The 461,373-nt window shown below is 40.8% G+C and carries 497 protein-coding genes, 26 tRNA genes, 2 rRNA genes and 14 pseudogenes (2 of these 539 running past the window's edge); 343 read left to right on the top strand and 196 right to left on the bottom strand.

The window, feature by feature from the left end; translation table 11 throughout:
- The 3 genes in view from IPH70_03005 to IPH70_02995 are tightly spaced (at most 52 nt apart) and all read left to right on the top strand, a layout consistent with a single transcriptional unit that may run on beyond the window.
- Positions 1–1,654, top strand: the 3' portion of a protein-coding gene (locus tag IPH70_03005) for a polyribonucleotide nucleotidyltransferase (GenBank protein QQR63457.1). 662 nt of this gene lie to the left of the window's left edge; 1,654 of the gene's 2,316 nt are visible here — the last part of the coding sequence; the start codon falls outside the window, past its left edge; the stop codon is at positions 1,652–1,654.
- Positions 1,655–1,706: 52 nt separating this feature from the next.
- On the top strand, positions 1,707–2,306 hold the full coding sequence (locus IPH70_03000) for a hypothetical protein (protein ID QQR63456.1): 600 nt from the start codon (positions 1,707–1,709) through the stop codon (positions 2,304–2,306).
- A 46-nt stretch (positions 2,307–2,352) separates the two neighbouring features.
- A complete protein-coding gene (locus tag IPH70_02995; GenBank protein ID QQR63455.1) occupies positions 2,353–4,524 on the top strand; it encodes a DNA translocase FtsK in 2,172 nt (723 codons plus the stop codon).
- Positions 4,525–4,698: 174 nt separating this feature from the next.
- Here the strand turns inward: IPH70_02995 and mltG are convergent, their stop codons facing one another.
- The 3 genes from mltG to murJ are packed head-to-tail and all read right to left on the bottom strand — an operon-like array spanning position 4,699 to position 8,541.
- A complete protein-coding gene (gene mltG / locus IPH70_02990) occupies positions 4,699–5,670 on the bottom strand; it encodes an endolytic transglycosylase MltG (GenBank protein ID QQR63454.1) in 972 nt (323 codons plus the stop codon).
- A complete protein-coding gene (locus tag IPH70_02985; GenBank protein ID QQR63453.1) occupies positions 5,654–6,913 on the bottom strand; it encodes a thymidine phosphorylase in 1,260 nt (419 codons plus the stop codon). The genes mltG and IPH70_02985 overlap by 17 nt, the downstream gene beginning before the upstream one ends.
- Positions 6,913–8,541, bottom strand: a complete 1,629-nt coding sequence (gene murJ / locus IPH70_02980; GenBank protein ID QQR63452.1) for a murein biosynthesis integral membrane protein MurJ — start codon at positions 8,539–8,541, stop codon at positions 6,913–6,915. Before murJ ends, IPH70_02985 begins: the two co-directional genes overlap by 1 nt.
- A gap of 49 nt (positions 8,542–8,590) precedes the next feature.
- Between murJ and mraZ the strand changes: the two genes are divergently transcribed.
- The 23 genes from mraZ (at position 8,591) to IPH70_02865 (ending at position 31,040) form a co-directional block, all read left to right on the top strand.
- Complete coding sequence (gene mraZ / locus IPH70_02975; GenBank protein QQR63451.1) at positions 8,591–8,977, top strand: division/cell wall cluster transcriptional repressor MraZ; 387 nt, start codon at positions 8,591–8,593, stop codon at positions 8,975–8,977.
- 38 nt (positions 8,978–9,015) lie between these two features.
- Complete coding sequence (rsmH, locus tag IPH70_02970) at positions 9,016–10,134, top strand: 16S rRNA (cytosine(1402)-N(4))-methyltransferase RsmH (GenBank protein QQR63450.1); 1,119 nt, start codon at positions 9,016–9,018, stop codon at positions 10,132–10,134.
- Between the two features lie 14 nt (positions 10,135–10,148).
- Positions 10,149–11,786 (top strand): penicillin-binding protein 2, encoded by a 1,638-nt coding sequence (locus IPH70_02965; GenBank protein ID QQR63449.1) that lies wholly within the window; start codon positions 10,149–10,151, stop codon positions 11,784–11,786.
- A gap of 4 nt (positions 11,787–11,790) precedes the next feature.
- Positions 11,791–13,008 (top strand): UDP-N-acetylmuramoyl-L-alanyl-D-glutamate--2,6-diaminopimelate ligase, encoded by a 1,218-nt coding sequence (locus IPH70_02960; GenBank protein QQR63448.1) that lies wholly within the window; start codon positions 11,791–11,793, stop codon positions 13,006–13,008.
- Position 13,009: 1 nt separating this feature from the next.
- Complete coding sequence (locus tag IPH70_02955) at positions 13,010–13,687, top strand: polyphenol oxidase family protein (GenBank protein ID QQR63447.1); 678 nt, start codon at positions 13,010–13,012, stop codon at positions 13,685–13,687.
- A gap of 149 nt (positions 13,688–13,836) precedes the next feature.
- Positions 13,837–15,246, top strand: a complete 1,410-nt coding sequence (locus IPH70_02950; protein ID QQR63446.1) for a hypothetical protein — start codon at positions 13,837–13,839, stop codon at positions 15,244–15,246.
- An 80-nt stretch (positions 15,247–15,326) separates the two neighbouring features.
- Complete coding sequence (murB, locus tag IPH70_02945; GenBank protein ID QQR63445.1) at positions 15,327–16,202, top strand: UDP-N-acetylmuramate dehydrogenase; 876 nt, start codon at positions 15,327–15,329, stop codon at positions 16,200–16,202.
- A 109-nt stretch (positions 16,203–16,311) separates the two neighbouring features.
- Complete coding sequence (locus IPH70_02940) at positions 16,312–16,890, top strand: hypothetical protein (protein QQR63444.1); 579 nt, start codon at positions 16,312–16,314, stop codon at positions 16,888–16,890.
- 73 nt (positions 16,891–16,963) lie between these two features.
- Entirely contained in the window at positions 16,964–17,629 is a 666-nt protein-coding gene (locus IPH70_02935; GenBank protein QQR64418.1) for a hypothetical protein, read from the top strand.
- Between the two features lie 68 nt (positions 17,630–17,697).
- The gene (locus IPH70_02930) at positions 17,698–18,063 is read left to right on the top strand and encodes a diacylglycerol kinase family protein (GenBank protein ID QQR63443.1); all 366 of its coding nucleotides are present in this window, start codon (positions 17,698–17,700) and stop codon (positions 18,061–18,063) included.
- Between the two features lie 3 nt (positions 18,064–18,066).
- Positions 18,067–19,104, top strand: coding sequence for a hypothetical protein (locus IPH70_02925; protein ID QQR63442.1), 1,038 nt, complete (start codon positions 18,067–18,069; stop codon positions 19,102–19,104).
- Positions 19,105–19,112: 8 nt separating this feature from the next.
- Positions 19,113–20,219, top strand: coding sequence for a putative lipid II flippase FtsW (ftsW, locus tag IPH70_02920; GenBank protein ID QQR63441.1), 1,107 nt, complete (start codon positions 19,113–19,115; stop codon positions 20,217–20,219).
- 1 nt (position 20,220) lies between these two features.
- Complete coding sequence (locus IPH70_02915) at positions 20,221–21,315, top strand: UDP-N-acetylglucosamine--N-acetylmuramyl-(pentapeptide) pyrophosphoryl-undecaprenol N-acetylglucosamine transferase (protein QQR63440.1); 1,095 nt, start codon at positions 20,221–20,223, stop codon at positions 21,313–21,315.
- A gap of 25 nt (positions 21,316–21,340) precedes the next feature.
- Positions 21,341–21,982, top strand: coding sequence for a hypothetical protein (locus IPH70_02910; protein QQR63439.1), 642 nt, complete (start codon positions 21,341–21,343; stop codon positions 21,980–21,982).
- Positions 21,983–22,046: 64 nt separating this feature from the next.
- A complete protein-coding gene (gene ftsA / locus IPH70_02905; GenBank protein ID QQR63438.1) occupies positions 22,047–23,336 on the top strand; it encodes a cell division protein FtsA in 1,290 nt (429 codons plus the stop codon).
- Between the two features lie 3 nt (positions 23,337–23,339).
- On the top strand, positions 23,340–24,494 hold the full coding sequence (gene ftsZ, locus IPH70_02900) for a cell division protein FtsZ (GenBank protein ID QQR63437.1): 1,155 nt from the start codon (positions 23,340–23,342) through the stop codon (positions 24,492–24,494).
- A 35-nt stretch (positions 24,495–24,529) separates the two neighbouring features.
- Positions 24,530–25,120 (top strand): hypothetical protein, encoded by a 591-nt coding sequence (locus IPH70_02895; protein QQR63436.1) that lies wholly within the window; start codon positions 24,530–24,532, stop codon positions 25,118–25,120.
- 40 nt (positions 25,121–25,160) lie between these two features.
- A complete protein-coding gene (locus IPH70_02890) occupies positions 25,161–25,943 on the top strand; it encodes a hypothetical protein (protein QQR63435.1) in 783 nt (260 codons plus the stop codon).
- A gap of 31 nt (positions 25,944–25,974) precedes the next feature.
- A complete protein-coding gene (locus IPH70_02885; GenBank protein ID QQR63434.1) occupies positions 25,975–28,779 on the top strand; it encodes an isoleucine--tRNA ligase in 2,805 nt (934 codons plus the stop codon).
- Positions 28,779–29,822: a rod shape-determining protein RodA gene (locus IPH70_02880; GenBank protein QQR63433.1), complete on the top strand. Its 1,044-nt coding sequence runs from the start codon at positions 28,779–28,781 to the stop codon at positions 29,820–29,822. Before IPH70_02885 ends, IPH70_02880 begins: the two co-directional genes overlap by 1 nt.
- Positions 29,823–29,901: 79 nt before the next feature.
- Positions 29,902–30,216, top strand: a complete 315-nt coding sequence (rplU, locus tag IPH70_02875) for a 50S ribosomal protein L21 (GenBank protein QQR63432.1) — start codon at positions 29,902–29,904, stop codon at positions 30,214–30,216.
- Positions 30,217–30,231: 15 nt separating this feature from the next.
- Positions 30,232–30,486 carry a 50S ribosomal protein L27 gene (gene rpmA, locus IPH70_02870; protein ID QQR63431.1) on the top strand — a complete coding sequence of 85 codons (255 nt, stop codon included), beginning with the start codon at positions 30,232–30,234 and terminating at the stop codon, positions 30,484–30,486.
- Positions 30,471–31,040, top strand: a complete 570-nt coding sequence (locus tag IPH70_02865) for a hypothetical protein (protein ID QQR63430.1) — start codon at positions 30,471–30,473, stop codon at positions 31,038–31,040. The genes rpmA and IPH70_02865 overlap by 16 nt, the downstream gene beginning before the upstream one ends.
- On the opposite strand, the gene lepB is transcribed toward IPH70_02865, so the two are convergent.
- Positions 30,985–31,569: a signal peptidase I gene (lepB, locus tag IPH70_02860; protein QQR63429.1), complete on the bottom strand. Its 585-nt coding sequence runs from the start codon at positions 31,567–31,569 to the stop codon at positions 30,985–30,987. The two genes, IPH70_02865 and lepB, sit on opposite strands and share 56 nt — an antisense overlap.
- A gap of 71 nt (positions 31,570–31,640) precedes the next feature.
- On the opposite strand from lepB, the gene IPH70_02855 reads away from it, so the two are divergent.
- Positions 31,641–31,714, top strand: a tRNA-Val gene (locus tag IPH70_02855).
- Between the two features lie 276 nt (positions 31,715–31,990).
- Positions 31,991–32,662, top strand: coding sequence for a hypothetical protein (locus IPH70_02850; protein ID QQR63428.1), 672 nt, complete (start codon positions 31,991–31,993; stop codon positions 32,660–32,662).
- A 254-nt stretch (positions 32,663–32,916) separates the two neighbouring features.
- Here IPH70_02850 and IPH70_02845 read toward each other — a convergent pair whose 3' ends face one another.
- Positions 32,917–34,875 carry an alpha/beta fold hydrolase gene (locus IPH70_02845; GenBank protein QQR63427.1) on the bottom strand — a complete coding sequence of 653 codons (1,959 nt, stop codon included), beginning with the start codon at positions 34,873–34,875 and terminating at the stop codon, positions 32,917–32,919.
- Positions 34,876–35,143: 268 nt separating this feature from the next.
- Between IPH70_02845 and IPH70_02840 the strand changes: the two genes are divergently transcribed.
- From IPH70_02840 to IPH70_02830, 3 genes are all read left to right on the top strand, one after another.
- Positions 35,144–35,216, top strand: a tRNA-Lys gene (locus tag IPH70_02840).
- A 123-nt stretch (positions 35,217–35,339) separates the two neighbouring features.
- Positions 35,340–35,846: a hypothetical protein gene (locus tag IPH70_02835; protein ID QQR63426.1), complete on the top strand. Its 507-nt coding sequence runs from the start codon at positions 35,340–35,342 to the stop codon at positions 35,844–35,846.
- Between the two features lie 22 nt (positions 35,847–35,868).
- A complete protein-coding gene (locus tag IPH70_02830) occupies positions 35,869–36,786 on the top strand; it encodes an aminoglycoside phosphotransferase family protein (GenBank protein QQR63425.1) in 918 nt (305 codons plus the stop codon).
- 42 nt (positions 36,787–36,828) lie between these two features.
- Here IPH70_02830 and IPH70_02825 read toward each other — a convergent pair whose 3' ends face one another.
- The 4 genes from IPH70_02825 to IPH70_02810 form a co-directional block, all read right to left on the bottom strand.
- Positions 36,829–37,005, bottom strand: a complete 177-nt coding sequence (locus IPH70_02825) for a hypothetical protein (protein QQR63424.1) — start codon at positions 37,003–37,005, stop codon at positions 36,829–36,831.
- An 84-nt stretch (positions 37,006–37,089) separates the two neighbouring features.
- Complete coding sequence (locus IPH70_02820; GenBank protein ID QQR63423.1) at positions 37,090–37,869, bottom strand: SagB/ThcOx family dehydrogenase; 780 nt, start codon at positions 37,867–37,869, stop codon at positions 37,090–37,092.
- Positions 37,866–39,188, bottom strand: coding sequence for a YcaO-like family protein (locus IPH70_02815; protein ID QQR63422.1), 1,323 nt, complete (start codon positions 39,186–39,188; stop codon positions 37,866–37,868). The genes IPH70_02820 and IPH70_02815 overlap by 4 nt, the downstream gene beginning before the upstream one ends.
- Positions 39,189–39,504: 316 nt before the next feature.
- Positions 39,505–39,966, bottom strand: coding sequence for a prepilin-type N-terminal cleavage/methylation domain-containing protein (locus tag IPH70_02810; GenBank protein QQR63421.1), 462 nt, complete (start codon positions 39,964–39,966; stop codon positions 39,505–39,507).
- A gap of 98 nt (positions 39,967–40,064) precedes the next feature.
- Between IPH70_02810 and IPH70_02805 the strand changes: the two genes are divergently transcribed.
- The 8 genes and pseudogenes from IPH70_02805 (at position 40,065) to IPH70_02770 (ending at position 45,593) form a co-directional block, all read left to right on the top strand.
- Positions 40,065–40,268: a hypothetical protein gene (locus tag IPH70_02805; GenBank protein ID QQR63420.1), complete on the top strand. Its 204-nt coding sequence runs from the start codon at positions 40,065–40,067 to the stop codon at positions 40,266–40,268.
- A gap of 89 nt (positions 40,269–40,357) precedes the next feature.
- Complete coding sequence (locus tag IPH70_02800) at positions 40,358–40,768, top strand: hypothetical protein (GenBank protein QQR63419.1); 411 nt, start codon at positions 40,358–40,360, stop codon at positions 40,766–40,768.
- 107 nt (positions 40,769–40,875) lie between these two features.
- Entirely contained in the window at positions 40,876–41,442 is a 567-nt protein-coding gene (locus IPH70_02795) for a hypothetical protein (GenBank protein QQR63418.1), read from the top strand.
- Between the two features lie 52 nt (positions 41,443–41,494).
- The gene (locus IPH70_02790; protein QQR63417.1) at positions 41,495–42,217 is read left to right on the top strand and encodes a hypothetical protein; all 723 of its coding nucleotides are present in this window, start codon (positions 41,495–41,497) and stop codon (positions 42,215–42,217) included.
- 39 nt (positions 42,218–42,256) lie between these two features.
- Positions 42,257–42,766 carry a GNAT family N-acetyltransferase gene (locus IPH70_02785; protein QQR63416.1) on the top strand — a complete coding sequence of 170 codons (510 nt, stop codon included), beginning with the start codon at positions 42,257–42,259 and terminating at the stop codon, positions 42,764–42,766.
- Positions 42,767–42,783: 17 nt separating this feature from the next.
- Positions 42,784–44,574, top strand: a pseudogene (gene glmS, locus IPH70_02780) (glutamine--fructose-6-phosphate transaminase (isomerizing)).
- Positions 44,575–44,625: 51 nt separating this feature from the next.
- Positions 44,626–44,889: a YvcK family protein gene (locus tag IPH70_02775; GenBank protein QQR64417.1), complete on the top strand. Its 264-nt coding sequence runs from the start codon at positions 44,626–44,628 to the stop codon at positions 44,887–44,889.
- Positions 44,865–45,593 (top strand): YvcK family protein, encoded by a 729-nt coding sequence (locus IPH70_02770; protein ID QQR63415.1) that lies wholly within the window; start codon positions 44,865–44,867, stop codon positions 45,591–45,593. Before IPH70_02775 ends, IPH70_02770 begins: the two co-directional genes overlap by 25 nt.
- Here IPH70_02770 and IPH70_02765 read toward each other — a convergent pair.
- Both IPH70_02765 and IPH70_02760 read right to left on the bottom strand, forming a co-directional pair.
- The gene (locus tag IPH70_02765) at positions 45,571–46,104 is read right to left on the bottom strand and encodes a hypothetical protein (protein QQR63414.1); all 534 of its coding nucleotides are present in this window, start codon (positions 46,102–46,104) and stop codon (positions 45,571–45,573) included. The two genes, IPH70_02770 and IPH70_02765, sit on opposite strands and share 23 nt — an antisense overlap.
- Before the next feature lie 30 nt (positions 46,105–46,134).
- The gene (locus IPH70_02760) at positions 46,135–47,049 is read right to left on the bottom strand and encodes a class I SAM-dependent methyltransferase (protein ID QQR63413.1); all 915 of its coding nucleotides are present in this window, start codon (positions 47,047–47,049) and stop codon (positions 46,135–46,137) included.
- Positions 47,050–47,299: 250 nt separating this feature from the next.
- Here IPH70_02760 and IPH70_02755 point away from each other — a divergent pair, with 250 nt between their 5' ends.
- From IPH70_02755 to IPH70_02725, 7 genes are all read left to right on the top strand, one after another.
- Complete coding sequence (locus IPH70_02755) at positions 47,300–47,992, top strand: class I SAM-dependent methyltransferase (protein ID QQR63412.1); 693 nt, start codon at positions 47,300–47,302, stop codon at positions 47,990–47,992.
- Positions 47,989–48,744, top strand: coding sequence for a glycosyltransferase family 2 protein (locus tag IPH70_02750; protein QQR63411.1), 756 nt, complete (start codon positions 47,989–47,991; stop codon positions 48,742–48,744). The genes IPH70_02755 and IPH70_02750 overlap by 4 nt, the downstream gene beginning before the upstream one ends.
- Positions 48,741–50,672, top strand: coding sequence for a polysaccharide biosynthesis C-terminal domain-containing protein (locus IPH70_02745; GenBank protein ID QQR63410.1), 1,932 nt, complete (start codon positions 48,741–48,743; stop codon positions 50,670–50,672). Before IPH70_02750 ends, IPH70_02745 begins: the two co-directional genes overlap by 4 nt.
- Positions 50,656–51,654 (top strand): glycosyltransferase, encoded by a 999-nt coding sequence (locus IPH70_02740; GenBank protein QQR63409.1) that lies wholly within the window; start codon positions 50,656–50,658, stop codon positions 51,652–51,654. Before IPH70_02745 ends, IPH70_02740 begins: the two co-directional genes overlap by 17 nt.
- Before the next feature lie 2 nt (positions 51,655–51,656).
- On the top strand, positions 51,657–52,691 hold the full coding sequence (locus IPH70_02735; protein ID QQR63408.1) for a glycosyltransferase family 4 protein: 1,035 nt from the start codon (positions 51,657–51,659) through the stop codon (positions 52,689–52,691).
- 33 nt (positions 52,692–52,724) lie between these two features.
- On the top strand, positions 52,725–53,459 hold the full coding sequence (locus tag IPH70_02730) for a glycosyltransferase family 2 protein (GenBank protein ID QQR63407.1): 735 nt from the start codon (positions 52,725–52,727) through the stop codon (positions 53,457–53,459).
- 115 nt (positions 53,460–53,574) lie between these two features.
- Positions 53,575–54,696 (top strand): O-antigen ligase family protein, encoded by a 1,122-nt coding sequence (locus IPH70_02725; GenBank protein ID QQR63406.1) that lies wholly within the window; start codon positions 53,575–53,577, stop codon positions 54,694–54,696.
- On the opposite strand, the gene IPH70_02720 is transcribed toward IPH70_02725, so the two are convergent.
- Together IPH70_02720 and IPH70_02715 are read right to left on the bottom strand one after the other, a co-directional pair.
- Positions 54,674–55,384, bottom strand: a complete 711-nt coding sequence (locus IPH70_02720) for a hypothetical protein (GenBank protein QQR64390.1) — start codon at positions 55,382–55,384, stop codon at positions 54,674–54,676. The genes IPH70_02725 and IPH70_02720 overlap by 23 nt on opposite strands.
- A 1-nt stretch (position 55,385) precedes the next feature.
- Positions 55,386–55,456, bottom strand: a tRNA-Thr gene (locus IPH70_02715).
- Between the two features lie 203 nt (positions 55,457–55,659).
- Here IPH70_02715 and IPH70_02710 point away from each other — a divergent pair.
- The 3 genes from IPH70_02710 to IPH70_02700 all read left to right on the top strand — a co-directional run bounded on the left by IPH70_02710 (position 55,660) and on the right by IPH70_02700 (position 58,279).
- Complete coding sequence (locus IPH70_02710; protein QQR64389.1) at positions 55,660–56,445, top strand: hypothetical protein; 786 nt, start codon at positions 55,660–55,662, stop codon at positions 56,443–56,445.
- Complete coding sequence (locus IPH70_02705) at positions 56,442–56,972, top strand: hypothetical protein (GenBank protein ID QQR64388.1); 531 nt, start codon at positions 56,442–56,444, stop codon at positions 56,970–56,972. The genes IPH70_02710 and IPH70_02705 overlap by 4 nt, the downstream gene beginning before the upstream one ends.
- A gap of 440 nt (positions 56,973–57,412) precedes the next feature.
- The gene (locus IPH70_02700) at positions 57,413–58,279 is read left to right on the top strand and encodes a hypothetical protein (GenBank protein ID QQR64387.1); all 867 of its coding nucleotides are present in this window, start codon (positions 57,413–57,415) and stop codon (positions 58,277–58,279) included.
- A 59-nt stretch (positions 58,280–58,338) separates the two neighbouring features.
- Here IPH70_02700 and IPH70_02695 read toward each other — a convergent pair.
- Positions 58,339–58,409: transfer RNA gene (locus tag IPH70_02695), tRNA-Gly, on the bottom strand.
- Positions 58,410–58,459: 50 nt separating this feature from the next.
- Between IPH70_02695 and IPH70_02690 the strand changes: the two genes are divergently transcribed.
- The gene (locus IPH70_02690) at positions 58,460–59,488 is read left to right on the top strand and encodes a hypothetical protein (GenBank protein QQR64386.1); all 1,029 of its coding nucleotides are present in this window, start codon (positions 58,460–58,462) and stop codon (positions 59,486–59,488) included.
- A gap of 26 nt (positions 59,489–59,514) precedes the next feature.
- On the opposite strand, the gene IPH70_02685 is transcribed toward IPH70_02690, so the two are convergent.
- The 3 genes and pseudogenes from IPH70_02685 to IPH70_02675 form a co-directional block, all read right to left on the bottom strand.
- On the bottom strand, positions 59,515–59,622 hold the full coding sequence (locus IPH70_02685; GenBank protein QQR64385.1) for a LysM peptidoglycan-binding domain-containing protein: 108 nt from the start codon (positions 59,620–59,622) through the stop codon (positions 59,515–59,517).
- Positions 59,623–59,760: 138 nt separating this feature from the next.
- Positions 59,761–59,898: pseudogene (locus tag IPH70_02680) on the bottom strand (LysM peptidoglycan-binding domain-containing protein).
- A 21-nt stretch (positions 59,899–59,919) separates the two neighbouring features.
- Complete coding sequence (locus IPH70_02675; GenBank protein ID QQR64384.1) at positions 59,920–60,156, bottom strand: hypothetical protein; 237 nt, start codon at positions 60,154–60,156, stop codon at positions 59,920–59,922.
- A gap of 75 nt (positions 60,157–60,231) precedes the next feature.
- Here IPH70_02675 and IPH70_02670 point away from each other — a divergent pair, with 75 nt between their 5' ends.
- The 21 genes and pseudogenes from IPH70_02670 to atpC all read left to right on the top strand — a co-directional run bounded on the left by IPH70_02670 (position 60,232) and on the right by atpC (position 79,342).
- Positions 60,232–60,786, top strand: a complete 555-nt coding sequence (locus IPH70_02670; protein QQR64383.1) for a LemA family protein — start codon at positions 60,232–60,234, stop codon at positions 60,784–60,786.
- A 240-nt stretch (positions 60,787–61,026) separates the two neighbouring features.
- Complete coding sequence (locus IPH70_02665) at positions 61,027–61,818, top strand: M48 family metallopeptidase (protein QQR64416.1); 792 nt, start codon at positions 61,027–61,029, stop codon at positions 61,816–61,818.
- Positions 61,819–61,908: 90 nt separating this feature from the next.
- Positions 61,909–64,496 (top strand): annotated as a pseudogene (asnB, locus tag IPH70_02660) (asparagine synthase (glutamine-hydrolyzing)).
- A 44-nt stretch (positions 64,497–64,540) separates the two neighbouring features.
- A complete protein-coding gene (locus tag IPH70_02655) occupies positions 64,541–64,882 on the top strand; it encodes a hypothetical protein (GenBank protein ID QQR64382.1) in 342 nt (113 codons plus the stop codon).
- Positions 64,883–64,946: 64 nt separating this feature from the next.
- A complete protein-coding gene (locus IPH70_02650; protein QQR64381.1) occupies positions 64,947–65,279 on the top strand; it encodes a hypothetical protein in 333 nt (110 codons plus the stop codon).
- A gap of 359 nt (positions 65,280–65,638) precedes the next feature.
- Positions 65,639–65,938, top strand: coding sequence for an Asp-tRNA(Asn)/Glu-tRNA(Gln) amidotransferase subunit GatC (gatC, locus tag IPH70_02645; GenBank protein QQR64380.1), 300 nt, complete (start codon positions 65,639–65,641; stop codon positions 65,936–65,938).
- Positions 65,938–67,113 carry an Asp-tRNA(Asn)/Glu-tRNA(Gln) amidotransferase subunit GatA gene (gene gatA / locus IPH70_02640; protein QQR64379.1) on the top strand — a complete coding sequence of 392 codons (1,176 nt, stop codon included), beginning with the start codon at positions 65,938–65,940 and terminating at the stop codon, positions 67,111–67,113. Before gatC ends, gatA begins: the two co-directional genes overlap by 1 nt.
- On the top strand, positions 67,113–67,319 hold the full coding sequence (locus IPH70_02635; protein ID QQR64378.1) for a hypothetical protein: 207 nt from the start codon (positions 67,113–67,115) through the stop codon (positions 67,317–67,319). Before gatA ends, IPH70_02635 begins: the two co-directional genes overlap by 1 nt.
- A 77-nt stretch (positions 67,320–67,396) precedes the next feature.
- On the top strand, positions 67,397–68,710 hold the full coding sequence (gene gatB, locus IPH70_02630; protein ID QQR64377.1) for an Asp-tRNA(Asn)/Glu-tRNA(Gln) amidotransferase subunit GatB: 1,314 nt from the start codon (positions 67,397–67,399) through the stop codon (positions 68,708–68,710).
- A gap of 89 nt (positions 68,711–68,799) precedes the next feature.
- Positions 68,800–72,015 carry a DNA polymerase III subunit alpha gene (locus tag IPH70_02625; protein QQR64376.1) on the top strand — a complete coding sequence of 1,072 codons (3,216 nt, stop codon included), beginning with the start codon at positions 68,800–68,802 and terminating at the stop codon, positions 72,013–72,015.
- 36 nt (positions 72,016–72,051) lie between these two features.
- Positions 72,052–72,621: a hypothetical protein gene (locus IPH70_02620; GenBank protein ID QQR64375.1), complete on the top strand. Its 570-nt coding sequence runs from the start codon at positions 72,052–72,054 to the stop codon at positions 72,619–72,621.
- 138 nt (positions 72,622–72,759) lie between these two features.
- Positions 72,760–72,963, top strand: a complete 204-nt coding sequence (locus tag IPH70_02615; protein ID QQR64374.1) for an AtpZ/AtpI family protein — start codon at positions 72,760–72,762, stop codon at positions 72,961–72,963.
- Positions 72,950–73,750 carry a F0F1 ATP synthase subunit A gene (locus tag IPH70_02610; GenBank protein QQR64373.1) on the top strand — a complete coding sequence of 267 codons (801 nt, stop codon included), beginning with the start codon at positions 72,950–72,952 and terminating at the stop codon, positions 73,748–73,750. The genes IPH70_02615 and IPH70_02610 overlap by 14 nt, the downstream gene beginning before the upstream one ends.
- 111 nt (positions 73,751–73,861) lie before the next feature.
- The gene (atpE, locus tag IPH70_02605) at positions 73,862–74,089 is read left to right on the top strand and encodes an ATP synthase F0 subunit C (protein QQR64372.1); all 228 of its coding nucleotides are present in this window, start codon (positions 73,862–73,864) and stop codon (positions 74,087–74,089) included.
- Between the two features lie 36 nt (positions 74,090–74,125).
- Positions 74,126–74,635, top strand: a complete 510-nt coding sequence (locus IPH70_02600; GenBank protein QQR64371.1) for an ATP synthase F0 subunit B — start codon at positions 74,126–74,128, stop codon at positions 74,633–74,635.
- Positions 74,625–74,909 (top strand): F0F1 ATP synthase subunit delta, encoded by a 285-nt coding sequence (locus IPH70_02595; protein ID QQR64370.1) that lies wholly within the window; start codon positions 74,625–74,627, stop codon positions 74,907–74,909. The genes IPH70_02600 and IPH70_02595 overlap by 11 nt, the downstream gene beginning before the upstream one ends.
- Positions 74,896–76,306 (top strand): annotated as a pseudogene (locus IPH70_02590) (F0F1 ATP synthase subunit alpha). Before IPH70_02595 ends, IPH70_02590 begins: the two are co-directional and overlap by 14 nt.
- Before the next feature lie 183 nt (positions 76,307–76,489).
- The gene (locus IPH70_02585; GenBank protein QQR64369.1) at positions 76,490–76,654 is read left to right on the top strand and encodes a F0F1 ATP synthase subunit gamma; all 165 of its coding nucleotides are present in this window, start codon (positions 76,490–76,492) and stop codon (positions 76,652–76,654) included.
- A pseudogene (locus IPH70_02580) lies at positions 76,612–77,349 on the top strand (F0F1 ATP synthase subunit gamma). Before IPH70_02585 ends, IPH70_02580 begins: the two are co-directional and overlap by 43 nt.
- 121 nt (positions 77,350–77,470) lie before the next feature.
- Positions 77,471–78,856, top strand: coding sequence for a F0F1 ATP synthase subunit beta (locus tag IPH70_02575; protein ID QQR64368.1), 1,386 nt, complete (start codon positions 77,471–77,473; stop codon positions 78,854–78,856).
- A 78-nt stretch (positions 78,857–78,934) separates the two neighbouring features.
- On the top strand, positions 78,935–79,342 hold the full coding sequence (atpC, locus tag IPH70_02570; protein QQR64367.1) for an ATP synthase F1 subunit epsilon: 408 nt from the start codon (positions 78,935–78,937) through the stop codon (positions 79,340–79,342).
- A 92-nt stretch (positions 79,343–79,434) separates the two neighbouring features.
- Here the strand turns inward: atpC and IPH70_02565 are convergent, their stop codons facing one another.
- Positions 79,435–79,776 (bottom strand): hypothetical protein, encoded by a 342-nt coding sequence (locus IPH70_02565; GenBank protein QQR64366.1) that lies wholly within the window; start codon positions 79,774–79,776, stop codon positions 79,435–79,437.
- Between the two features lie 166 nt (positions 79,777–79,942).
- On the opposite strand from IPH70_02565, the gene topA reads away from it, so the two are divergent.
- From topA to IPH70_02520, 9 genes and pseudogenes are all read left to right on the top strand, one after another.
- Positions 79,943–82,099, top strand: coding sequence for a type I DNA topoisomerase (gene topA, locus IPH70_02560; GenBank protein ID QQR64365.1), 2,157 nt, complete (start codon positions 79,943–79,945; stop codon positions 82,097–82,099).
- Between the two features lie 10 nt (positions 82,100–82,109).
- Positions 82,110–83,390 (top strand): CTP synthase (glutamine hydrolyzing), encoded by a 1,281-nt coding sequence (pyrG, locus tag IPH70_02555; GenBank protein ID QQR64364.1) that lies wholly within the window; start codon positions 82,110–82,112, stop codon positions 83,388–83,390.
- Positions 83,391–83,660 carry a hypothetical protein gene (locus tag IPH70_02550; protein ID QQR64363.1) on the top strand — a complete coding sequence of 90 codons (270 nt, stop codon included), beginning with the start codon at positions 83,391–83,393 and terminating at the stop codon, positions 83,658–83,660.
- Positions 83,626–83,742: a hypothetical protein gene (locus tag IPH70_02545; GenBank protein ID QQR64415.1), complete on the top strand. Its 117-nt coding sequence runs from the start codon at positions 83,626–83,628 to the stop codon at positions 83,740–83,742. The genes IPH70_02550 and IPH70_02545 overlap by 35 nt, the downstream gene beginning before the upstream one ends.
- 72 nt (positions 83,743–83,814) lie before the next feature.
- Positions 83,815–84,152: pseudogene (locus tag IPH70_02540) on the top strand (50S ribosomal protein L19).
- Between the two features lie 180 nt (positions 84,153–84,332).
- Entirely contained in the window at positions 84,333–84,470 is a 138-nt protein-coding gene (locus tag IPH70_02535; protein ID QQR64414.1) for a YraN family protein, read from the top strand.
- Between the two features lie 114 nt (positions 84,471–84,584).
- Positions 84,585–84,860 carry a hypothetical protein gene (locus tag IPH70_02530; GenBank protein ID QQR64362.1) on the top strand — a complete coding sequence of 92 codons (276 nt, stop codon included), beginning with the start codon at positions 84,585–84,587 and terminating at the stop codon, positions 84,858–84,860.
- Entirely contained in the window at positions 84,860–85,510 is a 651-nt protein-coding gene (locus IPH70_02525; protein QQR64361.1) for a hypothetical protein, read from the top strand. Before IPH70_02530 ends, IPH70_02525 begins: the two co-directional genes overlap by 1 nt.
- A 92-nt stretch (positions 85,511–85,602) precedes the next feature.
- Positions 85,603–86,196 (top strand): hypothetical protein, encoded by a 594-nt coding sequence (locus tag IPH70_02520; GenBank protein QQR64360.1) that lies wholly within the window; start codon positions 85,603–85,605, stop codon positions 86,194–86,196.
- A gap of 4 nt (positions 86,197–86,200) precedes the next feature.
- On the opposite strand, the gene IPH70_02515 is transcribed toward IPH70_02520, so the two are convergent.
- From IPH70_02515 to IPH70_02505, 3 genes are all read right to left on the bottom strand, one after another.
- A tRNA-Glu gene (locus IPH70_02515) sits at positions 86,201–86,274 on the bottom strand.
- Entirely contained in the window at positions 86,260–86,514 is a 255-nt protein-coding gene (locus IPH70_02510) for a GIY-YIG nuclease family protein (GenBank protein QQR64359.1), read from the bottom strand. Before IPH70_02510 ends, IPH70_02515 begins: the two co-directional genes overlap by 15 nt.
- 189 nt (positions 86,515–86,703) lie before the next feature.
- The gene (locus IPH70_02505; protein QQR64358.1) at positions 86,704–87,438 is read right to left on the bottom strand and encodes a hypothetical protein; all 735 of its coding nucleotides are present in this window, start codon (positions 87,436–87,438) and stop codon (positions 86,704–86,706) included.
- A 90-nt stretch (positions 87,439–87,528) separates the two neighbouring features.
- Between IPH70_02505 and IPH70_02500 the strand changes: the two genes are divergently transcribed.
- A complete protein-coding gene (locus IPH70_02500; protein ID QQR64357.1) occupies positions 87,529–88,269 on the top strand; it encodes a hypothetical protein in 741 nt (246 codons plus the stop codon).
- On the opposite strand, the gene rsmI is transcribed toward IPH70_02500, so the two are convergent.
- Positions 88,241–88,936, bottom strand: coding sequence for a 16S rRNA (cytidine(1402)-2'-O)-methyltransferase (rsmI, locus tag IPH70_02495; protein QQR64356.1), 696 nt, complete (start codon positions 88,934–88,936; stop codon positions 88,241–88,243). The genes IPH70_02500 and rsmI overlap by 29 nt on opposite strands.
- 117 nt (positions 88,937–89,053) lie before the next feature.
- Positions 89,054–89,770: a DedA family protein gene (locus IPH70_02490; protein ID QQR64355.1), complete on the bottom strand. Its 717-nt coding sequence runs from the start codon at positions 89,768–89,770 to the stop codon at positions 89,054–89,056.
- Between the two features lie 154 nt (positions 89,771–89,924).
- Between IPH70_02490 and uvrB the strand changes: the two genes are divergently transcribed.
- From uvrB to IPH70_02460, 6 genes are all read left to right on the top strand, one after another.
- Positions 89,925–91,964 (top strand): excinuclease ABC subunit UvrB, encoded by a 2,040-nt coding sequence (uvrB, locus tag IPH70_02485; protein QQR64354.1) that lies wholly within the window; start codon positions 89,925–89,927, stop codon positions 91,962–91,964.
- Between the two features lie 137 nt (positions 91,965–92,101).
- Complete coding sequence (gene uvrA, locus IPH70_02480; protein ID QQR64353.1) at positions 92,102–94,978, top strand: excinuclease ABC subunit UvrA; 2,877 nt, start codon at positions 92,102–92,104, stop codon at positions 94,976–94,978.
- A 3-nt stretch (positions 94,979–94,981) separates the two neighbouring features.
- Entirely contained in the window at positions 94,982–96,778 is a 1,797-nt protein-coding gene (locus IPH70_02475) for a transglutaminase family protein (protein QQR64352.1), read from the top strand.
- Positions 96,771–98,102: a GIY-YIG nuclease family protein gene (locus IPH70_02470; GenBank protein ID QQR64351.1), complete on the top strand. Its 1,332-nt coding sequence runs from the start codon at positions 96,771–96,773 to the stop codon at positions 98,100–98,102. Before IPH70_02475 ends, IPH70_02470 begins: the two co-directional genes overlap by 8 nt.
- Positions 98,103–98,163: 61 nt before the next feature.
- The gene (gene secG, locus IPH70_02465) at positions 98,164–98,385 is read left to right on the top strand and encodes a preprotein translocase subunit SecG (protein ID QQR64350.1); all 222 of its coding nucleotides are present in this window, start codon (positions 98,164–98,166) and stop codon (positions 98,383–98,385) included.
- 9 nt (positions 98,386–98,394) lie between these two features.
- On the top strand, positions 98,395–99,762 hold the full coding sequence (locus tag IPH70_02460; protein ID QQR64349.1) for a hypothetical protein: 1,368 nt from the start codon (positions 98,395–98,397) through the stop codon (positions 99,760–99,762).
- 72 nt (positions 99,763–99,834) lie between these two features.
- On the opposite strand, the gene IPH70_02455 is transcribed toward IPH70_02460, so the two are convergent.
- Both IPH70_02455 and IPH70_02450 read right to left on the bottom strand, forming a co-directional pair.
- Positions 99,835–99,916: transfer RNA gene (locus IPH70_02455), tRNA-Leu, on the bottom strand.
- Positions 99,917–99,945: 29 nt separating this feature from the next.
- Positions 99,946–100,017 (bottom strand) — tRNA-Arg (locus IPH70_02450).
- A gap of 110 nt (positions 100,018–100,127) precedes the next feature.
- Here IPH70_02450 and IPH70_02445 point away from each other — a divergent pair.
- Positions 100,128–100,568 (top strand): hypothetical protein, encoded by a 441-nt coding sequence (locus IPH70_02445; protein QQR64348.1) that lies wholly within the window; start codon positions 100,128–100,130, stop codon positions 100,566–100,568.
- 145 nt (positions 100,569–100,713) lie between these two features.
- On the opposite strand, the gene IPH70_02440 is transcribed toward IPH70_02445, so the two are convergent.
- From IPH70_02440 to ppsA, 6 genes and pseudogenes are all read right to left on the bottom strand, one after another.
- Positions 100,714–100,787, bottom strand: a tRNA-Thr gene (locus IPH70_02440).
- A gap of 81 nt (positions 100,788–100,868) precedes the next feature.
- A tRNA-Leu gene (locus IPH70_02435) sits at positions 100,869–100,951 on the bottom strand.
- Between the two features lie 91 nt (positions 100,952–101,042).
- The gene (gene ruvB / locus IPH70_02430) at positions 101,043–102,023 is read right to left on the bottom strand and encodes a Holliday junction branch migration DNA helicase RuvB (protein ID QQR64347.1); all 981 of its coding nucleotides are present in this window, start codon (positions 102,021–102,023) and stop codon (positions 101,043–101,045) included.
- Positions 102,024–102,566: 543 nt separating this feature from the next.
- On the bottom strand, positions 102,567–102,686 hold the full coding sequence (locus tag IPH70_02425; GenBank protein ID QQR64346.1) for a hypothetical protein: 120 nt from the start codon (positions 102,684–102,686) through the stop codon (positions 102,567–102,569).
- A 93-nt stretch (positions 102,687–102,779) separates the two neighbouring features.
- Positions 102,780–104,051, bottom strand: a complete 1,272-nt coding sequence (gene eno, locus IPH70_02420) for a phosphopyruvate hydratase (protein ID QQR64345.1) — start codon at positions 104,049–104,051, stop codon at positions 102,780–102,782.
- A gap of 58 nt (positions 104,052–104,109) precedes the next feature.
- Positions 104,110–106,480 (bottom strand): annotated as a pseudogene (gene ppsA / locus IPH70_02415) (phosphoenolpyruvate synthase).
- Between the two features lie 69 nt (positions 106,481–106,549).
- Here ppsA and IPH70_02410 point away from each other — a divergent pair.
- From IPH70_02410 to IPH70_02365, 10 genes are all read left to right on the top strand, one after another.
- Positions 106,550–107,101, top strand: coding sequence for a hypothetical protein (locus tag IPH70_02410; GenBank protein QQR64344.1), 552 nt, complete (start codon positions 106,550–106,552; stop codon positions 107,099–107,101).
- A 10-nt stretch (positions 107,102–107,111) separates the two neighbouring features.
- The gene (locus IPH70_02405; protein ID QQR64343.1) at positions 107,112–107,531 is read left to right on the top strand and encodes a hypothetical protein; all 420 of its coding nucleotides are present in this window, start codon (positions 107,112–107,114) and stop codon (positions 107,529–107,531) included.
- Positions 107,519–107,668 carry an HAD hydrolase-like protein gene (locus IPH70_02400; protein QQR64342.1) on the top strand — a complete coding sequence of 50 codons (150 nt, stop codon included), beginning with the start codon at positions 107,519–107,521 and terminating at the stop codon, positions 107,666–107,668. The genes IPH70_02405 and IPH70_02400 overlap by 13 nt, the downstream gene beginning before the upstream one ends.
- A 163-nt stretch (positions 107,669–107,831) precedes the next feature.
- Positions 107,832–108,533 (top strand): hypothetical protein, encoded by a 702-nt coding sequence (locus tag IPH70_02395; GenBank protein ID QQR64341.1) that lies wholly within the window; start codon positions 107,832–107,834, stop codon positions 108,531–108,533.
- A gap of 208 nt (positions 108,534–108,741) precedes the next feature.
- A tRNA-Ala gene (locus IPH70_02390) sits at positions 108,742–108,817 on the top strand.
- Positions 108,818–109,106: 289 nt separating this feature from the next.
- Positions 109,107–112,330 (top strand): 23S ribosomal RNA (locus IPH70_02385).
- Between the two features lie 121 nt (positions 112,331–112,451).
- A complete protein-coding gene (locus IPH70_02380; GenBank protein QQR64340.1) occupies positions 112,452–112,892 on the top strand; it encodes a hypothetical protein in 441 nt (146 codons plus the stop codon).
- Between the two features lie 33 nt (positions 112,893–112,925).
- Positions 112,926–113,408 carry a crossover junction endodeoxyribonuclease RuvC gene (gene ruvC / locus IPH70_02375; protein QQR64339.1) on the top strand — a complete coding sequence of 161 codons (483 nt, stop codon included), beginning with the start codon at positions 112,926–112,928 and terminating at the stop codon, positions 113,406–113,408.
- A 7-nt stretch (positions 113,409–113,415) separates the two neighbouring features.
- Positions 113,416–115,056: a 2,3-bisphosphoglycerate-independent phosphoglycerate mutase gene (locus IPH70_02370; protein ID QQR64338.1), complete on the top strand. Its 1,641-nt coding sequence runs from the start codon at positions 113,416–113,418 to the stop codon at positions 115,054–115,056.
- Between the two features lie 567 nt (positions 115,057–115,623).
- Positions 115,624–115,932, top strand: coding sequence for an EamA family transporter (locus IPH70_02365; GenBank protein ID QQR64337.1), 309 nt, complete (start codon positions 115,624–115,626; stop codon positions 115,930–115,932).
- Positions 115,933–115,935: 3 nt separating this feature from the next.
- Here the strand turns inward: IPH70_02365 and IPH70_02360 are convergent, their stop codons facing one another.
- Entirely contained in the window at positions 115,936–116,844 is a 909-nt protein-coding gene (locus IPH70_02360; protein ID QQR64336.1) for a carbohydrate kinase family protein, read from the bottom strand.
- Between the two features lie 59 nt (positions 116,845–116,903).
- Between IPH70_02360 and IPH70_02355 the strand changes: the two genes are divergently transcribed.
- The 4 genes from IPH70_02355 to IPH70_02340 all read left to right on the top strand — a co-directional run bounded on the left by IPH70_02355 (position 116,904) and on the right by IPH70_02340 (position 120,282).
- Entirely contained in the window at positions 116,904–117,287 is a 384-nt protein-coding gene (locus IPH70_02355) for a hypothetical protein (GenBank protein QQR64335.1), read from the top strand.
- A 28-nt stretch (positions 117,288–117,315) separates the two neighbouring features.
- Positions 117,316–117,627, top strand: a complete 312-nt coding sequence (locus IPH70_02350) for a hypothetical protein (GenBank protein ID QQR64334.1) — start codon at positions 117,316–117,318, stop codon at positions 117,625–117,627.
- A gap of 7 nt (positions 117,628–117,634) precedes the next feature.
- The gene (locus IPH70_02345; GenBank protein ID QQR64333.1) at positions 117,635–119,038 is read left to right on the top strand and encodes a phosphomannomutase/phosphoglucomutase; all 1,404 of its coding nucleotides are present in this window, start codon (positions 117,635–117,637) and stop codon (positions 119,036–119,038) included.
- A gap of 113 nt (positions 119,039–119,151) precedes the next feature.
- Positions 119,152–120,282, top strand: a complete 1,131-nt coding sequence (locus IPH70_02340; GenBank protein ID QQR64332.1) for a sigma-70 family RNA polymerase sigma factor — start codon at positions 119,152–119,154, stop codon at positions 120,280–120,282.
- Positions 120,283–120,297: 15 nt separating this feature from the next.
- Here IPH70_02340 and IPH70_02335 read toward each other — a convergent pair whose 3' ends face one another.
- Both IPH70_02335 and IPH70_02330 read right to left on the bottom strand, forming a co-directional pair.
- On the bottom strand, positions 120,298–120,891 hold the full coding sequence (locus IPH70_02335; GenBank protein ID QQR64331.1) for a hypothetical protein: 594 nt from the start codon (positions 120,889–120,891) through the stop codon (positions 120,298–120,300).
- A 537-nt stretch (positions 120,892–121,428) separates the two neighbouring features.
- Positions 121,429–121,614, bottom strand: coding sequence for a hypothetical protein (locus tag IPH70_02330; GenBank protein QQR64330.1), 186 nt, complete (start codon positions 121,612–121,614; stop codon positions 121,429–121,431).
- 140 nt (positions 121,615–121,754) lie between these two features.
- On the opposite strand from IPH70_02330, the gene IPH70_02325 reads away from it, so the two are divergent.
- From IPH70_02325 to IPH70_02210, 24 genes and pseudogenes are all read left to right on the top strand, one after another.
- Positions 121,755–123,356: a hypothetical protein gene (locus tag IPH70_02325; protein QQR64329.1), complete on the top strand. Its 1,602-nt coding sequence runs from the start codon at positions 121,755–121,757 to the stop codon at positions 123,354–123,356.
- Positions 123,357–123,414: 58 nt separating this feature from the next.
- On the top strand, positions 123,415–123,963 hold the full coding sequence (locus IPH70_02320; protein QQR64328.1) for a hypothetical protein: 549 nt from the start codon (positions 123,415–123,417) through the stop codon (positions 123,961–123,963).
- Between the two features lie 51 nt (positions 123,964–124,014).
- Complete coding sequence (locus IPH70_02315; protein QQR64327.1) at positions 124,015–124,533, top strand: sortase; 519 nt, start codon at positions 124,015–124,017, stop codon at positions 124,531–124,533.
- Between the two features lie 232 nt (positions 124,534–124,765).
- Positions 124,766–124,918 (top strand): hypothetical protein, encoded by a 153-nt coding sequence (locus IPH70_02310; GenBank protein QQR64326.1) that lies wholly within the window; start codon positions 124,766–124,768, stop codon positions 124,916–124,918.
- The gene (locus IPH70_02305; protein QQR64325.1) at positions 124,915–125,112 is read left to right on the top strand and encodes a glycosyltransferase; all 198 of its coding nucleotides are present in this window, start codon (positions 124,915–124,917) and stop codon (positions 125,110–125,112) included. Before IPH70_02310 ends, IPH70_02305 begins: the two co-directional genes overlap by 4 nt.
- Positions 125,113–125,590: 478 nt before the next feature.
- Positions 125,591–126,880 carry a glycosyltransferase gene (locus IPH70_02300; GenBank protein ID QQR64324.1) on the top strand — a complete coding sequence of 430 codons (1,290 nt, stop codon included), beginning with the start codon at positions 125,591–125,593 and terminating at the stop codon, positions 126,878–126,880.
- 54 nt (positions 126,881–126,934) lie between these two features.
- Positions 126,935–129,334 carry a glycosyltransferase gene (locus IPH70_02295; GenBank protein ID QQR64323.1) on the top strand — a complete coding sequence of 800 codons (2,400 nt, stop codon included), beginning with the start codon at positions 126,935–126,937 and terminating at the stop codon, positions 129,332–129,334.
- An 84-nt stretch (positions 129,335–129,418) separates the two neighbouring features.
- On the top strand, positions 129,419–129,616 hold the full coding sequence (locus tag IPH70_02290; protein QQR64413.1) for a glycosyltransferase family 2 protein: 198 nt from the start codon (positions 129,419–129,421) through the stop codon (positions 129,614–129,616).
- A gap of 696 nt (positions 129,617–130,312) precedes the next feature.
- Positions 130,313–130,795, top strand: coding sequence for a glycosyltransferase (locus IPH70_02285; protein ID QQR64322.1), 483 nt, complete (start codon positions 130,313–130,315; stop codon positions 130,793–130,795).
- A 1,010-nt stretch (positions 130,796–131,805) separates the two neighbouring features.
- A complete protein-coding gene (locus tag IPH70_02280) occupies positions 131,806–132,168 on the top strand; it encodes a hypothetical protein (protein QQR64321.1) in 363 nt (120 codons plus the stop codon).
- Positions 132,141–132,521 carry a hypothetical protein gene (locus IPH70_02275; GenBank protein ID QQR64320.1) on the top strand — a complete coding sequence of 127 codons (381 nt, stop codon included), beginning with the start codon at positions 132,141–132,143 and terminating at the stop codon, positions 132,519–132,521. The genes IPH70_02280 and IPH70_02275 overlap by 28 nt, the downstream gene beginning before the upstream one ends.
- A gap of 190 nt (positions 132,522–132,711) precedes the next feature.
- Positions 132,712–132,963, top strand: coding sequence for a hypothetical protein (locus IPH70_02270; protein ID QQR64319.1), 252 nt, complete (start codon positions 132,712–132,714; stop codon positions 132,961–132,963).
- A complete protein-coding gene (locus IPH70_02265; GenBank protein QQR64318.1) occupies positions 132,963–133,163 on the top strand; it encodes a hypothetical protein in 201 nt (66 codons plus the stop codon). The genes IPH70_02270 and IPH70_02265 overlap by 1 nt, the downstream gene beginning before the upstream one ends.
- 198 nt (positions 133,164–133,361) lie before the next feature.
- Positions 133,362–133,601, top strand: coding sequence for a hypothetical protein (locus tag IPH70_02260; GenBank protein ID QQR64317.1), 240 nt, complete (start codon positions 133,362–133,364; stop codon positions 133,599–133,601).
- A complete protein-coding gene (locus tag IPH70_02255) occupies positions 133,583–133,774 on the top strand; it encodes a transferase (GenBank protein QQR64412.1) in 192 nt (63 codons plus the stop codon). Before IPH70_02260 ends, IPH70_02255 begins: the two co-directional genes overlap by 19 nt.
- A 105-nt stretch (positions 133,775–133,879) precedes the next feature.
- On the top strand, positions 133,880–134,671 hold the full coding sequence (rfbF, locus tag IPH70_02250) for a glucose-1-phosphate cytidylyltransferase (GenBank protein QQR64316.1): 792 nt from the start codon (positions 133,880–133,882) through the stop codon (positions 134,669–134,671).
- Between the two features lie 3 nt (positions 134,672–134,674).
- A pseudogene (locus IPH70_02245) lies at positions 134,675–135,694 on the top strand (SDR family oxidoreductase).
- A gap of 1 nt (position 135,695) precedes the next feature.
- A pseudogene (gene rfbC, locus IPH70_02240) lies at positions 135,696–136,221 on the top strand (dTDP-4-dehydrorhamnose 3,5-epimerase).
- 108 nt (positions 136,222–136,329) lie between these two features.
- A pseudogene (locus IPH70_02235) lies at positions 136,330–137,572 on the top strand (Gfo/Idh/MocA family oxidoreductase).
- Between the two features lie 44 nt (positions 137,573–137,616).
- Positions 137,617–138,366 (top strand): hypothetical protein, encoded by a 750-nt coding sequence (locus IPH70_02230; protein ID QQR64315.1) that lies wholly within the window; start codon positions 137,617–137,619, stop codon positions 138,364–138,366.
- Positions 138,367–138,380: 14 nt separating this feature from the next.
- Entirely contained in the window at positions 138,381–138,686 is a 306-nt protein-coding gene (locus IPH70_02225; protein QQR64314.1) for a hypothetical protein, read from the top strand.
- 556 nt (positions 138,687–139,242) lie between these two features.
- On the top strand, positions 139,243–140,751 hold the full coding sequence (locus IPH70_02220; protein QQR64313.1) for a glycosyltransferase family 39 protein: 1,509 nt from the start codon (positions 139,243–139,245) through the stop codon (positions 140,749–140,751).
- Between the two features lie 38 nt (positions 140,752–140,789).
- The gene (locus IPH70_02215) at positions 140,790–142,049 is read left to right on the top strand and encodes a hypothetical protein (GenBank protein ID QQR64312.1); all 1,260 of its coding nucleotides are present in this window, start codon (positions 140,790–140,792) and stop codon (positions 142,047–142,049) included.
- Positions 142,050–142,087: 38 nt separating this feature from the next.
- Positions 142,088–142,948, top strand: coding sequence for a hypothetical protein (locus IPH70_02210; GenBank protein ID QQR64311.1), 861 nt, complete (start codon positions 142,088–142,090; stop codon positions 142,946–142,948).
- Here IPH70_02210 and IPH70_02205 read toward each other — a convergent pair.
- Positions 142,945–143,910, bottom strand: a complete 966-nt coding sequence (locus tag IPH70_02205; protein ID QQR64310.1) for an SGNH/GDSL hydrolase family protein — start codon at positions 143,908–143,910, stop codon at positions 142,945–142,947. The two genes, IPH70_02210 and IPH70_02205, sit on opposite strands and share 4 nt — an antisense overlap.
- Before the next feature lie 408 nt (positions 143,911–144,318).
- Between IPH70_02205 and IPH70_02200 the strand changes: the two genes are divergently transcribed.
- A complete protein-coding gene (locus IPH70_02200; protein ID QQR64309.1) occupies positions 144,319–144,885 on the top strand; it encodes a LexA family transcriptional regulator in 567 nt (188 codons plus the stop codon).
- Here IPH70_02200 and IPH70_02195 read toward each other — a convergent pair.
- Both IPH70_02195 and IPH70_02190 read right to left on the bottom strand, forming a co-directional pair.
- Positions 144,882–146,510: a hypothetical protein gene (locus IPH70_02195; protein ID QQR64308.1), complete on the bottom strand. Its 1,629-nt coding sequence runs from the start codon at positions 146,508–146,510 to the stop codon at positions 144,882–144,884. The two genes, IPH70_02200 and IPH70_02195, sit on opposite strands and share 4 nt — an antisense overlap.
- Positions 146,511–146,604: 94 nt before the next feature.
- Positions 146,605–148,380 (bottom strand): ABC transporter ATP-binding protein, encoded by a 1,776-nt coding sequence (locus IPH70_02190; protein QQR64307.1) that lies wholly within the window; start codon positions 148,378–148,380, stop codon positions 146,605–146,607.
- Between the two features lie 161 nt (positions 148,381–148,541).
- Here IPH70_02190 and IPH70_02185 point away from each other — a divergent pair, with 161 nt between their 5' ends.
- Positions 148,542–149,186: a hypothetical protein gene (locus IPH70_02185; protein ID QQR64306.1), complete on the top strand. Its 645-nt coding sequence runs from the start codon at positions 148,542–148,544 to the stop codon at positions 149,184–149,186.
- Positions 149,187–149,194: 8 nt separating this feature from the next.
- Here the strand turns inward: IPH70_02185 and IPH70_02180 are convergent, their stop codons facing one another.
- Entirely contained in the window at positions 149,195–149,458 is a 264-nt protein-coding gene (locus tag IPH70_02180) for a GIY-YIG nuclease family protein (protein QQR64305.1), read from the bottom strand.
- A 208-nt stretch (positions 149,459–149,666) separates the two neighbouring features.
- Positions 149,667–149,738: transfer RNA gene (locus IPH70_02175), tRNA-Arg, on the bottom strand.
- 62 nt (positions 149,739–149,800) lie between these two features.
- Between IPH70_02175 and IPH70_02170 the strand changes: the two genes are divergently transcribed.
- Together IPH70_02170 and IPH70_02165 are read left to right on the top strand one after the other, a co-directional pair.
- A complete protein-coding gene (locus tag IPH70_02170; protein QQR64304.1) occupies positions 149,801–150,364 on the top strand; it encodes a methyltransferase domain-containing protein in 564 nt (187 codons plus the stop codon).
- 54 nt (positions 150,365–150,418) lie between these two features.
- The gene (locus tag IPH70_02165) at positions 150,419–150,994 is read left to right on the top strand and encodes a hypothetical protein (protein QQR64303.1); all 576 of its coding nucleotides are present in this window, start codon (positions 150,419–150,421) and stop codon (positions 150,992–150,994) included.
- Between the two features lie 87 nt (positions 150,995–151,081).
- Here IPH70_02165 and IPH70_02160 read toward each other — a convergent pair whose 3' ends face one another.
- From IPH70_02160 to IPH70_02150, 3 genes are read right to left on the bottom strand one after another with little or no spacing between them, the layout of a single operon-like run.
- Positions 151,082–151,735 carry a hypothetical protein gene (locus IPH70_02160; GenBank protein ID QQR64302.1) on the bottom strand — a complete coding sequence of 218 codons (654 nt, stop codon included), beginning with the start codon at positions 151,733–151,735 and terminating at the stop codon, positions 151,082–151,084.
- 12 nt (positions 151,736–151,747) lie between these two features.
- A complete protein-coding gene (locus tag IPH70_02155) occupies positions 151,748–152,623 on the bottom strand; it encodes a hypothetical protein (GenBank protein ID QQR64301.1) in 876 nt (291 codons plus the stop codon).
- A gap of 45 nt (positions 152,624–152,668) precedes the next feature.
- Positions 152,669–153,244, bottom strand: coding sequence for a glucosaminidase domain-containing protein (locus IPH70_02150; protein QQR64300.1), 576 nt, complete (start codon positions 153,242–153,244; stop codon positions 152,669–152,671).
- A gap of 232 nt (positions 153,245–153,476) precedes the next feature.
- Here IPH70_02150 and IPH70_02145 point away from each other — a divergent pair, with 232 nt between their 5' ends.
- The gene (locus IPH70_02145) at positions 153,477–154,130 is read left to right on the top strand and encodes a hypothetical protein (protein QQR64299.1); all 654 of its coding nucleotides are present in this window, start codon (positions 153,477–153,479) and stop codon (positions 154,128–154,130) included.
- A 108-nt stretch (positions 154,131–154,238) separates the two neighbouring features.
- Here IPH70_02145 and IPH70_02140 read toward each other — a convergent pair whose 3' ends face one another.
- The 3 genes from IPH70_02140 to IPH70_02130 all read right to left on the bottom strand — a co-directional run bounded on the left by IPH70_02140 (position 154,239) and on the right by IPH70_02130 (position 154,782).
- Positions 154,239–154,466: a hypothetical protein gene (locus IPH70_02140; GenBank protein QQR64298.1), complete on the bottom strand. Its 228-nt coding sequence runs from the start codon at positions 154,464–154,466 to the stop codon at positions 154,239–154,241.
- A gap of 48 nt (positions 154,467–154,514) precedes the next feature.
- A tRNA-Asp gene (locus tag IPH70_02135) sits at positions 154,515–154,587 on the bottom strand.
- A 121-nt stretch (positions 154,588–154,708) separates the two neighbouring features.
- A tRNA-Val gene (locus IPH70_02130) sits at positions 154,709–154,782 on the bottom strand.
- A gap of 135 nt (positions 154,783–154,917) precedes the next feature.
- Between IPH70_02130 and IPH70_02125 the strand changes: the two genes are divergently transcribed.
- From IPH70_02125 to IPH70_02050, 16 genes are all read left to right on the top strand, one after another.
- On the top strand, positions 154,918–155,355 hold the full coding sequence (locus tag IPH70_02125; GenBank protein QQR64297.1) for a hypothetical protein: 438 nt from the start codon (positions 154,918–154,920) through the stop codon (positions 155,353–155,355).
- Between the two features lie 85 nt (positions 155,356–155,440).
- On the top strand, positions 155,441–156,334 hold the full coding sequence (locus IPH70_02120; GenBank protein ID QQR64296.1) for a matrixin family metalloprotease: 894 nt from the start codon (positions 155,441–155,443) through the stop codon (positions 156,332–156,334).
- The gene (locus IPH70_02115) at positions 156,331–156,561 is read left to right on the top strand and encodes a hypothetical protein (protein QQR64295.1); all 231 of its coding nucleotides are present in this window, start codon (positions 156,331–156,333) and stop codon (positions 156,559–156,561) included. The genes IPH70_02120 and IPH70_02115 overlap by 4 nt, the downstream gene beginning before the upstream one ends.
- Before the next feature lie 11 nt (positions 156,562–156,572).
- Positions 156,573–157,541, top strand: coding sequence for a hypothetical protein (locus IPH70_02110; GenBank protein ID QQR64294.1), 969 nt, complete (start codon positions 156,573–156,575; stop codon positions 157,539–157,541).
- 8 nt (positions 157,542–157,549) lie between these two features.
- The gene (thrS, locus tag IPH70_02105; protein QQR64293.1) at positions 157,550–158,761 is read left to right on the top strand and encodes a threonine--tRNA ligase; all 1,212 of its coding nucleotides are present in this window, start codon (positions 157,550–157,552) and stop codon (positions 158,759–158,761) included.
- Positions 158,758–159,291: a translation initiation factor IF-3 gene (infC, locus tag IPH70_02100; GenBank protein QQR64292.1), complete on the top strand. Its 534-nt coding sequence runs from the start codon at positions 158,758–158,760 to the stop codon at positions 159,289–159,291. Before thrS ends, infC begins: the two co-directional genes overlap by 4 nt.
- Positions 159,292–159,293: 2 nt before the next feature.
- Entirely contained in the window at positions 159,294–159,500 is a 207-nt protein-coding gene (locus tag IPH70_02095) for a 50S ribosomal protein L35 (GenBank protein QQR64291.1), read from the top strand.
- A gap of 1 nt (position 159,501) precedes the next feature.
- A complete protein-coding gene (gene rplT, locus IPH70_02090) occupies positions 159,502–159,843 on the top strand; it encodes a 50S ribosomal protein L20 (GenBank protein QQR64290.1) in 342 nt (113 codons plus the stop codon).
- 36 nt (positions 159,844–159,879) lie between these two features.
- Positions 159,880–160,062 carry a hypothetical protein gene (locus IPH70_02085; protein QQR64289.1) on the top strand — a complete coding sequence of 61 codons (183 nt, stop codon included), beginning with the start codon at positions 159,880–159,882 and terminating at the stop codon, positions 160,060–160,062.
- A gap of 18 nt (positions 160,063–160,080) precedes the next feature.
- On the top strand, positions 160,081–160,419 hold the full coding sequence (locus IPH70_02080; protein ID QQR64288.1) for a hypothetical protein: 339 nt from the start codon (positions 160,081–160,083) through the stop codon (positions 160,417–160,419).
- Positions 160,374–160,742, top strand: coding sequence for a hypothetical protein (locus IPH70_02075; protein QQR64287.1), 369 nt, complete (start codon positions 160,374–160,376; stop codon positions 160,740–160,742). The genes IPH70_02080 and IPH70_02075 overlap by 46 nt, the downstream gene beginning before the upstream one ends.
- The gene (locus IPH70_02070; protein ID QQR64286.1) at positions 160,739–160,906 is read left to right on the top strand and encodes a hypothetical protein; all 168 of its coding nucleotides are present in this window, start codon (positions 160,739–160,741) and stop codon (positions 160,904–160,906) included. Before IPH70_02075 ends, IPH70_02070 begins: the two co-directional genes overlap by 4 nt.
- Positions 160,907–160,911: 5 nt before the next feature.
- Positions 160,912–161,235 carry a hypothetical protein gene (locus IPH70_02065; protein QQR64285.1) on the top strand — a complete coding sequence of 108 codons (324 nt, stop codon included), beginning with the start codon at positions 160,912–160,914 and terminating at the stop codon, positions 161,233–161,235.
- Between the two features lie 37 nt (positions 161,236–161,272).
- Positions 161,273–161,461, top strand: coding sequence for a hypothetical protein (locus tag IPH70_02060; protein ID QQR64411.1), 189 nt, complete (start codon positions 161,273–161,275; stop codon positions 161,459–161,461).
- A gap of 21 nt (positions 161,462–161,482) precedes the next feature.
- On the top strand, positions 161,483–161,638 hold the full coding sequence (locus IPH70_02055; GenBank protein ID QQR64284.1) for a hypothetical protein: 156 nt from the start codon (positions 161,483–161,485) through the stop codon (positions 161,636–161,638).
- 7 nt (positions 161,639–161,645) lie between these two features.
- Positions 161,646–162,932, top strand: coding sequence for a hypothetical protein (locus IPH70_02050; GenBank protein ID QQR64283.1), 1,287 nt, complete (start codon positions 161,646–161,648; stop codon positions 162,930–162,932).
- Here the strand turns inward: IPH70_02050 and IPH70_02045 are convergent.
- Positions 162,901–165,504 (bottom strand): penicillin-binding protein, encoded by a 2,604-nt coding sequence (locus tag IPH70_02045; GenBank protein QQR64282.1) that lies wholly within the window; start codon positions 165,502–165,504, stop codon positions 162,901–162,903. The genes IPH70_02050 and IPH70_02045 overlap by 32 nt on opposite strands.
- A 198-nt stretch (positions 165,505–165,702) precedes the next feature.
- Between IPH70_02045 and recG the strand changes: the two genes are divergently transcribed.
- The gene (gene recG / locus IPH70_02040) at positions 165,703–167,805 is read left to right on the top strand and encodes an ATP-dependent DNA helicase RecG (protein QQR64281.1); all 2,103 of its coding nucleotides are present in this window, start codon (positions 165,703–165,705) and stop codon (positions 167,803–167,805) included.
- Positions 167,806–167,896: 91 nt separating this feature from the next.
- Here the strand turns inward: recG and IPH70_02035 are convergent, their stop codons facing one another.
- From IPH70_02035 to IPH70_02025, 3 genes are all read right to left on the bottom strand, one after another.
- Entirely contained in the window at positions 167,897–169,099 is a 1,203-nt protein-coding gene (locus tag IPH70_02035) for a type II secretion system F family protein (protein ID QQR64280.1), read from the bottom strand.
- 36 nt (positions 169,100–169,135) lie between these two features.
- A complete protein-coding gene (locus tag IPH70_02030) occupies positions 169,136–170,188 on the bottom strand; it encodes a PilT/PilU family type 4a pilus ATPase (protein QQR64279.1) in 1,053 nt (350 codons plus the stop codon).
- Positions 170,189–170,320: 132 nt separating this feature from the next.
- Positions 170,321–172,027, bottom strand: coding sequence for a type II/IV secretion system protein (locus tag IPH70_02025; GenBank protein ID QQR64278.1), 1,707 nt, complete (start codon positions 172,025–172,027; stop codon positions 170,321–170,323).
- 176 nt (positions 172,028–172,203) lie between these two features.
- On the opposite strand from IPH70_02025, the gene IPH70_02020 reads away from it, so the two are divergent.
- The 8 genes from IPH70_02020 to IPH70_01985 all read left to right on the top strand — a co-directional run bounded on the left by IPH70_02020 (position 172,204) and on the right by IPH70_01985 (position 177,651).
- Positions 172,204–172,845, top strand: a complete 642-nt coding sequence (locus IPH70_02020) for a hypothetical protein (GenBank protein ID QQR64277.1) — start codon at positions 172,204–172,206, stop codon at positions 172,843–172,845.
- Positions 172,846–172,922: 77 nt separating this feature from the next.
- Positions 172,923–173,402, top strand: coding sequence for a type II secretion system protein (locus tag IPH70_02015; protein ID QQR64276.1), 480 nt, complete (start codon positions 172,923–172,925; stop codon positions 173,400–173,402).
- A 37-nt stretch (positions 173,403–173,439) separates the two neighbouring features.
- Positions 173,440–173,985 (top strand): hypothetical protein, encoded by a 546-nt coding sequence (locus IPH70_02010; protein ID QQR64275.1) that lies wholly within the window; start codon positions 173,440–173,442, stop codon positions 173,983–173,985.
- 14 nt (positions 173,986–173,999) lie between these two features.
- The gene (locus tag IPH70_02005) at positions 174,000–174,503 is read left to right on the top strand and encodes a type II secretion system protein (protein ID QQR64274.1); all 504 of its coding nucleotides are present in this window, start codon (positions 174,000–174,002) and stop codon (positions 174,501–174,503) included.
- Positions 174,504–174,525: 22 nt separating this feature from the next.
- Complete coding sequence (locus IPH70_02000; GenBank protein ID QQR64273.1) at positions 174,526–175,098, top strand: type II secretion system protein; 573 nt, start codon at positions 174,526–174,528, stop codon at positions 175,096–175,098.
- Between the two features lie 255 nt (positions 175,099–175,353).
- Positions 175,354–176,391, top strand: a complete 1,038-nt coding sequence (gene pilM, locus IPH70_01995; protein QQR64272.1) for a pilus assembly protein PilM — start codon at positions 175,354–175,356, stop codon at positions 176,389–176,391.
- A 278-nt stretch (positions 176,392–176,669) separates the two neighbouring features.
- Positions 176,670–176,978 (top strand): hypothetical protein, encoded by a 309-nt coding sequence (locus IPH70_01990; protein ID QQR64271.1) that lies wholly within the window; start codon positions 176,670–176,672, stop codon positions 176,976–176,978.
- The gene (locus IPH70_01985; GenBank protein QQR64270.1) at positions 176,962–177,651 is read left to right on the top strand and encodes a hypothetical protein; all 690 of its coding nucleotides are present in this window, start codon (positions 176,962–176,964) and stop codon (positions 177,649–177,651) included. Before IPH70_01990 ends, IPH70_01985 begins: the two co-directional genes overlap by 17 nt.
- An 87-nt stretch (positions 177,652–177,738) precedes the next feature.
- On the opposite strand, the gene rpsP is transcribed toward IPH70_01985, so the two are convergent.
- The 4 genes from rpsP to rpmF all read right to left on the bottom strand — a co-directional run bounded on the left by rpsP (position 177,739) and on the right by rpmF (position 179,448).
- On the bottom strand, positions 177,739–177,993 hold the full coding sequence (gene rpsP / locus IPH70_01980; GenBank protein ID QQR64269.1) for a 30S ribosomal protein S16: 255 nt from the start codon (positions 177,991–177,993) through the stop codon (positions 177,739–177,741).
- A 116-nt stretch (positions 177,994–178,109) separates the two neighbouring features.
- Positions 178,110–178,811: a ribonuclease III gene (gene rnc / locus IPH70_01975; protein ID QQR64268.1), complete on the bottom strand. Its 702-nt coding sequence runs from the start codon at positions 178,809–178,811 to the stop codon at positions 178,110–178,112.
- Between the two features lie 3 nt (positions 178,812–178,814).
- Entirely contained in the window at positions 178,815–179,162 is a 348-nt protein-coding gene (gene nusB / locus IPH70_01970; GenBank protein ID QQR64267.1) for a transcription antitermination factor NusB, read from the bottom strand.
- A gap of 136 nt (positions 179,163–179,298) precedes the next feature.
- Positions 179,299–179,448 carry a 50S ribosomal protein L32 gene (gene rpmF / locus IPH70_01965; GenBank protein ID QQR64266.1) on the bottom strand — a complete coding sequence of 50 codons (150 nt, stop codon included), beginning with the start codon at positions 179,446–179,448 and terminating at the stop codon, positions 179,299–179,301.
- A gap of 102 nt (positions 179,449–179,550) precedes the next feature.
- Between rpmF and IPH70_01960 the strand changes: the two genes are divergently transcribed.
- The 3 genes from IPH70_01960 to IPH70_01950 all read left to right on the top strand — a co-directional run bounded on the left by IPH70_01960 (position 179,551) and on the right by IPH70_01950 (position 181,462).
- Complete coding sequence (locus tag IPH70_01960; protein QQR64265.1) at positions 179,551–180,108, top strand: type II secretion system protein; 558 nt, start codon at positions 179,551–179,553, stop codon at positions 180,106–180,108.
- A gap of 78 nt (positions 180,109–180,186) precedes the next feature.
- Positions 180,187–180,717, top strand: a complete 531-nt coding sequence (locus tag IPH70_01955; protein ID QQR64264.1) for a prepilin-type N-terminal cleavage/methylation domain-containing protein — start codon at positions 180,187–180,189, stop codon at positions 180,715–180,717.
- Positions 180,718–181,018: 301 nt separating this feature from the next.
- Entirely contained in the window at positions 181,019–181,462 is a 444-nt protein-coding gene (locus IPH70_01950; protein QQR64410.1) for a type II secretion system protein GspG, read from the top strand.
- Here IPH70_01950 and IPH70_01945 read toward each other — a convergent pair whose 3' ends face one another.
- The gene (locus IPH70_01945; GenBank protein QQR64263.1) at positions 181,463–183,502 is read right to left on the bottom strand and encodes an O-antigen ligase family protein; all 2,040 of its coding nucleotides are present in this window, start codon (positions 183,500–183,502) and stop codon (positions 181,463–181,465) included.
- A 41-nt stretch (positions 183,503–183,543) separates the two neighbouring features.
- Here IPH70_01945 and IPH70_01940 point away from each other — a divergent pair, with 41 nt between their 5' ends.
- The 3 genes from IPH70_01940 to IPH70_01930 all read left to right on the top strand — a co-directional run bounded on the left by IPH70_01940 (position 183,544) and on the right by IPH70_01930 (position 187,072).
- Positions 183,544–184,566: a rod shape-determining protein gene (locus tag IPH70_01940; GenBank protein QQR64262.1), complete on the top strand. Its 1,023-nt coding sequence runs from the start codon at positions 183,544–183,546 to the stop codon at positions 184,564–184,566.
- 369 nt (positions 184,567–184,935) lie between these two features.
- A 16S ribosomal RNA gene (locus IPH70_01935) occupies positions 184,936–186,440 on the top strand.
- 110 nt (positions 186,441–186,550) lie between these two features.
- Entirely contained in the window at positions 186,551–187,072 is a 522-nt protein-coding gene (locus IPH70_01930) for a hypothetical protein (GenBank protein QQR64261.1), read from the top strand.
- A gap of 4 nt (positions 187,073–187,076) precedes the next feature.
- Here the strand turns inward: IPH70_01930 and IPH70_01925 are convergent, their stop codons facing one another.
- From IPH70_01925 to IPH70_01915, 3 genes are read right to left on the bottom strand one after another with little or no spacing between them, the layout of a single operon-like run.
- Positions 187,077–187,442, bottom strand: a complete 366-nt coding sequence (locus tag IPH70_01925; protein QQR64260.1) for a hypothetical protein — start codon at positions 187,440–187,442, stop codon at positions 187,077–187,079.
- Complete coding sequence (locus IPH70_01920; protein QQR64259.1) at positions 187,443–188,693, bottom strand: divalent metal cation transporter; 1,251 nt, start codon at positions 188,691–188,693, stop codon at positions 187,443–187,445. It lies immediately after the preceding gene.
- Positions 188,690–189,895, bottom strand: a complete 1,206-nt coding sequence (locus IPH70_01915) for a magnesium transporter (GenBank protein QQR64258.1) — start codon at positions 189,893–189,895, stop codon at positions 188,690–188,692. Before IPH70_01915 ends, IPH70_01920 begins: the two co-directional genes overlap by 4 nt.
- Positions 189,896–189,963: 68 nt before the next feature.
- On the opposite strand from IPH70_01915, the gene IPH70_01910 reads away from it, so the two are divergent.
- The 4 genes from IPH70_01910 (at position 189,964) to IPH70_01895 (ending at position 191,309) form a co-directional block, all read left to right on the top strand.
- A tRNA-Ile gene (locus tag IPH70_01910) sits at positions 189,964–190,035 on the top strand.
- 25 nt (positions 190,036–190,060) lie between these two features.
- A tRNA-Val gene (locus tag IPH70_01905) sits at positions 190,061–190,136 on the top strand.
- A gap of 3 nt (positions 190,137–190,139) precedes the next feature.
- On the top strand, positions 190,140–190,562 hold the full coding sequence (locus IPH70_01900) for an SET domain-containing protein (GenBank protein QQR64257.1): 423 nt from the start codon (positions 190,140–190,142) through the stop codon (positions 190,560–190,562).
- 6 nt (positions 190,563–190,568) lie between these two features.
- Positions 190,569–191,309: an SET domain-containing protein gene (locus IPH70_01895; GenBank protein ID QQR64256.1), complete on the top strand. Its 741-nt coding sequence runs from the start codon at positions 190,569–190,571 to the stop codon at positions 191,307–191,309.
- Positions 191,310–191,323: 14 nt separating this feature from the next.
- Here IPH70_01895 and IPH70_01890 read toward each other — a convergent pair whose 3' ends face one another.
- Positions 191,324–192,379: a GNAT family N-acetyltransferase gene (locus IPH70_01890; protein QQR64255.1), complete on the bottom strand. Its 1,056-nt coding sequence runs from the start codon at positions 192,377–192,379 to the stop codon at positions 191,324–191,326.
- Positions 192,380–192,594: 215 nt separating this feature from the next.
- Here IPH70_01890 and IPH70_01885 point away from each other — a divergent pair, with 215 nt between their 5' ends.
- The 20 genes from IPH70_01885 (at position 192,595) to IPH70_01790 (ending at position 205,715) form a co-directional block, all read left to right on the top strand.
- The gene (locus IPH70_01885) at positions 192,595–194,733 is read left to right on the top strand and encodes an ATP-dependent Clp protease ATP-binding subunit (GenBank protein ID QQR64254.1); all 2,139 of its coding nucleotides are present in this window, start codon (positions 192,595–192,597) and stop codon (positions 194,731–194,733) included.
- A 3-nt stretch (positions 194,734–194,736) separates the two neighbouring features.
- A complete protein-coding gene (locus IPH70_01880) occupies positions 194,737–195,342 on the top strand; it encodes a deoxynucleoside kinase (GenBank protein ID QQR64253.1) in 606 nt (201 codons plus the stop codon).
- A 579-nt stretch (positions 195,343–195,921) separates the two neighbouring features.
- Positions 195,922–196,368 carry an NTP transferase domain-containing protein gene (locus IPH70_01875; GenBank protein QQR64252.1) on the top strand — a complete coding sequence of 149 codons (447 nt, stop codon included), beginning with the start codon at positions 195,922–195,924 and terminating at the stop codon, positions 196,366–196,368.
- A complete protein-coding gene (locus IPH70_01870; GenBank protein QQR64409.1) occupies positions 196,358–196,807 on the top strand; it encodes a hypothetical protein in 450 nt (149 codons plus the stop codon). Before IPH70_01875 ends, IPH70_01870 begins: the two co-directional genes overlap by 11 nt.
- A 50-nt stretch (positions 196,808–196,857) precedes the next feature.
- Positions 196,858–197,547: a 30S ribosomal protein S2 gene (gene rpsB / locus IPH70_01865; protein ID QQR64251.1), complete on the top strand. Its 690-nt coding sequence runs from the start codon at positions 196,858–196,860 to the stop codon at positions 197,545–197,547.
- 22 nt (positions 197,548–197,569) lie between these two features.
- Entirely contained in the window at positions 197,570–198,031 is a 462-nt protein-coding gene (locus IPH70_01860; GenBank protein QQR64250.1) for an elongation factor Ts, read from the top strand.
- A 15-nt stretch (positions 198,032–198,046) separates the two neighbouring features.
- On the top strand, positions 198,047–198,604 hold the full coding sequence (gene frr / locus IPH70_01855; GenBank protein ID QQR64249.1) for a ribosome recycling factor: 558 nt from the start codon (positions 198,047–198,049) through the stop codon (positions 198,602–198,604).
- A gap of 9 nt (positions 198,605–198,613) precedes the next feature.
- Positions 198,614–199,234, top strand: a complete 621-nt coding sequence (locus IPH70_01850; protein QQR64248.1) for a site-2 protease family protein — start codon at positions 198,614–198,616, stop codon at positions 199,232–199,234.
- Positions 199,235–199,735: 501 nt separating this feature from the next.
- The gene (locus tag IPH70_01845) at positions 199,736–200,089 is read left to right on the top strand and encodes a hypothetical protein (protein QQR64247.1); all 354 of its coding nucleotides are present in this window, start codon (positions 199,736–199,738) and stop codon (positions 200,087–200,089) included.
- Between the two features lie 36 nt (positions 200,090–200,125).
- Positions 200,126–200,293: a hypothetical protein gene (locus IPH70_01840; GenBank protein ID QQR64246.1), complete on the top strand. Its 168-nt coding sequence runs from the start codon at positions 200,126–200,128 to the stop codon at positions 200,291–200,293.
- A 14-nt stretch (positions 200,294–200,307) separates the two neighbouring features.
- Complete coding sequence (locus IPH70_01835; GenBank protein ID QQR64245.1) at positions 200,308–200,730, top strand: hypothetical protein; 423 nt, start codon at positions 200,308–200,310, stop codon at positions 200,728–200,730.
- A gap of 43 nt (positions 200,731–200,773) precedes the next feature.
- Positions 200,774–201,559: a hypothetical protein gene (locus tag IPH70_01830; GenBank protein ID QQR64244.1), complete on the top strand. Its 786-nt coding sequence runs from the start codon at positions 200,774–200,776 to the stop codon at positions 201,557–201,559.
- Positions 201,556–202,395, top strand: coding sequence for a chromate resistance protein (locus IPH70_01825; protein QQR64243.1), 840 nt, complete (start codon positions 201,556–201,558; stop codon positions 202,393–202,395). Before IPH70_01830 ends, IPH70_01825 begins: the two co-directional genes overlap by 4 nt.
- 128 nt (positions 202,396–202,523) lie before the next feature.
- Positions 202,524–202,730, top strand: coding sequence for a 30S ribosomal protein S21 (gene rpsU, locus IPH70_01820; GenBank protein QQR64242.1), 207 nt, complete (start codon positions 202,524–202,526; stop codon positions 202,728–202,730).
- Positions 202,724–203,071, top strand: a complete 348-nt coding sequence (locus IPH70_01815; GenBank protein QQR64241.1) for an rRNA maturation RNAse YbeY — start codon at positions 202,724–202,726, stop codon at positions 203,069–203,071. Before rpsU ends, IPH70_01815 begins: the two co-directional genes overlap by 7 nt.
- Positions 203,072–203,166: 95 nt before the next feature.
- Complete coding sequence (gene dnaX / locus IPH70_01810) at positions 203,167–203,820, top strand: DNA polymerase III subunit gamma/tau (protein QQR64240.1); 654 nt, start codon at positions 203,167–203,169, stop codon at positions 203,818–203,820.
- A gap of 122 nt (positions 203,821–203,942) precedes the next feature.
- Positions 203,943–204,146: a hypothetical protein gene (locus IPH70_01805; GenBank protein QQR64239.1), complete on the top strand. Its 204-nt coding sequence runs from the start codon at positions 203,943–203,945 to the stop codon at positions 204,144–204,146.
- The gene (locus tag IPH70_01800; GenBank protein QQR64238.1) at positions 204,139–204,393 is read left to right on the top strand and encodes a YbaB/EbfC family nucleoid-associated protein; all 255 of its coding nucleotides are present in this window, start codon (positions 204,139–204,141) and stop codon (positions 204,391–204,393) included. Before IPH70_01805 ends, IPH70_01800 begins: the two co-directional genes overlap by 8 nt.
- A gap of 129 nt (positions 204,394–204,522) precedes the next feature.
- The gene (locus IPH70_01795) at positions 204,523–205,440 is read left to right on the top strand and encodes a ribose-phosphate pyrophosphokinase (protein QQR64237.1); all 918 of its coding nucleotides are present in this window, start codon (positions 204,523–204,525) and stop codon (positions 205,438–205,440) included.
- Positions 205,441–205,466: 26 nt separating this feature from the next.
- On the top strand, positions 205,467–205,715 hold the full coding sequence (locus IPH70_01790; protein QQR64236.1) for a hypothetical protein: 249 nt from the start codon (positions 205,467–205,469) through the stop codon (positions 205,713–205,715).
- A gap of 128 nt (positions 205,716–205,843) precedes the next feature.
- On the opposite strand, the gene recR is transcribed toward IPH70_01790, so the two are convergent.
- Both recR and IPH70_01780 read right to left on the bottom strand, forming a co-directional pair.
- Entirely contained in the window at positions 205,844–206,473 is a 630-nt protein-coding gene (recR, locus tag IPH70_01785; protein QQR64235.1) for a recombination protein RecR, read from the bottom strand.
- A 125-nt stretch (positions 206,474–206,598) separates the two neighbouring features.
- Positions 206,599–208,320: a ribonuclease J gene (locus tag IPH70_01780; GenBank protein QQR64234.1), complete on the bottom strand. Its 1,722-nt coding sequence runs from the start codon at positions 208,318–208,320 to the stop codon at positions 206,599–206,601.
- A gap of 39 nt (positions 208,321–208,359) precedes the next feature.
- On the opposite strand from IPH70_01780, the gene IPH70_01775 reads away from it, so the two are divergent.
- Together IPH70_01775 and IPH70_01770 are read left to right on the top strand one after the other, a co-directional pair.
- Positions 208,360–208,671: a metal-sulfur cluster assembly factor gene (locus tag IPH70_01775; protein ID QQR64233.1), complete on the top strand. Its 312-nt coding sequence runs from the start codon at positions 208,360–208,362 to the stop codon at positions 208,669–208,671.
- Positions 208,672–208,679: 8 nt separating this feature from the next.
- Positions 208,680–209,210 carry a hypothetical protein gene (locus IPH70_01770; GenBank protein QQR64232.1) on the top strand — a complete coding sequence of 177 codons (531 nt, stop codon included), beginning with the start codon at positions 208,680–208,682 and terminating at the stop codon, positions 209,208–209,210.
- 36 nt (positions 209,211–209,246) lie between these two features.
- Here the strand turns inward: IPH70_01770 and IPH70_01765 are convergent, their stop codons facing one another.
- Positions 209,247–209,519 carry a hypothetical protein gene (locus IPH70_01765; GenBank protein QQR64231.1) on the bottom strand — a complete coding sequence of 91 codons (273 nt, stop codon included), beginning with the start codon at positions 209,517–209,519 and terminating at the stop codon, positions 209,247–209,249.
- A 70-nt stretch (positions 209,520–209,589) separates the two neighbouring features.
- Between IPH70_01765 and IPH70_01760 the strand changes: the two genes are divergently transcribed.
- The 7 genes from IPH70_01760 (at position 209,590) to IPH70_01730 (ending at position 214,042) form a co-directional block, all read left to right on the top strand.
- Positions 209,590–209,661 (top strand) — tRNA-Pro (locus tag IPH70_01760).
- 153 nt (positions 209,662–209,814) lie between these two features.
- Positions 209,815–210,465: a hypothetical protein gene (locus IPH70_01755; GenBank protein ID QQR64230.1), complete on the top strand. Its 651-nt coding sequence runs from the start codon at positions 209,815–209,817 to the stop codon at positions 210,463–210,465.
- 16 nt (positions 210,466–210,481) lie between these two features.
- Positions 210,482–211,885, top strand: a complete 1,404-nt coding sequence (locus IPH70_01750; GenBank protein ID QQR64229.1) for a cysteine--tRNA ligase — start codon at positions 210,482–210,484, stop codon at positions 211,883–211,885.
- Positions 211,886–212,063: 178 nt separating this feature from the next.
- Complete coding sequence (locus tag IPH70_01745) at positions 212,064–212,426, top strand: hypothetical protein (protein QQR64228.1); 363 nt, start codon at positions 212,064–212,066, stop codon at positions 212,424–212,426.
- Positions 212,427–212,428: 2 nt separating this feature from the next.
- Complete coding sequence (locus IPH70_01740; GenBank protein QQR64227.1) at positions 212,429–212,599, top strand: hypothetical protein; 171 nt, start codon at positions 212,429–212,431, stop codon at positions 212,597–212,599.
- A complete protein-coding gene (gene pheA, locus IPH70_01735; protein ID QQR64226.1) occupies positions 212,596–213,441 on the top strand; it encodes a prephenate dehydratase in 846 nt (281 codons plus the stop codon). Before IPH70_01740 ends, pheA begins: the two co-directional genes overlap by 4 nt.
- Positions 213,422–214,042 (top strand): hypothetical protein, encoded by a 621-nt coding sequence (locus IPH70_01730; protein ID QQR64225.1) that lies wholly within the window; start codon positions 213,422–213,424, stop codon positions 214,040–214,042. The genes pheA and IPH70_01730 overlap by 20 nt, the downstream gene beginning before the upstream one ends.
- Here the strand turns inward: IPH70_01730 and IPH70_01725 are convergent.
- Together IPH70_01725 and IPH70_01720 are read right to left on the bottom strand one after the other, a co-directional pair.
- Positions 214,017–214,820, bottom strand: a complete 804-nt coding sequence (locus tag IPH70_01725; GenBank protein ID QQR64224.1) for an SIMPL domain-containing protein — start codon at positions 214,818–214,820, stop codon at positions 214,017–214,019. The two genes, IPH70_01730 and IPH70_01725, sit on opposite strands and share 26 nt — an antisense overlap.
- Before the next feature lie 49 nt (positions 214,821–214,869).
- Positions 214,870–216,480, bottom strand: coding sequence for a hypothetical protein (locus IPH70_01720; protein ID QQR64223.1), 1,611 nt, complete (start codon positions 216,478–216,480; stop codon positions 214,870–214,872).
- Positions 216,481–216,502: 22 nt separating this feature from the next.
- Between IPH70_01720 and rpsF the strand changes: the two genes are divergently transcribed.
- The 16 genes and pseudogenes from rpsF (at position 216,503) to miaA (ending at position 230,885) form a co-directional block, all read left to right on the top strand.
- The gene (rpsF, locus tag IPH70_01715; GenBank protein QQR64222.1) at positions 216,503–216,766 is read left to right on the top strand and encodes a 30S ribosomal protein S6; all 264 of its coding nucleotides are present in this window, start codon (positions 216,503–216,505) and stop codon (positions 216,764–216,766) included.
- A 1-nt stretch (position 216,767) separates the two neighbouring features.
- Positions 216,768–217,277, top strand: a complete 510-nt coding sequence (gene ssb / locus IPH70_01710) for a single-stranded DNA-binding protein (GenBank protein ID QQR64221.1) — start codon at positions 216,768–216,770, stop codon at positions 217,275–217,277.
- A 127-nt stretch (positions 217,278–217,404) separates the two neighbouring features.
- Positions 217,405–217,611: a 30S ribosomal protein S18 gene (gene rpsR, locus IPH70_01705; protein ID QQR64220.1), complete on the top strand. Its 207-nt coding sequence runs from the start codon at positions 217,405–217,407 to the stop codon at positions 217,609–217,611.
- A gap of 137 nt (positions 217,612–217,748) precedes the next feature.
- Positions 217,749–218,474 carry a hypothetical protein gene (locus IPH70_01700; GenBank protein ID QQR64219.1) on the top strand — a complete coding sequence of 242 codons (726 nt, stop codon included), beginning with the start codon at positions 217,749–217,751 and terminating at the stop codon, positions 218,472–218,474.
- A 92-nt stretch (positions 218,475–218,566) separates the two neighbouring features.
- Positions 218,567–219,829, top strand: coding sequence for a S41 family peptidase (locus IPH70_01695; GenBank protein QQR64218.1), 1,263 nt, complete (start codon positions 218,567–218,569; stop codon positions 219,827–219,829).
- Positions 219,830–219,869: 40 nt separating this feature from the next.
- Positions 219,870–221,090 carry a histidine--tRNA ligase gene (gene hisS / locus IPH70_01690; GenBank protein QQR64217.1) on the top strand — a complete coding sequence of 407 codons (1,221 nt, stop codon included), beginning with the start codon at positions 219,870–219,872 and terminating at the stop codon, positions 221,088–221,090.
- Between the two features lie 87 nt (positions 221,091–221,177).
- Positions 221,178–221,870: a PCRF domain-containing protein gene (locus IPH70_01685; protein ID QQR64216.1), complete on the top strand. Its 693-nt coding sequence runs from the start codon at positions 221,178–221,180 to the stop codon at positions 221,868–221,870.
- A gap of 1 nt (position 221,871) precedes the next feature.
- Positions 221,872–222,318: an NUDIX hydrolase gene (locus tag IPH70_01680; protein ID QQR64215.1), complete on the top strand. Its 447-nt coding sequence runs from the start codon at positions 221,872–221,874 to the stop codon at positions 222,316–222,318.
- Between the two features lie 60 nt (positions 222,319–222,378).
- Complete coding sequence (rpmE, locus tag IPH70_01675; GenBank protein ID QQR64214.1) at positions 222,379–222,675, top strand: 50S ribosomal protein L31; 297 nt, start codon at positions 222,379–222,381, stop codon at positions 222,673–222,675.
- A gap of 176 nt (positions 222,676–222,851) precedes the next feature.
- On the top strand, positions 222,852–223,097 hold the full coding sequence (gene rplJ / locus IPH70_01670) for a 50S ribosomal protein L10 (GenBank protein ID QQR64213.1): 246 nt from the start codon (positions 222,852–222,854) through the stop codon (positions 223,095–223,097).
- Between the two features lie 365 nt (positions 223,098–223,462).
- The gene (gene rplL / locus IPH70_01665) at positions 223,463–223,849 is read left to right on the top strand and encodes a 50S ribosomal protein L7/L12 (GenBank protein QQR64212.1); all 387 of its coding nucleotides are present in this window, start codon (positions 223,463–223,465) and stop codon (positions 223,847–223,849) included.
- Positions 223,850–223,977: 128 nt separating this feature from the next.
- Positions 223,978–225,896: pseudogene (locus IPH70_01660) on the top strand (DNA gyrase subunit B).
- A 23-nt stretch (positions 225,897–225,919) separates the two neighbouring features.
- Positions 225,920–226,435: an inorganic diphosphatase gene (gene ppa, locus IPH70_01655; GenBank protein QQR64211.1), complete on the top strand. Its 516-nt coding sequence runs from the start codon at positions 225,920–225,922 to the stop codon at positions 226,433–226,435.
- Between the two features lie 106 nt (positions 226,436–226,541).
- Positions 226,542–229,064, top strand: a complete 2,523-nt coding sequence (gene gyrA / locus IPH70_01650; GenBank protein QQR64210.1) for a DNA gyrase subunit A — start codon at positions 226,542–226,544, stop codon at positions 229,062–229,064.
- Positions 229,065–229,140: 76 nt separating this feature from the next.
- The gene (locus IPH70_01645) at positions 229,141–230,016 is read left to right on the top strand and encodes a bifunctional 5,10-methylenetetrahydrofolate dehydrogenase/5,10-methenyltetrahydrofolate cyclohydrolase (protein ID QQR64209.1); all 876 of its coding nucleotides are present in this window, start codon (positions 229,141–229,143) and stop codon (positions 230,014–230,016) included.
- Positions 230,016–230,885 (top strand): tRNA (adenosine(37)-N6)-dimethylallyltransferase MiaA, encoded by an 870-nt coding sequence (gene miaA, locus IPH70_01640; GenBank protein ID QQR64208.1) that lies wholly within the window; start codon positions 230,016–230,018, stop codon positions 230,883–230,885. The genes IPH70_01645 and miaA overlap by 1 nt, the downstream gene beginning before the upstream one ends.
- A 2-nt stretch (positions 230,886–230,887) precedes the next feature.
- Here the strand turns inward: miaA and lepA are convergent, their stop codons facing one another.
- Complete coding sequence (lepA, locus tag IPH70_01635; GenBank protein QQR64207.1) at positions 230,888–232,621, bottom strand: elongation factor 4; 1,734 nt, start codon at positions 232,619–232,621, stop codon at positions 230,888–230,890.
- A gap of 149 nt (positions 232,622–232,770) precedes the next feature.
- Between lepA and IPH70_01630 the strand changes: the two genes are divergently transcribed.
- The 8 genes from IPH70_01630 to IPH70_01595 all read left to right on the top strand — a co-directional run bounded on the left by IPH70_01630 (position 232,771) and on the right by IPH70_01595 (position 238,579).
- Positions 232,771–233,577 carry a hypothetical protein gene (locus tag IPH70_01630; GenBank protein QQR64206.1) on the top strand — a complete coding sequence of 269 codons (807 nt, stop codon included), beginning with the start codon at positions 232,771–232,773 and terminating at the stop codon, positions 233,575–233,577.
- Between the two features lie 79 nt (positions 233,578–233,656).
- Positions 233,657–234,034 (top strand): hypothetical protein, encoded by a 378-nt coding sequence (locus tag IPH70_01625; GenBank protein ID QQR64205.1) that lies wholly within the window; start codon positions 233,657–233,659, stop codon positions 234,032–234,034.
- Entirely contained in the window at positions 234,018–234,794 is a 777-nt protein-coding gene (locus IPH70_01620) for a glycosyltransferase (protein ID QQR64204.1), read from the top strand. The genes IPH70_01625 and IPH70_01620 overlap by 17 nt, the downstream gene beginning before the upstream one ends.
- Positions 234,778–235,824 carry a glycosyltransferase gene (locus tag IPH70_01615; GenBank protein ID QQR64203.1) on the top strand — a complete coding sequence of 349 codons (1,047 nt, stop codon included), beginning with the start codon at positions 234,778–234,780 and terminating at the stop codon, positions 235,822–235,824. Before IPH70_01620 ends, IPH70_01615 begins: the two co-directional genes overlap by 17 nt.
- On the top strand, positions 235,814–236,077 hold the full coding sequence (locus IPH70_01610; protein QQR64202.1) for a ferredoxin: 264 nt from the start codon (positions 235,814–235,816) through the stop codon (positions 236,075–236,077). The genes IPH70_01615 and IPH70_01610 overlap by 11 nt, the downstream gene beginning before the upstream one ends.
- Positions 236,059–236,385, top strand: coding sequence for an FTR1 family protein (locus IPH70_01605; GenBank protein ID QQR64201.1), 327 nt, complete (start codon positions 236,059–236,061; stop codon positions 236,383–236,385). Before IPH70_01610 ends, IPH70_01605 begins: the two co-directional genes overlap by 19 nt.
- Positions 236,382–236,879 (top strand): FTR1 family protein, encoded by a 498-nt coding sequence (locus IPH70_01600; GenBank protein QQR64200.1) that lies wholly within the window; start codon positions 236,382–236,384, stop codon positions 236,877–236,879. The genes IPH70_01605 and IPH70_01600 overlap by 4 nt, the downstream gene beginning before the upstream one ends.
- A 293-nt stretch (positions 236,880–237,172) precedes the next feature.
- The gene (locus IPH70_01595; protein QQR64199.1) at positions 237,173–238,579 is read left to right on the top strand and encodes a radical SAM protein; all 1,407 of its coding nucleotides are present in this window, start codon (positions 237,173–237,175) and stop codon (positions 238,577–238,579) included.
- 55 nt (positions 238,580–238,634) lie between these two features.
- Here the strand turns inward: IPH70_01595 and IPH70_01590 are convergent, their stop codons facing one another.
- The 3 genes from IPH70_01590 to IPH70_01580 form a co-directional block, all read right to left on the bottom strand.
- Entirely contained in the window at positions 238,635–239,378 is a 744-nt protein-coding gene (locus IPH70_01590) for a hypothetical protein (GenBank protein ID QQR64198.1), read from the bottom strand.
- 350 nt (positions 239,379–239,728) lie between these two features.
- Positions 239,729–239,932, bottom strand: coding sequence for a hypothetical protein (locus IPH70_01585; GenBank protein QQR64197.1), 204 nt, complete (start codon positions 239,930–239,932; stop codon positions 239,729–239,731).
- A 316-nt stretch (positions 239,933–240,248) separates the two neighbouring features.
- Positions 240,249–241,721 (bottom strand): glycosyltransferase family 39 protein, encoded by a 1,473-nt coding sequence (locus IPH70_01580; protein QQR64196.1) that lies wholly within the window; start codon positions 241,719–241,721, stop codon positions 240,249–240,251.
- A gap of 45 nt (positions 241,722–241,766) precedes the next feature.
- Here IPH70_01580 and IPH70_01575 point away from each other — a divergent pair, with 45 nt between their 5' ends.
- The 15 genes and pseudogenes from IPH70_01575 to IPH70_01505 all read left to right on the top strand — a co-directional run bounded on the left by IPH70_01575 (position 241,767) and on the right by IPH70_01505 (position 255,816).
- Positions 241,767–242,777: a glycosyltransferase family 2 protein gene (locus IPH70_01575; GenBank protein ID QQR64195.1), complete on the top strand. Its 1,011-nt coding sequence runs from the start codon at positions 241,767–241,769 to the stop codon at positions 242,775–242,777.
- Between the two features lie 29 nt (positions 242,778–242,806).
- Positions 242,807–243,985, top strand: a complete 1,179-nt coding sequence (locus IPH70_01570; GenBank protein ID QQR64194.1) for a DegT/DnrJ/EryC1/StrS aminotransferase family protein — start codon at positions 242,807–242,809, stop codon at positions 243,983–243,985.
- A gap of 14 nt (positions 243,986–243,999) precedes the next feature.
- On the top strand, positions 244,000–245,106 hold the full coding sequence (locus IPH70_01565) for a DegT/DnrJ/EryC1/StrS family aminotransferase (GenBank protein ID QQR64193.1): 1,107 nt from the start codon (positions 244,000–244,002) through the stop codon (positions 245,104–245,106).
- 18 nt (positions 245,107–245,124) lie between these two features.
- Positions 245,125–246,090: a glycosyltransferase family 2 protein gene (locus tag IPH70_01560; GenBank protein ID QQR64192.1), complete on the top strand. Its 966-nt coding sequence runs from the start codon at positions 245,125–245,127 to the stop codon at positions 246,088–246,090.
- Positions 246,087–246,497, top strand: a complete 411-nt coding sequence (locus tag IPH70_01555; protein QQR64191.1) for a WxcM-like domain-containing protein — start codon at positions 246,087–246,089, stop codon at positions 246,495–246,497. The genes IPH70_01560 and IPH70_01555 overlap by 4 nt, the downstream gene beginning before the upstream one ends.
- Positions 246,445–247,811: pseudogene (locus IPH70_01550) on the top strand (3-hydroxyacyl-CoA dehydrogenase family protein). The gene IPH70_01555 and the pseudogene IPH70_01550 overlap by 53 nt, the downstream one beginning before the upstream one ends.
- Positions 247,808–249,073: a thiolase domain-containing protein gene (locus tag IPH70_01545; protein ID QQR64190.1), complete on the top strand. Its 1,266-nt coding sequence runs from the start codon at positions 247,808–247,810 to the stop codon at positions 249,071–249,073. Before IPH70_01550 ends, IPH70_01545 begins: the two are co-directional and overlap by 4 nt.
- A complete protein-coding gene (locus tag IPH70_01540) occupies positions 249,070–249,846 on the top strand; it encodes an N-acetyltransferase (protein QQR64189.1) in 777 nt (258 codons plus the stop codon). The genes IPH70_01545 and IPH70_01540 overlap by 4 nt, the downstream gene beginning before the upstream one ends.
- Positions 249,843–250,787, top strand: a complete 945-nt coding sequence (locus tag IPH70_01535) for a glycosyltransferase family 2 protein (GenBank protein QQR64188.1) — start codon at positions 249,843–249,845, stop codon at positions 250,785–250,787. Before IPH70_01540 ends, IPH70_01535 begins: the two co-directional genes overlap by 4 nt.
- 9 nt (positions 250,788–250,796) lie before the next feature.
- Entirely contained in the window at positions 250,797–251,579 is a 783-nt protein-coding gene (locus tag IPH70_01530; GenBank protein QQR64187.1) for a class I SAM-dependent methyltransferase, read from the top strand.
- Positions 251,563–252,603 carry a glycosyltransferase family 2 protein gene (locus IPH70_01525; protein QQR64186.1) on the top strand — a complete coding sequence of 347 codons (1,041 nt, stop codon included), beginning with the start codon at positions 251,563–251,565 and terminating at the stop codon, positions 252,601–252,603. Before IPH70_01530 ends, IPH70_01525 begins: the two co-directional genes overlap by 17 nt.
- The gene (locus IPH70_01520; GenBank protein QQR64185.1) at positions 252,600–253,928 is read left to right on the top strand and encodes an MBOAT family protein; all 1,329 of its coding nucleotides are present in this window, start codon (positions 252,600–252,602) and stop codon (positions 253,926–253,928) included. The genes IPH70_01525 and IPH70_01520 overlap by 4 nt, the downstream gene beginning before the upstream one ends.
- Positions 253,929–253,988: 60 nt before the next feature.
- A complete protein-coding gene (locus IPH70_01515; GenBank protein ID QQR64184.1) occupies positions 253,989–254,891 on the top strand; it encodes a hypothetical protein in 903 nt (300 codons plus the stop codon).
- 12 nt (positions 254,892–254,903) lie between these two features.
- Entirely contained in the window at positions 254,904–255,413 is a 510-nt protein-coding gene (locus tag IPH70_01510; GenBank protein ID QQR64183.1) for a hypothetical protein, read from the top strand.
- Positions 255,370–255,816: a hypothetical protein gene (locus IPH70_01505; protein QQR64182.1), complete on the top strand. Its 447-nt coding sequence runs from the start codon at positions 255,370–255,372 to the stop codon at positions 255,814–255,816. Before IPH70_01510 ends, IPH70_01505 begins: the two co-directional genes overlap by 44 nt.
- On the opposite strand, the gene IPH70_01500 is transcribed toward IPH70_01505, so the two are convergent.
- The 5 genes from IPH70_01500 to IPH70_01480 form a co-directional block, all read right to left on the bottom strand.
- A complete protein-coding gene (locus IPH70_01500; protein ID QQR64181.1) occupies positions 255,782–256,111 on the bottom strand; it encodes a hypothetical protein in 330 nt (109 codons plus the stop codon). The genes IPH70_01505 and IPH70_01500 overlap by 35 nt on opposite strands.
- Positions 256,098–256,670, bottom strand: coding sequence for a histidine phosphatase family protein (locus tag IPH70_01495; protein ID QQR64180.1), 573 nt, complete (start codon positions 256,668–256,670; stop codon positions 256,098–256,100). The genes IPH70_01500 and IPH70_01495 overlap by 14 nt, the downstream gene beginning before the upstream one ends.
- Positions 256,667–257,605: an NTP transferase domain-containing protein gene (locus tag IPH70_01490; GenBank protein QQR64179.1), complete on the bottom strand. Its 939-nt coding sequence runs from the start codon at positions 257,603–257,605 to the stop codon at positions 256,667–256,669. Before IPH70_01490 ends, IPH70_01495 begins: the two co-directional genes overlap by 4 nt.
- 321 nt (positions 257,606–257,926) lie before the next feature.
- Complete coding sequence (locus IPH70_01485; protein QQR64178.1) at positions 257,927–258,163, bottom strand: hypothetical protein; 237 nt, start codon at positions 258,161–258,163, stop codon at positions 257,927–257,929.
- 2 nt (positions 258,164–258,165) lie between these two features.
- Positions 258,166–259,701: a hypothetical protein gene (locus IPH70_01480; protein ID QQR64177.1), complete on the bottom strand. Its 1,536-nt coding sequence runs from the start codon at positions 259,699–259,701 to the stop codon at positions 258,166–258,168.
- Here IPH70_01480 and IPH70_01475 point away from each other — a divergent pair, their 5' ends adjacent.
- The 8 genes from IPH70_01475 (at position 259,702) to IPH70_01440 (ending at position 268,788) form a co-directional block, all read left to right on the top strand.
- Positions 259,702–261,753 (top strand): hypothetical protein, encoded by a 2,052-nt coding sequence (locus tag IPH70_01475; GenBank protein ID QQR64176.1) that lies wholly within the window; start codon positions 259,702–259,704, stop codon positions 261,751–261,753. It abuts the gene before it with no gap.
- Between the two features lie 514 nt (positions 261,754–262,267).
- Positions 262,268–263,815: a hypothetical protein gene (locus IPH70_01470; GenBank protein ID QQR64175.1), complete on the top strand. Its 1,548-nt coding sequence runs from the start codon at positions 262,268–262,270 to the stop codon at positions 263,813–263,815.
- Between the two features lie 47 nt (positions 263,816–263,862).
- A complete protein-coding gene (locus IPH70_01465) occupies positions 263,863–264,468 on the top strand; it encodes an IPT/TIG domain-containing protein (GenBank protein QQR64174.1) in 606 nt (201 codons plus the stop codon).
- The gene (locus IPH70_01460) at positions 264,461–265,822 is read left to right on the top strand and encodes a glycosyltransferase family 39 protein (GenBank protein ID QQR64173.1); all 1,362 of its coding nucleotides are present in this window, start codon (positions 264,461–264,463) and stop codon (positions 265,820–265,822) included. The genes IPH70_01465 and IPH70_01460 overlap by 8 nt, the downstream gene beginning before the upstream one ends.
- Before the next feature lie 653 nt (positions 265,823–266,475).
- A complete protein-coding gene (locus tag IPH70_01455) occupies positions 266,476–266,715 on the top strand; it encodes a hypothetical protein (GenBank protein QQR64172.1) in 240 nt (79 codons plus the stop codon).
- Between the two features lie 28 nt (positions 266,716–266,743).
- Positions 266,744–267,304, top strand: coding sequence for an FAD-dependent oxidoreductase (locus IPH70_01450; GenBank protein ID QQR64171.1), 561 nt, complete (start codon positions 266,744–266,746; stop codon positions 267,302–267,304).
- A complete protein-coding gene (locus tag IPH70_01445; GenBank protein QQR64170.1) occupies positions 267,291–268,007 on the top strand; it encodes an FAD-dependent oxidoreductase in 717 nt (238 codons plus the stop codon). The genes IPH70_01450 and IPH70_01445 overlap by 14 nt, the downstream gene beginning before the upstream one ends.
- Positions 268,008–268,143: 136 nt before the next feature.
- Positions 268,144–268,788 (top strand): dTDP-4-dehydrorhamnose 3,5-epimerase family protein, encoded by a 645-nt coding sequence (locus tag IPH70_01440; protein ID QQR64169.1) that lies wholly within the window; start codon positions 268,144–268,146, stop codon positions 268,786–268,788.
- On the opposite strand, the gene IPH70_01435 is transcribed toward IPH70_01440, so the two are convergent.
- The 4 genes from IPH70_01435 to IPH70_01420 form a co-directional block, all read right to left on the bottom strand.
- Positions 268,763–269,779, bottom strand: a complete 1,017-nt coding sequence (locus IPH70_01435) for a hypothetical protein (GenBank protein ID QQR64168.1) — start codon at positions 269,777–269,779, stop codon at positions 268,763–268,765. The genes IPH70_01440 and IPH70_01435 overlap by 26 nt on opposite strands.
- A 65-nt stretch (positions 269,780–269,844) precedes the next feature.
- Positions 269,845–270,024, bottom strand: coding sequence for a hypothetical protein (locus tag IPH70_01430; GenBank protein ID QQR64167.1), 180 nt, complete (start codon positions 270,022–270,024; stop codon positions 269,845–269,847).
- A 67-nt stretch (positions 270,025–270,091) separates the two neighbouring features.
- Positions 270,092–270,604, bottom strand: a complete 513-nt coding sequence (locus IPH70_01425; GenBank protein QQR64166.1) for a class I SAM-dependent methyltransferase — start codon at positions 270,602–270,604, stop codon at positions 270,092–270,094.
- 12 nt (positions 270,605–270,616) lie between these two features.
- The gene (locus IPH70_01420) at positions 270,617–271,609 is read right to left on the bottom strand and encodes a GDP-mannose 4,6-dehydratase (GenBank protein ID QQR64165.1); all 993 of its coding nucleotides are present in this window, start codon (positions 271,607–271,609) and stop codon (positions 270,617–270,619) included.
- A gap of 69 nt (positions 271,610–271,678) precedes the next feature.
- On the opposite strand from IPH70_01420, the gene IPH70_01415 reads away from it, so the two are divergent.
- Positions 271,679–272,959, top strand: coding sequence for an oligosaccharide flippase family protein (locus IPH70_01415; GenBank protein QQR64164.1), 1,281 nt, complete (start codon positions 271,679–271,681; stop codon positions 272,957–272,959).
- Positions 272,934–273,749 carry a glycosyltransferase gene (locus IPH70_01410; protein ID QQR64163.1) on the top strand — a complete coding sequence of 272 codons (816 nt, stop codon included), beginning with the start codon at positions 272,934–272,936 and terminating at the stop codon, positions 273,747–273,749. The genes IPH70_01415 and IPH70_01410 overlap by 26 nt, the downstream gene beginning before the upstream one ends.
- Here IPH70_01410 and IPH70_01405 read toward each other — a convergent pair.
- Together IPH70_01405 and IPH70_01400 are read right to left on the bottom strand one after the other, a co-directional pair.
- Positions 273,738–275,174: a hypothetical protein gene (locus IPH70_01405; protein ID QQR64162.1), complete on the bottom strand. Its 1,437-nt coding sequence runs from the start codon at positions 275,172–275,174 to the stop codon at positions 273,738–273,740. The genes IPH70_01410 and IPH70_01405 overlap by 12 nt on opposite strands.
- Positions 275,162–276,541: a glycosyltransferase family 39 protein gene (locus IPH70_01400; GenBank protein ID QQR64161.1), complete on the bottom strand. Its 1,380-nt coding sequence runs from the start codon at positions 276,539–276,541 to the stop codon at positions 275,162–275,164. Before IPH70_01400 ends, IPH70_01405 begins: the two co-directional genes overlap by 13 nt.
- Positions 276,542–276,626: 85 nt before the next feature.
- Here IPH70_01400 and IPH70_01395 point away from each other — a divergent pair, with 85 nt between their 5' ends.
- From IPH70_01395 to IPH70_01385, 3 genes are all read left to right on the top strand, one after another.
- Entirely contained in the window at positions 276,627–276,905 is a 279-nt protein-coding gene (locus IPH70_01395; GenBank protein ID QQR64160.1) for a hypothetical protein, read from the top strand.
- 75 nt (positions 276,906–276,980) lie between these two features.
- Positions 276,981–277,054, top strand: a tRNA-Gly gene (locus IPH70_01390).
- Between the two features lie 17 nt (positions 277,055–277,071).
- Positions 277,072–277,548, top strand: coding sequence for an HIT family protein (locus IPH70_01385; protein QQR64159.1), 477 nt, complete (start codon positions 277,072–277,074; stop codon positions 277,546–277,548).
- Here the strand turns inward: IPH70_01385 and IPH70_01380 are convergent.
- The gene (locus IPH70_01380; GenBank protein ID QQR64158.1) at positions 277,545–278,306 is read right to left on the bottom strand and encodes an NTP transferase domain-containing protein; all 762 of its coding nucleotides are present in this window, start codon (positions 278,304–278,306) and stop codon (positions 277,545–277,547) included. The two genes, IPH70_01385 and IPH70_01380, sit on opposite strands and share 4 nt — an antisense overlap.
- Positions 278,307–278,351: 45 nt before the next feature.
- Here IPH70_01380 and IPH70_01375 point away from each other — a divergent pair, with 45 nt between their 5' ends.
- Complete coding sequence (locus IPH70_01375; GenBank protein ID QQR64157.1) at positions 278,352–278,693, top strand: phage holin family protein; 342 nt, start codon at positions 278,352–278,354, stop codon at positions 278,691–278,693.
- A gap of 67 nt (positions 278,694–278,760) precedes the next feature.
- Here the strand turns inward: IPH70_01375 and galE are convergent, their stop codons facing one another.
- From galE to IPH70_01350, 5 genes are all read right to left on the bottom strand, one after another.
- A complete protein-coding gene (gene galE, locus IPH70_01370; GenBank protein ID QQR64156.1) occupies positions 278,761–279,777 on the bottom strand; it encodes a UDP-glucose 4-epimerase GalE in 1,017 nt (338 codons plus the stop codon).
- 67 nt (positions 279,778–279,844) lie between these two features.
- On the bottom strand, positions 279,845–280,750 hold the full coding sequence (locus tag IPH70_01365) for a DMT family transporter (GenBank protein ID QQR64155.1): 906 nt from the start codon (positions 280,748–280,750) through the stop codon (positions 279,845–279,847).
- Positions 280,751–280,834: 84 nt separating this feature from the next.
- Positions 280,835–281,722 carry a glycosyltransferase family 2 protein gene (locus tag IPH70_01360; protein ID QQR64154.1) on the bottom strand — a complete coding sequence of 296 codons (888 nt, stop codon included), beginning with the start codon at positions 281,720–281,722 and terminating at the stop codon, positions 280,835–280,837.
- Positions 281,723–281,886: 164 nt separating this feature from the next.
- Entirely contained in the window at positions 281,887–283,326 is a 1,440-nt protein-coding gene (locus IPH70_01355) for a DUF2079 domain-containing protein (GenBank protein ID QQR64153.1), read from the bottom strand.
- Between the two features lie 84 nt (positions 283,327–283,410).
- The gene (locus IPH70_01350; GenBank protein ID QQR64152.1) at positions 283,411–284,382 is read right to left on the bottom strand and encodes a tyrosine-type recombinase/integrase; all 972 of its coding nucleotides are present in this window, start codon (positions 284,380–284,382) and stop codon (positions 283,411–283,413) included.
- 55 nt (positions 284,383–284,437) lie between these two features.
- On the opposite strand from IPH70_01350, the gene IPH70_01345 reads away from it, so the two are divergent.
- The 6 genes from IPH70_01345 (at position 284,438) to IPH70_01320 (ending at position 289,424) form a co-directional block, all read left to right on the top strand.
- Positions 284,438–285,253, top strand: coding sequence for an ABC transporter ATP-binding protein (locus IPH70_01345; GenBank protein QQR64151.1), 816 nt, complete (start codon positions 284,438–284,440; stop codon positions 285,251–285,253).
- A 66-nt stretch (positions 285,254–285,319) separates the two neighbouring features.
- Positions 285,320–286,048, top strand: a complete 729-nt coding sequence (locus IPH70_01340; GenBank protein ID QQR64150.1) for an ABC-2 family transporter protein — start codon at positions 285,320–285,322, stop codon at positions 286,046–286,048.
- Between the two features lie 6 nt (positions 286,049–286,054).
- Positions 286,055–286,846, top strand: a complete 792-nt coding sequence (locus IPH70_01335) for an ABC-2 family transporter protein (protein QQR64149.1) — start codon at positions 286,055–286,057, stop codon at positions 286,844–286,846.
- Positions 286,847–286,918: 72 nt separating this feature from the next.
- Complete coding sequence (locus tag IPH70_01330) at positions 286,919–288,079, top strand: phosphodiester glycosidase family protein (GenBank protein QQR64148.1); 1,161 nt, start codon at positions 286,919–286,921, stop codon at positions 288,077–288,079.
- Between the two features lie 204 nt (positions 288,080–288,283).
- Positions 288,284–288,367 (top strand) — tRNA-Leu (locus IPH70_01325).
- A 4-nt stretch (positions 288,368–288,371) separates the two neighbouring features.
- The gene (locus tag IPH70_01320; protein ID QQR64147.1) at positions 288,372–289,424 is read left to right on the top strand and encodes an alpha/beta fold hydrolase; all 1,053 of its coding nucleotides are present in this window, start codon (positions 288,372–288,374) and stop codon (positions 289,422–289,424) included.
- A gap of 4 nt (positions 289,425–289,428) precedes the next feature.
- Here IPH70_01320 and IPH70_01315 read toward each other — a convergent pair whose 3' ends face one another.
- From IPH70_01315 to IPH70_01295, 5 genes are all read right to left on the bottom strand, one after another.
- Positions 289,429–289,848, bottom strand: coding sequence for a DUF1761 domain-containing protein (locus tag IPH70_01315; protein QQR64146.1), 420 nt, complete (start codon positions 289,846–289,848; stop codon positions 289,429–289,431).
- Between the two features lie 43 nt (positions 289,849–289,891).
- A complete protein-coding gene (locus tag IPH70_01310; protein QQR64145.1) occupies positions 289,892–290,224 on the bottom strand; it encodes a TfoX/Sxy family protein in 333 nt (110 codons plus the stop codon).
- A gap of 92 nt (positions 290,225–290,316) precedes the next feature.
- Positions 290,317–291,264: an aldo/keto reductase gene (locus IPH70_01305; protein ID QQR64408.1), complete on the bottom strand. Its 948-nt coding sequence runs from the start codon at positions 291,262–291,264 to the stop codon at positions 290,317–290,319.
- Positions 291,265–291,441: 177 nt separating this feature from the next.
- Positions 291,442–291,529, bottom strand: a tRNA-Ser gene (locus IPH70_01300).
- Complete coding sequence (locus IPH70_01295) at positions 291,515–291,781, bottom strand: GIY-YIG nuclease family protein (protein QQR64407.1); 267 nt, start codon at positions 291,779–291,781, stop codon at positions 291,515–291,517. Before IPH70_01295 ends, IPH70_01300 begins: the two co-directional genes overlap by 15 nt.
- Before the next feature lie 138 nt (positions 291,782–291,919).
- Between IPH70_01295 and IPH70_01290 the strand changes: the two genes are divergently transcribed.
- Positions 291,920–292,186, top strand: a complete 267-nt coding sequence (locus IPH70_01290) for a DUF1905 domain-containing protein (GenBank protein QQR64406.1) — start codon at positions 291,920–291,922, stop codon at positions 292,184–292,186.
- On the opposite strand, the gene IPH70_01285 is transcribed toward IPH70_01290, so the two are convergent.
- The gene (locus IPH70_01285; GenBank protein ID QQR64144.1) at positions 292,183–292,791 is read right to left on the bottom strand and encodes an SOS response-associated peptidase; all 609 of its coding nucleotides are present in this window, start codon (positions 292,789–292,791) and stop codon (positions 292,183–292,185) included. The two genes, IPH70_01290 and IPH70_01285, sit on opposite strands and share 4 nt — an antisense overlap.
- Positions 292,792–292,882: 91 nt before the next feature.
- Here IPH70_01285 and IPH70_01280 point away from each other — a divergent pair, with 91 nt between their 5' ends.
- The 6 genes from IPH70_01280 (at position 292,883) to IPH70_01255 (ending at position 296,309) form a co-directional block, all read left to right on the top strand.
- Positions 292,883–293,140 (top strand): hypothetical protein, encoded by a 258-nt coding sequence (locus tag IPH70_01280; GenBank protein ID QQR64143.1) that lies wholly within the window; start codon positions 292,883–292,885, stop codon positions 293,138–293,140.
- Positions 293,124–294,368 (top strand): hypothetical protein, encoded by a 1,245-nt coding sequence (locus tag IPH70_01275; protein QQR64142.1) that lies wholly within the window; start codon positions 293,124–293,126, stop codon positions 294,366–294,368. Before IPH70_01280 ends, IPH70_01275 begins: the two co-directional genes overlap by 17 nt.
- An 84-nt stretch (positions 294,369–294,452) precedes the next feature.
- Entirely contained in the window at positions 294,453–294,845 is a 393-nt protein-coding gene (locus IPH70_01270) for a type II toxin-antitoxin system PemK/MazF family toxin (protein QQR64141.1), read from the top strand.
- Positions 294,846–295,019: 174 nt separating this feature from the next.
- Entirely contained in the window at positions 295,020–295,772 is a 753-nt protein-coding gene (locus IPH70_01265; GenBank protein ID QQR64140.1) for a Dna2/Cas4 domain-containing protein, read from the top strand.
- Positions 295,773–295,942: 170 nt separating this feature from the next.
- On the top strand, positions 295,943–296,134 hold the full coding sequence (locus IPH70_01260; protein QQR64405.1) for a DUF2779 domain-containing protein: 192 nt from the start codon (positions 295,943–295,945) through the stop codon (positions 296,132–296,134).
- Positions 296,121–296,309: a DUF2779 domain-containing protein gene (locus IPH70_01255; GenBank protein ID QQR64404.1), complete on the top strand. Its 189-nt coding sequence runs from the start codon at positions 296,121–296,123 to the stop codon at positions 296,307–296,309. The genes IPH70_01260 and IPH70_01255 overlap by 14 nt, the downstream gene beginning before the upstream one ends.
- Positions 296,310–296,604: 295 nt before the next feature.
- Here the strand turns inward: IPH70_01255 and IPH70_01250 are convergent, their stop codons facing one another.
- From IPH70_01250 to IPH70_01235, 4 genes are all read right to left on the bottom strand, one after another.
- Positions 296,605–297,261: an AlwI family type II restriction endonuclease gene (locus IPH70_01250; protein QQR64403.1), complete on the bottom strand. Its 657-nt coding sequence runs from the start codon at positions 297,259–297,261 to the stop codon at positions 296,605–296,607.
- Positions 297,159–298,235 carry an AlwI family type II restriction endonuclease gene (locus tag IPH70_01245; GenBank protein QQR64139.1) on the bottom strand — a complete coding sequence of 359 codons (1,077 nt, stop codon included), beginning with the start codon at positions 298,233–298,235 and terminating at the stop codon, positions 297,159–297,161. Before IPH70_01245 ends, IPH70_01250 begins: the two co-directional genes overlap by 103 nt.
- 239 nt (positions 298,236–298,474) lie before the next feature.
- On the bottom strand, positions 298,475–298,747 hold the full coding sequence (locus IPH70_01240) for a DNA adenine methylase (GenBank protein ID QQR64138.1): 273 nt from the start codon (positions 298,745–298,747) through the stop codon (positions 298,475–298,477).
- Between the two features lie 67 nt (positions 298,748–298,814).
- On the bottom strand, positions 298,815–300,014 hold the full coding sequence (locus IPH70_01235; GenBank protein ID QQR64137.1) for a DNA adenine methylase: 1,200 nt from the start codon (positions 300,012–300,014) through the stop codon (positions 298,815–298,817).
- Between the two features lie 743 nt (positions 300,015–300,757).
- Here IPH70_01235 and IPH70_01230 point away from each other — a divergent pair.
- From IPH70_01230 to IPH70_01215, 4 genes and pseudogenes are all read left to right on the top strand, one after another.
- Positions 300,758–300,871 carry a hypothetical protein gene (locus IPH70_01230; protein ID QQR64402.1) on the top strand — a complete coding sequence of 38 codons (114 nt, stop codon included), beginning with the start codon at positions 300,758–300,760 and terminating at the stop codon, positions 300,869–300,871.
- A gap of 536 nt (positions 300,872–301,407) precedes the next feature.
- On the top strand, positions 301,408–301,551 hold the full coding sequence (locus IPH70_01225) for a hypothetical protein (protein ID QQR64136.1): 144 nt from the start codon (positions 301,408–301,410) through the stop codon (positions 301,549–301,551).
- Between the two features lie 65 nt (positions 301,552–301,616).
- On the top strand, positions 301,617–301,907 hold the full coding sequence (locus IPH70_01220; protein ID QQR64135.1) for a hypothetical protein: 291 nt from the start codon (positions 301,617–301,619) through the stop codon (positions 301,905–301,907).
- 396 nt (positions 301,908–302,303) lie between these two features.
- Positions 302,304–303,587, top strand: a pseudogene (locus IPH70_01215) (DUF2130 domain-containing protein).
- Positions 303,588–303,721: 134 nt separating this feature from the next.
- Here IPH70_01215 and IPH70_01210 read toward each other — a convergent pair.
- A complete protein-coding gene (locus IPH70_01210; GenBank protein QQR64134.1) occupies positions 303,722–304,141 on the bottom strand; it encodes a hypothetical protein in 420 nt (139 codons plus the stop codon).
- A 63-nt stretch (positions 304,142–304,204) separates the two neighbouring features.
- Here IPH70_01210 and IPH70_01205 point away from each other — a divergent pair, with 63 nt between their 5' ends.
- Both IPH70_01205 and IPH70_01200 read left to right on the top strand, forming a co-directional pair.
- Complete coding sequence (locus IPH70_01205) at positions 304,205–304,390, top strand: hypothetical protein (protein QQR64133.1); 186 nt, start codon at positions 304,205–304,207, stop codon at positions 304,388–304,390.
- Positions 304,387–304,545 carry a hypothetical protein gene (locus tag IPH70_01200; GenBank protein ID QQR64401.1) on the top strand — a complete coding sequence of 53 codons (159 nt, stop codon included), beginning with the start codon at positions 304,387–304,389 and terminating at the stop codon, positions 304,543–304,545. The genes IPH70_01205 and IPH70_01200 overlap by 4 nt, the downstream gene beginning before the upstream one ends.
- Here the strand turns inward: IPH70_01200 and IPH70_01195 are convergent.
- The gene (locus IPH70_01195) at positions 304,479–304,622 is read right to left on the bottom strand and encodes a hypothetical protein (GenBank protein ID QQR64132.1); all 144 of its coding nucleotides are present in this window, start codon (positions 304,620–304,622) and stop codon (positions 304,479–304,481) included. The two genes, IPH70_01200 and IPH70_01195, sit on opposite strands and share 67 nt — an antisense overlap.
- A 167-nt stretch (positions 304,623–304,789) precedes the next feature.
- On the opposite strand from IPH70_01195, the gene IPH70_01190 reads away from it, so the two are divergent.
- On the top strand, positions 304,790–305,227 hold the full coding sequence (locus IPH70_01190) for a hypothetical protein (GenBank protein QQR64131.1): 438 nt from the start codon (positions 304,790–304,792) through the stop codon (positions 305,225–305,227).
- A gap of 179 nt (positions 305,228–305,406) precedes the next feature.
- Here the strand turns inward: IPH70_01190 and IPH70_01185 are convergent, their stop codons facing one another.
- Together IPH70_01185 and IPH70_01180 are read right to left on the bottom strand one after the other, a co-directional pair.
- On the bottom strand, positions 305,407–305,991 hold the full coding sequence (locus IPH70_01185) for an aquaporin (protein ID QQR64130.1): 585 nt from the start codon (positions 305,989–305,991) through the stop codon (positions 305,407–305,409).
- A 203-nt stretch (positions 305,992–306,194) separates the two neighbouring features.
- Complete coding sequence (locus IPH70_01180) at positions 306,195–306,626, bottom strand: pyridoxamine 5'-phosphate oxidase family protein (protein ID QQR64129.1); 432 nt, start codon at positions 306,624–306,626, stop codon at positions 306,195–306,197.
- A gap of 88 nt (positions 306,627–306,714) precedes the next feature.
- Between IPH70_01180 and IPH70_01175 the strand changes: the two genes are divergently transcribed.
- The 6 genes from IPH70_01175 to IPH70_01150 all read left to right on the top strand — a co-directional run bounded on the left by IPH70_01175 (position 306,715) and on the right by IPH70_01150 (position 312,364).
- Positions 306,715–307,101, top strand: coding sequence for a hypothetical protein (locus IPH70_01175; protein ID QQR64128.1), 387 nt, complete (start codon positions 306,715–306,717; stop codon positions 307,099–307,101).
- 25 nt (positions 307,102–307,126) lie between these two features.
- The gene (locus tag IPH70_01170) at positions 307,127–307,771 is read left to right on the top strand and encodes a hypothetical protein (GenBank protein ID QQR64127.1); all 645 of its coding nucleotides are present in this window, start codon (positions 307,127–307,129) and stop codon (positions 307,769–307,771) included.
- A 74-nt stretch (positions 307,772–307,845) separates the two neighbouring features.
- Entirely contained in the window at positions 307,846–309,072 is a 1,227-nt protein-coding gene (locus tag IPH70_01165) for an HlyD family efflux transporter periplasmic adaptor subunit (GenBank protein ID QQR64126.1), read from the top strand.
- 7 nt (positions 309,073–309,079) lie between these two features.
- The gene (locus IPH70_01160) at positions 309,080–311,629 is read left to right on the top strand and encodes an efflux RND transporter permease subunit (GenBank protein ID QQR64125.1); all 2,550 of its coding nucleotides are present in this window, start codon (positions 309,080–309,082) and stop codon (positions 311,627–311,629) included.
- Positions 311,595–312,236, top strand: coding sequence for an efflux RND transporter permease subunit (locus tag IPH70_01155; protein QQR64124.1), 642 nt, complete (start codon positions 311,595–311,597; stop codon positions 312,234–312,236). Before IPH70_01160 ends, IPH70_01155 begins: the two co-directional genes overlap by 35 nt.
- A complete protein-coding gene (locus IPH70_01150; GenBank protein QQR64400.1) occupies positions 312,152–312,364 on the top strand; it encodes an efflux RND transporter permease subunit in 213 nt (70 codons plus the stop codon). The genes IPH70_01155 and IPH70_01150 overlap by 85 nt, the downstream gene beginning before the upstream one ends.
- 13 nt (positions 312,365–312,377) lie before the next feature.
- Here the strand turns inward: IPH70_01150 and IPH70_01145 are convergent, their stop codons facing one another.
- Both IPH70_01145 and IPH70_01140 read right to left on the bottom strand, forming a co-directional pair.
- Positions 312,378–312,749, bottom strand: coding sequence for a hypothetical protein (locus IPH70_01145; protein QQR64123.1), 372 nt, complete (start codon positions 312,747–312,749; stop codon positions 312,378–312,380).
- On the bottom strand, positions 312,716–312,883 hold the full coding sequence (locus tag IPH70_01140) for a hypothetical protein (protein ID QQR64122.1): 168 nt from the start codon (positions 312,881–312,883) through the stop codon (positions 312,716–312,718). Before IPH70_01140 ends, IPH70_01145 begins: the two co-directional genes overlap by 34 nt.
- 354 nt (positions 312,884–313,237) lie before the next feature.
- Here IPH70_01140 and IPH70_01135 point away from each other — a divergent pair, with 354 nt between their 5' ends.
- A complete protein-coding gene (locus IPH70_01135; protein QQR64121.1) occupies positions 313,238–313,690 on the top strand; it encodes a ZIP family metal transporter in 453 nt (150 codons plus the stop codon).
- Positions 313,671–313,799 (top strand): hypothetical protein, encoded by a 129-nt coding sequence (locus tag IPH70_01130; protein QQR64399.1) that lies wholly within the window; start codon positions 313,671–313,673, stop codon positions 313,797–313,799. Before IPH70_01135 ends, IPH70_01130 begins: the two co-directional genes overlap by 20 nt.
- Here the strand turns inward: IPH70_01130 and IPH70_01125 are convergent.
- From IPH70_01125 to IPH70_01110, 4 genes are all read right to left on the bottom strand, one after another.
- Positions 313,771–314,208: a transcriptional repressor gene (locus tag IPH70_01125; protein QQR64120.1), complete on the bottom strand. Its 438-nt coding sequence runs from the start codon at positions 314,206–314,208 to the stop codon at positions 313,771–313,773. The two genes, IPH70_01130 and IPH70_01125, sit on opposite strands and share 29 nt — an antisense overlap.
- Positions 314,209–314,217: 9 nt before the next feature.
- A complete protein-coding gene (locus IPH70_01120) occupies positions 314,218–315,174 on the bottom strand; it encodes a hypothetical protein (GenBank protein QQR64119.1) in 957 nt (318 codons plus the stop codon).
- A 1,211-nt stretch (positions 315,175–316,385) separates the two neighbouring features.
- On the bottom strand, positions 316,386–316,568 hold the full coding sequence (locus tag IPH70_01115) for a hypothetical protein (protein ID QQR64118.1): 183 nt from the start codon (positions 316,566–316,568) through the stop codon (positions 316,386–316,388).
- Between the two features lie 1,223 nt (positions 316,569–317,791).
- Positions 317,792–318,031 (bottom strand): hypothetical protein, encoded by a 240-nt coding sequence (locus IPH70_01110; protein ID QQR64117.1) that lies wholly within the window; start codon positions 318,029–318,031, stop codon positions 317,792–317,794.
- A 274-nt stretch (positions 318,032–318,305) separates the two neighbouring features.
- Between IPH70_01110 and IPH70_01105 the strand changes: the two genes are divergently transcribed.
- The 5 genes from IPH70_01105 (at position 318,306) to IPH70_01085 (ending at position 322,288) form a co-directional block, all read left to right on the top strand.
- Positions 318,306–318,533, top strand: a complete 228-nt coding sequence (locus IPH70_01105; protein ID QQR64116.1) for a hypothetical protein — start codon at positions 318,306–318,308, stop codon at positions 318,531–318,533.
- A 941-nt stretch (positions 318,534–319,474) separates the two neighbouring features.
- The gene (locus IPH70_01100; GenBank protein ID QQR64115.1) at positions 319,475–319,627 is read left to right on the top strand and encodes a hypothetical protein; all 153 of its coding nucleotides are present in this window, start codon (positions 319,475–319,477) and stop codon (positions 319,625–319,627) included.
- A gap of 562 nt (positions 319,628–320,189) precedes the next feature.
- The gene (locus IPH70_01095) at positions 320,190–320,405 is read left to right on the top strand and encodes a hypothetical protein (GenBank protein ID QQR64398.1); all 216 of its coding nucleotides are present in this window, start codon (positions 320,190–320,192) and stop codon (positions 320,403–320,405) included.
- Between the two features lie 705 nt (positions 320,406–321,110).
- The gene (locus IPH70_01090; GenBank protein ID QQR64114.1) at positions 321,111–321,998 is read left to right on the top strand and encodes a DegT/DnrJ/EryC1/StrS aminotransferase family protein; all 888 of its coding nucleotides are present in this window, start codon (positions 321,111–321,113) and stop codon (positions 321,996–321,998) included.
- Positions 321,999–322,126: 128 nt separating this feature from the next.
- Positions 322,127–322,288 carry a hypothetical protein gene (locus tag IPH70_01085; protein QQR64113.1) on the top strand — a complete coding sequence of 54 codons (162 nt, stop codon included), beginning with the start codon at positions 322,127–322,129 and terminating at the stop codon, positions 322,286–322,288.
- On the opposite strand, the gene IPH70_01080 is transcribed toward IPH70_01085, so the two are convergent.
- The 4 genes from IPH70_01080 to IPH70_01065 form a co-directional block, all read right to left on the bottom strand.
- Positions 322,285–323,307 (bottom strand): peptidoglycan bridge formation glycyltransferase FemA/FemB family protein, encoded by a 1,023-nt coding sequence (locus IPH70_01080; protein QQR64112.1) that lies wholly within the window; start codon positions 323,305–323,307, stop codon positions 322,285–322,287. The two genes, IPH70_01085 and IPH70_01080, sit on opposite strands and share 4 nt — an antisense overlap.
- 15 nt (positions 323,308–323,322) lie before the next feature.
- Positions 323,323–324,207, bottom strand: a complete 885-nt coding sequence (locus tag IPH70_01075; GenBank protein QQR64111.1) for a polysaccharide deacetylase family protein — start codon at positions 324,205–324,207, stop codon at positions 323,323–323,325.
- A gap of 971 nt (positions 324,208–325,178) precedes the next feature.
- The gene (locus tag IPH70_01070) at positions 325,179–326,015 is read right to left on the bottom strand and encodes a hypothetical protein (GenBank protein ID QQR64110.1); all 837 of its coding nucleotides are present in this window, start codon (positions 326,013–326,015) and stop codon (positions 325,179–325,181) included.
- A 6-nt stretch (positions 326,016–326,021) separates the two neighbouring features.
- On the bottom strand, positions 326,022–326,582 hold the full coding sequence (locus tag IPH70_01065; protein QQR64109.1) for a YebC/PmpR family DNA-binding transcriptional regulator: 561 nt from the start codon (positions 326,580–326,582) through the stop codon (positions 326,022–326,024).
- A 162-nt stretch (positions 326,583–326,744) separates the two neighbouring features.
- Between IPH70_01065 and IPH70_01060 the strand changes: the two genes are divergently transcribed.
- Entirely contained in the window at positions 326,745–327,557 is an 813-nt protein-coding gene (locus IPH70_01060; protein ID QQR64108.1) for a hypothetical protein, read from the top strand.
- A gap of 180 nt (positions 327,558–327,737) precedes the next feature.
- On the opposite strand, the gene IPH70_01055 is transcribed toward IPH70_01060, so the two are convergent.
- The 5 genes from IPH70_01055 to IPH70_01035 form a co-directional block, all read right to left on the bottom strand.
- Positions 327,738–328,613 carry a hypothetical protein gene (locus IPH70_01055; GenBank protein ID QQR64107.1) on the bottom strand — a complete coding sequence of 292 codons (876 nt, stop codon included), beginning with the start codon at positions 328,611–328,613 and terminating at the stop codon, positions 327,738–327,740.
- 3 nt (positions 328,614–328,616) lie between these two features.
- On the bottom strand, positions 328,617–330,344 hold the full coding sequence (locus IPH70_01050) for a cation:proton antiporter (protein QQR64106.1): 1,728 nt from the start codon (positions 330,342–330,344) through the stop codon (positions 328,617–328,619).
- 38 nt (positions 330,345–330,382) lie between these two features.
- Positions 330,383–330,949 (bottom strand): hypothetical protein, encoded by a 567-nt coding sequence (locus IPH70_01045; protein QQR64105.1) that lies wholly within the window; start codon positions 330,947–330,949, stop codon positions 330,383–330,385.
- 880 nt (positions 330,950–331,829) lie between these two features.
- Complete coding sequence (locus IPH70_01040) at positions 331,830–332,195, bottom strand: TraR/DksA C4-type zinc finger protein (protein ID QQR64104.1); 366 nt, start codon at positions 332,193–332,195, stop codon at positions 331,830–331,832.
- Complete coding sequence (locus IPH70_01035) at positions 332,134–332,952, bottom strand: prolipoprotein diacylglyceryl transferase (GenBank protein ID QQR64103.1); 819 nt, start codon at positions 332,950–332,952, stop codon at positions 332,134–332,136. The genes IPH70_01040 and IPH70_01035 overlap by 62 nt, the downstream gene beginning before the upstream one ends.
- A 21-nt stretch (positions 332,953–332,973) precedes the next feature.
- On the opposite strand from IPH70_01035, the gene IPH70_01030 reads away from it, so the two are divergent.
- The gene (locus tag IPH70_01030; GenBank protein ID QQR64102.1) at positions 332,974–334,599 is read left to right on the top strand and encodes a glycosyltransferase family 39 protein; all 1,626 of its coding nucleotides are present in this window, start codon (positions 332,974–332,976) and stop codon (positions 334,597–334,599) included.
- A gap of 444 nt (positions 334,600–335,043) precedes the next feature.
- Here IPH70_01030 and IPH70_01025 read toward each other — a convergent pair whose 3' ends face one another.
- Positions 335,044–335,376, bottom strand: coding sequence for a hypothetical protein (locus IPH70_01025; protein ID QQR64101.1), 333 nt, complete (start codon positions 335,374–335,376; stop codon positions 335,044–335,046).
- A gap of 815 nt (positions 335,377–336,191) precedes the next feature.
- The gene (locus IPH70_01020) at positions 336,192–337,229 is read right to left on the bottom strand and encodes an NAD(P)-dependent oxidoreductase (GenBank protein ID QQR64100.1); all 1,038 of its coding nucleotides are present in this window, start codon (positions 337,227–337,229) and stop codon (positions 336,192–336,194) included.
- A 23-nt stretch (positions 337,230–337,252) separates the two neighbouring features.
- On the opposite strand from IPH70_01020, the gene IPH70_01015 reads away from it, so the two are divergent.
- Entirely contained in the window at positions 337,253–337,843 is a 591-nt protein-coding gene (locus IPH70_01015; protein QQR64099.1) for a hypothetical protein, read from the top strand.
- Here the strand turns inward: IPH70_01015 and IPH70_01010 are convergent.
- Both IPH70_01010 and IPH70_01005 read right to left on the bottom strand, forming a co-directional pair.
- A complete protein-coding gene (locus IPH70_01010) occupies positions 337,840–338,946 on the bottom strand; it encodes a CBS domain-containing protein (GenBank protein QQR64098.1) in 1,107 nt (368 codons plus the stop codon). The two genes, IPH70_01015 and IPH70_01010, sit on opposite strands and share 4 nt — an antisense overlap.
- Positions 338,947–338,964: 18 nt before the next feature.
- The gene (locus tag IPH70_01005; protein ID QQR64097.1) at positions 338,965–340,479 is read right to left on the bottom strand and encodes a leucyl aminopeptidase; all 1,515 of its coding nucleotides are present in this window, start codon (positions 340,477–340,479) and stop codon (positions 338,965–338,967) included.
- 188 nt (positions 340,480–340,667) lie between these two features.
- Here IPH70_01005 and IPH70_01000 point away from each other — a divergent pair.
- Positions 340,668–340,750 (top strand) — tRNA-Leu (locus tag IPH70_01000).
- Between the two features lie 125 nt (positions 340,751–340,875).
- On the opposite strand, the gene IPH70_00995 is transcribed toward IPH70_01000, so the two are convergent.
- Positions 340,876–341,565 carry a hypothetical protein gene (locus tag IPH70_00995; protein QQR64096.1) on the bottom strand — a complete coding sequence of 230 codons (690 nt, stop codon included), beginning with the start codon at positions 341,563–341,565 and terminating at the stop codon, positions 340,876–340,878.
- Between the two features lie 124 nt (positions 341,566–341,689).
- On the opposite strand from IPH70_00995, the gene IPH70_00990 reads away from it, so the two are divergent.
- From IPH70_00990 to IPH70_00980, 3 genes are read left to right on the top strand one after another with little or no spacing between them, the layout of a single operon-like run.
- Positions 341,690–342,256, top strand: coding sequence for a hypothetical protein (locus IPH70_00990; protein ID QQR64095.1), 567 nt, complete (start codon positions 341,690–341,692; stop codon positions 342,254–342,256).
- Positions 342,240–342,731: a phosphatase PAP2 family protein gene (locus IPH70_00985; GenBank protein ID QQR64094.1), complete on the top strand. Its 492-nt coding sequence runs from the start codon at positions 342,240–342,242 to the stop codon at positions 342,729–342,731. Before IPH70_00990 ends, IPH70_00985 begins: the two co-directional genes overlap by 17 nt.
- Before the next feature lie 9 nt (positions 342,732–342,740).
- Positions 342,741–343,343 (top strand): hypothetical protein, encoded by a 603-nt coding sequence (locus IPH70_00980; protein QQR64093.1) that lies wholly within the window; start codon positions 342,741–342,743, stop codon positions 343,341–343,343.
- Here the strand turns inward: IPH70_00980 and IPH70_00975 are convergent.
- Positions 343,301–343,921 (bottom strand): hypothetical protein, encoded by a 621-nt coding sequence (locus IPH70_00975; GenBank protein QQR64092.1) that lies wholly within the window; start codon positions 343,919–343,921, stop codon positions 343,301–343,303. The two genes, IPH70_00980 and IPH70_00975, sit on opposite strands and share 43 nt — an antisense overlap.
- A 199-nt stretch (positions 343,922–344,120) precedes the next feature.
- Between IPH70_00975 and IPH70_00970 the strand changes: the two genes are divergently transcribed.
- From IPH70_00970 to IPH70_00920, 11 genes are all read left to right on the top strand, one after another.
- The gene (locus tag IPH70_00970) at positions 344,121–344,798 is read left to right on the top strand and encodes a DUF11 domain-containing protein (GenBank protein ID QQR64091.1); all 678 of its coding nucleotides are present in this window, start codon (positions 344,121–344,123) and stop codon (positions 344,796–344,798) included.
- 1,190 nt (positions 344,799–345,988) lie between these two features.
- Complete coding sequence (locus tag IPH70_00965; GenBank protein QQR64090.1) at positions 345,989–346,288, top strand: hypothetical protein; 300 nt, start codon at positions 345,989–345,991, stop codon at positions 346,286–346,288.
- A gap of 67 nt (positions 346,289–346,355) precedes the next feature.
- Complete coding sequence (locus IPH70_00960; GenBank protein ID QQR64089.1) at positions 346,356–346,799, top strand: hypothetical protein; 444 nt, start codon at positions 346,356–346,358, stop codon at positions 346,797–346,799.
- A 275-nt stretch (positions 346,800–347,074) separates the two neighbouring features.
- Positions 347,075–348,028 carry a hypothetical protein gene (locus IPH70_00955; GenBank protein QQR64088.1) on the top strand — a complete coding sequence of 318 codons (954 nt, stop codon included), beginning with the start codon at positions 347,075–347,077 and terminating at the stop codon, positions 348,026–348,028.
- A gap of 319 nt (positions 348,029–348,347) precedes the next feature.
- Positions 348,348–348,599 (top strand): hypothetical protein, encoded by a 252-nt coding sequence (locus IPH70_00950; GenBank protein ID QQR64087.1) that lies wholly within the window; start codon positions 348,348–348,350, stop codon positions 348,597–348,599.
- 7 nt (positions 348,600–348,606) lie between these two features.
- Positions 348,607–349,971 (top strand): hypothetical protein, encoded by a 1,365-nt coding sequence (locus tag IPH70_00945; protein QQR64086.1) that lies wholly within the window; start codon positions 348,607–348,609, stop codon positions 349,969–349,971.
- A gap of 143 nt (positions 349,972–350,114) precedes the next feature.
- Entirely contained in the window at positions 350,115–351,494 is a 1,380-nt protein-coding gene (locus tag IPH70_00940) for a hypothetical protein (protein QQR64085.1), read from the top strand.
- 124 nt (positions 351,495–351,618) lie between these two features.
- Entirely contained in the window at positions 351,619–352,947 is a 1,329-nt protein-coding gene (locus IPH70_00935) for a glycosyltransferase family 4 protein (GenBank protein QQR64084.1), read from the top strand.
- Positions 352,948–353,042: 95 nt separating this feature from the next.
- Positions 353,043–353,273, top strand: coding sequence for a helix-turn-helix transcriptional regulator (locus IPH70_00930; GenBank protein QQR64083.1), 231 nt, complete (start codon positions 353,043–353,045; stop codon positions 353,271–353,273).
- Between the two features lie 44 nt (positions 353,274–353,317).
- A complete protein-coding gene (locus IPH70_00925; protein QQR64082.1) occupies positions 353,318–355,489 on the top strand; it encodes a type IV secretion system DNA-binding domain-containing protein in 2,172 nt (723 codons plus the stop codon).
- A 498-nt stretch (positions 355,490–355,987) separates the two neighbouring features.
- Complete coding sequence (locus IPH70_00920) at positions 355,988–356,608, top strand: hypothetical protein (GenBank protein ID QQR64081.1); 621 nt, start codon at positions 355,988–355,990, stop codon at positions 356,606–356,608.
- Positions 356,609–356,617: 9 nt separating this feature from the next.
- Here IPH70_00920 and IPH70_00915 read toward each other — a convergent pair whose 3' ends face one another.
- Complete coding sequence (locus IPH70_00915; GenBank protein ID QQR64080.1) at positions 356,618–357,040, bottom strand: adenylyltransferase/cytidyltransferase family protein; 423 nt, start codon at positions 357,038–357,040, stop codon at positions 356,618–356,620.
- Between the two features lie 90 nt (positions 357,041–357,130).
- A complete protein-coding gene (locus IPH70_00910) occupies positions 357,131–358,975 on the bottom strand; it encodes a hypothetical protein (GenBank protein ID QQR64079.1) in 1,845 nt (614 codons plus the stop codon).
- A 110-nt stretch (positions 358,976–359,085) separates the two neighbouring features.
- Between IPH70_00910 and ychF the strand changes: the two genes are divergently transcribed.
- The gene (ychF, locus tag IPH70_00905; GenBank protein QQR64078.1) at positions 359,086–360,153 is read left to right on the top strand and encodes a redox-regulated ATPase YchF; all 1,068 of its coding nucleotides are present in this window, start codon (positions 359,086–359,088) and stop codon (positions 360,151–360,153) included.
- A gap of 126 nt (positions 360,154–360,279) precedes the next feature.
- Here the strand turns inward: ychF and IPH70_00900 are convergent, their stop codons facing one another.
- Positions 360,280–361,062 (bottom strand): glycosyltransferase family 2 protein, encoded by a 783-nt coding sequence (locus tag IPH70_00900; protein QQR64077.1) that lies wholly within the window; start codon positions 361,060–361,062, stop codon positions 360,280–360,282.
- A 249-nt stretch (positions 361,063–361,311) separates the two neighbouring features.
- On the opposite strand from IPH70_00900, the gene IPH70_00895 reads away from it, so the two are divergent.
- Positions 361,312–361,599: a hypothetical protein gene (locus tag IPH70_00895; protein ID QQR64397.1), complete on the top strand. Its 288-nt coding sequence runs from the start codon at positions 361,312–361,314 to the stop codon at positions 361,597–361,599.
- A 109-nt stretch (positions 361,600–361,708) separates the two neighbouring features.
- Here the strand turns inward: IPH70_00895 and def are convergent, their stop codons facing one another.
- Together def and IPH70_00885 are read right to left on the bottom strand one after the other, a co-directional pair.
- Positions 361,709–362,257 carry a peptide deformylase gene (gene def, locus IPH70_00890; protein ID QQR64076.1) on the bottom strand — a complete coding sequence of 183 codons (549 nt, stop codon included), beginning with the start codon at positions 362,255–362,257 and terminating at the stop codon, positions 361,709–361,711.
- A gap of 2 nt (positions 362,258–362,259) precedes the next feature.
- On the bottom strand, positions 362,260–362,802 hold the full coding sequence (locus tag IPH70_00885) for a disulfide bond formation protein B (GenBank protein QQR64396.1): 543 nt from the start codon (positions 362,800–362,802) through the stop codon (positions 362,260–362,262).
- A gap of 185 nt (positions 362,803–362,987) precedes the next feature.
- Between IPH70_00885 and IPH70_00880 the strand changes: the two genes are divergently transcribed.
- Positions 362,988–363,587 (top strand): site-2 protease family protein, encoded by a 600-nt coding sequence (locus tag IPH70_00880; protein QQR64075.1) that lies wholly within the window; start codon positions 362,988–362,990, stop codon positions 363,585–363,587.
- Between the two features lie 3 nt (positions 363,588–363,590).
- Here IPH70_00880 and IPH70_00875 read toward each other — a convergent pair whose 3' ends face one another.
- From IPH70_00875 to IPH70_00860, 4 genes are all read right to left on the bottom strand, one after another.
- A complete protein-coding gene (locus IPH70_00875; GenBank protein QQR64074.1) occupies positions 363,591–364,184 on the bottom strand; it encodes a fibronectin type III domain-containing protein in 594 nt (197 codons plus the stop codon).
- Positions 364,185–364,248: 64 nt separating this feature from the next.
- Entirely contained in the window at positions 364,249–364,944 is a 696-nt protein-coding gene (locus IPH70_00870; protein QQR64073.1) for a hypothetical protein, read from the bottom strand.
- 113 nt (positions 364,945–365,057) lie between these two features.
- Positions 365,058–365,654, bottom strand: coding sequence for a hypothetical protein (locus IPH70_00865; protein QQR64072.1), 597 nt, complete (start codon positions 365,652–365,654; stop codon positions 365,058–365,060).
- A gap of 111 nt (positions 365,655–365,765) precedes the next feature.
- On the bottom strand, positions 365,766–367,607 hold the full coding sequence (locus tag IPH70_00860; protein ID QQR64071.1) for a hypothetical protein: 1,842 nt from the start codon (positions 367,605–367,607) through the stop codon (positions 365,766–365,768).
- Positions 367,608–367,843: 236 nt separating this feature from the next.
- Between IPH70_00860 and IPH70_00855 the strand changes: the two genes are divergently transcribed.
- Complete coding sequence (locus tag IPH70_00855) at positions 367,844–368,029, top strand: helix-turn-helix domain-containing protein (protein QQR64395.1); 186 nt, start codon at positions 367,844–367,846, stop codon at positions 368,027–368,029.
- Between the two features lies 1 nt (position 368,030).
- Here the strand turns inward: IPH70_00855 and IPH70_00850 are convergent, their stop codons facing one another.
- Genes IPH70_00850 through IPH70_00840 form a run of 3 tightly spaced genes read right to left on the bottom strand, consistent with a single transcriptional unit; the run spans position 368,031 to position 370,603 of the window.
- Entirely contained in the window at positions 368,031–368,408 is a 378-nt protein-coding gene (locus IPH70_00850; protein ID QQR64070.1) for a hypothetical protein, read from the bottom strand.
- A gap of 4 nt (positions 368,409–368,412) precedes the next feature.
- On the bottom strand, positions 368,413–370,254 hold the full coding sequence (locus tag IPH70_00845; GenBank protein QQR64069.1) for a hypothetical protein: 1,842 nt from the start codon (positions 370,252–370,254) through the stop codon (positions 368,413–368,415).
- 4 nt (positions 370,255–370,258) lie between these two features.
- Positions 370,259–370,603 carry a hypothetical protein gene (locus tag IPH70_00840; GenBank protein ID QQR64068.1) on the bottom strand — a complete coding sequence of 115 codons (345 nt, stop codon included), beginning with the start codon at positions 370,601–370,603 and terminating at the stop codon, positions 370,259–370,261.
- Positions 370,604–370,707: 104 nt separating this feature from the next.
- Between IPH70_00840 and IPH70_00835 the strand changes: the two genes are divergently transcribed.
- Together IPH70_00835 and IPH70_00830 are read left to right on the top strand one after the other, a co-directional pair.
- Positions 370,708–371,112, top strand: coding sequence for a zf-TFIIB domain-containing protein (locus tag IPH70_00835; GenBank protein ID QQR64067.1), 405 nt, complete (start codon positions 370,708–370,710; stop codon positions 371,110–371,112).
- Positions 371,109–371,468 (top strand): hypothetical protein, encoded by a 360-nt coding sequence (locus IPH70_00830; protein QQR64066.1) that lies wholly within the window; start codon positions 371,109–371,111, stop codon positions 371,466–371,468. Before IPH70_00835 ends, IPH70_00830 begins: the two co-directional genes overlap by 4 nt.
- Before the next feature lie 2 nt (positions 371,469–371,470).
- Here the strand turns inward: IPH70_00830 and IPH70_00825 are convergent, their stop codons facing one another.
- On the bottom strand, positions 371,471–372,361 hold the full coding sequence (locus tag IPH70_00825; GenBank protein ID QQR64065.1) for a DUF4931 domain-containing protein: 891 nt from the start codon (positions 372,359–372,361) through the stop codon (positions 371,471–371,473).
- 149 nt (positions 372,362–372,510) lie between these two features.
- Here IPH70_00825 and IPH70_00820 point away from each other — a divergent pair, with 149 nt between their 5' ends.
- The 5 genes from IPH70_00820 (at position 372,511) to IPH70_00800 (ending at position 376,775) form a co-directional block, all read left to right on the top strand.
- The gene (locus tag IPH70_00820; GenBank protein ID QQR64064.1) at positions 372,511–373,038 is read left to right on the top strand and encodes an aminoacyl-tRNA hydrolase; all 528 of its coding nucleotides are present in this window, start codon (positions 372,511–372,513) and stop codon (positions 373,036–373,038) included.
- Positions 373,039–373,061: 23 nt separating this feature from the next.
- Positions 373,062–374,237, top strand: a complete 1,176-nt coding sequence (locus IPH70_00815) for a glycosyltransferase family 4 protein (GenBank protein QQR64063.1) — start codon at positions 373,062–373,064, stop codon at positions 374,235–374,237.
- Between the two features lie 38 nt (positions 374,238–374,275).
- Entirely contained in the window at positions 374,276–375,373 is a 1,098-nt protein-coding gene (locus IPH70_00810) for a glycosyltransferase (GenBank protein QQR64062.1), read from the top strand.
- A 53-nt stretch (positions 375,374–375,426) separates the two neighbouring features.
- Positions 375,427–376,323, top strand: coding sequence for a hypothetical protein (locus IPH70_00805; protein ID QQR64061.1), 897 nt, complete (start codon positions 375,427–375,429; stop codon positions 376,321–376,323).
- A gap of 125 nt (positions 376,324–376,448) precedes the next feature.
- Positions 376,449–376,775: a hypothetical protein gene (locus IPH70_00800; GenBank protein QQR64060.1), complete on the top strand. Its 327-nt coding sequence runs from the start codon at positions 376,449–376,451 to the stop codon at positions 376,773–376,775.
- Between the two features lie 66 nt (positions 376,776–376,841).
- On the opposite strand, the gene IPH70_00795 is transcribed toward IPH70_00800, so the two are convergent.
- From IPH70_00795 to IPH70_00785, 3 genes are all read right to left on the bottom strand, one after another.
- Positions 376,842–377,003: a hypothetical protein gene (locus IPH70_00795; GenBank protein ID QQR64059.1), complete on the bottom strand. Its 162-nt coding sequence runs from the start codon at positions 377,001–377,003 to the stop codon at positions 376,842–376,844.
- Between the two features lie 114 nt (positions 377,004–377,117).
- Positions 377,118–377,279, bottom strand: a complete 162-nt coding sequence (locus IPH70_00790) for a hypothetical protein (protein QQR64058.1) — start codon at positions 377,277–377,279, stop codon at positions 377,118–377,120.
- A gap of 2 nt (positions 377,280–377,281) precedes the next feature.
- Positions 377,282–377,593, bottom strand: coding sequence for a hypothetical protein (locus IPH70_00785; GenBank protein QQR64057.1), 312 nt, complete (start codon positions 377,591–377,593; stop codon positions 377,282–377,284).
- Positions 377,594–377,983: 390 nt separating this feature from the next.
- Here IPH70_00785 and IPH70_00780 point away from each other — a divergent pair, with 390 nt between their 5' ends.
- Positions 377,984–378,853 (top strand): hypothetical protein, encoded by an 870-nt coding sequence (locus IPH70_00780; protein QQR64056.1) that lies wholly within the window; start codon positions 377,984–377,986, stop codon positions 378,851–378,853.
- Entirely contained in the window at positions 378,850–380,385 is a 1,536-nt protein-coding gene (locus tag IPH70_00775) for an HAD hydrolase family protein (GenBank protein QQR64055.1), read from the top strand. Before IPH70_00780 ends, IPH70_00775 begins: the two co-directional genes overlap by 4 nt.
- Before the next feature lie 13 nt (positions 380,386–380,398).
- Here the strand turns inward: IPH70_00775 and IPH70_00770 are convergent, their stop codons facing one another.
- The 4 genes from IPH70_00770 to IPH70_00755 form a co-directional block, all read right to left on the bottom strand.
- Positions 380,399–380,995 (bottom strand): hypothetical protein, encoded by a 597-nt coding sequence (locus tag IPH70_00770; GenBank protein ID QQR64054.1) that lies wholly within the window; start codon positions 380,993–380,995, stop codon positions 380,399–380,401.
- A gap of 144 nt (positions 380,996–381,139) precedes the next feature.
- Positions 381,140–382,246, bottom strand: a complete 1,107-nt coding sequence (locus IPH70_00765) for a hypothetical protein (GenBank protein QQR64053.1) — start codon at positions 382,244–382,246, stop codon at positions 381,140–381,142.
- Between the two features lie 99 nt (positions 382,247–382,345).
- Positions 382,346–382,416, bottom strand: a tRNA-Trp gene (locus IPH70_00760).
- A gap of 93 nt (positions 382,417–382,509) precedes the next feature.
- Positions 382,510–382,583 (bottom strand) — tRNA-Arg (locus IPH70_00755).
- A gap of 54 nt (positions 382,584–382,637) precedes the next feature.
- Between IPH70_00755 and IPH70_00750 the strand changes: the two genes are divergently transcribed.
- Positions 382,638–383,822 (top strand): replication-associated recombination protein A, encoded by a 1,185-nt coding sequence (locus IPH70_00750; GenBank protein QQR64052.1) that lies wholly within the window; start codon positions 382,638–382,640, stop codon positions 383,820–383,822.
- A gap of 2 nt (positions 383,823–383,824) precedes the next feature.
- Here the strand turns inward: IPH70_00750 and IPH70_00745 are convergent, their stop codons facing one another.
- Both IPH70_00745 and IPH70_00740 read right to left on the bottom strand, forming a co-directional pair.
- The gene (locus IPH70_00745) at positions 383,825–385,216 is read right to left on the bottom strand and encodes a proteasome accessory factor PafA2 family protein (GenBank protein ID QQR64051.1); all 1,392 of its coding nucleotides are present in this window, start codon (positions 385,214–385,216) and stop codon (positions 383,825–383,827) included.
- A 19-nt stretch (positions 385,217–385,235) separates the two neighbouring features.
- Positions 385,236–386,909, bottom strand: coding sequence for a DUF2207 domain-containing protein (locus tag IPH70_00740; protein QQR64050.1), 1,674 nt, complete (start codon positions 386,907–386,909; stop codon positions 385,236–385,238).
- A 130-nt stretch (positions 386,910–387,039) separates the two neighbouring features.
- Here IPH70_00740 and IPH70_00735 point away from each other — a divergent pair, with 130 nt between their 5' ends.
- Positions 387,040–387,414, top strand: a complete 375-nt coding sequence (locus IPH70_00735; protein QQR64049.1) for a metallopeptidase — start codon at positions 387,040–387,042, stop codon at positions 387,412–387,414.
- A gap of 20 nt (positions 387,415–387,434) precedes the next feature.
- The gene (locus tag IPH70_00730) at positions 387,435–389,897 is read left to right on the top strand and encodes a hypothetical protein (protein ID QQR64048.1); all 2,463 of its coding nucleotides are present in this window, start codon (positions 387,435–387,437) and stop codon (positions 389,895–389,897) included.
- A 10-nt stretch (positions 389,898–389,907) separates the two neighbouring features.
- Here the strand turns inward: IPH70_00730 and IPH70_00725 are convergent.
- The 6 genes from IPH70_00725 to IPH70_00700 form a co-directional block, all read right to left on the bottom strand.
- Positions 389,908–389,996: transfer RNA gene (locus IPH70_00725), tRNA-Ser, on the bottom strand.
- A gap of 26 nt (positions 389,997–390,022) precedes the next feature.
- Positions 390,023–390,106 (bottom strand) — tRNA-Leu (locus tag IPH70_00720).
- A gap of 3 nt (positions 390,107–390,109) precedes the next feature.
- The gene (locus tag IPH70_00715; GenBank protein QQR64047.1) at positions 390,110–390,355 is read right to left on the bottom strand and encodes a GIY-YIG nuclease family protein; all 246 of its coding nucleotides are present in this window, start codon (positions 390,353–390,355) and stop codon (positions 390,110–390,112) included.
- A 70-nt stretch (positions 390,356–390,425) separates the two neighbouring features.
- Entirely contained in the window at positions 390,426–391,253 is an 828-nt protein-coding gene (locus tag IPH70_00710) for a hypothetical protein (protein QQR64046.1), read from the bottom strand.
- A gap of 121 nt (positions 391,254–391,374) precedes the next feature.
- Positions 391,375–392,136, bottom strand: a complete 762-nt coding sequence (locus IPH70_00705; GenBank protein QQR64045.1) for a WecB/TagA/CpsF family glycosyltransferase — start codon at positions 392,134–392,136, stop codon at positions 391,375–391,377.
- Positions 392,137–392,350: 214 nt separating this feature from the next.
- Positions 392,351–393,367: a rod shape-determining protein gene (locus IPH70_00700; protein ID QQR64044.1), complete on the bottom strand. Its 1,017-nt coding sequence runs from the start codon at positions 393,365–393,367 to the stop codon at positions 392,351–392,353.
- A 155-nt stretch (positions 393,368–393,522) separates the two neighbouring features.
- Between IPH70_00700 and IPH70_00695 the strand changes: the two genes are divergently transcribed.
- The 3 genes from IPH70_00695 to IPH70_00685 all read left to right on the top strand — a co-directional run bounded on the left by IPH70_00695 (position 393,523) and on the right by IPH70_00685 (position 395,855).
- Complete coding sequence (locus IPH70_00695; protein ID QQR64043.1) at positions 393,523–394,779, top strand: PEGA domain-containing protein; 1,257 nt, start codon at positions 393,523–393,525, stop codon at positions 394,777–394,779.
- A gap of 97 nt (positions 394,780–394,876) precedes the next feature.
- Positions 394,877–394,948: transfer RNA gene (locus IPH70_00690), tRNA-Arg, on the top strand.
- A 211-nt stretch (positions 394,949–395,159) separates the two neighbouring features.
- Entirely contained in the window at positions 395,160–395,855 is a 696-nt protein-coding gene (locus IPH70_00685; GenBank protein QQR64042.1) for a sortase, read from the top strand.
- Here IPH70_00685 and IPH70_00680 read toward each other — a convergent pair.
- Genes IPH70_00680 through IPH70_00650 form a run of 7 tightly spaced genes read right to left on the bottom strand, consistent with a single transcriptional unit; the run spans position 395,852 to position 401,708 of the window.
- Positions 395,852–396,112, bottom strand: a complete 261-nt coding sequence (locus tag IPH70_00680) for a hypothetical protein (protein ID QQR64041.1) — start codon at positions 396,110–396,112, stop codon at positions 395,852–395,854. The two genes, IPH70_00685 and IPH70_00680, sit on opposite strands and share 4 nt — an antisense overlap.
- 4 nt (positions 396,113–396,116) lie before the next feature.
- Positions 396,117–397,490 (bottom strand): F0F1 ATP synthase subunit beta, encoded by a 1,374-nt coding sequence (locus IPH70_00675; protein ID QQR64040.1) that lies wholly within the window; start codon positions 397,488–397,490, stop codon positions 396,117–396,119.
- Positions 397,491–397,503: 13 nt separating this feature from the next.
- Positions 397,504–398,379 (bottom strand): F0F1 ATP synthase subunit gamma, encoded by an 876-nt coding sequence (locus IPH70_00670; protein QQR64039.1) that lies wholly within the window; start codon positions 398,377–398,379, stop codon positions 397,504–397,506.
- Positions 398,367–399,845, bottom strand: coding sequence for a hypothetical protein (locus tag IPH70_00665; GenBank protein QQR64038.1), 1,479 nt, complete (start codon positions 399,843–399,845; stop codon positions 398,367–398,369). Before IPH70_00665 ends, IPH70_00670 begins: the two co-directional genes overlap by 13 nt.
- An 18-nt stretch (positions 399,846–399,863) precedes the next feature.
- Positions 399,864–400,337 (bottom strand): F0F1 ATP synthase subunit delta, encoded by a 474-nt coding sequence (locus IPH70_00660; GenBank protein ID QQR64037.1) that lies wholly within the window; start codon positions 400,335–400,337, stop codon positions 399,864–399,866.
- Positions 400,338–400,341: 4 nt separating this feature from the next.
- Positions 400,342–400,968, bottom strand: a complete 627-nt coding sequence (locus IPH70_00655) for a hypothetical protein (protein ID QQR64036.1) — start codon at positions 400,966–400,968, stop codon at positions 400,342–400,344.
- 8 nt (positions 400,969–400,976) lie between these two features.
- A complete protein-coding gene (locus tag IPH70_00650; protein ID QQR64035.1) occupies positions 400,977–401,708 on the bottom strand; it encodes a hypothetical protein in 732 nt (243 codons plus the stop codon).
- A 395-nt stretch (positions 401,709–402,103) separates the two neighbouring features.
- On the opposite strand from IPH70_00650, the gene IPH70_00645 reads away from it, so the two are divergent.
- Both IPH70_00645 and IPH70_00640 read left to right on the top strand, forming a co-directional pair.
- Positions 402,104–402,685, top strand: a complete 582-nt coding sequence (locus tag IPH70_00645; GenBank protein ID QQR64034.1) for a nucleoside-diphosphate kinase — start codon at positions 402,104–402,106, stop codon at positions 402,683–402,685.
- A 388-nt stretch (positions 402,686–403,073) separates the two neighbouring features.
- The gene (locus tag IPH70_00640; GenBank protein QQR64394.1) at positions 403,074–404,078 is read left to right on the top strand and encodes a M23 family metallopeptidase; all 1,005 of its coding nucleotides are present in this window, start codon (positions 403,074–403,076) and stop codon (positions 404,076–404,078) included.
- Between the two features lie 53 nt (positions 404,079–404,131).
- On the opposite strand, the gene IPH70_00635 is transcribed toward IPH70_00640, so the two are convergent.
- Positions 404,132–404,593, bottom strand: coding sequence for a hypothetical protein (locus tag IPH70_00635; GenBank protein QQR64033.1), 462 nt, complete (start codon positions 404,591–404,593; stop codon positions 404,132–404,134).
- Positions 404,594–404,733: 140 nt separating this feature from the next.
- On the opposite strand from IPH70_00635, the gene IPH70_00630 reads away from it, so the two are divergent.
- From IPH70_00630 to IPH70_00605, 6 genes are read left to right on the top strand one after another with little or no spacing between them, the layout of a single operon-like run.
- Complete coding sequence (locus IPH70_00630) at positions 404,734–405,675, top strand: serine hydrolase (GenBank protein QQR64032.1); 942 nt, start codon at positions 404,734–404,736, stop codon at positions 405,673–405,675.
- Between the two features lie 50 nt (positions 405,676–405,725).
- The gene (locus IPH70_00625) at positions 405,726–406,730 is read left to right on the top strand and encodes an SDR family NAD(P)-dependent oxidoreductase (protein ID QQR64031.1); all 1,005 of its coding nucleotides are present in this window, start codon (positions 405,726–405,728) and stop codon (positions 406,728–406,730) included.
- On the top strand, positions 406,667–407,347 hold the full coding sequence (locus IPH70_00620) for a glycosyltransferase family 2 protein (protein QQR64030.1): 681 nt from the start codon (positions 406,667–406,669) through the stop codon (positions 407,345–407,347). Before IPH70_00625 ends, IPH70_00620 begins: the two co-directional genes overlap by 64 nt.
- The gene (locus IPH70_00615; GenBank protein ID QQR64029.1) at positions 407,344–408,279 is read left to right on the top strand and encodes a serine hydrolase; all 936 of its coding nucleotides are present in this window, start codon (positions 407,344–407,346) and stop codon (positions 408,277–408,279) included. The genes IPH70_00620 and IPH70_00615 overlap by 4 nt, the downstream gene beginning before the upstream one ends.
- A gap of 10 nt (positions 408,280–408,289) precedes the next feature.
- Positions 408,290–410,260 (top strand): hypothetical protein, encoded by a 1,971-nt coding sequence (locus IPH70_00610; protein ID QQR64028.1) that lies wholly within the window; start codon positions 408,290–408,292, stop codon positions 410,258–410,260.
- 3 nt (positions 410,261–410,263) lie between these two features.
- Positions 410,264–411,898: a hypothetical protein gene (locus IPH70_00605; GenBank protein QQR64027.1), complete on the top strand. Its 1,635-nt coding sequence runs from the start codon at positions 410,264–410,266 to the stop codon at positions 411,896–411,898.
- 11 nt (positions 411,899–411,909) lie between these two features.
- Here IPH70_00605 and IPH70_00600 read toward each other — a convergent pair whose 3' ends face one another.
- The 8 genes from IPH70_00600 to IPH70_00565 all read right to left on the bottom strand — a co-directional run bounded on the left by IPH70_00600 (position 411,910) and on the right by IPH70_00565 (position 422,207).
- Positions 411,910–412,758: a hypothetical protein gene (locus tag IPH70_00600; protein ID QQR64026.1), complete on the bottom strand. Its 849-nt coding sequence runs from the start codon at positions 412,756–412,758 to the stop codon at positions 411,910–411,912.
- Positions 412,736–417,538, bottom strand: coding sequence for a hypothetical protein (locus IPH70_00595; protein ID QQR64025.1), 4,803 nt, complete (start codon positions 417,536–417,538; stop codon positions 412,736–412,738). The genes IPH70_00600 and IPH70_00595 overlap by 23 nt, the downstream gene beginning before the upstream one ends.
- Before the next feature lie 897 nt (positions 417,539–418,435).
- Positions 418,436–418,861 carry a hypothetical protein gene (locus tag IPH70_00590; protein QQR64024.1) on the bottom strand — a complete coding sequence of 142 codons (426 nt, stop codon included), beginning with the start codon at positions 418,859–418,861 and terminating at the stop codon, positions 418,436–418,438.
- A gap of 121 nt (positions 418,862–418,982) precedes the next feature.
- Complete coding sequence (locus IPH70_00585) at positions 418,983–419,561, bottom strand: hypothetical protein (GenBank protein QQR64023.1); 579 nt, start codon at positions 419,559–419,561, stop codon at positions 418,983–418,985.
- Between the two features lie 205 nt (positions 419,562–419,766).
- A complete protein-coding gene (locus tag IPH70_00580; GenBank protein QQR64022.1) occupies positions 419,767–420,009 on the bottom strand; it encodes a hypothetical protein in 243 nt (80 codons plus the stop codon).
- 376 nt (positions 420,010–420,385) lie between these two features.
- Positions 420,386–420,577, bottom strand: a complete 192-nt coding sequence (locus IPH70_00575) for a hypothetical protein (GenBank protein ID QQR64021.1) — start codon at positions 420,575–420,577, stop codon at positions 420,386–420,388.
- A 20-nt stretch (positions 420,578–420,597) separates the two neighbouring features.
- Positions 420,598–420,942 (bottom strand): hypothetical protein, encoded by a 345-nt coding sequence (locus IPH70_00570; GenBank protein QQR64020.1) that lies wholly within the window; start codon positions 420,940–420,942, stop codon positions 420,598–420,600.
- Between the two features lie 305 nt (positions 420,943–421,247).
- Positions 421,248–422,207: a hypothetical protein gene (locus IPH70_00565; GenBank protein QQR64019.1), complete on the bottom strand. Its 960-nt coding sequence runs from the start codon at positions 422,205–422,207 to the stop codon at positions 421,248–421,250.
- 390 nt (positions 422,208–422,597) lie between these two features.
- On the opposite strand from IPH70_00565, the gene IPH70_00560 reads away from it, so the two are divergent.
- Positions 422,598–422,804 carry a hypothetical protein gene (locus IPH70_00560; protein ID QQR64018.1) on the top strand — a complete coding sequence of 69 codons (207 nt, stop codon included), beginning with the start codon at positions 422,598–422,600 and terminating at the stop codon, positions 422,802–422,804.
- A 255-nt stretch (positions 422,805–423,059) separates the two neighbouring features.
- Positions 423,060–423,224 (top strand): hypothetical protein, encoded by a 165-nt coding sequence (locus IPH70_00555; protein QQR64017.1) that lies wholly within the window; start codon positions 423,060–423,062, stop codon positions 423,222–423,224.
- Here the strand turns inward: IPH70_00555 and IPH70_00550 are convergent.
- From IPH70_00550 to IPH70_00535, 4 genes are all read right to left on the bottom strand, one after another.
- On the bottom strand, positions 423,186–423,482 hold the full coding sequence (locus IPH70_00550; GenBank protein ID QQR64016.1) for a hypothetical protein: 297 nt from the start codon (positions 423,480–423,482) through the stop codon (positions 423,186–423,188). The genes IPH70_00555 and IPH70_00550 overlap by 39 nt on opposite strands.
- A 541-nt stretch (positions 423,483–424,023) precedes the next feature.
- Positions 424,024–424,701: a hypothetical protein gene (locus IPH70_00545; GenBank protein QQR64015.1), complete on the bottom strand. Its 678-nt coding sequence runs from the start codon at positions 424,699–424,701 to the stop codon at positions 424,024–424,026.
- Positions 424,702–424,735: 34 nt separating this feature from the next.
- Positions 424,736–425,515 carry a hypothetical protein gene (locus IPH70_00540; protein ID QQR64014.1) on the bottom strand — a complete coding sequence of 260 codons (780 nt, stop codon included), beginning with the start codon at positions 425,513–425,515 and terminating at the stop codon, positions 424,736–424,738.
- Positions 425,428–425,940: a hypothetical protein gene (locus tag IPH70_00535; GenBank protein ID QQR64013.1), complete on the bottom strand. Its 513-nt coding sequence runs from the start codon at positions 425,938–425,940 to the stop codon at positions 425,428–425,430. The genes IPH70_00540 and IPH70_00535 overlap by 88 nt, the downstream gene beginning before the upstream one ends.
- A 66-nt stretch (positions 425,941–426,006) precedes the next feature.
- On the opposite strand from IPH70_00535, the gene IPH70_00530 reads away from it, so the two are divergent.
- Positions 426,007–426,354 carry a hypothetical protein gene (locus IPH70_00530; GenBank protein QQR64012.1) on the top strand — a complete coding sequence of 116 codons (348 nt, stop codon included), beginning with the start codon at positions 426,007–426,009 and terminating at the stop codon, positions 426,352–426,354.
- A 114-nt stretch (positions 426,355–426,468) separates the two neighbouring features.
- Positions 426,469–426,648 (top strand): hypothetical protein, encoded by a 180-nt coding sequence (locus tag IPH70_00525; protein QQR64011.1) that lies wholly within the window; start codon positions 426,469–426,471, stop codon positions 426,646–426,648.
- Between the two features lie 96 nt (positions 426,649–426,744).
- Here the strand turns inward: IPH70_00525 and IPH70_00520 are convergent, their stop codons facing one another.
- A complete protein-coding gene (locus IPH70_00520; GenBank protein ID QQR64010.1) occupies positions 426,745–427,083 on the bottom strand; it encodes a hypothetical protein in 339 nt (112 codons plus the stop codon).
- Positions 427,084–427,136: 53 nt separating this feature from the next.
- Positions 427,137–427,361, bottom strand: coding sequence for a hypothetical protein (locus IPH70_00515; protein ID QQR64009.1), 225 nt, complete (start codon positions 427,359–427,361; stop codon positions 427,137–427,139).
- 101 nt (positions 427,362–427,462) lie between these two features.
- Between IPH70_00515 and IPH70_00510 the strand changes: the two genes are divergently transcribed.
- Positions 427,463–427,816, top strand: coding sequence for a hypothetical protein (locus IPH70_00510; GenBank protein ID QQR64008.1), 354 nt, complete (start codon positions 427,463–427,465; stop codon positions 427,814–427,816).
- A gap of 151 nt (positions 427,817–427,967) precedes the next feature.
- Here IPH70_00510 and IPH70_00505 read toward each other — a convergent pair whose 3' ends face one another.
- A complete protein-coding gene (locus tag IPH70_00505) occupies positions 427,968–428,933 on the bottom strand; it encodes a hypothetical protein (protein ID QQR64007.1) in 966 nt (321 codons plus the stop codon).
- The gene (locus tag IPH70_00500; protein QQR64006.1) at positions 428,893–429,129 is read right to left on the bottom strand and encodes a hypothetical protein; all 237 of its coding nucleotides are present in this window, start codon (positions 429,127–429,129) and stop codon (positions 428,893–428,895) included. The genes IPH70_00505 and IPH70_00500 overlap by 41 nt, the downstream gene beginning before the upstream one ends.
- Before the next feature lie 90 nt (positions 429,130–429,219).
- Here IPH70_00500 and IPH70_00495 point away from each other — a divergent pair, with 90 nt between their 5' ends.
- Positions 429,220–429,378 carry a hypothetical protein gene (locus IPH70_00495; GenBank protein QQR64005.1) on the top strand — a complete coding sequence of 53 codons (159 nt, stop codon included), beginning with the start codon at positions 429,220–429,222 and terminating at the stop codon, positions 429,376–429,378.
- Between the two features lie 118 nt (positions 429,379–429,496).
- Here IPH70_00495 and IPH70_00490 read toward each other — a convergent pair whose 3' ends face one another.
- The 3 genes from IPH70_00490 to IPH70_00480 all read right to left on the bottom strand — a co-directional run bounded on the left by IPH70_00490 (position 429,497) and on the right by IPH70_00480 (position 431,154).
- A complete protein-coding gene (locus tag IPH70_00490; GenBank protein QQR64004.1) occupies positions 429,497–429,718 on the bottom strand; it encodes a hypothetical protein in 222 nt (73 codons plus the stop codon).
- Positions 429,678–430,406, bottom strand: a complete 729-nt coding sequence (locus tag IPH70_00485; GenBank protein ID QQR64003.1) for a hypothetical protein — start codon at positions 430,404–430,406, stop codon at positions 429,678–429,680. Before IPH70_00485 ends, IPH70_00490 begins: the two co-directional genes overlap by 41 nt.
- A 106-nt stretch (positions 430,407–430,512) precedes the next feature.
- Positions 430,513–431,154 (bottom strand): hypothetical protein, encoded by a 642-nt coding sequence (locus tag IPH70_00480; GenBank protein ID QQR64002.1) that lies wholly within the window; start codon positions 431,152–431,154, stop codon positions 430,513–430,515.
- Between the two features lie 101 nt (positions 431,155–431,255).
- On the opposite strand from IPH70_00480, the gene IPH70_00475 reads away from it, so the two are divergent.
- A complete protein-coding gene (locus IPH70_00475) occupies positions 431,256–431,609 on the top strand; it encodes a hypothetical protein (protein QQR64001.1) in 354 nt (117 codons plus the stop codon).
- Between the two features lie 187 nt (positions 431,610–431,796).
- On the opposite strand, the gene IPH70_00470 is transcribed toward IPH70_00475, so the two are convergent.
- Together IPH70_00470 and IPH70_00465 are read right to left on the bottom strand one after the other, a co-directional pair.
- Complete coding sequence (locus IPH70_00470; GenBank protein QQR64000.1) at positions 431,797–432,372, bottom strand: hypothetical protein; 576 nt, start codon at positions 432,370–432,372, stop codon at positions 431,797–431,799.
- Positions 432,287–432,511 (bottom strand): hypothetical protein, encoded by a 225-nt coding sequence (locus IPH70_00465; protein ID QQR63999.1) that lies wholly within the window; start codon positions 432,509–432,511, stop codon positions 432,287–432,289. The genes IPH70_00470 and IPH70_00465 overlap by 86 nt, the downstream gene beginning before the upstream one ends.
- On the opposite strand from IPH70_00465, the gene IPH70_00460 reads away from it, so the two are divergent.
- Positions 432,505–432,816 carry a hypothetical protein gene (locus tag IPH70_00460; GenBank protein QQR63998.1) on the top strand — a complete coding sequence of 104 codons (312 nt, stop codon included), beginning with the start codon at positions 432,505–432,507 and terminating at the stop codon, positions 432,814–432,816. The two genes, IPH70_00465 and IPH70_00460, sit on opposite strands and share 7 nt — an antisense overlap.
- Before the next feature lie 19 nt (positions 432,817–432,835).
- On the opposite strand, the gene IPH70_00455 is transcribed toward IPH70_00460, so the two are convergent.
- The 8 genes from IPH70_00455 to trpS all read right to left on the bottom strand — a co-directional run bounded on the left by IPH70_00455 (position 432,836) and on the right by trpS (position 443,304).
- Positions 432,836–434,902 (bottom strand): MerR family transcriptional regulator, encoded by a 2,067-nt coding sequence (locus tag IPH70_00455; GenBank protein ID QQR63997.1) that lies wholly within the window; start codon positions 434,900–434,902, stop codon positions 432,836–432,838.
- Positions 434,903–435,716: 814 nt separating this feature from the next.
- Positions 435,717–436,478, bottom strand: a complete 762-nt coding sequence (locus IPH70_00450; GenBank protein QQR63996.1) for a prepilin peptidase — start codon at positions 436,476–436,478, stop codon at positions 435,717–435,719.
- 87 nt (positions 436,479–436,565) lie between these two features.
- The gene (locus tag IPH70_00445) at positions 436,566–437,849 is read right to left on the bottom strand and encodes an insulinase family protein (GenBank protein ID QQR63995.1); all 1,284 of its coding nucleotides are present in this window, start codon (positions 437,847–437,849) and stop codon (positions 436,566–436,568) included.
- A 564-nt stretch (positions 437,850–438,413) separates the two neighbouring features.
- Positions 438,414–438,487, bottom strand: a tRNA-Gln gene (locus IPH70_00440).
- A 156-nt stretch (positions 438,488–438,643) separates the two neighbouring features.
- Complete coding sequence (locus tag IPH70_00435; protein ID QQR63994.1) at positions 438,644–440,920, bottom strand: leucine--tRNA ligase; 2,277 nt, start codon at positions 440,918–440,920, stop codon at positions 438,644–438,646.
- A 158-nt stretch (positions 440,921–441,078) separates the two neighbouring features.
- Entirely contained in the window at positions 441,079–441,348 is a 270-nt protein-coding gene (locus IPH70_00430) for an RNA-binding protein (GenBank protein ID QQR63993.1), read from the bottom strand.
- Positions 441,349–441,454: 106 nt separating this feature from the next.
- Entirely contained in the window at positions 441,455–442,330 is an 876-nt protein-coding gene (locus IPH70_00425; GenBank protein ID QQR63992.1) for an arginase family protein, read from the bottom strand.
- Positions 442,327–443,304, bottom strand: coding sequence for a tryptophan--tRNA ligase (gene trpS / locus IPH70_00420; GenBank protein ID QQR63991.1), 978 nt, complete (start codon positions 443,302–443,304; stop codon positions 442,327–442,329). Before trpS ends, IPH70_00425 begins: the two co-directional genes overlap by 4 nt.
- 57 nt (positions 443,305–443,361) lie before the next feature.
- Between trpS and IPH70_00415 the strand changes: the two genes are divergently transcribed.
- Positions 443,362–444,498, top strand: coding sequence for a tyrosine--tRNA ligase (locus tag IPH70_00415; GenBank protein ID QQR63990.1), 1,137 nt, complete (start codon positions 443,362–443,364; stop codon positions 444,496–444,498).
- 80 nt (positions 444,499–444,578) lie between these two features.
- Positions 444,579–446,446: pseudogene (gene acs, locus IPH70_00410) on the top strand (acetate--CoA ligase).
- Here acs and IPH70_00405 read toward each other — a convergent pair.
- Positions 446,410–447,156: a GGDEF domain-containing protein gene (locus IPH70_00405; GenBank protein QQR63989.1), complete on the bottom strand. Its 747-nt coding sequence runs from the start codon at positions 447,154–447,156 to the stop codon at positions 446,410–446,412. The pseudogene acs and the gene IPH70_00405 overlap by 37 nt on opposite strands.
- 36 nt (positions 447,157–447,192) lie before the next feature.
- On the opposite strand from IPH70_00405, the gene IPH70_00400 reads away from it, so the two are divergent.
- Genes IPH70_00400 through IPH70_00390 form a run of 3 tightly spaced genes read left to right on the top strand, consistent with a single transcriptional unit; the run spans position 447,193 to position 450,200 of the window.
- Complete coding sequence (locus IPH70_00400) at positions 447,193–449,094, top strand: transketolase (GenBank protein ID QQR63988.1); 1,902 nt, start codon at positions 447,193–447,195, stop codon at positions 449,092–449,094.
- Between the two features lie 6 nt (positions 449,095–449,100).
- Positions 449,101–449,634, top strand: a complete 534-nt coding sequence (locus tag IPH70_00395) for a hypothetical protein (GenBank protein ID QQR63987.1) — start codon at positions 449,101–449,103, stop codon at positions 449,632–449,634.
- A gap of 47 nt (positions 449,635–449,681) precedes the next feature.
- Positions 449,682–450,200, top strand: coding sequence for a hypothetical protein (locus IPH70_00390; GenBank protein ID QQR63986.1), 519 nt, complete (start codon positions 449,682–449,684; stop codon positions 450,198–450,200).
- Positions 450,201–450,205: 5 nt separating this feature from the next.
- On the opposite strand, the gene IPH70_00385 is transcribed toward IPH70_00390, so the two are convergent.
- Genes IPH70_00385 through IPH70_00370 form a run of 4 tightly spaced genes read right to left on the bottom strand, consistent with a single transcriptional unit; the run spans position 450,206 to position 454,597 of the window.
- Entirely contained in the window at positions 450,206–451,027 is an 822-nt protein-coding gene (locus IPH70_00385) for a hypothetical protein (GenBank protein ID QQR63985.1), read from the bottom strand.
- Between the two features lie 5 nt (positions 451,028–451,032).
- Positions 451,033–451,689 carry a histidine phosphatase family protein gene (locus IPH70_00380; GenBank protein ID QQR63984.1) on the bottom strand — a complete coding sequence of 219 codons (657 nt, stop codon included), beginning with the start codon at positions 451,687–451,689 and terminating at the stop codon, positions 451,033–451,035.
- Positions 451,686–454,088, bottom strand: coding sequence for a cation-translocating P-type ATPase (locus IPH70_00375; protein QQR63983.1), 2,403 nt, complete (start codon positions 454,086–454,088; stop codon positions 451,686–451,688). The genes IPH70_00380 and IPH70_00375 overlap by 4 nt, the downstream gene beginning before the upstream one ends.
- 11 nt (positions 454,089–454,099) lie before the next feature.
- Entirely contained in the window at positions 454,100–454,597 is a 498-nt protein-coding gene (locus tag IPH70_00370; protein ID QQR63982.1) for a hypothetical protein, read from the bottom strand.
- A 74-nt stretch (positions 454,598–454,671) separates the two neighbouring features.
- Here IPH70_00370 and IPH70_00365 point away from each other — a divergent pair, with 74 nt between their 5' ends.
- Positions 454,672–455,349, top strand: a complete 678-nt coding sequence (locus IPH70_00365) for a cytidylate kinase-like family protein (protein QQR63981.1) — start codon at positions 454,672–454,674, stop codon at positions 455,347–455,349.
- Here IPH70_00365 and IPH70_00360 read toward each other — a convergent pair.
- The 7 genes from IPH70_00360 to IPH70_00330 form a co-directional block, all read right to left on the bottom strand.
- The gene (locus IPH70_00360) at positions 455,339–455,908 is read right to left on the bottom strand and encodes a gamma-glutamylcyclotransferase (protein QQR63980.1); all 570 of its coding nucleotides are present in this window, start codon (positions 455,906–455,908) and stop codon (positions 455,339–455,341) included. The genes IPH70_00365 and IPH70_00360 overlap by 11 nt on opposite strands.
- Positions 455,909–455,949: 41 nt before the next feature.
- Positions 455,950–456,747 (bottom strand): 50S ribosomal protein L1, encoded by a 798-nt coding sequence (locus tag IPH70_00355; protein ID QQR63979.1) that lies wholly within the window; start codon positions 456,745–456,747, stop codon positions 455,950–455,952.
- Between the two features lie 105 nt (positions 456,748–456,852).
- Positions 456,853–457,278 carry a 50S ribosomal protein L11 gene (gene rplK / locus IPH70_00350; protein QQR63978.1) on the bottom strand — a complete coding sequence of 142 codons (426 nt, stop codon included), beginning with the start codon at positions 457,276–457,278 and terminating at the stop codon, positions 456,853–456,855.
- A 4-nt stretch (positions 457,279–457,282) separates the two neighbouring features.
- Positions 457,283–457,909 (bottom strand): transcription termination/antitermination factor NusG, encoded by a 627-nt coding sequence (gene nusG, locus IPH70_00345; protein ID QQR63977.1) that lies wholly within the window; start codon positions 457,907–457,909, stop codon positions 457,283–457,285.
- Positions 457,910–457,921: 12 nt separating this feature from the next.
- Positions 457,922–458,095 carry a preprotein translocase subunit SecE gene (secE, locus tag IPH70_00340; GenBank protein QQR64393.1) on the bottom strand — a complete coding sequence of 58 codons (174 nt, stop codon included), beginning with the start codon at positions 458,093–458,095 and terminating at the stop codon, positions 457,922–457,924.
- A gap of 54 nt (positions 458,096–458,149) precedes the next feature.
- The gene (locus IPH70_00335) at positions 458,150–459,073 is read right to left on the bottom strand and encodes a hypothetical protein (GenBank protein QQR63976.1); all 924 of its coding nucleotides are present in this window, start codon (positions 459,071–459,073) and stop codon (positions 458,150–458,152) included.
- A gap of 1 nt (position 459,074) precedes the next feature.
- The gene (locus IPH70_00330) at positions 459,075–459,812 is read right to left on the bottom strand and encodes a hypothetical protein (GenBank protein QQR63975.1); all 738 of its coding nucleotides are present in this window, start codon (positions 459,810–459,812) and stop codon (positions 459,075–459,077) included.
- A gap of 110 nt (positions 459,813–459,922) precedes the next feature.
- Here IPH70_00330 and IPH70_00325 point away from each other — a divergent pair, with 110 nt between their 5' ends.
- The 3 genes in view from IPH70_00325 to IPH70_00315 are tightly spaced (at most 4 nt apart) and all read left to right on the top strand, a layout consistent with a single transcriptional unit that may run on beyond the window.
- Positions 459,923–460,513 carry a helix-hairpin-helix domain-containing protein gene (locus IPH70_00325; protein ID QQR63974.1) on the top strand — a complete coding sequence of 197 codons (591 nt, stop codon included), beginning with the start codon at positions 459,923–459,925 and terminating at the stop codon, positions 460,511–460,513.
- A 4-nt stretch (positions 460,514–460,517) separates the two neighbouring features.
- Complete coding sequence (locus tag IPH70_00320) at positions 460,518–461,306, top strand: ComEC/Rec2 family competence protein (GenBank protein ID QQR63973.1); 789 nt, start codon at positions 460,518–460,520, stop codon at positions 461,304–461,306.
- 1 nt (position 461,307) lies between these two features.
- On the top strand, positions 461,308–461,373 hold the start of the coding sequence (locus tag IPH70_00315) for an MBL fold metallo-hydrolase (protein ID QQR63972.1). Its footprint extends 771 nt past the window's final position; only the first 66 of its 837 coding nucleotides appear in the window; its start codon is at positions 461,308–461,310; its stop codon lies off the right edge, out of view.

The following is a 461,373-nucleotide window of genomic DNA, read 5'->3' as shown; positions in this document are numbered from 1 at the left end:
TATTGAAGGAATTCGATCGAAGATTGGAATTGAGAAACTGAGTCTTGCAATTACTGGCCTTGATGAAGAGATTAAAAAAACTGTAAAAACAGAGTTTGCAAAGCAACTAGAAGAGGTAAATAACCAAAAAGCTCAGAAAGAGTTTGATAACGGTGAGTTGGTAGGCGGACTTCAGAATGAAATCATTGCCAAATACCCAGACTTTGATCCAAAGGCTGTTGCAAAGGTCGTTGATTATCTCCTAAAGGAGTTAATGAGAGAAAAAATCTTAACCAAAAAAGTTCGAATTGATGGACGAAAACCCGATGAGATTCGAAAGATTTCGGTCGAGGTCTCAACTCTACCACGCACGCATGGATCTGCAGTCTTCCAAAGAGGAGATACGCAGGTTCTTTCAATTGTGACCTTGGGATCACCAAGTCTAGAGCAGCTAATAGAGAGTCCAGAGGGTGAATCATCCCGACATTATATGCATCATTACTTTATGCCTCCTTATTCTTTAGGTCAGACCGGAAGAATGGGATTCCCATCTCGACGAGAGATTGGTCATGGAGCGCTTGCAGAAAAAGCAATTCAACCAGTATTGCCAGATAAGAAACTCTTTCCATATGCAATCCGTGTAGTATCCGAGGTTCTTGCCTCAAATGGATCGACCTCAATGGCCTCAACCTGCGGATCAACCCTAGCTCTTATGGATGCAGGTGTGCCAATCAAGGCTCCTGTATCTGGAATTGCGATGGGATTGGTCTACAAATCCGATGATGAGTATGTTGTCCTCACCGACATCATGGGAATCGAGGACTTTGGTGGAGACATGGACTTTAAGGTCACTGGGTCTAAAGATGGAGTCACTGCTATGCAACTTGACGTCAAAAATAACGGTCTCACCGATAAAATGATCGAGGAGATTCTTGAGAAGGCCTTAACTGCACGACTATTTATCTTAGACAAGATGAATGCGGTGATTGATAAGCCACGCGGTGAGCTCTCAGAGTTTGCACCAAAGGTAAAGGTCTTTACACCACCTCAGGAGAAGATCGGAGAGATTATAGGACCTGGTGGAAAGAATATCAGAAATCTTATAGCAAAGTTTGGTGTTGATATTAATGTTGATAATGCCGGTGTTGTCTCTGTTTCAGGAGTAGATAAAACAAAGGTTGACGATGCAACTGCATATATCGAGAACATGGTTCGTGATATTCAAGAAGGAGAACAGTTCGAGGGAGAGGTAAAGAGAATGCTTCCATTTGGTGCATTCGTCGAAATGCTTCCAGGAAAAGAAGGAATGGTTCATGTTTCAAAGATGGGTAAGGGTTTCGTAAAAGATCCTTCAGAGGTACTTAATATCGGAGATATGGTGAAAGTAAGAGTCTATCAGATCGATCAGCAAGGAAGAGTGAATCTTGAGTTAGTCTCGGGAGGAACCGGAACCGGTACATCAACCATGGATTCCTCAGAAGGTGGACAGGGTGGAGGAAGACCACCTAGACGATTTGATCGAGGTGGTTCTAGAGGCGGATCTCGTGGCGGCTACGGTGGAGGATCGAGCTCAAGAGGCGGATCTTCTCATCACAGCAGACCCGTAGAACGACCACAGGAAAACGCCGATCCCAACTTTGCTCCAGCTCGTAAACCTCGCATTGAGATCGAGTAATCTCTACCCAATCTTCTTTGAAATGACTTATAGTATATGATATAATTCGGACATGTCTACCGAAAGATCTGAGAGGAGACCGAGTAATCAACTTTTTCCTGTATCTCCAAATGTCGCAACATCTTCCCGAGGCGCTATACGATACATGTATCGAGAGCGCTACGACAAGTTAAAAGGTCACTTACAGGATGTATACAGTTTAATAACTCATAGCGAGGCGCTTGAGCTTTCGCTTAATAATAGTTACGAATCGCTAATAAGTGGAAATCTGAAGACTTGGTATACAATTGGACTCACTGCGGCTTATGACTGTCTTGCAGCTCAGTTCAGGTCTCATAGGTCTAAAGGTCCAAAAGTCATCGATCAAGACCTGCGAAAATACTGGCCCCTTCATGATATGGTCATTCCAGAAGATTGGTTTTTGTTACCTCCGGAAGAGCTTGAGATATTGTCCGATCGGCTTCGTAATCTTCTTATCGGAACCGATGATCAACTTCATAATCTAACCAATGCGATGAGAGAGTTTTACATAGATAGATCTGGAGAGGTGTCTCCGCGATTTGATATGGCGTACCTAAGTGGAATTGCGGACGTCTATATTCCCAGTCTTTATGCATATGACCGAGAGCGAGCAATAAGAGAAGAGGACTGAACATTGATTGCACTTTTTGTGACTAGCAGTATACAATGAAAGCTATATGGGGCGCAGAAAAAAACTCTTCAAGGTAGGCAATAAATCGGTAGGCAGTATGTTCGGTTTATTTTTTATATTCGCCGGTCTAGCAATTTTACTTTCATTTTTTAGTAACCTGCTACCAGTTGATCAAGGCGGTCAGTATCTTGAGTTGATTCACGAATGGGTAGTTGGAAAAATTGGAATTCTGGGACTTTTGTCGCCTTTTGTTCTCTTCGCACTTGGTACGCATTTTTTCAACTCACGAAAAGTAAAACTAATCAAAGCGAATGTTTCTATTGGTCTTGTTCTTGTTTTCACTACTCTCCTCGGAGCATCTAGATCAGGCGAATGGGGAGTCTTTATTACCGATAGTTTGACGGGAGATTTTTCAGCTCTAGGAACCTTTATTATTCTTTTTGCTACTTTTCTTATTGGGTTAGTTCTTCTTCTGGACACTTCGCTTGATGCCTTCATTATCTTTCTTATTTCCATCGGCAAAGGACTGGTATCATTCATAAAAAATCATCTATTGAGAGAATTGCTAAACCCGAAGAAAGATAAGAAGATCGGCAAAGAAAAAGAAGAACCTCAAAAAGATATGTTTATAAAAAATATATCCGCACCGAAGATTTCGATACCTACATTGTTTGGTAAGCAGAATATGAACCAGAATCAGAAAAATAAGGCTAATGCTGTAATGACAGAAATGGCAAATAAGGAATTTACCGTACGACCGATGAATGTAAATAATCAAACATGGGTATATCCTCCGATGAGTTTACTTCGTGATGTTTCTCAACAAGGTGCAGATAGAGGCGATACTAAGCAGTACGCGCAGACTATTGAGGATACTCTTGGAAGTTTTGGTATCAGAGCAAGAGTCGATGAGGTAAATGGTGGTCCTTCTGTCACTCAGTACGCTCTGCAGATTACTCAAGGAACTAAGTTGGCAAAGATAACCGCACTGTCCAGCGATCTAGCGCTAGCTTTGGCTGCGCCAACAGGGCAGGTTCGTATAGAGGCTCCGATTCCAGGCAGGTCATTAGTTGGTATTGAGATTCCTAATAATCGCGCGGAGATTGTTACCTTGAAAAGATTATTAAATGACCCTGTTTTCAAAAATAATCCAGACCCATTATTGGTTCCTTTAGGTCTCGATGTATCGGGAGCTCCACAGGCAGCCAGTTTAGGGAAGATGCCTCATGCGCTCATTGCGGGTACCACTGGTTCAGGTAAGTCAGTGATGTTAAATGCTTGGATCTCGACTTTACTTTTCAGAACTAAACCTGAGGAAGTACGTCTTATAATGGTAGATCCTAAACAAGTTGAGCTCTCAATTTACAATGGAATTCCTCATCTACTTCAGGAGGTCATAGTTGATCCTGATAAAATTATCAACGCGCTCAAATGGACTGTAGGAGAGATGCAGACAAGATACGAAATTCTTGCCAAAGTTCATGCAAAAAATCTCGAATCATATAATGTAATTCCCAACATAGAGAAAAAGCCTTATATTATTTTTATAATTGATGAACTAGCTACATTAATGATGCATGCTCGAGGAGAAGCAGAGGATCTTATTACCAAAATAGCTCAGATGGCTCGTGCCGTAGGTATCCATTTAGTCTTGGCAACACAGCGACCATCTGTCGATGTTATTACAGGACTTATGAAGGCAAATATTCCAACGCGTGTTGCCTTTAATGTATCGTCTCTTGTTGATTCACGTGTTGTTATAGATACTCCAGGCGCAGAGAAACTTCTTGGAAAGGGAGACATGCTATACCTTCCTCCTGATCAGGCGAAACCACGTCGTATTCAAGGGCCTTATGTTACTGAAAGTGAGGTTCATGAGCTAGTTTCCTTTTTGAGAAATCAAAACCCAGTAGTTAACTATACCACTGAGGTTACCGAGCCGACAGATACGTACAAATCTGGTGGACTACCGACAGTAGGTGGCGGTAGCTCGAATCTAGACCCATATTTCAACCAAGCGCTCGATCTCGTTAATCAGAGCGACAAGGCGTCAGCCTCTCTGCTTCAGCGTAAGCTCAAAGTCGGGTATGCTCGTGCAGCACGAATTCTTGACGAACTTCAAGAAGCGGGATATGTGGGCGTTGCAGAAGGTTCCAAACCACGTGAAATTCTCCGACGCGGTGCGGTTAACACAGAAGAAGTACAACATTCCGAATAATAGCCTCATAACTTCATAAATCCTTTTCGACACACTTACTATAGATATATTTCTCACTTGATACGGCTAACTATCGAGCTACTATAGGCGCTTCAATTATTTAAATAATTGAAGTATGTTTTTGTTATATAGTATTTTAAATATTAGAACTAAGAACTAAGAACTATGTAGATATTATTTGAGGTACTTATCGATATTTCTCTGATGCTCGGTAAGGTTACGAGCGTAGTGAGTGCGACCAGTTGAGTCATGCAGATAGAAGAAATATTTGGTATCGGGAGTTGCATTAACGATTGCATCTAAAGATGCTTTGCTCGGATTACAGATGGGAGTCGGAGGTAATCCTGTATTTACATATGTGTTAAAAGGAGACTTAATTTTCAAATCCTCAAGTGTTACATATTTTTTCCACCAACGCTTCTCTTCAGGTTGATACCCCAATGCGTACTGAACAGATGCGTCAATCTCTAGAGGATATTTTTCTTTAAAGCGTCTCATCATAATATTTGCAATTTCACCACGGTCTGCATCATACAACGCTTCTCTTTCTAGTAATGACGCAAGAATAACAACTTCATTTTCTGTAAGCCCTATCTTAATGGCTTTTGCCTTCATCTCGGTAGTAAATTTCGTATTAAAATTATTTTTCATAATTGAGATTACTGTCTCCGAAGTGGCCTCTTTCGGAATTAAATATGTATCTGGAAAGAGATAGCCTTCTTGCGCAACCGCAAGGAAGTCTGCAGATGGAATGCCAAGCTTCTCAGTTACTAAGTCTGCAATCTCTTCTTTTCTTAATCCTTCAATAATGGTAAACCATTGGTCAAGACTGCCTTTTGTCAAACTTTTAGCGAGTTCAGTAGAGGAAAGTGATCTTTGCAGACGATAGTCTCCAGCCTGAATATTTTTCTCAATGCCAAGTTGTTTAACCACTAAAATAAAAACTATTTTATTTCGAATGAATCCTTCTTTCTCAAGATCCTGGGCAATTGCGTTTAGACCCTGACCTTGTTCAATGACGAACAATCGATTCTGGGTGTCATTTTTATCTACGGGAAGTGAACCTTCGGCATAATAGCCAAACCCAGCAAGGAGGAATAAAATTAAGACGGTGCTTATTATGAGACTTTTATTTTTCGATTTCATAGATTGGAAATGACTCTAACGTAACAACTGCCTCCTTGAGTCTGTGTAAATCTTTAGCATAAAGGGTCATAATAACTTCACTTGCGTCAATATGTTGGTCGATTTTCTTGTGCATATATATTCCTGATTGAATATCATGTGGTGCTCCTAAAATTCGGGCTACCGTATTGAGATTATAGTTCTCAATTGCCTTAATTTTACCTCTTTTTCCGGCTTTTACCTCATGTTTGTGATCGGTGAACTTGAGTGTGCCCGAGGTGACGTCAGAATCTCCTCCCTGTTCCTTTACAATTTCCCTAAACTTAGACAATGCTTTTCCAGACTGTAATAGAAGTCGGGCTTCGTCTTCACCGTTTTTTTGGACCTTAGCTGTTTTGTAACAACTATCTAGTAAACGTCCCGCAAGTCTTAATGCTTTTGCCTCAAGTCCGATCGGACGGTTTTTATTTTGTTCTAAGACATATAAAACATCACGTGCTTCGAGCATCGGCCCAACTCCATTTCCAAATGGTTGTAGAGACTCATTCACATCTGTGGTTACTTCAATGCCAAACCGTTTCCCAAGAGCTTTGAATTTATCTGCAATTTTCTCAGCATCGGGATAGTGACGAATTTTCATAGTCTTTCCAACAGGAATATCGAGTATAAGGTGATTTGCGCCAACAGCTACTTTTTTTGCCATTATTGAGATAATGACTTTGTCAAAAGACTCAAACGAAAGTTCCTCTTCCACGTCAATAATTACATCATCGGCTGGAGCCAGCCCAAGCTTTCCACCCCAAACTACGCACCCACCTATTTTTTCTACAATTCGCTTTAGATGAGCTGGGTTGAATGTGACAGGTGCAAGAACCTCCATCACATCAGCCGTTCCAGCCGGTGAAGTTATTGCTCGTGAAGATGTTTTTGGAATCTTAAATCCTGCAGCAGCAATGATGGGTACTATGATCATTGAGGTCCGCGTCCCAGCTATTCCTCCGGTTGAGTGTTTATCAGCAACTATTCCATCAAACTTCAGATGCGTACCAGTCTCAACCATGGCCTTTGTAAAGTAGTAAAGTTCGTCGGGCGAAAACCCTTCCTTAAAAGAAGAGGCGACAAAGTATGCGGTAAGAACGTCACTTAGACGGTGGTGGGCGATCTCATCCATCAGGGTATAGATTTCCTTGTAGGTCAGCTTTTTTCCTACAAGTTTTTTCTGAATAGTCTTTATTGCCGTTATCTGATTAGTGTTGTCGTTCATTACTCTACGTTAGCATAAATTTCGATAACTCGTTTTTTATAATGTTTTGCTTTTTGAATAAAATTCACGATCATTGCAGACTCTTTGATTCCAAAGCTCCATGCGAGAAAAAAATACAGTGAAATGAATGTAACTCCTACAATCGCAAGAAGAAAAATAACGTTTATTGTACGAGTCGTATCGAGGACTAGCCCGTCAAGGATTTTCATTAGCCAGTAGGAGAAGAAAGCGGCCAAGAACGTTACAAAAAATATTTTAAGGAGTTCGTGGATTAGTACTCGATACTCGAATCCCTGAATTCTTTTTGCAAGTTTATATAGCAGAATCCAAACATTGACAGTTATGGAAACGGTAAAGGCAATGGCCAATGCCCAAACGGGTAGATGGAAAATAAAAATAAAGCTTAAGCTGAGTAAGATGTTAATTCCGATCGAAAACACGCTCGCGTAAAAAGGTGTCTTACTGTCCAAAAATGCATAGAAACAACGTGTTAAAAAATAGTAGAGAGAGTGGAGAGGAATTGCTAGAGCAAAGTATGAAAGTGTAATGGCTGTTTGTACAGTAGCATTCCAGTCGAACTTATCCCCTCCAAAAAACATACGAACTAGCGGAGTTCGCGCTATGATGAAAAAGCTTGCCATAGGTATTGTAAGAAACAACAGGCTTAGTATGGACTCGGTAATTATTTTTCTAAATTCTTCGATTTTCTTCTCCTGATATACCTCAGTAATATATGGCAAGGATGCCTGTCCAAACGATATTCCAATTATAGAGACAGGTAATAGTTGAAGTCTCTGAGCAAGATAAAATACTGTGTATGACCCAGGTTGCATAAGAGTCGTTAGGGTAAGGTCGATCGTTGCGTCAATCTGAGCTGCAAGAACGGTTACGAGTCTAGGAACTACCAATCGATAGAACTCTCTCAGTCCCTTAGTAAACTTCACTATTCTTTGATAGGTGAAGTGTGAAGAGTAAAAAAGGGGAATTTGCATCAAGAACATAACGGCTGAGCCCGCAACTACACCTACCACCGGAGCAAGAAGATGAAACTGGGTTGAAAAGGCGATGGTTGCAATGATGATAATTATGTTATAAGCGATTGGTGCGATCGACGAGATTATAAAGGTCTTGTTCGCTTGACCTAGACCTGTCAGAACATTGCTCAGGACAAGAAACGGAAGTTGTCCTAGAAGGAGGATTTTGGAGTAGTAAATTACACTTTGAATCTTAGCTCCCGTAAAGCCTGGCGTTATGAGTGGAATTATCCAGTCAGCTGTAAAAAACAGAACTAGAATGAGTAAAAAAAGAATTAAGGTCGTGATATTTATAATGGACGAGATATTGACATCGAGCTCCTTTTTGTCCTTTTGGTATTTGATGAAAATAGGGACAAACGAGGTTGTTAATGCCCCAGAAATCAAAAGTTCAAATACTATATCTGGTATTCTGAAAGAGGCAAAGAAGATGTCAAGTTCCTCCTTACTAAAATAGCCCGCTAATACGCGGTATCTCATGAATCCAAAGAGACTTGAGAGGATGATCGTGGTTGCTACTATCAGGGTTGAAGAAATGATCGTTCGCTGTTTACTTAAGAAAAGGTTTTTGGTTCCTGTGAAGAGCCGATTCATACATTTATACGCTTGACAACTAACTTAAAATGGTTCAAAATGGTTATATATGGTTTTTATTGGTGAATTTCAAGTATCGTTTACTGGACTTGGAAGAATTGTTTTACCAAAAAAAATCAGAGAACTTTTAAAAGGAAACAGTTTTATTGTAACAAAAGGATTCGACAAATGTCTTGCCGGATTCGACAAACAAGACTGGGAAGATCGGGCAAATGAGTTGTTGCAGGTTTCCCTACTCGAGCAAGAAAATTTAGATAAAAGAAGATTTGTTTTTTCATCAGCGAGCAGTCTTGAGATTGATGAGCAGGGAAGATTCGTGATTCCGAAGAACTTGCTTGAGTTTGCAGGTTTGAGTAAGAAGGTTGTGATTATAGGAGTAGGAGATCACTTTGAGTTCTGGGACGAAGAGAAATGGGTAGAGAAATCTAAGAATTAATGACTAGAACTAAGAATTAAGAACTAAGAAATAAGATCATGACACATACACCAGTAATGCTCGATGAGGCCATAGAAGCATTACAGGTAAACAAAGGTAAAAGATATATAGATGCGACGATCGGACAGTTAGGGCACCTTAACAAAATTCGAGAGCTTGGAGGAGAGGTACTGGGACTTGATTATGATAAAGAGCAAATTAAGAGAGCTTCGAAGGAGCTTGAAGGCTCCGGCGTGATGCTTGCGCAGTGCAACTTTGCGGACATTGAGGCCATTGCAAAAGAGAAGAATTTTTACCCAGTAGACGGAGTTTTGTTTGATCTGGGGATCTCATACGGACAGATGACTAGTAATGGTATTGGACTATCGTTCAAAAACAGAGAAGAACCATTAGACATGAGGTTACTTGATCAGACAAGAGAAGATGCTTCGGACTTTCTCAATTCAGCAAATGAAGAAGAACTATATTTTATCTTGGCGCGATATGGTGAGGAGCCATTATCGGAAAAGATAGCAAAATCAATATTGCGTAGACGAAATGACCGAAAAATTAAGACCGTTGGTGATCTGTGCGATGCGATTGATGCCGTAGCACCTTCAAAAAATACGCGTATATATAGTCGAATCTTCCAAGCTCTGCGAATGTTAGTGAATGACGAAGTGGAAAATCTCCATAAAGGATTTATGGGCGGACTTTCACTTCTTAAGTCAGGTGGCGTACTCGTCGTAATAACCTTTAATTCAGGAGAAGACAGACAGGTCAAAAAGTTAATATCAAATAACAAAAAACTAATATCTAACGATTGGAAGGTAAAGAAGAAGATGGCCAAATCATTTGAGAGATCGGCCTTAATGAGGGTAGTTGTCAAAAATAACAATATGAAAATTTCAAAGATACAAAGCACAATTGGTGTATTATTTTCTGTTTTGATAGTTGCTAACATCTTCGCCTTTGTTATGAGTATGAAGCAGAGCCAAAGCATTCAGGAATATGAGACGAAAACCTATGCGCTCAAATTGGAGAATAGCGATTTAGAGGAGTCGATGTACAGCGTTAACTCACTCCAGTATGCAGCATCCAGAGCCGCAGATCTTACATTTACTGCAAAAGCTAAGCCATACTACCTACACACCATGGGTGTTGCAAGACGCAACTGATATGCCAAAGATTCGTGCTGTTTTTTCTTCTTTCTATTCATTTTTATTGCCATACTGTAAAGCTATTTTTTATTCAGGTTGCTCCATCATCAAACGTCTCACAGTCATACCTCAAGTACAAGCAGATCTATCCAGATCGGGGAACGATTTTGGACCGGAATCAACAACCTCTTGCCCTTAACAGAAAGACCTACTTAGTATTTGCCGAGCCTAAAATTATTAAGGATATTTCTACCGTTACCGAGAAGGTTGCTAAAGAGTTATCTGCTGACCAGGCTTCTATCGCGGCTCGACTTGATCCATCGCTAAGTTGGGTGAAGTTGGCAGAGGGAGTTTCACAGAAGACGAAGAAAACAATTGAAGCGCTCAAACTACGAGGAGTGGGGTTTGAGGAGCAATCACAACGGTATTACCCAGAAGCATCGTTATCTGCCCACCTTTTAGGCTTTGTAGGTAAAGGAAAAGCAGGAGAGCCGATTGGATACTTTGGAGTAGAAGGATTTTATGAGCAAGACCTAGCTGGATTATTGGGATTTGTCAAAAGCGAGCGCGATCTTATAGGTAGACCTATTTTGATCGGAGATCAAGAGAAGATCGACTCTGAGAACGGTAGAGATCTGATCTTAACGGTAGATAAAACGGTGCAGAATATTGCCAAAGCAAAGCTGAAGAGTGGATTAGAAAGCTATCAAGCTAAAGAAGGATGTGTGATTGTCGCGAATCCAAACACACTCGAAATTTTGGCACTTACGTGTCTACCCGACTACGATCCTAATTTGTATTACGACTCAAATGATCAAACCTTCAATAATCAATCTATCTCTTCACTCTATGAGCCAGGATCCACCTTCAAGCCGCTTATTACAGCAGCGGGTATTGAAGAGAAGGCGATTAAATCCGACTCCAAATTTGATGAAAAGGGACCAGTTACTATTGGTGAGTACACGATTAGAACTTGGAACAATAAGTACGAAGGTAAGATTTCGATGACCAGAATTTTAGAGAAATCGTCAAATGTTGGAATGGTGTACATAGGGTCTAAACTTGGAAAAAATAATGTCAAAAAATATGTTGAGGAATACGGATTTGGACAAAAAACAGGCATCGATCTACAAGGAGAAAGTGCCGGCTACATCCGAGATTACTGGGCCGATATTGATTATGCTACCGTTACCTTCGGTCAGGGAATTGTGGTAACACCAATCCAGATGGTTCGGGCATTTTCCGCGGTCATAAATGGTGGAAATCTCATGAGACCATACATCGTAAAGGCTATGAAAACAGGTCTGACTACTCAAGAGGTTAAACCTAAACTTGATAAAAAAATATTGAGTCAAAAAACATCTGATATTGTGAAAAAAATGCTGGTATCCACCGTTGAGCACGGAGAGTATAAGTGGGCAATTCCAGAAGGATATCATATTGGAGGTAAGACCGGAACGGCTCAGATTGCGATTGGGGGAAAGTATGATGCCTCAAAAACAATTGCTTCGTTTATTGGATTTGCTCCTGCAGATAAACCTAAGTTTATTGCTCTAGTTGTGTTGAAAGAACCAAAAAGTTCGATTTACGGATCGGAAACCGCAGCCCCGATTTTCTTTGAGATAGCAAAAGAGTTGTTATACTATTACAACATTCCACCGAGCAATTGATAGTATGTACGAAAAATTCAAACGGCACATCCAGCCCTTAATCAATATCTACCATCTTCTGCGAGCTGTGGCTGCTACTGTCTACTATGGGTATCCTAGCTCTAAATTGAGAGTGATTGGCGTAACGGGTACCGATGGTAAGACAACCACAACGCATGCGATATATCACATTCTGAAATCCGCAGGAAAAAAAGTTTCGATGCTCTCAACAGTGTATGCAAAGATCGGTGACAAAGAATATGAGACAGGACTTCATGTAACCACTCCCGATGCGGTGTTACTACAGAAGCTGTTAAGCGAATCGGTAAAACATGGAGATGAATATTTCGTTTTAGAAACTACCTCACATGGTCTCGATCAAAACCGTAACTTTGGTATTTTTTATGAAATTGGAGTAATCACAAATATCACTCATGAGCATCTAGACTACCATATTACCTATGAAAAATATCTCCTTACAAAAGCAAAACTCCTAAAGCGCTCAAAAATCGGAATTATCAATCGGGATGATACTTCGTTTGAAAAACTGAAAACAATATTGAAAAACAAGATTAAAACTTATGGACTCAAAAACGATGCGGATTACAAGGTGTACATAGAAAAGGAACTGAAAAAGAACATACCAGAATATAATCGATACAATTTTTTAGCAGCGTATTCTGTTTGCCTGGAATTGGGTATAGATAAAAAAGCAATCTTTACTGGGTTGAAGACCTACGAACTTCCGATAGGTCGATTTGATCTAGTGCACGATGGAGATTTCAAAGTTTACGTTGACTTCGCTCATACTCCAAACGCACTCGCAAGTGTTCTTCCTGAGCTGAAGAAAGAATCAACGAAAATGAAGGGAAGACTCATACACGTATTTGGTTCTGCTGGTTTACGAGATGCATCGAAGAGATCAATGATGGGAGCTGAGACCGGCAAATACGCTGATATCAGCATTGTTACGGAGGAGGACTACAGAACAGAAGACCCTGAGAAAATTTATCAGGAAATAATTCATGGAATTGATAATAAAGAATTAAGAATTAAAGAAGGCACTTTGTTATTTATTATGAATAGGCAGCAAGCTATTAATCATGCTATTAAGTTGGCTAAAAAAGGAGATGTGGTAGTGTGCACGGGAAAGGCGCATGAAAAAAGTCTTAATCGAAATGGGGTCGAGAATCAATGGGATGAATTCCTTGCTGTTGAAAATGCAATGAATCTTAAAAAATAAAGTGCTAACTTATAGTGACACTTCTAAGGTTATTAGTTCTTCATTACTATCAAAAAATATTGTCCACGGATTCGGAACTCGCATGAGCGGAAACGGGAGAGATGTTGAAGATATAAGGCACTATCTTACGACGCACAACGTTACGTACAAAACTATCGTTGATCCTGAACAGGTGCATGGCGATCACATCGTTCATGTTACTAGCGATAACTCTAAAGGTATTTTAGATATCGATGAATGCGACGGCTTGATTACGAGTGAAAAAGGAGTGGCGCTTACTGTTATTACCGCAGACTGCGCACCCATACTTTACCTTGATCTAGTTAAAAATATTGTAGGAATATCTCATAATGGTCGAAAAGGAACAGAGCTAAAACTTGCAATGAAGATGATTGATAAGTTATACGCTCTAGGTTCTAAGTCTCAAGACATCCGCGTGGCAATCGGTCCAGCAATCGGTGCTTGCTGTTATCCGATGAATCTTTTAGAAGATAATGTGAAACAACTTCTTGAATCGGGTTTGGGTAAGGAACAGATTGACACATTTCCTTTCTGCACAAAGTGCTACTCCAAGCGATTCTACTCTTACAGGAACTCAAGAGATTTACCCTTCGAATCACCTCAGGATAAGACAAAATTTCCCGAACAGTTCTCTTTTATAATGCTCAATAACGCCTAAATACTTCAATTATTTAAATAATTGAAGTACGATACGGACATCCTATTTTCGAAAGACGGTAATCCTCCCTTTTACCCCCCCTTGCATCGTGAAGGTATGAAACTTCCAAACTTTCCTGAGTAGTTCAGCTTTGTTGTACAATAAGCACTATGATCGATATAGAATCAGCGAAAAAAGTATTTATTTTGGGTATAAAGGGGGTAGGTATGGCGCAGCTTGCCATAATTCTTCATAAGATGGGAAAGGTTGTTGTGGGCGTAGACGTCCCTGAGAAATTCATTACCGATGACGAACTAAAAAGTTACCAGATTACCATAGTAGAGAACTTCGATATTTCATCACTTCCTTCTGATAGCGATCTTGTAGTTTACAGCGCAGCACACGGCGGAACGAATAACCCTATCATTAAAGAAGCGATAAAACGGGGATTTAAGACCGTCTCTCAGGCAGCGCTCTTAGGATTCCTCGTAATAATGTTTGAGAAGTCTATAGCAGTCTGCGGATCTCATGGCAAGACAACGACTTCTTCGCTATTGAGTTACGCGCTCATAAAGTTAGGAGTGAAGCCGTCGTACTTTACCGGATCCTCCGGATTCAACGATTATCCAGCAGGTGACTATGATTCAACCTCATACTTTGTTGTCGAGGCGGACGAGTACGGTGTAAATCCTCCACAGGATAAAACACCTAAGTTTTTGCAACTAAAACCATCCTTTAGTCTTTGCACGAACATTGATTTTGATCATCCCGACATTTTTGCAAACCTTGAGGAAGTGAAGTCGTCGTACGAAACATTTTTTAAACAAAGTGAGTATAACGTTGTCTGTGCCGACAGTGAACCAGCAATTGAGGTTATTATAAAATCTGGAGTTCAGTTTGTTAGTTTTGGATTTGCTGAAGATGCTACGTACAGAATTATCAATCATCAGGCTACTTCACTGGGTTCTAAATTTGATCTGATATCAGGGGATAAGGTCATCTCAGATATCCATCTCTCACTACACGGAGACCACAATATCGTGAATGCTGCTGGTGTCGTTGTAGTTCTTCTCAAGCTCGGATTCATCGAAAAAAATATAAAGAAAGCAGTTCGGGACTTTGTTGGTGCCAAACGAAGATTTGAGGTGGTTTATAACGAAAAAGGCATTACTATAGTCGATGATTACGCGCATCATCCAGAGGAAATTAAGGCGGTAATTAAGGCGGCAGCCGAGCGATGGGGAACTAAGCCCATTGTAATTTTCCAACCTCACACTTACTCACGAACTCAGGCACTTCTTGAAGAGTTTGCAGGTAGTTTCGTGGGCTCCAAACATGCGTATATTCTACCCATCTTTGCATCCGCTCGAGAAAATGTTTCCGACTTCATAGTTACCCATAAAGACATCGTCATTAAAGCGAAAGAACGAAGATTTGATTCGATCGAGTCGCTGTCAGGAACAGATGATTTATGCTCAAAACTAGCCTCAACTCCTATTCCCTGCGTTATCATGACTTTGGGTGCGGGCGATGTTTATAAACTCCATTCTGATATAATTAGAGCTCTAAATAGACCTTGAGCATAGAACTTGAAGTATAGAACTTTTTAGGATTTAAAAATGTTCTACGTTCTAAGCCACAAATTTCAAAAAGGCACAACATGAATATCCAAAAGAACGTTAATCTTAAGCAGTTTACCACCGTTAAGTCCAACACCGTAGCCTCCTTATTCACCACGGTTACTACTCGTGATGAGTTTATCGAAGCATTTAAATATGCGAAGGAGCACGGTCTTCAGACAATGATTATTGGAGGCGGCTCTAACACCGTTTTTGCAACTGAAAAAATCGATAAATTAGTGATTCGTAATCAGTTTTTTAATTTTAATGTTCTGAGTGAAACTGAGACTACGGCAGATATTGAGGTATCGGCCGGACTCCCGGTCTCGATGCTTGTCCAAAAAACAATTGAGAGAGGTTTTGAGGGTTTTGAGTATCATCAAGGACTGCCAGGCTCGGTCGGGGGCGCGCTCTATATGAATTCCAAATGGACAAAACCACTCATTTATTTTGGCGATAGTCTTATCTCTGCAACCCTCATAGATAAAGAAGGTAATGAAAAAAAGGTTGACCGAGCGTATTTTGAATTTGCGTATGACTATAGCACGCTGCAAAAAACACATGAAGTTCTTATTGAGGCAGCATTTAGACTAAACAAAACCGACAAGGATATCCTCAAGCATCGAGCGACTGAGGCGATCGAATACCGAAAAAAGACACAACCTTTTGGAGTTGCCTCAAGTGGTTGTGTATTCCAAAATATCAATGGGCAGTCTGCAGGAGAGCTTATCGATAAAGCAGGACTCAAGGGCACGAGAGTTGGTAAGTTTGTTGTCTCGGAAATTCATGCCAACTTCATTATTAATGAGGGTGACGACAATATGGAAAATCTAAAGAAGCTCATAGCTCTCGTAAAGGAAAAGGTTAAAGCAAAGTTTGGAGTAGAGTTAAAGGAAGAGGTTAGAATCATTGAGTAATTTGAAATTTTAAGTTTGAAGTTTGAAATCGGTATTCTATTTTGAATTTTAAAAACTAAACATTACAAATTGAATAAAAACTAAAAACTAAAAATTAAAAAATAAATCAATGGAAGACTCATATATAATTCAAGGAGGGGGTGTACTGAAAGGTGAGGTAACTCTATCTGGCGCTAAGAACCTTGCGCTTAAGACGGTGATTGCATCACTGCTATTTGAGTCACCGGTCATCTTGACAAACGTTCCGCAGATCAACGACATTCACGAACTTCTTCACCTTATCAAAAAGCTTGGAGCAACGGTGGAGCAAGATGGGGGAACGGTTACTATAGACCCAAGCACGCTTAGCAGCAGCAAACCAGATCTACTTCACGCATCAAAACTTCGTGCATCTTTTTTACTTTTTGCGCCATTACTTCACAAATTTAAAGAGTGCAGAATCCCAAATCCAGGTGGTTGTAGAATTGGCATGCGGCCGATCGATAGAATTGTTCAGGGTATGGAGGCATTAGGTGTAACTACTGAGTATCATTCTGAGGATGGATATTATGATGCTAAGCTTCCTACTGAACCAAACGGTTCGTACAAGTTTGCTAAACCAACACATACGGGCACCGAACTGCTCATTATGATTGCAGCCATCGGTTCACAGACGATCATGATTGAAAATGCAGCCCTTGAACCTTAGATAGACGAGCTGATCAAGTTTTTGAATGAGGCAGGAGCAAAGATAGAAAGAATGGGAACGTCCATTATTGTAACTGGAGTTAGATCGCTCAAACAGGCAAAACCATTTCATATTTTGTGATCGGAATGAGGCCGTTACCTTCGCGATCTTAGCCGTTGCCACGAAAGGTTGGGTAGAGATTCACGGCCTGAAAGCCGAGTATCTCACGACCTTCAATGAGGCAATGAAAAAGGTAGGAGTTTTAGTAGAGGAGTTGGAAGACTCGATCAAGTATTCCTACCGTGAAAATATTCTTCCGGTTTCAATAGTCACCGAACCTCATCCTGGGTTTATGACCGATTGGCAGCCAAACTGGGCTGTCTTGATGACACAGTCCAATGGAATTTCGACAATTCATGAGACGGTCTTTGAAAACAGATTTTCCTACGTCGATGAACTGCTTAAACTAGGTGCTCAAATAGAATATGTCGAGACCTCAGAATCTGATAAAAAGACAATCTATCACTTCAATGCCGATGACACAAAAACTCTAAAGCAAAAAATTAGTATTACTGGGGGAGCACCTCTTCATTCTGGTGCAATAAATATTTCAGATCTTCGTGCTGGCGCAACATTACTCATTGCCGCTCTGATAGCTAAGGGTGAGACGGTGGTTAGTAATGCAAGCATACTTGAAAGAGGCTATGAAAATATTGTCGAAAAAATATCTGGTATTGGTGGTAAATTGAAAAGAGTATAATTTTATTTATTTCTTAGTTTTTAGTTCTTAGTTCTTATTTCTCAGTTTATAAAAAATATAACTTACCAATGATTAAGAAACATACAATCTCAATACGGCATGCATACGAAGGAATGGTATGGGCTTTTAAGACACAGATCAACTACCGAATTCATTTTCTCTTTTCTGTTCTTGCCCTCCTCGCTTCATGGTTCCTTCATATCTCATATTTTGAGTTTCTCCTTATCCTGAGTCTGATTGTCATCGGCATAATGGTTGAGGCAATAAACACCGCAATTGAACTTACGACAGATGCTATCGATAAGGAATGGAGAGAGGATATCAAGTTTGCAAAAGATGTATCAGCAGCGGCCATGCTTATCTTTTCCCTAGGTGCTCTTGTGATAGCTGGTATAATCTTCGTTCCTAGAATTCTTTTATTACTCGGACTTTAATAAATGCCAATATATCTCTTTGCCACCTTCATATCCTTCATCGTCAACGTGATTCTTATCGTTCCGTTCATCAACTTTCTCTACAAGACCAAGATGCAACGAGCGGAGCAGAAGACCAAAGACGCATTCAATAAGCTTACGCCAATCTTTGATAAGTTCAATAAGCATAAAGCAGGAACACCGGTTGGAGGGGGACTTCTCGTTATTACCTCTACCGTTCTTTTATATCTTCTCTTCCTGTCGATGTTTAGTATCTTTAAGATCCCTCTTCAGTCGAACTTCCCATCTCTGTTCGCTGAGTCTAAGATACTTCTCTTTACCATTCTCAGCTTTGGTCTGTTGGGCGTGTACGATGATCTTGCGAAAATATTTTTCTGGAAGAAGTTCAATTTCTTTGGCGTGACGCTGAAGTTTAAACTTCTCATTGAGATATTGTTGGCTCTCGTGATTTCCTACTGGCTCTATGCAGATCTTCACATTCACTTCGTACATGTCCCATTCTTTGGAGTTTTTGACATTTCTTATTTTTATATTGCATTTGCAGCCTTTACCATTGTTGCTTTCTCCAACGCGGTCAATATTACGGACGGGCTGGACGGTCTGGCGACTGGAATTCTCATGATTTCTCTTGCGAGTTTCTGGATCATAGCGGCCTCTATCATTGATGTGCCCACGTCTTTGTTTATTGGGATTTGGCTTGGAGGATTGATGGCATTTCTGTACTTTAATATTCCGCCTGCTCGCATATTCCTAGGTGATGCCGGTTCGCTTTCATTTGGCGCTTTATTTGCAGTGATAGGTCTAATTCTTGGCAAGTCCTTCAGTCTGCCAATCATAGGTGGAATTTTTTTAGTAGAGATCGTTAGTTCGTTTTTGCAGTTGATGAGCAAAAAACTAAGAGGAAAAAAACTTTTTGCAGTTGCGCCTTTTCATCTCTATCTTCAACTAAAGGGATGGGAAGAGTCCAAGATTGTTATGCGATTTTGGCTCATATCTATACTCTTCTCCGTCTTCGGCCTCATGCTTGCATTCCTCAAGTAGAATTAAGTATGTCGGAAAGATTTGCGAGGCTGAGGAAAACCACAGTTCATAAGAAAAGTTCTATTATATATCTCCCAATAGTTCTATCGCTATTAGGTCTTCTTTTTGTTTTTGAGTCATCGTCGGTTAGAGCTTTGCAAGAATTTGGCGACAGCTTTCATTATTTTAAACTTCAGGCAGTTTGGATAGGTCTCGGTATTGTGGGAATGATGTTTTTCTCATTTTTTGATTACAAAAAACTATACTACCTTTCGTTCCCAGCAATGATGACCACGATAGGAATGTTGATGTTAGTACTTTTACCAGGTCTGGGAAGTACAGCGGGAGGTGCTCAAAGCTGGATCAACTTTGGCTTTTTCAATATTCAGCCTACTGAGCTGGCTAAGTTCAGTGTAATTATCTATCTTGCTTCATGGTTTATGAATCGAGAAAAAAAGCGATTTGTTCCTTTTATTTCACTGCTAGGTTTTTTAGTCTTCATCATAATTCTTCAACCAGATCTTGGAACCGCCACCATGATTTTTATACTCAGCATAGTTATGTACTACCTTGCAGGAACTCAGTTAGGATACCTAGTATTGCTCCTTCCAGCTTCATTAATAGGATTTTATGTACTAACTAAAATTTCTCCTTACCGCATGAGAAGGTTTAACGCGTTTCTTAATCCATCACTCGATCCGTTAGGAATCGGATACCATGTAAATCAAATAGCTATATCACTTCAGAACGGGGGATTATTCGGACTTGGGTTCGGAGCATCACGTCAAAAATTTCTTTATCTACCAGAAGCTCACACCGATTCGATATTCGCGATCATTGGAGAGGAATTTGGATTTGTTGGATCTGCGATGCTTATTTTTGCGTTAATTGTATTGATCTATAAAATCTACGAAATTGCCTATAAAGCCCCTGACCGCTTTGCAAGGCTACTGGCTGGAGGAATTTTTGTATATTTTAGTATTCAAATTGTCGTTAATCTCGGAGGTATGGTCGGTTTGATGCCATTAACAGGTGTGCCTCTACCGTTCATTTCTTATGGAGGCTCTAATCTCCTCATTTCTTTTGCGATGATTGGGATATTATTAAATATCCGCAAGAAAGGACACATTAAATAATATGAAAGTACTAATTACCGGTGGACATATAACGCCTGCTTTGGCAGTGGCTGATGAGCTTAAAAACGCTGAGGTTGTGTTCGTAGGCCGCAAATTTGCACTATCATCTGACTCTTCAGAATCGCTCGAGTTTAAGGAGATTAAGAAAAGAGGTTTTACGTTTTTAGATCTTCCAGCTGGTCGCCTTACAAGAACTCTTACACTACAGACAATAACCAATGTAATCAGAATATCGTTAGGGTTTTTAAAAGCGCTCTTGATCGTTCAAAGAGAGAAGCCGAATGTTGTCCTTACTTTTGGAGGTTATATTGCACTTCCCATAGCAGTGGCCGCATATCTCAATCATGTTCCGGTAATAACTCATGAGCAAACGATCCGCCCCGGTGCAGCAAACAGATTTATAGGAAGACTAGCTAGAAGAATTTTCATTTCATTTCCTGAAGCGAAAAAATATTTTCCCTTATCTAAAGTTATACTAAGCGGCAACCCAATTCGACATGAAGTCGGATTAATACAAAGGGAAATACCTAACTTTAAGAAAATAAAACCCATCTTGTACATAACCGGTGGGTCACTTGGATCGCACGACATAAATAAAATGGTGTTTGAGATATTGCCAGAGCTACTCAAAACGTATATAGTCATTCATCAAACAGGATCATCGACGGAGTTTAAAGATGACGAATATGCAAAATCGCTCAAATCACAGGATTATTTTTCCTATGATCATATTGAGTCCGATCTTGTCGGGTTTGTTTACGGACAAGCAGATCTCGTAATTGGGAGAGCAGGAGCAAACACTGTATTTGAGTTGCTCGCCTTAAAAAAACCTTCGATTTTAATACCATTACCATGGTCTGCTTTTGGCGAACAGCAACTACATGCCGAGTACATGAAGTCCTTAGGTGTGGCCGAAGTTTTTGATCAGACCAAAGGTTCAGACAAGCTCCTTCTGCACATTACGGAAATGTACAGATCGCTTGAAAAGTATAGGAAAAACTTTGATACTATTAACCTACCCTATGATTCAACGTCATCAGCGAAGCAGATTTCAAAAGAGGTTCTGGCGAACGCTTCGAATGCTACTTCTACTTAGTTTACTTGTTTGCGTTGTAGCTTTCGTGTGTATTTATATTCGGAGCGCCTTCTCGGTTAAAGAGATACTCATAAATTATCCTTCTCATACAGAATCGGTACGGGGCTATGAATCCTTCTATTCTACCTTCCTTCCTCTCGTATCTGAGAAAAATGTACAAGAATCTATAGTTGCCCAAAATCCAGGAGTTTCGACGGTGTACGTTGAGAAGATATATCCAAATAAACTGTTTATTAAAATTGTCGCAGAGGGGCCATCAGTATCCTTAAAGGTGGGTAATGAATACGTACTACTGACCTCGATCGGTAGAGTCTTACAGAAGGTCAAAACAAAGCCAACCAATATACCAGAGATAATATATTATCAAGAACTTTTTAAGGAAGATGTAAAAATAGGTGACGTTCTCTCATTTAAGGACCTGCAGATTGCGATTCAGTTTATCCGCATCTTACGTACTCTAGGATATAAAGTTATCCAAGTTGATATCGACAGTTTTTATATGATACGATTAGTGTTGGAGGACTCTAGAGAAGTCTTGGTTACAACTGAAAAGAATATTCAAAAACAAGAATACCAAATTTCGTCCATTCTAAGACAGTTCAAAGTGGATGGAACCAAATTCAAACGTCTTGATGTTCGTTTTGATAAGCCAGTAATGACTAAGTAGTCCATAAAGCAAAGTGCTTTAGAGACTTTACGAGCTTTATAGACTTTATAGACAAATAATAATAATGCCTGACCAATTTATTTGCGGAATCGACATTGGAAGTTCTAAAATTTCTACTCTAGTTGCTGTAAACTCTCCTGAAGAAAAAGAACCACGAATTATAGGTTTTCATACGGCGCCGTCTCGAGGAGTAAAGAAAGGATTAGTTGTTGACATAGATCAGGTTACCGCTGCGGTTGATCAAAGTGTTGAGAAGGCAGAGAGGATGGCTGGTCAAAAGATAACCAGAGCATTTTCGTCTGTTGGAGGACCCCATATTACATCCCTAAACTCGCATGGAGTAGTTGCAGTTTCAAATCCACAAGGTGAAATTAGCCAAGAAGATGTAGATCGTGTAGCAGAAGCAGCTCGCGCAATTTCTCTCTCAACGACAAGACAAATAATTGATGTTTCTCCCCGAGAGTATATTGTTGATGGCCAGTCAGGTATCAAAAACCCCGTTGGGATGAGTGGCATTCGTCTCGAGGTAGATTCTCACATAATTACAGCCTCATTAACAAACCTTAAAAATATTGATCGCTGCTTCTCGGACTTAGGAATTGAGAACTGTGGCTTTGTATTTGCTGGATACGCTTCAGCAGAAGCGGTGCTAACAGATACCGAAAAAGAGCTTGGAGTAGTTCTTGTAGATATCGGTGGAGGCAAAATAGATATCTGTCTTTATAGCGACGGAGCTATCTCTTATTCGTCGTCGATTCCAATAGGCGCAAGACATATAACAAATGACATTGCTGTTGGTTTGCGAGTTTCCTTAGAATCAGCAGAAAGAATAAAACTATTTTTAACAAAAGAATTTCAGGACTATGGAAAACGCGAGGTTCCTATTCAGAATGCAAAGAAAAAACACGATGTCATCGACTTTTCTGCTCTACATCTACCAGAGGTTGTGAATGATGTAACTCCAAAGTTGCTTCTTGACAGCATAATCGGTGCACGTGTTGAGGAAATATATAAACTCATTTCAACGGAAATTGAAAAAAGTGGATTTAGCTCAAATGTTCCGTCGGGACTTGTTATTACCGGAGGTGGAGCACATACTATCGGAATGATTGAGGTGGGACGTAAGGTGGTTGGTTTGCCAATTAGAATAGGGTATCCAACTGGTGTCTCCGGTCTAGTTGATGAGGTTCTAGATCCACAGTATGCTACGAACGTCGGGTTGATTTTATCTGGCGGAAAAAATATAATTGACCACGAATCCAGCATGGTGAAGTTTAATAAAATTTTTAAGGATCTTTCGATAGGCAGTTCAGTCTCAAAATTGAAGGACCTAATGAAACAGTTCATACCGTAAACAATGTTAATCAAACCCAAATCAGGACAACCAGCAAAAATTAAGGTAATCGGTGTAGGTGGTGGTGGCGGTAACGCAATTACCTCAATGATGGACGATGGAGGAATTCCAGGAGTTGAGTTCATGGTGGTGAACACGGATGCGCAGGCACTTCTTCATAATAAAGCGCCAATTAAGATACAGATTGGTGACGCAGTAACAAGAGGACTTGGTTCTGGTGGAAATCCGGAGACCGGTAGATTGGCTGCAGAGGAATCCAGAGAAAAACTTCGTGAAGAACTTACTGGCGCAGACATGGTCTTTATTACCTGTGGAGAAGGTGGAGGGACCGGAACGGGAGCCGCTCCGATAATTGCTGAGGTTGCAAAAGAAACTGGAGCACTTACTATCGCAGTAGTTACTAAGCCTTTCGATTTTGAGGGAGCTAAACGCCGGCATGCAGCAGACGATGGGATTCTTGCTCTTCGCGATAAGGTTGATACTCTCATCATTGTTCCTAATCAAAGAATTCTTCAGGTAGTAGATAAAAAAACCTCTATCGTAGATGCATTTAAAAGAATCGACTCAGTTCTTCACCAAGGAGTGAAGGGTATTGCAGAGTTAATTACCGTTGCTGGTCTTATTAACGTAGACTTTGCAGACGTGAGAACTGTGATGAGTAACGCTGGTACAGCCTTGATGGGAATGGGTATTGGTAGCGGTGAGAAACGAGCAATGGCAGCTATAAAGCAAGCGATCTCATCTCCTCTTCTTGATGTGTCAATCGAAGGCGCAAAGGGAATTCTATTTAACATTGTAGGAGGCCCAGATTTGACCATGACCGAGGTCGATGAAGCAGCTTCAATCATTGCGAAGACAGTTGATCCGAATGCAGACATTATCTTTGGAGCCGTGATCGATGAGAAAATGATGGACCAGATAAAGATCACCCTTATAGCAACCAAGTTTGATGAGGGTAAATTAAACATCTTCAACTTTAAGCCAACGCTGAAGGAGGAGACAACGTCGGTGAAGAGAGAGGAAGATCCTTTGTTAGTAAACACAAATGACTCACCGCTTAAGAAGGAGCTCGATCATCAACTCGATGATATGCCGGAAGATGAGTTCACCGATGAAAACGAAGGCTTCGATATCCCTGCATTTCTGAGAAAGAAATAACCCGCTTCTTCTACGTCTGATATAATTCCTTTTCTATGACGCCTACTAAAGAGTATGAACCTGGAAGGCCAAAGTTTCCTTTATTGATTAAAAATGGAGAACAGTGGAATGAACAAATCGGGACTGGGTTGCTCCAAGAACCGGTAAGACTACTATTCACACATCCTCACAATAGTCTGTATCCCTTCGGGGTTGGTGAGTACTTTTTTGACGATTACATAGCAGAATCTCCCGTTCTTGTATTTCCCTTTAATGCTGATGACACTGCAAATCAATGTAATCTATTCTATAGACACCACAAGGCGCAACGACTAAAAGACTTCAAACCTGCGCTCAGGATTGATAAGGTTGAGGGTGAAAATTTGTGGCAAGTTTGGATCGAAGATGAGGGCGAAGTTTTACCTCTCAGCCTTGATTTCGGTCATGGGGAGGGGAGTCACTTAAGTACAGATAAAATGCTAATGCCAGCGACCTACCATACCATCGTCATGGGCCCGAAGACTGAAGCGGGAGATCTATTCATTATTGAGGGTCTGACTATTTCAAATCCATATGAGTCTCATTTACCAAATGGGGAACATACAATCTTTACCCATATTGGAGTAGGAAATATTAGATTTAAATAAAATCGCGACTGCTGTGTGATATACTATAGGTTCACAAATTATGGCACATCCAGAAAGAACTCCGAATAATCTTGGGTTAGTTAGCAAAGCAATGGAGCGCTTGGCGAAAATTGCAGATGTTAAGTACCCACCCATAAGTGACAATGCACGTTGGGTTACTCAGATGCTTGAAAAAGAACTTTATACAATTGAAGTTATCGATCCAGTGAGGGAGCTAGTGCAACCATGGGTCATAGATTTTCAGGTAAAAGAAGATCCGATCTCTCATCAACCTGAAGGGGTGCTAGTCATTGATCCATACCGTATGTCTGCCGCGAAGATTGGGACTATCGATTCAGAGTTAGTACGTACCGTATCAGTTGCTGTGCAGTATCCAGGTCGTGGATTTAATCGACCTCTTCGTGAGGTTTATAACGAAGCAGTGGAAATTCAGAAAACTTGGCTTGAGGCCAATCATGCCACGGCAACTCTTCTTGACCCACGAATGTACGATCGTGAGGTTCTCATTAAAAATCTTATGGGACCTGAGGCATATTATTCTGATTTTAGCTTTGGAAACTGGATAGCTGCACTTGCGTCGATGCAGAAGGATAGGATAGGTGCGATGAGTGAAGATTCCGCCATTCAACTTAAAGCAATTAGTGAGCTCATGAATGACCATAACGCCTTTGTTTTATGGAGAACAAAAATGGTACCCGATCGAGATCTGAATCGTCCGATGGCCGAAATATTGGTGGAATCCTTCGAACGATACCCATTTGCCGTATTGGCTGAAAAAAATGCATTTCAAGCAGCGTCAACTGCTCTAAACGAAAGAATATAGCATAGCTTCCAAACCTGATATAATCTTCTGTATGAGTAGCTTCAAAGACGTCACTTCTATTCCAACCTTTCCAAAACTTGAGGAAGAAACCCTAAACTATTGGAAAAAAAATAAAATATTTGAGAAATCTGTTGAGTCACGTCCTGCGAATAAACCTTGGACATTTCTAGACGGACCTCCTTTTGTTACCGGAAACCCACATTATGGATCTTTGCTCTCTAGTATCGTGAAGGATCCTTACTGTCGTTACTGGACGATGAAGGGTTATCGCGTACGGCGTGTATGGGGATGGGACGGACATGGACTTCCAATCGAAAATAAGGTAGAGAATAAACTAAAAATAAAGAATAAACGAGAAATTGAGGAGAAAGTCGGAATAGATACATTTATCGAAGAGTGTAAAAAATATGTTGCAGAAACATCAGCAGAATGGGAGTGGTATGTAGATCGTGTTGGTCGTTGGGTAGACTTTAAAAATGCATATCGAACATGGGATATTAACTACATGGAGTCGGTGATGTGGGTATTTAAGCAGATGTATGAAAAGGGAAAAATCTATAAGGGTCTACGCGTTTCTCTATACTGCCCTCACTGCTCAACACCAATCTCAAACTTTGAGGTTGCCATGGACGCCGACAACTATAAAGATGTTACCGAACATGGCACAACCTACAAATATCGTGTTGAAGGAGAGAAGAATACCTTTTTCCTCGCATGGTCGACAACTCCATGGAATAAAATTGTCACTCCCGCACTCGCAGTTAACCCAACCTTAGAATACGTCACCATAGAAGTTGCGGATGAAAGATACATCCTCGCCAAGTCTACGCTCGACACAGTAATCGATAAGAAATACGAAATACGGGATACGGTTTACGGGAGGGACCTCATTGGTAAAAAATTTATTCCGCACTACGATTATTACAAACAAGATGACGGAAAGCGTTATTTTGAGATCGTTGGCGATGAGTTTGTCACGGCAGATGAAGGAACTGGAATTGTGACAATAGCAGTATACGGAGAAGAGGATCTGAAGGTGATGCAACGGGAAAATATCCCACTAGTGCAACACGTAGACGACGAAGGCCACATCTACAAGGATGTGCCATTATTCGGAGGGATGTTTTATAAAGCGGCAAATAAAGCAGTGAATGAGGATCTGTCTAAACGAAATCTCATCTTTAAAGATGAGCCTTATACTCACTCAGCGGCGCATTGCTGGCGCTGTGCAACTCAACTTTTTTATAATCCAATGAATGCATGGTATGTGGATGTGCAGTCGATGAAGAAAAAAATGAGGGATACTAACGAAAAGATTAACTGGTTTCCTTCACACTTTAAACATGGAAGATTCCTCAAGAGCATGGAAAATGCTCCCGACTGGAATATCTCCCGAAATCGCTACTGGGGGAGTCCGGTACCAGTATGGGAATGCGAATGTGGTGAACGCTTTGTCCCAGGGTCCATAAAAGAACTTGAGGATGCGAGCGGCATAGAGGTTAAGGATTTACACAAACCATTCATAGATGGGGTGACTGTGAACTGTAAAAAATGCCTAAAGAAGGCGAAAAGAACTCCTGAGGTTTTGGATAGCTGGATAGAGGCTGGATCAGCGTCTTTTGCAGAGAGGCATTTTCCTTTTGACTCGACGCATAAACTTGAAGATTTTTTCCCTCCAGATTTTATAACAGAGTACACCGGCCAGATTCGCGCATGGTTTTATGTCCTTCATGTCATTGGCGCTGTAATTTACGATGCTCCAGCATTTAAAAATGTTGTAGTTACAGGAGTGATACTTGGAACGGATGGAAGAAAGATGAGTAAGAATTTTAAGAATTATCCTGATCCAAAAGAAATGTTGGAGAAGTACGGGGGAGACGCACTCAGACTTTATTTGGCAGGTAGTTCTGTTATGAAGGCCGAAGACCTTCTAATCTCGGAAGGGGCTTACAGAGACCAGATCAGAGGAATACTTCTGATTCTATGGAATACCTACAAGTTTTTTATAATGAACGCGAAACAAGCAGAAAAAACTTCAGAAGATTTTAAGGTGGTTACTTCCAAAAATGTTCTAGATAAATGGGTACTAGCGCTCTTGCAGGACTGCGTAGAACAGGTGACAATGTCGATGGAGTCGTATGATTCGGTTACGACTATTCAACTTTATTACTCATTCATTCAGGATGTTTCAACATGGTATATTCGAAGAAGCCGAGATCGTTCATCCGATGTAGAGTTTCTATCTACGCTTTACCATGTGCTATTAACTCTGACAAAACTAATGGCGCCGATAGCTCCATTTGTCACTGAAGAAATGTATAGAAATCTCACTGGTGGAGAGTCTGTACATCTCGAAAACTGGCCTCAGGTAGACAATAAATTTATCGACAAAGACCTCTTGGCCCAGATGAAAAGTTTGAGAATTTTCGTCGAGTTGGGTCATGCTCAGAGAAAGGAGAAAAATTTTGCTGTGAAACAACCATTAGCAGGTCTTAAGGTTTTTGTTACCGATAGTACAGTTAAAATTAAGTCCGATTTAGACAATCTGATTATGGATGAGTTGAACGTAAAGAAAGTCGAGTTTATTAAAGGCGAAGCAGAGCGTGTTGAATTTGATTTCGAACTTAATGATGATCTAAGGCAAGAAGGGGAGATGAGGGTTATTATTCGAAAGATTCAGGCGGAACGAAAGAATCTAGGGACCGACAGATCTGAGCTCGTTGAGGTGACGCTTCCAAGTTGGCCAAAGAACTGGGAGGATGAAATAAAGAAGAAAGCACTTGTTGATACGCTTACCGAAGGTGAATTTAAGGTTACCAGAGTTACAACAGTTTAATGAGACTCAACTGGAGCATTTTATTTCCCGCGATACTTTTATTCTTGATTGGAATCTTTAATCTTATCGGCGTGAGAAGCGACCTGATTATTACGCAGGTAATAGCAGGTATATTAGCGGTTCTGTTTTTTATCTGTCTTAAGATACTTGGTATTAATTTTTTCAAGAATAACGCAACCTTACTCTACTGGGTGGGAATATCACTTCTTGTGCTTACCTATGTTATTGGTTTTGAAGCTCGAGGTTCTCGGCGGTGGATCGACCTTCATTTTTTTAGTATACAGACCTCAGAAATTTTCAAGCCATTTTTTGCAATATTTATTGCTCAGTACTTTGTGGTAAATAAAAACTGGCTATATAATTATAAGACGGTATTTACAGGGATAGCCTATTTCCTTCTTCCCACCGTTCTCATTTTAAAGCAACCTGATCTTGGAACCTCATTGGTCTATGTCGCGATGTTTTTACCTGTTTTAGTCTACTCTGGAGTGCCACGTAAAATTCTTGGAAAGCTAGCCTTAAGTGGAATGGTAATTGCACCGATTTACTGGATGATCTTAAAGGAATACCAAAAGGTTCGTCTACTAAGTTTTTTGAATCCACAAGCTGATATACACGGAAGTGGATATAATCTCGTACAATCGATCATTGCAATTGGCTCTGGTAAGGTGCTGGGTAGAGGACTTGGGTACGGAACTCAAGCTAAGCTTAATTTTCTTCCTGAGTTTCACACTGACTTTGCTTTTGCTTCTCTAGTAGAGCAGTTTGGTTTATTAGGAGGACTAATGGTTATAGGATTGTTTTTAATTCTTGCAAGAGCCTGTATAAATGAGCTTAGAAAAAAATATAACCAGAAGGATGACGATAGCAAATTTAAGTTTTTATTTCAGTTAAGCATTTTTTCATCGATTGTTTTTCAGGCGGGGATAAACATCGGAATGAATATGGGCTTATTTCCCATTACCGGAATTACACTACCGTTTATTTCTTACGGAGGCTCATCATTGATTGCGATCTTTGCTTCGTTGGCATTTTTGAACTAATCGTCTAGGCGTGAGTCCAGATTGAAGAATTGCGAAGTTTTGCTTGCCATGAGCCTGCCAAATGGAGTATAATAGGTGAATGTCAGTTAAAGCAGTCGTCACAACTGGAGGCAAGCAGTATCTTGTTGGAGAAAATGAAGAGATTACCGTCGAGCATCTTGAAGGTAATTTAAATGACCAGATTAAGCTCAAAACCCTTGCTATTTTTGATTCAGAAAAAGATACCGTGGAACTCGGCACTCCTGAGTTAAAAAAAGAAGCAGCTGCAACTATTGTTGAGCAAGGAAAAGGTGAAAAGATCAGAGTTGCTAAATTCAGAGCTAAGTCTCGATACCGAAAGGTTACAGGTTTTCGACCAGTGCTTACCAAACTAAAAATTAGCAAAATATCCTAACTTTAAACAAATCTCATGGCCCATACAAAGTCGCAAAAAGCTACAGCAGGAAATAGAGACTCACGTTCCAAACGTCGTGGAGTAAAGATCTATGGTGGTCAGGCAGTAGCTACAGGGAACATTATTGTCAGGCAGAAAGGTTCTAAGTTTAGAGCCGGAGAAGGTACGAAACTTTCAAACGATTTTACTATTATCGCAATGAGATCTGGAAAGGTTGAATTTAAGACAAAGCACGGAGTACAATACGTGCAAGTATGCGAGACGAAATAAAAGAAATCTTCACTCAATTCCTACAGGAAAAAGACATCTTCAAGAAAGCGCAGCTTCTTACATCTCTTACAAAAGATAAAGGTGTTCGTATTGTAGAGATAGCCAAGCATCTTAATATGAAGCCCTCGTATGTGAGTCATATTCTGAGACTTAACAAACTACCTGCGCTGGTCATTGATGGTTACTATAGTAACTCAATTATGCCTACACATCTTTACATACTCGCAAGACTACAAAATCACGAGCAGATGATTGCAGCATACGAACACGTTCTAGCAAATAATTTATCGGTATTTGATACAGAAATATTGGTTCGCTCTGTTCTATACGGTATCAAGAGCGTTGGAGAATATCTTTCGGTAGATGAGGTGAGAGCTTTCACAGTTCTAATGAGAAAATTAGGAATTACAGCAAAGATCATTCAGTCAAGAATACGCTCAAAATGTGTTCTTGAGTTAAAAGGAGATTTGATTACAACAAGTGTACGGCTTCGAGAAATTATAAAGCTGCTAGAAAATTTGGCAGTCGAAGAGCAGAAAGCGGATTTTTTATAACCCCCATAGTATCGAACGGAAAGTATCTATATACCACCTGCCCAATTAAGAGAGCTTCAGGAACAGGACCAAACTCACGAGAGTCGGACGACGCACCTCGATTATCTCCCATTACGAACATACTTCCCTCTGGTATTACTGTTGGCGATCCCTCGATTAAGACTCCACCAGGAATGAGATTTGTAGGCGTTTTAGTATAAGACTCCTTAATCTTTTCGTTGTTAACATAGACCTCTGCATTTTTGATTACTACCGAATCTCCGGGTAGCGCGATTACTCGCTTAATCAGCTCGATGTCATTATTTTTGGGTGACTTAAAGATAACGACGTCCCCTTTTCTGATAGGTGAGAACTTATACGCAATTTTACTGGTAAAGATATATTCACCTGAGTGAAACGTATCTTCCATTGATGCTCCTTTGACCTGATTAGGCTGAACTATAAAAAGGTAGAAAACAAGAAATATGGAAGCGATGAAGACGACAGTCTCCAAAATATCCATTACAAACTCAATTACAGACTTAATCATAGGATCTAACCATTGTAAGGAGTTTTGGCTCATAATTCAACCATGGAGGGTATAATGTACATGAAGAGTTAGGCCATTTAGCTCAGCTGGCTAGAGCGTTCGATTCACATTCGAAAGGTCAGGGGTTCGAGTCCCTTAATGGCCACTAAAACAGAACTGGTTTCCCGACGAATTTCATTCGCGCGGGATCCCGTATGAAAACTATCATCGGGACAAATCCAGCACTGTCCACAGTTTTTCACAGTTCGAGGAGAAGTGATCTCGAAATTACCCCTAATTAAAGGTACTTCAACTTAAGTTGTGCAAGAAAAGCTCCATCAATCGTATGTTCTGGGATAACCATGATAATGCCATTCTCTGAGTGTGAAGGTAAATAGCCTATAGTTGCAAAAAGCACCATTTTTTGATAAAATTGGTGCTTATGTTTGAAAGAAAAATTATTGGTATGTTCGGTTCTGATCCTCTCGCAGCCAGTGCTGGAAAAGGAGCAATCAAGCCATTAAAGCCTCTTAGCATGTTTGGACCGGGAAACAATGGACTACCTCCCTTTGAAAGCAGGAAAGGACTCTATAAATCTCCATTTAATCTGGATTTGATCGAATTTTCTAATTGGCAGGAAAAAGGCGTGCCATTTCTCAAAACTGCAGAGGATTTCGTAGATGGAAGGCCTCTTAGTCCAGAGTTTATGAGAGTAATTAGAATTGGGATGGAGTACCATAGACATGGCTTAGAAGGTATATTTTACGAACTAGCAGCATCAGGTCTGCAAACTGAGATTTTAGTACCTAAAATTACAGAAATAGGCAACGTAAGACGGGTTGAGCTACCGGCAAATGCCGAGAAGTTTAAGGGGTTTCTTCACGCGATTGTAAACAGTAAAATTTTACCAGATGGTCAAGTAATATTTGAAGGTTTAGCCAATCTTGAAGGTAAAGGTCAGGACTCAACTAAATTAAGACTCGTAGGGATAGCAGCTACAAATGGACAAGCTTTCTTCCATCCAGACTTCATTCCTTACTCAGACACAACGATAGCAATAAATCGTTTAGTGCCTCCTCAAAATAAATCATTACCGAAAAAAAAGTCGGTTTAATGAGCCACCTTTAACTTCTTTTTTTAATCTTACAATCATATCTGAAAAGTCTTTTCATTCGGTGTTTAATGAATTTAGAGCAATTTTTATGAGAAATTTGAGATTGGGCGCTAGATCTATCAAAACGAATTGTATATATATCTTCTTCATCGACATATTTTTCTGTAATTTGACCGGTAAACTGCTCCCAAACATCGTTTTTTTTCCGCAATTTGAGCTAATGTAATTGTGTAATCGCCTTCACTCAATTTTTTTCACATGAAGCTTGTAGGTCCCAGACTCTGCATTAGGTAGAAAATCATTCCTCCTTCAGACGAATATGTATTGTCGCCTAACTCCAGCTCTATTGCAATTGGAGACTGAGCAGTGATAAGTATGGAAGGTGATATTTTAGTCTCCTCTCCCTCCTCTATCTGATCATCGGAAAATGGTACATTTAAATTACTAAATATCTGCTTGATCCCTTCCGATTTATAAATTAGCTCACCGTGATCTAATGGTAGTTGTACTTGTGCAGATCCAAATTGGGAACTAATTAAAGGTACGAGGTAGTCACCTGCTCCATATATGTAACTCAAAGGTCTTCCATCAAGATAATCCCTAGTTAGAAGATCAAAGAGCGCTCTGTTGCCAACGACAATTTCCTTCGGTGTTTTATTGATCGTTTTGTTGCCATAGATTACAGTCATTTTATTGTCAATTGAGGTTGTATCACTGTATTCGTTTAATGCATTATTTTGTATTGATAAAGAATTTACTGAGATACGGTTCCCTTTTTTATTTTTCAAAAAATCATAGGTTGGAAACAGGTCATATAAAGAGGGGATTAAATTCCTTACAATCTCCCTGTCAGTTCTAAAGTTATATCTATTCAAATTTATCAACAGTTTTGTTCCTAACCAAAGAAATGAGTCATCCTTCTTGGTTTCCCCCGCTTCTAACGGTTGGTAAACCTGCACAACTCCTTTATGGGGTGATCCTACAGTGACCACCTGTGAGATTTTGTCGCTAGAGTACTTTTGAGCATATATCCTACTTAGCAATCCTCCCATTGAGTGCCCGACCAAGCTGACCGTATTGGAATCATCGAGGCTCCAGATATTTGTTTGTAAGAAATTATGAAGATTGTCGGCTGATTCGCTCAAAGATTTTCTCCAATCGTAAGGATAAACAAAGTAATCAATATTTTTTTTGTAACCTACATTTTCGAGAGATTGCATTAATCCATCGTATTCATGAACATATGTTGGAATTATCCAATCATTGGTTTCTGAATTGTGTAAAATAGCCTCTTGATTCCAAGAAGCAAAAAATCCGGGAATAATAATTATCTTTGACTTACTTGTGTTTTCAACAGCCCGGTTTAGTTTCCATTCCCCAGACGTAGCCGGTCCCTTTGCGGTGTAGAAGAGTTCTTTTGGAGAGGAGTCGTATAAAAGAGATGGTGCGATAATATACGTTTGATCATACGGTTTGTCTCTTGATATAAAAGTATGATAGTTTGTCCAAACAGAGTTACATGATAGAGGACCTACCGATGTAACCTCAGTTATTCCACTAGTTGAGTGATAAAGTAGATGTTTAACATTATGCTCATCAGTGTAGAGTTGAGTGTTACCCACATCACCACCACTGATGATTGGATTATTAGAGCAGGGTGTGAAGTTTATACCATCTATTGAACTAGCAAGTCCTAAGTTCCAACCTGATCCAGCAGTCCCACAGTAAAACAAAAAGTAGGTACCATTTTCAAAGTAACCGAAAGGACAAGACAGTTTTTGACTGTTCCATTGCTGCCTATTTAGATTGATTAAAACTGGAGTATCAAACTGAGCGCCTGTTGCCGTTGCTTTTTTGACCTTTATATCGGTGCCAGAACCTTCAGATGGCTCAGAAATATAATATATATAATTGTTTCCTTCATGCTTAAACAACGATGGGTCGTGATTATCACCGGTGTCATTTACCGTCACTAGTTCGGAGGTGGGCCAGTTAAGTCCATCTATTGAACTAGCATATCTTATCTTTAAATTAGTACCGTTAGAACCTGTGAACCACATTTTGTACTCTCCATTTTCTTTTGTTACGGTACTTTGAAGTATATAGAAGTTGGTATTAAAAGGATTGTTTTGATCCTTCTCTAAGTGCAGTGAAGCTGCATTTACGGTGCCTGACAGAAAGTTCGCAAGTACAAAAATCAATACAATAATCAAATTCATCTTCAACCGAATGGCTCTAAGGTTAAAAGTAAAAACATTTGCGAACATGTAACCATAAAATCACTTCGTTAGTTTCTTGTCAGTCGCATATATGCTACAAAAACACACCTTTAGCCTATCCAGACAGAATAAAAAACATCAATTACTACGAGTTTAAATATCCTTGCTTCAATTATTTAAATAATTGAAGCACTGGTCAGGATTTTATTTAGAAGGAAGCACCGTGTATAATATGAGCTTGGTAAATGGCCTAGGCTATAACGGGCCCGTAGCTCAACTGGTAGAGCAGTTCCCTCTTAAGGAATTGGTTCAGGGTTCGAGTCCCTGCGGGCTCACATTTTGCAAATCTGAGGCTAAGCGAAATTCTCAACTTTTGTGTATTTACATAACGATGCTAAAAGTGTTCCAATCCCTTTAGGTATCTCCCAAAAGGGGTAAACGTCTGATAAAATAAACCCGTGCTTGATATATGTTTTTATCCAGATCACAATAATCTAAAGCTTTCTAAAGCCACAGAAGAGTACGGTCTTATTTGGAAAGAGGAAAGAGGAAAAATTGGAAAAGCAATCAGTGATATAACTGGTTTAAATTTTAAGACAAAAAAAATTAATGCAATAGTATACGAAGGTTCTTCTTATTCTTATCCTCTAAAGCTCAGAGCTAGTCATTCTAAAACTCTAAAAAAAACAACTTTAGTTCACGAATTATTCCATAGAATATTTCTAGACAATAAGATTAAGTTCGAAGGCAGATTTTATTCAAAAGAGTGGGATTATAAAGTACATAAAATTATTTCACTTTTTCTCTACTTTACTTTAAAGCAGCTTTATGGGGACGAGGTACTTAATGCGAATGTTAAAAAGGAGTCAAAAGGAGAAAGAAAAAAAATATGGGTTGCAGTTCTTAAGTTAAGTGACAGTGAAAAAAGAGAATATATTAGATCATTTATGGCTTCACAACAATAAGAATAGGATATAATGTGACCGTATGTTGCCTGAATATCGAGTTCCGCTCAAATTACTGGGTACAGAGCAAGAAGATCTAGCGCCACAGGTATACGGGGCAGTGGCAAATCCATTTACTTCGAGCGTTGTGTTATTCGGAATTCATAGAGGAAAGCATATAGCGATAAAGTTTTCGCAATTATCCCATGGCGCGGAACACGAATGGGAAGGGCTAACCAAAGCAAGCGATGCTGGTATAAAGACAACTCCTCCGGTAGGACTTGCTATGACAGAAGAGGGGAAAACGGTGCTAATTACGTCTAAGATTGCTGGAACGAACCTCTACACCAATCCAGACTTATTATTGCGAAGGAGATTCGGAGAAATAGTTCGCACAATGCATGATGATGTTTACGTTGAGGGAACAAGCTGGAGGCAATCGGAATATTCTGATTTTGAGAGAATTGCATCCAAATTACAGCTACGTCTAGAAAGTGTAGGTACTGACACGCTTAGATCTGAGGCAGCTTCTCTTATTGGTAATAATTCCGAAGCATTGAGAGGGCGCTTAGTTGAGATGGAACCTTCATTCACACATAACGATCTTCACAATGACCAAGTATTAGTACTTAAAGATGGTACCATGGCTCTCATTGATTTCGAGTCATGGTCTGAAGGGGACCCTCTAAAAGACATTGCAAAGTACATATTTCATACGTTAAGAACTAGGCAGCCGATTACAGATATTACCGAGTTCGCACGAGGATATTCCAAAATAACTGGCGATCTTTCTACCGACGATGTAGCGTCGTTATCTTATTATGTTCTGGAAGTAGGAATAAATACTGTGAGTTTTTATAGAAGATTTAGACATTCTCACTATCACTGGGCTCTTGATTATTTGAACAGAATAGTAGAATATCTTGAATCAGGAGAGATTCTTAATAGTCTAAAGTACTAAGTATGTGTAATTACTTCTTTACAACACGTACACCTTTATTTTTTAGTTTGGCCGGAAAAATCTGACAGCTGTCACAAGCGCATCCTTGTGAACTTGCGGAACAACAACCGTCGCAGCCACAACTACCACCACAACTGCCTCCACCACAGCTACCTCCTCCACAACTTCCTGCTGATGTTGGAATGCCTTTAGTGACCGGTCTACTGGTTGGCCTGGCAATTGGTCTGGCTTCTAACAATAATTCTGATCTGCTCATAAAATCACCCCCTAACCCTTACGACCGTAAATATATATCAGAAAAAACTATTTGTCAATCTCACCGACCGCTATGACTCCTAATACGGACTCATCTTCACCATCTAAATCCAATAATGAGTTTAATTTATCGTCAATGAAACCTCCAATTGAAGCGCAGCCTAATTTTAGAACCGCTGAAAGAAGATATATGTTTTGTGTTAAAGCTCCTAATTCTGTTAAAGTATGTCTATAGCCTCTGTCTCGATACTTCATTTCATTCCTCCAAAAAACTGCTGAAATAACGATCAATGCTCCTGCGTTCGATATCCAATCTTGGTTGAAGTTTTTCATAAGCACTTCCTTAAAATGTTTCTTTGTCCAAAGAAACTCTAATTTGCCACTTCTTAGGTGGTAGTGATAAATTCCCTGTTTAAGCCCTTTAGTATTAAAACTTACTATGTATGTCTCAAGAGGATACCTTGCTCCAGCAGAAGGGTAGAATCTATTCCCAGCCTTACGATTTTTATTTCTTAATCCTGCTGAATAGTAAAGCAATGTACCTAGTTTTGAAAAATTTAACTCTTTTCCTGAGTATTCTCTCAGTGTCTTTCTTTTGCTTAAAGCATGTAGGAGTTTTACGTTATCCAAATTGATTTTTTTCGGTAATACGATTTTTTCGAATTTTGGATAGCCTTTATAGAAAATATGAAACCACTCTTTGGGACCATTATTTATAGAACCTTTTTTTTCTATAAATTTTGTAAGTTTTGTTGCATGATGGTACTGTTGCGATTCAGAATATGGCAGTAAATTAAATTTCTTTTTTAATTCGTTATTGATTTTCATAGAAAAGGATGTGGCACCTTATTTAAAGTGCGTGAAAATTGATAAGGTAGTTTTTTAGGTACTTCTGTTAATCTTTCGCCTCCTAAATATGGCAAAATCTCGTTCATGTAGAAAGGTTGTAATCCAGGAATTACTACCTTAACAATTTTATAACCGACCCTCTTTAATAGTGGTAGCGTTACATCAGCGTAGTATATTTCATATCCTTTCTTAAAAAGGGATTGCACAGTGGTGCTGAGAATTTTTTGTTGTGATAACTTAACATGGCTTAAGTTATAGGTTTTTTCATTTTGGTCTAGCCAAAAATCCAATTTATGTATCATTTCTTTTTGGTACCAATAAACCCCTCTCTGATCAGTGTTACTTATATTTCCACTCATGTTTTTCTTTTCTTTCTTAGGATTGTCCTCGTAATTTTGTCGAGTCCAGGTACGAACATTAAATGCTTCCTCTATAGAACCTGTTATCGCCTCGATTGGGTCAAGATGGCACTTAAGACCAGTAGATACAGCAGGACCAATACCTGTCTTATTGACTATTATTGACAGAAAGCAGGGTATCTTTAAGTCGTTAGTAATATCTATAACATGAATTGCAAGCCTATATCGTTTTAACATCTCAAGTAGGAATTGGACGTATTCATCTTTTACTGAGTCTAGACTTACTTTTGGGAAGCGTATCTTATTTAAATACGCAATAACAAATGAATCTCTTTCTACTATCTCAAATATTCCTCTCGTTAAAGCCGCGGTCAAGCTTCCTCCACCAGCAGCTCCTGTACTGATTGGTAAATAAAACATATTTTCCTGAGAGTCAAATTTATAATTATGGTAGATAAGTTGGGCGGGGATATAGGCTTTTTTGCCAGTACCAAGTGAGTAACCCTGTTTCCAACGTAAAACAGACTTTGGAGTGACGTTAAACATTTTATTTTGTTTTTTTTGTCTTTCTGTTAAGCCGACGATTTTAGTGACGTCGATACTACCTTCTAATTTCTCTGCAGACGAAGTTACAAGGTCCGTGTTTTTATAAGTTGAGCATGAGAATCTTTCAATTGCTTCCCCTAAGCATTTCAATAGTGCCAGTTGCTCCGATAAAAAAGATCCTCCACCAGCTTTTTTTTCATTTGACGTGTGGCCATCTGTGTTTTTGAGATCGTCTTCCATTCTAACCACATATTGGAAATATTTTGGTTCGTCGGAGTATTGCTTAATTTTATGCAGCTCTTTTATAAAGGACAGCTTTGGATAAATCTTTGAAATATTGTCTAAGGTTGCTAGGACTCTCGGTTCGTCTTTCTCATTTAGAGTATTGAACATGGCTTTATTATACTACAGACCTAGGATTTAGGTCTTCTTAACAATGAAAAACAGAAGATGTATGTTCATTAGAATTTTTCGTCGTATCTACTTCTTTTCATACTATTCTTGAGTTAGTAGAATGTCTTCTTTATTGAAATAGAGTCTTAAATTTGAGCTAAAAAGGTTCTAACGTTATACACTCGACTGGAGCTAAATAGCTGAGTTTTGGTAATGAGTAAAGGCGTGAGCAATCCTGTTAAAATAATCCTGCCAAGTGTTCCATTCTGGAATCCCTAGGCTCACATCGTTCAAAGCATATAGGCGACATCACTCACTATCTAGTTGCTGTAATAACCGCACCTCCAAGCTCTGTTGCGGGGGCAGTTACCATGAGGCGGCCACTCGCATCAAGAGCGACCTCATAGTTTGTGGTGTAAGCGCCGGCACAACTAGAAATAGCTGTTCCGTTATTTGTACCTGGATCTACAGGAAGGGCAGATAGGTAATTTGGTACCAACAGACCGCAGATATCGGCTCCTGTATTGCTTACTGTCTTGTTCGTTGTAGTTATTGTGGCGGGAAGTCTTCCCGAATTTTCGGCAGAGTATTGTCCGAGCGCATCGAGAAGAGCAGTAACGTCACTTTGCCTTTTGGTGTTATTTGCACGGGAGAACTGTCTTCCTGGATTTATAGCAACTATCGTAATCGCAACTAATACTCCAAAGATGCCTATTGCCACCAATAACTCTACAAGAGTAAAACCTGCTTTTTGTGAAGCTTTCCTCATAACTATCATAACTTTAGTGTAGATAATATTTTAACAATTGTCATTGAATAAGATTTCTAAACAAATATGTGTATAGTTTAGAGCCTATTATAAGGTATAATTAAGCTATGAGTATAGAACGGTCCCCAATAGCAAAACCCATAACTATCACTTTCCCGGACTCAGCAGATCCACATTCCGTGCTACTTAGTAGCAGCACAGTAGCTGTAATAAGCGGGAAAATTATACGAGTTGATCATAACGGAGCAGTGGAAATTATATCTCCCCATCGCGCTATTGCGAAGTACCCAAATCTTACGAGAAATAAGTAATGTTGAACTAAAAATCGAAATCTCGTTACGAACTTTTCAGAAATATTCTTATATAGAAATTCTAGATGTAGTATGTTATACTATAAGCTATGACAATTGAACGGAGACGTCAAATTAGGGTCCATTCGGGTATCGAGCGCGACTGGACGGTTCCCATACCATTTACAAAACGAAAAATTGAGGAGGGAAAAGTACTTGCTTTCCGAGAGGAAAGTCCAGCTGTAGCCAGTTTTTTTGGTGAAACGATAGATGTAGGAACAACTACCCATTTTTATGAAGTTGTTGTTCTAGACCCAGAATCACTTGGTATCAAAAAAACCGAGACACTCACTCCTACTGTTGCATTCCTAGATACTATGGAAGATCTAAGTACTGAAGGGTTAAAACCTAGGCAAGTTGTTGACTTGAGTGGAGTGATTGCAGGGCATAAAATTAACGGTATAGCTTTTCCTACAAATCGTCGATTACAGACAGTATTTCGTTATAAACCTAGCAAATAACTGTATTGATTTAGAGCCTATTTTCTGGTATACTATAAGTACTTCTTAAACCTTCACTTTTTACCATTTTAGGTAAGCAGATAGGAGTAATTTCAAGAAGCATATTTATGGGACAAAAAGAAGTAGGTAGAACGTACTTTCCTGGTGATGCAGAGAGAATATTTCTCATCAGTCACCCAGTGCATGTTGGGCTCGTAGTGCCTAAGGTAAAGAATCCACTAATCGCTGAGACCTTCGCACTATTGAATGAGGGTGATGGTCAACGACCTATTGACTTTGCCGTTTTGTACCCCCACTCTGATTTATATACTAAGCAAGTTGGAGTTCTAGTTGATAGTTCTCCGAAATCGGTAGTTGACGACTTTATAACTCACACATTTCATAAAAGAGGAAAAGAAAGTGGAAGGCTTGGTTTGCAAGACTTGGAAGGACTTCTTGGTATTGTTCTTATCGTTTCACCCTCTGACCGTGAAATAGTCAGAAACGGTTTGGTTAAAGGACTTTCATCTGATTTAAGCACTCTTAAAGGTCTTATAACGGTAATTGAGTTAGGTCCCAGAGATCAAAATGATGCTAGTGAAACCGAAGAATTACCATATAAACACGTCTTTATTACTGATCCACGCAAGGTAGAAGAACTGATTGATAATATGGCAGGGGTAATAGTTGCATGATGTAATCACCTAGTAAAGAACCCAATAGACGATCTAATTGCTATACTTTCTTATGGAACATAGAAATGTTGTGCTTATTAAAGCCGATATAAAAAAAAGTATTACGGTCGCCAAACCAAGTCGATTAGAGTTTCAACATGACAGACCAGACTCACTCGGCAGAGGAGAAGAGGGGCAGGTTGGACACGTCCGAGCATCAATTAGAGAACGATCTGTTGGAGGACTAGCGTTTAAGGAATATCACAGTGAAGGTAGAGCGGCGCACGCACTTAAATCTTACGTACAACTTAAAAAGGCAGGTCTTCCGGTTCCGAGCACTTTCCGCCTTGTCAAGGAAGGAGAAAGGTACTCTGGAATTCTCATGACAGACTTGACGAAAGATTGGAATGATGTCCTCATTACATCTAATCAGACAAAGAGATTTGTTATCGGTAACGTTTTTCGTAATAACTCGTCCACGGTGAAATCACTTGCGGAGTACGATATCGAAAACCCAGAAAGATTACAGGATTTGAAAGCCAGACTCTCAGTAATTGCAATTACTGCTGCCAAGCACGGGATTGAGTTTAATGCTCACGATGTATTATCTGCCATCTATCATGCAGATGGAAATCTTGAGTTCATTATTTCCGATATGGGTAATGTACATCTTAATAGTGAGTTACCTTTACAAGATCTTGAGAGTCGAAATACATCCTCAGCTAACGGAATTCTTTTAATGATTAGTGAGGCTAAAGCAATCGCTAAGGAGATGACAAACCAAGTTACTAGGTAGAATTGCATATCTACGAACCTCCATTTAGTACAATATGGTGTGGAGAATATAGAAGACTATTTAATTACGGACACACTGAACGACTCTCAAATCGACACTCTGATTCGATACTCGAACACAGATCCTGTTCTTGCAAAATGGACCTCAGATCGTAAGCGATTTAGTACACAGAAATCAACAAAAAATTGGCTTCAGTTGAATCCTGAATATATTGTTCTCACGGATATTCATGAGGAGCTTCTCGGGATTGCATGGCTTCAGACAAAATCTATTCCGGCAGATTTTATCCTCAAACTCGATTCAGAGAGCGAAAAGAAATTTACAAAGACTTGCGCAATTAGACTCTACAGTACTGCACGAGGTAAAGGACTTGGTGTTTGGTTTTATACTCAGTTATTCGATCGTTTTGAATCGCAGTATGTATGGGCAAAGGTCTCTGCCGATAATATTACCTCAATACAACTTCATGAGAAACTGGGATTCAAACAGACCTCTCAACCTGACGACCTCAACAAGATTATTCTCGTGCGTGATTCCCACAATAATTAAGTACAATTGATACCTATATGTGCGGAATTTTTGGCTACGTTGGTCACGAGCAAAACACAGCCCAGATGATTCTTGATGGACTCAAGACGCTCGAGTATAGAGGCTACGACTCCTGGGGGATAAGCATTAAACATGATAAGAAAATAACTTCGGAAAAGCACATTGGAAAGATCGGAGACGCAACCATATCCCTTTCAGCAAGCTCACTTGGAATTGGCCATACCCGTTGGGCAACTCATGGCGGAGTAACTGTAGCAAATGCGCATCCCCACACCAATAAAGCAAGAACGATAGCTGTGGTTCATAACGGAATCATCGAAAACTTCATTGAGATTAAAAAGAATCTCATAAAGCATGGTTATGATTTTGTTTCTGATACAGATTCTGAGGTCATTCCTCACCTTATCGATTTTGAACTCAGGAATGGGCAGGGATTTGCGACCTCAGTACGGAATGCCTTCAATCAACTCAAAGGACTGAATGCGATCGTGGTTATGTACACTCTTTCGAAGGAGATCGTATGCGTAAAGAATGGCTCACCACTTGTAATCGGAAAGAGTCTGTCTGCCGGTAGGCAGGGTAAAAAAGAATTCTATGTCGCTTCCGATGCAGTTGGTATCTTCAAATATACTAGAGATCTGTACTTTCTTGATGATAATGAAATGGCAATTCTTTCTGAATCGGAAATGCATGTTATTGAGTTACCTTCCGGAAAAAAGAAAAAATTTGAGTTTCAGAAGATTACATGGAAGGTAGAGTCGGCATCCTTAGGTAAATATCCCCACTTTCTCATTAAAGAGATTCATGAGCAACCCCAAGTAATCCTCAATATCGCGACAATGTACGGAAAACAGGTAGCGGCTCTAGCAAGCAAAATCAAGAAAGCCAAAGGAACCTTCTTCATTGGATGTGGCACAGCTTCATACGCTGCGCTAGCAGGAACATATCTCTTTTCTCGAATTGCAAAAAGCCATGTAAATAATGCAATTGGGTCGGAATTCGGATATTTAGAGGACTATCTCACAAAGGACTCACTCATCGTTCCAATAACTCAAAGCGGTGAGACGATCGATGTTGTGCAACCTGTCCAACATGCTAAAAAACGAGGAGCTCAGACTGCAGTGGTCACCAATGTACTTGGGTCAACCCTCTACCGTATCACCGACTTTCGTTTATTGCTTGGAGCGGGTCCCGAGAAAGCGGTAATATCGACCAAGGCATTCACTGCGATGATCTCTGTTCTCCTTTACACCGCATCTACGCTTGCCGGTAAAGCAGAGGAGGGAAGAAGATCTCTTGAGAAAACAGCTCTGGGTATTAAGAAGTTATTGTTACCTGCATACATATCGAAGATAAAGAAACTCGCAAAGAATCTATCAAAAAAAGAGCATATGTATGTTCTCGGAAGAGGTTTGTCTTACCCTGCAGCTCTGGAGTTCGCCCTGAAGTTAAAAGAAACTAGCTACCTTCATGCTGAGGGATTCGCTGGTGGCGAGCTGAAACACGGTGTAATCGCCCTCGTGGAGAAAGGGGACGCCGGTCTTTGTTCTGCCCCTTGATGAAACCTATGATGAGATCATCTCAAATGCTCAGGAAGTAAGCGCACGTGGTGGCTATATCATCGGTTTGAGCCCAAAACCTCATCCGGTTTTTTGACTTTTACTTTAATGTCGATGATGCAGGCGACTCGACCTTAATTTTAGAGATTGTTGTTTCGCAACTACTCGCTTACTACACTGCTCTCGCAAAAAGGCTTGAAGGATCCAGATAAACCAAGGAACTTAGCAAAATCAGTTACGGTAAAATAGAGATGAAAAAGAAAACATTGTTGTTTTAGGAGGAGGGACCGGAAGTTTGTAATTCTCAAAGGACTTACACGATATCCAGTACATCTCACTGCGATCGTTTCGATGAGTGATTCGGGAGGGAGCAATAAGCGTATCAGAGATGAGTTTGGATTGCTGCCAACTTCGGATATTCGTTCCTGTCTTGTTGCGCTCGCAGCAGAAGACGGAGAATCGGAACTGATGCGCAAACTCTTCATGTATCGTTTTGAAAAGGGAGAAGGAATTTCTGGAATGACCTTTGAAATCTCTTTATGGCAGCTCTTTCTGACATCCTAGGATCTCAAAAAGATGCAATTGCCAAAACAGGGCAGATCTTACGAATTAATGGAACCGTGGTTCCGGTGACCTATACGAATACACATCTCTTTGCTGAATACGAGAATGGACTCATTCTCAATGAGGAGCATTTCATTGATGAGCCGAAGCATGACGGGACACTCAAAATTAATAAATTATATTTAGAACCGAACGGAGTAGCTAATCCTGACGCACTACAAGCAATAAAGGAAGCTGACTATATTCTCATAGGGCCAGGAGATTTATATACAAGTATTCTCCCGAACGTTCTCGTACAAGGGATTGCAGAAGCGATCAAAAACTCCTCAGCTAAAAAGATCTATACGCTGAACTTAATGACCAAGTACGGTCAGACCTACGGTTTCTCAGCACAGGACCATTTACGGGTTCTTGAGAAGTATTTACTACATGCTCCCATAGATTATGTAATCGTGAACGATGGGCTCCTTCCCGCAGAAGTTCTCAAGCTCTATGAAGAGCAGCATGAGTTTCCGGTGAAGAACGATCTCGAGGACAGTGAAAATCTCAAGGTTATTCGGGAGGACTTTTTAGGATCCGAACAGAGCACTCAATCGAAGAGTGATGCCCTAAAACGAAGTCTCATTCGTCATAATCCAGAAAAACTTGCTCGTGCAATTATGAAGATCGTTGAGCCTTCACCTAATCAAGTGGTCGGGGAGTAATTCCACCAAGATTCTTCGGTTTCTTCTCTGTCTTAATGATTCCTTTCTGAACCAGAACTGCGTATGTTGTCCAAACGACGAGTACGGCAGCTGCCGTTAGAAAAATAAGAGTTCCAAGTAGATCTTTATCACCTGCGTTATTTACATCCAAAGTTGCGCTTCCTAAGGTTTGTCCGTTTGAGAGACCTCCTTGGTTTGGAGTATCCTTATCCTCAACAAGACCATCACTACCAAATCCACCCGACTGTTGAGTGGTTGCTGATTGTTTTTTCGTAGGCAAGGTCACTTGTTTAGATATTACTGCGGGTACTGGTGTACTTGTTGGGCTTGATGGTTCTGTCGTGCTTGTTGGTACAGGAGTTGCGGTAGGTTCAGAAGTTGGTGTTAGAGTTGGAGTTGGGGTGATGGAGTCAGTAACAGTTGGCGTAAGGGAGTCGGCGGGAGTGGTTTCTTGTGCAATTGCAGATAACGGAAAAAAGAGAAGCCACAAAATTAACAGAAAGTTTAGCATTTCATCATTATAGCAACCGATGCCTCGACTTCAATTCATTTTTTGAATATATATCTGAAGTATGCTTCCCCTATTTCCAATGTTCAAGAGGGGAGTAAGTGCTGGGGCCACTACCCTATCAAAAAATGGAAGATCGGAGACCGTATCGTTATTCTTCGTATTTGTTTTCTGAGTGCTTCCAATGGTTGAAACATGGTTGTGAAACAGCTTTGATTTCGATGATCTCAAAATACCTACGAAATGCTCAGGATAACTGTAGGTGGAATAACTTGCTTTCAAAGGTAGGTCTAAGGAATTAAGTAATGTTTTGAAAGATCTAGAAGAAAACAAATTAAGATGATCTGGTGGAGTGAGAAATGTGTAGTTGGATTTTTCTGCATCGGAGAGGAAGCTATCGATATTAGGAGTTTCGACATAGAGGACACCATTTAGCTTGAGTAACTGATATAAAGTGGAAAGAGTAATGGCCGGATTTTCCACATGTTCAACCACATGTATTAATGAAATGAAATCAAAGAGTTTATTATTCCTTTTTACAAATTCATTTAGATCTGTGTGAATTATCTTATCTCCCAGCCTAGTTTTTGCTTGCCGATATAGATTACGCGCAGGTTCTATCCCAACCGCCTTCAGTTGATTTCTGAGTCCCATCTCCACGAAGGTGCCATAACCTGCTCCCACATCAAGGAGAGTCTTACCTTGAGGGTTGAGCCGCCTCATATTCTTCAGGATGGTATCGGCTTGTTTTTCGAATCTATTTCTTGCGGTAGCATTTACTCGAAACTCATAATCTCCCGAGTACAGATCTAGAAGCGATGATGAAGAGGGTATCGGAAAAAGGAATACATGATTACATTTTATGCAGTGACGATATGAATAGTTATCTCTCTTTGCATAGTTTCTCGTTGTGACACTTTGGCAAATCGGACATCGTGTAATTTTCATTCCGAAAGTTTATCGGTTGCTCAGGTTGAGTCCATTGACTATAATCTACAAAAATTTAATATCGGGTTATATTAGCAACATATTTATGAATCAATGCATACTTTGTAAACGTTCTGATTTGATACACCTGGCGTGGGTAAAGAAGACTTTAATCTATGAATGTCCTCGTTGTCAGCTCGGAATCAGCTCTAAACTAATAACCACGAAAAAGATACTTTATGGTACTTCGCGGTTTTACTCACCTGTTGCAGTGCGTAAAAATATTGATAATTATGTAGAAAAGTTTGAACGAGTAATAGAGAGAATGAGTATGTTTGTGAGCGAAGGAAATATTCTCGACGTTGGAGGTGGTTTCGGTCTTTTTTCAGATCTTATTTCCCGTGAGAAACATCTGAAGGTTACGATGATAGAGCCACACTTGAAACCATTTTTCCTGGAAGGGAATAAGCGAGTTACTTGGGTAAAGAAACAGTTCATGAACTTTAGGGGAAGAAGAGGTACGTACTCAGCAATTACTTTCTTGGATGTGCTTGAACACTTTAAAGATCCTTTGGAGGTTCTACAGAAGACTCGAATTCTCTTGAAGGAAAAGGGGTATGTTGTAGTACTCCTACCAAACTATCAAAGCACTATGCGACTCCTCTCAAATAACTGGCCTTGGTGGATGCTAGAGGATCACTACTTTCATTTCTCAAGGCAATCACTGAAGAAAATCTTTGACATTTCAGGTTTCCGTTTGGTGTACCTAGAATCCTTTGAAAATAGAAATGATTTCTGGCTTAGTCTACAAGGCAACTATAAATGGATACAAAATATATATTTTCGAAAACTGCTAAAAATATTAACGATACCTGCTCTATTTATTGGATATCTCATTCTTAGACCTCTGTTATGGAGGTTGTATAATGGTGGATTACTTCTAGCAATTGCACAAAAAAAGTGAAACATAGATTAAGCGTTATCATGGTGACGCGCAATGCGGACGAGCTCCTTTTTCAGTCCATAAAAAGTGTCAAAGACATTGCCGATGAGATAGTTGTGGTGGATGCGGGTTCGACCGACCGCACTTTATCGATTCTCAAATCTTTCAATATAAATCCCATCGCAACTCGATTAAATCACCTCGGAAAAAATAAATCGAAAGCCTTGTCTCGAGCCACAGGAGATCTGGTTCTGGCACTTGACTCGGATGAAATTGTTTCTCCTTCATTAATTCGTACCATTAAAAGTCTAAAAAGACGAAAGATTCTTGCAGATGGTTACATCATTCCATTCCGGAATCATTTCCTTGGTAGACGACTGCGCTATGGCGGTGAAAATTATCGTATGCTACGACTTGCGAAACGTCGTAAAGTTAACATAAAAAACGTGTCGGTACATGAGTCGCTTGTTTTAAACTCAAAACACTTCGTAAATCTTGGTTCGCCTATAATGCACTACTCGTATCGGACGCTACATCAGATGTATGGAAAATTCACCACGTATGCACTTAACGAAGCAACTGAGAGGTATAAGAAAGGAGAGCAATCCTCATTTAAGAAGGTGACTTTTTACCCTGTACATATGTTTTGGGCAAGATTAATTCAGGATAAAGGTTATAAAGATGGATTTTTTAGGTTACCGCTAGATCTCGGTTTTGCCTATATGGAGTTTCTAACTTACTCGTCCTTAGCAATTAAGAACCTGAAGAAATGAAAATTGCGTTGATTATTGTTGCGATACCTGAGTCCAGTAAACTAGCGCAAAAACTCGCTCGCCTTATTGCTAAAAAACGATTAGGGAAACTTTCTACGCATATTGTAGTAAACAGGAAGGGTACCGAAGGCTATTCGCACGGTGTAAACAAAGGGCTTAATTTAGCAAAACTTGATAATCCCGACCTCTACATTGTGGCAAATCCTGATTTGGTGAATGTTAGGCTGAGTAAGAAATTAATATCCCAAGCAGTGAAACATTTTGATCTTTGGGGATATGCTTTCAAACAAGATGGAGATATATTTTATGGCGGTGAGATTGATCGGAACAGATTAACTGCAGGATTGTCTCGTGATAAAAAGGGAAATTTTTCAAAAACTGATTTCGTATCAGGGTCTTTAATGCTTTTCACAAGAAAGACATTTAAAAAGCTTGGTTTCTGGTCCGAGCAATACCATATGTATTATGAAGATGTTGACTATTCTCAACGAGCGATAAATGCTGGACTCAGGGTTGGAGTAGTTAGCTCGGTTATCTATGAACATCTCGAGATGTCAAAAGCGAATGTCGATAAAGATGGGCAGTTAATGGCAAGTTGGATACGGTTTTTTATAAAAAACGCAGAACTGAGGAATTGGCTATACGAATTGATTCGCTTACCAAAGACGCTTTATGAGCACTATCCCCTTATCTTTCATCAACTTAAGAGAAGGCCGTTTGTATACAATTTTATGACACTTAACTTCTCGTCACTTGCAATAAAGATTCTTAACTTCATCTTATTTCTTTTCTTAGTACGATTTTTCACCGCCAATCAGTTTGGTCTCTACAACTTAGTATGGGCACAAATTGGACTATTCATGCCACTGGCAGATATGGGGACAACCAACTATGAAATCTTTCATCTCAAAAAAGGTAGTACCACTGAGTTCTCAAAATTATTTTCAGTTCGGCTGGTACTAAGCATCTTCATTGCAATAGTTACGCTGATCTACACCTACGGTGTATTTAGACAACCAGAACTATTACTCCTTACAGCACTTAGCACTCCGGTTGTCCTCGCAAATGCAGTTTCGGGAAGTTTCCTCATATATACCACGCTAATTGCGCGAACATATCTTGCCTCATTGTACTCACTGTTCTTCAACACATTCCTTATCGCTGTTCTAATAGGTCTGATGGTTGGCCGATTTGGAATGCGCTCTCTCTTCCTAGCAGAGGGGATACTGTTTGGTCTCTATGGACTATATCTCTGGCTTAAAACAAAACAGATGATGCGTCTGAAGATAGGAATACCTAAGATGAGCTACCTAAAAAATATCACAAGGAAATCATATATGTATATTCTTCTCAGTTTTTTTGCAGGGCTATACTTCAAAGTTGATCTTCTCATTCTTCAGTATTTTAAGGGAGTACATGAGGTTGGCGTATATGCTTCAGGTTATAAATTTTTCGAGGCACTTATTTTCGTTGGGTCAAGCTATACCATTGCCGCAACTCCAATATACAAACAACACCTTGAAGAAGACAGACCGGCAGTTAAAAAAAAGATTATACGAGACTCAACGCTCTTGTTCATTTTAGGTATGGGCATCGCCATTTTTTCTTGGTTCAGCGCTCCTATTATTCTCCCTTTTGCCTTAGGTAAGGAATTTGTACAGGGAATCTGGGCCTTCAGAGTAGTAATCTTCGCACTCCCATTTCTGTTGGTATCGGCAGTTTGCATGAACGTACTCTATCTTCTTAAGAAGGTAAAGTGGGTAGTAGCAATTTTTCTTTTCCAGATTTTCGTCAACATAGTTGGAAATGTTATTTTTGTTCCTTTGTTTTCATATCATGCAAGTGCGATAATTACTGTACTGTGTGAAATGTTGAACACAGCTATTACGATTCCGCTCGTCATAAAAGCTTATGAAAATATCGGTTGATGCAGGAGCTCTCTGTGGGGCACATAAATTTGGCACTTATGTTGTAACGCATAACATACTGGAAGCCCTCGGACGATTCGATCAGAGCAATTTATATACGGGATATTTGTATAAGAAAACTTCTCATCTTCCAGTGTTTGATAACCTAAAGTTTAAAGTACTTCGACCTTCGTTTGCATGGATGTCGGTTCGGGTAAGCATCGAAGAGATGATGCATTCAAAAAATATCTACTTAGGCCTGAGCCAGGCCATTCCTTGGTTCAGTAAGGCGAAAATTGTTTCATTCATGCATGGTCTTTCATTTCATTATCACAAAGAACTATACCCCGATTCGTATGAGGCGCTAAAAGATCAGGTGTTGTTCGCAACGTCACGAGCAAGCAACATCATCGTTTCATCAATAAAAGTTCAGCATGAACTAAGCGAACAGTTTGGCTTCCAGACTTCAGTAGTTCTTCCGTTTGGAGTGCCGTTTGACATGATTGAGTTAGAAAAGATGACTACGTCTAGTAGGCCATACTTCCTGTTTGTGGGAATGGATCACCCGGTAAAGAACATTGAGTATCTTGTTCAGGCATTTACTATTTTTAAAGAGCAAAAGGCATATGAAGACTTCGAGCTCATTCTTGTAGGAAATCATGAGAGATATGTCGATCCAAAGTTAAGGATTCGATCGGTAAGGGCAGATCGTGCAAAGCTTCGAGAATTATATCGAAACTCCACTGCGTATCTCACAGCTTCTTTATACGAAAGCTATAACCTTCCTGTGCTTGAAGCGCTATCACAGAACTGCAAGGTCATTGGCAAAACCTCCGCGATCATTCCTGAGTTTAAGAGTTTTGTAAATATTGCCGATAAGATCGAAGATTTTGTAGATAACATGAAAAATGCGTCAACAGCAAAGAAGATTGGTAATCGAGATAAAGTATTAGACATATTCCGTTGGGACAAGTATGTTACAAGACTATCAAGCTTTTATTAACCATGAAAGTCGCCTTGGTAAGGGGAGCATATCTTAATAATTTTGAAGGACAGAATTATTCAGAGCTATCAAATACAGTACAGGTTACCGGCATAGCATCGAAAAAGCCTATTCATTCAGAATTTTCATTTCCGGTTGATAAGCTCCTATCTCTTACTGATTTCGGATTTCCGAGTTGGATCGCAAACAGAACTATCGGTGACAAGCACTATCTATTTGGTCTCGAGAAGGCGGTTAAAGGCTTCGATATTGTACATACGGCCGACCCACATTATTACTACACCTATCAACTTGCGATGTTAAGAAAGCAGGGAAAGATCAAGAAGTTAATTGCAACCAGCTGGGACACAATTCCATTTAATAACGAATCGGTTGAAGCTAAAAAACGAATTAAGTATTTCAGCATGAAGTATATCGATCATTTTATCTGTTATACAAACCGCGCAAAGAAGTGCTTAAAAGCCGAGGGAGTAAATCCAAATAAAATTACAGTTATCCCTCTTGGGGTAGACCTCAACAAATTTAAACCAACTCCTAAAGTAAATTCTAGATCGAAAAGTGGAAAACTACGAATACTTTTTACGGGACGCGATGTAGTTGAGAAAGGACTTTCAGATTTGAGAACTTCGATTAATCAATTAATCGAAGAGGGAGATGTTGAGTTGTTGGTTGCAGGAAATGTACAGTATGATCGAATGCCTGAGGTGTATCGACTGGCTGATATTTTTGTCATCCCATCCAAGACGACAAAAACATGGGAGGAACAGTACGGGATGAGTTTAGTAGAGGCAATGGCATCAGGATTACCCATCGTTGCATATTCCTCTGGATCCATCCCAGAAATCCTAGGATCGGTAGGAATACTAGTGCCAGAAGGTAGTACGAGAGCGCTCAAGAAAGAATTAACTAATCTCGTAGCCTCATCTTCAAAAAGACTACGGCTTGGTAATGTTGCTCGGAAACGCGCAGAGAACGTATACGACTCGGCAGCTTTTGGTCGAAGGATCAAATCATTTTACGTCTCTGTCCTGAAATAAGTAAATGGCAAGCAATTTGGGTATACTTTAGATATGAAACTTTCAGCAATCGTTCTTTCAAAAGGAGAAGAATCAACACAAAAAGCTATCGATTCTGTGCAGTTTGCAGATGAAGTCATTTTGGTTGTGGACCCATCTGCTACATTGAAAGTACAAACAGCAAAAAAGGTTACACTCGTTAAACATGAACTAGCCGGTGATTTTTCACAACAACGAAACTTCGGTTCAACACTTGCCTCTGGAGCATGGCTTCTATTTCTTGACAGCGATGAAATCGTCACCAAAGAGTTAGCCGAAGAAATCTCAAAGACGATCTCCGACGACCATGCCAAAACCGCGTACTACATAAAACGTCACGACTATTTCTGGAGTAAAGAAATAAAATATGGAGAAACAGCAAAGGCACGTTCGATTGGATTTATAAGGCTTTTGAAAAAAAACTCAGGTACATGGAAAGGAACTGTTCATGAACAGTTCATTACGAACGAGCCTACCGGAATCTTAAAAGGCGTTGTAAATCACTATCCGCATCCAACTATCTCTGATTTTCTCAATTCTATTAACGAGTACTCTACGCTGAGAGCAAAGGAGTTGAAAATTAATAATATTCGATTTTCGCTAATAAAGATGATCGTCTATCCTTTTGGAAAATTTATCTATACCTATTTTGTGAGAGGAGGAATATTAGACGGTGCTGCAGGGTTCGTGTACTCATTTATGATGAGCTTCCACTCGTTTCTTGTGAGGGCTAAGCTTTTAAATCTATGACTCTACTACGCGACCAGAATATGTCCATAGGTACGAGGAGTACCCTACAGAAAAAAGAGTTTGTAGGAAATAGGTCGAAGCTTGCTTGCGGCATTAATTTTACAGGCGAAGTCCTATGATATTGTTGAGTCTGTCAGTTATTTGTTTTTTGCTTGGTCAGGTAGGGCGACTTTCATTCAACCAACAAGAAATAAATCTTTATCTATACGAAATTCCGTATTTTGCGTGGGTGGCTTACCAGCTTTTTATCAAGCGGTATATTTATAGACTAAGAAAGGAAACTACAACGCTAGTAGGAATACTACTTGTCACATTTCTTCTTGGAATAGCTAGGGTCCAAGCCTTTCCTAATTTTGTCAGTTTTCTCTACTTGGTTAGATTGGTGGGATACTTGTTGGGTTTTGACATAATCACAGATTGTGTTAAAAATGGTTTTATTTCCAAAAAGTTAGTTCAGATATCTATTTTTTTACTCGGATTCTTCGGGATGATTCAGTACTTTCTTTATGGTAATCTACGAAATCTACAGTACCTTGGTTGGGATCCACATCAAAGTAGAGTATTCGGTCAATTTTTCGACACCTCTGTTGCCGGTGCGGTGTACGGACTCATACTGATATATTTGGTGATTAGAAAAAATTTATTCAGTTCGTTGGTTAAGAACTTTATCTATCCCTCTGCATACCTCATCTTGGGACTTTTTACCTACTCTCGAGGATACCTCGTCTCGATTGCGAGCGCTGTAGTTGTGCAGACTCTGATTATCAAAAAAAACCTAAAGCTTTTGGGCTTTGCTGTAAGTGTATTGATTGGATTTATAGTTCTGGCCCCTAAACCGTTTGGTGAGGGAGTGAAATTGCTCAGAACGTCTACTGTAGAGTCGCGCCTTACTGACTACCAAACAGGACTCAAACTTTTCCTAAAAAATCAGTTTATTGGGATCGGCTATAACCGCATCAGATACTTTAAGCCAAGTGATTCTGTGCTAAATCGTGGCCTAAGTCATGCAGGAGCATCGTTTCACTCGTCATATCTCATCGTTGCTGTCACAAGTGGCGTAGTCGGATTGGGAGCATTTTTGTACTGGTTTTGGTTGACTGGAAGAATGAGCGATTTCGCTTTGGTATCAGGAGTATTTATCTCGGTTTATTCACTGTTTGATAATATTATTCTTCATCCCTTCGTACTGTTCCTTTGGCCGATACTTATAGGACTTACTTCTCGTAAGAAACGGTGATTTCTTTTTCTTCGGAATTACCAGCTGTGTCATTAACCGTAATCTTTATCTTATTTTCTCCCTCCTTTAGCCGTACGAAGGACTGAAAATTTCCATTTGAGTCAACCGTAGATAAAAGTCCCTGAATTCTAACGGTCACATCCTCGCCCGAATTAGTTTTTCCGGAAACCTTAATCTCGTCACGTGGAGTTTTAGATCCATCGGTTGGTTCCGAGATTTCGATTATTGGTTTAGTAGTTATATATAAAAACGAAACAGTATCTGTTTTTTTTGTTTCACTGGTTTTATTGTTTGCTCCAATTGCATACAGACTATTATTTCCTTGATCGTAATTACTAAGAATGGTGGAAAACTTACCATCAGAATCAACCCTAATTTTTTTAGTAAGTTTTCCATTAAGGTAGAATTTTATTTCATCCAAATTGTCAGCCACTCCAGAGACCGTGAGTCCTGCGCTGTTTGTCGCGGCTGGAATTTCATCAAACTGAACACTGTAGAACTTAGGAGCTGTTCCGAAGTCGTACTCACTCTTCCCTCCACCAAACAGGTTTCCTACATAGACAGAGCTATTAATAAGAAACGAGAAACCAGACGTAAGAACAAACCATCCCGCAACCACCCCAATAACAACCAAAACAATGGTTTGCTGTTTAGATCTCTTTGATTTGATTCTATCTAGTCTTGTCATGAGCCCTTTGTCAGAATCGAACTGACGTTAACGGTTTACGATACCGCTGTTCTGCCACTGAACTAAAAGGGCATTGCTCTTAGTTATCAGTTTTCAGATGTCAGGTGTCAGTTATTAATTTAAATCTGACTATTGATTACTGCCTACTGAAAGCACAATGTAGATATTATACTCGATTTAAAACTAAGGTATATCGTTCGATAAAAATGAATGAAATATATGGTGTCCAAAAATTAAATCAAGCCTATAGTGCGACATATTTGATATAATGGAGCATGATCGAAGCATATTTTGGTGCAGGTAAACGAGTGGGAGAGATGCTATCTAGAGGTATACCATTTGCCGATGATCGTCAGAGAAATAGGGAAATTGGTATAAAGGAGAAATGGTCTCAACCAGGTCGTTTGTGGCGAGGTACATGGGCCACGCATGATAGCGGTCTTAATGATTATAGCGACACATTTAGCGACGTATTAAAGACTTCACTAAGTCTTCATTTGAAGGCTTCGGTAGAAAATAATCCAAATGCAAGTATTCTTGATATTGCCGCGGCGGAAACGGCTGTACGAGAGGCTACCGATCTTGGGTTTAAGTACGGGCTTGCGGTCTCGCTGGGATTTGGGTTGGGCAGTCTTCCTCCTGCAGAAGCTTCGGTTATAGAGATTGTTAACGGAGATATTGTCGAACAATCAACTTGGCAAACAATAGATGAACATATGCGTGCAAATGCAGTGCCAACTTTTGATGTGATTCTGTCAAGGCCCCTCCGAGGCTTGCACCACTTTACTAATTCAGTCGCAATGCATTTTGAGCTACTTCAACGAGCATGGAGGATTTTAAGTCCTCAAAACGGGCAATTGTTATTTCAGATACCACATATGACTTTTGGCATAGGAGTAGACTACTTAGAAAAACTAAACGCAACTTCTGGTATAACGGTTGCAATCGGATCGAGTTTTCAGAACATATACGGAGTGTCTGTACATTTACAAAGAAATCCAGAAGCACCAAAACTTCTCCCTACCCCAAAAATGTTAGGTATTTCATTGCATAAATTATGAAAGCCGAAAGACCTACCAAACCGCAGTTTCTTGATCCTCGTATCTTGACTCACGTGAGGAAGCATAATAAGTTTATTGGAAAACGTGAGAGAGAAGATGGGATAGATGATTTTAATAATTGGACAATACGTCATTCATCACTAGAAGATTATGGGACAACATTCAATTCAATTTTAGCACCAGAAAACCTTGACAATCTTTTATCTATAATTGCCTCGAGACCTAATAAAACCACAATATTAGACCTAATGGCAAGCGACGCAGCTGTTTTACAATCTGTGCGTGACTATGGCATCAATTTTGGTCTTGCAGTATCTCTAGGATACAGACCTAGAAAAAATAGTGGCCCTTATCGAGAGTTTTGTAGTAATTTAAATGGTGATTTAACAATAAAGAAAACATGGTCAAAAATTCGAAAAGTAGCGGAAAGTAAAGGATTTGAATATTTTGACATCATAATTTGTCGTCCCGAAGGAGGGATACTGGATTCTAGACTGACAACCTCAACTCTCTTTTTCATGCTTTAAGAGTCTTGGAGGTTGCTCAGTTATGACGATGGAGTATTCTTATTTCAAATTCCTCAATGTCAATATTTTGAGGCTGAAAAGTATTTTTCTAAGCTTAAACAAAAAGGTTTTAGCATCGATTGGTCAGAGTCTGTAAATGGTTTTATGACCCATGCCGTTGTTCTTAGTAAGAGAAAAGAATCCCCATCCGTATTACCATCTCCTCTCATGTTGGGAATGAAATAAACATATGTTAAAAGTACACCGGTCAGATAGGAATCCACAAACACAACTATTTTTGGGGAAATCAACTCTCCTAGATAACAAAAATGTGCTCGAGGTTTTTCGTCTAAAAGTGAACGTTGGATTTCGGTCTGGTTTATATATAGCAGTGCGATTCAAAAATGATCTTAAGAAATTAAATAATAGTAAAATTAATATTTCACTTTTTAACTAAAATTATGAGCGGAGAAAGATATTTTTCAAATCGAAGTCTCACACGTCATCTAAGTCCAGCAGAGCTCCCTGATATGAGAATTCAAGCAACGAGGGAAAAATGGTCCGCCCCTTCTAAAGGGAGAAGAGCGGGTTGGGGAATTCATGGCAGTTCGATCTCTGAGTATGGTAGAACATTTCAATCTGTAAATAACTCTGCAATGTTAGGGGTATTTTTACATGAACGTGCGAAAAAAAAAGGCTACACAAGCATAATCGACTTAATGGCAACAGAGTCTGTAGTTGGTGAAGCAGCTTCACTTGGATATGACAAAGGAGTTGCAGTATCTTTAGGTTTTCCTCACGATCCCAAATGGGATCAAAAACTTGGTCCGGGAGTGATTCATACCATTAATGGAAACATTGCATCTGTGGAATGTTGGACTCAAATCAGAGGTAAGCAGGTTGAAATAGCCTCTACAGGATTTGATGTTGTGATATCTCGTCCAGAAGGAGGTCTGAATCCTGATTATATTCCTTCAGATCCAATTCTATACTATTTAATGTTGCAGAATATGTGGCAGATTACCGCTTTGGGAGGAGTCATGTTATTTCAGGTACCTTATAGGCTTGCTGAAGTCTCACATGAATATTTTAAACAACTTATCGGATCGGGTATTGATGTAAAACTTCCTCCTTTATCAAATAAACCCAACACATCGAATCCATTTCGAGTAAGAGGATTCTTTGGATTTCCGGTACGAATTGAAAAAGCAATTAATGCGCCTACAAGACTTCCTCGTCCCGAGAGTGAGCAAAAAATTCGACCGGATCTCAGGCCATACCTAAACTTAGTAGGTATTGGTAAGGTACCTCGCTCCGATTTACTTTGACAAACTGAGCGGGATACCATCTTTCGCCAAGGCTTCAGATGGCAAAGCGGGAACCGATGAGCGAGGTACGAGAATCGGACTCGTGGCTCCTGCTTGGGAAGCAGGCGTATTACCACTATACTAACCTCGCATAAAGGTTCATTATATCAGGCTACTTTTTCGTATATACTTCTATCGAATATGCAAAAGAGTAACAAGGAAATAGTGGAACTGCTCAGGAAAGTGGTTGTCGTCTATAAAATTGAGAAAAAAGAGTTGTTTAGAACAGCTGCCTATGAGAATGCAGCTGATGCGATCGAACTCCTCGACAAAGAGCTATTTGAGATCTGGAAGAGGGGAGAGTTGAGCTCAGTAGAGGGGCTCGGGGAGACAATTAGGGGTCACATCATTGAGCTCTTTGAGAAAGGGAGTTCAGAATTCATTGATCGTCAGTTGAGTAAGGTTCCCGAAACGGTATTTATCCTCACCAGAGTACCTAAAGTAGGCCCTATAAAGGCGTTTAAGCTCGTCAATGCGTTTAATTTAATGGATACTAATACAGTTATTAAAAAGCTAAAATATCTCTGTGAAAAGCATAAAATATCCGAACTACCAGGCTTCGGTGCACAGTCAGAGAAGGTACTTACCGAATCATTGAAGCAGTTTGAAGCAGCGGATAAATCGCCAGATAGGATTCCTTATGACTATGCCAAAACAGTCGCAGATGATCTAGTGAAGTATCTTCAGCGCTTCAAAGGAGTTGAGCAGGTGGACATATTAGGATCCTTACGGCGCAAAGCACAAACGATAGGAGATATTGACATAGCAGTTGTTGCGCAGGAAAAAGATGCGATGGAAATTGTGAAACATTTCGTTTCCTACCCTAAAAAAATTTCCGTAGATAACGCTGGAGACTCTAAAGCATCAATCATTCTTCCTCCCAAGCTGAGAATAGACCTCAGAGTACACCCAAGAACTGCGTACGGCGCCCTCCTGCAGTACTTTACAGGAAGTAAGGCACATAATATCAAGTTAAGAGAGTATGCGCTAGGAAAAGGATATTCCCTAAACGAGTATGGTCTTAAAAACATGCGTAATCTAAACGAACCGATTAAGACTTTCGACACCGAGGAGAAGCTTTATAACTTTCTTGGTCTCAGATATATCGAACCTGAAGAACGTACCGGAGGAGATGAGGTAGAACGAGCGATAATTAGAACTAAGAACTAAGAACTAAGAACTAAGAACTAATGTCATTACTTTATATTTAGCGTGTTTCCTGCATAGATTAAGTCAGGATTCTCAATAGTTGGGTTAGCTCTCCATAGTTCGGTCCATCGGTAAGGATTGCCGTAGACCTTCATAGAAATTGACCAAAGTGAGTCCCCTGTTACGATTTTATAGCTAGATGATTTAGTTTTATCTACCTGCGTGGTTTCTTGAACTGTTGTGTAACCTCCTCCTGCGATCTCGCCGCGAGTTGGATTCTTTGACTCTAGAGCTGGAAGTGAAATAACGGCTCCTTCGTTGAGCTCATCTGCATTCTGAATATTATTTAGCTTGGCTAGGTCAAATGCATTATAGCCCGATCCGTACGCTTCTTCGGCAATGCTCCAAAGAGTGTCACCTTTTAACTGTATAGGATTTAGGTGTCGTTTGTTCTACCTCATTCGTCTTACCTCCAAAAGCTTAGTTATTGACTGCGGAATTTTAAGCGTTGATAGTTCTTGGTTTTGAAAGAAGAGAGATCCGACAAGAATAGCTAGAACAAAGACCGTAAGCCCGAGTAAGAAATTGGGAAACCGATCATTAACTCTGTTAAGAAGTTGTGTTAGATTGTATTTTGGAAGGGTCTTTGGACCGCTAGTTGGCTTTGATTTCTGCTTAGCTTGTGACATATCGGCAAACTATAGCATATTTGCAAATCCTGTCAAGAGAATCTATAATGATTCTATGAAGGCAGGTGATAACACATGAATACAACGTACATAATAGTAGGAGCTATTGTTTTACTCGCAGTTTACGTAATTGGGAGCTATAACTCTTTTGTAGTTTTAGTTGCGCGACTCAAGGAAGCACTATCGGGAATAGATGTTCAACTTAAAAGAAGAGCAGACCTCATTCCAAATCTTGTTGAAACAGTCAAAGGATATGCCAAACATGAAAAATCCGTATTTGAGAATGTAACGAAGGCCCGATCTGCTTTAGTCAAAGCTGACAGCCTTGCAGATAAAGCTCAGGCAGACAACATGCTTACCTCTGCTCTGAAATCGGTATTTGCGGTAGCAGAAGCTTATCCACAATTACAAGCAAGTGAGAACTTTAAGGATCTCCAGAGACAGCTCGAAGACACTGAAGACAAGGTAGCATACTCACGACAGTTTTATAACAGCAACGCACTTGATCTAAACACGAAGGTTAAGACGTTCCCAACGAATGTAATTGCTAACATCTTTAGTTTTAAGGAGGTTGAGTTTTTTCAGGCTACGGCCGAGGAAAGAAAGAGCGTGAAGGTTAACTTTGCCTAATTTCTAATTGCTAATTTCTAAGTGCTCTAAACAAACCACAATATGACATGTATTGTGTGGTATTTGAGTATGGGTATTAACTGAGAATAATTAGATTAATTAGAGTACTTAGATTAATTAGTACGTTTTACTTGTATGACTATTTATTCTCAGATTCTTAACAATAAAGTAAAGAGCTTCGTTCTTGTTGCTTTTTTTATGGTTTTCTTTGTCTTTGTTTTCTATATTCTCGGAAAATCTATGGGAAGCTCAAACCAATATTTGGTTTTTGGTTTACTGTTTTCAGTCTTCTCCGGATTTGGAAGCTACTTCTATTCAGATAAACTCGTCTTAATGACAACTGGTGCAAAACCAGCTTTAAAAAAGGATTATTTCGATCTGTACACCGTCGCAGAAAATGTTTCGATAGCTGCCGGTCTTCCTACACCGAGACTGTACGTAATCCAGTCCGAAGCCATGAACGCATTTGCTACAGGCCGAGATCCCAAGCATGCAGTAGTCGCAGCAACAACTGGAATCTTGAAGGTCTTGAGTCGATCCGAACTTGAGGCTGTTATTGCGCACGAACTCGGTCACGTAAAGAACTACGACATTCTTTTTTCATCGATTGTTTCAGTTCTTGTTGGGACCTTAGTATTGGTTACCGACTGGTTGCAGAGAAGTTTCTTTTGGTTTGGAATTAGAAGCGATGACAATGACAGATCACTTGGTCCGGTACAGTTAGCGATGTTTCTGCTTACCATAATTGTTGCACCGATCGTTGCCACTTTAATTCAACTAGCTGTATCTCGAAAAAGAGAGTACCTTGCAGACGCAACCGGCGCTCTGATCACTCGTAATCCAGATGCTCTTGCCAATGCCCTCATAAAGATTAGTAGTAGTCCGATACCATTAAAAACAGCTTCTGGTGCCAACGCCCATCTTTTCATTACTAATCCCTTCAAGAAGAAGGGTGGAGTTTCCAAATTTGCCTCACTTTTTAGTACTCATCCTCCAGTTGAGGATCGAGTAAGAATACTTCGAGAGATGTGACCTGCATAAAACTTGTAGCATAGAGCGTAGAGCTTGAGTACAATAGTAGCTACATGGTAAAAGTTCTAAGTTGTAAGTTCTAAATCTAATATGTGTGGCATAGCAGGTTTCTACGGTTTTGAAAACAAAAAACTTATTAAGCAATTTTCTAAAGATCTTTCACATCGAGGTCCGGACGGTGAAGGGATCTTTTCAAATGAAAAAGTATCTCTATTAAATAGAAGACTTGCAATTATCGACCTAAAGACCGGCGACCAGCCTATTTATAATGAAGATAAGAATATCGTAACTGTTTATAACGGAGAAATATACAACTATAAACAACTAAGAAAGGAGCTCGAGGGCAACGGACATCGCTTCAAAACACTATCAGATTCCGAGGTAATTGTTCACGCCTATGAAGAGTGGGGAGATAGCTGTTTTGATAGATTTAATGGAATGTTTGCCGTTGCTTTATTCGATAAAGAGAAAGAGAGGCTTATTCTAGCTCGAGATCACTTTGGCATCAAACCTCTTTACTTCTCAATTTTACCCAATAAAAGTTTAATCTTTGCTTCCGAGATTAAGCCTCTTCTTAACTCTAGACTTGTAAAAACAAGACCGAACGATAAGGTGATTTATCGATATTTAAAGTATCGCGTACATGATGACACTCCTGAGACTTTCTTTGAGAATATTTACCGTCTGATGCCGGGTCAGTACCTCAGTCTAAGAGGAACAAATCTTAAAAATGGATATTTTTCAAATCTCGAAGAAGATCTTAAGGAATTAAGTCTAAAGTCAAATGTATCCAACCTAAAGAAAGAACAGGTGGGGGAATTTAAATTAGCGCTTGAGGAGGCTATTAAATTAAGACTTATTTCAGATGTACCTGTCGGAACCTGTTTATCGGGAGGCCTCGACTCATCAACGGTTGTGAGTGTTGTGAATAAACTCCAAAAAAATAGAACCGATGAAGCAAAGTCAGTTGGCGCCGTACAGAACACCTTTTCTGCGGTCTTCCCAAAGTCAGCAAATGACGAAGAACATTACATCGACGAACTTATCAATATTTTAAAAGAGGCAGGTGGGCAAATAAAAAGTTTTAAAGTTCATCCCTTACCTGAGGATTTTTTTTCAGAGATTGAAGATTTTATACGTACCCAAGAAGAGCCGACAATTAGCACCGGTCCATATGCTCAGTTTGCTGTGATGAGAGAGGCGAGTAAGCATGTGAAGGTATTATTGGACGGCCAAGGAGCTGATGAGATGATGGCAGGTTACTTACCTTATTATTTTATTTTCTTAAAACAACTACGTAAGGAAAAGAAGAATTGGACGCTTTTTAAGGAGATGTTCAGTTCTTTGGATGTAGTCTTAAAGTTCTCTTTGTTAAAGCTTAAACTTCCATTTGGAAGATTTAGGCCAGACTCAATCTTTAATAAGAAGTTCTTTAACAAATACTCGGGGAATGGTTTCCGTGTCGTGAAAGATAACTTGAAATTTCGTCTTATCCAAGACGTATTTTACAACAGTCTGCCATCACTCCTCCGTTATGAGGACAAAAATAGTATGAGGTTTTCCATCGAAGGACGAGTACCTTTTCTAGATATTAATCTTATTAAGTTAATTTTTAGTTTACCCGATGAGGCTATCATAAAGTCAGGTTGGAACAAGAAGATACTAAGAGACAGCGTTAAGGATTTGCTGCCTCCTCTTATACACAAACGAAGAAATAAAATTGGCTTCACGACCCCAGAGGAAGAGTGGTTCATGAGAATGAAGAATAAAATATACTCTGTTTTCCTGTCTCCGTCTTTTGCAACCAGAACATATTTCAACCAAGCTCAGGTGCTGAAGGGATTTCAAAAGTTTATAGAAGGGAAAACCACGGACACGCTCCTGTTCTGGAGAGTTCTCAATGTGGAGTTGTGGCTGAGGGAGTTTTTTCCCAATCTTGACCAGTCCATGCAGTCTATAAAGTCCATAAAGTCAACGACATTAGAAAAGCCAGCTGAAATAAAGGTGGGCGAAAAGACGTATGCCAGAAATTTAATTAAGACTGAGGTATTTCAGAAGGGCGACGACTATGTGCGGAAGATATCAGACTATGTTCTAAGTTCTAAGATCTACGGTACAAGGTCAAAGTGGTTCGTGGTTGTTTCTGAAAAAATTATAGCAATTTCACAGGGGCGCTCCTATTTTATCTGGGACATCAAGACTGGACTATGGGCAAAGCTACTGTCAAAATATGTAACCCGTACCCCATATGGCATTGGTCTAGGAAGTCCTTGGACTATGCAATTAGCTATTCAAGAGGTTGGCCTGCCGAAGATATTTATAGCCTCACTTCTCTCAGCAATTACTAAGCCGTTCGGATTAAAAGGTATTTTCTACAAAGTAGCTGGTGAATCAGCGAGATCGATAGACGGTCCTACTGAGTACTCGCTCTATCCATCAAACGTTTCAGCTAAATTGGGTCCAGAAAATCCCAAAAAGTTACCGAAGTTATTGCCGAGTATCTTCATGACAATCTTGCACTATCTGCAGAGAAACTTTTTAATGGTGGCGTAATAGTTATCGATGCAAACGACATAGGACAAAATATTCTTGGGAACTCAACCGATATTCCTGATGAGACGATTGCTCAGATTTTCAAAGATAATCCGATGGGTCAAGGATCAGAACAAACTCAATAACCATTGTGACAATGTAAATAGTTAGCTCATGTTAAAATTATCAGATGAAGGAAGTTATCGGAGCTAAAGTTGCCACAAGGTTTTTTGGCGTACCAGTTAGAAGATCAACTGTAATTGGCGATGGAGATGTCACTAGACTCAGGAGTGGAAGCGCGAACAATAGTTTTGTCGAGGCACGTTTTGACAAAACGCCTACTAGTTGTGATGGTCACCCAACTTTAACAATAGTAAGATCGTACCATGGAAACTTTTCCCATAGACCAAAAGAGGTAGCCACTTTTGCGCTGGGCGATATGAAAAAAGAAAAGGTAAAGGTGCCTACTCTTCTACCGGGACTTACAAGAGTCTTCACAAGCGTATTAAAAAAAAATGAAGAAACTAAGTAGTCTAATTACGCAGTGCAAAGGCCCATACTCTTGATTTATCGACTACAAAGACTATAATACTCTCATGACATTTGAAAGAAGAGAGACATTTCTAGGCGTACCTTTTTCAAAATGGACGAATGTTCCTGAAGGAATAAGAGAAGAACGTTTTACTGGTGCTGAGCATTTTTTTGGAATTCGACAACAACGAATATTAGGAGTAAAGGTTGTGACAAATTTGGCAGAAGATGGTTCGCAATTAGCGGTAGATACAACAACCCAAATTGCTGATTCATGGACAACATTCAGTGAAACTCCTTCCAAACACATCCTTCCAAAGGGATCGTCAGAAAAGGTAAGAGTATTTGCTGCGACACCAGGCCATCAAGTTATTTACAGATGGAACGGAAAGAAATAATTTCATGAGAGGTAGAGAATCACTTAGACTTGGAACGATAAACCACAGCCTCCCACTGAGAAAACCGCGCTACGTTGAGGTAGGTCATTCCAAAACTTTCTATACGGGTTCCGTTCACTTCGAGTTACAAGCTCGCCCTCTCACACGCTTTAATGGATTAAAAACAGAAGTAGTAGACGTATCATATGCTAATAACTTCTCTAATTCGAGTCATAGTTTACGAATAGAAGAAAAAACTAAGCGACTAATAGGAAAAACGCGATTACCTGGAGTGTTCCACCTGTTCTCCCGTGATGATTAAAATTTCTTAAGGTAAATTGCTAAGATCGATCTCCAAGCTTCGTATATAATGAGTTGGTATGAAAAAAACTCTCACAAGGGAAGAAATCGACAAACTTGCAAAACTATCTAATCTCACACTCTCTGAAGCTGAGATGACAAAGATAGGATCGCAGTTTGAGGAAACGATCAAGTACGTAGAAAATCTCAACGACCTTGATACGTCCCAAGTTAGCAACATCACGAATGTAACAGGACAAGAAAACAAGTTCTTTGAGGATGGAACCGAAAACAAACGCCTCTTCACTCAAGAACAAGCTACTGCAAACTCAAACTGCAAGAAGAACGGGTTATTTGTTGTGCCTAAAGTATTTAAATAATGAACTTAATCGGTAAGTCACTTTTGGAGTTAAAAGGGATGGTCGAAAAAAAACAGATTTCTCATGCTGAGCTATGGAAGTTCTTCTCAGACAGAGTGGAGAAGTATGACAAAGCTCTTAACTGCTTCGTGACTCCCCCATCCAAAGAGGGAACCGGACTTGCCCAGAACGGAGCTGAAGGTTTCCCCATAGCCTTTAAGGACAACTTCAACACTAAAGGGATTCGAACGACCGCTTCTTCAAAGGTTCTTGATACCTACATCCCGCCGTACAACGCTACCGTTGTCGAAAAATTACTAGGAATGCAGTTTGCGGTTTTTGGCAAGACTAATATGGATGCCTGGGCACACGGTTCATCAACCGAAACTTCAGACTATGGTCCAACGAATAACCCATGGGATGTATCACGTGCCGCCGGAGGTTCTTCGGGTGGATCAGCTGCTGCAACAGCGGCATATTTAGTACCCGCAGCGATTGGTTCGGAGACCGCAGGGTCTATACGACAACCAGCTGCTTGGTGCGGATTAGTCGGCTTAAAACCTACCTATGGACGAGTCTCGCGTTACGGAGTTATTGCCATGGGCTCATCATGGGACTGCCCCGGGCCAATAACTAGAACCGTTGAAGATGCCGCTTATTTATTGGAAATAATTCAGGGCGAAGATCCATACGATGCCACTACTCTGCCCGCAGGAAATTCGAAATACGAAATACGAAAAACGAAAAAAATGAGAATTGGCGTTTGTAAAGACTATTTAGAAAATATTGATCCCGATATTCAGAAACGGTTTGATGAAACAGTCGAGATACTTAAAAAATTAGGGCATGAGATTATTCCCGTAACCTTAATATCTCCCAAGTACTCAATATCCGTTTATACAATCCTGCAAAGATCCGAAGTTTCATCCAATCTTAATAGATACGACGGAGTTCGTTATGGAAAAGACAGAACATTTTTTGGAGAGGAAGCAAAAAGAAGAATAATGTTGGGAACTTACAGTCTTTCCCATGGTTACTACGACGCATTTTATAAAAAGGCTGAGAAGGTGAGACAACTTATAATTCAAGACTTTGAGTCTGCTTTCCAAACAGTTGACCTGATAATAGCTCCGACAACTCCCCTTACCGCCATCAAAAAGGTGAGTTCGAGAAGTACCCGTTCTTTGGAGAGGTAATGGATGTTTTGAATGAACCGGCCGCTGCAGCAGGAATCCCAGCAATTAATGTCCCAATGGGCCTTGATTCCCAAAATCTCCCTATCGGACTCCAATTTATGGCAGGTAGATTACAAGAGGAAAAGATATTATCTATTGCATACCAACTAGAACAGGAAACAAACTTTATGGGCGTTCGAGAAGCATTACTGAAAAGGTATGAGTAATTCTTAGTTCTTAGTTTCAAGTTCTTAATCAATTACAAATTGAATAAAAATAAATAACTAAAAAATATAAATTAATTATGACGCAATCATACTCACCGGTCATCGGCCTGGAAATACATGTCGAACTGAGTACAAAGTCCAAAATGTTCTGTCAGTGCTCTGCGGAGTACTTTGGAAAAGAGCCGAACAGTAACACCTGCCCTGTGTGCCTAGGTCTTCCAGGCGCTCTTCCCGCACCAAACAGAGTTGCCCTCGACTGGTGCATTAAAATCGGTAAAGCGCTAAACTGCACGATTAATGTGAGTACCAAGTTTGATCGGAAGCACTACTCATATCCAGATCTTCCAAAAGGCTATCAAATAAGTCAGTATGACGAACCAGTAGCTATAAATGGCTCTTTGAAAGTCGGCGAAAAAACATTTGGTATTACCAGAGTTCACATGGAAGAGGATACCGGAAAGTTACTCCATGTCGGAGAGGACTCGCTAGTTGATTTCAACCGATCAGGTGTGCCACTTGTCGAGATTGTGACCGAACCAGACTTTACCAACTCGGATGAGGTTAAAGAATTTTTACAGGAGCTTCATACGATAATCCGTTATCTTGAGGTTTCCGATGCGGATATGGAGAAAGGTTCAATGAGGATGGAACCAAATATATCGCTGCGAGTTGTCGGTGATCAGAAGTCGGATGTTAGAGAACTACCAAACTATAAAGTTGAGGTTAAGAATATTAATTCTTTCAACTTTGTCAAAAAGGCTATTGACTATGAATTGACTCGGCAGGCTGAAATTTTGGATCAAAGCAAAACGCCTGAGCAGGAAACTAGAGGTTATGACGAAAAGACAATGAAAACCGTGAGTCAAAGATCGAAAGAGGAGGCTCATGACTATCGATATTTTCCAGAACCGGACATTCCTCCATTTGTTTTTGAGCAGAAGTTCATTGACTCTATTGCATTACCGGAGTTGCCAACCGCAAAAATAGATCGTTATGTTAAGGAACTAAAAATTAAGGAAATAGATGCTAGGATCTTAACGAAAGACTTCGAGTTAGTTAAGTACTTTGAAAAAGTCGTTGAGTTAAGCGACCTTGAACCTCAGAAAATTGCCAACTTAGTAATTAATAGCAAACTGGCAACTAACGTCTCGATCGAAGAGTTTATCTCACAGGCGACGAAACTATTAAGTACGAAGAAAACCGATATGCCTACTCTAATGCTGGCAATTAAGAAGGTGATCGCAGAAAATAGTGACGTAGTGACCAACTATAAGGCGGGGAAACTTTCATCTCTTATGTTTTTAGTTGGGCAAGTCATGAGGGAGATGAAGGGTCAAGCAGAGGCGAACCTAATTAAAGATAAACTAGTAGAGGCAATTTCTAATTCCTAATTATTCTAATTGCTCTAATCAATAAAACAATCTACAATAACCCAATTCTTTAGGTTAATTAGAAATTAGATTAATTAGGGTAATTACATATGTCTTTTGTCCATCTTCACTGTCACACAGAATACTCACTACTTGATGGAATGGCCAGAATGGACGAGATTATCGCTAAGGCCAAACTGCATAATATGCCCGCAGTAGCAATTACTGATCATGGCGCGCTGTATGGAGCTTTTCAGTTTTATATCAAAGCGAAAGACGCAGGAATTAAACCGATTATTGGTGTAGAAACTTATAAAGCAAAGCGTTCGCGTCATGACAAAGAATCTGGACTTGATCGCGACCAAAACCACTTAGTATTACTCGCCAAAAACTACACCGGATACCAGAATCTCCTGAAACTCATAACAACTGCACATCTTGAAGGTTTCTATTACAAACCAAGGGTAGATTTTGAGCTGCTCGAAAAATATAGCGAAGGTTTGATTTGCTTGTCAGGATGTCTCAATGGAGAGCTTCCCGAACTTATTTTACAAAATGAAGTGAAAAAGGCAGATGAGATACTTCAAAAGTATCTCAGCATTTTCAAAGATAACTTCTATCTCGAGATGCAAAGACACCCTAATGTCCCCGAAAACGATACAGTCAATAAGGAGCTACTGCGAATGTCCAGAGAGTTTAGTGTTCCACTAGTCGCAACCAATGTCGTTCACTATCTCGAGAAAGACGATGCCTATGCTCAGGAAGTCTTGCTATGTATTCGAACAGCACGGTCCATTCATGAGCAAAATAGACCACTGAGTATGCTTAGTACTCCAGACTACTACTTCAAAACTCCAGAGGAGATGATGGCAGACTTTGTAGATTTACCCGAAGCTATTGAAAATTCCGTTAAGATTGCTAATCAGTGCAACCTTGAGATACCCCACGGAAAACTAATTATTCCAAACTACCCAATAACGACTGGTGAAACTCCAGAGGAATTTCTTAAGCAAAAAACCCTAAATAGTATTGACCGAGTAAAAGCGAATGACCAAATTGAGGTTGTTAAAAGAATTAATTATGAACTTGGTGTAATAAATCAAAAGGGGTATGCTAATTACTTTTTAGTAGTGGCTGATTTTGTTAACTGGGCAAAAGCACAAGGAATTGCGGTTGGACCAGGACGAGGATCTGCGGCGGGTTCTTTGGTATCTTACGGTCTAAAAATAACGGATATCAATCCACTCGAATACAATCTTCCATTCGAACGTTTTTTAAATCCGGACAGACCTTCCCCTCCAGATATTGATATTGATTTCGCAGATCGAAGAAGGGATGAGGTAATTCAGTATGTGCGAAAACGATACGGTGAAGATAGGGTTGCACAGATAATCACTTTTGGAACTATGGAATCCAGAATGGCAATTCGCGACGTTGCAAGAGCTCTAGGGATGTCCTACGGTCAAGCCGATCGTATCGCAAAGATGGTACCACCACCCAAACAAGGTTTTCACCTCAAACTAAAACAAGCTATTGAGGAAACCGCTGAACTTAAACTGGCCTATACCACTGAACCAGAAACCAAAAAAATTCTTGATATTGCACAGCGACTGGAGAGTTTGCCGCGACATGCATCGGTTCATGCCGCCGGAGTTATTATCTCAGATAAGCCGTTAGTTGAGTATGTTCCACTACAAAGAGAACCCAAGGACGAAAAAATAATAACTCAGTTCGACATGTATGATCTCGATCTTAATGCAGTGTCCGATAACAAAGCACTTGGTCTTATGAAGATGGACTTCCTCGGTCTTCGTAACTTAACTATTCTTGAAGATGCGCTTCGGTTTGTTCAGGACTCAACAGGAACGCTGATAGATATACATGAGGTACCTATAACCGATACTAAAGCATTCGAACTAATTAGTCGAGGTGATACTATTGGCGTATTTCAACTTGAGTCAGCAGGCATGCGAAGGCTCGCTAAAGATCTCAAACCAGAAAGAATAAATGATATTATCGCGATGGTTGCACTGTTTAGACCAGGACCAATGGACCTTATCCCATCCTTCATACAAGGAAAAGCAAACCCTAAATCAGTAAGGTACCCTCATAAAGATCTCAAGCCGGTACTTGAGGAGACATATGGAATTCTAGTTTATCAGGAGCAGGTAATGAACATTGCGACAACCTTAGCTGGATTCTCAATGAGCGAGGCAGATCTTCTAAGAATGGCTGTAGGAAAAAAGAAGAAAGCCTTAATGGAAAAGGGTAAAAAAAACTTTATAGATGGCTGTGTAAAAAAAGGATACTCTAAAAAACTTGCTGAACAGATCTTTGGCTTTATTGAGAAGTTTGCAGCTTACGGATTTAATAAAGCACATGCCGCCTCTTATGCCTTGATTGCATACTGGACCGCATATATGAAGGCGAACTACCCAGTTGAGTTCATGACCTCACTTCTTACAGCGGAACTTCAGGGAGTAGCCGGACCAATGAGGGAAATCAAGATGTCCCAGACTTTAGAGGAATGTAAAAGAATGGAGATAGTAGTACTTCCTCCAGACATTACAAAATCAGACTCTAGCTTCAAGATTGAGGATGGAGGAATTAGATTTGGACTATCAGCTATTAAAAATGTAGGTAGATCTGCTATAGAGGCAATCGTTGAGGAACGAACTAAGAAACAGTTTGAAAGTTTTACAGATTTTTTACGACGTGTTGACCTCAGACGCGTGAACAAGAAGACCGTTGAGAGCTTGGTAAAAGCTGGAGCGTTTCATTTATTTTCAAACAGAGGTACTCTTCTTGCCAACTATCCAACTCTTGTTCGGGATATTCAAAGTTCTAGAGAGACTCAGGACAAAGGTCAGTTTGATCTTTTTACCGAAGCAAATGAAGCATCGGTAACTCATGATACTTTTCCACAGCTACCTGAGGTATCTGAAGATGAGATATATGCAATGGAAAAGGAAGTTATAGGCTTTTTAATCAATAAGAATCCGCTAGAAAAATTTGCAGAAATTATTGAAAAGAAAGCAACAAAAAAAATCGGACTTCTCAATCTTGACGACCAGAACTCAAAGGTTGTCCTTGTCGGAATAATAAGTGGTCGAAAGGTAATAAAGACAAAAAAGGACAATCTTGAGATGGCCTTCCTTTCGGTATTTGATGAGACGGGCACCGTAGAAGTAGTTGTCTTCCCGAAATTATTTAAAAAATTCGAGAGCATACTTCACATCAATCAGGTGATTATTTTTAAGGGAACCGTCTCGGAAAAAGATGATCAGGTAAATGTTCTTCTTGATGTTGCGATGAAGCTAGGATAGCTTGATTTTAGCTGCTAGAGTAGTATAATCCTAACTATGACTATAGAAAAAGGAGCTACAAGATCGGAGATAGTGTGGAAAACCCACAAAGCTGTTGCAGAGCAAATACGACAACAGGATAGAGCAATTTCTCTCAGTCAGTTGCGCAAACTAAGAGCGGAGTTCCAGTTACCTTGGTACGTCAAACAAAAAGAACAGGCCTGGCCAGATGCTTCCATATCTCCGCATGAACCCATCGATCGAGCTGTTTTACAGGACTTGGTAGGCACTGACGAAACAAGGTGGATAGATGGTCTATTTTCTCAAAGTGGTGAGAACGGTATTGATGCGGGGTTGGGTTGGGGGTTTCATTTACTTCCTAATGGTTTCGAAGTTATTTTCACCGGAGTACTGTTAAGAAGCACGCCTGGTCATGTTGTAATATCTGGGGACAATTCTTTTCACATTGATGCTTCACGAATAGATGGACAGACCGAAGAGGTTTTTAGAAATGCCTTAGCACATGCGGTTAATGTCAGACCTGGATTCCACAGAATTTCTTCTCTTAAACTGAACCCAAAAATCAAATTACGTTCCGGATTTCCTACTGGTCACACATTTGAGTAAGATCTAAATATCTCACTGTGCTAAGATTAATTTAACCCTACGACAAGCTAAGGGCTGTGGCCACCACGATTCGCCTAGTGCAATGGCAGTAATTAAAAAATTGGTTTTGACATAAATTGAGATTCACTGTTACAATATATGCGTAAAATAAATCCATCATTGCTTAATGCTGGAATGTATCTGGCAACGCCGTTATTGTTGGGAGTTTTTCTAGGCTACCAACTAGATAGATATTTTCATACGGCTCCGTTCTGGATGATCGCATTTATTTTATTCGGTACAGTAAGTTCGTTTTACAATCTCTGGAAATTATCAAAAGAAACATTAAATGACCGTAGCTAACACAACTATAAACGAAACCAAGACAACCTCAGTTGAAGGGGAAGTGAGAACAACCGAGGAACATAAAGCTGGACCACATATTAGTATAAAGGCAGAAGAGGTGTTCATGGTTCAGAAGTTTCCGGTAACTAACTCTCTACTTCTTTCATCATTCGCTCTCTTATTTTTTATTGGGTTAGTAATAAAGTACAACCTCGACTCAAAAAAGAAAGATAGATCCACCTTTTTTTACTTTATAAACTTCTGTTTACGTGGACTCTTTAACTTTCTTGAATCTGCGATGAAGGAAAAGACCGCTAAGTACTTTGGACTACTTGGCTCTTTCTTTTTCTTTATTCTACTTCAAAACTGGTCTGGTTTACTCCCTGGAGTTGGAAGCGTTCTACTTCACAAAGTTCCTCTACTTCGAGCTAATACGGCTGATTTAAACACAACGCTCGCCTTAGGTTTAATTTCAGTTAGTTCTATTCAGGTGTTTGGTGTAAGGGAAGTCGGATTTTTCAATTATCTTGGTAAATTTTTTAACTTCTCAAGTCCGATGTCTTTTTTTGTAGGAATTTTGGAAGTTATTTCAGAATTTTCGCGCATACTATCGTTCGCATTCAGGTTATTTGGAAACATTTTTGCGGGAGAGGTTCTTTTATCTGTAGTTGCGTTCCTCGTACCTGTTTTAGTATCATTTCCTTTTCTACTCCTCGAAACATTCGCAGGAATTATTCAGGCAGTAGTGTTCGCAATGTTGAGTGCAGTTCTTATCAATTTAGCCACAACGAAGGCACATCACTAATAATTTTTAATTTGTATTTTGTAGTTTTTATTTAAAATATAAATTATTCAATTAATTAAAATTAGTAATTAAAAAATAAAAATTTAAAATATCTAAGGGGGTGAATTCACGATGGACGCAGAAGCAGCAAAAATGATCGGAGCAGCCCTAGCAATTGGACTTGGTGCTCTAGGACCGGGTATTGGTATTGGACTTATCGGAGGACGCGCATTAGAGGCAATTGGACGAAATCCAGAGGCTGAAGCATCGGTGCGTGCTACGATGATTCTTGCAATCGCTCTTACAGAGGGACTTGCAATTTTCGCACTTGTTATAGCTCTTATTATTAAGTTCGTGTAATTATTACTAAAAAAAGCGCCTTTGGCGAAGGAGATTATGGAAAATCTAGGAATCGATTCAAAATTACTGATCGCACAGCTCATTAACTTTGGGTTGTTCTTTTTTGTTTTCAAAAAATACCTTTCTAAGCCGTTTCTGAAGTTCATAAAGTCAGAAAAGGAAGGATCCGAAGAGCGCGAGAAACTACTTCTCAAAGCAAAGTCAATGGATGAGAAGATGGTAGAAAAAGAAAAGGCACTATTAGCAACTATGAAAAAGCAGTCAGATGCGCAAATTCAAGAAGCGAAAAATGCAGCAGCAAAGATTAAGGTCCAGCTTCTAGAAGAGGCTGAAAAAGAGATCAACGAGCTTAAAGTTCGAGCAAAGAAACAACTCGTTCAAGAACAGACCGAGATGCAGAAAGATGCTAAGCAGAAGATCAATGAGCTGAGCTTTATGATTGTTAATAGCGTACTAAAAGAAGTATTAACCACCGAAATGAAAAAAAAGATCTCGGACTCAATAATTAGCAATTCAGCCAAATCGGTAACCTTTGATGAAAATTAGTTCTCTAATGAAGGAGGAGCTTAAGAAGCATTTTCTTGCCAAACTTAAGCAACGGAACGATGAGGTTACCATAGTCTCAGCATATCCGCTTTCATCTTCTGAGATCGAAGGAATCAAAAAAATAGTTCCGGACCTGAAGTTGTCTAAAATAAATAACGAGGTTGATGAGAAATTAATCGCAGGTTACATTATAAGAAAAGGAAGCAAGATGATTGACCTATCCTTGCAACAAAGATTAGCTAAGTTACAGCAACTATCACATGAAGCTCTTTGATCAATATTTAAAAGAAGTCGAGAAGGAACTCGGATCTAAGAAGACGCAGGTTAAGACTGCCGAGGTCGGTACGCTCGTCGAGATTAAGGACGGTGTCGCGATCGCGATGGGTCTTGATAATAGCTTCTATGGAGAGCTAGTCGAGTTTACCAGTGGAGTTCAGGGGTTTGTGATTGAGCTTATGGAGGATAGCGTTGGTATTGTAGTTCTCGGTGACTACCTCACACTTGAGGCAGGGTCGCGCGTGACCGCAACAGGAAAAATTCTTTCACTTCCAGTTGGAGAAGAACTGCTTGGCCATGTCGTGGACCCACTTTCTGCGTCACTTGAAAATCTTAAGTTAAAAACAAAAAAGCGATATCCAATTGAAAGAATCGCTTCAGGAGTTGTGTACCGCAAGTCTGTCACAGTTCCTTTACAGACCGGTATAAAGGCTATCGATGCCCTTATTCCAATCGGAAGAGGCCAACGAGAGCTTATAATTGGAGACAGAACTACCGGCAAGACAACGGTAGCCATAGACACCATCATCAATCAAAAGGGTAAAGACGTTATCTGTATTTACTGCGCAATCGGTCAGAAGAATGCAAAAGTTGCACAGGTTATCGAGACATTGCGATCTCATGGAGCAATGGACTATACAATAGTGGTCTCTTCATCGGCCTCAGACTCAGCGGCGCTTCAGTATCTTTCACCTTACTCAGCAACAGCAATCGGTGAGTATTTCTTAGATCAAGGAAAAGATGTTTTGGTGGTCTATGATGATTTGACGAAGCATGCATGGGCATATCGACAGATCTCCTAATTTTACGAAGACCGGCAGGACGAGAGGCTTATCCAGGAGATGTTTTCTATCTACATTCAAGACTTCTCGAAAGAGCCTGTAGAATCACCGATGAGTTTGGTGGAGGATCGTTAACGGCGCTTCCAATCATAGAGACCTTAGATAATGATATCGCAGCTATATTCCAACAAATGTGATCTCGATCACAGATGGTCAACTTTTCTTGGAGACAGATCTCTTTAATAATGGAGTGAGACCCGCTATTAATGTTGGAAACTCAGTCTCGCGTGTCGGAGGATCCGCTCAGACAAAGGCTATGAAGAGTGTATCTGGTCGACTTAAGCTCGATCTTGCTCAGTATCGCTCACTTGCAGCATTCTCACAGTTTGAGTCCGATCTTGATGCCGAGACCAAGCAGTTCCTCAATCAGGGGGCAAAGACAACGCAGGTTCTTAAACAGAACAAACATGATGTTTATTCGTTAGCCGAGGAAGTTGCTATTTTTTGGGCAGCTGCAAAAGGCCACCTCGACTCGCTTGAGACAGACAAAATCGTAGAGTTTGAGTCAAAATTCATCGATTCACTTTACGAACAAAGGGTAAGGACTGGATGAAGAGAGTGAACGCTAACAAGATTATGGACGAAAAAGATGAGAAGGAGTTGGAAAAATTAGTTAAATCAACACTTTAATTATAGAGTACTAAAATGTCATCCCGAGCTTGTCGAGGGATCTAATAAAAGCGCAAATAAATTTTATAGATTTCTCGCTGTCGCTCGAAATGACGAGTGAATTATTATGAATACAAAACAGGTAACTAAAAAGATTAAATCGGTATCGAATGTAAAGAAAATCACAAAGGCAATGCAACTCGTCTCAGCCGTTAAAATGAGAAAGGCTCAGCAGGTAGCTCTTGAAGGAAGCCATACCAAGAGTTTCTCCGACAAGCTGTTGAACGATTAGCATCGGGTCTTTCGAATAAGGATAGTGCTTTGTTGAATGAATCTAAGACAAGCAAAAGAAGTCTCGTTATCGTATTTACTGCTCAAAAAGGTCTCTGCGGATCCTTTAATATGAATGTGATGCGTTTTCTTACAAAGCAGGTAGCACTGGGCGAAACGGACTTTATCACGATTGGAAAGAAGGGTGCAGAAATTCTTACCCAACTCCACGCAAAGATCCTCGCAGACTTTTCTGGACTCGGAGATTCAGACTCGATATCTGCAGTTTTTGATCTCGCTCTCGCAGAGTACACCAAAGGAACATATAAAAGCGTCTATGTCGCTTACAATAAGTTTGTGAACACATTGAGATCGGATCCAACCTTTGAAAAAGTGTTACCCTTTTCAGCTGATCAAATGGGTAAACGGCAAGGTGAATTAAAAGCCGAAGAAGAGAACTACACCGTAGAACCAAACTCATCAGAAATAGTTGACGCACTACTCACAAGCTATATAGAAAGCTCTCTTCGTTTTGCATTGCTACAAAGCTACGCAGGTGAGCACTCAGCACGAATGATCGCGATGAAAAATGCCACGGACAACGCTACGGATGTAATTCTCAATCTCACCTCATTGAAAAATAAGCTAAGACAGCAGAGTATTACTAATGAATTATTAGACATGGTTACGGCCACGATTTCCGTAGAAGTAAATTAATAGTTATAAAGTTTAGAAAGTTAAAGGTTTAAAAAGTTTATACGAACCAGCTAACTAGTTAACTGGTTAACCAAGAAGCAAACCTTAAATTTTAAAAACCTGACAAACCAAAACCAAAAATATGAAAGAAGGAAAAATCGCCACAATCAGAGGAGTCGTAATTGACGTTTCGTTCGCAGAGAATGAAACCCCAAAAATTTATGATGCCTTGGAGGTAACGGTAAAGGATACAGAAAAAAATGAGTCAAGAACACTTGTTCTTGAGGTTCAGTCAGTTTTGAGCGAGGGAATGGTTCGAACCGTAGCGATGGGAGACTCTTTCGGTCTAGCACGAGGTCTTAAAGTGGTGAACACCGGTAAATCTATCGAGGTTCCTGTTGGAGATGAAACATTAGGTCGCATCTTCAATGTGCTCGGTGAGGTTATTGATAATGGTCCTAAGTTGAAAACTAAACAAACGAGATCAATTCACTCAAAGGCGCCAACTCTCGCCCAACAAAAAGTAGAAAATAAAGTATTCGAGACCGGAATTAAGGTAATTGATCTCCTTGCACCGTTTATCAAGGGAGGAAAGGTAGCTGTCTTCGGAGGTGCGGGTGTCGGTAAAACAGTTCTTATTCAGGAACTCATCAATAATGTAGCTAATGCACATAAAGGAGTCTCAGTTTTCGCCGGAGTCGGAGAGAGAACTAGAGAAGGAAACGATCTTTGGACCGAGATGAAGGAGTCTGGTGTCATTAATCAAACAGCCCTTGTCTTTGGACAGATGAATGAACCCCCAGGTAATCGGCTTCGCGTTGCATTAACCGGAGTAACTATGGCAGAGTATTTCAGAGATGTGAAGAAGATGGATACATTGCTCTTCATCGATAATATCTTTAGATTTGCTCAGGCTGGATCTGAGGTGTCAGCACTGTTAGGTCGAATTCCATCAGCAGTAGGTTATCAGCCAACGCTCGCATCCGAAATGGCGTTACTTCAGGAAAGAATTACCTCAACCGACAAAGGATCTATTACCTCTATTCAGGCAGTGTACGTCCCAGCGGACGATTACACAGATCCCGCACCTGTTGCAACATTCTCACATCTCGATGCATCCTTAGCTCTTGAAAGGTCTCTTGCCGAGCAGGCACTATTCCCTGCAATCGACCCACTAGCATCATCATCCCAGGCACTTGATCCTGAGATTGTGGGACAGGAACACTATGAGGTTGCTCGAAATGTTGTTAAGACGCTGCAAAGATATAAGGATCTACAGGATATTATTGCAATTCTTGGAATGGAAGAGTTATCTGAAGAAGACAAGCTTGTGGTATCGAGAGCGAGGAAGATTCAACGATTCTTAACTCAGCCATTTTTTGTCGGAGAACAGTTTACCGGTCAGAAGGGTAGATACGTTCCAGTTAAGGATACCGTCGCAGGATTCAAACAGATCCTTGACGGAAAGTACGATTCCAAGAACGAAATGTCCTTTTACATGATTGGAAAGATTGATGAAGTAAAGTAATCGTATCTCGTATACCGTATCCGGTATAACGTATACCTGCGATACGAAATACGTTATACGAAATACCAAATACGAATTATGTTGCACGTACGAGTTATCACTCCAAAAAAAATCATTAAAGAAATAGATGCAGAGTCCGTAACGGCGCCTGGATCTGAAGGTGAAATGACGATTCTTACCCACCACTCTAATCTTTTTTCAATGCTTCAGGATGGATTAGTTACTATAAGGACGAAGTCAGGAGAAGAAAGCTTTGCAATTGGTCGTGGTTACCTTGAAACAAATGGGGAAGATCTTAATATCCTTGTTTCACGCGCTCACGGTCAGGACGAGCTAGATCAAAAGGAAACAGAAAAAGCTATGGAGCAGGCAAAGCAGGCTTTAGCCAAGGCAAAGGACCATAAAGAACGCGTTGATGCCACAATGTTACTTCGAAGATCTATCGTTGACTCAAAGCTTCTTAAGAAAAGAAGAACCAGAGTTTAAACAGAGGAACATGGTCTTTCGACAGCTTCAGTACCAGATTTTACATTTTACCTGTGTGGTGCTTTACCGAAGTAATAAACAAGAGGATATTTTCAGAGTTTGGGCACACGATGCTTTGCGACAGACCGAACTTTACTTCCCAGGAATCGTAGTGGTGGATGTCCAAAATCATTTAAATGATCCCTCAGCGCTTGACGACCTCCACGATCAGAGTTGAACACCCTTTCATGAGACTGTGCACTGTTGGTTTCAAGAATAATATATGGGTCAACATAATGTCTATGGTCACCACTTTTTGAGGTAATCGTTAATCTACTACCTTTATCATCTTTGAATAATCTCGTATCAGTTCCTCTTGTGCTTGCACGTTTTATGGCTCTTGATAATGGCGTTTCAGTCCATCGATGTCTTTCTTGAGGTTTCGATTTTTCCATATTCGAATATTAGCATATTAACCCCCTTTGTCAACAGATTTCTATACCAGCCTAAACCCATCATCAGAATAGAAATGGGTAATCGTAAGCTATAATTAAGAACTAAGTCCCGATTCCGCAGAATCGAGGATCCCGATCGTAAATCGGGAAAATTGAGAGCTAAAATATGACATTGATTATAGTTGAGTCTCCAACCAAAGCACGTACCTTCAACCGAATTCTAAAGATCGAGAACAAAACCGACTATTTTGTTTTTGCTACCCTTGGTCACTTTCGCGACCTCCCAAGCGCAACAATGAGCATCGACCTGTCTCATGACTTCAAACCTTCATACGAGATTATGTCCTCAAAACAAAAGGTAGTCACCGAACTTAAACGACTTGCTACCGAACATGATGAGATCATTCTGGCTACAGACGCGGACCGAGAAGGAGAGTCGATCTCTTATCATGCCGCCTATATACTCGGCTTTATCAACGAAAGCTGGCCCGACATAGAGGTTAAGTCCCCCAAAGGGGGATCTCGACCAAAGGGCGATGGCCCTCTGGGTCAGCCCTCTGGGCGAAAGACCTTAAAACGTATTGTCTTCCACGAAATCACCGCAAAGGCACTTAACGAGGCTCTGACCCATGACGAGGAACTTAGACTTGATTTAGTAAAAGCCCAGCAAGCAAGGCGCGTTATTGATCGTATCGTAGGATACGAACTCTCGCCGCTCCTCTGGAAGAAATTGTCTAAAAACTGGCTGTCCGCGGGTAGAGTACAGACGGTAGCATTACGGCTCGTGGTAGAACGCGAGAAGGAGGTTCTCGGATTTAATCTTGAGAAATTTTCAGTGCTCGGAGGAACCTTCCAGATTCTCAAGGATGAGTTGGTTGCAAAATTAGTCTCCAAAAATGGTGAGTCTTTTGAAGAAAAAAAGACGCTGAAGTTGTTCTCGGGTGAGTACACCTACACCAAAGGACTCATAAGTAAAGAAAAGGCTGTTGAAATCGAAAACGATCTGAAGGAAGACTCCTACAAAGTTTCGGACGTTAATGAATCAGAGACTGTTCGTTATCCACCGCCTCCTTACACAACTTCTCAGCTACAGCAGGATGCTATTAACCGATACGGTCTAAGCTCCAAGATGGTAATGAGAATTGCACAGGATCTCTATGAGCGAGGTTTGATCACATACCACAGAACCGATTCATTCAATTTGTCAGCTAGCTATGTTTTTAAGGCGAAGGACTTTATTACCGAAAATTACGGAAAGGAATATGCTTTAGAAAAGCCAAGAGGTTACAAAACTAAATCATCCTCTGCGCAAGAAGCGCACGAGGCAATAAGACCAACCAAGGTCGATAGAACTCCACAGTTACTTGCGAAGGATAAGAAACTAAACAGAAGCCAACTCATGATCTATGAACTCATCTTTAATCGCGCCTTAGCAACTCAGATGAAGGAAGCGAGTCTCATCTCCTATAAAGTAACGGTAAAGGGAACTAAAGGATACGAGTTCCTTACCGAAGCTCAGAAAATCGTATTTGATGGCTTCCTCCGAGTACAGGCACCCGAGTTCGTCAAGAAGCATACCGAAGGAATTTCAATCAAGGTAGATAGTCCCGCAGAACTTAAAAATCTCACTATAGAAGAGAAGGAATCAAAGGCTCCTTATCGTTACTCAGAGGCTTCATTGATTAAGGCACTCGAAGAGCATGGTATTGGAAGACCTTCTACCTATGCACCGATCATGTCCCTCATTATCGAAAAGGGGTATGTCGACAAAGACGGTAGATATCTCAAGCCTACCAGTTTGGGAACCGCTATCAGTGACTATCTATCGAAGGCCTTTGGCAAACTCTTTAATATTGACTTCACAGCAAAACTTGAACAAGAACTTGACGATATCGCTGAGGGAAAGTTGAAAATGCTAGAAGTGCTGAAAGGTTTTTATACTCCATTTAATGAAGACCTGAAGGAGCAACAAAAAGACGACACCAAGGTTGAGTTGAAGGAAGAAGTTACTGAACCGTGTCCGACCTGTGGCAGTCCTCTACAGATCAGATTTTCCAAGTTTGGTAAGTTTTACGCATGTACTGCGTATCCAAAATGTAAATTTACGAAATCATTCCTCAAACTGGTTTCGGGTAAAAAATGCCCGAAAGATGGGGGAGATGTTGTGGTAAGATATTCTAAAGCAAAACGTAAGTTTTACGGTTGTTCAAACTATCCGAAATGTGACTATGTTGAGTTTGGATGGTCGAAATTAGTTAAGTCTGATGAAAATAAGGCAGACTCAAATGCAAAAGATAAAGAGTTAACTAAAAAAAAACAATAGTTCTTAACAAATGAAGTACATCTTTGTCTCAGGTGGAGTAATTTCGGGCATAGGAAAAGGCCTCACTTCTGCATCGGTCGGACTTCTTCTTCAAAACGCAGGCTACACAGTCACCCCAATAAAATGTGAGAATTATCTAAATATTGATGCTGGTACCATCAACCCGATAGAGCACGGAGACCCATTTTTATGTGAGGACGGAACTGAAGCAGATATGGATCTCGGGAGTTACGAAAAGATTCTTGGAATTAACATGGGGAAGGACAACTTCATGACCGTTGGGCAGATATACAAAACAGTGATCGACAGAGAAAGAAGATTTGAGTATCACGGAGAGGACGTGGAAGCGATACCTCATATAACTAACGAGATCATACACCGAATTCAAGCAGCAGGAAAAAAACACAACTCAGATATAATACTGGTAGAACTAGGAGGAACTGCGGGCGAATACCAAAATGTTTTTTACTATGAAGCTTCACGTATTTTAACTTTAAAACATCCAGGAGACGTCGTTCATATTCACGTAAGCTATGTGCCTCGTCCAAGTCATCTTGGCGAACCAAAAACAAAACCTACACAACTATCTGTTAGAACGCTCAACTCAATGGGAATTCAGCCCGACTTTATTATTGCGCGATCAGAACAGACTCTCGATCAAAGAAGAAAAGATCGATTTGCACTATTTTGCAACATGCATCCTGAAGACATCATCTCAAATCCTGATGTGAAGCATGTCTATGAAATCCCTCTCATACTGTCAGAGCAGCATATCGAAAAAAGAATCATGGAGAAACTTGGCCTAGAGGTAAAAAAATCAAATCTCACTGATTGGAAGAAATTGGTAGATACCATCAAGGCACCAAAGAAGAAGAAGGTACAGATTGCCATCGTTGGTAAATATTTTGGGACAGGTAACTACCAACTGAAGGATGCATACGCTGCACTCTTTGATTCCATTGATCATGCATCATGGCATGCCGGTGCTGAGATCGACCTCAAGATTGTGAGCGCTGAAAAGGTAGAAAAGGAAGGTATTGAAATTATCGGGCATCCTGATGGAATTATCGTACCAATCGGATGGGGTGATAGAGGAGCAGAGGGAATGATTCAGGCTGCAAGTTATGCCAGAAAAAATAAAATACCTTATCTTGGACTTTGCTACGGCATGCAGCTTGCTGCAGTAGCATTTGCACGGGATGTATTAAAAATGAATGATGCAAATACAACGGAAAATGATCCGGAGACTAAAAATCCGGTAATTCACATCATTGAGAATCAAAATCATTAATTGCAAAAGAGGGCATATGGTGGAACGATGAGATTAGGAGGTTGGGAGGAGAAGATTAAGAAGGGGACTCTTGCTTACTCAATTTATGGCAAGGACTCGGTTGTCATTCGTCACAGACACAGATATGAGTTCAACAACGACTATGCAGATCAGTTTGAGAAAAATGGAATGATTATAAGTGGAAGATCGAAGTCAGAAAACTTAGTTGAGGTAATCGAGCTAGACCAAAAACTCCATCCATTTTTATATCGGGACTCAAGGTCATCCTGAATACAGTAGTAGTCCTCTTCAGCCACATCCTATCTTTAGTGCCTTTGTAGAAGCATGTTGGACGAATAAAAAAGAATTCTAATATCAAAATCTAGACGTTTCACTTTGGATCTTGTTTGATATTTGAAGTTTGAAATTTAAATATAATATACACATGGCAAACTCAATTAAGTACAAGGAACAGACTTTCAACATCGGCGACATGCTTGATATCTTCTACCGAATTAAAGAAGGAGAGAAGGAAAGAATCCAGAAATTCAGCGGAATGTTCATTAAGTTCCGTGGTGTCAATGACGCTCTTCGAATGATCACGGCACGAAGAATTACCCGATCTGGAATTGGTGTTGGAAAGAATTATTCCTTTAGCATCGCCGTTCATTTCAGATATAAAGATTGCTAAAAAAGGGTAGATATACTAAAGCTAAAGCATATTTTGTACGAGGACTTTCTGATCAGAATCTTAGAAAGAAAATCTTCAAACACGTCAAGTAACCTGATACATTTTGCCAATTATTAATATTTTCTGTTTCAAACTAGTTATAATACTTGATACATTAAAATTTGGCGAAAACGCAAACTCAGTCTTATCTGCATCTTATCTCGAAATCAAGGTTTCAAAATAGTTAAAACGCAATATACGAGTCAATATTGGTGAAATCGATATCATAGCTTATAAACAATTCTGTTATCTATATTTTTGAGGTTAAGACGAAGAAACACTACGGTTTTGGACAACCATACGAAGCCGTTACGCCTACAAAGGCAAAAAGACTTATTCTGATGGGGGAGAAAGTTCGCCTTGCAAAATAATTTAAAGAACTCTAAACTGTCCTCGGAGTTATTGCAGTCTTAGTTGATGATAAAGAGAAAAGTATCTTCAATAAAGATTTACGATTACTTTTTGTAATTCTGTCTTAATGAAATATGAGCGCAGAAAGATTTACCCCGACAATTACCTCTTCCCAGCAGATTACAGATTCTACATTGTCTCAAAATCGGATAGACACAAACCCAAAGGAAGGGGTATTAATTGGGTTCGGACTGGCTGCTGCTGCAATGATATTTACTTTTAAAGGCGCGTACATTGTTGCTGGCACAGGAGCTGGGCTTTCGACTGATTTACTTAGAAAAGATTTTACTGAATATAAAAGACAAAGAAGAAATAGAAAAGCAAACAAACCTGAGGAGGTGAAATCATAATGTTTGAAGGAGTAAATCAAATAGTACTAAAATTTTGGACGAGTATCGTAAATGGGCTTCCCGGATTTTTTACCGGACTACTCATCATAGTGGTAGGACTCATTTTATCCAATCTGTTGAAGAAACTTCTCTTATCCGTTTTTGCGGTAGCAAAGTTAGACAATGCGCTTCAGAGTGCAAAGTTAATGGATAAATCAGAGGTAAAACTTTGGGAAGAGGTCTTAGCGGAAATTCTTCGATGGAGCCTCGTTGTTCTCTTTCTTGTACCCGCGCTTGAGGTATGGGGGTTGTCGAGAGCAACAGGAGTCATTAATCAATTCCTATTCTTCTTACCGAACGTAATCGTTGCGGTGGTGATAGGTTTTGTAGGATTGGTCGTTGCTAATTTAGTGGCCGACCTAGTCCGAAGAAGCGTCAAAACTGCAGGATCAACATCTGCAAATGCGCTCTCAGTCTTTGCGAAGGCAGCACTCTTGTTCTTCACCGGACTTGTCGTGCTGAATCAGCTTGGTGTGGCGCAGGACTTGGTAAGAATATTATTTACCGGTATAGTCGGAATGTTATCCCTCGCAGGAGGACTCGCATTTGGACTTGGAGGTAAAGAAGCTGCCAAAGAGGCACTTGAGGATCTCAAAAAGAAGCTCAAGTAATCCTAAGTTAGTACAAAGGACAGCCTCGTACGGAGGCTGTCTTTTTTTTAGACTAGATTGAATTGAGGCTTACTATAGGGTATAATTCTCAGATGGAAAGACCTCGACCGACCAGAACAGAAGGCTCCGATGGTAGTCCGCGTGAGCGAGTTCAAAGATGGATAGTTACCTACGCTGAAGACTTCCAGCATGACCTTCGAGAAATCATTGCTAAATCACACGCAAAGTTGGTTGACGGAACCAAAGATGCTGGATTGAATATTCCTGCACACTTATTCGATCTTTATGCTAGAGAAACTCATGAGATGCCTGTTTGCGCATTTTGGACTACATGGGCACTGCGAAGACCTATTCCACTTGGCTTTACGATCGTAAAGGGTTCGGTTCTTGTCAAGGACCCAGATTATATCGATAATCAGGCACAAACAAGAAGAGTTGACCATATTTATCTCGAGGACCAGGTAACTGGGACTGTTGTCGATCATTGCCCAGGACAATTTGTTAATCGAAGACGAACTGATATACCAAGGGGAGAGCGTTGGAGAACTCTTACAGAGCGTGCTCCTGAATTATTTACCATATTCCTTGTACCAAAAGTAGATCTACATCTTCTTATTGGTGATAGAAAAGCCATCGAAGATAAGCTAGGCTTAAGGTACGATAATCAGCCTCGAACTGAAGCTTAAAGTGTGACCCCGAGGGGATTCGAACCCCTGATTCTTTGGATGAAAACCAAATGTCCTGGGCCGCTAGACGACGGGGCCGGCCTTTATCAGTTTCTCTATGGCAATTCGACTCTTTAAGGATTTGAGATGAAACTCCCTCTTCCTTGCTTCTGACAGAGTTAAATATATTTCGCTATAAGCCAAATTCCATGGTCTTCGAGCTTTAGTATACTTCGACCGACCTGAATTATGCCTATTTAATCGTTCTTTTAAGTTGCTCGTGCTTCCAATGTAAAAACTTCCGTCTTTCGTACTTCTCAATATATACATGTAGTACATATAAGACTTCTGGCCGCTAGCCCCGATATCTCAATATCGGGATGCCGTATCCTGAGGGATCGGCAACGACGGGGCCATTCCAGAAACAGACACTCTATTATACCAAAGGACTGTTGAGCTATAAGACATATCTCAAGTAGGGGAATGAGTTGTCTACTCACCATTGAAGTTAGCTTGAGTAGAGCTTGCTTAAACTACAGGTTCGAATCGAGTCAAAGCTTCCTTCCTCGGCGTCAAAACGATTCCGTTTTCCTCGCGTCTCGCAATACGGATGACTGAAAATGAAGGCACCCCTGTCTCAGCTGTAAATCGTTTCAATCCTCCTTGCCAATCCTTATTGAAGTACACACCAAGACCAACAACATCTGCACCCATTTCTTTTAGCGCATTAACCAATGCAACGCTAATACTTCCCTGGGCGCTCACATCGTCGATAACCAAAACGCGTTTTCCTGTGGGTATTTGAGGAAGATAGTAACTCACTTCAGCATTTCTCGAGTAAGAATGTGCGGTAAATATCTTACCAGTTCGAGCTCCCATCTTCGTTATTTCACCTAGATTCTTGATTTCTCCATGTGCGATAGTCTTACGTCCGACATTCTTTACGCGTAGTTGTTTGTGGACCTCTTTAGCGAATGCGAGTCCTGAATTCCCCACTCCTAAAACAATATCAGGATCCTTGTCTTTAAATGCTTCTAAAATAACTTCAGCAGCCATTTTTTGAAATTCAGGACTAAACTCGCCAGACTCAGGTTTATTTACCCAAGGGAGAGATACGAAATCTGGAATATCGGGTCTTAGAACGGCGGTAAATCTGGCATGATCTCTCAATGTTCCAAAGGAACGTTTGCTCGCGCGGTTTAGCTCAACTTTTCTCATTTCTACTCTGGCATGCTCAACGGGCTGTCTTTCGGAAATTGACATAAGCAGTTATTATATCAAAAACTATTGAAATCCGATTCTACCTTTGAAATTCGCCTTTATTTTGATAAACTACTGTTTTCAACGTACAATATGTCAAGACCCGAAGAAATGTTACCCACACCCGAACCATATCGGCCTTTTCGGCCAATTCCTAATCCTGACAATCCAGTATTGGTTACTGAAGCGGAAATTCGAGCACAACTTCCATTGCTTGCCAAACAATTAGCCCCTCTCATTCGCGCTAAGAATTACCCTATACTCATGAAGATCGCAAATGGCGGACTCATGTTTGGTGACGATCTTGCTGTTGAGCTTCGTAAAGTTGATCCAGAATTAGAGTTCGAGGAAGCTACGATCAGATATCGATCCAGAAGAGGAGTTGGAGATGAAAGCGACCAACGACCAATTCTTGACGAAACAGATTGCGTGTATCCAGACGTTGATGGCAGAAATGTCATGTTTATCGATGACGTACTCGATTCTCAGTATACCCTCGTTGTTGCAGAAGAAGAAGCTCGAGCAAGAGGCGGTAAGGTAACAGACGTCATCGTTGCGGTAGAGAAAGAATCACCAGATGAGTTTAAAGGACATATCCGCAAACATCATCTCCCAGAAGGAGTAAGAACACATGCCCTCGTTAGAACGATGGCGTTATGGCTTTACAAGTATGGAATGGACAACGGAAATGATAAGACTGAAGCGGAAGATCGAGCTGGTCGCGAGATACGAGTAAACTGGGATTTTGAAAACGAAGATCACCCAGGAATGGTAGTCGAACTGAGAAGAAGATTTCAGCAAAAACTTAGTCGAGTGAACCAACCACAAGCGTAATTTCTCCCTTATACTCTCTTTTTTTTAGCTCAGCTGGCGTACCACGCACAATCTCTTCAAATTTCTTAGTAAGCTCTCTGCAGACAACTACCTGAGCCTTTGGCGAGATCTCTTCAAGAATCACAAGTGTTTCTACTATTCGAAAGGGCGACTCGTAGAAAACAAGTGGCATGGTTACATGGGTAGATTGTTTCATGGCTTCAAATAATTTTTTTCGTTCAGAGGTCTTCTTTGGCAGAAATCCAAGAAACGTAAACTGAGATGGATTGAAACCGGAGTATATGACAGCTGCATCGACAGCAGTAGGACCTGGAACCACCTCGAAAGCAATATCTTTTTTAATCAACTGTTTAACCAGCGTGTACCCCGGATCAGAGACAAGAGGCATTCCGGCTTCCGAGATCATAACTATGTTTTTCTCGGTCTCAATTAGACTCAACACCTCAGACAACTGCTGAAATTCGTTGTCCTTATGGTATCCCATTACTCTCAGTTCTGGATTCTTTAGATCTGCAAGGTCGGGAAATAAAAGAGGAATCTGTTGAAGAAGAATGCCGGCGCTTCCAGTATTTTCTGCTAGAACGATGTCTGCATATAGGATTGACTCTGCCTGGCGAAGCGATAAGTCTTTCAGATTTCCAATTGGAGTACCAACTATTTTTAGCATTTGATTAATTTCTAAGTGCTCTAATTTCTAATTAAACTAAATAAATCCCAAGTTCCAAATACTTTGCGCATTGAAGTTTGTTTAGAGCAATTAGTGCAATTAGGAATTAGAAATTACTCAGTCATTAAGATGCTCCTTCTTAAAGGTTTTCTCAACCTCTATGAATGTTGCCGACTTAGGCTTTTCTCGCCCAGAGGGAGATCCCCCTTTGGTGGCCATTTTATGTTTCACATACTCAAAAACTACCGGGAGTATAGAAACCAGAACGATCACAACCACCGCATATTCAAAATTATTTTTGATCAAAGGAATTCCACCAAAAAAATATCCTGCAAAGGTAAAGAAGGTTACCCATACAAATGCTCCCACTATGTTATATAGCACAAATGTTCCATAATGCATCTTTCCGATACCAGCAACAAACGGCGCAAAGGTACGAATGATTGGCAGAAATCGGGCTAAAATAATTGTTTTACCTCCGTACTTAGCATAGAAAGTTCTCGTTTTTTCAAGGTATTCAGGATTAAATAGCTTTGAGTTCTTCTTAGAAAATACTTTTGGACCGAAGTGATGACCGATCCAGTAGTTTGCGGTATCTCCAGCAAACGCAGCCACGAGTAAGACCACGTACGACACCCAGATGTTAAGGAATCCTCCACCACTTAGAGTACCTACGATGAATAGCAAGGAGTCTCCGGGAAGAAAAGGAGTAACAACCAATCCTGTCTCTGCAAATATAATTAAGAACAAAATTACGTATGTAAGTGGGCCGAAGGCGGAAATAATACTTTCGAGATAGGTATCAAGATGTAGTAAAAACTTTAAAGAATCCATATTAAATTATATCAAGGCCAAAGCTCAATTGCTGCATAGTTATGCCGCTTCAAGCTCTATGTTTCAAGTTCTATGTTTCAAGCCTTATTCGTGCTATACTTATAGGTTGCGACGTATGTAACAAAATAATAAATAAAAAAATAAAAATAACGTCATGTTTATACTTAAATCCAACTTTAAACCAACTGGAGACCAACCTCAGGCTATTGATCAATTAGTGAAAGGTCTTAAGCAGAATCGAAAAAATCAGGTACTTCTTGGGGTAACAGGATCGGGTAAAACATTCACCATAGCAAACGTAATCCAGAAGTTACAACTTCCAACATTGATTATTTCCCATAACAAAACACTCGCGGGACAGCTCTATCAGGAGATGAGAGATTTTTTCCCTGACAACGCAGTTTCTTACTTTGTCTCATACTACGACTATTACCAACCAGAGGCCTACATGCCTGCAACCGACACATATATCGAGAAAGAGGCGGAGGTGAACGAAATGATTGATAAATTGAGACTAAAGGCAACAACAAATATCATAACTAGAGATGATGTTATTGTTGTATCCTCGGTTTCCTGCATATACAACATTGGATCTGCTCAGGAATATCGAAACTTTACCATGCAGATATCGGTAGGAGCACCCGCTGACTGGCATACTCTAGCTAAAAGATTGATTGAGCTTATGTACTCTCGATCTGAGTTCGATTTTAAACGAGGCTCATTTAGAATTCGAGGGAACTACATGGATATCTACCCCGCCTACGAAGAAACAGGACTTAGGATTTCACAAAAAAATGGACTAATAGATTCGATAGAACTATTTGAGCCGTTATCCGGTGTGACCGTTGCTTCCGAAATAATTAAGTCAACAGTTATATATCCTGCGAAACATTATCTAGCTGACCCAGAAGTTGTTAAATCTGTAGAACCTCAGATCAGAGCAGACCTTAAGAAGGAGTATGAAGAGCTTAAGGCTAAAAATAAAATCGTTGAGGCGGAGCGGCTTCTTCGACGCGTGAGCTACGACCTTGAGATGATTAAGGAGGTAGGGTATGTGAACGGCATCGAGAACTACTCAAGGTACTTTGACAAACGAAAACCAGGAGAGAAACCGTACAGTCTTCTCGACTTCTTTAAGTTTAAGTACGGCGATAACTTTCTTGTAGTAATTGATGAATCCCACATGACCGTGTCTCAAATCCGCGGGATGTACAACGGAGACTATGCTCGAAAAAAGGTTCTCACTGATTTTGGATTTAGACTGAAGTCTGCCTTTGATAATCGTCCGCTCAAATTCGAAGAGTTCTATAATATTCCTTCAAAGTTTATTTACGTATCTGCAACTCCTGCAGAATGGGAGGTTGAACTGTCCAAACAGGAAGCAATGCAGAGGACCGATCCATACAATGGAGTAACCGAACAACTCGTACGACCAACCGGAATCACAGATCCAGAGATTGAGATCCGTCCAGCAAAAGATGAGATACCAGACTTAATTAAGGAGCTTGAGCGGCGTGCTGAAAAGAAACAAAAAACACTCGTAACGACACTGACCAAAAAAAATGCTGAGGAACTCGCCTCATATCTAAAGGATAAGAAAGTTAGAGCAGAATATCTTCATTCAGATATAATTACTCTTGAGCGCTCTACCATTCTTGAAAATCTGAGAAAAGGGGATTATGACGTGCTAATCGGTGTAAATCTTCTGAGAGAAGGGCTCGATCTTCCCGAGGTTTTTCTCGTAGCAATTTTGGACGCAGACAAAGAGGGTTTCTTACGTTCTCGAACATCACTTATACAAACAATGGGTAGAGCAGCAAGAAATACATCTGGATCGGTAATTTTATATGCAGATACAATTACCAACTCAATGAAACTTGCAATCGATGAAATAAATCGAAGAAGAATCTATCAAAAAGAATACAACATAAAGCATAACATTACGCCGGTAACTATTTATAAACCTATTAGAGAAAAGATTGTTGAAGCTACCGAGACTGACATCCTTAACGATAAGCGATTAATAGCATATGACGAATCTATTGTCGCAGAAATTGATCCAGATAGTTATACTGCGATAGATAAAAAGAAACTAATAAAAAAACTGGAACGTGAGATGAAGACTCAGGCAGAACAAATGAACTTTGAGCTAGCAATTGCAATCAGAGATAAAATTAAGCAAATCAAAAGTTAACAGTTTAAAGGTTTAGAAAGTTTAAAAAGTTTAGAATGTTTGTTTAAAAGTTATATCGGTTTATTAGTTAACCAATTAACCTCAGAACAAACTTTTCAACCTGAAACCTTACAACCCTAAAACCAGTCAATGAAAATATGTTAGACAAAATAATAGTAAAAGGAGCACGAGAGCATAACCTTAAAAATGTTAGCCTTGAATTTCCTAAAAATAAACTGGTCGTGTTCACAGGTGTTTCTGGCTCGGGAAAGTCATCCCTAGCCTTCGACACGATCTATGCAGAAGGTCAAAGAAGGTATGTTGAGTCTCTTTCTGCGTATGCGAGACAGTTTTTGGGAATCATGAGTAAACCTGATGTTGATTCAATAGACGGCCTATCACCTGCGATTTCCATTGATCAGAAAACAACCTCGCATAACCCTCGTTCCACAGTGGGAACCATAACCGAAATCTACGACTATCTCCGTTTACTTTTTGCTCGAGTTGGTCACCCTCACTGCCCAACCTGTGGGCGAGAGATCAGCAAATTATCTTTAGATGAAATAGTAAACAAAATGCTTCTTGAGTTGAGTAACGAACTTCAGAAGAATAAATTAAAACCACAAAACTTTATTATTTATTCTCCAGTTATCAGATCTAAGAAAGGAGAGTTTAAAGATCTCTTTGCAAATATTTTGAGTAAGGGATATAAAAACTTATTGCTTGATGGAAAGAAGTTTATGATAGGAGATGACCTAACCCTAATAAAAACAAACAAGCATGATATTTCCGTTGAAATCGATACATTGACACTTGCATATTCCCAGCTAAAATCTCCAGACTTTCTCAAGTCGATTAAAGTAAGAATAACATCTGCAACAGAGCAAAGTATGGCCCTATCAGGAGGTCTAGTAATTTTGCACGGTCATAATGAGCATCTTTTCTCCGAAAAATTTTCTTGCCCAAACTGCAATATCTCACTACCAGAACTCGAACCAAGAATGTTCTCTTTCAATTCCCCACACGGTGCCTGTGAACAGTGTAAAGGCATCGGGACAATTTATAAAGTTGATCCAGAATCTATACTTAATAAGAAGTTGACCATCGGAGAAGGTGGTATTCTTCCTTTCAATAGAATGTTCTTCCAAGATACTTGGTACATTCGTCTACTTAAAACGGCAGCTGACGAAGAAGGATTGGACATTAACAAGCCTTTAGAGCAGTTTACTAAACCCCAGATTCAAATTCTCCTTTACGGGACCGATAAGAAATACAGCGTAAAAGGAACAAACCGACAAGGAAAGCAGACAGAGATTCACGAAACCTTCGATGGTGTTATTGGAGAACTTGAGAGAAGATATTTTGGACCTGATAGCTCGCTCGAAAACTGGGATATGCAGCGATATATCCGTGAAGAGATCTGTCCGTCGTGTAAAGGAAAAAGATTGAAGAAAGAAATACTTGCGGTAACAATCGACTCAAAAAACATTGCAGATTTCGGTGAAGAATCTATATCGGAGTACGTGAAGTATATAAGTACAACTCTTAAAGACTCGTTTAGTAACTTCGAAACAAAAATTGCGTCCACAATTCTTAAGGAAATTGAGATTCGACTTACATTCTTGGTAAACGTTGGACTTGGTTATCTTACATTGTCTAGATCTGCCAAGACATTATCGGGAGGAGAGTTACAGAGAATAAGGTTAGCATCCCAAATTGGTACCGGCCTTACCGGAGTGCTTTATGTACTAGACGAGCCCTCAATCGGACTTCACCCTCGTGATGTTTCGGCACTAATCAGCACACTTCATTCACTAAAAGATCTTGGAAATACACTTGTCGTCGTTGAGCATGATCAGGAAACGATTGAGTCAGGTGACTATATTGTTGAGCTTGGTCCAAAAGCAGGAAAGCATGGTGGTAAGATTGTGTCGAAGGGTACGATCGATCATATTAAGGCAGATAAGAATAGTTTAACTGGAGCGTATATCTCTGGAAGAAGGAAGATTCAGTTAGACAGTCGTAAATTAGAGAGTACACGAGGACAACTTGTTCTTAAAGGAGCCAAGCAATTTAATCTTAAAAATGTAAACATAACTATTCCACTTGGGAATCTCATTGCAATCACAGGAGTATCCGGTTCTGGAAAGTCTACACTCATTGGCGAAACATTATACCCCGCTCTTAAATATCATATAGAAGGACACTTCAATGAATCGGTGGGGGAGTATGATCGATTGGAAGGATTTCAGTATCTTGATCGAGTCTACCTTGTAGACCAGTCACCCATTGGACGAACACCTCGCTCAAATCCCGCAACTTATGTTGGTTTTTTTGATGACATAAGAGACTTATTCGCCTCAACATCTGATGCAAAAATGCGAGGATTTAATAAAGGAAGATTCTCATTCAATTTAAAGGGTGGGAGATGTGAAAAGTGCCAAGGTGGTGGATCTATAAAGATTGAAATGCAGTTTTTACCAGATGTGTATATAACCTGTGATGTCTGTCAGGGACAACGATATAATGCAGAGACACTTGAGGTCAGGTTTAAAGATAAAACGATCTACGATATTTTAAAAATGACTGTGGAAGAAGCTACTGATTTTTTTAAGGCACATTTCCAAATACATCAAAAGTTATCATTTTTAAACAAAGTAGGACTCGGTTACATTGAGCTTGGGCAACCTGCTCCAACCCTATCAGGAGGGGAGGCGCAGAGAATTAAACTATCCAATGAACTATCACGAAGAGACTCCGGAAGAACAATCTATATTCTCGATGAACCAACTACAGGACTACATTTCTATGATGTCGAACAACTACTCTCAAGTCTTGAAGAGCTTGTCGCAAAAGGAAATACAGTTGTTGTAATCGAGCACAATATGGATGTTATAAAAAATTGTCAGTACATTATCGACCTTGGTCCAGAGGGTGGAAATGGTGGTGGTCAAGTGATTTATCAGGGGGAGCTTGAAGGATTAAAGTCGGTAAAGGAATCTTACACCAGCGCATACCTTAAGAAAGCTTTATAAGTCATGTTTAAGAAACTATTTTTTGTATTTGCTGCAGTTCTTCTCAGTTTTCCTGTTCACGCCCAGAGTCCAAAGAACATGTACAAGGCAGAGTATTTTTTATCCTCACCAAATACATCAACTCAGGCAGACGTAAGATACAGTATTCAACTTCAGAATCCTACCGGTAAACAATCTTCGGAGCAGTTTCTTATTTCTTTACCTTCAGGATTTCGTGCTACCGATATTGAGGGGATGGTAAATGACCATCTCGTCTCGATACAAACCGCACTCGAGCAAAATCAGTTGAACATTATTGTTCCGTTAATCACCACCGAAGACCTAAAGGATATACTCAACATCTCTCTTCATTTCAAACAAGAAAACGTGCTTACGAAACAAGGAAACGTTTACGAGCTACTTATCCCGACCCTCTTACCATCCTCCACCGCTAATTCTTCCGTAACTGTTAATCTTCCGAACGAATTACAGAACTTGGTTCTTTTAAGTAAACCAATGTTCTCGTCCAGAACTCGGGAAACCCTTTCCTGGAATCAGGTGAATGGAAAAACCATACAAGTATTTTTTGGAAAAAATCAACAATATGACCTAGGTCTAACCTACCAAATTGAAAACACTTCACCTATACCGGGTTACGTAACCTTAACATTCCCACCAGACACCATAGATCAACAGGTTGTTCTCGACTCAATATCCGAGAAACCAAACGACGTAACGATCGACTCAGATGGAAATGTTCTTGGTCACTACTTACTTCGCCCCTCAGAAAAGAAAGAAGTAAAGTATAAAGCAAAGGTTATCTTAGGTACGGTTCCTCGAGAGGACATCCTTAACTATCAGAGAAACCTGTTTAGATCCCAGAAGCACTACTTGCTCAAGCCTTTTCTTACAAAAATGCAGAATCCACCACGGTTTTCATCAATAAAATCCGTATACTCATATGTACTCGCCACCTTATCCTACGACTACTCTCAGTTAAGCAACGACTCTCCTCGGTACAACCATAAAACTTTTTCTGAAATTATTCGGTCTCCATCAAACTCGGTCTGTCTTGACTATAGCTCACTTATCGTCTCTCTTGCACGACAAAATGCTCTCTATGCTCGAGAGGTTGTGGGATATGGTTTCTCCCCGAACGAACAGATTAGACCTCAGTCAGGGGATATGCTTCACTCATGGGCTGAGTACTACGACACTACTCAGAATCGATGGTATGCGGTGGATCCTACCTGGGAAGACACCTCAAAGGTAGATTATTTTTCTGCTCTGGATCTAAACCACATAGCCTTAGTAATCAGAGGAGCATCGAGCTCCGAACCATACCCAGCCGGATTTTATAGATTTAGCTCTTCTAACCAGTCCAAACTTGTTTCTGTATCATATGCCGAGACTGTTCCAAACATTAAGAGTAGTCTCGTTATTAAACGTATGGGTGGTAAAAATTCCGTAACCGCAGGGGACGGAAATACCTTTACCTACTCTGTATTAAACACCGGAAACGTTACCTTGTACGCAGTACCGCTTTCTGCCACGGGGGAGGGTCTACGGCTTAACCTCTCCCAAAAGACCATCGAGGCCATTGCTCCCTTACAGAGCGTCGATATTCAGATTAAGTTGCAGACAGATCGCTTCACGAAAAAAACAAATACTCAAGTAGTTTTCCATGTTGGCGATAATATATCAGAACAAGACATTAAGATCTTGCCGACGGGCTATAATATAGCCTTCGTATCTTCATTTGGAGTACTGTTAATCTTAATATTGACTTTATTAGTTCTTAGACAACTAAAACATGGATAACTCAAACTGGAAAATCCCAAATACAAAAATCGACATCGTAAAGCTCAAAGGTTTTGCAGGAGTGTATAGTTACAACCTTAAAGGCAAGCCACTCTACATTGGTAAATCTAACCTGGTAAAGGCTCGACTACTGAGCCATCTTGAAAACTCTTTAGTAGATAGAAAAGAAGCGCTATACGTTAATACCGCAGATGAGATTGAACTGTTCCAAACAGATTCAGAACTCAATGCATTGTTATACGAATCTAAACTCATTCAAATTCATCGGCCAAAATATAACGTACGGTGGATGGATGATAAGAGTTATCTTTATATTAAGATAACGATAAAAGAGGAGTATCCAAAGATATTTGCAGTCAGGCAAGAACGCGATAGAAAAGCATTATATTTTGGACCCTTCGCTTCTCAAGATGTGGTCGATACAATCTTGAGCTCTCTGAGAAAGGTCTTCCCTTTCTGTACTCAGAAGAAAATCTCGAAACATGCATGCTTCCATTCGAAAATTGGACTTTGTAATCCATGCCCAAACATAATCAAATCGACTGAAGAAAAACGAAGGTACCGTAAGAACATACGAAATGTAGTTAAAGTACTCTCAGGTAACTCGGACGTTCTTGAGAATCAAATCTCTAAATTAATAAAAGAAGAAACTAAGACTCAAAACTATGAGCTGGCCATGAAGCACCGAAACGTTCTTAATCATCTCAAGCATATCTATTCCCACAGACTATTTGAAACCCATGAAAATCACTCCTTTAATCGTTCTGAAATAATGATATCAGGATTGAAAGATATTCTTTCTCAGTACTTTCCTAAACTAATCAGCTTGGAGCGAATAGAATGCTATGATGTCAGTAATTTAAGTCAACAAAACTCAACAGCATCTATGGTGGTATTTACCGACGGACAGATGAACAAATCTGAGTATAGAAAATTTAAGATTGGAAAATCAAATCCTAAGGGAGATTTTGAAATGCTAAAGGAGGCGGTTGAACGTCGTCTCAAAAATAAGTGGCCACTACCCAATCTTATGGTTATCGACGGCGGCAAACCACAGATCAGAACAATGCTCAGGTTACAGGCTCTAAGCTCAACGCTTAAAGAGATCCCAATCATCGGTATTGCAAAGAATCCAGATCGTCTCATAATCGGAATAAAGGATCTTCCAACGGTGCGTCTCAAACTTAATAATCTAGCGCTAAATTTACTTCAACAGATGCGAGACGAGGCTCATAGATTTGCAAAAAAATACCACACGGTCTTAAGGAATAAAGCTTTTATTACTCCCGAGTCTTCAAATAGACCGGACGATCAAGTTAATTAAAACGATTACGCGTTACACACGCTAAACCCGTAATATATGGTTAATTTGATATAATAACAATATGAGAAACGTACTCCTTCTTATTAACATAGTTCTATCAATAACTATTACAGTACTTATTCTTGTCCAAGGTCGTGGCGGAGGACTTGGAGGTGCTTGGGGTGGTGGTGGTGAGACATTTCATACTCGAAGAGGAATAGACAAAATAACTCTTCGTCTTACGATAATACTAATCGTTGTGTTATTTTTAGTCTCAGCAATCAATCTATTCTTACGAACTTAACAATCTAGAATGACCCAGCAAGGAAACACCTTCCGATACTATTACTGGTTAATACGTGAGTTTGGAAAAAAACATAACAAGATGATTTTCTTGAGTTTTTTTTTAAGCTTATTGTTCATTTTGAGCTTGCTCTCTTTTTCATCCCAGCTTGACGCATTATTTCTCACCGATACAAGGGTCGTTGGAATGGTTGGATCTTACGAACCACTCTCATTACCTTCTGAGATTCTGAACAATATTTCTTATGGTCTTGTTTATATAGATAACCAGGGAGTTGTGAAGCCTGCAGTCGCACAGCGATGGGAAGGAAGTGCAGATGGCAAAAAATTCAATATATATCTTAAAAAAAATCTAATTTGGGATGATAATAAATCTTTAACTGCAGAAGATCTTGAGTTTAATTTTCAGGATGTTGAGGTTAAAAAAATTGACGATTTTCAAATTGAATTTAATCTTAAGAGGCCATTGACTATTTTCCCCACATATTTAACAAAGCCTTTAATCCGCTATCCTCTGCATGGCGTAGTAGGAAACTATAAAGTTAAAAAAATGAAGCTAGGACAGGAAAATAATGTAATTGAATTAGTTTTAACACCAAATAAAAAAGATCTAAAACCTCTAACCTATAGATTCTACGACAGCGAAACAAAGATGATCAATGCCTACAAACTCGGAAATATTACTGAGATGAAGATCTATCGAAAAAGCGTTGCCGACGGCTTTAAGAGCTGGAAAAATACGAAAGTGGAACGCGAGATTGACTACTCTACCGTACTGACCTTATTCTTTAATGAATCAAGACAGTCACTTGCCGATAAAGACTTTCGAAAAAGCATCTCATTAGCGATTCCCAGACCAACACTTTCTGCATTCGGCGAACTTGCAGAAGGACCAATATCACCCACGTCTTGGGCATACAACACGCAGTTAAAGAAAAGTTTGTACGATCCGGTAGAAGCAAGAAAGCAACTCAAGCCTGCAACTGCATCGGTATCGGCTGAACTTACGATCCGATCATACTTTGACTATGAAGATCAAGCTAATATTATCGAGAATGCACTGAAAGATGCAGGTTTGAACGCGAGCATAGTCTATGGAACACCGGATAATCAGAATGATTTCGATATGTTTTTGGCATTTTGGAAAATCCCAACAGACCCCGATCAGTATTTTTTTTGGCACTCAACCCAAGCTGGCAGAGGCAACATAGTAAATATTAAAAATGTTCGAATTGATAAATTACTTGAGGATGGAAGAAAATATATTGAGCCTGCAAACCGTAAGAAGGAATATCTCGACTTTCAAAAAATACTAGTCGATGAGCTACCAGCAGCATTTTTATACTATCCTTACAGCTACACAGTAACAAGAAAGTAGAGTAGTGTCGGGAAGAGGACTTGAACCTCCACGCCCTTTCGGGCACCCCGATGACAATCGGGACGCATCGGGTGGGCAAGAGAGGACTTGAACCTCCACGCCTTTCGGCACAGCCTCCTCAAGACTGCGTGTATACCAGTTTCACCACTTGCCCAATTTATCAATTATAACATTCAAGAAGAGTGACCCCACCGCGAATCGAACGCGGATCTAATCCTTAGAAGGGACTTATTCTATCCGTTGAACTACAGGGTCTATATTCAAAAAAAACCTTTGTCCTTCCTGACAACAGGTAGGAATACAAGATATAAAGAATTATACCAAATTTAAATATTTATATTATATATCCTGTAGTATAATTAGTTATGTCGGGAAACATTGAGAGCCGCAGTAGATTAACAAATCAACCAGAATCTGGTAAAAAATTGGGAAGATCACTTCTTCAATTTACTACCAATCCATTTACTATATTTGTCCTAACTCATGCCATAGAAGGTTCTCACAGATTACCAGTTTTTTCTGGTGGCGTTTTATCAATTCCTTATGGCGCCTCAGCATCTCTAAAAGCTATTGATCCAAATTTCTGTGCTACTCCTATACTCATTGAGTATATGAGGAAACAGCCCGATATCGATTCTTTGATTTCCGTACGAATCGGCGGTACTATAACTCTCAATAAGGATATAAGGCACCCTGAGGGTGTATTAAGGATGGAGGGAGGAGGCGTTTGCAGTTTAAGTCCTTACGAAGATAGTATTATTCGAGTCGAAGGTCTTGTTATCGCTAATAGGACGAACACTTTCTAAGTCTGGAGCCCTTCTGCAGAACCCCGACTGAGGTCGGGACTGTTTACAAAACAGCTTTATCTTTAGATATAAGCTGGAGCCCTTCTGCAGAACCCCGACTGAGGTCGGGACTGTTTACAAAACAGCTTTATCTTTAGATATAAGCTGGAGCCCTTCTGCAGAATCGAACTGCAGTCGACTGTTTACAAAACAGCTGCTCTGCCATTGAGCTAGAAGGGCTGGGACAGTTATCAGTGGTCAGTGATTAGTTGTCAGATCATAATGACTGAAAACTGAAAACCGAAATCTGATTACTGGATGTGCCGCGAGAGCGAGTCGAACGCTCACGACCTTGCGGTCACAGGATTTTAAGTCCTGCGTGTCTGCCATTCCACCACCGCGGCTACAAAATCACGAATCGCAAATCGTGTAACGTGTATCTCAAGGCATGATAATTCTTGCGATAAACGATGCGCGCTACACGCTCTACGATTATTATACCAGCTGTGGTTGATCGGGATCACCCTTTACACCGAGGTGTAGCAAGGCTTTTGGAGTAAGCTGTCGTCCTCTTGAGGTTCTTTTCAAAAAGCCAATCTGTAAGAGATATGGTTCAATGAAGTCCTCAATCGTCTGAATATCTTCCGACATGGCAGAAGCGATCGTATTTACACCAATTGGCACATTCTGAAACTTAACTCCTATAGTCTTTAGGTATTTTCTATCAACATCGGTAAGTCCAAAGTTATCAAGCTCCAACAAAGAAAACAATTCGGTCAATACTGTCTCTGAAATCTCAGCATGCTTATTCACAACTAACATGTCATGAGCGCGCTTAATAATTCTGTTTGCGAGTCGGGGAGTACGGCGAGACCTTTTTGCTATTTCCTTTGCCACATTTTTTGCAATCTTCATATTAAGGAGGTTGGCCGATCTATCTACAATCTTCTCCATTTCTGAATCTGTGTAGTAGTCTAGTCTCATCAGAAGTCCAAACCTGTCACGAAGTGGCGCAGATAATAAAGCGAGTCGAGTCGTGGCACCTACTATCGTAATCCGTGGAATCGGTAGTCGAACGGTACGGGCAGAAGGACCTTTGCCGATAATTATGTCTAGAAAGTAGTCCTCCATAACGGGGTAGAGCATCTCTTCAACCGTTTTAGGTAGTCGATGAATTTCATCAATAAATAAGATGTCATTGTCCTTAAGATTGGTAAGTATCGCTGCAAGATCTCCAGACTTTTGCATTGCGGCACCCGATGTGACCTTCATCTCTCCATCGAGTTCATGAGCTATGATGTTTGCTAACGTAGTTTTTCCAATTCCTGGAGGTCCATAGAGCAGAATGTGCTCTGTTGGCAAACCCTTTTTCTTAACCGCTTCTATAAATACTTTTAGAGTTCGTACCGCCGCACTCTGCCCGATATACTCAGTAATCTTTAAAGGTCTAAGCGTTGTAATCTCATTTCCTGACATGCTTCCAATTATACTCCAAAGCCAAATAAATCCCCATTCTTCGAATTTCTTTCATATTTGGATACGTGGTAATCTGGAAAAGAATTTATGAGCGTGAGCAGTTAAAAGTTATTTTTGTAGCAGTGTTTTTGAGGGCTTCTTTTATTTTTTCTTCAATCGATAATCCTTTTGAAATTTTACTGAGAGCTTGTTTTTTGCTTCTTGAGATTTGTAACCAAGAGCCATAAGTGCATAACTACCGTTTTGTCTTCATCGCTTAGATTCATTTTTGCATATCGAACTCGACTTCAGTTTCTGGAAAGTTCAAGAATAATTTTCTTTGAGTCTTTCCGAGTCCTGGAATTTTTGAAAATAGCAACGTCATTCGTCTGAACTGCCGAGATCAGTTCATCGCTACCAGTATAAGTGACCTGAAATGCAGTTTTTGGTCCAACTCGAAACTGAAAGTAGAAGCTTAAATAACTCTTTATCTTTTTATCCTAAGCCAAACAGAATGTGAGCGTCGTCACGGACCTAAGATGTGTCTCAATCTTACTGCGGTGTTTAGACGGATGAGCATAAAGCTGGTGGAAGAAAAACTTCGTACGAAAGCCCTGATGAAGTTTCAACAAGACCAATGTTCCCATTGATCTCAACTAGTTTGCCTTTTATTCTACCTATCATGATTCGTATATCGTATTTGGTATAACGTATCTAGTATAGAGCAAAATATAGCACAGAATACGAAATACGCGATACGATATACGGAATACGAAGTTACTTAGAGAGTTTTTCTCGTTCAATCTGCCAGAGACGATTGTACTTTGCGACGCGCTCACCTCGTGAAGGTGCTCCAAACTTAACGAAGTCTGCCTGAACTCCAACAGCAAAGTCTGCAATAAAGTCATCATTTGTTTCTCCCGATCTATGGGATACCAGCACGGCAAGATCATTTGCCTTAGCTATCTGAACAACCTCCATGATTTCTGAGATAGTTCCAATTTGATTTGGTTTCACGAGCACCATGCTACATGCTTTATCCTTAATAGCTCTGAGAAGTCTTTCTTTATTAGTTGCAAGAAGATCGTCCCCAATAAGATAAATGTCACGGGCCATAGTTTTTAATAGTTTTGACCAACCTTCAAAGTCATCTTGATTTAGAGGATCCTCAAGACATAATAAAGAATAGTTTTTTGTGAGGCTGACAATAAACTCAAGGTACTCATCTTTTGTTAAAGGATGGGGCTTATCCTTTACATAATATCTATCATCCTTGAAAAAATGTGAAGAAGCCACATCGAGTCCAAGAAATATATCGAGTCCCATCTTAAGATTTTTTTGAAGTACTGTTTCATTAATTACCTCAATTGCGTCTATGTTCGTTGTGAAGTTTGGTGCAAATCCTCCCTCTTCTCCAACCGAGACATTTGCATTTCTATAAAGCAAGACTCTTTTAAGTTCGTGAAAAATCTCGACTCCGATCTGATAAGCCTTGGTGTAGGGGAGTGATGATGAAGGAATTACCTGGAACTCTTGGAACTCGAGATTATTATTCGCATGTTTTCCACCGTTAATAATATTAAAGATTGGTGTAGGTATTTTCTGTAACGGCATCTCTGACTTAAACCTATTTTTATACTCTCTATTAACAAAACTGTATGTAGACATTCCTTCTTCCTGAGCGGCGGACTTAATAAAAAGCTGAGACATAGCAAGAGTGGTATTGCCACCTAGCTTGCTCTTATTCTTAGTTCCATCTGCCTTAATCATCCATTCGTCAATTTCTCTGAATTTACTGGGAGAAACTCCAACTAATTTAGGTGCAAGTACATCATTGATGATACTTACGGACTTTGTAACTCCCATTCCATCAAATCTCTTGTCATCTTTATCACGTAGTTCTAGAGCTTCATACTTCCCGACAGAAGTTCCAGATGGTACGCTTGTCCTAATAGTACGCCCGTTACTCATTAATGCAGCTGCTTCAACAGTAGGATAACCTCTTGAGTCAATTATTTCGTAGGCGGTAATTTGTTTAATAGTTAACATGGCTGGATGGCTGCATAGCTTTAAGCATGTCAACCATTTAGCTTTGTAGCTATTTTCGCTAGTTTTTAAAATGTGCTCGCTCAATGTCATAGATCAATCTTCTTGTTCGCTCAATCGCATCTGGATTTACCGATACGCTCGTAATCCCTATGACCAATTTCTCTACTAGCTCTGAGTAGTCGGACGCTGCCTGACCACAGATTGAACAACTTACTTTATATTTTACGCAGGTCTTTACGATATGTTCAAGTACTCGACAACGGCGTCCGATCTTTCGTCATAAACCGAAGCTACATGTTCATTGTCCGGTCAACCCAAGAAGCATCATTGTTAAATCATTCGTTCCAATCGAGACACCATCGACCCCAATCTTCAGAAAGTTCTCAAGTTCGAGTGCAGCCGCTGGAACCTCAACCATAATGAGCAATCTAAATCCAGGAAGATTGAAAAGGCCAGCTTTGTGATCATTGCTTTGATCTGAATAAGTTCCCATGGTCTTCTGATGAACGGTATCATCAAATGAAGATTACTGTACCCCATTTTCCAGATATTTGCGATTGCCTCGAGCTCCAACATAAACTCTTCCGGATCTGCAATGTAACGTGAAGCACTCGGAAACCAAGCATTGGGTTTTCTTCCTGTTTTCGAACTCCGCACCATTTGAGGTTTTTATATTCGTTTGTCTTAAAATCAGTTGCTCGATAGATAACTGGTCGGGGATTAAATGGTTTTACGAACTTAATGAGATCGTTTGTTAATTTCGAACAAACTCATGTTGTCTCCCAGTGATTAGATACTTTGGATGTGTTCCAATACCCGCTATCATAAACTCAGCACGCAAAGGCGATTCCATCGATATGACGTTTGGCGAGTTTTTCCGCTTGCTCTGGTTCAGCCAAGTTAATATATACCTTAGTTAAAGTTTTCAGATTTCGGTCTTCGGCGATAAGTTTTGCCTGCTCTTTCGCTGAAGCTTTAGCGGAGGTGGAACCACTGATCGCACCTTTGAAAACCTCACCGGTACTTCCATTAACAGTAACTATCTCCCCGTTTTTTAGTTTCGTTGTGGCAGACTCTGCTCCAACAACCGCAGGTATTCCAAGCTCTCGTGAAACTATTGCCGCATGCGACGTTCTTCCTCCCTTTTCCGTTACAATTGCAGCGGCTTTCTTCATTGCAGGAACGTAGTCTGGATTTGTCTGTGGCGCAACCAGAATATCTCCCTTGGATATTTTATCTATTTCACTGGGTGAGTGAATAATCCTGACCGGCCCCGTTACCATTCCTGGTGAAGCTGGTGCTCCAACAACAATTGGCATCACCAATTTAGCTTGCGTTGAAACAATATCTGAGTTTTTGTTTTTATCTTCGTTTCCTTTATTCTTGATACTAGATTCTTCATTCTTAATTGTAGTAATCGGTCGTGACTGAACTATAGAAGTCTTATCTCCTTCAATTGCCCACTCAATATCTTGAGGGAAAAAGTAATGGTCCTCAATTTGTTTGACCAATAGCGCTACAGTTACGATTTCCTGATCAGAAAGTTTAAGTTTAGAGCCCTGTGATTTGCTAAGCTTGACCTCTCTATTACCATGCCCCGCCCTAACGTATTTGAGATTTTGATACTTTACCTCTTTTTTGGTTATGACAAAGGATCTCTTATCTATTTCGTAATGATCAGGAGTCACCTTGCCTTGCACAATGTACTCACCGAGTCCTACTATTGCCTCGACTACAATCTTCGATTTATCATTGGTAACCGGATCGATACTAAAAGCGATACCGGATTTATCAGACTGGACCATACGCTGAACTACCGCAGCAAGTCCAACCTTAAAATGATCAAATCCTTGGTGATGTCGATAATAGATAGCTCTCTCAGTAAAAAGAGATGCCCAACACTCCTGAACCTTCTTAAGTAGCTCTGTTTCACCGAAAACGTTTAGATATGTCTCTTGCTGTCCTGCAAAAGACGCCCCTGGAAGGTCTTCTGCTGTGGCCGATGATCTCACAGCGACAGCGACTGGCCGATAGGCATGTTTTAAAGCCTTGGTAAATTTTGAGGCAACTGAAGACGAGTTAGTATAGTACTCCTCTTCCTTTAAAGTAAGATTTTTGTAGTATTCGACAACCTGTTTCGATATTGAGCTAGGAACATCTGCGTCAAGAATCATTTTTTGAATCTCCTTCGATACCTGCTGAAGCTCGTGAGGATTGTCTGTATTTACTGAGTCAAGAAATTTCTTTATCTTAGGCGCAAGAGCATTGTGTTCAATAAACTCGAAGTAGGCATGAGAGGTAAGCACAAATCCGTATGGTATGGGAAGACGCGCATTCGTCATCTCACCTAGATTGGCACCCTTTCCCCCAACAAGCCCAACATCCTCTTTTCCAACCTCCTCAAACCAAACGATGTTCTTTTTCACCATACATTTAATATACATATAAACGACTGTAGAAAGCAAATATCTTTCTTAGATCTGTTAGAATACTCACTTATGAATCTTGAAAGAGTTCGGAGCCATCCTGCGCGATACCTGGTACCGTGGAGTATGACTGTAGCGAGACCGGTACTAGGTTGGAAGGCCATGAAAGCGGCGCAGTCAGGAAATTGGGCACAAGTTCAAAAGCATATTGTTCCTGCGCTCGCAAGCGACCTTGAGGGCAATCCAGCAAGATTTTTACGAGCTGTGTCCGTTGCTGGTGCAGTAGCCGATCCTGTCGCAGACGCTATGCTTCGTGCCGAGAGCGTTGTAGCATTCGCTCCTCATATGAGTAAGATTGCCACGGTGTCAGTAGTTGCTGGAGAGTTCATTAACTTTGGTATTAATGCCAAGATTCAGAAGGGTCTAGAAAAACCGCGGATACCAAAAGGAGCGAAAATAGGAGCAGTTGTTCAGGCTGCAGGTGCCGGCCTTTTTACTGAAGGAATGAAGCAAAGCAATGAGAAGAAAAAGAAATCTGGTGAGTCGATTATTGTCGCGGGAACACTATTACGAGTGAGCAGCTACGTTAATCTCTATCGCCGAACTCGGAAAGAAACTTCCTAACAATATATCTATGGTACCACTCGAATTACCTCGAAGCTCTTTTCCTGAGATGAGAGATCGACTTAACCCAAAAGAAGCCTTTTTGAAAATCTGCACGCCTGACTTTGCGGGAACAAATATTATGGGAATTACCGCGGACTTCATAATGCAAAATAATATTCATGCAGTTTTTCTTGATGCCGAAGGTACCTTTATAAAAACATGGGGAACGCTCCCACATCCACAGCTTGCAGAGCACATGCGTTCATTAAAGGAACGGCTTGATGCGGAAGGTTACGATTTCAAAACAGCGATTGTAACGAATCGAAAATGGGAAACCTCGCTACCTTCACTGCGGCGCAGTACTGGATACGAGATCTCAACGCTGATCTGCTCCTTTCTCCGCTTTTCCCTGAATGGAGAAAGCCGAAACCATTCATGGTTGAGTTGACGGCGCAGCAACGGAATGCCCGTAGAGCAAGGTGCTGTATGGTCGGGGATAAACTTACCGGTGATATTGCGGCGGGAAACAGAGCCGGTGCGAAAACGTATTACGTCGAAGAGATGGTAGGGAGGTCGATCTTCTAGGTGATCAAATATTCCGTAGACCACTGGAGCGAGAAATGTACAAGCAAATGGCAGATCGAGTGAAGCATGTTGATGCTCCTTCCTTAGCTCCTATATGGATATACCATCTCTGATTCAGCTCCCTACCGAAAGTGTCTCATGATATCGACTGGTGGAATCCCCAGTGGAAGAAACCGAACTTGGAAAGAAGCTCCTCGAACTTCCGAATAAGGTATATGGATATGGCATACCCTTTGATGATAGTAGTCAAAAAACATGGGGAAGCAGAACTCTCTACGTGCATGGTGGTGAAATTGCCGACATTGTAACCGATATGAGGGTTCCCTTAACCTTTACCGCTTTGCTTCTAAGACATCTCGGATATAAAAAATCTGCGAACACGGTACAGATTGTTGCTGAGGCATCTGATTTTATCGATGGTCAACTCGCCAGACGAAGTAAACGTGGCCCAACCCAAAAGGGCGCGGATGCGGACAGAGGTAAAGACAAACAAGCGGCAGCACTTCGCAGAGGGAGTTTGTTTGTTGCGGGAAAATTACCCGCACAGGATCTCGCAGCAAGAGTGGGAGCTGATTTTGCCATGACAAAAATTGCACACAAACTGAGAAATGAACGCGGTATTCAAGACGTGAGTGCTGTCTGGCCAGGTAAATTAGCAACTGCTGGTGAGTCTGCAGCAGACACCTTAGCAGAACGAATTGCCGATTCGCACCCCCACATCTCTGAATTGGTAAGCACTATAGCTACAATAGCAAAGATCGGAAGAATTCCCTCAAATACGCATCTATGGAACCAAAGACATCGATTGAGAGAAGTAGAGCGGCCGATTTTGCTACAGGTCGCGATCGACCTTCTCAGAGGATAAGTGCGATATATCGTTTGACTTATCGCCCTAGCTTTGTGTAAAATACCTTTACACATGGTTTTTGACCTTAACTGAGGCATTGGTTAGCAACTACAATTTCTGCTATCCTATCCGCCTTCTTTAACTAACCACAACATAGAATATAGAACTTGAAACATAGAGCTTTTTTTATGCTCTACGTTACGCGTTTTACGGTCTATTGGGGATTGGGCCTGAAGTTTACCTGGCTGAACGCTTCATTTGCAATGAAGAGGTAGGCGGTTCGACTCCGCCCAGGTCCACCAAGTCAAACTTGGCTTTGCCGAGGTTGACGCAGGTAGTCGAGTTTGACTCGACACCAAAGAATATATTTATTTTAAGTGCAAAACGTCTGACGTTTTGTTTTCAGAAATAAAGATATTCACGAAAGTGTTGCACATTAACAATTTGGGTCTTTTTAACATGTATCCCGATGACTAGTCGGGATAACAAAGCGTGTTAGGTATCCCCCGAAGAAACGGGGGATTCAATTTCAAAAAATAATTATTAGACCGTATAAAGACATGTCAGTGTCTTTAGCGGAAAACGAATGAGAGAGATGGAAGAATTAACGCCATTGGTGGATGCCTTGGCAATTTGAGACGAAGAAGGACGCTTGCTCGAGAGCGATAACAACGATGAGTCCTTAAGCAGACGCTATTAATCGTTGGTTTCCGAATGGAGCAATCCCCTTAGTAGTAATACTGAGGATCCTGCTGATTTATCAGTAGGAGGACAACCTGGGGAACTGAAACATCTAAGTACCCGGAGGAAAAGAAAACAATATGTGATTCTGTCAGTAGCGGCGAGCGAAAGCAGAGCAGCCTAAACCAAGACGCAAGTCGAGGTGTTGCGGGACGCAGTAGGGAGTAACAATCGGTAAAAAAATGTTCTGGAAAGAACAACCAAAGTGCGTGATAGTCGCGTATTTCAAACTGAATGTTACCTCGAGCGAATCTCCCAAGTACTACGAGGCACGGCAAACCTTGTAGGAAACTGGGTCGGTCACGATCCAAGGCTAAATACTCAAATTGACCGATAGTGAACAAGTACCGTGAGGGAAAGGTGAAAAGTACCCCGAGAGGGGAGTGAAATAGTTACTGAAACCATTGGCTAACAAACAGACAGAGTCCCGATTTATCGGGATAATGTCGTGCCTATTGAAGAATGAGTCAGCGAGTGCTTGATAATTGCAAGTTTAACCCCATCATTTGGGGGAAGGCGGAGCGAAAGCGAGTCTGAATAGGGCTATTAGCAATTGTCAAACGACCCGAAACTAGGTGAGCTAACCATGAGCAGGGTGAAGCGTCGCGAAAGCGAAGTGGAGGCCCGTACCCGTTGTAGGTGAAATTACATGGGACGACTTGTGGTTAGGGGTAATATGCCTATCGAACCTAGAGATAGCTGGTTCTCCCCGAAATATATTTTGGTATAGCCTCTGTAGTTTAAGTCGAGGGGTAGAGCACTGGATGAGTCTTGGAGTCTTCGGATTACTAGACCCAACCAAACTCCGAATACTCGACGGATATACAGGGAGTCAGTCCTGCCCGGATAAGCGGGTGAGGTCGAGAGGGAAACATCCCAGATTCTCATCTAAGGTTCCTAAGTAATTGTTAAGTGGTTAAGGCCGTTTATTTTCCAATACAGCAGGAAGGTTGGCTCAGAAGCAGCCATCCTTTAAAGAGTGCGTAACAGCTCACCTGAATATTATTGCCTTCGGGCAGTATGGAAGATAGGCGCCAAACATGATCGGAGCTAAACAATTCACCGAAGATAGAAATTTTGCCGCAAGGCAATCTGGTAGGGGAGCGTACTACATACTGCGAAGCAGTACTGTAAGGTATTGTGGAGTGTGTAGTAGTGAGAATGCTGACATGAGTAGTGTATCTGCCGATGAAATATCGGCATGCCGAATTTCCAAGGTTTCCTCAGCAATGTCAATCAACTGAGGGTTAGTCGGATCTAAGGAGCTGCCGTCTGGTAGTTCCGATGTACAAGTCGTTAATATTCGACTACTGTTTGTAACGCGTTATCAAGTATGAAATGACGAAGTGTGATATAAGTGGCCTTCTACATGAGGGTTTAAGCACTGAGCGCAAGTGAAGTGTCAATACAATCGTTCGCGAGAATGAGAGCGCTATAAGTTGCGTTTCCCGGAAAAGTTTTATACTGAGTTTTACAAATATCCGTACCGCAAACCGACACAGGTGGAATGGTCGAGTAGACCAAGGCAAATGGGTAATGGTGGTTCAAGGAACTCGGCAAAAAAGCTGAGCGTAAGTTTTTCGATAAGCTCTGTCCCCCTTTGGGGGATTACAACAAACGTTTATCAACCGACTGTTTAGCAAAAACATAGGTCTCTGCAAACCAGAAATGGAACGTATAGAGGCTGAAACCTGTCCAGTACTGGTAAGTTAATCACTGTGGCTGACGTCCCCCTTTGGGGGAAACAGGTCGCGGTGCAAGCTCCAGTGAACGACAGCTCTAACCCTGAGAGTTCTAAGGTAGCGTAACCCCTTGCCGGGTAAGTTCCGGCCCGCATGAAAGGTTTAACGAGTTGATAACTGTCTTGAACTGCTGCCCGACGAAATTGAAATGGCTGTGAAGATGCGGCCTACCTGCACCCGGACAAAAAGACCCCGGGAGCTTTACTGAAACTTGACATTGATAAGAAGCTTTGAACTGTTTAGTGTAGGAGGGAGACTTCGGTCGCCAATGAAACACCTCTCTTTCAATTCTTTGAGTCTTACCACCGCAAGGCGGGATAGTGTTAGGCGGTCAGTTTGGCTGGGGCGGCCTACTCCAAAAAGGTAACGGAGTTGTGCAAAGGTTGGCTTACTGCGTATAGAAATCGCAGTTTACGTGCAAACGCAAAAGCCAGCTTAACTGTGAGAATGACTATTCGAGCAGATACGAAAGTAGGCGTTAGTGATCCTCGAATCCGCAGTGATTGCGGATCGGGCTTAACGAATAAAAGCTACCCCGGGGATAACAGGCTAGTCGCGTCCGAGCGTTCACAGCGACGACGCGGTTCGGCACCTCGATGTCGGCTCATCGTATCCTGGAGGTGTAGTAGCTTCCAAGGGTTGGGCTGTTCGCCCATTAAAACGGTACGCGAGCTGGGTTCAGAACGTCGTGAGACAGTAGACTTATAATGCTTAAACATTATTAACGTGCTGTGCTCTTTCCATCGACTTCTAGAATCTTCGAGATTAGTGTTATATGGTCTTTTTGTAAATTAAATGTGGAAATGTAAATCTGACTATTTGCTGGGAACTCCGAGTATCTTGAACTACTCCGATTAACATCGTGAGTGAAAATGTTGCAAGTGCGGAAAATCAGCAGGAAAGGATGGTTCAAACCATCCGTCCTCAGAGACTATACGTCAGAGTCCAGATATTTATTATCAGGATAAGATATAGTCCGAACTGTATGGCGACATACAGAGCACTCATAGAAATATGATGCCTTGTAATTTATTACAAGTAACATGTTTGTCGGTCTCTATCCGGTGCAGGCGCTTTGATTTTTGAGGGGACACTCTTCTAGTACGAGAGGACCGAAGATGTGGAAATCCCTGGTGTACCAGTTGTCCCAAAAGGGCATCGCTGGGTAGCTATATTTCCTTTTGATAAGCACTGAATGCATCTCAAGTGCGAAGCATTCCCCAAGATTAGAAATCTTAAGTTTCCTCGAAGAATACGAGGTTGATAGGCGTCAAGTGTAAGCTCTGCAAGGAGTATAGCTGAGACGTACTAAGTAACGTCTTCCGTCTCTTTGATTCGTTTTCAAAGAGTATATGGAATTGACTATAGCGCAAATAAAAGACCCAAATTGATACTGTGAAATAAATATCTTGCTCAAATTGACAAGACTTATTCGTTAGCATATTATTGAAATATGGCTAGAATACCTTCAAAATCAGTAAAGTGGATTAAAATAATTCTTAAAATTCAGATCTACACTGTAATTTTTTTGGTGCTAAGCATTTCCTTACTTGCAGCATTTCAGCCAGCAGTAGGCTATACACCTGGAAATGGTTTTATTGGGGACTTTTACTATGGCTTCCTAGCTAGATTGCAGGGCCAATCTTATAACTCAACTTATCCCATATTTCTAGATAATCCAGGACGTATTATTGGCTATTTTACTTACTTTGCCATTTTTCCAAGCATAACTTTGTTCGCTTTGAATAAGAAAATGAGAAAGCTGTTTCTCTTCGGTGCCATATTTAGCTTATTAATGTCATTAGGAAATTCGGCACCTCTGGGTATAGTCATGTTTATTACGATACTTGTTCTTGCATTTAAAAAATCTGCTAAACATTACTTCACGACCTAGATACTAGATACCAGATAATTTATAATTGGCTCTATGGTAATTTTAGCTATCGACTCTGGTTTTGAACGCACTGGGTGGGCGATAATTAGCTATCAAAAATCGGTTGTCAGTTATAAGACATCTGGATTAATAAAAACCTCAGCCAAGAAAACGATGGCCAAGCGCCTTGAAGAAATCTACAACGAACTAGAGTTGATTATTACAAAAGAGAAACCAACCGAAATGGCAATAGAACAGCTTTTCTTTTTTAAGAATCAAAAAACGGTTATCCCTGTGGCTCAAGCTCAGGGGATAGCTCAACTACTCGCGGCTCAACACAACATTTCTCTGTCACTACTCACACCACTTCAGATCAAGCAAATTGTCACTGGCTATGGTCACTCAGACAAAGAATCAGTAAAAAAAATGATCGGATTAACTCTTCCAAAACTTGACTTAACCGGCAAAATTGACGATGAAATTGACGCAATTGCGTGTGGTCTGGCTTATTGTTATCTCAATAAGAAGCTACTATAATGAATTAATGAATTCAGTCGTTCTTATAGTCCTTGATGGTTTTGGAATTGCCCCTCCAGGTCCTGGAAATCCTATCTACCTAGCCAACCCCACCAACATTAATAGCTACCTTTATACCTATCCAAACACACAACTTAAGGCGTCAGGTGAGGCAGTTGGTCTTCCTGCGGTTGAGGTCGGAAATACCGAGGTCGGGCATATTAATCTTGGTGCTGGGAAAATCGTCTATCAGGATCTTCCTCGTATTAATATGTCGATAGCAGACGGATCTTATTACAAAACAGAAGCATTTTTAAAAGCCGTTGAGCATGTAAAAAAAACAAAAGGCAATCTTCATTTTATAGGTCTCGTCGGTCAGGGTAGTGTACACGCAAGCGTTGACCATCTCCACGCACTCTTATTTTTTGCCAAAGAAAATAATCTTTCAAATGTATTCGTACATGCAATCACGGATGGAAGAGACTCTCCCCCAAAATCAGCTATGGAAATTATCAAGCCACTGGAGGACAAACTTAAGCAACTTGGTGTAGGTAAAATTGCAACGATACTAGGACGATACTTCGCGATGGATCGAGATAGAAGGTGGGAACGAATTGAAAAAGCGTATGTTTGTCTCACTAAAGGAATCGGTGCAACTGCAGAGACTGCAGAGCAAGCTATTCAGAATGCGTATGTGAAAAATCTTACAGATGAGTTTATTGAGCCCACAAACATAACAACTCTCGGTCAACCTCCAGTAATTATTAAAGAAGGTGATGCCGTAATATATTTTAACTATCGTATTGATCGACCAAGAGAACTTACAAAAGCCTTCGTTCTTGAAGATTTTCAAAAAGAGGCGAATAAAACACTATCCTTTGATCCATATGCAATTAAGTACGAAAAGACCCATCTTGAAAAAAAATCTCCAGAAGCTTTTAACCCCCCTTTTCAACGTGGCGATAAGATAAAGAATCTCCTTTTTGTTACTATGACGGAATATGAAAAAGAACTTCCTGTTGAGATCGCGTTTCCACCGAATGTCGTTAGCGTACCAATAGGAAGACTCATATCTGAAAAGGGAATACCTCAGCTACGTATGTCTGAGACCGAAAAGGAAAGGTTTGTTGGTTTTTATTTCAATGGACATCGTGAAGCGGCTTTTCCCAACGAAGACCGCGTTATAATTCCTTCTCCTAAAGTTCCTACCTATGATCAAAAACCAGAAATGTCTGCTTATGAACTAACCGATGTGTTGACTCAAAAGATGAAAGAACAGAAGTATCCTTTCATTCTAGTCAACTTTGCGAACGCTGATATGGTTGGCCATACCGGTAGCATCGAGGCTACAATCAAGGCTATTAAGGTACTTGACGAGTGTCTTGGTAAGGTTGTACAGACAGCACTTTCATTCGGTCATTACGTTCTTATCACCGCAGATCATGGTAATGCAGAGGAGAAGATAAACCCATCAACTGGTCAGATCTCAACCGAGCACACTGATAATCCTGTTCCGTTTATTGCCATTCATAGTTCACTACAAGGCCGTTTGGTAAAGTTACCCTCCGGCATTTTAGCAGACATTGCTCCAACTATTCTTGCCCTTCTAGACATTCTCAAACCAGGAGAGATGACAGGTCGGAATCTTCTCGAAGAACTTGCAAGTTAGTATGATAAATTTTCTTCTTTTATTGCTGAACAATCGTTTTTCTTGGCTCACTAAATAGTATTGGAATAAAGATTGGGCTTACTTTTTCTCACCTATTATTTTTACTTTCTCAGATTCCTAATTTCATTTCTAATCTTATCGCCTTTTGTCAAGAAAAAACAATATTCAGACTTTAATTAAATACAAAGAAGGTTTATCTTGTATCAATTTTGCAGTTTCTAATGTGATTTTATTTTGCTTTTGGAATTCATCTCAGTACAGTTATTATTTCTAGTGTTATTTCGACAACAATCCCAGTTCTCATTGGTGTAATTTCTCATTTATTTTTACATCAACTGTTTTAGGAAAAATGAGATTATGGGCGCTGTTGTTGGATTAATTGGAACCTCTCGATTGTTCTTATTCCTATTCTTGAAAAATCAAACATTAAAGCGGGACATTTTTAGGTAACATATTTCTTCTTGCCGCTTATGGTGTCATTTGCTATTTATACTGCAATTGTTAAATCCTTTTCAAAAAATTTTTCAAAAAAGGAGCTTAATTTACCGTAATTTTTTTTTTCTTGCTTTGACTCCAATTTATTTCCTAATTATAGACTTTACTCGGTACAATCCTTACTTATTTCCGGACCTTCTTTGCCAGCAATTGCTGGACTTACATTTTCTGGCAACTTTTGGAACAGTTGGTTTTTTTTATTTTTATATCAAAAACTTATTTCAAAAAGGAGGTCCGATGTATGCGAGTCTTTCCTTTTATCTTAATCCAATAGCTGCCTCAATTTTCGGATCCATTTTCTTACATGAGAGACTTACACCATTTATCTTGTTAGGCGCAAGTGTCACTTTTCTTGGAGTGTGGATCTATGGGAGAAAATAAACATTAATTTGCTCCGATTTTCTTGACTATTTTAGAGGCGTATCGTGTGCCGGCTTTCATCGCTCGCTCAACATCAGAGTACCGAAGAAAGGAAGTTATAAAACCCGCCGTATACCCGTCTCCAACACCGGTAGTGTCAACAACAAGATCTTGTTTTTTTACAGCACAGTAAAAAACTTTTTCACCTTCATACCCATAGCTTCCACTCTCTCCATCAGTAACAATGACTATCGCATCCTTCATATTCGGAAGATAAGATAAAATAGACTCTTTAAAATCGATCTTCTCTACATCCTTCTTCACAATGTCGGCAAACTCATGCGTATTTACAATTAAAACATCTGCATACTCTAGTAGATCGGAGATGAACTGCTTGGGCTTACAGCATTCCAAAGGTCCCACATTTACAAAAATTTGAACGTCATTATTCTTCAAGGATTTCATTAGAGCCTTTCGTTCCTTAACTGAAACATGTGAAAGATTCCCAAAATACACCGCTCTTGTATTTAGATTCCTGCGCGAAATATGCGTTTCTTCAAGTATATGCTCGTGTGACGACTGGTGGGTAATCACGGTTCGCTCACCGCTTTCATCAAGTAAAATTACAGAAACGCTTATTGCGGTCTGATTAAATAAAACATGCGATGTGTTTACCTTCGCGATCTGCAATCTCTGCATTATTCCTTTTCGGAAGACATTATTACCAATCATACCCACAACAGCTGTTTTCAAACCATTTTTTCTACCTCCGATCGCAACATTTGCGGCACCGCCACCAACACTCATACTAAAGTCCTCACTTCGATACTTCCCGCCGATAGCAAGAAAGAGCCTCTTGTCTTTTTTAGTGAGCTCATCGGCGCTAAAGTAGAGATCTGCAGAGATAGTACCTATGGAAACAAGATCAAACATATTTTCAGTATACCGTATTTGGTATCTCGTATTCCGTATTCAAACATTATGATTTATACTTGATACGTTATACGCTATACGTTATACGAAATACGATGATCACGATTATTTGCGGTGAGGACTCAGTCGCCTCAAGAAACTACCTGAATGAAGTGCTTAAGCTACATGTCGAAAAACATGGCTCAACTGTAAAAACGATAACAGCTGCAGAATGTATAGATCTTAGTCTGCAAGATACTCAACCTATGTCACTTTTCGAGATACCAATATACCTCCTCGAAAATGCCTCAAAAAAAATAACAAGGAAAGGAAGCGGCGATTTATATAAGTCGTTATTAACGATCTCAAAATCATCTGAGATTTCTGTTTTTATCTGGGAAGCAAATATGGGAAAAGGGAGATCAAAACTGCCGATTTGGGAGTTGTTAAGGACTTCAAACTGAGTTCATCGGTATTTACGCTTCTCGATCAATGTTACCCTTCAAACCTCAAAAATTCCTCGCCGAGTTTTACAGTCTTGTAACTCCAACAACCGAACTTTTTATGCAGATCATGCTCACCCGTCACATTCGATCACTACTAGCTATTCGACTTGGTGAGGTTCCTACGCGAATGCAGTCGTGGCAGGTAGGTAAACTAAAAGCTCAGGCTTTCAAATGGGATACCAAAAATCTTCTTGATTTTTATGAAAAATTGCTTAGTATTGAAGTACGTTTAAAGACGGGGAAATCGGTTTATACCGTTGGAGAATCACTGTCTCTGTTATCTTGTTATTATCTGTAAACGATCTATGAATCAATCACTTTTCAAAGCCTACGACATTCGAGGTGTTTATCCAACGGATCTTAATGAGAAAGCGATGGAGTCAATAATTAGAAGCATCTATAGTTTCTTCAAACAAAATCTGAAGAAGGACAGTATATCTGTAGTTATTGGAAGAGATATGCGAACCTCCGGACCTGCGCTCTTTGAGGTAGCCAAAAAGACACTTATTGCCTGTGGAGCTGAGGTTATTGATATCGGACTGGTCTCAACGCCGACTTTCTACTATTCGGTACTAAAGTACAGCTATGACGCCGGAATCGATATTACCGCATCACACAATCCGAAAGAGTGGGCTGGTATCAAATTTGTAAAACGCGATGGAAACAAAATCATAAAGATAGGTAAGTCGACCGGAATGAACGAGATCAAAGAAATGGCCCTAAAGGGAGAGTTTCCTGAATACACAAACGACGGAACCGTAACTGAACGAACCGATGTTCTAGACGAAGAGATAGCCGATGCATTAGAGACTGTTGATATCTCACTTCTTAAAAAATTTAAAGTAGCCTGTGATCCGGCGAATGGTATGGGCTCTCTCTACGTAGCGAAACTTTTTGAAAAGGTTGGAGGAGAACTTATAAAAATGAACTTTGATTTAGACGGCACCTTCCCTGCGCACCAAGCAGATCCCCTAGACTTTAATAATTTAATTCCTCTTCAGGACAAGGTTAAGGAAGTTAAGGCAGATTTTGGCATTGAGCCGGATGGCGATGGAGATCGTGTTTTCTTTATCGATGAAAAAGGTCAGGTCGTTCCGGCAACCTTTATCTCATCTCTCATCGCTCAAGAAATACTTAAAGAACATCCTAACGAAACCATAGTCGTCGATATACGCTACACCAGAAATGTTACCGAGGTTGTGAAGAAAAATGGAGGAAAGATTTTTGTAAGTAAGGTTGGCCATGCCTTTATCACCGAGGACGTGAATCGAGAAGGAGCTTACTTTGCAGGGGAGTCCTCAGGTCATTTTTACTTTGGTGAAACAGGAGGGGCAGAGAGCGCAGTACGAGTGATAATCTATATTCTTAAAGCGCTTAGCGAAACAGGAAAACCACTATCGGAACTTCTTTCTGGACTAGTAAGTTCATTTGAGTCAGGAGAACGTAACTTTATTCTCCCTGAAGGAGGGGATTCAAAATCCCTCATGGAAGAAATTGTAAAGGAGAATAGTGAGGGTGAACTATCTCGACTTGATGGAATCTCAATTGACTTTCCTGACTGGCGTCTCAGTATTCGAAGCTCAAATACCGAACCTCTTCTTAGATTGAATGTGGAGGCGAAGACCGAGGAGCTGATGAAACAAAGATTTCAGCAGCTCACCGATCGAATCCTTAAATCAGGCGCCAAAGAAAAATCCTCAGACCACTAACGTAGACCTCGCAGGTCTACGTGGCCAACGTGCAAGATGAATACTTCGAGTTATTAATTGATTATAGAGCCTCAAAAAGCTATAATATACCTTTCTGTTCTTCAGATATTTTTATGGCAATACACGAAAGGGAAACGAGATTAACGACTGAAACTCGACCGAGATCTTTGCAGGAAGTAATGGCAGTGTCATCCTTTGCGGAGTATAAGCGGGCCATTGGCAGCGTTCCGGTATACACTCATAACGAACATGCACAAAGATTTCGTCTGCTTGACGAGGCTCGGCAGCATGGAAACGGTCCAGCTATTCAATATCTTACCGACGACCTTACACTTCACAATCTCAGATACGTGGTTTGCCTCGCCAATCGATACCAAGGGAAAGGTGTCGCTCTGGAGGACTTGGTTCAGGAAGGAAATATAGGCCTGATGCGTGCAGTTGAGCGATTTGAGGTTGAGCGAGGATTTAGATTCACTACCTTTTCATCGAGGGAGATTCGCAGTAGGATATCAAAGCTGGTGGGGCAAATGGGGAATCCAGTCAGGCTTCCCGAAGACCTCAATCGTCTGTCGAAAGCAGTTGATACAACTGTAGCTGATCTTGTTCAGAAATTTGGCACAGAACAAATTTCTCCTGAGCAAATCGCAGATCGTATGCAAATTCCTATCGTAGAAGTTGACGAGGTACTGAAAGCAAAGATAGCGCAACATTTCAGATCAATCCAGGAACCCGTTGCAACGGTTAAAGGTCCTCAGAAGGACTATACTCTGGAGGAGTTTCTCGAGGATAGAGGCACTACGCCTGCGTATGAGGTTGCGCTCCAAAATCACGCTTCAGATGAGGCAATGCGTTTGCTTGCTGAGTTACCTCGAGTTGTAGGTGAGGTCATTCGACGTAGGACCGGAATATTTGACGGTAGGGAACAAACTTGGTCCGAAATAGCGGAGGCAACAGGCAGATCCATAGATTTTGCAAAAAGTATCTACACTGACGGGCTTGCATTACTTCGAGATAATTTTACTGCAGATGAGCATGGAAGAAACGCCCCTTTGGTAACCCCTTCTTCAGATGCTGAAATTGGCAACCTTGGCCTCACCAGAAAACAATGGACCATACTCTCGATGCTTGACTCAGGAAAGTGTCCTCCAACTACACGTGAGTTCGCAGCGCAACTCGGGATGGATCGAAAAGAGCTGATCGCAGAACTGACCAGAATTAATGATTTATATCCTCTTCGAGCTTAGAGTGAGGTTTCGTCTTTAAGAAGATGCCGCAAACTGAGCGGCTCGGATAGATTGAATAATCTCAACGCCTTCATGTGGCATGTCGGGTCGTTTCTCTCCTTCCTTCAGATCGAATCCATTTCCGGGCTTTATAAATCCGAAGTTCTTGTTGTGAGCCAAGTACGATGTGAAACTACCCCATGGCGCATCAATAATAGCGTCTCGACCGGTTCTACTCGTATATGCTATCTTGTCTGGAAATTTATGGTGCTCGTCCTGTCCTCCTACCTCGTCGTATGTAATCCAGCTTAAAATCCTACCAATAAATCCTGTATAAACCGTGTTGGTTGAGATCGATCCATCAGAGTTTATTTTGATCTGATAATCTTTTTTGGATAATGCACGTAATAAATCTCTTGCAGTAAGAGGTCCGTCGTGTCCCAGTCCATTCGTAATATTTCCACCAGATAAGCCAGCTAACATCTTTACACCATTCGCTGCGCTACCGGCAACAATGGCAAGACCAATATCCTTCGGCTGATATTTGCCTTTTATCACAAGAGCAGCAACTTTCGGCGAAAGACGAATCCAGCTAAGATATCTGCTACTACATGATGAGCTCTTGATCATCGGTTTCCCTTAAGGTCATCTGGCTTCGATGCCGGCTCTGCTTTAAATAAATTTCCTGCAACTTTATAGTCCCTTACATTGTTGAGAATTTCTGCTCTTACACCATTTAGTCTGCCATTTTAGGACGTTGTAAAGCGGGGAGTGAGGATCGGTCAGAAGAATTCTAGCCATCTCTTCAGTTGAGTATTTTCCTGCCTGCCGTCTTCCGGCATCGACCCAATATAGAGGCTCAGTAGGATTAAATAAATCACTTAGCTCTTTTTCCGAGTACCAGTCGGGCTCCTTATACTCCGACTCAAGTCTTGTTTTATCTCCTCATCGGCTAGCATCCCAATTGAAGCACCTGATCTCTCGTAAATATGTCTACAAAAGGATCTAGATGTTTAAATTCATTAGGAACCTAACTTTGTCTTCATCTCAGGATTATCTTCCAACCATCGGGCCGCTCTAGATATCTGGTAGAAGGGAACAGAGACGCATCTGCCATTTACGTGATGAATTCTGTGTAGAAATGCCGAAATATCGTGGGTCCATTCTCTATCGATCAGACACTCTCCTCCAAATCGACCATTTTTTAAAATAAGGATCAAGTTCGAGACTTTTGTAAAGAAGCTCTCTGTGATGTCTCCACGTTATGACTCCCACACTTGCAAGACCAAGAAGACCTATGCCAACTGGAATAGCTTTGAGCTTGGCTGACAGTCGATACAAATTCTTTCGCAAAGAGCGTTGTCTGATCTACCAGTTGCTGCACCGCGTAATCGTTCTTTCATAAAATCAATATTGATTCTAACCCTGCTCAATCAAACATAGACACCTTCTTCCTAAATATGAGGAGGGCTTATAGTATACTATGGACTGTTATGGCAGATCAAATTGTACTTTCTAAGTATACAACGGCGCTTCTTGAGCAGTTCAAGAAAATAAAGTCTCCCACAGCTCCCGATGATCTTTCTAAGATTTCAGTTTCTCAAACTGTTACCTTTTTTGCGCTTGCTTACGAACGTCTTCGAAATGCGGTTGAGTACCGTGACGCACACCTAATTCGACGAGCTGCCATAGAACGAATACTACGCCGCAGAATGTCGATGAATCCAATGGGAACTAACGAAGGTGAGAATATTATTCGAGAGCTCCTTTGGGCTCGATACTTTCCCAATGAATCACTTGGCGCACCCCACGCCATTCAGATCCAGCATATCATCGATATCTATAAAAGAATTTTAGACCAACTACTCATCGGTCAGAAAACCGCAAATCGCATCTTTATACGCCAGTTTCTCGTCCACATGATGTCCAGTGAGATAGAGGAAACCTTGCAGCCAGTTGAGGCCAAACAACACTCCCTGTTTACTTTTTTTATGTTTCAGGTTCTTAAGAAAAAAATTAAGATCGAAAAGGTAACTGAGGAAGAAAAGAATGCCTCATTTTTTGTCGCGATAGAAAAAGGATACAATCAAAGTGACATTGCCTATCTTCGTTACCATCTATTTACTCTTTCTGAGAAACCTTTGTCGCAACAAACCGAACAACAGATAGATGTGCTCATTCCAAAACTTCCAAATCTTTTTCACAAAATTGACAGTATTATAAACAACCCAAACACCGATCGTCTCAGAAGGTTTGTTAACTTTCACAAACCACCTTTCCTCATTCTTGCCGACCTTGTACAGCGACGTGGAATAGAAGCTAAAGACATTTTGGCAAACCCAGAACTTCTACTGAACGATGTGGATCAGATCTGTCGAGAGAAGTACTCAGCCTCACAATCACGTCTTCAGACCCTAGCACTGAAAGCAATCGTTTACATCTTTATAACTAAGATGCTTTTGGCTATTATTCTTGAGTATCCTATATCGCTTTTGATCTATGGTGAGGTTAACTATTTTTCGCTAATAGTAAATACGGTTATCCCACCACTTCTTATGTTTCTAATTGCTACCTTTACTAAGATTCCAGATGCAAAAAATACAAAGAGAATATACCAGCGGATTGTCGAGATTCTAGACAGCGACAATGAGTTTGAGACAACGCTTTCACTGGTCACTAAGGAGAACAAAGTGCAAAATCCATCCAGAATCTTTGTCTTTACCATCTTCTATTCCATCACGTTTTTTATAACCTTCGGGCTAATTAATGCCCTGCTCAGCATATTTGGATTTAATGCTATTAGCAAACTTTTGTTTATGTTCTTCGTATCGGTTGTGACCTTCTTTGCATATAGAATTCGCCAAACTGCAAAACAGTACCAACTACCGGAAGGAGAGGCTGTCTTCAGACCGTTTACTGACTTTTTCTTTATGCCAATACTATCGGTCGGGAAGTTCCTGAGCAGAAGCTTATCCCACCTTAACTTCATTACCTTCATCTTCGATTTCATAATCGAAGCACCGTTCAAGATGATCATAGAGGTCATCGAAGAATGGATCTCCTTTGTTCGCCAAAAACGTGACGAGATTGTCTAGTCGCTCCAAAGACTTGATTTAGACCGATAGTATTGATATACTATCGGCTTAAAGAATTATGCGTCAGATTGTAAGGGGTTTGACCAGCGTCGTTTTGGCAATGTTCGTATTTTATGCGATGCCATTTTCTACATTCGCAATTACTGCTCCAAACTTCCCATCATGTCTTAATCACGAAGGTAATCCAAGAGCATATTACTCTTATGGGACTCATGGTATCGTAGGAGATCCACGAGAGTTTAAAGGATCAGATGGTGTGTACTCAATTGATGATGATCGTGTGATTCAGTGTTTCTGCCCAGACACCGGCGACGGTATCCAGACTATATGGTGGAAGGTATCGAGTCTTACTCAGTTTCAGATCGACGACTTAGTACGTCAGGGATGGCACTATGTTCCGTTTGGAGACAAGTGGGGACTCCATTCTGCTCCATACGTGGCTAAAAACTCATCTTTTTCATGCATTGGTGGAAAGGGAGGAGGTTCGTCAGAGGATGGTCAGGTTCTTGGACTAGCAACAACCGGAAACCTTCAGGAGATCGTAGCTCTTGCCTTTATTGGAATTACACTTCTTGTAGCCGGTCGCTCTCTCAAAAAACAGTCTTAATTCGAATACGTAATACTGAATACGGTATACGAAATACGATATACGAAATATATGAAACGATTACTAGGTAAATTTTTCACAATCCTCGGCGCCGCATTTCTTGGCTTCAGCACTATCCTGATCGTTCAGCGCTTTAATCCCTCACGAATCACCTTCAATAATTACGAGCCTCTCTCTATTAACGCGTGCCGCAACGTCACCTACCTCCCTCGTATAATTCGAATCCCAAGTTTACATAAAACTCTTCCAATCATTCCCGCAACAATTAATGATGGAAAATGGACGCTCACTGACAAAGGAATCTCATATCTAACCTCAAGTAAAATTCCTGGTGAGGAGGGAAATGGCATAATGTACGGACACAACTGGGAATCTCTCCTTGGAGGTCTTGAAAAAATTAAGCCTGGATCAAAAATTGAGATCGAGTATACCAACGGAATGAAACGGACCTTTATTGTTCAGGTTACCGCAAATGTCTCTCCCGATCAAACTAATGTATTAAAACAATCCCACGACAAGCGTCTTACTCTCTACACCTGCTCTGGTTTCTGGACACCCAACGATTTGTAGTCGTTGCAACTCTTGAAAATGAGATTGTCGCAATGCGCTAAATACTAGATACTAAATACTACATACTAGATACTAACTCAGTCTTATAGTATAATCATTGTTTGGAGTATTAAAACATGCAAAAAATATCTATCATAGTTCCTGTATGGAACGAGGAAGGATCCGTTACGGATCTCGTTAATCGGGTCCACTCGAGCTTTACAAAAGTAAGCTTGAATACGAACTCATCTTCGTGGACGATAACTCTACCGATAAAACGGTGTCTCTACTTGAAGCTTTAGCTAAGTTGTATCCGATAGAAATTCATGAGAAGGTGGGAAAACGAGGAAAGGCTCGTTCTCTTATTCAGGATTCAGCTACGCCAATAACGACATCATCGCGATGATTGACGCAGATCTCCAGTATCCGCCGGAAGAACTTCCCCATATGGTTGGACTACTCGATGACCAGACAGATATTGTGGTCGCAAACCGCAAGCAGTACAAAGCCTCATTTTTGCGCCGATTTTTAAGCAAGGCTTTCATCTCATCTTTACCAAAACACTCCACAACCTCAATCATGATGCGCAGTCCGGAATGAAGGTGTTTAAGCGGGAAATTCTTGATAAACTGGTACTGTCACCTTCACAGTGGTCTTTTGACCTAGAGTTTCTTTTGCGTAGCCGCGACGCTGGATATAAAATAAAATCACACAATATTATGTTTCAAAAAAGTGAATTGGGAACTCCTAAAATCAATCTTTTAAGGCCATTCTTGAGATAGGATCCTCATCTATTAGACTAAAATACCGCAAACAATACCCCGTCCCTTTTTCAGATGGAGACATCAAGCGTAAAGGTCATGGTTTTCATTACAAAGGTAAAGAATACATTCATCACAGCACATTATCACATCATGAAACTGCCTTTAATAGACTTAGCGCTGATCAAATCATTTTTGTTTTCGCCCTCATTACTTTGCTAACGATTGCTTTTATAGCTTCGTGGAACATTACCCTTATTGTCCTGATAGCGCTATTGACCTCTCTTTATTTCCTTATGCTATTTTTCGATTTCTATATGTTGCAAAAAGGCTACTTTCAACAGCCTGAAATCAAAATTTCTCCGGATCAGATGGATAAGGCCCGAAAGCGTACATGGCCCAAATATACAATTCTTTGTCCTTTGTATAAAGAGTGGCAGGTGATTCCACAGTTCGTTTCGGCAATGAGCCGACTTGATTACCCAAAGAACAAGTTGCAGGTACTTCTTCTTCTTGAGGAAGATGATAAGGAGACCCTTGAACATATCTCAAAGTACGAAAAGAAACTTCCAAGCTTTGTAAAGATTATTGTTGTCCCTCACTCGCTCCCAAAAACAAAGCCAAAGGCCTGTAACTATGGTCTGAAGTTCGCGACAGGGGAGTACGTTGTCATATATGATGCTGAGGATGTGCCCGATCCCAAGCAGCTCAAGAAAGCAGTTCTTGCATTCGAACAGTCGGACAAAAACATTGTCTGTCTGCAGGCCAAACTGAATTTTTATAATCCTCATCAGAATCTTCTCACCAGAATCTTTACGGCAGAATACTCATTATGGTTTGACCTAGTTCTGACCGGTATGCAGTCAACCGATGTGCCAATTCCCCTTGGAGGCACCTCGAATCATTTCCGAGTTAATGAGCTGCGAAGGCTCGATGTCTGGGACGCATTTAATGTCACCGAGGATGCTGACCTTGGTATGCGACTTATTAAAAAGGGGTACAGAACTGCAATCCTTGAATCAGTAACGCTTGAGGAAGCTAACAGTCACTTCATTGGCTGGATTAAACAGCGATCACGTTGGATCAAAGGATACATGCAGACATATCTCGTACATACACGCGATCTGTCTCTCTTTAAAAGAAGTAGAAAAAGACATCATAAATACACTTTCCAGTTGGTGATGGGCGCTAAGATTTTATCTACACTTATTAACCCAATTATGTGGGGTACGACCATTCTTTACTTTACATGGAGAAGTGGTGCAGCGCCAGTTATCGAACGATTCTTCCCTGCGCCTGTCTTATATATGGGTATTGTCTGTTTTATCTTCGGGAACTTCTTATATATGTACTATTACATGATAGGATCGGTGAAGCGGGGACACTATGAGCTGGTAAAGTTTGCATACTTAGTTCCCTTTTACTGGCTTACCATGAGTTATGCAGGGTGGTTGGCCGTCGTCGGTCTTATTCGAGACCCACATTACTGGGAAAAGACTACGCATGGCTTCCACTATGATAATGAAGCTGCTCTCGCACAGTCCGAGCAAACAATTGGTCACGAACTCGTGAACCAAAAGATCGCAGACAAGGGTGTTTCTGCCTAAATCAGTTGCTTCTATAGGTCTTTATTGATATAATTTGATCCTGACAGAATACCCATGGTTAAACTTAAATCACTCGTTGCGAAATACATATTAGGTCAAAATAGCTTTCTCATCGGAAGCATGGTCTTCTCCAACCTCATTAACCTTGTTTTTAATGCCTATCTAGGTCGAACCTTAAGTTTTGAAAACTTTGGACTTATAGCCTTAGTAAACACTTTTCTCTATATCTTTAGTATTGGATTTGGTGCATTAGGAGCAACAATTAATCACCGTACCGCCTTTATCACGGCAAGATCAGGCATTGCAGCTGGAACAGCTTTTTATAAGCAGATCATGCGAAAGTGCATTAAATATGCAATTATGATTTCACTGATCTGGTCTGTGTCGATGCCATTTCTTCTTGGGTACTTTCATGTCAATTCTTATCTACCGCTCATTTCCCTCATTCCGGTGATAATGTTTGGGATATTCGCTTCTGTAGCAAGGGGATTTGTTCATGGACGTTTTCTCTTTGTATGGACCGCGGTATTTTTTCTTGTTGAAGCAATCTCAAAATTAGGATTTGCTTTCACTTCAGTGTCATTAGGCAATGCAGAACTTGCCTATCTTTCAATTCCATTCTCTGTCTTGTTGGCGTCAGCACTTAGCTTAATAGTTGCATCGGTCGTAACTCGCAAACAACCCAAATCAGAGCATAAATACTCGTTTATGAAGACATTCTTCTTCGCATCAATGTTTACAGGTCTATCAACCAATGCCTTTTTAACCTTTGATATTCTCTTGGTCAAACATTATCTGTCCGCAACTCAGGCAGGGATATACGCATTTCTATCACTAATAGGAAAGATTATTTTCTTTTTCGGTTCCCTCTTTCATATCTTTCTGGTTCCGATTGTCAGCCGAGATGAAGGAGCGCACCGAAATCCCAATACGAACTTCTATATGATTTTTTCACTCACAGTAGCGCTAACTACAGTTGCATTTGTGGGGATAGGACCGCTCGGCTCAGTTCTTTTACCCTTCGTCTTTGCCGATAAGATGGCTTCTGTAGCTGATTATCGTACCTTGTATGCAATGAGCATAGCCTTATTCACCGTTGCCAACACAATCACGGTATACCATTTAATTTGTCATCACTACCTTTTCTCCTTCGTAGCACTGGTAACCACTATTGGAATGATTACAGGTATTTCATACAACCACGCTTCAATTGGAGACATTGTTAATGTTGTTTTTTTTACCAGCTTCACCACCTTTGTAGCAAATGTTCTGTTGCACTTACTCCAGCGTAATGGTGGGTTTGTTCTTGCTAATTTACTTGATTTCGCTGAACTGTTTAGACCACTGCCAAAATTGAACTATACACCATTTGGCAAAAGAATCTTAATCGTAAACTGGTATGACATCCGCCATGTTTGGTCAGGTGGTGCGGAGTATTACTTACATAATCTTGCCAAAGAGTTCGTTAGAAACGGCAATAAAGTAACATTATTTTGTGGAAACGATGGACATAGTAAGAGATATGAAATAATCGACGGAGTTCGCATCATCCGAAGAGGTGGTCTATTTACAGTTCCGATATGGGCGTTCTTGTACTACGTTCTAAAATTAAGAAACCAGTACGATCTTGTTATAGATACCGCAAAAGGAGTTCCATTCTTCACTCCTCTATATATTAAGAAGCCTATTGTTGGTCTCATAAATCATATTCACCAAGAAATGTTTAGGGTAGGATTACCTTTTCCTCTTTCTAAAATTGCTATGTTTTTGGAGGAAAAAGCAATGCCATATATCTACAAAGATCAGCAGATGATGACTATTTCCAAATCGACAAAGGAGTCGATGGAGAAGATGGGTTATGGTAAGAAAAAACCAATTTTTATTGTTGAACCCGGTGTAAGTATTAAGAAAGCTAAAGTAAAAAAAACTACCAATCCAAGCTTGGTATATATAGGAAGACTTCGCGACTACAAGAACATAGACGTTGGTATTAAAGCTGTACATGGATTGAAAAAGAAATACCCGACACTTCAGTTAAACATCGCTGGAGATGGAGAAAATAGAATGAAACTCGAAAGTCTCGTTGCAAGACTCCAAATTCAGAATAATGTACATTTTATGGGTAAGGTAACAGAAGAAGAAAAAGCCAAAATTTTAACCCAATCTTGGATAGCTATTCATCCATCTGAGGTTGAAGGCTGGGGAATTACGAATATCGAGGCAAATATCTGCGGTACTCCAGTAGTAGCCTCTAACGTAGATGGATTAAAGGACTCGGTAATCAATAACAAAACTGGTCTTCTCGTAAAAGTGAGAGATGTAGAGGCATTTACAATGGGAATAGATCGACTCTTATCTAATAAGAAATATAGAACTAAGTTATCAAGAGAAAGTGAGCAGTGGGGTAATAATTTTAGCTGGAAATCCTGCGCAGAAAAAAAGCTTCACGCTTAATTATGGCTAATATTTTCACAGAAAGGAAGAGAGCTCAAAACTACCATTTTAATGAAAAACTAATATGAAAAAGCTACAGTAACTATAGGAATACCTGCCTTCAACGAAGGAAGAAATATACAGAATCTACTTCGATCTATTCTTATACAGACTGAGCGCTCTTATCGTATTGATAAAATTGTACTTATATCTGACGGAAGTAATGATGATACAGTCTGGAAGGCTCGTCAAGTAAAGAATAAACGTTTGCAAATTATTGATATAAAAAAAACGAATTGGTAAATCCACTCATCTTAATTCGCTTTTTCATCTCTTAAGTCAGATATTATTGTACTTTTTGACGCAGATGTAGTTCTCAAAGGACCAAAACTATCGAATACCTCATACAACCACTGTTAAAAAATAGCAAAGTTGGTCTTGTTGGTGGAAATCCGATTCAAATTGAAGAAACAAACGTAATTGAGAGGGCGGCGATGACTGGTCATGAAATGTACCAAAGGCTTCGCTTAGATTATAAACAAGGAAATAACATACTAGGATGTATAGGTCAAATACTTGCACTTTCAAATTCGTTTGCGAAGCAAGTGAAGGTACCATCCACGATAATGTGCAACGATAGCTTTCTATATCTTAGTTGTAAATCTCTTGGATTTGGATTTGTACACGTTCCTAAAGCTACAGTGCTTTATCGTGCGCCCAAAACGGCCAGTGATCATTTTAAACAGATCGAACGATTTATAGTAGCAAAAAAAAACGATTAGTACAACTTTTTGGACCATTAGCGAAAAAGGAATACATAATTCCAATTCACTTATATTTCAAACATGCAGTTATTACTGCAGTTACAAAACCAATACCTTTTCTTAGTCTCGCATTATTCAATAGTTACTCAAGATATCTTGCAATAAAGAATGCTGGTCAGTTGAACGCGGTATGGCCAATAGCCTGGAGCACTAAGAAAGGTATTAAGACGCATATATGAAAAATAAACAGACAATAACAATTGGAATTCCCGCATACAATGAAGCCAGTAATATCACACGGCTAATTGCAGATCTAGTAGCGCAGGTTCAGCGAGATTTCTTGATGGAGAAAATTATTGTAGTTTCCGACGCCTCTACCGACGGGACAGCCGATGTTGTGGAGAAAATACGAAAAACTAGGGTTGAGGTCATAGAAAATCGTGAGCGCCGAGGCAAAGCACACTCTCTAAATTTAATTAAAGACAAATCTACTTCAGATATCCTGCTCCTACTGGATGCCGATATACGAATACCGGATACACAGTTTATTAACAATCTCATTACCCCGATCGTAAAGGGTCAGGCAGCCATTACCTATGCCAAGATTAGAGAAGATAGGCCTACCAATTTTCTATCAAATATATTGTTTGCAAGCATGATATTTAAGCACGGTATTTTGAAAGTTGGAACAATGGCGACAATATTTATACAGCAGTAGGAAGAGCGAGAGCGTATCAAAACCTCTTTACAAACAGTTTGATTTTAAGTTAAGCAATTCCGAAGATTCATATACATATTTATTTGCTAAGACTCATGGTTTTGGGTATAGGTATGTTAAAAATGCCATTGTTCTATACCAGCTGCCAAAATCAATAAAAGATCACTCACTTCAAGGCGTGCGATTTGAACACTCAAAAAAATGAATATTAAAGAATTTGGGTTCAATTTAGTAAATCAATCTTATGCAATTCCAACTAGTCTAATAATCAAATCATTTATTAAAACTATACTTCAGTCACCTCTTATAGTGTTTTACTTCCTACTGCAAATATCGGTATATATTGAAAGCAAATTGGTGGAAACCGATAGTAATATCTGGCACATTGCAAAAGTTCTAAATAATATGAAAAGAAAATCGGGATTACAATACTTATTCCAGTATTTCAAGCACGTGAAAATATTGGCAATATAATCAAAGCCCTTCTTCAACAAAAGGTAAGGGCATCGTGATTGAGAAAATTCATATTCATTCTGATGGCTCGACGGATGGATCTGATGAGATCATAAAAATGATGCAAAAATGAAAGACTCAAAGATAGAATTTTCTTCAAGCACTAAAAATAAGGGTCATCTAAAAACAATGACTCAGCTTTTAAAAGAGGGATAAGTGATGTCACAGTTATACTTAACGACGATATTAGGATTATTTCGGACAGAACTATTTATAATTTAGTGTCTCCATTAATAAAAGATAGGAGAATAAATCTTGTGAATGGCAATCCGATTGCAATGCGACCCAAGTCCTTTGTTGGAAAAAGTGTATATTCTAGTTATCTTGTTTTCAACACTCTGAGGCATAAATACAAAGAAGGGAAAAGTAAGCTTACTGTTGAAGGCAAAATTATGGCACTTCGTAAAAACTTAGCTAAAAAATTAATCTTAAAAACTCACCAACTGGAAACGTAGACATATTCATATATTTTGAAAATATTCGACTAGGAGGTCACTATGCTTTTGCAAAAAAATGCGAGGGTCGATTATAGACTTCCTGAAACAATTAGAGACTATTGGAATCAGGAAAATAGAACTCAGAGCGCCCGCGCACTACTCAGGCGTAGCTATGGAAGTATAGTTGATGATGAATGGAGAATACCATTAAGGGATTATGTAAGAGCAATTCTGCCAGTATTCATGAAGTACCCGATCGAGGCACTATATTTTAAGTTTGTCATAAAGCTATATCATAAACTAAAAATAAGAAATCGTAAAAACTGGGTACTGGCGCTTTCAACCAAAAATTATGAATACCGCTTCAAGCATAAAACCACTCACTGTTGCATATATTGGAGCCTACGATCCTACGCATTCTAACAACACACTTATTATTAAAGCACTTCGAAAAAAACAACATCACTGTACATGAAATCAATGCTTCAAATAAGGTAACCTTGATGGAGGATAGCGACTCAACCTCGCCTTTAAAATTAGTACAGCGAATATTAAGGAGATTCAATTTGATTCCGGTTACCCTTGCAAATCTAGATAAAATTAGGCAATCAGATGCTTTATACATTGGTTATCCAGGGCACTTAGATGTTGTTTGGTGTTGGCTTGTGGCGCAGGTTCTTGGAAAAAAATTATTTTTTTACCCGTTAGTTACGCTTTCCGTTGGCTTCACCGAAGAAAAAAAACTTCTTAATCGCGGTGGTGTTCTTTTGACATAATTAAAAACTTTGAAAAGTTTGTCTACAAGCTACCAGATGTTTTGATTGCCGACACACCTTTCCAGAAGGAATTTTTAAGTTCCCATTTTCATGTTCCCAATAAAAATATCGAGGTTTTGCCAATTGGAGCGGATGATGAAGTGTACAAATTTACTGGCTACACACCTTACAAAAAGGTGATGAGCTCGTCGTGGTTTATTACGGACTCTATAGCCAACTACACGGAGTTGAAACAATTATAAAAGCAGCTGAAAAACTGAAAAATATATCAGTAACATTCTTGTTGGTAGGAAAAGGCTACACTTTAGCCGATAATCAAACACTCATGAAGAAACTAAACCTCACAAACATCAAGTTTCTTACAGCCTTAACCGAAGCAAACTCATTAGCAACGCTCTCAAAAGGACATATTTTCTTAGGATTTTTCAGAAACACCCAATAGTGGATAGGGTAGTAGGGAATAAAGTCTACCAAGGTATGTCTCTTGGGAAGGCGGTTGTCACTGCTGAATCTAAGGCTGTGAGATCCCTTTTTAACGATCGGGAGGATGTATTATTTACTAAACCTTCAGATTCTTCAGACTTGGCAGAAAAGATCGGACAACTGTACAAAAAATCCAAATCTTTTAGCGAGCATAAGTAAAAATAGCCACGAAAAATTTATTAAGCAGTACAGCACACAAACCATCGGACAGAAATTGCAAACTATTATTAGCTCACATCTTCACTAAGACTTATAGTATAATATACTCATGGTAACACTGATAGAAAAATAGCACTGCTAAGATTTAAACTCAGAATGTATTTGAGCACTTTAAAGTGGCGTCTATTAATAGGAAACATGGGAAAGGATGTTTCAATAGCAAAGCGATGTTCTTTCACTCATCCTAGTAAAGTAAAGATGGGTAATCATGTATTTATTAACTCAGACTGTAAGTTCATACTTCATGATGAAGACATTACGATTGGAAACTTTGTAGCAATCGCTCCCGACTGTACTTTCATTACCGCTAATACCGATTACTCTGACTGGAGATTACCAATGGCTGTTAGAAATAAAAAATATCTAAACCAATTGTAATAGAGGATGATGTCTGGATTGGAACAAAATCAGTCATATTGCCAGGTGTTACAATTGGAAGAGGCTCTATAGTCGCAGCTGGAGCTGTTGTCACTAAAAATGTTGCGCCTTACTCAATTGTTGGATGGGTACCTGCAAAAGTAATTGGTTGGAGATTTGATAAAAAACTATAGAAAAAAGCTAAAAAGTTCCATTTACAAAGGAAGTTACAAAATCAAAACTATCCGATAATTTTTCGATGAAGAAAATGAAAATGTTAAGTTTTAATAAATAAATATATGAAAGCAGTAATTTTAGCAGGAGGGTTCGGAACCAGAATTAGCGAGGAAACCGGTATTAGACCTAAACCAATGGTCGAGATCGGTGGTAAGCCAGTTCTATGGCATGTGATGAAAATCTATGCCTCATATGGCATCACAGAGTTCATTGTTCTTTGTGGTTACAAAGGTCACATGATCAAGGAGTACTTTCAAAATGAGTGGCTCAGAACAGCAGATGTTACCTTTGATCTTAAGAATCACACAAAAGATGTCCACTCTAATGGAGCTGAAAACTGGAAGGTTACTCTTGTAGAGACCGGTGAAAAAGCAATGACCGGAGGTCGCGTAAAGATGGCAGAAAAATATATTGGGAATGAACCATTCTGTCTTACCTACGGTGACGGTCTTAGTGATGTAAACATTAAGGATCTCGTCGCATTTCATGATAAAAATAAAAAAGAAAAGGGTGCTCTAGCAACCGTTACGGTAGTCCAGCCCCCCGGACGTTTTGGACTCTTCCAACTCAATGATGGAGACGACATCGTTGAGAGTTTTAAGGAAAAACCGAAAGGAGATGGTGGAGGTTGGATTAACGGAGGATTTTTTGTCTGCGAACCTGAGGTTCTGAACTACATTAAAGATGAATTCACAACCTGGGAGCAGGAACCAATGATTAACCTCGCCCATGAAGGAAAATTAGCGGCGTTCCGTCATGAGGGGTTCTGGCATCCTATGGATACCTTACATGACAGAAATGTATTAGAAGAAAAATGGAAAAGTGGTACGGCTCCATGGAAGGTATGGAAATAACATATGAAAGTACTAGTTACGGGCTCAGAAGGCTACATCGGCACCATTCTCGTACAAGAGCTTCTTAAAAAAAGTTTTGATGTCGTAGGACTGGACACTAATTTCTATGCAGATGGACATCTGTATCCGGTATCCGGTATTGAGTATGAGCTCATCAATAAGGATGTTCGCAATGTTACGGTTGAAGATTTGAAAGGATTTGAGGCGGTTGTTCACTTAGCTGAGCTCTCAAATGATCCTCTTGGGCAAAATGATCCAGAGCTTACCTTTGAGATTAACCAAGGTGGAACAAAGATCTTAGCAGAGGCAGCAAAACAGGCAGGAGTTAAGCGCTTTGTTTATTTTTCTTCATGTAGCATCTACGGCGCTTCAGAGAACATTAGCGATGAGAGTACTAAACCAAATCCTCTTACCGCCTACGCAATCTCAAAGGTCAAGAACGAAGAGATGCTCATGAAGATGAATGAAGAGTCATTTACCATTACCATCTTTAGAAATGCAACCGTCTTTGGTGCATCGCCACGAATGAGATTTGATTTGGTGGTAAATGATCTCTGTGCCTTAGCTCACACCGAAAAAATAATTCGTATGACCAGTGATGGTTCTCCTTGGAGACCATTGGTCCATGTGCTTGATGTCTGTGAAGCAGTACGATTAACGCTTAACGCTCCACGCTCTACGATTGGTGGCCAGCTATTCAATGTCGGAAGTAATGACAATAACTATCAGGTGCGACAGTTGGCTGAGATTATTGCTGAGGTCTTTCCCGGCTGTACCACAGAATTTGGCGACAGCACCGGAGACAAACGAAACTATCGTGTGAACTTTGACAGGATCCAAAGGTTCTTCCTGAGTTTAAAACTCAATGTAATGTAAAAAGGTGCAGAGGAACTCCAGAAAATCTTTGCTGAAATACACCTCACTACAGAACTGCATAAGTCTCGTCTTTATACTCGCCTTAAACAACTTGAGTATTTAAAGTCAGAACATAAAGTAGATAATAAATTATTCTGGAGTAAATAATATGATCTTTACCAAAACACCACTAAAAGATAAAAACGTTGTTGCGGTTGAAAAACGGGAGACGACCGTGGTTTTTGGTCGATCATTTTGTCTTGATGAATTCGATAAAGCCGGGATTCCATTTGTAGTAAAGCAGGGAAATGTTTCTCTCAGTGCAAAGAAAGGAACGTTGCGTGGTCTTCATTTTCAAAAAACTCCTCATCAAGAAGATAAATTAATCAGATGTACAAAAGGTGCAATCTTTGATGTCATCCTGGATCTTCGACCTGAATCGCCCACCTATAAACAGTGGTTTGGAGTAGAACTCTCAGAAGACAATCATAGAGCAATGCTCTGTCCAAAGGATTCGCACATGGTCAAATCTCACTTACCGATAATGCAGAGATTACCTATTTAGTTTCTGAGTTCTATTCCCTGAATCTGAGTCCGGAATTAGATGGAACGATCCGATGTTTAAGATTGAGTGGCCATCAGAGCCAACCGAGATGAGCGATAAAGATAAAAATTGGCCTGATTATAAATCCTAAATACTAAATCCTAACATCCAAATAAATTCTAAATCATAAATCTGAAAAGTTTATTATTAGAACTTAGAAATTATTTGAGCGTTAGAGCTTAGAACTTATAACTTTTTTATGATAATAATCGATAAGGAACTCGAACAACTAGAGAAAAAGGCACTCCCATCAGAGTTGGTCTGATTGGAGCTGGTTTCATGGCGCGTGGTATAGCCATTCAGATCCTCAACTACACTAAAGGAATGAAGTTGGTCGGAATAGCCAACAGAACTACAGATAAAGCGCATGCAATTCTCAAGGAAGCAAAAGCTGAAGATCGGGGAGTAGTAGTGACCGACAACTACAAAGATCTCACACAAAGCGAAGATATCGATGTCATAGTTGAGGTAACGGGAGCCATAGAGTATGGAACCAATGTTATTGTCGATGCAATTGCACACAAGAAGCATGTTGTCTCCATGAACGCTGAAGTCGATGGTACCATCGGGTATGCGCTTAGAGATCTCGCACAAAAGCTGGAGTTGTCTACACATTGTCAGATGGCGATCAACCTGGTGTACAGATGAATCTTTACCGCTATGTTAAAGGACTTGGTCTTAAACCAGTTCTTTGTGGAAACATCAAAGGTCTTCAAGATCCATACAGAAACCCAACCACTCAGGAATCATTTGCAAAAAAATGGGGACAAAATCCTTATATGGTGACCTCCTTCGCCGATGGAACTAAAATCTCTTTTGAGCAAGCCTGCGTTGCCAATGGTACCGGTATGACCGTAGCCAAGCGTGGTATGCATGGACTCACCGTTGAGTCAGGAACTCCCCTAGAAAAAGCAGTGAAAGAATATAGCGCTGATGAGTTGGTAAATAGCAAAACAGGTATTGTTGATTACTTAGTTGGTCCGGTTCCTAACGGAGGAATTTTTGTACTTGCTACTCATGATGATCCTATTCAAAAACATTATCTAAACTTGTATAAGGTTGGGGAAGGACCGATCTATCCTTTTTATGCACCGTATCATCTTTGCCATTTTGAAACTCCAACTTCAATTGCTCGAGCATTTTTGCATAAAGACGACACTCTTGTCGCAGTAGGAGATAAACCATTGGTTGAGGTAATAACAGCAATGAAGAAAGACATGAAAAAAGGGGAAAAGCTTGATGTCATGGGTGGGTACACAATGTATGGAGTCTGTGAGAATAGTCCAGTCGCAAGAAAAGAAAATCTTCTTCCCATAGGTCTTGCAGAAAACCTCATTCTTAAGCGAGATGTTGCTAAGGACGACTTCCTGACATTTGATGATGTGGTACTCCCTTTAGATTCAGTTACACTCAAACTGTGGACAAAACAGTTTGGCTCATAAAACCTCTCTGTTTCGTGGTATAATTGATATAGATTGATATAGTTATGAAAAAGATATTATCCATTATATTCCTCATAGTACTTAGCGCTGTTTTACTTACCGCAACGCTTCGTGGAGAATATGGGAATCATGAATCAATACCTGAACTAAGTAGACTGAATGCTGAAACTCTACCGTTCGAGTCTTCACATGAGCGTGCGCCCTATGCGGAAATGCTCGCAATCAAAGATAGAGGAACTATCGAATTGGGTAAAGAACTAGGTTTATTTGCCTCACCTGACGCAGGTTACGACGGAGATAAAATTTACAGTTTTTTCCCCTCAGGTGTTTCGTACCTAATTCTAGGCGGATACATCATAGGTCAGAATTACAATCTAGGATCACTGTCAGCATTTGCAGTAATGGGTCTGCTAACCGTCGGCACCATCATACTCATTTTCTTAATTTCTCGAAATATCTTCAAACTTCCTATTTGGGCATCAATTCTTGCTCCACTTACCTTTGCATTCGCTACCACAGCGTGGAGTTACTCAATAACTATCTACCAACATGCCCCAACTGCATTTATCGCCATGTTAATGTTTTATCTTACTTGGAAGTATAAAAATGCCAAGAATAGTCTTGTTTATCTATACGCAATACTGGTCGGATCACTCTACGCATTGGCTCTATTCATAGATTATCCAAATGCGCTAACTCTCTCGCCTTTAGGTGTTTATTTCTTTGCTTCGTCATTCAGTACCGAGTCATTAAAAAATAAAGTAAAGATTAATTTTAAGCCTGCTTTTTTGTAATGCTTGTCATTTTCATGACTTTTAACATACTGCATCTTTATCGAAATCAAACTATCTTTGGACATTGGACAAAGCTCGCAAATGAGCTTCCTCGATACGCTTTTATTAATGGAAAGCTTACTAACCAATTGACGGTTTCCAAAAAAACTGAACCAATTAAGTATAGTCGGCCACCAATTCTCAACTCATTATCTGAAGAAGAAACTCCTGAAGGTTTCAAAACACTAGCGGTGGGTAATGATAAGGGACTCTTTTTCTTTTCACCTATACTGATCTTATTTCTTCTTTCATTCTGGCAGTATAATAAAAAGCAAAATTAGAGTTTTTCTATTTGTTTTCATTCATTCTTTCAAGCATGTTCGTATATTCCAGCTGGAGTGATCCGTGGGGTGGTTGGGCTTATGGACCAAGGTATCTTGTTCCGGCAATGGCAGCGTTCTCTATTTTAGTTACAATAGGTATTAGTAAAGGGTCGTACTCTATGCTTAAGCGACTTGGATTTTACCTCCTTTTTGTTTTTTTCATCAGCGGTAGCGCTCGGAGGAGCATTGACAACAAACGCGATTCCTCCAAAATTGAGGCTGACTTCCTAAAATTCCATATTACAACTTCATGCGCGCCTTTGAGCTCATGGGCATAGATAAAACCGGTAATTTTATCTATAACACTTATTTACGATCTACGTTTACCCTCTATGAATATTTCTACATAATTTGGGGTCGCTGCTGTTTATTGTCTTAATATTGTTATTTGTTTTCCTCTTTTTTGAAAAAATCATGAATCTAACATTTAGTATTCCGACAAAAACAATTCAGGATTGGCTGAGCGATGTATATCGTAATACGAGATGGCAGATTGTTATTGCTGTAATGGCATTTGTGTTTAGCTGGACCGCAATTGCTTGGTCTTATTTTTCACGACTACATCGTATCCTATGGTGATGCTGAGTCGCACCTAAATATTGCTAAGCGTGTTGTGAGTAGCATAACGCCAGGATTTGCTCAATTAGGTGGAATATGGCTCCTATTTCCACACCTCTTAATGATTCCGTTCATCTGGTTCGATCCTTTATGGCGGACGGGACTTGCTGGATCTATCGTCTCATCTTTCGCATATATTGTGAGTTCTGTATTTATTTTTAAAACAACAGGGCTCCTGACGCGCAATCGGTGGGCAGGACTTTTTGCATCTCTCGTTTTCATGCTTAATCCCAACATTCTCTACATGCAGACCACTCCGATGACCGAGATGACCTTAATAATGTTCTTCGTTTTGTCTATCTACTTCTTTATCAGATTTATCAGAAACGATAGCTTTATCTTCTCGCTTGTTGCGGCGGCTTTCTTTGGATTCTGCGCAACTCTTACGCGCTACGATGGTTGGTTCTTAGTTGCCTTTCAAGGAGCTACTGTCTTTGGAATGTATATTACGCGAGTCTTCAAAGAAGGGAAACCTCTATGGCAAAAGCTTGAGGGTAAGGTCTTACTATATGCAACGCCTGCATTTTTTGGTATTGCCCTATGGTTTTTGTGGGATTTCCTCATCCTTGGCGATGCACTCTACTTCTCTAACAGTGAATTCTCGGCCAAGACTCAGCAAGCCAACTGGCTGTCAAGAGGTGAGTTACCCAGCTTTCATAACATTGGTTCCGCAGTCGCATACTACCTCGTAACCGCAATGAGTAATATTGGCATTATTGTATTTTTTATGGCAGTAGTTGGATTTATTTCGTACCTTCTGCATAAAGAGGCGAAGAAGAGATTCCTAATTTCATTTGTTTTACTTACGCCGTTTATCTTTTACATCTTTACTCTTTTTGTCGGTCAGTCGGTCATATTTATTCCTCATCTTACACCGGTAGATTTTGAGTGGCGTTTATTTAATGTTCGATATGGACTGATGGCAGTACCGTTTGCTGCAATTTTTTCTGGGTGGTTGTGGAATCGCTCAAAATCTGGCGGACGTGCTTTGATTGTGGCGTTGTTTATTCTTCAGTTTGGTCTGTATTTTGTCGGATACTCGAAGGTCATTACCTGGGAAGATGGCGTAGTCGGACTATCCCACGCAAAAAGACCAATTGCTGAACGTTGGCTTAAAGATAATTACGATAATGGACTTGTCTTGATGGATGACTATGCTCGTACAGTAAGTCTTGTCCGTACCGGTATTCCTATGCAAAGCAGCATCTATATTGGTAATAAACCGTACTGGGCCGAATCACTCGTAGCTCCTGAGCGCTATGCAAGATGGATTGTGATGCAAAAAAATGATACGGTCTGGAAGGCTGTCTATGACGACACAAAGGTAAGAGGACGATTGTATAAGTACTTTCAAAAGGTCTATACCTCACCTGAGATTCTGATTTTTCGAAGAATCAGTAATTAATTTTTATTTCTTATTTTTTAATTTTTATTGAATTTTAAATGAAACAGTTTTTAATTTTGATTTTTATTTTTGCACTTTACGTTCTAAGTTCTATGTTTAATGGTAATGTTCATGCGAGCGACCGGCTATTTGAGGTCCAGTCGGTAGACACGATGAAGTACTCACGAGACGCGGCACGCAATCCAGATGTGACCGATCAAATCCCGCTTCTTGTAGACAAGGTAGCCGAGATTCATCCAAGCCATATTGCAATATCAACACCGTACGATGAGGAGTTCTATCCCGTTCTTGCGACATGGGTAGTGGAGGCCCGTAAACACGGCTTAAATGTCTGGTTTAGAGGCAATTTCAGTGCTTGGGAGGGGTGGTTCGGATATGAAAAGTTTAAGGATCCAAACGAGCATAATGATAAGACCTATGCTTTTATAACGAAACATCCAGATCTCTTTAAAGAGGGAGATATTTTTACCCCTGCACCAGAACCAGAGAACGGAGGATTTGGTGATCCTCGACAGGGAGAGGATATAAAAAAGAAATTTTTTGAGTTTCTTCCCGCATCCTATGCAAACTGCATGAATGCATTCGCAGCAATTAGTAGAACTGTAAGTTGTGGCTATTTTTCAACTAATGGTGATGTGGCTAAAATGATTCCGAAGTATGTACTTGAGCAATCAGGTGGAGTTCAGGTTATTGATCACTATGTAAAAACACCGGAAGAACTTATCCGAGACATAGAAGAACTCTATGCTCAAAATCATCTCCCAATCGTCTTGGGAGAGTACGGCGCACCCATCCCAGATATTCACGGTGATCTGAGCGACTGGGAACAAGATCGTCTTATCCGAGCCAATCTGAAAGAACTGGCGAAACACCGAGATATTGTAAAAGGAATCAACTACTGGACGGCATTTGGAGGATCGACCAAGATATTTGACGATAAGTTTAAACCGAAATCTGCAGTAAATACTCTACGCGAGTACTTTGATCCAATTAAAACTACGGGTCAGGTAGTTGACGAGTGGGACAATCCTATTTCCGGCGCAATGGTGGGTATACAAGATATAGATATGGTAGTTTCAGACACTCAAGGAATCTACAGCTTCGTCTCAACAAAAGATTTTAATAATGCTACAGTTGTCAAAGAAGGATATTTTTCTTCACAGTTTCGTACCCCATCACGAGATAAACAAAATATTCACAGTCTGAAAATTCGACTAACAAAGAAAAATCGCACATGGATGGAGCGCTTCCAGATTATTCTCTACCAGCTCGGCTTTTATAAGCGAGGAGAGTCTTAATACTTCCCACTACCGTAAAACAACTATAATTGCATGCAATGAAACTGTTTGTAAAGGTTGGAATTTTTCTCGTGTTTACGATTGCTATCTCATGTCTACCGCTTTCCATTTCAGAAAATAAACTAGGAAACGGAGAAACCGAAACCAATCTTCCGGTAATACTCAAGAACAAGAGCTATGACTTTGTACTGCTTGGTTCTTCTCATGCGAGAATCTTCTCACGGGCTGAGAATCATAACGAGTTCGAGAAGCTACTTCAAAGATCATTTATAAACCTGTCTCAAGGAGGGAATCGTGAATCTCTTAAAAATCAGAAAACATACCTCAGTTACTTTTACCAACGAGGGAATACAAACAGAGTTACGGTCTATTTTTTAGATCCATTTATTTTCTATCGCAGAGAACTTCTTAGTAATCCCCATATCTTCGATCACGAACCTTTCAGACTCGACTTCTTATACACGCTCCTCACCAGCGGTGATTACAACTGGAAGACCACAACTTCCTATCTGTTTGCAATGAATCAATACAAGACGATGTCACCAACGCAGATCAAGCAGAGTACTGCCTCTGCCCAGATTATTCAATCTCGTATGAAAAGTCTCTACCTTAACCCTATCGATACGGATAACTTTAGGTTCATAAATGAAGTAAATGAGCTGTCTCTTAATCATGGGGCAAAACTTGTGGTAATCATTCCACCTACCTTATTCCCCAAACACAAACAGACAGAGGAGGTAAAGAAGGAACTCGTCAAACTTCAGAAAACCGAACACTTTGCGTTATTCGATTTTAGTGAGGTAATGAAAGATCCAAAGTATTTCTTAGATTCAGATCATCTGAATAATAACGGCATAGAAAATTTCGTACAACGATATCTTCGCCCTATCCTTCACTAGTCCAACATGAGCGTGTCGGCAATCTGCTCTCCAATGAATTTTTGGCCTGCATCCGATGGATGAACTCCATCTTGCGTACTTACATACTCGCGTTTGCCATCACCTCTAACCGTAACCGTAGATTTCTCAAAAGCATTGATAAGAATTACATTTAGATTTTTGGAGATTCCAACCGTGTTCTCAAGAAGCTGAATTACCTGACCGGACTTCTCATACGCAGTTACCGAGTCCCAATTAACACCTTTTGGTCCACGGCCGTACTCAGCTCTCACCGGAGCTATGTCTGCCAGTAAATATACCTCTGCATTGGTCTCCTTAGCCTTTTCGACAAGTTTAGAAAGATTGATCCAGTGTTTATCTCGATCAAACGGACTGAACGGATTATATGCATATGATCCAACGACAATAATATCGGCTCCAAGTGTACTAAAAGGTGGGTAGTTTCGGTCACTCGTTAATAATGGTTTATCAAATCTACTGAGTCCCTGTTCCACATTTTCCGCCCCTACTCCATAGTTATAGAAAGTGAATACGGTTTTTGGATACTTCTTTTTAAGTGCATCTTGAAGAACCTGAATCTTGGTGCCAAGAGTATCGATCATGGAGTCACCATAAAGAGCAACCTTATACGAAGTTTTTCTTGGTGAACGGGTGGTATTTTTAACTATATCCTCTTGCTCTTCAACATCCACAGAGGATACTTTAGGTGTTACTTTGGTCATATCCGAAACTACACCCTGTACCTCTCCGTTTTGGATTAGCTTTTCCTGTGGCTTCGCTGATGCAAGTTCTCGGGTACCCAGTCTATTACTAAAATAGCTCAGCGAAAGATTTAGTGCTAAAGCAAACATCATGAAGCTCCACGCAATTGTAACTACTGCCTTAATGTATGATTTGCTTGATAGGTGATGGATAAAACCAGTTTTTTCCTGATCGTATCTCACGTACTGTTTTACAGCCATACTATAACAATATAGAAAAAATAAACTAATGTCAAATTAGCTTGATAAAACAGTGTGAAACGCTGATTAAGTCTGTATCTAGCGTGTTCCAACAATCCAGACACAACCCCTTCTTCCGGAATCAGACAATTCGTAAGGCTGCTAACTGAGTTTGGAGCGTACAGATTTGCTAAACTATGTTCGTCTTGGATTGACCCCGATTTTCATCGCGATCTGCGCCCGACAAAATGTCGGACTTGACATGTGAACTATTGTTCACTAAGATAATCGTATGATAGTTTTTAGTTTGATCTGCCTGCCGGCAGACAGGAGTTTTTAATTTTTATTCAATTTTTAATGTTTTAATTTTTAAAGATATAAATTTAATATTGATTTCAAATTTCTAACTTCAAATTTCAAATTAATCGTATGGAGCAACGTCTAAACAAGCTAAAAACATTCTACAAAAAAAACCATCGTCTCCCGACGTATCAGGAGATGCTTACAATCTTTGGATTGTCCTCTAAGAACGCCGTGTTCCGAATAGTGTCTAAATTTGTTGAGGACGGATTCATACAGAAAAAACTAGGTAAGCTTGCGCCAACCAGTAGATTTTTTAGCCTTCCACTCCTTGGTTTGGTCAAGGCTGGTTTTCCAATTCTTGCCGAAGAGGATAAGAAATATCTTACCTTAGACGAGTACCTTATCGAGGATCCCATTTCTTCTTTTTTACTGACAGTAAGCGGAGACTCACTTATAGGTTTGGGCATCTTTGAAGGGGATATTGTTATTATAGAGCGTCGTCAAAATGCCACTACGGGCTCAATTATTTTGGCCGAGATAGATCGTCAGTGGACGCTCAAAATATTGCGTAAGGACCATGTTCGTCAAAAAATGTATCTTGAGTCCGCAAATGCCAAATATCCACCTTTTTATCCTAAAGAAGAGCTGAAAATTCATGGAATAGTGAAGGCGGTAGTAAGAAAGATGTCTTAGTTCAGATAAGCGCTTGCCTCACACACGATTGAGAGAAGATCCATAGAAGACTCTGGATCACCGTCATACATCTTCTGAATTATCTGTGTTTCGGGTACATCTCGCGCTTCAACACGACTCCCAAGCTTTAAAACATCGTGGGCTGAAGGACCCGTATCCTGAAAACGATAAATACCAGCTAAACGTTTTTTAAGGTTTTTACCTCTTCCAGTGGTGCTGTATACATTGAAGTAATAGCACTCTCTACCGGAATCAAGAATGACATCGTGAATTGGTTCGCGTACTGGATAACCCACAAACCGTTTTCCTTCATACTCGATATTCATTGGTTCACTATATTCATCGGCCATATTGAAACGGGTCTTAATTTGGGCCAGAACATTCGGATTTAATACTGTGATACGATACTGAAGTACGGATCTAAATTCTTCAGCTTTCGTTGGACCTGGTGTACTAATTTCGTCTGGAGTAAGAATTGGTATCTGCAAAGCATCAACCTTAAGCGGTTCTCCGTCAATCATGAAGGTTGGACGATGTCGTTCTTTCTCAAACTGTCCATAAAGTCGCACTGTTTCCTTGCCTTCTAAGAGATTTCGCTCATGATCTCCCATACCCCAGAACATATCAAACTGATTACTCACAATCAGATGAGCCGCAATACGTGACGCAACGGGTAGTCCGTATAAACGCGCGAAAGAAGCGAGAATATGAGCTCTTACCAACTTGTCATCTCGTACTTTTCTATCCTCAAGATTGTGCTCAACGTCATGACATTTGATCGCTAATGCGCTAAAGAAATTTTGAAAACTTTGTTCATCAAAATGAATATCGTCACCCATACCAAAACAAGTAGTTATCATCTTGTGAATATCTGACAAAGAGCGACCCACTTCTTTATGAATCTCTTCCGAACTCTTTGTGCGCGCCATATGCGTCTCTATTAACTGAATGGTAGCGACATATGCGGGGGACTGCTCTATTATGCGTAGTAGTCCGGTTGGAATGGTTTCATATTTGGTTACTGCCTTAATAATGGTGATTGTCGCATCTACCAATTCAGGGCGAACTTCGGAAAAATAGTCCCTCATAAGCGTCGTCCATGCCTTCTCACCACGGAGAATACCACCGTCTTTTAATCGTAATTTCGAATCTTCCATTACGTCATGGAGCAAAGCAGCGACAACATCTTCTGCCCGATACGGATCCTGTCTCACAATAATCTCGATCGCATCTTTGTCCTGTGTATCCGTGCTATGTAACTTAATAGTTCTTGGTTCACCCATCATTGCCGCGGCTACTGAGAGTGGATGTTCGACATAGGGAATATTGACGTCTTTACCACCATACTGCACAGTCTGTTTTCGCTGCCTCAGTCTAGTGTCGTCATTATCTTGATAGGCGACAATTGATAAATCAAGTGCTCTAAGGATGAAGTCTTTATCTTCGTTTGTATAGTCACTTCCCGCTATGCGGTGTTTAAACTCTAGTATGTGATCGCGAGTGTACTGAAGAAATGAGGGGTTTTGAATTATCTCGATTGCACGACGAGGCACAGCATGAATAAAGGCCTTTCGCTCTGTAGTTTTGGTTGATTCAGATCTTGCAGATCGAGATAGCTCTGCCATATGTATATTATACCAGAGAAAGACCTATAATAATGTAGCTTTTGAGTGGGTCTAGAGAGTGGATTGGCCTTTCAGTGTAAACCCTTCGGCAGGCTCAGTGTAAACCAAACTGCTTGAGCAGTTTCTCATTTCCCTGTATCTGATAAGTGAGAAGATCCTTATATACTCCCGGCTTGGTAGATAGCTCCTTCGGATTACCCTGCTGGGAGATTTTGCCGTCCTCTATGACCAGAATCGTATCTACATTTTGTATAGTTGAAAATCGGTGAGCTATAATGATGGTGAGTCTATCTTTCATAAGGTTTTCCAGTCCTTTTTGCACCTCCATCTCTGACTTAGAGTCTAAGCTTGAGGTTGCCTCATCAAGAATTAAAATGGGGGAGTTCTTGAGAATAGCACGCGCAATCTGAATGCGCTGCTTTTGACCTCCAGATAAACGTACTCCACGCTCTCCAACCTCGGTCTCTATTCCTTTTTCGAAACCGCTCACAAAGTCCCATGCATTGGCGAGCTTTAATGCTTCGATTACCTGCTTATCAGTTGTTGTTGGATTTCCGTAAGCAACATTTTCTTTTACTGTTGTCGAAAAAAGTTCGTTCTCCTGAAACACAAGAGAAATATTATTTCTTATTACTTGGTGGCTCATCTTCTTATATGACTCGTTATTGAGTTTGATCTCTCCCTTTGTAACGTTGTAAAACTTAAGAATAAGATTCACAATGGTTGATTTACCGGCTCCACTGTGGCCTACAAGCGCTGCTTTTTCTTTGTTGTGAAGTGTAAACGTAACATTCTTCAAAACTGGATGAGATTTTTCATAGGTAAAGGCGACATTTTTAAACTCAAGATTAGTTTTGGTGAATTTTTTTGAAGAGTACTTTTCCTTCGTCTCAAACGATTCGGAGCCTTGCGTATCCATAATCTCAAAAAATTCCTTCGTTCCGGCCTCTGCTTCTTGAATTCTCGCCAGTATAAAGGACATACCAAAGAGCGGCCATCTTGCCTGATTTAGTAGCTGAAGTAAAAGAACCATTTCGCCAAGCGTATAACGCTTCTCAAAGGTTCCTTTAAAAATGAGTAAGGTAACTACCGCAATAACTATTGTCAGACTAAGTTCGCGTACAAAGTCGATAATGTGAAACTGCTTACTTCTTTTTGCATAATATCCATTTATTTGCTTTAGGCTCCCTTTCACGAAATTGAACTCGATTGGTTCGGTAATAAAGCTTTTCACTAACTTGATATTGCTTATGACCTCACTCATTCGGGATCTCAATTTATCCTCAATTGGATTCTCTAGTTGAATTATTTTTCCCCATTGTTTTGTAGAGTAGTAACTAATTAGTATATAAATCGGAAAGATAGCAAAAACGATTAGACCAATTTGCCAACTATAGTACGATAGAAATATGATCGTTACGAGTCCTTGGAGCATTGCCGGGATGATGAAGTTGGTCGCGGTGTTTATGAAGGCCTGCATTGTAAATAAACCTCGTGTAAGCTGATTAATAATCTTTCCGGACATCTCGCTGTCGTAGTAGCTTTGTGGGAGCGTCAGTATCTTGTAATAAAAAGTCTCTGTCCAGTAAGCCCTAAGCTTTCCCGAGATATGATCTCCAACACGATTACTTATAGATGTAGATAGATTTATGACGACTCCAGTAACGAAAAAAAGCGCGGTATAGAGAAGTAAGGTATTTATTTGACCACCTTTACCACTAACCTGAAGAGAGATCTGATCAACGATCAGTTTGAAAAAAATTGGAAGAGCAAGGTTCAGAAGTACTCCAAACATAATAAGAATGCTTGAGAGTAAGAACCACGAGTTAAACTGCTTCGACAGAGTAATAATTCGACCTATGTTTTTCATCTAGCTAATTAGATTATATCAGTAAGTTCCGACGCGAACCTTCTAAAGAAACAGATTGGATTAAAATCTCCTTTTCCTGATTATTACGCTCGTTTCAAACGGATAACGTTAGCCGTTGCATCTTTTGATCAGCTTTATTACAATGTCGTTCAATCAATCATATGGGAAATAAATTTTTTGAAGTTTTTGGAAAGGTAGCCCTTGTCATAGTGATTCTTGGTGTTATAGCGGGTGGCGCCTACTATCTTGGGCAGAAAAATGTGGCTACTCCAAAAATAGAGAAAGAGTTCGTTGTCGCTACTAGTGACAATCAGGTTTCTCCAACTCGGGCTATGGTTTTGCCAACATCTACACAGGCAGCAACATTGAAAATAAAGGCAGGTTCAGCGGAGCATGCTCAGTACACAGTTGATGTACCGGAGGACTGGAAATCTGATCACAGCATCGCAGAGAAGGACATGGACAAACTCATTATTTCCAAAAACGGATATATCGTTACAATCTATCAGGCAAATATGGGAGGGTCCATGTATTCGTTTGAAGATGCAAAGGTTGAGGGACCTATGGCTCAGGAGTATACCGGCAAATTTACCGACTTTGTTGGAGTTGCAGGGGAGAAGTACAGAAGAATTGATTCGTCAGCACAGAATAAGCCTGGTGAGAAAAACTACTCAGTTCTCGTCTACGGTACAGATAGTTATCAAACACCTACAGTATTTGGAGCTATTTCATATACTACGCCTATCGGACCGGATACTAAAATACTTGAAGAAATGGACTCCATAATCTCGTCATTAAAAAAATAGTGTTCTTTTCAAAGATTCTTTAAGTTGTTTCCACCAAATCCACTTTTTAAAAATTTTTCTCGCGCTTTTGCATCTGACATATTTACAAAATATTCATAGTGTATAAGCTTAAATGGCGCACGTAATCTGGTTGATTTAACTCTGCCAGCTACATGTTCCGCTAGTCTATTCTTCAAGTCATTAGTATAACCAGAGTAAAACTTGCCATCTTTTAAACTTAAGAGAGTGTAAACGTAGAATTTTTCATGCAAAACGTCAGACGTTTTGTTCATGAATAAAAGTATATACCTTTTGGTGTCGAGTCAAACTCGATCACCTCATCTAATCGTCTTCTTAGCGAAGCCGAGTTAGACTCGGTGCACCCAGAGAGGAATCGAACTCTCATCATCCTGATCGAAATCGGGATACTCTATCGCACGTGCACCCAGAGGGAATCGAACTCTCATCATCCCGATCGAAATCGGGATACTCTATCGCACGTGCACCCAGAGGGAATCGAACTCTCATCACTGGTTCCGAAGACCAGTACTCTATCCGTTGAGCTATGGGTGCTATGAGCGCTCAATTTGAACTTTGAACTTTGAAATTTGAGCTTAGCTAATTATACTATACCTATGGCCCCTGTAATATATATCTCCCTTTTGCTTTTAGAGCTGTTTTTTTTAGTAAGCATAACTATCTATTTAGCTTTTCTGATTTATTCTTCACTGATGGGTTCTCCGTATGTTCCCACCAGTAGAAAACAAACCAAAGATCTGCTTGCGCTTATCAAACCAAATCGTAAAACAAAAATCTTAGAGCTTGGATGTGGCGACGGGAGATTCCTTCGTATAGCGGCAGAAAAGTATAAGAGTACCGGACTTGGCATCGACATCAATCCCATTGTTCTTGCGAAGGCGCGTATTCTTGCAAACTTAAAAAAATTAAAAAACATTAACTTTGAAAATCGAAACATCTTTAAACAATCATTTGTGGGATATAACGTTCTTTATATATTTCTCATGCCCAAACTTTTGGCTAAGATAGCGCCACAACTTAAAAAAGAGATGAATTCCTCAACCCTCGTTATTTCTCATGGATTCAAAATCCCTACCTGCGACAAATACATCACACGCGTTGTACAAAGTCACCCATTTGACTCCTATTTTTATCGCTTTCCAAAGGGTAAACGGGCTTAACCCTGAGCCTGCCGAACGGTTGAATCAGCGTGTCTTTTTAGCTATAGTAAGAGCATGAGAAAGCGGTCTATTTTTTGGATTGGGTTGTTTACTATACTCGTAGTCGCAAACCTAATAATCGCCTTACGTTACGTGCAAAAAGTAAAACGAGTATCGGCCGCAAATACTATTCTGAATGAGATTGATGCGTCGTACGAATTTGATCAATCCTTTGCTAACGAAGGCGTAACTGCTGAGGTAAAACTAGGGGACGCAAGAGTGGCAAATCTTAAACGCTTTTTTAGGAAATATAACTCACCACTTTATGATGATGCAGAATTTATTGTAACTACGGCTGACAAGTATGAGTTTGATTATAGACTGCTTCCGGCCATTGCAATGCAGGAATCTGGACTCTGTAGAGTAATACCAAACAACTCGTATAACTGTTGGGGTTGGGGAATTTACGGAACAACCGTTACGCGATTTGACTCATACCAAGACGCTATTATGGCGGTTTCAAAGGGTATTAAAACCTATTACATAGACAAAGGGCTAACCACGACAGAGCAAATTATGGCAAAGTACACACCATCATCAAACGGTAGCTGGGCAAATGGAGTAAATACGTTTATACGAGCGCTTGAATAGACTCGTATCTCGAATTTGGTATCTGGTATTTCGTATGAACGAAATGCGCAATCGATATACGAAATACGTTATACGGTATACGAAGGGTCATTGTACGTTTCTGGTGACCTGAAGTTCTTGGGAGAGGGAGTACTGCGTACCCATAGACTTTGTACGTACTGCAAATGCCGACCCTCTTTTTTTACGTTTAGAGACCATTGCCTGCAACCACGTATTTGATTCACCGATCTTAAGTCTAATAGTTTTCAACAGCGATAATATTACCTCAAGAAAAGAAGCGTCATAAGGTTTAGTACTTTCCCGAGATGAGCTAAGTGTTAGTTTCTCTACGTCCTTAACCTCAGCAAGCATCGACTGATTCTGTTGCTTAATCATCTTAATCTCTTGCTTCACCTGTTGAATAAGCTGCTGGATCTCTACAATCTCTTGTTTTACCGTATGGTTCTCGTGATGTTCGTGAAATCTAAAAACAGGTTTCGTTTCCTTCTTTTCGCCCAGAGGGCGATCGCCCTTTGGGCGATTTGTGGTTTTCTCACTGTGATTAAACTGCAAATCTTGTTCATAATCGATGTAGTCGGCATCGCCCATAAACTGATCGAAAACTCCACTGGCAATACCACCAAGCTCACGTGCTGTATTTTTCACAGAGGAGCTACCCAGATCGGCTATTGTCTCGAGTGGGTTCTTTTCAAGGAGATTCGGATTGTGCTTTTTGGCCTTCGTGGCCTGTTGCGAACTCATGGCTGAATTTTACTATAAGCCTAAGAGAAAATCAAGTGTTTTCTGTTTGCGTAATAGAGCGGCGTAGTAGTATGCATTTTGCATCGCTGCAACGCGCTCTTTGTTATCTTTAATTGAAACAAAAAGTTTTTCAAGCTCATCATTTTCTACCGAAATATTTTCTTTTTCAGCAATCTCGTTTAGAGCAAACTCAAGACTATGTGTCTCAACAATCTCCTTGAGGAACTGCTCTCGTAGCTGCTCCATGGTGATATTTTTGGACTGTAGATAGGTCTCTGTGTTCATTCCTAGCTTCTGAATATCGTCAACAAGGCGTGACAGTCTGCTGTTCAGTTCTTCTTCAAGAATAAACTCAGAAATCTCGACAGTTGACAATTGTAGCAATGCGGTTAGCATCTCGTTTAAGAGTTCCTGCTGCTTTCGCGCCTTTTCCTTGTCATCATCCACAGGTTTGGCCTCAGTACCCGGAACCCATATATCTGCCTTGCCTCTTTTTACCTTAATGTCTGCAAGCGTCTTTTTGTAGTCTCCCAATTTTACAGATGGTTTTTCTGCAAGTGTAAAGACCAGTTCCCAGTCCTCGTTTTCTTTCGCTTGCTTAAGATCAACACGGGGAGAGATTGCCGGCTTCAATTCTTCCTTCTTGATTATCTCGGCATATATGTCCGGAAAGAGCGTTCGAATGATCTGCTGATAGATCGCTTCTTTCTTTATCTGCTTTTTAGCAAGTTCCTTGGGTGCTTTTCCTTTTCGGTATCCTTCAACCTCGAGCATCTCTGCTAGGGTCTGAAAAGCTTTTTCAGTTTCCTTCTCGATCATCGCCCACGGCATCTTGACCGTTATCTCAAATGTTCCTTTGGGAAGTTTTTTTAGTGTATGGGTGTACATATATTCTAAGTCCTGCCTGCCGGCAGGCAGGTCTAAGTTCGTCCATTATAGCGAAATGTTACTCGCCTGTAAACTCTCTTCGCTTTCAACACGCTTAAAGTCATTCATAAAGCGCTCTACGCGCACCGCCCATGTAGGACTCGCAGCATAGATCTTACCAATATCGTAAACGTCAGCCGCTCCCTTATCTATATAGTTGGTTCTCAAACCCTTACCTACAGCATCAATAGAATCACCCCATGTATTAAACATTATGTAACCACCACCCCAACCAAAGGGATTATGTGAGTTTGGATGCGTAAACTGGCCAAAACTAGACTCAAGCCTAGTAATTGACGGCAATAGATAACAGTCGATCTGATAGTTGGCACAAGTGCTAATAAATGAATCTACCGAGTCCACAAGGGGAGAGTTGTTCTCCTGTAGGACCTTTGTAATAACTCGTCTTTTTAACATATAGTCCTGTGCAATATCTCTATGGGATATTCTATTGGCGATCTCGTTCTTTGGACTAGCCACAAGAATGGCCGATGAACCAGCCTGCTGATCTGAGGCTAGAACATTTGTGCCCGAGAATAATAAAACAACAAATACGCTTAAAAACAATTTGAGTATCTTCATAAGTATTGGCCTTTAGACAATCTTTAACTATGTCTCTTGGGCTATAAAAAAAGATCTTAAAGCTTTTCAGCGCTTGGCGAAAAACCTTAAGATCTAGGTGCAGTATAGCAACTTACTACAGGCCTGTCAAGGGGTATTTTATGTATCTTATAGCTAACGAGGCTGGAGCCTCAAATTGGCATTAAATAGCTTCAATTTGCCTTATATCAGCATATTCTGTAGCATATGATATATGGCAAGTAATAAGGACTCGGCAATCCTTCCAGGTTGGTGGAACCTCTTTCCGTGGATACTTGCAATGGTCGTGATTGGAGTGGGATTTACCGTATGGTTTGAAACCATGAGCTTTACATTTAAAGTCGTTTCCCTCTATCAGGTTTTTCCAATTATTGGAATCTTGGCATGGAGCATAATGTGGACCCACTTTATCGTAGGCGAGATACGAAGACTAATTCCATCACTTCCAAAACACAAACCTTATCATAGAACCTCTACAGCCATCGTAATTTGGCTTGTCCTCCTTCATCCGATGATATTGGCGATAGAACAGCTCAGGCAGGGTTTCGGGCTTCCACCACTCAGCTACTTTGCATACGCTGGAGAGGCGAGTATCCCCTATGTTATTTTGGGAATGCTTGGCCTCACAGGCTTTCTATTTTTCGAGGTGATAGCGCGATTTAAAGAAAATCCTAAGGTAGTGAGACTCTGGTGGCTTGTGAACTTTACACAAACAATTGCAATGGCAAGCATATTTTATCATGCATTAGTACTTGGTTCGGATATGCACAGTGGCTGGTTTCGAAGCTATTGGATTGTATTAGGACTTCTCCTAACCCCATGTCTAGTTCACCAACACTGGGAGGACTTGAAGAACTTTAAGAAATAAGCACGCTCTAGTGCATTACCTCAGCGAAGTGGGGGGTCAAGGTAGGAACTATGTGGGAACTCATTATTTAGCAACTAACTTTTCTAAAGCTTTCCCATTAATCGCACATTACAATTGATTGAAGAGTGAATATGCTACTGTAAAAATTACCACTAATCCAAGTAGTTTACGAGCCCAATTAATCCCTGAAGTTATTTCTTCATATGCCCATAAGATGATTGCTATCGTATATGTTGTTGCTCCTAGCTTATGAAGAAGAACGTTAGGCACTTTGCTGATTATTAATCCACTTATGGCAATAATAAGTGGCGCATTTGGCACTTGCAGGAGCTTCATTGTACAAGAGTACTCTTCTGAAGATCAAAATCAACCTTAAACTAACTGCGCGAACGACGGGACTCGAACCCGCAACCCCTTCCGTGACAGGGAAGTGCTCTGCCAATTGAGCTACGTCCGCTATTTAGATCGTAGCGAAATTGGAAGCTATAAGCTTTACCAATTGCCCCGATGGTCGCTGCCATCGGGATCCCGATCGAAATCGGGAAGCTACGTCCGCTAACCTTATTATACTTCTTGTGTGGACCCGACAGGGCTCGAACCTGTGACCTCTGCAATGTCAATGCAACGCTCTAACCAACTGAGCTACGAGTCCAAGCTCTAATTTTACCACGCCTTTGGAAAGGAACGTAGTACATCACTCTTTTTAAAGCCACCAATCAATCTAAACCCTTCACTTTGTAGCATATAATCTATTGACCGATACTATTATTTAAATAATAGTATCTATATGGTAAGAGTATCTCGCTTTAAACTTCCCGAGGAAACTTTAAACAAATTGTTGGATCTTTTTTTTGAAGTAGTTGGCAAAAAAAATTCAAAAATTGCATTTAACGAAACTGTCATAGATCTCTTATCGCCTATAGAACGCCTTATGGTCGCGAAAAGAATAGCCATTATGTATCTAATTTTAAAGGACATTGATCATAGGACAATTTGTTTTGTGCTGAAAGTTTCCATGGCGACTGTCTCAAAATACAGAATCATTATGGAGCGTAGTAATGGAATCGTTCCGACACTGCGTCAGATGATAAAGCATGATCAAATGAAATTAATGCTTGAAGAATTATATTCTCTGCTATTTCCACCTGGCAAATCGGGAGTTGATTGGAAAGTTGCATGGGAGAGGAAACGGAAGATCGAGAGATTGAAACAGCAGGGCATTTAGTTGATACTATTATTTAAATAATAGTATCAGGGTTAAAAATATTTCCTCAACGTACTATTTAAGCAAATCTTTATATAATTTACATATGAGGTGGATTGTGTATCTGGCAATTATTTTAGGAATGATGGGTTTTGCATATTATTATCCACTTCCAAATATCTGCGACAAGACTGTGAGCTATACAATTGGAAGCATTGATTCCAGATTCAATCTTACAAGAATGCAGGTTCTTGAGAACATTAAGGAGGCGGAGCGGTACTGGGAGACGGCAACGGGACAAGATTTGTTCACCTACAATCCAACAGCAGAGAAACCAATTACCATTCAGATGGTTTACGACGAAAGACAGGCAATAGCCTCGGAGGTCAACACTGAAAAAAGCGCAGTGAATCAAGACAAGTCGACGCTTCAGTCGAGAATTGACGACTTTAAAAAACGTTCAGATGAGCTGGATAAAAAAGTACAGTCATTTAATGATAAGGTAAGTAACTGGAATAAAAGCTCAACACAAACAGAGGAGGAGTATGGCAAGCTCGTAGCCGAACAGACAGAGCTTGAACAGTTGACTAAGCAGATTAGTGCTGAGGCCCGTACCCTACAGCTTACCACTAACGATATAAACACAAAAATAGAACAACTGAATGGCAACATAACTACTCTTCAAACCGTGGTGAAGTCTAAACCAGAAGAAGGATTATTCGAATCTGCCTCTAAAACGATATCAATATACTATAACAACAGTCAACAAGAACTCATTCATACCATCGAACATGAACTGGGTCACGGTCTCGGACTCGATCATCTGTCAAATCCTCTTTCAATAATGTATGTTCAGTCGAATGATACGTTGATACCAACCACGGACGATGTCCATGCGGTAAGTCTTATATGTAAAAAGGAAACATTCATTGATCGCATAAAAACGAAAAGGTGGAAGCAGACCGTCAGAACAGTCCTTAATGATATAATGTATAAATGAGTAAACATGAAAAGATAGTGAGAGGATCTGTTCGAGGAGACTTTGACTATAATGATCGTCACCCTCTGTTATACCCATCATTGACGATTGTTGGTTGCGTTGCTACCGCAGTTATAGCCTATATACTTAAACATCCTCACACTCACATTGCATCAAATATTAATAGACACAAACCGATCACCTCCTTTGGATCGGTGACCGGTAATCGTAAATATAAACTAAGATAATTTTCTATATTATGGCAGGAGTTGAAGACAGAATTCTCGGAAAGCATCCCCAAGATAAAGCTAAAGGATTAATACATAGGAAGTTTGAAGTCGTAGCTGAAAATCCGGTCAACAACTGGGTTGAAGGACTACCGCGTGTATTCCCAGTTGAAGATGGGGTCAGATATTCTCCATTTGATGGTCATCTATGGTTGGCTAGCTATCGCACAGCTAGAGATCCTGAGGTAGCCTTAAAAAGGTGGTCACCTCATAGCTCAATTGAAAGTTTGACCGGCTCAACAGTCGAAGTTTTGGGAAAGCATGATAAAACGGGGGTTATTGCAAATAGGATACAGGAATTGGACGAGTTTATTCGAGGCAAACTTCGACATTTTAGAACCACTGAGATATCTGAATCTCAGTTAGAAGAGTTTCAACGCGAAACTGAAAACATGCTTGTAAAAGCAGGTTTCGATAAGCCAAATAAGACTATCAAAAAAAAGATAGCCGATCAGGTGCGCCTAGCTATGGGCACGGATAGACTTGGCCGAAGAAATCCACTAATATCTAGAACTCGGCTTTCTTCAGCGCTGCTTACTTTGCTAACGGAGTCTGCAATACGTGACAAAGTGGTGGAAAAATATTCAAGACTTTTTGTAGCACTTCTGGGCGAACAGCAACTTGAAGAGTCTATAGTTGTATCTATTATAGAGTCGCTAAAAGATGGAGACTTCAATCCTCAGCTACTTAGGGAAGCAGGTAATATCTCTACGGTTAAGTCAGCTCCGTATAGAATTCCGGTCATGCAAGCTTTTGGGATACTTTTTGGAGTTCCTCCGCATAGACGGGCTGAGTTTACAAAATATTTTGAAATTGAAAATGTATTTTCTGGGATACTCAACGATCCTAACGCACCGATTGCGCACCGACTTCCATTTATTATTTCAAATCTTAAGGAGGCGGTTGAGGACGGCGCCAGTATTTACTCACCTTCTGTATAATAAAGTTTATGGCAGACATGAAAGATCACAGACAGATTGGTCGAGAGATGGATTTATTTACTTTTTCCGATCTCGTTGGCTCAGGCCTTCCACTTTTTACTCCAAAAGGAACCATTCTACGAGATCTTCTTGCGGGACTCTCTGAAAAACTTCAGCGAGAAGCTGGGTATAAAAAGGTCTGGATCCCTCATATTGCAAAAGAAGAGCTCTATAAAAACTCTGGACACTGGGATAAATTTGGGAAGGAATTGTTTTTGGTTACAAGTCAGGAGACCGATGATAAGTTCATTCTAAAACCAATGAGCTGCCCTCATCATATCCAGATTTATGCCTCAAACCCAAGAAGCTACCGAGATCTCCCAATTCGCTACTACGAAACAACAACTGTCTACAGAGATGAAAAAAGTGGGGAACTGGGAGGACTCAACAGAGTTCGTTCGGCCACGCAGGATGATGCTCATGTTTTTTGTACCATGGATCAGGTAGAGGAGGAACTTGAAAAAATCGTTGAGATGGTAAAGACGATGTACAGACTGCTCGATCTTCAGTTCAAACTTCGACTTTCATTTAGGGACTCAAAAGACACATCTCATTACTTAGGGACCAATGAGCAGTGGAAACAGTCCCAGGAAATTATGGAAAAAGTGGCTAAAAAGTCAGGTCTTGAGTACTTTGTAGCAGAGGGAGAAGCGGCTTTTTATGCACCCAAGATCGATATTATGGCAACTGATTCTCAAGGACGTGAGTGGCAGGTGGCAACTGAGCAACTAGACTTCGTACAGCCAGCTAGATTTAAAATCTCCTATGTTGCTCCCGACGGGACAGAAAAGACTCCGATCATGATACATAAAGCACTTTTGGGATCAATCGAGCGCTTTTTATCAGTCTATATTGAGCACACGCAAGGTTTTTTCCCTTTCTGGTTGGCTCCGGTTCAGGTTGCGGTTCTTCCTGTGTCGGAGAAACACAATGAAAAGGCACAGGAAGTCTTTCAAGAACTGTTGAAGGTCGATATGAGAGTCGAGATTAATGGAGACGATAAGCCACTAGGCGCTAAAATACGCGAGACCACGTTGCAAAAAGTCCCATTTATGATTATAATTGGGGATAAAGAAATGCAGGAATCGGAACTAAGTGTTGCGGTTCGAAGCAGAGAAGGCAAAGATCTGGGTCTTATGAAGGTTAAAGAATTTATTAAGACTCATTTACAATCTATTTGAGAAATTACCCAGCACCTCGACCCCAAAAGAAACACTATACGATTAATCACAACATTAACGTATCACCGTTACGGGTTGTAGATCACGAAAGTAAACAGGTGGGTCTGCTTTCAAAAGAGGAGGCAATGAGGCTTGCGATCGATCAAGAGGTAGATTTGGTTCTGATTGCACCAAATGCAAAGCCACCAGTCGCAAAACTAATAGATTTTAAGAAGTTCCAGTATCAAGAAGATAAAAAGCAGAAGGAAGCACGAAAAGGAATAAAAAAGAGCATAGTTAAGGACATTAAAATTTCATTGTTTATTGCGCAGGGCGACATTACTCGCTTTGAGGAAAAAGCAAAGGAATTTTTGGCAGAAGGCAATCAAATCCGAATCAATCTTGCACTAAAAGGAAGAGAGATGGGTAAGAAGGATATGGCAATTGCGAAGGTAAAAACCTTTATCGCGGCGCTTGGAGATGTCAACATTTCCAAAGAGCCAAAGGTAGAAGGTAGAGTAATTCGTGCAGTAGTTTCGAGAAAAAAATAATTATGAAAAAACAGACAAAGGTACGGACTAGAAAGGCAGCGGCAAAGCGTTTTAAGGTCACGAAGACCGGTAAAGTCTTGCACCGCTCGCACTATATTCGACACAAACGATATAACAAAGGGAAAAAGAGAATTCGACGTCTCAAACTAATGAAGAAGACCGAAGGAGTCTTCGGAAGAAAAATTAAGCAAATGATGGGATTAGCATAATATGAGAGTTAAATCAGGTGTAAGAACAAAACGAAGACATAACAAGGTACTTAAACTTGCCAAAGGATATTGGCAAAGTAGAAGTAGCCAGTTTAAAAAGGCCGCAGAGGCTGTTCTTCATGCTGGTCAGTATGCGTATGCTGGACGAAGAATTAAAAGACGAGACTTTAGATCTTTATGGATCGTAAGAATTAATGCAGCGGTTAGACCAGAAGGTCTTTCATACAGTCAGTTTGTAAGCAAGCTCAAGGCAAAAAATATTTCACTTGATCGTAAGATTCTCTCGCAGATTGCGACTGAGTATCCTAACGTCTTCAAAAAGATCGTAAGCGAAGTCAAATAACATCTTCTTAACTCCCGCTTCTAGTATAATTCTTTCATGAACATTGATTCTGTCCGTGCTTCTTTTGGAAAGGACCTTACATCCTGCACTACCGTAAAACTACTTGAAGAACTGGAAATTCAGTATCTGGGAAGAAACGGAAAGATAAATGACCTTCTTCAACAAATAAAAACTGTTTCAGCGGATAAGAAAAAAACAGTTCGGAATGGATGTAAATAAATTGAAAATGAGATTGTTGTGGCACTTCAGGAAAAGCGACAACAGTTGTTTGCTAAGGATGATGAATCGGTTTCTATTGATGTTACGCTTCCGGGCGACAAGTATCCCAAAGGAAGTCTTCATACAACAACCTATGCAATCGAGGAGATAAGCAAAATCTTCGAGAAGATTGGTTTTATACGTGTTTCATATCCAGAGGTAGACTGGGAGTACTTTGCGTTTGAGGCGCTCAATATGCCAGCAGGGCATCCTGCACGTGATGATTTTGAAACTTTTTTATTGATGTGCCGCCTCATCCTAAGTATGGGCGTATGCTTCTTACACCACATGCTACTAATGCCCAGAACCGTGAGATGAAACGTCTGAAAAGTACACCGCCAATTCGAATGATAAACATTGGTAAAACGTATAGACCCAACTGGGACGTAACGCATACTCCGATGTTTCATCAGTTTGACGGCGTATGCATTGATAAAAACATGAATATCACGCAGTTAAAAGGAACGCTCGACTACTTTGTAAAAACTTTTTTGGACCGAAGCGCTCAGCTCGTATCCGTCCTTATGACTTCAGATTTACAGAACCTTCATTCGAGGTCGATGTTTCCTGTGGTGTTTGTCTGGGAAAGGGCTGCAAATACTGTAAGGCAGGCTGGCTTGAACTTGGTGGCGCTGGAATGATTCATCCAAACGTATTAAAAGCTGGAGGAATTGACCCAACTATTTATTCTGGATTTGCGTGGGGTTGGGGAGTGGAACGGGTTTTCTCAATGAAAGAAGGACTTAAGGTTGATGATTTGAGAATTGTTTACGGAGGCGACATTAGATTCCTGGAGCAGTTCTAACAACTATGAATATTAAGATTACCTACAACTGGCTGCTTGAGTATCTAGACACAGATGCAGATCCTTACGAGATACAGAAATATCTCTCCCTCTGTGGGCCTGGTGTGGAAAGGATTGAGAAGGTTTCCACCAAAGGTGGACTTACGGATTACGTCTTTGATATTGAGATTACCTCAAACCGAGTCGATATGGCCTCGGTATTTGGGATAGCTCAGGAGGCTCAGGCAATCCTTCCTCAGTTTGGTAAAAAGCAAAGCTCAGACAAAATCCTCTCACAGAACTTAGATTTAAGTGGATGGAAAAATTTAGTGGTGAAGCGCTACCACTAATCCTAAAGGTAGAGGACAAAAATTTGCAGAGCGTCTTATCGTCGTAGCTCTTTCAAACGTAACTATACAACCATCAGATAAGCTCATTAAAGAACGACTCGAAATGTGTGATGAACGGTCCTTGAATAATGTAGTAGATATCTCTAACTACATGAGAATTGCGATTGGGCAACCTTGTCATATTTTGACTATGACGAGGTTAAAAACACACAATGATTGTCCGTGAGAGTACGAAGGGTGAAAAATTATGACCTTGGACAAAGAAACCGTAACTCTACCAGGTAAGGATATTGTGATCGCAGATGGTGAGGGAAACCTTATAGATCAACCAGGTATTATGGGAGGCTTTAATTCATCAATCCAAAAAAAAAAAGAATATAATTCTCCTTATTCCTGTATTTAATGGTGCAATGGTGCGAAGAACGGCCATGCTTACCGGAAAGAGAAGCAATGCCGTTGCCTATTTCGAAAAGAACATCGACGATGACAGAGCAGAGTCTGCAACGGTCTACTGTCTCAATCTATTGAAGCAGTATGCGGGAGCAAAGCAAGCATCCCCAATTGAGGACTACCATCCAACTCCTTCAAAGAAAAAAACAATTGAGGTAAACCATCAATTTATCGAATCGCGTATTGGAATAAAAATTAAACCTGCTGAATGTAAACGGATACTTGAAAATCTGGGCTTCCATACGAGATACGATATACGAAATACCAAATACGTAATTACCGTACCAACCCCAAGACTTCGCGACATCGATATTCCGGAGGATATAGTGGAGGAAGTTGCGCGAATATACGGCTATCATAATTTGCCAAATAGTCTTCCTCCGATGGTCAATGTAGATCCACAGGAAGGAGTCGAACAAATGTACGAAATACAAAGAAAGATTAAGTACTTTCTAAAACATATTGGTCTTCATGAATCAATGAATTACTCAATGATCTCAAAGGAGCTTATCGAGAATATGAATCTTGACGTTAAGCATCATCTTAAGATATCGAACACAATCTCTGAAGAGCTACAGTATATGAGAACGTCATTATTGCCTTCATTGGTGCAAAATATTCGTGAGAATCAAGGTAAAAAAGATATATTAAGATTTTTTGAGATAGCAAAGGTTTACTATCCTCAGGATAAAGATCTACCAAAGGAGATCTATAAAGTCGCAATAGCAACGAACACGTCGTTTGCAGATCTTAAGGGAATTGTTGAGGGACTGTTGAGTGAACTACACATTACTGATTATGAACTACAAAATGCCAAGATTCATATTTTTTCTAAAAATGAAGTTGTTGATTTTGCCATAAACGACTCTGTCTTTGGCTCGGTTGGTAAACTCTCAACGCAACTACAACACAAAAACAATCTAAAATCGTCCTGCTATCTTGCAAGCTTCGATCTCATTTCGCTCATTCAAAATGCAAAAACAATTTCCCAGTACCAACCCATCAATCCTTATGCCACAATTAAACTGGATCTTAATATAAGGGCCGATGCGGTAACTTTTCAGAAACTTTCTCAGATGGCAAAAAAAACCTCAAAATTATTGACTCATATCAAACTGATAGATACATTTAAGCAGACACATAATGTAAGATTTTACTTTTCTTCGACAGAAAAGAATCTTACGGAAAAAGAGGCTCTAGCAGATCTACAAAAAATTAAGGAAGTGCTGGGGTCGGAGTTGGAGTAGCCGTTGGAACTCCAGTCGGAACCCCTGTTGGAGCTTCATTCCAAGACATATCTACTCCGATCTTGACAGATGCCTCTCCACTTTTATCCTTCTCATTTTTGGCAACTACCTTAATCTCGTACGTTCCTTTATCGAGGGTTATTGACCTAGTAATGTCCTTATTATCTCCGTCTATATTCACCTTCTCTACACCGTTCGCGTAAATCTTTACATTTTTTATCTTCTCCATAGACGAGAACACTGCTTTTACCTCAAAGTTAGAACCAACCTTCGATTCATTACCAGGACTCTTTATGCTAACGCCCACACTGTCTGCGTTGGCGTCCGATGATTCTGTTGGATACTTAAACTTATCGTTACCCTTTTCCGCCTGATCACGAACCCATGCATCGATTGCTTCTTGCCAACGATTTTTATTATCACTAGATACCGGATCGTTCTCGGTAATAACAATAAAGTCTTTCTCCTCATAGTTACCAGATCGAATCTCTACATCATTAGCGAGCTTACCGTTCGACTTGGAGATCTTTAGCTTTTTATAAAATGCGGAAACGTCTTTCGGTTCAGTACCATCTACAAAGTACTCAGATCTCGTTGGGTACCCATCCTTAGGTAGGCCACCAAGATACGCATCAACAATTAAAGCTTTTATTCCGGACGGCTGTTTCATAATTCCGTCACTGTATTTTAATTTCTTATCGGTCAGGAGTTTTTTCATAATATTGCTCCAAATTGGCGATGCTCCGGTTATTCCAGAGGCAATGCGAGGATTCATTGGGGAGTTATCGTTGTTACCAACCCAGACACCTACCGTAACATCATTCGTATAACCAATGGTCCAGTTATCACGTTTATCGTTAGTGGTTCCCGTTTTAACTGCTACAGTTTTTCCTGGAATATTGAGGTAGGAACTCGGACCAAACGCGTCCGTTCTTGCAACATTATCAGAAAGAATATGAGAAATAAGAAATGAGGCTTGAGAAGTAATCACCTGTTGTGATGAGTTACGTTTTGGCTTATACACAGTAAATCCTCGTCTATCCTTAACTTCTTTTATCGGCAGGACGTCGTTTGATTTACCACCTCGTGCAAGAACAGAAAAGGCTCCGGTCATATCAAGGAGAGTACTTTCTCCTCCTCCAAGCGTAATGGCTAATCCAAATCTATTTATGTTTTGTTGCGTGGGCGCAAATGTCTTTAGACCCATCGACTCTGCTTTTCTTAAGAAGTCCTTTACTCCGACCAACGCAAGAACCTTAACCGCCGGAATGTTATAGGAATTACCAAGTGCAAATCTCAGCTGAGTCGGTCCTCTAAACTTACCATCATAGTTGACCGGTTTATATTCTTGCGATCCTTGATTTGGGAAGGTTGTCTGGACATCCATAACTACCGTCGAAGGTGTATATCCTTTTTCAAATGCAGTCGCGTAGGTAATTGGCTTTATTGTTGAACCGGGCTGTCGAAGTCCTAAGGCTGCGTTAAATTTGCCGTACTTATCGTTGTTAAAGTCATATGACCCAACCATGGCAAGAACCTCGCCGGTTTTAGAATCAAGAACTACAGCAGCTCCATTACCAACTTGATAGCCTTTTAGTTTCTCGATCTCATCCTTAACAATTTGTTCTGCAATTTTTTGGACCTCAAGAGAAAGTGTCGTATATACGCGTAAACCCTTTCCAGAAAGCTTAACTCCATATTCACGCTCAATAAGGTCCTGTACGTAAAACACAAAGTGTGGTGCATTTATGCTCAACTTGGGAGTCGAAAATTTCAACGAGTTCATCTTGGTCAGAGCTTCAAGTTCTTCCTTTTTTGTAATGTATCCTTCTTCCCTCATACGTCGAAGTACGGCTGTGGTTCTATACTTCCATGCATCCTTTGCTCCAATGAATGGTGAGTATTGAGAAGGTAACTGAGGAAGTCCCGCTAAAAATGCCATCTCAACAAGCGTCAAATCACTCGGTGATTTTCCGAAATATCCTTTTGCTGCGGAACCGACTCCGTACATAGTTCCACCGTAAGGTATTTCATTTAGGTACAGCTCAAGTATTTCATCTTTGGAGTAACGACGCTCAATTTCAATGGCTAAAATCATCTCCTTAATCTTGCGAGACGCAGTTCTTTCGGAGTCTAAAAGAACTAATTTGATAAGCTGCTGAGTAATAGTTGATCCACCCTGCACACCACCTCCAGTAAGGGGAGATACAAGTAGCGCTCTAATTAGACCAGACTCTGAGATACCCTTATGTTTATAAAAATCCTTATCCTCTATAGAAATCGTTGCTTTCTTCATGAGATCCGGGATCTCATCACCCTTGACCGGGAGTCGATTTTTATCTTTGTAGAGTTCGAATAGAACTTTACCATCACGGTCGTAAAAGATAGTTGCTGAGTCATTAACCTGGGTGAGTTTACCCGGCGCTGGGAGGTCCCTCGCAAACCAAGCAAACACAAGGAATAAAAACAACCCCCCCACGACGATTCCTGCTCCAAGAAGTGTAAGGATCTTATTTTTGAAAGTAAGTCTAGAAAACCATCGAAAAACGCCTTGTTTACGACTAATTCGCATATCGTTTATTATATCATTTTTGCCTTCTTCAGTTGGTATAATGGTATCTATGGAATCATCTAAACTACCTTCTCGACGAGATCGATTTTTTAAGTTAATCATAATTGTCTCAACCGTTATTCTCATTATCTCATCACTCGCGCCTATTTTACTATCACTTCGATAGTGGAGACTGTGTAAACTTATGAGAGTCAAGCTATGCAAGAGTCTCACGTTCTAGAAACAAAGATTGAGGCTCTTCCCGCAACTCGCTCAACTACCATAAGTCGCTTCAATTCCGTTGGTATAAAAACCTATGCGGACCTTCTCAAATATATCCCAAGACGATATGATGACAGGTCTATAATTGCTTCCATATTTTCACTACAGGTGGGGGACAAGGTAAGCATCATTGGCTCTGTAAGCGAAGTTAAAAATCAGTTTGCTAGAAATAGGCTAACGATACAAACTGCTGACATAACTGATGACACCGGTACCATATCGGCAGTATGGTTTAACCAACGATATCTTACAAAAGCGTTGCAACTAGGACAAAAGATTGCATTCTGGGGAGAGATAAAACTATATAGAAATAAAAAAGTCATCTTACCGCAGGAGTTTGAAATCGTAACTGAAGTTACAAAAGCACTGTCTCATGTCGGAGCGATAGTTCCGGTATATCAGGAAACAAGAGGACTTTCGAGTAAGACAATTCGTGAAAAGATTCTATTTGTAATGAATCAATTTAAAGAAATTGATCCAGAAGGTTTAGAATTTTTACCTCAGAAAATAATTGAAATAAACGGATTACTGTCCGAACAGTCCGCTTATATAAAGGCTCATAAACCACTTTCTGTGCAGGAGATCAGGGACGCAAGACACAGATTAGCCTTCGACGAACTATTCATACTTCAACTAGCCGCGCACCTTACACGACAACAATGGGATGAGGAAAAGGTCGGTACGCCTATGAAGATCGATTTGATAAAAAAGGACATAGAGTGGTTTATTTCTTCACTGCCATTTACGCTTACAAATGCTCAGAAAAAGTCTATCGATGAGGTAATGGGGGATCTATCTAAGTCAAAACCAATGAACCGGTTTTTACAAGGAGATGTAGGGTCGGGAAAAACAATAGTTGCAGCGGTAGCTGCATTCGCTTCATTTCTCAACGGTTATAAAACTCTAATTATGGCACCGACCGAGATACTTGCACAACAACACTACGCCACATTTCAAGAACTTTTCAAAAATACTAAGGTAAAGGTCGCTCTAGTAACCGGTGGAAAGTCGTATAAGGTATCTAGTATCTCGAATACCGGGAAAATGCCAAATACGGAATACGCTATACGAAATACAGATATAATCATCGGCACCCACGCATTACTTCACAAGAAGTTTGAGATGAATAAAATCGGTCTCGTAGTCATCGACGAGCAGCATAGATTTGGAGTAAAACAACGATCACAACTGAAGCAACTTGGCATTAATCCGCATCTTCTAACGATGACTGCCACGCCTATTCCTCGAACTGCAGCTCTCACAATTTTTGGCGAGCTCGATATGTCAATTATCGATGAGATGCCGTTGGATCGACTTAACGTAAAGTCTTGGGTAGTTCCTTCGTCGAAAAGAACCGCTGCATATGGTTGGATCGAGAAACAAATACAGAAAGGTGATCAAATTTTTGTAATTTGCCCTCTCATTGATGAATCCGAAAATGAGTCTCTTGCATCAACTAGAGCGGCTCAAAAAGAATTCTCAACGCTCTCTCAGTCAATTTTCCCGAATCGAAAACTTGCACTAATTCATGGAAAAATGAAATCGATAGAAAAAGAACTAATCATGAAATCCTTTAAAAGTGGTGATGTCGATATTCTTGTATCCACTTCGGTTGTTGAGGTAGGAATAGATATACCGAACGCAACGGTAATCATAATTGAAGGGGCTGAACGTTTTGGTCTAGCTCAATTACATCAACTGAGGGGACGCGTAGGAAGAGGAAAAAAACAGTCCTACTGTCTTCTTTTTACCTCGGACTTAATACCAGTTCAGACCCCTCGTCTTTCATTTTTCGCTGCTCATCCTAAAGGAATTGACATATCAGAGTACGATCTACAACACCGTGGAGCAGGTGAGATCTACGGTACTCAGCAGCATGGATATAGCGATTTAAAAATTGCATCCTTATCGGACTATTCGCTTATTCAAAAAACCCGGGAGGCTGTTAAAATTTTTACGACGGAGTATCAACTGAAGAACTTCCCCAATCTGCAAGAAAAAATAAAGGCCTTAACGATAGAGTCGATTGCCCGCGACTAAATCGTGGTTCGTGTATCGTGTAGCGCAAATCTCAAGACCTTGCGTTCTGCCTGCCGGCAGGTAGGCGATTTACAATTCTCGCGATCCGCGATTATTTAATAGAGGTTGTAAGACTGTAGATTGGAGTTATGATTGAAAAAACTAAACCTCCGACGCTAATTCCAAGAACCACGAGAATTGCTGGTTCTATAAGCGTGGTCATTGTTTTAATAGCCAACTCTGACTCGAATTCAAAATAGCGAGAAAGCCTACCTAAAGTGTCGTCAAGATGACCGGTATTTTCCCCGACAATTGCCATCTGAGTAAGGATTGGAGGGAATAGTGGCTCATCACCAAATGCGCTACCAAGCGACTGACCTTTCTCTACCTTCTTATATACTCGTCCAAACGACTCCTTATATACGAGGTTATCCGTGGTGTCAATGACGATACTTAGACCCTCAAGAATTGAGACACCTGAACCAATAAGGATTGAGAGCGTTCTTGTACTATCCACGAGCGATCCCATTCTGATTACCTGCTTAACAATCGGAAGTTTAATAACTGTCGAGTCCATCATGTATTTACCAGATTTAGTTTTAAGATATTGACGCAGGGCAACAACTCCCCCAACAACAGCGACAATAATTAACGGCCAAAATGCGGCTGAAAAACTAGAAACTGCAATTAAAATCTTTGTCGAAAATGGTAACTCCACCTGAAAGTTCTTATACAAATCTAGTAATTTTGGGATAACGAACGTAATCATCACAAACATAACTCCGATCATTGCGGCAACAACTACAGCGGGATATATTAATGCTCCACGAAGCTTCCCCCTAAACTCCCGTTGCTTCTCAAGGTTTTCGGAAAGCTTAAGAAGAATATCTGCAAGCTTTCCCGATGCCTCACCCGACTTAACAAGTGATATATACAAATTCGGAAAATACTGAGGATACTGTCTAAGTACAAAAGACATCGAGTTACCACCTTTAATCTGGTTCTCGACGTCGATCACAACTTTACGAAGAGATTCCTTTGTGATTTGCTTTCTTAAAATTATGAGAGCTTCTATAAGAGTCAGACCGGCGTTTAACATGATTGCAAGTTGTCGTGTAAGATCCACGATGTCATTGAAGGTAACACGATTAAAGTAACCGTCAAACAGTGAAGTACCCGATCCAGACGCCGACTTTACGCTGACTATGAAGTAGTCCTTGCTTCTCAAAAAGGCAATGGCGTCTTCCTGACTTGAGGCATCAATTGTCTTCGACTCAAGCTGACCATTTTTTATAGCCCTATACTTATACTGCATTTTAAAATAAAGAATAGATATCTAATACTTAATGATTTATACGGCGTATTTTTCTAAATCTTTAGGTCGTAGAGCGTAAGCCTCGGCTGTCTGTTTACTAATTTTACCTTCTTTAAGGAGTTGAGCCAAATATCTCTCAAAGAAAATAAAGCCCTCACTATCTGAGGTTTGTAATACGTTGTCTAATAGATATGGCTTTCCATCTCTGATAATCGATGATACTGCAGAGTTGTTATACAACAGCTCAACGGCTGGAATTCTACCTCTTACATCCGAACGTGGAAGTAATCTTTGCGAAACTATTGCCTTCAATGCACCCGCCAACTGAGCTTTAACTTGATTTTGTTGATGAGATGGAAACATATCGATAATACGATTTATTGTTTCTGGAGCTGAGGTGGTGTGAAGTGTTGAGAAGACTAAGTGTCCTGTCTCTGCGATGGTTAAAACGAGCTGTGTTGATTCATAATCTCGCATTTCTCCAACCAAAACTACATCGGGATCTTCTCGTAAAACCGACCTTAAGGCGATGTTCCATGAATGTGTGTCCTGGTGAAGCTCTCGTTGTGATACTACCGCCTTTCCTTTTGGATATACATATTCAATAGGGTCTTCAATAGTAATAATATGAGCTTGGCGATTGAGATTTACCTGATTAATTATCGATGCTAAGGTTGTACTCTTTCCCTCACCAGTTGGGCCAGTGACGAGAACTAGGCCACTATTATAGTTGGATAGATTTTTAAAATTTGCTGGGAGTAAAAGCTGTTCGACAGTCTGAATTTCTGCAGGTATAAGCCTCATCGATGCACCGATCGTATTTCTCGAGTGGTACACATTAATTCTGAACCGATCTGTGTCCTTTTCATAGCCAAGATCTATCTCTTTATTTACCGCTAGATTTTCTTTTTGTTCGTTGGTTAGAATTGAGTTTATTAGGGCGGCCGAGACCTCTGGAGTCAGTAGGGGAAGACTCGACATCTGGTATAGAACTCCGTCGATCCTAAATGATGGATAATAACCAGGAACTAAATGAATATCTGAGGCCTTACGTTCTATTGCTAACTGAAACAACTGGTTTATGTCCATACTTTAATATACATTAAATTATAACTACCTAAGTACCTTAATTTATTTTTAACTTAAATAATACCCAAATCTCAGATTTAAAATTTTGTTTATTGGAATTTTTATAGGCCAATTAGAGTACTTAGAAATTTGCTAAACTTCCGCTACACGGAGAACTTCCTCAACGGTTGTGATTCCATCAAGAGCCTTCAGATAGCCATCCTGCTTCATCGTTATCATACCCCCTAAGCGAGCGAGATCCTCTATATCCTTAGCAGTTTTTTGCTGAATGATGAGTTTATTTATTCCTGGAGTTACCATAACCATCTCAAAAATAGCGATCCTTCCTCTGTAGCCTACGTTGTTGCACTCTGCACATCCTTTTCCACGTGCTAACTGAATTGGTACGTGATGTTGATATTTGGCAGGCAGAATGTCACCAAGAACGGTCCTAATAGAGTCCTGTATTTGTTCAACAGGGGTATACCACTCCTTACAGTTAACGCAGATTTTCCGTGTGATTCTTTGAGCGAGAGAAGCATGAAGCACCGACGCTATCAAAAAAGGCTCTGCGCCAAGATCTATAAGACGCGGAATGGCGGTAGAGGCATCGTTTGTGTGCAAGGTTGAGAAAACTAGATGTCCTGTTAGGGCGGCCTGTATAGCAAGCTGAGTTGTTTCTTTATCTCGAATTTCTCCAACCAAGATTATATTTGGATCCTGTCTCAAAAAGGATCGAAGACCGCTTGCGAAAGTAAGACCTGCCTGCACATTTACCTGGACCTGATTGATTCCCGGCATCTGATACTCAACAGGATCTTCAAGTGTAGCAATATTAATACTTGGTTTATTTAATCGTGACAAAATAGAGTAGAGAGTTGTTGTCTTACCAGATCCTGTTGGGCCGGTCACCAATATAATTCCGTAAGGTTTATTGATTGAGGTTTCCATATCTCTGAGCTGCGGACCTCGTAAACCCAACTCTGCAAGTTGAGGGATTCCTCCAGTCTTCTTGAGAAGTCGCATCACAACCTTTTCACCAAAGACTGTGGGAAGTGTTGATATGCGCAGATCAACCTCGTCAATACCGAGTTTAAAACTAAATCTTCCATCCTGCGGAATTCGCTTCTCATCGATCTTCATCTGACTCAAAATCTTTATACGAGATATCACTGCCTCATGGATTACCTTTGGAAGAGATAATTTTTCACTTAAGATTCCGTCAATACGATATCTAACACGAGTCCTATTTTCTTCAGGCTCAATATGAATATCCGATGCTCTGCTCTTAAATGCAAACTCCAGAATAGTTGATACGATTTTTGCAACTGGCGCTTCCTTGATACTTGTTACCGTTTCTTCTATCTGCAACTCTTTTGGTTGGTATTCCTTCAAAGCTGCTTTAACCTCCGGCGAAAGTCCCTGTGTGTACGAGACTGTGAGAGCCTTCTCTATGTCCTCCGCAATTGCGAGTGTAAGAATTATTCTTTTATTAATTTTTTGGGCGATGAAATCACCCATATAGGTATTGTAAGGATCGGCCGTAGCTATATAGAGAGTACTCGTTTCGGTGTCAAAACGAAATGGAATTATGGAATATTTTTTAGCAATAGACTCAGGTACAAGACTGATTGCCTGAGGATCGATTGGAGACGTCGTAAGATCAACGAACGGAATGTTCATAAGCTCGGAAGTAGCCCGAAGCACTTCATGTTTAGAGATTGACGTATGCTCAAGAACGTAGTCATAGATTCCAATATTTTTTTGCAAACTTTCAAGTTCGTATTTATCAGCAATCTGTTGGTCTATGATGGCGTTTTTTACCAACTGTCCAAGCAGTTTTTTCGGTGCGAGATTCATATATTTAATATACTATGTTTTTGCGATACTTTGCAAACTATACTCAAGGTTTAAAAACTAAAAATTTAAAGCCTTAACTCAAGGCGACTGTATATTAATCATTACGGTAATGTTGTTTTAAATTTTAATTTTGAACTTAGAAATATGAATTTTGAAGTTTGAGCTATAATATCTCGATGCTTCCAATCATTTTAGAAACTACTAGCGAAGTTGATCGAAATAATTTTATTGAGGAGTTTATTCTTGAGCAAAAAATCAAGCCGTATAACTGCTTTATTTATGAACCTGAAGCAAAGGAGCTTTCGATAAGGCAGGTAAGAGAGATTATTAACGAGACTAATTTTCACTCCACAGAACCTCGTTTATTTCATATTCTTAATTTTGACACAGCCTCAGCAGAAGCTCAAAACGCCTTTCTAAAGACGCTCGAGGAACATCAGCCACAGCTTAACTTTATTTTATCGGTAGTACAAGCAAGTAATTTATTACCTACAATCCTCTCTCGTTCACGCCTAATAAAACTTCGAGCTCATAAGACAGCCGATCTTAGTGCAAAACTAGAGGTTCTTTTAAAATTGTTAGAATCAGGGAAGCTACCTTCTTTGTTTCAAATCGCAAACCAGATTGGAAAAAATGACTCACTTGTATTTTTCGACTCATTAATAGCTCTCTATCGCGGTCGATTGGGTTCCGATAAAAAAGCAGCTCATATTTTAAGGATGGTTGTCGAACAAAGAAATCTAACGAAACACAACCACATCGATCCTCAAACAACGATCGACTCAGCTCTTATCTCAATCTATAATTCCTACCGTTAGCACTCTCATTTGTTGCAAACTGCTACATACTTGACTCTCTTTCCAAAAACATGTAACTTATATCTAAGGGTACATATATGAATATTACATTCGATGCTATGCGTTCTAAGTTTCGCAATAAGGGATTCAGCCTAATAGAGTTGCTCGTTGTAATTGCGATAATGGGAACCTTAATTACGATTTTACTTCCAAATTTTATAGGAGCGAGACAGAGAGGCCAGGATGCAAGACGTAAAATCGACCTTGAGCAAATTCGATCTGCATTAGAGCAGTACAGAAGCGTGAACGGCTCATACCCAGCTCTCTTGTCAACTCTGACAAGTGGTACTGTATATATAAGTACACTTCCTACAGATCCTCTTAGTGCAAGTGGATATACTTACCAGTACACTCCGCTTCCTGCAGGCTGCACAATAGCTGGACCCACATACTGTACGAACTATACTGTCGGAGCCATCTTAACATCCACTTCCAGTTGTGTAACAACCCCAACCACAACTTGCGGTCCTGCTGCTGCAGTATGTAACTACTGTCTTGGTCCTTTCGGAGCAAAGTAATGTCAAAATTAGAACGTAGAACTTAGAACTTAGAAATATGAATTTTAGAAGAAAAAACAAGCTCTACGCTCTAAGCTCTAATTTTCAAGTAAAGGGTTTTACCCTCATCGAGTTCCTCATTATAATCGGACTTATAGGTATTATGACCGCAGTGTCCATTGCATCATACACATCCTTTTCGGAGTCCTCAAAGCTTAAGAATGAAACACAAAAAATGATGTCAGTATTCTCACTCGCACAGAAAAGAGCAATATCGGGAGATCTAGGTGTGGGATGCACTAACTGTAGTCTCAATAGCTTCACAGTTTCATGGAATAGTACTACACAGCTGTACTCAACTGTCGGCAGTAGAGTTAATGGAGTAAATCCGACCGAAGCATTTGACCAAATCGCATATTCCTTCGATCCTGTAAACAAAAACGTTTCCTTGCTTGATACCGGAAATGTAATCTTTAGTTCCTTAACCGGTGCACCCGATAGCTCAAAAACAATTCGATTAAAGAATATTACGAAAAATGAATGTATGCAGATAGTAATTTCAACAGTTGGACTAATGAGCTCAAGCTCGGTTGTATGTCCTTAAAACTTAGAACTTTTATGAAAATTAAACAAACTGACAAGCTCTACGCTCTGCGCTCTAAGCTGCGAGTAAGGGGCTTTACCCTTATCGAGATCTTAATTTTTACTGCTATCGTATCTGTTTTTTTTGTAGTTGCCGCAGCGGTATCGGCATTTTCTCTTCAGGTGATGCGAACAAATGAAAATAAAATCTATGCAACTCATTATGCGGAAGAAGCTATTGAGTGGCTCCGAAATGAAAAAGAAACTACCGGATGGACTACCTTTTCAACGAGAACTGGTAGCTGGTGCTTGAACAGCACACTTACCAATCTAGCATCCACAACAAATACTGTTTGCCCTGTATCGGGGGCGACTGCATATCAACTGGGGAGCACCGACTTTAATCGACATTTTAATCGGGATGCCGTTCTCACAAGCGTTGCTGGGAACATATCTGCAAACATAATCGTATCTTGGAAAGATGTAGGTGGAAATACGCTATCCGTACCGGTTAATACTATTTTCGCACAAATAGAGTAGCATCTTAGAACTTAATAATAATATGAACGAAAACAATCAAAACAAACTACAAGTTACAAGCTACAAGTTTCGAGCTAAAGGATTCACCCTTATCGAGTTTTTAGTAGTGCTCAGTATCATTGTTTTTGTAGTACCTGCTTTGTTTGGATTAATGTACTCTCTGCTACAACAACAGAGCAGAATCATTGCACTACAGGAGGTCAAGCGACAGGGAGATCTAGTCTTTAATCACATGAAAACAACTATCAAAAACAGCGCAACTGGTACTTATGGAAATAATTTGGCCGCACCAATTGCCATCTGCAATACCTCTCCAACTAGCTCATCTGGAAGCTCTATGTATTTTCTCAGCTCTACCGGTGTTAACGCTTATTTTGGCTACAGTATTAGTGGATCAAACATCGTATACGAGAAAACCTCGGCTGCCGCAGAGCCTCTTACAAACTCAACTGTTACAGTGAGCAATCTTGTTATTGGCTGCACCAAGGACTCTGATTTCTCTCCGGCACTCGTGAATGTTTCGTACATGGTCACTCAACCCAATAACAGCATATCGCTAAACTACAAAATCTTGATTAAGCTTAAAAGACACTAAATTATTAAATCTCAGTTCTTGTAACTCAAAACTCAAGGAAATGCTTTAAAAAGCTACAAAATTCAGGCTACAAGTTACAATAAAATGAATTAGGTTTGACGTGGGATGTATTCATTTGATAGTTTTAATGTATGGCACCACTTCGCAAATCAAAAAGAAAGATAGTTTGCTTCGAGGCACACATACTACAGAGATATTTTGTAGGAAATACTTCCGAAGCTAATATAGTTACAAATATATTTTTAGCGTAGGAGTATGGCCAAAGATTTTTTCGTGTTAGATATCGGAGAGTCCTTAACGAGGGTAGCTGATATCCATGTCTCCGGTGGTAAGTTTGTCGCAGACTCCTTAGGAATGGTGGAGACCGATGAGTTATTTTTTAAAAGTGAAAGCGAAACCTCAGTACAAAAACAAAGTGAGTCTATCAAAAAACTTGTAGAGCAACTGAAAATTAAAAAGAAAACAGTTCATATCATTCTTCCGGATGTTCACACGTTTAGTCGTTTTGTAGAGATGCCGAAACTTAATGAAAAGGAGCTTTTATCAGCGATTAAGTATCAGGCTGATCAGTTCATTCCAATGCCTCTTGAGGATACAAACATTGATATAGAGGTAGTACATGAAGACCTAAAATCTGCCAAACTCACTACGCTCATATCGGCCGCACCTAAAAAACTCGTCAATAAAATCGAGAATATGGTCGAGTTTATTGGTCTAGTCCCTGAGACAATCGAGACCGAGATCAGTGCAATTGCTCGACTCTCCGGTCAACTATTTAAAAAGACCGGACCTCAGACAGATCAAAAGTCATGCGTTTTGCTCATCAATGTTGGGGTCAACTCAACCACTCTATATGGTTTTGATCAGTCAAACGGAATTCTCATCTACAACCATCTTTTCAATGTCGGTTTATCATTATTTGTAAAGGAGATACAGGTAAATCTAAATATCGACTCGAATAAGGCAGCTGAACTACTTAAAGCAATCGGAGTATCGAAAAATGCCAGCTACTCTCTTGATTCTATTTTAGCTGCTGCAGTAAAAGACTTTCTTACAGAGATTCAGAAAGCGATAGCGGTGCTGTCTAGTACCTATGGGCTCAGCCTGAGCGGTATATATTTATTTCAAGACGCTCAAAAATTCTTCGAACTCGACAAGCTCGTCGGAAAGGCTTTTGGAGCGCCTGCATCCTATCTGGATCTTTATCCATACTTTGAGAAAAATAGTATGGTCGATTTCTTTAGATCGCAACTTTCTTATTTCGTCTCAACTATTGGTGGTAACTTAACCTGACGCTTTCCTGACATGAAAAAAACTCGGATAAATCTTCTCACAAGTAAACAGGACTACTATCGTTTGGAAAACTACTTCGCTCTTTCGCAAATTTCTTATCGGTTACTGTTTGGTGCTTTTCTTATAGTTCTTGGCTTAGCCAGTTATAGGATTTTCCAGACAATTCAGATAAATAACCTCAATCAGACAAAAAAATTCTATTGCAGCTAGCCTCACGCCAGACAGACGAAGTAAAGCTTATTAAACTATCAAAAAAACTAAACTCTCTGCACAAATTCATGAAGGATGATGCTAAGTTTATTCCATACTATGAATTACTTCTCACTACATTAAGGTCGAGCAGCCAATCTGCAACCTTACAGGAATTTAATATCGACAAATCTCGAGCAATGAACTTTAAACTCAGGTTTAATAACTTTGACGAGATGGTTAGTGCATTTCAGTTTATTGAGTCAAGGGCTTTTGGCAAGAACTTCGAGAAACTTGACATGATTGACTTCATTGGTAAAGGTGGGGAATTAGCCGGAGTTACATACGAGTTATCATTTGAGGGAGTTTTTAAACCGATAAATGCAGCGCAAAATTAGACCATATCTCCAGTATTTGATCAAGCAAAATCTTGTCTATTTTGTGATATTTACTGCCATGATGCTAATTGGTGCGGTTGTAATTCCTTTTTTTATTTCGTTAATAAATAAGACATCGATCGATCTTGGCAAAGCAAGAGCCGAGACGAGCGCTTTACAGACTAAGCAAAGAGTTCTTCAAGCAGTAATAAACGAAAATGGAAAAGAAATCGATCAGGATCTTGAAATTATTTCAAAATTCATTCCAGACTCTGAAGACTACTTTTCAATGATCTATGCACTCGAAAAACTATCGCTATCATCTGGATTTATCATAAATAACTACACCGTCAACCTTACCAAATCGGACAGCAACAAACTATCATTAACGGTAACAGGAGTGGGGGACACGAACTCATTTTTAGAGCTTCTAAAAACCTATAATTATGCCGGAGGAAGACTCATCACAGCAGAAAAAATAGGAATTGATCCCCTTCAGCAAAGCGGCGTAAATCTTGACCTCAATTTTTATAATGAAAAGCCGACTATCGATCCTGATGAGAATCTTGACTTTCAGGCCTCAATAGATGAACTCGATGATCTTCGAGCAAAAGTTAGATTCGCAATTGTAAGTGACCCGTCTGCGCAACCTGCGGTATCATCAGACTATCCCACAAAGACCTCACTGTTCTAAGTTCTAAGTTCTAAGTTCTAAATTCTAAGTTCTGATTTCTAAATTCTTAGTTCTTAAATAAATACTGATGAAGATGTTTTATGGGGATTATACGAAGTTGATTCTAGTCTTTCCCTTAAGAAGCTTTGCAAAACCATCTGAAAGTTCTGCACCTTGTCCTTGCCAGTAAGCGAGTTTTTCCTTTTTAATCTGCACAGCAGGAGTTGTGGTCTGATGAGGATCGTATGTGCCAATCGCCTCAATATATGCGCTGTTTCTTGGCTTTCTTTTATCAACAACCACAATTCTGTAAGTGGCGTGACCTTTTTTTCCAAGACGCATGAGTCTAACTGTTGCTGCCATGCCACATTATACTACAGTTTAGGAAGTTTGGAAAGTTTAAAGTTATAAAGTTAATTCGAGGGTTAGAAACCTGTCAACTAGTCTACCGACCAACTATTTAACAAACCCTCTAAACCTTAAGCCTTCTCAACTCGTAACTTTTCTAAGGCTTTTGTTGCTGCCCGCTCTTCTGATTCTTTTTTTGACTTCCCCGTTCCGACTCCAACTTCCTTGTCTCGAACAGAGACCGAGACAGTAAAGGTTCTGTCGTGCTCTGGTCCCTCCTCTTTTAGAGTTTTATAAAGAGGCGTCTGTTTATATTTGGCCTGTACAACTTCCTGAAGCTTACTTTTCGCTGCAAAATATTCCTTCTTGTCTACGATTCTTTCAAGCTGATCTCCAAAAAGGTATGCCTCGACAAAGTCATAGGCAGTATCAAAACCTTGATCGATGAAGATTGCTGCAATAAGGGCTTCGAAACAATCTGCGAGAATGTTGGTATTCTCTCTCCCTTGTCCGGCCTCCTCACCCCTTGAAAGAAAGAGGTATTTGCCCAACTCAAGTTTACGACTCGCATCTGCTAAGCTACCTGTCTTTACGATTGCCGACTTAATTTCGGTGTAATCTCCTTCGTGTAGAGCGGGGTAGTGCGAATAAAGATACATCGAGGTAATTAGAGAGAGCACGCTGTCACCTAGAAACTCCAGCTTCTCATTAGAGGGTAGCGGGTGGGACTTATGTTCGTTCAGATACGACCTATGAATAAACGCATTCTCCAGAAGTTTCTTATTTTTAAACGAAACGCCGATTTGTTTTTCTAATAGGTTTAGATTGTGCATAAATTAATTTTCCTTAATGTTTTTAAGTACCGCTCCTAGAACTCCGTTTACAAAAGAGTAGGACTTATCGTTTCCAAACTCACGAGCTAAGGTGACCGCCTCGTCGATAATCACCTTCGGAGGATTTTTTTTCTCGACTATCAGCTCGTAAATAGCCAATCTTAGTACTGCCAAGTCTACCTTTGCCAATTTATCGAGTGGGTAGCGTGTTGCATTTTTTCTAATCGCCTCATCGATTTTCTGCAAATTATCCTGAATGTCTCTGACCTCAGGATCAACATGAGTGCTTTCAAAGCCTAGTACAAACAGTTTCTGAAGAAGCTCAGATCTTTTTTCATGACGTTTATCCATTTTTGGTTTACGAGTTTGGAAGGTCTTAAGGTTTAGAAGGTTGGTTTTAAAGTTGGAAGGTTAACTGGTTAACCGGTTAACTTAGAAACTCTCAAACAAACTTACTAACTTTATAAACTTTTTAACTTTATAACAGTTATTTACCACAGTACTTGCACATGAGATGTGGAAGCTTAGGTTTTCCACATTGGGCACACGCAACGAGATTACTTAGTTTGACAACTCGCTCACTCATCCTTCTACCTTTGCGCGCCTGTGAATGTTTTCTTTTTGGTAATGGCGCCATGGTTAATTATATCATATTTAATCCACTTGACATAACTTTCTGCATTCACTAAATTGATAGTATTAGTAATTTTCATAAAGTAGGGGAACAAATTATTTAATTATGAGAAAGTTTATCAAGAAAGGGTTTACCCTCGTCGAACTGTTAATAGTTATCGCCATCATAGGTATTTTGGCTGTTGCAATACTTATCTCCCTTGATCCTATTGAGCAAACCAATAGAGCAAGCGATGTCAAGCTTATAACGGCCTCTGGTGAAATTAAGAACGCAATAAGCCGGTACTACGCCGGAAAGCTTTATTACCCGTGGTGCACAGACCAAGCATGCGCAACCTTAAGAGCGGGTTGTGTAGTAGCTGGAAATGCTAGTGTGTTCGCAACGGCAGGTACCTGTGGAGCAAGTGTTTTGGCAGAGTTACAAACAGCGGGTGAACTTTCATCGGCTTTTGTACCCGATGCAAAACTTATATTTGATCTCGATGCCGGTACTGCAGTAGGCACATTCCACATGGCCTATAATCCGTACTCAAAGAATGAGAGATCAAAATATACAACAACGCTTGGTACAAGTGGTATATATACAACGAATGTCTGTACGACATTGGGTACGGCAGCAACCTGTCCGTCCTCAAGTGCAACGTGTCATTACTGTGTGTTTTGACCAAACTGGAACCTTAGTTTGTTAGTTAAAAAACCGGCTTGAAAAAGCCGGTTTTTTTAAGTACTGTAATAATATCGTATGAAACAAAGTAGCTACTTCAATCTGTTTACCCTCCTAGCTCCGGCGACGCACTATAAACAGAGAATAGAGATGAACGAGGGAGGAAATAGAGTAAAAAAAGGGTTTACCTTAATAGAGTTGTTAATCGTTCTGTCGATTATAGGAATATTGGCGGTAACAGGAATCAATTCCTATTTAGCTTCTTTACAGAGAAGCAAAGATGCTCGAAGAAAGGTAGATATTGGATCCATCCAGAAAGCACTGGAATCATACTACTACGACTATAATCAATACCCAGCGTCTACTGCATCCACTGATCTTTGCGCTGACGCTGCCCATTGTTATCTTAAAACTATTCCCGTTGATCCAGGAGGTGGAATTTACTACTACCTGAGAGGAAATATCAGCGGAACAAATCAATCCTTTCAACTATATTCAAAGTTGGATAGATCTGACGATACTGGTATAGGCTCTAATCAGGCTGGATACTCAGCTAACTGTGGTGGTACCTGTAAGTATGGAGTATCGAGCACAAATACTACGCCATAAACAACCAGTGGTCGATTCCTGCCTCTGATCCTTTTTTGCCTGCATATCCCCCTTCTTAGATCTGTAATTCTTTGGTGTCAACCTCTTGCCTAAGCACTACCCGCACTACTAATTTTTATAATATAAATTACTGCTTGAAAGAAGTGCGACCTAGCTTTGCTAACAGTAAAGTACTAAATATCATTCTCCGTCGGTCTAAAGCGTTAATACCCAGTTTATATACGGGTGCTTAAATATAGCTAATTGAATTATATTTAAAAATTGGCTTGCATAAGCCGGTTTTATTTTGTACTTTGAATATATGAACTGGGTTAAAGGTATTACGCTAATTGAACTTCTTATAGTGATATCTATTCTCGGGATAATGTCTGTTTCAGGTGTAGGCCTCTACAAAGCCTCTCTTGAAAGAAGTAAAGATGCTCGAAGAAAGGCGGATATTGGGACCATCCAAAAAGCACTCGAGCTCTACTATAACGACTATGGACAATACCCAGCGTCTACTGCATCCAGTGATCTTTGCGCAGATGTCAATCATTGTTTTTTAAAAAATACTCCCACTGATCCGGGTGCAGCTGTCTACTACTACCTAAGAGGGAATGTCAGCGGTACAAATCAATCCTATCAACTATATTCAAAGTTGGAAAGATCTGATGATAATGGTGTAGGCTCTAACCAAGCTGGATACTCAGCTAACTGTGGTGGTACCTGTAAGTATGGGGTATCAAGCGCAAATACTGCTCCTTGATCAGTTCTTAATTTTTTTCAAAAAATCCTTCGCTATAGTATAGTCTGATTTTAGATCTATGGCTCGTTGTGCGCTGATTATAGCGCGCACTCTGTACTGTTGTTTTATGATTTTATCTTCTGAGTCATCTGCAAGAATCGAGTAAAAAACAGCTTCAGTGTAGGCTAACTTTGGTTCGGTCGGAGCCAATATAGCGGCGCTCTGAATATTTGAAATACCCATCTCAATATATTGACGCTCTAACATGACTTGATAAAACAAGAGATTATTTTTAGCTGCAGTCTTCAAATACTGAATGTTTTTCGGAGAGGACCTTCGTGATTTTTGATTCGATTGAATTGAGTTTGTAATAAACTTTGTTACCAGATCCTTTTCTCCTTGAGATGATGCAATCAGGGCTAGATTTGCCTCTAGATACGAAAGTTTATCTAAATAGACAGGGTCAGGTCGTAAAAGAGTTGCGGTTGTAACCAACTGTGAAGCTTTAATGTAATCACCACTTGCCTCATAAAGGAGTCCCTGAGCATACTGCGTGTCTGCTACAAAGAATGTTATTAGCCACACGAGACTAAACAAGTACGCTACTACCGCTAACCCGATCTCAATCTTTTGCGAAGGATGAATGTTATCTTCCTTAAAATCGAAATAGTCCTTAGTAGATGAATGGCTTAAAGCAACGAAGGCAGGAATAATAAAGAAAAATAGATTAATCGTTGTCGTAGAAAATCCAAAAAAATTAGTTATGAGAATTGTGACGTAAGAACATAGTAGTGAAAGATACAGCAACCTGTCAAACTTTCCCGATTTGGAATCGGGATCCTCGATTCTGAGGAATCGGGACAAATTATAGAGAACAACCACTACTAAAATTAGGTAGCTTAGTAGCCCCACAAAACCCGTAGTAGCGAAATAATTAAGGTACTCATTATGAGCCTTGTTGTATACATAGTCCCACTCTGACGTCGTATTATGTTCGATTGGTCGAGTGAAGTAGTAACTTAATCCAAATGTCTCTGGGCCGGTTCCCAAAAGAGGGTATCGAAACCCTAGATCGATAGCGCCTTTCCATACAATTTTTCGAATATCCAACGACTCAGTAACCTCAGAGGACAAAGGCCTATTTGAAGATTTACTATTTATTATTTCTAATTTATTTGATGATTCATTATTGATTATTGGAAATCTAATTAGATTGTCTATTTTGTCTATACCGGTTTTAAAGATGACTATGGAAAGTAAAAATAAGAGACCAAGTCCTATCAGTTTATTTTTTTCTTTAAAGAAAATGTCCTTTTGTTTTAGCAAAACAATAATTAGAGCGTACAACAAAGAGCCTACTCCAACAGCCAAAAGTGCCGATCGAGATTTGGTTGAGAGAAGACATATGAAGGTAAGAAGAAGATACGAATAGCTCAGATACCATCTTTTAAAATGCTTTGTAACCAAAAAGTAGAGCCCAATGAAAAAATGAATGGCGAGATATGCCCCCAGCCAGTTTGGTTGACCCAATGTCGAAAACATTCGTTCAGCTGGTCTAAACTGATCAGTCCAGCAACTATTGCTAAACTGACCGGTAAATAGCAAACATGAGAAATCGTGGCCGAACTTGCCAGATAGTCCCCATAACATAACAATCACTGATGAGATCGTGGACATCATTAGAATCTTGAGAATATCTTTCTTTACAAAGAAAAATCCCAGACCATAAAATAGAACGCTATAAGAGAGTAGAGATAGAAAACCTCCATTGAAACGACCATAGTATCCAAAAATAGAGACGTGTTGATCGATCGAGAACAAGGTCGATAGTAACATTACCCCGATAAATACTAAACCAATTATGTCGAAGGCTGATCTGCGAATAAATATTTTTCTGGCGCGTACCATTGCAATCGCCAAAATCAAAGAAATGCTAACAGAAGAGAAATAGATGTAGTTCATCTTATTTAACTCAAACAGTTCGGAGGTGTCCTTAAGAACAATAAGTGGAGTCAATAAAAACAAGCTATAATAGATGAGTCGTCCTATTTTTTTCAACATACATGCATTTTATACAAAATTTAAAAAAAGTGCGCATCCCAATGTTCTCTTCGTTGAATGTGGCGATCGATCTTGGTACTACAAACATAAGAATTGGAATACGGGACAAAGGAATTACACTAGATGAGCCGACTGTGGTAGGCAGAAACCAAAAGACAAATGAATACGTTTTTTTTGGAAATGAGGCAAAGAGTATTATGGGAAAGGTCCCAGATTTTATAAAAATAGAGCGCCCGATAGTAAACTCGATTATATCTAGCTTCGACGGAACAGTGGCGCTGCTTGAAAAAGAACTTCAACGGTCGGTCATGCCGTATTTAAGCGCATACCCGTTTCTCAAACCAGGACTTCACATGCATGCTGCTGTACCATCTACTGCAACAGAAATAGAGCAGAAGGCAGTTGAGGAAGTACTACAGAAATGTGGAGCATCGGAGGTCTCTATTTATGAAAAGGCTGTGGTAACTGGCATAGGCTGTGGCTTTAATATATTTGTTCATCAGCCTATATGTATTATTGATATGGGTGGTGGACTAATTGAAATCTCGATCTTAAGTGGCGGTGGAGTAGTCCTGCAAAAAACGCTTAAGACTGCAGGCGAGCATATGAATAAAATTATCTACAACTACCTTTATCTAAAGCATGGAATTATGATCGGCGAGAACTCCTGTGAAGATCTGAAGATTGAACTATCCAACTTTGGATCTGAGGACAAAACTATGTTGGTAAGGGGTAAGTCTCTTGAGACGGGTTTACCAAAATCGGTAAAGGTGAGATCTTCCGATGTGAAGGAGGCTCTTCTTACTTCTTTTAATCACATCATGGATTCTATGAAAGAGGTCGTGGAGCTTGCACCACCTGAGATAGTTGACGAACTGTATAAAAATGGGGTGATTTTAACAGGAGGTCTTGCACAGATAGCAGGACTAGATGAATTTTTTTCTGCAGAGCTCAACCTACCGGTAAAGGTTTCCGAACAAAAACAGCACGCAACCATAAATGGAATTCTAAAGGTGAGTAGACGATCAGAACAAGTGCATAAACTCCGCATTCAACTCCCTTAACTGAAGGTTTTAAAGTTACGAAAGTTTAAAAGCTGAAAAGGTTTGTTTGTAGGTTCAACTAGTCAATCAGTTTACTGGTAAACTTACAAACTTATAAACAAACTTTCCGACCTGCAACCTTCCAAACCTTAAAACTCTATATGTGGCGTTGACTTTCGAGCTGTTGTTGACTAAAATAGAGATTCTTCTTTACATTGTTGCGTTGTACATTAACATACAGGTGTTACATTCATTTTTTTGCGTACTGCGCATGCACGCATGTACGTAATACAGATTTTTTAGATTGATAATCGGGTTTTGATCTCCGACGTAGTCGGGGTGATACTCCAGTATCTTCACATGGTTGGTATTGGAGAGGAAGTTCAAGCTTTTTTTAAGAGTTTGATCCTAGCTCAGGATGAACACTAGCGGCGTGCCTGAGATATGCAAGTCGAATGTCTTTTTCTCCGCAAGGAGAGAAGGTAATGGCGGACGGCTGAGTAACACGTGGGGACCTGCCCTAAAGTAGGGAATAGCTCACCGAAAGGTGGGGTAATACTCTATATCCAGTTTACTGGAAAGAGCTTAACTGCTCGCTTAAGGATGGACCTGCGTCCTATCAGATAGTTGGTGAGGTAAAGGCTTACCAAGTCTATGACGGGTAGCTGGCCTGAGAAGGTGGTCAGCCAGAGGAGCACTGAGATACGGGCTCCACTCCTACGGGAGGCAGCAATCAGGAATAGTCGGCAATGGGCGAAAGCCTGACCGCGCGACGTCGCGTGTAGGATGAAGCATTAACGTGTGTAAACTACTGTGGTAAGAGAAGAAATCACCCTTTGGGTGACTGACGGTATCTTACTAGAAAGAGGCCGCTAACTGCGTGCCAGAAGCGTCGGTAAGACGTGGGCCTCAAGTGTTATCCGGTGTTATTGGGCGTAAAGAGTCGTGTAGGTGGTCTAGTAAGTTCTTACTTAAAGACCGGGGCTCAACCTCGGGAAAAGTAAGAATACTGCTGGACTAGAATATCCTCAAGGGAGATTGGAACTGAACGAGTAGCAGTGAAATGCGTTGATACGTTCAGGAACATCAGTGGCGAAGGCGAATCTCTGGGAGGATATTGACACTGAGACACGAAAGCTAGGGGAGCGAAGCAGATTAGAGACCTGCGTAGTCCTAGCCCTAAACCATGCTTGCTGGCTGCATTGGCTCCAATTTATTGGAGACGGTGTGGCGAAGCTAACGCGTTAAGCAAGCCGCCTGGGGAGTACGGTCGCAAGGCTGAAACTCAAAGGAATTGGCGGGGAGGCACACAATCAGTGGAACATGTGGTTCAATTCGAAACAAACCGAACAACCTCACCAAGATTTGACATGCTCATGACGACTTTTAGAAACATTAGTCTTTTCGCAAGAAACTAGAGCACAGGTGCTGCATGGCTGTCGTCAGCTCGTTCCGTGAGGAGTACCCTTAAGTGGGACAACGAGCGCAACCCCCGTCCCGAGTTATATTTGTCTCGGGAGACTGCTCGTCCTTTGGACGGGAGGAAGGAGGGGCAGACGTCAAGTCAGCATGGTCCTTATATCTTGGGCTACACACATGTTACAATGGACAAAGCAGAGGGTCTTGCCACCTGGTAACAGGGAGCTAATCCATAAACTTGTCCTCAGTGGGGATTGGGGTCTGCAACTCGACCTCATGAACGCGGAATTGATAGTAATCGCGAATCAGTCATGTCGCGGTGAATACGTTCTTGCCTCTTGCACACACCGCCCGTCAAGCCAACAAAGTTGGGATAGTCTGAACTCTGCCTTAGGCAGAGGAGGATTTTCTCGGCGATGGGGGTTAAGTCGTAACAAGGTATCCGTTCTGGAAGGAGCGGATGGATCACCTCCTTTCTTTTTTTTAACCATATTTTGTTAAAAATTGGTTTCATCCTGACCCGATTAACAATCTAAAATCCTTTAAGCATCGGCCAAACACCTGTATTTTATAATCTGATTCAGCTATGTCATCTCAAGAACGATCAAAACCTCCATATTCTTATTCAGTAGGAATTCTTGCCGAGCCATTTCGCAATATGTACACAAGATGCCATGAAAGAACCGAGTTGCTCACAATAAAAAAAGCACTTAAAGAATCGACATTGCCAATTAGTGAGGGTTTCGTCGTCGGGACATTTCTTGATAGTATGCGGGTGAGGCCAACCACACACATTCACGCGGTAAGTGCGTTTCTATCTGAGATATCTCGTCAAATGATTGTTGATGAAATTGAGATTACGCTTCATAGATGGGTAGGGTTAGGTAATCCCGAAGGTGCGCGACATTTATTCGATGCTGCAAACGAGAGAGATATTTTAGATCTAAGAAGAGCTCTTTCTGACACTGATCTTTCAAGAGAATATGAAGGTGAAGAATTCATTTTGCAACAGCCAGAATCAATATTAAGACAGATTGCCGAACGAGAATTACTGCGAGCTAAGATTCGAGAACGAGTGAATCCTTCCTCACTCCAGACAAGAGTTTAGTCACTCACCTTAGATAAAGGAGGCCGTAGATCAAGAGCATAATTCCACATAGTGAAACAAATATTGCGAAAGTTTGATACAGAATATAGATAGCATGATTATCAAGATTGGTAAACCCAAAATCATTCGGCCTATACTTTCTATCTCCAAATTGTTGCATAATCCAGTAGAACATTTCTCCAAGAAACCTCACAAACATATATGCACCGGTCAACAAAACGCCCATTCTCAACGAAAAAGCATATGATATCGTGATAAGAACTACGAGCGGAAACAATAAGACCTGATCTCCTTTTATGAATATCGTAAGGAATTTGAGAAGGTGATTAGGAGTGGAAAAAAACCATCCATTGGTTATTTTCTTTCTCATTTAGTTTATTCCAAATATCTTGCCAAAAGTTGACAGTACTACAACGCTGGTAATGAAGAATCCAACCACATACAATGTTATTTTCATCGGCTGTGAAAGAGCATACTTTCCCATAAGATCTTTATCACTTCCAAACTTAGCTAAGAAGAAGAATATAAGAGGTAACATGGCTCCATTCAAGAAATCTACATAAAGTGTGATATCAAATAGATTTACCTGTGGGAAAAGTGTAATAATAAGGGCGATTCCAATTTGTAGTATAAAGAAAAGATAAAATAATCTTCCTTTTCGAAAGTCCGTATCAAGACTTCCCTCAAATCCAAATAGTTCAGCGAAAACGTATGCAGTAGCTAGGGGAATAATCGTTAAACCGAGTAGAGATGCACCAAACAAGCCTGCGCTGAAGAGTATAAAAGCGCCTTCACCAGCAAGTGGTTTAAGTGCGAGCGCTGCTGAAGCTGCGTTTGATACGACTATATGGTTGTTAAAAAGCGTCTGCGTCACGGCAACCGCAATAAGGTATGAAATTACATTCGTTAAAAATGCTCCGAAATATATCTCATATTTCTCGTACTTCATTTGCTCAATAGAGAGCTTCTTATCGTTAATATAGCTAGAGACAAAGAACTGACCCCATGCAGTAATTGTTGTACCAAGCACAGCGATAATCGAGAACCAAAAATTGAGTCCTAATGTAATTTTTTCTGGAACAACCGTTTCTTGAAATAATGATACCCAGTCTGGTTTTGTCAACCAAGCAACCGCAACATATGAAAGATAGAAAAATATTAGTATGAGGAATATTCTCTGCAAGCTTTTATAGCTGAACCGCACAACAGTGGTGACTAGTACTGTGCAGGTTAGAATAAGAGGGAGCTGCCATGGAATATTTAGTAGTCGAATTGAGGCTTTCAAGCCGCTGATATTCTGAAGCACTACCCCTTGATTAACAACAAAATAAAATAGAAAGACAACGGCAGCAATTCGTATTCCATATTGCTCTCTAATTAGATCAGCAAGCCCTTTGCGAGTTACAACGGCTATCCGTGCTCCAATCTCCTGCGTAAACCCTAGTACGAATGTAGTGGGGATCACTAAGAACTGAGAAGCAATTCCGAACATTGAGGCAGTCACTGTATATGTAGCGATTCCTCCCGCGTCATTGTCGGCAATTGCAGTAATCAACCCCGGACCAAGAACAACAAAGAATATACCAAATCTTCGAGTCCATCTGTAAAAAAAAGATTTCATATTTTATTAATTAGCTCACTAACATCGTCTAGCTTAACCAAACCTATCATTTGACGGTTTTTATCAACTACTGGTAATACGTAGTACTTATACTTCAAGAGTTTCCTCCAAACAACGCTCACAGGGGTAGACAAAGATGCGACCTCGATCTGAGGCCGCATAAATTTGTATGCTGGCGATTCTGGATTCTGAAGAATAACCGATCTTAGACTCGAAACTCCTACTAGCTGCTTTTCTGTGTTTAAAAAATAGACATAAAGAATCTCTCCAAAATCAGACCCGACATCCTTCACTAACTTAATTACTTCCTTGGCAGTAGAGTTTGAGTCAACTGACAAAAACTCAGTAGATACGATGTCACCGACAGGACTTACGGAAATGGATAGAAGATGCTTAATTTGTTTTCTAATTGGCTCATTCAATAGTTCAAGCATTTCCTCGTGTTTCTTCTTAGGTAAAGCAACGAGAATGTCCGCTGCCTCTTCCGGCTCCATGTGGCTCATGAATCGAGCAGCTTCTTTCAACTCCGTACGCTTAAAGAACTCTACTTGATAGTTTAGGTTCAGATTATTTAGAACTTCTCCTGCATGCTCGAGTGTAAAGGTGCGAAGAACGTGGCCGATATTGTCCATATTTGTCTGCTCAAGATAGTCTGCCAAATCTTCTGGTCTAATCTTTTGAAGTTTAAGCTGCTCGGTCTTAATCTTCACATGTCCACGGCTCAGCTCAAGAGTCTGGATATCTCCCCACGACAAAAACTGCGAGCGCAGCTTTATTCCATACTGATTAAAAATTTTATTCGCAAGATCCTCTAGACCAAACCATCTGAGAAACCCTATGAGTCCAATGTCTACGCCTGCTATATAAAGATATGGTTGGTTTTGAATCGCAACGTCATTTACACGAACCATCTTGTCTCCTGAGATATCAATGATCTGTGAGTCGAGTAAGTTCTTACTCAGATAGAGTTCATTTTCCTCAAGCTCTTTGGCATGGTAATTTTTTTTAAGCGTTATAGAGCCATTGATCTTTACAACATCCGCAATGTCAACAATTGTCTTGGGATCAAGTTTTGTCTTTACTACGGCCTTAGCGATTTCAGCCGTTTCCGACAACTTAAAGATGAGATCAACGAGCTTGCCTACATAGACGTTGTCCTCTGTAACGACTTTACGATTAAGAAGTTCTGAAAAATAGAGCATAAGACCATTATAAGCTCAAATAATAAAAATCAAACATCAAAATTTGATATAATAAGGATTCTTTTAGCGGGCATGTGGCTCAGTGGTAGAGCGTCGTCCTGATAAGACGAAGGTCAATAGTTCGATTCTATTCATGCCCACCGAGTCAAACTCGGTTTTCTCAATGGACGCTTAGCTCAATGGCTAGAGCATCGCGTTTACATCGCGAGGGTTGGGGGTTCGAGTCCCTTAGCGTCCACCAAAAATGATAAAAAAACAAGCACTGTTAAATTATCTTCAAAACGATCTGTACGTGCGAGTTCAACGCTCCGATATACATGGTGTAGGTCTTTTTGCTATACGAAACATACCCAAAGGGGTAAATCCTTTTCATTCATCTCATGTTGAGAAGTATATTGAGTTTAATACAAGGGAACTCGAACATCTCCCCGATGAAGTAAAGAAAATGATTCACGACTACTGTGCCGAGTATGATGATAAAGTCTGGATTCCCGAGTACGGATTTAACCCAACGGATATATTACGTTTTATAAATCATTCCGATAATCATAATGTCGAAACTATAGATGAGGGAACAACATTCCTCACAACCCGCGATATTAAAAAAGGTGAGGAACTCGTATCAAACTACTCACACTATGATGAAGATTTCGCAGAAAAATTTTAAAATATTATGTTTTTAATACCAGAGTCCTACTACTCTATAAAGTCTACCCAGCATAAGGGTAGAGGAGTCTTTGCTGAACATGATATTTCGGCAGGAACCGTCATTGGCGACTATCTGGGCACCATTATTCCAACAAAAGACGCAATTCAGACCGAACACATGGGTACCTATTACATGGAACTCACAAAGACCCACTCAGCGATAGCTCAAAAAGATGGTGAGGGCATTCATCTCATCAATCATTGTTGCACTCACAATGTTGGCGTTGAGGATTATGAAGGACATGCAATTTTTTTTGCATTACGAAAAATTTTTCACGGTGAGGAACTGACGGTAAACTATAACTATGGTCCACCCAATGAAACAACCTGTAATCCGTGCAGACATACCTGTCACTGTGAATCGCAGTTTTGTAAAGGGTCCATGCACTCAGCTGGAGACAAAGACTCTTTAATTACTCATGAATATTCCAAACACTCTCAGATGTTTGAGGAGGAGATAGCGGCCCTTGAAGGTAAAATGCTACCTGCTTTGCTCAGCTACCCAAATGAGATACCGGATGATTCTTTTTTCGATCTCTTTGGATATCCTCTAGCAGAACCAATAACTAGAACCGACATTGAGATCCCACCACTGGAAGAATTAAGAAAAATAATTAGGAACTCTGGACTTGCGATACATTTCCAAAAATTCCGACTGCATATCTACGGAATACGAGACGATACAATAATCGCAAGGCGAACATGAATTCTTCTTTGAAACTATACGTGTTTGGTGAAGATGAATCGTTCAACCTTATCGAAGTAGTGATGCTTCCATGAATGATCTTCCTGTAAACAATCAACGACCTTAAATCTATTATTAATTGCATCCTTAAGTTCCTCATAGACCATAAAATTACCTATTCCATTGAATCGTTTTGCATCACAAACTCCTAGAAATTGGTAGTAAGTATCATTACAGGTAATCACCATATCAACCGCCGCAATATGATTTTGGATTTTCGCCACTATAAATTTAACCTCATACGATCCTGTGTTCTTGACCAGCTGACGAAAAGTTTTTACGTATTCCTCTTCTTCAAAAACGCTCTTTACTTCTTCTGTCCTAAATCGTTTTTTATTCATCTCTATAAGAGTTTCAAGTAGCTGAAGTTGTTCGACCTTATTACGATCCACAATCTCCAATCGTACTCCGTAATTTCTCATACGCTGACAGTCCGCATTCAGTCTATGACGATCCTTTTTCTTATACTCTTTGAGAAGCGACTCGATAGAACTTAGTCCATCGATATTTTTATAAAAATTAGGATCTACATCTGGTTCTACATCTCCAAATATTTTTATCCTATCCAAAGGCTGATCATCGCGCAGTGACCAAAGCTTAATTGGAGTTGGCATCGTGGCCATAAAAAAATCTACGAGATGTTCATCATTTACAAAAAATGTGTTTCCTTCTACCCACCATCCTCCAAAAAACTCAAACCGCCTGTCTACTTGGTTGTACCAAAGAGGAAGCACGCCCAAAGCTTTTTTACCCTCATAAATGGTATAAAAATGTGGCTTATGCTCAAAACCTTGATAGAAAGAATATCTTACATCCCACTGCTCAAAAATGGTCTCCTTCGGTGAAAATTTATCCCACAGCGAATAGCATGTCTCCATGTCGGAATGAACCTTAAGCGTAAGACGGGGAATCAACTTCGACAAACCGTTCTTATAGAAATGCTTGTTAGCAGAGATGTCAGGAATGAGGTGAGTAAAGGGAATTGCTTGAGTTTTGTTTAGAGTATTGATGTTAATGGCTGATGCTTTCATTTGTCCCGATCACAGTTTCTTTAGGTGTGTAAAAATGTGTGAAAATTGATAAAAAAATAAGCTCAAATAAATATGAGTTTTATTTGTATAGAAACCATATTGATTAATAACAATTCATTTGTCAAGAGGCAATGTAAAAGAGTTTTGAATTAGCCCGCTATATAGCTCTATAAAATAAGCTGTTTTTAGTAAAAAATGATAGTTATAATAACAATATGAAGAAAAAAATTACTCACTTTTTTTTGGCAACTTACAATATCCTTTTATTTCTTAGTCATTTCTTCTCAGTTTCCTTTCTCCTGAAATCACTTTTCGAACCTTGGAAAAACGTCGTTGAAGATGAAGGTCCGAATGCATCGATGAAAACATGGTACGATACCCAGATTTTTAATGTCATATCTCGTACGCTCGGATTCGTGTTGAGAAGTTCGCTTCTTATAGCTTACTTGGTTACCACTTTGCTTTATGCGCTCTTTCTCCCCATTGCAACGCTGTTTTTTTTCCTCATTCTTCCTTTTACACAACTCATAGCATTAATTCCGCCATCTGAGGAGACTTTAAAACAATCATTTCATGACGACTTTATGAAAAAACACGCCAACCAATCAAACGCTCCAGACGTAGAGCAATGGTTTAGTTTTTACTACGATCATTATTTGCTCAAAAAACAATGGTGGTCTCTTAAAAACTTGATGACTATTTCTCCTCTTGGGCATGACTGGTCATCGGGATTTACGAACCACCTTAACTATTATGGAACGGATATCGGAATGGATGATGTCAATTCCGTAATTATTGGCAGAGAAGAGGAGTTGAAAAATCTAGCAAATACAATATCAAAGACCGAAAATGCGAACGTTATTCTAATCGGAGAAACTGGGGTGGGAAAACAGACGATTATTAATTCTCTCGCTCATAGTTCCTACAATGGCATGCTCACAGAAACACTTAATTACAGGCGATTTGTAGAACTCGACATAGAGAAAATTCTAGCAGAGTATACAGATCATGATCAACGACAGAAATTCTTTGAGGAACTGCTTGCTGAATCAGACAAAGCAAAAAACATCATTCTTGTCATAAATGATATTGACCGCTATGTTTCAACATCTGAAGGATCTACGAATCTCTTGTCGTCAATAGAAAAATTCGCGGTAAGTTCTAATGTTCACTGTATAGCAACCACAGAACCGCATGAATATGAACAGACAATTCGTCCGCTGACGCAGTTTAGCGAACTATTCACCGCAATTGAGGTTAATGAACCTAGTCAAAATGAACTGCACTTGATAGTCGCACAACAGGCTCTTAAATTAGAATCTAAATTCAAGGTTGTAATTCCATATCAGACCATTAGCGATTGCGTAGTGAAAAGTGAGTACTACGTTTCCGATTTACCATTCCCTGAAAAGGCTCTTCGCCTCCTTGAGGATGCCTGCATCATAGCCCAGGAGCTCGGCGAAAAGGTGGTTTTAAAAGCTCAATTAGAACGTGCTATCACCCATGAAACTCATGCCCCAACCAACATCGACGATTCGATGAAAGTAAAGCTTCTTGACCTCGAGCAGTTGCTCCAAAAACAAATTCTCAATCAAAACACCGCAATGACTCAACTCGCTTCAGCACTAAGAAGAGCATTTGTAATGCTTGGGAAGCGGAAGAAACCGCTTGCAACTCTATTATTTGTAGGACCAACCGGTACCGGAAAAACCGCTACCGCCAAAGCGCTTACAAAGATTTTATTTGCTCAGGAAAATGACTCGGCCGAAAAGCTACTACGATTTGATATGTCACTGTATCAATCGCTTACCGACATTCCACAACTACTTGGAACGTCTGATGGGAAAGTTCAGGGTTTACTCACCGAATCTGTACAAGAACACCCTTATGCGACACTACTATTAGACGAACTCGAGAAGGCACATCACGATCTGCTCAATATTTTCTTAACCATTTTTGATGAAGGGTACTATATGAATGGATCTGGACGGAGAATCGACTGTAAACATCTCATTATAATAGCGACTACGAATGTAGAACGAATTGATGATGTTTTTTCACCCGAATTCATAAACCGCTTCGACGGTATAGTTCCATTTCATTCATTGGACTCAATAAATATTCTTTCGATTGCGCGCTTAATTTCGGACGAAATTATCAACAATTACATTCAGCTACATAATATACATATTAATATCTCCGATGATTTCTTAAAGCAGATAGTAACGGATCACTATGACGAGAGATATGGAGCAAGAGATGTTCAACGTCTTATATCCGCAGCTATCGAGGATACTATAGCGAAAAAAATTCTTGAAAATGAAATAAAATCAGGTGATAATGTGACCTTATAATGTATGAAAGGCAAATTTATTGTTATCGAAGGTGTTGACGGGTCAGGCAAGGAAACTCAGGCAAAACTTCTTGTAAAACATCTTGAAAACATAGGGACACCCGTGATGTACCTCGATTTTCCTCAATATGACGGCTTCTATGGCCAGATAATAGCGAAGTATCTCCGTGGCGAATTTGGACAAATTGCTCAGATTTCACCGTATCTTGTTTCGATTGTTTACGCTCTCGATCGATCAACAGTAAGAGAAAAAATTCAATCATTTATTAAAGAAGGGGGAGTGGTGATTGCAAATCGCTACGTACCGTCAAACATGGCACATCAAGCCGCAAACATCGCAGATCCTACCAAAAGAGCCGAGTTTATATCGTGGATTTCCCAACTCGAGTACGACCAACTCAAACTTCCCCATGAGGACATCGTCATCTACCTCGATCTTCCATGGGAAATCGGTATGAAAAAATCTGATGAAAAGCTCGAGAAGGGACGGGGACACCACTATCTCCAAGGTAAGGCAGATATTCATGAGGAAAGCTCACATCACCGAAAACAGACCGCACAGGTATATCGACAATTTAAGGAGACCTTTAATCATTGGCACTTACTTTAAACTGCACCAATGTGACCGGTGATCAACGATCTATAGAGGATATTCAAAAAGAAATTATACTCACTGCTTGCGCTTTGAATGAATGGATAATGTTTAGATTATTCTGAAAATCTACGTCCATATTACAATTTGACATTGAAATGCTATAATCCATATAATCTAACTATGGATAAGAAACTTGCAGGACTTATTTCATTTTTCTTTTTCAACATTCTTTGTCTTTATCTCGGTCTTAGTCTTTGGCAAACCACTGAGTAGATTTACGAGAGCAGCGGAGGACTACCAACCTTCTGCTGAGAAAAGCCTTATCTTTGCATGGCCTCTCAACTCAAGGTGAACAATCCGATGTGGTGAAGGTTGACGTTTTCGTGAGAAGCGAGTCCGGAAAACCCATTCCAACAAGAGAAGTCCTCATGAATACAACTTGGGAACAATCACCCTAAGATCGCTTTTCGGACAAAAATGGAAAGGCGACCTTCTCACTCACCTCTCAGAATCCAGGCACAACGGAGGTCTCTGCCGTCATCGATAATACCGTTCAAGTTTCTCAAAGAGTTACGGTTAAAGTTCGACTAAGACATGAAAATTACAAAAGCCGTTATCCCCGCTGCTGGGTTTGGAACTCGTTTTCTTCCACAGACAAAAGCGATGCCTAAGGAAATGCTTCCGATCGTTGATAAACCGGTCATTCAGTATGTTGTTGAGGAAGTAGTTCAGTCCGGAGTTGAGAATGTCATTATCGTGACTGGAGCAAACAAACGAGCAATCGAGGACCATTTCGACATTCCGAACGAAGATCTTACAAAAATCTTATTCAAGGAAACAAAGAACATCTCCTTGAGGAGGTCAAGAAAATCTCAGATATGGCTAACTTTATCTATGTTCGCCAAAAGGGTCCTTACGGAAATGGAACCCCTGTTCTCGCCGCTGAACCAGTCAATCGAGAATGAACCGTTTGCGGTTCTTTGGGGAGACGAGTTTATCTATGCTACCCCAAGACTCGCCCAGATGATTCCTGTCTTATGAAAAATATGGTGGAATCGTCATTTCCGGTGTAAAAATCGAGAAAAAGGAAGATCTTAAGAGATATGGAATTGCTGACCTCGAGGCGGTTTCTGGAGAAAAGAATGTTTATAAAATTAAAGCGATTGTCGAAAACCCGGAGCCCGATGAAGCGCCTTCAAACATAGCTACTCATGGTTGCTACATCCTTCCTCCTGAGATATTTTCTGCACTCAAAAGACTCAAACCAGGAAAAGGCGGGGAAATCTGGCTGACCGATGCCATCAATTTACTCAAGGACGAAGGAGTGCCTGTCTACGCAGTCGAGGTTGAGAACGGAAAGTACTACGATACGGGAAATAAACTTGAGTATATGAAAACTTCTGTAGAGCTCGCGCTTGAGCATCCTGAGGTCGGCCCTGAGCTTCGCGCATATCTTAAGGAACTCCTCCTCAAGCAGTAATGCAATCTACATAGTTGCATATTAGCTATAAATTTTGATATAATCACAGGATGTCAACAGCCGCAAATGATTTAAAACTGGTCGAAACATTGTTCGAAGCCGAGCTTCACCTTGGCCACAAAAAGAACAGACTACATCCTCGTGCTCGTAAGTATGTGTACCGCATCGATAATGGCGTATCTATTATTGACCTTACACAGACCGTACCACAACTTCAGAAAGCGAGAGAGTTCATTAAAAAATTAAAGGAAGAGAATAAAGTTCTTCTTGTTGTTGCAACAAAAAAAGTTGCGAACCAAGTAGTAGCTGATTTCTGCCGAGAGCACTCCATTTCCTTTATTACGGCCAAATGGCTTCCAGGACTTTTGACAAACTTTGAAACACTTGCAAAAAACATAAAAAAACTGAATGATCTGAAGGTCGCGGAAGCTCAGGGAGACTGGGGAAAGCTTGCGAAACATGAAATTGTAAAGCTCAAAAAGCGAGTCGCGAAGCTTGAAAAATTCTATGGGGGTATAAGCACCTTAGCAAAGCACCCTGATGCTCTCTTCATCATCGATAGTAAAAAAGAAAACAATGCAGTGGTTGAGGCAGCAAAATCTAAGATTCCCGTTGTTGCAATCACCGACACCAACACCGATCCTGATACCGTAACCTATCCGGTCGTTGCAAATGATGACTCACCAAAATCCATTGAGTTTTTGATGAATGATCTTTTAGCTCCATACTTGAAGAGCTAATTTCGTTATACTGAATACTGCCATGCCATCTGCCGATATTAAAAAACTAAAACAACTCCGAGATGAGACCGAGGTTTCATTTTCTTTAATTAAAAAGGCTCTTGAAGAGACCGACAATGATATCGCAAAAGCCAAAAAGAAGTTGCAGGACTGGGGAGCCGAAAAGGTAACGAAGGTTGCCGGACGCTCAACCTCTCAATGTGGAATCTACAGTTACATTCACCACGATGGCAAAACTGCTGGTTTAGTTGAACTCCTATGCGAGACTGACTTCGTCTCGGGAAATAGCGACTTCAAGTCTTTTGGTCGAGAAATTGCGATGCAGGTTGCTTCATTCAACCCAAAAAATGCGGAAGAACTCCTTAAACAAGAGTACATTCGCGACTCCTCAAAAACCATAGAAGACCTTCTCAAGGAAGCGGTACTTAAGTTTGGTGAAAACATCAAGATCTCCCGAATTCTACGCTGGAAACTGAACGACTGATCGTTATAATGTGATATGGACATTGTCACACAGTTCAAGCAATCAGCTCAAAAGACGATCCTCGCACTCAAAGAAGACCTGAAATCTATTCGTACAGGTCGCGCAACTCCTGCTCTTGTTGAAAATCTTCAGATCACCACCTACAACGGAACCACAACGCTTAAACTGAAAGAGATTGCAGGCATCACAACTGAAGGTTCGCAGACACTCGTCATCACACCCTACGATGCCTCAACGGTTGGAGACATAGAAAAGGGGATTCTTACATCAGCTATGGGACTTACACCCGCATCTCAAGGCTCAAGAATTCTGGTGAGAATTCCTCCTCTTTCTCAGGAGCAAAGAGAAAAATTCATTAAAATCGCTGGACAGATGGTTGAAGAGAAGCGAGTTGCGGTACGCGGTCTACGCGATGAAAATAGACGTAAGGTGAAGACACAATTTGAACAAAAAACAATCACCGAGGATGCAAAATTTAGATTGGAAAAAGAGATAGACTCCGCATCGACAGAGATTATGGAAGAAATCGATTCGGTAAAAGACTCAAAGGAAAAGGAAATTAGAGAAGTATAAATCGCATTCATGTATATTGTCGTCTTTATCATCATCCTCGCTGTTTTAGTTCTTATTCATGAACTAGGGCATTTTCTTGCCGCCAAAAAAAATGGGATACGGGTAGAGGAGTTTGGCTTTGGGTTTCCACCGCGAATCTGGGGAATTAAAAAGGGAGACACGCTCTACAGCATTAATCTTCTTCCCATTGGTGGCTTCGTGAAATTATTTGGAGAGGAATACCACGAAGAAAATGCCAAACATCGATCCAAAGTCGACGCAGACAAAGCGTTCATTAATAAAACGCCTGCGCAAAAAGCATTTGTAATCATTGCCGGAGTGTTGGGTAACTTCCTTCTCGCATGGATCCTTATTTCCTACTTATTTACTCAGGGCGTTCCAACTCCCACAAACAAGGTCCTCGTTGATAAAACACTGAAAAACTCTCCCGCTGAACAGGCGCACCTACAGCCAGGAGACCAGCTTACTCGCATCACCGTTGGTTCCAAAATGTTTACGCTTGCCTCGACCGCTGATCTTACCAACTACAGTAAGAAATTTGCCGTCAACGAGTTATTTTTACCGTCAAATCACAGGGCAAAAGAAAAGAATATCATGATCATTCCTCGTCTTTCTCCACCAGCAAGGTGAAGGTCCATTAGGACTACTCATCACCTCCTATGAGGAGAAGAAATACAACTGGTATCAAGCGCCGTTTTATGGACTTATTCACTCATTCACCATCACCAAAACAATCGTGAATAGAGTTGGGAAGACCGCTTTTAACTTTTTCACCATGAAAAAAAAATGTTGATGTTGCAGGACCAATCGGTATTGCTCAGTATACTGGTCAAGCGATTAAGTTTGGACAGAATGCAGTTCTTAGAATTAATGGCGCTCCTGAACTTAGCTGTAATCTTCCGTTTCCAACTCTTGATACTGCCGTTCCCATTCTCACTGGGTAACTGCGAGGAAGACTTGGAGTTCGTTAACATTCGGAATGAACTCTTTTGTTTCTGGCAGCAAACGACGTGTTAATAAAAATGTCGAGAAGTTATATCAAAATTTTTAAAGGTTAAGTTTGACCTTACTTTTCCTCGCAGCAGATCAAAATTATTCATGATGTGATTATAAATTATTTAACAGATAAATATGTTTAGTCATCCAAAATACACCGCAATTACCGTATCTGGGAAAATAGCCGTTGGAACCACCACGCTTGCAAAGAATTTAAGAGCGGCACTCGACTGGAAGTATCAAAATGCGGGCTCTATTCAGCGAGAGTTTGATCGTAAAGAAGGAAGAAACGATAATGAATCGGGAGCTGCTTCGCGTACCGACGAGCATGAGCGCAGCATCGAGGCAATGACCGAAAAATGCTCAAAGAAGAAAAAATATCATTTACGAAGCATGGCTTGCCGGATTTTTGGCACGAGATTTACCAAACGTTCTCAAGGTGCTAGTCGTCTGCTCCGAATATGCTGTTCGTGTAGACAGAGTGGTTAATCGAGAAAAATCACGGTCGATCAAGCCAAAGAATGGATGAAAAACAGAGAGGAAGAAAATATACCCACATGGCAAAGACTCTATGGGAATCATGACTTTTGGGATCCAAAATATTATGATGTCATAATTGACACCTACAAGACCGGCGCTAATGAATCGATGGGGATCGTGTTAGATAAACTCGGCTTCAAGCAAGCAAAGTAAGTTATAATGTCCTCATGCGATACTCTCAACTATTTGGTAAAACACTGAACGAAGCACCTAAAGATGCAACGACAGTAAATCATAAACTTCTCTCACAGGCCGGATATGTCGAACAGCTTATGGCTGGAGTTTACACTTATCTTCCTTTAGGTCTTCGCGTACTTCGCAATATCGAACAGGTCGTTCGCGAAGGAATGAACGAGCTCGGAGCAAACGAGATTCTCATGCCGATTCTTCACCCTAGCGCAAACTGGAAGCAAACAAAAGGTTGGGAGAATATTGATGTACTATTCAAACTTAAATCTCGCACTGATCGAGACTATGCGCTTGGCCAGAGTGAAGAAGAGGTCGTAACGCCACTCGCAAAATCACGCATCAACACCTATAAAAGATTTACCACTGGCAGCTTATCAGATTCACTGGAAGTATCGCGATGAGCTTCGATCAAAGTCAGGAATATTAAGAGGAATTGAGTTTCTCATGAAGGATCTCTACAGCTTTCATGAATCGCAGGAAGATTTCGATCTCTACTACCAGAAAATGAAGGAGGCTTATCTTAAAATTTTTACGAAACTTGGACTCACTGCTAAAGTGACCGAAGCATCAGGCGGAAGTTTTACACAGAAAATTTCATATGAATTTATGGTTCTTACCGATGCTGGTGAGGACGATATTTTATACTGTGAAAATTGTGATTTCTGCGTAAACGTGGAGATAGCCAAAGTGAATGAAGGAGACTCATGTCCTTCATGTAAAAAAACTGAGCTGAAAAAAGCTCGAGCATCTGAGGCGGGAAACGTTTTCGACCTTGGTCAAAAGTACTCGAAAGACTTTGACCTTACCTTTGCAAATAAAGAGGGTGTGAAACAATATCCTATCATGGGATGCTATGGTATCGGTATATCACGCGTAATGGGCATTATTGTTGAGAAGCATTTTGACGAAAAGGGTATTATCTGGCCAGAGAGTGTGGCGCCGTTTGCAGTCCACCTGGTAGGACTAGATCTTCAGGATGAACAGGTAAAAAAACGAGCTGATGAACTGTACGAGATACTTCGCACAACTCACGGAATATCTGTTTTGTTTGACGACCGCGTAGAGAAACGTGCGGGAGAGAAATTTGCCGATGCCGATCTCATAGGTATTCCTCACCGATTGGTTATCTCAAGAAAAACAGGAGAAAAATTAGAGTATAAATCTCGATCATCGAAAGATGCGGAACTACTCACGATCGAAGAACTCGTATCCAAAACCCACGCAAAATGAAGAGCATTGTTACTCACATCTCAGTTGATCTTGATGCCGCAACAAGCGTCTGGCTCATCAGACGTTACTTGCCCCAGTGGAATGAGGCAGAATTGAAATTTGTTTCTGCAGGAACGACGCTTGAGAATATGTCTCCCGATAGTAATCCGGATATTATTCATGTGGATACGGGTCTAGGCCAGTTTGACCATCATCATATAGAAGACCGCAACCTCTGTGCGGCGAAACTTGTCCTCAACTTTCTTTACCAAAACCACCATATTCTTGACACCGACTACGAAGCGTTAGAGCGTCTCATGAAGTTTGTGATCTTGGATGATAATTTTGCGGATGTCTACCTACCCAACCCAGATGATGATGTGTATGATTTTGGGCTTCATCGAATAATAGATGGACTCAAACGAAGTCTAAAAGATGACGTGGAACGTTGCGATGTAATTTTTAAGATGCTTGATGCATGCCTCATGGTCTTAAAGATGAAAATTCGTGCCGAAAAAGAGATTACTCAAGGATATACCTTCACCTCATCTTTCGGAAAATCGTTGGCTCTCGACTCTGAAAACGAGTCGGTAATTAAGCTCGCACTTAAGAAGGGATACGAGTTTGTGCTCTTGTTTTACAGCAACGATAATACCTACAGAATTAAAACATTACCTTCAAAAAAGTACGATCTTACGCCGTTATACGAAGCAATCAAAAAAGTGGACGGAAAGGCGACATGGTTTTTACATATTTCAAAAAATATGCTCCTCAACGGATCATCAAAGAGACCCGACTCCGTTCCTTCGTCCCTTCCGCTCAAATCCGTGATTGAAATAATCAAGAATCTAACGTAAAATAAGGTCATTACTTCACTGTCATCTCGAGCGCAAGCGAGAGATCTAGTTCCGCGGAAGCGGAACGCAGCGCTTCGCTAGATCCTTCGGCGGGCTCAGGATGACTCATTGAAAGGACGGTGTTTAATATGGTAGTAGTATCAAAACGAAAAGGAGAAACAAAAGACTCAATGTTCCGCAAATTTTCAAAGACTTTCTTTGAGGAAAACGTTGTTGAAGAGGTTCGAAAAAGACAGTATTACAAGAAGCCTTCTTTACAAAAGAAAGAGCATGAAAAAGAGCGACTCAAAAAGAGATTCAGCAAAAAGCGTCCTCTCAAAATGATTAAATGGTAAACATAATTACGTCATCGAGATATCGCATCAACAGAACTCGACTCAAAGGTACGGTCGAGCGTGTTTTGTTGGAAAATACCGCATCATCAAAACATCTGAATCTTGTTTTTATAGGGAAAACCAAGATGAAGTCGATAAGCTCTACTTATAAACATGAGGATGTTGCGCTTCCCGTGCTTTCCTTTCCCATTCGAGACAACTCGAATCCAGAGAAGGAGTTTATTGGTGAGGTCTTTATCTGTTACCCTCAGGCAATTCTTCTTGCCGCTGAGAGAAATAAGCGAGTTGATGACCTTATGACCGAACTGGTCGAACATGGAGTTAGGAATTTACTGAAGTAAATTCAGTCGAAAGTCCGTAAGGTACATAAAGTCAGTTATAATGTTGTCTTACAGACCTTATAGACTTTTGACTTTATAGACGGTAGACTACATTCATGTTTTATTTAAAGTATCGACCACAAACTCTAGACGAGATAGATAACTCGAATGTTCGCGATACAATCGCAAAACTCCTTTCCACAAAGAATGTTCCCCATGCTTTTCTTTTTGTCGGACAAAAAGGTACCGGCAAAACCTCCGTTGCACGCATCGTAGCAAAAGCGCTCAATAAATCGGAAGGTGAGAATTTTTCCTCAGATATCGTCGAGATGGACGCGGCCTCCAATCGAGGCATTGAGGAGGTAAAAAGCATTATAAAGGAAGCCTCCTATTTGCCAATGTCTAGCGCCTACCGCATCTTTATTATCGACGAGGCGCACATGATTACGAACGAAGCTTACAATGCCCTCTTGAAGACTCTCGAAGAACCACCAGCAACCGCAATATTTATTCTTGCCACTACTAATCTCGAAAAGGTGCCTAAAACCATCATTTCAAGATGTTCCATTGTGAACTTCGGAAGAGCTAAACAGGAAGATATCATTACGATGCTTGAGCGAATTGCGAAGCACGAAAAAATGAGCGTTGATAAAGACCTACTTGCACTAGTCGCACAAAACGCGGATTATTCCTTCCGAGACGCCGCAAAATTGTTTGAGGATCTTGTCATTCAAAAAAAACTGGTCGTCAAGAGGCTAGGGAATATTTAGGGCTGTTTAGTACTAAGAATCTTATCGATGTTATTCAGACATCACAACTTCCACAGACACTGGCATGGATTCAACGTTTTTCAAATGAGGGTGGCAATATAAAACATCTTATAGAAGCTTCCTTGAAGGATCTCCATTCTTTGATGCTTTCCAAGCATGGAATAAAACCAGACTCCGAACCAATAAAATCTGAGCTAACTATATCTCAGATTACGAATCTGATAAAGCTATTGACTGAGGCGCATAGAACCATTCAGTACTCACCAATAGAAGCATTACCCCTTGAGATTGCAATTTCAGAGTTCTATAATAATACTCATGTTTAACCCACTAAAAGGACTTGGAGACATCCATAAACTCCAAAAAATGCAACAAGAACTTCAGAAGCAGGAAGTTACGATTGAAAAAAATGGAATTACTGTAACGATGAGAGGCGATCAGAAGATTAAGGAGATCCAAGTTGATGGAGAAAAAGACAACCGGATTACCGATGCCATAAATGAGGCCGTAAAAAAAACTCAGGAACAGGCTGCACGAACATTAATGAGTATGAGTCAAGACGATAAGGAATAAATTAACCTATTTACTAATTCCTAATTAAACTAAACAACGCTCAATAATCAAATTTAAATGGGGTTTGGTTTTTTTTAGACCTGCCTGTTGGCAGACAGGAATTAGAATAATTAGAGCACTTAGAAATTTATGATCCTATTTTCAGGAACTGCCCATCCCAAACTCTCCAAAGAAGTTGCTCAACTACTTAAAATAAAACTTGGTAAAACAGAGATTATTCGCTTTGATAACTCTGAGGTACGCGTACGGATCTTAGAAAATGTTGAGAACAAACCCGTTGCTATTATTCAACCTACCTCTAACCCAACCAACCACTCCCTCATGCAGCTGTTCTTTTTCTGCGATGCTCTTAAAAGAGAAGGGGCAAAAGACATAACCGCAATTATTCCATACTTCGGATACGCTAGACAAAACATCCAACATAGAAAGGGTGAGGCAGTTTCTGCACATGTTGTCATTGATATGTTGGAACATGTTGGCTTCAGTCGCGTCGTTACATTTGACCTTCATGACGAGGGGTTGATGGGTGTTTTTTCAGTGCCGTTCGTGCACCTCACCGGTCTTACCGCAATGGCTGAACAAATTAGAAAAGACCACAAAGACATTTCCAAAGAAACAATCGCAGTAGTTTCGCCTGATCAGGGAGGCATTGAGAGAGCGCGAACGTTCGGAAAAGCGTTGTTTGGATCTGAGGACTTTGACTTGGTCATAATCGAGAAAAAACGCGACCAAGATCATAAACATCAAAGCACGGCGCTTGATATCTTCGGAGACGTAAAAGGTAAAACCGCTATCTTAATTGACGATATTGTAACCTCAGGGGGAACTCTTCTTCATGCTGCCGAACTCTGTCTTGATAGGGGAGCAAAGGAAGTATACGCCGCAATCACGCACCATGATTTTTCTGTTCACGCACCAGGAAGAATTCAGAACTCAAATCTGACCGCATTCTACACCACCAACACAATTCCGCTGAAGCCAGCTCAAAACTTCCCTAAGCTACGCGAGGTCTCCATCGCCTCCGTCATCGCCAAAGCCTTGAAATAAAAGCGTCGATCTTATAGAATCGCTCCATGCCAAAAGAAAAAAATCCCGAGAGACTAACTTACGAAGCAAACTGCAATGAAAAGAGGGCACACTTGTTTTTAGGGTTATTCGCTTTAAGCACTGCCGCTTCTATTGGCTCTTATGTTGTTGGCAATCTTGGTCTATATATTATTTCTACGCTAGCTACTGGTGCATCACCTGTAGCGGCATTTATTAGCGGAAAGGTAGCAGACAGTAAAGATGATAAAGCGCAATTTCTCACAAGGAAGAGTTGATACCAATTTGGTTTCTGAGGTTTTTCAAACATAGGAAAAAAACGAAGAAACCTCATAAGCTGATTAACTTCTTTTCCTAATACTAAATACGTTATACCGAATACTTGATACTTGCTTCTTGATTCGAATCAATATTCGTTTCGTCCTTCAAGGGCGCGTTTGAGGGTCATGTAGTCTGCGTACTCAAGATTTGATCCCATTGGTAGGCCGTAAGCCAACCGCGTTACTTTAAATTCTTTGTGCTTGAGCGTCTTCCGTTTAGCATTCTCGAGCTTAAGTTTTTCTTTAATATACATTGAGGTCGCCTCACCCTCCATATCAAGGTTGGTCGCTAGAACTACCTCGGTAATATCTACTCCTTTTACCCGCTCAAAAAGTGTATCAATGTGTAGATCGTCCGGACCAATGTTATTTAAAGGATCAATCTTACCGTGGAGTACATGATAAACTCCGTTGTAAATATTTCCAGTCTCAAAAGAAAGAAGATCGAGAACGTCCTCAACTACAGTGATCTGAGTTTTATCACGCTGGGGATTTTCACAGATTGAACAGCGATCAAACTCCGTAAGGTTCTTGCAATCAACGCAGAGTTTAGTCTTTTCCTTCAACTGAAGAATATTTTCGCTCAACTCTTTTAGCTCCTGTTGCGGAAGACGTAAAAAATAGAAGGCCAATCGATTTGCTGTCTTCTCGCCAATACCTGGGAGTCTCTGAAGAAAGTATGCAATATGTTTGAGATTAGATGGTAGACCGGCCATAATTTTTTAAGTTTACTGGTTTGGAAAGTTAAAAGGTTTAAAAAGTTTGTTAATTTGTTAACCCGTTAACTGGATAACTCACACAACCCTCAAACAAACCTTCCAACCTTCAACCTTCGTAACTTTTAAACCTGTATAACTTCCACAACAACGAGTGGCTTACGACCTTTTGACTCTAAAAACAATTGCTCAAGCTTGTCCGCAATCTCTTTTTTAAGATTGCTCGAGCTTGGAGACAGACCTTCCTTTGATTTAAGTACAGCTTCTATCATTGTTGTGGCTTCATTCATTAATTGCTCTTCACGTTTTTCGAAAACGAATCCACGACTAATAATGCTTGGCTTTGTAAGAAGCTGATTATTCTTATCCAAAAGAACCAGTGCAACTACCATGCCATCCGTTGAGATTATCTGTCTATCTCGCAGTATGACACTTCCAACATCTCCGACTCCGTAGGCATCTACATAGATTGTTTTTGTTGGGATATTTTGTCCTTTTCTCGCGATACCTTTTTCAAAAATTACAGTGTCACCCTCATCTAGTAGAAGGATGTTTTCTTTTTTATAGCCCATATCGGAGATAAGATTTTGATACCCTCTCTGATGTCTGATCGTACCCCCAATTGGGATGAAATACTTAGGATCAACAAATCTCGCAAGAAACTTAATGTCTTCCTGATTACCGTGTCCTGAAGCATGCAACTGCTCCTGTACGTCTGGATAAATGACGTCTGCTCCAAGCAAAACCAAGTCTTCAATTATTCCATAGACTTCATTCTCATTTCCTGGAATTGGATCTGACGAGAAAACCACCGCATCTCCTGGCTTAACCTGTATAAATTTGTGTTGTTTTGATGCGAGCTTTGCAAGAGCCGAGTTGTACTGTCCTTGTGACCCTGCAACTATTAAACAGACTTTATTAGGAGCTAATCTCATTACCTGATCATCTTTAATAAGTAGATCTCTTAGCTCTGGAAGATATCCGATCTCTGCGGCCATAGCGGTGTTATCACGCATTGAACGCCCCATAAAAGCAACCTTTCGATTGAATTTTTTGGCCGCTTCTACGCACTGCCTGATTCTTGAGATGTTTGAGGAGAAGGTACTCATGATGAACTTACCCTTCGTCTTTCTCATCTGATCCTCAAAAGTCTGTCCAACTATATTTTCAGACAGTGTAAGCCCCTCTCGATCACTTCCAAGACAGTCGGACATCAAGCACATCGCGCCCTCATGTCCAAACTGAGTTATTTTGTAAAAATCAGGCGGTGAACCATATGGTGGAGTTAGATCAAGTTTAAAATCGCTTCCATGATAAATATTTCCCGCTGGTGTTCGAAGAAGAATATGTGTCGTGTCTGGAATTGAGTGAGTCATTCTTACAAACTCTGCTGTAATGCCTCCAAATTTATACCTTTGGTCAAAATCAACCAAATTAATTTTTGGTTCCTGACCAGTTTCCTTAAATTTATTTTTGATAAAGGCTGAGGTTAATTTGCTCGCGTACATTGGGGGTTCGCCTAAGTCGGTATAGTAGTAGGGTAGAGCAGAGATATGATCCTCATGACCATGACTCAATAAAATCGCTCTAATTTTTCCCAACTTATCTTTCAGGTATGAAATGTCTGGAATTACGAAGTCTACTCCAAGAGCCTTATCCTGTGGAAATCCAATACCACAGTCAACTATCACTATGTCTTGCAGCTCCTCGCCTCTATAGAGCTCGTACAGATACATGTTTTTTGTAACGCCTATGATGCCACCTAAAGAAACGAATCGAAGTTTGTATGTAGAGTCCATTCGAGGTGAGTTAGTTGAAGACACTTGTGGTGAGTTTGCCGAATCCATGAAATTATTTTATCACAACCCTCACTGCTATAATATAGCATGCCGAAAAAAACAATTCCAACTAAACCAGTAATAATGAAGAAACTTAAAGAAGTAAACGACCCAGAGCTCAATATCTCTATCGTAGACCTTGGTCTTGTTTACAAGGTTGAGGTAAATAAAGGTGTGGTAGTTATTACGATGACGCTAACAACAATCGGCTGCCCGCTTTATTCCCTTATAGAGCAGGAGATATATAATAAGCTTCATACGATCGGTCTTTCCAATGTTAAGATTATGCTCACCTTCGATCCTCCATGGACCATGGAAAAGATGTCCGAGAAAGCAAAGGCAAAGTTGGGTATTATCTAATTAACGGTATGAAAAAACAAAAAATATCAAGAGTTATGGATACGCTTGAGACACTGGGGGAAATTCCCAAGAGAGCGGTGACAGATACCCTGAGAACCTTCAATCCTCTAGAGGCACTTAACGCCTCGGCAACTCCGCAGATCGAGTCAGTGGGATCAACTGAAAAACAACCTTCAACAGATCATACTCCTCTTAACGTTGAAAAAGTAAAGGGCGAACATGATGTTGCTACGTTAAGTCAGGTAAAGGAGACGGATGACCAAAAAAAACTGAGAGAACTCAGGAGTCGTTTGTTTTATAGAGTAAAAGGAGATGAGGATAAAGCTATTAAACGTGAAGCACAAGCGGAACAACAAGAAAAAGAAACTGAAGAGCAGCAAAAGCAAGAAGATATAAAAAGAAGATTAGCCGCCAGACAAAACTCAGACGCTCCACAAGGAAAAGAGGCGAGAGGAGGCCTCTTCGCAAAAAAGAAAAAGAGAACTTCAAACGCAATTTCTGAGAATTATGCTGAAATGCGCGGTAGTGGCAAGCACTGAGCAATGTTAACGTAGCCGAGTCAGACTCGGAATGCATTAAGCGGTTTGACTCAATCCTGGACGAACGTAGATAGTGTTCAACGTTGGAGCACTAGGAGATCGCATTCCACCCTCAGAACCATTTTCAGCTCCACTTAATTTGCTTGGTAGATCAACAAGCCAGTCGGTCATATCGTGCGTTCTATCCACAACCGTATGGACAACTCCCTCCAAAACCTCCGTTGTGCCCTCAGGTGCGACGGCAGATCCCACGACCACACTTGCCGTTACTGCGGCCAAACCTCTTAAAATAGTTTCAGCTTTTATCATATTAATTAAGACGCCATTATACAACATCCGTGGCTCTTAATCAAACTATAAAGTAAAATATAGCCATTCACGGGGTGTAGTTCATCGGTAGAATGCTCGGTTCGGGACCGAGTGGCAGTGGGTTCAATTCCCACCACCCCGACTCAAGGGTTTCCCGACGAATTTCATTCGTGCGGGATCCCGTATGAAAACTATCATCGGGACAATTCCCGGCACCCCGACCCTTCGACTCGTCGCTTGAAATTGTCCACTTGCATTATATTTTCTACTACTCCTATAATGCACACAAACATTAATGAAAGAAGGAGAGAGAATCGATCAACTACCAGGATTTATTAATCCTTTCGAAAGCTCTCCATATTTCTTACCGTTTATCGATCGTGTACAAGGTCTACTCCAAACCTATACTCCGGACTCTGCTCGCGATTTCATGGAAAGCTTTACCGGATGTCTGTTTGAAGAGCTTGCTTTTGTTGGCTTGCTACCAAACGTTTCATCACATGATCGTCTCCTGAGTCCCCAAGAAACAATTGACTACTTTTCCTTACTCTATCCCGAAATGTCGTTGAGACAAATACGGCTGCAGGTTACTCTCGCTCAGGCGTACGTTCCTGACGGTCTGCTTTTTGGTAAAGATGGCAAAGTAAAAAAAATATTAGAGTACTCAGCTCAAGGGAAAGACAATGAGCTAGTTAAATATATGCAAAGAAAAGTCGGACTTGTAAATAATCTTCGACATCGTCATCCAGAAATTTTTCATGGAGCTGAGGTTGTTGTAATGTTTCCACAAGACGTTCACCGTTCCGTTCTTCATGAGGGCAAAAAGCCCGAAGGAGTAATTCTTCAGCCAGTTCCGATAACAACTCATCATGTACATCAATACGCCAAGCAACTCGCAAGACACCACTTCCATGAAGCCCTACACCCACATGCTCCGCACGCGTAATGATACAATGTAAATAATGAAACTCTACAATACCCTCAGCAAATCAATCGAAGAACTCACTCCCCTTAATCCACCCTTCATTACTCTCTATACCTGTGGCCCTACCGTATATGACTTTACACACATTGGTCACATGCGAACTTACGTAAATAACGACACATTGAAAAGAGCTCTGATCTATGCGGGATATAAAGTAAATCACGTTATGAATGTTACAGATGTCGGACATCTAACAGGGGACACCGATGAGGGCGAGGATAAGCTGGAAAAAGGCGCTAAGAAATCTGGAAAAACTGTATGGGAGGTGGCAAATTTCTATGCGGACAACTTCTTTCAGACAATGACTGCGCTTAACGTACTTTCCGCAACCAACACATGTAAAGCCACCGATCATATAGAGGATATGCTTCAATTAATTAAAGAATTGAAACAGAAAGGATTTACATATGAAACGAAAGAAGCTGTGTATTTTGACATTTCAAAATTCCCTAACTACGGAAAACTCTCAAGACAAAAACTTGAAGATAAAATACAAAAAGCAAGAGATGAAGTTAACATAGATCCAGAAAAAAAACATCCAGCCGACTTTGCGCTATGGTTCAAATGCGTGGGACGATTTAAAGACCATGAAATGAACTGGGACTCTCCGTATGGGAAAGGTTTCCCCGGTTGGCACATAGAGTGCTCTGCAATGAGTATGAAGTATCTAGGAGAGACTATCGACATTCACACTGGAGGAATTGATCATATTGCCGTGCATCATGAAAATGAGATTGCTCAGTCAGAAGCGGCTACAGGAAAACCATTTGTAAAGATTTGGATTCATAATGCGTTTTTACTCGTTGACGGTACGAAGATGAGCAAATCGCTAAATAACTTTTACACAATCGAGGATGTGCATAAACATAGCGTAAATCCCTTAGCTCTACGTGTCTTATTTTTACAGACCCATTATCGCCAAGAAATGAACTTCACTTGGGATTCGGTTAACGCGGCACAAATAGCGCTAAAAAAACTTCAGGAGCAAGTTCAAGTGCTACGAAACCAGACGAGAAGACAGACTCTATCTGAGGATAAGTTAAAACAGGTAGATGAGTATCGCTCGCAGTTTAAGAATTCTCTAGAAAACGACCTACAAACACCTCAAGCTGTTGCGACTGTGTGGTCAATGCTCAAATCGAATATTCCTTCAGAGGACAAACTTGATCTACTATATGAGTTTGATGAAGTCCTTGGACTGCAGCTTCGTAATGTTTCTGAAGAAATCGTTCCACAAGAAGTTCAAGATAAAGTAACACAAAGGGAGAAAGCAAAACAAGATAAAGACTTTGCAAAATCCGATGAACTACGAAAGCAGATCGACTCAATGGGATACCTTGTTGAAGATGGAAAAGAAGGAACTAAAGTGAAGAAAAAATAGTCAGATTGATAATAACTCTAAATTGTATATAATATGATCTCAATGACAAATCAACGTTTTTCATTTATTGGATTCCTTACTCATCTCGCCTGATGGCGGGAACTAAGGGTTAATAGAGAAAAACCTGTTTAAGTTTCCCGCCGAACAGGCGGGTTTTTTTATTGATTAATATTTTTTTATGAGTATCTCAGAAATAGCTAGACACCATCCCGAGCATCCCAATACTCAAGGTGAGAGAATAAGACAATTTGATGTAGTTTGCTCGTCAAACGTTATGAATTCTTTCTTGGGCTACGCCCACATGACCCCAGGTCCAGAAGCCGACGCTAAACTGCGCAAAATTCTTAAAAAAACTAGGGCTGTAAGCCCACATGATGTTCCCAAGCATCTTAAAACTCGTAAGGGAGTGCAGCCCCAATTTTTTGCACATCCTTTTAAACCTGGGATTGTCTATATGGGCTGGGAAGAACGTGGAGTGAGATATTTCGACAAGGTAATAATTTACGACAAAGAGGGTCGTCCTGGTTACAGGCAAAGTTGAATATGGTAGAAAAAAGTGAACATAAACAACCTGAGTGGAAAACGAAAGTATCTCCTCTTTTAATTCCCAGAGACGATGATGGATTCCCAATTCCGCAGCCTCCCAAACCGGATAGCATTTCTATAAACGGAAGAGAAATACCGCTTATCGATTATAAAGCCGTCACAGAGTGAAAAAAATAATTTACCAAGGAGCTGCGGGAGCATATAGTCATACAACCGGAGTCAATTATTTTGGAAGTAAGAATACTTTCATTGGTACGCATCACTTTAAGGATATTTTTGAGGAAGTCAAAAATGGTAGAGCCGACTTTGGCATTGTTCCTATTGAGAATACACTAGCTGGATCCGTTTATGAGAACTACGACCATTTATTTCATTACGATCTTAAAATAATCGCAGAGTATAAATTACAGATCCATCATAACCTTCTTGGAATACGTGGTAGTACTGCCGAAATGATCAAGAAGGCGTACTCTCATCCAAAAGCCCTTGAACAATGTAATCTATTCTTCGAATCGCATCCAGAGATTGAAGAGGTTGTGTCCTACGATACGGCTGGAGCTGCGGAAATGATCTCGAATTCAGGGGACAAATCCCTTGCAGCAATAGCAAGTCTAGATGCTGCGCAGATATATGGCCTAGATATTCTGAAGAAGAACATTGGAGATGATCAAAATAACTGGACTCGATTTTTTATACTAACCAGAAAGGACCATGAGATCGATATTTACCAGACTAATAAGGCTTCGCTCATATTCTCTACATCTCATAAACCCGGGTCTCTGTTTCGGGCTATGCAGACATTTGCAGATCATCGTATCAATCTCACGAAGTTAGAGTCGCGACCACTTCCAAAGCATCCGTTTGAGTATTTTTTTTATGTCGATTTTGAATTTGATCCTGCTCATCGCGGTTCTGTAGACGCAACGCTTTTAGATCTAAAGACTGAAGTGCATTTTCTCAAAATATTAGGAATTTATAAAAAAGATACCCATGGTAGAACGGAGAGTTGATGTCGCGCAACAACGCTGGAACTACGAATTTCGAGATCCGAACGCCTCTACAGAAGCACTTATACGGCTTGAAGTGCCAAAAATAGAAGTACCTCGTAAATGTCTTTATGGCATTCAGACAATAGAGGAGTATGAAGTAAAAAAAAGGAGAAGAATAGAGCGTCATTATAATGGCCTAACACAAGAGGATAAAATGAAATTATTGCACGAGAATCCTACTCATGCTGTTGCGATACCATTTAGTCCATACAATGAAACTCTTTGGAGCGAACTTGTCGAGGATCAAATGTATCACCTAGCCTTGCTCGATGGCCATCACCGAAGTCGCTACGTAAGAGGAGTAACTCGAATACCAACCTTAGTTATGACAGTAGATGAAGCTGTTGAGGTCTACTATAAACGATATCATCTTCAAGCAGAGGGATTGGTCTCTCAGATAGTAAGAGAAATGAATGAGGCACTTTCTTCATTCGTTCGAGTCAAAGAATCTCTTGTTCCGTGCCCGGTATATGTATTCGCTCACGATGGGCATAAAGAAGTTGGCCTTGCACTTCAATCTGGGAGAAGAACCAAAATTACTTCCGCTCGAAGAATAGAGTGACTGAGGAAGTAACAATGTCAGAACCCTCTTCAAAAACAGGAGCCTCGACCGCCTTTGCCGATGCATCCATAGCCGATAAACCTCTTGAGTAATCGTAGTAAGGCCCAGCTCCCGACTCAACCATGTTCGTGACCTTACCAAGCTTGATACCGAGTTCCTTCGCAAGTTTCTGAGCCTGTCCTTTTGCATCCAAAATTGCTAAAGATCTAGCTTTCTGCTGATAAATGCTCCTGTCATCGATCGTGAATCTGGGACCCGAAACATTTGTCCCACCGGCCTCAGTTACCTTTTGAATGACCTGAGATACGACGTCTTTATTTCTCACCTTCATAGTAATTGTAACGCTGCCGTTGTAACCCGAGATCTTTGAACTGGCTCTAACTGCTTCCGTTGACTCCACCGCTGGTTGTGCCGAACCTTTCAGAATTAATGGTTGAATTGTTGTAGTGGAATATTCAGGATATATGTTAAAGCTACTTGTCTCAATATCTTTTTTCTCAACTCCAAGTAACTTAACCGTTGTAATAATCTTATTATTAACGGATGTAATTTGGGACTTAGCGCTTTCTGCAGAAGAAGCATTGCTAACAGTTACTCCAGCGTCAATAACCGCAACATCTGGAATTACCGTTACCTTACCCGTACCCATCACAGTAAACTCTGCCGACTCGCTCGTATTAACCACTCTAATATTTATAGGATAGGCTATATTAAAAATCTTTACTAAAACAAGCAGTACAAAAACTCCAAGTAGCGCCTTTAAAAGTGTGTTATTCATATATATACATATTACAACATATCCCGATTTAAATCGAGATCTTCGATTCTTATGAATCGGGATTAATCCTTTTGAAAATCCTTATTACTGGGTGATCAAAAACGGTCCATGTTTCCTCGGCCTCTTCATCGTTCAGCGTCCTAAATTCTGCTTCCTTCTTGAATCCTAGCTTTCCAGAAAAAAGATCTGAGTAATACTTACTAAGTATTGGGTAATCCTTTGCAGAGTGGTTCATAAAAATCCTACGAGAGGGAATTATGATGTAGTCTGCTTTTCTGATATGGAGTTTAAGCTCATTCTGTAGTTTGGGATCTGCATCAAGCTCATAAAAGTTGAAAGAAATGTTCTTATAAGTTCTGGATTCTACGTTCCAAGTTTCAAGAAAAAGGGGTAGATCCACCACGTTGGCAGTTTCCTGCAGTATGTACGATTTGGGCGGTATATTTTTAGCCATCCATTTCGAAGCCTCAAATCTCACATCCTGTGATGTGTACACATTCATAAAAAAGATCCCCGGCAAAATGCAGATCGAGACAAGTACGTACCCAAGCCATCGTGGAAGTCTGGAGATGAAGACCGCTACGAAAATAACCATCAGCGGAAAAAAAGGAGACATAAATCTAGTCCATTTGGTATACGCCAAGGACCAGGGAATAAATATTGCCAAAAATGAAAAACGTAGGAAATTGTTTTTCCTACTGTAAGGAAGGACAAAGAAACTTATTATGAATAAAGCAAAAACAGGAACGCCTAATGCATAGGGAAAAATGCTAAGACCTTGAAATAGGAATGGAACCGAGTGTGAAAAGGTTCTTGTATAAAAAACCTGGACCGTTCCCATCGCAACACTCGATTCATACTTCATACTGCCAATAAAGTCGGTCCAGGAGATAAGATTATGTGGTGAAAGTAGAATCGCGGTCGCACCGGTAATAAAGCTGACAAAAATAAGCTCATTAAACCACTGCCAAAACTCTTCATAACGCGTCACTTTCCTGTACGACCTGCGAGGTCGTACATGGCCTAATGTGACAGCGTAAATAGGTAGTAGTAAGAAAGAAAGTGATGAGACCTTGGTCGCTATAGCCATACCCGTAACCACCCCAATCCATATATATATACTATCTACACCTTCGGAAGCACGCTCCGTATCTAGCTTTAGACATAGGAAGATAAGCCATGAAAAAAACAACATGAGCAAAGACTCAGTGGTACCAAAGTGGGCAAATTGGATAAGTGAAGGGGAGAAAATTAATAACAATATATACGGTATTTCGTATTTGGTATCTCGTATAAACATTCTTAAAATTCTTATTGAAACCGCTACAGTGGCTACAGATGCTACTGCGGAGATGAAACGCAAAGCTAATACCGCCTCCTCAAACCGGACTGTTCCTGCAACCTTGGTAATGAGTCTGTTTAGATGAACGAAAATGTATCCTAAATAAATCGGAAACTGCCCGTATGCAAAAAAATGTGGGTTGAAACACGATTTTAGATCTAAAGGAAATGTACACTGAAGCTGTTGAATCGCTACTGCGATATTTCTTTCATCTGGATGAAATGGGTAAGGTAATCCCCAAGAAAGGTTGACAAAGCGCGTAAAGACAAGCAGCGCTACGCTCAATCCCAAGGCTAACCACTTGATTTTTCGACTCATTCCAATTATTATATAGGTTGCTATGTCAGCATACGACTTCGTTTTTTTGCTTAATCAGGAAGAAGAGTTGGGAAACCTCAAGACTCTCATCACTTCTCTTGAGGGAACTGTGCAAGAAGAAAAACAACACGGAAAAAAAACCTTAGCTTATCCCATTAAGAAATTGATGGAAGCATCACTGTACCAATGGAAAATCACAATGCCTAAAAACAAGGTCACTGAGTTCAAAAAGAAACTAGGATTAAATGAGGTTCTTATCAGATATCTATTATTAGATATTTCTTAATATGGCTAGCCGATCTATAAATAAGGTTGTTCTTTTAGGAAACTTGACTCGAGATCCTGAAGTAAAGTACACACCAAGCGGAGCGGCTGTTTGTTCGTTTGGTTTAGCCACAAACAGAACCTGGACCACCGCAGAAGGTCAGACAAAGGAAGATACGCAGTTTCATCGCATCACAGCTTGGAATAAACTTGCAGAACTATGTGGTAAGCTTCTATCTAAAGGAAAGAAGGTCTATCTGGAAGGAAGACTTGCATACAGAAGTTACACCGCAAAAGATGGACAGCAAAAGAGCATAACGGAGATCATCATGGATGATTTCATTGTCTTCAGTAGCGCAAAGGCCGCTGGAGAGACTGAACACGAACATGAGGAAACGGTGACACCAACAGCCGATCATGCACATGAACCAGCAGGAGTCTCGTCAAAGATGGACGAGGAAGATGTAGTAAGTGAAAAGGAAGTCTCAAGTTCGAAGTCCGAGGTTATTAATCCAGACGACATACCATTTTAAAATTACAAATTTCTAATTAACCTAATTAACCTAAACAAATACCAATTTCCAAAACGCTTCGAATTAGAAGCTTGGGAATTATTTAGAAATTAGAATAATTAGCGCACTTAGAGCAATTAACCAAGATATGCACAAATGTTTTTTTTGCCAATTCGGAACAGATCCTAATTTTCTAGAGACTGAAAACCTTCAGAAGTTTTTATCTGCGAGAAAAAAAATTGCATCCCGCGAGATCTCAGGAATTTGTGCGGGTCATCAAAGAATGCTTACTAAGCACGTTAAGTACGCTCAGTTCTTAGGACTGCTTCCATACATCTCATACCACGGAGCTTAAGAAATATTTCTTATTTCTTATTTTCTATTTCTTATTTTATATCATCCATATTTTATTCCGCTCCTCAACTCAACCTCTCGCTGTCTTAACTAATGCGCAATAGCAACGATAAATGTTAAATCCATTATAATAATCATATGACAATCACCTTCACTATTTCAGTACCAGGAACTCTCCAGCTTACTTCGGGGCAGAACGTTGATTTTTCAACACCTTTATTACGATCTGCAGCACGCGAAGGCTTCCGTCTGGAAATAGCGGAGGAGCTTGGTATACCAAACGATAAGATATTTATGCACCTTGCAAAAATCGTCGGGGACACGGTGGAAGCGAATGAAATACTCGCAACAAAAAAATCAACCTTCGGAATAAAACAGATTGCATCACCTAAATCGGGAGTAATCAAACTTATTGATCATGAGACTGGGTCATTAATTATCGAAACACTTTCCGAATCCTTGAATGTATTATCCTGTTACTTTGTCGGTATCGTCAAGGAGGTAAAGGACTCAGATATATTACTTGAAGTTAGATCCTCCGATAAATATAAAATAAAGGACGTAGTCGGAGATTTTGGTGGTGAACTTATGTTCTGCGATGAGCAACATTTATCTGATCTAACCGAAGGAGACCTTGTAAATAAGGTGGTCTTTACGGAATCAATAAGACCTGCTGAGGCAGTGAGACTTGATGTACTTGGCGTAAGAGGTATTGTGACCAAAAATGATATTACAGAGAAGGAAGGTGTCAACTCAGCTGAGTTAGAGGATAAGGATTCGTGGGCCGAGGTTAAATCATCTAAACATACCCATTGCATCGTCGATAAAAAAAACTGTACAATGTATCTCTACGACGTTGAGTAATTTTTATATTGAATTTTTTAGTTTTTATTCAAGTTCAAATTTCTTATTTTTTTAAACTTTTCAAATTGACTTCAAATTCCAAATTTCGAACTATGAATAAGACAAATATCACCAGTATCATCTCTGGCCTTGCGATTGCCATTCTTCTTTTTGGCAGTGGTTTTAAGTTGGGTGAACTCAGCTCTTCCTCCTCAAGCGTCTCAGGCAAATATCTAGATCTCGTAAACATAAACACAGATAATGCGAAAAAAGCCAAATTTGACTTTGAACTGTACTGGCAAGTAATGGAGATGATGAATAAAAAGTATGTAGACAAGAAGTTACTTGATCCACAAAAAATGTTCTACGGAGCTCTCAAAGGAATGGTTGCGTCGGTTGGCGATCCTTACACTTACTTTCTGACGCCAGATGACAACAAGGCAATGAAGTCTGAACTTGGGGGAAGATTCGAGGGAATTGGTGCGTCGCTTGGTCTAAAAAATGGTCGAATAATAGTCATTGCTCCCATCAAGGGTTCACCTGCAGAAAAGGCGGGGATTCGCGCCGGTGATTATATTCAGAAAGTTGATGGTAAGGTTGCTAAGGACTGGACGCTACAGTTCACTGTATCGAAGATCAGAGGCACAAAGGGAACTAAAGTTTCAATAACGGTAGTTCGACCACCTTCACCTCAAGAATTAACTTTTTCTATCATACGCGATGAAATAAAAGTTGAGGCAGTCGAACTTTCGCATACAACTCTCAACTCCTGCAGAACTGAGTGTAAGAAGGTTGCGGTTATAAAAATTACGCAGTTTGGAGAGAATACGAACGAAGGTTGGAACAAAGCGGTCGATCAAGTAGCTGAGGAATGGAATAATAAAACTATTAGTGGGTTAGTTGTGGATCTCAGAGACAATCCAGGAGGCTTCCTAGACAGTGCAGTCTACCTATCATCAGAGTTTCTCCCTGTTGGCAAGGTCGTGGTAAAGCAAGAGTCAACGGTCAATCCCAATCGCACATATACTGTAGAGAGGGAGGGAAAACTATTAGATATACCGGTTTCGATGTTAGTAAATCAAGGATCGGCCTCTGCCTCAGAGATATTTTCAGGTGCGCTTCGTGATCATAAACGAGCTCAACTTGTGGGAACAAAGTCCTTTGGAAAAGGGTCGGTACAGGAAGCTCTCGATGTAAAAGGTGGAGCAGGACTTCATGTCACAATTGCAAAATGGATTCTTCCGAATGGGGACTGGATACATGGCAAAGGAATAATACCCAAATTTATAGTAGAAAATAAAGTTACTCAGGGAAATACTCTTACACGAGAATCAGACTCCCAACTCGACAAAGCCGTTGAAATTGCCCTCCAATAAGCTCGTTAAGTCCTCTCCCGTAGTGATATAATTATCTCGTATGGCATCACAGCAAGCTCTTCGAGGATTTAAGGATCAATATCCTGCTCAAAAAGCACAGCAGCAGTATATTTTTTCTAAGGTTCGAGAGGTAGCAAAACAACTCGGATATGAAGAATATGACGGCCCAATCGTGGAACCGGTCTCTTTGTATGCTGATAAAAGTTCTGAAGAGCTACTTGAGAAGCAGACATTTCAAATTAAGCCACGTGATAAAGACGATCAATGGATTTTGCGACCAGAAATGACTCCCACATTGGCCCGCATGGTCGCCGCCAAATCAAATGAACTAATTTTTCCACTTAGATACTTTAATATCGGACCTCGCTTCCGCTATGAAGCACCACAAAAAGGGAGAAGTAGGGAGTTTTGCCAGATGGACTTCGATCTTCTCGGAAGCACATCAGTCTTATCTGACGCAGAGGTACTTCTAGCGGTGGTCAATATTTTAAAATCTTTAGGTGCTACTGAAAAGGACTTTACGGTATTTCTTAACTCCCGCTCTTTCATGAAGCGAGAATTAGATGAAATAGGAATTAATGAATATGCGCTAACCGAAACGCTACAAAAGATTGACCGTATGGATAAGGGCGAGCAGAGCATTTCTCCGGAGGTCAAAAAATTAATTGAAACAGAAGTTGTAATCTCAGATGATGAATACTTCTCTTCGTTATTTGCAGTCTTAAAGAGTTATGGAATAGATCAATTTTTCAAAGTCGACCTCAAAACTGTTCGGGGACTAGACTACTACACTGGATTGGTTTTTGAGGTAAGAGATAAAGGCGAGCTTAGAAGAGCGATTCTTGGTGGAGGAAGGTATGACAACCTCATCTCCAAGTTCAATAAGACCGCCCAAATAACTGGAGTAGGATTTGCGGTATCCGATATAGTGCTACAGGAGTTTTTAGAAGAAAAAAAATTATTACCAGAACTGTCAACAAAATCTACTAAGGTTCTAGTTACGGTTTTTGACCAGAAGACACTGGGCGCTTCGATCGAAATCACATCTGTGCTACGAAAGGCAAACGTCTTCGTTGAGCTCTATCCAGAAACCGAAAAAAAACTTGAGAAGCAACTTAAGTATGCCGATAGAAACAACATTCCTTATGTTTTAATAATCGGCCCAGAAGAGGTTGAGAAAAATATTTACAAACTAAAAGACATGAAAACCAAGGAACAAACAACGGTTTCAAAAGATGATCTACTAAAAAAATTGACCTAATTAATCTAATTTCTAATTATTTTAAACAAATCCCAATTACAAATACTTTAGGTCAATTAGAAATTAGAGCACTTAGAAATTATCCATATGAACGTCAATCCAAACATTGTTATTATCGAAGCAGTTCCTGGTGTAGGAGGAGATGAATCTAAGCTTTGGATGAAGGAGCTACTGCTTTCTTACATCCGCTTTGCAGAACGTCACGGATTTAAGTACAACTACATTGAGGAAGATGTAATCAGAGTAAAGGGTGAAAATGTTTTTAATTTATTTAAAAATGAAACCGGAGTTCATCGAGTTCAACGGGTTCCTGATACTGAAAGGAAAGGAAGAATACATACCTCCACCTGCATCATCGTTGTCCTTCCTCACATCAACGCCTATGAGGTCAAGATAAATCCAAGCGAGCTCGAGTGGCAGTTTTTCCGAGCGGGTGGGCACGGTGGTCAGAATGTGAATAAGGTTGCGACCGCGGTCCGACTTACCCATAAACCAACGGGACTCGTAGTCACAGCTCAGACCGAACGTCAACAGATGCAAAATAGAGAAATTGCAATGGAATTGCTTCTTGGAAAGTTATATCAACTTGAAAAAGAACGAGAACGAGGAGTCTCTCAGTCCTACGTACAAAATATCGGAACGGGGGAGCGCTCAGACAAAATTCGCACATATAACTTTCCCCAAAATCGCCTTACCGATCACCGCATAAACAAAAGTTTTCATAACCTTGAGGACATTATTGCCAACGGCAGATGGGAAAAGGTATTTGGATTAAACTAAGATGATTTCCTGCAAATTCGAGGATGGTGGAGAAGCGAATCTACGTCATTTGGTAGTTGATGCCATTGTTGTTGACCACGGCAAAATCTTACTCATAAAACGTGCGAAGCACCTGACTAACGGCGGTAAGTTTGCCATCCCAGGAGGATTTCTCGATCGTGACGAGACCGCAGAGCAGGCGGTGGTTCGTGAGGTGAAGGAAGAAACCGGATATGATTCGGTTGTCGTAAAGCTATTTACAATTATAGATAATCCAGACCGTCCACAAGAGGACCGACAAAATGTAGCATTTGTATACGTAATGAAACCTCTTACTCAGTCCGGAGTTGCAGACTCGGAGGTCTCAGATGTTCGATGGTTTGATCTTGATCAACTACCATCAGAAAAAGACTTTGCCTTCGATCACTATCACACAATTTTGAAATACAAAAAGAATTACATAGCCTGAATTTTGTGCTATAATTAGTTTCTTGCGCTACTCGTTACACGTTTTGCGCTACATGATCTCATGCAAGCAGCCATTCATCCACAGTTTATTGAAGCTACCGTTATCTGTTCTTGCGGCAACACCTTCAAAACCAAATCCTTGAAACCAAGCATTTCAATTGATGTGTGCTCGAAATGTCATCCGTACTTTACCGGTGAACATAAATTCATTGATACGAAAGGACGTGTAGAAAGCTTCCAAAAGAAACAGCAACTAGCGCAATCTATGCAGAAATCTGGTGTAGGTAAGTCTAAAAAGAAGGGCAAGTCACTAGAAAACGAACCTAAATCGCTTAAAGAACTCTTAGGAGATCTTTAAATCGTATTACTTATATGGTATTCGGTATTCCGTATTAATATACGAAATATCTGCCTGCCGACAGGCAGGCTTGATACGAGATACGAGATACGGTATAATACAGCATCGCTTTTCACAAAGACCTTAGGTTTCCGAATTAATCGGGATAAAATAAAGTTCCTAAGCAGTGAATAAATATGGCAAATCAAGCAAAAAAAACACAGGTAGTCAGTCTTGTTGAACTTCTCAACAGCACCCCAAACTTCGCACTTGTTAAGTACGAAAAAACAAAGCACAAGTCCCTTGAAGAACTGCGAAAGGGTCTTAAAGAGCATCAAGCTCAGATCAGAGTAGTAAAAAATACCTTACTTCAGAAAGCCCTACAGACAAAAGCAGCTTCTATGAAAGAGGTAAATGAGTTGGTTCAAAAATCTTTCCACTAAAAGAGAGTACAGCAGTACTTACTCTTAGTGAAGACTATGCAAAGGCATTAAAGTCCTTTCACACATTTGCTAAAAAGGATGCGACGCTATCTTTTAAGATAGGACTTCTAGACAATACCGTTTATCTTGCAGACGATCTTCAAAAGATCGCAATTCTTCCATCCAAGGAAGAGCTCATTGCCAAGTTGATCGGTGGACTCAAGTCTCCATCTAGCAAGTTGGTATATGCGCTAAAGTTCAACATTTCGAAATTAACACTAGTATTAAAAGAAAGAGCAAAGCAAGCTAACTGATTATTAAAAATTCTAAATTGAATTCAAATTTCGAATTTCGAAATTCAAATTAAGATTGGGGGTGACACATACATGGCAGAATTATCAGATAAAACAAAAAAAATCGCAGAACAGATCGAAGGACTTACTGTAGTTGAGGTAGCAGAACTTGCTTCTTACTTAGAAGAAAAGTTTGGTGTCACCGCAATGGCAGCAGTAGCAGCACCAGCAGGAGCAGCAGCACCAGCTGAAGCGGCTGAGGAAAAAACCTCATTTACCGTTGTTCTAACAGCAGCAGGAGACAACAAACTTGGTGTTATTAAAGCCCTACGCGAAATTAATCCTCAACTCGGATTGATGGAAGCTAAGAAGGTTGCAGAATCAGCTCCTCAAGACATTCTTAAAGATGTTAAGAAGGAACCAGCAGAAGATGCAAAAAAGAAACTTGAAGCAGCAGGTGCTAAAGTGGAATTAAAGTAATTTAATTCCATCCCCGGCTTGATCGGGGATCTAAAAAAGAAATTTTAAATCCCCCGAACTTCGGGGGATTTTTTTATATATTACGGCTAGACTTGGGCCTATTTTTTTGCTAGACTTAAGGCTAACATATGGCAGCATCAGGGACAAAATATAGCGCAGAATCGATCGTAGTCCTTGAGGGACTTGAACCAGTACGAAAACGACCTGGAATGTATATTGGTTCCACTTCTCAGACCGGAGTAAATCACTGTCTCCAAGAAATTTTAGATAACGCAATCGATGAGTCACTTGCTGGATTCTGCAAGAATATCTATGTAACAATCGAAGAAAATAACTACCTGACTGTTTTTGATGATGGTCGAGGAATTCCAGTTGAGATAAACGCCAAACACAAAACATCTGCACTTGAGTTAGTAATGACCAAGCTTCATGCAGGCGGTAAGTTCTCAACATCTGCGTACAAAGTCTCAGGAGGTCTGCACGGAGTAGGAGCATCGGTAGTAAACGCTTTGTCGGAACACCTCGTTGTTGAGGTAAAAAGAGACGGATCGCTGTATCGACAGGAATATAAAAGAGGCGTTCCTACCGGTCCAGTAAAAAAGGTAAAGGAGTCAATGCTCAACTTTCCATATAGCCAAGGAACGGCAGTCTCATTCCTCCCAGATCCAGAGATCTTTAAGGAAACCGTTGAGATCCATTATGGCAATTTCAAAAAACAGGTAAAGGAACGCGCGTACCTTATCAACAGAGTATCATTCAAGGTCGAAAATAAAAAAACGAAGGAAAAAGTATCCTACTACTTCGATGGAGGAATCCTCTCCCTGCTCCGCGACATCAATAGAGGTAAAAACTAGTTCATGACGCAATCTATCTTAAAAGACAGGTTGACGATAAGGAACTTGAGGTGGCTATTCAGTACAACGACTCAATCAACGAACATGTTATGTCCTTTGTGAACGTTATCAACACGATTGAAGGCGGAGCTCATTTAACAGGATTCAGAATCGCCCTAACCAAGTCTATAAACAGCTATGCCAAGAGCATACTTAGCGAAAAAGATCTAAAAGATGCTATTACCGGAGAGGACACAAAAGAAGGTCTATCAGCAATTGTATACGTCAAAATGCCTTCCACAAATCTTCAGTTTGAAGGTCAGACAAAGACTAAGCTTGGAAACTCAGAGGTACAGACAATGGTACAGCAGACAGTAGGAGAACATCTTGATGTTTTCTTTGAGGAAAATCCGCGTGTAGCTCGAGATATTGTGGCAAGAATATTACTAGCCCAAAAAGCTCGACTGGCAGCTAAAGCGGCGAAGGATGCGGTCCTGAGAAAAGGAGCCTTAGAAGGAGCTACTCTTCCAGGTAAACTTGCTGACTGTTCCGAAAAAGATCCTGCTAAGTCTGAGCTGTTTTTAGTAGAGGGTAACTCGGCAGGTGGCACGGCCAAACAAGGAAGAAATCGCAAATTTCAGGCAATTCTCGCACTACGAGGAAAAGTTCTAAACACAGAACGAGCATATCTAGACAAGGTTCTTGCTTTTAAGGAGCTTAAGGATCTTGTTATCGCGCTTGGAATGGGAATCGGAGAGAATATCGACTACCAAAAACTTCGTTACCATAAGGTCGCGATCATGACAGATGCGGACGTTGACGGAGAGCACATAAGAACTCTGCTTCTTACCTTTTTCTTTAGACATCTGCCTGATATTATTTTTAAGGGACATCTTTATATCGCTCAGCCACCACTTTTTAAGATTCAGGCCGGTAAAAAAATTGCCTATGCATTTTCTCCGGATGAGAGAGATGCTGCTTTGAAGACAATGAGTGAAAATGCTATAGTTCAGAGGTATAAAGGTCTGGGAGAGATGAATGCCGAACAGCTCTGGGAAACAACCATGAACCCGGACAATCGAATTCTAAAACAGGTTACAATTGACGATGCTACAGAAGCAGATCATGTTTTTACTATGTTAATGGGAGATGAGGTCCCACCAAGAAAGAAATTTATTGTTACGCATGCGAAGCTTGCCAATCTTGATTTTTAAGTTATAAATTAAATTTTTAATATATGAATTTATCAAAACTTTCCGCCGGAAAAGACCCAATGAAGGGTGAGATTATGGCCGTTATAGAGATCCCAGAAGGATCGTACATTAAGTACGAGGTCGATAAAGATAGCGAGATGGTGATGGTTGATCGCTTTGCTTACACAACCATGGCATTCCCAGCCAACTATGGATTTATTCCAAGCACACATGGCGAAGATGGCGATCCTCTTGACGTGCTTGTTATTACCCCTAGCCCCCTTCACCCAGGTGTAGGAATTGAGGCAAGAGTTGTTGGTATGCTAGAAATGGAGGATGAGGCAGGAATTGACACAAAAATCATTGCTCTCCCAACAAAAAAGGCGGACCCGTTTCATGCACATATCGATTCTGTCGATCAGCTGGATGAAATCGTGAAGAAAAAAATCAAACACTACTTCGATCATTACAAAGATCTTGAGCCTAATAAGTGGGTGAAAACAAAAGATTTCTTAGGAAAAGATGCAGCCATCGAAGCAATTAAGAAATCTATGAAGTGAATTGACCTAATTGATCTAATTTCTAATTGACCTAAAAATGGTTTTTAGAACTTGGTGCTTGTTTAGGTTAATTAGATTAATTAGGGTACTTATAAATTTATAAAATATGTCAGACGAAGGATATAACAACAAAGGAGTTCAAAAAACCGAGATAGCCTCGGAGATGAAGCGAGCATATCTTGATTACGCGATGTCGGTCATCGTGTCTCGAGCACTACCAGATGTTCGTGATGGTTTAAAACCAGTACACAGAAGGATTCTTTTCGCGATGCATAAGATGGGTCTGAACTTCAGTGCACGGTTCTCAAAGTCAGCGTCAGTGGTCGGAGAAGTTCTGGGTAAGTATCATCCACATGGTGACTCGCCAGTATACGAAGCCTTAGCTCGTATGGCACAGGACTTCACTATGCGCTATCCGCTTATCCGTGGACAAGGTAACTTCGGATCTATCGATGGAGACCCCCCAGCTGCTATGCGTTACACAGAGGTAAAGCTTGCCAAGATTGCTGAGGAGCTGCTACTTGATATTGAAAAGGAGACTGTCGACTATATCGACAACTTTGATGGACGACTACAGGAACCAACATTTCTACCAGCCAAACTTCCCAATCTACTTCTCATGGGAGCAGAGGGAATTGCAGTAGGCATGGCTACAAAAATTCCACCTCATAATCTTGCTGAGCTGATCGATGCAATTACATTCTCAATAGATAAAGCCGTCCTTGCAACGATAGACGCAAAAAAGAAAGTCGTCACGGAGGCCAAGCAAGATATGTTAAGACTCAGCTATCAGACAACTACAGAAGAGCTTTTGGAGTATGTAAAGGGTCCTGATTTCCCAACTTACGGTGTAATTTATGGAGCAAAAGAAATCCAAGAAGTATACGCAACCGGACGCGGAAAAATTCTCATTCGAGGAGTTGTAGAGGAGGAGGAGCTAGACCGTGGTAGACAGGCAATCGTAATTACGCAACTTCCGTATCAGGTAAATAAAGCTAATTTGGTTGAGAAGATTGCGAACTTAGTAAACGATAAAAAAATGGTTGGCATATCGGATCTGCGAGATGAGTCAGACAGAGACGGCATTCGTGTAGTTATTGAGCTAAAGCGTGATGCTTCGTATAAAAAAGTACTAAATAATTTATTTAAGTTTACCGAACTACAGACTACCTTCCCTGCAAACATTGTTGCGCTTGTTGACGGCATTCCTCAAACTCTCGGTCTCAAGCCAATTCTTGAACACTACATAAAACATAGAGTAACGGTGATTGTTAAACGATCTGAGTACGAGCTTGCACAGGCTAAGTATCGAGCGCATATTCTGGAAGGATACCTAATCGCACTAGACCACATCGATGAGGTAATCAAGGTCATTAAAACTTCCAAAAATGAGCCTGAGGCCAAAACGAGCTTAATGGCGAAGTTTAAGCTTTCAGAAATACAAGCACAGTCGATTCTCGACATGCAGTTGAAACGATTAACGGGTCTCGAGAGAGCAAAGATTGAAGAAGAACTCAAAGAACTAAAAAAGAAAATAGCATATTTAGAGGGTCTTCTGAAAGATGTATTCAAGATTCTTGGAGTTATTAAGGATGAGATTGCTGAGCTTAAGACAAAGTTTGGTGATGAGCGTCGTACCAAGGTAATTAAATCAAGACCAGGAGAGATCACCGATGAACAACTTATTGAGAACAAAGAGGTAATAGTTGTGATGACCAAAGAAGGATACATCAAGCAGGTGGATAGACAGACATTTAAGGTCCAGAACCGAGGAGGAAAGGGAGTGATGGGAATAGAGACAAAGGACACCGATAATGTGGCATTTGTGAAGACCGCAATGGCTCACGACTACATCTTGTTCTTCTCAAATCAAGGAAGAGTCTTTCAAACACGCGTCTGGGAAATTCCACTTGGAACAAGAACCTCAAAAGGTAAAGCTGTTGCAAATCTTGTAACCCTTCGGCCTGAAGAAAAAATCACATCTCTGCTCACATATGACAAAGATTCACCGATGGTCAACACCACCTTTGTTCTCATGTCTACGAAAGACGGTACTGTGAAAAAAACGCCATTCGATCAGTTCGCACATATTCGAACGAACGGCATAGTCGCCATTAAACTTGACGCAAAAGATGAACTATTGTGGGTCGGCCTCACCGATGGAAAAAAACACATCATTCTCACAACTCGTGATGGAAAAGCAATAGTCTTTAACGAGTCTGAGATAAGGCCAACAGGACGATCTTCAATGGGCGTCAAAGGAATTACACTAGAAAACAATAATGCAGTCATTGCAGCTCATGCATTTGGATCTGAGGAGTTTAAACAAAATCTATTCGTAATAGGAGAAAGGGGAGTTGGTAAAAAAACTCAGCTATCTAATTTCAAAGGTCAGCACAGAGCAGGGAAAGGCGTTAAGGTTGCGTCAGTTGACGATAAGATGGGGAAAATTGCCTTCGTAGAAATAGTGCAAGATGGCGATGAGGGAGTAATTATCACTAGCTCTCAAGGACAAGTCGTAAAGATCCCACTTAAGGACATTCCTTCTAGATCAAGGAGTGCAAAAGGAGTCATACTTATGAGATTTTCGCAGGCAGGAGATAAGGTCTCCACTGCCACACTGCTTTAAGGATATCCATTCACATTAAGTTTGGTATAATAGAGCATCAGAATAAGCTGAAATCCTTTTCAGCATTCTACACAACATGAAAATCCCATGTAGCGAAATATCTATTTCGTTAAAACAGGACCTAAAAAAGCGAGTTGCCGATCTTAAAAAAAGAGGAGCGACGCCTAAGCTTACTACTGTACTTATTGGAACTGCCGCAGATCAACTCTCTTTCGTTGCCATAAAGAAAAAGGTTGCAGCGGAAATTGGAGTTGAGTTTGAGTTCTCTCACTTTAAAAAATGCCCACCATTTCTTGAGTTTGCAACAAAACTTCGTGAACTTGCACATAGACCAAACACAACCGGAGTCATAATCCAGTTACCACTGCCATCGCATGTGCAGAGCGATACTTTATACAACTATATTCCTTCAGTAAAGGATATAGAAGGCCATAGGACAAAGTCGCCACATCTACCTCCTCTTGGTCTTGCAGTTATCTCGTTACTGAAGTTTATAGCAAGCCCTCACGAGCATAAAAAGGCGATCTATCCCGACACAGTAAACGATAAAGTTCTTTTTAAGCAAATGCTTAAGCATAAAAAGATAGTACTTGTAGGAAGTGGCGTAACAGGAGGGCATCCCATCGCACAAGCGTTACAAGAGTTCAGAGTTGGCTTTATTAATGTAAACAGTAGAACTCACGACCCAGACCAGTACTACAGAGAGGCTGACATTATCATTACCTCAGTTGGTAAGAAAGTGATCAAGCCTGAGATGCTCAAAAAGGGTGTTATTCTCATAAACACAGGACTACATAAAATCGGTACTAAACTACGTGGTGATTATGACGAAGATGAGGTAAAAAATATTGCAAGCTGGTACACGCAAACTCCAAATGGAACAGGACCACTTGATGTACTATTTTTATACAAAAACCTGATTAATGCTGCAGAACTTCAACTTGCGAGCTAATGAATGATTTAATTGTCATTACGGGCCAAACGGCAACAGGCAAAACCAAACTTGCACTCGACTACGCTAAAAAACTAGATGGTGAATTGATAAGCTCCGACTCCAGACAGGTCTACAAATTACTCGACATTATTACTGGCAAAGACAAAGAGATGCTTGAGAAAAATGATGTTCCTATACGTCTTATTGATGTTATAACTCCTGACAAACCATTTTCCTCATTCGACTTTGTTCAGTACGCTTCGAGGGCAATTGCAGATATTCAAAAAAGAAAAAAAACCCCAATTGTTGTTGGAGGAACTTATCTATACACAAAACATCTCTTGTACGGTCAAAGTATAAATGTTCCGGAAAATCAAGAACTTAGAGAAGCGCTTGAAAAGTTTTCATTAGTCGAACTACAAAATAAATTAATTTTCATAAATGAAAAAGCATACGAATCGCTAAACAACAGCGATCGAAATAATCCTCGTCGTCTCATTCGCAAGATTGAAATTTTAAAAGGCTTAAAGGCCAATTCGTTAATTCGTGAATTCGTTAATCCTTTAATTGTTGACTCAACTAATCTCAAAATAATCGGCCTCAAACATAAAGACCGAGAGTCATTAGTAAGGGCCGTGACCGAAAGAGTAGAGAAGCGTCTCAAGCAGGGTGCCGTAGAAGAAGTTCAAAAACTACTAAAGAAGGGTTACAAAAAAACAGATCATGGTCTACAGACAATCGGGTACAGACAACTAATCGAACATCTCGAGGGCCGGATAACTCTTGAGGATGCAAAGACTGAATGGATTAATAAAGAGGTCCAGTACGCCAAACGCCAGTATACCTTCATGAAGACCAATGCCGATATAAACTGGGAGACCGTCTAGTTCTACGATTTTTTATTGAAGAGTTTGATAAATGCTTCTTTTGGAATTTCAACCTTTCCAATCATCTTCATCTTTTTCTTTCCCTCTTTCTGCTTCTCAAGAACCTTTCGCTTGCGTCCGACATCTCCTCCTCCAACAGCTTTGCTTCCTTTCATAAGAACATCTTTTCTAAAAGGCGCAATACGTTCGGACGCGATAATCTTACCTTTATAATGACCCTGAACTTTAATTTCATACTGTTGCCTATGTATTACCTCTCGTAGTCTCTTTGTGAGATCTTGAGCTTTTTCTTGCGCTCTTTCCTGAACCACTATCTCAGAAAATTCCTCAATTGGATCGCCATTAATTAGAAGTGTAAGTTTGTCTGCTTTTACCACTTCGTATCTTACTAGTTCCCAGTCTAAGGATGCATAACCAGAGCTTGCGCTTTTTAGTCGATCAAAAAAATCTGAGATCATCTCGGCAAGTGGCATTTCGTAGGTTAGGGTTACTTGATTTTTATTGTCCATTGTTATAAATCTTCCACGATACTCCTGGCAAAGTGTCATAACGACTCCCTGATACTCCGGAGGCATTACGAGAAATATCTTTACATAGGGTTCTAGAAACGTATTGTTCTCAAATTTATACTCAACCTGTGGTGGAGTTAAGACCAGATTAAGTTCGTACTCACGCTCCAGTCTCTCTCTAACAACATCGGCATGAAGCAATCCAAGAAACCCAACTCTAAAACCAGCGCCAAGTGCTTGGCTGAAGATCGGGGTGAACTCAAGAGATGAATCGTTCAGATACAGCTTATCTAAGGCTTTTTTTAAATTTAGATAGTCTGCTGCGTCTGTGGGAAACATCGATGCAAAAACCATCGACTTAACTTTTTTGTATCCGGCTAAAGCAGGATTTAACGATTTTTCTGCGGTGATGCTGTCACCAACCCTTACCTGATGAATATCCTTAAGGTTTGTCACTACATATCCTATTTCCCCTTTTTGTAAAGAATCGGTTGGAGTCAACTCAGGATGAAAAATTCCTACCTCGCTTACCTCAAAAACACTCTTATGAGCAATCAAGCGAACCTTATCTCTTTTCTTCACAGCACCATCAAAGACTCTAACGAAAGCGATTACTCCTTTGTGTGAATCGTAATATGAATCGAAGATAAGACTTTGAAGCTCGGTATTAGTACTGTTAAACGAAGGTTCGGGCACCTTCTCAATTATGTCATTTAGCAATTTTGAAACACCTAAGCCACTTTTTGCAGAGATTTCGTGAATCTCAGACTCTTGTATCCCGAGAAAGTCCACAAGCTGACGCCTTGTCTTTTCTACATCTGCGTGAGGTAGGTCGACTTTGTTGATTACCGGAATAATGGTTAGATTCTTCTCTATGGCCTTGTAGGCATTGGCAATTGTCTGAGCCTGAATTCCTTGAGTCGCATCAACTAAAAGGACGGCTCCTTCAACACACGACAATGTTCTATCAACCTCGTATGAGAAATCCACATGGCCAGGAGTGTCGATTAGATTCAGCTGAAATTTTTCACCGTTATGCTCGAAGTACATCCTCACCGGAGCTAGCTTAATAGTAATGCCTCTTTCGCGGGAGATAGGGTTGCGGTCTAGCATCTGTTCCTCATGCTTGTCCTTGGAAACTACTCCGGTCAACTCAAGGAGCCGATCAGCTAAGGTAGACTTGCCATGGTCAATGTGGGCTATAATTGCAAAGTTTCGTATTTTCATATCACATGGTTTGTCCTTAAGGTCCATAAAGTCCTTAAGGTCCATAAGGTCAGTTGCAAACGGACTTTATAGACTTTCGACTTTACAGACTGTTACGGGGCGTTTTGTCCTTCTATTATAATCCATTAGATGACTGTATAATGATTAAAATGGACAGATTTTCTCGTCACCTGAATAACCCATTTCTACGAGGAAGCATTCTGTTTACCGTTGCTACATTTTTAGGAAGTTTTCTTAACTACGTTTTCAATCTAATTGTCGCAAAGAAACTTGGCCCAACAGGGTTTGGCGAAATCACAGCACTGTTTTCCTACACAACTATTTTTTCTGTACCTATGGCCGTCATAACCATGGTTATCATACAAAAGATAGGGTCAAACAATGAACGTGGCCTGGCCTATGCACTCACTCTAGAACAGTGGTTCTTGACAAAGATTAAGAAATGGTGGCTACTCTTAATTCCGTTTCTCTTTTTGACTCCTGTTATTCAAAAATTTACAAATTTATCATTTTATAGCAGCGCTTCAATTGCACCTTTTATCATGTTAAGTTTTATTGGAGCATACTATGCTGCTCTGCTTCAAGGGCTTCATCTTTTCGGATGGATCTCAACTATAGGAATAATTGCCGTCTTACTGAAGCTTAGCGGAGCATTTGCGATAACAGACGTATCGTTTGGCATTCTTATAATCATAATTTTCCTTTTTCTATCGACGGCATCGGCTGTTGCAAGTTCATTCATAGCGCTCAGGCAGATTTCACAAGGAAGTCAGCTTATTCATTCGAAACTTAAAAGGGGAGTCCTTAGCTCTCTTTTTCAAAAACAGGTTATCATTACGTTTTTTTCCATTCTTGGACTAACGCTACTTGGAAATGCAGATGTAGTTACGGCAAAAAAATTTCTATCCGCAGAACAGGCTGGCATATATGGATCATGGAGCCTTTTGCTAAAATAATTCTTTACCTTATAGGACCTCTCTTGACCGCAAGCTATATCTTCTTTTCAAGTTTGAAAATAAAAAGAATCATGAGAAAGTGCTTAAGCTTTCATTGGCCATTCTTTCAACGATAGGAATCGTAAGTTTTTTGTTCTATCAGTACCTCTCACTACCCATTGTCTACCTCTTGTTTGGAAGCAAGTTCAAATCGATTACACCAGTACTTGGTCTTGCAAGTATATTCGGTACGCTATATGCATCTACAACATTGATCAATAATTATTTTCTTTCCAAAAAATCCTCTCTTTCTTTAATGCCCATAGTGGTAGGGGTTATCTATATTCCAGCTATGTATTTTTTAGGACGCTCGTTACAGAACATTATTACAATTAATTTACTGATCGGAACTCTCCTATTGCTTCTGCAAATTGGCTGTTTGGTGAAGTATAATACCGACAATGGAAAACAAACATAATCACTTCCTAAGTCTTATCATTCCGGTGTACAAACAGGAAAAAACGATTGTCAAAAATATAAGCCAGATTGTTCTTGCCTTAAATCAAATCCGATACCCCTACGAAATTATTGTCGTGATAGATGGAATTCTTGACACTTCTCTCAAAAGAATAAAGTCTGCAAAAATTCCTCATGTTAAAACGCTCGGCTACATGAAAAATCAAGGTAAGGCCTATGCGATAAGGCTTGGTATGACGAAGACGAAAGGGGACTATGTAATGTTTTTGGACTCCGGCCAAGAGATTGATCCAAACGGAATCTCGATGCTACTGGAGCACATGGAATGGTACAAGGCAGATATAATTGTCGGTTCCAAGAGACATCCTGCATCTTATGTGCGCTATCCAATTGTTCGCAAAATATTAAGCTATGGTTACTATTTTTTGGTTAAGTTTCTTTTCAATATAAGAATTAGAGACACTCAAGCCGGAATAAAGGTTTTCAGAAAAAAAACCTTGGAAGTAATTCTTCCACGATTATTGGAAAGAGAGTTTGCGGGCGATCTAGAGATGCTCGTGGCAGCAGATACATTAGGATTTAGCCGTATATATGAAGCCCCAATTAAGCTCGATTATCATTTGGGACCGGTAACATCGGCCGCGACTCTAAAATCGATCAAGGGAATATTAATTGACACACTGGCAATATTTTATAGAAAAAATATAATTCACCATTATCACAAAAAACCTTCCAAGCAAAGACATGGTAAGAAAAATTAAAAAAAAACATCCTTTCATCAGCGTAGTAATTCCAGTTCGGTCGCTTTCATACTTTCTACTATTTGAAAACCTGCCAAATATGGATCTTCAAACCTTCAAGAATTTTGAGGTAATCGTTCTTCCAAATGAGCACTCGACATACGATCTAACCTTAATGAATAAATATAGTTGGCTTAGAATTATTCCGACAGGATCAATTACCAGACCAGCTCAAAAAAGAGACATTGGCGTGAAGAATGCGAAAGGTAAGATTATCGCCTTTATAGATGATGACGCCTATCCCGACCCAGACTGGCTTTTAAATGCTGCAGCACTTTTTAAAAATGGGAGATTTTTAGTTTTGTGTGGACCTGGGGTTCTACCTGAAAAGACCAATATTTGGGAAAAAATATTTGATGAAGCGCTCGTCACGTTTCTTGGGTCTGGCAAATACGCATACAGATTTACACCACAAAAGAAACGTTTTGTAATCGACTATCCATCGATGAATTTTTTTATATATAAGAAAATCTTTGAAAAAGTAGGTGGCTTTAACTCCAACTACTGGCCAGGCGAAGACAGTAAACTCTGTAATGACATAATTGAAAAAGAAAAGGGGAAGATCCTATACCATCCAAAGGTGCTCGTGTTTCACCACAGAAGAATGGAACTAAAAGGCTTTCTTAAACAGCATGGACAGTATGGCTTCCACAGAGGAGCATTCTTCTCACATGGCGACCGTAACTCAAAGGAGCTTACGTACTTAGCCCCTCTTCTGTTGGTGCTTTATCTAGGCACGCTACCTTTCATATATATACTATTATGGCTGCTGCACATGAGCAGCTTAACGCTATACGCGTCTCTTCCTCTCATGCTTTACTGTTTACTAATAGCCATAGTTTTTATACAATCTTTACTCAAGTCAAAGAATCTTATTGTTGCATTTGGCGCTGCTTCGACAGTAGCTTTGACCCACATTTATTACGGTTTAAATTTTATAAAAGGATTAAAAAAAGGACTTAATAAAAACAACTCAATATATGACAAGTAACATAACTCAAGTAAAAAAAGGAGACGTAGAAATTAAGGTTATTCGCGATAAATGTATCGGTGCGGCTACATGCGTTGTATACGCGCCAAGTACCTTCGACCTCGATGAGGACAACATCGCAATAATAAAAAATGAAAACTGGGATCGACTTGAGAAAATAGTGGCTGCAGCACAGTCCTGTCCTGTCCTTGCCATTGAGGTTTTCGTAAAAGGCAAAAAGTGTATCCTAAATAGATGTTACCCGCATTTTTAATCACATTTCGTGAGGTTATTGAGGCATCGCTTATCGTAGCAACGATCCTTGGGATTCTAAGTAAGCTTAATCAGGGCAAAAGTATTAAGACCGTATGGACAGCTACTGCCTTAGCTGGATTTTTGAGCGTCATACTCATTGGAGTTGGAAGCCTTGGTGGTCTTCAATTTCAGAAACTGTACTCTGGCAAAATAGAACAGACCACTGAAGGAGTTCTGATGATTACATCCGCCATATTTATTACATGGGCAGTTTTCTTTCTGCACAAACACTTCTCCAGATACAAGGTTGAACTGCTTAAAAGGTGAGGGACTCTCTTGAAGGCGCGGAGCAAAATGGCCTGTTCATCTTAGTCTTTACAGCGGTTTTTAGAGAAGGCTTTGAAATAGTACTTTTCCTCTCAACCATTTACTTATCAACCAATCCTCAACAAATTTTTGCGGGATTCAGCGCTGGTTTGCTATCGGGACTTTTAGTTGCTATTGCCTTGTTTGCAGCTACTATTAGGCTACCGGTATTCTATGCATTTCGGGCAACGAGCACGCTACTTATCCTATTTGCGGCCGGACTGCTTTCTCGCGGGGTTCATGAGTTCGCAGAAGCAGGCTATATTCCAGAAGTTGGAAAGGTTAATCTCGCCTTCATACCACATGGATCTAGCATCGCTTCAGACATGATAAAAACAGTCTTCGGACTTACAAAATCCATGGATCTTATCCAAATATCATTTTATCTAGCTTATTCATCGGCAATGATTTGGTGGGTATTTATAAGACCTAGAAAATTGACTTTAGAGGCATAAATTGGGATACTTTAAACTATGATCGCCAAGAAAATTCGTAAAAAGATGGTAATGTTGTGCGGATTGCGGTTGGCTATCCTCCTCTTGAGTCTAAAAAGGAGTAGCACTGCTCTCGCAGAATCGTCAGTTTCAGTACTTCAATGCAGCAACCTACATTTACCCAATGGTACCGGCTTATGCAGCATCAAATCTTCAACATCATGGCTACAAAGTTTTCTGGATGGACGGCATTGCAGAAAAGAAAAATACAATGACTGGATAGAGGAATTAAAAAGAATAAGGTTGACTACCTAATGGTAGAGACAAAATCTCCCATTGTGAAGACTCACTGGAAACAAATAAACGACATTAAGGAGAAAATTCCGAGCATTAAACTTATCTGGGTAGGGGATCATGTCAGCTATCTCCCAAATGAGCTATTTGAAAACAGCAACATTGACTATGCAATTGCAGGTGGAGATTATGACTTTATGGCGGTTAATCTTCTCAATCACATATATAAAGGGGAGAAGCTTGAGGGAGGAGTCTACTGGAGAAAAGGAGATAAAAATATAAAGGCAAGACCAGCCGGAAAAAAACAACTCCCAAATAAAGGATTCGTCTATAACAGCGGAATTGCATCCTTAAAACACAACCTTGACACACTGCCTTTTGTTGACCGTGACCTTACCAAGTGGAAACTCTACGCATACGAAAATGGTAACTATAAATACACACCAGCAACATATATGTATTCAGGACGTGACTGTTGGTGGAATCGTTGCACTTTCTGTGTTTGGGATCACACCATAAATCCACTTGGTTCATATAGAAGCTTCTCACCTGAAAGATTGTTTGCAGAGGTTAAGCATGTCGTTGATAAATACGGTATAAAGGAGATCTTCGATGATGCGGGAACCATGTTCATTGGTCCAAAACTTAAGAGATTCTGCGAACTATTAATTGAAAGTGGCTATAACAAGAAAGTAAGATACGGATGTAACATGCGCTTCAATGCATTGAATGAAGAGTATTACAAACTTATGGGTGAGGCTCGATTCAGATTCATTCTGTACGGAATGGAGTCTGGAAATCAAAAAACCTTAGACAAACTAGACAAAGGAACAAAGGAAGTAGATGCAATTAATGGCCCACGACTTGCCAAAAAATATGGAATGGATCCACACGTAACAATAATGTTGGGCTATCCATGGGAGACACTAAAAGAGGCACGACGAACAATCGCAATCGCAAAGTACGCCTTCAAAAAGGGTTATTACGAAACGATGCAGGCGACTATTGTTATTCCATATCCAGGAACTCCACTTTACAAAGAATGCAAGGAAAAAGGTTGGCTACTTACTGACGATTACGATAAATTCGACATGAGACAGTCTGTGATGAAAACGCCCTTTCCTAAGCAGAAGATTTACGAGCTAGAACAAGATCTATACTCATCCTTCATGACACCACAGTACATAACAAGAAAGCTCCTAAGCATTCGAAGTCTGCACGACTTTAAGTATCTTTTCTACATGGCATGGAAACTCATTGGTCATCTTCTCGACTTTGATTCTAACCAAACCAAGGTTAGCTGGAGCTCTCCTAAATTCTGGAAAAACGCCTTTAAAAGTCTCGGAAAGCATTTTGTTGCACCTAAGACATCTGTTGATGCGGAGAAATCAGCAATCAAACTCGCAGACAGTGCAGTTAACCTCTAACCTATGCACGGTATGACGCCGTTGTCATCCCGGACTTGATCCGTGATCCAGAAGTTCAAAATCCTAACTCACTTATCCTATTTAAAATAGTCTGAAGTCTTTCTACTTCTGGGGAACCTTGTTCAATTGCTCTTGTTAACTGCACTTTGGCTTCGGAATATTTTTTAAGCATAAAATATACCTGCCCAATGTCCTGACGAGTCTTCCATTCGTACGAATTAAGAGAAATCGCTTTAAGATAAAATGGCAATGCCTCAGCGTATCTTCCGCGCACCGCCAGCATATGCCCGATATTGTGGTATGGATGACTGTAGTCAGGCTTTAGAGATATTGATTTCTCAAACTCCACCATAGCTTCACTATCTCTGTTTTCATTCATAAGTTGAATGCCTACATTATTATGAGCGCGGGAACTATATGGAGCGGTACTAAGTGTAGCAAGACGTAGACTCATCTCGCTCTCCCAATCCTTTGCTCTATCGTTGGTTCTCCAAGCTAAAGCTAGTACGCAAACCGACAATATTACATATAGCCATATAACATTGATCTTATATCTAGCAGCAACATTAAAAAGTGCTAAAACTACCGCCGTAATCAGTCCAAAAGTTCCGAGGTATGCATAACGCTCTGCCGCAATCTGAATAATATGAATTGGGATTAGTGCGGGTAGAGATGCGACTAAAAAAACCGATAAAAAGAAAAATATTTTTTTGTTTTTAATATTGCTGACCAATAGTCCCAACAAATAAGCAACCACGAAGTATGAGTTAACGATAAGTGGAACTGACTGAACTCCCAACTCATCTAAATGATAAATCGTAAGTCTTTGCGGCCAAAATATTATTTAGGTACGTTCCGATCACTACAGGAATTTGAATAAAGGGCTCAGAAGCTCGGTGGTTCCCGATTGTCGCACTTGCACTAAATGTTGCTATTCTTTCCTGAATGAATGGGTACATAATTCCACCAAAGATCGATATTAACAAAAGCCGATAGAAATCGGTTTCCAGTTCTTCTTGAGCGAACCGAACAGCCATTCGTATAACAGGATAATTATAGGAAGCACAAGCGCCTTCTCAGAAGAAAGCAGCGACAATATAAAGAAAGCAAAAAAGAATGGAGTAAGGGATACGATTTTTCTTTCTGCGCCTAGGATGTAAAAATAATGGAGAAAATTACAAAAAAGCTGTACTGTGGATAGGTGAGGGAAGAGATCCAGACAACAGACTCAACCAACATAGGATGGGCCGCAAAATTAGAGCCGAGAATAAAGCGATGGCACAGCACTCTACTAATATTAGTTACCAATAAATAAATTCCAAATACCGTTCCAAAATGAAAAGCAATATTCATTACTCGATAATACGCCGGATCCAGCCTCCAAACTATACGACGTATGAAGTAGTAAGGTTCTAAAATGGAAATCGGATTTCAAATACTCCATCGATGCTTTTTATATTTTGATTTTGCTCTATGCCAATATGGTCATCAAGAATAAAACCGTGATGCAGAGTTGGCAAGGTATAGAACCGCTAAAAAAGCAACGAATAAAATTGAAATGAATCCAAAAATTTAGGACTTAAGATTTTCACCTGTTAAAGTTACTTACCTTTCAAATTCCTAACGTCCTTCAGTAGTTTAGAAATGGCGGGATTTGGAGGACCGTATTTTAATGCTCTTGACAGATATTCTTCCGCCTCTGGGTACTTCTTAAGAGTGTAGTAGACAAACTACTCCAAGATTTTGATTTAGTCTTATACAGAGTCGGTGCAATCTGGAGTGCTCCAAGATAGGCGTCTGCTGCCTCTGGATACTTGCGAAGAATCGTCAGAGCTATTCCTAAGTTATGACGAGGATCGGCATCTCCAGGTTGTAGCTCAATAGCTCGCTGGAACTCTCTTGCAGCATTTACATAGTCTTGTCGTTGGGCATACACATCGCCCATATTGTTATGAGCGTTTGAACTATGTGGAGAAGCTGCGATCGTTGATGTCCAAAGATTCTCTGCACTCAGCCAGTCAACGTTTCTTAAGATCGTCAACCCCATCAAGACCAAAACGATAAGAGTCACAACCGCGTAGGACGCTGTTTGTACTTGCTTGTACTGGAGCGCTTTATTCAATAGCATTCCTGTAATGACTGCCAAGCCAACAATACTCAGATATGCATATCTCTCGGCAACTACCCAGACAATGTTAAGTGGTATTAGTGATGGAACGAGTGCGATGAAATAGAACGAGATCCAAAAAAATATCTGCCTATTTTTTGAGTACGACATCACCATTGTTACAACGGCTACGATGAAGGCTAACCACCTCAATAGAAATTCTTGAATCGATATCGAAAGTTCGGAATGATAGACCGTAAGGCTCTTAGGAAAAGCAAAAAGCTGAGCATAGAATGTCGTCGCGTACGGAATGTGCTCAATAGGATTGTAAAATTGGGGGCTTATGTAATAATCTTTTTGAAAAGACTGGATTCTTGATCCAACAGTCGTTAGTAGAAATCCTCCAATAGCGGCCGTTATAACTGCGTATGGTATTATTCTCTTCCAGTTCTTTTTGAAGGTGCCTTGGGACAGTTCAAGAAAGACTAGCACTGGCGGAAGCGAGACTGCCTTCTCCGAGGATAGCATCGCAAGTAAAAAAAAGACGTAAGAAGCAACTGTCCATTTTCTATCTTCTGAGGCTCTTATGTAGAAGTAGAGCGATGCCATGAAAAAGAAAGCATACTGGGGATAGGTTACCGCCGAGATCCACGTTACCGATTCTGTGAGAAGAGGATGTACGGCAAAGATGACACCAGCTAAGAAGGCGACATTTTTATTTATCAGTCGCTTTGCAACAAGATAGAGAGAAGCTACCGTCCCAAAATGGAACAAGATATTGAAAATGCGGTATGCGAAAGGCTCGTACTGACCGAGTGAATAAGATATATTCAAGATTAAATACCTGAAGGCACTCACGGGATATTTATAGATTGAGCTAAACTGTCCTACGGCTGGATTATCTTTGATCCCAGCTTTGTCGTCTATAAGGAACGGGGCATTAAATGCGTTCGCGTAAGAAATAAGAATTAGTACTGCAAAAATAACGTAAGGCCAGACGGTGTTTTTCTTGAGGAATGATGTTATTTTTTCCATATAACTAGAATTAATTATATCGACTATAATATCGATTACTATTCTATGACACGGCCACAACCTTCAGTCACCTTTGTCACACCGACACTTAACAGCGAAGCCACTCTATATGAGTGCATCGCAAGTGTTGATAAACTTGATTATCCCAAAAAACAAATCAATATGTTCGTCATGGATGACGGCTCTACTGACAATACTCTCAAGATAGCCAAACAGTTCAGTTTCTGTAAGGTATTTAATGTTAAAACAAGCGGACCTGAAGAAGCAACCGCAATTGGCTTTAACCACGCTACCTCAGACTATGTCGTAAATTTTTCGTCGGACAACGTGCTTCCAGACAAAAAATGGCTTCAGAGGATGCTCAGCCCGCTTGAGACGAACAAGAAGTTGATTGCGAGCGAGTCAATAAACTACCGGTACGTTCGGTCAGATAAGCTATTAAATAGATATTTTGCTCTTTTTGGAATGAACGACCCTATCGCATTTTATCTAGGCAAACGAGACAGAAGAGCGTACTTTGAAAACAACTGGCATCTTAAAACAGCTGCAATAGATAGGGGCAGCTATTATGAAGCGTCGTTTACCGAAGAGAACATGCCAACTATGGGCGCAAATGGCTTTGTGATTAGAACAAGAACGATAAAGAAGGTCACCAAAGACCCCAAAAAATTCTCTCATATTGACTCTTGCGTCGATCTACTAAGATTGGGACATGACACATTTGCATTTGTGAAGACAACTCTTTGGCACAAAACAGGGGAAAGCCTTTCTACATATTTTTATAAAAGGAGAAGATATGCACTTGAACTCTATTTTAAGAAACAAAAATCGCGGCGATACCATCTATACAATCCAGATACTGACAGGGTCAAACTGGCAATATATATTGTTCTCTCGTTAACTTTAATCGAGCCAACATACCAAGCAGTACGTGGTTACCTAAAGGTGCGGGATAAAGCATGGTTTTTACATCCGCTTATCTGCTTTTTTACTACATGGAATTATATATACATATATATGAAATTCCGTTTCCTCTCATTTACAGGAACGAAATAGTTTTTGTGCTATAATCCTCTTACTTTTCTATGATCAAGCTAATCAAGTCAACATTTTATGAAGAAGAAAAATCAAAACTTGAACTAGCATTTTTTATTGCACAAACTTCTTATCTGAGCTTCGGTAAACAATGCGAATTGTTTGAACGAAATTTTTCTCACTACCAAAACCGTAAGCACGCTATTTTTCTAAACAGCGGAAGCTCTGCAAACTTAGCAATAATTCAAGCATTACTGAATCTTGGAAAAATTAAACAGGGGGACCTTGTTGGGTTTTCCGCACTCACATGGTCCACAAACGTAATGCCACTTCTTCAACTTGGTCTTCAGGCAGTTCCTATAGATGTCGAGCTAGATACTTTAAATGTGTCCTCAAAAAAGTTTGAAGAAACGATTTCCAAGTTTCCGATCAAATTACTATTTCTCACAAACTTGCTTGGCTTTTGTGATGACATTGATAAGATTAAAAATCTTTGTGAAAAAAATAACATTATTCTCATAGAAGATAATTGCGAATCTTTGGGAACGGTTTATAAAGGTAAAAAATTGGGCAACTTTGGTTTAGCGAGCACATTCTCGTTTTACGTAGGCCACCATATGTCCACAATCGAAGGAGGCGCCGTATGCACAGATAATGAAGAACTAGCATCGATGCTCAGAATGGTACGAGCACACGGCTGGGATCGTAATCTAAATGAAAAATCACAAAACAAGATAAGATCTAAGCACAACATTAATTCTTCATTTTATTCTCGCTACACATTCTACGACCTAGGATACAATCTGAGACCTACTGAAATAAATGGCTTCCTAGGCAATCAGCAGCTCAAATATATTGACAAGATAGTAAAACGAAGAAATGAGATCTTCATGAAAATTGCACCAGTAATTTACAAGAATAAGAAGAAATATTATCCAATTAGATACTCGCATATTCAACTTTTGTCTAACTTCGCAGTACCCATAATCTGCAGATCAAAGGCAATTAGAGATCAACTGGTCACCAAATGTAAAGACATTGTTGAGATACGACCGGTTGTGGCTGGAGACATCACTCAGCAACCTTTCTTCTCAAAACATATGAGCATATTCAAGCATATTCTTGGTAATTCCAATGCAAAATTGATTCACGATCAAGGCCTCTACTTCGGCAATAATCCAGATCTGACAGATGATGAAGTTAATACTCTGATAAAAATATTTGCCTAAGCATTATTATGCATGTGCCCTTTGTAAATCTTAGCACTCAGTTTAAGGAGCATGAAACGAACATCTACTCAATCATTAAGAATGTCTTGGATAAAGGGTTATTTATTGGGGGCGAAGAGGTTATCTCGTTTGAACATAGTTTTGCGAGATATATTGGTACCAAGCACTGCGTCTCGCTCAACTCCGGAACGGATGCTCTCATACTAGGAACGCGCGCGCTTGGCTTCTCCGCACCGGATGAGATTATTTTTCCATCCAATACTTACTACGCCACGATCTTGGCGGCCGTCGCGAACGGAGTTAAGCCGGTGTTGTCAGAGGTAGATGCAGATGACTTTGGATATGATCTATCAACACTTAAAAAAAAGATTAATACCAGAACAAAGGCAATTATGGTTGTCCATCTTTACGGTCAGTCTGACAAAATTGGTGAAATTCAGTCGCTGATCAAAAAAACCGGAAGAAAAATTCACATTATCGAGGATGCTTGTCAGGCACATGGAGCAAAATTCGGCACAAAACGCGTTGGTGGATTTGGCACCTTCTCTGCGTTTTCATTTTATCCCAGTAAAAACTTGGGCGCCTATGGAGATGGGGGAGCAATCACAACAAACGATCAGCAGCTTGCATCAAAGATAAGACGGTTGAAGGAGTACGGTCAGTCAAGTAAGTATCGCCATGAGTCCGTAGGCTTCAACTCGAGACTCGACACTCTTCAGGCGGCAGTTCTTAGTTACAAACTAGAACAGCTTGACGGATGGAACAAAAAAAGACAGGATCTGTCAAAGATCTACCACACAATGCTAGGCATCATTCCAGATATCACATTACCAAACGTCTACAAAGATCGGAAAAGCGTATACCATCTGTTTGTCATTAGAACTAAACAAAGGGACGCACTTCAAAAATACCTACAGGAAAAGGGTGTCGCAACGCAGATTCATTATCCTTATCCAATTCATATGCAAAATGCGTGGAAATTTCTAAAGTACAAACAGGGAGACTTTCCAGTCGCAGAAAAATTATCCGATGAAATACTTTCACTGCCAATGTATCCAGAGCTTACAGAAAGACAAGTCAGGTATGTGTGCATTTCGATACTGAATTTCTTTTATAACTAAGGCATTGGCATATTTTATATGAACGTATCTATATTTATCCCAACAGGAAATCGAGCCCTATCGCTTGATAAAACACTACAGTCTCTCACAAAGCAGGCTTACAAAAACTTTGAAGTCATCGTTGTAGACTATAAATCGTCAGATAATACGGAGGCTGTTATAAAAAAATATTCTAAGAAACTACGCATTAAAGTTCTTCGACAAAAAACAAAAGGTCTAGCAAAAGCCGCAAATCAGGCATTAAAGCAAGCTCGAGGAAAAATATTTATCAGAACGGATGACGACGTCATAATGAGTAAGGACTGGCTACTGGCAATCTTTGACACCTTTTCAAAATACAAAGATGTCGGAGGGGTAACAGGGCCTACGGTGATACCTGTAGCATTTAGAAAAAATAGGGATCTATTCATAATCGAAGAACGTTTCAAAAAGGGAAACATACTTTGGAAACTTATTGGGTCACTATACTTTGGCTACTTCATGGACGGACAACCTCGACGAGTAGGTCACTGGTTTGATTCGGGCGCCTTCGGATTGGGATCCAATTTTCCAGAGGCAAAAAACGAGAAACAACATGAGGTTTCAAATCTGGAGGCTTGTAACTTCTCAGTACGCAAGAATCTGCTCAAAAAAATTGGCGGCTTTGACACGTTTTATTCAGGAGTAGGAGAGTATCATGAGCCTGACGCTGCCTTTAAGATTAAGGGGCTTGGTTACAAGTTGATCTTTAACCCTAAGGCTTCACTAAATCACTGTCCATCCAAGCAGGGCTTCTTTAATGACAGACCAGAAAGCTATAGTAGGATGATTAACTTCATTGTATTTTATCGTCGTCATATTAAACTTGACTCGCTAAGAAAATTTTTTCACTTCATACCTTACCTTATATTTCTAGATGCTTACTATATATACACCGCCGTTAAAACAAAACAACTTAAGCAACTTGGAGCCATTCCAGGTACAATAGTGGGGTTTCTAAAATGAAAAAACTCAATTTTAAGCTAACAAAATTTAAGTCTTTTTCCGATAAAAGAGGAAAGCCAATTGTTTTTTTAAAGGAATCTGAGCTGCATAGCGCAAAGAAAAAATTCGGACAAATATACTTTGTTACCTTCAATAAAAGAGGGGCTGTACGTGGAAACCACTACCATAAAAAATGGTACGAGTGGTTTGGGATAGTTGAGGGAAAGGTAAAGGTAATCATCGAGGATGTTAGAACCAAAAAAAGAAAGCAAATCACGCTGAGTGCTGAAAAAGATAAATATATACGAATTGAGACTGGTCCATATATCGCACACGCAATAGTGAGCCTTACCAAAAGAGCTTCGCTACTCAGTTATGCCGACACTGAGTGGACAACAGACGATACGCATTACTACAAACTGGCTTAAAGTTATGAATATAAAAAAAGTAGCCTTCATCGGAGCAAATAGCGCAATGGGCGCAAAAACGGCAGCTATTATTGCCGCCTTTGGAGATCTACCCGTTTTCATGATTGCGCGCGATATTAAAAAAGCAAAAGATGGTATAGAGATCGCCGTAAGATCTGTGAGAAGCAATAGCATTAGAAGCAATCTTATTCCCTCCACTTATAGCGATCTTCCACGAATCCTAAAGCAATGCGACTGGATAGTTGAGGCGGTAGCCGAAAACTACGAGATAAAAACTTCTGTAAACCTTCTGATTAAAAGACAAAGAAGAAAGGGCGCATCATTTCTTCTCTTACATCTGGCCTCTCAATTGCAAAACTTTCGGGAGTCTTAGATGACGATGATCGTAAAAATTACATGGGAGTGCATTTTTTCAATCCACCTTATAAAATGTTGCTCTGCGAGGTGATACCGTCAAAGTACACGGACCTGACCAAGACCAAAGAACTTGAGACTTTTCTTGAAAAGGTTTTGCTTAGAAAAGTTATACAAGCCAAAGATAGTCCAGCGTTTGTCGCAAATAGAATCGGTTTCCAACTCATCAATGAGGCAGCCATCTATGCATATAAATATAGAGACAGAGGTGGAGTTTCATATATCGATTCATTGCTGGGTCGCCACACCGGACGCGCTCTTGCCCCTCTTGAAACACTGGACTTTGTTGGCCTAGACGTGCATAAAGCGATTATCGATAATCTCAAAAACAATCTTTCTAACACGGACAGTGCAATAGCAACATTTAGCATGCCTTCCTTTTTACAGACTTTGATAAGAAAGGGAAAGTTCGGAAATAAATCAGGAGATGGACTATATACAAAAAAAGAAATTGAAGGGCACAAAAAGAGATTTACTTTCGACATTAAGACTAATAAATATTTGCCCCATCAAAAATATTATAGTCCTGTAGTAGAAGCGATGCGAGAATATATACATAAAGGGGAATATAAGAGGGCATTTCACATTCTTAAGGAATCAAGTCATGCAGATGCCGATATTATCAAATACTTTATAGCACGCTACATAAGCTATTCATTTTCACTTGTAGGAGACGTTGTAGATAACAAAGAAATAATTGATCGCGCAATGGGATTTGGGTTCAGTTGGGTACCTCCATCCGCTATGGTGGATCTACTTGGAGGAGTAGACGAAACGTCAACAATGATTAAAAAATATAAATTACAGGTGCCTACATTACTAGCACTACATAAAAAATCTAGCAATAACTTTTATAAATTGCAGGCAGAACTAGATTACAGATCTTTAATTAAAGTATGAAAAACCCTGTTTATATTCTCGGTGGGTCTCAGACAGATTTTCAAAGAAATTGGACTAAAGAAGGAAAGAATTTTTTAGCAATGCTTAACGAAATAGTTAATGACGGACTCGATGCAGTCCGTATGGATTTTTCTGAAATAAAAAAATTAGGATCAACAAAAACTATTGGTATATTTATCGGCAACTTTAACGCTCAACAGTATGTGCAACAAGGCCACCTTGGCGCCTTTCTCACAGAGATAGATCGTAGCTTTAATGGCATTCCAGCCGCAAGATATGAAGCGGCATGTGCCTCCGGATCGGTGGCAATCGATGCGGCACGTGCCAAAATTCAGGCTGGTGACATTGACGTTGCCATCGTCATCGGTATGGAGATCATGAAATCTGTACCACCACAGGTGGGCGGAGACTATCTAGGTACCGCAGCGTTTTATGAAACTGAAGCAAAAGGGATAGAGTTCCCTTTCCCAAAATTATTTGGGAAACTAGCGGATCAGATAATTAAAAAGTATAAAGTTCCAGAAAAACGATTTCTTGATTCTCTAGCGGAAATTTCAAACATTAATTACTCAAACGCAAAAAGGAATTCGAATGCACAGACACGTTCTTGGTTTATGAGCAATAAGCACGCGCAGCTGAGAAATGATTCCTATAACTTTTCGATTGGAGGAAGACTGTGTACATCAGACTGCTCTCAAATTACAGATGGCGCAGCGATGCTAGTCTTATCATCCAAACAATACGCAAAACAGTATGCGAAAAAACGAAGCATAAAAACTAACAAAATCTCAAAAATCAAAGGTATGGGTTTTACAGTAGCTCCAATAACCTTTGCAGAAAAAATATCCCAAGCGACGGGGATGAGGCATATACTTCCATGGACGAAAGAAGCCGTTGATGATGCCTACACAATGTCGAAACTAACTATCAAAAATATTGATGTTATAGAAACACACGACTGCTTTACCTCAAGTGAGTATGCTTGTATTTCTGCGTTCGGACTATGTAAGCCGGGAAGAGAGTATGAGGTGGTGGAAAGTGGGATGATTGATTTTAATGGCAAAAAACCAATTAATCCAAGTGGCGGGCTTATTGGCGCTGGCCATCCCGTTGGTGCCACTGGAGTTCGCATGACGCTAGATCTCCACAAGCAAGTCACAAACTCTGCTGGCAATTATCAAGTCGCATCTGCAAAAAATGGCTTAATGCTAAATATCGGAGGTTCTGCAACTACAAATATTGCGTATATAATAGGAAGATGAAATTTAATAATAACTACACAGTTGGCAAAAAGGTTATCCTTGGCAAAGGTGTGCGGATAGGTGATAGAACGGTAATATACGATAATGTCGTAATAGGCGAAAACTCTATAATCGCAAATGATTGCATAATCGGTGAACCGACGCAAGATTACTACTATGACGACTCTTACAAAAATCCTAAAACCATCATAGGGGCAGATAGCTTAATACGAAGTCACACAATCATATATGCTGGGTCTAAATTTGGTACAAACTTACAGACAGGACATCGAGTGATGATACGAGAAAAGACAAAAATGGGAGACCACTGCTCTGTTGGAACACTGTCCGATATTCAAGGTCATGCGACATTCGGAGATTATTGCAGACTGCATAGTAATGCTCATGTCTGTCAAGGTACTAAAATTGGCAACTTTGTCTACATCTATCCATATGTTGTATTCACAAATGATCCGACTCCTCCGTCTAACGTATATAAAGGAGTCACGGTAGGAGATTATTCCATAATCTCTACTGGGTCCATCATTATGCCAGGAATAAAAATTGGCGAAAACTGTTTAGTTGGAGCGGGTTGCGTAGTAACAAAAAATGTTAAGGATTTTGAACTCGTACTGGGCGTTCCAGGGAGAAAGATTTGCGATGTTCGCGATATCGAATCACGCGAAAGTAAGGGGAAGAAGCACTATCCATGGATGAATAACTTCTCAAGGGGTAAACCATGGGAGAAGATTGGGTATAAAAAATGGATTGCAAAAAAAACTACTTCAATATGAAAAAAAAATCAAAGACAGCTGTTCTTGTTGTAGCCTACAACAGAGCTAAGGTTTTAGATGAGTGTCTAAAAGCGCTCCAAAAGAATAGGCCGAAATCAATATATGAAATATTTGTTATCGATAACGGCTCAAAGGAGAATGTCCGTGACATATGCCGAAAGAACAATGCTTCCTACCTCCGGCTTCCCAAAAATGTGTACGTTTCTAAAGCAGTCAATATTGGATTCACTCACTTTCGTATCTCAAAAAAATTTGATTTTGTAATACTTATGGGAAGCGACGTGCTAACAGATACAAGCCTAATACAAAAACTCTCTGAGTTTATGCAATCACACCCAAATGTCGGAGTATCTGGACCTTCTCATTATGAGATAACAACGAAGGTTCTTATTTCTATTGGGGTTACCATTAATCGAACTAGCAGCCTTCTGCACAATTTTACAGATAAAAAAAATCCTCATGGCATGAATCACTTTCATAGTCTATATATAACTAGATCCAAAATTTTTAATCAAATTAAAGGATTCGATCATATTTTATTTCCCATGATCTATGAGGAGCCTGATATGGGGGAGAGGATCTTATCGTTGGGTTATGAGATTACATCTTGTCCGCAGGCAAGAATCTGGCATCCGCTCGACGATGCTATAGTCGCACATACGAGCGCTAAAACAAGAGCTAAGAGGCTCTACTCTAATCGCGCCAAAGCATATTTATTTTTTAGAAACAGAATCATCTACATGCGTAAACATAGCAGCCTAGCTCAATTTATATTATTTATGGCAATCTGGAATCCCATAATCACGATCACGTATCTTCCAACTGTTGATCCAAAAAATATTGTGATTGCAATTCAGGGCATAGCAGATGGTATTATGTACGGACTTTGGAGAGATAGATCGTATATTCAGAGGCAAAATAAAAATATTTTAAGTATATAATGTTCAGCTATGAAGACTAAATTTGTAATGTTGTCTCACTTCCAACACCACCCCCATCCAGCATCAAAACTGTTTCGCACCATTGAACTCCAAAATGTTTATAAAAACACAAAACGGATGGTGTTCAAACAGCCATCTATGGATCTTGGAGGTGGGGACGGCTATCTTAGCTCAATTTTATTCGACTCAAAATTTACTTATAATCTCGATAACGGTGAGGCGAATGATCTTCACGTAGCAAAGAGAACCAAACGATATAAAAAAATTTTGATTGAAAGCGCTGAGAAAATGTCTCTGAGATACGAATCGTTAAATTTCATATTTTCAAACTCAGTAATTGAACATATACCCGATAACGAAGCAGTTCTTCAGGAGGTAGCAAGAACTCTTAAAAAGGGGGGGGCATTTGTGTTCACATCACCATCTCATAATTTTAAGCACTATCTATGGCTTTCTAATGTTCTTGAGAGATCGGGACTTGGAATTTTAGGCAAGCTCTACCTTGAAAAGAGAAATAAGATGCTTAACCATTACCACACCTACTCTCACGCTACTTGGACCAAGAAGTTAAAAACACGGCTTAATTGTCAAAAAGCGACTATTATATTTCTAAAAACCTGCATGCTGTGGGATAAAATTGCATGGGAGGTGCGAATACGAGCAGTGTTTGATCGCAATGCTGAAAAGAATGTGTTTCTAAAATATAAAGAAGAAATTGAAAACGCAATTTTAGATGATCGTGTTGCAAACAATAAAGGGGCAAGCGTTTTTATATATGCAGTCAAAAAATAAAGCAAAAATATCTATCTGCATTCCCACCTACAACCGAGCAGATCTCCTAGCTCAAACCCTTCAGAGCGTAGCAAACCAAACTATAAAACCGTATGAAGTTATTGTAGTGGACAATAATTCAACCGATGGAACTTTAAAGGTTTGTAAGCACTACCAGAAGAAGTACGGAATTAAGTTTATTGTGAATAAAAAGAACATTGGAATGATCGGTAACTGGAACAAAGCAATCAGTCTGGCGAAGGGCGACTACATCTGCCTTCTACATAGTGACGATCTCATCGCACCAGACTGGCACGCAACATGGATCAAAACCATATCTAAGCACAAGGCGGCCTTTTATACCTCAGCAATAACTATAATCGATGACAAAAATGCTCCTCTTTTTACAGCTCATATATTCAACCATGATCGGTACATGAAGCAACCTGAAACGATGAAGTTATTTCTTCAGCAGCTGGCGCCTATGATCGCACCTTCCGGCGCTAGTATCTATCAAAAAAAGGTGTTTAGGGAAATCGGACTTTATGATCCTGCATATAAAACTGAAGCGGATGTGCCTCATTTTCTCAAACTTGTCTCTCGATATGACGTGTTCTATCGCGACAAAATTGTATTTGCTTGGCGCACACATGAGGCGCAAACCTTTGATAAAGCAAAAACGGTTAAATCGGTAGAAGGTGAACTTATACGCTTAGATAACTATTTCAAAATCATAGCCGGATACTATCAGTCTTTCTATAAAAACAATCTCGAATGGAAAATTTTTGTTCAAACTCACATGTTTATGGCTCTCAGTGCAATAAATCTACATCTCATCAAGGGCAAACTAAAAAAAGTAGTCGGATCTCATCGCCTAGCGAGAAGGCACTTTCCCACAGCTCTCACGACCACGAGTGATTGGATGAGATTTATAAACATTCAGTTTAAACTAGTTATACGCGCTCTTACTTTATCATTTATAAATAAGAGAGATAAAAATAGTCTTTCTTGGCTAAAAGATATTAATATTCCCAAAAAACTATGACTTCTTCTTCAAATCGATGGATTTTCCTCCTTGCAATAAGCTACCTTATGACGCTACTTATAAATGTGTATGCCGCTATTCTGCTTTTTGTTGTAACCATAATTATCTATGTTTTTGGCGTGATTCTTGAAAATCGTAAAAATAGAGTTTATTTTTTCTTTGCTGTTAGTTTAACCTGCGCACCTCTGCTGTTGACTAAATTTAGCTTTCTGAATATGTACTTAAAGGCAAACGTGCTTGGCACATTGGGATTATCATTCTATACATTGAAAGCACTCAGCTACATTATTGACATTTATCGGAATAAGCTGAAGCCAGAAAAACATTTTGGCTACTATGCGCTTTACATTGCCTTTGTTCCGCAACTTTTTGCAGGACCTATAGACCGTCCCTCAACTCTAATACCACAGTTAAAGAATCCTGTTGCCCTAACGGCCGGCCGTACTTACGAAGGGCTGATTAGAGTTTTGTGGGGATTGTTTCAGAAAATAGTTGTTGCAGACAGAGTTGCGATTGTGGTGAATAACATCTATCTTCAACCACAAAATTACATCGGCCTTCCCTTAATTTTGGCGATGGTTCTTTTCTCTGTTCAGATTTACGCTGACTTTTCTGGGTATTCTAACATCGCAATTGGCGCTGCACGGATGCTCGGCATAAATAGCACAGAAAATTTCAATCGACCATACCTTGCAAAATCACTACAGGATTTTTGGACTCGTTGGCACATCTCACTTTCATCATGGTTGCGTGACTATATCTACATTCCTCTTGGTGGCAACAGAGTGAATTTTGATCGGCAGTCGATAAATATACTCATTACATTTCTTGCAAGTGGTTTCTGGCATGGAAACGGCGTTACCTTCGTTGCGTGGGGCCTACTTCACGGTTTGGTACTTATTCTGAGCAATTTGCTAAAAAGTACAAGCTCCGTGACCGCATCGGACAGAGACTGGAACCAGTTATGGAAGTATTTTGCCAAAATCTATAACTTTTTAGCTGTGCCAATCACTTTCAGCTTAGTTACCGTATTATGGGTTTTTTTCCGCGCTCCATCACTAAACGATGCACTGTATATCGTTTCGCATTTTTATCGTGGTCTGGGCTCGGTACTGAAACTCCTTGCCGCCTTTAAATTTGAAGATTTTTGGCATCTTTTATACTCAGATGGTTATGGCATATCAGAAGATATATTTATCTCAACGCTCTTTACTGTTGCACTGTTTATCATTCTGAGTTTTTTATCGGAAATATACAAAATCAGCATTTGCATGATCGATCACCACTTCAACGTTGGACATTTTACTATGTTGTGGTGTTTATGATCTTGTTCTCCATTTTTTATAACACGCAATCAGTTAAGTTCATTTATACACGTTTCTAATATGGGAAAATTAATACTCAAAATCATTATTCTCATACTACCTTTTTTGCTTATTGTTATTTGGTGGGAACACGGACTACGACTCGTACCTACTAATTATTCCGTAAAACGAGATTTCTTCGAACCACAAAAAAAAGACGTCCAGACGCTTATTCTAGGATCATCCCATGCCTTTCATGGTATTAATCCTCGGTACCTCTCCAGCAAGGCATTTAATTTAGCCTATGCGAGTCAGTCGCTTTACTATGACAATGCGTTGCTTGAAAAATACATCGATTCTATGCCGAGTCTTAAAACCGTTTACCTTGAGGTTTCGTATTTTTCTCTGGAGTACTCACTGATGGATATTGATGAGGACTGGAGATCGATGTTCTATTACCATGCCTACGGAATTTCCACGGAGCGCAATAAACTCGACTGGGACATACGCAAGATTAGTCTTATTGAACTGTACAAAAAAGATCAGGCGCTCGCCTATATTTTTTCTGGTTTCAAAAATCCCGAAGTCACTTTACAAAAAAATGGATGGGATGCTTTAGGTAGTGGGGGATCCTGCGCAACTGGCCTTTCACGTGCAAAGTTTCATAGCTCGATAATGCACTCAAAAAATATCAAAGATAATGTTCAATATATTGAAAGCATTGCAACGATCCTTTCGCAAAAAAATATTAAACTCATCCTTGTCTCACCACCTATCTGCAGTTCCTACTTTACCAATATGGATCGAAACAAATATACCACTGATCAAAAAATCATTAAATCTGTAGCAAGTAAGTTTGGAGTTGAGTATCTTAATTATATGGATGATGTTAATTTCATAGATGAAGATTTTATTGACAGCGATCATCTAAGCATAGTTGGAGCCAAGAAATTCACCGAAAGCCTAGAAAAAAACACTAACTAGACACTTAATTGTATGAAACCTACCATAATCACACATAGAGGACTTCAACCTGCTCGAAAAGACCATCCATTTGAGCAGAGTCTTGAAGCGCTTAAGTTCCAGATAGGAAGAGGGTACGGTCTTGAGTTTGATCCCAGCTTCACTAAAGACCGATCTGTCGGTAAAAGCATTGTCGTAATGCATGACCCTACACTTAGTCGATTAACCGCTTCTAAAGATGACAGACTAGTCAGAGACGTTTCGTTTTTAGAAATAACTAAACTCAAACTTCCGGGTGGTTTCACCGTTCCGACGCTTGATCAAGTCCTAGAATTGATCGAGTCTCACTCTGTCGGAATCAGCGCCATGCATCTTAAGGGAATTTTTCAAGAAGGAACCGAAGACATTGACCTGATACTGGCACATCTTAAGAAGCACCCAGATGTTGTGGACCGGATTATGATTTTTGATGTCAAACCAGAGAATGCCCGCTATATGCTTGAAAAATCCCGACTTGATTCTTGCTCCTTCCGTAGCACATAACTATGACATAGAGCGCTATAACAGTTCGGTTGCGAGAACATTGATCTCTGTTGAAGAGGCATTAGAACTTGGCCCAAAAGGGGAGGGTCTATATAGGTGGATCTGGGGTGACGAGTGGGATCTTACAGACACCGATGGAGATTCCAAACAACTTTATACAAAAGAATTTTTTGCGACACTGCATGATTCGGGATATATGGTGGCAGTAGTAATGCCAGAACTTCATGCAACGTCACCGAGACTTAAAAGTGGAGAAGTTCATTCGGACGGGGCGTCAATGAAAACTGCTCTTAGGCGGGCTAAAGAAATTATAGCTAATGGCGCAGACGCACTATGCACAGACTACCCAGAAGAGTTACAGACTCTTATCAACGTTTCTCTATCACATGCTTATCTCCAATGACAGACGGTGTCTTAATGCAGGCTATTGAACCAGTCTCCATGCACTCAAAACTTGAGATGTCGCCTTTATTCAGCAATATTACATCATCTTTTTTTACTTTCCTACCATTAAATCTAAAGACACCAGAGACGATGATGGTTATCTCTTGAGCCTGCTTGTGAAGATGAGCGACATCTCGCTGTCCAGCTATGTAATGCTTAACACCAAACTCGAACGCAGAAGTTTTTATAATTGACGGATCAAAGTTTCCAACGACCCAACCTCCGATAAAGCGATTTAGTTTATACAACTTCATATTTAAGAACCTCCATATTACTTGGCCGATACTCGCTAATCTCTTTTTCGCTTATGTTTTCAAAGTGCTTTCTTGCCGCAATCATAACTCCCGTATGACCTATGACAAGAACCGTGTTTTCATTTCTCTCTCCTAACTCCTCCCAGAAAGGACAAAGCCTCTCGTAAAGCTGCTTATAGCTCTCTCCATCAGTGCCGTTGTACTGTCCAGGATGTATGTAGCTAAATCTGTTCTTATCCTTCTCTCGTTTGATCTGTGCGTACCCAACATCTTGTTTACTTTTCTCATCCCAGCTTCCATAGCAAATTTCTTTGAGCCTATCATCATACTTGACCTGCACGTTATGTGAGTGCATAAAACTTTCGGCTACGGTTACACACCGTTTAAGGGGACTCGAGTATATTTTTTCCAGTTTCAGCGAATCAAATTTCTTATGAAGTGTGCTGAGTTGAGCAAAGCCTTCTTCAGTTATAGGTGAGTCAGACAATCCTTGGAATATTCCTCGTAAGTTATAGACTGTTTGTGGGTGCCGAATGATATATATTATTCTAGACTTCATTTATTGTAATTGGATAGAAAATTTTCTAAATCCTTAGGTGTTCCCAAACCCCAAACCTCAGAAATTATAGCTACCTTTACCTTCAATCCTTTATCCAGCATGCGTTGGTACATAGGAGCCACATAAAACTCCATTTTACCTTCAGCACCGTACATCTCATTGATTCTGACAGCTTCTTCTGCGACAGAGAAAAACACCTTACTCTTTGCGAAATAATAAGCACCAATATTTGCATACGCTCCTTTTGCGGCAAGTGCTTCATCCTTTTCGCCCACGGCCAGGGCAAAATTATCCACGTCGGTTAGCGTATAGCTCCACTTCGGATCTTTGTCTACAACCTTAAAGACAGGAATTATTCCATCAACTTTATTTCTACTATTCGTAATTTCATTGACCAAATTCGTTCCATCAAAAAAATGATCGCTATCCGATATTATAATTTCCTCCTCTGGATCGACATATTTTTTCACCATTAGTACCGTCTCAACAGCACCTCTTGTTACCGCAGGTATCAAAACAACTGTAATATGTTCACCAAATATGTTTTTTAATGAAGCTGCGACACTATACTTGTCATCATGCTCCTGCTGGCAGACAAATATTAAGTCCTCTGGCTTAAACTCTAGTTTCTTCAATGAATCTAATGCCCACACTACCATTGGACGACCTTTAACATCAATTAGAGGTTTTGGCACTTGATATGCAGGATTCGTATCTGCCTCCGCCGCAAATCGAGAACCTCGTCCGGCCATTGGAACAATTACTTTCAAAGTCTCCTTTATAGTATCTCTCGAACTTTTCAACATCCTCAGGAGTTCCAAAACTCCACATCTCATCGACCTGAAATGCTTTATAACCCTTCCTTTGGATATGAGTTCATTATAAACCGGACAGACATAAAACTCGCCATTTACCATTAGGTTCTTTTTGATCATTTGGTCTGCTCCCCATACAAAGTCTTTCCCATGCCGGAAGTAGTAAAGCCCGACTGTTGCCTTATTCGTAATTACCTCCTTCTCAGCCGTTCTTATTACGACGTCTTTTTCGTTCGTCTCAACATAGCTCCATTTGGGATGTGTAGCTTGAAAATAGGGGATAATACCATCCGCTTTACCATGCCATTTTTTAGAAGATGCTCAAGATTTAACCTGAAAAGTTGGTCGGAGTTATAAATTATCAGTTCTTCAGATGAGTCAATCTCTTTACGAAGCAATAGTACTGTCTTGGCCGCGCCCTGAGGTATCTCCTCTACCGCCTTAATATGTGCATCTTTTCCTATGATGCCTTTTTATTACATCCCTGAGATTTGAATCGGTTGAATGTTGTTTAGAGATTATGAAAATAGCATCTCTCTCAAGATCGAGAAATCTCAAGGGATCCAATGCCCACTCAATCATGTAGCGGTTTCTTATTTTTATAAGTGGTTTTGGCGCAGTAATTCCTTCCTGAATAAACTTAGACCCGCGCCCTAACATTGGAATAATTATTTTCATAGTTATAAATTTTCTAAAACTCGCCGGCTAATCAATTGGTTTTTGTCCATTAGCAGTTTACGCTCTTCCATCAATTTTTTATTCACTTCGTAAGTCTTCTTAAAAAACATGTAGAGTTCCTTATATTTGCGATGACTTTTCATATCCGGCTTATATACCTGACTGAACTTAACCAGTTTAGCAGTCTGCTTAAGATTTTTATATACTCCGTCCTCGACTAATAAGATAAAAAGGGCTCCCATCGAGGTAGTTTCAGGGTCATCGCATACATAGACAGTTTTACCAGTAATATCAGCCCTAATCTTGCATGCTATACGACTTACCGTTAGCCCCCCCGACATTCTGATATTCTTAACCGGTACACCAATGTTTTCGATGTGCTTTATTATGTCGTTGACCATAAATCCAGATGCCTCAAATACGCTCCTCATAACATCCTTGCGTGTATGAAATCTCTCAAGCCCAAAAAATATACCACGAGTGGAATTATCGGAGAACGGTACTCGCTCACCAACAATATATGGAAGAAACAGTAAGCCATTTGCCCCAAGTAGAGACTCGCCGGCCTCTTCGGCCATTATGGTATATACATACTTGTCTGGATACGTATCCCCGTAAAACATTCCTTTTGACCACTCTAGTAAACCTCCGTCTATATTATTTGACCCTCCAACCATCCTAAAATCGTTGCACTGCTGCGATAAAAGACCAAATCGTCCTCTAACCACTTTTCGTGTAAATGTTCTTACAGAGCTCACAGTTCCACACACATTATTTGTGTCTCCCTCTGCCACAGCCCCCGATCCAACAAAAGCGCAAATCGCATCATATGAGGTGAGGACAACTTTCGTTTTATTTACGAAACCAAATTCTCTTTGGACCGAATCACTTACATTTCCTATTGCCGTACCAATGCGCACGACCGAAGGGAGTGCGTCTTTTGAGATCTTTAGGTAACGCAGAATCTCGGGTGGATAAATTTGCTTTTTTTGATCAAAATAAAACTTCTCGGCATTTAATGAATCTGTCACAAATTTGTCGGTTAACTTATAGACTAAGTAATCATTAGAACTTAGAAAGTATTTGGCCTTCTCAAAAATTTTTGGGTGATTATTTTTAATCCACAGCATTTTAGGAAACATAAATGCAGGAACTGCCAAATTATTTGAATTTGAGAATATTTTTTTTAGTAATACGCTTTTTTTCAAGATAGAAGATTCTTTAGTTGCTCTCTTGTCAGAGACTATTAATGAGTTAATCAATGGATTTCCGTTCTTATCAAGAACCACAAGACATGAAGCAGATGACGCAACTGATACAGATTGTAAATTTTCTAAGTATGAAGGATTTTTTTCAGACAGCTCCTTTAATAGCCTTTTGCACAAGACCCACCACTCCTCTGGATTCTGCTCAACCGTGCCGCCGTTAATTACGGTTTGTACTGGATACCAGTTTCGCTCTATAATGTGTGCAGCTTTGTCAAATAAGATTACCCTGATGCTACGAAGTCCAAGATTTATAACTAAATAGTATTTCATATGAAATCAATCGGATTTAAAGTATATATCATTTTTTTTGTTCTTCTAGCCTTATTTATCAACAGGGACATTCTTTTCAACGGACTTAATTATGGAAGACACTGGGACTGGACCTTTTACCCCCATCCAGATTTTTATAAAAACTACCTCCTGTCCTTTTTTTCTTCACTAAAACCCAACTCTTTAGGCTACTTTGATGTGGTAAGCACACCATTCTCTGAGTTCCTAATCAAAGGAGCTATCTATTCCGTTTTTCAGTTAAGCCAGCTACTTCAGCTCCCACAAGTAACAATACCGATACTAAACAAGGTCATGGTATTTGTGGTAATTCCAACCTTATCATCGATTGGAGTCTGGAAGTTGGCAGAAAAAATACTTAAAAATAACACGAAAGAGGATAGATTAACATTCTTGGTTACGGTATTCTTTGCCAACCTTCTATATACATTTTCCTTGACTTTGTTGTTTGATATGCATGGAGGCGCCCTCAATCGACTGATTAGTAGTTTTGTCACTCCGTGGTTTTTTTATTTTTATTACAGCTACATAACCGAGCAGAGAGTGAGACCTAGTTTATCCGCACTTCTTAAAATGTCGTCCTGCATGTTCTTTTTCGATCTTGCTAGTATTTTCTTTTTTGCAATTCTTGGCATCATAGGCATTACTCTTAAAAAACAATCTACAAAAACTAAATCCATTCATTTACTTACCTTTGGACTGCTTAGCTTACTGCAGAATGCGTACTGGCTGCATGCATTCTTTTTAGGCGACACCATAAGCTTTTCATCCATTCTAAGCGAGCGCAAAGCAGATCTCTCACCCCTCATGTACTTTTCCTCGAAGTACTTAGAGCTTTTCTTTCCATTCAATGCTCCACACGATCTTGTGAGAAGGGTCTTTAAAAATTATTTCTTTGTCTATCTTCCTTACCTAACTTTATTTTTAATGAGCTTCTACATGCTCCTGAAAACAAGACTGAGTTCGGAACATAAGAATCGAATGGCAATTTTAGGAACTGGATTTCTTGTCATTTCCCTGTTGGTAAATGGCTACTACAGTCTTATGAAAATACAGTTTGCACTGTATCAAATTCCTATACTTGGATTTATAAAAGGAGCCCAACGATATGTGCCAACCGCAATTGGATATATTGTATTTTTTTTCCTATGCATAAGGAGCGTTTCAGGAAAGCCTAGTAGGATCCAGAAGTATGGAATGTTCTTTGTTTCGGTTTACTATATCGGATTCTTACTTATACATCCTCCAATCGTTACTCAGGTTGTCAACGAAATAATTCCTGATGGCTATCTGAATCAGGACGTGGGTTCTACTTACAAATATGACTCGGGTAACTACGATATAGTCAAAAGAGAACAGCTAGACTTCAACATCCTTCCTATACCTTCGTGGTTTAGTCCATACTTCACAAACAATTCGTTTCCGAAAACATCTCAGGGCAGCAACACCGAAAATATTTTTTTTGGAAAAGGAATGCTTTATACAAATGGTGTCTCATTGTTTTCTTCTGATTTTTTTAACCAATTTCACTCAACTCCATCTCCTATCTTCTATGGTCTGGCTAATATTCGATACGTAATGTTCACACCCGCCGAGGCACCGTTAAACAACGCTGAAAATAACTTCACGAAGGATTGGGTAGAGTCCACACTTCCTGAGGAGAAGGACTTGATAGCAAAAAAATATGAATCAAACAGCCTCTACAAAATTCCAGACAAGTATTTTTACCCTAAAATTTATTTTCCACAAAATATTATTACAGGATCAGACGCTCAACAAGACGTTGCGAAGCTTATGAGCTATGCCGCAGAAAATGAGACCATAGCGGTTGTAGTACAACAGCAAAATGAGAATGAACTTTCTGAACTCTCTAAAATTAAGGTCTCCAAAAAATATTCCAACATACAGTACAGAAAACTTAGTCCATCAAAATATATTATTAAGGCCGATACTGACAAAGAATCTTTTATGCTTGTTGTAAGTACGGCATTTTACAAAAGGCTGGCGCCTCACACCCAAAGTCCCTTCAATTGAGTCTGTGAACCAAAATACAAAGTTCATATCAGATTCGCATTATGGCACTACTCAGAACAATAATCTTCCTGAAACTGAAACATCATTGCAAGACAAGGTACTTCCTGAAAAGAATCATTTTTTGTAAATGGGTACGCAAATGGTTGGCTCATCAGACCAAGGGACATTTGCAGGCAGAGAGCCTACTGCAAAAATAATTCTGACGGTACCGTAAGCATGGAGTTTGTAGCAGAATTCATGCCCCAGAGACTGTATGTCCAAATGCTTACACTAAGCATTCTGACAGGCATTATTTTATTGGTAGTTATAGTAAAAATAAAAACGATGAGTAGTATTTTCAACGAAATTTATTTCGGAAGTTTGCGCTAATTGCTAATTTGCTTCTAGTCCTTTTTTTGTCTCCTTTGTGCTGACTAAATTATCTGGTCCAAAAGTACCCACTGGGGGTGATAGAGTCACTCTACAACCAATTGAGGCCGACAAGAGTCGCATTAGCTACCCTTTTGTAAGGGTCATGCCAAAGGACCCACAATATCGAGCTATCTACGCACTTGAAAAGTTTAAGGTCTATAACGATGATGCAAATGAGCTGTTTCTAGCAAAAAAAAGGGTTGCAGAAATTCTGGAGTGGGGGAACACGTTTGAAATAGCCTACAGTCTACCTTCGGATCAATTTAGAAAAGATCCACTCATGCTTGTTTCATGGTGGGACCAAAAAGAAAAAAGATGGTATCTGCAGGATTCGCAGACTACCTTTAACTTCTGGGAGGTTGAGATAGCACGATACGCAAATCATATTCAGTCATATCTTAAATCTGGAAACCAAGATGAAGTAGAGTCATCCATTAAGAGGGGTCTATCTGTGCAACGTGACATTTTGGATGATATGTCAATTATTAATGGACATATCGATAAGATGCACTTGCCAGACTCTGATAAACGCTACCTACTAACAACCTCTACCTTGATCTTCGAGGAGCTTCTTAAAAAAACCAAAACTTTGGAGAGAGATGGACTAGGAATTCGCCAGTTCTACTCCGTACAGAAATCGGTAAGCGCAGACTCCAGCACTTTGGGAGATATTTATGTTGATCCTTTACAACTTTTTTCACCTATAGGCTTGACATTATCTACTGGCAATAAAAAATATCTGCCAATATACTCAGGGGATCCTACAAAATATCTAAAATTCAGTGACGTGTTACTTGCAGCCGGAGAGTCCGTCATAAGTTTAAATTACCCTCAGTCAAATAAGATAGCTGTTTCAAATTTCAAATTAAAAGAAGCGAATCACGTACGTATATATGAGCACAACTATGATATACCTCAACAAATACAGGGTTACCAATATTTGCTTGATTATGTTAACTATTCTTCCACGGTCAGACGTCTCACCTTAGTCAAAAACAGTACCTATATAAATGACTATTTGAACCGTCGAGAACCCAAGAAGGATATACAGTTCAGCGGGCCTATTATTTCATTCCATACGCCTCAGCAATTTACGAAAATACTTTCCCACGGTAATGAAAATATCGAGTCGGTCAAATTGAGGCTGGCCTATGACTACCCTAAAGACTCCCCAGAAGACTACTCCAACGACTTTGCAACTCTCACTCCAATTACCAAAACAGAGTTGATTTTAGTTAAGTCCAATACTGGGGTAGCGAGTTCACAAGGCATACTGTCGGCCACAGATGTGAAATGGTGGTCTTATGCAGTCTTCATTCTCAATATTTTTATTGCAACCTTACTCGGGTTCATGGTTTATCAAAAAAGGATCTACCGAGCGTTAAATGTGTTAGCGACAAGACACATCATCCCTCTATTTATAATTTTCGTAATTGGATTCATTACCGATACTTTTTTGTTAGCATATAACTTTGAAGCCGTAACCTACTCTCTGATTGTAGTTTGGATTTTATTCCTCTTTGGAAGTGGAGTAAATGGTCGCTTCCAGTTTGCTTTAGGTAGTATTCTTCTGGTTATAGGCGCGCTAACTTCCTCGTTTGGAATGATCAACATCGCCGAGAAGGCATCGGCTTGGTCTTCATATTTGTAGGTTTTGGAGTATTCCAATTGGTCCACCATGACGATAGAAAAACAACTATGAAATCACATCTAGTATCAAACCATCTGCCGTACATCCGACACATAGCAAAGCTTCTTAGACAGTACCTTGCATACTTATATAAGTTTATTAGCTGGAGTTTTGAACTTAGACCTCTCAACTTACGAGACGTCACGCGCAATTTCGCTGTAGCTCTAGCATATGGAATGATTGTTGTTGGACTATACATTGGAATTGGCTTTCTGCAGAACTATCTTCTGAGGCAAAGTTACGACCCTGTAATATATTCCCAACAACCATCGATAGTATATAATTCAACCAAAGTAGTCCTACATGGGAGACGATTTGGCTGGAATACTGATAAAAAAAGCACGTTGCAAGCAAATGGCAAACCACTGAACGTAAGCTTGTGGACTGATACGGAGATCGTTTTTGAGGTACCTTTAGATATAGCCGTTGGTAAGCTTTCGATAAGAATCGATAAACCGGTATTTTGGAATGGTAAAAACTCAGTTACCAGAAGTAACACAGCGACTTTGAGAGTAATATCCAGAACAAATGGATGGGATGAAGAAGATGATTTGTTCTTTAAACAATTAAAATCGCTGCCTTCAGAAGTAAGAAAAATTAATGGATATGAATAAATATTTTAAGCAACTCTCAATATGGCCCATTGTAGCGTTTCTTACATGCCTCTCTCTGATCTATCGACTTGTCGGCCTTCTGCAACAGACTCCATTCTGGGTGGATGAATTCAGCTCCGCAAATCAGGCCAAACTCATCTTAAATGATCTAGGTGGGGCAATGAGTTATTTTGGATTGACTATGGAACAAAATAATAGATTGGCACATCTTATTATTGCGGGATCCTTTAATTTGTTTGGTACCTCTGTATGGTCGGCAAAACTTCCGTTCGCTATTGTCGGATCTTTGATAGCTGCCATGATCTATCTACTTGCTAGTAAAGTGTCACACAAGGTTGCTGCATTTTCTGCCGGCCTACTTGCATCCTTATCTTATTTCTTCATTACTTGGTCAGTACAGGCTAGAAGCTACTCAATACTCCAACTTCTCACACTTACAACTATCTATAGCTATGAAAGGCTTACCAGTTCATCTAAGTTAAAGAAACGATACATGATAGCATTTCTAGTCAGCTTGTTTTTAGGAGTCGCTACACACTTTTTCTTCTACTTGTTGCTCGTATCACTGGTATTCCACTACATAATTTTCAATTATTCAGAAATTCGGTTTGTTATCAGTAGGAAGTCATTCTATCTTTGGATGTTTGGAACAGCTGCGGCATTGTATAACTTCCAGCTTTTCAAAGCGCTGAAGGATACCTATAGTAGCGGTGATATTTTGTCGAATAATGTTTGGTACTATCACTCCTTTCTCTGGAGAGAGTATGGCCTGATCTCATTTCTATGTTTAGTAGGACTAGTCCACCTGTTTATTAAAAATAAGAGAGTAGTGTCACTATTCTTGATCTACATCTTCGTGCATCTGATTTTTATTACGATGTTCTGGCAACCTTACTCAACTAGATATTTGCTTCCGATATTTAGTCTGTTTTTTATCGGAGCTGCAAACTCTATTTATCTACTGGCTCGATCATTATCAACTCGCTTTGCAGTTGTGCTTACACTATTACTCATTACTGCAATAATCGTAAATGGCGACAAGTTCGTCCTAAAGCCCAAGACCTATTACTCCGTAAATCATGACTTTAGGGAAATCGCTGTAATCGATTATGACAGCGTGTATAACTTGATCAAATCAAAGGGCAAACTTGAAAAAAAACAAACGGCCGTAATCGATACTTGGCACGATAGGCAATATTGGTATCTAGGAATGGATTTTCCTAATGGATACTTATTTAGGTGGATGGACGAGTCGGGATTGGTGAATGGACTTCCAAAGCATACAACCTTCAAAACAAATGGAAATGGCGAAAAGTATATACCTGATTCAAAAAATCTTCTGTTTGTGGGGTGAGCTTAAAGATCTTAAGATGGTAATGAAAAAGTATCCAAAAGGTTTTATTTTTATCGACGATTCGTCGTTGCCCAAGACGTAATCGACTATGCTGAAAGAAATCTCAAAAGGAGCTTTATCTGGATCACTATCCACTTGATGACAATCCGTACTCAGTCTGGCCTGCGACCCTATATAGTTGGGGAATAAAATAATATGAAAGTTTCTGCGATTATTGTCCACTGGAACACGCCGAATGAACTTAATAAACAAATAAGTCTCCTGAAGTCCACAAAAGAACTTGAGGTAATTATTATCGATAAAAATATCTGAAAAATCTATTAAGAACTTAGAATTAAGAAATAAAAACTTGAGAGTTGTTGAAAACAAACCGAATCTAGGTTTTGCAAAGGCCTGCAATCAAGGGCGACAATCTCAAAGGGGAGTGGTTGTTGTTTTTAAACCCTGACACTTTCTTAACCTCAGATGAGATCCTAAAATTTACCAAAATGTCGAAAGAAAAGCTTAGATGCTGCATCTCCGGAGCAGATAGGGGATAGCTACTTCAAGCCTGTCCCTACCTGGCTTAGTCTTTTGTCCGAATTCTCCCCCTCAGAAGAATCATTCCATTATCATCGTTTAAGAAACATACGTTATTTGGAGGATGTCTTCTAATGAGAGCGTCCGTACTAAAGGAGATCGGTGGTTGGGATGAAAAATTTTTCCTTTGGTTTGAGGATAGCGATCTCACCAAACGACTACTGGATGAAGGTTATAAAATCGGTTGGATCGAGGTTCCCCATAATCATGCGGGGGGTAGTTCCTTTAAACGATTGACGGAAGATAAGAGGAAAAGATTTTTTACCTCAATGAATCTTTACGCCAGCAAACACTTCGGTTTTTGGGCAAACTAGTTGTTAAATTTCTTACATTTCTAAATAAATGAAAGTCGCAATCATCGGTGCTGGAATAACAGGACTCTCAACAGCTCTCCTTCTGAGTAAGGAGGGTCATTCAGTAACTGTTTATGAAGCTTCTCCTGTCACCGGAGGACTTGGCACCTACGTTGAGGTTGGGAATAGCTCCATTGAGCGATTCTATCATCACTTTTTCCGATCTGATGTTCATGTCATTGAGCTGATTAATAAACTCGGAATAGGGGAGAAGCTTAAGTTTTATCCATCAAAGACCAGCATCCTGTACGAAGGGGTGACATATCCATTTTCTTCACCACTAGACCTACTCACATTCAAGCCACTACCCTTCATAGACCGACTCAGACTAGGACTCGCATTGGCAATTCTTAAATACTTACCCGTCAATATAAAAAAATTAGATACTATCTCTGCTAAAAGTTGGCTTATGACCTATGCCGGAGCCGAAGCATATAAAGTAATCTGGAAACCACTTCTTGTCGGGAAGTTTGCTAAATTTTCAGAAGATGTACCGGCAGCATGGCTGCGAGAGAATAAGAGACAGGTCCTTCGATTTGGGCTATCTTGATGGCGGATCAGAGACTCTTTTTAATGCTCTTGTTGGCGAACTTAAGAAACATAAGGTGTTGATAAATCTCAATACACCTGTGACCGGCGTCGAATCATATAAGGATAGTGTTGATCTTGAGGTCGGCGGAAAAAAAGTATCATTTGATAAGTGTCTTATTACCACTGTCTCTCCGGTTGCTACCAGACTCATTAAAAACAAATTACCATCAAAAATTAAGACCCTCCTAAACTCACAGGATCAGCTTGGCGCCGTCTGTCTACTTTTGGAGCTGTCACAACCTGTTCAAAATCAATACTGGATCAATGTCTGCCAGCAGAACGAACCGGTTCTTGTAATGGTCGAGCACACGAATCTTATCGACCGTAAGAACTATGGAAATAGATCGCTAGTTTACCTTGCCAACTATCTACATCGAGACAGTGCTCGCTACAAAGAGAGTGATGAGATGGTGGTACGATCCTATATATCAATTCTCAAAAAACTTAATCCACAGTTCAAAAATTCATGGATAAAGAAATCAACCATCTCTCGTGTTCCACGGGCACAGACCATCTTCGGGTTGGGCTCACTTCAAAATCGCCCCCCAATTCAGATTCTTCATAACATCTTTCTTGGGAACATAGACCAGATGTACCCACATGACCGCAACTTTAATCTTGCGGTGGAGCTATCAAAAAAAATTGCTAAAATGATTGTATGACCCCACTACGCAATAAAATGAACAATGTACTTGCTTCGAGGGGTACCCTACAAAGTGTGAATGTAGGAAATAGGTCGAAGCCATGCCTACCGGCAGGCAGGCTTGCTGATATCATTTATTTCGAAAGCGAAGTCCTATGAAGATACTTTCAGTTACCTCACTCGCACTTCCTGAGGTTAAGGTTATCCGATACCAAAGATTTACCGATGTGAGAGGTTACTTTACCGAATCTTTTAACCAGTCTGAGTTTAACTCAAACCCAGATCTATCTTTTTTGAAAAATGCGATGTTCATTCAGGTCAACGAAAGCTACTCAAAGCAAAACACCATTCGCGGCCTTCATTTTCAGTGGTCTCCTTACCAAGGCAAGCTCGTCAGAACGGTCTTTGGACACATGACCGATCTTGTCATGGACATTCGAAAAGGATCTCCTAACTTTGGCAAAATAATTGCCTACGATTTACCTGCGGATCATAGTCGAGACTATGGAGAACTGATCTGGATCCCTGTCGGATTTGCTCATGGAGGCTACTATCCTGAAGAGACACAGATCGAATATCTTTGCACAAGCAACTGGAACCCAAGCAACGAAGCTGGAATCTCGCCGATTACCACCGATATTGACTGGTCACTTTGCGACTCCGATCTTAAAAAAAAGTTTGAGGAGATTGCGAATGGAACTCATCTCATGAGCGATAAGGATAGAGATGGTTTCACTCTTAAAAAATGGTCTGACAATCCCAACTCGAACGAATTTATCTACGACGCAGTTTCTTCATAATTGGCGGGGTCAAGATTGACGACAGTCCAATATATAGATAGGGAAGCAGAATGATGAAGTACCTCTCATAAGCAGCCTGTATAGAAAGGTACCCAAGGTAGGTTACCGGAATGGTATATATGAGGGTAGCCGGCGACAGCCTTAGCTTTTCACGTAGAATACGTTTACAAGCAACTACAGCCGTTATACATAGTCCTATCGGCCATACTAAACTCCAGTACTGAGCTCTCAGTACCTCTTTCGCACCCCACCAACTTTTGAGATATCCTGTGGTAAAAAGTATGAGTGAGGCTCCATATACTGAGGAAACCGAGTGATGAAACCAATATTTGAGAGTCTTAAGCTCGAAGAATATGATGTTGAAAGCTCCACGCTGTGCAACAAACGATCTTAGATATACTAAGCAAAACATCACAGACCCTACGCCCAACTGGTATATAAATCTACGCAGGTTAAACTGTTTCCTCAACATGAGATAAGAATTGATAAATACGATAAAGAAAAGTGATCCTGCCCAAAATTTTGCGGTTAGTAACAGTCCAAGAACAATTCCTTGCAGCCAATATTTGTCTCTAAAGTAGACCGACGTGATGAGATAGAGCATTATAAGCACGCTCTGTCCAAGATCTAAAAGTGCCTGAGTTGAGAAGGAGATAAAGAGTCGGTCAAAAGAAAGTAAAACGACTGCGCCCATTGCTACGATCTTGCTTTCTGAGATACGTAGCGCCAAATAATAGGTGGACATTAACAATGCGACACTTAAGATTACCTGAACCAAATATGGATTGTCGGTAAGACGCGTCATAAACCCAAACATATACTTAATCAGGGGAGGGTGCTGAAAGTTGTAGTCAACAGGGTTTTCCCCCATAGCATAGAGGTATCCTGCAGCAATATGTATCTCATCATCTGATAAAAACAGTCGCTTACCATCAACCTCATGGGTTATGTCCTGAGACAGATAGTATCTGCCGATAAGATGAGGATCCATTCGGTAGACAAATGGATTTTGTCTATAAAAAATCAGCGATAGGACAATAAATTAGCAGATATCGATTAAAAACGCACTAAGTAATTATTCATTTTCATTTTTTTGATAACGACAACAAGCGTTAAGCCAATTGGGGCCTCACCTAAAAGCTCTTCACACTTCAAAACCAAATCCAATATGCTGCGAATTAATTTTGAGAATGCTGTTTGTTTATATCTAAACTCTTCTTTAATTGGTTGATTCATTATCTTCTCAAAGAAAAATATGCAAAGTAACCTAATAAGTTCCAGTAACTAACGTTCACTTTCAACCTTACAACCTTCTAAACTTTTTAACTTTCTTACTAAATCTTAGGCTATTACGATCATACCTCCGATAATGTCCCCAAGTCTTGTCACGCTTGCCATAAAGATGCATGTGTGCAGGAACCGTAAGAACTAGATAACCATCTTTTTTTACAAACGTGAATAAGTTATCTAGTGCTTTTGCATCGTCTTTGATGTGCTCGATGACATCGGATGCGATTACCACATCAAAGTTTTCGTCACCATGAAGATTAGTGATATCTCCCTGCCGAATTGATACATCCTTAAGCTTGAAGTCTTTACGCATCTCATGCACCTGATCTTTTTCAAGTTCAATTCCCTCTACCTCAAACCCACGGTCCTTAAAAAACTTTAGGAATAGACCATTACCAGCTCCAACATCTATGAAAGATCCTTGCTTTATAGGAAGTTTCTTAAGTATGAATCGTGCTAGATTGGTTATACGAAGATCGTAGTCCGAGGTAGCTAAAGTTAGTTGCTGAGTGCTTAAATCCTTCATTTAACTTTGATGTTACGCGCTATTTCTTTTTTGTATTTCGTATCGTTTTAAATCAGCTTCAACCATCATCTTCACCAACTCGGGGAACGTGACCTTTGGAGTCCAACCAAGTTGTTTCTTAGCCTTTTCAGCTTTACCCAAAAGGTTTGGTACCTCGGCCGGTCTCTTGAATCGCGGGTCAATAGTAATGTAACTTTTCCAATCAGAGATTCCAGCAGCATCAAATGCCAGCTCCACAAACTCCTGAACGGTATGAGTCTCACCCGTTGCAACAACGTAATCATCTGGTTCTGCTGCCTGAAGCATTAGATGCATAGCCTCAACATAGTCCCCAGCAAAACCCCAGTCTCGCTTGGCATCGAGATTGCCTAGTCGCAACTCTTTTGCCAAACCGTGCTTGATCTTTGCAACTCCATCTGTGATCTTTCTTGTTACAAATTGAATTCCTCGAATTGGAGACTCATGATTGAACAATATTCCATTACATGTGAACATTCCGAAGGACTCTCTGTAATTAACGGTCATCCAGTAAGCATAGACTTTTGAGACTCCGTAAGGACTTCGGGGATGAAACTGCGTATTCTCATCCTGATAACCATTCTCAATTCCGGTTCCAAACATCTCAGAAGTAGAGGCTTGATAAAACTTGGTGGTGGGGGACAGAAGTTTAATCGCATTTAGCATATAAAGAACTCCTAAAGAGTTGACTTCGGTCGTATGTTTTGCCTGTTCCCAAGAAGAGCCGACAAAGGACTGGGCTGCAAGATTGTATACCTCATCTGGTCGTGCATGCTTAACAACACCCATTAAAGAAGACTCATCGGTAAGATCACCCTCTATAAAGTTAATGTCCTTTGAGATTCCAAGATAGTCGGTATTCTGAAAATTCGGATTTGAGTATCGCGACATCATTCCGTATACCTTATACCCATTATCTAAAAGATGTTTTGCTAAGTAAGGTCCGTCCTGTCCCAAGATTCCAGTAACCAGTGCTGTTTTTGCCATATGCAATATATTGTAGCGTATTTAAAACGTTTTATGTGCTATTTCTAGCCTAATATCATAGAATATAACATGCTCAAGAAATTTACAATATTTCTTAAACACCCCACCAGTATCCACATCTACATAAATACTTTAGGAAACTACCTGAATACCGCCTTTACCGCTATCTTTGCGCTAGTTTTGGTACGAGCCATGACACCGGCGGAGTACGGAGTACTTGGAGTCCTGTTAGGGGTCTCGTATGTACTGGCTAACATCTTTGATTTCGGTACAACTGCAACTATCTACTCGTATCTGCCTGCAATGCTGGAGAAACGGACCGGCAATCTCTACAACTTTGTAAAGACGCTTTTTATCTACCAAACAATTTTTGCAACGGCATCTGTCGTCATTCTGCTCTTTACCTTTAGTTGGCTTGATAAATATTTTTTTAAAACTGGCGCAGATCAACTAACAATCTATCTAGTTTTTCTCGGGGTCATATTTTTTATCTGGCAGAACTTTATATCAAATGTACTTCTGGCAGGAAAGCATTTCTTTAGGGTTAACTTATATGTAAACATCTCAAATGTAATAAAGCTCGCATTACTTGGAGTACTTGTCTACACAAATCAAATAACGCCCGCCTCTGTCATCCTCGTTTTTAGCGTTCTTGGGTCGATAGCTTTCTTTATACCTCTTCTGTTTGAAAAGCGTTCAGCAATTCGGTCTGTTGTCGGTTCACGCTTTGATAGAACCGAGCTAAAGTTCGGCTACACACTTACATACTTCGCATCAACACAACTTTACAATCTTGCACTAAGAATGGATCTTTTTATGCTCTCGTTTTTTGGGCTGCGAAACGATGTGGGGTTCTACGCCCTTGCGCAGAAAATTATTCTCTCAATTATCACCTCAATAATCAGCGTCACCCAGGTCCTTTCACCGTTGTTCTCAAAAGCTAGCACTAAGAGAGACGTTCAAAAACTTCTTAAGCCCGGATTGCTTTATCTCTCTGTTCCGGCCATCTTATTTGTAATTTTATTTTTTATTCCTGATTCACTATTTAGACTACTTTTTACTGAGAAGTTTGTAACCGCATCTCAGATAGCCAAAAGCCTTTCGTTTCCGTTCATCATTTTCACATACAGTAACTTTTTGCTAATCTTCATGCTTTATACAATAAAGAAGCCTGCCTATGTTCTTCTTTCCAATGCAATATTTTTTATTGGAATGACAGTAGGGTGTCTTATCTTTATTCCGAAACTTGGCGTCTTTGCGCCTGCCTGGGTTATTGCCGCATCAATTAGCGCATCATCAATTATCCTCGGTATTACATCATTCCATGAATACAAAAAGCTCGAGAACTAAGTTCGCCTTCATCATTCCGACTCTTAGTAATAGAGATGGTCTTGTTGCGGTGCTTGGTGACATTCAACGTGAATATTCAAATGCTCACGTAATAATCGTGAATAACGATACGACTCCTATTATCAACATCGACGCTTCTTCATCTTTGCAGATAATTACTCTAGACCAGAATCGCAACACTGGGTTTGCAAAGGCCTGCAACGACGGTGCAAAAGCAGCGAGAGAACATTTTGGTCCCGAGCATCTCATTTTTCTAAACGACGACATACGTTTTACTTCCGATTGGGTAGAGGAGTGCCTGAAGACTATGGAGCATAAAAAATGGTTCGCCACAACGCCACTTCTGAAAAAGCCTGACGGTTCGTTGGAAAACATCGGGTATAAAGTCCTCCCGCAAGGCAAGATTAAGCTTGCGCTACACGATTCGCGATCTACGATACACGAATCAGTGGACGGTCTCACGGCGGCCGCACTTGTGATAAAGACTGATGACTTTTTCTCACTCAAAGGCTTTGACGAAAGATTCTTCGCATATCTTGAGGATGTGGATCTCTTTATGACCGCGAAGGAGAAAGGAAAAAAATTCGGTACCACAACAAATGTTTTTGTAGTTCATCACGGACAAGTAACATCATCCTCAATGAAAACAAGAAAAGCTTGGCTCGATACCAAAAACTGGTACTTGTTGTTATCCAAGCACTGGACCAGAGAGATGCTTGCCAAACACTTTGGATCGATTGTAGCCGAGCGTCTCAGAAATATTTCTGGACTAATCAAATCACTTATCTGATTTTTTGAAGAGGTAGAATATTGTCTCACCAGCAGAGTTTGAAGATATCATCTGCTTGGGTTCAAATTGATCAAGCTCCCATGTTTTCAAAGATCTAAAGTCAAGCTCACCTTCCTCTGATACCACAAGAAGTCTTTCTGAAATTGAGTACTCTTGCTCTCCCATAACCTTGTGTCCCAGAAGCTTAAGGATGTAGCGGTATTCATAACCTAAGGTTGCCATAGGATTATGCGCAAAGTATGCAACGCTAATGCTCGAGCTATCCAGTGGCATTTTCTTAACAGCAATCGAAGTATTTGCGTACAGTCTCTCAAACGGACGATATGCGTCAGCGTAGTTTGATTTCGGGAAAAGTAACATCGACCAAATAACAATCACCATAAGTGTTGGGTACCAAAATCTCGCTTTAACTCTACCTATCACATAAATAAAAAGACTCTGGACCCCAATCAAGAGTGGGAAAGCATAGTGGAATGCGACCTGATACCTAAGAGCTAGATTAAAGATTACAACTACCGATATCAGCAAATACGTCGCACGTTTCGCCTTTACATCCTTTGAGATAAAGGCAGTTGCAGCTGACAAAAATAGGAGAACCGCAACCGTTGGAGTTATCCACTTAGATAAAAAGTTATCGATCTGAAAAAAGCTAATTAAATAGTTTGGGGAAGCCTTCATCATCGATGCAGGACTGTTCGCACTCAGAAATGCAGAGTAGGACTTTGTTATAAAAGTATTTGTGAACATGATAAAGTTGTGTCTCAGCTCAAAAAAGACTAGTGGGGAGAATAGCATAGCCGCTGCCAGACAGAATAATCCAAACCTAATCAAAACTTCTTTTGGTTTAACCTTGGTAAATGATGCGAGAAAGAAAGGAGCAAGTAAAAAAACCGATGCAGGATGGAAGTTGAGAATAAGACCAGACATTAGTCCCATATAGACATAGAAGGCTCTATTTTTTTTGAGGTATAGGAATAGTATTGACTGCAGAAACAATGCAGCAATATATGAATACGCATTTCCTGGATTACGAGCCGAAAATAAGAAATAAGGAGTAATGCTGATCCAGACACTACCTAGTCCAGCAAACACCGTTCCATGATTTTTCCTAAGGACATAAAAAATTGTAGTTGTTAAGATGGCAGAGAAAACCGCATTGCTTGCAACCAGACCATATGGCCAATTTTGAGTTAGGTAAACAAACGGAGCGAAGATGTAATAGTAATACGGACCTAGATAATAGCCACCAAAAGATAGCTTCGGCCCAAGAAGAGTAAATGTTCCATGAATGATGTCCCAGATCCACATCATGTCCCTCCCCATATCGGGATTGAAGTTGCTACTACTAAAAAGTTTGTAGGTGTTTAATAATAGAACATACGCAAAAAAAAGAACCTCGGGAATAAATTTTCTTATCTTTTCCATATCTGATACTCAACGCCTCTAAATGAAACTTCCTTACTCAATATGTATTTTTTCTGCTTCATATATGCTGTAGTATCAAAGCCGTAAATCTCCTCTGCGTATGGTACAACTATGACATCACCTTTACTAGTCGTGCATGATCGTGCATCACTAGTTATGAGTTTAGAGTTGTAGTAATGAAGCGGATCAAATGACGAGGGGAGTGAGCAGACATGGTTTGACGGAAGATCTGCAACCAAAGATTTCCAATCTTCTCTATGAAATGAAGGTCCTAATAGATAGATTAGCGAAAAAACAATGAAACCTCCAACCATCAGGTATCGATGCCAGCTTTTATAAATAGCGACTGCGAGCAACATCGAAAAAAAAGGAAGTATGTAGATAAATCTGAAGTACTGTAATAGTGGCTTATAAAAAGAGATTGCAAATCCTAAAAACACAGGCATTTTAAGATAGAAAAAATATTGATCGTACTTTTTTGTTTGTAACCCTAATTGCGCTAACCAATATCCGATATAAGCAACCCAAACGCCAGAAATCCCATAATATAGCCACTTTGGTTCAAAACTAATGCGACCACTTGTAAGCTTTATTGGAATCAAAAATAAATTCTTGAGATTTGCTTTACCTAGGGTCAGCGACCAATTAGGAATAGCCTTTAAAACCTCTCCAGAATTTTTTAGCTGAACTATAAAAAGAGGGGAGAGAATTGTCGAAGCAAGCACTGTTCCAGGTAACAGATACGTCAGTAATTTGAATTCTTTCTTTAAAACTAAATAGAGATATAAAGATGCTATAAAAAATATCGAGCCATAAAATGTGGCCAGCGATAGTGCGATAAAAATATTAGCCAAAATTATGTGCCTAGCTTTAAACTTGTAACTTGTAACCAGCTTGCCCTGAGCGGAGCCGAAGGGTAACTTTGTAACGCTCCAGAAAATTAATGTGACCAGGAGCGTTACGATCGCATACATTCTCGCTTCCTGCGAGTAGTAAACTACAAGGGGATTGAATAGAAAAAAAGCAGCTGCCCAAATCGCAGTCGACTTTACGGACTTTATAGACCTTATAGACTTTACGACTATCTGGTATACAACCCACCCAGTCAAAAGCGAAGCGATTACCGACGGCATTCTCAGAGCTATTTCCGAGTAACCAAATATATTCGTCCAAAATTTTACAAATAAATAATAAAGTGGGGGATGAAAGTCGTGAGGAGAAAACTTTGTAATAATATCTAAGTATCCATACCTCATTACGACATTGGCAGTAGTTGTTTCATCAAGCCAGAGTGATTGATTTAGATTTATAACTCTAGCCAAAAACGCGAGGGTAATTAGCAATATTGCTTTTTTATCTAAACTCATATAACTTGTATTGTATCCAATTCTTTTTGGTTGTGCAGTTGTTACTCTGGCTTGATATTGACAATTTCAAAGCTATAATAGAAAAATGACAGAAAGGCAAAGGCCAACTCCAAGTCAGGAAAAAGCATCCTTTATCCGCAATCCTATTCTTGTTACCAAATTTAGGATAAACTCCCGCCAGATCTTTAGAACGAACGGTAGATTAGATCTTGCAAATAAACTAGCTAATCTAACCCACGTTCCTAAAGCGGTAAAGGCTCGGGCCGTAGATGAATTAAGGGTTTTAAATAAAAGGCTCGATACGCTACACGGTAAGAACCAAACGCTTCGAAGAGCGTTGTTTGATAGAGATAGAACAAGATAAGCTTAGCCTGCCTCATCGTCCAATGATAGTAGCAAGACCCTACTACGATGCTCTTTGGTATAATATATATCTAATGCGGGATTAGTTAAGTGGTATAACATCACTTTTCCAAAGTGAGATTGGGGGTTCGATTCCCCCATCCCGCTCCAGTTTTCACCCTTCAAATATGCACAACCATGCTCCAGACAATTACAAATGTCCTCTGTGTATCTCTATTTCGGGAATCGAAAGTGAAGATACTATGATGATGCAGGATGATATTTTTTACAAAGACGATCTCGTCAGCGCTGCTATCAACTCCAAGTTTGTAGGAAATAACCCAGGGCACGTAATCATATTTCCCAATGTGCATTATGAAAACTTCTACGATATGCCTGCTGAGGTAGATCAGCAAATAATGAAGATTGCAAAACGTGTTGCAGTTGCTTTAAAAGATCTTAGAAAGTGTGAGGGAATTACCTTACAACAGAACAATGAACCTGACGGAGGACAACACGCGTTACATTATCATATGCACATCTTCCCTAGATATAAAGATGACAAGTTGCTTGAGAACATGAGTAATGTACGAATTTCCTTACCAAGTGAAAGACTGGACTATGCAAACGAACTAGTGGAGTACTTCGAGAAAAATGGAAGCTAAGACTTACTTACCTTATTATAAAGATTTTGGCTCTTATCAAGCTCCTCAGGTCGATTGATTCCAATTCCTACTTCCTCAAATGGTACGGGAAGCGCGACGATCTTCTTTCCATGATCATATGCGAGCTCCAGAAGTTCGGTAAGATAGTACTCTTGAGTTACCGCTGACTTTGTAATCTGTGGGAGGTATTCCTCAAGAAAATCATAACTAAAACAGTACATTCCAGGATTAATTTCTTGAATACTTCGCTGGTCATCTGTCGCATCTTTCTGCTCAGCTAATCCGATAACCTCTTTTTTTTCATTTCTTAGTACTCTTGCCCAAGCAAGACTATTTGGATCGTCGTATATTGCTGTCAACAACGACAAAGAAGCTCCCTCATTTTGGTGAAGTGCAACCAAATCATTCAACCTTGCAGATTTATAAAACATCATGTGGTCCCCGTATCCAACAAGGATCATATCCGGCTTTTTGATTTCCAGTTCCTTGAATCCAACCTGAAGCGCATGGCCGGTCCCAAGTTGATCTGCTTGATAGGCATAAGTAACTTTCATACCCTCAAGTGAGATTTTCACCGTCTCGGCCAAAGAACCCACGACAACTACGACCTCAGACGCTACAGACTGCATTACCTCGACTGCGTACTTGATAATTGGCTTACCATGAAAGGGGAGAGCAACCTTATTTTCGGTGGTTGATTTCATTCGCGTTCCTTTACCTGCGGCTAAAATAATAGCGGCAACATGAGCACCAGACATTCAGAGATTATAGCAAAATAACAAAATTTATGATAAATTGACGGTATGGGACTTGTTGTAAATCTATTTATTAGTACCGCCGCTGTTCTCATTTCCTCATATATAATCCCTGGAATCCACGTAGCCGATCTTTATACCGCAGTTATTCTAGCAGTAGTTCTTGGAATTCTTAATACCGTTATCAAACCAATTCTTATTCTTCTTACTCTTCCCATAACCATTCTTACGCTCGGACTTTTTACACTCATCATAAACGCAGGATTGGTAATACTTGCGGGAAACATTGTGCCTGGGTTTTCGGTGAATGGATTTTGGCCCGCTCTTCTATTCAGTATCACTCTGTCAATCGTCGGAGGCTTCTTAAACTCAATGAAAAAAAGCGACTAAGAGAAACTTAGTCGTCCTCACGCCTGTCTGCCTATAGGAAGGTCCTGTCGGGAACGATGTAGAAAGACTAATGATTCCAACCGTTTGGATGATCTTTATAGAACTTTGCGAGCGTCTTAATGCTTTGCTCTAGTGAGTGGGTTGGCTCCCAGCCAAGAAGTGACTTTGCCTTCGAGTAGTTCGCAAAAATTTGTGCAACTTCACCAATTCGTCTTTGTGCTGAGTCAGCAACAGGAAAATCAACACCCATCACTCGCTTTATCTCATTTATTACCTGTAGTACGCTGTTGCCGGTTCCTGTTCCTAAATTAAAGACCTCGCTTTTATCATTTTTTACTAGATATTCATAGGCCTTCACATGGGCATCTGCAAGATCAACAACGTTTATATAGTCCCGAACAGGACTCCCATCTGGAGTTGAGACCTTCTGATAATTAAGTTCGAATTGTTTGAGTCCTAAGGCTCCCTTGATCGCATTTTGCATGAGTCCAAATGTCTCTCGCTTAGCATCTCCAAGAACACCATCGTCGCTTGCACCACAAACATTGAAGTATCGAAGTGAAATGTATTTCAGTTTTCCCAATTGATCATACCACTCAAGTATTTCTTCACATATTTTTTTTGTGGCTCCGTATGCACTTGCCGGTCGTTGAAGAGGAAAAGTTTCGTCAACAGGAGGATTGTTCACTTCTCCATAGACAGTACAACTACTACTAAAGATGAAGCGTTGAATATGACTAATGATAACTTGCTGTAATAGTTTCTGCGTGCCAATAACGTTATTCGTGAAATATTTTTCAGGAACATGCATACTCTCACCAACATTGAGCAGAGCAGCAAAGTGCAAGACAGCATCTATACCGGGTTCTTTTGCAAAGACCTCGGCACCACCGTCTACGGTTAGATCGGCTGAGTAGATGAAAAGCTTCTCTTGACCAAACTCTTTCTGTAGTAGTTCTAAAGGCTGTTTGAATCCTTGAGAAAAATTATCGAGCGCAACAACAGTGTATCCCGCAGCCAAAAATAGCTTAGCCGTGTTAACGCCGATATATCCACCCGCTCCAGTAATTAATACCTTTGCCATAGCCTATTATAGTTTTAAAAACGGTAAATTAGTACCTAAAAATTTAATAATAAATAAGAAATAAAAATTAAAAACTATCCTTGAGCTTATGAAACGGATGCCAGTGTAGTCGTCCCTCGGCAAGATATATTCCACCAAAAACCAACAGGGAACCGATAAAGTAGAAAATATCAGGCTTTTCACCCAACAATGGCCATGCAACAAGAAGCGCTACAACCGGATCCATATAGGCGAACATTCCAACGTCTGATGCGTTGATTTTATTTAGTGCGTAATGAATTAAGGTATACGCACCAAGAGAAACAAAAAATATTCCAAACAATAAGGCAAACCAACCACGTGCGGTGACTTCCTCAATTGACCAACTCTGCATCTCGCCGAATGTGAACGGTAAAAAACATAGAGCTCCTGATACAAAAACTACAAGAGATATTTGTAGTGCTCCGACCTTTCCTGACAACTTCTTAATAAAGAATGCGTGAAGAACTCCAAAAATAGTTGCAACAAACAAAAGTAAGTTTCCAATAGATTGTTGATGGTGGACTACTGTGCCATTGAGAATTAGAGGCGCAAGAACTATCGTCATAATTCCTCCCAGTGAAATAATCATTCCATAGAATTTTTTGAGGTTAAATTTTTCACGCAAAAAAAACAGTGCAATCGCGTACAAAATAACAGGACCTGAAGAGGCAATTACCGGCGCGACAATACTTTGAGTTCGCTGCAATCCTAGGAAAAAAAACCCTATATGAAGTCCTATACCGCTTATTCCGGCGAGTAATAGAAGAGCCCAATCCTTCTTAGCAAGTGGTTGCCAGCGAGAAACGACAAATGGAGCGATCAGTAGTGATGCGCTTGCAAAGCGAATAAATGCCAATATAAAAGGTGGAATCTCAGTAAGTCCCATCTTCATAATTGGCGCCGTCACGCCCATGATTACATTCGCTATTATGATTGCGAGAAATGGATTCATATTAAAATTTCAAAGCTCAAAGTTCGAATGCCAAACAAAATTCAAAGCTCAAAGTTTAAATATTTGAATTTAAGATTTTAGGCTTTATTTGATATTGGAATTTTGATATTTAGATTTGTGCAAAAACACTATTAGTTCTGCGAGTACTCCCGTCAAGATAACCTGTAGACCAATAATGATCAAGAAAATTCCGGCAAGAAGAAGAGGCCTCTTATATAACTCAACACCATAGAATAATCGCTCAATTGTTAGCTCGAGAGTAATTATCGATCCGAGAATAAAAGCAACCCCACCGATAGGACCAAAAAAGTGCAGAGGCTTTTCGGAAAACTTAAATACAAAGTAGGTGGTAACGGTATCAAAAAGTCCGTACATAATTCTCTTCACACCGTACTTAGACTTACCCTTGAGACGAGGGGAGTGCGTTACAACTACCTCAGATGTTTTAAAGCCTCGCTGATGAGCAAGTATTGGTAAAAATCGATAATTATCACCATAGAGTGGAATTTCCTCAAGTACCTCTCGACGCATCGCCTTAAAACCACAGTTGATGTCGTGAAAGGTAGAGTGGAGGAGCGGCTTAAGCAGTATAGCGTTAAAGATCGATGAAGGCAGAGTCTTAGAGATCGGATCAATCCTTTTCTTTCTCCATCCATTGACGAGGTCCGAACCTTTTTCGATCTCCTCCAGAAAAAGCGGTATTTCTTCAGGACTATCCTGAAGATCTGCGTCCATAAAAACAATCACGTCCCCTTTCGAGTTGGCAAGTCCGGTCTCTAAGGCTCGGCCCTTCCCTAGCTGTTTGCGATGCACGACGACCTTTGCATCTACAGCATACTCATCGGTAGATCCATCATCGACCAAGATGATTTCACTCTTTTCCTTAAGACCACCAAGAACTTTGTTGAGACGCTCAAGAAGAGCCGGTAAATTTTCTTTTTCGTTGTGGAATGGAACAATAACGCTAATCATAATTTTTAATTTGAATTTTTTAGTTTTTATTCAATTACTAATGTTCTAATTATTCTATTTCCTACCTATCGACAAGCAGGTCTAAACAAATACCCAATTCCCAATTAGCGCTTGGGATTTTTATATTATTTAGGTTAATTAGGAATTAGATCAATTAGGTTAATTTATAAACGTTTGTATACCTCAAAGTTTTCCCTCTTATCTATTAGCACATACCGTAGATCGCGGACGAGCTTTTGATAGACCGGAATTAGCGTTTCTTTATCGTGGTATGTAAAGATCTCACTAGGTCTTATGATAACATAATCGGCAAGATCGTAATATTGCGAAAAGTAATAGAACTTTCGGCGAGAGCTCAAGAATGTGCCGACGTTCCCGGTTGCTGCAACGGGGATAGAATCGTCTTGAAGCCTATACTCCCATTCTCGAGCATCCTTTGCATTTTTCTGTGGAGAGAACACATAGAGATCCCTCTGTACTGAATAAGGAAGTGGGCTCATAGTGATGGAGAAATATGCTGAATATAAAAGTGCGATACCGAAGAATAAATGAGCGACATGAGGTGAGAGACGATATGCTCTTCGAAGACCATATATTGCTGAGATAAAAATAAATGGAGTAATAACTGCCGTGTAGTGAAAAACCACACTCCTCATGTTTGCTTCTTGCGAGAGAAGATTAATTGCGAACTCTGGCAATGCAATTAAAATCACAGGGGAGAGCAAAGACAAAAATCCAAGTGGTGCAAACAGGTTCCACAGATACTCGAAGGTGCTCTTTCTAAATAACGTAGAGATTATATTGATATTTTCATACCTACTGGTGGCGAAGTGACCTTCCCCTCTGAAAAAGGGGATCATCACGAAAAATGAGAACAGAACCCAGACTACACTGAAAGTAGATACGAGCAACCCAAACCTTATATTTTTGTCTGTTTTATAATTTGAAATTAGAAATTTAAAGTTTGAATTTAAATTAAAAATTTTAAATTTTAAATTCAGTAACACAACATATATTCCAAATAATGCTGTTGTTAGCCCCACCTGCTCCTTGGTGATCAAACTCAAAACTAAAAAAAGCAAACTCCATGAATGCTTTTTCTCGAGCCAATAATAAAACATGAATAATAGAAATGAAGTGCTGAGTACCACCGAATGAAAGTCGAAACGATTAGCGAGCTGTAGAGGCACGTAGAAGAGATAACTAACTGCAAAAATAAGTGAGTACAGTTCGGGATGCGTAATTTTTTTCAGCACATGCATTCCTATCCCATATACCGCCAACGCTCCCAGTCCAAGAACTACAGACTGCGTAACGAGCAGTACCTCAGGAGATGGATAAAGGAAATACAACGGTGCAAAAAGAGCGAGAATAATATCGTTGTGAACGGCTGAGCGAATGAGCTGCGTGGGACCTGTGGGATCGGTATGCTCTAAAAATCTCCCAAAATCTCCAGTCTGTAAAGCTTTATAACTGTTGTACACAACATGATGCATTATTCCCAGATCGAAGTAGTTGGCATACATATTGCGATACCGAAGGACAGAAAAGGTAGAGAAGAAGATTATGTAGACAGAGATAAAAAACCAGAGTATCTTCTTCATGAATTATTAATTTTTAATTTGTAATTTGTATTGAAATTATATTTTTTAAAAATTTAATAAAAACTAAAAACTAAAAACTAAAAATTACTTGTTACCGCTGTGGTACTTCGCATGGATCTCCTTAAGTTTTGGATCTGTAATATGGGTATAGATCTGAGTCGTTGAAATATTGCTATGACCCAACATCATCTGAACGGATCGAATATCTGCACCATGTGAAAGAAGGTCGGTAGCGTATGAATGTCTCAAAACGTGGGGTCCAATTTTCTCTACAAGACCCGCTTTCTTTCGATACTTCTCAATGAGCCGCTCTATTGATCTCACAGATAATCTTTGCTTCTCACTGTTGAGACCTTCGCCAGAGGTCGGACCTGAGTATCGAATAAAAAGGGGATTATAGGGATCTTTGCGAATATCAAAATATTTTCTTAGCCATTCCTTCGCATCTGTGGTGAGAAACACAACGCGTGCCTTGCCACCTTTACCAATAACTCCTATCTCACCGCTTTGCAAATTGATTTTATCTCGATTAAGCGCAACCAGCTCAGATACACGAAGACCCGTAGAGAACAACATCTCAAGCAAAGCTCGGTCTCGCACTCCCATTTCGTTCTTAACGTCCACGCTCTTAAAAAGTAAGGTGAGTTTGTCTTCTTCAAGATGCTTGATCTTTCTATCTCGGGATTTACCAAGTTCAATTACCTCAGCAGGAATAACCTTGAATCTTTGCTTTGAGAGATACTTTAAGAAAGATCGAAGCGCTACTAAGAAATATGTCTGAGTCTGCCTTGCAAGAGGTCCTTTGTGGGGATTTTTGTAGTTATGTGAAAGATAGAGACGAAAACTGCGGATATCCTCCTCAGTAATTTTTTCTATCTCATAATCTGGTTGCTCACCAGCCTTCACGCGATCGGCAAAGTCTGGCATCTTATTTTTCAACAGCCAATCTTGGAAGAACCCAAGATAGTACCCATACATTTTTACGGTCTTTAGGGAGAGATTACGATCAAGCTCCGAGTACTCCAAAAACCGCAGTATCGCTTCTCTTATTCCCATAATTTCATATTAAGCGACGTTCGTTCAAAATGCAATGATCTGCTAAAATAACAGTATGCCAATCATTGACGTAAAAAATCTTTCTAAGTCCTTCAAGATATATAAAAAGGAACCGGGTCTAAGCGGAGCGTTGAAGTCTCTCTTCTCGCGTAAGTATGAGGATAAGATGGCGGTAAATGACGTTTCATTTACAATTGAGGAGGGGGAGCTCATCGGGTTTATAGGACCAAACGGAGCAGGGAAGACCACAACCCTGAAAATGCTCTCAGGACTTCTTTACCCTTCGAGCGGATCGGTCTCCGTCTTAGATCAAACTCCTTTCGATCGCAAGAAGGATTTTCTCAAACAAATCTCGCTAGTTATGGGACAAAAGAATCAACTCTGGTGGGATCTTCCCGCGATGGACACCTTTTTGCTAAATAAGGAGATCTATGAAATCTCCGACACTGACTTTAAGGAGAGAGTCGAGGAGTTATCGGAACTTTTGGATGTTAAGGAAATAATGCATGTTCAGGTGCGTAAATTGTCTCTCGGTCAGCGGATGAAGTGCGAACTCATGGCCGCACTGCTTCACCGTCCAAAGATTCTGTTTCTAGACGAGCCAACCATAGGACTAGATGTTGTAGTGCAGGAGAAACTACGAGACTTTATCAAAGACTACAACCTCAAATATAAGGCGACAATACTTCTCACAAGTCACTATATGCGAGATGTTAAGCACCTATGCAAACGAGTTGTAGTAATTAACTACGGTGAGATTATCTATGACGGCGATCTCGATAGACTGATGACCGAGTACGCGAAAAAGAATGATCGGGATGTAGATGATGTTATCAGGCGCTTCTTTCAGCACAAACAGAAAAAGGTATGAAGACGGTTTCTTCGTATCTTCTCTCTTTACTTTCAGCACGTTTTCCAACACAGAGCTCGAAACTTCTTGTGGTTTCTCATTGCCTTTATCAATCCTCTAGTTCTACTTCTATTTTGGCAAGGGGTACTTTCGGCCGACCAAACTCTGCATGGATGGAATATAAACAGTATTAGAACATACTACCTACTACTCATAATCGCGCAGGCGGGACTTATGAATCATGTAGAGCTTTATGTAGCGTATATCGATATTAAGCAGGGGGAGCTGATCCGTGAACTTCTCAGGCCATTTCCATACCTACTGATAAGATCAATCTCTGAGTCTCCATGGAGAATTCTTCAGATGTCATACGCTCTTATAACTGTGACCCTACTTGCAGTCTTCCTGAAGATTCCTATTGAGCTGAGTAATGTTCCGGTCATAATCACTCTATCGTTACTTGTCGCACTTAACGCGTTCGCAATATCGTTTATGTTTAAAATGATCTTGGGACTAACGGCTTTCTGGATGACGAACATAGATAGTATTCTTGAGACCAACGACGTGCTGATATTTGCGTTAAGCGGCCTGATTATCCCGATTAATTTATTTCCTACATGGATGTTCTATATTGCGAAGGCTACACCATTTCCTTACATACTCTACTATCCTATAACAGCCTTCATTGGACTCTACAATACGAGCGAACTTCTCCACATCATACTTATTCAGTTTGGTTGGATACTAGGTTTTACGGTTATATATAAGGTTATGTGGAAACAAGGATTAAGAAAGTTTTCTGGGATAGGACAATAATCGGCTATGAATCGTTACCTAAAATTTTACAGCGCCATCTTTAAGATCAGCTTCAATAATTTTCTGGCATTCAGATTAGATGCATTTTTAAATACTATCTTTTCCTCAGGAATCTGGGCCTTCTTTAATGTTTTTTCAATGTATCTTGTGACTCTTAGGGTTAATTCTGCATTTGGTTGGAAGACCGGCGAGCTTTTGTTGATCTCCTGCATCTACAACATAGTAATAGGTGTATTCAGTACGTTTTTCGCTCGTGGATTTAGTCAATTTTCTGACTTAATAGATAGGGGTAAGTTCGATTTATTTTTACTTAGACCGATCGATTCACAGTTTTATGTCTCGCTTCATACAGCAAGCATAAACAGTATGGTAAGAACTTTGCTTGGCACTGTGCTGGCTTCTTGGATAATTACCATCTATAAAATTCCAGTCACCCTTACAGGAATCGCTCTTTTTATTGTTGGAGCTTTGTTTGCAATTTTTCTTCTATACTCACTTCTTTTTATGTTGAACACCTTAGTGATCTGGGCGCCGAAGCTAGACAACATTAATGAACTCTTTTACACGCTTCGCTCACTCGGACGCTACCCTCGGGAAACTTTTCGACAGCTCGGAGAGTTTGGTTTCGTAATGATTTCACCTTTTGTGTTAATTATGAGTACCCCTGCCAAACTATTGTTGGGAAAGGCGAGTTTATATGATTTTGGCGAACTCATATTACTAACATTTGCTATGTTTGTCCTTTCACGTCTATTCTGGAAGTTCGCACTCCGCTTCTACACCAGTGCAAGCAGCTAACTCACTTTAATTATTTAAAAAATTAAAGTGCCCATAGGAAGCTTCGAATTGCTACACTGTAGATATACATATATGAAGGTTCGCGTAGTTAAGCATGTAGCTCGGTATCTTTTTCTGTCGATCGTGGCTTTGGTTTCTATATTTGGTTTCACAATGTATCTACAGATTCGGAGTCGAGCCGACTCTGAAAATCGTCTTTCTTCAAACATCAAAAAAATCCAGTCAGACTACGACAAACTGAAAAAGGAGGACCAGCGAGTACGAAACGATACCCTTGAAGAAGAGATAAAAAATATTCAAAAAACCTATAAGGACACCGTCTCAACCTATGAGAACCTTCTTAAACTCCGCGATCAAAACATAAAGATTCCAGAGCTCGAAAAAGATCTCGCAGGCATCCTAAGGTCATTGTCCGACAGAGACTATAGTTCGGCCTCCGGTAAACTTGTTGCACTCCAAAAGAACATTGATAAGAAAAACGCTGAGATTGCCGCCGCCTTTGTCATTCCAGCAAACGTACCGGCAAACAATACGCCACCGGGCGCTGGGTACTCAAGACAGAGCGTCAACAGCGAGGTAGGATCCTTTCTGGTCGATATCGTCGCTGCGGACCTCAACAGCACACGTGTAGTTGTCGACACGGCGTCGGACGGCAGCTGTGGCAACGACTGTCCGGTTGATGCCCTTGGTAACTTCGCTGCCCGTAGTGGCGCCTTTGCTGGCATTAACGGACCGTACTTTTGTCCCGCCAGTTACCCAGGTTGTGCTGGCAAAACGAACTCATTTGACACGCTTCTTATGAACAAGAACAAAACCTATTTTAACTCGGACAATAACGTCTACAGCACTGTCCCCGCAGTCATCTTTTCAGGTAGTTCTGGGCGTTTTGTGGGGCAGTCTTTGGAGTGGGGGAGAGACACCGGAGTCGACTCGGTCATTGCCAGTCAGCCTATGCTTTTGTCTGGAGGAAATGTGATCTATGGTGGAGACGATGAGGTCAAGCGCGCCGGAAAAGGATCTCGAAGCTTTATCGGAACAAAAGGGAGCACCGCCTATATCGGCGTTGTTCACAACGCGAACGTTGCTGAGGTTGCACGCGTGCTGAAGGCGATGGGACTTGAGTATGCACTTAACTTAGACAGCGGAGGGTCGACCGCGTTATGGAGCGGAGGCCGCTATATAGTGGGTCCGGGTAGGAGCACACCCTTCGGGATTTTATTTGTAAATAAATAGGGTTTAAAGTGAGATTAAAACTCCTTTTAGGTTGTTCTGACACTCCATAGCTATCACTAGATAGCGCTAGCAGTCCATCGTGCTGTCTGCTAATTTTTCAGACAAGGTCAAAAATCCTTTAGAGCGTAATAACGCTCTAGAAACAAGTGGTATAATAGAAGTAGGTCTTAAGCTCCAGGTTAACGCTTCGAGCTCTAAGACCTAGGGCGAGTGGTGAAACTGGTATACACGCAGGTTTTAGGAACCTGTGCCGTAAAAAGCGTGGAGGTTCGAGTCCTCTCTCGCCCACAACATGAAGGTATTTATTCGACTAATATTTATTGCTTCTGTTTTGGTCGCTTCCTACTTCCTATTCAGACTGTTTAATACCCCTACTCTAAATTCAGCGTCTCTTTCTCCCGACATGATTGGAGAAAATAAAGGAGGCTCAATCAGTACGGAGCCTCTCTCAATAGACCGCATGAGAAGCGTGAAGTATCTCGGTTCTCAAATAGTAATCGAACAGAATCTTGGCGTCTCAGGCGCTCATACCGAGTACATAGCTTCCTACAAATCCGAAGGACTTAAAATTAATGCACTTCTCACTGTTCCAACAGGCGAAAAGCCCGCAACTGGATGGCCTGTAATTATCTTCAACCACGGATATATTCCGCCTGCTCAGTATCGCACCAATGAACGTTACACTGCATACGTAAACGGTTTCGCAAACCAAGGATACATAGTATTCAAACCAGACTATCGAGGACATGGAAGCTCAGAAGGCAATCCAGAGGGAGCCTACTTTTCTCCAGCATACACCGTTGACGTTCTCAATGCTTTGGGCAGTATCAAACAGTATAAAGACGCGGATCCAAACAAAATTGGTATGTGGGGGCACTCACTAGGCGGGAACATTACACAACGAGCCGTTGTTGTCAGTGGAGACATAAAAGCAGCTGTCATTTGGGGTGGCGTGGTCGGAACATACGACGATATGTACGAACTTTGGTTTAACCGAAGAAGAAATACCAATGAAGCGACGGTACAGCAGCAACAACAGTGGCGTATGAGCAGAACTAGGTTTACCGAGCTCCATGGTACACCTCAATCTAACCCTGAATACTGGAAGGAAATAGATCCCGCAAAGCATCTCCAGTTTTTGAAGACTCCGATCCAAATACATCACACAAGAGGGGACGAAACCGTAACCTACCGGCTAAGCGAAGAGTATGCCAAAGAGCTTAAAGCGGCGGGAAAAGAACATGAGATATATCTTTATGAAGGTGACGATCATAACATCACGGCCAACTTCAACACCGCCATGCAACGCTCTGTGGAGTTTTTTGATAAATATCTGAAGAACTGAGCTCTTAGCTCATGAAGTAAAAAACCGCAGCGGCAATCATGTAGCAGACCAGTAAAGCTCCTGCCTGAACAGCAATCTTCTTCACAATCCATTTTGGTTCAGTGCCACCCCATATAACGGTGCCGATTACGGTCGGAAGCACGAATCCTAACCAAAAGAAACCAGCTGCGCCAAATGCATGCCACTCTGAAGGAAGTGAGACCACAAAAAGTCCAAGTACATAGGACGTGAGGAGCGTGGTCAGAAACTGCACCGCATACATCGGTCCCATCGACTTCATCATTTTCTGCTGAACTTCTTTTGAAAGTTTGTCAAAACCATGCATCTTTGCCCAGAGTTTTCCAAAGAGCGCAGAGTACCAAACAGCACCAGCCACAAACTGAAGCACTGTTGCAACCAACACTGCCACGTAATTTACTTCCATAGTGAGAGTATAAAGGTAGAGTAAATAAAAAAACAACAGTATTTTATTTGTTTGCTTTTAGCTTCTTTTTCTTTTCAGGAAGTGACTTGGCAATAGAAAACAGAATTTGAGGAAGTTGAGAAAGGGAACTGAGTTGTTCCTCCGATAGGACGTAATGTGGTTTTGCGCCCGGATATGGAGACCCTTTCTCACAAACCTGCTCAAGCGCGCTACTTGCAGGTACGATCTTTACATAGAGCGTATCGTCGCAGATAAGGCCCACTACCTTCCCGTCAGCATAGAGCGCATACTCGCCAAACATCGCTCGGGCAGAAAACCGATGGTCATTATGAAGTAGCTCTAATATGTAGGATATGGTCTGCTTATCGGTACTCATCTCAAAGTATTATACCTTCGGAGCATGTGGGTCCGGAACCCAACCGTCCTTATAATATTTTCTCATTCCTGTAGGAAAATATACCACGAGTACTAATATCTAGAACCTGAAACTAAACTTTGGAGATTATCTAATTGTTCAATTTCATCTTTTTTAAGTTTTATATTAGTTGATTCTATGTTTTCATTTAGGTTTTTAATCGTCTTTGTGCCAGTGAGAGGAAACACATCAGTTCCTTTAGACATTACCCACGCTAACGCTACTTGTGCCGGAGTTGCAGATTTTGATTTGGCAATATCTTCTACTTTAGCCACAATTTCTAGATTCTTAGCAATGTTTTCATCACTAAATCTTGGGTTGTCTCTTCGGAAATCGCCTTTTTCAAAATCATCCCGGGATTTATACTTTCCAGAGAGAAAACCTCTTCCTAATGGACTATACGCTATTAAGGCGATGTTAAGCTCTCTACAAACAGTGAAAACTGCTCCCAAATCATTACTCCATAAAGAGTATTCTGTTTGTACAGCGGTGATTGGGTGTACTTTGTGAGCTTTTCTTATGATTTCTTCAGAGGCTTCTGATAACCCGATATATCTAACTTTCCCCTCTTTTACTAATTCAGACATAGCGCCGACCGTATCTTCTATTGGAGTGTTTGGGTCAACTCTATGCAGATAGTAAAGATCTATTTGATCAACTTTTAATCTCTGAAGGCTTTTTTCACAAGCGAGTTTTACGTATTCAGGTTTTCCATTAAGGCCGGGAAAAGAACCATCATCTCCTCTTAAAACGCCAAACTTAGTAGCTATAACCGCTTTATCCCTTCTGTCCTGCAAAGCCTTTCCCAACAACATCTCATTAGCCCCCAAACCATACATATCGGCAGTATCAAAAAAGTTGATACCGTTTTCCAAAGCGTAATGAATTGTTTTTATTGAGTCGTTATCGTCATGACTGCCATAAAATTCACTCATCCCCATACAACCTAAGCCTAATTGGGAAACCTTCAAGTCACTATTGCCTAATTTATTTTTTTGCATTGTATCGTTCATACTATTTTTAGTATAAATTCATATTTAAATTCGCGTATTACTTACTATACAGCAGCATCAAACGCTTTAGTAATTTTGGATATAGTTACAAAAGTTGGGTTTTAGTGCGCTCCGTCAACAATACATCATTCACTTAGGCTTGCCATCCGAAGCCTTGGCGAAGGATGGCGGAGAGAGCGGGATTCGAACCCGCGAAGGTGTTACCCTTACACGCTTTCCAAGCGTGCGCACTCGGCCACTATGCGACCTCTCCATTAGCTTTCAACTTACTTATTATAGATTTTTTATCCAGAAATCCCTTGGGATGTTTTAAATGCCATTCACGCTTCATCGCTTCTTGCTTCGTTAAATACTTCTCTATATATACTATTTTCCAAGGACGGTATGGTTTTGTTGATTTAGTGCCACCCTTATTATGCTCACCAAGTCTTATTAGAACATTGGAAGCTACTCCGATATAATATTTTTTACTTACTTCACTCTGCAAAAAATAAAGATAAAACATATCTCGGCCGGCCCAACGGGCCACTACCCCAACGGGGCCCCTTTGGGGTGCGACCTCTCCTACAGCTATATTTTACCACTCGATCACTATAATAGAGCTATGAAGCCACTTACATATATATGCAAATCCCGAGTATGGATGTGGCAAGGACCGTCGAGCTGGCATTTTGTCACCCTTCCTAAAAAAGATGCTGCCGACATTAAAAAATATCAAAGCCCAATCCGACGAGGATTTGGAGCGATACGCGTGAGAGTGACCGTAGGGGAGACCGTCTGGGAAACCTCCATCTTTCCCGATAAAGAAACGGGATCCTATATCCTCCCTCTTAAATTCGCTATACGCAAAAAGGAGGGAATTAAGGCAGATCAGCTACTGAGTTTCAGCTTAGAGTTAAGGCAGAACTAGCTCACTCGCTCAACAACATCCGACACGTCAAGTCGCGCATTATTTATCTTGGTTGAGATCGGATAGATCTCTAGCTCGCCCTCAAATGGACTAACCAAAGATTTCACCTGTTCAAAATCATTGTCTGCATTCACCCAGAGTTTTTCATCAGACTCAGACAAGATCACCGGCATCCTTTTATGCACTGAGCTTGTTTGCTTTGAGGCAGTGGTAGTAATTAGAGCAAAGGTATCGCCGTCGTACAATCCGGCAAAGGAAAACAGCCTATGCTTTTTCAGACCAAAGTAGTAAGGGACCTTGCCATCTGCCGTAGTTTTCCATTCGTAGTAACCAGTTGAAGGAACCAAACATCGCTGACCCAAGAATCGCTTTGCCCACCCCTTCCTTAAACTATCGTCTCGGATATTTGCCAAGTTACGAATAAATTTATCACCAAACTTCAAAGGAAGATCCCATTTCTTAAACTCGATCTTATCATCGGTCACCACCGGTATTTCTTGAGAGGGAGCAGCGTTGTAGCGAGACTTGAATGCGGACCCCAACTCCATACCATAATGTTTTTCGATCTCCTCTTTATTGGTATCGATCTGAAATCGCCCGCACATACAGAAGATTATAGCACGATAGTAATTTCCCCTTGACTTAGTGAACAGTCGTTCACTAGTATATATATGGCGCGTGAAAGGGGAGACGAGTATGAACGAACAAATAAATGAACGAGTAGAGGTAATCACGGTATACAATCGAGAAAAAGGAGCGATGCCCTATAAGGTGCGGTGGCAAGGGCGAAGCTATCTTGTTGAAAAACTTGCGTATTACCACAAGTCCCGCGAGGGGAGAGTCATAACCCATATCTTTAATGTCTCAACCGAGAACATCGATATGCGACTGGAGTTTAACAGCGATACGCTCCACTGGATTTTAAAGGAGGTAACAGATGGAACTACAAATTAACAAGAACAGTCCGCTGGTCATGCACATCGACCTCAACTCGTGTTTTGCCACCTGCATTCAGCAAGCCTTTCCGCATCTGCGGGGGAAGCCGATTGCGATTGCAGCATACACCACGCCCAATGGTTGTATCTTGGCCCCATCTATCGAGGCAAAGCGTTACGGCATCAAAACCGGCATGACGGTACGTGAGGGAAAACTTCTTTTTCCAGATCTTATCGTGCGACCATCCGATCCGGTCTTGGTGCGAGATGTGCACATCAAGTTTAGAAATATCTGCCGTGACTACTCGCCCAATGTTGCACCCAAAAGCATCGATGAGCTTATCATCGACTTTCACGGCATGGAGCATCTCAACATCGATCTTGTCACGATTGCCAAAGAAATTAAGTTACGCTTTCGTCAGGAGATAGGGGACTGGATAAGCTGCAATGTTGGGATTAGTACCAACCGCTTTCTAGCCAAACTTGCCGCCTCACTTCACAAGCCGGACGGACTCGATATTGTCGATCACGGAAATCTCTTAGATATATATTCCAAAGTTACGCTGATCGATCTTAATGGTATTAACAAAAGATATGAGGCTCGGCTGAATGCAAATGGTATCTTCACCCCGCTTGAGTTTTTACACTCCTCAGAGATTACGCTTCGCAAACAGGTCTTCCAGTCAATTGTGGGCAAGTACTGGTACTTCCGTTTGCGCGGATTTGAGATGGACGATGTGGAGTTTACCCGCAAGTCTTATGGACAGGACTATGCGCTAAAAAAACACACCAATGATCCTAAGGAAGTTGCACGAATCGTGATGAAGCTCGTTGAGAAGATGGGGCGGCGAGTGCGTGGGGTACAGAAGGCGGCACACGGCTTTCATGTGGGGATGATCTATAACGACGGTACCTACTGGCACAAGGGTAAGACCTTTCACACCGAAGCGTACACAACTCAGGAGTTTTTTAAGCGCGCGCTCTACATTCTCAATCTCCAGCCAGCAAAAAAACCAATTTCTAAAATTACCATAAGCTGTTACGGACTGGTGGACTCCAACGCGTCGCAGGACGAGCTCTTTGAGTATGCGAACAAGGACCGTAAGGTCTCGGAGGCTGTTGACATGATCAATGATCGATATGGTGAGTACGTGGTCACTCCGGCGATTATGATGGGAATGAATAGTGAGGTACTTGACCGAATCTCCTTTGGCGCCATCAAAGAACTCGAAGATTTATATGCGTAAATATACTTGTCCAACAACCTAAAATAACTGTTTTGTAGCATATAAGCGACTGACAATCACAACGCTCTTTGGTAGATATGAGATATGGATAAAAATTATCTGAAGTGGCACAAGGAGAAAAAACGAATAAATAACAATCAAGATCGTGTATTTTTTAGTGAACGAGAGGTCTGGTTCTGTCACTTAGGAGAAAACGTAGGCTTTGAACAGGATGGACGGGGAGATTCTTATCTACGCCCAGTTATAGTGTTGAAAAAATTCAATAACGAAATATGCTGGGCAATTCCATTAACCAAAAGAGTCAAGCCAAATAGACCATTTAACTTCGTTCTATCTTTTAACAAAGGTGTTAGAAGTACGGCAATACTTTCTCAAATAAGATTACTTGATGTAAAAAGGCTAAAGTATAAGATTGGAACTGTGAGAAAGAATGATTTTATCTCCTTAAAAGAAAAAATCAGGCGTTTGATTGCCTGATTTTGTTACCCCGCAAGCGGGGAGGGCCGAAGCCATTTGTACGATAATTATACCAGAAACTAAACCAGTCAAGTATTAAACTCCTGCCCCATTTCTCCATACGAGATACCTTATACGTTATACGTGATACGATCTACGCTCCCACCTCTTGCCCAAAACCAAGTAGAATGGCTTATGCAACTGTCTAAGACCGAGTACATGATGTTCCTCAAACATCCTGCGTGGTTATGGCTCAAAAAACACGACAAAGGCAAGCTTCCTCCGGTAGATGACGCTCTGCAGGCGATGTTTGATGACGGACATGAGTTTGAGAAGTATGCCGAGCAACTCTTCCCCGATGCGACGACTGTAGGCTTCAGCTTTGAGGAGAATAATTATCGTACGATGCCGGTGAGAACCAAGGAGGTTATTGAGTCTGGAGCAAAAATAATTCTTCAGGGACGGCTTGAAGCGGGAGAGATTACCTGTATCTTTGACGTTATCGAGAGAGTAGGGGAGTCCGAATACGATCTCTATGAAATTAAGTCCAGTACCGAGGTTAAGGAAGATCATATCCTAGATCTTGCATTTCAGACCGTTGTTCTGGAAAAAGCAGGACTTAAGGTTCGGAAAGTTTTTGTCGTTCATGTGAATAATAAGTTTGAGCGAGCGGGCGACGTCGAGGTTGCAAAGCTCGCAACGCAGACCGAGGTCACCGATCAGGTAAAGGCCAAGCTCGAGTACACCAAGAAGCAGATTCAACATGCCCTGATGGTCGCTCACTCACCACTTCCTCCGGACTTTTCGCCTCGTCATGTGGGGCTACGAGCTCTTGATGAGTGGATGGCGATCTATGAGGCGATGTTTCCACAGGATCATCCGCACAACATCTTTAAGCTGACACATCTTAATCCACAGATTGTGGGAGAGCTCGAAGACCTCGAGTAAAGACGATTGCCGAAATTCCAGAAGGATTCAAAACTCAACAGTAAACAGCAACGGCAGGTGACCGCAACCAAAGCAGATAGGCGAGAGGTGAACAAAGAAAACATCAAGGACTTCCTAGCGAAGTTTGAGTATCCTCTGTATTTTTCGACTACGAGACCTTTAGCGCCGTCATCCCACCCTTTGATGGTCTCCATCCGTACCAGCAGATGCCTTTCCAGTACTCGATTCATCGGCTCGATGAGGACGGAACGCTCACTCACAAAGAATTTCTTCACACGCAGAACTCAAATCCAGGCCTTCCTCTTATCAAGCAGTTGGTAGAGGACATCGGAGAAAAGGGGCACCGTTCTGGTCTGGTATGAGTCCTTTGAGAAAGGACGCAATGAGGAGCTTGGACTCATGTTTCCTGAGTACGCGCAACAGATGAAGCAACTCAACGAACGGATCGTAGATCTTATGGTTCCGTTTGCTTCTGGCTGGTTCGTCGACAAAGATTTTTTGGAAGCGCCTCAATTAAAAAAGTCTTTCCTGTTCTGATCTCCGAGATTTCCTACAAGAAACTTCACATTAAAGAAGGAGGGACCGCCTCCCGCGTCTGGAAGGAGACCTTCCTCGAAGGTGAGAACACCGATCAAAAAGATAAGATCGCCGAAGACCTCCTTGCATACTGCGGACTCGACACATTAGCCATGGTCCAGCTCTTTGAGTTCCTCCGCACCGAAGTCTCCTAGTTCCACTCTCTACGAGCGCTCTTCCCAAAATCAATAAACAGTTCTTACTTTCAAGTCGCATGCAGAAGTAAAGATTGAGGCTATATGGACCGCATCGAATTCTAACTATTTAATGCGGCGGACCAAGCACTTAAGAGGCCCTGAGTGTTTGCTATCCAATCGTCTGAATTATTTATCGCATTGGCACTATCCGCAATGCTTTTTACTAGGTCTTGTAATTTATCGTGTGTGAATATTTGATTTGACTCACGCAATCGTTTAAGTGTCTTCAACACTTCTACGAACTGGCTTATTGTAATTGGGGCGATTCTCTGTCTTCCACCCTTATAGCCAGAAGTATTTGCACGCCAGAATGTTTCCGCACTATCTGTGTGAATCTTTGGAGCAATAAACAGGCAGTAAGCATTTCGGTTTTTATTCTCAAAATCACGTAAATGGCGCATAACTGGCTGCCCTTCATTAAACCATTGGTCGCGACCATTCAGCATCGTAACTTCTCCAATCATGTTAAAGTCTTTGTAGTAGCACTCGATGTCAGCCATTCCTCCTGGAGCAGTAGTCGTTGGTTGATTGTCATCACCAACTGGGTAGTTCGGTTTGATTTCTATCGCATCGTTAATTGCGTAAAGCCCCATTGTTGATAGGTACTCAAGCATTAAAGCACGGTTTTCAGACTTAAAGATATTCTCAAGTTGATCAATATACTCTGTAATTGATTCAACGGGTTGTGATTTAATACGATTATCTTTTCTTGCAATTCTATTCGTACTTCTCTCAAATTATAGATGTATTTAGTGAGTTCATCTTCCGTCATCGGTTCGAGACTTCTAACTTCTTGTGTTGATTGCCCAAGGTTTTGCCGCAACGTCTTAATTTCGCTGGAAATTTCTGTCGCAATCTCAACCAATTTATCCTTTGCTTGCCAAGGCAACTTCGGTAATCTATCATTTGACATATGATTGAGATAATCATTCCTATTTGCGAAAATTTTCGGCTTGTAGAACTCACTTTCGAATAGCGCTTCAATTTCCGTATGGCGATTGGATTCTAAATCAACATAAAATCCTCTTCCGCGAATACGAATAAACTTAGTTAAACGAAAATACCTAATAGCGTTATCGCCATAATCCCGCAAATTCGTAAGCAACTTGTCAATTTTTGCCTGTTCTCTTGTGCCTAAAAAGTTTGTGGCGAAGTTCTTGCGATAGCTGTCACGAATTGTTTTGCGTTCTTGCTTTGTCTTATTCTTCTGCGAATCACGCAGTTTTATAATTTCATTTGCAAATCTTGATATGTCAGTATATTTCACTAATGTTGGGAAGAATAAAGAAAACTCTCGTTTGCTTATGCCGACTGGTTTAATCCCTCGTTCCGCCTCGAGTATATTTACTTCGCTTATCAATTTTAACGTTGCCACAAACGGAACAACACCGTAGTCACCATTGTTAGCAAAATCATCGCTAGCTGGATTTGGTATCTGCCATTTTATGAAGGATTTTAGGAAAACATCGCCATGATCTTTCTCACTGGCAATAAGTTTAAGACCTAGTTCGGTAATCTTCAGAATATTGTCATCAACAAAGACAAATCCGAACTTAGTGAGAGGGTTAAGCGATTGACGACCGCGCATTGCAAAATCTCTATAATTCTTTAGGTCAACAATGCGATCTACTATTGACGCGCTAAGCTCATTATCTACATTATTCACTAAATCAATAATCTCGCGAGGCAATCCATTATAGAATTGTTGGTTGCCATAGCCATACAATCGATTTTTAATTAATAGTTTTTGGTAACTTTCTTGATTTTCAATGTTCCACTCTTTGCCGACTAGGGGTTGTAGGGCAACTAAAAAGAACTTAATCTTTCAGGATTACGAACAGTGGTTGTGATTGACCACGCTTTTAACATGATCCTATTGTATCGCAAAATCAATAGTTAGTTATCAGCACTTCAACGGTATTATTATTTTTAGCAGTTGAGTGATAATTTGAGTTTTTGTAGTGGTACTTCAATTTGTAAAATTGAGTTTCCTTTATTTGCCCAAGCCTTTATTATTTTGTTAATCTCGCCTTTATGTTCCAGAACGTTTGATAAGGCAAATCTGATACCTTTATCGTTAAGTCGAGTAAGTAGTGCGTACAAGTCCCGTTCATCATTTTCAGTCCATCCACCCAACTCGTTATAACTCGCAAGTCCCAACAAATATGGCGGGTCAAAATAAACAAAATCATTTTTTACCAAATCTATTTTTTTCTATATCTCTAAAATCACCAATTTTAAAATCAATTTTTTCTCATTTGAAATTTGATTAAAGGCGGCAACGTTTTTTTCTTGAGCTACCATTATAATCTCGTTTTCCAACAGGTAGATTATAATCTCCCTTCGAATTAAATCTGATTTGATTGTTGAATGAATAAAGAACAAGCACGAGCAAAAGATCAATTCTGGTTTTATCTTTATTGAACTCATTGCGAAGTTCCAAAAATTTACTTTTATTGTATTGTCCTAGTCCAGCCGAACTATCGGCATGATAAAAATCATAACCCTTGATATAGCTCTTGCTTAAACCGAAGTTATCTATGATGTCAATTACCCTTTGATTCAGATCTTCAAAATTATTATTTTTTATCAAATTTAAGAGATTAACGACATATCTATTTTTCTCTACACAAATGGTATTTTGGGCATTAGCATTAATCCCAACATTTGCACCTCCCGAAAAAACATCATAAAATGTTTTTATGTCATTTGGGAATAGCTTAGTTATCTGAGGTAACAATTTGTGTTTTCCTCCTGTATAGTTCAATGGCGACTTCACAAATCCGTTCTGAACAGGATTTCTCCAAGATGCAACAACCGCCCTACTAGTCTTTGTTGTAACATTTATTTTACATAGAAATATACGTTCCTTTAGGTCGTCTTTGCTTGATTTGCCAGTAGTAAATTGTTTGAAGCCAGTTTCGAATAGCTGCACTTGGCCTTTCCGTTTTAGTACGGATAGAATCTCGTGATCGCTTATTCGTGATTGCGAACGAGCGTTACCAGAACCACCCATATCGTTGTAAGAAACTAGAATATATTTTGCGTCAATATTATCTATCAGTTCGCCAAAGGCAACTCCTGCAGATTTCATGTTGTACCTACTCTTAATATGCGAACGATTGATTTTTTTTGCTACGCCAAAAACTTCCTCTTTCTTCCAGGTCGCAATATTTTCAAGCAAGTGATAGCCATCCGAGTATTGCCGCGAATTATATGGTGGGTCGATATAGACAATATCCGCTTTGATTCTTTTTACTAATTCGTTCGCATCGTCTTTGTATATTTCTGCAGAGTATTTTGATAACCTAATATCAAGGGGTAATAAGAATAATCGTTTTTCTGGAATACTAATTTTTCTATAAGCATCGTAGTGTCCTACTGTATTTGCAATTCTGTCAAGCGCGTAAATCAAAGACGTTAGTAAATACGACTTCTCTCTGTTTGTAATTATTTTCTCTTTAAACAACTTTTCTATATCGTCTCGTATGATTCCTATTTTCTTTGAATTTTTTTCGTCAAAGTAAGTATTGGAAAAGTTTTCCGAAAAATAATTATCGTTATAATTTTTTAGCTCAAGAGAGTTGTAGAGTTTTAGGCGTTCCTTAAGCCTGTCTTCTCGTAAATTGTCATTGCCAAAAATGCATGATAGATGTGATTGTTGGAATCCAAAATATCATTAATGATTACTCGTGAACGATCATAGAAATGATTTTTTGAAAGGTTCCTGTCCCTGCAAATATATCGGCAAATGACTCAAACTCTATCTTTTCCTTTCGAGAGTGTCATCAATAAAGTTAAGGAGTTTTGTTTTTGAACCCAAATAACGTCTTTGATTTATACTAAAATGATTTATTTCCAAAATGCTTCGTGATATTCCTAATATAGCCTATCCTACTTATTCAAGCAACTTTGGAAAATCTTTGCTGAAATTTACTTAAATAAATAAAATGCAGTTACAGCTTTGAAGTGAGTTGTGGCTTAATTTTTAGGCACGAATCTTTAAAGGCACTTGACAATTAACCCCCACTAGTGTAGTATGGATCATAAATATCACTTAACATTATGGAACCAACTAAAGTAGAAAAAAATAGACATAACTCCCGATAAAAGTATCTACCACAAAATCGGTGAAGCCAATTACTCTGTATCCGATATAAAAGCTGAACTTGTTGATAACTCAAATTGATATAAAATGAGGAAGGCGTAGAAATATATGTAATTTTAGATAAAAGAGACGAGAAAATAATCATTGAAGATAACGGGAGGGGAATGAATAAAGAATCTGCTGCAAAATCTCTAGTTCTCGCACACTCAAAAACATGATGCATTGGGGAATTCGGACTTGGTTTGAAATCGGCTTGCAGCAGTCTTGGCGCACACTTCAAGGTTTACACTACTGAATTTGAATCAAATAAGCGATTTATTCTTTCATATGATAAGGAAGAATTCCTAAAGACTGAGAACTGGAACGATTATCCAATGACGATTGAACAAGCTCCTATCGAGCTACACGGAACAACTATTGAAATTACGAAACTAAAATTAAACTCTACGACGCGCTAGTGACAAGAATAAAGGATGATTTATCAAAAAGGTATGGTCCATACATAGTACACAACAACGTTGTCATAAAGGTAGGCTTAGGAAAAATCCGCCAAAGCTTGTATACCTATCGAGCCTCAACTCGTGGGAAATACCAAAACAGAATTCAAACATACTCTTTCAAATGGGCGTGAAATTAACGGTTGGTACGGGTTATTAATGGTTGGCTCACAGAAGCAAAGCGGATTTAGTTTGTTTAGGAGGGAAGGTTAATTAAATCTGCAGAAAAATTGGGCTATAGTTACCATCCTTCTGTAATGCACATAACAGGAGAGATTAATCTAGATCCTGTTCCTGTTACACACAATAAAAGAGAATTCATTTTAGAATCAGGAGAATTTAAGGAATTTATAGAAAATTTTGGGGTGACCAAACCGAAAATTATCTTGGAAGACGGTTAAAAGGAAAAATTGATGAAATAAAGAATCTTGCAACCGACAGAGCAAGTGCAGAAAAATCAGAAGAAATGCCAATTTGGGAAAAGCGCGAAACTTTAAAAGACAAGCTTCTGCAGGCATTAAATCGAGTAGACGAGTTTAAAGAATTGGCATTTCCTGATTTGAAACAAGCCAAACGTTCTAAGGATGGGCAACCCGCAGAACTGGAAACTCGTGAGCAAAATGTTAAAGTCGCAAGAGAAGAAACTCCAGATGAAGTGGATCAGGCAAATGATCAAAGGGTTCCAAAAAAGACACAAGCAAAAAAAGCAAAATTCATTATGGTAGGTGGAAAAAATTTAGATTTGAATTTTTTCTAGAAAATCTAGGCAACGACACTATCGATAAGGAGACAATTATTACTCAAGACCAAATTATAGAAGTGTATATAAATATAGGATTTAAAGGATACCTCCTGGTAAAAGATACAGAATTTTATATTAATTTTCACGTAGCTGAAGCAATTGCAGAAATATATGTAAAAGAATCAAAAGTTAAATGCTGAAAGAATTTTAGCTTAAGAAATAGTCTGCTTTATGAGGTGGCATCAGTAAATATGGAAGAAGAGGAGTTCAAGCAAGTTGAACGTCAAGAACGTGAATTGTTACGCATAACTCAAAAAAAGAAAGAGATGGAAACAAGAAAAGAAATGGGGAGCCTTTAATATAATTTGAAAATGCTGATCACCAGTCATAGAAAAATTAACTAAAAATAGTATGAATGATATTGTATGCCCACATTGTAAAAAAGTTTTTAAAGTCGATGAGGCTGGTTTTGCTGATATTCTCAAACAGATTCGCGATCATAAATTTGAAGAAGAATTACGTGAGCGACTAAATATTGCAGAAAAGGAAAAAGAAAGTGCCGTCAAATTAGCCGAATCCAATCTCAAAATACATTGCAAGACGAACTCGCGAAGAAAGATAAAGAACTGGCTGAACTAAGAGCCGAAAAGGACCGCAACTTAGCAGAACAATTGGCAAAGAAAGAAGCCGAACTTGCTGAAATGAAATCAAAAATTGATAAAGCTGAAGTAGAGAAAAACTCAGTGTTACCGAAGCTGTTAAAAAATTGAAAAAGAGCGTGATGATCTAGCTAATGATCTTAAAAGTAAAGAAACAGAAAAGCTATTGTTGGAAAAGTCACTTCTTGAAAAGTTTTCCTCCGAGCTTAAGACCAAAGACGATATTATCAAAATGAAAGATGATGAGATTACTCTCCGCAAAGATATGAAGCTCAAGCTCTCAACTAAAATGATTGGAGAAACTCTTGAGCAACACTGCGAAACGGAATTTAACAAACTTCGCGCAACCGCTTTTCAACACGCCTATTTTGAAAAAGACAACGATTCAAAGACTGGAAGCAAGGGAGACTATATCTATCGAGAAATTGATGATACTGGCAATGAAATCATATCAATCATGTTTGAAATGAAAAATGAAGGTGACGAAACTACAACAAAAAAACGAAATGAAGACTTTTTGCGAGAACTGGACAAAGATCGTGCTGAAAAGAAATGTGAATACGCCGTACTCGTTTCGCTCTTGGAAGCTGAAAATGAGCTGTACAACACGGGTATTGTTGATGTCGCTCATAAGTACCCCAAAATGTATGTTGTCCGCCCGCAATTTTTCATTCCAATTATCACACTGCTACGCAACGCTGCGATGAACTCTCTAATATATAAAGCGGAACTTGCTTTAGTAAAAAGTCAAAATATAGATATCACAAATTTTGAGGACAATATAAATAAATTTAAAGAAGGTTTTGCAAAAAATTACGATCTCGCTAGTCGTAAATTTAAGACTGCCATTGAAGAAATCGACAAAACTATTGACCACCTGCAAAAAACAAAAGACGCACTCTTGTCTTCCGAGAACAACCTACGTATAGCCAATAATAGAACTGAAGATCTAACTATCAAAAGACTTACGCGAGGCAATCCTACAATGACGGCTAAATTTACATCGCTTTCCGATAACAGAGAGGTAAAGGAATAGAAAATCCTCATACATTTCCTATATACGTAACTTTTATTCCTTTTCTGACGGGCTAAAACTCTCATTTTGTTGACTATCGTCAACATTTTAGCTTCATAAATATCATTTTCTTCATTTTTTGAAGCTAATTTTTATTACCTAACAACATCGATAGGAATTGGGAAAGAGGTGAGGAAGCGTTGGAGGTAGTTTTCGTCTTTGCGGAAGTCGACCTCAATCCAGTTGTCCAATAAATTCCTTCTCTCCAGCTCCTGACGCTCCCCAAGGAAAAGATCGTCATCAAACCATAGGAACGGCTGTGAGAAGTCGATCCCTTCGGTCTTGTTCGTAGCCCAGTTGGTAGGCTTTATCTTCTTCACGATCTCCAAGGTCTTGGCCGGAAAGGTACGGGTAAGAAAGAGGTGCGTGAGGCGCTCGTCTCCGCGACAGTGGGTCGTCAGCCAATAGGTAGGGAAGTGAGTCGTCACATACTCCAGAAACTCATGACAGTAGTTTGCCATCGTATTGTCATTCACCAAAAGAACACCATCAATATCGAGGTAAATATTGGTCATAATTTCACTATACCATAATGACCATTGACTTCTCTGTTAATTATTTGGTAGAGTAGGGGAGTGATGATAAGACCATTGAGCGACTCAAACAATCAAGAGATTCTCCAAGCTGTTCTAAACGAGCTCGATGATCTTCGTACGCGGATTGACGCAATTATAAAATGGGTAAAGCTCTCATCGGTGGGTCCTATTGATGTTGCACCGAAGAACACCGGACCAGATAATCTTTTGACGAAGCAGTTAAAATAATTCAGAATTACGAACTCGCCTCAGCGTCATTACTACAGCGCAAACTTAAGATTGGATACGCGAGGGCTGCACGAATTCTTGACGAACTTCAGGAAGCCGGATATGTAGGTGAAGCAATAGGATCGAAGCCAAGAGAGATCTTAAAAAGAGCTTGATTGGATTGTCCTGACGCTCCAGAGCTACCACCCGATAGCGCTAGCAGTGAAGAGCGTAGTCTGCTAATTATTTTCATTGTTTAACTAATCTGCTAGATTACTCCAACGCTCCAATCACATTATTTTGCTTTGCCCCTCGTAGCTCTGACATTGTCGTGAGCGAAGTGGGGTAGCATACTTGTGGTGAGCGAAGTCGAATCCATAAGCGACTGACAAGCATAGCGACTCTTTCTATTATTTTTGCATGACCTCGCATGCGCTATTGCAAAAACAACAGGCGCAAGCCTGGCTCATATACGATCTTTGGAGAAGTTCGGTCATTACGTGTCCAGCGTTCAATGGGCCGGTACAGTTCACCCTACAGGGATGGAGACATATTATCGGAGCGACAGGACATAGAAAAAGAACTTCTGATGATACGTTTCGTAGGCTGAAATTGCTCCCATATGCCAAAGATATAATTGAAAAGTCGTCAACGATACAAAACATCTCTCAAAGAGGAAGAAAAATATTCTACGCTCTGGAAGCGGTTATGGAAGTAGAAGAGAACGGGTCAAAACAAATGAGGAAGGTTCGAGTAATCTGCGTTGAAGATCTTAAGAAAAATAAGATATTTTATTCAGTGATGGATAAGAAAAATGCAAGAAAAAAGCGCCTCAAGAGGCGCTGGAAGAAATCTTAATGGATGCCTCACGCTTCGGTTTGTGGACGTTAGCGTCATGAAGGGTAAAAACCCTTTCATCCAAAATTATTATACCATCTTTTCATCCAGTCAAGAACATATGTTATACCTTTGCCAACCTTTATAAACCGTCATTACCTTTTCTGAAAGACGAGGCGTTCAAGAACCACAGGAGAACCTTACTTCTGTAGAGATCGTGCAAGCGTTAAGCCGATGAGCGCGCCTAGAATCTCACCGATTATGTAGGTGGGGTGAAAGGCATTGATGGTAAGAGCCACCGCAGGGTTCAGGACTCCAGCAGAGCCAACCATAGCGGCAATCGAGATCCCTAGAAGAAGCGAGCCACCGATGACAGCTCCCGAGACCACATCCGAGACCTTTCCAAACACAACCGCGCCAATACCAAAGGTAAAGACCGCCGTTCCTAGGACCTCAGCTAGAATCTGAGTAACTCCACCAACCGCAATTGGAGCCATCATAGCTCCTAACTGGACCAGTAGAACAGAGGCCAAGAACCCTCCGACCAGTTGAGCGACAATGTACTTTCCTGCTTCATCCATCTTTATCTTTCCAATGGAAAGAAGACCGAGCGTTACCGCCGGATTGATGTGGCATCCCGAAATCACACCAATGGAATAAACAAAAAGACCCAAGGTTAAGGCTGCGAGAACAGGAGTGATGATGGGGAACTGAGCAGATAATGAGAGTCCGACAACTAAGCTTAAGGTAAATGTTCCGATCAGCTCTGCGAGATACTTTTTCATTTCAGGATTAGTATATATCTCTCTTGTGAGAATATCAAATCGAGCCGTGAATACGACTAGAAATGAGACTGAAATCTCGATTGATAATCTGTTTTAGGTTGTCCTGACGCTCCTAAGCTACCACTAGATAGCGCTAGCAGAGTATATGGTAGTCTGCCAATAAATTACGGGCTTTTTGGATGTGCTTGGAGCATTCCAACAATCTAGAATGAGGATTCTTCAACCTTAGGAGGGGTCTGAGTAAAGTCAACAGTTCTTACCCATCGAGGTGTAATTTCTATAAAGCCGGTGTCATTTACACGATACTGTTTGAGTTCTGGTCGAGCAGAGAAGTACTCCTCATCATATTTCTTTATTTCCTCGGGCTCGGTTATGAGTCTCGCTACGCCTTCATACTGCACATTCACAACTCCAAAAGCTAGGCCAAAGACTAAGGAAACCGCAGTGTTACTTTCGAGGTTTTTCCACTTGCGAGTTGAGGTATGGGTACTGATAAGTAGCGATAGATCCTCACGTACAACAAAGGCGAGAAGTGAGGACTCAGATACGTTGTCTACGGTCACTGTCGACATCACGCAGAGAGGATGCGTACTGGTCTGGAGAGAGATAAGAGCTTTTTTCCTATTTTCGTCCATGATTCAAGTGTAGTAGAAAATAACTCAATATTCAAGATATAGCAACGGTTGAATCTGGACAAACCTCAAAAAATAGTACTATATACATATGGCAGAAAGAGTCGATATTGGTAATGGTACTGGTTTGAGTGAGATGGGCCATAAGCAACATCATTCTCGACCATTACGTAGGACGGAGGTGTGGGGTAGACAAATTCGTGGCAAAGCGACCGAACTTAACCAAGCACTTCATGAAATGCTAGGATTAGTATACGTTCCTCCAGAACACTCCGAGACCGCCTCAGTGCCACCAAAACCTGATTTCGCAACTCATACCGTAAAAGTTATTAAAAGAAACGAAGATAAACCCGCCGAACTGAACCCAGATGAACTTGGAGTTCAGGCAACAAGCGCTATGGTTGATGAGATACGTGGGCAATCAGATAAATCTCCTTCTGTTATGCCGCAGGTATACGATCGAGATAAGGAAAGATAAATTTATATAAAAAAATAATATAGGAATGGCAGAAGGACAAAATCCACGAATATTTCACCCCGATGGCTCTTTGAAGAAAATCGAAGAAGCTCCTCCAAGTCGATTTACCGTACTTGGTGAAAAAATCATGGCTGGAGTGGATCGATTCAATAAGAGATTTGATAAAGGACTCGATCGAGTGTTTGGTGGAAAAAAAGAATCTAGTGGTCGTCCGGCTGGACCGATCGTACGACCTTCTCAAGCAACAGAGGCTATGAGGTCCGAGATAGCGGGGGAGTCTCATCCTGGCACTGACGAACCCTTTATTGAGAATGCAGATATGCCATATAATTGGAAGGATGATAACGAGGTTGCAGAGTCAGTAACTCCTGTAACCGAACTCGCAAATGCCGCCACATATTTGGAACTTCAAGAGGCAAAAAGAAGTCGGCCAGTAGCTCCAAAAGAAGACTCAGACAATAATGTAGTTGATTTGTTTGCACCAACGCTAACCAACACGCCAGAGGAGCAGGCTAAAATAGAAATGGCAAAAAGAGGCCATCCATCAGCAGGTTTTATAGATCAGTCACCCGCTACACCACCTGCTCTGAAAATCGTTCCTAATCCCGAAGAAAAGCCGGCAGAACCTCCAAAACCTCCAACCCCACCTGAAGGTCCCTCCGCTGCATAAAAAGAGCACTTCCTTATATATACATATATAGAGATGTTGAAAATAGCCTCAGAATAGGCTATAATGCTCAACTCATGTTAAAAGAACTTCAAAAAAGAACTGCCCATAGCTATAAAGCAATAAATAAGGGGTTTAAGGTACAAATCAAAAAACTTTCAGCAGCTATTGATAAAAAACCTTTTCTTAGTTTCTTCTTAGCACTCGGTCTCCTTTTGTCACTAATCATCGCCAGCAACATTCTAGGCACTCCAAAAAAAATTGAGAAAGCAGATATAGTTCAGACTAAGTCGGTCTCGGTTTACCAAATTGGGTCTGCTCCAAAACTCATTGTTCAGGCGCAAATTAAAAAGTCTGGTGTAATACGTATTACCGCCTTAACTGGTGGAGTTGTTCAACAGGTATACAAAAACGAGGGAGAAAGATTTTATCGCGGGCAGACATTGGTTGGGCTATCTTCCAACTACCAAGGGGGGAACATTCCTTCACTCTCGAGAAAACTAGCTCAAGCACAAAGAGACTTCACGCTAAGCACGCTCCAACCACAGAAGGACCTTATCTCTAAGCAAAAAGAGCTTTCTGAAGAATTAAATGATCAGTCTGGTGAGACAGACGTCTCCAAGCTTCAGGAAGATGTAACAAAAAAACAACTTGATCTACAAGATAAATCACTCGATCTAAATCGTGAAATTCAGGAACTTCAGGTTCAGATCAATCAGGTATCCGAGGCATCTATGTATCCCTCTGCTCCTTTTGCAGGAGTGGTCGATAATGTGCTGGTTAAGGTAGGACAGTCGGTTAACCCAGGTCAGGTCCTTATGCAGATAAGTGAGGATGTTGAGGCAGATCCAGTAACGGCAGTTGCATATGTCTCAGCCGATATTGCAAAACGAGTCTCTCGCATAGAGCCAACCGTTGTAACCATAGGAAAAGACAAGATTAAACTATATCCGTTTCATATTTCACAGGATGCAGTCGCAGGTCGTCTCTATGCAGTATATTTTGACGTACCCGAACTTTATCGCGCTCAGGTGACGGAGAATGGATCTGTTACCGTCGAACTTCCGATTGGATCCTCGGACAGCTCAGGTATTGTGCCTTTCGTGCCAATTGACACAGTCTACCAAACCAAAGAAGCAGACTTCCTATTTGTAATCGAGAAAGGTAGATCAATGCCACGAAGAGTAAAACTTGGTTCAGTCTTTGGAACCTATGTTCAGGTTCTTTCAGGACTTAAAGATGGGGACGAGGTAATCACCGATAGAAACGTAATAGCGGGTGACCTCGTAAAGAAAATTAACTAAGCATCTTATGATTAAAAAGCGAGCATCCTATCTTAGTTCATTGCGGTTTGATCCGAAACTTCTTCAGTCTTTTCAGGCCAAATACCTCGCAAATATCAGACTACCGGTTCTGTTGATAATAACTATCGTTATTATTGGAATCTCGGGATTAATTACCATTCCACGTAGACTTAACCCAGAGATTAAGATTCCGATAGTGTCGGTCTCTACTTTGCTTCCAGGAGCTAATCCTGAGGACATTGAGTCATTGGTAACGGTTCCACTCGAACGAGAGCTTAAGAGCGTGAAAGGTCTCGACACTATGAGTTCGACCTCACGTGAGAGTCTCTCTTCAGTAGTACTGCAGTTTCAGTCAAGCGTGAAGGTTGATGAAGCGGTAGCGGATGTACAAAACCTTGTCGATCGAGTGACGAATCTACCAGATGATGCGAAAGCACCAAATGTGAGATCGGTCGATTTTGAGGATCAACCATTCTGGATCTTTGCCATTACCTCCAAGTCCGATACGGCGTCTCTTATGAGGTTTGGCGAAAACTTAAAAGATAAGATCGAGAACATCCCTCAGGTAGATCGAGTAGTTACCACAGGACTTGATGATCAGACAATCGAGGTCACCGTAAATCTTCAGAAATCCAAGGACTACAACATTACACCTTTATCCTTGTTAGGTCTTGTTCAGACTGCTTCAAAATCATTTCCGGCAGGTTCGGTAAACTCGGACAACTCTACCTTCTCACTCACAATAGACAGGGAAATTGTAACGATAGAAGATCTTCGTAAGCTCCCGATCCTTATCGATGATAGGACCGTTCGACTTGGAGATATTGCAACGATTGCTGAACGCTCGAAAAGCGGACAGCAGCATACCTACATTGCCAACCTTAAAAAGGGGAGCGAGCGTACGATCCAGTTTTTTGTCTATAAAAAAACCAATGCCGACATCGATAAATCTTTCAAGGTTACTGAGCCGGTTGTAAACACAGAATTAAAAAACTATAAGGGGCAGTTTAGTTTATATACAGTAAGGAACACAGCAAATGACATTACGAAGCAATTTAATGATTTGTTTGATGAGTTTAAGACAACTATACTTTTGGTGTTCGTACTTCTTCTTTTGTTTCTTGGACTTCGTCAAGCAATTATCTCTACGATTACAGTGCCACTAACCTTTCTTGCGTCGTTTGCAATTATTAATGCCTTTGGACTAACACTAAACTTTTTAACGATGTTCTCGTTCCTCCTTTCACTTGGACTATTGATCGATGACACAATCGTTTCTGTTGCAGCAATGACGCGCTACTATAAAACGGGTCGCTTCACCCCATTTGAGACAGGAGTTATGGTCTGGAAAGACTTTATCGTGCCACTATGGTCGACTACCATTACCACAATTTGGGCTTTTGTTCCGTTGTTACTGGCAACTGGAATTATTGGAGAGTTTATAAAATCTATTCCAATTGTCGTAACTACCACGATGCTTTCATCCACCACAATTGCGGTTCTTATCACTATCCCTATGATGATAGTTTTCCTCAAACCTCAGCTACCAAAAAGAGTCGTTACTTTTTTGAAGATACTTGCGGTCGTTTCTTATGTACTCATATGCGCATTTTTAATCCCGAAAAACAATCTCTTTCCGTTTGCTTTAGTTTCAGCCCTCATCGGACTTCTTGTTGTTTACAAGGTTAGAATCGCGTTAGCTGACCGATACCGACGTGCATTGGCAAAACATAAGTTCGTCCAATCGGTTATTCGAAAGGTGGAACATGTTTCGGACAATGGGGTCGTTAATGTGCAGTATTTATCAGAAGGGTACAGAACCTTAATCGAGCGGATACTCTCATCTAAGTCGGCGCGTACAAAAACACTTATTGCAATTTCTGTATTTGCGCTTCTTGCGTACTTACTGATTCCATTGGGTTTTGTTAAAAATGAGTTCTTCCCCAAAGACAATGAAGAAATAGTGTATGTGGGAGTAGACTACCCTGCAGGCACCAGTGCGACTATTATCAATCAGGAAGGACTCTCGTTGGCAAACAAACTTCGTTCAACCAAAGAGCTCGACTACCTACTTACCGAAATGGGGCAAATCATTCAGCCTGATGGAGACAGAGGAGTTGAGACAGATGCAATTTTATACACGCTCCACCTCACTAAAAAAGAAGATCGCAAAATTACGTCGGCAGAAATAGCGCAGACTGTACGCGATGATTTGAACCAGTATTCGAAAGGAAAGGTTTCGGTAGTTGAGATCTCAGGAGGACCTCCCGCTGGCGCAGATGTTCAGATAAAGTTGTTAGGTGAGGATCTAGGAGTACTCGATACATACGCAGACAAAATAGTCTCATACCTTAAGAAACAGTCTGGCTTAATTAACATCGATAAATCTATCAAATCGGGAACAAGTAAAATCGTGTTTACCCCAGACAATGAAAAGCTGGCAGATGTCGGTCTTACTAAAGATCAGGTAGGACTTTGGCTGAGGACATATGCAAGTGGCTTTACTCTTGACACTGTTCTATTTGGTAAAAAGAGAGGATATTATATTCCGAACTAACTCGTATGACGGCATGTCAATAAGTGAGTTGGGAACAATCGAAATTCCACTTAAAGAAGGAGGTACTGTTCCGCTCATTTCCTTAGGTGACTTTACGCTCGCCTCAAATCCAACCTCAATTACTCGGGAAAGTGAAAAGCGTACAATCTCGGTCTTTGCCAGTGTCAAACCTGGTGTAAATATTCCTGAGAAAAATGCGGAACTTCTTAAGTTTGCTGAGTCGTTAAACATGCCAGATGGCTATTCATTGGCAACAGGTGGAGTCAACGAAGAAAATCAAAAGTCAGTAACCTCGATCCTTCAGGCAATGGTGCTTTCATTCATGTTGATTCTAATAACGATGGTTATTGAGTTTGGTTCTTTCCGTCAGGCCTTTATGTCGATGTTGATAATTCCCATTTCAATAGCGGGCGTCTTTTACATATTTGCGCTCACAAGAACACCTCTGTCCTTTGCTGCCTTGATTGGAATACTCGCTCTGTTTGGTATTGTTGTGACTCATGCAATCGTGGTTATTGAAAAATTAATGAAAATAGAGCGCACGGTCTTTCATTACACGATGCTATTGCAGATGCAGCGGCAAATCGTTTGGAGCCGGTACTACTGACCTCCTTGGCGACAATACTTGGACTTATACCAATCACTATTGCAGATCCTTTTTGGAGGGGACTAGGAGGGCAATCATCTCGGGACTTATTTTCTCAGGAGCACTCAAACTTTTCTTTATTCCGGTAATGTACTACAACTTTTACCGTTCTGAGGAAAAAGCCAAGTAATTTCTTTCTACTTCTTCTTTATCAAGTTTTGCAGTTCGAACAATCTGGTGAACCTCTCCATCAGGTCCCATGAACTCGGTAGAGTCTGACACCTGAATGTAGCGATTAAGATAATCCGAAAGTGCTTGCTGTGTTTCCTTCATCTCTTCTTGTATCTCCTTGATCTTCATGCTGACGGCCGAGACCGCATCCGTTTTAATAATGCGCTGCTTTGCAACTGTTTTTCGTGCAATTGCTTTATGTTCGGTATCGACATCACTAAACTCCTTGTCGCTCTCAAATGAAGATTTGAACATATCCTTCTGAGTCTTCAGTTTCTCACGAATTCGAGAAATGTCGGACATGTAGTTTTGATCATCTGCTCAATACTGAGACGCTCTTCAAGATTGGATGAGGTGCTGTGAGTTGGCGTTTCGACGACCTCTGCGTCCTGAACTTCTTCATCGGAGGTTGTTTGAGAACTTGTTTGATCTGTCAAAGAACTGTCAGTATAAACAAAATATAAGACATGATTTCAAGACAAAACAGAAGGGATTTCAAGTCTCCTCTATAATTAATCACAATGGTTGCAATTTACCAGAAGCTTTGCTTAGTGTTTTTGTATCGTAAGTTTAATTTCAATTATTGGAGCAGTCTTGGTTCCTCATTAGTGAGAAGATCTACTTCAAATCATTTCTAATCTTACTTTGTATAGGAGACTTTTCACGAAGATGCATTAAAGATTGGGCAAAAGTCTCGGTTTCAGGTGACGTTTTCATTCATCTTCTCCCAGAAGTAGTCAGAGGCTGATGGATTATCTTCTTTCAGAGCGTTTCATCGTAAATATTCTTCTTTGAATACTTGTGAAAAAAAGTTACCTTTTCTTATCATCGAGAAAATAATTCAGCGATGGAAACATCATCAGTCGCACACTGGAGGTCATGTTCATAAAAATCCTGTAACGACAATGACCTTTGAGAAATTTAGGCGAAACATCACGCAGATTCACAATTTTATCGATGGCCTAATAATAGGAGCGAGTTACTTCATCAGCATTACCTGGTGGAATTGCGGTTGGTCAACCTTTGCGGTAATCCTCCACGAGATTCCACAGGAGATCGGCAACTTTGGAGTATTGGTTCATGGTGGTTACACAAGGTCGAAGGCTATATGGTTTAATTTTCTTTCAGCAATGACTGCGGTCATAGGCACTGTCACTGTCATAATAATAGGAAGCGCTAATGATGAAATCATTATGGCATTGATCATTTGCAGCAGGAAACTTCATTTATATAGCTGCATTTGATCTTATTCCAGAACTTCACAGAGAAGTGGGATTTAAAAAAACAGTTCTTCAGTTTGTCACCATGCTAATAGGTATCGGAGTCATGTTTGCGCTTTTGCTGCTTGAGTAGACCGCTTACAGTTTTTACAAAAGCCGAAAAACTCGGCATGGTGCTCTGCGATTTTGAATGAGGTTTTTTTCTGGAGAATCTTTTCTACCTCTTCCATTCCACAATTTTCAATATCCTCGATTTTCCCACAGTCCGTACAGACTAGATGATGATGGTGGGGAAGAGAGGATAGTTCGTAGCGAAACTTCCCTTCGTGAAACTCAACGCGTTTAAGTATGCCGCTTTCCACAAAAGTTTGTAGAGTTCGGTAGACCGTCGCCTGATCAGTAACGATTCCTATTTTTTTTAGAAATTGCGATATTGTCACAACGTCTACTGGTTTTTTACTCTGAAAAATTATGGTAAGAATCGCAGAGCGAGCTTGTGTCTGTTTTAGATTGTGCTTTTTAAGAATGTCGCCATGCTTCATATCTAGGTATTATCTCATAACCTCAAAGTATCTGACTACATCTGACCAACGCTCAATATAGTCATCTAGGTTTTGCGCTATTGCGAGCATTCGAAAGCGCTCAGCAAGGGATATGGCTTCTGCGACAGATACGCTTTTCTCTCCAAGAACAGCCCAAGCAAGCGCCTCTTGCATGTCCTCAGGTTGCCTGTCTTTTTGTTTTAGATTAATCTCGTTTGCTGATAGAGCGGAAAGACCTTCGTATGCATTTCTGCCTGCTTTTAAGTAATCCAAGTATCCCACCGGTGTGGTCCCAAATAATTTACCATTTTTAAGAATTTTGTATTTAGGGTTATTTTTTATTTCAGACTCGTATGCAAACCAAGCAAGGTTAATAGCAAGCGATCTTTGATACTCTCGGAAATTTGCGTCTTGTTTGTAATTATTAAGCTGCGCAAGAGCAAATGCTCTTTGCATTATGTACCAGACCAGGACGTTATCCCGGACCTCTTGTGGAATCTGATTAAATAACTCGTTGGGAATATAATTACCCTTTACAGAGACCACATAAGCAAGATCGGCTTCTGGAAAAGACGTCAGTAATCTTCCGCTTTCCTCAGATATTACGGGAGTTTCATATTCACGACGTCTCTTTTCAACAAATTGCAGTAATTGCTCAATAGTAGTTGGGTTATCCTGAAGATGATGATCATGGTGTCCATGATCATCGTGATGATGGTGGTCGTGATCTTCGAACTGGTGAGTCATGCTTTGGAACAATGTCCTTGTCACGGGGTCAGGAGTCATGAATATAAGATTTGATGTTTCTGCTGCTTCTATCTCTTCTTTTACTATCCTTCCGTTAATTATCTGTAAATTAAACCGCTTACCATCTCTTGAAGGGAATCTGCCTTTTCTTCTGTACGGGTTCACACCTAGCAATTTTCCCAATTCCTCAATATCTTCAGTGGTAACACCATCTCGCAAGCTGATACCATCCGCGTATATTGATCTACTCTCTGCAGTAGAAGGGGATTGAGTAGCAGATGTTTTATCTTTATTGGTCTCTAAGGCCAGTATGTCTTCAGGAACTTCACCATTTTCGCCAACTAGTACAATTTGCTTCCGCCAGTACTATTAGTTACAAACTCAATCACAGGAATTAATAATCCATCTTCGATAGTAACGGTAGGTTCTTCTCTGCATGAGTTATGCAGACAACTCCTTGACGCCTTTGAAGAACTTCTAGATTTCTGAGCATAGATTTATACCAAGGATTTAACCCGTGACCTCGCACTCAAACGCCCACATACAGTACATCTTCAACACTCAAATTTCATCAAATGCGGCTTCGATTTCAGCTATATCAACAGCACCGGTCGGTTCTATAAATAAATTTAAAACACCTGCTGGAAATGCGCTATCGATTTGTTCTTTAAATTCATCTTTCGATACATCCAAGGCAAACCTGCCTTACCAAAGTGAGGTCGTCTGCTGTACGGGAACTAAATTTAGACTTTTCAAATCCCGAACCCCAATGTCATTCATTACTAATTTACTGTCATTTGATCAACAGTCCGGCTCTCTATCCATATACGATAGAATGGGTTGTCTTAATTTGCACCTGTGGCCCAAAGTACGACTGCTCGCTTAGTGCTCTCATCAACTTCTTGTCAATTGGTATTCCAAATTCTGCACTCATGTTTGTAGTTAATTACTAAGCTCCCAAGTGTGGGGTACTGACTCAAAACGGCATAAGAGTAATTTTCTGACATGAGCATCAACATCCATTGCAAAACAACAGCTTCACCTGCGCGCTCAGCAGAAAATACCGAAAGGTAGCGTCTGTATAATCATATCCCAACTCTTTGAAGCATGCTTTATGTACTTTAAGGTTTTGGGGGTTGTCGTAAAACCAGTGTCGGTGATACCCGGCATTATTTCCGTAATAAAAATATTCTCCGGTGTCAACCGAGCGCCAGACTTCTCGCCATGGCGTGCCCTGCCCTTTGAATTGCATCAAGCGCATGCAGTCTTTTGTGCGTAAAGCCGTAATTGCTGAGATAAGCACAACCTTTGTTATCTTCTGTACAAATACTGAACGTAGGCCTTGAAGAATGTTAAACCGGGTTACGGTATTATTTGCCATGATGGGGCTACTGCCTGTGATGGTGTTTCCAGGATCAAGAAATATACTGTTACCTGGCAATCTCTAACATCTGTCTCTGACGCGCCACCATAATGAACGAGATGGACGGGGAGTCCTGTCTTTTTGTAACTTTAACTTCTTTGACAAACGCCACTATTGCATTCTTATCAAGAAGGTTAAGTTCCGTAAAGTGATACGGTTTTTGAGTAAGTTTCAGTTTCAGAAGCTTCATGCAACCATTGCATGAACCGGCCGCGGCTACAATGTAACCTTGCCTCTGTTGAGTGCGACAGCTGCACCAGCCGCTGCGTTCATCTTATATTGCTTACTTCCTTGTGAGGATCAAAGTAGTGATTCGATCTTTAAAAATCTTCAAGCCATTGATCTTGACTCCAGTTACGATAACGATGGCTTCTTTTTCATAATGTTTGTGTGGGATAAATAACCCCGCCACGCTAACGGCGGGCGGGGTATGGTTCATATGTATTGCTTTTGGCGTCGAGAAAAGATACTTTAACTCGTCTCCGCCCGCAAAAGACGGCAGGTTAAATAACTTTATTTAGCTAATTTTTGTGCATCCTCATTGCTAAGAATCTTGAAAGCTTCGTACCGTTTGATTTAGCTTTTCCAGCTTTCATGCGCTCTTCTGTGGTGACGACTTCTACTTTCATCATCTGCTACTACTTCAACCATCTCTGCTTTTAACGTTATAGAATCTCAATTGATATCACCTCCTAATCCTTTGCGAATTACTTGCATTAAGTATATGCAACTTGTTTGCATTTGTCAAGACTTATCTTAATCTACCAGGTTGACACTTAGTTTTTATGAAAGTAATGTAGCGGCGATATAAGAAGAGAGCGGAAACCGCAAGAATAATGCCAATCGAGCTCACCAGCGTTCGGATACTTCGTTGCTACCACCTCCTGATTAATAATCATTCCTGTGGCAAGACTGTGTGGAATAAAAAGAAGAAAGAGCGGGAGTGACGCTCCGGCACACAAGAAAAGAGTATTGGACTAGTGAGGAAATGTGATCCCGTCCGATTCATTGTGTGTTTATACAGCCTGTTTCCTCAAGGAAAGAGATCTGTTCGTGCGTCGTAGTGTCTCAACGATTGAAACTTGGGAGATGGTTATGTCATCGGAGAACTCCCATAGCTCCTAACAATATTCCCGCTAATAAATGTTCTCATGTTAACCTGAAGACCCTGCGCTTGCAAAAGATCGACTCCTCAGCACTAAAGCTAGTGAGTTTGGCTAACAGCACAAAGAGATAAGGAGAGTAGTCCGGTCACCAGAGAGCAATGAAGGTACTAATCATCGCGATCGTTGTCTTCTTAGTAATTCCGTGAGAGATGCAGAAGGTGGGCGGGAATAATCACGAGTGACCCAAGCAACATCACCACTACCGGATCGCTCCCCACCAAGAATGCTCGGGAGGAGAACTTTGCAACTACGAAAACGAAAAGATCATTCCCAAAATTGAGAGAATACCTCTTACTTCTCTTCCAACCGCGACGACAAGTATAAATAAAACACTCAGGATAAGGAGGGCATCATTTCGATAAAAATCTGCAATGTAGCCGATCTGAACTCCGTTTTTCCGGGGGAGTAGGAGACCATCACCATCGCCTTCATTCACCGAAACCCGTGAGGAATTGAGAAGGTAGCGTTTATCACTATTTCTTTCCAACCCGGATCCTTCCTCGAGACGTAATTTTGACCGAAGTTTTATCTCTTATGCTGAGAATTGTTCCTTTATATATCATAAGAAATCGACGTATTGCAAAAGAGAATGCTCCAATTGTATCAGGCGTAGTTTCTATGACTAAGAATAATGCCTTTCAGCGACTATCTCAATCGTCATACCTTAGCATTTCTTTATCGTATACGCAGCTAGTGAATAAAAGTAGCTTCGTCCTCACAGGTAATTCGTACCGAGCTGCAGAAAGTTCTCTCAACCGACCATGAAGTGGGGAGCAAAACAAAAGAATGTGCTGCTGAGTTCGAAGGATATCAACAATCCGGCATGTGGAAGCTTTCACCAAGTGTTGGCGGCCTATGGAAGCATCCGGCTCCGCCTGTACAAGATCGCCAGCAAAATTGCATTTGTCTACAAAAACTATCCACTTGAAAAATTCATAAGAAAAGGAGATCTGGTGGCATATGCTGCTGAGGCAAAGGGAATGCAGTGATAAGTTTTTGAGATGGGGGATCTTTCTGTTTGAAAATCAGAAAGTCTGGGGTTCAAACGACATTGCTAAGGTTTTCGGTGAGTATGCGGTATCACTTAAACTTGACCTCACCAAGTTTAAAAAGATATGACAAGTCCTGAGGTCAAAATAGAGTGGACGAGGATATGATTCTTGGAAATCAGGATTGATCACACCTACTTTTTACCTTAATGGTAAAACCGGAGTTCTTCACGCTCGACGAATTCAATAAACTACTCGCTGAAGGGGTAAAATAATCGTATTCGGTATTTGGTATACGACATACGTTATACGATATACGCTATACGCCGCCTGCGGTATAATCAGGGGTATGTACACCTCATTGCCGGAAAACAGCTTCGCTATGAAGTTATGGGGAGCGGCCTGCTCGCCGGTAGGCAAGAGACGAGCCTATTCTATTATTAGTACATGGATGGGGAGGATCATCTGAAAGTCTCGCTCCTTTAGGTAAACTTCTCTCAAAAATACAAAGCAATTCTTCTCTGATCTTCCCGGTTTTGCAAAAGGATCCACCGGACTCTAGTTGGGGAGTAGAGAGTACACTCAACGTTTTGCTAACCTGTTGAAAGTTTGAAGGTTAAAGAAAGTTACATACTTTGGGCATTCATTTGGTGGGGACTCGGTATCTACCTTGCGGCCACAAACCTGATTTTGTTAAGTCGTTGATCCTTTGTAACAAATTCCTATAAACGAACAACCAAGATTTCTGTTTTAGCAAAAATTTTTCATCACTTTTCCTAAAATAATCCTCCATTTCGAAGATTTTTATACTCCAGTTCTGTTCCAGATCATCGGACATCTCTACCTTTCCACAACTCGAACAAAATTTTCGGAAGATTATTACGCAGGACCACCGGATCTATCTAAGATTAAGTGTGATACGCTTCTGATCTGGGGAGAGTATGACCAGATCACACCGGCCAGATGGGCCAAAGAACTACACAACAACATATCCAACTCCATTTCTCCCAAAAATTATTCTCACACTCGGCACAGTCTTCCTTCGTAGCCCTGAGGTGGTAGCGAGCGAAATGTTCGCATTTCTCGAAGAATGACCTTATGAACTTTATAACTATACGGACTCGATAAATCGATCATGACATACCCTATTATTACTGTAGCGCTTATTAAAATAGTCGATCTCAGTTATATTTTGTAAAGGGAGTATAGATTTGATCGACTCTGGCTCTACCTGCTTGAGGATGGATTTCCTTTCCTTCTCTTTATCTCATGATTTCCACTACTTGCCAAGTCATTTAGAAACTTTCTTTATCGTATGTACATCAATAGCATTGTCTATTCTGGCTCACTACATACCTTCAGTTCTGGGCTTCGCTCTGGATTACCAGTAATTTTAGTTCTATCGCCGGTTGCAAGCTTATCTTCCTTTTGTGTCGGTTGTTGTTCTTCCTTGACAAGACTACTTTGCATACGCAATGCGTAACCGGATGATAAAAAGGCGAAATTGTTGATCAAGCAACGCCCAGATATTGTAAGCGCTGCACTGGAAGTTATGGCAAGACCAACCGCGAATTTCTTTTTTCAGTTGCTCTCTACTAAATACAAAGTTGCTAAGACAGACGCAAACAAAATACAGATGTCGGAGTAGTACAGTTCATACTGCGAAACATTAAGCCTGATACTAAGTACTTTATTGCAGAAGTTGGAGCGTACAGATATGAGGTTGCGAAGGCAACAAAGGTCTTCATGCTACAAAACGCCATTATAACCGCCTTTGGCAACCAGCATTTCGATCTCGCCTCAAGAGAAAACCTTATAAAAGCTGAGGGAGAAATTCTGAGTACCTTCCATCAAGTGGAACCGCATATATAAATGGAGGAATTTTCTCGTTTGCTCATACTGCCAAGTAAGCGCAATAAAGGCCGTGGTTTTCTCAACTACATCGAGTCACAGACATCTGTGCCACCAGACCCGCCTGAATCCACAGCAAAACTCATCGCTCAGATTACCCATACTGCACCCGATGGTAGGCGAGACAAGCACAGCTTGAGATTATTACCGATCTGATCGGGGCACACAATATAGCTTACTATTCTTCCCTGTATCGCTTTCTGTATGGATCAAGGAATGAAAGAGTCGGAGATCATCTCCGGGAGGAGATAACTGGAGTCAAATTGCCAATGCTTTTCGGTTCATAAAGGAATCAAAGGATCTAAAATCCTCAACGACTCCGGCAACTCTTCGGTTGATGGATTTATCGCCGCTATTAATACCGTTGTCGACCAAAACTTTAGAAAGAATATTATCATCTCAAAAGGAATCATTGAACTAGGTAAAGAGAAAGATAGTTCATATAAGAAGATACTTAGCACTATTGCAAATAGACCGATACAGCTCTATACAACAGATATATTGTTCAAGAAATATGATATAACCAATCAAGTGCAATATCTGCCTACCGAAAAGGTTATTTTAGACCTTATTGTGAAGAATATTGATGCATCAACGCTTCTTCTTGTTGAGGGTAAATTTACGCCATCGGTGATGAAGGAACTCATTCTGCTATAATTATTTCGTATGATCTCACTAGACCTAGCTCCAAATGAAGGACATCAAGACGGGCTAAAATCATTAACTATGATTATTCAACCATGGAGGTGGATAAAGGGTCAGTACACAGGAAGAGTGAAGACTAAACTGAAAAGATTTTTTCCTGAGCATGACATTTTTTTATATTTGTCTGCTCGTGGAGCCCTATACAAGACTCTTCAAGGTCTTAAACTGAACCCTGGAGATGAGGTAATGGTAATTGGTTTTACCTGCACCGCAGTCATTCTGCCTCTGACCGAACTCAAACTTACGCCGATATTTGTGGATGTGGAGACTGAGTCATTTTCACTCGACCTAACGGATCTTAGAGAAAAAATTACATCCAAAACAAAGGTCATTATTCTCCAACATACCTACGGAATCACACCGGCTAACAGAGACGAAGTTCTCAGACTCTCGAAAGCATCCAAAATTCAGGTTATAGAGGATCTAGCCCATGGCTTTGATAATCATATGTTCATGAAGGATAAGAATGACTCAATTAAACTTCTTTCTTTTGGGAGGTCTAAAGCGATATCATCGGTCTTTGGAGGAGCCATCCTCACCAAAGATAAAAGACTGCAAGAGATTCTGAAACAGTATGACAAGCGCCTTACAACACCCCGTACATCCTTTATAGCACGATGTCTTCTTTATAAGCCACTATCCCTTGTTGTTAAGTCGACCTACGATTTTGCAAAATTTGGAAAGGTACTCCATTGGTTCCTGAGTGCATTTTACGTCATCCCAAAAGAGCTAACAGAACGCGAAAAGCATGGCCAGTTCAATCCGCAGATGGCGGGTCTCTTTCCCAATGCCTTTGCATTTCTTCTGAATAGCCAACTAAAAAAAATTTTGAGCTGTTACAGGATCTGAGAATGAAAATGTCGCAGCGTATAACGAAGCCTTTCACTCTATCCAAAAGATGAGTCACTAAGTAGGTATCCCGTGCTCGTGACCAAACGCGAAGAGCTTTGCGAGTCCTTCGAAAACAACAGATCTATTTGAGTCGATGGTATCATACGCTTGTTTCGCCGGAAGGATCATGTCCTGTTGCTAACTCTATAAAGGACTCCATCATCAACCTCCCAACGCAGGTGAACGCTAAGGATAGGGACAGAGTGATGAAGCAGGTAGAGCTTCATATTTTTAATCAGCAGGTCTAGCCAAGTTTTCGCACCTTTCTTCGCGCAAGCTCTATAACATAGTTGACGCTATACCTTAATCGATCTATCACTAGATCCTGGGCTGGCACGTAAGCAACGTCCTGACCACCAAATCCTCGCTTAAAGATCGAGACACCGTAGAATCTATGGCTTGTTTGCTCTGGTTTGGCAACGCCCCAGAGGTTATAGCGGGAAAGTCCTCGACGCTTTGCTTCCTTTATAGCTTCCCATTGCAACAGGTAGGCTCCTGGCACCTTACGACCATCATCTGTGCTTGCTCCATAGTGATAGGTTGCTTCCTGTCCATAAAAAATAATAAATGCTTCTGCTAACAAAGTTTTGCCAAGATAGGTACGGTAGAGGAGAGCATTGTTGTTCTGGACGAAGACCCGAAACTGCTCTTTCAGAAACGAAAGTGAGAACGGTACGAATTTTTGTCGTAACGATGTCTGTAGTTGAAGTTCATAAAACGAATCGATATCGTCCACATTAAGCGACGTTGAAACCGTAACCCCCAACTTCTCTGCCTTACGAATCTCATAGCGGGTAGTCTTTCTCATACCCTCCAACAGCTCTTCTTCAGATCTGCTCAGATCGATCTGTGAGGTTAGATCTGCGGTTAAGTGCATAGGTGCAGGAGAAAATCCATATTTGTTAAAGATGGCCGATGAGAGCTCGTTTTCGACCAACTGAGGTCGAACCCTAACAAAGCTTGCCTTATGTTCGGTTGCAAGCGTTTTTAGTGACTCGAAGCAGCCATTCAATAACTCTGTGTTACTCCAGTCAAGGATTGGCCCTCCCGCCACGGTCAAATATGTTCCTCGTTTAGCCTTTTCGATAATGACCAGACAAATGCCAACTAGCGTCAAACCATTATAAAAACCGAGATACTCAACCTCTTTGCCTATACTTTTTTGAAACTCTCCCCAGTACCATGACTGCAAAAAATTTGCTTCCTTATGAGAACCAATAAATGCCTCCCATGTTTCTTTTGACTCAATTTTCTGCATCTTTATCATACTTTGAAGTATAGCTTATTTATTTATACTCTCGAGAACCTGCACAATACTCGAACCACCAACAACTCCAGATCTTAATCTTGACAGGTAGTAGAGATTGTCCTTTGACTGCATTACTCCAGGAATTACCGAAACTGCTACTGCAAACGGTACTTTTTTGGCTAGCTCCGCTGTCTCTGCTGTAAAAGCTCCATACGGATACGCGATCGAAAAAACCTTAATCCCAAGACGTTGCTCAAGGTCCTTCTTACTCTGTGCCATTTCACGTAAGGCATAGTCTTTGGGTGCATCTTTGAGGTATGCATGGTCCATAGTATGAGCCGCTATCTCGACAAGTCCACTGTCTCTTATTTCCTCTAATTCCTGCTTATTTACGAAGCCTGTGCGTCCTACGTAGTTATTTATAACAAACAATGTAGCCTTTACATTGTATTTCTTAAGCAAAGGAAGTACGATCGAATAAAAATTGTCATATCCATCGTCAAAGGTCAAAAATGCACTTCGAGTTGAGTACGGAACCTGATCGTACAGTATACGAGGAATCTCTCTAACAAAATGGGTGGAATACCCAGCATTGTTCAGTGCCTTCATTGATTGCTCTAGTGCGTACGGACTTGTCGTTAATGATCTACGCTTGGTATCTTCTGGATCGATTATATGCTCTACATAGTGATATGTAATAATTGGAATCTTTATTTTTGGATTAATTCCCTTAGGCAGTCCCTCAGGTTTTAGAAACGCATCACGTGCGTAGTACTCACTACTAAGTTCTGCGCTCTTTTTATAGCCGACAAAGTATAGGACACCAATAAGTATCAGAACCGCAAAAAAAACTCTTTTTCTGGCTATTTTGGCATCTTTAGCCTTGATTGATCTTGAGGGGCGTTTACGAGCAACCATAAGTATCAATTATAGACTACCTCTCTACCGATAAAAATAGTTCGAAATGGGGTATTAGTAGGTTTAGATTATCACAGCGCTCTAAATGGGGGAGAGGCAGGGCTTTAAAAGCGGCCTGAACTATAAGGGAGGACAAAGAGGGAATTTAGCTATTTATTATTTTTTATTTGTTATTTAATCAATAAGAAATAAGAAATTAGAAATATGAAATAATGAGCACTCCTCCTCCGTCAGCCACGAGTAACGTCGTAAAAGGTACAATTTACGACGTTGTACGTCCTTCCTTCCCTGCGGTTATTCGTCCCATTTTCGACCCTTTAAGACTTTAGTGATTTATTTCATATATCGGTACCGAGGAAGAGCGTTACTCGCTCTCACTCTCTTTTTGTTCCATTCAAATTGGTTTCTTTCCCTCTATTTCTTCATGATAAGGGTCCTTTGAGGACCTCTCTCCGCGGGAGTGGTTTTAATAGAAATGACGTCTTAACGATAGTGATGGTTTAGACTGTTATATCGCTCTATATATTACTTTTTGAAGCTAATTTCTACACTTTAGATTATCGCTCAACGTTCCACCACTACATCTGTTTTAGCGCGTCATATCAGTCTGCTAAGTCATTGCTGAGGCTAAATTATGCTATGTAGCAAATCCTCACACTGTTTGATTTGGAGTGTACTGACAGTACGTACGCCTCTTATTGAGGCTAGTTCAGCTTTAAAACACGTAACGTGGCGTGAGTTATACACAAGATGGAGTAAGTTATCCACAAATACACATACGGCGAATCAGCAGTTGTTATTTAGGCTGCTAAGACAATCTAAATTAGTTATTTCATGGCTAGTTTGTACCGTGGATACGATGATTAAATGTCTTATAGTATTATTTACGTACGTGATATTTATTATAGGATATATTCACGTCCGTAGTTCTCTTGCCCACTCCTCTACCTCGGGGTGGCCGGGTATATTTTTTACCAGCCGATTAAGGTCAATCCAGCCACAATCCAGACGAAGATTAATACGACTAGATACTCTCGGATAGTAGACCGAAAGAGCCGATTATCCAGATGCGCACTTGTTAGTCCCCCAACGCTGTAGTAAGTTGAGGCTAAAATGAGCGCAAGTACCGAACCCTGAAGGGGCATAAAAGAAAGTACTAAAGCGGTTTCACCCATCAGCAACCCCACAAACATCGCATGGTTTCGTACCTCCGTCGAAAGTGCCAGATCTAGCTTAATGGTCCAGAATAACTGGGCCGCTAAGGCAAAGGACACGATCCCCACTCCTATCGCATTAACAATGAAATATTCTCGTAAGGAAAAAATAATGTTAGAAGCAAGGAAAATAAGAAAGGTCTGGAAAAGGTAATTAACTGAGAATGCGGCCTTATAAAGCCTTAAGCTCTTCTCTACTCCGACGTTAAATATGTTTGACGTAAGAAATAGCGCATACATAGAAACAGAGTATATGAATAAATACGGCACACGTGTAAGCCACCTTACAGGAAACAGAAAGTAGAAGCTGTAACACACTACCGTGAAAATTACTGGCATGATAAACAGAGTGATCCACTCAACTTTTTCGATATCCTCAAGAAGAGAAAAGTACGTAAAGAAGTAGGAAAGTAGAATAAAAACAGGAAAGAATATCCATACAAGATCAAAGGAGAAAAAAGTTGAGACCAATAGCAATATTGTGAGCGTAACGCTACTAATCACGAACCGTATTCTTTTTTGTATCTTACCTGCCAGTCTATTAAAAAGTGGCAGTCGGATAAACTTCGGAATAATTTTCAAGAATTTTTTCATGGTTGGTTACTCTGGGAACACTGCGTTCGTAAAGACCTGTTGCACATCGTCCAATTCCTCCAATTGCTCAAGAAGTTTGATTATTTGCTCCGAGACCGCCGACTCTGCGATCTCAACATTAAAAAGTGGCGTATACTCCAATTCGGGATTGTGACTAACCTGAAAGAGGTAGGAAACTGATCCCTGAACACCTAACTTGCCTCCCGCCTTCTCTATTACTGATCTGACCTCAACTACCGTTCTGTTTGAGTTGTCTGTTGTGGCATGTACGACAAGAGCCACGCCATGTGGGCCGAACCCTTCGTACAAGACTTCTTTGAGATGCACTCTGTCAGGACCAGAACCCTTCTCAATTGCGCGAGCGATGTTGTCTTTAGGCATATTGGCAATCTTTGCCTTATCTATGGCGAGTCTAAGTTTTACATTTATATTGGGATCTGAGAATCCCCCACCCTCGATGACTGCGGAGGTAATGAGTTTAGAGATTTTTGAGAAGATTTTAGCTCTCTGCTGATCGTTGGCAGCCTTTTTATGTTTGATCTGTTTCCATTTTGAATGTCCGGCCATATATATTCGCGAATCTCGAGAATCCTGTAGCCTGTATCGCAAGGTGGTGACACAATAAATCTTGAGATACACGATTCGGGCTACACGATACACGACTATTATACTCCATCTCGAATTTAAGTTGCATTTCGAATGACAAACGGTATACTTAATTTTCATTATATGAATGAATACGACGCGCTCGAACAACAAGCTATAGATTCGGCCATAAACCTCGATTGGAAGCAGGCCATTATCACAAACAAAAAGATTCTAAAGGAAGCAAAACATGACCTCAACTGCCTACTAAGACTCGCCTTTGCGTATATGCAGTCCCGAGATTTCCTGAACGCAAAAAAAACCTATCGCCAGGTTATTAAAATCCAGTCAGAAAATCAGATCGCACATGAGCATCTTGAAAGAATCGAGATTCTCGAAAAGGAAGGAACTACTGGCCCGGTTATGCGAGCGAATAAATTCGATCCCAATCTATTCCTTGAAATTCCTGGTAAAACGCGAACGGCAACTCTCCTTAACCCTGGTCAGAAAAATATTCTTGCTCAGCTAACGGTAGGCGTTCAGGTTCTGATTAAACCAAAGAAGGTTAGAGCTGAGATTCGTACTACTCTAAATGAGTATGTAGGAGTACTTCCTGACGATCTATCAAAAAGACTTTCACTGTTCATTAAGGCTGGAAGTGAGTATAGCTGTTTCATCAAAGAAGTTTCTATTACCAAGGTTGTAATCTTTATTCGAGAGGACAAAAAAGGTAAAAAGGTAGCCAAGTTTAGTTCATTTCCAAAAAACGTACAGTCAAATATGGGACGCATGGGAACCGAGGATGACGGAAAAGTCGGCCATGAAGATGATGATGATGCTTCCGGAGATGCTATCTCAGACAACGAACTAGAGAGATTGGCAGAAAGCCTTAATCATGAAGACAAAGACTTCTTTACCTTCGCTCGAGAAGAAGACGAAGACAAAGACGAGGAATAATGCTTCGTACCATGCTTGTAAAACACTATCCTCCCCGACTTCTTAACGTATCGAGTAGTATCAAAGTCCTTCATCGATCTCTTCGCGAGTATAAATGAAGCTAGAATTATAAATATTCCTCCTATAAGTATCATGTATGGTTCTAAGTTCTAAGTTCTAAGTTCTAAGTTCTAAGTTCTATTATAGCTCCCATTCCTTTTCGACCGATCCTAGAATGAAAAGTATATCAGAGGTATCCACCTTCGCTCTTTTGACATCACAATGAAATACCGCGCTTAGGTCAACCACGGTACGAGATCTAACCGCGGTATCAGTAACTATTGTACAGTTTTTGGTCTTAACCTTTTCCTCTGAAATATCCACCACTCGAACGCCACTGCCCTCAAGTATTTTACCTATTGCAACAGCTGTATTGTAGTTATTTGTATACTTTATTTGTACGGTGAAACGTTCAGTTCTATAGGTCCTATTATAAAAGAAGCCTTTATACTCTTGACCAAACGCATCTGAGGACAGATGGATTGACTGTTGGACTTTTTTTGTTAGTAGACCGATGTCCAGATTCTGAAAAGAACTGGGCGAGGTTTGGAGAACCTGAAGGTAAAGATAGATTCGGTCTAGCAATCGAGCATTTGATTTATACATCATCAACTCTGTAAAGGAAGGAGCACGATATGTCTGCGGAGTCTCATCTGCATAGTATATTTCGGTCTTAGAGGGATAAAAGTAGTATGTCACGAATGAAGATGTAGCTACAGAAAAAGCTTTAGATAGTAATTCTGGCTTTTTCTCATAAGCAATGAGTTTTGATAAGGCTCCAATTCTGTAGGACCCATATCCGTTTGGAACCTCAACCTTAAGATCTGGACTATACCCGATATAATAATTATTGTCTCCATTATGGCTTAGAGAATAAAGCTTTGTGTCCTGACCGTATACCACGAACTGTAATCGATCGGGTGCGTGTGCGAAGAGCGATCCGCTTATTAACTTTATAAAAATAATAACTATGAAAACAATCAAAAGAAGGTAGCCGAATGAATGTTTGCGTTTCATTATCTAGAATGCCCCATGTACCAACTTTATATGTCGAATCCACTTTACGATCTCGTCCTTCGTCATTCTTTTATGAAGAAAGATTCTTCTGATCATCATAAGCGATGCCTCAAACTCAGGTAAAACAATTGTGTGGGCGCCTAGATCCTTCATCCGTTGCCTATCCCCTTCTGTGTGTACTCGACTGATTACAAGCAGGTCTTTATTGAGTTTTTTGGAATTTAAGATTATCGATTCCTGGTCCGAGCTTAGAGGCACTGCTATCACGACCGCAGCGGCAGTCTCCATCTGAGCATACCTAAGAACATCAGCGTCATTTGGATCACCATAAATAATGTTGGTCCCCTCTTTTTTATGCTTCTCAACGGTCTGAAAATTATAGTCCACTGCGATATAGGGAATATTTGCCAAGGCCAGCGCCTTTCCCACCTGTTCACCGATTCGTCCATAGCCACATATCACAATATGATTTTTGAGCAGGCTTGACTCAACCGGAGCTTCATTAAAATCAAGACGTTTTTGAATAAAGACCTCAACATAGGGTACTCGTTTCTTCAAAAATGTTCTTACTGCCAGATAGATCACGTCTCTCCTTTGAATGAGGTAAGGAGTGAGCATCAAAGTCATGAGTACCGAGGACAGAATAACTAAATATTCATCAGAGGTAAAGATCTTGTTCGAAAATGCTAAGGACAACAGAATGAATGCATTTTCACTCACCTGAAACAGAAAAAGAGACATGGAAAAAGCCATCCTTGAACTAAAACGGAAATACATAAAGATTAAGAGTAATATGAGAGCTTTAATCAGCATTAAAAGTGATCCAAAAAGTAAAATCTTGGGAAGCAGAAACAGTACCTGTGGGATCTGTACATGAGTACCAATGTACACAAAGTACACAATAGCCATTACGTCTCTGAGTGGTCGAATCTGCGCAAAGACATGGTGATGTTCGAGCGTCTGTGATACTAGTACTCCCGCAATGAAAGCACCGATCAAAACAGGTACGCCGAAGGTTGATGAAAGCGCAATTACGGCGAAGATGAAGACGAGTATAAAAAGGTTGAGTAGCTCTCTTGATACTCTCGCGATTTTATTGAAGGCAAACGGAACGATACGCTTACCCACGTAGTACATTGTGAGCAGTATTAGCGCCGCCTCAGCGATGCTGAAGGCAATTGTTTTGAACACATCGAAGCCGGATGAAGAATCACCATTAAGATAGGTAAATATTATGATAAATGGAATAAAAGCAAGATCCTGAAACATGAGAATTCCAAGCGCAACCTCTCCGAGAAATGAGTTTTCTTCCCGCTTCTCCTGAATAATCTTAGCTACGATTGTTGTTGATGAAGAGGTCAGAGCAATTCCGATCAGGAAGGACTGAATGGTATTGAAGCCAAAGAATAGGCTCAGGAATGTCACGGCACCGACAGTTATCAGTATTTGCAGCATTCCTCCTAAAACCACAAATTTTTTGAGTACGAACATCTTAGTCATGTTCAGATCAAGACCTATACTGAAAAGAAGGAGCACTATACCAAAATGTGCAAACTGAGTGACCACTTCGATAGAAACTAAATCCTTAAGAAGATTTCCTAAAACTATTCCTCCAAACAGATACCCTACGATCGGTGACAGTTTCAAACGCTTAGCAATTAATCCGAAGAAAAAGGGAACGAGCAGAAAAATAAAGTAGTTAAAAAACTGCACACCAGAAACCTCTGCCATGCATTCAATATAGCATAAACCGAGGCATGAATTACAAACTATTGATTGCGAATTTCATCCACTCCCATCTCTGTTAACTCGTGTACAAGTCCGAGGTAGTTTAAAGGTTTTAGAGAAAGCAAGGTTTTTTTAACATCTTCAGAAACGGGTAAACCGTTCACCCACAGTTTCCACTCCTTAGGTCCAATTCTTTGTCCTCTAGATAGTCCCTTTATTAGATCGTACGCATTCTCTACTCCTGCAGTTCGCAAAACTGTCTGTACTCCTTCCGTTAAGATTGCCCAGTTATGATTCAGAGCCCTCTCAATCTGCTCCTCATTGGGCTTCACCTTGCTAAGACCAAGAAGAGTATTTTTGTATGCTAATAGTTGGTATGCAAACACAGTCCCAAAATTTCTTATAACCGTGCTGTCAGATAGATCTCGTTGAAGACGCGATACTGAAAGTTTGCGTGTAAAAAATTCGATCATTGCATTAGCAAGTCCTAAATTACCCTCACTATTTTCAAAGTCGATTGGGTTCACTTTTTGTGGCATGGTGGATGACCCCACCTCTCCTTTTCTTGCCTCCTGTACAAACCAGTCATCGCTAATATACCTCCACATGTCTTGATCAAAATCTATAAAAATGTTGTTTACTCTCTGATAGGCTTGAAAGAGCGCTATAACGTCGTCGTACGGATTAATCTGAGTACTATATAGATTTGGCTCCAGTCCAAGACTACTTACGAATGCTGCAGAAAATGCTATCCAATCAACATCTGGCCTCGATAGGTGGTGTTAAAGTTTAGATTGCCGTTTAAGATCCCCCGTTAAGTTGCCTCCTTCTATCTCATCAATTTGTCTTCTAAGTCGCATTCCTGTGTGAATAAGATGAAGATCATTGGTTGGTCCTGCGGCTTATCTTGAGTTCTTAACCAACAGTTGTTGGATGCTGCATACTCCTGTATCCCTATACAAAGAGTATCTTTGTAATTATTCAACGTCGGTTGCAAATGACCTGCATCAATATTCTTCTTTCAAATAAATCGAATGACGAAAGATTGTCCCATCTCCTCATTAGATAGACCAAAATGAAGTCATCTCAGTTATGTCCTCAAGCGACTACCTACGGTAGCCCTTCTCCTAAAACGGCGATCGCTCCATTAGCCTTTCCATCATATTTGTCTCATCCCCGATTTCCTTGACTCTATAGGTTCTGTCCATTTCTCTTCGTTCTATATCATGTGGACCTAATGACTCTATGCTTTTTCGTTCTTTCTGCAGGTCTTACGACACCTATATCAGAAAGAGCACTAGATATCGTGCCTCAATCTCAACACTTTCAAATAAATTCCGGTCTCAGAAAAATTGGCGCAAGTTCTTTGAGCCATATTTTCTCTCTTCAAAGGAGACCGCAGATTGGAGAAATTGCGGAAAGTGGAGTTAGTCGTGATTTCGCTCTGGCAATCTTAGTTATTATAGAAGGATCTTTTTGCAAATGATTTTACTTATACAGCTTCTGTTCGCACTCGATACAGAAACGGGCTTCGGGGATGAGATTGATGCGTGCTACGGGAATCTGTACGCCGCATTTTTCACAAAAGCCATATCTTCCCTTTGCCATTTTTTCAAAGGCCAGCTCGATATCATGAAGTTTTCTCTGAAGATCCTTGATCTGCGCCTGAATGGTGTCATGCCCTACCTGCTCTCGAACATCGGTATCAATTGCCGCGTTATCGATGGCATGATCGGGATCCGCGAACGGATCATCTTTTTTAAGCTCCTCGACCTGATGAAGAATTTTTTCTTTATCCTTTTCGAGACGCTCCTTGTGACTTTTTATTAAATCCTTTGAAAATGTTTTTGACATATGCTTGTACTGAACTCCTGAAATAATAGATGAAGTAAGCAGAGAAAGTCAAGAGCAAGACATAAGAAACTAATGCATTAACGCTCAGTCCCTGAACTATAAAATTTGATTGCTCTTTTAGTAGATCTGCGCAAGCCACAACTAATCCCGTAAACCACAGGAAGAAATAAAGGTTTGTACCTTTGCTGAACTTACTGCGACGGATTGAGAAAAGTAGTTGGTACGCTATGAAAGCTCCAATAAAGAAAAGGAATCCTTCGTACAGCGGAGTGAGATGTCTCATTCCATCTGCGCCCACAAACTTTAGTTTAAGTAAGAAATTAGTCTTGGATCCAACCTCTACACCAGAAAAAAAAGCGCCAATCTTTCCAAATGCCAGTGCGATGAATGCTGAGGGAACAAAATAATCAATAGCTTCCGAGAACTTAATCTTAGTTCTACTCATCGAGAGGTATACCGCAACGAGGAAGCCAAACAAAAACCCGTAGAGCGAGAGCCCAGGATACCCATTAATCAATATAAACTTAAGCAAGCTCAGTCCAAACTCAGAGAAATGGAGCGCCACATAGACAATGCGTGAAACGAGAAGTCCTCCCACTAAACCTAGGAATAATTGATCAAAGATTTCTTCCTCTTTATATGATGTCAGAAGGAAGTTTTTCCACAATAAGAAGGCCGACCAGAAAAACGCCAGCACTAAAAAAACACCGAAGGTATATATTTTTATAAAAGGTAGATCGAGCAATACCGGCAACATACGTGTTATATTATAGTCAAAATGTTAGGATTGGCAATCACACTTTTAATCGGGTTTTTCCTAAGGTTAACTGGACTTAACTGGGATCAAGGAATGCATCTTCATCCGGACGAACGCATGCTCATAATGGTCTCCGACAAGATTCATTTTTTTACAAATCTCAATCCTAATTTCTTCAATTATGGTTCACTACCAATTTACCTTCTGAGTGGACTCAATCAGATTGTCAACTCACTATTCCCGACAACACTGTCATCTTATGACTCAATGCTTTATATCGGTAGGGCTCTTTCGCTACTTGCGGACATGTTAGTGATTTTCACCGTTCATAAACTGTCCTGGAAACTATTTAAAAATAGACAAATATCAATTTTAGCTCCCCTCCTCTACGCGCTTTCTTTTTTTCCCATACAGAACTCTCACTTTTTTATTGTCGACACTTTCTTAAATCTTTTTTTACTTCTAACGCTCTACGCAATATTACGATTTGTTGAACGAGAATCGAGAACGAGAGTGGCTTTGATCGCTTTTTTCTTTGCCGCCGCTCTTACAATCAAGATAACCGCGGTGATTTTTATTCCGTTTATTGGGGCTGTTATTTTATTCCAGAAAAGAAAAAGTTTAGGTAACGGCGCAGTAACATTGGTCATTTTCACGATCGAACTACTACTATTTTCATTTATACTCATGCCGTTTGCGTTTTTGGACTGGCAAAAGTTCATTGCCGATGTCTCATTACAGATTAAGCTCGCAAGCGATCCGTATGTCTTCCCGTACACACTTCAATACGTGGGAACAATCCCATACATTTACTATGTAAAAAATATATTTCTCTGGGGACTGGGACCTGTAACTTCAGTGCTTTCGATTATTGGATGCATCGCCATCATCTTAGAGTTAAAAAGCAAGTATTTGAAGCGTAAACTAAAGACTCAACATCTTCTTCTTCTAGTCTTTCTCGCTTTTTACGCATTCTATTTTGTCTCTCTTGGGAGATCTGCTGTGAAGTTCATGCGATACATGCTTCCCCTCTATCCGTTTCTCTCGATTCTTGCGGCGTATGGGCTTATGAAACTAAGCATTATTTGGAAAAAGGGAGTGATTATTGTGTTAGTCGTAGCTGCATTTTTATGGACACTCACCTTCTCTTCAATGTTTACGAAGGAACATACCAGAATCTCTGCTTCAAACTGGATTCTAAAGAATATACCGACAAATTCTGTAATCGCGGTAGAACACTGGGATGATCGCTTACCAATTTACCACTCTGAACAATATCGGTTTGAGGAACTTCAGCTCTATAACCAACCAGACAATAAGGCAAAATGGGAAATACTTAACAGACAACTTGAGAGAACTGACTACATGGTAATTGCATCAAACAGACTCTATGTGCCATTACAAAAACTAGATAACTGCGCACAATATAAAGCCTGCTACCCTATCACCTCACAGTACTATAAGAAGTTATTGGGCGGACAAAGTAACTTCAAACTTATTAAGGAGTTCGTAGTTCAACCTGAGCTCAGAATATTAAAGTGGAGTCTTCAAATTTCGGATCAATCCGCAGACGAGTCTTTCACCGTCTACGATCACCCAAAAATCCTCATCTTTCAAAATGTTAGTAAAGATAAATCTGGACTATAGGCTTAAAAGTAGCATTAGATCCTTCATATATGTATGACCCGGTGCTATGCTCTAAATGACAATGATTATATGGTGAATATGGAATTATAAGTATTGTTCTCTTTTATATTTGGAATGGAAAATTGCAGCTAACATTAACTATGTTGAACATGTGCTTTAGGAAAAAAATACATACTCGCATCACCCATAGAGCCAATAACTCCTGTAAATTTTGGTCTACCACAATAGTGTGAGTCTCATTCCTAAACGATTTTGGAACCATTCTCCAAAGCCAAAATGTTATGGCATTTGGCTCTGAACGAACCATGGAATTATATTGATCCATCTGAAACCGAAACCCCATTATTAAAAAAAAAACTTAACAAAATACATCGCAAATTTTCATATACTTACGCGATCGAATCGGAACCAAATATGTCATAAATAAGCTAAGAAATATCGGGACTACAACAATCCATCTGTGATTCGATAATCGATACTATTGAGATAGTAGCCTTTTGTCATTATAGCAATAACCATACTTTCCCAAAATCCAGAATGTAACAATACGGAAAGTTCTAAGCCTGCAAATCCTAGTAAAAAGTAACCAATTAAAACCACAAAAGCGTCTGCAAAGATTGGACTGACGAATGCTTGATTTCCTAAAGGATGAAGCAGATTACCAAAGGATCGATAAAGATCGTTATTTAGCTGCGATCGAGCGGTAGTATCTGGAATAATTCGTATATCCCCTCGGAACTGAAGCGATAAAGAAATGTGCGCATAGACAACAATCATTGTGAAAACTATCCATAACTTTTGTTTATTGCTAATATTCTTTTGATAAAGTAGATGAATCGAGACTAGCTAAGTGCAGGAAAAGCTAGTCCAGGAGTGTAGATATAAACAGTATGTAGTAATGCTATAGAGATAAATAATAATTCGATCCATCCTTTTTGGAAAAAAATAGATAAAAAATAATCCGCAGATTATGAGCGCATATGAAAATGGATAATTACTTTGCTCTGCATAGAAAACTCTTTGGTTAACAAAATAAAAAATGGTAAAACGCCGATCGTAATTGCTCCTATTACCGATAGTGCATTATTTTTTTTTCAAGAACATAGCAACTCCTTTTACAAAAATAGTCATTCCTATGAAAAATAAAGCAAACCGCCAAACTGCAAAGTAATAAAAGATCTTCCAAAAACTACAGATGGCAACGCAGGAAGTAAATATTGTCGAGCCGGATACCCAATAAAACAGTTTTCCTAAACAACCAGTCAGATTCTAGCAAATCCATGCATCATGCAACCGATTTGTTGTGTTGTTTCGTGTTGCAGTGATACTATGTTGTTAGTATAAAAGACAGTCGCTACCAAATATATAGCCAGTACCAGCAATAATAATCTAGATCTCTTGTTAAATGCTTCGTTTATTAACCATAAAACACTGTATGCTCCATAACTCAGTAATACCAGCTGCGATATTAGCCAAAATAAAGCTCCGGTAAACTGCATTTTGCCTAAATAGGGACTAACAAAATCTAAGCTGAAAACTATTGCGCAAACTCCTAGAAGAAATAGGAGAAGAAGTTTGTTCATTCAATAAATCTACAGGAATCTCTTGAAAAAACCAAGAATTCCTTGATTCCATCCGGTTGTGTGCGTTACTCCTGTCGAGTGAGACTTCACCGCTTTGTAGTTCTCGAGATACCACTTGTAGGACTTGATCAGCGCATCTGAATTTGAATACTTTGGTTTCCACCCAAGAGTCTTGATTAATTTATTGATCGATACGAACGAATCTTTATCGGCGGTTTCATACACCCACTTATAGAGTGGCGATATGTGGAGTGCTTCAAAAAAGCGGAGGGCTAACTTAAGGGGAAGTGCAGGTATTGGTAAGATTTGCGAACCAGATTTTGAAAAGGCAAAGACAGACTCAAGATCCTTCTGTACGGTTTTGTATGAGAGTGCGCCAATGTTAAAGGTATCGCTGGCTTTCTTACCTGCCTTCGTAAGTCGGTAGATCGCCTCAACTAGATCATCGACATCAAGTAGTTGATATCTGTTCTTACCCGAGCCAAAGACAGGTATCTTCTTTCCATCTTTAATCCAGTCGAACAATATTTCAAACACGCCCAGTCGATGAGTTCCTACAAAGGTCTTCGGTCGCAACACCGTTACATTCATTCCTCCATCTCGATATTTCTTACAGATAGCCTCTGCAGCGATTTTACTTTCACCGTATGGCCCTACACCATGAACTGGGTCTGTCTCGAAAATTGGATGCTTCTTTGGAATGCCATAGACTGCGGTTGAAGAGATGTAGATAATCTGGCGTACCTCTGCTCTTTTACTCGCAGATAGAATATTTTCCGTACCATCTATGTTGGTAGTATAGATGTCTTCCGCCTTCCATAATGGAAGTGCCGCTGCAGCGTGAATCACCAAATCGACACCACGCATCGCTTTGGCTACAGCCTTATTATCTCTGATATCACCATGTATGAAATTAATGTTTTTAGGGTATTCATCCTCTGGATATTCCTGAATATCAATAATTGAGATTTGGTACTTCTTTTTATGAAAATATCTTGTGAGATGAAGGCCTAAGAAACCTGAGCCGCCCGTTATTAATACTTTCATAAGAAAAGATTATATAATAACGGATGGCTAAAAAACCTCTAAAGGTTGGATTTGACCTTGATGGTGTCATTCTTTACAACCCAGTAAGAGTCCTCCGCCCCTTCTCAGCCTTTACCAGTAAGCTCCTCTTTCACAAGAAAAAAACATCCTTCTATATTCCCCGATCGCCTATTATGAAGTTCGCATGGTATCTCCTCCACAAAACGAGTTTTGTCCCAGCGCGAGGTCTCAAAGAACTTAAAAAACTTGTTGAGGACAACAAAATAGAAGCTCATCTCATAACTGCTCGTTACTCCTCTCTTACTCACGATTTTGAGAAATGGATGAAGAGCATACACGCAGATGATATATTCGCCTCACACCGTCACAACGTGAATAATGAGCAACCGCATGAGTTTAAGAAAAACACCATAGAGAAACTTGGTCTTGATGTATTTGTAGAAGATAACTGGGATATCGTGAAGGAGCTTCGACCAAAGGTCGATCGCCCTCAGGGCGACAAATCTACTAAAATCTTCTGGATTACGAACTTTCTTGACAGTAACATCACTCACGACTACAAGTTCCATAATCTTCGTGGAGCAATAAATCGATTGAAAGAAATAACGACTTAATCTTCCTTTCTGTCAGGATAGTTTAGTCCCGTTTTATCTCTTTTAATCTTCATTGACTTGAGGATTGCGGCGAGATTTTTTCCTTCTCTTTTCACTACGGTCGCCTCACCTTTTTTTGGAATGAGAGACAACATTGCATTGAAGACTCCTCCACTTTTTTCCTCTCTGACAAATAACTTTACCGACTCTACATTGGGCAGTCTGTGAGCCCAGTGCTTTAGGTTGAAAAAGAAACCGCTTAAAATATGACGGCTGTTCTCGGAAAGATCCTTTCCACTGATCTCAATCTTCTTCTCCTTTTTGCCTCTAATTAGAGCGGAAAGAAAGTCTCTTGTTGTGATTACGCCGATTGGATTTTTGTTCTCGTCAACGATCATGACACTCCCGATCTGTTTGTCGAGTATGAGCTGTAGGGCTTCGGACATGAGATGATTTGGCGACAGTACAAGTAACTGAGTCTTTGCAAAGTTGCGGACCGGCTGATTCTGAAAACTAAGTTTCAAACCTCCCTCTCGATCTCCCTTGTGAGCCTTATGTTTTGGAGCTACCAAGTTACTTATGAGATCGTAGTAGGTCAGAACTCCTTTTAACTTCATATCGCGATTGATCATTATGAGTTTTGAGATCTTTCGTGTTTTGAACAAATGAAGCGCGTTTGCAATTGTATCGGTCTCATATATGGTCAATAAGGGTTGATTTTTATCCTTCAGTCTCTCTGATATCGGCCTCTTAAACACCTGATGATCCTTGTAAAGGGTCAGTAGTCTTCTTGCAGATGTTATGCCAATAAACTCATCTTTATCATTAAAAACCGGTAGATAGTGTAACTTTGACTCAATAAATAGTTGGGCAACCTTCGATATACTGTAGTTGTTTTTAACATGTGGTGGATGAAAGAGACAGTGCGCAACCTTCGCATTTCCGGGATATGATGCGTGAATGAGTGCATGATAAGGATTAATTACGCCAACAAATTTTTTCTTATCATCGAAAATAAAGGCCGCATCATGCGAAGATGAAAGATGGGATAATGCACTGGAAAGAGAGTCATCGAGGGAAATTTTAATGATGTTCTTGGTCTTAACCGCATCTAGTAAGTTCATAATTGTATAAATTAGAAATTAGTAATTAGAAATTAGAAATTGGTAAATAGATAACACGCCCCATCCAGTCGCACCTTTGCCTAGCGCTCCCTTAGGCGCTTCGGTCCTAAAAGCTGGTCCCGCAATATCGATATGAATCCATTTTGCTTTTTCTACAAACTCCGATAAAAATACTGCGGCAGTTATTGCGCCCCCATATCTCCCTCCACCTATATTTTTGAGATCTGCAATGTCACTTTTCATTTTTTTTAAGTATGGCAGATGAAGCGGCATTTTCCAGAACTCGTCTCCCGTCTCTTTTGCTTCTTTTTCAAAAGATTGTGACAACTCATCATCATTACTGAACAATCCTGCAAGGTCATTCCCAAGAGCAACCATACATGCTCCTGTTAAAGTTGCAAGATCGATAATGACATCTGCTTTACAATGTTTCTCCGCATAGACGAGTCCATCAGCAAGCGTGAGTCTACCTTCAGCATCAGTATTCAAAACCTCGATAGTTTTACCGTTCATGGCTGTTACTATATCTCCCGGTCTAGTTGCATGACCCGATGGCATATTCTCACACGAAGGGAGAATTCCGAAAATTTCTTTTCCCGCCGTTGCTTTGGCGAAGTCGGGATTGCTCGAAAGTTCCGAGAGAATTTTGAATACTCCAAGTACAGTGGCTCCCCCTGACATATCTATCTTCATATCCTCCATTGACTCTGATGGCTTTAAAGAAAGTCCTCCCGAATCAAACATTATCGATTTTCCAACTAAAGCAATCTTTTTTCGACCAGAGGTCGATCGCCCTTTGGGGGATTTTGCACTGACGGAGGGCGAGTAATGTAAAACGATAAATTTAGGAGGAACTATGCTTCCCCGAGCGACCGAAAGATACGATCCCATGCCTAGTTTTTTACACTGCTCTTCGTCCATCACTGTAACCGAGATATTTTCCGAGCTACTTGCAATTAAGTTCGCCGTATCGACAAGAGTCTGTGTATTCGTGTGAGAGGCCGGATCATTTACGAGATCGCGTGCTAGAGCGACACCGCTTGCTAGAACAACACCAAACTCAAGACCTTTTTTAAAATCTTCAGCACCTTTCGAAACAACGAATGAAATCTGTTCAATCTTTTTAAACTTCTTCGTTTTTTCATCGGTTTTATATTTCAGAAACTGGTAAGCTCCTAGTCGGGCTCCAACCATGCAACTCGAGCCTTTGAGCTCTGGGCTAAGCTCCTCCGGAATAACGACGGCAAGAGTAGACAGATTTTTCGAGGTAGCAAAACGAACAACTGAGGCTACTGCGTTTTGCATCTTGAGCTCTGAAACGTTTTTTTTCTTACCTAGACCTGCAAATACCACTACATCATATCCATCAAGATTATCCACCGTTAGAATCTGTCCATCTGCTCCGGTGAAATCAGATCTTTTAAGCATTTCTTGAGAAGGATTATGAAGAAGTTTTTCACCCTCGTAGACGAGGTAAGAAAGCATCTCAACCTGTTTTGTAGCTGGGGTTGAGCTTAAAATCGAAGCCTTCATACCCTATCTTAATCCCGACATCTACTTACGTCAACCCCCAAAAATAATAGTGTGTCAGTTTTTAGTATTTAGTATTTAGAGCGATCTAATGCTTTATTCTAAATACTGTATAATTTAAACTACGACATAAGGGAATGTGCCTGCCGGCAGGCAGGCTGTAATGATATACGGGCTAGTCAATAGATTATGCCGAGGTGGTGGAACGGCAGACACGTAGGTCTCAAAAACCTATGACCGCAAGGTCATGAGAGTTCGATTCTCTCCCTCGGCACATTTGAAGAGGGTTTCCCGATAAGCAATCGGGATCCCGATGCTGCGGCAATCGGGGCGACTCCCTCGGTCCACCGAAGTCTTGACAAAGGCGGACCCTTCGGCCTCACTCAGAGAGTGCCAATCTCAAGATTTCTTATTTTTATTATTCAAGACCCACCACAGAACAACTCGCAGGAGTACGACTAATCCAACGAAAACAGTTATCACAAGTGAAATCGGAGGCAACGATACGTCGCCGAACCACATCTGCCAATCTTCATACGACCAAAACCCTGAATGCATCGCTCCGAGCACATAGGCGATATATCCAATACGTAGTATCGTTCTCCATCGCTGTGGCCCCAGCCACTGTCCAGCATACTTGTTTGAGACTAAAGCCATAGTAAAAAAGATCAACAAAGATATAACCGCTGGTATAAAGGCGATTAATCGATCTTTTTCGAAGTAGGTGTACCAAGCAATGTGCTTATTAAGTAAGAAAGAATAGATAGCATGCAGAGCGATCAAATAGAATCCGTTCATTCCTAGATCTCGCCTATAAACAATTTTGTCGTCTACAAAGTTGTAAAAATAACAGAGACCACTAAGTGCGAAGGATATCCCGATTAAGAACATTCCGGCATCTGCAAAAGACCTGTTCCATACGCGCAGCGAGAGCTGTTCCATCTGCATGAAGTTATACGTAAAAACAACCAAGAGAGCAAAAATGCTAAATATCGCAGCACGAAGCCCTATATGATGATATTTTGCATGCGAAACCGCAGCTTCATGATCTTTATGTGAGATATTCAAAGGAGTATAATTCCCATTCATAGACATATTAAAAATATACAGCGTTTATATACAGAATGCATTAGTAATAGAGTTATTAGAAATTATCCCGATATAACAGTCGGGATCCTCGATTCTGAAGAATCGGGAGAAATTAGAAATTGAGATGATAACTATCGTATCACTATTGAGCCTGTTCTTATCGATATCAATTGCATTCTTCGTATCCAGAAAACTATCCCCCATCCCCTACTTTCCATCAAACAAAAAAGATATTAATAAAATTGTCCTGTCGCTCCAACTCGCCAACGATCAAGTCGTGTATGATCTAGGTGCTGGAGATGGAGTCGTAATCTTCGCAGCCGCAACAGAGGCTCATCGTAAAAAACTTAATATAAAGTTTATTGCAATTGAAATTAACCCCATTCTCATCGCTGTAATCTGGCTTCGCCTTCTCATTCACCCCAATCGCAAAAATATCAAAGTGATGTATGGCGACATCTTCTCAATACGGTATACGAAATACGATATACCGTATACGAAAACCACGTTCTTCGCCTACATCTCCCCGTGGTTCCTTTCAAAAGTATTTAAAAATTGCAAATTACAATTTTCAAACCTGCCTGCCGGCAGGCATGGTTTTAAATTCGTATCGTATTTCTACCCTATCCCCAACCTCACACCTTCACGTACAATTAAGGGCGTACACCCAACATATGTTTACAGTTCTTAATCAATTTTTCCTTTTTCTTACATTTCTTGGCAACTACTCGCTTGTTTGGCTGTGTTTAGCCATGATTGCTGCCCACCGACAAAGAAATCATGCGACTCGTCTCCTTACAGGCACGGCTACTGCGGTAATTCTAAGTTTCTTAGCCACAGAAGCGCTCAAGTTCACATTCCACATGCAGCGCCCCTCATACTATCTACTTAATTCTGAGTACTGCCCAACAGATTTTTCGTTCCCCTCGGGTCACACCGCGACTTCGTTTGCAGCAGGGCTCGTACTTTCGCACCTTGATCCCAAACGAAGATGGTTTTATCTTATCCTAGCCACCCTAATCGCCTACTCTCGCATTTACCTACACTGCCACCGACCTATCGACATAATAGGTGGATTCATAGTTGGAGCGATAATCTCGGCCATAGTACTGAAAACACTTCGTACAAAGCGAGCTACCCTTGCAAAACATCGTAAAACTCATTAAAATCCTCTCATGGCAGAAGCACCAGGATCCATAACTTTACCACCTGAACCACTCCCAACTCCCTTAGAAAGTCGCTTCGCCTCCGTAGTTACTTCATTACCACTGCGACTTGATATCAGCAAGGTAAGTCCTCTTCAAGATGCAGTTGCAACCGCAACCAATCAGCTTGCCTTGAACATACATCATCGTTTAATTCAGGAGCACCCACTAGAGCCAATCTCAGATCCTCTCAAAGCTAAAAGGCTCAGTCCAGAGGCAATTCTTGAGAATGACCAAGGCCATAGAGAAATGGAAGATATTGCAAAACAGGTTCAAAACGATCCTAAGCTCTGGCAGACTGTGGACAGGAGAATCGAGGGACTGCGAAGTCTTATGGTCGAGTTCTATAAAGCAGGTAATCCTGGAACGCAGATAATATTGGACGACCGACCACTCATTGCTCTGCTTATGGCCCTTGAACCGAAAAATCGCGATGCTTTTTACTATGATTTGGACGGAAACGGCCTCAAAAACATAATGTTGGAAAGTAGAGTTGCACGCACGGTATTCGAAAGTTTTCCTACACTTTTTCAGGACTCTGAAGGAGTTACGGTCGAACCCACTACAAAATAGCCCACAATAGCCGCTGACACAATCACATTTAGACTCTTATTGATCCCCCACATCGGAATCTCAACAATCTGATCACATAATGTAAGCGTTTCCTCAGTTACGCCACTTGTTTCATTCCCTACCAACAGAGCCACTGGAGCCTCATAGCTCGCCTTTCTGTAGTCTATGCTCTTCCCACTTTGTTCAACTGCAATAATAGTTATCGGTTTTCGGTTATCAGTTTTCAGATTCTTGCCAACATCTGAGTTCTGAGTTCTGAGTTCTGCGATAGCTTCAGCAGCCGAACTCTTATACTCCCAAGGTACTATCTTATATGTGCCTATTGAGGCTTTGACTATTTTGTGATTTGGGGGGATCTCTGTTTCGCCACAAAGATAGATTTTAGCTACGTTCAGCGCGTCGGCAAGTCGGAACAAACCGCCTACATTGTAGGTATCGTATACATTCTCAACAATGAAAAAGATTGGGTTTCGCACAGTGTCCCGATCCTGTTCCGAGGCCGCGTCCTGAGCCTGCCGAAGGACTAATTTAGCCTCCTCAGGCTTAAGATCCCGAAGCTGTTTTGAGTTCAATTTCATATCGTATTGTAACTCAAGTTGACGCGTTTAGAAAGTTGCAGGTTTAAAAGTTTGTTTCGATGGCTAACTGGTTAACTTGTTATCTAATCTTCCAAACCAAACCTTCCAACCTTCAAACCTTCCAAACCTTCAACTAGGCTTGTTGTAGACCAACCAGCCTATAGTTGACATCCATATAGTCTTATAGTATACTATTGTCATGATTAAGGGGACGCGAGTAGTAACATTTCTTTTGTCAGGTTTCTTGTTCCTTTCATTAGGTCAAGGAGCTTTAGCCCAGTACGGTCAGTACGGAGCGTACGGACCTTACGGACAGGGTGGTCAATCTAACTCTATCTTGGTTGATAAGACCGTGGGTATGAATCAGGTAACTACCAAGGGTGGAACGACCTCTACAACCTTTGTCGATAATCTTGGATCTACAGATCAGCGCTTCTTTGCTGGCCAAACCGTATCGTTCAAAATCAAGGTTAAGAATACTTCCGATCATAAATTGAGCAACATCGTGGTAAAAGACACACTTCCTACAAGTCTCGAGGCTGTAGATGTGAAGAACTACGATTTAGCAACTCGAACCATTACTCTATCGGACAACCTTGCCTTAAATGCGGGTGAGGAATATATATATACATTAAACACGAAGGTTGTGTCTCAGGAAAAACTCCCAACAGATAAGGGTGTTTTCTGTGTCTATAACAAGGCTGTAGCTTCAAATTCAATGGTAAGTGACGATGATGCTGCTCAGTTTTGTATTGAGAAAAAAGTACTCGGAGTAAAATCTCAGCCTAATGCTGGACCTGAGTATGGACTTGGATTACTAGCATTACAGATGCTTGGTCTTGGATCGGGCGCGTATCTTAAAAGACGGGTAAAGTAAGAAGCTTTTCTGAAAGGCCATCGTGTGGGCAACGAAGGCGAAACTACCCAAACTCCACACATCAACCTTCTTCAGAAATTCTTCATACTTTTTTTCATTTCAGTTTAGAGATGAAAAGGTATGAGCCCCATACCTTTTCAACCCTGGACTAAAAATCTAGGCACTTACGCTCGTAAGAGCAGCGATAGCTTGCTGCAACCTTACGTTCATAGGTGTTTGTAAGAGTGATGTGACTTATCCGTAAGCATGGATAAGCGATTATCACGCTCTTTAACAATTTGGGTATAAGGAACGAACACAATCAAGATCATTGAGTGTGGAACGGTGTTTATGAATGTAATTTTTAATTTTTAGTTTTTAATTTTTATTTCATAGGTACTGCCCCACATTCAATTGTATTTTTGGTTTTGTTTATTTTCTTTTTTTTATTCGGAATTTTTATTTTAGTCATACGTCGTAGTAGCTCTCTCATCAATTGTTCAGTTTTTGAACTTTGGATTTTGTTTGATATTTGAACTTTGTTCTTTGTCATTCACATAGAGATAGAGCTCCGCGTGGAACTAACCGTCACAAGGTCGCTTCGGTCAAGAATCGAAATCCACTCACAACCGAAAGGAGGTGATTATGGGATGTAGATACTACAACCGATCGAGACGAAGGAGGCTCCATCAAGTTCTGAAGAATTTTTTCAGACACTGAGGTTTTCTTCAAACAGGGCACGATCATCGCATCCGGCTCAGCCGAGATTGCAGTCCTACGGTATAGACCTCTGGTCTTAAGCCCGTATAATCGGTTCAGCAATCCCGCTGACACCGTGTCGAGATGACAACGTCGAAAGGAACTTCCATGACACGCAAAAAGAGAGTCTTAGTATGGCTCGTTGTATTTAACATGTTGATGGTATTCACCACCAACCGGATTGCCAGTGCGCACACAAGCGTCCTGTCCGCAGATTGCGTAGGCGTGAGCTATGAGACCGAAGGTTTCGCCGACGCGAACAGCAACTCCATCACGATCAAGATCGTGTACAAGGAGGTCACCACCTACAAGCAGCTCGTCTGGAACGGTACTCACACCAACGGTACGATCCCATTCGACTTCTCGAAAGGAGGATCAGTTGTTTTGTCAGCAAGTTGGAACACGAACGGTCACGCAGGGAATGTGTCAGAACAAGAGTTCAACGTGAACTCGTGTGTTCCGGCCACCACCACGACAACGTCAACGACGACAACAACGTCAACGACAACGACCACATCGCCGCCGACAACGACGACACAGCCGCCGCCGACAACGACGACACAGCCGCCGCCGACAACGACCACATCGCCGCCGACAACGACCACATCGCCGCCGACAACGACCACATCGCCGCCGCCGCAGCTAACGCTGCCTCCGACGCTGTAGTACAACGGCCCCATCAGGGCACGATCATCGCAGCCGACTTCGGTCGAGCTTGCAGTCCTACGGTAAGTCTTCGGACAATCCCGTAAAATCGGTTCAGCAACCCCGCTGATACCGTGTCGAGATGACAAGTACTAATCGTCGAAAGGACGTGTTATGAATCCCACCAACGAAGAACTGATCCAATGGGTCAAGGAGCAGACCAACAAGAAGGTCTTGCGTCGGTGCGCACAAGGTCTCTTACTGTCCAGCAATGGATCCAAGAAGGCTCTGAAGGAGTGCATCGTCGCCCACCTCGAGACCCTGAACCCGGCGGATCACGCCACATGGATGCCCCTGGCAGCGACCGAAGAGAGCCTCTATGAACTCTCCAAGAACGTCCAGAAGTCCCTCGGACTGACCCTGATCAGCCTGATCTTCACCATGATCCTCGGCGCAATCGTCTTCGTGAAGAAGGACGACACCGGTTTCAACCGCGACCAGATCAGAGAGATCGTCATCCAGACGAACTACGACACCTGCGTCGCCGACGTGGAAGAGCTCAACAGCGTCATCCCCGACCCGGCCAAGTGGCTGGATTTCGTGGCTACCTGCGGCTGAGCTCAAGGTGAAGACGATAGGATATCGCCAACGATCAAACAGATCGGGTCCTTCGGAGTAAAATCCGTAAATGTGACAGCGTCATGCTCGACTCAACCTCGAACAACGTCACTGTCGTATGGTGATCGGCTCATGGAAGGGAACTCCCCTTAGTCGGCTTAAGAGCACATCACGGCTCAAACCATGAACAACCCTCGAAGGAGGTAGTGATGCGTCCCACCAATAGAAAGGGTTTCTACACCGCACTCAGTGTGGTGATTACACTCGTTTTCGGTATGCTCGCGTTCAACGCGATCACCGTGAACAACGGAACCTCGGCAGTGTCCAACCTGGACCCCGTCTGCGTGACGCAGGTCGAGCAGTGGAACGTGAAGCACCCCGGCAATCTGCAGGACGCCAACGTCCTTTGCACGACCGCTGGAACGCCCACGGACCCGACGACGGCTACGCCCGACACGACGGTCACGCCCGCAACGACCACCATGACACCCGCCACGACGGTCACAACGGCAACGGCAACGACGGTCACAACGGCAACGGCCAACACGGTCGCAATGAAGCCCACACCAAGCTTCTCCTCAACGGAGACCCACGGAGCGTGGACAATCAACGCAACCGAACGGCTCGCCGAAAACCCGATCGTGATGGCCTGGATGGACCGCCTGCAGGACCCAGCCCCCGAGATGTGGAAGACATTCCCGAACGTCCCCAACACGGATGTACCGGAATTCCGCGTCGTCGACGGCACACAGGTTCCTGACGGAATGGAGTACGGCACGTATGACAGCCCGTATTGCTACACCGATCCCTGCGACTTCATCGTCGGAGCTTGGGAGTATCGCTACTACAGCGGTCCCTACAACTTCGAAGGTTTCGAGTGCGGCATGGTCGGTTCGGATCAGGGTTGCTTGTTGCTCGTCATCAACGTGATGGATCAGTCCTACACGTTCCGCGACAACTCCTTCGACAACGGATTCACGTTGCGAGGCCGGTACTTCAACGGAGATGCACTCGAATGGGGTGTCTGGGGACTGGTTTCCCACGGTTCGGCGAACATGCTGAACATGCCCACGATGGCTCATCCGGACGAAGTCCTGAACAGCGGTGATCCCGGCAACAGCGGTGCAAACTGCGGTACACCACAAGGGTGTAATAGCGTGAACGTTCGCGTTCTCGTCTATGCAGGCGATGCGTTGATCTCCGTTTTGGAGACCACAGTCACCAAGTGACACCACAAAAGAGGCTACCTCAACCTAGGTCCCGAAGCCTAGAGCCTGTCTCGATGCAAATCGAAACGAACTTCCAACCAGGAAGACTTGAGGAATAGTTCCTTACCCATACCGCGACGATTGTTGTGTTTTGTTCTCGACCCCCGTCGGAACTCCAGCCCCCCAGCTGCAGCAAAAAACATCACAAACAACAATCGTCGCCTTACCCTTGACTACAATCTTGAAACATAGAGCGTAGAACTTTCCACTTTAAAAGTTCTACGATTCAAGTTCTATGTTTTAAGTTATTGTGTTCAGAGGTATTACAAGTTAAAAAACTATGGACAATACACAAAATAATCCTGAAATAGTATCTCGCACTGCGAGCTCTTTTCTTTTGGTAATTTTTTTGTCTTTTGCTCTTTTTTTCTCGTTGAAAAGAATAGACACATATCTCAAAAATCAGGCGATTTATCAATGTGCCTTGATTTCACGATATGAGCAAACAGATCAAAAGACCGGTACAAAAGTGAGCTACCCAGTTGCAGATGTATATAAACAGTGTCTTAAGGATAAAGGAATTCTGAGATAATTAACGGATGCTACGGTTTTTAAAAAGAAACATCTACTCAATCCTTATCATTATCATTGTTTCTGCCGTAGCCTATCTCACCTATAAGCCAAATACCTTCTTAACCGGATGGGATACGCTTCATCCCGAGCTCAACTTTAGTCTCAACTTCGAACGTATGTTTAATGGTGTATGGCGTGAGGAACAAGGTCTTGGGGCAGTCGCTGGACACTCGCACATGGCGGATCTACCACGAGTAGTCATACTTTGGTTGCTTCATTTTGCACTTCCACTTAGCTCTCTTCGCTATTTTTATGTTTTTCTTTGTTTACTTTTTGGACCTTTGGGAATGTACTTTCTTCTAAAGCAGATATTAGAACGTAGAACTCGAAACATAGAACATGAGGAAGTTCTAAGTTCTAAGCTCTATGCTACAAGCACAGTCGCCTTCATAGGTTCTCTGTTTTATCTCTTTAATCCCGGTACTGTTCAGCAATTTTACGCTCCGTTTGAGATGTTCACTTCGCAGTATGCGGCTCTACCGTGGATTGTACTTTTTAGTCTAAAGTACCTAGAACACAGTTCAAACAAAAAAAATCTGTGGTTATTTGGATTAGTAACGCTACTTGCCATGCCTCAGGCGTATGCCGCCCATCTTTGGTATGCATTTTTTGGCGTTTACCTTCTCTTCCTAATTATTTATACCGTTTTAAATCGTAATTCTTATCACAACGCAACGTCGGGAGTAAAATCTGGCAATGCGCTACCTTCGGTCGTTGGATCCTTCACTAACAATCAGGATGACAAAAAACAGTTCGGGATGACAAAAAAAGCAGTAACCCTTCTACTTTTAACACTCCTTATAAATAGTTTATGGCTTCTCCCCAATATCTATTACATAGCAACCTCATCATCCGTCCCCAAGGAAAGTAAGCAGAATCGCATCTTCTCACAGGAGTACCGAGTTCGCAATCAAGAAAATGGCTATATTCAGGATGTCGCCCTTGTACGCGGTTTCTACTTTCAGTGGTCTGTGTTCAATTTTGAGAAAAATCGTTTTGAGTACCTTATGCCTGAGTGGCGAGATCATCTCAATAATCCCGTCGTTGCCAGTGTTGGATATGGATTTTTTGCTCTATCTCTTTTCGGTATTTACCTAGCGATAAAAGAAAAGAACCGAGTTTTGAAGTCTCTACTGCCCTTTTACATACTGCCTTTCACGCTACTTATGAACAGTACTCCTCCATTCAGCTGGCTCTTTAATATTCTTCTCAAATTTTCGGTTTTTGAAGAGGCGCTCCGTTTTGTCTTTACAAAACTATCGATTCTATTAATTTTCGGATACGCTTATATTTATTTCGTACGCTCTTCTATGGATCATCTCAAAGTTTAAAAATAGGAAACAAACTTATCCCGCCATATTTCTTTTGATTTGTGCCGTTCTTATATACGGATTTCCTTTACTACGAGGTAATTTAATCTCCGATAAATTTAAGGTTGTAATTCCTCATCAACTACTTTGAACTTTGGAAATATATGGAATCCCAACCTATGCAGCCCGTGCTCACCCTTCCACTCCATACATTTTCAGGTTGGCAGTATTACAACTGGACTACGCCTACCGGCAAGCAGGGCTATCAGGGTTCTGGATTTATCTGGTTTGGCATGAAACAACCCGTGCTTGATAGAGACTCGGATCGTTGGAGCATTGCCAATGAACAATCGTTTAGAGAGCTTCAGTACACGCTCTATAGCCAACACTATAATCAATTTTACGCTTCTCTTGAAAAGTACGACATTGGTTATTTGGTTTGGGATACGTCGGTCATAACGCCTACTGAAAAAAACAGAAATCAAATTTTGTACCAACGCGAGACTATAGATACGATAAAGAAACTCACACAGGCTGGAAAACTTAAAAAAATTAGGCAGTTTGGTACAATCCTGATTTATAAAGTAGTTTTGCCAAAAAAACCTCAGATTCTTAAGATAAATACTCAGATCTCGCCGAGCTATCGCTGGAATTTTATTGACCAAGCATATCTTGACCATCCAGAATACATAACTACTAACAAACATCTCACCAGGCTTTTCAATTACCCTTTTCGCGACTTTCTCACCAAAACCGACAGAATAAAACCTGAACTCACGGCCTCAATTTCCGATTTAAAGCACGCGATTAAATTCTCATCAGAACGAATTATTAAAAATCAACAGGTACCAAACGTTATCTCGCTGAAAAAGGATGGGAATACATCTGTCGTTGAACTGAGAACTAAAAATTTTACACGCGGGATAGCATTGCAAAACGACACATTCCCCCACAATCTTGGTTATGCGATTGGGTTCAGATCAAAAAATATCAAGGGCCTACCACTCCGTTTTTGCATAAAGAATCTATACTCCAGTCTTTGTGACACATACGATGAGTTGTCCCATTCCTCAGTTATGACTAACGACTACTTTGTAATACCACCCTATGAGTCTGGGCATGGGTATGGCATTTACATTGATAACATCTCATATGGAGACTATGAAACAATAAATGAGCTTGAGAGCGTGACAATCTATCCACTTTACTACAATTATTTTGCTTCGCAGATAGACGTTTCGGGAGTACGAAAAGAACTTAAGGTACTTCATAACGGCTCTGCTTTTAACGATGGTTGGATCGCATTCCAATTTCAAATTTCAAATTTCAAATTTCAAATTTTGAAGGATCATGTATTGGTGAATAACTGGGAAAACGGCTGGGTATTGAGCAATCAGTCGACAGATATCGGCGGTCAGGATCTGAAGACTGAAAACCGACAACTGATAACTATATTCTGGCCTCAATATCTTGAGTATCTTGGATTTCTGCTTCTTCTCGCCACCCTTGTAACTCTCTCATTTAACTACAAAAAGAAGTCTTAACCCTAATTCGTATTTTTTAATTTTTATTAAATTTTTAAAAATTACTAATTCAATACAAATTACAAATTACAAACTATAAATTACTGAGATTTGGCTTCAATTGTGGTATAATAAAAGCTTCATCATGAAAAAAAGGCGCCTGCCCTTAAATGACGAAAACACACTTCTAGTGGTCACTAGCTTCCCTGAAAACGACCACGAAGCTCTTCCTTTGGCTATCCATGCGAAACGATCGCTCATTGAGCTTTCTAAAAAGCAGAATATCTTAGTATTGGCCGAAAAACTAGGGAAGAAAATCACTCATAGTGAAAACAAAAGTCTTTTAGTACAACGTGTCTGGAGGCGAAACAATTCTCTTTCTTTACTCTCAGTACTTGGACCGGTTGTCAAATACACAAATATTAGAAATATACTCATCCAGTTTGATTTCCACGTCTATGGTGGAGTAACGCCTACCTATATCCTACCTTTTATTGTCGCTGTCATGAAGTTTTTGGGAAAACACGTTTACTTTGAGTTTCAGCACGCTCCACAGGAGTTTGCAACCTTGAAACATCACCAATTCCAGCTCTACAAACTACAGATTAAACAGACCAGATTTATGGTTCGTAAACTATGGAATCATTCTCGTATCCAGCTTACTAATCTATACCTTAAGTTTTTCTACAAAATCATCGGACTCCTCTCGGACAAGGTAATCGTATTTGAGGAAGACTTACGCGACAAGCTTAGAAAATACATTAACGCAGACAAGCTCGTAACTATTCCCGTTGGGGTAACCGAGCAACCAACAGTATCAAAAGCACTATCCAAGCGCAAGTTAGGGCTCTCGAGCAATGATTTTGTTGTGTTGGTTTTTGGTTTTTTTGACTGGCATAAAGGAACTGATTGGATCACAAAGGTATTCAACCAAATAAATACCCAGAATATGAAACTTCTTCTTGTTGGAGGAAAAAACCCGGCGCTGAAAAATAGTCCCCAGTACCAAAAATATTGCAGGGAAGTGTATAAGTTGGCCCGTGAGTCAAGTCGCACGACAATTGTTGGGTTTGTCGATGAACACAAACTTACTCAGTACTACTCAGCTGCAGACGTAGTGGCTCTTCCAAACCGAGAGTTCATGGCCGCACCATCAACCATGACGCATGCTTTAGGATTTCATAAGCCCGTGATCTTCTCAACAACATTCCTTGATTACATGAAGTCTCCCGACTTTCTCAAAGCAATGGAGGAGTCTCAGATCACCGATCGTGACCTATTTTTCTCAATTGATAAAAACGATATTCTCGACCTTCTTAAGACACTTCGATCCGATAAACATAAATATAAAAAACTAATTACTTTTTCGAAGCTATTGGCTAGAAAACGTCGCTCAACTCAACTTACCCGAGACTATCAGACTCTGGTCTCAAAATCATATACGCTCACTCCCCGCTTCGCCTTCAGCAAATAATAGATCTCATGGCTTGCTCCAACAGTTCAAAAAACACTTTTTGTTGACTATCGTCAATAGATTTCGACTAATGGCTACAGTAATGTAGCCATACTATGAAAGGTCGCGTTCTATATCGCAAATTGGGAGAAAAAATCTATACAGCACGACGAAAACGCAATATTACTCAAGAGGAGCTCTCGGTGATTACGGACGTTGACAGAACGTACATCTCGCAGATCGAGCACGGACTTCGAAATCCTTCATTTATAGTACTCGCAAAACTCGCCAGAGAACTTAAAATAAACGTGAATGAACTCATACCAAAAAAGATTGGCACAACTTAAACAGCACCCATCTAATCTCATGGTTTTTGTATAATCAAATTGAGATGTCAAAGTCACTTTCATTCTTTCATATCAAAAATCCGAAGGACGACGAAACGCCTATAGAAAGCGCTACCCAGATCTTTGCCTCTCTTCTGGCCTCACCATATGTCCCTCTGTGGAAACGTGCCATAGTTCATCCAAAGGTATATTCTGCCGAAATCTATCTACTTAATCAGTCCATTTACTTCTATTTAACAGCTCCAACGAAGAGCGACACCTTTGTTCAAAGCCTTATAACATCATCTTTTCCTCAGTCCATACTTCAAAAGACGACGGACCCGATGAACGGAATCATAAAATCAAAGCATATTGCGGTCGCAGAAATGAAGCTGAACTCATTTTTCTATCTACCCATCAAAACCTACCAAGACTTTAAGGACGTTGATCCCCTCTCTGCTCTTGTTGGATTTTTATCCAAGCAAGACCCCGATGTTCATATTGGTATACAGATACTTTGCATGCCAACCACCTTCAACTGGCAACACAAATCGGTCGAGGCCGCAAAGGTACTCTCTTATGATGCGTCAGCTGATAAATACGGACAAAATCCACAGAAATTACTCATGATGAGAAAGGCCTCATTCCAGGGTGGGAAAGTCGCAATTCGACTTATCGCAGGATCCGATAAACATGCCGACCCAATGAACTATCTTCGTAATCTTGGTGGAACCTTTGGTAGCTTCTCACTTGGTGAAGGTAATCAGTTCGTCTTCAAAAGACCACTTGTCTTTAAAAAAAGACTGTTTAAACACACTAAAAATCGTAGCTTCTTCATGAACGAACACAAATATCAGGTTCTGAATGCTCAGGAATTAGCCACACTCTGGCATCCACCCGGACTCCTACTTGCTGGAATTCGTAACATTACTTGGGGAAAAACTTTATCAGGCGAACCACCTGAGAATCTTCCGGTTGTTGACCAAAATAACGAAGAAGATAAAAAAGATCTTAACTTCTTTGCTCGAGCAGAGTTTAAGAATAAAGAGGCGATCTTTGGAATCAAAACTCGAGATCGTCGCAAGCATATGTACATAATCGGTAAAACGGGTTCAGGTAAGTCGACTCTGATCACGAACATGGCAATCGATGATATTCGTAAAGGACGAGGCGTTGGTATCGTGGATCCTCACGGCGATCTCTCAATGACTATTCTCGACTACATTCCAAAGCGTCGACTCAACGACGTTGTATACCTAGAACCATTCGATGTAGATAACGCATTTTCACTTAACGTACTCGAGGTCAAACATAAACAGCACAAAGACTTAGTAGCCTCTGGAATTGTCAGTATTTTCTTCAAGCTCTACGGTGACAGTTGGGGGCCTCGACTTGAATATATTCTCAGAAATGTCATTTTGACACTTCTTGAAGTTCCGAATGCGACGCTTGTAGACGTTCTAAAATTGCTTGCCGATGAGGAGTACCGACTAAAAGTGGTAAAAGATTACATTACCGACCCTGTTCTTAAGAATTTTTGGGATAAAGAGTTTGCAAAGATGCCTGACAAACTTCGATCAGAAGCTATTTCGCCGATTCAGAACAAGGTAGGACAGTTTGTTGCTTCGAAAATGATCCGTAACATCATTGGAAGCCCAAAATCAACCATCGATCTTGAAAAAATCATGGATGAAGGCAAAATTCTTATCCTTAATCTCTCACAAGGTAAGCTCGGAGAGGACAATGCTGCTCTACTCGGCGCCATGCTTATTACGCGCATTCAGCTTGCAGCAATGAGTCGATCCTTTCAAAAAGAAGATGATAGAAAGGATTTCTTCCTATACGTAGATGAGTTTCAGAACTTTGCGACCGCTTCGTTTATAAAGATCCTGTCTGAGGCGCGTAAGTATAGGCTCGCGCTCACTCTCGCCAATCAATATATAGATCAGCTTGAACTGCCGGTTCAAAAAGCAATTTTTGGTAATGTAGGCACCATAATCTCGTTTGTGGTAGGCGCGAAAGATGCCTACATTCTCACCAGAGAGTTTGCCGAACTTTATACTGAGAATGACCTTGTATCTCTTGGTAAATATGAGGTTGTAACCAAACTCTCAATTGACGACATGACAAGTGCGCCATTCCCAGCCAAAACACTCCCCCTCCCTGCAGTTAGCAATGACAATCGAGATAAAATCATCAAACACTCCAAGGAAAAATACACAAAAAAAACCTCCTAGATACTTGTTATTTTTTATTTCTTATATCTTATTTTATTTCTCATTTTTGTATGGATTACGAAAGATTAAACTACTATAGTAATTCAATTATCAATAATAAGTAATAAATAATAAATATATTAGCCTCATAATACTATCCTATATAAAATGCGCTTGACAAGTACCGCTACTTTTGTTTATCCTATAATTATAGTTATAAGGTAAGAAGTGCACTGTTATAAATTTAAAAAACATATCGGATTTAAAAAAAGTATCGTCACTCAAAAAATCAATCAATAGATTAAATTATTAAGAGAAGACGCTCAAAATAAAAAACCGATAAAAAACACTTATGAAATAAACAAATTTAGGTAAGGATTAAAAAATCGGGCGACGGCCCGATTTTTTTTGCCTAGGTTCGCCGAAGCCACGACGAAGGTGGCGTGTTAGCTCCCCTTCTAATCCAACTCATCAATATTCTATTGACATCGCTAAACGATTTGCTATCCTATTGTTGCTATGAACAAAAAAGTACTAGCCGTTGTTGTGGTCCTCCTCCTTCTTGCTGCAGGATATTTCTTAATGAATAAGTCGGGGTCAAATGGTGGTTCTTTAGTGACAGGAACTCAAACTCAACCGGGAAAACTTTCATTTACCTCAATACAAGATGCACTTTCGAGATCCTTGAGTCTTGAGTGCACCTTCACCGACGATAACGGAAGACAGACTAAGACGTATATGAAGGCTGGAGCAGTACGAACAGACTTTACCGGTTCAAAGGCAGAAGAGTCTGGAAGTATGATTCTTAAGGACAAAAAGATGTACTCGTGGAACGACACGACCAAACAAGGCTTTATGATGCAGGTACCTGATCTCAAGATCACTCCTACTCAAAACTCAAAAACCGGAGCTGGAAAAGGTACGAATCCTTCCGACGCCTTAGCAATGATAGAAAAATATAAGAGTAGCTGTAAGCCTGGTACGGTCGCTGACAGCCTCTTTACTCCTCCTGCAGAGATCAAGTTCACCGATTACTCAAATATGATGAAGGATCTCCAAAAGGTTGCACAGCCAACTAATGGAGCAATGAACGAAGAAAGCCTCAAGCAATTAATGGAAAAGTACGGCGCAGAAAGATAATAAAACCTCTCAAATTCCCAACCGCTTACGAATTTTAGTCCCCTCGTAGATGTGCCGTTTATAAAGTGGAACTCTGATAACCTTGTAACCAGCCTTCTCAAAAATGCCATTTGGCCATTCATTGTTCCCAAACACAACGTCAATCTTCCCTGTTTTTTTAATAAGTACCTTAAGCCACACGGCGTCATCCGGATCATCATCAACCGCCACGATAGAGACGGTTCTTCCTCGATACTTTTTTTCCGATAGAATACGTTGGATCTGCTGAAGCCGTTGTTCAAAGGAGAATGGATTTTTCTCATCTTGGACATTTGCGCTTCCTATCCCTATCACAACCTCGTCGCACTGCTCTAAAGCCCTATCGATTAAATACTGATGACCTTTGTGAATTGGCTGAAAACGTCCCAAAACGAATCCTTTCGGATAGTTCATGAAGCAATTATAACCCACCAAACTTATAAGTCTTTTGAATAAAGAGTCCTAACAAACGAACAAAACAAGATTCCCCCCCAAAAAAATATGTTAATTAGGAGCGGATATGATGACTTCTTCTCCAACTTTAGGAATGGTAAAGATCTCATATTTCCTTTTTTTCCAGTCCCACCGATACCAAATATAAGATTTGCTCGACAACTTCTCATCGAACTTAAAATTAATAATCTTGCTATCCGATTTATTGTGAGATTTTAAAACTTCAACATAAAAATTTCGTACTCTAAAATTACTCACCTCAGTGGGGAAATCCGACTTGTTAAATGTTAGTTCTAGATCTTCATATAACTTTTTCGGATCAAGCTTATTGAAATAAGATTTTACTTCTGGCTTTTCAAGTATGGTAATTTGTAGTGCATTCTCATCTACCCGCTTTACTAGTATCGGATTGTAGCCCGGCACTAAATACTGAGCACTAGTTGATGAGCCTGAGTTACGCACGAAAGGAGCATAAGCTACATAATGCATGCTTGGAGAATTAATCACAAACTGCGATCTTCCTTCCGCGTTCTTTTCGAAATCGGTAAGAATTTCGAGCTCATCCGAAAATGAATACTTTTGAACCATAGAGTTGTAGAGTCTGATTGGAGACAGTATGCCCTGCAAAACAACTGATAATATCAGTATGCAAATTGAAAAATAGGTAAACTGTTTTTTCTTTTTTCCTAAAAATAAAAATAATAGCTGCGCCACAAGGCCACTCGTGCCTAGTCCGACAAAAATAAGCAAACGTCCATCAATAATTTTAGTTGTTGAAGCGAAAAACAATGCTATAAAAGTCGAGACTATGAAATATTGAGCAACCTCATCTTTTCTAAGTATCCTGTGTAACGCCTTCCACAGCACAAATATGGCTGCAATGGACGCTGTCCAGTAAAAATATTTATCTGGAGCCTCTATAAGACTATAAAGTGAAGGATCTGGCCATGACCATAGATTTCTAGGCACAAACATACTTGGTTTGAGCCACTGCTCTATGAAAAGAATTGGAATTCGCTCGATAATCAAGCCTAAATATCGAACTGGATCGGCTACTGGATTTATGTACAGTCCCGTATTGGCCACTCCGTAACCCAGTGCAGCATAGATGACCAACCAAAAAATAAAAACGACAATATAATCTAGGACCATAAGAGAAAGCTTCTTGATATCTGACCTTTTTAGCAGTACTGAATAGAACACTATAAAGCCCAATACCGCTACTCCGGACTCCGCAGAAAGTAATGTCGTAAAAAATAGAAATAATGCCAAAAATCTGTAAAAACTTTTAGAGCTATTCACCCACATTCGATGGGTTAGAAGCGTTAACAAACCGAAAAAGAGAGCGATTAATCGATTTCTGTCTGCAAGCCATGCGATTGGACTGTAATGGTTAAAATCAGCAGTAAAAAGAAATGCGGCTACCAATGCCGTTTTCCAAGACCTGAAAATTTTTTCATAATAAAATAAAACCAACGAACATACAATCAAAAACCATAAAATGCTCTGTAGGTGCATTAGCTCTGAGGATTTTGGCCAATACACATAGTCGAGGTAGTGAGTGAGAGCAGTAACGGGTCTAAAGAAGGAAATTTTAAGATCTACGTGGGACCACCACGGTATTTGCCCTCGCTCTATAAGCCATCCCAAATTAGATCCGTCTATAAACGAGAAGGCTCTTAATAAACTTAACTGTAAATTATGTGTAAGATAAACGCGCCTTTGTATAAGATCGTCTAATAGAAACCCAGCATGAATAGAGCCTTTTGAGAGTAGCGTTCCAAGGACAATAATGAAGAAAAAATATAACGCTACCTTCCAGTTCTGCTTTTGTTCATGTCGAAGTTGATGATTTGTCGATTTTTTCTCAGAATTAAGATTTAAAGTGCTTCGCATATCTTTTTATCTACATTCCCAACTCCAATACCAACAGCGATTATATCAGTTCTTTAAAACAGTATAACCTACAAACTATTACGCACGTCCTACTGCTATAATTGAGGCTCATGAAACTTTCTATCGGGATCGTTGGACTCCCTAATGTTGGAAAATCAACTCTATTTAATGCCCTACTAAAGAAGCAGGTCGCTCTAGAGGCAAACTATCCTTTTGCTACCATTGACCCTAATGTCGGAATCATCGAGGTACCTGATGAACGGCTCCAAAAACTTGCTGAAATTGTTCACACTAGCAAAATCGTCCCCGCAGCGGTAGAGTTTTACGACATTGCGGGACTTGTAAAAGGTGCATCGCAAGGCGAAGGACTTGGTAATCAATTCCTCACTCACATACGGGAGGTGGCAGCCACCTTGCACGTCGTTCGACTTTTTGAGGATAAGGACATTATCCATGTGGATAATAAAGTTGATCCAGTAAGCGACATCCAAACCATCGAAACCGAGTTGATTTTAGCCGATCTACAGACCTTAAACAAACAAAAAGAGCCTAAAGGAACGAGCGCTCCTAAGGAGGCTTTTGTGGCATATGAAGTGGTTAAAAAACTGAAGAATCATCTCGATGGAGGCAGTCCAGCCCGCACTCTTTCACTTCACATCGAGGAAGTGGAGGCTGTGAAACCTCTCAACTTAATTACCTTTAAGCCGGTTATCTACTGTTTTAACTGCTCGCTCGAGCAGCTCGAAGATCAAGAAGGAACAAAGAAGAAAATTGAAGTCATTCTGAGTGAAACGAAGAAACTAGCGCAGCGCTCCGCTGGATCCCTCGCTAGTTCTCGGGATGACAATTTCATGCTTTTCAACCCACTCGAGGAAACAACTTTGATTACTCTGATAAAAAAAGCCTATGAAACATTGGGGCTTATCTCTTTTTTGACCGCGGGAGAAAAGGAGGCACGTGCCTGGACAATCACAAAAGGAACCCTCGCGCCTCAGGCTGCTGGAACAATCCATACCGACTTTGAAAAGAAGTTTATCAAGGCCGATGTAGTGACCTATGATGACTTCGTGAGTTGCAATGGCTGGACCGGTTCACGAGAGAAAGGAAAGGTGCAGATCTGCGGGAAAGATCACGAGATGAAGGATGGAGACGTAGTCGAGTTTAAGATAGGGTCTTAAACTCTAATTTTTTATTTATTATTTCTTATTTATTATCGATCCTTAAATCTATAGATTGAAAAATTAGAAATAAATATCAAAATTAAAATCAGAAATTAGAAATTCTTTTCGCTTTTAGATAGATATCTATAAACCTAACCGATGACATAAAAGCGAAGACGAACCCTGCCACCCATCCATAAAGCCCTTGTGGCGACCGTAAAGCAAAATAAATGTGTAGATTGGCTTCCAGATACAGTAATTGAAAAATCCAGCCTTCTTTTTTTGATCATTCAACAGCTTTGCATCTACTTTGTTATACCGCTTCCATCGCATGAGATAACGACCAAAGTATGGATCTGCATAGTGACAGAGGTCGTTCTTCAACCTACCGATATAGTCCTCAACTCTATACTCCCCTTTTTTCAGCTTTGGAAAAATAACAGATGGATCGATGACCGCATGCTCATGCACGTGTTCGCTTCGGAAGGATGCGCACCCGTTTCTGTACAGTCTGAGGACTGGATCTGGATATACACCACCTTTCATGAGGAATCGACCAATAAAAAAGTTGCGTCTTGGTATCCAGTAGGCAATGTATTTAGAACTTTGAACTTCGAACTTAGAACTTACAATTGAAAGTATTTCGTCTTTCAATTGTTCCGTCACCTCTTCATCCGCATCTAACTGTAAAATCCAGTCGCCTTTCGCTTGATCCATGGCTCTTTGGCGGTTAATAAGGAATAATGGAGGGTTGTCTCGGTGGAATATCTTAACCTTTTTACCGTATGACTTAGCAACCTCAACCGTTCGGTCAGTAGAGCCTCCGTCTACTATAATCACCTCGTCTACCCAGTCTATACATGAGTCGAGCGGATAGTGAAGGTTAATTTCTTCGTTGAAGACGGCTATACAAAGCGATAATTTCATAGTTTAGAGATCTTATTTAATCTGGTCATTCTGAGTGAAACGAAGAATCTAGCGCAGCGCTTCGCCAAGTCTAACTTGGCTTTGCCAAGTCTAACTTCGCTTCGCTGGATCCCTCATCCCAAAACTGTCGGGATTCGGGATGACAATACAACTAGAATCCTCAATTGAAAATTGCCAAAACCGCATCTTTATGATATCATATATGTCTATCTTGAGCTTCATGTTCTAAGCTACAAGTTACACGACTCTATGGAATGCTTTCACTGTGGAAAATCGACTATATTCGGACGCTCACATACCCACCATCGTGGTGTTGCGGGAGGACGATGGAAGAAAAGAGCTCCAAAAACACAAAAAATCTTTAAACCAAACCTTCAGAAAATTGCCATTATGATCAAAGGTAAGTCCGAAACAGTGCGTCTTTGCACAAAGTGCATTAAGCGAATTCGAAAGGACATGACCGATGGAGTGAAGCCGTTCTACGTTCTTGCTCAGACTCAGATGAAGGCAACCTCTACTCCAGTTGCTACCGCCTAATTCTCCCTATTTGCTAATTTCTTATTTACTATTTCTAATTGATCGCTAAATTAATCAATTTCAAATTAGAAACTCAATAAAAAATAAGAAATAATAGATAAAAAATAATCTAGGTCTTTAGGGCCACCAACTCATCCCCTTCTTCCTCATAAAGCGTAACTTTCTGCTCCAGACATCGTTGCGTGAATAAAATTCCGTTTAGATGGTCGACCTCGTGCTGAACAATAATCGCCTCAAAGCCCTCATGCTCTTTTGAGTGTTTGTTTCCATCAAGATCTTCATAGTTAAGATGTACTCTACCCTTTCTTTTCAGTGGAGCCCAGATTCTGGGTATCGAGAGGCATCCCTCCATCTTCGCATGTTTATTTTTTTTAGCAAGAAGTGTTTTGCTTTCATGAATAACATCCTTTGACTCAACTACCGTTGCCTCAGGATTTATACAAACAATAATCTCGCCCTTTAATTCTGGTCGCATTATGAAAATGCTCAAACTCTCCCCTACCTGAGTTGCGGCAAGGCCTACTCCTTCTGGATCACGCTGGCTGATCAAAGTTTCCTTCATCTGCTCTACCAGACGCCTAATTTTAGGTGTAATATTCTTCACTTTCTGTGTTGAAGATGTGAGGATTTTATTTGGTACAGTTACGATTTTTAACATAGTTATCTCGAGTTTTTCCGATGCTTTCGAGATCGGAATCCCGACTTTCTGTCGGGACTAACTTTAACTTGTGAGATTATGAGTAAGAAAGTAATTAGCATAAATACTGACCATGCCATAAGAGGGAAGGTCATGAAGCCAAAGTAAAAATCATACCCTTTATCGCATGGAACTCCGCCAAGCTGCGTCGAACAGGGTAAAATAGGCACCATCGTATGTGGTAGTACATGAAGCGAATAGTGATAAAGGGAGATGAGACTACCAATAACATTAATAACGAGCAAATACGGTGTTAAAACACGCTCTTTTCGCAGCTGTGCAACATACAGAAGTACCACCTGTGGGTACATAGCGATCCTCTGATACCAACACAAGATGCACGGCTGAAAATGGAGAACCTCCGAAAGAAATAAACTTGCTAGGCTAGCCATCAGAGCGAGAAAAAATGCGAGTTGGTATGCGTAAGGTTGCAGTTGATTTTGTAGTTTGTCATACAACCTAACCCGAACGAGTTTTTTTAAGGCGTATAATGCAAGAGCAACCATCGTTGCCATGAAAGCAAGAAACCCGAGTGCCGAAATCACTGCTACACCAGTCTTAATCATGGAGATAGTATATAATATTGATAGTAATTTTTAATTTGAAGTTTTTAGTTTTTAATTAATTTTTAATTTTAAATGCTTAAAATATTTCAAACTGAATTCAAAATTCAAATTTCAAAATTCGAAATATGATCAGCATATTGTCCCAGTCTCCCCTTCTTTTTGTTATTTATCTAGTCGCTCTCCTTATGGCTATTGCCGTTCATGAATTTAGCCACGCATTTGTGGCGGATAAACTTGGGGATCCTACTCCCCGACTTCAGGGACGAGTTACGCTCAACCCAAAAGCACACATCGATCTGATGGGAATTTTATTCTTATTTATGTTCGGATTCGGATGGGGACGACCCGTGCAGTTTGATCCGTTTAATCTGAAAAGCCCTCGAAGAGATGCGGCGTTAATCTCAGTGGCTGGTCCTATCTCTAATTTACTCATTGCAGTCATTCTATCAATAGTTCTTAGGGCTACATCCATGTCTTTCCTGATTATCTTTATCCAGCTCAATGTAATGCTCGCAGTATTCAATCTGCTTCCAATTCACCCATTAGACGGCTTTAAGATAGTTGGAGGACTTCTGCCTGAGGATAAAGCGCGCGAGTGGTATCAGCTTGAGAGATATGGTCTACTTTTCCTAATCTTATTAATCCTTCCTATTGGAAAGGGATCGATGATTTCCTCGATTATCTCTCCGGCAATCAGCTTCGTAACGAATCTTCTCGTAAGATAGTTCTTAGTTCGTTGGGGATGGATTTTGAGCAGCCTTAATACACTTCATATATTCTTGAGTGCTACATTCTGTACCAAGCTTAGCCTTAATTGCTTCGCAGTTTGTCTCCTTGCAGGTGTTTATTCGATTATTGATTGGTACTTCTGTCGGCTCAACCGTTCCAGATATGGCTACGGTTGGCGTTGGAGACGCAAAGAGCTCTGAAGTTGTATCGTTCTCAGATTTCGTAGTAAAACTCCAAGGAACACCCGCATTATTAAATTCTTTCTCAGATCCCAAAACAAAGTAATAGGTAGTGTTTGCGGAAAGGCCGGTTATTACAGCTGAATGTTCTTTACTGAGCGTTGGCTCTGATGGCTGAACCAAAGGTGTTGCGAGGTCTACAGATGTTCCATATGAAATTATTGTACCCACAGTGTCATTTCCAGTTTTCCAAGATACTTTGGCGCTACTTGCAGTCAGATCGGTAATCGCCACCTCTACAGGTTTATCACTTGAGGCTCTTGAGAATGTTTGCATAAACAGAAAACCTCCAGCAATCAATCCGACTCCTAGTATCGTACCTATGGCCAAAGCTGCAACTTTACTTTTTTTCATGATTTTTTGTTTCGATACATCCTACAAAACTAAATAATACAAATCAATGCCGATTTACCAACGATCAAAATGGTCTTATTAACTTCGCTACTCCACCAATCACAACCAGTACTGCACCTATAGCTCCCAATAGCATCATATTCTCAGCTGAACCGCTTGCCGGTAGCTGAGTTACTGGTCTGGTAGTTGGTGTGGATGTATTTTCTGTTGAAGCGCCGGTTGGTGTTGGGGTCAATGTTGATCCTGATGCTGCTGCAACGCCTATCGTTACCGTTGCGGTACCATTTTGGCTACACTGAATAATATTTGTGGAGTTAATATCGTTCTTGATTACCTTTGAGGTCACCGTTGCCTGCCCATCACAGTCAAATACAAGTTCTGTGGTTCCTACCTTGAGTGCTTCGAAGGTTATTGTAGCCACGGTACCGGTGCCAGACTTGAAGTCGGATGGACTATCAACAAGTCCAGCAATATAGACCTTTCCGCTAGTTAAGTCGTTCAGTACTGTTGGGAAATAAGATCCCTCTGTGACGCCCGTAGCATTGATAACGCTGCTTCCGTACTTCACATAGGAATCGATCGAAGTTACCTCTGCAGTGCCTGGATTTACTATTATCTGTGCATCAAATGTGTCCCCAACCTCAAGATCATAACTTGCCTGATCAAACTTTAGAAAAGCCGCATAAACACTACCGTGTACGGTTGCTACCCATAGGAAAAGGAAGAGTGCGATAAATAGTCTAGTTATATCCTTTTTCATTAATATTAATTAAAAATTTAAAGTTTTTAATTTGAAGTCAAGGTCAAATGTTCCAATTTTGAAACATTCCTGCCTGCCGGTAGGCAGGTCGAATTTCAAACTTCGAATTAAGTTTACTTTACAGTAACAGTCACTCCATTCACCTTCGGGAGATACACCTGCGTCTCGCTATCGATATACTTCGTACTCGATTCCCCAACTCTATCAACGAGATTAACTTTGTAATTACCCACCTTACGAGGTGTAAGAGTAAAGCTTAGAACTTCAGTATTTTTCAACACGGGTGTTACGGCTTCCTGTGGCTCCTTAATCGAAGTAACTTCGAGGTATTTTTTACGCGTACTTGAGGTTGCGGTAAAACCCTTCAAAGATGACCTTACTGAACCTAAAGTAAAGGCGGTCTCATCGTACTCAACTATAGTATCGAAGCCTACGACTTTTCTTTTATTGGAGTCTGCAGCTACAGTGAATGTAAGAGGAGCACCTACTGTTGCGACCTTATCTGCCTTCAGACTGAATACGCCCTCCATAACACCTTCTTGCAGAGGCGACTCAACTTCGGCTTCCTGCTTGGTAGATGCGGCCGGTGGAAACTGACCGTTCTTGTTCATAAGTAGAAGGAACTCTACTGCCGCGATTAATACGAGGACAACTAAAAGACTCCTATGAAAATTTTTCTTTACTGGTGGTTGTTCTTGCACGGGATCCATATTATTTATTTTGAAATTTTTAATTTGTTATTTGTTATTTATTGTTCAATGTGTCAATTTTTATATTTAAAAATTCAATAAAAAATAATAAATAAGAAATAATTAAATAACTTACTCGTCATCATACTTAACATTTAACGACTGTATGATGAGCGATCTATCTTGGGTATCTATTACGCCGTCGAAGTTAAGATCTCCAATCGCCATCTTTGTGGCATCGGTAGATCCAAGATTGTTTAATATGTATGAGATATCGTAGGAATCCACAACTCCATTTTGTACTCCGGAAGATGAAGGAAGATCTCCTGCCAAGAGCATTATTCCTGAGAAGTCAAGATTGTTTACCCCTGCAGATAATGGAATTGCACTATCTGAACAGTTGTACAGACCACCTGAAGCTTCAGATGGAGCAAAACCACAGACTCTCTTTTGAAGGTGCTTTCCAACCTTTACAAAGACTGTGTATTTAGTATCACTACCGACCGCAACGGAGGTAAAGGCAACAGATCCAGTCCAAAGCCCTGATGCATTGGCCGTAAGAGTGCCTGCTGAATATTCTTTACTTGTCGGACCCCTCAACTTGACCTTAAATGGAACAGTCTGACCTCCTTTTGGTTTAGCCGTAACTCCTTGTAATCTTACTGTGAGCGCCAGAGTGATGTTTTCCGTTTCTTCTGCACCCGGCGTTGTTGTTGGTGTTGTTGTTGGTGTCGTTGTTGGTGTCGTTGTTGGTGTCGTTGTTGTAGTTACTGCAGGGGTAACTGTCGGAGTTAGGGTTACGGAGCAGGCATTTCCTACATAGTTCCACTGACCCGTTGATCCATTACACTGACTTGTTCGACAGGTTCCACTAGCATCTTTTTGACCGCATACTACTTGTCCTGCTGTGCCGGTTACCAACGTTCCATTACAAAGAACTCCACCAGCACACGATTGAGATCCTGTTGTTGGCTTTGGATCTGTAGGAGTTACGGCTCCACCTCCACCGCCTCCTCCACCGCCACCACCGCCTCCACCACCTGTTACAGGCGTTACGGTTGGCTTTGGATCTGCTGGAGTTGGCGTTGATGTAGGCTTTGGATCAGTAGCTCTTGCTTTACAGGTACCCGTTCTTGTTGTGCCCGAAACGGAGTTATTACTGCTGTCTAGACATACATTTGGCGACTTACAATCGATAATTCCGTCAGGACAGTGAAGGGTAGCAAGTGCCCGCTGGTTACATTGATAACCAGACCCCACTAAACAAGTTGAAGCATTGACCAGAGGCGCATTCACCGCAACACATTTCCCTCCAGTGCAAGTCAATCCTGATCCACATACGCCTGCGCCAGCAGTTGCCTCGGTACATTCATTAACTCCTGATCCACAAGATTGTCCTTCTGTTCTCTGACAGCAAGTTTTATACTGAGAACTGGTATTGGAAAATTTATTACAAACTGCTGCTGGACTCATACATGTCGCCGCCGTGTTTGACCCTTTATAACAATCTAAACCGGAAGAACAAGAAACGAAAGAATTACATCCATACACATTATTGCCACAATTTGCCCCACTTCCCACATTACTGCATTTTGGCGTTTGACATGTTCCGTTCGAACAAGACAGTCCAGATGAACATTGAGCGTTATTGGTACAGGTTGCACTAGCAGGACATGAAAAATATGCAATGCCGTTATTACTCTGCATGAATTCATTTTTTGGTGAACATCCATAAATTCCAGGACTTTTCAAGACAGTGATACAATGTCCAGCATTAAGCGCGTCTTGCCTACATTGCCCATTAGAATTCACCATCGCAGAACAAAGATTGTACTGACAGCTTCCAGCGGCGCGACTCGAATAACCACCCGTTCCTTGATTGATTACCACATAGCTTGTCACCGCAGATACAACAAGAAGGAAGAAGACGATAAGGAGTGGAACAAATGCAAATCCTTTAGAAAATGGCCTCATAAATCAATTGTTGTAATACTGAAAAATATATATGTTTGTTAGGTACGAGTCAAGCGAGAAAACGTATTTTTTAGAATCAAAATAAATCAAAAATCTATAAATAAAAAATTATTGAATAGTTATTAATTCGTTTAGAAGATTGCGAAGCCTTCAATGTAAATTATCGATTGACAATTAAATAAGTCGCCCATATAATGCGTTCTATGTCAAACCCACTCAAATCAAATCGAGTATCTTTGAGCGATCTTCCCGACCTTCTTACCATCCGCGAAGTTGCTGATATTTTACGTGTCTCCCCTCTCACTATTAAACGCTGGGGAAAGAAGGGAAAGCTTCCTGCAATTCGCATTAATTCACGAGGAGACAGACGATACAAAAAAGAAGTGGTAAACAGACTCCTTGGTGTAACCGTCGAAGAATAACTTAGTGCTGTCCTCCTTTTGAAGATTTTAAAGCACCAAACAAAACTCCAAACAAAATTGCTAACGGTGCCAAACCCATCTTAAGAACATTTCCGAGAAGATGGTGCTGCTCCAAAAACTGCCCTATCTTACCTTTACTTTTTTCCGGTCTTTGGCGAATTTGACGAACGGGTTCTTCGATAGCAGGCGCATGTTGTCCCATTGCCTCAATCATTGCACGAATTTCCTCAGCTGAAGGTTCTGGACCAGTTATATTCGGATCAAGTGGCGTATGACTTATAGGCTCATCGAGTACTTCAGGGGCAAAAACATCTCGAGGAATCGATAGTTCGGGTGGTCCCATAGGTGGGAGTTCAGTAGCAACCGATCCATCTGGCATAGCATTAGCCCTTAGAGCCTTTGAACGCCGCAGCTCCGAATATGAGTAATAGAATTGCAAGACTTATACGAGCAGGTCCGAAATGTCGCTTTTCTCCTGATGCGCGCCCTCCAATAATATTGTCTACTCCTTTTAATACACCACGACCTGCCATTGCATTCTTTGCGGCTCTTTGAGCATCAACATCGGCCATTGCTCGCGAGATAAGATCTCTCCCCTTTGCAGAACTTGTGATAGCTGTCATCTCAACACGACCCAATCTCCCTCCCGATGATACAAAATCTGCGAGAGCTTGAGAAGCCACCACGTCCGCTGTTTCATTCAGAAACGCTTGACTTCTATTCGGATCAGCAAGAGTTGCATGGAAAATAGTTATTTCCTCAGGAGTAAGGCCGGCCGCCGCTAGATCTGGATTCGGAATTCCCAACATCTGCGTACGGACTCCTTCATTCCCCTGTTGTGTCCATGCATTCACCCACTGGCCCGCTCGCGCCCGATTGGTTACTAAGCTCATTACTCCCCTCCTTACCACCGGATCCTTCCAAATTTTATTCAATTTTTCCGCAGCTGACGCAAGCTGCTCTTGTTCTCTCGTTTGTTCTCCGGTTCTTGCGGTTCTATACAAATCGGGTAATTGCTGCATTTCCTCTGCAAGCATTTCCTGCGTAACATCTTCAGCCATATGTGTAACAGATCTGTAGTCATCTATCATTTCTTTTTGGAGTACATCTCTCGCATCTGCCAGTTCAATTTTTAGATTCTTTATCTGCGCATCAATATCTGCTTTTTCTGTGGCCGACATCGCTCCGCTCGCTTTGTCCTTAAGCGCCTTGAGTTTGGACTGAGCTGAGCTAAATTCGCTTACTGCCGTTTTCTGAGCCGGATTTAAAGCGTCGAGATAGGCCTTCGCATTCTCATATCTATCAACGGTTGATTTGGCCGCTCTATAATTTGCGAATTCTGTGTTCGTTCTGAGAGTTCCCACAGTATTAAATATTCTTTGATACTCTTGAGTACCGGGAGGGGGAGTTCCTGAGTCTAACTGGGCTTGTAACGTAGTTATTTGTGCGTCAACTTGATCATGAGCTAACTTATTAGTGGTACAGATTGATCTCGCTTCATTTACATGAGGAGCGAGATTGTCAAAATCTGCCTGGTATCCTGTTATCTCCGTCACATTTGCCCCTGAGGCTACGAGATTTGCTTCGGCAGTCGTTTTAGCCGTTTCTGCAGCGGTCATTTCAGCTGGCGTAACTTCTCCGACTAATTTTGACTCCAATTTAGCTAGTGAGAGCTCCAAATCATGTACTTCCTTTTCGGATTGTAGTGACTTTCTCGGATTGGCTCTTTCCCCATAAATCCGGATTAATTTCGATCTAAAGATGGGATCATTCAATATCTGATCGTCTACAAGCGCATCAACTTGCGTAGGAGTCATGCCAACGATAGCATCTTGAAATCCAACGGATGCTCTTGTCAAAAACCCTCGCACCTCATTCCGGATCGCTGGAGATATGGTTCCATTTTCAAGAAAATCGCGATAAGTTTCGACCTTGCTTCTAGCCTCTCTTAATCGTCTTCGTTCCTGTGAATCGACTGGATCTGCTCTTTTTCCAGCTGCATCGCGCTCGGTACTATATCTGTTTATCAGGCTATCTTTTACGTCTTTTCGATCATGAGGTACCGCAGCTGGGGATGCAAGCTCGAGAAGCGCTTGCTCCGCTTTACCATTTCGGAAATTTTGTAGAGCTGCATCTACGTTAGCATCTGGCGTAACAGGCGCTTCGCCAAATCGTCCTCTTCCCAAGTCACGGGCAACGTCTGGAGTAATAGGTATTTCTGCCATGTAGTTATTCTTGCGAAAGCTTTGATAACTGTTGCTGAATGTTCTCAAGTTTTTGAGCGTCTTGTTTGCTCAAAGTTAACGCTGCTCGATCTTCTTGAATCTTTTTTTGGAAACTTTCATTTAACTTTTGAAGGAATGGATAATCTTCAGAACATTTTTTCAGAAATGTGAGAATATCATCTACATCTTTCCATGCATCTTTCATTTCCAGTACTTCTGTCGCGAGTAAACGACTTGAGTCCCTACTCAATAAATCACCTTCAATCGCTTCGAGTAATTCTTTCGTTATTTGGTGAACAACGAAATGTTTTTTGGATAAAAATTCAGAGTCTAATTGCGTATGTGTCATTGTATATACATTTACTATAACAACCTCGCATACTTTTGCAACAGAAAATATTCTTATATAGCTACGTACTTGATACTCTGAGATTGATGTACCATACTTATGGTATGTACTGCGCAAACTGCGGAGAGCAGATGTTACCACTCACGAGAGACGATCATCAACTTCATCATTGTCCAAACTGTGGAGCAAGTTTTTTTGCAGACAATGTCGTAAACCGCATCACCTTAGAATCTGCCCAGTATCTTGCAGAAAAAAAGCTGACAGAAAACCCCGAACATATCGCTGCACTGAAGAAGTGCCCAAAAGACGGTATCGTCATGCTCCCTATTCTAAACTCTGAGGCTCTACCACGGTCCGTTACGCTTTTTCATTGCAAACTGTGTAATGGTCTTTTTGCAGGGGCTACTGAGCTTGTGAAATTTAAGGAAGCACAGCAGGTAAAGGTACATTACTACAAAGTATGGGAGATGCCCCTCCACGACTTCAGTCTGTACTTATTATATTCATGATTGCCCTTCTTACTGGATCGGTTTATTTAAGCGTTAGTTCTATCAACCAAAGCGCCGTATACCGATCCGAAGCTTCTGAATTGATACAAAAAGTTAACCTCTTCAAGTCTGGACGCTATATACTCATTACCTTTCGCACCACTACTCCGTTTACTTCGGAGATTATTCTCAGAAACCAAACAGCCGACGACGAGAAAACTAAACCAATCATGAAGCTCCCAAATACGCAGCATTTCGCCACGTTGAGCGATGTCAATATTTCAGATGAGATTTACTTCAAGATCAGACTAACCGATTCTCGTGGTAAATCCGTGGAGACCGTAGAGCGCAGACTAGAACTAAAAACTAAGAACTAAAGTCACATCTTACTTTTGAGCTTGCTCATAATATTACTCACCTTATCATCTACTCCTTTGTAGCCAAGCGCTGCGTTGAGAGGATCGATTTCATTTACCGACAGCCCCGTTCCTAACTCAAATCCCGCACGATGAACGAAGCGAGGAATAATGCGAAGATACCAGTTTTCCTTTGGAGATATATAGTAGTTATAGCCAAACGGAACGTGAAAGTTACCTTCATCGTACAGATCATGAAGTCGTTTTATTGTTCTTTTCATAATTCGAGCGAGCTCCGGTAAATCCTTATCGGTAATATCACCGAAAAACGACTTCGACTCTTCCTTTGGCGTGATCCAAACTTCATATGGCCACTGTGAAAAGTCTGGACAGTAGACGCTAAACACTTCATCTTCATCTACAAGGTTATTTTTTGGTTCTCTCGTTAGGGAGTCGAGATTGATCTGGGGAGGCAACACAACGATCTGAGAATGTGGATGCTTGATAGAGGCACCGGCATGCTCTCCATGATTGCAGAAAATGAGAACCTGTCCTCGTTTGCGATAAAAATTGAATCGATCACGATACGCATGAAGAATCGACTCGACCTGCGACTGAGAGTATTCAAACAGGTCTTCCGTATCACTTGGCGAATGAATCACAACTTCATGAAGATCGGTAATTGGAAACTTATTGAGAATAACTCGAACCTTCCATCCTTTTTCATTCCTCTCCCCTTCTCCGACTCGATAGACTTCCTCCGAGGTTAATTTTTCATTTCCAGGACAGAAAACACACACTACCTTCTTCTCGCCTTTACTTTTCTCTTTACCATTTTGATCTGGTCTAGCTGCGCGCTGAGCAGAGACTATGACCCATCTTCGAGAGCTAATGTCTGGAACGTATTTGGTCATTGTTTAATTTTTAATTTATATTTTGTAATTTGTATTAAATAAATATTTTTTAAAAATTTAATAAAAATTAAGAATTAAGAAATAAAAATTGAGGGTCTATTTTCAGTCTAAGCAATACTCAAAATAATTGCAACGTATATAATACCCATATGAAAGTATTAATTGGTCTGGGGAATCCTGGATTTCAGTATCAAAAGAATCGACATAATGCGGGTCATATGTTTATCGACTTTCTTAAACAAGTCAATCAAGCCCCTAATTATTCCAGTAGTGCAAGCGCCAAGGCAGAGTATGTCTGGATTACCATAAAAGGAGAGAAATGCGAGTTACTTAAATCGCTTTCATTTATGAATACGTCGGGTACCGTAGTTAAGAAGGTACTAAAAAAGCATCCTGAAATTACAACCTCACAACTTTACGTCGTTCACGACGACCTTGATATTCCATTTGGTAAGTTCAAAATTCAATTTGGGACTGGTCCAAAGCTCCACAATGGTATACTATCTATTGAGGAGGAGCTTGGTACGAATGAGTTCTGGCGAATCAGAATTGGAGTAGATAATCGAGGTGAAAATAAAGTAGATGGTGAAACATATTCTCTTGAGGACTTCACCGAGGAAGAACATAAGCAGTTGCAATCCGTATTCGAAAACGTATATAAACAACTGACACAGTAAATATGCGCATAATGTTTCTCCATATGTTCCCACTTTGGGGTAATGGGAGCGGAAGCTGGCTTCGTAAACTTTCTGATCAACTTGCTAAAAAAGGCCATACGGTAGCCATTGTCGCACCAGAAAAGCGGAATCTCAACGGTATCAAACTGTACACGGTAAAACCTCCACAGATGGGAGTCTTCGTCGGAAATCCGGAGCTTAAGAATGCGAAAAAGTATGAGGATATGAACGGTGTTGAAATTGGAGAAATCTATACAACATACGTTAATGCTACCTTAAAGGCTGTGCGAGAATTTCAGCCTGAAATCGTTCATTCGTTTCACACTGCTTTTCTCCCTGCCGTTGCACGTCTCGTAAAGATCTTATATGGAATTAAGTTCGTCATCACTACTCACGGTAGTGATCTACACTATCTCAGCCGCGACCGTAGATTAATTGGCTTAATCAACGATGCAAACGCGGTCGCTCGCTTTATTACAGCTAATAGCGCCTTTACAAAACGATGGTATCTCGATATGTTTGGCCATGAATATGCGTATAAAACCAAGACGATCTTAGGTGGAGTTGATCTCGCAGATTATACAAAGGATTTTAGTGGTGAAATTGCCAAGATAAATAAAAAATACGCCTTAGAAGGCAAAAAGGTAGTCCTTTTTACTGGACGCTTGACGAAGTACAAAGGCGTAGACTACCTCATTCGTGCATCAAAAAACATTCTTGGTACGGTCTTAATTGTCGGAGACGGACCAGAAAGACAAAATCTTGAAAAACTTATCAAGGACTACGAAATCACAAACGTAAAAATTCTCGGATGGATAAAGGCAGAAGATCAGATGAGTCTTCAGGCATTTTACGCTCGGGCAGATGTATATGTGGCTCCAAGTACATGGAAAGAACCTTTTGGACTAGTCATAGTTGAGGCAATGGCCTCAAAAAAAGCGGTCGTAGCAACGCACAGCGGTGGAATTACCTCAATAATTAAAAATGAAGTAAATGGTCTACTAGTAAAAACGCGCGACAGTAAAGCTATAGCTGATAAAGTGAATTTATTATTAGCGGACGAAGAATTAAGAAAAATAATGGGAAATAAAGCGTTCGAGACGGTAAAGCAAAAATTCACATGGGAAAAGATGACCGATGAGTATGAAAAATTTATAGAAAGTTCCGATTTACGACTAAGGAGTACCTTCATGCGGTAAGAGAACTTCCAAAAACACCCTACGCGGTATAAGTAAGTATGAACATACTATTAGTCGCAACTCTCAAGCGGAGGGTCGCTAAGGGTGAGTTTGCTTCTCGAACTCGTATTATCTATCAGCTCGGTCAGGAGCTCGTAAAACGCGGACATACAGTAAAGATGCTCTCCTCAGCCGATAGCTCTATACCTGGAGTTATAACAGTTCCGGTTGTAGAAAAACCTTGGGTAAATGCACAACATGTCGAAAATGAATTCCAACGCGATATTGCTGAGCTAATGCTTCTATCAAAAGCGATTCTGAAAGAACAACTGTGGGCAGACGTTATACACAACCACACCTATCCCGATTTATTTCCTTCGGTAATTGAAGATCAGCTTATCAAACCACTTATCACCACATTACATGTGGTCCATGATTTTTATGTAGACGATATTGTTAGTTCATTTCCGAAAACACAGTACGTCGCACTATCTGAAGCCTACAAACAGAAAATAAAAAATAATGCTAACGTTGCTGTTGTGCATAATGGCATCGATACAACCCTCTACACTTATCAGAAAGAGAAAAAAGATTTTCTTTTTTGGCTCGGAAGACTTCCAAAGTCAAAACACAAAAACGGAACATTCATGGATCCTAAAGGTGTTCGCTGGACCATTGAACTAGCCAAAAAAACCAACTCATATCTAGCAATCTCTGCGCCTGTTGAAGATATAAATTTCTATGATCGCGATGTTAAACCATACCTAACCAATAAAATTAGATTCGTTGGCGAACCATCTGCCGAACAATCTACACCAATTACAACTATCATTGAGTTGTTCCAGAATGCAAAGGCCTTTCTTATGACCATCAATCAAGAGGAACCGTTTGGTCTCGTGATGGCAGAGGCGATGTCCTGCGGTACACCAGTCATTGCATTTAACAGAGGTGCAGCGTCAGAGATTATTATCGATGGCAAAACGGGTTTTCTTGTTGATCCGAAACGAGGCGTCGATGGTCTACAAGAAGCATTGGCAAAAATTCATACCATAAATCAAGAAGACTGCCGTAAACATGTTGAGGAAAACTTTTCAGTACAGAAAATGGTCTCAGATTATGAAAAACTCTATATGAAACTTAGTAATAGGGAAAATTAACCCCTATTAACGCTTGACACAATTACATTTATTCTTCATAATGATTCGTACTAATGAAAGTCGTCATCTATACTCAAAATAACTGCCAGTTTACACCTCAAGAAAAAAACTATCTCGCCTCAAAGGGAGTCACATTTGAAGAGCGCAATGTTGAGACAAACAAAGGATATCTTGATGAAATGATGAAGTTGGGTAGCAACTTTGCAGGAACACCAGTAACACAGATTGTAAAAGATGACGGATCCTCTACAGTTCTCAAAGGATTCACCCAGACCGAGTTCGATGCAGCGCTTGGAGGAGCTCCCGTTGCAGCAGCAAACGCAGATATGACTATGCCACAGGCACCAGTTGATCAGCCAGTTGCGCCAGCCACGTCTGACGTGGCGCCAGTCGCGTCTGACGCGATGCCTCCAGCACCTGAGCCAACTCCAGCCCCTATGCCGGAACCAGCTCCTGCACCAATGCCAGAACCAACACCCGCACCAGTCGTTGAGACTCCAGCACCTGTTGAACCAGAAGTTCAAACTGCAAACGCAGATATGACGATGCCACAGGCACCAGTTGATCAGCCAGTTGCGCCAGCCACGTCTGACGTGGCGCCAGTCGCGTCTGACGCGATGCCAGCTGCTCCTGAGCCAACCACTCCTCCAACGCCAGAGGCTACGGCGGACAAGGCCGTTCAAACAGCAAATAATCCACTCGATGCAATTCTTGCCGATCTACAACAAAAAGTATCTGCAACGACACCCACTGTTCAAAGCGCTAACGCTGACATGACCATGCCAGCAGCTCCAGTAGATCAACCAGTTACACCGCCAACGCCGGAACCAGCTCCTGTACCATCACCTGAGCCCACACCCGTGCCAGCTGTTGACATGCCAACTCCAGCCACGTCTGACGTGGCTCCATCTGCTGATCTTCCAAACGTCCCCGACTTCCCAGCAAAATAACATTATTATTTAATAATTTGTTATTTTTAATTTGTCATTTATTTGAATATTGTTTTAATTCAATATTTAAATTGACCAATCAATGATCAATGGAAAATAATAAATAGATAAATTAACATACTGCAATGCACTCAGTAAAGGATGTTCTCAAAAAGTTCAATCCCCTCAAGGACAAGTACGTCTCCCGTGAATTCCAAGCCTTTGGTGTAAATCTCGCAGAACGACTTGAGGATCCACGTCGCAAGGGTCTTTATATTAAGTTTGCAAAGACCGTTCCAAGGCCACTTCTTGAGATGGCACTTCGTTTCGTCATAGACGCCAACGCAAAGAACAAAGCAGCTCTATTTATGTGGAAATTAAAAGAAATGGGCGCATTTCCAGCCAAGTCCATAAAGTCAAAAAGCTTGCCTGCCGGCAGGCAGGTCGTAAAGTCCATAAAGTCGGAAGTCTGACGCTCTACAAATCGTGGACTTTATAGTCCTAACGGACCTTATAGACTTTATAGACATTCGACTCGTCTAGAAGTATCCGTAGGCCCAGTACGCGACAGACTCGACTCCCTTTTGTTTCAAAAACGCTTCCTTTTTCTGAGTCGACTCCTCATCCTCAAACCAAATAATGTGATATCGCCCATCCGCACCAACGTAATTAATCTCTGTTTCTGCAGAGACCGGATCCACTAGCTTAGTACAGTGTAGGCTGTCACATCTTTCTATGTATTCTTTAATAATTTGTGCCGAGGTAAGTGAAATTTGCCTGAGTTATTGGTCGTTTTCTGTTCATCCACCTTCCAGTCATACCCATACATTCCGAAGATTACCGTCAAGTTTCTCTGCCGGAACCAACTTTTCAATATCGTTAAAGAGAAGGTCGTAACCATACCCATAAGTTTTTCCTGCTTTCAATGGAAAGTTGGGTCCTGGCTCTCCTCTACTCTTATGTAGATCGTAGGCCATGATCATAACTTCGTCACAGTTTTTGCTATTTCAGCTACGTTATAGGGACGTTTGCGATAAAAGACATCACCATACAACGTCACCGCAAACTTGAGATTCCCCAGCTTAGCATTTTCATTAAATAATTTGTAAAAAGAGGTTATTTCCTTTTCTCCAGTACCAAATAATCCGCTTTGCTCAAAATCGAGGACTAAACCGTCAAATCCATGCTCCTTTGCGATTCGGACCGAGTCGTTGACCACCTTTATTTGAGACGTTTTATTACTCAAGACAACGTCATTCACCTCGAGTCGGTCATACGTATTGTTAGCCATCGCGATCCTTTCGCCATACTCAAAAATCCATCCATATGCTCGTATCCTGGGTCATCTGTTGGAACTCCATCTACTGTACCGGCTACACCGAAGTATATGTATCGATCATACTGACTATCGAGGTCTGACGGCTGATTACTTCGGATAGTTGCCAGTATGGAACAAAAATGCTCCGTTTGTAATTGTTAAATGCTAAATGATTTTTGCTTTTAGCATTAATGTCTTGCGGACTCAACCTCTCAACATTGGTTTTACTTACGGATTTTGAAAGAGAGAAAATCCGAAATAACAAATAGCACCTAGCAATGTGGCAAATAGCAATATAGCAAGTAGGAGTCTTCTACCAATCATCCCCTCATTATAATCCAAATCATAGGTATAATTACCTATATGTCCGCAGCACAACAGCATAAACTCTATCCCGCAATTATGGAGGAAATGGTTCTCGATCTCGAGTTATTTTGCAAAAATAACGACATAAATCATCGATTCGTTGGCGGAATCTCATATGGCGGACTCCTTAATGACAAAACAGTTTATACAATCGATATTTCCAACCGTAAAATTGAGCTGAAAAAACACAATCCAGTTACTCTGCTACGCGACGATGGCACTGTCCGAGATATTGATATTATTTTTTTCACCCAAAATCAATCGGACATTAAAAAACTTAAGGAATATGTAAGAGAGTTAAAATGGAAAACCCGAAACAAAATTTCATTTACTCCTTCCATCTCTATAGAGGGTGTACGCCAAATAAAAGAAAAGGGGAAAGCTGGACAATTTTTTCAGTACGTTACTGAAATAGGTGTCAAAAATGGTCACTATTTTCTCATGTTTGACGAGGTTAAAGAAGCTATAACGGTTGAATCACTTGAGTCTTGGACGGTAGTTTTGGAGGGAGGAGTTTGCTACACAACTCGCAATCCCCTAGCCGACTACTACGCATATCAGTTTCGGTCTCCAAGTGGAGTCAAACAAAAGGATATAGAAAAAGTTAGGTTGCTAAAAAAACTCTCATCTCAAGTAGTTAAAGAAGGACTAAAACATTCAGTAGCCTACAACTCCAAACAATACTATCAATCTTGGCAGCAGTACATACGAAAACTACAACGAAGCACCTTACCAGCAGTACTTTCAAAGAGAGCGATTCTTGCTTGGTACTGGCAAACCCTAGGAACCTCCTTTGCGCACGGTAAAGGCTTACTGGGAAAGGCAATTTTTGGATTATATAACACTCTTACCCGTAATCAACTATGACTCAACCTGCCTTCACCGTCACCTCAGACTTTGATGGTACTCTTTTTGACCCAAATCTGAAGGCATTTATAGCTTGGTATTACAATGCTCAGACTACTAGTCTTTTAAATAGTCACAACATTCCCTTCATCTTAAACACCGGCAGACCTATCTGGGACACCTTTTCTGATGTACAGATTGCTGCTGCAGGAATGAAAAAACCAGATGTCGTCGTGTATGGGGCCGGTACAAAAATAGTATGGAGAAGAGGTAATACATATGAGCTGGACGAAGAATGGGAAAAAATAATGCAAAAAACTGGATGGAACAAAGCCAAAATTCTAAAGGCGATACAACCTATTCTTAAGGAATACAACGCGGCTCTTTTTGACACTCACAACGAATATATGACTCGAATCTGGATTAACAAAATTCCTGTTGAGGAACTGAATAAATTTGTAAAAGCCGTTCTTTCAGTGGTAAGCGACACCAAAGTTCTACGAACTGAGCAAATCCTCTTACCGAATACAGAGGTTATTTTCTCAGGGTATTTACTTCTTATTCCATCTACTGCTGGTAAGGACGTTGGCATGAAACACGTTCTTAACACGCTCAGACCAAAAGCGAATTTAGTATTTGGAGACGCACTCGTCGATCTGCCAATGCTCATGGATGCATCCTCTGAGGGGTACGCCGTAAATCCCACTGCCATGGCCCGAATGGAACTTAAAAATACTAAGGTAACCATTCTTGAAGGAAGCCCTCCTGAGAATATATTGAGAATTATTACTTCAAAATTAAACATTGAAAAATCAATTCGGAATAGTCCCTATAGATCTGTCTCATCCTCATTTTTTTCAATTCTAGAACCTTTTATTTATCCAAAACTAACATCAGATCAACTATCTCTCAAGGGCTTGGAATTAGTACAACATTCAATAACTAAAAAGCACCTAGGTGGTATGTTTTTATTAGTGCAGGGACTTTTGCTGGATGTTTTTGATGGCTTGAGAGCTAGAAAATCACCAAAATTAACCTCTGATAATGGCCAGCTTATAGACGGCTACAGCGATCGCATGAAAGAGTATGTTCAACTCGCTAATCGCAAGCACTACGATTCCGCGATTAGCTGCTTTTTACCAAGCATTGCTCGCGCACGGGCCGAAGCAATTGGATCGGTAGTACCAGAATTTGACTCTGCCGGTGGATCTGCACTATCGCGCAATGTAAAACTCGTTAAGTCATATTTTCTAAGCTCTGTCGGAAATGTTGACGGGTCTAATCGGGTCGATAAATCAATCTATTTGTCTAATATGCAGACCTTTCATAATCGCAAATCGTTGGCTAAGTCGTTTTCATGGAGCAATCTAAAAAAATATGATAGACCTTCGGTACAACGCTTATTATTTTATATATCACTACTTCAATCTAAAGCCAACGAACAGAAAGTTGAGAACTCAGAACTTAACGAAGCCTTGAAAGAGTACATGAAGATTAACATAGAAAAACTTAAAAACGACCTCAAAATCACCTTCCCGAAGATTAATCACTGAGTAACGGCAATTCTCAGCTTTTATCATCTAAACCTCGATCTAAAGTATCAGAAATAAATCTCATAACTCTCACTTCATCTTTTAGCACCTCTCCCGTTAATACCGTTTTACCGAATGATAAACTGGCCTGTAGAGCTTTTTCAACAATTTTCTCTGTAGGTCTCACTATACTGCAGTTGGCTCCCCTACCGAACTTATGAAACGTGACACCCTGAATCGTTATTCGCAAACCATATTTGTCAGGAACATATTTAATCGCTCCTGATAGACGCGTGTCATTCACTGCCGCTCCTTCCAAAGTTTCAGCTAAAGATATCTGTAATTCATCCTGAGCAAGTTGATCTGCCGTTGGAGTGCCAGGGCTTAGTCGTCCGTTGGCAATGTGTACCCCCCAACATCCGCTTATGGGATCGACAATTACGAAAGTAGATCCATTTCTAGGATTAGTAGCAGGTTTCGTAAAAATTATTGGAACAGATTCTCCCTCTGGTCCTAGCGGAATACAAAATGGTCCTCTCGTAGCTCTTTGTAGTAGCATCCCTTTAATGGAATGGGAACGCGCTTCTCGTACTTTTTCTCCAATATTTCTTCCTTCGATTTGATTTGTCATAACACTCTAATTTTAGCATAAAAACACACAATTTTCAAACTATAGGCTGTTTATTGAAGTTTATAAATATTTTCAGTAGTCATTCCCAAAGTTTTTTTCTTACTCTCACAGTTTTCAATTTCGACCATCTCTATGCAAAAACTATTACAATACTAATCGCTTTTTTACCCCTTCAACAAAACCGTTTAGTTGTTCTATGATAACTGGATCTTTCGTCCACATTGATAACTCTCTTGTTCCCGTCCAAACTGTCCAGCTCGTTAAGTTATGCGATCCAAACAGTACTTCCCTACTACCATCCTTCCTTTTTATCATTAAAATCTTTGCATGAGTTCCCACTGGTAAATTTTCTGCAGTTAGGTGAGGCTTTGAAGCAAACTTTTTGTCAACTTTACGCTGAAGAAAATTAGATACTCCACCTATGGGATGAAGTTCGTCCTCAGGACTCATTAAGAACGTACCGTTCACGCCCTCGTCTGCTTTAGTTTGCATTGCATCAAGCAGGCTTCCCATCATGACTCGTACTGGCGGCCACTGACCAACGTAAACGAATTCATCCCCCTCTTTCATAGACCGCACCATTTCATGGGCTCGCTGAAAAATGGCTGATTGCTTTGGAACTCCGGCATCCAGAAGTAACTCAGTATCGCTTGAATCATCCTTCTTGAAAATTCGATCCTCAACTATTCCGGATTGCTCAGTCTGGTCAAATACGTCCTTCAGCACATCAACCCAATATGGATCTTCGACCTTCATCATGAAGTTGGAAATGTCAAAATCAAGCTTACGGAGATTCATAGTGCCAAACCAAGCTACGTTGTCCGCAATGGCCAATTTAACATGGTTATGTCTAAATAAACCATGCTTTTCCCCTTCAAATCCGATGCCTCTATCTTTAAGTTTTCGCATGATCATCTCCCGCTCGTTACTCGCTCTCTGTAAAGCACCCCACTCCGTTCCTTTGTAGGGCAATGTCAATCCTTTTAGCACAATAGCCTTGCTATCACCTACCGCAATGTGACTGCCTGCTACCCTATCTGATTGGAATCTCACACTTGTTGCATCTGTGTTTAGAAGCGATTCAAAGATGGGTCTCGTTTCATCGCAGACTTCATACTGCATTGTTTCTATGCCAACCTGATTTTGTGCGATTTGCGCCGCTTGAACAAAATTATCTCGAAATTCTAGAGGAGATTGTAGTTGAAATGAGGGCTTTGGGGGCTTCTCTCTTATTTCTGTACCAACTTCCATTTGTAAAATTGTAGCAGGAAACGGGTCCGCCTTCGTCACAACTTCAGCGGGATATAAGAAACTGTAATGCCTTACTAAGTTCGGAAACAGTTTCTAATGCAGGGGCGGGAAGAATCGGACTTCCGTCAAAGGTTTTGGAGACCTCTATTCTACCACTGAACTACGCCCCCTTTATTATTTTGACCTGCCTGCCGGCAGGCAGGAATTTGAAATTCGAAATTTTAATAAAAATTAAAAACTTCAAATTAAAAATTGCTTTTGGGTGTCCTCGGCGCGACTCGAACGCGCAACCTTCAGATCCGCAATCTGATGCTCTATCCGATTAAGCTACGAAGACTCAAGGTATATTTTACCACGAAGCAACTTTAATTCAGTTGGGTATAATACCTCCATGGAGCCACTCGCTAATCGACTTAGACCTACCTCACTGAACCAGTTCATTGGCCAGGAACATCTTGTAGGCCATGCCCGCAATGCTACTCATAGCGTTGCAGGCGGGAAAGCCTGTAAAGGTAATTCTGCTGGTCCATTAAGGGTCGCGATCGAACAAAAACACTTATTTTCCTTTATTTTATGGGGGCCCCCAGGTGTAGGTAAAACGACTCTAGCTCAGATTTATGCAAAGGCAATTGGCGCTAATTTTTTTATTCTTTCTGCGGTATCTGCTGGCAAAGATGATATTAGAAAAATACTTGAGGAAACAGGTGAACTTCTGGGGCCTCGCGTGCTTTTTCTCGATGAAATTCACCGATTTAATAAGTCGCAACAAGACTTTCTTCTCCCCTATGTCGAGTCTGGGCGACTCACGCTCATTGGCGCAACAACCGAGAATCCAAGCTTCGAGGTAATCCCAGCTCTGCTTTCGAGATGTAGAGTTTTTGTTTTGGAAGACCTAAATGAAAAAGATCTAAAAATAATCTTAAAAAGAACAAAGATCGTCATGGATAAAGAGTCGATCGATTGGCTCATCTCGATGAGTGGAGGCGATGCGAGACAGATGTTGGCTATGGTGGAAAATACTCAGTCGCTGTATGGAAAAATAACCATTGATAATCTTACTCAAACGCTCCAGTCAAAATTTTTACGATATGACCGAGCTGGAGAGGAACACTACAACACCATATCTGCCTTCATTAAGTCCATGCGCGCGTCTCAACCAGACGCTGCTCTCTACTACATGTCTCGAATGATAGCATCCGGTGAAGATCCTGTTTTTATAGCGCGACGAATGGTTGTTTTTGCAAGTGAAGATGTTGGAAATGCACAACCAACAGCACTTGTCGTTGCGAATGCGGTTTTCGAAGCAGTAACCAAGATAGGCTTACCGGAATGTGGAATTAATCTCGCTCAGGGAGTGATTTATTTATGTAGGGCTCCTAAAGACCGCTCAGCTTACGATGGATTTATGAGCGCCATGAAGGATGCAAAAGATCTGGGAAATCTTCCCATTCCACTTCACCTGCGAAATGCTCCAACCAAGCTTATGAAAAACCTTGGGTATGGAAAAGGGTACGAGATGTACGACTCAAACGACTACCTGCCAGCCAAACTAAAAGGAAAAAAGTATCTGAAGTAAAGTTATTTTGCTCTAAGATCTTGAAGATATTGATCAACAACATCATCGCTATAATTTCCATCCAAAGGCAATGGAACTCGACGACCGTTCACGGAGAGTTGCCCCCAATTTACCGACGAAACATAGTAGTGATCTGGGTCTTCGAATGCTGAGGTGACGAGTCGGCCTCGAAGTTTCGCTCTACCTTCTGGAGGTTCTGCGAGGGCGTCTTCAACTTGTTGATCGGTGGGAGTGTGAGCAGAGAAAACTCTCCCTTTTCTCCTCAGACCGAATCCAGCTCCATTTGGCAACATGTCATACCCAATCTCATATTTCTTTCTGTCTCTCTCATGTTTCTTTCTGTCTCGAGGAAAGTTCGACCTTGATCGATCCAGCCCATTCTTAACTACCTTAAGTCGAGCATACCAATCAATCTGCATCAATAAAGGGTCTTCGACACCTACCGTTATGTACTGATCAAGCGCGTCCAACACTCTTCCCCATTCATTTAACACCTCTCGCTCATGGTCCGGGATTGCGATGATTTCTGCCATTGCTAAACATTTGTTGAAGAGTGATCGTTGAATGCTTATTGCTGATGCGTAGCTACCATCATTGATTTCGTAAACTGCTTTAAGATTGTCAACGCCTCCTGCGACATTTACCGCAACCTCTAAAGGCTTCTTTAACAACCAGTTCTGACCGATCCAATCCAACTCATGTTCTAATAATCTGAGTACGAGCGATGTTGTACCAAATTTCATCCGAATCGCCCAAGGAGAAATATTCGCATCTCCACTAGTGACATGCAACCGCTTAGTTGAACCCGAACCATCATGTGGCTCGTTTCTCAAATTGACGAGGGGTTTGAATCTAGTAGTCTCAATTCCTGAAAGGGATTGAACGCGACTTGTCTTCTGACCCAAGTGATATACACCTTCAGGACTAAAGTAGCCTGCGCCAGTATAAATTGTACGAGTTGCAAAGTGTGTTGCAAGCTTCTGTATTCTTCTGAGTCTATCTGGGTTCGCGGAGCTCCAGACATCTAAGGTTGTTGAATAGTTTTCATGAGCACCATAGGTAAATTTCCCGACTGTGTCTATGGCGCGCTTATGTACTGTTTGAATTTCCTCGATACCTCCAAACGCTTGAAGTGCAAAATTTTCGCCTGCTAGTTCGTGTATAACGAGGTCATCAAGCGACAAGCATTCAGGAGTTGCGTACTCGACAAGATCGAGATCTTTATATAGTCTCCCCCCATTTCCAAGAAAATCACCAATATGAGGCATCTTTCGTGGAATTAGTGATGCGACCGTAGTTAACGCTGAGCACCCTGATTCAACTCCTCTTTGAGTATAACTGTACTCTACCTCACTACCATAAACACGTTGCGCCGAAGGCATTTCCTTTGTCATGAAGCGCTAATTATACCACTTACCAACTTCCACCACCGCCTCCACCGCCACCTCCGCCGGAGAAACCACCGGAGAAACCTGAGCCACTAGAGTGTGGTGGCTGGGCCGCAATAGAAACCGACTTAAGAGAAGAGTCTAGACTTGAAACGAATGCTGCGCTATGAAATGCGCCAATATGTGAACTTGTGTACCATTCGGGCTGCTTAAGTCCCACATCCTTAAACCGCTCAGCCCAGAGTTTCTCTACCCCAAATGCTACCGCAAACGGCAGTAGTCGCTCGAACATCATCTGCTTACTCGCCTGATAGGCAAGCTGCCTTTCTTGCGAAGAAAGAAAGTTCTTCAACGACCGTCCCACAGCTGCCGCATCTGCACCTTGCTGTGTTTTCTTTGCCATATGCAGCCCAAATAATATCGCCACGATAGCTAAAGGTAGGTTAAATGTTATAAATCCGAGAACAGCAATGGCTCCATAAAATAAACGTGTTTTACTTGGGTCCTTAGGGAAAAATTGGTCCGAAACTATCTGAGTATAGATCTGTGTCTTTATCGTAAGTATAGTTGTATAGAGCGCTGAGTTTTTTAATCTAAGTTCGCCTCCATCCGCAAAAGCTGAATCTAAAAATGTCCTTTCAAAAGGGAGTAACGAATCGTCTTTTTTCACCTTAGATTTTTTAAGGAGATAGAAATCCTTTTTATCACGTTCCTCAATCTGGAGATAGCCTCGTCTTGCAAGGTCCACGATCATGGCAGATATGTCTTTGGTGTCAACTGACTCGTCGAGAAGTGCTCCAGTCTCTGCTGGAGTAAGCTTACGTCCCCGTGATGTAGTTGGGGGATCGAACCATGCGCGCGTCTCCCCCATCATTGGTCGTGGATCTCTTCCACGACGAAACCATTTTACAACGATCCAAATGGGATACATCACATACCAAAGGAGCGCGAGCAAAAAGAGTCCAATAAGAAGTAACTGACCATACCACCGATCGAAAAAAGACACATACCTCTCCGCCTGCAATGTCGCTACCGTACCTTTGGGAAAACCTACGACAACTGTGGCCCCTTCCTTAGCTCCTAACGACTTCATAACTGTAAAGTCCTGAATGGTTCCCTTCGAAGAAGACGAACAGTCATTTTCTGCAGAACCTAAAGTTCCTGTATAACAGGCTAGTTTTAATTCACTTCCAAAAATCTGCTTGGGAAGTTCAACAGTTATATGTGCAGAATCAATCGGAACCTCCCACTGGTCTCCTGTTCCATTCCAGTACAACTCTGTATGATCTGGTAGGTAGGTGAGAGCCCCTTGTACTACATATGTAATTATGTAAGTATGCTCTCCAGAAATAGTACGGTTTGCGTCGCCTATTTTAATTCGTAGGTAGTCAGAGGGATACAATAAAGAGTATTGGTAAGCGCCTCCCGCCTCATCCGTAACACTTTCAACGCTATATTTCAGAATATACTTATCGTTTCTTTCTCTATAAACAATACTTGGAATATCGCGATAGATTCCATGCCGATAACTAAATCCAAAATCATACAAAATGGTTTCAATAACCCGAATAGATCCGTCTGACTGAATTTTTATATCGGAATCGAAGCTGCGAATTCTCTCCTCTGCCAATGCATGAACAGGCGCATACTGGAGAAAGACGAAAAGCGCGAGAAGAAAAATGAACAGCTTCCTTAGCATGATACAATAGTAGCAGTTTATTTTGAATTTTAAATTTCGAATTTTGAATTCAATTGTCTATTTTAATACTGAAAACTTAATCTTGATTACAAACTAAAAACTTCAAACTAAAAACTACAAAATTCAAATTATGAAGTATGATCTCGCTCCCGATGTAAAAAAAAGAATTGATGCCCTTATTGAGGCACTTGAATTTACCCACATTATTCCGAAGCAGATCTACTGTATCCGTAGTGTTGATGCTAAAACAAGAGCGTACGCTCGCATCTGGGGCATGGCAAAGGTGTTCAGCGAGGTTGCGGGAATAAAACCAACCTACATTATCGAGGTGAATGCAAAAAAATTCGATAAGCTCTCTGATCGCGACCAGTTAAAAACCCTAGTTCACGAACTCATGCATATACCTCGCACCTTCTCGGGAGCGCTCCTCTCTCATAAGGGTCCGTACCATCGAATTAACGATCGAGAGGTAGAAAAAATCCTTCGAGCAAAGAAGTTTTTGTAGTTAATTGCTACACTTTTTATATGGGCGAAATTTCATCTGATGGAGCATTTATAAAACCATCACCGGACCCAATCACAACTCAGGAAACACTTAGCAATCTCGGACCAGAGATTCCGAGAGACCCTCAACAAATTGCACAGCTTCTCATCGACGCTAAAAAACTCGGTATCGAGGGTCTTGATGATAAAACCTCTCAACTGCGCTTAATGCGCAAACCTGGAAGTACCGATCGCTGGCGTCAGGAACCCGAGGACCCGATAAATGTGGTTGATAGTGTGGTTGTTACACTCCTCCACCAAGGCCACGATGAACTTGCATCGGCTCTTTTATCGTGCTCCAAAAATGAACTGGAAAATCTAAACTGGAAAATTGACAACGTGGTAAAGGATCCTAAAGAGAACGCAGTTCTTAAACTACGTCTCCAAAAAATACTGGAGGAAAAACAAGCGGCTGTGCAGGCACAGCTAGTGCAAAATGGTGCGTCTGAGCAAGTTGCTCAGAATGTTATTCATCAGGTAGGTTTTCCTGAGGGTGCTCTTGAGATATCTCCCGAATTCTGGATACTTTTTCCAACTTTACCATATGAAGAACAGAAGATTTTATACACTAAGTGGCGCAGTGTCGAAGTAACCGCTATTCAAATTACTTCAATCCATGAAGTGGGTCTTGACTCATTTGCCGATCTACTAGTTCGCAATCTAGACAAAACACAAACCGCTGAAGAATTACACGCATATTTAAATTCTGCAAAAAAACTATATGAGGTTCTTCAAGAAGATCCTATCTTCGAAAATTGCTCGTCGGAGCGAGGCTACACATTTACAGGTTTTTTTGACTTCGCTGATCCACTTCTTGCCTATCAAACAGCCAGAGATTTATTTGGCAATCCAGATCAAGCATTCGATCTTCGATCGTACGCATCTCAACTTCAAAATATTGTTAATGGATACTATATTGCCTCAAAACCACATATTGAAATTGATCCAGAGTTTATATCGAGCTGGAAGACCCTCACGCCATTATTAACCCCACTTGGAGACAGTAATATTTGGACAGAAATTTGCTCCACAGCTATGCGAGAAGCAGATAACCCTCTCGAATTTGTGCTCAATTTTCAGAAAGCTCTACCTCTATTACAAAAGTTTAATGACCAATATCCATTTCTGAGATGGGAATATAGGGATATGAAAGACCCCCATCAATATCTCAGCGCATTTGATAGGATTCAACCTCTTCTCTCTGGGAATACGAATCCAGATCTACCAATGCGCCTAATGGGATGGCTTTATATTGGTGGTGCCACAGAAGCTCGCATCCAGACAGTGTTGGGTGCTGAAGAGCGCCTTCATGCTTATGGACTGTCTCTGAAAATGATTGGTCTTGGTGATTTCACATCATTTGTAAACCAAGGCGAAGAAAATATAGATAATCCTCAGCGAGATCTCGTTGATCAACGTTTCTGTGAGAACTGGATAATGGTGAAAGAATGTGAAGATCAATATTCTGAATACGTTGAACATCTTCCAGCAGGAACTTGGAGATCTTTTGTGCATATTCCCCGACCGGATTTGCAGCAGTTTCCCAACATAATTGGTAGATTTCAGGAACTCGGAATCGATCAGAGTACTGCTCAAAGAATGTTTCAATCGTGGAGCACCTACAGCGCCGCTTCACGGATAACTTATAAAGATGAAGAAGAAAGTTCTCGAACTCTAACGTCTCAAGAAAAACAACGTGCGATAGAAGACCAAGTTAAGCATATGACGAATGAGGTCGCAGCAATTACAAGCTATGCAGACACCTATGGCAAAGCTGAATTAAATGAGATTATCCAAACCTTCGGACTGTATAATTTATCTCTTTATGAGGTGCCACATCTTCATAAACAGCTACTACAGTGGAAGACTGGCGACACCCCTATTACAAATATTGTTATAGGTGCCCGCACAGACTGGAATGGGTCTTCCTCAAATCTAGGTAATGACTCTATTCGCGCAATGGGTGATGAAGATGCGATCTTTTTTGAGGCTGGATCGGAGTTCGAAATAGCAAAAATTCTTATAGCAGTGGGTAATCATGAGCGTCAGTTTGGACGTGATCCTTTACAAACAAATGCTATTAGGAATGTGCTCATTCATGCTCATGCTAATGCGAGAGGGCTAGCACTAGGACCAGAAGGAGAAGATTTAGATCTGCACGATTATCTCGACGCAGAAAAAAGACAGGCCAAAATTAAGGGACGTGCTAACGACTATCGAAAACACCTAGGAAATAATTTTAGGATTCTTCTTCAGGCATGTTCAACGGCCGGTGAGACTGCGGACGGCATAAATATCGCAAATAGGATAGCCGAATACCATAATGCTGATGTGGAAGGTTCTCCCTTCATCACAAATGGCATGCTTGTGATAAATCCTGATGGGTCTGTGACCTTCAATACGACCGAAGGTAGAATTGACAGCGTCACCTACTCAGGAAAATAACTTTCTTCTGCGGAGAGGGTGGGATTTGAACCCACGCGAGCTGTTAAGGCTCAAGGGTTTAGCAAACCCTCGCAATGGACCGGGCTATGCGACCTCTCCTAACATGTATTCTACCAAACACCGGGTGCCGAGGGTGGGAGTTGAACCCACACTCCGTTGCCAGAACACGCTTCTGAAGCGTGCGCGTCTGCCAGTTCCGCCACCTCGGCATTTTATAAACTATCTGCTATTTCTTTCAAAACTTCTCTTCCGAATCCCGATTTGTAAAATTTTTCTAAATTTCTCGCCTCTAATCTAGAACTACAAAACTCTACATGTAGTAGTCTTACGGGCAACATTTTTCTAGTAGTTTGGTTCCTTCCAAGAAAATGCTGAGCGATTCTTCTATCTAAATCATTTGTTAATCCTTTGTAAAATGTCTTAGATTTAACACCTTGCAAAACATAAACAAACCACATATGTCAATCGTGCTTGCCTGCCTGCCGGCAGGCAGGTCTGCCAATTCCAACACTCTGGCGGATAAGGTAATTATACCTTACTCTTCACAATTCGGCTGTAATCTCGTGGATGAAACCAGAGCTGTCCTATCTCAATTCGTTCCTCCCCTTTTGGGTGAGCCATATATAAGAGCTGAGCTTTTCTCAAAATCATCTCCAGTATATTTCCGAATAGTACGGAACCAGAATGAACCCAACTTTTGGATACAAATCTAATAGATGACGCGTTGCTCGGCAGATATCGGCTTAGCCGCACGTTAGGAAAGAATGAGAGTATCCAGTCGTTATCTCTTAAAAACTTCCTGTACGTCTGATTTACATCCAAAATTGGCCTCATCTGTAGCACCTCATGGGCCATATACTCAGTTCTTAGTTTTTTTTCAATTCTCAAATGATCTTCGCTAAAAAAAAGATTTAAGCAAATTTTATCTTTCGCTTGTTTTTCATATCTTCCTCTCTTTAGTCCGTAAAGCAATGCAGCTATGTTAACTATGAATCTTGTTGTCCACAGTCTATTTTTAGCGCTCACCATAAACAAATCTATATCATCATTCTCTTTTGCATTCAGCATTGCTACGCTTCCAGATAGTCCGATCAATCTAATCTGTGGAAAAGACGCTATGATATCCAAATAATTCTTGACTTTATGAAGCTTATTCAATGAAACTTTCGACTTTTGACGTTTAACTTTTGACTCGATACCATACTCCCCTAGAGTATGTCTATACGTCTTGTCAATATATTCCTTTAGCCTTTTTTGGTTTGCTTTCCTGGGATAAAAGGTATAAATCTCCTCAAAGGACGGTGAATACTCAAAACAATTGAAATATTTCAGGACTTTTTGTAGTTCTATCTTCATATCTCCCTATTATAGAGCGCAGTTTTCAAAAAAAAGGGCTTAAAATCGATTTTACGGGGATTTTTATTTTTAGATTGTCATGGCAATCCGATAAGGATCGACGATAGTTAAACTATCCATCTCAACCTTCAGACCTCGAAAATTTCTGCTTTAATACCAAGTAAATAAATACCGGTAACTGAAGCTGACGTCGCCATCTCCAAGGCTGACGCATTAGTCTGTACAGCCACTCAAGACCTATACTCTGAATCAGCTTCGGTGCTCGAGCAACTCTTCCGCTCAAGAAGTCGAAAGCTCCCCCAACACCAATGCAGGTTATTCCTTGTAGTGACGCTCTATTCTCATATATCCATTTCTCTTGGTATGGAGAACCAAATGCAACGAAGATCAGATGTGGCCTCAGAGCAGTCACTATAGAAAGGATCTCTTTTTGCTCGCCAGATGTTGGATGCTTTATGTCTTTGAAGCCAACTATACCTTTAAATTTTGAAGCTGGATAGCTTCGACTATAGCAGTCTGCTAGCTCTTCTGCCAATTTTGAGTTTCCGCCTATTAACAGCACCCTGAGGCTCTCATTAGCAGCCTCATTTATGAGTTTTTGCATGAGCTCAACTCCGGTCAATCTAGGCACGAATGATCCAAATAGCATTTGGCTTGCTAGGACAATCCCAATACCATCATTTATGGTAATCTCGGCTTCAAGTACAATCCTCTTAAATAGGTCGTCATGTAGGGTCAGAACTATGTTTTCAGGGTTCAGAGAGACAACATGAGTAAATACTCGCTGAGACAATAGACCTTTTTTAATATTCTCTAGGATATAATTGGTTGGGTCCATATTCACCGATACTCCTAAAATACTTCTGTTGGCTTTTTTATTCATATTTACTATATATATTTTTTGTCAAACTTTTATAATTTATAATTATCTTTTGTTCAAATATATTTACTATACTTTTGAATGTTGACTCGGTCTAAACTATATTTCAGTACGTTTTTTATTTATAGATAAACGAAATACTATTTACATTTTCTTTCTATCTACGCTTAAGACGGCTAACCACAACAGCCTCAAAATACTTTATTAGCATTATAGGTTATTTGATAGCATTTTTGAAGCTATCTAGATTCTCAATAGTTACTCCAACGCCACGAATTACGCAAAACAAAGGGTCTTCAACCACAAAAGCCGATACGCCCGTGTAGTAGGTAATATATCTGTTTAGATTATGAAGAAGAGCCGTACCTCCGGACAGCACTATTCCTTTATCTACGATGTCTGCAGCTAGTTCAGGTGGAGCCATACCAAGTACTTCCTTAATGCCCTCCAGTATTTGCTTGAGTGGTTTCTGTATACCTTCGTTTATCGACTTCTCACCAATCTCAAGAATACGTGGAAGTCCGGTCTGAATATCTCTACCCCGAACCTCAGTGGTACGCTCAACATATCCATCACCCTCTTCTATAAAGGCGCTCCCTATTTTTATCTTTACTTCCTCTGCAGTCCTCTCACCCACAACTACATTGTGCTTCTTTCGCAGATGCTGCATAATCGCCTCATCAATCTTTGTACCAGCAACCCGAACTGTTTTATATGCAACAAGCTGCCCTAAGGAAATGATAGCAATCTCAGCGGTTCCTCCGCCCATATTAACTATCATATGGCCAGATGCCTGAGAAATGGGAATCTTTGCGCCTATTGCAGCAGCAAGCGGCTCCTCAATAAGATAAACATCTTTTGCTCCAGCCTGCTTACATGCCGATACGACCGCTCGCTTTTCAACCTGCGACGAGCCTCCAGGTATCGAGATCATGACATCTGTCCACATCGTCTTACCCTGTACGGCTTTTTTAATAAAGTAGGTTATCATGGCAGATGTAGTCGTATAGTCGGCTATGACGCCCTCTCTCATTGGACGTGAAGCTATTATTGAGCCTGGAGTTCTACCGAGCATCTGCTTTGCATCGTTCCCAACCGTAAGAATTCTCCTGTCTTCCAACGAATAAGCAACCACAGTTGGCTCATTCAATACTATTCCCTTACCCTGCACATAGACGAGCGTGTTTGCGGTTCCTAGATCGATTCCTATACGTTTGCGACTGAAAAAACCCATATAATCAATTTGAAATTCGGCTTGCCTGCCGGCAGGCAGGAGTTTGAAATCAATTTTCAATTTTTAGCGTTTAAGAACTAGACATTAGATCTTGAATAAAAAAATTGAAAATTTCAAACTAAAAATTAGTGAATTTATTGTATAATATCCTTGCCGTGAAAACAAAAAAAAGCCAATATTACAGTATCAAAAAACATCTAAAGTATATCAAATCAGATCAAGTGTCAGAACACCTAATTCGTACCACTCTTCTTTCGTTATTCATAGTCTTTTCTATCGGTGTTATTCTCTATGCTCGTGGATACAGATTCGATCCTGTCAGAAAGCAGCTTTCCTCGACAGGAATACTTGCAGTAAGCTCAACGCCCAGAGCTGCCAAAGTCTATATTAACGGGGATTTTAGAGGCGCCACCGACCTCAATCTCTCTTTATCTCCTGGAACTTATACAGTAGAGGTAAAAAAAGAAGGATACACTCCTTACTCTACTACGCTAAAACTTCGAGGAGAAATAGTTGAGGTAGTCAATCCAGTACTATTTCCCCTAAATCCCTCGCTCTCTCCTCTTACTAATTTGGGCATAACAAAGGCGGAAGAAATCGATTCTTCAGATAAAATTCTGCTATTCTCTGAGAATGGCAACTTAGAAACAGATGGCATCTATGCATTTGAGGCGTCCCGAACTCCACTCAACATTTTTCAACCTTTAAAAAGACTCGCCTTAAAATCATCTCTACTTCAGTCTGGTAGTTTTTCGGACTCAAACGTAGAATTTTCGCATGATTATAAGCAGGCAATCATTACTCTCCTACAGGAAGATAGCTCTGTATCCTACCTCATCTCTCTTGATCAAGAGAATCAGATTCCTCTTAATGTGACCGAATCGAAGCAGGCTTTACTTTCTGCATGGGAGAAAGAACATAAAAAGGAGCTGCAAAAAATTTTTGAAGCTTATCCAAAAGAAATTCGAAAAATAGCTAGTGACTCCTTTTCGATGGCCAGACACTCACCTGACCAGACGAAAGTTCTTTATAGGGCAAAAAGAACGGTAAATTTGCCTATGGTAATAGTTCCACCACTTATTGGATCGAACCAAACCACAGAATCACGTCAACTTCTGCAAGACCACGTGTACGTATATGACCGTAAGGAAGATAAAAACTTCGAAATAGGTAGCTCAGACAAAGAAATAGAGTCAATTCGTTGGTACTCAGATTCGAGTCACCTCGTGTTTGGAGAGGTAAAACAGATTACATTATCAGACTATGACGGAACCGCAAAACAAGCGATCTACTCTGGTCCACTTTCGCAACGATTTTTCGCAATAACTTCAGCAGGCCAACTCTTAATTCTCTCTAATCTAAACCCACTTCAGAATCCCTTACCCGACATCTACGAAGTCGGAATCAGGTAATAGGGATTTTAGTTTTCAGCTATCAGCAATCGGTTATTTAAGTTTGATTTTGATAAATTCTGACAACTGATGTCCGACAACTGATAACATATGATCAGCCGTCGTAGCTCAACGGATAGAGCAATCCCGTCCTAAGGGAAAGATGGGAGTTCAATTCTTCCCGGCGGCACAACTAGATTATTTAGTATGATTCACCTAGGGGGTTTCCCGACGGTACGTCGGGATCCCGACGACAACGATCGTCGGGGCAATTCCTCTCGATGGCACAGTTTTAGATGTCTAATATTTATTTCTTATTTCTTAATTATTATTAAATTAGTAATTAAAAATTTGAACTTAAAAATTGAATAAAAATTAAAAATTAAAAAATTCAAATTACTATGACTTCTAAGTCTGAATATAATAAAATTCTTCTTCTTCGCACTATCGGCAATGTTCTTATTATTTCATCTCTCGTTTTGATGATTAAGACGTTCTACTTGCCATTAAAACAAGAGCTTCAGTACACTTTGAATACGTCACTAAATAAATCATATGTCGTAAGCACAACTTCGCCTTTCCCTTCTCAGAAACCAGAAGACCGCAGAGGCCTTCTCGCCAAAGCGCTCACCGGATCACAGCGTGAAGTTCTTGTCCCACAGGATACTAATTTCAGTATTGTGATCCCAAAGATAGGCGCCAACTCTAACATTATAGGCAATGTGGACTCTGCAAACGAAGAGGAGTACTCTAGCGCTCTAAAGTACGGAGTTGCACATGCTTTAGGAACTGCTTTTCCAGGCGAGGGTGGTCATATTTTCTTATTTGCACATTCTACCGATTACTTTTGGAATGTCGGAGCATATAACGCCATATTTTATCTTCTTTATAAATTGGAGAAAAACGACGAGGTAAACTTGTTCTACAAAGGACAAAGATATAGATATCAAGTGGTATCAAAACAAATCGTAGACCCATCTCAGGTAGAGTATATTACACGTAAAACGAACAAAGAGTTTCTCACTCTTCAGACATGCTGGCCTCCAGGCACTACACTAAAAAGACAGCTTATCTTTGCAACGCGAATTATTAACTAAAGAGTGTCAACTCCGATAAATATTTGCACTACATTATCCATATTTCTCAAAACGCCTGCGTTTAATTTTATTTGCTGTTTCGCTCCGTCCAGATGAGTTAGAGTAATCTGATCTTTAATAAGAGATATGAAATTCTCATGAAAAGACAGTATGTCGAATGGCCCCTTTTCATTGATAGAACTAATTGCAGACACGTCACCCTCAAACACCGTCCTTGCGAGGTCCTGAATAACTACATGAATTACATAGGAAGTCATGGTTTTAAGCCTTCATTAGATCTTTTAATGAACCGATATTCATAAATGACTGGGGAGGAACATCATCATATCGACCTGAGATAATCTGCCCAACATCTGTCACAAGCTCTGATAATGGCACATAGACTCCTTTTTTACCGGTCTGTAGTTCTGTAGTGAAAAAATTCTGCGTAAAGTAGTTTCTCAGAATTTTAGCTCTCCTATAGATTGACTGATCTGCTGTTGATAGCTCGGACTCTCCAATGAGCGAAACGATACGTTCAAGTTCGATAGCTCGCTTTAATAGTGACTGAGAGGCTAGATAATAACTGTAGTGACTGTCTCCCACAGTTTCCTTGCTCAATGCAGAAGACGTCGAGTGAAGTATGTCAACGGCAGGAAATCTTCCGTCCTGATAGATGCTACGAGACAGAACAACAGATGAGGATAAAAATGGAAATATAGACTGAACTGCATAGTCTGTAAGATCATCAGATGGCACGTAAATAGCCTCAATACTCGTCATTGTTCCGGATGTGGTGGAAACTAAGCGCTCTTGTACTGAGGCAAGTTCCGAAGCTAAAGTTGGCTGGTACCCATCCTGTGAAGGAATCTGATTCATTAAAGTACCTAATTCGTATCCTGCCTGTGCAAAACGGAACATATTATCGATAAAGAAAAGAACATTTGTTTTTTCTACATCTCTAAAATGCTCTGCGATTGTTGCTGCAGCCATGGCAGTTCTGAATCTTACTGCCGCATTCTCACCCATCTGGCCAAATATAAGCGCTACCTTTTGCAATACGTTACTCGCCTTAAGCGTTTCATAGAGTTCATGACCCTCTCTTGCACGCTCTCCTACTCCGGCAAACACCGACACATTCTCCTCTATGTGCAAGATAACGACATTATGAATTATCTCTGTTAGAAGAATTGTCTTTCCGACGCCGGCGCCTCCGAATAATCCAACTCTACTACCTTTTAATATGGGGGAGAAAAAATCTATAACCTTGATGCCTGTTTCCAAGAATACAGATGGCACCGAAATGTGATCATATGGAATATCTGTGGGTGAAATAGGAGCGTAGGTAAGATTCTCAAGCGGAGCTTCTCCATCTAAAGGCTCCCCAAAAACATTTATTACTCTACCAAGCAAACCTTTACCTACAGGCACTACTAATGGTTTTTTTGTGTTTAGAACCTTCATGCCTCGTTGAAGTTGCTGAGAACTCCTTAGCAAAAAGCAATAAAATGATTCGTCGGACGCTGAAGAATACACCTCAAAAATAGCTGTAGGATCGTTTTCAAGAGTTAGAATATCGTTGATGGCGGGTTTATCCTCGCGGAACTCAACCTCGATTATCTGACCTTTAATAGCTGTAATTGTTCCTTCTTTCATACCTTTGTGCTTGTTACCTCCAGAGACGCATTCCTGAAAGTCTCTCTAATTGCTTTTTTTGTTGACTCGCTCGGGTAAATCTTTTTTTCGCATCTTGAAGTTCTTTTTGTCTTCTTTTTATAAACTGCAGTGACTCTTCCATTGCATTTACTCGAGATGCATAGCGCGCAAGTTCAGACTCATGTACGGTTTGCCTAAAAAGTGTGGCGAATATTTGAGTTTCAAAAAACTGGATCAACTTCTCAAGATTTGGTTCAAATAAAAATTGCTTTACCGCATGATTCTCTTGAAGCATACCCTCCTCTACCATTACATCTCCCGTAATATTCGCCCTTATCGCTCTCTGCGTCATTAGATTGTAAAACTTTCCATGAAACACAATGACCTTTTCGTATTTAACTATATGAAAAATAATTGGTTCAAGGTCATTGGTCTGTAGATTTGCATCAGGGATCTCAAAGAATAGATGCTTTCGCTCTAATCCCGTTTCCTTAAATAACCGTTCACCCAACCTTCCTACAATAAGAATATCAGCATCTGGTTCTTTTTTTATTGCCTCAACAAAAAGTTGGTAAACATCCTGGACTATGGCACCATAAAGCTTCGTATTTGCAGACAGCAAAATAATTAATGTTTTTTGCAGTTTGCCTGTATTGGTCACTGTCTTATTGTGTTGTCTTGTCTTGTTAAGTCGAGCAATCTCCCCTGAACGTGCAGATTTAAGTTCGGAATAGATCTGAGAAAGTCCCGAAAGATAATCTCGTGTTTTCACGACTCCAGTACGAACATCTTGAATTTTGATAATTGATGTTTCCTGATATACCTGTGCTATTGTGCGCAAACTTTGTAGAACCGGCATCTCTTTGTTAATGAATTTTAAACTTTGCATATAGTAAGAAACTCCTGCTCATTCTGAGAAACACGCGTTAATAACTCGTACATCGTCTTAGCATTTAATGATAAATCGAAAAGTTGTCGACTCTGTTCAGCTACAAATGCAGAACTTAATTGCTGTTTACACCTAGCAATATTAACGTTAGGAATTTTATCCGTTATGTTAAGCCATATTAGCGCGAAAAGAACAAACTGAACTGCCTCTGGAAAGAGCTCCGCATAATTCTGGTCAAAAAATTTATATAACAAATCACCCTTTTTAATAATGTCCTTAATCTTTTGTGAGAGTTCGGCACCAAAATGTGAGTAGTTAAGTGAACGTTCGTACTCAGATAAAAACACCGAAACCTCATGATTAATCTCACGCTTAAGTGATGACTGAGCCTGCTTACCTACTCTAGTTACTGAAAGTAATGGCTCAATCGCTGGCCTTCTCCCGTTAAAGTACGCATTGCTATCATAAAAAACATGACCATCGGTCATACTCATAATATTTGTACATATGTAGCCGGTCAGATCGCCTTCAATTGTCTCTACCACAGGAAAACAGGTTATAGATACCTCTTTATTGTCTTTTGATCTGTAGTTTCCTGATGCTTCCAACAGTCTAGCATGTACAAAAAAAGTATCTCCTGGATACGAATCTCGACCAGGAAACTCACCTCCGGTCAACATAATTTCACGGTAGTATTTGGCGTGCGTTGTGAGATCGTCAAGGATAACCACCGAGTCTACACCTTCGCTTTTAAAGTACTGCGCTATAACCATAGCCGTTGTAGGAGTAAAAGCAATCATGCTTGGTGAGTCCTCCGACGTACTAACAACAAAAATTACCTGTGAGCTGAGGTTTGCCGATCTATACTTCTCAATTAATTGCTTCACATCTGATTTACTCTTTCCGATAAGGGCGTAAATAATTACCTGCGAAGGATTTTCCTTAACCTGAGTTTTTACAGTCGTGAAAAAAAAACTACTTTTTCCTACCTTTCTGTCTCCTACTATTACCTGCTTTTGTCCTTTACCGAGTGGAACCATAAAATCAACCATGGTTACACCGGTAAAAAAGGGTTTACTAATTCGAACTCTACGATCTAACAATGATATCTGTTCAAGCACCGCCTCACGTACGACCTTTGGCTTTCTATAGGTTGGTGTCGGTAATATGATTCTTCCAAGCGGATCAATAACACAACCTTTTAGTTCGGGCCCTACCGGAATGGAAATCGTCTTTCCGGTTCTCACCAGTTTTGTCCCTACTCGAATATGGGTCTGAGAAAATAATAGAATTCGAACTATTCCTCGCTCAATTCGGAATACATATCCCCACTCACCCGTCTCAAACAACACGAGCTCACCGATTCGTACACTTGGCAGACCGTCAACGTTCACCATATGATTATGCACGTTCGTTACTACTCCATATTCCTTCAATGTGTCTAAATAGCTCTGATAGGTATCCATATTTTTCAAAAAGTAATATTAACGGCTAGGTTGGATCATGCCTTTAATTCTGGTCGACAAAGATAAATCGAGATAGACGCCATTATATTCTAGCCTCAATCCCCCGAGGAGTGAAGGCTCTATGTGGACATCTAATAGAACGCGTTGATTAAGTTGTTCGGTCAGCTTCGTATGTAGCTCGGATATCTCCGATCTACTCATATCTATGGCAAGGCTCAGTCTTACTACGTCCAGATCCATTGCCTTACCTCTTAGGGACTCCAGAATTTCCTCAATAATATGTCCATCATATATATTTTTTTTATACTTACTTAGATACAAAAAAAACTCCTTTGCCCTCGATTCTGATAGTTGTTTTTTAAGTGTTTGCTCCAATGTCTCGGAATTACTTACAGCAAAAATTTCACGTCTGACCATCTCTATCTGATCAATGAGTTTTTCACGATCGCTCACCAAGATGAGACCTTCAAAAAAACTTAAGACATCGTTCATATCATTATTTTTTACCTGAAAAAAAATCTTTCTTTATTGATTCTAAGGAGCTCCATATGAGCCTTTTTTGATCTTCCTTAGTTAACGATTTCTTAACCACGTCGTCTAGTACTTTTGTAAAAATTATCTGTAGTTCTTGCACACTTTTTTCCTCCTGCTGCTTTCTATACGCTTCAAGTTCCCTAGTTACGTTCTCAAACTGCGTCTTCTTAAAAACTTCCACAAGCTCATCGGTCTTGTCCATCTGTTCCTTAAACCTGCCGTCCAGTTTCTTTCTTAGATCCTTCATATTTTGATAAAACGCTTCCTCATATTGTTTTTCTACTGAGGCAAGCTCTGAGTTAAGACTAGCCACATACCTATCTTTAAAATCTTCGAAGATCATTTTTGCTTGAGACTCGATAGTGCCTTTAAAATGATTCGTCTGTGATAATAGTCGATTCATTTTCTCGGTCGATTCGTTCAAAACTGCTTCTGAACTATTTATCACCCGTTTCATGTGTTCATCTATTTTTTTCTTAGCATGCTTTTCATACTTAGAAATTCCAAACTCATTTTTGATTATGAAATAGGCATACACCGCAATGAGTCCTAAAGTAAAGACCGCAAGAGACAGAATGATATAGGTCATAGGTTTGGTTAACTACGAATAATAAATAATGAGACCAGAATTCCAACACCAATAATCACACACGTGATTAATACGTTCATAATGATTCCGAACTGAATAGCCCGACTTGCGAGAGGATTTCTTCCCAACGCCTCCACTCCTTTACTCGCTATTCTTCCAAAATAAAAGAATCCAAAAATGAAGGAGAGCAGCGTGATTATTGCAGCAATCACATACTTGAAAACAATTAGGGGTTGTTCGTATGATGCTAAGGCAGATAAGCTGAATATATCGGTCAAGGAAGATCCTAGAGTTGACGGGGAAGGCGCGTAATGGATATTTAGCTCGACACTTAATAGCACATTTTGTGTACGATTTGTATTTGTGTAGTCTTGAAGTGAAGTCCCAACAACATATCCCGACTTATCGGCTCGAACCGCTACGCCTGCTGTTGTTGAGGTTCTTAGCAGGTCGCCTCTTTTTATCGGTCCATTGGATGTGTTTGCTAGAACCCTAGCCTCTGCCGAGCTTGTAAGTGCATACTTTTTGTTAGGATTGTCCGACTTTACATAGATTGAAGGATCGGCGACTATTACGCCCTTGGTTTGTGGGTCGTAGGCTTTTCTGCTAAGTGAATAGCTTCCATCAGGATTCTGTGAAACCAGTGAGCCGGAAGGTACCTTCTCATCTTTAACCTCAATATATCGAGCTATGCTATATGAGGAAATCTGAGCATAGGTGAAGGTAAATAAAGGCGTCATCAAACATAAGAATCCGAAAAAAATAGATATCTTAACTGTTTTCATAAAAAATAAATAGCTGCAATGTATATCTAAATATATATGCTTAAACTCATTAATTGCAAGGGTCAAATCGATCAAACTAATTTGCACTAAACTATACGTCTGTATAAAATCATGGATGGTATGATTCTTAATTAATTCGGATTTTCATAGAGCCTCAAACGCATACTAACTTTATTATAGGATTTTGAGCATTTTGGTCTAATATAGTAATGCTTTTTTAATGATATTGCTTCAAATTCTATGAGCAATTCCTATGCTTTCTTTTATTTAAGGCCAATTGAGGCCTTGACGTACTACCGATGAGCATGATATATTTAAGCTACCCTGCAGATATAACAGGCATCACACCTATGATTGAAAAAACATTAGTCGTCGTAAAACCAGACGGAGTAAAGCGAAGTTTAATTGGAGAGATAATTTCTCGTTTCGAAAAAGCTGGTCTAAAAGTGGTCGCTTCAAAGATGACGGTCGTAACCAAAGACCTCGCAGATCAACATTACCCAGCTGATAGGGATGAACTCTGGATCGCAATTGGAAACAAAACTCTTGATAACTATAAAGCGCTTGAGATGGATGCAGAAAAAGTCTTGGGAACCACCGATGCCAAAAAAATCGGAGACATGGTACGCGTTTGGCTACTCGACTACATAGTGTCTGGTCCTGTGTTCGCTATGGTCCTAGAAGGACCTCACGCCGTAGAATTGGTTCGCAAGATCTGTGGCCACACCCTACCGTTATTATCCCTTCCAGGAACAATCCGAGGAGACTACTCATACGACTCTTCCGCTCTAGCAAACACTGCTAAGAGAGCTATTAAAAACTTGATGCATGCTTCAGGAAACCTAGAGGAAGCCAAATATGAAATCCCTCTATGGTTTAAAAAATCAGAGATCTGCTCCTACACTCGAACCGACGAAGATATAATGAAATAAGCTGTAAGGGAAAACACAGTCAATGAAACGCCTACTATTTTTCCTATCATTTCTCACACTCGCAGTTACGGCATTCGCACAGGAAAACACCGCTCCTAAGATATCACTTGATAAAAAACTATTTAGAAAAGGCGAAACGGTAACGCTGAACTATTTGGGGACGCCACAACCGCTAACAATAACGCTTGAGAACACCATTGGTCAGTCTGTCGGATATAAAGCCACAGTATCGGCTCTACAGGAAAAAGATTCAAACAATGAAGTTCTTAGAATTCTACCCTACTCACCTTGGAAAACAGGCACCTACTCTATAGCTATAACACAAGGAACAACCCAACTACTACGAGACACATTCGTAATAGACGAACCATCGCCGTCAATTACCCGAATGAGCTCAAAGATAATTGAGCCAAACAAAACGACAACGGTCACTCTAAATATTCCTGACATTACAACAAAGACAGCTACAAGCTCTATGACCCTTGTCGAAAGCGCACCTATAGATGCAGTAATCAATGACCCGAACATTCAGCAGATACGAAAACCTGAACTCCTTAATCTCCGATTTCCGTTTAACGAGGACTATGAGTTGACCCTTGGTTTCGGACAGGTCGATCCTACCGAACATCTTGGAATGCCTAACCATGATGGAATTGATTTTGCCACAGCCTCCGGAACTCCAATCGTTGCTGTTGATGAAGGAGAGATCGTCCCCTATCGTGAGGAAAACAACTACGGAACGACGGTTGCGGTTCAGCATCTTTGGGGACAGTCGTTTTATGGTCACCTATCTACTTCCTCGGCACAGCTTGGAGAAAAAGTCAAAAAAGGACAAATTATTGGATTTTCAGGTAGTACGGGAAGATCGACCGGACCCCATCTCCATCTAGGAATCAAATGGAACGATAGCCGGATGATAGATCCTCTTCCACTTCTTTCTGCCTCAAATAATAATAAAGTGGCAGAAAAACAGCTCATTTTTACTATTCCACTATCGACTTCCCAGATTTCCTACGATATGGTCCTTGTGAGACCTGAACCGGTCATTCAGAGCATTGAGCTATCACCTTCTTATATCTACGTAGCGACTCCAAAACCTCTTTTTACAGAACGAGATTCTCACATTATTCTACTCAATGGTGAGAAGGATGCCGGAGACAAGCTTATTCAAGATCCTCACCTTACCATAAAAACGCGCATCACGTCTCAAGACGGGGTAATTATCTGGAAGAATGATGACCAAGATATGTTAAAGGTCTATGACACGGTGACTAAAACATTTTTTGAGCAGCCTCTTTTTACAGATCTTCCCAACTCATTGAGCATCGACTCTAAAGAATATCACGTAATGACTTCCTCAGGAACTCTCGCGCTCAACCCCGTCATACAGTAATCATCCAAAAAACCTCCCGATACATCGGGAGGTTTTTGATTACTAACCTGAATTTACTTTTTAACTGTTGGTACAACTGGAGCCTTTGTTGGGGCTACAGTGGCGCTTCCAGTTGGTGCTGCCGCTTGCTTCTGAATATTTATCGGCGCGACCTCAATGATCTTATTGTTTGACTCTCGATAAAGAATAGCTTTCTTTGCCTTGATGAAAAGCAAGAGCTTATCTCCGTTGACAGCATTCTTAAAGAATGGCTGATCTTTCAACTTCGACTTATCTTGGACAGTTGCCAATGATGGTGTTTCGTCATTTGGCAAGGCAATAAGTTTGCCAACCTTATCCACGACTGACTTCGTCTGCTCTAATGAAACCTGTTGAGGGTTTTTAAGCAGCTTTTGAGCTTGCTGATACTTCGTGTAGAAGTAATATGATGGGATAAGAGCTAAAACAGCTCCGATCAATAATCCGAGGACAATATTTCCTCGTTCTTGGTTTGTTAGAATTTTTGAACTTATCATAGTAAGGTTCACTATATATGTTTTGATTATTTTTGTCAATGCCGAATTAGAGGCAATTTTAAAACATAATGGCGGTAAGATTCTTTAAGCTCATTCTGTCTTAACTTTACATAATTACGTGATGTAGAATAAAGACGTTTATGCAAAAGGTACTCGGCGTAATCTGTTTGTTATCACTCACTACGAACGTCTATTTTATTTTAGCAAATCAAGACTCAAAAAAGGTCGGTCTGCCGATAGCCACAGAAGGTTCTCAATATAGTTTTTTATCACCACGTATTTTTTCAGAAAATCAAAATAACCTTATTGTGAACTTTGTTTCCTTAAGAAAGCATATGCAACAACTTTCGTCACAACTTAGTTATAAAACCAGTGTGTACTTTGAGTATCTTCCAACAGGTGCCTCGATCGGAATTAATGAAAAGAACGCATTTGTACCGGCAAGCCTACTCAAAACTCCTTTGGCAATGGGGATTTATAAACACTATGAGAGTGGAGAGCTCAAACCATCGGATACGATCATTATGGATGATGTATCGCGTGATAGGGGTTTTGGAAAGCTTTGGAAGCTTAAATCGGGTACCATTATTACAGTAGAGCAAGCATTAAATCACCTTATAAGAGAGTCTGACAATACCGCACAAAAGCTACTTCTTAAAAAAATTTCTACTGAGGAGATCGATAAGGTTTTTGATGCTCTGGACATACCAAAAGTAAGAGATGGCGACGGCGAGGCAGTAGTCACAGCAAAAAACTACTCATCGATACTAAGATGCCTCTACCTTTCCTGTTATTTGTCTAAGAGCAACTCAAATCAACTTCTTCAGCAACTATCTCAGACAGAGTTCAATGACAAACTCCCCGCAACAATTCCTAGCTCTATTCCAGTGGCTCATAAGATTGGAGAGCACCCATCCATGCGCAACCCAGAGAAAAGCACCTTCACCGACTGTGGCATTATTTATGTACCCAAACGCCCCTATATTCTATGCGTAATGGTTGAGGCAGACGAGTCGACCTCGACCTCAACTATTGCCTCGTATTCAAAGATCGCGTTCGATTACGTTCAATCATATCAATAATCAACGGTTTTCTTGTTGTACGCGCAAACTCTCTCTGCTATAGTCTGGGCATGAATTCATTTTGGAATAAAAAAAGTGTTTTGGTTACCGGCGCAGGAGGATTTATAGGGTCATGGGTAACTCAGCTTTTGGTAAAAAATGGTGCACATGTAAGTGCGACGTGTAATCACAACGACAATAATCTTGCACATCTTGCCGGAAAGATTAAGCTGATTAGGTGTGATCTTACAAATTATCGAAGTTGCCTCAAGGCTACAAAAAATATCAATGTAGTGCTCCACCTCGCCTCAAAGGTGGCAGGAATTCAGTACACAATGAATCATCCAGTCGAGATGTTTGAGGACAATATTGAGATGACTAAAAACATTCTCCGAGCATCGCACGCAAACAAAGTTGAACGAGTTCTTCTTGTAAGTTCTGCCTGTGTCTACCCGCGTTTTGCCAACCCTCCAACCAACGAAAACATGGGCTTCGTAGACGACCCAGAACCAACCAATCTCGGCTATGGTTGGTCCAAACGAGTGATGGAGCTCATGGCCCGATTTTATCATGATGAATATGGTCTAAAAGTGGCCATTGCACGACCGTACAATGCCTACGGTCCTCGTGACACCTTTGATCCTGCGATCTCTCATGTAATTCCCGGTCTAATTAAACGAGTACTTGATGGTGAAAATCCATTGGTTGTATGGGGTTCCGGAAAACAAACTCGTTCCTTTATTTACGTTGAGGATCTTACGCGCGGACTCCTCGATCTGATCGAGAAATATCCCAAGCCCGATCCAGTAAATCTGGGGAGCTCAGAGGAAATATCTATTCAAAACCTTGCAAAGCTCATCATCAAGATCTCTAGTAAAAAAACAGGAACCGTACTTGATAGATCGAAACCAGACGGACAACCGCGTAGACTTCCAGATACAAAAAAGGCAAAAAAAATGATAGGATTTAATGCGACAATCCCCTTAGAAATTGGCTTAAAAAAAACAATCAAATGGTACCAAACACAACGCTCATCATCCTCACACGTAACGAAATCGAAGGCGTCAAAGAGATAGTCCCCCGAATTCCGCTTGATGCAGTAGATGAAGTTATTGCGGTAGACTATAAATCAACAGATGGCACAGTTGCATTTTTCGAGCAACACAAGATTAAGGTTATAAAGCAACAAAAAAAGGGGCGTGGCGAAGCCTTTCGTATCGCAGCAGAACAAGCCAAGAATGAAAATCTCCTTTTTTTTAGTCCAGATGGAAATGAGGATCCTAAAGACATCCCCAAGCTTATCGGTAAAATGGACGAAGGATTTGACATGGTAATTGCCTCCAGATTTATGAAGAGTTCGCACAATGAAGAGGACGATCAGCCAATTAAGTTGCGTAAATGGGCAAACCAAGGATTCACGCTTCTTGCAAATCTATTCTGGCACGGAAAGCTTACGGACAGCATAAATGGCTACAGAATAATTACAAAAAAAGCCTTCGATTCGCTCAAGCTCGATGGTGAAGGTTTTGTTATTGAGTATCAAATGAGCATAAGGGCTCTTAAGCTAGGGTTAAGAATCGGCGAAATTCCTACCTACGAAAGCTCTCGTATTGCGGGCGAAAGTGGTTCATGGGCAGTCCCAACCGGAATTCAGTTCGTAATACAATTATTTAAAGAACTTTTCAAGCAATGAAACGTATCGTTATCCCCGTGCTTGTTATGAGCATTATTTTAAATGTAGCTTTACTGTCATTTACGTTCATGAGTTCTCCGAACCCTGTACCATCGTTGCACAAAAACTACCCCTATCTCTCAAAAAGAATCTTTGTTGAAAATCAGAATGATGTTTTGGTCAGATTCACAAAGCTGAGATCATTACTAAGATCCTATGTCGCTGCTATCCCAATGAAGACGGGAGTGTACTTTGAATATCTCCCCTCGGGCACATCGATAGGGGTCAATGAGAAAGAAGAGTTTATTCCTGCGAGCCTTATCAAGGTCCCAATTGTTATGGCTATCTATAAAAAGATTGAGTCTGGTAAGTTGAGAAAAAATGATTTTGTCGCTCTAGAGGAACGGTTTAAGGATAAAACTGCAGGCACCTTATGGGAAGAGCGTGTTGGTGCGCGGATTGCCGTTAAGGATGCTATAGATAAAACTATCGATGAGAGTGATAACACTGCGAAAAATATTCTTCTAAGTCTACTTACTCGAGAGGAAATATCGTTTGTGTTTGACACTCTCGATATTGATCTTGAATCGGAGAATGATGAGTCAGCAACCATCACTCCAAAAAATTATTCATCTATTTTGAGAAGTCTATACCTTAGTTCCTACCTCACTCAGGAGCACTCAAATGAGGTGCTAGAGTTAATGACGCAGTCAAGTGATGATCTTCGGCTTCGATCGGGTATACCAGACGGCATTCCGGTTGCAAGTAAGTATGGCGTATCGTACGGAGCTCGTTCAAGCGAATCTATATACTCCGACTGCGGAATTATTTATGTTCCAAAACGACCATTTTTGGTATGCATCATGATTCAATCCAATGAGGAGGAAGCTAGTAAAATTATGAAGAGCGTAGCGGAGATGACCTATTCATTTGTATCACAGTCAAACCTATAATCACCTTATCATGAAGAAATATACATATCTCCTCCTGATCTTTGCGTTACTTGCGTCATCGATACTATTCATCAAAACAGTGGTTGCCAACCCATTGTTTTCAGATTCATACCTTCATCTGGCTGTTGGGAAACACATCGCACTATTCCAAAAAATCCCGTCACACTACGATATAAGTTATAAGACTACGGATGCTTCGTTAGAATGGTTTAGCCATTCATGGCTTTCGGACATACTTTTGTACAACCTTACAGCCCCCAACCTGCAACTACTTAGCTCTGCCGTATCGATCGTTTTCTTTGCCGCTTCAGTTACGCTCATCTGGGTCTTGTTCGGCATGTTGAAAATAGGGTTTTCCGCTCGAATACTTACCATTATTGCCATACTGTTTGTGGTCCAGATATACTGGCGGATTCACCCAATCATTATCATCTCCCCTCTCTATTTATTTATCTCCATAGTTCATATAATCGCCCTGCAAAAAAAGCAGATCAAATATCTCGCTCTTCTTCCGTTGACTGCACTGCTCTGGTCGAATCTGTACGGCGGCTACATATTTCTACCAATTATTACTCAGTTACTATATATTCCAGTTACATATTTTTACGTAGAACGGCAAAAGTATCTACTGATGAGCGCGCAGATTGCAGCTCTTCTCGCGTCCTTCATCGTATCTCTTATTAATCCGTATGGATTTAAAATATACACAACCTTCTTCACCTTCCAAGGCACTGTCTATCTTAAGCGCGCCTTTGTAAGTCTTCCGAACCTCCTCTCTCTCGTGAATCAAAGCTTTCTTATGGAAAATGTTTCCACGATCCCCTACGCAGCATTCGCATTGATCATTGTTGGATGTGCGGTTTCATTGGTTTATTTTGTCATAAAAAAAGACTTTGGCTTTCTTAAAAGAAATACGATCGCACTTCCTCTACTAGTGCTCATACCAATTTCGTACATCTATATACGATTTATGCCTCTTGCAATGCTCAGTATTGCTTTATTTCTGGCAACCGTCATAGATGAGATACAAAGAAAAGGTAAATACTCACAAATAATTACGACTGCATTGCTTATAGGGCTAGTTCCATACATTACATACCTCATCTTCTTTCCTCTAAAAGTCCTTAGCGTCCGAAGTCCTGTTGAACAGATCCGCATCATTAATTCTCACAGTCTTCCCGGAAATATTCTTACCACCTCTGAGCTTACTGGGTATACCAAACTATATCTTCCTCATAAGCTAAATATTGATCTACTGGATGAAATCTATGACGAATCAGAAACGCTAAATGTTCTTTTACAAAGCGGCACCTTCCCAAAGGACACTCTTAAAAAGACCTTAGACTCAAAGCATGTGAATACGGTCCTTGCATCGAAGGAATCGGGCAACTTTTCCCGATCAATTCAGACAACGCTTACCGATGAGTGGGCGCTTATCTATCTTGATTCAAATGGCGCTCTGTTTGTGCGACGAAATAAAGTTTCCGAATCGTTTTTGAAGAAGTATGAGCTGCGATACCTCTCACTAGTATCGAACCTTGGGGCAGATCCCAAGCACATTCCTGAAGCAACTGCAGAACTTGAATATATGCTGCGCCTATACCCCAACAATTTGCTCTACCGTGGACAGCTTGCTACATTGTTGCGCATTCAAGGGCGAGCAGAGAAGGCAGTCGGACTTCTCTACGAGATACCTCTGAATCTATGGGACTATAAACTATTTACCGAAATGGGTAGACTGCAGGCAAGTATGGGAAACTGTGCAGCTGCTGAACAGTTTTTACTTCAAGCACTGGATGACCGTACTGAAACTAATTTTTCTCAAGCTGTTCTGGATCTTGCAATTGTGTATGCTGGCTGCTATCAGGATAAAGATAAGGCAAGACATTACTTTGAGCGATACCTCTCATTTACTATTCCGCATACTGAAAAAGAAAAAGCGCGAAAGATAGCCTCTGATTTTGGTATTAATGTAGAATAGAGTATGCTCGCTGAAACGCTCCTCGGTATTATTTTTCCTTGGACTACAACTGGCATTCTATTTCTGTTTGTCGTGCTCAATCTTCTATTTCTTCCAAGATTCGTTAAACATTTACTTAAAACACCGAAGATCATTCTCTTGATCGCGATTGCAGCCATAGCTGGAGGAGTATATCTTCGCTTTGCCTTTGTGCCCAATCAACATCGCATTTTTTACGATGAGGATCGGTATCTTGGGTATTCTGTAAGCTTCGCGCGACTAAATCAAGCAGTAAGCGTTGAGGCAGCTACTCCTGAAAAATCAGTGATCGGAAAACCGGATCAAGCGGTACGAGTCACAGTCCCCGTATTGCATGGATGGATACTCAAGCTATTTGGTTACCAGGAGTCGAACCTCTTCAACGCCTCTCGCGTCGTGTCCGTGCTACTCGCTATCTATCTTTCTGTACTAAGCTACATGCTGTTCCGATCATATCTTGGATCACTACTCACTCTGGTTGGCATGCTTTACTTACCGATACTGGTTTACTGGTCTGCTTCGATGGCACTTGACCCCTATTTTGTATTTTTTACCGTAACCTCATTCGTATCTCTCGCACTCTATCTTAAAGGTCCTTCGTTCACCTATGCGCTATTTGTTACCACGAGTGTTTTTCTCCTGCTCTGCGTGCGCATTGAGGCCTTTATTTTACTACCGCTTTTTCTGTACTTCGCAATGGGATATAGAAAAAGTCGAGGAGAAATACTTTTCCAGTCGCATGACAAACAACTTCTCATAATGATGATTCCACTAATCTTGGCGCGAGGGATCGCTTCTCTTTCGGTTCTCGGAGAAAAATGGTGCTGTGCAGACTCTCTTCCACTTGAGTCATTCAGCGCTAAGTATATTACGCGAAATACACTACCCAATCTTATGTATCTTGTCACTGGTTTTGAGTTTCCGTATGTATTGTCGCTTCCTGCACTATGGCTTGGGCTTACCTCCAAAAGTATTTCACATCGCTTACAGCTCTTCTGGATCGTTTCATTTTTTCTACTTTATTCATTTTATTATGCGGGGCTGTTTGTAACCGCTGAGTTCTCAGGTTCGTACGGCCGGTATTTCCTAATTCTAATTCCGCCACTGATATTGCTGTACTCCGATTGTATTGCATCTTATATCGTACCAAACATTCATAAGGCAAAAAGGTACGTGGCTGGATTTATTCTTCTGGTTGCGCTGACCACGGTTCAACTCGGCTCTAATTTTTGGCATTATAAAGATCTGGTCATATATGCGCCCACAATGTTTAACGCGGTTGATCAGGGACCAGTTTATGTTCATGCGTATCTGGAACAGATATTTCTTCCAGCGATACCTAAAGATGCGGTTGTTATACATCCTATAACAGCTATCCCGCTACTTCATGGGCATCCTACCGTCTACTACCAGTATTTCCTTGAGGATGATACCACCATCGAGTTCGTGAAAAACCAACTGAAATCTGGTAGAAGAGTTTTCACCATGAATGCTTTCGAATGTAAGGCCATCCCTCATAAATGTAGAAAAATAGAAAAACTATTCGCAGCCAAACATAGCGATTTAAACAAGGCCGAGACAAGTAATATCTTCCAGATCTACGAAGTCTTTCTTAAATAAGACCTTAGCCTTTACGGTCCGACTGAAGGAGTTGGCGTGAGCTCTTCAACGCTAAAAGGAGTAGGCGTTATTGGAACAATTGGTGTTATGATAGCGCTCGGAGTTGCCTCACCCGCCACATCTCCTTGATCCAGTTGCGCAGAGCCACTCGCTTCATTTAGGAGTTCCTGAGTGGTCTTTGTGACCGATGTTTTTGCATTCTTTACGGCGATCGCCTGCCACGAGTAGGTGATGTCGATCGGAGCTGGCTTGTTCAGAATTATCATAAAGCCCTGCGAGCTCTTTCCAGTAACTCCTTCCTTAATATCTTCACCTAGTACGAGGTTTGCAACTTTGTCTTGACATGCATCCTTTCCTTCAGTGGCATCACACTCACCAGACGCTATTAACTCTTGGTATAGCTCATCGGTGACCTGTGGTACGTTAATGCTAAGGTTGACGATTGGCTCTGTTTGATACGAATTGTCAAAGGCCACATCTACAAATCTTTCACCCTTTCTGATTGTTGCATAACCCGCAGTATCTTTATTGAACTCAACCTGTCCTTCGAAACGAACAGTGCTCTTGAAGACCACCTCAGCCCAGAACTCAGCAGTTTCTTTGAACGTAACCTTATTCCAGAATTCTGTAAGGCCTTTATAAACATAGCTTCGGATGGCGATGACAGGGCTGTTTGCAAGCGTTGCGGAGCCCGAGGCGAGCTCGCTCTGACCGAAGCCTATCTCGTCGTTCTGCTCTAACCCAAGCTCATCCCCTAGATAATAACCTACATTGACGTTTACCATAATGGTTCCTGACCCTTCTGCGGTGTATGCCTCCATCGCGGTTCCAAGAATCTTACCGGCCTCGGTTGCCTTCATACCCTCCTGAAATTAGAGATGGAGTGATTGGATCGCCTATCTTTATTGCTCCACCACTACCATTAACCTTCACTGACACGCGTCCGGTAAGCGCGACCGGTACAGAGTTAGCCGCAGCCTGCCCAATCTCAAGACCCGGAGACTCAGACACTACACCTAAGAGTTTGCGATCGTATGGTCTTGTTGATTTATTTACCTGACCTGCATAGTTTCCGAGCGAAACGATCTCTCCAGGGTGAATCTCCTGTCCTTCAGGAACATAATAGTGCTCGGCAAGGTCTGCGCCACCCATAATGTCGGGGATTTCTTGCGTTGTGTTGGCTAACTCTGCGTCGGTTGATAACGCCTGCTGTGGAGTCGTACCATCACGCACATCATCCTGAACGAAGGCAAAAAGATCGACAAATAGACCTCTTGTGACGGTGACGGTTCCGCCGTTTTGGGCAGCCATAATTTGTGGCCTTAACATTCCGGTTGGGATGTTTGAGGTAATGCCGCCTCCACACTCACTCAGACTAACACCGTTAGAAACATCCCCGTCAATGAAGAAATGAACATCATTAGTGGCACGAGCCTCGATACGCATCAATGCCCATGCATTGGTAGCAGTACTGATGTTGGCATTCGAACACGATACCGTAGATATATTGGTAGCTGCAGTTCCATTTTGCACCCATCCATTCCACACCGTACCGGCCGTAGCGTTCGTACCGGTCTGCGTCTGGGTACCATTGAGATTGGTGAACGCAATGAGATTATTATTTGAAGTAAGGGTTGACTTACCAAAGTAGCCTTGAGTATGCTGATTTGCCCCTAGCCAGAAAAAGAGGTTGTTGTTGCTTGGGGTATTTGTTGCGGTGTAGTTTGAGTCCGGTCGGACTTTATAGTACATAATGAACTTGTTGGCTGCATTTAGCTGAGCCATGCGTGTGGCATTTGAGCCGGCGGTGTCAGCATGATACATCGCGCACCACGTATTCGGTGTGTTTGTCACTGAGTTTGAGTCAAGCTTCATATACATAACGCCATTTAGTTGATTACTGGTACCGTATGTAAGGTTAGTGTTACCGCCACCTACGCCTACCTGACATCCTACCTGCTGAGTAGCAGTGCCTCCTGCGCCGGTTGCAGCCTCATCGACGACCCAGTCCCGATTGTCTCCGAGTTTCGATGCGCCGGAAATATCCGCTGAGGCAGATCCCGGATTAATAAAGTTATCCATTCTATACGATCCATCAAGATTTATGAAGCCACCGGCCTCCCAAACGCCAAAGTTCGCATCGGAGAAGTACTCCTTTAGTCGAGCAAGTGGGAGATCGCTACTTGCGCCTCCACCGATAAAGTTGTCGGTAATTGCAATCTGTCCTCCACTCTGAATTCTAAGAGTCGCTGACGCAGAGGCGAAGTAGATGTCATCATCAAAACCGGTACCTATTGAGATTCCTCGCTCTCTCGCGCTCGTACTCGCTCCGGCGATTGAGATGCTTATTCCATTGAGAACATCAGCATCACTACTTGATTGTGTGAGATTAATGTTTAGGCCGGCGTTGTTATCCGCACTGTCTCCATCCGATGACAAAGTAAAGTCAATCTGTAGTCCATCAAATGCTGCCGAACCTGAGGTAGAAGCTAGGATGTTTAACTTATCTGTTGGAGTAGTTGTTCCGATACCCACTAGGTCATTGAGCGTTGATAAGTAGACGTTAAATCCACCATCGGTCCAACCTGGAGCTGATCCACCTGTAGTATCGTCCGTTCCGCAGTTTAGCGCTCCTGTAGCGGTAGTTTCTAATGCTGAGCAGCCCAAGCCTCCATTCGTAAAGGCTGCAAATGTTACGCCTCCGGTAATAATAAGATCTGCATTTGTTCCCGTATCAACGATTGAGAACAAGGTGTTTGTTCCGTCATTGAAGGTGAAGGTACCAGAGTTTGCAATGCTAATATTGGTTGTCGTGTCATTAAAGTACAGATTGCTATCCCATCCTGATCCAATCTGCAATCCTCTCTCAAACGCTGAGCCTCCGGTAATATTTGCAATGTTAATACCAAGTACTGTGTCTTGGTCTGAGGAAGATGAAGTGATGTTAATGTTAAGTCCTGCATTGGTGTCTGCTGAGTCCGCATCATCGTCTTGAGTAAAGTCAATCTGTAGTCCGTCAAATGAGGTTGACCCAGAAGTTGAGGCCAATACGTTTAGCTTATCAGTTGGAGTTGAGGTCCCAATACCTACCCAGTCTGAGGAGACCGAAAGATATGCATTAGCGGTTCCGTCTATCCATACGCTTGCTCCACCACAGTTAGCGAACGATTGTAAGCAGATTATGTCGCTGCCCGTAATGGCGGGAATAGTAATGTCATAGTTAGTAGCAGCTACCTGAGTTCCGGATTTAATAGTAACAGTACTACTAGTTCCGTCATTGATGACGAGCGAACCAGCTTGGTTCGCAGAGCCAAGAGTAGCTACTCCAAGGCTCGAAACCTTGAAGTTCGTCGCATCTATAAGATTGGTTATAGTTCCGCCAAAGCTTATACCTGTGTCAGCAGTACCCTGAATAGAGATACCTTTCGAGGTTGCGGAGGCTCCACCGTCTTTTATGGTTAGGTTGATGCCCGTTTGATTACCGGCAGAACTGTTTGGAACAGTGAAGTTGGTGGATTGATCTAGGCTGAGGCCGGTGACTGCCCCGGTTTGAGTTACGGAACTTGGCGCAGAACCAGAAATCAAGATACCTGTCCCGGTATTATAAGCAGATGGTTTTATAGTAAGGGCCGTCCCATAACCTGACTGAAATTTGAATAATCCATCCGTCGTATCTATGTTAAATGCAAAATCACCCGTATTGCCTGGTACTTGCAAACCACTTTTGCTTAGAGCAGTACTGTAATTGCTGTCTCCGGAACCAAATATAATTGCGGCATATCCTCCGCTATCCTCGTTACTAAATAGTCGTAGTAAACCGTTGACTACGACGCCAGCTTCCTGATTTGAATGCGTTCCACCTGGCGTATACACTCCCATACTGGTGCCTGATTGGACCTGAGCTCCCCACGCAACAATGGTTTCTCCACTGTTCGTAATGGTTATTACCGGACTGATAGCGGTAGGGCTACCAGTGAAGGTTTGGGTCACACTGAAACGCTTCCATTCGGTAGTAGCAGTTATGCTGACTGCGGTACCGGTAGTAGGACTACCCGCCGTAGAGTCTAGACGAATTGTTGATGGTATATTACCGGCGTTTGATTTAAGCCATATGCTAAATGTGTAAGTGCCTGCACCATCAATGTCGCTGTTAGTATAGGTTAATGTACTATTTGCAGCCGAACCACTTAGTGTGTCTGCTGTCAGGGTCGCGTCTGGAGCTGAGCTGTTGTTGGCTGTTACTGTTAGATTATTTGCCGTCCATAGAAAAGTATTTTCGAGCTCTTCTGACAAACCGAGTCTGTTTCCTATTACACCTGTTCCGCCATAAGGACTGCTGATATTATTGGACGTCTCAATATCTGCCTTCAAAGTTATACGGTTGTTTGAAGTATCCACATTTAGTAGGCTCGTACCTCCAGAGTTCTGAACTACGAAAGCAGTTGTAGAGTTGGTTGTGTTTTTGAATAATGCTGTACCTGTGCTGCTTAGCGCTAATGCAGCATTGGATGATCCTCCGTTTGTATTAAATAGTAGATTTGTGCCTTCCGTTCTAATGACTACATCATTTGCGACTGAGTCAGATGATAACTGGCCCGCTCCGGTAGAAACACCGAATCGAGCTCGCGTTACACCGCTTGATGCGATCTGTATAGTTGGTCGATCTGTACCATCAAGATAGATGCCATCATTGGCTGTAGTTGTGTAGACGGATAGAACGTTCGATGGTGCGGTCGTCCCAATTCCTACTTTACCTGCAAATAAGGCGGAGTAATCCCAACCTGATCCCACATTTAGCCCTGTCTCTCTTGCACTACCTCCAGTAATTGCTGCGATATTGATTCCGTACAAGGTATCTGGATCTGAGGAAGACGATGTGATGTTGATATTTAGTCCTGCATTGGCATCTGTGGAATCGGTGTCATCTGACTGGGTGAAGTCGATCTGTAGTCCATCAAATGATGCTGATCCTGATGTTGAGGCTAGGATATTGACTTTGTCTGTTGGAGTGGAGGTTCCAATACCTACCCAGTCTGAGGAGACTGCAAGATATGCTGTGGCAGTACCATCTGTCCATACTCCTGCTCCACCTCCAACATCGTCAGTTCCACAGGTAAGCATTCCAGCTACAGTCTCAAGTGCGGTACAGGTGGTGAAAGAACCGTCTGAGAAGCCAAGAGCAGATCCTGAGGCCCCAGCAATCTTTGCAGTTAGTGTAACCGTATCTGTTGTAGCATCTCCAAGGGTTGTGTTCCCGTTAACGGTAAGGTTAGTTGAGAAGACTCCAGCTCCAACAACATCAAGTGAAACGGTTGGAGCGGTTGTACCAATACCAAGTCTTCCTGAGAAGGAGGCGGTCCCTGAGGTGAAGATCTGAGAGTTTGCAATGCCAATATTGGTTGTCGTGTCATTAAAGTACAGATTGCTATCCCATCCTGATCCAATCTGCAATCCTCTCTCAAACGCTGAGCCTCCGGTAATATTTGCAATGTTAATACCAAGTACTGTGTCTTGGTCTGAGGAAGATGAAGTGATGTTAATGTTAAGTCCTGCATTGGTGTCTGCTGAGTCCGCATCATCGTCTTGAGTAAAGTCAATCTGTAGTCCGTCAAATGAGGTTGACCCAGAAGTTGAGGCCAATACGTTTAGCTTATCAGTTGGAGTTGAGGTCCCAATACCTACCCAGTCTGAGGAGACCGAAAGATATGCATTAGCGGTTCCGTCTATCCATACGCTTGCTCCACCACAGTTAGCGAACGATTGTAAGCAGATTATGTCGCTGCCCGTAATGGCGGGAATAGTAATGTCATAGTTAGTAGCAGCTACCTGAGTTCCGGATTTAATAGTAACAGTACTACTAGTTCCGTCATTGATGACGAGCGAACCAGCTTGGTTCGCAGAGCCAAGAGTAGCTACTCCAAGGCTCGAAACCTTGAAGTTCGTCGCATCTATAAGATTGGTTATAGTTCCGCCAAAGCTTATACCTGTGTCAGCAGTACCCTGAATAGAGATACCTTTCGAGGTTGCGGAGGCTCCACCGTCTTTTATGGTTAGGTTAATGCCTGTTTGATTTCCGGCAGAACTGTTTGGAACAGTAAAGTTAGTGGACTGATTTAGGCTGAGGCCCGTGACCGCAGCTGGTTTGGGTTACGGAACTTGGCGCCGAACCAGAAATTAAGATACCTGTCCCGGTATTATAAGCAGATGGTTTTATAGTAAGGGCCGTCCCATAACCTGACTGAAATTTGAATAATCCATCCGTCGTATCTATGTTAAATGCAAAATCACCTGTATTGCCTGGTACTTGCAAAACCACTTTTGCTTAGAGCAGTACTGTAATTGCTGTCTCCGGAACCAAATATAATTGCTGCATATCCTCCGCTATCCTCGTTACTAAATAGTCGTAGTAAACCGTTGACTACGACGCCAGCTTCCTGATTTGAATGCGTTCCACCTGGCGTATACACTCCCATACTGGTGCCTGATTGACCTGAGCTCCCCACGCAACAATGGTTTCTCCACTGTTCGTAATGGTTATTACCGACTAATGGCTGTTGGGCTACCAGTGAAGGTTTGGGTCACACTGAAACGCTTCCATTCGGTAGTAGCAGTTATGTTGACTGCGGTACCGGTAGTAGGACTACCCGCCGTAGAGTCTAGACGAATTGTTGATGGTATATTACCGGCGTTTGATTTAAGCCATATGCTAAATGTGTAAGTGCCTGCACCATCAATGTCGCTGTTAGTATAGGTTAATGTACTATTTGCAGCCGAACCACTTAGTGTGTCTGCTGTCAGGGTCGCGTCTGGAGCTGAGCTGTTGTTGGCTGTTACTGTTAGATTATTTGCCGTCCATAGAAAAGTATTTTCGAGCTCTTCTGACAAACCGAGTCTGTTTCCTATTACACCTGTTCCGCCATAAGGACTGCTGATATTATTGGACGTCTCAATATCTGCCTTCAAAGTTATACGGTTGTTTGAAGTATCCACATTTAGTAGGCTCGTACCTCCAGAGTTCTGAACTACGAAAGCAGTTGTAGAGTTGGTTGTGTTTTGAATAATGCTGTACCTGTGCTGCTTAGCGCTAATGCAGCATTGATGATCCTCCGTTTGTATTAAATAGTAGATTTGTGCCTTCCGTTCTAATGACTACATCATTTGCGACTGAGTCAGATGATTGGCCTGCTCCGGTAGAAACACCGAATCGAGCTCGCGTTACACCGCTTGATGCGATCTGTATAGTTGGTCGATCTGTACCATCAAGATAGATGCCATCATTGGCTGTAGTTGTGTAGACGGATAGAACGTTCGATGGTGCGGTCGTCCCAATTCCTACTTTACCTGCAAATAAGGCGGAGTAATCCCAACCTGATCCCACATTTAGTTCTGTCTCTCTTGCACTACCTCCAGTAATTGCTGCGATATTGATTCCGTACAAGGTATCTGGATCTGAGGAAGACGATGTGATGTTGATATTTAGTCCTGCATTGGCATCTGTGGAATCGGTGTCATCTGACTGGGTGAAGTCGATCTGTAGTCCATCAAATGATGCTGATCCTGATGTTGAGGCTAGGATATTGACTTTGTCTGTTGGAGTGGAGGTTCCAATACCACCCAGTCTGAGGAGACTGCAAGATATGCTGTGGCAGTACCATCTGTCCATACCCTGCTCCACCTCCAACATCGTCAGTTCCACAGGTAAGCATTCCAGCTACAGTCTCAAGTGCGGTACAGGTGGTGAAAGAACCGTCTGAGAAGCCAAGAGCAGATCCTGAGGCCCCAGCAATCTTTGCAGTTAGTGTAACCGTATCTGTTGTTGCATCTCCAAGGGTTGTGTTGTTAGTTAACGTTGAATGTGCCGGTTGTAGTTACGTTACCAGTTGTTCCTGCATCAACGATTGAGAACAAGGTGTTTGTTCCATCGTTGAGAGTAAAAAGGTGCCAGAGTTTGCGATTGGTTGAGTCGTTAAAGTACAGTGGTTTGAGTCCCAACCTGATCTGATTTGAATACCTCTCTCAACCGCTGAGCCTCCAGTAATATTGGCAATGTTAAGTCTTCCAAGCAGAGTATCTGCATTTGTTTGATGAGGAAGATTGATATTGAGTTGCATTGGTGTCTGCAGGTTGCCTGTTGACTAGAAATCGTTTTGTCCTGAGATTGTTCTTGCATTGAGTCAAAGGTCCAACAAAGTCAGATCCTGAACCGAATCAAAGGTGGTGGTTTTGCCTCTGTAGATGTCAAGAGTTAATGGTTAGTACCAGTGCTAAGTGTCAGGTACCGTTTGGCTAAATAGAGATTGTTCACTCCAAATGTTTGTTGTTGAACCGTTTGTAAACCTAATGGAGGGAGGTTGTTTCCAGGATGACAGAGAAGATAATTAACGGGTTTGTTCCCGGAAATTTCCGGTTGATTTAGAAGGGCCATCCAATCCGAGTGTCGGTTCCATTTAAACAGGTACCGGCATTGATTGAACGAGTCAGCAGGTATCAGATCAGCTCCACTAAGTCCTGAACCTGTAAAGTAAAGTTGGCATTTCCCCTGTTAGTTAGTCCCTGAGGCAAATTTAGTTTACCAGTATCGGTTCCAGAGTTGAGAACTAGCAGACCCTGAACAAAGTGTTTGGAACCTCTGCAGAGTCGAATGTCAATAAGTTTGTACCACCTGAGATTGTTCTTCATTCCTGATTGTCATGTTTGAGTTAGTGATCCAGCAGAGACTGATGAGTTCTTAAGATAGAATCCAAGAGTATCGAGGATCCACCTGAGTCCATCCACCATTCCATGTTTCTGTTGTGAGCCGTTGAGGTCAACTGGAGTCTGAACCAGCTCAGATCCGCAGACCCTGAGGTCTCCAGCAAATTTGTCAAAAGGTTAACATTTACCATCAAAGTTGTAGGTACCGGCATTGTTGTCTGAGAATACCTTTCCATCCAGTTCTGAGGCTCCAACAAGATATTAAGGTTATGTTCATATTCCATCTCCAAGGGATCTGTACCTGAGGTAAGATCTGAGAAGGCAATTGAGGTATCGGTTAGTTGAGTCAAAGGTCCAGGCAAAGAGTCCAAGGTGGTTCAGAAGTTCTGAAGTTAGACCTGAACCGGTGACCAATACCAAGTCCTTGTTGTTTGACTGAGAGCATTGTTGATCCGAGAGTTAGATCCCATTGTGCAGTTCCAAAGTTGAGTCAAAGTCACCAGCAGGCAAAAAGTTATCTCCAGATCCCTGAACCAAAACAACATCAAGTGAACGGTAGGAGCAGTTGTACCAATTCCAAGTCTTCCTGAGTAGTACCTGAGGTAAAGATCTGAAGTTAGATCCAAAGGCATTGGTATCGGTTCCAGCAGTTGAGTCAAGGTGGGAAAAGCAGATCCTGAACCAAAGGTGGTGGTTCCAACCTCTGGAGTCCAGGTACCGTTGTTGTTGTCTGAGGTGACCGTTTTGTACCTTGTAGTTCTTGCCTAATGCCTAATGCTGTTGTTGAGGAGCCTAAGTCACCAGCAAAGGTGATTGTAGAGTTATCAAGCTCCCCGTTTGAGATTGAGGTACCAAGGGTGGTGACAAGTGTGTTACCAGCTGCACTAAGTCCTGTACCTGTAAAGTCTGTGATGGTGTCTCCTCCAACAGTTAGTGATCCAGCAGAGACTGATCCAGTGACTGTAAGGTTCTGGGAGAATAGACCTGAACCAACAACATCAAGTGAAACGGTTGGAGCGGTTGTACCAATACCAAGTCTTCCTGAGAATGAAGCAGTCCCTGAGGTAAAGATCTGAGAGTTAGATCCAAAGGCAATTGAGGTATCGGTTCCAGCAGTTGAGTCAAAGGTCCAGGCAAAAGCAGACCCTGAACCAAAGGTGGTGGTTCCAACCTCTGTAGAGTCAAAGTTAATGGTTAAGGTACCGGCATTGTTGTCTGAGGTGTCAATACCGTTTGTACCACCTGAGATTGTTCTTGTAGCGCCTAATGCTGTTGTTGAGGAGCCTAAGTCACCAGCAAAGGTGATTGTAGAGTTATCAAGCTCCCCGTTTGAGATTGAGGTACCAAGGGTGGTGACAAGTGTGTTACCAGCTGCACTAAGTCCTGTACCTGTAAAGTCTGTGATGGTGTCCCCTCCAACAGTTAGTGATCCAGCAGAGACTGATCCAGTGACTGTAAGGTTCTGGGAGAATAGACCTGAACCAACAACATCAAGCTTGGCCCCAGGTGCTGTTGTTCCAATACCTACATTGTCAGAGGAGGTAATAAGATAGACGTTTGATCCACCATCAATCCAACCTGAGTCTGATCCACCAGCATCAGATCCGCAGGTCAAGACTCCACCGACTGTCTCAAGGGCGGTACATGTTCCAAATGTTGAGGAGGCAAATGATATACCTGCACCTGATACACCTGCATTAAAGGTTATGGTGTCACTGGTGTTATCTCCAAGGGTTGTGTTCCGTTAACGGTAAGGTTAGTTGAGAAGACTCCAGCTCCAACAACATCAAGTGAAACGGTAGGAGCGGTTGTACCAATACCAAGTCTTCCTGAGAATGAAGCAGTACCTGAGGTAAAGATCTGTTAGATCCAAAGGCAATTGAGGTATCGGTTCCAGCAGTTGAGTCAAAGGTCCAGAGGCAAAAGCAGATCCTGAACCAAAGGTGGTGGTTCCAACCTCTGTAGAGTCAAAGTTAATGGTTAAGGTACCGGCATTGTTGTCTGAGTGTCAATACCGTTTGTACCACCTGAGATTGTTCTTGTAGCGCCTAATGCTGTTGTTGAGGAGCCTAAGTCACCAGCAAAGGTGATTGTAGAGTTATCAAGCTCCCCGTTTGAGATTGAGGTACCAAGGGTGGTGACAAGTGTGTTACCAGCTGCACTAAGTCCTGTACCTGTAAAGTCTGTGATGGTGTCTCCTCCAACAGTTTAGTGATCCAGCAGAGACTGAACCAGTGACTGTAAGGTTCTGGGAGAATAGACCTGAACCAACAACATCAAGTGAAACGGTAGGAGCGGTTGTACCAATACCAAGTCTTCCTGAGAAGAGGCAGTCCCTGAGGTAAAGATCTGAGAGTTAGATCCAAAGGCAATTGAGGTATCGGTTCCAGCAGTTGAGTCAAAGGTCCAGGCAAAAGCAGACCCTGAACCAAAGGTGGTGGTTCCAACCTCTGTAGAGTCAAAGTTAATGGTTAAGGTACCGGCATTGTTGTCTGAGGTGTCAATACCGTTTGTACCACCTGAGATTGTTCTTGTAGCGCCTAATGCTGTTGTTGAGGAGCCTAAGTCACCAGCAAAGGTGATTGTAGAGTTATCAAGCTCCCGTTTGAGATTGAGGTACCAAGGGTGGTGACAAGTGTGTTACCAGCTGCACTAAGTCCTGTACCTGTAAAGTCTGTGATGTGTCCCCTCCAACAGTTAGTGATCCAGCAGAGACTGATCCAGTGACTGTAAGGTTCTGGGAGAATAGACCTGAACCAACAACATCAAGCTTGGCCCCAGGTGCTGTTGTTCCAATACCTACATTGTCAGAGGAGGTAATAAGATAGACGTTTGATCCACCATCAATCCAACCTGAGTCTGATCCACCAGCATCAGATCCGCAGGTCAAGACTCCACCGACTGTCTCAAGGGCGGTACATGTTCCAAATGTTGAGGAGGCAAATGATATACCTGCACCTGATACACCTGCATTAAAGGTTATGGTGTCACTGGTGTTATCTCCAGGGTTGTGTTCCCGTTAACGGTAAGGTTAGTTGAGAAGACTCAGCTCAACAACATGTGAAACGGTTGGAGCATTACCAATACCAAGTCTTCCTGAGAAGGAAGCGGTCCCTGAGGTGAAGATCTGAGAGTTAGATCCAAAGGCAATTGAGGTATCCGTTCCAGCAGTTGAGTCAAAGGTCCAGGCAAAAGCAGATCCTGAACCAAAGGTGGTGGTTCCAACCTCTGTAGAGTCAAAGTTAATGGTTAAGGTACCGGCATTGTTGTCTGAGGTGTCAATACCGTTTGTACCACCTGAGATTGTTCTTGTAGCGCCTAATGCTGTTGTTGAGGAGCCTAAGTCACCAGCAAAGGTGATTGTAGAGTTATCAAGCTCCCTGTTTGAGATTGAGGTACCAAGGGTGGTGACAAGTGTGTTACCAGCTGCACTAAGTCCTGTACCTGTAAAGTCTGTGATGGTGTCTCCTCCAACAGTTAGTGATCCAGCAGACTGAACCCAGTGACTGTAAGGTTCTGGGAGAATAGACCTGAACCAACAATGTGGTAGGGGGAGTTGTTCCAATACCAAGTCTTCCTGAGAAGGAGGCGGTCCCTGAGGTAAAGATCTGAGAGTTAGATCCAAAGGCAATTGAGGTATCGGTTCCAGCAGTTGAGTCAAAGCCAAGTCCAGGCAAAAGCAGATCCTGAACCAAGGTGGTGGTTCCAACCTCTGTAGAGTCAAAGTTAATGGTTAGAGGTACCGGTGAGGTGTCAATACCGTTTGTACCACCTGAGATTGTTCTTGTAGCACCTAATGCTGTTGTTGAGGAGCCTAAGTCACCAGCAAAGGTGATTGTAGAGTTATCAAGCTCCCCGTTTGAGATTGAGGTACCAAGGGTGGTGACAAGTGTGTTACCAGCTGCACTAAGTCCTGTACCTGTAAAGTCTGTGATGGTGTCTCCTCCAACAGTTAGTGATCCAGCAGAGACTGAACCAGTGTCAAGGTTCTGGGAGAATAGACCTGAACCAACAACATCAAGTGAAACGGTTGGAGCGGTTGTACCAATACCAAGTCTTCCTGAGAATGAAGCAGTACCTGAGGTCCAAGATCTGAGAGTTAGATCCAAAGGCATTGAGGTATCGGTTAAGTTGAGTCAAAGGTCAGGCAAAAGCAGATCCTGAACCAAAGGTGGTGGTTCCAACCTCTGTAGAGTCAAAGTTAATGGAGGTATCTGTTTTTCCTGAGATTGTTCTTGTAGCGCCTAATGTTGTTGTTGAGGAGCCCAAGTAAGCAAAGGTGATTGTAAAGTTATCAAGCTCCCTGTTTGAGATTGAGGTACCAAGGGTGGTGACAAGTGACTCCAGCTGCACTAAGTCCTGTAAAGTCTGTGATGGTGTGAAGTTAGTGATCCAGCAGAGACTGATCCAGTGACTGTAAGGTTCTGGGAGAGTTGTACCAATACCAAGTCTTCCTGAGAATGAAGCAGTACCTGAGGTAAAGATCTGAGAGTTAGATCCAAAGGCAATTGAGGTATCGGTTCCAGCAGTTGAGTCAAAGGTCCAGGCAAAAGCAGATCCTGAACCAAAGGTGGTGGTTCCAACCTCTGTAGAGTCAAAGTTAATGGTTAAGGTACCGGCATTGTTGTCTGAGGTGTCAATACCGTTTGTACCACCTGAGATTGTTCTTGTAGCGCCTAATGCTGTTGTTGAGGAGCCTAAGTCACCAGCAAAGGTGATTGTAGAGTTATCAAGCTCCCCGTTTGAGATTGAGGTACCAAGGGTGGTGACAAGTGTGTTACCAGCTGCACTAAGTCCTGTACCTGTAAAGTCTGTGATGGTGTCTCCTCCAACAGTTAGTGATCCAGCAGAGACTGATCCAGTGACTGTGGGAGAGTTCTGGGAGAATAGACCTGAACCAACAACATCAAGCTTACCAAGCAAGAGTGCTGTTGTTCCAATGAACCTACATTGTCAGAGGAGGTAATAAGATAGACGTTTGATCCACCATCAATCCAACCTTCTGATCCACCAGCATCAGATCCGCAGGTCAAGACTCTCTCAAGGGCTGTTCCAAATGTTGAGGAGGCAAATGATATACCTGCACCTGATACACCTGCATTAAAGGTTATGGTGTCACTGGTGTTATCTCCAAGGGTTGTGTTCCCGTTAACGGTAAGGTTAGTTGAGAAGAGACCAGCTCCAACAACATCAAGTGAAACGGTAGGAGCGGTTGTACCAATACCAAGTCTTCCTGAGAATGAAGCAGTACCTGAGGTAAAGATCTGAGAGTTAGATCCAAAGGCAATTGAGGTATCGGTTCCAGCAGTTGAGTCAAAGGTCCAGGCAAAAGCAGATCCCTGAACCAAAGGTGGTGGTTCCAACCTCTGTAGAGTCAAAGTTAATGGTTAAGGTACCGGCATTTGTTGTCTGAGGTGTCAATACCGTTTGTACCACCTGAGATTGTTCTTGTAGCGCCTAATGCTGTTGTTGAGGAGCCTAAGTCACCAGCAAAGGTGATTGTAGAGTTATCAAGCTCCCCGTTTGAGATTGAGGTACCAAGGGTGGTTACAAGTGTGTTACCAGCTGCACTAAGTCCTGTACCTGTAAAGTCTGTGATGGTGTCTCCTCCAACAGTTAGTGATCCAGCAGAGACTGATCCAGTGACTGTAAGGTTCTGGGAGAATAGACCTGAACCAACAACATCAAGTGAAACGGTTGGAGCAGTTGTACCAATACCAAGTCTTCCTGAGAAGGAGGCGGTCCCTGAGGTAAAGATCTGAGAGTTAGATCCAAAGGCAATTGAGGTATCGGTTCCAGCAGTTGAGTCAAAGGTCCAGGCAAAAGCAGACCCTGAACCAAAGGTGGTGGTTCCAACCTCTGTAGAGTCAAAGTTAATGGTTAAGGTACCGGCATTGTTGTCTGAGGTGTCAATACCGTTTGTACCACCTGAGATTGTTCTTGTAGCACCTAATGCTGTTGTTGAGGAGCCTAAGTCACCAGCAAAGGTGATTGTAGAGTTATCAAGCTCCCGTTTGAGATTGAGGTACCAAGGGTTGTGTTACCAGCTGCACTAAGTCCTGGTTGATGGTGTCCCTCCAACAGTTAGTGATCCAGCAGAGACTGATCCAGTGACTGTAAGGTTCTGGGAGAATAGACCTGAACCAACAACATCAAGCTTCCCCAGGTGCTGTTGTTCCAATACCTACATTGTCAGAGGAGGTAATAAGATAGACGTTTGATCCACCATCAATCCAACCTGAGTCTGATCCACCAGCATCAGATCCGCAGGTCAAGACTCCACCGAGTCTCAAGGGCGGTACATGTTCCAAATGTTGAGGACAAATGTCTGACACCTGCATTAAAGGCAATGGTGCACTGGTGATTGTGTTCCCCCTGTTCCAAACGGAAATTGTTAGTCTGAGAGTCAAAAGATTTGAGGTTTGAGCAAAAATTGAGAGTTGGTTGAATTTCAGCATTGTCTGAACTTGAAGTTGGTTATACACCTGCATTTTGTCCAATTGTTCATCAGATGTCAAGTCACCGACTGTCAAAGGTGATTATGTTATCCAATGTTGAGGAGGCCAAATGTTCCAGCTGCACTAAGTCCTGCCTTAAAGTCTGGTTGGTGTCCTCCAACAGTTATCTCCAAGAGACTGTTAGTTGAGAGGTTCTGGGAGAAGAGACCAGCTCCAACAACATCAAGTGAAACGGTAGGGAGTTGTACCAATACCAAGTCTTCCTGAGAATGAAGCAGTACCTGAGGTAAAGATCTGAGAGTTAGATCCAAAGGCAATTGAGGTATCGGTTCCAGCAGTTGAGTCAAAGGTCCAGGCAAAAGCAGACCCTGAACCAAAGGTGGTGGTTCCAACCTCTGTAGAGTCAAAGTTAATGGTTAAGGTACCGGCATTGTTGTCTGAGGTGTCAATACCGTTTGTACCACCTGAGATTGTTCTTGTAGCACCTAATGCTGTTGTTGAGGAGCCTAAGTCACCAGCAAAGGTGATTGTAGAGTTATCAAGCTCCCCGTTTGAGATTGAGGTACCAAGGGTGGTGACAAGTGTGTTACCAGCTGCACTAAGTCCTGTACCTGTAAAGTCTGTGATGGTGTCCCCTCCAACAGTTAGTGATCCAGCAGAGACTGATCCAGTGACTGTAAGGTTCTGGGAGAATAGACCTGAACCAACAACATCAAGCTTGGCCCCAGGTGCTGTTGTTCCAATACCACATTGTCAGAGGAGGTAATAAGATAGACGTTTGATCCACCATCAATCCAACCTGAGTCTGATCCACCAGCATCAGATCCGCAGGTCAAGACTCCACCGACTGTCTCAAGGGCGGTACATGTTCCAAATGTTGAGGAGGCAAATGAAACACCTGCACCTGATACACCTGATTAAACCTGTGTGTTATCTCCAAGGGTTGTGTTCCCGTTAACGGTAAGAGTTAGTTGAGAAGACTCCAGCTCCAGGTGAAACGGTAGGAGCGGTTGTACCAATACCAAGTCTTCCTGAGAATGAAGCAGTACCTGAGGTAAAGATCTGAGAGTTAGATCCAAAGGCAATTGAGGTATCGGTTCCAGCAGTTGAGTCAAAGGTCCAGGCAAAAGCAGATCCTGAACCAAGGTGGTGGTTCCAACCTCTGTAGAGTCAAAGTTAATGGTTAAGGTACCGGCATTGTTGTCGTTTGTACCACCTGAGATTGTTCTTGTAGCGCCTAATGCTGTTGTTGAGGAGCCTAAGTCACCAGCAAAGGTGATTGTAGAGTTATCAAGCTCCCCGTTTGAGATTGAGGTACCAAGGGTGGTGACAAGTGTGTTACCAGCTGCACTAAGTCCTGTACCTGTAAAGTCTGTGATGGTGTCTCCTCCAACAGTTAGTGATCCAGCAGAGACTGAACCAGTGACTGTAAGGTTCTGGGAGAATAGACCTGAACCAACAACATCAAGTGAAACGGTAGGAGCGGTTGTACCAATACCAAGTCTTCCTGAGAATGAGGCGGTCCCTGAGGTAAAGATCTGAGAGTTAGATCCAAAGGCAATTGAGGTATCGGTTCCAGCAGTTGAGTCAAAGGTCCAGGCAAAAGCAGACCCTGAACCAAAGGTGGTGGTTCCAACCTCTGTAGAGTCAAAGTTAATGGTTAAGGTACCGGCATTGTTGTCTGAGGTGTCAATACCGTTTGTACCACCTGAGATTGTTCTTGTAGCACCTAATGCTGTTGTTGAGGAGCCTAAGTCACCAGCAAAGGTGATTGTAGAGTTATCAAGCTCCCCGTTTGAGATTGAGGTACCAAGGGTGGTGACAAGTGTGTTACCAGCTGCACTAAGTCCTGTACCTGTAAAGTCTGTGATGGTGTCCTCCAACAGTTAGTGATCCAGCAGAGACTGATCCAGTGACTGTAAGGTTCTGGGAGAATAGACCTGAACCAACAACATCAAGCTTGGCCCCAGGTGCTGTTGTTCCAATACCTACATTGTCAGAGGAGGTAATAAGATAGACGTTTGATCCACCATCAATCCAACCTGAGTCTGATCCACCAGCATCAGATCCGCAGGTCAAGACTCCACCGACTGTCTCAAGGGCGGTACATGTTCCAAATGTTGAGGAGGCAATGATATACCTGCACCTGATACACCTGCATTAAAGGTTATGGTGTCACTGGTGTTATCTCCAAGGGTTGTGTTCCCGTTAACGGTAAGGTTAGTTGAGAAGACTCCAGCTCCAACAACATCAAGTGAAACGGTAGGAGCGGTTGTACCAATACCAAGTCTTCCTGAGAATGAAGCAGTACCTGAGGTAAAGATCTGAGAGTTAGATCCAAAGGCAATTGAGGTATCGGTTCCAGCAGTTGAGTCAAAGGTCCAGGCAAAAGCAGATCCTGAACCAAAGGTGGTGGTTCCAACCTCTGTAGAGTCAAAGTTAATGGTTAAGTACCGGCATTGTTGTCTGAGGTGTCAATACCGTTTGTACCACCTGAGATTGTTCTTGTAGCACCTAATGCTGTTGTTGAGGAGCCTAAGTCACCAGCAAAGGTGATTGTAGAGTTATCAAGCTCCCCGTTTGAGATTGAGGTACCAAGGGTGGTTACAAGTGTGTTACCAGCTGCACTAAGTCCTGTACCTGTAAAGTCTGTGATGGTGTCCTCCAACAGTTAGTGATCCAGCAGAGACTGATCCAGTGACTGTAAGGTTCTGGGAGAATAGACCTGAACCAACAACATCAAGTGAAACGGTTGGAGCGGTTGTACCAATACCAAGTCTTCCTGAGAATGAAGCAGTACCTGAGGTAAAGATCTGAGAGTTAGATCCAAAGGCAATTGAGGTATCGGTTCCAGCAGTTGAGTCAAAGGTCCAGGCAAAAGCAGACCCTGAACCAAAGGTGGTGGTTCCAACCTCTGTAGAGTCAAAGTTAATGGTTAAGGTACCGGCATTGTTGTCTGAGGTGTCAATACCGTTTGTACCACCTGAGATTGTTCTTGTAGCACCTAATGCTGTTGTTGAGGAGCCTAAGTCACCAGCAAAGGTGATTGTAGAGTTATCAAGCTCCCCGTTTGAGATTGAGGTACCAAGGGTGGTGACAAGTGTGTTACCAGCTGCACTAAGTCCTGTACCTGTAAAGTCTGTGATGGTGTCCCCTCCAACAGTTAGTGATCCAGCAGAGACTGATCCAGTGACTGTAAGGTTCTGGGAGAATAGACCTGAACCAACAACATCAAGCTTGGCCCCAGGTGCTGTTGTTCCAATACCTACATTGTCAGAGGAGGTAATAAGATAGACGTTTGATCCACCATCAATCCAACCTGAGTCTGATCCACCAGCATCAGATCCGCAGGTCAAGACTCCACCGACTGTCTCAAGGGCGGTACATGTTCCAAATGTTGAGGAGGCAAATGATATACCTGCACCTGATACACCTGCATTAAAGGTTATGGTGTCACTGGTGTTATCTCAAGGGTTGTGTTCCCGTTAACGGTAAGGTTAGTTGAGAAGACTCCAGCTCCAACAACATCAAGTGAAACGGTAGGAGCAGTTGTACCAATACCAAGTCTTCCTGAGAATGAAGCAGTACCTGAGGTAAAGATCTGAGAGTTAGATCCAAAGGCAATTGAGGTATCGGTTCCAGCAGTTGAGTCAAAGGTCCAGGCAAAGCAGATCCTGAACCAAAGGTGGTGGTTCCAACCTCTGTAGAGTCAAAGTTAATGGTTAAGGTACCGGCATTGTTGTCTGAGGTGTCAATACCGTTTGTACCACCTGAGATTGTTCTTGTAGCGCCTAATGCTGTTGTTGAGGAGCCTAAGTCACCAGCAAAGGTGATTGTAGAGTTATCAAGCTCCGTTTGAGATTGAGGTACCAAATGTGGTGACAAGTGTGTTACCAGCTGCACTAAGTCCTGTACCTTAAAGTCTGTGATGGTGTCTCCTCCAACAGTTAGTGATCCAGCAGAGAGAACCAGTGACTGTAAGGTTCTGGGAGAATAGACCTGAACCAACAACATCAAGTGAAACGGTTGGAGCGGTTGTACCAATACCAAGTCTTCCTGAGAAGGAAGCAGTCCCTGAGGTAAAGATCTGAGAGTTAGATCCAAAGGCAATTGAGGTATCGGTTCCAGCAGTTGAGTCAAAGGTCCAGGCAAAAGCAGACCCTGAACCAAAGGTGGTGGTTCCAACCTCTGTAGAGTCAAAGTTAATGGTTAAGGTACCGGCATTGTTGTCTGAGGTGTCAATACCGTTTGTACCACCTGAGATTGTTCTTGTAGCACCTAATGCTGTTGTTGAGGAGCCTAAGTCACCAGCAAAGGTGATTGTAGAGTTATCAAGCTCCCCGTTTGAGATTGAGGTACCAAGGGTGGTGACAAGTGTGTTACCAGCTGCACTAAGTCCTGTACCTGTAAAGTCTGTGATGGTGTCCCCTCCAACAGTTAGTGATCCAGCAGAGACTGAACCAGTGACTGTAAGGTTCTGGGAGAATAGACCTGAACCAACAACATCAACTTGGCCCCAGGTGCTGTTGTTCCAATACCTACATTGTCAGAGGAGGTAATAAGAACGTTTGATCCACCATCAATCCAACCTGAGTCTGATCCACCACATCAGATCCGCAGGTCAAGACTCCACCGACTGTCTCAAGGGCGGTATGTTCCCCAGAGGCAAATGATATACCTGACCTGATACACCTGCATTAAAGTCACTGGTGTTATCTCAAGGGTTGTGTTCCGTTAACGGTAAGGTTAGTTGAAGACTCCAGAGGAGCGGTTGTACCAATGTCTTCCTGAGAATGAAGCAGTACCTGAGGTAAAGATCTGAGAGTTAGATCCAAAGGCAATTGAGGTATCGGTTCCAGCAGTTGAGTCAAAGGTCCAGGCAAAAGCAGATCCTGAACCAAAGGTGGTGGTTCCAACCTCTGTAGAGTCAAAGTTAATGGTTAAGGTACCGGCATTGTTGTCTGAGGTGTCAATACCGTTTGTACCACCTGAGATTGTTCTTGTAGCACCTAATGCTGTTGTTGAGGAGCCTAAGTCACCAGCAAAGGTGATTGTAGAGTTATCAAGCTCCCCGTTTGAGATTGAGGTACCAAGGGTGGTGACAAGTGTGTTACCAGCTGCACTAAGTCCTGTACCTGTAAAGTCTGTGATGGTGTCCCCTCCAACAGTTAGTGATCCAGCAGAGACTGATCCAGTGACTGTAAGGTTCTGGGAGAATAGACCTGAACCAACAACATCAAGTGAAACGGTAGGAGTGGTTGTTACCAAGTCTTCCTGAGAATGAAGCAGTACCTGAGGTGAAGATCTGAGAGTTAGATCCAAAGGCAATTGAGGTATCGGTTCCAGCAGTTGAGTCAAAGGTCCAGGCAAAAGCAGACCCTGAACCAAAGGTGGTGGTTCCAACCTCTGCAGAGTCAAAGTTAATGGTTAAGGTACACTGCATTGTTGTCTGAGGTGTCAATACCGTTTGTACCACCTGAGATTGTTCTTGTAGCACCTAATGCTGTTGTTGAGGAGCCTAAGTCACCAGCAAAGGTGATTGTAGAGTTATCAAGCTCCCCGTTTGAGATTGAGGTACCAAGTGTGGTGACAAGTGTGTTACCAGCTGCACTAAGTCCTGTACCTGTAAAGTCTGTGATGGTGTCCCCTCCAACAGTTAGTGATCCAGCAGAGACTGAACCAGAGATAGTTACATTACCTGCATTAGTAACGGTGAATACATCCGTACCACCAAACTGTTCGAGAGTGAGAAGATTTGAGGTTTGAGTAGCATTGCCGGTTACAACTAGTTGAATTTCATCCGTATCACCAGCGATCTGTAGTTTTCCTTGGCCCCAGGTGCTGTTGTTCCAATACCTACATTGTCAGAGGAGGTAATAAGATAGACGTTTGATCCACCATCAATCCAACCTGAGTCTGATCCACCAGCATCAGATCCGCAGGTCAAGACTCCACCGACTGTCTCAAGGGCGGTACATGTTCCAAATGTTGAGGAGGCAAATGATATACCTGCACCTGATACACCTGCATTAAAGGTTATGGTGTCACTGGTGTTATCTCCAAGGGTTGTGCTACCCGTTACAGAGACGTTGTCTGCAAAAGTCAGAGTTCCAGTTGAGTTTGAAACGTTACCTTGAAGATCTGTGGTTCCAGTGATAACGACATTGTCATTTAGATTAATAATTCCTATCCCATTTGCTACAACTGTTAAATCCTCCCCAGATCCCGTTGTTATATCAGTTCCGACTGATGAGAAGGTTAAGGAACCGGTTTGAACTACGTCTCCAGTATTACTTACTGTATATACATCTGTCCCAGATGAATTTTCAGCAACTATGAGACTTGTTGTCTGTGTTGAGTTTCCTTGAACGAGAAGTTGAATCTCATCCGCCTCTCCATCAATCCCAAGTTTTGCAAGATCCGTAGTAGAACCAAGCGTTACATTGTCGGTTGAGGTTGTTAAACTCACGACCGTACCATTATCTATAAAACCTGAGGCACTTGAACTACCTGAATTTGTAATCGTTACAATGTCGCCCGATGCATCTGTCGTTATAACTATTCCAGTACCAGCCGTTAATGTGAGGGTGTCTGTTGAGCTATCGGCTACCACATCCGATTGTCCACTTACAGAAATCGTATTAAACGTTTGTTCTGTAGATGAAGAGATGGAGGAGCTGATGGTAAGACCGTCGATAGAAATGCCTGATCCTGCAGTTAACACTACCGATCCCGTTGAACCTTGTAGTGACGATACTCCAGAAGCAACTGTAGAAGAAACGGCGTTTATGACTGGGTTCTGAGTATCTCCAGTAATAGTAACTCCTGTTCCAGCAGTGACACTATATATTACATTAGGGGCTGTAATATTTTTTTGAAAGACCGCGGGTATGGCAAAATAGATCGTTTCTTTTTCAGAAATAGCACTTGATGCAAGGGCTTTTTGTACGTCTGCAATATTTACTTGAGCATCTTTCTTAACCTGAGCCACAATGGATACGTTCTTATTTGCTGATGAACTCCAAGGCAACCGAGCTAGTAACTGAGATAGTGAATCATTAATTCTGCTTAATAGACCTTTATCTGTGCTGGCCGCAAGAACCTGTGGCTGTTTATCTACTTTTTCAAAATTAAGTCTAACTGCAACAGCTCTGTCCTTAGTTACGGAGTTGAATACTGTCTGAGCGCCTATAGCTCCGAACACAAGCATTGCTATGAAACCAAGCATTGAGGTAGCCATGAATATGTTGCGAGCGTTAAATTTATACTGTGTCCTGCTGATTTTTCGGATGGCAGCATCTGCGATTCTCGGCTCTACTTCGTTCCTTGCAGATTCAGATTCAGAAGCAAACATCCCTGCCGCTCTTGGCTCATATACGGGAAACTCTCTAGCCTTCTCTGAAGCATATACAGAATTATCGATTAATACCCTTGCAGGCACAGGAATTTGGTCAATTTCAGTTTCGATAGCATCGTTCGTACTAAGAGGCACGCCCTTGTTTTGTTGGCCCTCTCTGGCCATATAAGTCTTGATTGAATTTCGTGAATATTCTCGTTCACCTATAGAATTTCTTTGAGGAACTAATAGACCCTTCTTTTCAATCCTTCTTAGTGTGGATGCTGATACACCTAATTTGATCGCTGCTTCGGAAATGCTGAGTGGTTTTGAGGCCTTCATTTCCCTCAACTCATCTAATGAAAATCTTCTCGCTTTTCCTTCTTCTCTATACGTGTGAATTGCCCCTGCTTTATCCCATCTTCTTATGGCGTCTATTGACACCCCTAAAATCTCTGCAGCTTTACCAATAGATACTAGGTTTTTTTTAGGTTTTAATGTAGGGCTCGTGCTCATGTAATTATGCGAATAATTGATCTAAGATTTATTAGAACAAATCTACGCAACGCTTGTCAAGAGGCATTTTAGCTTCAAATATCTATGCATTGAGTAAGCAATGCATAGATTTCCACTTTTCTCAATTATATGAGTCTATGTAAAGCCCCAAAGCTCTGTAAAGCATTTTATAGTTACTCAATAAGATCAGCAACTCTCATTATTAAGCTTCTATATCAAACTGCATCATTGATAATTTGGAGTTAGTATATTTCCTGGATATTTAAAGATGTACGAAAGATGTACGAATATACAGATTAATAACCAAAAATGCTATTTGTTAACAAATTTTGATCAGTATATTTTTTCTTTTTTATGATGTTTTTTAGAATAGAAAATTGAATAAACTTTGTTGGTCCTTAAAGAAGGATTTTATTCGATTTTCTTAAGGATATTTTTACGCAAATAGTATTTAATAATTTTGACAATATTTTTCTCTTCTTTTATCAATAATCAAGTTGAATCTTTAATCGAGAATTAACTCTTCAAAGTAAGAACTTATTAGTTTTTTTTATGACTCGATAGAGGAAGATATATTTCTTTTACGAAGACCCAAAAAGGTTCTTATTTATTTCAGAGAAGAACTACAAAATCGCAGATAGCATAAATACATATTTCTTTTATCAATCATTTATATATAGTAAATATTCTATAATACAACCTTTCATATTGGAGTATTTGTACAATTATATTAATAATATAAATAGCTTCAGAAATCTATGCACCGGTTGATCAAATGGCAATCTAGAATTTTATGAAGAGTTATGAACGTATTTTATATGCCCAATATAGTATTGAACTCTGTTATAAAGTACTTAGTATAAAAAAGATATAAAATAGCACCTAAAATAAGAAATGGCCCAAAGGCTATCTTACTTTTCATCTTAGTTTTACGCAACAAAATAGCTACAAGACCAAAAAAGCCTCCAGTTATAAATGCCACATACAAAATTATGAAGGCACCTTGTAGTTCAAAGAGGAATCCAAATATAAACAATAGTTTTACGTCGCCAAATCCCATTCCCCTTCCTTTCGTAGCTAGAAATAACAAAAGAAGGGGCATCATAGCTACAAAACTAAGTACGAAACGCTCTGCAATCTGTGGTATAGGCACGTTTGTAGCAATTAGATATGCTAAACCTACTATAAATAAAGCAAGTTGCTCCTCATCGGGAAGAATTTGATACTTAAGATCACTAAAGAACATTGCTATCAAAATAGAAATTAAGACGATCGTATAAATTTGGTATCCAAGACCTCCCTGTGAGAATGATAACCACGTTAGCATAAATACCACTCCAGTCAACAACTCTATTAAAGGGTATTGAATCTGGAGTCTTTTTTGACAGTATCTACATCTTCCTCGAAGAAAAGCGTACGAGAAAACAGGAATAAGGTCCTGTGGCTGTAGTGTTTTTTTACAGTAATCGCAGTAGGATCGTCCAAGGAGACCTTGGTCGTTTGGTAGCCTATCAATAAGTACATTTAAAAACGAGCCCACAGCTAGACCGAGAATAAATAAGAAGCTCAGAATCATTGTAGATAATCATATGGGTTAAGGATTAGCCTGTCAACCTTGCTCGCTGTAGCCCTGTTTGCTGGTATGTGGGTTTGCGTAGGAGGATTAAATCTGGAGGTCCTCAGCCGTGATATCTCCCTCTTTAAAAGGACCAATCAACGAAAGGTTAATATTGTTTCGGTTAAACACATCCTTAGCCACGCTTAGAATCTCGTCTTTGGTCACTTTCTGTACTGTCTCTATCATCTCCTCAGGCGTGGTGGATTTATTTTGCAGAAGCATTTCCAAGCCAAAATATAATGAAACGTTCTGAGAGTCCTCCATAGACAGTATGGTTCTTCCCTTTATTAGGTCTTTAGCTCTTTTAATTTCTACGTCCGTAATATCTCCCATTGTTGTCTTTTTATGCTCCTCAAGAGTAACTCTAATTGCTTCCTTTGTTTTTTCTAGATTATTCGTCACTCCCGCAGAGGTTACGAAATTTCCAACATCCTTATAACTTGTACGACCGGTTGAGATGTAGTAGCACAGCCCTCTTCGTTCTCGCACCTGCATGAAAAGACGAGAGGACATTCCACCACCCAGAATTGTTGACAGAAGAGCTAGTGGATACTTCCTTTTATCATCGATATTGTAGCTGTGAAAGCCTAAACAAAAATGAGTTTGCTCGGTTTTTTTAGAATGAATAAGTATTTGTGGGCTCGTCTGAATCTTCTTAAAAACTCCGTATGTGCCTTTAACCTTCTTGCTTTCCCAACCTCCGAACCGCTCTTCAATTTTCTTAATGTAGTCTGCCTTGCCCTTTCCAAATCCCCCTGCCACGACCAAAACAGCGTTATTCGGGTGATAAAGCTCATCCATGTAGTCGGTAAAGGTCTTCCTGTTGAAGTTGGTTACGGTATCTCTTGTGCCCGCTATGTCCATCCCCAAAGAACTCCCTTTATACATAAGCTCTTCGAATAAATCTCCACTCTTCCACCTAGGAGTATCTTCATACATGTTAATTTCCTCCACAATTACACCTTTTTCTCGATTTATTTCATCCTCAAGAAGAAATGAGTTCATGATCATATCTGAGAGCACAGCTAAGACTGTCTCGAAATGATCGTTCGTTGCTTTAATCCAGTAGCCGGTATGGTCTTTTGAGGTGAAGGCGTTAAACACTCCCCCTAAACCCTCGATAGTCGAAGAGATCGTGAATGAATCCGGAAAGTTCTTGGATCCCTTAAATGCCATATGCTCAAAGAAGTGGGCAATGCCATTATTCTTTGCATTTTCATACCTAGAGCCTGCGCCTACGAGAAGTATCGTGGTCAGACTTGGAAAAGAGTTCGTGTCTATGAGACAGACCTTTAAACCGTTCTTTAAGGTTGTAAGTACAGGCTTCATGACGATCAGTATACACGTACAAAATTAAATTTGAAACCTGAAAAGATGAGGATTTAACATATATATACTATAAGTATGCATTGTTAAAGATTTTACATCTTTTATTATTGCTCTTTAGACTTTATTGACAGAATATAACTGTATATATACTCAAATTCGACGTCTCACAATAAGGGATATGAATTGGTTGATATATCTCCTGTATGCATTATGAAGAGAGCTCTATTTTTAATAGATACGAAGGCTTCGCTTTAAAATCACTCATTCTATTAGAAAACAGAGTTTTGTCCGTACTTGGCTAATACATAGTCCGAATCATCAATGCGCAGGATCATCAGACAAATCGATAGCATGCTAAATAGATCAATTAGCTAAAAGGCCAACATCTTTTCCGAGCCCTAAAGCTTGAATACACGAAGGATATCTAAGAAGTCACAGAACGGCTGTATATCTGTCGTAAATGATTAGGGGCGAGCTGCCATAAGGGAGATCCTCAATCCTTCAGTCGGAATCAACCTCCCCACATTGAGATTGCATTAGACAACTGAGAACTGAAGAGTCGAATGGCTGCCCAGCAGGGACTCGAACCCCGATAAGCAGATCCAGAATCTGCTGTCCTGCCATTAGACGACCGGGCAATATCTTCGTCATTGTACCAAATAAATACTCAATTATTTTCTTATCTTTTGCTAAACGTAATCTTGGCCGACATGCACTTCGATAGAAAATTATCGACTTTTGTTCAATTAATTTGTTTTTAATTGAGATTGCCAGAACAAGCCAGATCTAATAGTTTATGAAGAAAGTACGAAATTGAGCACCTTTCCCTCAAGGTAGATAATCTCATATGCCTTGCCTTCAATATGCCTTGTCACAGAGCCCTCTAATAGTGCTTTTTTGACAATTTTATCTTTTTCGAGCTCAGAATTTGAGACCTGAAGTACGGCCCGTACCTTTCCATTTACCTGAATAGGGATTCGTAAATACTTCTGAACCATTGAGTTTTCATCTACAGATGGAAGCATTTGAAAATGGATGGATAATTTTTCTCCTAATATTTCCCAAATCTCCTCAGTTATATGTGGGGCGAAAGGAGCAAGGAGAATGAGTAATAATTTGTACTCAGAGACGGCAATCTTTTCCTTTTTAGATAAAAAGTTTAGCCATTCCATGAGAGTTGCAATTGCGGTATTAAATTTAAGCTCTAATACGTCATCCACGACCTTTTTCAATGTTTTATTAAGCCATAGTTTATCTTCATTCCCCAGCCCTTCCTGAGTCGAGCCATCAACTTTTTTCTGCAGATCCCAGATACGCTTTAAGAAGTTATAAGGACCGACTATTGCCTGTTCACGAAAATCTCCACCCTGATCATAGGGGCCGAGAAACATAAGGTAGACGCGTAGTGTATCTGCGCCATAGTCCCGAATAAAATCGTCAGGATTGATCACATTACCTTTCGATTTACTCATTTTGGCTCCTTCGGAAATAATCAAACCGTGTGCTCTAAATTGGGTGAATGGCTCTTCAAAATGAGATATCAATCCCATATCTTTAAATACCATACTGAGGAATCTGCTGTATAAAAGGTGTAGAACTGAGTGCTCTGCTCCACCGATATAGGTATTTACTGGCATCCAGTTTTTGAGTCGCTCTGAGCTCCATGGCTGCTTCGTTTCATCTGTGGAAAGGTACCTTAGGAAATACCAAGCAGAATCTAAAAATGTATCCGAAACATCGGTTTCTCGACGAGCTTCTTTACCACAGGTAGGGCAGTTTACCTTATAAAACTCTTCGTTAGATGCTAAAGGAGATACGCCCGTACCCGTAGGGCGAAAGTTCTCAACGTACGGCAAAACAACAGGTAAATCCTTTTCAGGCACGGGGACAGTTCCGCACGAATCGCAGTAGATCATTGGGATCGGTGGTCCCCAGTAGCGCTGACGAGAAATTAACCAATCTCTGAGATGGTAATTGACTCTCTTTACCCCCTCCGGTTTAGCTTCGTAACTTGTGCTCTCAATTGGTAACTTGAATTTTTCGGCAAACTCCCTATCCCTATCATCACCATCCGGAACAGCCATGATTGCACCAGTACCATATCCTACCAGCACATAGTCAGCGATCCAGACAGGAATCTGTTTCTTTGTCACTGGATTCTCTGCATACGACCCTGTAAATACGCCTGTCTTTTCCTTGAGATTGCTTCTCTCAAACTCTGAGCGTTTTTTGGCCATCTCAATGTATTCCTTGACCTGAGTTGATTGTTCTTGAGTTGTGAGTTTTGCAACTTTTTCATGTTCAGGAGCTAGCACTAAAAACGTTGCGCCATCAATAGTCTCGGGTTTTGTAGTAAAGACCTCAATCCCTCCAAAATCAATAATCATTCCTTCACTTTTTCCTATCCAGTTACGTTGGGCCGTCTTAACTTTCTCAGACCAATCTAGGCCGTCAAGGTTTTTAAGCAATCTGTCCGCATAGTCAGTAATTCTAAAGAACCACTGCTCTAGCATCTTCTTGCCAACCTCTGACGAACACCGCTCACACTTCCCAGAAATCACCTGCTCATCTGCTAAGACCGTTTTGCAGGAAGGACACCAATTTACCTCAGCCTTTTTTTTGTACGCAAGTTTTTGCTTAAACATCTGTAAGAAGATCCACTGCGTCCACCTGTAGTACTCAGGCTTATAGGTTTCGACCGTTCGTTCCCAATCAAATGCATTGCCAATGGATTCGAGTTGTTTATAAAATCTCTCCTCCGAGACCTTAGAAAGATCCATAGGGTGTTTATTCACCTTCATCGCATAGTTCTCGCTATGAATCCCGAAACCATCGAGCCCCATCGGTTCAAATACATCAAAACCTTGTAATCTCTTGAGTCGAGAGAAGATATCGCTTCCAGTAAATGCATACATGTTTCCCACATGAAGACCTTCTGCAGATGGGTAAGGAAACATCATGAGGCTGTAGAAGGGCTTTTTTGCGGTATCAAGATTAGGGCTAAAGGTTTTTTCCTTACGCCACTTCTCCTGCCACTTTTTTTCAATTTCGCTGGGAATATACTTCTTCATATGGTAATTTGAATTTTTTATTTTTTTTATTCAATTTTTAAAAAATACAAATTCAATACAAATTTCAAAATACAAAATAAAAACTTCGCGGACTTACAACGTATTATACAAAACCCTACCATTTGCGACAGAGCTTGTATCAAAAGCGACGATCGCTACTAGTTATCATCGAATGTGTTTACTTTCGGCGGGCGTGCTTCGGAGACGATGAGTCTTCTTCCCTCAAAATCCTGGCCATTGAGCTCTAAACCTTGTTGAGCTCCTTCTTCCGTCTCCATCTCGACAAAACCAAATCCTTTTGATCTACCCGAGTCCTTGAAACGAATGATGCTTGTAGAAACCACGGGGCCAACCTTCTCGAAGTATGTGCGAAGCTGATCCTCGGTAACTTCATAGAGAAGATTTCCTACGTAGAGTTTATTTGACACTAATTATTTCACCTCCTTCGGCCACCATAGCCTAGTGCGACGGTGGTCTCCTTCAGTTGAAAAATTGGTAGCTATATCAAAATCTAGCATCGATTAGCGGCAAAAATCAAGAACCAAATGCATCCTGAATCAATTTTTGAGCAAGACTGACCGTCATTCCATCCTGATCTTTTTGTGGATTTACTTCAACAAGATCAAATGACTTACTCTCTTTATTCTTAAAGAGCTCAAAAATCGGCTCGACATCCTTGAGCAATAGCCCATTTTCTGCTGGAATTCCTGTTCCTGGAGCTACAGAACTATCAAAACCATCTATATCTACATCAAGGTGTATGTGATCAAATGAGTCCATGAATCTTTTTATCCGCTGTTGCGAGTCACTATTCCGCAAACCTTTTATCGAGAGTATCTGAATTTTTTTATGATCGATGAGCTCCTGCTCCTCAGGGTCTAGATCGAGATTGCCGATATAGAAAATTTGTTCTGGTTTTAAAAAATGTGGTACTAATTGATTAATGAGCTCGTTCTCAAAGCCGCCAACAAAGGGCCTCATCCACATACCGTGAAAGTTTCCGGTTGGACTAGTCGCGATCGTATTTATGTCTGGGTGTGAGTCGATCTGAATGTATCCTATGCTGTGCGAGTGGAGTCTACGTAGAAGCGCAACTAAGGAGCAGAAAGCAACGCTATGATCGCCCCCAATTACCACCTGAGTTTCATTATCTTGCAATGTTTCCTCAAGGAGGTCTATCGCCTTTTGCGAGTACTCAACGATCGAATCAAAGTATTTTTTTCGCTCGATTTCTTCCGGTAATGGGAAGGTGAAAGAGTCAACTACTACCTGAGGAAATTGGGAAAGAAACTCCTCGGTCAAAATCGCGTCGCCACCCTCTTCCACACCCACATTAAACTCATCCATGCGATGAGGAAGATTCATCATTCCTAAACGACTGCGAAGATTGTAGAAATGAAGATTGGTCATGAACAGAGACCCATCGCATTTTTAACCTCAGCAACGGTTTGGGATGCGATCTCTCGTGCTTTTCGCGCACCTTCTTGAATTAATTGTGCAATATACTCAGGGTTTGCTTCAAGTTCTATTCTTTTATTCTGTATAGGTTTCAGTTTTTCGAAGATTGCCTGAGCAAGCGAATCTTTCAGGTCGGAAAACTGCAAAGTACCAGCCTCAAACTTCTTTTTATATTCTCCAACCGACTCTGAAAGATATATATCTGCAAGCGTAAAGAGTGCCTTAATGCCGGCATTCATTTCACCACCAGCCACCGTGGCCGTGGGCATCGATCGTACTTTTTTCTGGACTTCCTCAAATGAGTCCGTAAGATTAATGAAGCTTCCCTCCACCGACTTACTCATCTTTCCTTCACCTTTCAAAGATGGAATATATTCACCCTCAGAAGCAAAACGCTTAGGCTCGGGGAAACTCAGACCATACTTATCATTCATCTTCCGAGCAATCTCGCGGGCTACCTCAAGATGTGGCTCCTGATCAATCCCAACCGGCACGAAATTCGCTTTGTAAATGAGAATGTCTGCAGACATCAACAACGGGTAGTTTAGAAGAGCCATGGTGTTATCCTGCGGATACTGCTTCACCTTATCTTTATAGGTGGGAAGATGCTGCATTCTCGCAATGGTAGCAACCGATGAAAAATAAAACGCTAACTCCGTGTGTTCCGGAACATCGGACTGGAAAAAAATAATACTTTTCTTTGGATCGAGACCACAGGCAAGGTACTCAAGATAAACCTCTCTCCTATTCGCCTTCAGCTCCTCAACATCATATGGTGTTGTTACGGTGTGGAGATCCGCAACCATATAGAGCGTTTCGTAATCAGGATTTTCCTGAAGTTCCAGCATTCCTTTGACCGCACCGAGATAGTTCCCAAGATGGAGTCTTCCTGTCGCTCGAATTCCAGATAATACTCTTTTTTTCATACTAGAAGCCATTATACCCTACTATGGTTTCATGTATAATACTTTTCAATTACTACTATGACAACTGACGATAAACTTAAATTAGTACGAGAGGTCGGCGAAGAAATAATTCAGGAGGAAGAGCTCAAAAAACTCCTTGAATCAGGTGAAGAACTGACTGCTTACGACGGTTTTGAACCTTCTGGACAAATCCACATCGCTCAAGGACTCCTTCGAGCGATCAATGTAAATAAAATGACCAAGGCCGGAATCAAGTTTAAGATGTGGGTTGCCGACTGGCACGCCATGGCAAACAATAAAATGGGTGGAGACCTCGACAAAATTCAGACGGTCGGAAAGTACTTCATCGAGGTTTGGAAAGCCTGCGGAATGGATATGACGAAGGTGGAGTTTCACTGGGCATCTGAAATGGCAAAGAACTCCGACTACTGGAAGTTAGTTGTTCAGGTGGGCAAATCTAACGCCCTTAAACGCTTTGTGAGAACCGCGGAGATGATGGGACGCGAGGAGTCTCTGGACAATCTTACCGGCGCTCATATTATCTACTCCTGTATGCAGGTCGCGGACATTTTCATGCTTGGAGCTAAAATAACTCAACTCGGAATGGACCAGCGCAAACTAAATATGCTTGCCCGTGAGATCGGTCCCCAACTTGGATTTTGGAAACCGGTTGTCGTAAGTCACCATATGCTCATGGGACTTGGTAAGCCCCCAACAGATATCGGCAATCAGATATCGGCCGTCAATGGTCCGACAACAGACGACCGACCACTGAAAACTCAGAGCGCTATGACCAGAGCTATCGCTCTGAAGATGTCCAAGTCACATCCCGACTCAGCGATCTTCATGACCGATACAACTGAAGATATTAAACGAAAACTTAACAAAGCTTGGTGTCTAGAGGGTGAAGTAAAGGACAATCCTGTTCTAGAATATTGCAAATACATCATTTTTGAGAGTGTTGATTCTATGACTATTGTTCGACCGGAAAAGTTCGGTGGAAATCTCACCGTAACTTCGTATGAGGATCTAGAAAATAAGTTTGCGGCAAAAGAAATTCACCCACAGGATCTCAAAGTTTCTGTCGCGTCAGAACTTGACAAACTATTACAACCAGTGCGAGAGCATTTTGAGAAAAATGAAGAGGCAAAAAAACTCTTAGAAAGAGTGATATCCTTTCAAGTCACCCGATGATTCACGATGCGGCGATGCGAAGGGACTGATTCTAAATATCTCTTGCAATTCAATCCCCTCTTTCTGCATAATTACTCTACATGGACGAAACTGCTATTAAACCCTCTCCGGACTTAGTCGAATCTTCATACGTGAAAGACTACGAAAAACTATATGCAGAGTCTGTAGCTCAACCTGAGGCCTTCTGGGAAAACATCGCTAAGGAACTGAGTTGGTTCAAGCCGTGGGACACAGTTCTTGACTGGCAGTATCCATATGCCCACTGGTTTAAAGGAGCAAAGTGCAACATCGTGAATAATGCACTCGATAGGCATTTGAAGACAGCGACCAAGGATAAGATGGCGCTCGTCTGGGAGGGTCAGGATGGAGGCGTGCGAACATTTACATATCAACAACTCAACGATGAAGTCTGCAAACTCGCAAATGCCTTGAAAACGCTCGGAATTAAAAAAGGAGATCGAGTCAGCATCTATCTTCCAAGACTTCCGGAGCAGACAATCAGTATGCTTGCATGCGCTAAGATTGGAGCCGTTCATACGGTTGTGTACTCAGGATTCTCGACAGACGCAATGAAAAATCGAGTTACCGAAGCAGAGTCGAAGGTCGTTATTACAGCAGATGGATATCATTTTAGAGAGAAGCTCATCGACACTAAAAAAACGGTGGATAATGCAGTAAAAGACTGTCCTTCAGTACAAAAAATGATTATCGTGAAAAGAACCGGTAATCCCGTTGAAATGGTTGAGGGACGAGATCTCTGGTGGGATGATGTGCTCGCCAAACAGGATAGCATTTGTTCTACCGAAATTATGGATGCAGAGGATCCCCTTTTTATTCTTTACACATCGGGAAGTACCGGCAAACCAAAAGGGATTGTTCACAGCCATGGAGGTTATATGGTTGGAATATATATAACGCTTAAGTGGATCTTCAATCTTCAACCAACAGATGTTTATTGGTGCACCGCAGATCCAGGGTGGATTACAGGCCATAGTTACATAGTCTACGCTCCGCTTATTAACGGAATAACTAACTTCATATATGAAGGTCCGCCTGACTTTCAGATCCTGGAAAATGGTGGTCTTTGCTTTCTAAATATAAAGTTTCTAAGTTTTACACGACTCCTACCGCAATCAGAGCTTTAATGAAGTATGGAGAAGAATGGCCAAACAAATTTGATTTTTCAAATGTAAAAATCTTGGGAAGTGTTGGTGAACCAATTAACCCAGAGGCATGGAAATGGTATCATCGGGTCATTGGAGGAGGACGATGCCCGATAATGGATACTTGGTGGCAAACCGAAACGGGAATGCACATTCTATCCCCACTACCATCAGTTGTGCTTAAACCTGGCTCAGCCTTCAAGCCTTTCCCCGGTCTTGAATTAGACGTTGTAGACCATGATGGTCAACCTGTCGAACGGAATAAACAGGGCTTCTTAATAATTAAAAAGCCTTGGCCAGCGATGATGAAGGATATCTATAAAAACGAAGAAAAGTATAGAAAATCTTACTGGGAAGAGATTCCGAATGTGTACTTCACGGGAGACACTGCCAAAATCGATGAAGATGGATATTTTTGGATTCTCGGAAGAAATGATGATGTTCTGAAGGTTTCAGGTTACCGATTTGGTTCTGCAGAACTAGAAAGTGCGTTTGTCGCTCATCCGTCAGTTGCCGAGGCGGCAGTTATCGGTAAACCCCACGAAGTCAAAGGAGAGTCGATCAAGGCCTTTATTATTCTTAAGGTTGGTCAGCAACCAACCGATGAACTGAAGGCAGAGCTCAAGAAAAAAGTAAGAGAGATGATCGGACCAATCGCAACGCCTGATGAGATCGAGTTTGTAACATCGTTACCAAAAACAAGAAGTGGAAAAATAATGCGTAGAGTATTGAAAGCGCAGGAACTTGGTCAACCCTTAGGAGATACCTCGACGTTAGAAAACTGAGGAGTTCCGTTATCGTCAATTCCCTCAAACTTCACAACTTGGTTTCTTCCGTTTGCTTTTGCTTGATAGAGTGCTTGATCCGCACAATGAACGAGATCTTGAGGCCGCTCGATATGGGCACCGTTTGGAAAGAGAACGAGACCTACACTGGTCGTGACAGACTCGTTTTTGGGTCCGGCAACATGGCCGGTCATGACTTTTTCCGCAATTGTTTTCCTGTAACGATCGACCATCTTAACCAAATCCTCTGGCGTTAGTTTATGAGACTCCCTAATTATGAGTCCGAACTCTTCCCCTCCAAGCCTCGCAAATACATCTTCCTCTCGGATCTTACCCTTAATGCTGTCGGCAAATAATTTTAAAACTCTGTCCCCTTCCATATGTGAAAAACGATCATTTACGCTTTTAAATCTATCGAGATCTAATATCAGTACTCCGATTTGCGTCCTAATGCCATCACTTTGTTCTCGACTCGTAAGATTGAATGCGTCCTGCAATTCCTCATTAAAATATCGTCTGTTAAAAGCTCCGGTTAGCGGATCTACCATTGCTAACTCCTCAAGCTTCTTTACACGCCTTCCACCTATAATTTTATCTGCCACAATTTCTCGAGCAAGTTTTTCTGGAGCACCTTTTGCAACATAACCCGCAACCTGTTCTGGATGTTTTGTTGGCTTTACTAATCGTGGTGTTTCTTGTCCTTCTGCCATAAAAATATGAGATAGCTTATACTGAAATTATACTCTATGCAATCTTCACAAGAAATTCAGGAACTGTGTAAGTTGGTTCGTCGCCATATTCTAACCTCAACAACACACGCCGGATCCGGCCACCCTACTTCCTCACTTTCGGCTGTCGAACTTATAACAACGCTCTTTTTTTCAGGACCATACCATTACAACATCGACGAACCACATATATTAAACAATGACAGATTTATCCTTTCCAAAGGTCATGCATCGCCACTTCTTTACGCTCTGTATCGCGTTGCAGGCGCACTAACTGATGATGACCTAATGAAGTTGCGAGATCATAATTCTCGACTGGAAGGCCACCCAACGCCACTCTTCCCATATCACGATGTCGAGACAGGATCGCTTGGACAAGGTTTATCAATCGGTCTGGGAATGGCGTTAGGAATTAATTTAAGAACCAAGAACTTAGAACTCAGAACTAACAGAAAACCAATAGTTTTTGTTCTATTAGGTGATAGTGAAGTTGCAGAAGGTCAAGTCTGGGAAGCTGCGGAACTTGCATCGCATTATAAAACATCTAATTTGATCGCAATCCTCGACGTGAATCGTCTCGGTCAACGAGGAGAGACAATGCTTGGATGGGATCTACAAACGTATGCAGACCGTTTTAAAGCCTTTGGATGGAATGTCGCGATAATAGAAGACGGTCACAACATTGATGAAATACAAAAGGCTTACCAGCAAACCCTCCCTGACAATCAACCAACCATTTTCATAGCCAAAACAATAAAAGGAAAAGGTGTTTCGTTTCTCGAAAATAAAGAGGGCTGGCACGGGAAACCGGTTCCAAAGGATAAGCTAGATGAAGCGCTTAAAGAACTCGGAGAAGTTAATTATGATTTGGTTGGCAAAATTAATTCTCCAGATTTAAATGATCAAATATCAGTAGTCAGCGACAATCTGAACACAGACAGCCGAGAGCTAACAACCACGCAATATTCTCTAGGTGAGAATATCGCTACCCGTCAAGCCTATGGTGACGCTCTTGTTGAACTGGGAAAAAGCGATGATAACTTAGTCGTTCTTGATGCTGAAATGTCCAACTCAACATTTTCTGAAAAATTTAAGAGAGTTTTTCCCAACCGCTTCTTCGAGATGTTCATCGCTGAGCAAAATATGGTTTCCGTAGCGTTGGGGCTTTCGAAGATAGGATTTAAACCATTCATCTCAACCTTTGGATCGTTTCTTACGAGAGCCTTTGACCAAATTCGCATGAGTCAGTACTCATATGTTAATCTCACCTTCTGTGGATCGCATGTTGGAGTCTCAATGGGGCAGGATGGATCATCCCAAATGGGACTTGAAGATATTTCGATGTTTCGGAGCGTGTTAAATAGCACTATTTTATACCCATCAGATGCAAATTCAGCGATACAGCAGCTTAAATTACTTCATGGTCAAAAAGGAATTAATTACTTAAGAACGACTCGCGCAACTCTTCCGGTCTTATGCACCACAGAAGAGACAAAATCTATGAAAATTGGCGGGTCCAAAATTCTTCGTCAGAGCCAGAATGACAAGGCAGTAGTCTTCACCGCCGGTATTACATTGCATGAGGCGCTCAAGGCACGTGAAGCCCTAAAAAACGAGGGTATTTCGATAGCAATCGTAGACCTCTACTCTATCAAGCCGATTGATGCAGAAACAATAAAAAAATTCGCTCATTTACCGATAATAGTCGTTGAAGATCATTATGCAGCTGGAGGAATAGGCGAAGCAGTTCTTTCCTCACTCGCAAGTTCTAAGTTACAAGCTAAAAGTTTCGATCACCTCTGCGTTCACAATATTCCTCACAGCGGCACGCCTGAAGAAAATTTACATTATCAAGAAATAGATGCCTCTGCTATTGTTAAGGCAGTAAAAGCTTTACATTCTATATCCCATAGTATATAATTGGGGATGTCTGACGATTCTTCAATATCTCTTACTCACGCAACAAATAACTTTCTCGCAATAGGACCTCTTAAGATCCCGTCGGTTATGTCCGAACTACTGGGAAGAACTGTTACACCAAAGAAAGAGCTCGTTTATCTAAGTGGGTTTGAGTTGGTTATTGTAAAGGATGGCAACGAAACCATTCCACAGTTTGCGCTCAACCCTGTTGATTATAGCGAAGTTACACTGGCACAGTACCACGACCTCACAGCACATGAATTAGAGTTGATAAACAAATTCTGTAGAGTTGGCGAAATTAACGAAGCTCGGTTAGACCGTACTGGTTTTGGACGTTTGAAACAACACTTTCTTATTCATCATCTTCGAGAAGGAGTTCCCTATGTTAGGTATGACTTCGACTCTGAAACAGACACGATAATTGAGGCGATCTACACAGAAGCAGAGCTTGGAATGATTAATCCGTTCCTGGATGAGTATCGAGCCATGGCAAAACAGATCAGGGAGCACCCTCTCCTCCCCCTACAAAGTAGAAAATAAGAGATCTATTGACAAGGCCCTCCTTAGTGCTACAATATGACCTTCTTATGTCTACCGATCAAAGAATCAATGCCCACTACATGGCAGCAGGAGCATTAAAAGACTCTCGTGTGATGGAAGCGCTACTTGGCGAACTTCCCGCCTCACATCAAATGGAACTTCAGGGATTCATGTTAGGTCTTGTACATGGCACCGATGTCAATGCGAGAATGAGAACCGATGTAGTTGACTCGGGGTTTAGTACAAGAGTCTTGGTGCCCAACCGTACTGCCTCTGTTACTGCGCGACTGTACACTGGACTTACAGCTGAACAGTTAGAAATAGTAAGAATGTTTACCTTCGACGGTGTTATTACTAAAGAAGGCACGGTTTCAATAGGTAATGACAATGAAGCCGTTGGTGAAGCTAAAATTCACTTAATTAAAGAGGGTCTACCATACGAAGAACTTTCCATAGAAGATCGCGAAATATTTCCTAACGGACTCGAGGGCACTATCGCAGCAGCTGGAAAAACTCGTAGACGTTTTGAAGGGCGTTTTCATGGTCCATCTCCAGAACGAAGATAAACTTCTTAGTGTAGGAATAAAATTTTATAGACTTCCCAGAAACCCCAGACTGCAAGACCGATGAATACGATGCTTCCCGCAAATGAGATTAATGGATTCTTGACAGCCGTGATTGTTTTCTTAGGTGAGATGAAAAGAGCCATATTTAGAACCATGTGACCTAAAAATACTCCGATAGCAAAACCGAATACATTAACAATAGAGAAAAGTGGAACGTAGCCAGCAAAATCATCAAGGCCTAAAATGAATGGAATTGTGAATGAAGCAACGAAAAGACCAATAAAGGTAAGTCCTTTTGTGGGTTTTAGTGTTGGATGTGGAATTATGTATTTAAGAACAGGAGCAACAAAGCTGTTAATTTTAGTTAATGTCGATTCCAGACCGCCAGAGAAAGTCTTAAACCAGCTCGGAAATTTTGCATCCCACTGATGTACATGCTCGAATCCATCCTGAGCAAGCCTCAACAAGACTAAGGCGGCTATAAATATCATCAAAGCAAGAAGCCACTCAACATCTCTAAAAAAATTCCATATCGTCAAGACGATTAATGTCCCAAGTGCATTCCCCACCGCAGTACCAATCTCTATTGCTATTCTGTTTTTTACACCATCATACGCAGCCATAAGATTTCCAATCAGAAGAGCGAAGTCCACCGATGTCTTCAAGTAGATCGTCAAACCGACCAAAACATCACCCCATCTCACCTGCAACAAAATGTCGGTTCCCGTAAAACGATTTAATAGAAGAATAAAGCCGTATAGAAGAGAGCATAATGCTCCGAAAACTACCACCGTTAATGCAATGGGAATAAATTGATTTTTTACCATATGTACTATTTCAACTCACCTAAATGGGCATGATCATTCCATGTGATAACACACCAATAATCTTCTTTTTTATACAAACCACGCATACCTTCTCCGAATTTACAGACCGTGATACCGGTATTATGAACTCTGAACGCATCATATATCTTCTCAAATTGCTGTACTGTCGCCTCTTTTCCGAAGACAATGCAGGTTAAGATAAATCGCATATACGTTGCATGAGTAACGACTACAATATTTTCTTCCCTGCGTTGCTCTAAAAATCGAAGAAGTTTTTGCGCTCTTTCAAGAGCTTCCGTATGGTTTTCCTCATCGGAGTGATGATAATCTGGCAGATGTTTTTTAGTCTCCATCTCCTTTACCGTACTCAAAACCTCCTCGGAATCATATCTTTTGCCAACTAACACACTTGGTCTTTTTCTCTCTCGTAAAAGCTCGGTGACTTCGACTTCCTTTCCAACAATCTGTGCAATCTCATCTGCCGTTGCTCGAGCTCTAGAAAAATCACTTGAAAGAATGCAGTCAAGATCAATGCTCTCAAAACGCTTCGCAACTGTTTTCGCCTGTCGAACACCACGCTCATTCAGTTCATCAGAATGATCTTGATGCACCTCAGATAAATTGCCGAACGTTTGGCCATGTCTTACAAAATATACTTTCATGAAGGTTTGTAAATTAATTTATATAACCAGATCCCAATTGTAGCACATGCGGATAAAGCGACCATTATTATAAACAAATTAAATGACACCAACTGAAGGCCAAACAATTTTGCGAATGCTGGCACATTAAGCATGATGAACTGGAGTACAAATGGTGACAAAAATGCTACTATGAACATCCCCGAACGAAGTAGAGTTATATTTTTGACAAATGATCTGTGTGAGAGCCATATATCCACAAAGACGTATGACTGTGTTAGAGCTAGAACTGTAAACGCAGCTGTCCTAGCATAACTCTCACCAAATTGAACAAATGCGTAATAAGAGCCAAGAACAACTATTGACCCGAATATTCCAATCACAAAAATAAAAATAGTGTCGAAACGTGAAAAAATAGTAATTTCCCGTTCAGGTCTTTCCGACATCACTCCTTTATCTCCCGGGCTAAAAGCGAGAGCTATCGCAGGCAAACCGTCGGAGACAAGATTTATGTATAAAAGTTGAATCGGGTGAAACAAAGTTGGCACTCCTACAGTCAAAGCAATTATGAGAGCGGCAGCTTCAGTTAAGTTGGTTGTGAGCAAATACTTAACTGTGTTACTGAGTTTTTGAACTATATTTCTTCCCTCCTCGATGGCGTTTACTATCGTTGCAAAGTTGTCGTCCGAAAGAATTATATCGGCTGTTTCTCGCGCTACGTCAGTACCAATTAATCCCATAGCGATCCCAACATTTGCCCGTTTTAAAGCTACAACGTCATTGACGCCGTCACCTGTAACCGCGACTATTTTCCCCAATTTTTGGTAAAGAAAGACGATACGACTTTTTTGAATAGGACTAGTTCGTGCAAAAATTCTAATCTTTTCCAGTTTGGTTAATAACTCTTCGTCAGAACAGGCATCAAGCTGGGACCCGGTCACAATTTCTTCACCCTCTCTAAGTAGTCCTATCTGAACTCCAATTGCCTCTGCTGTCTGCGCATTGTCTCCGGTCACCATGACCACCTCTACTCCCGCCTTCCTCGATCGTTCAATCGCCTCTCGCGCCTCTGGTCTTGGTGGGTCATAGAGTGCCACGATACCTAAGTTTACGTTTTTATCTGCAAATGCTATTACTCTGAATCCTTTATTTGTCCAGTCGTTCAGTGTTTTTTTGAACTTTGGACTGAGCGGTTCTTTCAGCACGGTCTCTGGAGCTCCCTTAATAAGTATATGTTCAACTCCACCCTTTCTGACCTTAACTAACATCTGTTTCGTTACAGAGTCAAACGGCTCCTCATCTTCTATCTTCCACTCCTTACGAGTCCGTTCGACATCCAGACCTTGTTCTTGAGCATATAGTAGAAGAGCGCCCTCAGTTGGATCACCAAGAAAGTCGTAAGAGCCATGATCGTGAATCTTGACTAACGAAGCAGTTGAACATAGAACACTGTTTAAGAGTATCAGTCTCTGATTTTCATCCTTCTCAACGTAGAGCTCCTTCACGCGCATCTGATTAGTCGTAAGCGTTCCTGTTTTATCAGTAGCGATTAAGTTTACATTTCCCAATGCTTCAATTGCAGAAAGCTTTCTAACTATTGCTTTGCGTCTTGCCATCGCCTTTACTCCTATTGAGAGTGTTACGGTCATCGCGGCAGGTAATCCTTCCGGTACGATCGCTACTGCCAAGGAAATAGCAAGAAGAAATGCGAGATATCCGCCGTTACCTTGAAGATACGAAAGCCCAAAGACAAAGACAGACATCGCAATACCAATAATGCCTATGAGTCTCGATAGACTCTCTAACTTTAACTGCAGCGGAGTTTTGGTTCTCTCAACCTCGGACAGATTTTTGGTAATACCTCCAAACTTAGTATGAGTTCCGATTTTTTCTACCCTGATATGACCGTGTCCCTTTGCAACTATCGTCCCCATAAAAACCTCTTCGCCTCTATTCTTAGGAATAGATAGAGATTCTCCGGTGAGAGAAGACTCATTGAGCTCTAAGGCCTGAGACTGTACGATTACTGCATCTGCAGGTATCTTCGAACCATCCTCTATATATACTATATCCCCGTGGACTAGTAGCGCACTATCAAGCTCCTGCTCCTTACCATCACGAAACACTCTAACTATTGTTTTTGAGAATTTTTGCAACAACTCTACAGCCTCCTCAGCCTTACCTTCTTGATATACTCCAACGCCCGCGTTAAGAACGACGATTGCGAGAATTAAAAAAGACTCCACCTTTTCTCCAACAAAAAATGACAGTCCTGCCGCTGCAATAAGTAGATAAATAAGAACGCTGTTTAACTGTTGGAATAGTTTAAGCGCCAATGAAGGCTTTTTCGGATGTGGTATCTCGTTGCGCCCATGTTCTCTGAGAAGTAACGCTGCTTGATCTGAAGAAAGTCCCTGCATATTTATCACATTTATACCTTAGCACTATCTGATGGATATAGCTGTTCGTACGCATACATCATTGTGTCGAGTATCATATCCTTTTTTTGCTCAGCCTCCTCAAGCGTAATCGCCTCCAGATTGTGGGGAAAGTAATGAAAAACTCTATTTCTTCCTTCGGTCCAAGAAGTCCACATTCTTTCTGCCAAATCTCTTGTTCCAAAATCGACCAATTTCTTATAGAGCGATTCATCACCTAACTTACCCACCATATGAGGAGACATTAATTTACCGAGCCTCAGATGATCCGAAAAATAGTCTGACTCTGAAATGAATCCGATATCTTTGAAAAGTTGTTTCAGAAACCCCTCGTATGCTTTTGCGTATGGAAAAACCATGAAGGCATAGTCATCGAAGTTAAACTTTCCCTCCTCAATTACCTCGTGGCGAATGAAGTCGCCCTGATGAATTAAGTCCTTCTGTTTTTGGGACATGTATTTCCAAAAATCGGTTGTCGTATCGTGCTGCATTACTTAATGCTATAAAATCACTTGCATTATTGCAATTAAAGACTAAGATAATTGAGGCAAAATTTTCCGATCCTATGAAAAAACTGTTTGAGCTTATAAATCGAAACATTCTTAGCTCTAAAGTTGAAGACTTTATAAAAAATCGTCGAGCAGGAGACAGGCATCCAATCATTACTATCTCGCGTGAATACGGCTCAGGAGGAAGCATCGTAGCTCAAAAACTAGCTCCTATTCTTGGAGGAAACTGGAGAATTTTTCATGAGGAAATCGTAAATGAGATTGCGAAGGAAGCGCGTCTTGAAAAGAAGCTTATTCGAGAGATCGACGAAAAGCATGTACCTCTTATCGAAGAATTGACCGAAGACTTCTTTGGTAAGCGCTACATGACGCTCCGTAGTTACTCAAGACACCTTCTTAAGATTTTGTCAGTTATCGGTTTGAGAGGTAATGCAATTATCATTGGACGAGGGGCTCAGTTTCTTTTTCCCTCAGCGCTCAAGGTTAGAATAATAGCCGATATGGAAGACCGCGTTAAGACAATTATTAAGTTCAAGAAAATTTCGGAAAAACGCGCAAGGTTGCTCATCGATAAGATTGATGCAGAGCGAAATGAATTTAATAAATCGTTATATAACCATGACCAACGCAAAGCTCATCACTACGACTTGGTTATTAAAATAAGCGAGACCTGTAATTTAGATGATGCGGCAAAAATCATCCTCAGTCTTGCAAAAAGTAGATTTAAGATCTAGAAATATCCTCTGAAGGAATCGCTCCTTCTTGCGATAGACCATTCCGCTCCAGAAACTGCATTCTCGCCCCTTCTGCAACTCTTTGAAATTCGCTTAACTCCCTGAGAAATGGTGGGTAATCCATTCCGTCAACTATTCGGTCCAGATCTTGGCCATAGCCCAATATCTCTGTTTGGATCTCAACTTCCTGTCCTTCCTCATCTGTAACCGTCACCATCTGCTCTTTGTACCAATCTCCTACCAGCTCCCAGTCACGAACCAAAGCTCTATCTCTATCTGTTAAATCCCACATTGTTCCGAGGACCTCTCCCTCACCTGGTCGAATTACATACGTTTCAAAGGACTCTGGATCTGACCATGCTCCTCCAATTATTTCTTTTACCGGTACGGGTAACATGGACCCTACCATCATAGTGTCTGGTATTTGATCAAATCGTTGAACTCCAAGCTCATACCCTTTTAAAACAACAGGAACACCTTTTAATTGCTCGATTGGTTTCCCCGTAATAGCAGACATCATCTCTGCAGTTTTATTTGCACCATAGCCGAAGTATTTCATAGACGAATTGATTATATCAGCCTGGAAGATATTACGTAATATTATGAAACGGAGATTCGAAGTGCTGGAGACATGGTGGTCTTAATGAAGACTTCCTTTATCTTAGCTGGTCCAACTGCTTGGATAAATGTCTGAACATTCTCAGTAATGGCCTTATCGTCTAATGAAACTTTTCCAATCATCTGGTGAACGATGGGAAACTTCGCCTCGCTTTTCCACTTCATAAGTCCACCTGCAAATTTCTTAGCGATCTCCTCAGGCTTAGGAGAGATGGTTCCGGTCTTTGGATTAGGCATTAATCCTCTTGGACCCAAAACCTTCGCGTATCGGGCTAATTTGGGCATAAATGATGGATGTGAAACCAGGATGTCAAAATCAATCTTATTTTCTGCAAGCTTATCGAGAAGCGCATCGTCCACAATCGCAACTCGAACTGTTTTTCCGGTAGAGTGAGGTAGAGAAACCTCGCCTCTCAGACCTTCGGCTGTAGTATTAATATGAAGTTCTACAGATTCGTCAAACTTTGCATATTTGATCTTCTTTAATATCGAGACTGCCTCATCCAATGCGTAGACCTTTTCTTGCTTCACTTGATCCTTCGCTCCTCGATAATTTTTACCTCGCGTACGTTTCTTAGTTTCCTTTATAACGACCTTCTTTATTTTCTTTGGTTTCTCAACAGCCTCAGTTGACACTTCTGCAGTAGAATCCTTTATCTCTTCCTGCTCAGGTGCGGTTTTGGTAACAATCTTTTTTTCTTGAGCGCGCTTTTTCTGCTCTTTTTTTTGTTCCTTTTCAACGTCTTCTAAGCCGATTACTCTGGTTCTTATTTTTCCCATATATTCGTTAGTTCTAAATTTTTATTTCTAAGTTCTTATTTAATTTCTAATTTCTAATTTCTAATTACACTAATGCATTAAAAACTAAAAAATAAGAACTAAAAATTATACTTCGACGTCTACGCCCATCGATCTCGCAGTACCTGCGACAATTCGAGAAGCCTGATCGACATCATACGCATTTAAATCTTTTAGTTTTTCTGTTGCAATCTCAGCTACCTGAGCCTTCGTTAGTTTTCCGACCTTCTCCATATTTGGCTTACCGGAGCCCTTTGTGATTCCTGCTTTTTTCTTGATCATCTCAGAAACAGGAGGAAGCTTGGTTACGAATGTAAAGCTACGATCCTCGTATACAGTGATCACCGCAGGAATGACCTGGCCTTTTTGACCTGCCGTCTTAGCATTGTATTCCTTGATGAAGTCCATGATAGGAACTCCATGCTGACCTAGTGCTGGACCAACTGGAGGCGCTGGAGTTGCTTCTCCTGCTGCGAGATTTAGTTTTAAAATTGTCTTTACTTTTTTTGCCATATTTTTATAGTTTCACAACCTGTAAGAAATCTAATTCAACCGGAGTTTCTCGATCAAAAATTGAGACCAAAACGCGCACTTTACCTTTTTCATCATCAATTGCTTCAATAGTTCCAAGAAAGTCTGCAAAAGGACCTTCAATAATCTTAACTGCCTCTCCGACTGAGAATTTGGTCTTAAACTTGGGTTGTTCTTGCTGCACGAACCTCATTATGGCGTCGACCTCCCTATTGCTTATTGGGGTTGGCTTAAGTCCCGCTCCAACAAAACCAGTAACGCCCTCGGTGGTTCTTACCACTAACCAAGAATCATCATCAAGAATCATCTTTACTAAGACATATCCTGGGAAGACTTTTTCCATTGCCTTGGTTTTTTTACCCTTTTTGACGTTCACTGTTTCTCGTACAGGGATCGTAATCTCAAAAACTCGATCCTCAACTCCAAGACTCTTAATTCTCTGCTCGAGCGCAGACTTTACCCTACCTTCATATCCGGTTTTCACATGAATCACATACCATTTTTTCGGATCGTTGCTAAGGTCAGTCTGAACCTCAATTACTTCCTGAACTTCCTGAGGAATCTCGGGAGAAGTAGCATCAACGACATCGGTTGCACTTTTATCTATATCCATAAAAAAATAAAATTACTTTGTTGTTTTTGTCAAGATTTCTAATACCTTAGCTAGAAGAATATCAATTATACCCACATATGCGCCAATAATCAAGGATATCAATAATACGATAACGGTAAGACGTATTGTTTCCTTGCGAGTAGGCCATGAAACTTTTTTAAGTTCGCTAAGTAGTCCATCAAACATTGTTGCTCTTACAGCAGCTTCTTGATTCTGAGCCATAGCCAACATTGTAACATATTATCTCTTATTCCTTAAGAGGATCAGACCAATCAGTGAACCCAAAATCGCAACGGAAATTATTTTGAATGGAAATGCAAAAAATTTTGTCGATCTACTAAGCTGCACAGTATCATCGGCCAATGTAACGGCGGCACTTACACTATATCGACCTATAAAAAATCCCTTAAGAACTATCGAAAACTCGTCTTTTGAAAGCTTTGTAACCATGAGTCGACCTGAATGAGACAAGATATTATGACTTTCGAGTGGATATATCACCTTCTCCCCCAACGACCCACGGACAGTAATCGCTCCACCTGCGTATACGACGTTTTTCCCTTGATTTATAACATGTAACGTCATGGGGACCGAATCAAAACTATCAACTATGTTTCTCGCAACTTTAAACACATCAATAGTTCCTTTTGCCTGTGTTTTTCCTGACTTCGTTATAGTAACTAATATGGACGACGCAATTTGAGTCTTAATTCTTGCGCTATACTGCTTATCCAATAGCTCTGGTTGCGTTTCAACTATAAAGGCCAAACTGTAATCCCTTTCCGAAATTGAGCTTGGAACATTAAGGTCCACAAATATTTTTTTTACCTCACCATTTTTAATGGTTATACTTTTGATAAGCTCTGACTTCTCATCGTAGAATGACGCTTTAATCGGGAGGCCTTCCGCCGATCCATACTCTACAGACTTCCCATCACCTAGAATAGCGAAGGTTTTTATTAGTGGAATAAGACTAATCTCATCTGATCGATTCGTTATGGTAAACGGCACTCTCATTCTCACTCCAGGTTTAATTAATAACTCAATATTGGGGGGAGCGACTGCTAGATCAAGTCGTTGTGCTTCGACTGGAGCTTGAACACGACAAAATATTACGATCAGTAAGCAAAGCGTCAAAGCTCTTGCACTCTTTGAAGGTCTCATATTAAAAATCTGTTGTCGCTGTAATGATAATAGTGCTCTGATATATGCCCGTCTGTGTCTGTGGTTGTGGACGAAGTTTAAACTCCAAATCCAACTTCTGGCCGTCCTTATTAACGTCGCCCCTGAAAATCATTGCTGACTTTCCTGATGAGTAACCTTGATATAAAGGTCTGAATGCATACTTGCTACTGAACTCGCCCACCGTTGACCTGTCCACTCTATAACCGAATCCAAATCCAGTTTTCCACTCTCGAGCTAATGTTGGCGTGCAGGGTGAAGATTTGTCGTCGCAGTTTGTGGACATCACCGTAGCTCCAAAACTATTTTTAAACTGCTCCGCTTGCCTCACAGCCACAATAAATGGAGTCGCACTTATTCCCGTTAATTTGACGGAGGTTTTTTGTATAGATTCATCCACTATGTCAGCTTTATCAAAGACTAGCTGAGAGTTAGACAACTGCAATCTCAGATACGATCTGTCTGAGGAGTCTGTTTTAACTCGACTTACTGCTACGTATCCCCTACTTTCGAACTGTTTTTGCGATTGTGGTCCGAAACTCGATGAAATATCGTAATTCGCCGAACCTTGTTCTAGATCCTGCTGTAGACTGAGACTTTCAGACTCAATACGATACCTAGGTGACTGTAACTGCTGAGCATCTACATCCATTCTAGCAACTAACGGGAGCGAACTCGCCATACATGATACGATAAACACATTCAGCCAAACCAACCTCATACTGTCAGTATACTAAAGCAACTTTCTTAGCGATCAAACAATCTAAAATCTTAGATTTGTAGCATATAATCCATTGATCTCTCCATCAAACACTGATTTCATTACTTCAAATGCATGAAAAAATCGAAAACATAAAAGAACAGTTACTTTCCCACAAATTGGAGACATCTCTTCTTGGCCTTTGCTTATTAATGTTCGTCGTCTCTTTGTTGTTATTCACGCAGACAAAGATTGACACTACGGGCCAAACCTCCATTATCATTCAAAAAAACCAGCTAGGAGGAGCTTCTAACATGGTTGATATCGGAGGCGCAGTACGAAAACCAGGCGTTTACACGATTGAGACAGGTCAAAGGATATATGAGCTAATTGATAAAGCCGGCGGTTTAACCGACGATGCGGATCTTGTCTATTTTGATAAAAACATTAACCGTGCACAAAAGTTGAACGATCAGGTCAAAATATACATACCTTTTAAAACATATGAAAAACTCATAGTACCCTTTGTCTCAAGTTCCTCATTATTAGTAAGTCTAAATTCATCGACAATTTCAGATCTTGAGTCATTACCTGGAGTTGGTGAAGTCACTGCTAAGAAGATTATTGACAGTAGACCCTATTCCACAATAGAGGACTTACTAAATAGAAAAATTGTTAAAACAAATATATATGAAAAAATTAAACCTTTAGTTACGCTGTAATCGAGTGCCACAATTCTCTATTGATATTTTTACTAACGTGATAAATATATCGCTTGCTGAGCCGTATGCAGCCCTACTCAATGGGATCACTTTTGGCAAAGATATTCCTCCCTACCTCAATCTATATCAAAAATTCCAAAGAACTGGCCTGCTACACATCATGGTACTTTCAGGCTCGAACATAGCTATGCTTGGGGCCATGTTAGAGGCTGTCTTTGGCTTCGTTCATAAGAAAATAGCAGTCATACTCACCATCTGCTTTATTCTCGTATTTGCAGTAAGTGTTGGCTTTGAGCCACCTATTGTAAGAGCTGTAATTATGGGCGCGATCAGCCTCCTTGCTGTCGTCTATGAGCGCAAGGCAACCTCAATCTACTCTCTAGTCATTGCTGGATTTGTCTCTTTAATATTCTGGCCAAAATGGATAACGAGCGTGTCTTTTATGCTTTCTTATGGAGCAACTTTAGGAATAATCTTATTTGGATCAAGCAACTCAAAGAGTCCTTGGTGGCTGACAAGTGAACTAAGACTCAGTCTTGCAGCGCAGTTGTTTACAACGCCGATTATTTTTCTCTACTTCAAACAGCTATCTCTCGTTTCCCCTTTGACCAATATTCTAGTCTCATTCATCGTTGGACCCCTTATGTTTCTAGGACTCTGCATTGCGATCCTAGGGCTAATACATCCAGCACTAACAATTCCGTTCGCCATTATTGCCACGGGCATGCTGAAATATTTACTTTTTATTGTCAATCTATCCGATTTAGTTCCGTACTCATTCATTTCAATCTAAGATGCACGATAGTCCCGTATCTAAAACTGGATTCATTTCAGCCATTATATTTTCATTGCTCTTTTCA

The organism is Candidatus Roizmanbacteria bacterium (assembly GCA_016699265.1).
Lineage (GTDB): Bacteria > Patescibacteriota > Microgenomatia > UBA1406 > GWC2-37-13 > CAZLQR01.
Note: the sequence above shows the minus strand (reverse complement) of the source record. Positions and strands in the feature narration are given on the sequence as shown.

Excerpts from the sequence above, each read along its gene's own strand:
- IPH70_02720 (QQR64390.1), bottom strand. The coding sequence starts at position 55,384 with ATGACAAGACTAGATAGAATCAAATCAAAGAGATCTAAACAGCAAACC.
- IPH70_01265 (QQR64140.1), top strand. The coding sequence starts at position 295,020 with ATGCAACTGTCTAAGACCGAGTACATGATGTTCCTCAAACATCCTGCG.
- IPH70_00740 (QQR64050.1), bottom strand. The coding sequence starts at position 386,909 with ATGCTAAGGAAGCTGTTCATTTTTCTTCTCGCGCTTTTCGTCTTTCTC.
- IPH70_01170 (QQR64127.1), top strand. The coding sequence starts at position 307,127 with ATGGCAGAAGGACAAAATCCACGAATATTTCACCCCGATGGCTCTTTG.
- IPH70_02730 (QQR63407.1), top strand. The coding sequence starts at position 52,725 with ATGAAACTTTCAGCAATCGTTCTTTCAAAAGGAGAAGAATCAACACAA.
- IPH70_01070 (QQR64110.1), bottom strand. The coding sequence starts at position 326,015 with ATGAAAAAATTCTTGAAAATTATTCCGAAGTTTATCCGACTGCCACTT.
- IPH70_00925 (QQR64082.1), top strand. The coding sequence starts at position 353,318 with ATGTCAAAGTCACTTTCATTCTTTCATATCAAAAATCCGAAGGACGAC.
- IPH70_02030 (QQR64279.1), bottom strand. The coding sequence starts at position 170,188 with ATGGACATAAACCAGTTGTTTCAGTTAGCAATAGAACGTAAGGCCTCA.
- rpsR (QQR64220.1), top strand. The coding sequence starts at position 217,405 with ATGCACAAATGTTTTTTTTGCCAATTCGGAACAGATCCTAATTTTCTA.
- IPH70_02190 (QQR64307.1), bottom strand. The coding sequence starts at position 148,380 with ATGAAAAACATAGGTCGAATTATTACTCTGTCGAAGCAGTTTAACTCG.
- IPH70_01210 (QQR64134.1), bottom strand. The coding sequence starts at position 304,141 with ATGACCAATATTTACCTCGATATTGATGGTGTTCTTTTGGTGAATGAC.
- IPH70_02940 (QQR63444.1), top strand. The coding sequence starts at position 16,312 with ATGGAAGACTCATATATAATTCAAGGAGGGGGTGTACTGAAAGGTGAG.
- IPH70_02035 (QQR64280.1), bottom strand. The coding sequence starts at position 169,099 with ATGCAGTATAAGTATAGGGCTATAAAAAATGGTCAGCTTGAGTCGAAG.
- IPH70_00650 (QQR64035.1), bottom strand. The coding sequence starts at position 401,708 with ATGACGCCTTTATTTACCTTCACCTATGCTCAGATTTCCTCATATAGC.
- atpC (QQR64367.1), top strand. The coding sequence starts at position 78,935 with ATGTTGCACGTACGAGTTATCACTCCAAAAAAAATCATTAAAGAAATA.
- IPH70_02140 (QQR64298.1), bottom strand. The coding sequence starts at position 154,466 with ATGAAGCTCCTGCAAGTGCCAAATGCGCCACTTATTATTGCCATAAGT.
- IPH70_00425 (QQR63992.1), bottom strand. The coding sequence starts at position 442,330 with ATGACCAATCTTCATTTCTACAATCTTCGCAGTCGTTTAGGAATGATG.
- dnaX (QQR64240.1), top strand. The coding sequence starts at position 203,167 with ATGTTTTATTTAAAGTATCGACCACAAACTCTAGACGAGATAGATAAC.
- IPH70_01290 (QQR64406.1), top strand. The coding sequence starts at position 291,920 with ATGTGGCAAGGACCGTCGAGCTGGCATTTTGTCACCCTTCCTAAAAAA.
- IPH70_01285 (QQR64144.1), bottom strand. The coding sequence starts at position 292,791 with ATGTGCGGGCGATTTCAGATCGATACCAATAAAGAGGAGATCGAAAAA.
- IPH70_00820 (QQR64064.1), top strand. The coding sequence starts at position 372,511 with ATGAAAGTATTAATTGGTCTGGGGAATCCTGGATTTCAGTATCAAAAG.
- IPH70_02055 (QQR64284.1), top strand. The coding sequence starts at position 161,483 with ATGACCTTGGACAAAGAAACCGTAACTCTACCAGGTAAGGATATTGTG.
- IPH70_02575 (QQR64368.1), top strand. The coding sequence starts at position 77,471 with ATGAAAGAAGGAAAAATCGCCACAATCAGAGGAGTCGTAATTGACGTT.
- IPH70_00785 (QQR64057.1), bottom strand. The coding sequence starts at position 377,593 with ATGGCTAACAATACGTATGACCGACTCGAGGTGAATGACGTTGTCTTG.
- IPH70_01010 (QQR64098.1), bottom strand. The coding sequence starts at position 338,946 with ATGAACTTACTAGATGCGGTTAAGACCAAGAACATCATTAAAATTTCC.
- IPH70_02525 (QQR64361.1), top strand. The coding sequence starts at position 84,860 with ATGTTTGAAGGAGTAAATCAAATAGTACTAAAATTTTGGACGAGTATC.
- IPH70_00800 (QQR64060.1), top strand. The coding sequence starts at position 376,449 with ATGCACTCAGTAAAGGATGTTCTCAAAAAGTTCAATCCCCTCAAGGAC.
- IPH70_00730 (QQR64048.1), top strand. The coding sequence starts at position 387,435 with ATGGGCGAAATTTCATCTGATGGAGCATTTATAAAACCATCACCGGAC.
- IPH70_00555 (QQR64017.1), top strand. The coding sequence starts at position 423,060 with ATGGTTAAGGTACCGGCATTGTTGTCTGAGGTGTCAATACCGTTTGTA.
- rpsF (QQR64222.1), top strand. The coding sequence starts at position 216,503 with ATGTCAGCATACGACTTCGTTTTTTTGCTTAATCAGGAAGAAGAGTTG.
- IPH70_00880 (QQR64075.1), top strand. The coding sequence starts at position 362,988 with ATGATCAGCATATTGTCCCAGTCTCCCCTTCTTTTTGTTATTTATCTA.
- IPH70_01520 (QQR64185.1), top strand. The coding sequence starts at position 252,600 with ATGACTTCTTCTTCAAATCGATGGATTTTCCTCCTTGCAATAAGCTAC.
- rplJ (QQR64213.1), top strand. The coding sequence starts at position 222,852 with ATGGCAAATCAAGCAAAAAAAACACAGGTAGTCAGTCTTGTTGAACTT.
- IPH70_02370 (QQR64338.1), top strand. The coding sequence starts at position 113,416 with ATGAATTCAGTCGTTCTTATAGTCCTTGATGGTTTTGGAATTGCCCCT.
- IPH70_02625 (QQR64376.1), top strand. The coding sequence starts at position 68,800 with ATGTCTTTTGTCCATCTTCACTGTCACACAGAATACTCACTACTTGAT.
- IPH70_02895 (QQR63436.1), top strand. The coding sequence starts at position 24,530 with ATGACGCCTACTAAAGAGTATGAACCTGGAAGGCCAAAGTTTCCTTTA.
- IPH70_02520 (QQR64360.1), top strand. The coding sequence starts at position 85,603 with ATGGAAAGACCTCGACCGACCAGAACAGAAGGCTCCGATGGTAGTCCG.
- IPH70_02115 (QQR64295.1), top strand. The coding sequence starts at position 156,331 with ATGAGTAAACATGAAAAGATAGTGAGAGGATCTGTTCGAGGAGACTTT.
- IPH70_02170 (QQR64304.1), top strand. The coding sequence starts at position 149,801 with ATGGCCCCTGTAATATATATCTCCCTTTTGCTTTTAGAGCTGTTTTTT.
- IPH70_01800 (QQR64238.1), top strand. The coding sequence starts at position 204,139 with ATGTTTAACCCACTAAAAGGACTTGGAGACATCCATAAACTCCAAAAA.
- IPH70_02690 (QQR64386.1), top strand. The coding sequence starts at position 58,460 with ATGCAAAAGAGTAACAAGGAAATAGTGGAACTGCTCAGGAAAGTGGTT.
- uvrA (QQR64353.1), top strand. The coding sequence starts at position 92,102 with ATGTTAGACAAAATAATAGTAAAAGGAGCACGAGAGCATAACCTTAAA.
- IPH70_01605 (QQR64201.1), top strand. The coding sequence starts at position 236,059 with ATGTTACCCGCATTTTTAATCACATTTCGTGAGGTTATTGAGGCATCG.
- IPH70_01295 (QQR64407.1), bottom strand. The coding sequence starts at position 291,781 with ATGTTTTATCTTTATTTTTTGCAGAGTGAAGTAAGTAAAAAATATTAT.
- IPH70_02200 (QQR64309.1), top strand. The coding sequence starts at position 144,319 with ATGGAGCAACGTCTAAACAAGCTAAAAACATTCTACAAAAAAAACCAT.
- topA (QQR64365.1), top strand. The coding sequence starts at position 79,943 with ATGACATTGATTATAGTTGAGTCTCCAACCAAAGCACGTACCTTCAAC.
- IPH70_00970 (QQR64091.1), top strand. The coding sequence starts at position 344,121 with ATGATTAAGGGGACGCGAGTAGTAACATTTCTTTTGTCAGGTTTCTTG.
- IPH70_01055 (QQR64107.1), bottom strand. The coding sequence starts at position 328,613 with ATGAAACGCAAACATTCATTCGGCTACCTTCTTTTGATTGTTTTCATA.
- IPH70_02770 (QQR63415.1), top strand. The coding sequence starts at position 44,865 with ATGGCAGCTCTTTCTGACATCCTAGGATCTCAAAAAGATGCAATTGCC.
- IPH70_00685 (QQR64042.1), top strand. The coding sequence starts at position 395,160 with ATGACTTCTAAGTCTGAATATAATAAAATTCTTCTTCTTCGCACTATC.
- IPH70_02530 (QQR64362.1), top strand. The coding sequence starts at position 84,585 with ATGAGCGCAGAAAGATTTACCCCGACAATTACCTCTTCCCAGCAGATT.
- IPH70_01435 (QQR64168.1), bottom strand. The coding sequence starts at position 269,779 with ATGGATCCTCATCTTATCGGCAGATACTATCTGTCTCAGGACATAACC.
- IPH70_01840 (QQR64246.1), top strand. The coding sequence starts at position 200,126 with ATGAAAAACAGAGAGGAAGAAAATATACCCACATGGCAAAGACTCTAT.
- IPH70_02165 (QQR64303.1), top strand. The coding sequence starts at position 150,419 with ATGAGAAAGCGGTCTATTTTTTGGATTGGGTTGTTTACTATACTCGTA.
- IPH70_01015 (QQR64099.1), top strand. The coding sequence starts at position 337,253 with ATGGCTAAAAAACCTCTAAAGGTTGGATTTGACCTTGATGGTGTCATT.
- IPH70_00980 (QQR64093.1), top strand. The coding sequence starts at position 342,741 with ATGGCAGAAGCACCAGGATCCATAACTTTACCACCTGAACCACTCCCA.
- IPH70_00810 (QQR64062.1), top strand. The coding sequence starts at position 374,276 with ATGAACATACTATTAGTCGCAACTCTCAAGCGGAGGGTCGCTAAGGGT.
- IPH70_00630 (QQR64032.1), top strand. The coding sequence starts at position 404,734 with ATGCAAAAGGTACTCGGCGTAATCTGTTTGTTATCACTCACTACGAAC.
- IPH70_02475 (QQR64352.1), top strand. The coding sequence starts at position 94,982 with ATGTTTAAGAAACTATTTTTTGTATTTGCTGCAGTTCTTCTCAGTTTT.
- IPH70_02185 (QQR64306.1), top strand. The coding sequence starts at position 148,542 with ATGGGAAATAAATTTTTTGAAGTTTTTGGAAAGGTAGCCCTTGTCATA.
- IPH70_00790 (QQR64058.1), bottom strand. The coding sequence starts at position 377,279 with ATGGCCTACGATCTACATAAGAGTAGAGGAGAGCCAGGACCCAACTTT.
- IPH70_02425 (QQR64346.1), bottom strand. The coding sequence starts at position 102,686 with ATGATAGGTAGAATAAAAGGCAAACTAGTTGAGATCAATGGGAACATT.
- IPH70_00435 (QQR63994.1), bottom strand. The coding sequence starts at position 440,920 with ATGAAGAAGTATATTCCCAGCGAAATTGAAAAAAAGTGGCAGGAGAAG.
- IPH70_02145 (QQR64299.1), top strand. The coding sequence starts at position 153,477 with ATGGCAAGTAATAAGGACTCGGCAATCCTTCCAGGTTGGTGGAACCTC.
- IPH70_01775 (QQR64233.1), top strand. The coding sequence starts at position 208,360 with ATGCCGAAAAAAACAATTCCAACTAAACCAGTAATAATGAAGAAACTT.
- IPH70_01595 (QQR64199.1), top strand. The coding sequence starts at position 237,173 with ATGGTAGAGACAAAATCTCCCATTGTGAAGACTCACTGGAAACAAATA.
- IPH70_02045 (QQR64282.1), bottom strand. The coding sequence starts at position 165,504 with ATGCGAATTAGTCGTAAACAAGGCGTTTTTCGATGGTTTTCTAGACTT.
- ruvC (QQR64339.1), top strand. The coding sequence starts at position 112,926 with ATGGTAATTTTAGCTATCGACTCTGGTTTTGAACGCACTGGGTGGGCG.
- IPH70_02075 (QQR64287.1), top strand. The coding sequence starts at position 160,374 with ATGCTTCTTACACCACATGCTACTAATGCCCAGAACCGTGAGATGAAA.
- IPH70_02315 (QQR64327.1), top strand. The coding sequence starts at position 124,015 with ATGAAACGATTACTAGGTAAATTTTTCACAATCCTCGGCGCCGCATTT.
- IPH70_01485 (QQR64178.1), bottom strand. The coding sequence starts at position 258,163 with ATGAAAATAATTATTCCAATGTTAGGGCGCGGGTCTAAGTTTATTCAG.
- IPH70_02650 (QQR64381.1), top strand. The coding sequence starts at position 64,947 with ATGACATTTGAAAGAAGAGAGACATTTCTAGGCGTACCTTTTTCAAAA.
- IPH70_01380 (QQR64158.1), bottom strand. The coding sequence starts at position 278,306 with ATGTCTGGTGCTCATGTTGCCGCTATTATTTTAGCCGCAGGTAAAGGA.
- IPH70_02805 (QQR63420.1), top strand. The coding sequence starts at position 40,065 with ATGAGTATAGAACGGTCCCCAATAGCAAAACCCATAACTATCACTTTC.
- IPH70_01895 (QQR64256.1), top strand. The coding sequence starts at position 190,569 with ATGTTTTTAATACCAGAGTCCTACTACTCTATAAAGTCTACCCAGCAT.
- IPH70_02400 (QQR64342.1), top strand. The coding sequence starts at position 107,519 with ATGGTTGAGTTGACGGCGCAGCAACGGAATGCCCGTAGAGCAAGGTGC.
- galE (QQR64156.1), bottom strand. The coding sequence starts at position 279,777 with ATGGCAAAGGTATTAATTACTGGAGCGGGTGGATATATCGGCGTTAAC.
- rplU (QQR63432.1), top strand. The coding sequence starts at position 29,902 with ATGTCAGTTAAAGCAGTCGTCACAACTGGAGGCAAGCAGTATCTTGTT.
- IPH70_00900 (QQR64077.1), bottom strand. The coding sequence starts at position 361,062 with ATGAAATTATCGCTTTGTATAGCCGTCTTCAACGAAGAAATTAACCTT.
- IPH70_01730 (QQR64225.1), top strand. The coding sequence starts at position 213,422 with ATGGTAGAACGGAGAGTTGATGTCGCGCAACAACGCTGGAACTACGAA.
- IPH70_01080 (QQR64112.1), bottom strand. The coding sequence starts at position 323,307 with ATGATAAAGATGCAGAAAATTGAGTCAAAAGAAACATGGGAGGCATTT.
- IPH70_02890 (QQR63435.1), top strand. The coding sequence starts at position 25,161 with ATGGCACATCCAGAAAGAACTCCGAATAATCTTGGGTTAGTTAGCAAA.
- IPH70_00520 (QQR64010.1), bottom strand. The coding sequence starts at position 427,083 with ATGCAGGTGTATAACCAACTTCAAGTTCAGACAATGCTGAAATTCAAC.
- IPH70_02195 (QQR64308.1), bottom strand. The coding sequence starts at position 146,510 with ATGGCAGAGCTATCTCGATCTGCAAGATCTGAATCAACCAAAACTACA.
- IPH70_01075 (QQR64111.1), bottom strand. The coding sequence starts at position 324,207 with ATGGTTGCTCGTAAACGCCCCTCAAGATCAATCAAGGCTAAAGATGCC.
- IPH70_01040 (QQR64104.1), bottom strand. The coding sequence starts at position 332,195 with ATGTCAAAAACATTTTCAAAGGATTTAATAAAAAGTCACAAGGAGCGT.
- IPH70_02725 (QQR63406.1), top strand. The coding sequence starts at position 53,575 with ATGATATTGTTGAGTCTGTCAGTTATTTGTTTTTTGCTTGGTCAGGTA.
- IPH70_02325 (QQR64329.1), top strand. The coding sequence starts at position 121,755 with ATGGCAGATCAAATTGTACTTTCTAAGTATACAACGGCGCTTCTTGAG.
- rpmA (QQR63431.1), top strand. The coding sequence starts at position 30,232 with ATGGCCCATACAAAGTCGCAAAAAGCTACAGCAGGAAATAGAGACTCA.
- IPH70_02180 (QQR64305.1), bottom strand. The coding sequence starts at position 149,458 with ATGAACAAAACGTCTGACGTTTTGCATGAAAAATTCTACGTTTACACT.
- IPH70_02930 (QQR63443.1), top strand. The coding sequence starts at position 17,698 with ATGATTAAGAAACATACAATCTCAATACGGCATGCATACGAAGGAATG.
- IPH70_02830 (QQR63425.1), top strand. The coding sequence starts at position 35,869 with ATGTTGCCTGAATATCGAGTTCCGCTCAAATTACTGGGTACAGAGCAA.
- IPH70_02405 (QQR64343.1), top strand. The coding sequence starts at position 107,112 with ATGGTACCACTCGAATTACCTCGAAGCTCTTTTCCTGAGATGAGAGAT.
- IPH70_00735 (QQR64049.1), top strand. The coding sequence starts at position 387,040 with ATGAAGTATGATCTCGCTCCCGATGTAAAAAAAAGAATTGATGCCCTT.
- IPH70_00990 (QQR64095.1), top strand. The coding sequence starts at position 341,690 with ATGATAACTATCGTATCACTATTGAGCCTGTTCTTATCGATATCAATT.
- IPH70_02600 (QQR64371.1), top strand. The coding sequence starts at position 74,126 with ATGGAAAATCTAGGAATCGATTCAAAATTACTGATCGCACAGCTCATT.
- IPH70_01900 (QQR64257.1), top strand. The coding sequence starts at position 190,140 with ATGATAAAAAAACAAGCACTGTTAAATTATCTTCAAAACGATCTGTAC.
- IPH70_01610 (QQR64202.1), top strand. The coding sequence starts at position 235,814 with ATGACAAGTAACATAACTCAAGTAAAAAAAGGAGACGTAGAAATTAAG.
- rpsP (QQR64269.1), bottom strand. The coding sequence starts at position 177,993 with ATGGCAGCAACAGTTAGACTCATGCGTCTTGGAAAAAAAGGTCACGCC.
- IPH70_00950 (QQR64087.1), top strand. The coding sequence starts at position 348,348 with ATGGACAATACACAAAATAATCCTGAAATAGTATCTCGCACTGCGAGC.
- IPH70_01385 (QQR64159.1), top strand. The coding sequence starts at position 277,072 with ATGCACAACCATGCTCCAGACAATTACAAATGTCCTCTGTGTATCTCT.
- IPH70_01575 (QQR64195.1), top strand. The coding sequence starts at position 241,767 with ATGACACGGCCACAACCTTCAGTCACCTTTGTCACACCGACACTTAAC.
- IPH70_00605 (QQR64027.1), top strand. The coding sequence starts at position 410,264 with ATGCTCGCTGAAACGCTCCTCGGTATTATTTTTCCTTGGACTACAACT.
- IPH70_01160 (QQR64125.1), top strand. The coding sequence starts at position 309,080 with ATGATTAAAAAGCGAGCATCCTATCTTAGTTCATTGCGGTTTGATCCG.
- IPH70_01835 (QQR64245.1), top strand. The coding sequence starts at position 200,308 with ATGCGATACTCTCAACTATTTGGTAAAACACTGAACGAAGCACCTAAA.
- IPH70_02010 (QQR64275.1), top strand. The coding sequence starts at position 173,440 with ATGAATTTTAGAAGAAAAAACAAGCTCTACGCTCTAAGCTCTAATTTT.
- IPH70_01985 (QQR64270.1), top strand. The coding sequence starts at position 176,962 with ATGCAGCGCAAAATTAGACCATATCTCCAGTATTTGATCAAGCAAAAT.
- IPH70_01555 (QQR64191.1), top strand. The coding sequence starts at position 246,087 with ATGAAAAAACTCAATTTTAAGCTAACAAAATTTAAGTCTTTTTCCGAT.
- IPH70_01630 (QQR64206.1), top strand. The coding sequence starts at position 232,771 with ATGGACAGATTTTCTCGTCACCTGAATAACCCATTTCTACGAGGAAGC.
- IPH70_02210 (QQR64311.1), top strand. The coding sequence starts at position 142,088 with ATGAAACTGTTTGTAAAGGTTGGAATTTTTCTCGTGTTTACGATTGCT.
- IPH70_01720 (QQR64223.1), bottom strand. The coding sequence starts at position 216,480 with ATGAGTCGAAAAATCAAGTGGTTAGCCTTGGGATTGAGCGTAGCGCTG.
- IPH70_02300 (QQR64324.1), top strand. The coding sequence starts at position 125,591 with ATGTTGCAAAAAGGCTACTTTCAACAGCCTGAAATCAAAATTTCTCCG.
- IPH70_01725 (QQR64224.1), bottom strand. The coding sequence starts at position 214,820 with ATGAATAACACACTTTTAAAGGCGCTACTTGGAGTTTTTGTACTGCTT.
- IPH70_02260 (QQR64317.1), top strand. The coding sequence starts at position 133,362 with ATGGGAAAGGATGTTTCAATAGCAAAGCGATGTTCTTTCACTCATCCT.
- IPH70_02380 (QQR64340.1), top strand. The coding sequence starts at position 112,452 with ATGGCTAGAATACCTTCAAAATCAGTAAAGTGGATTAAAATAATTCTT.
- IPH70_02850 (QQR63428.1), top strand. The coding sequence starts at position 31,991 with ATGTTTGAAAGAAAAATTATTGGTATGTTCGGTTCTGATCCTCTCGCA.
- gyrA (QQR64210.1), top strand. The coding sequence starts at position 226,542 with ATGTCAGACGAAGGATATAACAACAAAGGAGTTCAAAAAACCGAGATA.
- gatA (QQR64379.1), top strand. The coding sequence starts at position 65,938 with ATGAACTTAATCGGTAAGTCACTTTTGGAGTTAAAAGGGATGGTCGAA.
- IPH70_02760 (QQR63413.1), bottom strand. The coding sequence starts at position 47,049 with ATGAAAATTACACGATGTCCGATTTGCCAAAGTGTCACAACGAGAAAC.
- IPH70_02205 (QQR64310.1), bottom strand. The coding sequence starts at position 143,910 with ATGGCTGTAAAACAGTACGTGAGATACGATCAGGAAAAAACTGGTTTT.
- IPH70_02950 (QQR63446.1), top strand. The coding sequence starts at position 13,837 with ATGATCGATATAGAATCAGCGAAAAAAGTATTTATTTTGGGTATAAAG.
- IPH70_00370 (QQR63982.1), bottom strand. The coding sequence starts at position 454,597 with ATGCAGCACGATACGACAACCGATTTTTGGAAATACATGTCCCAAAAA.
- IPH70_00375 (QQR63983.1), bottom strand. The coding sequence starts at position 454,088 with ATGCAGGGACTTTCTTCAGATCAAGCAGCGTTACTTCTCAGAGAACAT.
- IPH70_01885 (QQR64254.1), top strand. The coding sequence starts at position 192,595 with ATGAAGAAAAAAATTACTCACTTTTTTTTGGCAACTTACAATATCCTT.
- ppa (QQR64211.1), top strand. The coding sequence starts at position 225,920 with ATGAATTTATCAAAACTTTCCGCCGGAAAAGACCCAATGAAGGGTGAG.
- IPH70_01925 (QQR64260.1), bottom strand. The coding sequence starts at position 187,442 with ATGAGAAAGAAAATAACCAATGGATGGTTTTTTTCCACTCCTAATCAC.
- IPH70_00960 (QQR64089.1), top strand. The coding sequence starts at position 346,356 with ATGAATCCCACCAACGAAGAACTGATCCAATGGGTCAAGGAGCAGACC.
- IPH70_02505 (QQR64358.1), bottom strand. The coding sequence starts at position 87,438 with ATGTCAATTTCCGAAAGACAGCCCGTTGAGCATGCCAGAGTAGAAATG.
- IPH70_00585 (QQR64023.1), bottom strand. The coding sequence starts at position 419,561 with ATGGACAGATGGTACTGCCACAGCATATCTTGCAGTCTCCTCAGACTG.
- IPH70_02655 (QQR64382.1), top strand. The coding sequence starts at position 64,541 with ATGAAGGAAGTTATCGGAGCTAAAGTTGCCACAAGGTTTTTTGGCGTA.
- IPH70_01420 (QQR64165.1), bottom strand. The coding sequence starts at position 271,609 with ATGGCAAAAACAGCACTGGTTACTGGAATCTTGGGACAGGACGGACCT.
- IPH70_01330 (QQR64148.1), top strand. The coding sequence starts at position 286,919 with ATGAAGGTTCGCGTAGTTAAGCATGTAGCTCGGTATCTTTTTCTGTCG.
- ftsA (QQR63438.1), top strand. The coding sequence starts at position 22,047 with ATGCCTGACCAATTTATTTGCGGAATCGACATTGGAAGTTCTAAAATT.
- IPH70_01360 (QQR64154.1), bottom strand. The coding sequence starts at position 281,722 with ATGATTAGCGTTATTGTTCCATTCCACAACGAAAAAGAAAATTTACCG.
- rnc (QQR64268.1), bottom strand. The coding sequence starts at position 178,811 with ATGCACAATCTAAACCTATTAGAAAAACAAATCGGCGTTTCGTTTAAA.
- IPH70_01175 (QQR64128.1), top strand. The coding sequence starts at position 306,715 with ATGGCAGAAAGAGTCGATATTGGTAATGGTACTGGTTTGAGTGAGATG.
- IPH70_01945 (QQR64263.1), bottom strand. The coding sequence starts at position 183,502 with ATGTTGAAAAAAATAGGACGACTCATCTATTATAGCTTGTTTTTATTG.
- IPH70_01425 (QQR64166.1), bottom strand. The coding sequence starts at position 270,604 with ATGAAGGATTTAAGCACTCAGCAACTAACTTTAGCTACCTCGGACTAC.
- IPH70_01145 (QQR64123.1), bottom strand. The coding sequence starts at position 312,749 with ATGTCCGACATTTCTCGAATTCGTGAGAAACTGAAGACTCAGAAGGAT.
- IPH70_01205 (QQR64133.1), top strand. The coding sequence starts at position 304,205 with ATGATAAGACCATTGAGCGACTCAAACAATCAAGAGATTCTCCAAGCT.
- IPH70_02615 (QQR64374.1), top strand. The coding sequence starts at position 72,760 with ATGCGTAAAATAAATCCATCATTGCTTAATGCTGGAATGTATCTGGCA.
- IPH70_00715 (QQR64047.1), bottom strand. The coding sequence starts at position 390,355 with ATGTGGTTTGTTTATGTTTTGCAAGGTGTTAAATCTAAGACATTTTAC.
- IPH70_00645 (QQR64034.1), top strand. The coding sequence starts at position 402,104 with ATGATTGAAAAAACATTAGTCGTCGTAAAACCAGACGGAGTAAAGCGA.
- IPH70_02810 (QQR63421.1), bottom strand. The coding sequence starts at position 39,966 with ATGATAGTTATGAGGAAAGCTTCACAAAAAGCAGGTTTTACTCTTGTA.
- IPH70_01535 (QQR64188.1), top strand. The coding sequence starts at position 249,843 with ATGAAAAAAAAATCAAAGACAGCTGTTCTTGTTGTAGCCTACAACAGA.
- IPH70_00510 (QQR64008.1), top strand. The coding sequence starts at position 427,463 with ATGGTTAAGGTACCGGCATTGTTGTCTGAGGTGTCAATACCGTTTGTA.
- IPH70_02305 (QQR64325.1), top strand. The coding sequence starts at position 124,915 with ATGATTGACGCAGATCTCCAGTATCCGCCGGAAGAACTTCCCCATATG.
- IPH70_00600 (QQR64026.1), bottom strand. The coding sequence starts at position 412,758 with ATGAAGGCAACCGAGGCCGGTAAGATTCTTGGAACCGCGATGGAGGCA.
- IPH70_01620 (QQR64204.1), top strand. The coding sequence starts at position 234,018 with ATGGAAAACAAACATAATCACTTCCTAAGTCTTATCATTCCGGTGTAC.
- IPH70_00355 (QQR63979.1), bottom strand. The coding sequence starts at position 456,747 with ATGGGAAAAATAAGAACCAGAGTAATCGGCTTAGAAGACGTTGAAAAG.
- IPH70_01615 (QQR64203.1), top strand. The coding sequence starts at position 234,778 with ATGGTAAGAAAAATTAAAAAAAAACATCCTTTCATCAGCGTAGTAATT.
- IPH70_02280 (QQR64321.1), top strand. The coding sequence starts at position 131,806 with ATGCTTTTGCAAAAAAATGCGAGGGTCGATTATAGACTTCCTGAAACA.
- IPH70_00955 (QQR64088.1), top strand. The coding sequence starts at position 347,075 with ATGCTCGCGTTCAACGCGATCACCGTGAACAACGGAACCTCGGCAGTG.
- IPH70_01510 (QQR64183.1), top strand. The coding sequence starts at position 254,904 with ATGAAACCTACCATAATCACACATAGAGGACTTCAACCTGCTCGAAAA.
- IPH70_01030 (QQR64102.1), top strand. The coding sequence starts at position 332,974 with ATGTTAGGATTGGCAATCACACTTTTAATCGGGTTTTTCCTAAGGTTA.
- IPH70_01875 (QQR64252.1), top strand. The coding sequence starts at position 195,922 with ATGAAAATTACAAAAGCCGTTATCCCCGCTGCTGGGTTTGGAACTCGT.
- IPH70_00830 (QQR64066.1), top strand. The coding sequence starts at position 371,109 with ATGATTGCCCTTCTTACTGGATCGGTTTATTTAAGCGTTAGTTCTATC.
- IPH70_01815 (QQR64241.1), top strand. The coding sequence starts at position 202,724 with ATGGTAAACATAATTACGTCATCGAGATATCGCATCAACAGAACTCGA.
- murB (QQR63445.1), top strand. The coding sequence starts at position 15,327 with ATGAATATCCAAAAGAACGTTAATCTTAAGCAGTTTACCACCGTTAAG.
- IPH70_02320 (QQR64328.1), top strand. The coding sequence starts at position 123,415 with ATGCGTCAGATTGTAAGGGGTTTGACCAGCGTCGTTTTGGCAATGTTC.
- IPH70_00335 (QQR63976.1), bottom strand. The coding sequence starts at position 459,073 with ATGAGACCTTCAAAGAGTGCAAGAGCTTTGACGCTTTGCTTACTGATC.
- IPH70_02510 (QQR64359.1), bottom strand. The coding sequence starts at position 86,514 with ATGTACTACATGTATATATTGAGAAGTACGAAAGACGGAAGTTTTTAC.
- recG (QQR64281.1), top strand. The coding sequence starts at position 165,703 with ATGCAAGAGTCTCACGTTCTAGAAACAAAGATTGAGGCTCTTCCCGCA.
- IPH70_01515 (QQR64184.1), top strand. The coding sequence starts at position 253,989 with ATGGGAAAATTAATACTCAAAATCATTATTCTCATACTACCTTTTTTG.
- ftsZ (QQR63437.1), top strand. The coding sequence starts at position 23,340 with ATGTTAATCAAACCCAAATCAGGACAACCAGCAAAAATTAAGGTAATC.
- IPH70_01940 (QQR64262.1), top strand. The coding sequence starts at position 183,544 with ATGTTCTCTTCGTTGAATGTGGCGATCGATCTTGGTACTACAAACATA.
- IPH70_01195 (QQR64132.1), bottom strand. The coding sequence starts at position 304,622 with ATGAAAATAATTAGCAGACTACGCTCTTCACTGCTAGCGCTATCGGGT.
- IPH70_00580 (QQR64022.1), bottom strand. The coding sequence starts at position 420,009 with ATGCAACTCAATATCAATCTTCCTCATCAAACAAATGCAGATACTCTG.
- IPH70_01365 (QQR64155.1), bottom strand. The coding sequence starts at position 280,750 with ATGAATCCATTTCTCGCAATCATAATAGCGAATGTAATCATGGGCGTG.
- IPH70_02960 (QQR63448.1), top strand. The coding sequence starts at position 11,791 with ATGTACGAAAAATTCAAACGGCACATCCAGCCCTTAATCAATATCTAC.
- pilM (QQR64272.1), top strand. The coding sequence starts at position 175,354 with ATGGCCAAAGATTTTTTCGTGTTAGATATCGGAGAGTCCTTAACGAGG.
- IPH70_00920 (QQR64081.1), top strand. The coding sequence starts at position 355,988 with ATGAACAAAAAAGTACTAGCCGTTGTTGTGGTCCTCCTCCTTCTTGCT.
- murJ (QQR63452.1), bottom strand. The coding sequence starts at position 8,541 with ATGAATCGGCTCTTCACAGGAACCAAAAACCTTTTCTTAAGTAAACAG.
- IPH70_01740 (QQR64227.1), top strand. The coding sequence starts at position 212,429 with ATGGTAGAAAAAAGTGAACATAAACAACCTGAGTGGAAAACGAAAGTA.
- ruvB (QQR64347.1), bottom strand. The coding sequence starts at position 102,023 with ATGTCAGGAAATGAGATTACAACGCTTAGACCTTTAAAGATTACTGAG.
- IPH70_01930 (QQR64261.1), top strand. The coding sequence starts at position 186,551 with ATGTCATCTCAAGAACGATCAAAACCTCCATATTCTTATTCAGTAGGA.
- IPH70_00975 (QQR64092.1), bottom strand. The coding sequence starts at position 343,921 with ATGAAATTGAACTCAAAACAGCTTCGGGATCTTAAGCCTGAGGAGGCT.
- IPH70_00860 (QQR64071.1), bottom strand. The coding sequence starts at position 367,607 with ATGAGGCCATTTTCTAAAGGATTTGCATTTGTTCCACTCCTTATCGTC.
- IPH70_00945 (QQR64086.1), top strand. The coding sequence starts at position 348,607 with ATGCTACGGTTTTTAAAAAGAAACATCTACTCAATCCTTATCATTATC.
- IPH70_01645 (QQR64209.1), top strand. The coding sequence starts at position 229,141 with ATGAAAATCCCATGTAGCGAAATATCTATTTCGTTAAAACAGGACCTA.
- IPH70_02085 (QQR64289.1), top strand. The coding sequence starts at position 159,880 with ATGAACATTGATTCTGTCCGTGCTTCTTTTGGAAAGGACCTTACATCC.
- IPH70_01490 (QQR64179.1), bottom strand. The coding sequence starts at position 257,605 with ATGATCAAAAAGAACCTAATGGTAAATGGCGAGTTTTATGTCTGTCCG.
- rpmE (QQR64214.1), top strand. The coding sequence starts at position 222,379 with ATGCAAGCAGCCATTCATCCACAGTTTATTGAAGCTACCGTTATCTGT.
- IPH70_00935 (QQR64084.1), top strand. The coding sequence starts at position 351,619 with ATGAAAAAAAGGCGCCTGCCCTTAAATGACGAAAACACACTTCTAGTG.
- IPH70_02670 (QQR64383.1), top strand. The coding sequence starts at position 60,232 with ATGAATACAACGTACATAATAGTAGGAGCTATTGTTTTACTCGCAGTT.
- IPH70_01165 (QQR64126.1), top strand. The coding sequence starts at position 307,846 with ATGTTAAAAGAACTTCAAAAAAGAACTGCCCATAGCTATAAAGCAATA.
- IPH70_02005 (QQR64274.1), top strand. The coding sequence starts at position 174,000 with ATGAAAATTAAACAAACTGACAAGCTCTACGCTCTGCGCTCTAAGCTG.
- IPH70_00385 (QQR63985.1), bottom strand. The coding sequence starts at position 451,027 with ATGGTAAAAAATCAATTTATTCCCATTGCATTAACGGTGGTAGTTTTC.
- rplT (QQR64290.1), top strand. The coding sequence starts at position 159,502 with ATGAGAGTTAAATCAGGTGTAAGAACAAAACGAAGACATAACAAGGTA.
- IPH70_01880 (QQR64253.1), top strand. The coding sequence starts at position 194,737 with ATGAAAGGCAAATTTATTGTTATCGAAGGTGTTGACGGGTCAGGCAAG.
- IPH70_00915 (QQR64080.1), bottom strand. The coding sequence starts at position 357,040 with ATGAACTATCCGAAAGGATTCGTTTTGGGACGTTTTCAGCCAATTCAC.
- IPH70_00640 (QQR64394.1), top strand. The coding sequence starts at position 403,074 with ATGAGCTCAAAGATAATTGAGCCAAACAAAACGACAACGGTCACTCTA.
- uvrB (QQR64354.1), top strand. The coding sequence starts at position 89,925 with ATGTTTATACTTAAATCCAACTTTAAACCAACTGGAGACCAACCTCAG.
- IPH70_02360 (QQR64336.1), bottom strand. The coding sequence starts at position 116,844 with ATGTTTGATCTTGTTTCCATAGGTACTATCTCTGCAGATCTCTACTTT.
- IPH70_01530 (QQR64187.1), top strand. The coding sequence starts at position 250,797 with ATGAAGACTAAATTTGTAATGTTGTCTCACTTCCAACACCACCCCCAT.
- IPH70_00845 (QQR64069.1), bottom strand. The coding sequence starts at position 370,254 with ATGGCAGAAATACCTATTACTCCAGACGTTGCCCGTGACTTGGGAAGA.
- IPH70_00635 (QQR64033.1), bottom strand. The coding sequence starts at position 404,593 with ATGATAAGTTCAAAAATTCTAACAAACCAAGAACGAGGAAATATTGTC.
- IPH70_00455 (QQR63997.1), bottom strand. The coding sequence starts at position 434,902 with ATGAGCACGAGCCCTACATTAAAACCTAAAAAAAACCTAGTATCTATT.
- IPH70_00680 (QQR64041.1), bottom strand. The coding sequence starts at position 396,112 with ATGACTTCCTATGTAATTCATGTAGTTATTCAGGACCTCGCAAGGACG.
- IPH70_00665 (QQR64038.1), bottom strand. The coding sequence starts at position 399,845 with ATGGATACCTATCAGAGCTATTTAGACACATTGAAGGAATATGGAGTA.
- IPH70_01350 (QQR64152.1), bottom strand. The coding sequence starts at position 284,382 with ATGGGAATAAGAGAAGCGATACTGCGGTTTTTGGAGTACTCGGAGCTT.
- IPH70_01220 (QQR64135.1), top strand. The coding sequence starts at position 301,617 with ATGCCAATTTGGGAAAAGCGCGAAACTTTAAAAGACAAGCTTCTGCAG.
- IPH70_01545 (QQR64190.1), top strand. The coding sequence starts at position 247,808 with ATGAAAAACCCTGTTTATATTCTCGGTGGGTCTCAGACAGATTTTCAA.
- IPH70_01415 (QQR64164.1), top strand. The coding sequence starts at position 271,679 with ATGCTCAAGAAATTTACAATATTTCTTAAACACCCCACCAGTATCCAC.
- IPH70_01580 (QQR64196.1), bottom strand. The coding sequence starts at position 241,721 with ATGGAAAAAATAACATCATTCCTCAAGAAAAACACCGTCTGGCCTTAC.
- IPH70_02110 (QQR64294.1), top strand. The coding sequence starts at position 156,573 with ATGGCAGGAGTTGAAGACAGAATTCTCGGAAAGCATCCCCAAGATAAA.
- IPH70_02820 (QQR63423.1), bottom strand. The coding sequence starts at position 37,869 with ATGAAAATCAATAACGAATTAAAAAAGAAATTTAATTTACTGCCATAT.
- IPH70_00615 (QQR64029.1), top strand. The coding sequence starts at position 407,344 with ATGAAACGTATCGTTATCCCCGTGCTTGTTATGAGCATTATTTTAAAT.
- IPH70_01065 (QQR64109.1), bottom strand. The coding sequence starts at position 326,582 with ATGGCCGGACATTCAAAATGGAAACAGATCAAACATAAAAAGGCTGCC.
- IPH70_00390 (QQR63986.1), top strand. The coding sequence starts at position 449,682 with ATGTCTACCGATCAAAGAATCAATGCCCACTACATGGCAGCAGGAGCA.
- IPH70_00405 (QQR63989.1), bottom strand. The coding sequence starts at position 447,156 with ATGGCAGAAGGACAAGAAACACCACGATTAGTAAAGCCAACAAAACAT.
- nusB (QQR64267.1), bottom strand. The coding sequence starts at position 179,162 with ATGGATAAACGTCATGAAAAAAGATCTGAGCTTCTTCAGAAACTGTTT.
- IPH70_02020 (QQR64277.1), top strand. The coding sequence starts at position 172,204 with ATGCTTCCAATCATTTTAGAAACTACTAGCGAAGTTGATCGAAATAAT.
- IPH70_02125 (QQR64297.1), top strand. The coding sequence starts at position 154,918 with ATGGTAAGAGTATCTCGCTTTAAACTTCCCGAGGAAACTTTAAACAAA.
- IPH70_02340 (QQR64332.1), top strand. The coding sequence starts at position 119,152 with ATGGCAATACACGAAAGGGAAACGAGATTAACGACTGAAACTCGACCG.
- IPH70_02160 (QQR64302.1), bottom strand. The coding sequence starts at position 151,735 with ATGAGTTCGCAACAGGCCACGAAGGCCAAAAAGCACAATCCGAATCTC.
- IPH70_01685 (QQR64216.1), top strand. The coding sequence starts at position 221,178 with ATGAACGTCAATCCAAACATTGTTATTATCGAAGCAGTTCCTGGTGTA.
- atpE (QQR64372.1), top strand. The coding sequence starts at position 73,862 with ATGGACGCAGAAGCAGCAAAAATGATCGGAGCAGCCCTAGCAATTGGA.
- IPH70_02915 (QQR63440.1), top strand. The coding sequence starts at position 20,221 with ATGAAAGTACTAATTACCGGTGGACATATAACGCCTGCTTTGGCAGTG.
- gatC (QQR64380.1), top strand. The coding sequence starts at position 65,639 with ATGAAAAAAACTCTCACAAGGGAAGAAATCGACAAACTTGCAAAACTA.
- IPH70_01025 (QQR64101.1), bottom strand. The coding sequence starts at position 335,376 with ATGATTGTTGTCTATGCGCACATTTCTTTATCGCTTCAGTTCCGAGGG.
- IPH70_01045 (QQR64105.1), bottom strand. The coding sequence starts at position 330,949 with ATGTGGAGGTATATTAGCGATGACTGGTTTGTACAGGAGGCAAGAAAA.
- IPH70_01475 (QQR64176.1), top strand. The coding sequence starts at position 259,702 with ATGAAATCAATCGGATTTAAAGTATATATCATTTTTTTTGTTCTTCTA.
- IPH70_01860 (QQR64250.1), top strand. The coding sequence starts at position 197,570 with ATGCCATCTGCCGATATTAAAAAACTAAAACAACTCCGAGATGAGACC.
- IPH70_02925 (QQR63442.1), top strand. The coding sequence starts at position 18,067 with ATGCCAATATATCTCTTTGCCACCTTCATATCCTTCATCGTCAACGTG.
- IPH70_01465 (QQR64174.1), top strand. The coding sequence starts at position 263,863 with ATGAAATCACATCTAGTATCAAACCATCTGCCGTACATCCGACACATA.
- IPH70_00885 (QQR64396.1), bottom strand. The coding sequence starts at position 362,802 with ATGGTTGCTCTTGCATTATACGCCTTAAAAAAACTCGTTCGGGTTAGG.
- IPH70_01455 (QQR64172.1), top strand. The coding sequence starts at position 266,476 with ATGAGAGCGTCCGTACTAAAGGAGATCGGTGGTTGGGATGAAAAATTT.
- IPH70_01305 (QQR64408.1), bottom strand. The coding sequence starts at position 291,264 with ATGCAAAAAAATAAATTAGGCAATAGTGACTTGAAGGTTTCCCAATTA.
- IPH70_00780 (QQR64056.1), top strand. The coding sequence starts at position 377,984 with ATGTCCGCAGCACAACAGCATAAACTCTATCCCGCAATTATGGAGGAA.
- IPH70_02295 (QQR64323.1), top strand. The coding sequence starts at position 126,935 with ATGGTTAAACTTAAATCACTCGTTGCGAAATACATATTAGGTCAAAAT.
- IPH70_02410 (QQR64344.1), top strand. The coding sequence starts at position 106,550 with ATGAATCTTGAAAGAGTTCGGAGCCATCCTGCGCGATACCTGGTACCG.
- miaA (QQR64208.1), top strand. The coding sequence starts at position 230,016 with ATGAATGATTTAATTGTCATTACGGGCCAAACGGCAACAGGCAAAACC.
- IPH70_00765 (QQR64053.1), bottom strand. The coding sequence starts at position 382,246 with ATGGAAGTTGGTACAGAAATAAGAGAGAAGCCCCCAAAGCCCTCATTT.
- IPH70_01020 (QQR64100.1), bottom strand. The coding sequence starts at position 337,229 with ATGAAAGTATTAATAACGGGCGGCTCAGGTTTCTTAGGCCTTCATCTC.
- IPH70_02880 (QQR63433.1), top strand. The coding sequence starts at position 28,779 with ATGAGACTCAACTGGAGCATTTTATTTCCCGCGATACTTTTATTCTTG.
- rsmI (QQR64356.1), bottom strand. The coding sequence starts at position 88,936 with ATGCTAAAAATAGTTGGTACTCCAATTGGAAATCTGAAAGACTTATCG.
- IPH70_02285 (QQR64322.1), top strand. The coding sequence starts at position 130,313 with ATGAAAAATAAACAGACAATAACAATTGGAATTCCCGCATACAATGAA.
- IPH70_01795 (QQR64237.1), top strand. The coding sequence starts at position 204,523 with ATGATCCTATTTTCAGGAACTGCCCATCCCAAACTCTCCAAAGAAGTT.
- IPH70_00775 (QQR64055.1), top strand. The coding sequence starts at position 378,850 with ATGACTCAACCTGCCTTCACCGTCACCTCAGACTTTGATGGTACTCTT.
- IPH70_00710 (QQR64046.1), bottom strand. The coding sequence starts at position 391,253 with ATGAAGATAGAACTACAAAAAGTCCTGAAATATTTCAATTGTTTTGAG.
- IPH70_00675 (QQR64040.1), bottom strand. The coding sequence starts at position 397,490 with ATGAAAGAAGGAACAATTACAGCTATTAAAGGTCAGATAATCGAGGTT.
- IPH70_02095 (QQR64291.1), top strand. The coding sequence starts at position 159,294 with ATGAAAAAACAGACAAAGGTACGGACTAGAAAGGCAGCGGCAAAGCGT.
- IPH70_01355 (QQR64153.1), bottom strand. The coding sequence starts at position 283,326 with ATGAAGAAGATACTCTGGTTTTTTATCTCTGTCTACATAATCTTCTTC.
- IPH70_01225 (QQR64136.1), top strand. The coding sequence starts at position 301,408 with ATGCACATAACAGGAGAGATTAATCTAGATCCTGTTCCTGTTACACAC.
- hisS (QQR64217.1), top strand. The coding sequence starts at position 219,870 with ATGGCATCACAGCAAGCTCTTCGAGGATTTAAGGATCAATATCCTGCT.
- IPH70_00325 (QQR63974.1), top strand. The coding sequence starts at position 459,923 with ATGCATGAAAAAATCGAAAACATAAAAGAACAGTTACTTTCCCACAAA.
- IPH70_02705 (QQR64388.1), top strand. The coding sequence starts at position 56,442 with ATGAAAGCCGAAAGACCTACCAAACCGCAGTTTCTTGATCCTCGTATC.
- IPH70_02710 (QQR64389.1), top strand. The coding sequence starts at position 55,660 with ATGATCGAAGCATATTTTGGTGCAGGTAAACGAGTGGGAGAGATGCTA.
- trpS (QQR63991.1), bottom strand. The coding sequence starts at position 443,304 with ATGAAAAAAAGAGTATTATCTGGAATTCGAGCGACAGGAAGACTCCAT.
- IPH70_01850 (QQR64248.1), top strand. The coding sequence starts at position 198,614 with ATGTATATTGTCGTCTTTATCATCATCCTCGCTGTTTTAGTTCTTATT.
- IPH70_03000 (QQR63456.1), top strand. The coding sequence starts at position 1,707 with ATGTCTACCGAAAGATCTGAGAGGAGACCGAGTAATCAACTTTTTCCT.
- mltG (QQR63454.1), bottom strand. The coding sequence starts at position 5,670 with ATGAAATCGAAAAATAAAAGTCTCATAATAAGCACCGTCTTAATTTTA.
- rplL (QQR64212.1), top strand. The coding sequence starts at position 223,463 with ATGGCAGAATTATCAGATAAAACAAAAAAAATCGCAGAACAGATCGAA.
- IPH70_01100 (QQR64115.1), top strand. The coding sequence starts at position 319,475 with ATGACCAGATCACACCGGCCAGATGGGCCAAAGAACTACACAACAACA.
- IPH70_01950 (QQR64410.1), top strand. The coding sequence starts at position 181,019 with ATGAACTGGGTTAAAGGTATTACGCTAATTGAACTTCTTATAGTGATA.
- IPH70_00825 (QQR64065.1), bottom strand. The coding sequence starts at position 372,361 with ATGACCAAATACGTTCCAGACATTAGCTCTCGAAGATGGGTCATAGTC.
- IPH70_01755 (QQR64230.1), top strand. The coding sequence starts at position 209,815 with ATGAAAGAAGGAGAGAGAATCGATCAACTACCAGGATTTATTAATCCT.
- IPH70_00870 (QQR64073.1), bottom strand. The coding sequence starts at position 364,944 with ATGAAAAAGGATATAACTAGACTATTTATCGCACTCTTCCTTTTCCTA.
- IPH70_01050 (QQR64106.1), bottom strand. The coding sequence starts at position 330,344 with ATGGCAGAGGTTTCTGGTGTGCAGTTTTTTAACTACTTTATTTTTCTG.
- IPH70_01845 (QQR64247.1), top strand. The coding sequence starts at position 199,736 with ATGTTTAGTCATCCAAAATACACCGCAATTACCGTATCTGGGAAAATA.
- IPH70_02445 (QQR64348.1), top strand. The coding sequence starts at position 100,128 with ATGTCGGGAAACATTGAGAGCCGCAGTAGATTAACAAATCAACCAGAA.
- IPH70_00835 (QQR64067.1), top strand. The coding sequence starts at position 370,708 with ATGTACTGCGCAAACTGCGGAGAGCAGATGTTACCACTCACGAGAGAC.
- IPH70_00670 (QQR64039.1), bottom strand. The coding sequence starts at position 398,379 with ATGCAAAGTTTAAAATTCATTAACAAAGAGATGCCGGTTCTACAAAGT.
- IPH70_01460 (QQR64173.1), top strand. The coding sequence starts at position 264,461 with ATGAATAAATATTTTAAGCAACTCTCAATATGGCCCATTGTAGCGTTT.
- IPH70_02470 (QQR64351.1), top strand. The coding sequence starts at position 96,771 with ATGGATAACTCAAACTGGAAAATCCCAAATACAAAAATCGACATCGTA.
- IPH70_02215 (QQR64312.1), top strand. The coding sequence starts at position 140,790 with ATGAAACAGTTTTTAATTTTGATTTTTATTTTTGCACTTTACGTTCTA.
- IPH70_01570 (QQR64194.1), top strand. The coding sequence starts at position 242,807 with ATGATCAAGCTAATCAAGTCAACATTTTATGAAGAAGAAAAATCAAAA.
- IPH70_01765 (QQR64231.1), bottom strand. The coding sequence starts at position 209,519 with ATGATAAAAGCTGAAACTATTTTAAGAGGTTTGGCCGCAGTAACGGCA.
- IPH70_00415 (QQR63990.1), top strand. The coding sequence starts at position 443,362 with ATGACAACTGACGATAAACTTAAATTAGTACGAGAGGTCGGCGAAGAA.
- IPH70_00610 (QQR64028.1), top strand. The coding sequence starts at position 408,290 with ATGAAGAAATATACATATCTCCTCCTGATCTTTGCGTTACTTGCGTCA.
- rpsB (QQR64251.1), top strand. The coding sequence starts at position 196,858 with ATGTCAACAGCCGCAAATGATTTAAAACTGGTCGAAACATTGTTCGAA.
- IPH70_02985 (QQR63453.1), bottom strand. The coding sequence starts at position 6,913 with ATGAACGACAACACTAATCAGATAACGGCAATAAAGACTATTCAGAAA.
- IPH70_01280 (QQR64143.1), top strand. The coding sequence starts at position 292,883 with ATGAACGAACAAATAAATGAACGAGTAGAGGTAATCACGGTATACAAT.
- IPH70_01190 (QQR64131.1), top strand. The coding sequence starts at position 304,790 with ATGACCTCGCATGCGCTATTGCAAAAACAACAGGCGCAAGCCTGGCTC.
- IPH70_01470 (QQR64175.1), top strand. The coding sequence starts at position 262,268 with ATGCCAAAGGACCCACAATATCGAGCTATCTACGCACTTGAAAAGTTT.
- IPH70_00770 (QQR64054.1), bottom strand. The coding sequence starts at position 380,995 with ATGACAAATCAAATCGAAGGAAGAAATATTGGAGAAAAAGTACGAGAA.
- IPH70_00330 (QQR63975.1), bottom strand. The coding sequence starts at position 459,812 with ATGAGGTTGGTTTGGCTGAATGTGTTTATCGTATCATGTATGGCGAGT.
- IPH70_00805 (QQR64061.1), top strand. The coding sequence starts at position 375,427 with ATGAAAGTCGTCATCTATACTCAAAATAACTGCCAGTTTACACCTCAA.
- rpsU (QQR64242.1), top strand. The coding sequence starts at position 202,524 with ATGGTAGTAGTATCAAAACGAAAAGGAGAAACAAAAGACTCAATGTTC.
- IPH70_01005 (QQR64097.1), bottom strand. The coding sequence starts at position 340,479 with ATGAAGGCTTCGATTTTAAGCTCAACCCCAGCTACAAAACAGGTTGAG.
- IPH70_01770 (QQR64232.1), top strand. The coding sequence starts at position 208,680 with ATGAAAAAACAAAAAATATCAAGAGTTATGGATACGCTTGAGACACTG.
- IPH70_01035 (QQR64103.1), bottom strand. The coding sequence starts at position 332,952 with ATGTTGCCGGTATTGCTCGATCTACCTTTTATAAAAATATATACCTTC.
- IPH70_02345 (QQR64333.1), top strand. The coding sequence starts at position 117,635 with ATGAATCAATCACTTTTCAAAGCCTACGACATTCGAGGTGTTTATCCA.
- rpmF (QQR64266.1), bottom strand. The coding sequence starts at position 179,448 with ATGGCGCCATTACCAAAAAGAAAACATTCACAGGCGCGCAAAGGTAGA.
- IPH70_01915 (QQR64258.1), bottom strand. The coding sequence starts at position 189,895 with ATGCTCTATTTTTCAGAACTTCTTAATCGTAAAGTCGTTACAGAGGAC.
- IPH70_02740 (QQR63409.1), top strand. The coding sequence starts at position 50,656 with ATGAAAATATCGGTTGATGCAGGAGCTCTCTGTGGGGCACATAAATTT.
- IPH70_02610 (QQR64373.1), top strand. The coding sequence starts at position 72,950 with ATGACCGTAGCTAACACAACTATAAACGAAACCAAGACAACCTCAGTT.
- IPH70_02070 (QQR64286.1), top strand. The coding sequence starts at position 160,739 with ATGATTCATCCAAACGTATTAAAAGCTGGAGGAATTGACCCAACTATT.
- IPH70_01270 (QQR64141.1), top strand. The coding sequence starts at position 294,453 with ATGGATAAAAATTATCTGAAGTGGCACAAGGAGAAAAAACGAATAAAT.
- IPH70_00475 (QQR64001.1), top strand. The coding sequence starts at position 431,256 with ATGGTTAAGGTACCGGCATTGTTGTCTGAGGTGTCAATACCGTTTGTA.
- IPH70_01680 (QQR64215.1), top strand. The coding sequence starts at position 221,872 with ATGATTTCCTGCAAATTCGAGGATGGTGGAGAAGCGAATCTACGTCAT.
- IPH70_01830 (QQR64244.1), top strand. The coding sequence starts at position 200,774 with ATGAAGGATCTCTACAGCTTTCATGAATCGCAGGAAGATTTCGATCTC.
- IPH70_01185 (QQR64130.1), bottom strand. The coding sequence starts at position 305,991 with ATGAAAAAGTATCTCGCAGAGCTGATCGGAACATTTACCTTAAGCTTA.
- ssb (QQR64221.1), top strand. The coding sequence starts at position 216,768 with ATGGCTAGCCGATCTATAAATAAGGTTGTTCTTTTAGGAAACTTGACT.
- IPH70_01695 (QQR64218.1), top strand. The coding sequence starts at position 218,567 with ATGAATAAGACAAATATCACCAGTATCATCTCTGGCCTTGCGATTGCC.
- pyrG (QQR64364.1), top strand. The coding sequence starts at position 82,110 with ATGAAGTACATCTTTGTCTCAGGTGGAGTAATTTCGGGCATAGGAAAA.
- IPH70_02885 (QQR63434.1), top strand. The coding sequence starts at position 25,975 with ATGAGTAGCTTCAAAGACGTCACTTCTATTCCAACCTTTCCAAAACTT.
- IPH70_01745 (QQR64228.1), top strand. The coding sequence starts at position 212,064 with ATGAGTATCTCAGAAATAGCTAGACACCATCCCGAGCATCCCAATACT.
- def (QQR64076.1), bottom strand. The coding sequence starts at position 362,257 with ATGTTAAAAATCGTAACTGTACCAAATAAAATCCTCACATCTTCAACA.
- IPH70_02155 (QQR64301.1), bottom strand. The coding sequence starts at position 152,623 with ATGTACACCCATACACTAAAAAAACTTCCCAAAGGAACATTTGAGATA.
- ychF (QQR64078.1), top strand. The coding sequence starts at position 359,086 with ATGAAACTTTCTATCGGGATCGTTGGACTCCCTAATGTTGGAAAATCA.
- IPH70_00750 (QQR64052.1), top strand. The coding sequence starts at position 382,638 with ATGGAGCCACTCGCTAATCGACTTAGACCTACCTCACTGAACCAGTTC.
- IPH70_00525 (QQR64011.1), top strand. The coding sequence starts at position 426,469 with ATGGTTAAGGTACCGGCATTGTTGTCTGAGGTGTCAATACCGTTTGTA.
- IPH70_01440 (QQR64169.1), top strand. The coding sequence starts at position 268,144 with ATGAAGATACTTTCAGTTACCTCACTCGCACTTCCTGAGGTTAAGGTT.
- IPH70_02150 (QQR64300.1), bottom strand. The coding sequence starts at position 153,244 with ATGAAGATACTCAAATTGTTTTTAAGCGTATTTGTTGTTTTATTATTC.
- IPH70_01450 (QQR64171.1), top strand. The coding sequence starts at position 266,744 with ATGAAAGTCGCAATCATCGGTGCTGGAATAACAGGACTCTCAACAGCT.
- lepB (QQR63429.1), bottom strand. The coding sequence starts at position 31,569 with ATGATTAAGTCTGTAATTGAGTTTGTAATGGATATTTTGGAGACTGTC.
- IPH70_01700 (QQR64219.1), top strand. The coding sequence starts at position 217,749 with ATGACAATCACCTTCACTATTTCAGTACCAGGAACTCTCCAGCTTACT.
- secE (QQR64393.1), bottom strand. The coding sequence starts at position 458,095 with ATGTTTGATGGACTACTTAGCGAACTTAAAAAAGTTTCATGGCCTACT.
- IPH70_00840 (QQR64068.1), bottom strand. The coding sequence starts at position 370,603 with ATGACACATACGCAATTAGACTCTGAATTTTTATCCAAAAAACATTTC.
- IPH70_02585 (QQR64369.1), top strand. The coding sequence starts at position 76,490 with ATGAATACAAAACAGGTAACTAAAAAGATTAAATCGGTATCGAATGTA.
- IPH70_01780 (QQR64234.1), bottom strand. The coding sequence starts at position 208,320 with ATGGATTCGGCAAACTCACCACAAGTGTCTTCAACTAACTCACCTCGA.
- IPH70_00895 (QQR64397.1), top strand. The coding sequence starts at position 361,312 with ATGGAATGCTTTCACTGTGGAAAATCGACTATATTCGGACGCTCACAT.
- eno (QQR64345.1), bottom strand. The coding sequence starts at position 104,051 with ATGTTAACTATTAAACAAATTACCGCCTACGAAATAATTGACTCAAGA.
- IPH70_02565 (QQR64366.1), bottom strand. The coding sequence starts at position 79,776 with ATGGAAAAATCGAAACCTCAAGAAAGACATCGATGGACTGAAACGCCA.
- IPH70_01315 (QQR64146.1), bottom strand. The coding sequence starts at position 289,848 with ATGGAAGTAAATTACGTGGCAGTGTTGGTTGCAACAGTGCTTCAGTTT.
- IPH70_00850 (QQR64070.1), bottom strand. The coding sequence starts at position 368,408 with ATGCCAGATGGATCGGTTGCTACTGAACTCCCACCTATGGGACCACCC.
- IPH70_02795 (QQR63418.1), top strand. The coding sequence starts at position 40,876 with ATGGGACAAAAAGAAGTAGGTAGAACGTACTTTCCTGGTGATGCAGAG.
- IPH70_01955 (QQR64264.1), top strand. The coding sequence starts at position 180,187 with ATGAAACAAAGTAGCTACTTCAATCTGTTTACCCTCCTAGCTCCGGCG.
- IPH70_02675 (QQR64384.1), bottom strand. The coding sequence starts at position 60,156 with ATGTCACAAGCTAAGCAGAAATCAAAGCCAACTAGCGGTCCAAAGACC.
- IPH70_02745 (QQR63410.1), top strand. The coding sequence starts at position 48,741 with ATGAAAATTGCGTTGATTATTGTTGCGATACCTGAGTCCAGTAAACTA.
- thrS (QQR64293.1), top strand. The coding sequence starts at position 157,550 with ATGGCAGACATGAAAGATCACAGACAGATTGGTCGAGAGATGGATTTA.
- rsmH (QQR63450.1), top strand. The coding sequence starts at position 9,016 with ATGACACATACACCAGTAATGCTCGATGAGGCCATAGAAGCATTACAG.
- recR (QQR64235.1), bottom strand. The coding sequence starts at position 206,473 with ATGGCCGGTCTACCATCTAATCTCAAACATATTGCATACTTTCTTCAG.
- IPH70_02120 (QQR64296.1), top strand. The coding sequence starts at position 155,441 with ATGAGGTGGATTGTGTATCTGGCAATTATTTTAGGAATGATGGGTTTT.
- IPH70_00655 (QQR64036.1), bottom strand. The coding sequence starts at position 400,968 with ATGACCTATATCATTCTGTCTCTTGCGGTCTTTACTTTAGGACTCATT.
- IPH70_01430 (QQR64167.1), bottom strand. The coding sequence starts at position 270,024 with ATGAATCAACCAATTAAAGAAGAGTTTAGATATAAACAAACAGCATTC.
- IPH70_00625 (QQR64031.1), top strand. The coding sequence starts at position 405,726 with ATGAATTCATTTTGGAATAAAAAAAGTGTTTTGGTTACCGGCGCAGGA.
- IPH70_01375 (QQR64157.1), top strand. The coding sequence starts at position 278,352 with ATGGGACTTGTTGTAAATCTATTTATTAGTACCGCCGCTGTTCTCATT.
- IPH70_02065 (QQR64285.1), top strand. The coding sequence starts at position 160,912 with ATGAATATTAAGATTACCTACAACTGGCTGCTTGAGTATCTAGACACA.
- IPH70_01495 (QQR64180.1), bottom strand. The coding sequence starts at position 256,670 with ATGAAGTCTAGAATAATATATATCATTCGGCACCCACAAACAGTCTAT.
- IPH70_01395 (QQR64160.1), top strand. The coding sequence starts at position 276,627 with ATGACAGAAAGGCAAAGGCCAACTCCAAGTCAGGAAAAAGCATCCTTT.
- IPH70_01090 (QQR64114.1), top strand. The coding sequence starts at position 321,111 with ATGATCTCACTAGACCTAGCTCCAAATGAAGGACATCAAGACGGGCTA.
- IPH70_00940 (QQR64085.1), top strand. The coding sequence starts at position 350,115 with ATGGAATCCCAACCTATGCAGCCCGTGCTCACCCTTCCACTCCATACA.
- IPH70_01105 (QQR64116.1), top strand. The coding sequence starts at position 318,306 with ATGAAGTGGGGAGCAAAACAAAAGAATGTGCTGCTGAGTTCGAAGGAT.
- IPH70_01180 (QQR64129.1), bottom strand. The coding sequence starts at position 306,626 with ATGGACGAAAATAGGAAAAAAGCTCTTATCTCTCTCCAGACCAGTACG.
- IPH70_02815 (QQR63422.1), bottom strand. The coding sequence starts at position 39,188 with ATGTTCAATACTCTAAATGAGAAAGACGAACCGAGAGTCCTAGCAACC.
- IPH70_02225 (QQR64314.1), top strand. The coding sequence starts at position 138,381 with ATGACTTTTAACATACTGCATCTTTATCGAAATCAAACTATCTTTGGA.
- IPH70_01125 (QQR64120.1), bottom strand. The coding sequence starts at position 314,208 with ATGAAGCATGGCGACATTCTTAAAAAGCACAATCTAAAACAGACACAA.
- IPH70_01410 (QQR64163.1), top strand. The coding sequence starts at position 272,934 with ATGAATACAAAAAGCTCGAGAACTAAGTTCGCCTTCATCATTCCGACT.
- IPH70_02335 (QQR64331.1), bottom strand. The coding sequence starts at position 120,891 with ATGATCAAGAGCTCATCATGTAGTAGCAGATATCTTAGCTGGATTCGT.
- IPH70_02865 (QQR63430.1), top strand. The coding sequence starts at position 30,471 with ATGCGAGACGAAATAAAAGAAATCTTCACTCAATTCCTACAGGAAAAA.
- IPH70_01275 (QQR64142.1), top strand. The coding sequence starts at position 293,124 with ATGGAACTACAAATTAACAAGAACAGTCCGCTGGTCATGCACATCGAC.
- frr (QQR64249.1), top strand. The coding sequence starts at position 198,047 with ATGGACATTGTCACACAGTTCAAGCAATCAGCTCAAAAGACGATCCTC.
- IPH70_01345 (QQR64151.1), top strand. The coding sequence starts at position 284,438 with ATGCCAATCATTGACGTAAAAAATCTTTCTAAGTCCTTCAAGATATAT.
- IPH70_02490 (QQR64355.1), bottom strand. The coding sequence starts at position 89,770 with ATGGATTCTTTAAAGTTTTTACTACATCTTGATACCTATCTCGAAAGT.
- IPH70_02460 (QQR64349.1), top strand. The coding sequence starts at position 98,395 with ATGACCCAGCAAGGAAACACCTTCCGATACTATTACTGGTTAATACGT.
- IPH70_00395 (QQR63987.1), top strand. The coding sequence starts at position 449,101 with ATGTCTGACGATTCTTCAATATCTCTTACTCACGCAACAAATAACTTT.
- IPH70_00365 (QQR63981.1), top strand. The coding sequence starts at position 454,672 with ATGAAAAAACTGTTTGAGCTTATAAATCGAAACATTCTTAGCTCTAAA.
- lepA (QQR64207.1), bottom strand. The coding sequence starts at position 232,621 with ATGAAAATACGAAACTTTGCAATTATAGCCCACATTGACCATGGCAAG.
- nusG (QQR63977.1), bottom strand. The coding sequence starts at position 457,909 with ATGGATATAGATAAAAGTGCAACCGATGTCGTTGATGCTACTTCTCCC.
- rplK (QQR63978.1), bottom strand. The coding sequence starts at position 457,278 with ATGGCAAAAAAAGTAAAGACAATTTTAAAACTAAATCTCGCAGCAGGA.
- IPH70_01310 (QQR64145.1), bottom strand. The coding sequence starts at position 290,224 with ATGAGTACCGATAAGCAGACCATATCCTACATATTAGAGCTACTTCAT.
- IPH70_02230 (QQR64315.1), top strand. The coding sequence starts at position 137,617 with ATGAAAAAGATATTATCCATTATATTCCTCATAGTACTTAGCGCTGTT.
- IPH70_00400 (QQR63988.1), top strand. The coding sequence starts at position 447,193 with ATGCAATCTTCACAAGAAATTCAGGAACTGTGTAAGTTGGTTCGTCGC.
- IPH70_02665 (QQR64416.1), top strand. The coding sequence starts at position 61,027 with ATGGGAAGCTCAAACCAATATTTGGTTTTTGGTTTACTGTTTTCAGTC.
- IPH70_01115 (QQR64118.1), bottom strand. The coding sequence starts at position 316,568 with ATGAAGCTTCTGAAACTGAAACTTACTCAAAAACCGTATCACTTTACG.
- IPH70_00865 (QQR64072.1), bottom strand. The coding sequence starts at position 365,654 with ATGGATCCCGTGCAAGAACAACCACCAGTAAAGAAAAATTTTCATAGG.
- IPH70_02595 (QQR64370.1), top strand. The coding sequence starts at position 74,625 with ATGAAAATTAGTTCTCTAATGAAGGAGGAGCTTAAGAAGCATTTTCTT.
- IPH70_01790 (QQR64236.1), top strand. The coding sequence starts at position 205,467 with ATGCCAAAAGAAAAAAATCCCGAGAGACTAACTTACGAAGCAAACTGC.
- mraZ (QQR63451.1), top strand. The coding sequence starts at position 8,591 with ATGGTTTTTATTGGTGAATTTCAAGTATCGTTTACTGGACTTGGAAGA.
- secG (QQR64350.1), top strand. The coding sequence starts at position 98,164 with ATGAGAAACGTACTCCTTCTTATTAACATAGTTCTATCAATAACTATT.
- IPH70_00705 (QQR64045.1), bottom strand. The coding sequence starts at position 392,136 with ATGAATAAAAAAGCCAACAGAAGTATTTTAGGAGTATCGGTGAATATG.
- IPH70_02635 (QQR64378.1), top strand. The coding sequence starts at position 67,113 with ATGGATGTTTTGAATGAACCGGCCGCTGCAGCAGGAATCCCAGCAATT.
- IPH70_01525 (QQR64186.1), top strand. The coding sequence starts at position 251,563 with ATGCAGTCAAAAAATAAAGCAAAAATATCTATCTGCATTCCCACCTAC.
- IPH70_01585 (QQR64197.1), bottom strand. The coding sequence starts at position 239,932 with ATGAATATTGCTTTTCATTTTGGAACGGTATTTGGAATTTATTTATTG.
- IPH70_02735 (QQR63408.1), top strand. The coding sequence starts at position 51,657 with ATGAAAGTCGCCTTGGTAAGGGGAGCATATCTTAATAATTTTGAAGGA.
- IPH70_00575 (QQR64021.1), bottom strand. The coding sequence starts at position 420,577 with ATGAAGAACAATCTCAGGTGGTACAAACTTATTGACATTCGACTCTGC.
- IPH70_01560 (QQR64192.1), top strand. The coding sequence starts at position 245,125 with ATGAACGTATCTATATTTATCCCAACAGGAAATCGAGCCCTATCGCTT.
- rfbF (QQR64316.1), top strand. The coding sequence starts at position 133,880 with ATGAAAGCAGTAATTTTAGCAGGAGGGTTCGGAACCAGAATTAGCGAG.
- IPH70_02500 (QQR64357.1), top strand. The coding sequence starts at position 87,529 with ATGTCAAGACCCGAAGAAATGTTACCCACACCCGAACCATATCGGCCT.
- IPH70_01890 (QQR64255.1), bottom strand. The coding sequence starts at position 192,379 with ATGAAAGCATCAGCCATTAACATCAATACTCTAAACAAAACTCAAGCA.
- IPH70_01825 (QQR64243.1), top strand. The coding sequence starts at position 201,556 with ATGAAGAGCATTGTTACTCACATCTCAGTTGATCTTGATGCCGCAACA.
- ftsW (QQR63441.1), top strand. The coding sequence starts at position 19,113 with ATGTCGGAAAGATTTGCGAGGCTGAGGAAAACCACAGTTCATAAGAAA.
- IPH70_02800 (QQR63419.1), top strand. The coding sequence starts at position 40,358 with ATGACAATTGAACGGAGACGTCAAATTAGGGTCCATTCGGGTATCGAG.
- IPH70_02015 (QQR64276.1), top strand. The coding sequence starts at position 172,923 with ATGAATATTACATTCGATGCTATGCGTTCTAAGTTTCGCAATAAGGGA.
- IPH70_02995 (QQR63455.1), top strand. The coding sequence starts at position 2,353 with ATGGGGCGCAGAAAAAAACTCTTCAAGGTAGGCAATAAATCGGTAGGC.
- IPH70_01400 (QQR64161.1), bottom strand. The coding sequence starts at position 276,541 with ATGAGTTTAGATAAAAAAGCAATATTGCTAATTACCCTCGCGTTTTTG.
- IPH70_00985 (QQR64094.1), top strand. The coding sequence starts at position 342,240 with ATGTTTACAGTTCTTAATCAATTTTTCCTTTTTCTTACATTTCTTGGC.
- IPH70_00995 (QQR64096.1), bottom strand. The coding sequence starts at position 341,565 with ATGAATGGGAATTATACTCCTTTGAATATCTCACATAAAGATCATGAA.
- IPH70_01960 (QQR64265.1), top strand. The coding sequence starts at position 179,551 with ATGAGAAAGTTTATCAAGAAAGGGTTTACCCTCGTCGAACTGTTAATA.
- IPH70_01990 (QQR64271.1), top strand. The coding sequence starts at position 176,670 with ATGAAGGATGATGCTAAGTTTATTCCATACTATGAATTACTTCTCACT.
- IPH70_00875 (QQR64074.1), bottom strand. The coding sequence starts at position 364,184 with ATGAAAAAAAGTAAAGTTGCAGCTTTGGCCATAGGTACGATACTAGGA.
- IPH70_02350 (QQR64334.1), top strand. The coding sequence starts at position 117,316 with ATGTTACCCTTCAAACCTCAAAAATTCCTCGCCGAGTTTTACAGTCTT.
- IPH70_01335 (QQR64149.1), top strand. The coding sequence starts at position 286,055 with ATGAATCGTTACCTAAAATTTTACAGCGCCATCTTTAAGATCAGCTTC.
- IPH70_00380 (QQR63984.1), bottom strand. The coding sequence starts at position 451,689 with ATGAAAGTATATTTTGTAAGACATGGCCAAACGTTCGGCAATTTATCT.
- IPH70_00445 (QQR63995.1), bottom strand. The coding sequence starts at position 437,849 with ATGAAGCCTGTACTTACAACCTTAAAGAACGGTTTAAAGGTCTGTCTC.
- IPH70_00815 (QQR64063.1), top strand. The coding sequence starts at position 373,062 with ATGTTCCCACTTTGGGGTAATGGGAGCGGAAGCTGGCTTCGTAAACTT.
- IPH70_01405 (QQR64162.1), bottom strand. The coding sequence starts at position 275,174 with ATGGAAAAGATAAGAAAATTTATTCCCGAGGTTCTTTTTTTTGCGTAT.
- IPH70_00910 (QQR64079.1), bottom strand. The coding sequence starts at position 358,975 with ATGCGAAGCACTTTAAATCTTAATTCTGAGAAAAAATCGACAAATCAT.
- gatB (QQR64377.1), top strand. The coding sequence starts at position 67,397 with ATGACGCAATCATACTCACCGGTCATCGGCCTGGAAATACATGTCGAA.
- IPH70_02765 (QQR63414.1), bottom strand. The coding sequence starts at position 46,104 with ATGCTAAACTTTCTGTTAATTTTGTGGCTTCTCTTTTTTCCGTTATCT.
- IPH70_01060 (QQR64108.1), top strand. The coding sequence starts at position 326,745 with ATGAATGAATACGACGCGCTCGAACAACAAGCTATAGATTCGGCCATA.
- IPH70_01750 (QQR64229.1), top strand. The coding sequence starts at position 210,482 with ATGAAACTCTACAATACCCTCAGCAAATCAATCGAAGAACTCACTCCC.
- IPH70_00700 (QQR64044.1), bottom strand. The coding sequence starts at position 393,367 with ATGGGTTTTTTCAGTCGCAAACGTATAGGAATCGATCTAGGAACCGCA.
- IPH70_02025 (QQR64278.1), bottom strand. The coding sequence starts at position 172,027 with ATGAATCTCGCACCGAAAAAACTGCTTGGACAGTTGGTAAAAAACGCC.
- IPH70_01540 (QQR64189.1), top strand. The coding sequence starts at position 249,070 with ATGAAATTTAATAATAACTACACAGTTGGCAAAAAGGTTATCCTTGGC.
- IPH70_02685 (QQR64385.1), bottom strand. The coding sequence starts at position 59,622 with ATGAAGGTCTACGGCAATCCTTACCGATGGACCGAACTATGGAGAGCT.
- IPH70_00495 (QQR64005.1), top strand. The coding sequence starts at position 429,220 with ATGGTGTCACTGGTGTTATCTCCAAGGGTTGTGTTCCCGTTAACGGTA.
- IPH70_00620 (QQR64030.1), top strand. The coding sequence starts at position 406,667 with ATGGTACCAAACACAACGCTCATCATCCTCACACGTAACGAAATCGAA.
- IPH70_00360 (QQR63980.1), bottom strand. The coding sequence starts at position 455,908 with ATGAAATACTTCGGCTATGGTGCAAATAAAACTGCAGAGATGATGTCT.
- IPH70_00660 (QQR64037.1), bottom strand. The coding sequence starts at position 400,337 with ATGAACGATGTCTTAAGTTTTTTTGAAGGTCTCATCTTGGTGAGCGAT.
- IPH70_02700 (QQR64387.1), top strand. The coding sequence starts at position 57,413 with ATGAGCGGAGAAAGATATTTTTCAAATCGAAGTCTCACACGTCATCTA.
- IPH70_02000 (QQR64273.1), top strand. The coding sequence starts at position 174,526 with ATGAACGAAAACAATCAAAACAAACTACAAGTTACAAGCTACAAGTTT.
- IPH70_02620 (QQR64375.1), top strand. The coding sequence starts at position 72,052 with ATGACTATAGAAAAAGGAGCTACAAGATCGGAGATAGTGTGGAAAACC.
- IPH70_01920 (QQR64259.1), bottom strand. The coding sequence starts at position 188,693 with ATGAAATCTTTTTTTTACAGATGGACTCGAAGATTTGGTATATTCTTT.
- IPH70_01500 (QQR64181.1), bottom strand. The coding sequence starts at position 256,111 with ATGAAGTTGTATAAACTAAATCGCTTTATCGGAGGTTGGGTCGTTGGA.
- IPH70_00450 (QQR63996.1), bottom strand. The coding sequence starts at position 436,478 with ATGATTCTGAGCTTCTTATTTATTCTCGGTCTAGCTGTGGGCTCGTTT.
- IPH70_02790 (QQR63417.1), top strand. The coding sequence starts at position 41,495 with ATGGAACATAGAAATGTTGTGCTTATTAAAGCCGATATAAAAAAAAGT.
- IPH70_00930 (QQR64083.1), top strand. The coding sequence starts at position 353,043 with ATGAAAGGTCGCGTTCTATATCGCAAATTGGGAGAAAAAATCTATACA.
- IPH70_02050 (QQR64283.1), top strand. The coding sequence starts at position 161,646 with ATGGTGCGAAGAACGGCCATGCTTACCGGAAAGAGAAGCAATGCCGTT.
- IPH70_01480 (QQR64177.1), bottom strand. The coding sequence starts at position 259,701 with ATGAAATACTATTTAGTTATAAATCTTGGACTTCGTAGCATCAGGGTA.
- IPH70_00745 (QQR64051.1), bottom strand. The coding sequence starts at position 385,216 with ATGACAAAGGAAATGCCTTCGGCGCAACGTGTTTATGGTAGTGAGGTA.
- IPH70_01320 (QQR64147.1), top strand. The coding sequence starts at position 288,372 with ATGAAGGTATTTATTCGACTAATATTTATTGCTTCTGTTTTGGTCGCT.